Below are 334,829 nucleotides of genomic sequence, written 5' to 3' on the forward strand. Positions count from 1 at the left end.
TTCCTGTGTTTACAGCACTTACTACTAAACCTGGCTCCGATACTGACTGTTGGATACTGATTGTTGAGGGATTCAAACCATGCTCTGACATTTCCAGCAGTACCTGATCTGTGCTTGGACCGAAACGGTTCTTTACCAATTTTAAAAGCCGCTTATTACCCGTACGCTCTCCTTCAAGATATAAAACTACATCTACCATATGTTCAATCGTTCGTGGGCCAGCAATTATACCCTCTTTTGTGACATGGGCCACAATTATCACGCAGCAGTTAACTTCTTTAGAGAACCTAACAAGTTTTGATGCTACATCTTTTACCGTAACAGGCGAACCAGGTGCACCATCACTTCCATAGGTTATGGTCTGAAGGCTATCAACACAAATAATATCGTAACCACCTAAGTCAACATCATTTAGGTCTCCTGCTGAAACGATGTTTGGCAAATGAATCCCAAGCCTCTCAGCTCGTTTTGTGACTTGGTTTTCAGTTTCTTCGGAAGTAACATAAAGAACTTTACCATCAACAGACCCCAGCAATTGTAATGCCAATGTGGATTTTCCTATACCAGGTTCCCCGCCAAGGAGCATGACTGAACCGCTTTGAAATCCCCCACCTAAAACTGCATTCAACTCATCTAAGAAAGTTGGAATAACACGAACAGGCATAGGTTGATAAACATTCCTTGAGGTTTCAATTTCCGAGGTTTTACGCTCAATAAAAGTACCAAAGTGACCGCACTGCGGGCACTTCCCCAATTTTACAGAGGAAACATACCCGCAGTCGGTGCATTCATATTGTACCTTGTTGCTCAAACTCTGCTTACTTCTCCGTTGGGTACAGGATTGATTATCGTTGAGCCATCTTCATAGTCCATCATAAGTGTTCCTGTTACATTTTCCCGCTGAAGCATGTATTCAGCCAATGGGTCTTTAACTAACCGTTGAATGGCCCGTCTTAAAGGCCGTGCTCCAAAGCGAGGCTCATAACCTTCTTTTATAATCTGCTCCAGCAATCTATCAGAAATTTTTACGGCGATATTCTGCGAACGAATTTGTTTGTTGAGTTCGTCGACCATGATACCCACAATCTGGCGGAGATCATCATTGGTGAGATGATGGAACACTACAACCTCGTCTATTCTATTTAAAAACTCTGGCTTGAAAAACTTCTTAACTGCGTCCATTACTAAGTTTTCCATATTTTCAAACTTTTCTTCGTTCTTCAAAAATCCGATAGTTGCCCCAGCACTTATATCTCTACTACCAAGGTTCGATGTCATTATTATGATAGTGTTCCTGAAATCAACAACTCGTCCCTGCCCATCTGTAAGGCGTCCGTCCTCGAATATCTGAAGCAAAATGTCAAAAACATCAGGATGAGCTTTTTCTATTTCATCAAGTAACACAATGCTATGTGGTTTCCTACGCACAGCTTCAGTAAGCTGTCCGCCCTCTTCGTAACCAACGTATCCTGGAGGAGCACCCACTAATCGGCTAACATTGAATTTTTCCATATACTCCGACATATCAATGCGAACCAAAGCTTCTTCTTCACCGAACATGAATTCTGCTAACGCACGAGCGAGCTCTGTTTTGCCTACACCTGTAGGGCCAAGAAACAAAAACACTCCTATGGGGCGACGATCATCTTGCAAACCAGTACGACTTCTGCGTATGGCCTTCGCAACAGCAGATACGGCCTCATTTTGCCCCACAATGCGCTTATGTAGATAATCTTCAATCTCAAGAAGTTTCTTCTTGTCATCTAAACGCAGTTTTGCCACAGGTATGCCTGTCCACGATGAGATCGTGTAAGCCACATCGTCAAAGGAAACAGTGGGTTGATTCTCATCCATGCTACGTTCATACAACCAGATCTCTTCCATTCTTGAATATTCTTCCTTAAGCGATTTCTCTTTATCACGTAAAGAAGCTGCTTCTTCAAACTGCTGAGAATCTATTGCCAGTTGTTTCTGCAAACGAACTTTTTCAATCTCATCTAAGAGAGCTCGAAGGTTGCTAGGCAATACTTCATTAGCTAGACGAACCTTAGCAGCGGTTTCATCAAGAGCATCAATAGCCTTATCAGGCAAGAAACGCTCCTTTACATACTTTTTTGTTAGCACAACGGCAGCATCAATAGCATCATCAGCTATTTTTACATTATGGAATTTCTCATAAATTGGTCTTAACCCTTCGAGAATCTTATGAGTTTCTTCCTCGTTGGTTTCTTCCACTTGTACTGGCTGGAATCTGCGCTCAAAAGCAGGATCGCGTTCTATGTACTTTCTATAGTCATCATAAGTTGTAGCACCGATTACTTTGATTTCGCCACGAGCCAATGATGGTTTTAATATTGAAGCCGCATCTATCGCTCCTTCAGCAGCACCAGCACCAATAACGGTGTGAATTTCATCAATGAACAGAATTACCTGCCCATTAGTTCTTTTTACCTCATCCAGGATCTTTTTCATCCGTTCTTCAAATTCTCCTCTATACTTTGTGCCAGCAACAATAGAGGAAATATCCAGTTGAACCACACGTTTCTTTTTAAGCGAATAAGGAACTTTACCTGAAGCTATTCGCTCTGCCAAACCTTCAACTATTGCCGTTTTACCTACTCCAGGCTCTCCGAGTAAAATTGGGTTGTTCTTGATTCTTCGGCTGAGTATTTCAATAACTCTGTTTAGTTCATTTTCTCTACCAATGACAGGATCAAGTTTACCTTTCTCCGCCAAAGATACCAAGTCCTTTGAAAACTTATCCAGAACTGGTGTCTTTGTTTTTCCTTTTTCTTCGGGTTCCTGTTCTCCCATTTCCATTACTTTTCTGCGAACGTCGTCATAAAAAACGCCATTTTCATTCAGAATTGAGCTGACCCTTGACGGTTCTTTAAGAATAGCCATGAGCAAGTGCTCTGTTCCTACATACGAATGGGCAAGTTTCCTTGCTTCCTCGCTGGCAGTGTCAAGTAATCTTCTTGCCTCGCTGGAAAGTTCTGGATACTGCAAACTAGATGCCATGGGCATAGGAATATCTTCTATGGCACTTCTTATAGCGTCGGGATCCGCGCCTATCGAATCGATAATAGAATAAGCACGGGTATCCTCATTTAGTAAAGCAAGTACTATATGTTCACGCCCTACGAAGCTACTGTTTAAACGCCTTGCTTCTTCTTGAGCATCTTTTAACGCTTTTCTTGCTTCTTCAGAAAATCTAATAAACAACCTTTACCCTCCTTTTATGTACCTAACTCATTTATGTATTCGAAGACGCTTTGTGCAGCAATTGCTCCATCTGCTGCTGCTGTCACTATTTGTCCTAATGCACCATGTCTTATATCACCTGCTGCAAATAATCCTTTTTTAGACGTCTTCATTTCTTCGTCAGTTTTTATATACCCATTTTCGTCCAAATCTACCAAATCCTTAACCATTTGAGTATTAGGTACATGTCCTACTTGCACAAAAACACCATCAACTGGCAATGTTGTTTCCTTTCCTGATTCTAAGTTTTTAAGCACTATGCCTTCTACTTTTTTTTCACCCAGCACTTCAGAGACAACACTATTCAGTATGAGCTGGATTTTGCCGTTTTGAGAAACCCTATCAACAAGAACTTTTTCCGCTCTAAAAGCATTTCTTCTATGGATTAGGTAAACTTTGCTCGCTATATTGGCTAAGTATTCAGCACTAGAGAAAGCAGAACTTCCGCCTCCAATAACAGCAACCGTTCTATTTCTAAAAAAGGCACCATCACACGTCGCACAATATGAAACGCCTCTGCCTATCAATTGCGATTCTCCAGGTACATTTAAATGCTTATAGTTTACTCCCATGGACAAAATGATTGCCTTTGCGTAGAGCATGTCAAGTCCGTGAAGGGTAAACATACCATTCCTACCGTTTTCTTCAATGCTCTCGACTCGCTCATTGATAAGAACAGCGCCGACGTTCTCAACATGGCGTCTCAAACGTTCTCCCAATTCAAGACCTTCAACCCCATCTGGGAAACCTGGATAATTCTCAATTAATGAGGCAGAACTCACTATACCTCCGAACACACCATCATAAACGACTCCTACTCTTAACCCATTGCGAGCCGCATATATAGATGCCGTTGCGCCAGCAGGTCCTCCCCCTATTATAAGCACATCAAATTCATTTGTCGTTGTCATACGCCACCTCGCATACTATACTTTCGCAGTATGTATTTCCAATTACGTTAATTATGTATTGCCCGGAACTGCCTTTATGAGAAACAAGATACCATGCCATGAGTGCATGTAGGCATTTAAAGGTCATCGGTTTCTTACTCCCTCCAATAAAAACTTGCTCAGAGAAACCTTTAGCTTGTAAGTAGGTGGAAAAGGCAAGTTCACTATTCAGTTCTTCTTTTCTTGCATGCTCATCAACATTGATACCATTAATGATAATATGTTTGATACTTCCGCTCTCTATTTTGGATACTTGCTCTCGCAAAAAAGGACAGGTGAGCCAAAAAACGGTGGGAAATGGTGTCCCATCTTCAAAAAACGGTTCCGTTTCTAAAACCATCGGATAACCGTAAGGGCAAAACACCCTGGGAAACCATGTCCCACGTGGTTTACGGCCCAATTGGCATCTAATGACCGAATCTAATGACCGTGGCACCGTCAACATCGGTTTTTAAAACATCAACCTGTATTTTTTCATTGTAATATTCACTATTTACGAATAGCATCTCACTCTGCAATGTCTTTTTTTGGCTCTGTAAGCTTTGTAGTGAACTATTCAGGTCACGTACTTGGCTTTGTACAGACAAGCATGCAAAAGACAACAGAACCAACATTATTCCCAAAGTAATGGCGGTTGTCATAAGAACTTTCACACTGTGCCTTATTTTTAATTCTGCATCACTGTACGTAGTGCCCATTGTATATCTTCCCAGTCTCCAGGTCGATCGTTATAACCGCTCCATCTTCAGGCTCTTGAATCCACACAACGTTTCTAAGGAGACTGTTTTCATCAGCCTGTTTACCAAGTAGTAATGTTTTTTCTTGTCCGCCATCATAGTTGGCAACGGCATTTAGACGTTTCACATAATGACCGACCAAATATGATTTTCGTGGATTTCTTACTTCTACATTTCCTATCACCATAGGTATGCGATAAATCTTAACTGAGTTCGTACTGCCTGCAACACCCGTTAAGTCTCCGAAGATATACAGAAGTAAATCTCCCCTACTTGCTACATTATGTTCCAAAGACCAGTTCACGCTAAGCCTAAGAACTTCTTCTGCTGATGCAGAAGCTTCTATCCTTACCGGCACTACGGCCCGACTAAGGCATAGTTGTCGCTGCAATCGATCTGTGTGCGTAACAGCAAGAATCGGAACCACAGAACGAAAAGCGGAGGTTATCCTAGCGGAAGAACCTGTCTCTGTCGCAACCACAAGAAGCTCTGCTCCACTTTTCTCGGCTATTCGCACTGCACTTTCTACAAGGGCCTCTCGAACTGATTTCGGCGTCAATGAGGTGGGCGACCTGAATGGATACGTTTCGGCTGCTTCAATAATACGTTTCATTGTCTGAATAGAAAGAATGGGGTACTTACCAAAAGCTGTTTCCCCTGACAGCATAACAGCATCTGCCCCATCTATTACAGCGTTTGCCACATCTGTGATTTCAGCTCTACCGGGAAACGGACGATCCATCATTGTGTCAAGCATCTGCGTCGCTACAATAACGGGCTTACATTGTTCAATACTTATACGGATTATCTCTTTTTGTACCAATGCAAGATCTTCAAGAGGAATGTCAAGAGCAAGATCGCCTCTGGCTACCATTATCCCATCTGCTGCGTCCACAATAGAACTTAGATTCTCCAGCGCCTCATGACGTTCAATTTTCGCTACAATACCTAGATCTTTTCTGCCGTTCTTATCCAATCTTTTTCTCAAATCAATAATGTCTTCTGGGTCTCTGACAAAACTCAGCCCCACAAAATCGATATCCTGTTTTACAAGAAAGTCAATGTCTTTTAGATCTTTTTCTGTCAAAGCTGGAAGTCGCAGTTTTGCACCAGCAAAACTTATGCCTTTCCTTGAAGTTACTACACCACCTGCTACTACAACAGCGGATAAACTATCTTCGTTTTTATCAACTACACGAAGCTGTATTTTTCCATCGTCCAAATATACAAGAGAATTGACAGATACATCCTCCACAAGATATGGATAATCTACAAAAAACACATCATCTGTGCAGGGTTCGGAGCCGAAGCGAATTGTTATCGTATTCCCTTCTGTGAGTACAACACCATTTTTATTCAATGTATTTGTTATGCGTATTTTTGGCCCTTGCAAGTCGGCGAGAATAGCCAAGGGACGTCCTAACTCTTTTTCCACTGCTCTTATGTTTTGAATTCTATTAGTATGTTCTTCGTAAGTGCCATGTGATAAGTTGAGTCTGAAAACATCGGCGCCATTTTTTGCTGCTTCCCTAACTTTATCTAAGTCTTCGAGAGAAGGTCCAGTGGTAACAACGATTTTTACTAGCTTCACTTTTATCACCTCTGAGTTATTATAAATCAGTATTTATATTTTAATCGCAAAATGTGTCAAAGACAGGTTAAAATAAGTTCATGGCTGGAAACAAAACAAAAACCACTGCAAAAAAGGCAGTGTCTAAAGCAAACAACAATATCCAACATAAAACGACAAAGACAAGAAGTAAGAAAAAACGAAAGAATAATAGACGTCTTTTCTTAGTGTTGATTGTAATACCTGCTATTTTTGCCTTTTTGAGTGCAGTGTTTTACTTCGTAGGCAAAATACTGCTTCAATCTGTTACCGTTTGGCAACAGCTTTTTACAATATTAGGCCTACCATCTTGGCTGCTCAGCCTGTTTTTGGCGGCTGCCGTGCTACTCATAGTCGCAGGAGTTGTATCAGTTAAGCGTATACCAAAACCGAGCATTCAGCAAATGCCTACGATAAGCGATTCCTCATTTGATATTGTGGAACCTGTTTCAACTCCGGTAGTTATTGACATGAAAAAGGAACGTTCTACTTCAAAAAAGAAACGCGGTCAAGTTACTGAGGAGCAAACCGTTGAAGCAAAAGCAGCCCCATTGAACAATACAGAGGTTCATCAACCAGCAAATGAAGTGAGGCGAAAGCTAAGAACCAGCTCGTTACTTCCACCTATTAGTTTATTAGAACCACCCACGAAACTTTCTTTCGGCGTCACAGCAGAAACGCAGTCATTAGCTCAAAAAGTACAGGCTGTTCTTGATACATTCAATATTGGTGGGAAAGTCGTTAACTTTATTACTGGGCCTCATGTTGTACGTTTGGAGATAGAACTGTTGGCAGGAACACGTGTTTCGGCTGTCACGTCCAGAAGTCAAGATTTTGCGGTACGATTAGGCATTCCAGAACTGCGTATTGATGCACCCGTAGCCGGAAAACCTAATACTGTTGCTATAGAGGTTCCAAATCCTAAAAGGCAAATGGTAAGGTTATCAAATTTACTTAACGCTACAAGTGACAAATATGCAAGCATTCCGCTACCTATTGGATTAACAGTGGATGGGAAGCCTATTATTGAGGATCTAACAAAAATGCCACACCTCTTAGTCGCAGGTGCTACAGGAGCGGGTAAGAGTGTAGCGTTGCAAAGTTTCTTGGTGTCTTTTCTAATGAATTTTAGCCCTGACGACGTTAGATTAGTGCTTGCAGATCCAAAACACGTTGAGTTTGCTTTTTACGAAGGGCTTCCACATCTCTTGTATCCAGTTATCAACAATCCTCAACAAGTGCTCATCGTTTTAAAAGAGCTGGCTGGTGAAATGGAAGAACGATACAAAATCTTGGCACAATCAAAGTCAAGGAGCATCGTCGACTACAACAAAACACATCCTGAAGAAAAAATACCAATAATTATCGTTGTTGTTGATGAGCTTGCGGATATAATGCTTACTGCTCCTTCTGAAATGGAACAGGTTGTCGCCATTCTGGCTTCAAAAGCCAGAGCAGCAGGTATTCATTTAATAATGGCCACGCAAAGACCCTCAGTAGATGTAATAACTGGGCTCATAAAAGCGAATATTCCGCATCGTATAGCCTTTGCGGTGAGCAGTCAAGTTGATTCAAGAGTAATTCTCGATGTAACCGGAGCCGAGCGCCTTATAGGTGCTGGGGATTTTCTATATTCAAACCCTGCTGTAATGAAACCTATAAGAGGACAATCACCCTTTATCTCTGAGGCTGAAATAATGCGTGTGGTGGAACATTGGAAATCCCAACCCTTAGACACGCAATTGAGAGACATACCCACCATAGAATCATCTGCTTCTGGTTTTGACAGTTCCGACCCAATTGCTCAAGAAGTAATAGAAATGATCAAAACCATGGATAGAGTTTCTACCTCACTCATACAGCGACGTTATAAAATAGGTTATAACAGAGCCGCCCGCATATTAGACATGTTGGAAGAACAAGGTTATGTAGGTCCTCTGGAAGGCGCACGCGGCAGAAAAGTACTCAAACATTAAATCACATTTAGATTGCCTATTCACTGCTTTCGTTTATGAACTCTTCTGCTCGCTCGTATATCAGGTCTATCTTACTATGTAAGTCTGAAAGATCGGTTATGGACGTCAATTCATGACCATCAAATAATCCTGAGTTTTCCAATATAGTAATAAAATCCTGTGTTCCATTGTCCCATACCTGTCTTGAGAGTTCCTGTACCTTCTTGTAAGCTTCTTCTCTACCCATCTTTTCTTGCAGTACGGCAAGAGCTCGCGAAGAAAACAATAGGTTTTTTGATTCAGCCATGTTTTGCTGCATTCGGTGGGCATCAAAGGTGCTGTTGGACAGCAATGACTTTACTTCACGCAGCATGAATGACAATAAATCAAAGGACAAGGGATAAACGATACGTTCTGTACTGGAGTGCGATATATCCCGTTCAAACCACAGTGGTACGTTTTCTAAACCAACTATGACTTGTGAACGAAGCACACGACTAAGCCCTGAGACTCTCTCCCACCGAACAGGGTTGCGTTTGTGAGGCATTGCGGAAGAACCAGCCTGACCCTTAGCAAATTCTTCTTGTGCCTCGCTAATCTCTGTCATTTGGAGTATTCTCATATCTTCTGCAAGTTTGTCAAGAATACTTCCTTCCAAACTGAGACTAAACAGTATGGGAGCATATGTATCGCGTGGAACAATTTGAGTAGTGACAGGTAATTGGTTGAGATCTAAGATAGATAAGAAACTGGTTTCCACCTTGGGATCTAAATTCGTATAAATACCCAGGGCACCAGACAATTTGCCAGGTATGTTGCGTCGTAAGGAAAGCAAGTCCATCTCAGAGCGCTTCAAAGCAACCGCATTTGTCAGAAACCGGAGGCCAAAAAAGTAAGGTTCGGCATGAACGCCATGCGTTCTTCCTGCACAACTGGAATACTTGAATTCATTGGCTCTTTTTACGAGTTCAGCAATAACGTTGGCCGTTAAATCTATCACATGAGCTAACGATTGTTTTAGCTGTAAAGAAAATACAGTGTCCATAATGTCTGATGATGTGAGACCTCTATGCAAGTATTCTGTAAATCGATCAAGCTTTCTGCTTATCACATTTATAAAAGCCACAACTTCATGACGTGTAATTCTTTCCTCAGCTTTTATTTCTTCAGCAGTAAACACGGGCTTGTTGTCCTTGAGATACTCGAATACTTCTGAAGGAATCATTTCCAAATCAGCTTCGGCTTTGAGATATGCCAACTCGACATCATAGAACAATTGATATCTGTTTTCTTCACTCCATATTTCTTCTATGCGCTCATCATTGTATCTGCTCAAAATATCCATCCACTTCGCCTCCCAAAAAGACATAGAACGGAAATTCCTTAACATTTATGAGGAAAAAAGCTTCGGGCCCTAATTCCTCGTATTTTCTCTTTAAAACACGTTCTATTCTCACACCATAAAATGCACCCGCTCCTCCAGGTGCTATTCCATAAGCAAGATTTGTTTCTTGTAGTACATTAAGGACGTCTTTGCTCATGCCTTTAGACACGATGAGCCTCACTCCCAGGTCCTTGCAAGACGGTAAAAAAGGCAGCATGCGGCTTATGCTAGTGGGGCCACAAGAACCTAAAGGTGCCTTACTATTGCCTTTTAAGGTAGGACCTGCAAAAAAGAGAACACTTGGTAATACTTGATGTTCTTCTATGAGTTTTTGCAATCCTCGGTCGCGTGCGATGCCCATTTCGCCAGTGTACTTTACCCAGACGCCGCTACTAAGAAGCAATTTCCATCCACTCTGCTCGAAAGGGCCAACACATAAACGACATGCTAACTGGAACGGCAGAAATGTGTGTCGGCAAAACCCGAAGGAACACATTTCCTACCCAGTTGCCACGTTTTCCTAACGGGTCTACTTCAAGTCCTTTGATTGACGTTACTAACTCGTCGTATTCATCTTCAAAAGATTGAGGCATATTACTGCCAAAAAGGAATCCCATCTTAGACTGCTTACATGCCTCAGCGGCTGTTCCTCCCATAGCTATAGAGATATGAACTGGTGGGCACGCAAGTGCCCCCCTTTCTTTTACCCAAGTCAAGATATCTTTTTTTACTGTCGAAAAGTCTGACGTTCCTGGATACACTTTAAGAAATGAGTGCATTTCAGTTCCCGCACCTGAGATAATTGCTCCGATTCCTCTTACATCCCTTAACTCTTCCAAAAAACACATTTGCATATCCTCTAATGAATGCTGTTCAATAAAAGGCGAAGACAGCATGGATGGTCGTGCAAAAAGGTTGAATTGAGCTTGAAAACAGTTCTTTATTGTTTCAATTTGTCCTTTAGTTAGACAATCGTGCCCGACAAACAGCGTAACTACCCCAGTGTCTTGACACAAGGGAAGTTTTAATGAAGAGCTAACAACCATGTCATTATCTAGTATAGCTTTGAAGCACGCATCATGAACTACATTTAGTGAGTCCTGAGCACGGGTAGGTGTAAACAAAAGCAGTTTTACCAGATCATCGATTTTGTCAAGATATTCTTGCATAATGCTCGTTTTCCCCTTAATCAAAGAGAGGGGCTAAGCCCCTCTCTTTATTTTTTTCTTTTCTTTTTTGTCTTTGGCGTATAAATCTCGTGTTTCCTAAAATCCTCCAGTATCTTATCCTTTTCTACTTCTTTACGAAATCGTCGCAGCATGTCATCCAAAGACTCATTTTCTCGTTTTTTTACTTCAGCCATTGCACTCCCCTCCTTTCAATATTTGCTTTATCCTGGAGGCCAACTTAGGGGCCTTCCACCCAAAAGATGAGCGTGAACATGGCAAACGGTCTGTCCAGCATCAAAACCATTATTGAGAACAATTCGATAACCGCTTGTCAAACCGAACTTGGCTGCCATTTGCTTAGCAGTATCCATCATTTTCATTAAAACACTGGGCTCAGTTTTATCCATATTCGGAAAATGCTCCTTGGGGATGATAAGTAAATGAATGGGTGCTTGAGGGTGTGCGTCACGAATAACTATAATGTCGTCGTCCTCCCACTCCACAGCAGCAGGACTTTTCTTGTTAATGATGTCACAAAAAACACAATCCATCTAACCTCTCGGCACCGCCTTTTCTGGTAAACATTTTACCATACTTTATGGTTCCTATATAATGAAAATGTGAGGCGAGAAAGTATTCTATTTTTTATTCTACTGTTGCTATACATTGTAGTGTTTTTCATCTCCATTTTTTGGGGGCAAACTTCCATACATATGTGGAACATGACTCCAGATCAAATCATGGTCGTACATTACCGTATTGAGCGATTCTTAGTTTCGTCAGCTGTAGGGATTGTGTTATCCTGTACGGCTTTAACGTTGCAAACGATAACAAGAAACTACTTAGTAGATAGCAGTTTGCTTGGCGTGAATTCAGGAGCTGTACTGGGCAGGATATTCTCAATGTTTCTGCACGTTGGGCCGAGCCAATTGTTCTCATTGATGGGAAGCCTATTGGGATTGGGAGCCACTTTTGCACTTGGTAGCATAGGTGGATCCGACATATTACGCCTCGTTGTAGCAGGTGTTGTTGTAAACTCTGTACTATCCAGTGGAATCTCTCTAATTTCTCTATACCTTTATACATCAGCTTCCAGCGTACTATCTTGGACGCTAGGTCATATAAGAATAGTTACATCGGAAGAATGGGTAGCTATTCTGGTTGCATTAATCCTTTGCCTATTGCTCGTAAGTAGAAGCAAAAAACTTGATCTTCTAACACTATCGAGAGAAGAAGCTATGACACTAGGCATAAACTACAGGCAAGAACTAACCTTGCTATTGACTACATCAGCTTTAGCAGGTAGTTTAGTTTCCTCTATTTTTGGTGTTTTTAGTTTTATAGGAGTAGCGGCGCCGAATATGGCACGCCAATTTGTCTCAGGTGGGCATCTTAAAATGTTCTTTTATTCATCACTTATAGGGGCAGAACTCATGGCTTTTTCTGATGTATTTGCTCGTTCAATAATTCCAGGGTTAGAAGTACCAACAGGGCTCATCGTTAGCTTTGTTGGTGCTGTTTTTTACCTTTACTTTTTCTGGAGAACACCTCATGATCATCTTGCCTGAAATAAACTTCTCATATGGTTCTGAGTTTTCCTTAAACTTGCCTCACACTGTTATAGACAAGTTCCCCACTTTTTTGGTGGGCCCTAACGGTTCAGGTAAGACTACACTCCTCAAAATCATTGGCGGCTTCATAAAAACTGCTCGGTCTCCAAAAGTCATGTGGAAAGATCACTTATTGGACACAAAACCAACGTTTTTCGCTTATTTACCGGCTCGACCCATTTTTGACGTTAATTTCACCGTACGTGATTACCTACTTCTCGCTGGAGATGCAGACCATTTACAAAAAGCCGTAGAAGAACTCAATTTAGAGAATTGGCTAAACAAAAAAATGGGCAGTCTTTCTTCTGGCTGGTTACAGCGTGTGTTTATAGCAAGAATACTCATGCAGGATACCCCTTATATTCTGATGGACGAACCGACAAGTTTTCTTGATCCTGAAGCAAGAAAAGAACTCATCGATATACTTTCCAAGTTTCCCGAAAAACGCATGATTGTTTCCTCCCACGATTTGTCATTCTTGTCAAGCTTGGGAAAGTTTGTAATGGGGCTTCGTGATGGACAGTTGGTTTATACTGGGGAACCTAAAGAGTTTTTCAATAGTGGTATAGAAGATGTTTTTGTGAAAGGCTATATTATATAGCTCTCGGGAACAATTTTTACAGGTTTTATACCGTTAAATGGCTGTGAAGGTACGTAGATGAAATTATCCGTCAGAGCCACGCGGTCGTCTTGCAGAAAAACAGCATCTCTAAACGTGTTCTCTTGCCTGGAAACGAAGCGTTCCTTCAACCTCACATTTTCACGGGAAAGTACTTCCATTCTGCGGCTGATAATATCACCATTTAGTGGTTTTAATTCATTTGCTTTAGTCCCAGACCTGGGGGAGAACGGAAATAAGTGAAGCTTCGAAAAACCAAACAATTCTGTAAATACCATGGTTTTAACAAAATCCTGTTCTGTCTCTGTGGGATAACCTACGATTACATCTGCTGTAAATGCAAAGTTCTCATCTAAACGAAGTAGTCCCTCAAGCATTTGGGGCAAATTCTGCAACGGCGCACGATTCATGTGTCGTAAAACGCTGTCAGAGCCACTTTGCAAAGATATATGTAAGTGTCTTGCAAAAGGATATCTCTTAAAGAGATTGATGAACCTATCGGTTACCATCTGTGGGTATACAGATGATATCCTTACTCGGATACTCTTGTGGTATGCGAGATCGCCAACCTTTTCAAAAAGGTCGAAAATGTTTAGTTCGTTCTGGTGCCATAGCAAAAGATTAGTACCAGTTAGTACAATTTCCTTTACGCCCTTTTGGACCATCAAGTTTATTTCTTGAAGCACATCGTCCAATGGTCTACTTACAGTACTACCTCTTTCTATGGAACTAAGACAGTATGAACATCGCCAGCTACAACCATCTTGTACCTTCACAAATGCCCTGCTGTGATTAGGGATATATGGAACTATGTTGGGTGCTCGCACATTCCAGTGCTTTTCCATATAAGTGTTCATATCTTCAATAGGTACTAACGTAACATTGGGAGAAACTATATCGGTCAGTGTTTGCCTTGTGCCGCACCCCGTTATAATGACCTTCTTGCCCTGTTTGAGCCATTTGTTCAGAGTACGTCTAACTTCAGCTTCTGCTTTATGCGTAACGACACAGCTAAAGATAATGACTACTTGTGCATCATCCACGGATTCTGCCAAATGTTCTTTCAAACCTAATTGCCATCGCGCTGATTCATACTGATTAACTTTGCATCCGAAAACCTCTACAGCAAATTTCATCCAACTATTCCTTTGATGTAGTTTATACAGGTTATTCCTATTGCCCCAACCCAACGGCTCCGATATATAACAGGTCCTAAACTTACCGTTTTACAGATGCTACTCAGTTTTGTTGCTTCCTGCTCATCGAATCCTCCTTCTGGACCGATGACAAGGCATATTCTTTCCGATGTTCTTATTTCCGTATCATAGTCTGACAGCCTTTTATCTTCCGCGTTTTCGTACAAGAACAAAGATAGGTCAAAAGTAGGAATCTTATTGTACGCATTGTCTATTGTCATCGCAGGATCTATATTCGTCGTATTGCAATAACCTCCAACCTTACAAGATTCCATTGCAATTCTTCTCCATCGGTTGAGCTTGGCATCGCTAACCTGTTTAACTGTGGTGCGGCTTGTTATTACTGGAACTATTTCATCAACACCGAGTTGGCTGCACAAAGCCGTAACATCGTCCATGTAATTACCCTTAGGAATTGCTTGAAAAAGCGTTAATGAAAAGCCCTTGTTGACGCAATTGGCTATGATATCCCTTATACGCAGAACCTTCTTAGGCATGTCGTATGTAACAATGTACTCTTTTCCAGAGCCATCGAACGCGATTAATTGACAATCATCGCCACCTCTTAGCACATTTTCGACATATCTAAAAAGGGTATTATCGGGAACAATTATGCCTTTATCGAGATCAACAAGTTTATTCTCCACAAAGAAACGATACTTACGCATTGTCTAATTTATATAGGAAAGATACCCATTCTTCACCAATAACTGCTAAATATGGTACTCCGTAGCTGTTTTCGATCTTGTAAAAATCTTCTATGGGTATGCCAGAAAGCACCAAAAATGACTTAGTTACATTTAGGAGAGTGTCTTTAATATTCAATAGCAAATCTGTAACCAAGTTCGCACAAGTTATATCGTACTTTCCAGTTAAATTGTAGGCATCCCCTATGCTGAAATCTACATCTACATTGTTAAGCTTGGCATTCTCTTCAGCATTTTCAATCGAAATGGCGTCGATATCTATTCCTACAACATTACTGCATCCTTTCTTCTTCGCATATATTGCCAAAATACCGCTGCCAGTGCCTACATCCAAGAAACTTTTCCCACTCATTGGCAAAAGCGCCAACAAATATAGAGCCAGTTGAGTGCTTGCATGTTCTCCAGTTCCAAAAGCCATACCGGGATATATTAATAAGTCTTCTTCGCTATGTTCCTGCCAAGGAGGCAGTATACGAATGTCTGCCACGGATACCCCCTTGAATTTGCCTCGCAGATCGTTTAACCATTCTGCGTCATCATATCCAACCTGTTCAATTTTCCACATAGATGCAAGATCTTGTGGCAAATGATCTTCTTCAGGTAAATAGAATTCAACTTTAGTCGAACCATTTACGTTGTTCAAAATGTATCCCACACCAGGAAGTTCCTCATATAATGAGCCTATGAGATTTTCAAGTTCATCGTCTCTTACTTCAATCGCAAATCTTTTGAATCTCTTTTCGGGCAATTTCTTTCACACCTTTCAAGGTATCCATAATCCTATACAAATCGTTGTCTCTTCTAAAAAAGGTACCCATAAAACCTAACACTTTTTGGGTGCTTATATCTGCAAACATGCCAATACTCTGATTTACAAGCATGTCATCGAACAAAACTCCCATATCAATACGCCACAAAATACGGTGGTAAACATAGCTTAAGTTTTTCTGAGCAGTGTTTAGAAACGTGTTTAATTCTCTGATTGTCTCTGGATGAGGGTTATCACCCAGAATGTAAACTACTTTCGGAATGCCTGATATATTTTGTAACACTTTGCAAAGTACGTCCTTTATAGGAACAAACGGTCTATCGAAAAATGATGATTGCGAAATGAGTTCTAAAGCCTCAGATGTCTTCTTTCCTTTTATCGTTTGTTCAATTAAACCACTTAGCAGATCGAGTTGCGTTTCGCTGACTACAATGTCTACATTCGCCACACCTGATTCCACTGCACCGTCGTCTGTTATAACCATAACGGCAACTTTCTTGCTACTAAGCCTAACAAATTTTACAGAAGATACAAAAGGTCTTACCAGAGCTAATCCAACCGAAGGTGAACCTGTATACTCGCTTACAATCTGTATGTTATTTCTAAGTATCTCATCTAAAGATATAGCTTCAACACTCTTACTTTGAATATCAACAGAGGAATTTGTAGCCTTACCATGGACCAGCGATTCCATAATCCTCAAACCGAAATAAAGGGCTAAACCATCTTCCGTTGGTTCATTAGCAGAAACCTTTGTTCCTTTTGTTATGTAACCTAACCTTCTTAGTTCAACCAGCTCATTCCTTATGGTTGCACTGCTCCATTTGTTGTCAAGTGCTTCGGATATATACGCGGACGATGGAGCTTTCCCAGTTTTCAAATAGGAATCAATTAAACAAATTAATATTTCTCTCTGACGCTGTGTCATAGCTTTGTCTTATTATTATATCAATAGTACAGAAAGAGGTGATAAACTTGGAAATCCTGGTTGTACCTGTGAAAAAAAGCGACGAACAAAACGTCATACTGGGTCAAGCGCATTTTATTAAGACTGTAGAAGACATACATGAAGCCATCGTAAACACAAACCCAAATATTCAATTTGGTTTAGCTTTTAACGAAGCTTCTGGACCTCGCTTAATCAGGCTTGACGGAAACGACGAAAGACTTATAGAACTCGCAAAGGAAAACGCACATAACATAGGAGCAGGACACTTTTTCTTTTTAGTTCTTGAGAACGGTTATCCCATAAACATTTTAAATGCGATTAAGTCTGTTCCAGAAGTAGTAAACATTTATGCCGCAGGGGCAAATGAGATGCAGGTAGTGGTGGCTAAAACAGAATTGGGCAATGCTATTCTGGGCGTTGTAGACGGTGGCTCGCCTTTAGGAGTTGAAAACAGCGACGATCAGAAAGAAAGAAAAGAACTTTTAAGAAAAATCGGTTACAAATTCTAACGGTAAGGAAAAGAGAAAGAGAAAGAGAAAATTTGGAGGCGCCTGGCGGAGTCGAACCGCCCTTCAGGGATTTGCAGTCCCGTGCCTTACCGCTCGGCCAAAGCGCCCCTTATTGGAGCGGGCAACGGGACTCGAACCCGCGACCCTCAGCTTGGGAAGCTGATGCTCTACCAACTGAGCTATGCCCGCACCTCGTACATTATACCAAATGAGACGTAAACAACTATTACATCCGATGGATGTGAAATCAACAAACATCATTATCGGTTAATGAAATAAAAATGGTGCCGAGGGACGGAATCGAACCGCCGACACGGGGATTTTCAGTCCCCTGCTCTACCGACTGAGCTACCTCGGCACCGAGTGGCGGGCTCGAGGGGATTCGGACCCCCGATCTCCGGCTTGACAGGCCGGCGTGCTTGGCCGCTACACCACGAGCCCGCAGTGGTGGGCGGTAGAGGTTTCGAACCTCTGGCCTCTTGCTTGTAAGGCAAGCGCTCTACCACTGAGCTAACCGCCCACCATGGTGCAGAGGGCGGGACTTGAACCCGCACGGTCTCAATGACCACAGGACCCTCAATCCTGCGCGTCTGCCTATTCCGCCACCCCTGCTAAGGTGTCTTTTTCATTATATCTTATGGCCGATAACGATGTCAAGTCAGTAGAAGGTGTATAGGACGGTTTCCATTGGAAAAACAAATGGCAATAGGTTAAAATAAAGAAAGTGGGGATGTAGCTCAGTGGGAGAGCGCTTGGTTCGCAACCAAGAGGCCGCCGGTTCAAGTCCGGTCATCTCCACCAATTAGATTAACTTTTAGGCCGCGTTTCTCATTCTTGAAACGATACCTATGCTTATTAGGTAAAATACACCAGTTGTAAGTAGTATTACAGCAACGTGCATCCATGGTGCGAGCAAATGTCCTCCTAAAGACAGATTAACACCCATGATAGCCTTGAATTTGTCGGTAGCCGATTGCGGGAATGACGCAAACCCATATCTCATAGGAGAATCCATCATCAATTGTCTCAATAGAGCTGCGGCGTGGGAAAGTGGAAAGACTTTTATAAGCCACTGCATAGAAGCATTTAACTGACCTATGGGCACATATATACCTGTCAAGAATCCAATGAGAGTCCCTACAATGGTACTTATTAAGGAAAAAGTCGATTGGGTCTTAACAAATGAAACAACAACAAACAAAATACTACTATTCATGAGAATGGTCATAAGTATTGTAGCTAAGACCTTAAGTAACGTCGTCAGGCTTATCAATTCACCGCCCTCTAAAACGATAAACACTTCTCCTACTGCCAAGGTGACTAATGTAACAACAAATGATGTCAACAAATTAGAAAGAAAATACCCTCCTACAATACGTTCTTTACTTATGGGACTTGAAAAAAAATCTTTTCTGATTCCTTTAGTGCTATCGTCAACCATGACCGCGTACGCTCCTAAGGAAGATGTAAAAGAAATAACAGCAACCAATCCTGAGATAAGCCAACTATTTATGATTTCCCTAGCGTTTGTTATATCAGACAAAGATGAAGCCCAAACATCCCCTAGAAACAAAGCATATAGACCTATTATGATCAAACCAGAAAGAAGAGAAAAGAATACGGCTGCTCGGTCTCGAAAAAATACCTTTATGTTGCGCCTACATAGACCAATCATTCTCTGATCTCCTTTCCAGTTATATTTATGAAGGCTTCGTCCATGGTGCCTGACACAACTTCGAACGAAGAAATAAAGTTTTTACACATGTTCAACACGGGTATAGCATCTATTGTTCTCTCAAGAGAAACAATTACTTGCCCACCGCTAAGCGAGAATTCAACTCCCTCGTTTTCAAGTATCTTCAGCAATTCTCCAAGTTGCTCAGGCAACATAATAAGTTTATCGCTGGCATAATGCTCTCTAAGATATGCGGGCCTGCCTTGTGCAGAGATTATACCATTATCGATAATAACAACATAATCTGCTTTAGAGGCTTCTTCCATATAATGAGTCGTTAGAAAAACTGTGGTCTGCATTTCTTCTTTCATCCTCAGCACACTATCCCATATGTTCTTTCTTGTTTGTGGGTCAAGACCAGTTGTTGGCTCATCGAGGAAAAGAACTTTCGGGCTACTTAGGAGTGCACGTGCTATATCCACACGCCGACGTTGGCCCCCAGATAACTGACCGTAAAGCCTGCTTGCGATGTCTGATAAATCTGTTAGCTCTACCGCATTCGCGACTCTATCAAGGATCTCAAAACGATTTAATCCGTACAAAGATGCTCTACATTTTAGATTCTCGAGCACTGTTAATCTTTCATCTAGAACACTGTTTTGAAAAACAACGCCTATGGAGCGCCTGATAGCATCATTATCCGCACCAAGTTTGTATCCACTTATCATGACAGACCCCGCGTCCGCCTTAAGCACTGTACTCATTATGTCAATTGTGGTAGATTTCCCTGCACCATTAGGGCCAAGGAAAGCAAAAAGATCTCCCCTTTCAACGTAAAAAGAAATGTTTTTTACAGCTTGTATTTTTCCATAAGACTTACTGAGATCTCTTACGTCAATAATGGGTTCATTTCTACTCATTTATGGACGCACCTCTAAAAGCTCCCAAACAATAACATTTCTGCTTCGGGGAAACATATCTACAGTCTATCATAATCAGAAAAAGGCCCTGAGAATTTCCTCTCAGGCCCTTACACTAAGTAATCTAATCTATTTATTTCGTCAGATCATCGAGTACATTCATGGCTTCCACAGCATACATAACACCGGGACCACCACTCATCAAAACTGCGACACTTAATGCCTCCATTATCTCTTCTCTTGTCGCTCCTGCCTGAAGAGCTGCTCCCATATGCGCAACGATGCAATGAGAACATCTTACAGAAACTGCAATACCCAAGGCAATGAGTTCTTTTTCCTTTACACTGAGTGCTCCATCTTTGCTGGCTGCATGGTGAAGTTCACCAAAAGCTTTCATTACATCTGGCATTTCCGTACCGAGCTTTGCCATTCCTTCGTTAATTGCCTTTGCTTCTTCTTTTGCATTTGCCATGAATTACCCCTCCTTTTAAATCGCACCAAGTATGACCCATTCGCAATTGTAATGCATGGCACGATAATAACAATTATAAAACATTTTCAGAAACGGAGAACCACGTTTACTGGTCCATCATGCCTTACCATGATGTCCATGTACGATCCGAAAATGCTACATACCTTGTTTTTAATAGGAATACCACAGCAAAAAGCATCAAAGAGGTCACGAGCCTCGTCAAAAGCCATGGCATTATCAAAGGACATACGTTTTCCATCCAAGTTGCCGGCTAACGTAAAATTGCTAATAATCATGATGTCTCCGTCAACATCGTTTAGTGAACGAGACAACTTGCCCCTTTCATCTTCAAAAATTCTAATATTGGGGATTTTTGAAGATGCTCGTAAAGATGTCTCACGTGTATCGTTTTTTTCAATTCCCACAAAACAAGCGAGACCATTACCGATACGGCCAATAAAAACACCATCGCACAAAAGTGATGCTTCTCTCACACGCGATACGGCCAAAATCATTATTGTTTGCCTTTCGTTACTTCAATTATTTCTGGCATTTCTGATAGTTTGTTAAACAACATTTGAAAATCGTCAACATTCCGCATCTTAACTTGTACAATAATCTTTAACTGTTCAACTTTTTGCTTACGTTGAACAGTGACTTTTTCTATATTCAGGCCGGTAACTGCAAAAACGGAACCGATATCTGCTAACAACCCAAGCCGATCTTTGGCGGTTATCTTTATATCTACAGAATATCCGTCCTTATTCTTGCTTCCCTGCAGTTGATCCCAAGTAAGTGCAATGGTTTTACTTGCATTATTGACGTTCTTACATGTAGCAGCATGGACAACGATTCCATGCCCACTTTCTACAATACCTACAATTTCTTCTGGTGGCAGTGGGCTACAGCACTTAGCCAATCTATACGGAACACCGATTACACTATTAGGTGAGAGAGCAGGTTTAGTTGCTACCGCTGTATCAACTGTTTCTTCAACAGGTTCCGCCACAACTACGCCTAAGTTCTTCAACACCGAATCTAAAGAAGATTGGTTCTTTATGAGGTTTAGTATAGCGTTTTCTATGTTCACATTTTTAGCTTTCAACATGTCAATAAACTCTTGGTAAGTCAGTCCATATTTCTTTAAAGGATCCTCAAGCATTTTGCGAGAATCTTCTAATAACTCTTGTCTGTCACGTTTTCTAAACCAGTTATTAATTTTGTCTGCCGCGTGAGCGGTTTTAACAAAATCCAACCACTCTAAACTGGGGCCAGAACGATTCTTACTCGTTACCACTTCGACTCTGTCGCCCATTTCAAGCTCTTTATCCAAAGGAACCCATCCACCATTTACGCGTGCTCCAACCGTATGATGACCTATTTCAGTATGGATTCTGTAGGCGAAGTCCAATACAGTAGCCCCTTTTGGTAAAGAAATAACATCACCCTTAGGCGTGAAAACGAGAATTTCTTCTTTTAATGTATCCATGACCGCACGTGTTATTTCATCAGTACTTTTTACTTTTTCATCTTCAAACGCAAAAACCTGCTTTAACCAGTTTATGCGTTCCAAGTCAGACTTAGGAGAAACACCCTCTTTATAGGCCCAGTGAGCAGCCACACCATATTCAGCTACTTCATGCATCTGCCAAGTTCGTATTTGTACCTCCAAAGGAAGACCTCTCGGCCCAATAACTGTAGTGTGCAAACTTTGGTAGAAATTAGGTTTTGGAAGAGCTATATAGTCTTTCAATCTACCAGGAATGGGCGGCCATAGAGAATGTACAAGCCCCAATGCTACATAGCATTCTTCTTCTGTGTCCAGTATTAGTCTCAAACCTACCAAATCGAATATTTCGTCAATGGTCTTATTCTGGGTCAGCATTTTTGTGTAAACAGAATATAGGTGTTTTACCCGTCCTTCAACGGTACCTTTCATGCCACGCGCAGCCAATGTTTCCTCAATTTTAGCTTTTGCTTCCCTTATAACTTCCTTTTGACCTTTGAGCTTTTGATTGACCAACGCAGAAATGTACTCATATTGTTCAGGATAAAGCGTTTTGAAAGCCAAATCTTCAAGCTCCCAACGTATCCTGTAGACACCTAAGCGATGAGCCAGTGGCGCATATACGTCTAGCGTTTCTTTTGCTACCCTCTTTTGCTTATCCGGAGGCAAATACTGTATAGTACGCATGTTATGGAGTCTGTCCGCTAGTTTGACTATAATGACGCGTGGATCTTCAGCAGCACTCAGAAATAGTTTCCTTAAGTTCTCTTTCTGGGCGCCCTCCCATCCTGTTCCTTTGGGTAACTTTCTAAGCTTGGTAAGACCATCTACCAGTAATGCCACATCGCTACCAAAGTTATCCTCGATATCTTTCAACGTAACTTCTGTATCCTCAACCACATCATGTAATAAACCAGCAATTATTGACTCTTCATCTGCATAAAGTTCAGCCAAAATAAGCGCAACCCGGAGAGGATGAACCATGTATTCCTCTCCGGAGCGCCTTTTCTGCCCATAATGAGCGTGTTCTGCAAAAGAAATAGCCTTCTTTATATGATCTGTATTATTGATATATGATGAAGTGTTTTTTAGGAGCTGTCGCTCCAGCTCTTCTACACTGTCAATAGATAAGTCACCTTCTTACCTTGTTTTGCCAAACGTTCATAACCTCCCATGTTACCCAACCTAAGTAAGAAACAAAAACCTGCTACTTCTGCCTTTAAACTGTTAATCAAGTCAGCAGCAGCCTCAGCAGTACCACCTGTGGCCAACACATCATCTACAATCAAAACCGAATCTCCTGGTCCAACAGCGTCTTTATGTATTTGTAAAACATCCATGCCATATTCCAACTGAAACTCCTTCTCGACCACTTCATAAGGCAGTTTACCTGGTTTTCTAATAGGTACAAAACCCACACCCAAGCGGTATGCCAACGTTCCTCCCCAAATGAAACCTCTTGCTTCCACTGCAGCAACTGTTGTTATATGCAAACTTTTAACTTCTTCAGCCATTAGATCCACAGTTTTAGCAAATGCTTCATGGCTTTTCAAAAGAGGTGTTATATCACGAAATATGACCCCTTTACTAGGAAAATCAGGTATATCCCTTATGTATTGTCTCAGTTCTTCTGTTGACATGTCATTCACCCCAGTCTACCAACAATGATGCGGCTATGAATATACTTGAATAGGTACCAGTTATTAACCCCACTGTTAATCCCATAGTAAAATCTGGCAAAAACCTGTAGGCAAAAATCATCAGGCAAATAGCTGCAATTAAAGTCGTGATAGAGGTGTTCAAAGATCTCCTGAACACTGAGTGTATGGCAGTTTCAACGACATCGGCAGTGGAGGCCTTATTATTTAGTTTTCTATTCTCCCTAACCCTGTCCAGGACAACGATACTATCCTGTAAAGAATAACCAACTAATATCAAAAGCACAGCCACAAATGGGCTGTTTATAGGTATATAGAATATTGCAAATATACTAATGGTCACTAATACGTCATGTACCAACGCAAGTATGGCAGCAAGCCCGTATTTGAACTTAAATCGAATAGATATATAGACGAGCAGCGCTAACAAAGCAACCGAGATGCTAAGAATGGCATTCTTTATAAGTGATCCCGCTACTGAAGCGCCTACATAGTTTTCGTCTGTTATGCTGGCCGTTTTTTGCAGAGATTCACGAACAGTAGGCAGCTCCGATTCGCTTATTTTTGCACGTATCTCATATTGATCTGTCCCAACTTTTCTTATCACCGGATCTTTTATACCAGAATTACTAGCTATTCTTTGTAGGTCAGATATGGAATCGTTCTGAGGAGCATTCACAGTGAATACCACGCCTCCACTAAAGTCAACACCCATATTAACTACTGAACCATAGCGCGCATAATTGACACCCATAAATATGAGACCGATCACAATTATTGTTATAGAAAGTGTATAGAATTTCTTCCTGTTTTTTACTACATTCATTCTTAGTTCAGAAAACCAAGGAAAACCAAACCACACGTTTTTCATGCTTGCACCTCCGTCCGTTTAGCCCTTGATGCGACAAAAGAACTAATGATTGGCTCTGCAACCAACCAAAGCAATAGTATGTTTAGAACACCACCTAAGCCAAGCGTAATGGCAAAACCACGTAGTGTAGGAGCACCCAAGTAGAAAAGTATAAGTGAAACGACGATAACTGAAACGTTGGAATCGATGATCGTATTAAACGTATGCATAAACGCGTCCTGAACAGACCGGAGAGGCGTCTTCCCTTTCTTAAGTTCTTCCATAAAACGCTCATAAAAAATAATATTGCTATCGATAGCCATACCCAATGTGAGTATGAACCCACCTATACCAGACATAGAAAGTACGGCCTTAAACAAACCAATGTATATGGCAGCATCCAATATGATAAATGCTATCAAACTCACAGTAGATAAAGCGCCAAGGACACCGTAGTTAAAAATCATATAAAAAACAATCAATATGGCAGCCACTACGCCTGCATATTCCATAGCTTGAAGAGCCTGGCTCCCTACTGAAGGTCCCACATTTCTTAAGGCACTCACTTTCACCTGTGTTGGCAGTGCACCACCTTGTAACAAAGCTGCAAGCTGTTTTGCTTCTGAAGAAGTAAAATTACCTGTTATTGAAGCTTTCCCGCCGGAAATCGCTTCCTGCACGGTAGGATCAGATATAACTTCTCCATCGAGCTTAATTGTTATTGCTTGGCCAACCCACTTTGACGTGGCATCATAGAATTTTTCTGATCCTGCTGATGTGAACTCCAAACCAACAGCGGGCAATCCACTCTGGTCTGTTGTTACGTAGGCACTCTTTAAATCCGCACCTGTGAGAACAACGGTACCATCAGGAGCCACAAATTCTAATTTTGCCGGTTTTCCAAGAAAGTCTACCACTCCTTGTGCATCCAAGCCTTTTTCACTTAGGACATCAGCAGGAACTTCTACTACGACCCGTTTCCAATCACCCGGATCATCGTATAGTTTTATTTCACCCAGCCCTAAAGTGTTAATACGATTCTCTAACACTGTTTTCAATTGGTTTACATCATCTTGAGTCAATGTTTGATTCTCGTAAGGTACGGCTTCCAAAGTAATTTGAACCCCACCTTTGATATCAAGACCAAAGCGGAATTTTATTCCCCACTGGTCTCTGACCACCTTTTGCATGTCGTAGCCGATGCCCGGCAGATTCACGGGAAGCGCCAATACCAAGAATAATAGGCTCACCAGAACAAGAGCCACAGCAATACCAATTTTCCATTCCTTGCTCATCCTATTTTGCCCTCCTTCACAACAATGCCTTTTACCTTACTCACTTATTATACGTTTTCGCCATTGTAAGCGAATCTCTTCTTTGAGGCTATCTACAGTGTCTGATGCAATGGCGTTCCTTAGTTTACCTACTAAGTCTGCCATATAAGAAAGATTTTCAACAGTTGCTATCAACATACCCATTGGCTCACCTGCTTTAAACAGGTGGTGCAAATAGCTATATGTATACTGTGGTTGATATTGTAATGGTCTGTGGTCAAACTTATGTTTTCCTCTAACGATGATTTGAGGGCCATCATCCCAAGAGTATACCCATCCATGCCTTGCATGCCTTGTAGGCTGCACACAATCGAACATATCAATGCCCATAGAGGACAACACTACTATTTGAAAGGGGTCACCTACTCCCATCATATACTTAGGAGCACCCTTAGGAAGATTGCTAAGCACTTCTGCTGTTAAGTCGAACATCATTTCTTCTGGCTCACCTACGGATAATCCACCTATAGCAAAACCGTCAAACGGCTGCATAGCAGTTAAGCGAGCACTTTCTTTACGAAGTTGTGTGTTAAATCCTCCTTGCACAATGCCAAAACGTTTCTGTCCCTCTATTCTGTCTGCTTTTAAGAAACGTTCACCCCAACGCAATGTTATATCCATAGCTTTCTTGGCTTCTTCTGTAGATGCGGGGTAACCTAAACATATATCCAATTGCATCGCTATATCACTGCCAATAACGTTTTGCGCGTGAGCGACAAATTCTGGAGTAAAGAAATACGTAGAACCGTCAATGGGTGACTTAAACTCTATTCCATCATGCCTAATCTTGCGCGATTTCTTCAAAGAGAATATCTGAAACCCTCCACTATCGGTAAGCACATTGTGATTCCAGGCCATAAAACGATGCGTCCCGCCCAGTTGTTCTAAGACATCGAGTCCGGGTCTCAAAACCAAATGATAGGTATTATTAAGTATTAGGTTGAAACCAATCTGATTTACCTGCTCCAAAGGAGCAACCCTTATGGCACCTCTTGTTGCAACTGGCATGTAAACTGGAGTCTTGACTTGTCCGTGACCTAAGTCAAGGGCACCTAAACGACCTTGCTCATGTTCCTCAATAACACGAAACATATTCAGTACACCTCAAAGGATCAGCATTGCGTCGCCGAGGCTGTAAAAACGGTACCTCTCATCTATTGCATGCTTATACGCCTTCAGAATGAGCTCAGGCGTAGCAAATGATGATACCAAAAGGAGCAAACTTGTCTGGGGAAGATGAAAGTTCGTAATCAGCTTATCTACAACCTTCCAAGTATAACCAGGCTTTATAAAGAGCGAAGTATCCCCAAATGTAGACTTAACAACGCCATCGCTACCTGCTGCCGATTCTAAACTACGTACGGTCGTTGTACCAACAGCGAATATTCGTTTCCCGTCTCGTTTTGCGTCATTAACGATCCTGATCGTGTCTTCTGAAACAAAGAATGTTTCTTGGTGCAGAGCATCTCTTTCTTGCCAATTGTCAGCAAGCTTTTCAAAAGTACCCAGTGCTACATGCAGTGTAACGTAAGTGACTTTTATGCCCGATTCTTCTAACTGTTTAAGAAGCTCATTCGTAAAGTGCAAACCAGCAGTTGGAGCCGCTACAGCTCCTGGCTTTTCTGCATATACCGTTTGATATTCTTCAAAACTAACTTTTCTTTTTATGTAAGGTGGTGTAGGAACTTCACCCCATTGATTCAAGTACTGATCTAATTCTTGGGGAGACATATAGAACTGCACTATTGCGGTATGATCCATCCGTTGGACAAAAGTTATTTCTGCCCCGCCGTTTAGAATGATTTTCTCATCTGCTTTTATTCGCCGCAACGGTTTAATCAAACATTCCCACTGGTTTTCAGGCAGCGGCCTGACTAAGAGTATTTCTACTGCTCCTCCCGTTTGTCTAATACCTCTTACCCGAGCTTTCAAAACCTTAGTATTATTCAAAACAAGGACATCCCCTGGTTTGATATACTCCGCTATTTGATAGAAGAACTTATCCTCCAGAACTCCTGTATCGCGATGTAGCACTAGCATCCTACATCTGTCCCGTGGCTCGGTAAGCTCTTGAGCTATTAAGTCCTTGGGAAGATCATAATTTAATAATTCTTCTAAAGCAGTCATAGCTTTCACCTCCACAGTAACCCGTACTTATCGAATTCTCGTTCGCAAAGGGAGCCATAGCAACCACAGTAATTCTGCACGTAAATATTACGGTTCTTGAGCTCTCTGACCTTGCTTTCATATTCATTTTTAGACACTTCAAAATAATACACCTCTATGGATAATTCAGATTCAAGGTGCTTCAATGTTCGTCTTAGCAAACCTTGATTTTGTGTAGGAGAACTCAACAATGTAGTGGTAAAAACATTAAACCCTCTACTTTTTGCACTTTCCATAGAACGCTGAAGACGAAGATTATAACAAAAGGAACATCTGTTCTCCAACAACGCTTCATGCTCGTCATTATTAGATAGCTCCGGTACAACTTCTGCTGTTACATTAAGTAGACGGCAGATATCAAAGAATGCGCTTGATCTTAGAAGCCACTCTTCTCCTGGCTCGATATTAGGGTTAAAAAACGATGCCAATAGCCGAGCATCACCTGCTGATGCAGAAATAGCATCATAGGACGCATATAAACAGGGCCCACAACAACTATGGATGAATAACTTCTTCATACACAGACAATCCCTTTTCAGTAAGCTTACGCCCTCGACTTGTAACAACGACGATACCCAACATCATCAAGTAGGGCTCCACAACTCCCTCTATGGTTTCTACGTCCAACCCCAGTGCAGAACTTAGTACTCTTATTCCCGCAGGTCCTCCTTGGAATCCTTCTGCTAATATCCTTATGTAATCCTTATCTAACGACGAAAGCCCGAAAGAATCTATTCCCAACACATTAAATAACGCTTTTATGTCATTTATGTCTACTTCTCTGCGATCGTTTAGAGCAGAATATTCAACAATGCGTTTGCATATTTGCAAAGCTTCTCGGGGAGTACCACGGCTTCTCTTAGCAATTTCTTCTAACCCATCGGCGCTAACAACTATCTCATGCGTTTCCAATTCTTGAGCTATGATTTGTTGCAGCTCTGCTTCTCCGTAATAATTGAATGGAACTTTTATGGAAAACCTGCTCAGAAATGGCTTACTTAAAAAGGAGACTTTCGTTGTGGCTCCTATTAGGGTAAATGGTTGTATGTTGAACTTGACAATTCTTGCAGTTTTGTTCTTTCCTATCATAACGCGCAACAAACCTTCATCCATAGGTGCATACAATAGTTCTTCCACAGATTTTGGTATTCTATGAATTTCGTCTATAAAAAGTACTGTGGGTCTCGGAAACGACAACAGTAAATTCAGAACATCCTTTATATTTACTAAGCTGTTCCCGGTACTCTCAACAAAGCCTGCATTTATTTCGCTGGCTACTAGGCGTGCCATAGTTGTTTTTCCCAAACCAGGTGGCCCAAAAAAGAGCATGTGATCTGGCATTCTATTCAATCTTTTCGCTGCATCTACGCTAAAAGATATGGCTGATACAACATTCGTCTGGCCAATAAAACCATGCAATTCCATAACTAATCTTCTTTATTAAGCTTGTCTATGGACCACCGAAGTGCTTCCTCAAAAGACATGGTTCTCCAAGATGGATCTTCTTTAAGCAAAGCCTGAACATTACGAGCATCATAACCAAGTTCCGCGCAGGCTTCCAATAGTTCTTTCATAAAACTGTCTTCACCATCAGAAAGCGTGTCCAAACTACACCCAAGTTCCACCATAATCCTCTTTGCAGTACGCTGTCCTATGCCTGGAAGAGATGCAAATGCAGTAGCATCTCCGTTTTTCACCATCGTTTTGAGCTCTCCACTACTAAAAAGAGAAAGAATTCTGGACGCTTTTGTATTGCCCACGCCCTTGATGTTTCTTAATGTTTGAAACCAAGTAAATTCTTCCTCGTCAGAAAAAATAAAACTGTTTATATCATTATCAAAATTAACATAAACGATATAATTACCCTTACCCGACTTAGGCGTGCACTTTACTACTTGCAGAGCCACATGTTTATTTACGGAGAGCCATGTGTGTCTTCCGTCTTCTTGTAAATCGCCACTAATTCTGAGCAACATTTTTTGCCCTCAAAAGAGAATGTACCCACGCAGCAGCCATTGCGTCTGACGCGTCATCATAAAGTGGTTCGAATAGAAACCCCGTCTCGGCTTGCAAAATCTCCATCAAGCCGCTCTTTGTCTCTCTGCCATAGCCTGACGTAAGTGACTTTATTTCTGTGGGAAAATACTCATAAACAGATGCCTCATTAGCGTAAGATAACAGTTTTATAATGCCCCTGCATTCGCTTATCTGGAGCAAATTGTTCTTATTTCTGCCCCAGATAAGCTTTTCTACAGCAACTTCCTGCGGCTTAAATGCTGCAAATATTTGCTGCATATAATGAGCAAGAATTTGAAAACGTTTATTCTCCTGTATAGTTGTTAATTCCAAACACTGAACATGCAGCCACTTTTTTTCTTCATCATCAAGCACTGCCAAACCGACACGTGTGCTTCCAGGATCAACACCAAAAATAACCACTATTCTTCCGATTCCAAGACCTCTGGTAAATCCGCATTGGTATATACTTCTTGAACATCATCATTGTCATCTAATTCCTCAAGCATGCTCAGTATCTTTCGTCCGTCGTCTTCAGAAACAGATATATAGTTTTTAGCAATGAACGAGAGTTCTGCACTGGAAGGCTCAATACCTGCTTGTCCGAGGTAATCCACAACCTTGTACAACGCATCAGGCTGAGTATAGATTGTCACTTGATCATCTTCTTCCACAACATCATCTACGCCAAAGTCAATGAGTTCCAGCGTTAGTTCATCTACTGATTGGACTTGGCTTTTTTGAAGTTCAATAACACCTTTGCGTTCAAATTGCCAACTCACCGCTCCACTTTCCGCCAAAGTTCCGCCATGTCTGCTAAAAATTCTTCTTATGTCTGCGGCAGTCCTGTTCTTATTATCCGTAGTTACCTCTACTAAAACAGCAACGCCACCTGGTCCATAACCTTCATAAAGGGCCTCTACAAACTCCTGCCCTTCCAAGTTTCCCGCACCTTTAGCAATGGCTTTGTCAATGTTATCTCTGGGCATATTGGCAGCACGCGCTTTGTCCATCGCCACACGTAATCGTAGATTTGTTTCAGGGTTGGCACCGCCTTCTCGAGCGGCTATAACCAACTCTCTTGTAAGTTTTGTAAATATCTTTCCTCTTTGGGCATCAACTTTGCTTTTTCTCGCTTTTATGTTATGCCACTTTGAATGTCCTGACATATTTAAATACCTCCTTGCAGCATTCTTAATTATAACTCAGAAAGACACGACTTAGTTAAGAACTTTACTAAATCAGTTGGGCAAAACGTTCTATAACATCAGAAAAAGAACGTTCACCTCCTAAATCGCAGTCTAAGAAAGCACTCAACGCAGACCCTACCGCCAACGATGGCTTAATGCTCCCTAACTTCACAGCACGCCCAGTAGTAAGTACAGTCGCGGCAAGCAAATACCGATATAGTTCTAATTGTCGTTGTAACAACCTATTTGAAGCCGGGGCAAAGGAAACAATATCTTCTTGTCCTGTGGACATTGTTTGGTTAACCATACTAACAGGTGATGACAGCAAAGATATTTCCGCAGATAAATCTGCCGAAAGATATTGGACGATCATTAATCCGGAGTCTAAACCAGGTGATTCTGCTAAGAAAGGAGGAAGTCCTCTATTGAATTCTGGATTTAAGAGTTTTTCCTGTAGCTGATAAAGCACATTTGCCATAAGAGGCAAGAGTGCTCGTACCTGATTCGCCATCATGGCGATACTCTCAGCGTGGAAATTACCTTGAAAAATAGGTTCGTCATCTTTAAAAAGCGGATTATCACTAACGGTATTCATTTCAACGTCAAGCCATACATCTATGTTACCTATAGTTCTGAGAACAGAAGCGTAGATTTGTGGAAAACAGCGAATTACATACGGTTCTTGTACTTCTTCGCCAGTACGTCTGACATTTCGTGAATCGCTAAGAACACTTCTCAGCCATTTGTTTATCTCGCCAACAAACGGATCAGGCTTTGCTGTGTCGAGCAATGGGTCCAAAAATGACACAATAGCCTTTCTGCTTTCCAAATGAAGAGCATAAACCCATCGTGTCATTTCTTCCAGATGCTTTAACTCGTAAAACAAGTGCAAAAAGTGCGATAAAGAGAAATGAGTTCCATTTATGACAGCAAGGCCCTCTTTTTCGGTGAGAGAAAATGTTTCGAGAGTAATTCTTTTCCCTTCGCCGTCAAATAATGGTCGCTCGCCCATAACCGCAAGCATCATTGATGCTAAAAAGGATAGATCGCCACTTGCTCCTACAGAGCCATAATAACCTACTTCAGGAACATAGTCATTGTTGATTATGTAAACTAAACGTTCTAATAGTTCCAAACTAACGCCTGATAATCCCTGCCCCAAGCTATGTGCAAGCAATACCATAGCGCCTTTGACAACATTTCTATTTACTGTAGGCCCCACTGACTCAGCATGGCTTCTTATGAGATTCGTTTGGAACTGTTTCAGAATATCACGTTCCAAAGGTACATCTTTCAGTGAACCAACACCCGTGTTAACGCCATAGATAACTCTGCCTTCACCGACTAAATCTAATAGCCGCTGCCTCTTATTGTTTATATTATCTCGTGTCGTTGAACTAATCTCCAATGTTTCTTTACCAGATATGATGTCGAAGAACATGCTTGCGGTCAAATGTTCAGCTATATCCACACATTATCCCCCCAATAGAGCCAAGAAAATGCCTGCAGCTACAGCAGTACCAACTACTCCAGCCACATTCGGACCCATAGCATGCATCAAAACAAAGTTGTTTGGATCGTAAGATTGAGCTACAGTTTGCGAGACTCTTGCTGACATTGGAACTGCTGACACACCAGCAGAACCTATTAGAGGGTTCACTTTCCCTCCAGTTATGTAGTACATGATTTTTCCTAATAATAGTCCACCAAACGTTGCAAACGCAAAAGCTAATACGCCTAACAAGACAATTTCTATCGTCTGCAGTGTGATGAACGTCTCTGCCTTCATAGATGCGCCTACAGCCAAAGCCTGAAAGATTGTTACAATGTTTATTAACTCGTTCCCTGCTGTTTCAGCTAACCTACGTGTCTCTCCGCCCTCTCTGAGCAAATTACCAAACATTATGGCACCTATTAGAGGTGTAGAAGCCGGTACAAAAATTGAAGTAATTAGTGTTACTACGATAGGAAAGAGAATACGCTCTGTTTTGCTGACGCTTCTGAGCTCTTTCATTTTCGTCGTTGCTTCTTTCTTCGTAACCATCAAGCGCATTATTGGCGGCTGAATTATAGGAACCAATGACATGTAAGTATAGGCTGCAACCGCTATTGGACCAAGCAGGTGTGGGGCGAGCTTAACAGTTAAATATATAGCAGTAGGACCATCTGCCCCACCTATAATTCCGATTGCTGCAGCTTCTTTTAAGCTGAACCCAAGTAATACTGATATTATCATGGCTGCATAAACACCGAACTGAGCTGCGGCTCCAAGCAAAAAAGAAGACGGCTGCGCTATCAATGGACCGAAGTCTGTCATTGCACCTATGCCGATAAAAATAAGTATTGGATAAATCTCGTTTTTGACACCAAAATAAAGAATATCGCCCAATAAAGGCATTTTTGGACTAACAATTTGGTTAAGCTGTCCTACCTGTTTAACATAGTCCACAGATAAGAAATAAGATCCCGCCACTGGAAGATTCGAAAGCAGTGCACCAAAACCTATTGGAACAAGCAAAAGCGGCTCAATTTTCTTAAAAATACCTAAATAAAGGAGAACCAAAGATACAGCAACCATAATCCAATCTTTCCATTGGCCTGCTCCCGCAGCGGCAATACTGGTTGTGTGCCACAATGTCTGAAATAGGTTTGAAAACGTAATTTCCATATGGATAGCCCCTATTTCAACAGAACCAATGCATCATGCGTATTTACTGTCTGGTTAGGTGTCACAAGAATGCTGTCAACTACACCATCTGATGGTGCTAATATTTCATTTTCCATTTTCATGGCTTCCAGAACCAGCAATAACTCTCCACGCTTTACTTGCTGACCTACGGAAACATTGATACGAAGTATTTTCCCGGGTAGTGGAGCCTCTACGATATTTCCGCCAGAAGGAGCTTCTGATTTCTTTTCTGAAGGTCTGCTGATGGTCTGTGAATTTGTGGGAGAAGACGTTGCAGGCACCGGTTCACTCTGTGGTGCAGGTGCAGGTTGACTGTGCACACGAGACACATTACGGACCATAATCTCATCGTTTTCTGATTCTATATCCACGTTATATTCTTTACCATTTACCTTCACGACATAATGAAACACATTCTTGTCCATCATAATCCCCTCCTAACATCTGTTCGGCGTATTACGCCGTAACCAGTTTTCTGCATTCGCATTATGTGATAATGCAATGCTGCAGTTATTGCTGCTACAATTTCAGGTTCAATTGCGTCCGTAGAGTTCACCTCCACTGCTGGTGTTTCTTCAAGTTCCCTACTGTTTATATTTGCATTTTTTTCTACAACATCTTTTTTCTCTTCGCTACTATTGCTACGCCTTCCCCTTAGCAAATATGTAACCAATGCATCGATGCTAAGCACGAGAAAGACAACACATAAACCTACAACGGTCAAAACTAAAGTATCCAATAATTTACCACTCATGTTTTTTCGCCTCTAAAGAGGTATATTGCCATGCTTAACGCCCACGGAGTTCTTTTTCGTCAATGTCAGTTCTAAGGCGTTAAAAAGCGCAATACGGACAAATTGCGGCTCGACAATATCATCTACATACAACCTGGAAGCTGCAACATATGGATTCATGAATTCTTTGTTATATTCACTTATTTTTGAAGCCCTAACTTCTTCTGGATTTGGAGAAGACTCTATTTCCTTCTTGAAAACAATATTGGCAGCTCCTGCTGCCTCCATGACAGCAACCTGAGCACTGGGCAATGCAAACACTAAGTCAGCACCCAAATGCTTTGATCCCATAGCGATATATGCCCCTCCAAAAGCTTTTCGCACAATAAGTGTAATCTTGGGGACCTCTGCTTCGGAATATGCATAGAGCAGTTTCGCTCCATGTCTGATGATTCCCCCGTATTCTTGCCCAGTACCTGGCATATAACCAGGTGTGTCAACAAAAGTGAGTATGGGGATATTAAATGCATTACAAGTTCGCACAAAACGGGCTGCCTTATCAGAAGAATCGATGTCCAGAACTCCAGCCATGAATGAAGATTGATTTGCAACGATGCCCACCACGTGTCCGCCTAACCGACCGAACCCTGTAACCACACTCTTTGCAAAGTCAGACTGAACTTCCATAAAGCGGCCATCATCCATTACGGCGTTGATCACTTTTCTTATGTCAAATGCTTTATTCGGTTCAGCAGGAATGATATCCTCCAGTTCAGGAACTAATCTTGTAGGTTCATCATTTGGGTCCATGTACAAGGGTTTTTCAAAAGCGCTATTTGGTAAATAGCTCAATAGCTCTCTAACCAAGTCTAGTGCTTCTTCGTCGCTATCTGCGACAAAATGTATGTTACCTGCTTTCTCAGCATGCACTAAAGGGCCACCAAGCTGCTCATTCGTTACTTTTTCTCCCGTTACGGTCTCCACTACTTTAGGTCCAGTTATAAACATGTAGGCATTCTTCGTCATGAAAACAAAATCCATAAGTGCAGGAGAATAAACGGCTCCTCCGGCACAAGGACCAAAAACTACTGAGATCTGAGGGACAACACCTGATGATTTTACATTTCTATAAAATATATCCCCATAACCTTTTAGCGAATCTACACCTTCTTGTATGCGAGCGCCGCCAGAATCGTTCATGATTATAACTGGAGCTTTGTATTGAAGAGCCATATCCTGTATTCTTGCAATCTTTGCAGCGTGCATCTCTCCCACTGATCCGCCAAGAACTGAAAAATCCTGGGATGCCACAAAAACGAGACGCCCACCCACTGTACCAAAACCTGTAACTACACCATCTGACGGGGCTTTGGTCTTTTCCATACCAAGCGCCGTTGCTCTGTGCTCAACAAATGCCCCAATTTCTACAAAGCTGTTTTCATCAAGGAAATAGTTTATACGTTCACGAGCAGTAAGCTTTCCACTATCCTTGATTTTTTGCAGCTTTTCTTTTCCACCACCCAACAAAATTGTCTCTTTTCTTTTTCTATACTCTTCGAGAATGTCTTCCCATGCCATTGAAAGTTACGCCCCTTCCACAAATTCAACTAAGACTTTCCCAGTGCTTTTAGGGTGAGCAAAGGCAATTTTTGTGTTTTCAACGCCTTCTCGGGGTAATTCATCAATCATCCTTATGCCCCTTCCCTTTAAATCTTCTATGGTGCGAGGTAGGTCGTCTACTGCTAATGCAATATGATGAAGACCTTGCCCTCTGTCCATTAGAAATTTCGTTATGGAACTGTCATCAGATGTGGGTACTAAAAACTCAATCTTTGTTTCACCCACTTTGTAGATATACGTTTTTACCCTCTGAGATTCCACAACCTCCACTTTGTCCGGATCCCTTTGAAAAAGCAAATGCCCTAATTGCAAAGCTTCTTCCTCAGTAGGCATAGCTATACCAATGTGTTCTATTCTACTAACGGTCATCGATACACCTCCTCATTCTGTCGGCTATGGATTTTGCAGCTACATAAGGTATTTCTTCGCTTGTATAACGTTGATCGACTATGGGTCTCAACATCTGCATCACCCATGCCTGATAAAGAGCATTACTCCGCTCCATACGTAGCTTCTCAACATAACCCGTAGACCGTTTATTCTCATAAACCTCGTCAATGGTCTTTAAAAGCAAATCAATGTTCTGCCTCGCTATGACAGAAACGGGAACAACAGTTGGAGGTTGGTCAAGAAGGCGCGAATAAGCTTCCAATGCGGCCAAGCTTATGTTTGCATTAGGCATATCCATCTTATTCATAACCAGCACATCAGCTATCTCCATTATTCCGCCCTTTAGAAACTGGATTTCATCACCAAGACCGGGTGACATCACCAATACGACTACGTCAGCGAAATGTGTGATATCCACTTCACTTTGCCCAATTCCAACGGTTTCTAAAAAGATGTAATTGAATCCCGCAACCTCCAAAACTTTCACAGATTCCATAAGAATGGGCGAAAGGCCGCCCAAGGCTCCCTTATTGGCGAAACTCCTAAAGAACAGCTTATTGTTTGGGAAAAGATATTGCAGACGTATACGGTCACCCAACAAAGAACCACCAGATTTTGGAGATGTAGGGTCAACAGCCATTATGCCAACCTTTTTATCTTGCTTTAAGAGAACTTCTGCTAACGCTCCTACCAAACTGCTCTTCCCTGCACCTCCGAAACCTGTTAGACCAATGAGTGGTGTGTTACAGGATTCTTCGCTGTAAAGAGCTTTTATCAGTTCTAACCTATCGTCGTCGTTTTTCTCAATAATAGATATGGATTGGGCAATGGCAGCTTGTGAACCCTTTTTTACACCATTTATTAGTGCGTTGTATTTTCCCATTCTTTAATTGCTTCCACAATTTTCTGGGGAGGCGTACCCGGTCCAAACACAACATCCAAACCATTATTGAGTAATTGCTCTTGATCTTCCGCAGGGATTACACCCGTACCTATCATAAGTGGCGAGATACCCAGTTCTTTGATTTTTCTTACTGTTTCTGGAAACAATTCAAGGTGTGCCCCACTAAGATTGTTAAGGACCACCACATCAGCAGATTCTTGCAGCACTGTTTGCGCAATCTGACTTGGTGTCTGTCGTATTCCTGTGTAAACGACATCATATCCATTGTCTTTTAGCACCCTGGCGATAACTTTGGCTTGTCTATCATGGCCATCTAGACCAGGCTTCGCAACGATCACTTTTTTTCCCATATTCCTGCACCCCCTTAAAACACTACAGGCGGCCTATATTCTCCGAATACATCTCGCAATGTATCCATGATCTCGCCAAGTGTGCATCTGTTTTTAACTGCATCAATAATAAGAGGCATAAGGTTTTCATTCTCATCTTTAGCAGCTTTATTGAGTAAATCTAACGATTTTTCAGCTTTGTCATTATTTCTTTTGGCTTTCACATTTTTGATTGCCTGAATCTGTTCTTCCCTAATCTTTGGATCGACCCTCAAAACTCTAAAAGACTGGTCTTCTTGAGGTTCCTGAAATTTATTGACGCCTACTATAACCTTTTCACCGTCAGCTACGCCTTTGTAATACTTGTAGGCACTTTCAGCTATGCGCTTTTGCATATAACCAGACTCAATAGCCGCTACAGCTCCACCCATTTTATTGATGGCATCCAGTTCTTTCTCTATTTCTTTCTCTAAATCGTCAGTCAAATGCTCAATGACATAACTTCCGCCTAAGGGATCCACAGTGTCTGCGACTCCTGATTCATAAGCTATGATCTGTTGCGTTCTAAGGGCTACTTTTACCGCTTCTTCCGTGGGAAGAGATAATGCTTCATCATAAGAATTTGTATGAAGTGATTGTGTTCCGCCAAGGACAGCAGACAAAGCTTGAATTGTAACTCTGATAATGTTATTCAACGGCTGTTGAGCGGTAAGTGTCGAACCTGCCGTTTGTGTATGGAAACGTAACATCATCGCTTTATCGCTCTGAGCTCCATATTCATTTTTCATTATCTTTGCCCATAACCGGCGGGCGGCTCTGAATTTTGCTACTTCTTCAAGTAGATTGTTTTGTGAAGCAAAGAAAAATGAAAGTTGCCCAGCGAAATCGTCTACAGAAATACTACGTTTCAAAACTTCATCTACGTAAGCTTTTGCATTAGCGAAGGTAAACGCAATTTCTTCGATGGCATTTGCTCCAGCTTCACGTATATGGTATCCACTTATGGATATAGGATTCCACTTCGGCATCTCTTTAGCGCAAAACTCAATTGTGTCAGCGATTAGCCTGAGCGATGGTTTGGGCGGGAAAATGTAAGTACCACGAGCTACATATTCTTTTAGAATGTCATTCTGTATTGTTCCAGACAATACTTTTCTGTCCAAGCCAGTCTCCTCACCGACTACTATGTACATAGCAAGGAGAACAGCCCCCGGTGCATTTATGGTCATGCTCGTAGATACCTTCGAAAGATCAATACCATCGAAAAGTGCGTGCATGTCTTCTACTGTGTCTATGGCAACACCCACTTTACCAACTTCTCCCAGAGACAATTCATGGTCAGAGTCATAACCTATCTGTGTTGGCAAGTCGAACGCCACAGAAAGTCCTGTCTGGCCTTGCTCCAGCAAATACTTAAAGCGCTCATTTGTTTCCTTAGCTGTACCAAAGCCCGCATATTGGCGCATAGTCCAAAAGCGGCCCCTGTACATGTTAGGTTGAACACCACGTGTGAATGGGTACATTCCTGGCCAACTCAAGTCAGATTCATAATCTGTTTTAGTGTTGGTAGGATCATAAACAGGGTCAAGCACAAGCCCGCTGTCCAACGCAAAGACTTTCTGTCTTTCAGCGTGCTTTTGAATGTGCTTTGTGTAAAGCTCGGACCACTTACCTTTACCTTCCTCAATTCCCATATCTTCACCCCTCAGATATTAAACTCAAGAACTCATCGGAAGACATTGTTTCCACTTCCATGAGTCTTTGCGCCAATGTATGTATTCTCTCCATCCGTTCTGATAATGTTTCTTTTGCCATTTCATAGGCCTCTTCTAAAATATCTTTTGTCTTCTGATCAATGAGTTGTGCAGTGGCCTCACTGTAGTTTTTGCTCTTGGTTATTTCTCTTCCGAGAAACACCATATCTTGACGCTCTTCAAGTGTTACAGGACCCAAATCGGTCATACCCCACTCAACAACCATGCGTCTCGCAATGTCAGTGGCACGCTGGATATCGTTTTCGGCACCTGTAGTCTGCGTATGTAGAAAAACTTCTTCCGATGCTCTTCCGCCAAGCAATACTGCAATTTTCTTAATAAGTTCATCACGAGTATACATAACTTTTTCTTCTCCACTACCACCGAAAACGTAACCAACAGCCATGCCCCTTGGCACAATGGAGATTTTATGTATTTCCTTCGGGTTATCTAATATGGCTGTGCAAACAGCATGACCTATTTCGTGGTAAGCAGTGATTTTTTTCTCTTCCGCACTGAGCACACGCCCACGCTGAGGACCAAGCATAACCTTTTCCACAGCTTCTTCGAACTCATCCATGGTTATGATGTTCTTGTTTTTTCGAGCCGCCAAGAGCGCAGCTTCATTAACCAGATTAGCCAGATCTGCGCCGCTAAAACCAGGAGTAAGTTGCGCCAAACGTTCCGCATCTACTTCTGGTGCTATAGGCTTTCCTCTCATATGGATGAGCAATATCTGCTTTCTACCATTTACATCAGGCATATCCAAAATAACTTTTCGGTCAAAACGACCAGGTCTGAGCAATGCAGGATCTAATATATCAGGCCTATTCGTCGCAGCCAGTACGATAATGCCTGCATATGGATCGAAGCCATCCATCTCAACGAGCAGCTGGTTCAACGTTTGTTCTCGTTCGTCATGCCCTCCACCGATACCAGCGCCTCTTTCACGACCCACTGCATCTATTTCGTCGATGAAAACTATACACGGAGCATATTTTCGTGCCTGTTCAAAGAGATCACGAACACGTGCCGCACCAACACCTACAAACATCTCTACAAATTCCGATCCACTTACAGAGAAAAATGGGACACCAGCTTCTCCCGCAACAGCTTTAGCCATCAAGGTTTTTCCTACACCAGGAGGGCCAACTAACAAAACTCCTTTAGGTATCTTGGCTCCAATAACCTGATATTTTTTAGGATTCTTAAGAAAATCAACAATTTCCAGCAAATCTTTCTTCGCTTCTTCAGCACCAGCAACATCCTTAAAAGTTATTGTAGGTTTATCTTCCACATAAAGCCGCGCTTTGGAGCGGGTAAACGAGAAAACTTGGTTACTCCCGGCAGAACTCTGTCTAAACAAGAAAACCAAAAGAAAGATACTGAACAGTAGTGGAATCCAATTTCCCAGTATGGTTATCCATATGCTCGTCTTCTCTTGTTGAACACTGTAAGCGACATTAGTGGGACTATCTTTTGCTGCATCTAATAGCATTTGCTCAGATATAATGTCCAAGTCAGCCGTATATACTTTTCCATCCGTCCCTGTTGCTTTCACACTGGTGTTAGAAACAACTACCATAGACTTTATTTCGCCATTTTTCACCATTTGCACGATCTCGCTGGTACTAACAGCAACAGGAGTGTTTGAAGAGGTCAATGTTCCACCCAGGAAAAATGGACTTATCAATGCAAGGACCAGGAAAACCAAAATTATGAACATGAGGAACCCTAAGTCAGGTCTTCTGTTATTCTTCATTCTCGACAATTCAACTCCTTTAACCCAATTTTATCATTCAACAACCTAACGAATATACCCATTTAACGAGTTTCATAAACGCTTGGACGCAATACACCTATGAAAGGAAGATTCCGATAATACTCGGCATAATCCAACCCGTACCCAACAACAAAGGCATTGGGGATCTCGAATCCCACGTAATCGAGATCAACGTCAACTTCTCTACGTTCCTTTTTATCCAAGAGCGTACAAACAGATAAACTGGCTGGCTTCCGAGCGGAGAGTAATTCAAGGAGGTGCTTCATCGTAATACCTGTATCAACGATGTCTTCCACAATAATGACGTTCCTTCCCTCTACAGAAATATCGAGATCCTTTAATATTTTCACTATGCCAGAAGAGTCAGTACCTCCGCCATAACTTGAGACTTGCATGAAATCAAGATGGCACGGTATGCTTATATTTCTTATAAGGTCAGAAAGAAAAATGAATGCACCTTTGAGAATGCCAACAAAAAGTGGTGTTTTTCCTGCATAATCGTAGGATATTTCCTGACCAAGCTCTCTAATTCTTCTCTGCAAATCATCTTGACTAATAAGAACTTTCTCGACCGATTCTGAGATTCCTAACTCCTCCATAATTCAGCGCACCTCCAAAGTAAAGAAATCATCGTTTACGCCCAAGTGAAAACTTCCAAAATCTCTATTTACTTTTTTCTTTATGCAGTTAGCAGCATCTTGCAATTGTCCACGCCCTGTAATCTTACCGCCTAACGACTGAATGGCGAAGTGCAGTATTACAAGCTTTGAACTGCTCGATAAACGCAAGAAAGCTCTACGTCTCAATTTTAGCATTTTAGGCGCATGTTCTAACGCTAATTGACCAAGTATGACCAAGCATTGTTCTTCAACGAACTCCTCGTAAACTTCCATTGACGACAGACTGGAGTGAAGGGTTTTCCTAACATCGTGATTTACCAGTCCCGACCAGAAGGGGATTAGCCGTAAGCGGATTTTATTTCGTTCGTAGTCGTCTGAAAAGTTTGTGGAGTCATTTCTGTATGGTATGTGGTATTTTTCCCTGTAAGCAGCTATCTCTTCGCTGAAAGCATAGAGCAAAGGTCTGCCCCATGGTTCGTCCAGCAGTGACAACCCAACAACCCCCATGAGTCCGCTACCTCGTCCTAAGCGCTGAAGCATTGTTTCGATAGCATCATCAGCGTGATGAGCTGTCCATATGCGGTCAGCACCGACATCATCCATGGTTTTTAGGAGGAAGGCTTGCCTTTGCAGCCGTAAAGTGTTCTCATCGGAAAAATCTTTATGCTCCAAACAGCCCACTATAACTGGAAAACGCATTTGTTGGGCGTATTGAATTACAAGGCCCACATCTTCTACACTATCCTTCCTTATACCATGGTTTAAAGTAGCAACCGTAATGTTTTGGGGAAGGTGATGTCTGAATTTTCCTACGAGGTCAAGCAGCACCATGGAATCCTTCCCACCAGACACTGCCACTATCAGACCTTTGTTACCTGCAATGTGTGGATTCTTCCTAAGTGAGCTTATGAAAATACGTTCTAACATAACAAGGATTATTATAACGTGATTGGTGGCGGCGCAGGGAGTCGAACCCCGGACACGGCGGGTATGAGCCGCCTGCTCTGCCTCTGAGCTACGCCGCCATAAAAAAAAGTGGTTGCGGGGGCAGGATTTGGACCTGCGACCTCCGGGTTATGAGCCCGGCGAGCTACCTGGCTGCTCCACCCCGCGACCTCATAAAAAATTATATCAGTGCAGTACAACCATTGTCAAGCGTAAAAAGGTACGTAAAGCCATTTACGTCGAAAAAAGTACTCTATACCATTTTTCTCAACAACCACAAGGCATTTTCCACCATGCCTGAAGAAAGCATTTAGAACCTTAAATGAACAGCTTTGATGAAGGACCATAACGTCGAAATCTAGATTACTGGTTATAGAACCTTCCGGCAGTTCTTCTTTTTCATACCTAAACTTAATCTCGCGGCACGGCATGTTCTTCAATATATTTCTCTATGCCTGCTTCTATTTCTTCAGGCGTTTTCTCGCGTCTGCACTTGGGACAAACCGAAGCTCTAACCAACGTTTCTGGCGTGTATTTCTTGAATTGTCGAACAACCAAGGTTCGAGCCGGGCGAAGAATCTTACTACCGCATACGGGACACTCTACATAGGGAACACCATCATTAAGCTTCTCCTTAGTCCTATCTGTATCTACATATAATCCACTTTTATCATCACCACTTAATGCTGTCGTAGGGCAAGCATCTATACAGTACCAGCAATATATGCATACACCGTAATCGATTTCATAATGGAAAAAGTCGCCTTTCTTATCATCAATCGTTATAGCACTGGGCGGACAAACACGCTCACATTGGCGGCAACCGGTGCAATCTTCGGAATCATATTGAGGCTTGCCTCTCCACTTAGGTGGTACCTTAACAGGTTCTTTCGGAAAAGGCTTCACCACGGGCCCGCCGATCAACGTATCAACAAGTTTTCCAAAAATCTCACCGAACGGCATCTATATCGTCTCCCCATGTTCAGAAATTTTAACGACTTCCTTATGATAGTTACCTTTACGCTTGAGTTCCAGCACCTCAGCTGCCTTTAAAATACCAACCATTATCCCCTCCGGTTTAGGAGGACAACCGAAAACGTAGACGTCCACAGGGACTAATGTATCCAGTGGCCCTGCAACGCTGTAACCGCCTCTGAAAACCCCACCCGTTATGCCACAAACGCCTACAACGACAATTGCCTTTGGATCCGGAACTTGGTCGATAACACGGAGGACACTTTCCTTTGCAACGGCAGTTACGGGCCCTGTAGCTACGACTATATCAGCATGTCTTGGGCTACCAACCAACTTCACACCAAACCGCTCCGCGTCGTATTTCGGTGTTAACGCAGCCAGTATTTCTATGTCACATCCATTGCAACTTCCTGTGTTCAAATGATAAATCCAAAGCGATTTTTCAGGCTTTAATATGTCCATCTCTTTTCCCCTCCTAAATCAAAGATAGTAAGAGCAGAACGATAGAAGCCAAGCCTGGACCAAGCAAGTAGAATTTGGCACCTTGCTCCACTCGGAATCGTCCGCTGACAGCACGAGGAACAGTGTAAATCACCAGCACCATAAGTAAAGTTCCGAGAAGCGTCATAATAATATTCAGCCATATATTGCTTGTCACAGGGCTCAAGAAAATTGTCCAAAGAAAATATGCATATAGAAGCAATTTCATATGCTTTATCCCGAACAGCACTCCCAATCTCGGTCCATGCATTTCAGCACCATAACCATCCACTATTTCAGTCTCCGCCTCTGGTATATCGAAAGGAACCGCACCCACAATAGCTGGTCCAAGTATCAATAACACGAGGAAACTACCGAGAAAAATGGGGTCGAGTAGCAGCAAGGCCATCTTTTGTTTCAGCACTAAAAAACCTGCTATGGAAAAAATGGTGCTAACAGGCAAACCTGTTAAAAGGATGGCTCTATACCCCATAGCGACAATAACTAGAATGAAGGGAATTTCATAACTCAGAAGCATAGAAACCTCCCTTGAAGCACCAACCATGGTATAGGGCGATTTACCACCGAAACCTATAAGCACATAAACAATGGCAAGCAGGGCAAACACATAAGCCAATATAATCAGGTCGCCACTGGTAGATAACAACTGTGTATAGCCACCAACAGTAGGCATGGGCAGAATACTTAAGCCTACTACAACTGCTATGATGCCTACTATTAATGCAACATCTGATACTATGGAGCTGCTTCTTGTAGCTGTCTTCCCACGTTTTCTAAATAACTTCAAAAAATCTGTAATGTCCTGCCAAAAAGGTGGCCCGTATCGCCCCTGTAAATGGGCAACAATCTTTCTATCTATACCGCCTATAAGCAGCGACCAAATAAACAGAGCTATAAGCCAGAGTACCCATACACCTATAATCATTACATCCACCCCCTGCCAACAATGAACGCAACAATAAAGAATAGAACGATGTACGTAGCATAATCGTTTATAACTCCCGTATAGCTGGAGCGCACTACATCAGCAAAGAAATCAAAGAAGCCTGTGAGATATGAATACCCAATTTCTATAGCATGTACGGAAGCCTTAGATATCCAAAATCCATAAGGGTAGAACAGATCTTCGAAACCCATGGTCGCTTTTTCTGGTTTGAAAATGGCACTTCCCGTGTATACTTCTCCTTCACGACGAGATTTCCCAAACAAGGGAAGAAGGCATATAACTGATATGATGAGCGTCATAAAGACAATCCAGAAAAATGCGCCAGTCCATGACGTTCCAACTGGTATGAAACTTACTCCTATAACTGCAAGAGCGCCTATGAGAAGAGATGCATTCTCCGCACCATTTTTAGCGGTAGTAGTGGTTCCAAACCAAAGCATGAGCCAACGGGCACTATAAGCTATACTCAGTATCGTTCCAACCATGAGGACTGCCGTCAATAAAGGAGAAAACGCGTAAATGGAGCTCATATACACGCTCCATTTTGCTAAGAACCCTCCCGTCAACGGCATAGCAGCGGATGCCAACGAAGCAATGACTGTTGCAAATGTAAGTATGCGTCCTTTATTGCTTCGCTGATGCGCACTTGCTAAGAATAGAATCGCTTCAAAAAGCGCATAGGCAATTGCGAATAGAAATGGAGCATAAGTGACCAGCATGTTGCTTGTTCCACTTTGCAAACCTTTTGATGCGAGAAACATAGCAATGATAAGAAAACCCATATTGGACAAGGAAGAATAAGCGAGTACTTCTCGCAAATTCTCTTTGCCAAGAGCGATTAAACCTCCATACAAGATTTGAAACCCAGCTAAAACAAGCACAGGCATGAGCAATGAAGTTTCCACACCGAATTTATAAGAAACGATTATGGCTCCCAGTGACAAGATTCCACTAAAAACAGCACCTACTACGGGAGAGCCCTCAGAATAGACCTTAATCATCCATCCATGAAAGCCAAATAAACCGAGTTTTATGAGAACGCCAATCGTTAACGCAAGCAACCACCAATCTTGTCCCAAATACTGGCCAGCTACGGCAAACATGAAAGCTATACCAGAACACATAGCCCAACCATAATATGAAGAAGCAATGTCCTTTTTACCCTCACCTACAACCATCATTAGGCCGCTCCAACTCAGTATCTCCCAGGCGATCAGTGTATTGAGCAATGTTTGCGAGGCAACAAGCCAAAGCACACTTACAAAAGCCAAGGCTACAGCCTCCATTTGAAAAACTTTATTCCTGCCCCAAACATTATCAGAAAGACAAATCATGCAAAGAACAACAGCGCTCACAGCAATTAAACCAAGAAAAATCGTAGATGTTGTACTACCGTATGAAAGTCCGAGCATTGTAGCAACATTTCGAGGGAATACAGCCACACCGATGGCTACAAGAAGCCCGGCATAACCAAGCGCATGCACACTAATGTTGGATAGCAAGAACAAAGCGAGAATACAAAGCCACATCCACCCATTGTTAACTAACCATGCAGAGATGTTGAAACCGAAATATTGCAGATCTACGCCTTGATCTGCCGTGAATTTTACTAGACCTTGTACAAAATTTGAAATAAAAGGTGTGGCAAAAGACACCGTAATCAAGCCCACACCAAGCAATAGGTAACCGACCATTCTCCAGCTTAATTGTTCCCACCGTGGAGCATGCCCACTTGTTGTTGCCAAATAAGAACCATAATAACAAGCTTCAATAATACTTCCTATAGCTAGGACGGCAGCGGCCCAATAAGAGTTTGCTTCGATTAAGCCAATAAGGATGAAAAGCTTTGAAAAGAATGTTATGAATGGAGGCATACTGGACAGGCCAAGGATAGAACCCAAATTAGCGTAGCTGGTGACAAAGCCGCTAAGCGTTCCACCTGCCTTATCTAAGTCTCTGTCAGGAACTTGCTGGGAAATATCGCCGCTTAACAGGAATGCCAGAGCCTTACTGATGCCATGCCCGAAAAGGTGCAATATGCCACCCACGAACCCAACGATATTGCCGGAAAATATGCCTAAAACCATGTAGCCCACTTGAGCAGTAGAAGAAAAGGCGAGCATACGCTTTGCATCTTTTTGCCTATAAGCAGATATTTCTCCTACGAGCACGGTTAGAGCTGCAATTACTAACATAAACGAAATAAAACTCGGAATTTGTACCAAAAAGGAGTGAAAAACAATAAATGTGAAACGGACCATAGCAAGAACGCCTATTTTAATGACTGCACCTGACAATAAAGCAGAAATAGAAGCCGGTGCCGCTGGGTGGGCATCAGGAAGCCAGGCGTTAAGCGGCCAAATTGCTCCTTCCACGCCAAATCCAACAAACAAAGAAGCGATCGATAAAAGAAGAGTACCTGTAGGCATGGTTCCGATTTTCTGAGAAATGTCCCACATGTTGAGCGATCGTGTACCCTGATAGAGCAATATCAACGCGAACAAAACAAATGATGTTGCTAACGATCCTAGAATGAGATATTTTATGCTTGCTTCGGAAGTTTCTGGCGTTCGATACGCATTAACAAGTGCATATGCGCTGATACTTGCTATTTCTAAAAACACATACATGTTGAACAAATCGTTCGTCAGTGAAACGCCAGTAGCACCTGTAGCCATAAGTATTGTGAGAACTACAAAACGCAGCTCGTCATGGACGTGGAGATATGAAAAGTTATATATTAAACTCGCCAAAGTTATGAACCACAACAGAAGAGTAAGACCTATACCAAAGTTGTCTATCCAAAGAGCAATACCAAGCGGTGGTTTGAAACCAGACATAAATACGAATATGGGCTTTTGCATTGCTTTCGGCATTACAACAAAGAAACCAAAACCAAGTTCAAACAAGGAAAGAAGGATGGCTGTTATGGAAGGTACCCACTTCTTTTGTTTGAACAAAATGTTTATAAACGGCATGAGAAATGCCGTGAGCAAAGGTATACCTATCAAGAGCGCTGCAGGTTGATAAGCTTGCCAAGTCATCCCTTAAGCCTCCTTATTTTATTCATGTCAAAGGTCCCATAATACTTGTGGATCCACAGAGCGATACTCAGTGCCATAGCAGTAACTGCCACGTCAATAACGATAGAAGTGAGTGTAAGCGCTTGTGGTACTGGATCAGCTACTGCCAGCGTCGGTTTTATGTCAAGAAAGATAGGTGCTGTAGCATCGATGCCCCAGTAAGCTAAAGATACAATCATAAGATTAAGCCCAGAAGTCGCTACAGAAAGACTAATAATGATTTTTATGAGATTTTTCTTAGCTAAGACGCCGTAAAGGCCTGCTAAGAATACCCCAGCCATGAGTAGAAAAGCGATCATCAAAAATCACCCTCTTTTGTTTCAGCCATCGAAGTGATTACTTCCACTATGCCGCCAAAAACTTTCACGCCTACAAAGAAATTCATTACAGCCACAACACCCGCACTTAAGATTTTTCCAGTGGTACCAACACCAAGGAAATCGCCCATAAAGAAACCTGTTTTCCAAAGACCTAAAACAGCTAAACCAGCAAAGCCTATTCCACCCAAAGCTTCTATAAGTGTGTATTGTTCAACGTTGAAGCGTTTTATAGTAGCATCAGCTCCGAAAACCAAGAAAAATAACGCTGCTATGCTCGCGACGATAACCCCACCTTGGAAACCTCCTCCCGGACTGAGGTGCCCATGCAAAACAACATAAGCACCAAATGTCATAGCAATGGGAGAAATAAAACGAACGATGGTCTTAGGCACCATAGTCATTTCTGGTCACCTTCTTTTAGAGACTTTATCATGTAAACAAGCCCGCTAATTGCAACAAAAAGAATAGTTGCTTCTCCTAACGTATCATAGCCCCTGTAACCAAACACTATGGAAGTTACTACGTTAGCAGCGTTTACACCGCACTCTCCTCCCGCGAAGTTGCAAGACGGTTTTTGGCCAGTTTGCTGCAAGATTTCAGATTCCGTTATGCTCTTGCCGATATTTCCCATAGACAAAAGTGGATCTTTTGTTTTATTAGGAGATGTTTCCTTATAATCCGCCAAGGGCGTCGTGAACAGTTCATCGTGGCCCTTCACCGCTGAAAATATACCAAAAAACAAAAAACCGACGATAACCAGTGAAAGAAACTGCCGAAAGCTCATTCTTTCACCTCCTTTGTCCGCTGTAAGATGACAAAGAATATTATGGGCACTACAACCACACCCACCGCAGCTTCCGCAATTGCTACGTCAGGCGCATTTAACAAGAGAAATTCCAGTGCAACGAACGAACCCATCACAGCTTGCCCGATAACAGCCCTTACGAGGTCTTTTTCCAAAACAGTATACCAAGCCGTTATCAGCGCACCTATCAAGTTAATTACATGAAGCCACAATATGCTACCGCTCATCAGAACCGGCCTCCTTTTTCCCTTTTAAGTGATCAGTAACAGATTTACTCCACATAGGCACACCGGCATAATAGCAAGCTTGAGCGAGTACATGCGAAGCAGTGGGGTTCGTAATAAGCATAAAGAGCGCTAACAATAGAGGTTTTACTCCAAAAGATGCAATCAAACCCAGGTTTATCTCTCTTATAAACAAACCACACATTATACTTATACAGCCTAATGTAACATTTTTTGTCGATGTCTGCAATTTACAGTAAGGATCCGGCATTCTAAAGATTCCTACAACGCCTGCAAAATTAAAGAAAATACCTATCCCGTATAAAACATAAGCAACATAATCCATCAGAGCTCACCTCTAATATAACGAGAATAGGCAACAACCATAATAAAGTCTAATAATGCTATGACAAGAGCAATATCCAGGTAAATACCTCGATGCATTTCTAATCCCCAGAGTGCTAATATGATGGCCGTTATGGGGGATATGGTGGATATGGCAACTATGCGATCCATATCTTCGGGCCCCACGATAACCCGATACAACAACGCCACTGCGAAACATAGGAGAATAAACATAACAATAATCTCAGGGCTCATGAGAACAACCTCCTCGCAAAAGGTTCAGCGAAGCCATAAATTGCCTCCGCTCCCTCTTTTGGATCTTCCGTTTCCACATGTATCCAGTGAATGTACATTTTCTTGTTCTTTTCGTCTATTTCCATAGTAATAGTGCCCGGCGTTAACGTTATTGAATTGGCAATTAAGGTATAGGCCTCATCGGAAGGAAAATCCGCATCGATCTCTACAATTCCTGGATAAATAGGAAGCTTAGGATTAAGGGTCCTTAAAGCAAGGTCTACGTTCGCTTTTACAATTTCGCGTAATAGTACCAAAAAGTAAACAAATAGTGTAGGCCAGTTCAAGGGATTCAAAACATTTAATAGTTTAGTATCTAACCAGAGGTCATAGGTAAAAAGTGTAACTACAAAGGTCAAAATGATCCCAAAGATAATTTCTTGGATGTCCACAGACCATGTGAACAACATCCAGAAAATCATACTCAGGATCCATACACCAAAAAACGTCTCAGTTTTTTTCATAACCTATCACCACCCATATCTATCGATCCATACAGCTCATACACGGATCTATGTGCCCAACGATGATAGGAGCATCCGCTAAATTCGCTCCTCTTAGCATATGTTCTGAAGCTGGCAGATTGATCAAAGTAGGCGTGCGAATTTTCAAGCGAGCAGGTCTGTCTGTACCGTCGGTTATTAGATGATACATGAGTTCCCCTCTTGGCGCTTCTACTCTACCAATGGTGTCATTGGGCTGAATTTTCAACACGGTTTTTGGATTTTTGATAGGCCCTTGAGGTATTTTATCCAGTACTTGTCTAATGATCTTTATGGATTCAAGTGCTTCCAATACCCTAACAAATGTCCGAGACCAGACATCCCCATCGTCCAGAACTATTAACTCAAAGTTCAAAGATGAATAAACCGAGTAAGTAGCTGTTTTACGCAAGTCTTCTCTTATGCCACAACCCCTTGCTGTAGGCCCTACAACACCAAGTAGGTGTGCTTCCTTCTGGGTGACAACACCAACATTCTTTGTTCTAGCCAATGTGCTTGCGTCTTTTGTCCATGTATCTTTAAGTTTCAAAGTCAGATCTTCCAACGTATTCATGGCAGCCCGTATTTGATCAGCAATGTTTTCATCGATATCCCGCCTGACTCCGCCTATAGTGTTCATGGCGTAGTTAACACGGTTACCTGATAGCAGCTCAAGCATGTCCATGACCGCTTCCCTGCCAGACCATGTAAACATGAATAATGTATCAAACCCCATTTTGTGAGCCATTGCTCCTAAGTACATTAAGTGGCTGTGTATACGCTCCAACTCAGCCGTAAGAACCCTGATATATTCAGCACGTTCGGGAATTTCCAGCCCCGCTGCTTTCTCCACAGCTAAGCAGTATGCCCAACTATGGTGGAAGGAACAAATACCGCAGGTTCTTTCGACTAATCCCAGATCTTTTATGAAGGTCCTTTTCGTAGCGCTTTTCTCAACAGCCCTGTGGATGAAACCTATTTTTATTTCAGCGTCAGCAACCATTTCGCCTTCGAGCTCAAGTTCTATGTATTCGCCTTCTTCAAAAGCAGGATGGTATGGTCCCAAAGGAAATTTATATCCCATTACGATAGCCTCCTATGTCTCCAAATAAATGCCGCGTTTAGCATCATCAGGAATGATTAAACGTTTAGGTCTTGGATGATTGGAAAATGTGATATCGAAAAGGTCCATAATTTCACGTTCTGCCCAATCAGCAGCCGGCAACAACGGAGTTATAGATGGAACAGTTTTGTCTTCAGGAACTTTCAATCTCAATGAAACAACCCAATCTCCTAAGGTGAAGTGGTACTGCATATAGAGATTCTCGTCTTGCGGATATGCAGTAATTGTAATAAAGCGCATATCATCTCTAAAATCTAAAACGAACTGCATAAGAGATGGTATATCTATGTCTACTATTTCTCTTTCTCCTTCACCTTTTATGCCATAATGTTCAAGTTTTGTCTGACTAATTCCCGGCAACAAAATATCGCCCCCTTTTACCGCATATAGTTATTGTGTAGTTGATAAAATAACCTTAACTATTTTAGCACGTTATTAAATTTTAAACAGCAAAAGCAACAACATCATCATCACTATTTTAACCTGCTATAATTGAATCCGAATGAGAAAACGCTACAAAATTAATGGCATTGTACAAGGTGTTGGTTTTAGGCCATTTGTTGCAAGACTCGCCCAGAATTTGAATTTGACAGGATTCGTTCTCAACACTGGACAAGGGGTAACTATCGAAGTTCAAGGTCCAGAACAGTGCATAAATTCATTCGAGGAAAAATTGAATGATGAAAAACCGCACGGATCATTTTATATTGAATTTGACGTTTCTGATATAAACGAAATCGATGGAGAAAACAAGTTCGTAATACTAAAATCGCAAAACACAGAAGACTTATTTACATTCATTCCCCCTGATCTAGCAACTTGCAGTGATTGTGTAAATGATATTTTTGACAATACCAATAGACGATATCTCTATCCGTTAACAAACTGCACTAATTGTGGCCCTCGCTATACAGTGATAGAAAAACTTCCTTATGATAGACCAAACACGTCTATGAAGGCGTTCCCCATGTGTCATGAATGCGAGACCGAATATACTGACCCCAAGGACAGAAGGTTCCATGCGCAGCCCGTTGCTTGTCCCAAGTGCGGTCCTAAAACATATTTAGTGTCTAAAGATGGGAACATTATCGATGACGAGCAGCTAATGAAAACAGCTGATCTTCTTTTGAATGGTCACATTGTTTCCATAAAAGGATTAGGTGGCTTTTTATTGGCGTGTGATGCTACTAATAAGAGCTCTGTGGAGAAATTGCGCCAATTAAAGGGACGTCCGAAAGAACCTTTCGCGCTTATGGCTGCATTAGATACCATAAAAGTGCATTGTTTCGTAAATGATGAACAAGAAACGTTATTGCGTTCAAGTGCAGCCCCCATTGTTCTACTAAAGAAAAAAGCCGAAAGCACATTGCCTGATAATGTCGCGCCTTTACAAAACTACTTAGGCTTCATGCTTCCTTATACGCCTATACACCACATGCTTCTACACTTGCTTCCACCATCTTTTATCTTGGTAATGACTTCCGCTAATGTGCACGGCGAAGTTATTTATTATGAGAATTCCGATATAGAAAAGTTGCTGCAAATGTCAGAATATGTGCTGACGCATGATCGGGCCATCGTGACACACGTAGACGACTCCGTAGTTCAAACACTCACTGACGGCCCGCACATAATAAGAAGAAGCAGAGGTTATGTACCATTACCTGTTAAGTTAAGCAGTAATGTTGGTCCTAACATACTTGCAACGGGTGGCGATCAAAAAGCTACGCCTGCGTTAGCCAAAAACGGTTATGCTGTACTTGGACAATATGTTGGAGACCTTGATAACCCGCGGACAATGAATGTCTACGAAAACATAATAGAACACTTAAAAAACCTCTTTCAAATCAAACCTCAGGTCGTAGCAACGGACAAGCATCCCACCTATTATTCGCACAAATATGCTTATGATACCGGACTCCCTGTGATAGAAGTGCAACACCATGTTGCCCATGCCCTATCCGCAATGGAGGAGAATCGTCTTTCTTCAGCGGTAGCAGTTGTCTATGATGGTACCGGCTACGGAGATGATGGTAAACTATGGGGGTCTGAAATCTTATTTATAGACGTTGCAAATTATGAACGTCTTTATCATTTTGACTATATGCCTTTGGTCGGTGGAGAAAAAGCCATAAAAGAACCTTGGCGCTTGGCAGCAGCTTTTCTAACGCCTTTGGAAGCCGAAAAGCGTTTCGGAAATAATGGAAAGCGTGTAAATGAGCTGGCACGCACATGGCGTGCTCCATTAGCCTGCGGTATGGGACGCATTTTTGACACTGTTTCAGCCTTGTTGAATATATGCACATATGCCACATATGAAGGGCAGCCTGCACAGGAGCTTCAAATGATTGCTGAGTTGAGTGATGAGACAGGTGATTTTTCTGACAATGTCAGCATACAAAACAACGTGATTAACACAAAAGACTTAGTAGACAATGTCATATCGCTTATTCATTCTGGCTATGATAAATCGGACATAGCAAAGATATTTCATAATACAGTAGTGAGTTTGACAGTTAATATATTGGAAAGAATAGGCAGAGAAAACATCGTTCTTACTGGAGGTTCATTCCAAAATGCTCTGCTTTATGGGAATATATACTTTAAACTAAAAGAAAAAGGATTCCATGTTTTTCGGAACAGAAATGTACCTATGAACGATAACGGTATCGCCTTAGGGCAAATAGCATACGTTTTAAGGAGGTTTGATAATAATGTGTCTTGGAATACCTATGCAGATAAAAGAAATTAATGGTAACAAGGCTCTTGCCACGTTTATGAATGTGGAAAGAGAAATCAGGATTGACGTGGTGCCAGGGGTAAAAGTTGGCGACTACGTCATGATTCATGCTGGTATGGCCATAGAAATAATGGAAGAGGAAGAAGCTAAAGAAACACTCGAAGTTTGGAAAGAGTTAAATGACGAACAGGAAATTTTCCTCAGATAACCCCGCGGTACTGATGGAAGTATGTGGAACGCATACCCATGAGTTGTTCAGAACTGGCATACGTTTCTCACTTCCCGATTGGGTGAGATTAATTAGCGGTCCCGGATGTCCCGTTTGTGTTACCGACGACAGAGATTTAGCCAAAATTATAACTATGGCAAGAACATACAGTGTAACAGTATTGACCTTTGGGGATATGCTTAGAGTACCTACTCCATACGGTTCTTTGGCTACGCTTAGAAGCGAAGGAAAGAACGTACAAATCGTTTATTCACCCGTCGATGCACTATCTTATGCACGTGAGCATCAGGAAGAACAATGTGTCTTTTTTGCCGTCGGTTTTGAAACCACCATGCCTGCAGTGGCAGTTGCTATCCAAGACACCGTAAATAGTCGAGATGTGCAGAACCTGTACTTTCTTATAAACCATAAAAAAGTAATTCCAGCGTTAGATATCCTTTTGAGCTCTAAGCGTGTGAATGTCGATGGTCTAATTCTACCTGGGCATGTATCTGCAATTATCGGGAAGGATGTCTACGAACCATTACTATATAAACATCATATTCCTGGTGTAGTTACTGGCTTTTCGAAAGATCAGTTAGCTTTTGGACTGAACCTTCTCATGCACCTCGTTCTGCATGGTCAGGTCAGTGTGTTGAACGCGTATCCAGAAGTAGTAAGAGATGGTGGGAACAAAGAGGCACAAAACCTGATTGATATGTATTTTGAACCGACAGATGCATATTGGAGAGGTTTAGGTTTTATTCCACAGAGCGCAATGAAGCTTAAAGAAAAGTTTTCGTCTGTGGACGCTGAAAAAGCTTTTCCTGTGGACGACGTTGAGAGCCAACCAATACCCGGATGTAAGTGTGCTGATGTTGTTATTGGTGCAACAGAACCGATAAACTGTCCTTTGTTCGGAAAGGTCTGTACACCACGTAATCCTATAGGGCCTTGTATGGTTTCCTCAGAAGGCACGTGTTCAGCATGGTTCAGATATGGAGGCGAAGCAGTTCATGGATAACATGGATAAGATTCCTCTAAGTGTAGGCAGCGGTGGTGAAGAAATGGCCGAGTTTTTAAAGACCGTAGTTTTCCCAAATTTAAAAGAGAAAATCGATGGGGACGCCGCTGTTATTGATGGTATAGCATTCACCATTGATAGTTTTGTTGCAGACCCTCCTTTTTTCCCGGGTGGATCTATTGGATCTTTGGCGGTTAGTGGGTCTATAAACGACTTGGTCGCTGTTGGAGCAGAACCCATGGCTCTTGCTTTAAGCTTTATAATAGAAGAAGGATTAGACACAGATGTAATAAGAAGAATCACTAGGGACATTCACCATCTATCCGAAATGAGTGGAGTACATGTGGTTACAGGCGACACAAAGGTTGTTCAGAAAGGTGCTGCTGATAAAGTCTTTATTACTAGTGCAGGTATAGGTAGAAAATGTATGGATTTTGGAGAACCCGTTGTGGGTGATAAAGTCATTGTTACAGGTGACATAGCACGTCATGGTGTAGCCATGCTTTTAGCTTCAAATCAGTATCAATTAACAGCGGATATAGAAAGCGATTGTGAACCACTATATTGGTTGCCGCCTGCAATCAGTTCCTTTGGTTCCCATGTAAAATGGATGAGAGATCCAACCCGAGGCGGTGTAGGGACTATTCTTCATGAGTTTTCTAACGCTTTTTCATTGGGAGTTAGATTATTTGACCAAGATATTCCTATAAAGCCAGAAGTTAGGGGCGTTTGCGAACTGTTAGGTTTAGAACCACTCCATTTGGCATCCGAAGGGCGTATGGTTATCATAGTGGACAATTCCAATGCGGATGCATTGATAAATGAACTCTTAAGTCATGCCCCTGGCAGTAGAATCATAGGTGAAGTAACTTCTGACCATAAAAGCGTGACTCGCGTCGTAGACAATTACGAAACATTCGTTCCACCTTTAACAGGGGAAATACTCCCCAGGATATGCTGATAGGGTTATGCATGAGTATTCTGTAGCAAAGTACGCTGTTGAAGAAATCTTGGAACTGTTGGGTAATAAAAGCCCGGAATTGGTTACCGCAGTAGGGCTGAAAATTGGCAAGATGTCAGGAATCGTACCCGACTCGCTCCTATATTACCTTGGCATACTTGCACCAGAGTCAGGGTTAAAAAACGTTACTTTCCATACTTCGCTTCAGCCTGTACTTTTCAAATGCAATAACTGTGAAACGCTATTTGAACCATCAAGGGAACTGTTTTGGTGCCCCCGTTGTGGGAGCAGTGACGTAACATTTGTCAGTGGAAATGAACTTGAAATTGATTATATAGAAATGGAAAAGGAGGTCAAAAAACATGAGGTTTAGGCAGCGACTTTTTGAACACTTGGAAGGGCATGGTGCGCCTCAAGATACTGTGCGCTTAGATGTAGGTAAAGATATTCTTGATGCAAATAATAGAGTTGCTCACGATGTCCATCATCTGTTTACTGACAGAGGTATTCTTCTCGTCAATGTTATGGGTTCGCCAGGCAGTGGAAAAACAACCTTAATCAAGACGCTATGTACTTCTTTGAAAACAGCTGTGTTGGAGGGCGACATCGCCTCCTCTGTAGATTCAGTGGAGTTTGCCAAAATGGGTGTACCTGTGGTACAAATAAATACCGATGTCTATGGGTCTGCATGCCACTTGGAGGCTCCATGGATTGCTGATAAACTGCAAATACTTGCCGAATACAAACCCGAGTATGTTTTTATAGAGAATGTAGGTAATTTGGTCTGCCCTTCGGATTTTGATTTGGGTGAGCATGAGCGCTTGGTCGTTTATTCTATTCCCGAAGGGCCTGACAAACCTATAAAGTATCCTCCTATGTTTATGAAAGCTTCTGCCATTGTACTCACAAAAACCGATCTATCAGATGCAATGCAGCTCGACCCACAAGATTTTCAGCTAAGTGTTCAGAAAATTAACCCTCATGTCCCGATGTTTCTTTTTAGTTCAAGGCAAAAAGAGAGCATAAATGCACTATTAGACTACTTAAAGGACAAAAGACAATCACTTTTGAATACTTTATAGAGCTGATTGATTTTCTCCATTATTAATGGAGAATCTTTCGCCAATTCTTGCTCATCAGCGTGTATCTGCTCTACCAAAGCTTGTGGAGTATCAAATCTTGCTTCTTCTCTTATAAAATGGTGAAAGCCATAAAGGACTTGCTGTCCTTCTCCCACGACAATATGTTCATCTGGAACATATATTTCCAGTAATACATCTTTCCTGTCAAATGTGGGCGCCTTTCCAAACGATGCTAAAGCAGGACCATGCCAATTTTCCGTTATTAGTAACCCGTCATAAACTCCATAAGGAGGCCGAGTTTTATGTTGATTCCAATGCAAGTTTATTGTGGGAATTCCTAATTTGTGGCCAATTTTGTTTCCTCCCACTCTCTGCCCTTTCAAAAAATAAGGATACCCAAGCAGCTCCATTGCTTTTTCGACGTTTCCTTGATGAATGTATGACTTTATTAATTTTGTAGATATTGTCTCACCATTCAGCGTAGACAGCGGTTCCACGATCAATCCTTTGCCATTTGCTACACACCACTCGTGCAAAAGAGCAATATCCCCTTTTGCATCTTTGCCAAAGTGGAAATTTTCCCCTACAACGATTGTACCGACTGACGATAGATAGTTGTCCAAAAAGATAAACGGCTCTAAATCTTTTATTTTGTCAAAAGGTATTTTGGCTATCATCTGAATTCCCATGGAAGATATAGCGCAGATACGTTCGTCCTCAAGCAAAATACGGCTCGACGTATAGCCTAACGCCTCTTTGGGAAGTGGATCAAAGGTGACCACTGCACTCTTATCAAATTCACTTAAGTGATTAAGGAGCTTTCTATGACCGACATGCAATGACTCAAAACCTCCAATAGCAACAGCGTCTACTCCGTCTATTTCCTTGTCAACAGTCATTACCACCATGTTTGCATCGCCATCTTTCCCTTTTCAATGTTCGCTACACCTAAAAAGCGTTCTTCCAAGAATACTTTCGTAAGTCCCGCATTTGCATCGTTAGAATATGGTATTTCACCCACGTTTTTCAATCTTTGCTCCTGCAATCCATCTATCTGTGTGGCAGGCATAAAATAAAGAGCGTCAGCTATCGCAACGACATCATTGGGTGTAATTTGTTCTAAAGAGACAGCATTTGCCAACCCAACACAACCTACATTGGTTCTAACCAGCTCAGAAACAATACACGGCACATTCAAGCAGTCGCCAATCTTCTTTGCCAAACCCCTGATGTATGTACCTTTGCTAACTTCAAAGAATACTAATGCTTTTTCTAATCCCTGTGAAGATTCTTCCACCCCAAAGACAATAGTCCTGCTAACTTCCGCTTCACCTGTTAAATCTAGAACGGGTTTGCCATCATAGAACAAATCATATAAACGATGTCCGTTTACTTTCTTTGATGAAAGCGGTGGTACAGGATATTCTATGGTACCTTTGAGATTTCCCAAACAGGAGAAAAAATCATCAGCAGAAGACCTTTCGTCCGTAGAGAACTGGACTTTGCCAGTTCTGTCCCAAGAATCAGTCTGAACACCAAAAGAAAGTAAAGCCAAATAAGACTTTGTAAGCGAATGGAAATAATCTGCAAACTTGCATGCCTTCCCAAGGCATAGTGGCATTACTCCACAAGCATAAGGATCCAAAGCACCAACATAACCAACTTTTTTAGCACCCAAATAGGTTTTAGCTTTCTCCACATATGCCATGGGTTTCAAACCCCGCGGTTTGATACCCCAAATAATACCGTCTAAACTAAACACGTTTTGTCTACCTGCCGAGCGAAAATGCGCTCCAAAAAACTGCTGTAGTCCGATAAATCGTCACTTTTCAAGACCCATTGGGCTAAAGAATGGATTGCATTTAAGTCTATTTTTTGCCGAACTATTTTAGCAGCTTCTTCTGCGCGTGCGCCCTTTTCCAATAAACTCCGTATCGTTTTCAAACCGTTGATATCAATGCCATTGCTGAGTAGATCAGTACGCCTGTACATTTCAGCTAATTCCATATCAATATCTCTGACTTTTTCGTCAGCTATATAATTCGTTGTTGCTGCATCTTGATCTATCAAAGATTCCACCCGTGGCAGGCATCCCACCAAAGGTTCACTTATCTTAGCAGCAGCAGCCATTCTATGTCCCCCTCCACCGAAAGCCAAAGCGTATTTTATTGCCTCAAAAGGCTCTCTGGAACGAAAAGAGAGGTTAACAAACTTGCCATCTTCGGCCTCACGCATTGTTGCAAACAGAAAACCTTTTCCTATCCATTGCATTATGGATAGAGCTATGCTGAAATCGGAATCTGTGTACCCATTTTCTATGCGGTCCTCTCTGTTTATCGTCAGTATGAAAATACCTGGTTTATACTCTATTACTTTAGACAAAAGCATGGCAACGCGTTTAGCCTGAACGATACCGCAAATCTTTGTTGCTTCCTTATATGCTTCGTCCCATTGTGCGCCCGTATCTACCAAGGTTATTACGTCATCCAAGCAACGAACATCAACATTACTATAAGCAAGCACTCCTGTATCAGCTAACGTTCCAGCCAAAAAACAAGTAGCAGATCTCTTATCCAGCTGGTCTGTAAACAGCTCAGTAAGTAAGGACGCAGTAGCACAACTTGCTGGGTCGATGATGGCATTTCCGTTGAAATTCTTACTTGGCGAATGATGGTCAACTATTATAGTTGGCAACACATCATTAAAGCCAAAAGTTCTTTCTGGTTCATGAACATCAACAACCACTTGTAAATCCACCGAGTCTGCATTGTTATAAGGACGCAGTTTTCGAGAGAAAGAAACCCATGATTCTACAGTTATATTAGTAGGGAGTCCCATTTGATGAAATACCCATCCTAATCCAGAGCATGACCCCAAAGCATCTACGTCTGGCCGTTCATGGGTAACGATACTTATTCCCTGCCTACTATTTTTTATCCTCTCCATCAGATTGGTTACTGTCAACGTCTTTTTTACCCTCCAGATCTTCTAGAAGTCTCACCATGCGAACGCCTCTTTCGATCGAATCATCGACTTCGAATTTAATCTCAGGAGCAAACCGCATTCTTAATGTCCTCGATATTTCACCACTTATATAACCTTTTGCCTTTTCTAGTGAAGAGAGGATCTGTTCTGCATCTTGACCAGGCATTGTAGAGAAAAATACTTTTAAGTATTTTTGATCCTGTGAGATTTCAACGTCGGTAATCGTAATAAGACGCAGACGTTCATCGTTCATGTCCTCAAGGAGTTTTTTTGAAAGTTCTTCCTTAATGGCTTCTTGAAGACGCTCTTTGCGTAGGGGTTTCATTTATATCACTCCTCACTGCAAATCAGTAAATGTTTATATCTTTATCAATGATTTCTAATTCGTAATTGTTCTCAACAAAGTCAATTACCCATTCAATAGATTCGCGCACTTTTTGCATTTGGTTACCCACGGTGGCAAAACCAAGTTCTGCCACCGATGTATTATCTAAACTACCTATTTCCGCAGTTGACATGTTTCGACGTGCCTTAACAGTATCCAAGATCGACCTCACAACTTGGCGTTTATCTTTCAATGTTCGCGAACCTGCTATTAAAAGCGTTAGCTTTAGTGTTCCCACGAACATAGTTAGGCCGTTTCCTCCTGAATAGTGTAAACTTCGAAGATATCGCCTTCCTTGATGTCATGAAAATTGTCCAACCCGATTCCACACTCAAATCCTTGAGCTACTTCCCTCACATCATCTTTGAAACGCTTCAAGCTGGCTATGCCACTTTCAGCTACGATGATACCATTTCTAAGAACACGTACCTTTCCGTTTCTTGTTATCTTTCCATCAGTAACGTAACAACCAGCCACTGTTCCTACTCGTGGAACTCGGAATGTTCGTCGAACTTCAGCGTGTCCAAGAATGACCTCGACTTCCTTCGGCTTTATAAGACCTTTAAGCATGTTTGATACATCATCGACAAGATCATATATGATACGATAGGTCAATACTTGAATACCCTTTTCATCAATGAGCTTGTTTGTCTTACCTACGGGCCTCACATTGAAACCGACGATTATTGCCTTGGACGCTTCAGCAAGTATTACATCACCTTCAGATATAGCTCCCACACCAGCGTGTATGATGTTTAAGTCCACTTCACCTTTTTCTAATCTTAGCAAAGCGTTCTGAACGGCCTCCAAAGAACCTGCTGTATCCGCTTTCAATATTATGTTTAAAACAGGCCGTGCCTCTTCAGATCTACTTAGTATTTCTTCCAATGAGAACTGCTTCCGGCTCTTTTGTTGTTTATCACGCTCTTCGTCAGCATTGCCATGTGAAAGTTTCTCGGCTTCTTCTTGTGTATTTACCTGTATGACCGGTGTACCCGCTTCTGGCACATCTTCAAGTCCCATAATCTCAGCTGGCATAGAAGGACCAACTGATGAAATACTCTTCCCTTTATCATCGAACATAGCTCTGATTTTCCCATGTGTGGTTCCCACAACTACAAAATCACCAACGTGGAGCGTTCCTTCCCTAACAACCACAGTAGCCAGAGGCCCTCTTCCTTTATCTAAGCGAGACTCTATAACATATGCCTTCAATGGAGCTTTGGGATCTCCTCTTAAATCCAGTAAGTCTGCTATGAGCAGTATTGCCTCTAGTAAATCTTCAATGCCCTCTCCTTTGATCGCAGAAACGGGGACATATATGGTATCTCCGCCCCAACTTTCTGGAATAAGACCCATAGATGCTAATTGATTCATAACCCTGTCTGGGTTAGCACCAGGTCTATCCATTTTGTTCAAAGCAACAATGATCGAGACCCCGGCCGCTTTAGCATGGTTCAATGCTTCAACTGTTTGCGGCATTACGCCTTCATCAGCAGCAACGACCAGTACGACAATGTCTGTTACCATGGCACCTCTGGCCCTCATCTCTGTGAAGGCTTCGTGCCCAGGCGTATCTATGAAAACGATCTTTTGCCCTTTGTATTCCGCGACTGAAGCACCAATGGACTGAGTTATGCCGCCTACTTCCTTTTCAGCAACATGCGTACGTCGGATAGCATCGAGTAAAGTCGTTTTTCCATGGTCAACATGACCCATCACGGTTACTATTGGCGGTCTTTTTGGTGCTAGTTTTTTAGGCTTTTCTTCTGTTTTACTTACTCCACTACTCACATTTTCTTTTTTGCTCTCACTTTCACCTGTAGAAGAACTCATTTGCTCGCTTTTAGGTTCATTTTTTAAAAGTTCCCTAAGTAAATCGGCTGTTTCTTCATCTACGGTAGATTGATAAGATACTATATCTATACCGAGCTTCTTTAGCTCTTCTACCAGTTGCTTGGAGGGAACTCCAATTTCTTTCGCCAGTTGATAAACCCTAATTTTCATCAGCATCACCTTCCCTCACGTCAATTGTCCATCCCGTTAATTGCTCAGCCAGCTCGACGTTTTCTCCATCTTCGCCGACCACTACCTTTATGTTATCGGAGGAAGTATGCACAAGCGCTATTTTGCTCTTGGGATCAGTGATCTCTACCTTATCTACCTTGCCAGGCGAAAGAACGTTTTCTATGAGCTTCACAGGATCTGTATCCCATCTTACTACGTCAATTTTCTCATTAGCAAGACTTTTGGAAATAGCTTGTATGCGTTGCCCTTTGTAACCTATACAAGCTCCTTGAGGATCCAAACGCGGATCTATACTCATCACTGCTACTTTTGAGCGTCTACCGGGTTTCCTAGCCACGCCCATAATTCGTACAACTCCATCGGCAACTTCAGGAACTTCTAATGTAAAAAGCGCCCTTAGTAGTTCTGGTGAAGAGCGGGACAAGGATACTCCTTGGCCATACTGGGGTATGTTTTTTGCGCCCAGAACCAGACATCTTATCGTTTCTCCAGGAATGTACCTGTCTGTTGGCAACTGGTCAGCCGGCTCCAGCACGCATTCGACACCATCTACGTCCAATAACACTAATCGCGTTTTCGGGTCCTTTCTTATAACTTTTGCTGTTACTACTTCTCCTGCAAATTGAGCAATCCTCTTTATAGCTTTTTCTTTGCTTTTTTCGTTCATTCTATTCTTTAATGTATTCTCAGCAGTTTGCACAGAGACTCTGCTTAAACTACTGAGGGGGAATTCTACCCAATCCTCTAATGCTTCATCCTCACATATACCGTTGTCGCAGTATTGCCTCATAACAAGAACTTTTAAGTTCGAACCATTTCCTTCTATTCTTATTGCATTTGAAGCCTCTTCTTTAGGTATATCAAGTTCTTTCCTTACAGCAGATAAAAGTGCATCTTTAAGCGCATCTAACACTTCCTCGGCAGACAAATCCAAATCATTGGATAGCTGCCTAACATATTCACTAAGCGCTTTTTCTATGGCTTCGTTTTTGTTTTTTTCCATGCTTTTCCCCTCCTTCTTCGAAGACCAATTTTGCTTTACGGATACGGTTGAAGGGAATACGGTAATAAGTTCCATCTACGTCTACAATGACATCCTCATTATCTTTCCCAACCAAGGTTGCTCTTAACGTCTGTACATTTTCGTCCCTGGTAAAAGTTATATCAACTTTTCGACCTTTAAATATTTCATATTCCTCTTCCCGTTTTAATACTCTATCTAAGCCAGGGCTCGTAACCTCTAACTGGTCATTATCTCCAAACCAAGGCTTACTCTCCAGTAGCGGTAAAAGAGCTTTTGTAATGTTCTCACAATCGCCTATGGTCACCGAAGGTTCCTTATGTATGACTACTGATAATATGTGCGATCCCTTTTCAGTACGCTCTTCGAAGTCGACAAAATAAAAACCTCTGGCAGTAATTATCTTGGACATTTCTTGCATTAAATCTGTTTTTTCCTTTGGTGGCAACATATTCACTCACTCCTCAAGTAACTTATAAAGAAGAAGTGGGACGCTCGGCCCCACTTCTTCTTTCTACATTATATACTGTTAACAAACGCTTTGCAAAGAAATTACTTAAGTTCTATTACTGCTCCTACCTCTTCAAGTTTCTTCTTCAAATCCTCTGCTTCTTCTTTTGTCGCTCCTTCTTTAATTGGCTTCGGAGCGCTCTCGACTAGATCTTTTGCTTCTTTAAGACCAAGGCCAGTAATTTCGCGAACAACCTTAATGACCTCTAACTTCTTCGCGCCAGCTTCTTTAAGCACTACATCAAAAGAAGTCTTCTCTTCTTCTGCAGGAGCGGCTGCTGCAGCCGCTGCAGGGGCAGCTACCGCCATAGGCATAGCCGCTGAAACACCAAATTTGTCCTCAAGAGCCTTTACCAGCTCTGCCAACTGAGAAACGGGCATTTTTTCAATTTCACTAACGATTTCTTCTACAGTCATGTTTTAATTACCTCCTTTATTATGCAGCTTGTTCCTTTTTTTCTTTTACTGCTTGCAATGCATAAACTAAGTTCCTGTAAGGGCCTGAAAGGACTGTAACAAGACCCCTGATCGGGGAAGCAACTGCCCCGACAACCTGAGCATAAAGCTCTTGCCTACCGGGAAGAGCAGCAACAGCATCAATTTCTGAAGCTGGAACCCAACGGCCTTCTAGAATTCCACCCTTTGGTTTTAAAGCCTCATGTTTTTTCGCTTGATCCGCGAACGCCTTAAATGCCGCCAATTCATCCGTGTTTGATAACAAAATCGCTGTTGTTCCTTTAAATAAAGAGCCATCTACAGTAAGACCACGGTCTTTTAAGGCAAGCTCCAACAAACTGTTCTTGATAACCTTTACCAGCAGGTTATCCTTTTTTAGGTCAGCTCTCATAGCTTGCATATCTTTGCTTGTGAGGCCTTCAAATGAAAAGAACACAACACTTTGACTGGCTTCCAACCAGTCCTTTAGTTGAGAAACCAATTCTTCTTTCTCTGGCCGTATCCTGGTTACATATGTCAACGTATCACCTCCTTATCAAAAAGGCCACCGACGGTATGCCGGTGGCCTTTCATTTTTCCACTCAACAACCTCCGCCGGTAGCCCTTACGGGCATTTAAAACCGACTTCTTCGGCTTTTTTTGCACTAATATTTTAACATACTAAGCTTGTTTCTTTAATGACTCCTCAACAGTCTGTCTCGGATCCATCTTTACAGATGGTCCCATGGTACTGCACATTGACACAGCCTTAACGTAAGTACCCTTGGACGTAGCAGGTTTTGCATGAACAATAGCAGCAGTCACTGCATAAAAGTTATCCAAAAGCATCTGAGCGTCAAAGCTTGCCTTTCCAATGGGAACATGGACATTACCGGTTTTATCATTTCTAACTTCAACTTTACCAGCTTTGAATTCTTTAACTGTCCTTTCAATATCCATCGTTACTGTGCCTGTTTTTGGGTTAGGCATTAAGCCACGAGGTCCAAGAATTTTTCCCAAACGTCCTACAGTACCCATCATATCGGGCGTGGCAATAACGACATCAAAGTCCAACCAGCCGTCTTGAATCCTTTGAACCATGTCATCCGCGCCAACGTAATCAGCACCAGCATTTGTAGCTTCGGTTACCTTTTCGCCTTTTGCGAGGACAAGTACCCTTACAGTTTTTCCTGTACCATGCGGAAGAATGACAGTAAAACGCACATTTTGCTCTGGATACTTTGGGTTTATTCCAAGCTTGTAATGAGCTTCTACTGTTTCATCAAACTTCGCAGTAGCCAGTTTCTTGACAAGTTCCACAGCCTCTGATGGGCTATAAACTTTGCTCAAGTCATATTGTTCCAATAATTGCGTCAATCTCTTAGCCATATTTCTATTCACCTCCTGTGGTTTACCGAGCACTGTGTGCTCTCCCACGAATTACCTTCACGAACCGTGCTTATTCAATAACCTCTATGCCCATGCTTCGCGCTGTACCTTCAACAATACGCACAGCAGCTTCAATGTCATCAGTATTCAAATCTCTCATCTTTTGCTTAGCAATATCTTCAACCTGCGCCCTTGTGACCTTACCAACATGGACTTTATTAGGCTCGCCAGAACCCTTTTCCACCTTCGCGGCCTTTTTAAGTAGAACAGACGCCGGTGGAGTCCTTACTTCAAAAGTAAAGCTCTTGTCAGCATATACCGTTACGTCTACTGGTACCAACACATCACCGATATTCGCCGTTGCCGCATTGAAACGCTTGATAAACTCCATTATGTTCACGCCACGTTGTCCTAATGCAGGACCAACTGGCGGAGCTGGAGTGGCTTTACCGGCAGGTAGCAACAGCCTAAACTGAGCAGTTATTTTCTTAGCCAATGCCAATCACCTCTTAATTTCTCGGTTAACTTTTCTTTCTTACTTGCACAGCGTCAAGGTCTGAGACAACTTCCCTACCAAACATACTTATCTTAACAAAGACTTTCTGTTTTTCGTGATCAACATCCACAACTACACCAGAGAGACCTTTCAGAGCACCGTCACGCACTTCAACTTCATCGCCTGTTTGTAAGTCAACTTTAACAGCTTCTTGTTCTCTACTCTTCTGCAAGACTTTTTCCATTTCGTTATCTTGTACGGGTATCGGTGTATGATCTGGAGTTGATATAAAACCTCTAACTCCTGGAGTATAGCGTATGAGTGACCATGTTTCCGGATCAATGACACCCTTTTCAGGATCTACTTCGACTTCTACAAAAACATAACCAGGATATATAACCCTCTGTACCCTCTCTGGTTTAGGTTTTTTGCCGCGATACTCAAGTCTCCACTCTTTAGGCACTAATACATCCGTTATTGACGTATTACCAGCATTTTCCGCTCTAAGCTTAATAGCCTCTGCAACTGGAGATTCTTTGCCGTGGACAGTTGTTACGATATACCATTTTTTCATATCAGCATTTGTCCTTTTATCATTTCATCAACAGAGGCAATAGTCTGGCAAACCCCATATCCAATACAGTAACCAGTGCAGCCCAAATACCAGAAAATACGATGATAGCCAACACAGCATTGATCGTCTGTTGTCTAGAGGGCCAACTAACCCTTCCGAGCTCAACCCTGGCACTATGGAAAAAGTTCCTTATAGATGTGCCCCACGTCCGTTTTTCAGTCACTCGTTTTTCAGCCATTTAGCATCACCATTCATTAGAATATTGGCAGGGGCGGAGGGAGTTGAACCCCCAGCCTGCGAATTTGGAGTCCGCTGCTCTGCCAATTGAGCTACGCCCCTTCAACCCTATCTTGTTTCCTTGTGCAACGTGTGTTTCTTGCAATTAGGGCAGTATTTCTTAAACTGCAATCTATCATTATTTTTTGTTTTATCTTTCTCCGTGTGGTAATTTCTGTGCCCACACTCTGTACATTCTAATGTTACCAGCACTCTCATATATAATCACCTATTCCAAGAGCTTGGTGATAACACCGGCTCCTACGGTTCTTCCACCTTCACGTATTGCAAACCGTAGTCCTTCTTCCAATGCTACCGGGTATATTAGTTCTACTTCAAACTCTGCATTGTCTCCCGGCATTACCATCTCTACTCCTTCGTCTAGTTTTATGGACCCTGTTACGTCTGTTGTCCTTATGTAAAACTGTGGCCTGTATCCGTTGAAGAATGGTGTATGCCTTCCACCTTCCTCTTTCTTCAACACGTATACCTGCGCCCTAAACTTCGTGTATGGCTTCACTGACCCTGGCTTCGCTATTACTTCTCCTCTTTCTACTTCCTCTTTCCCTATGCCTCTTAACAATAACCCTACATTGTCTCCTGCCATAGCTTCATCCAGCGTCTTCCTGAACATCTCTATCCCTGTTACTACCGTCTTCCGTTCTCCGCCCCTTAATCCTACTATCTCTACTTCTTCTCCTGCTTTCAGTTTCCCTCGCTCTACTCTTCCTGTTACTACGGTCCCTCTTCCTGTTATGCTAAATACGTCTTCTATTGGCATCAGGAACGGTTTGTCTATCTCCCTTACAGGATCTGGTATGTAACTGTCCATCGCATCGATTAGTTCCCATATGCTGTCTACCCATGCATCTTCCCCACGCTTCGTCTGGGGATTCTTGTTCAGTACTTCTAATGCCTTTAATGCTGATCCCTTTATTACTGGTACCTCATCACCTGGAAATCCGTACTTGTTCAATAAATCCCGTACTTCCATCTCTACTAACTCTACCAGCTCAGGATCATCTACCATATCTGTCTTGTTTATGAACACTACCATCGCTGGCACGTTTACCTGCCTCGCCAACAACACGTGCTCCCTCGTCTGAGGCATAACTCCATCTGTAGCCGCTACTACCAATATCGCTCCGTCCATCTGCGCAGCACCTGTGATCATGTTCTTTATGTAGTCTGCGTGCCCTGGACAATCTATGTGTGCATAGTGCCTCTTGTCTGTCTCATATTCTACGTGCGTTATGTTTATTGTGATTCCACGCGCTTTCTCTTCTGGCGCCTTATCTATGTCGTAATATCCCATCGGCTTCGCATATCCTACTGCTGCCAATGTCTGCGTCATAGCCGCCGTCAGCGTCGTCTTCCCATGGTCTATGTGACCTATCGTCCCTACATTTACGTGCGGTTTCGTCCTCTCGAATTTCTCTTTCGCCATTACTCTTCACTCCTCCTCGACACTTGTTAGAACCAATACTGGAGCCCAGGACCGGACTTGAACCGGTGGCCTTTTCCTTACCAAGGAAACGCTCTGCCGACTGAGCTACCTGGGCTCACGTGGAGCGGGAGACGGGACTCGGACCCGCGACCCTCAGCTTGGAAGGCTGATGCTCTACCAACTGAGCTACTCCCGCTCTTTTGGTGGGGAGGGGTGGATTCGAACCACCGAAGGCTTCCGCCGAGGGATTTACAGTCCCTTGCCTTTGGCCGCTCGGCAACCTCCCCGAACTTGGCACAGACCATATTATAACATATGGTCGTCACATGCTTTCTGCCATGCTGAACAAACAAGCATGGAACATCACTGTTAATAATATATCATCAGTGATTCCTCAATTCAAGTACCAAAATGAACGATACCGGCTCTTACGCTATTTAGAACTCCGATGGATTCTTCTGTTCGCCCAAGCATGAACGGTTGAGCGAGCAATTGTACATTAAACAAAGGAAGCGATGAGGAGAAACAATGGAGCCGGCGTTGGGACTTGAACCCAAAACCTGCTGATTACAAATCAGCCGCTCTGCCGATTGAGCTACGCCGGCACTGTTTTTTATTATAAAGCATGAGAAGCAGGTTTTCAACTTTACATGCTTTGTATAGCCAGACTAATTTATGCGAAAGCTGATAAATACTCTGCTAATATATAAAACGAACTCAATGTACGCAAACATTTTTCGTGATTTGGGAGAAGTGATACTGATGAAAACAAAGTATATGACCCTTGCAAGGATTTATAGCATATGAAAATTGATACCTATTTTTTGACATATTTGGCGAGAGATTTAGATCGGTATTTTCATGATGCCAAAGTTACTGCTGTCTTTGAGGATAATCATTTTTTCAATATCGACACTTCAATGGGAGGTATATTGATATCTCTTTACCAACCTTTTCCTATAATAGGTCGAGGTATTCTACCGACAGATCACAAAAATAAGAAGCTAACAGATATGATTGCAAATCTGCACATAAGCACGGTCGATTGCACCGGTAATGATCGAATCATCAGAATACAAATGCAAGATAGGCTCGGCATAATGAGTCGGATGATAGTAGTAGAGCTCATTCCTAACTATGCCGCACTATTGGTCTTGGAGAACGGAAGAATCATATACGCTTCGAGGGAAAATGGAGCAGGAAAACGTACTTTCATTGAAGGGCAAGTTTATCATGCTCCAGAGCAGACAGGAAATAAGTTCTTCCACCCACAAAGGGAATACTTTTTACAAAATCTACCTGAAAGTGCGAGAAACATCCTATTCAATCACTTAAAGAGGACAGATCTAAAATCAATCGTAGTTGGAAGGGATTTAGCTTGGCCATCACCGGCGGAAGGTGAAACAGCCTTAGATATAGCCACCATTGAGATAAGCAAACAGATAGAATCCTATCTTAATAGTTTAAAAACAAAGAGTGAAAAAAAGGAAAAAGAAGGAACTGTTCAGAGAGAAGAGATCTCAGAACAAGAGGAGGCAGAGAAGATTGCCCGCTTAAAGCGCTTAGGGCAAGCTCTTTTATCTGTCCCTGTGCAAAGCGGAGGCATAATCCATATTACGGATTGGACAACTGGGGAAACAATGGACGTTGATATAACCGGATATGCTGATACAGTAGATGCAGCAACATCTTTTTTTGAAAAAGCCAGACGTTTAGAAAAGAAAGCCATAGCACGCAAAAAGCACAACGTGTCCACGTTACAGCCTCATAAAGAACCTTATAAGAAACCTTTTAAACGCATAATTGTAAATGATATGCCGATATACATCGGACTTTCCGCAGCAGGAAACGACTTTATAACCTTTTCTTCTTCACCCAAGCACTGGTGGTTTCATGTTAAAGATGGAACAGGCGCTCATGTAGTTGTAAGAGCAGAGCACATTACAGAAGAGTTGTTATATACTGCAGCACAAATAGCAGCCTTTCATAGTTCGAAAAAAGACGAACCTAAAGTAGAAGTAGTATACACACAAATAAAAAATGTTTCACGACACCATAAGAACAAGAAAGGACTGGTTAATTATAAGGACTACACAACGATTCTGGTTGAACCTATGTCAGAAGATTCGTTGAAAACTTCTACTTAAGCACTTTTAATGTTTCCTGAAGTAGTTTCGCGTCGTTGGTGGCAGTTACATTGACGTCCGGCGTTAGACCTACCTTATTTATGGTCGTCTTGTTTGGAGTAAGGTACTCAGCTATAGTAACCTTCAACGCACCCTCGCTAAGAGGCTCAAAACTCTGTATCTCACCTTTTCCGTAAGTCTTTTCACCTATAAGCTTTGCCCCGATGAGATCTCTGAGAGCACCCGAAACAATTTCAGATGCTGAAGCAGAACCTCCATTAACCCATATGGCCACAGAACCTGTGAACAGTTTAGAGCCACCAGGAGCTTTAAGAGGCTTAATATCTTGCTTGTCTTTTTCATATACAACCACTTGGGCAGGAGCAAAATAGCCAACAATTTTCCGCGCTTCTTCAACCATGCCTCCGGGGTTATCTCTCAGATCAATGATAAGTGAAGATGCCCCGTCTGCTTTTAGCTGAAGTAATGCCGACTTAAATTCTGAAGAAGCACGATTATCATAAAACTGCCTTAGAGAGATATAACCAACCGTTGGAGTAACCATTTTTGAATCTGTGACCGCAGGTATTGATACTTCCTCACGTTTCAGTTGAACCGGAAATGTCTTGCCATCTCTGAGAATGTCCAGAGTCACCGTAGTACCAGCTTTTCCCATTACCATAGAAGAAACTACATCCACAGATACTTGACCAACAGATTTACCATCAACAGAAACTATTACATCGCCACTTTTCAAACCAGCACGGGAGGCAGGAGTATTTGGGAAAACAGCTTGTATAACAATCTGATCGCTCACTTTACCAATTGCAACTCCTATACCGGTGTAAGTTCCTTCAAGATCTCCCTGAAGTTGGGTCAACTCATCGGGAGTAAGATACTCAGTCCAGGGGTCCCCTAACGCCGCCGTGAGCCCTTTGGCCGCACCATAAATAAGTTCTTGATCAGATGGAATAGTCGTGTAATAACGTTGTTGTAAAACAGCTTTTACCTCATCCAAAAGTTTGTAATCTCCAGCTTGAAGTACTATAGGCCCACCTGTGGTAAGAACACCAAGTACATAACCTGCTGTAATACCAACAATTAGAATAAGGACTAAGACGCCTGAACTGAACGATTTACGATTCATACGTCACCATTGCTTTAGAATTGCACAAACTTAGCTGGGTTTGTCGGTTCGCCCTGAATACGAATCTCGAAATGTAAATGAGGGCCCGTTGCCCAGCCTGTAGATCCCTCATATCCAACTACACTTCCGGCGGATATTGTTTGTCCAGACTTCACGGCGATTCTGGACATATGGGCGTAAACCGTTCCATAACCATCTTGGTGATCGATGATAACACACAACCCATATCCCGTTTTCCATCCTGCCCAAATCACTTTACCTGTTCTACTCGCTTTTATGGGTGTTCCATACTGATTAGCAACGTCTATACCGGTGTGAAAATCCTTTCCAGACCCCGTAAGAGGATTTATACGCCACCCAAATGGGCTTGTAATAACGCCAGACATTGGTTTAAGAAAGCCTGTTGATTTAGACGTTGAAGTAACCTTTGTACTTGCGAGCATTCTTTCTATTTCTGCACTTACTTCCGCTTGTTGCTGTGTAATCATGGCTAACTGCGAAGAATACTTCGATTGTTCCTTCTTAAGTTCTGCGTAGAGTGACTCTCGTTCGTCATATTTGCTTTGAAGACTAGCAAGCTGCGTGTTCAAAGAAGCGATAGTCTGAGCAACTTCGTCTTTTGCATTAGCCAATTCTTCCCGTTTAGCTTGTAATTGTTTCACATTATCTTCATATGATTCCAATTTGTCGTTTTGACCTGAAAGAACTTTCTGCAGAGCGTATGTAGCTAATTCGGGGTTAACGGATGAGGTGACTACAAGGACAAGAGCAGAAGGTGCTACTTTCTCCCATTTATACATGGTGACTAAGGTGCTCTCCATGTTGGATCGTTCCTCTGTTATTGTCTGTTCCAATGTCTTAATCTGGTTATCAAGCGATGCTATTTGGTCTTCCAAAAGGTCTCTGCGTTCAACCAACGATGACGATTGCTCTTCGATCTTTTCTATTTGATTCTGCAAGTCTACAAGCGTTTGAAATACATCCTGACTCTGGCTTTTCACTTGGCTTAGTTGTTGTTGCGCTTGCTCTTTTTGCTGTTTAAGCTGTTGGCTCTTCTTTTGAAGGTCACTGTAGGTGGTCGCATCACTCCGCAGAGGAATAAAACATATAGCGCTAACACTGAGCGCTAAACACAAACAGATTACTTTACGTACCCACTTAGAGTTCCAACTCACTACTCGTCACCTCCCTGATACTTCGGTGCATTGCAAGATAAGCACCGCCTATAACAAATATCAAAGCCACTACTGCACTAAGGATTACGTAAGGTTCCCAATTTGAAAGTGGAACAGTCATACCAAACAATAACCCGTTAATGACATTAACTAATTTTACAACCAATGGAGCAGCATATAGCCCAAATATTACAGCTGCTATAACACCAACAATGGAAAAAGACAAAATATATATCAAAAAAGGCATAAGTAAAAACCGTGAACTGGCGCCGAGCAATGAATACAAGGCCAGTGATTCTCTCTGCTTTAGAACCTCTGACTCAACTAAGAGCATGGCCAGAATAGCTATTACTGCAACCATCACGATAAGTATGGCGAATATTGCCTTGTACAAGCCAGAAATAAAAGATGCCACACTTTCCGCCTGCTCATAAGGAGACAGCAAATCCGTAACATAAGTAGCGGTTCTCATATCATCTATGAACGTTTTCATACTATCAAGATTTGTGAAATGTATTTCAAATGAGGGCGGTATTGGGTTCTCTGATATGTTATCGAAGAGCCAGCTGTACTGGGATAAGGAGGCTTTAAGTTCCGTTAAAGCCTGATCAGAGCTTACAAAAGTGACCTCTGAAACACCCGGACGTTCAGCAAAAGACATTCTAATAGACTGTATACGTTCCTGAGGTAATGACTTATCGATAAAAACAATCGTTTGGAGCTGGCTCAAGGCGCTACTTTGTATTTTTTGGAACCACGTAGACGTACTAAAAGCAAATCCTCCAACCAACGTTGCGATAATTATGAGGCATGCAAGCACGACACCTTGACCGATATTAGCTCTAACGAGCCTCCATGCCCATACGACTTCTCTAAGTATTCGGTTAAGCAAAAGATTTGACTTTTCTGGCATCGAAAACAATTCTTCCCTTCTCTAGTCTTATCACTCTGTTTCCCATTTCCGCAACGAGTTCCACGTTGTGGGTCGCAAGTAGTACGGTAGTATTCATATTCTTGGCTAAAGATTGAATGGTGTTTATAAGTTCTCTCGCTGTGTTCAGGTCGAGATTTGCCGTTGGTTCATCGGCTATGATAAGCTCGGGTTCATGCAAAATAGCCCTGGCGAAAGCAACTAATTGTTTCTGGCCACCCGATAGTTCTTCAGGCATAAAATTCTTCTTATCCAAAAGTCCAAGTTTATACAACATCGCTTCAGCCCTACGCTTTACTTCCGGCACAGGATAATCTCTTACTTCTAAGCTCATAATCACGTTTTCGTAGACAGTTTTGTCATTCAAGAGGTAAGACCCCTGAAAAATGACACCTGTCCTTAAACGCAAATTACGTATATCTTTAGAGCCGCCACTGGCATCGAGATGGTGACCCAATATGTCTACATAACCTGAAGTAGGTTTTCTGAGCCCCAGAAGAATATGAAGCAATGTTGTTTTGCCCGCTCCTGTAGGACCTATTAGGTAAACGAATTCCCCGCGATGAAGTTCAAAACTTACCCTACTAAGTGCTGGCTCATAGCCTTTACCGTATATCTTGGTAACTTCTTTTACACTAACAATAGGATCCATTTCAGTCTGACTAATCATCTAATGTCTCCATTTTTACGCCTTGTAAGTACTTTACCATAAAATCCAATATGTCTCCATCCATAACATTCTCCACATCCCCACGAGAATAACCTGTTCGGTGGTCCTTTACTAAATTGTAAGGGTGAAAAATGTACGATCTGATCTGATTACCCCAAGATGCTGACTTTACGTCTCCTCTTATTTCTTCAAGTGACTTCTTGCGTTCTTCTTCATAATATTGGTGCACACGAGCTTTCAGTATGCGCATTGCACGTTCTCTATTTTGTAGTTGCGATCGTTCTTCCGTAACAGTAACAGAAATACCTGTGGGTTTGTGCGTAAAACGCACACCTGACTCAGTCTTATTCTGATGCTGTCCGCCTGCACCACCACTACGGAACGTCTCAACTTCTATATCATCAGGGTCTATTTCCACCTCTGCATCTGCCACATCAGGCACGACATCCACGAGAGAAAAAGACGTATGACGTCTGTGATCAGCATCAAATGGGGATAACCTGACTAAACGGTGTACACCCTTTTCGGCTCTCAAATAGCCGTAAGCGTATGGCCCTCTAACAAAGATGGTACTTGACTTAACTCCTGCTTCTTCTCCACGTGAGACATCTACTACTTCTGTAGAGAACCCCATCCGTTCAGCCCATCTTAGGTACATCCGCATAAGCATTTGCGTCCAATCCATGGCATCTACACCGCCAGCACCAGCATGCAACATTAATATGGCATCGTTCTGATCATAAGGTTCCTTGAAAAGGGTAACTAGGCGGAAAGTTTGAATACGTTCATTTAATTCTCTTACAAGCTCCCACGCGTGCTGTTCTAGCTCGTCATCATGTGTTTCCTGAAGGAGTTCTATAGCCGCATCTAAATCCCTTAGCAAACGCTCAATTTGTTCTACTCTGTCGAGTTCTTCTTCTAATTGCTGTACCTTTCTCCCCAAGGACACAGCTTTATCAGGATCAGACCAAATATCCGGCTTTTCGTAATCTTTCTTTACATCTCTTAAAGCGGCTTTCTTACTCTCGATATCGATGTTTGATAGTACTTCTTCAAACTCCGATCGAGCAACATCGCGAGATTGAATGATTTCTTCCAAAGTCAACGACTGCGTCCCTTCCTTTTTGCATCTTTTTGTTCTCGTGACGTTCGTTCTTGCTGAACAATCCTTAAATTAAGAAAATATGTGAAGAAATCTTTGCGAACATTGCTAAGCATTTCTTCAAACATGGTGGCTGCTTGATATTGATACTCCACCAGCGGGTCTTTCTGACCCAAAGCTTGCCACCCAATTCCCTGTTGAAGGTATTCCATATTCTGAAGATGGTTTATAAAATTCCAGTCCATCACTCTTAACATAACTTTTTTATCTACATCGGGATCAACAGCATTCAATTCGTTTTTCTTCTCGTGGTATGCGTTTATCACAGCTTTACTTATTGCGTCTTTTACTTCTGTATCACTCATGCCCTCTAAGTTTTCAACATGTATACCGAGAGCAAGCAATTGTTTTTCCGCTTCATCTGCATCCTTACCAATATCTTCTGCAAAATGTTCTGCTAATCGAGTAACCATAGCTTCAATGCTGTCTAATTCAAGTATCTGCCGTCGTTCTTTATAAATATATTCTCTTTGTTGCCCCAGAACATTATCATAATCAAGTAAATGCTTTCTTATTTCATAGTTATAGCTTTCTACGCGGTGTTGAGCAGTTTCTATGGCTCTCGTGAGTAATGGATGTTCTATTCTATCATCCTCTTCAACGTGCAGCTTATCAAAGATGTTCTTTAGCGTGTCTCCACCATATAGTTTAAGAAGTTCATCTTCTAACGATAAATAGAATTGAGAGCTTCCTGGATCTCCTTGTCTGCCACTTCTACCTCTAAGCTGATCATCTATTCTGCGAGCCTCGTGTCTTTCGCTTCCAATAACATGCAAACCACCAAGATCAGCAACTCCTTCACCAAGCACAATATCCACACCACGACCAGCCATATTGGTAGCGACAGTTACAGCATTTTTTTGTCCTGCTTTTGCTATGATTTCTGCTTCCTTTTCGTGATATTTCGCATTCAATACCTCATGAACGATGCCCTCTTTCTTAAGCATCTTGGACAATTTTTCAGATTTTTCTACAGACCGTGTTCCTACAAGGACAGGTTGTCCCTTCATGTGACGGTTTTTTATGTCTTCAACAATAGCTTTGAATTTACCATCTTCAGTACTATAAATAACATCAGGCAAATCTTCTCTTATCATAGGTTTATTTGTAGGGACAACTACAACGTCCATGTTATAAATACCGCTAAACTCATTTGCGGCGGTGGCAGCAGTACCTGTCATACCAGCAATTCTCTTATAAAGCTTAAAAAAGTTCTGGTAAGAAATCAGTGCCAGTACCTGAGATTCTCCTTTAACCTGAACGTTCTCTTTTGCTTCAATAGCTTGGTGTAGACCATCACTGTAACGCCGGCCGTACATCAATCTACCCGTGAATTCATCGATAATGATAACTTCTCCATCTTTAACGATGTAGTCCACTTCCGCTTTATATAGATATTCAGCACGTAACGCCTGAAGCACTTTTCTTAGAAGATCAGCATTCTCAGGTGAATACAAGTTGTCAAGTTTCAAATACCGTTCTACCTTATGAGCACCTGGCTCCGTTAGTATAACGTTTCGTTCCTTTTCTTCCAACTCGAAATCGTTTCCCGGGACCATCCGTCTTGCCAACTTAGCCAATTCATAGTATATACGTGTATCTTCTTGCCCAGGTCCACTAATAATTAGTGGAGTACGTGCCTCGTCTATAAGTACAGAATCAGCCTCATCGATGATAGCGTAATCGAGCCCCTGCTGGACAATATCACCTAAACTTAAGGCCATGTTATCTCGTAGATAATCGAATCCAAACTCGTAGTTCGTGCCATAAACTACATCGGCAGCATACGCTTCTCTTTTTTCCTCAGAGCTTTGGTTGGTATATATGTAAGAAGCCCTCAAACCCAAACCCTCGTATATAGGCCTCATCCAATTAGAATCGCGCTTCGCTAAGTATTCATTTACTGTGACTACATGCACTTTGTGGCCAGAAACAGCCATAGCATATACAGGCAATGTAGCGACAAGTGTCTTTCCTTCGCCTGTTTTCATCTCTGCTACTTTGCCCTCGAATAGGACTTTGCCACCAATAAGCTGAACATCAAAATGCCTCATGTTTAGCCTGCGCTTTGCTACCTCACGAACTACAGCAAACATTTCTGGCAACAGATCATCTAACGGGCGTCCTTTTGCAAGCATATCTTGGAAATAGAATTTGCGTTGCTCTAATTCTTCATCGCTCAAACGCGATGTTTCTTCTTCAAAAGCATTTACTGCATCGACAAAAGAATAATACTTCTTTAACTTTCTATCCTTGGAAAATGATTGAAACCAGTTAAGCATTATTCTGTAAGAACCTCTATAACACCATATCCTTGTTTACGGCGTTTGTAAACAATTTTTGGATTCCCGCTATCAGGGTCCATAAAGACAAAGAACGTGTGTCCCAATGATTCCATCTGAAGTACAGCTTCTTCTTCTGTCATAGGTTTCACTGCAAAACGTTTTCTTCTTTCTATGGACGGTTGGCTAAAGTCTTCAACTTCGTTCTCATATGTTTCTTGGATTACCTTATCCTGTCTCCCCGCTTGACGTGAACCAAACAGTTTCTCTTTAAACCTCTTTATATTTGATTCAAGTTTATCGGAAACTTTATCGATTGCCGCGTATAAATCCGGATCTTCCATTTCAGCTCTAATTAACTTACCATTCGCATCTAAGGTCACTTCGACATCAAAAACAGGTTCACGAGATTGCCTTTCTTTTTCAATGACCACCTTTACTTTCAGAATACGATCAAAATATCTATAAACACGCCCTATTTTTTCCTCAACATACTGTTTAATAGCAGGTGTAAGCTCAATGTTCTTACCTACCATTTCGATGTTGACGTTTTCTTCCTTCATCTTTATCCCCTCCTTATAGTTTTTATACCCATGTTGGCGATCTAAAACCTTCACCCACTACGCGGACGCCTTCAACCACAATATAAAAGCTATCAGCATCAACCGTTCTTATTATCTTTTCCATTTCATCTGTTTCTGACTGCGACACGCACACAACAAGGCCTTTTCTTTCCTTCTTTTGATAACCACCCCAGGTCTGTACGAGAGTAGCACCTCTTCCTAAGTTCTTATCCACTTCCGACAATATATCTTCATGCTTGTCACTAATTATAAAGAACACACGGTCTCTTATGAAACCTTTTTGGACCATATCCACCGTAGCACTTCCTACAATAATGCTGAGAATAGCGAGCAAAGCGACATCTGTACTCCTAAAAACGAGAGCCATTATGGTGACTACGGTTCCGTCAGCCATAAAGATGGACTGCCCGATAGAAATACCCGTAAATTTATTGATAATGAATCCCACAATATCGGTCCCACCAGTTGTAGCTCTTCCCTTAAAAACCAATCCAAGCCCTATGCCAGTTAATGCACCCCCATATAGGACGCTTAAAAGCAAATCATTGGTAATGGGATTTACATAATACTTGCCAATAATATTTACAAAAAAACTTAGCAAGAAGGTCCCTATAAGCGTTCCCGTGCCTATGTGAGAACCAAGTATCATAAAAGCCAAAGCAAAAAGGAATAGGTTCATAATCAACATCCATGTGCCGATACTTAAAAACGGGAAGAAGTGATTAACAATAAGTGCCAAACCACCCACTCCTCCTGGAGCAAGGTTGTGTGGGAAAAGAAATGCCACCATACCAAAGGCAGTTATCGCGCATCCTAAGACAATGAGTATTAGTTCTGAAAAACGAGGTACAGATCTTCTAAACGAGTCTATCATATGCTTCTGTTCCTTATTCTGCGTCTACTCTTAATAGGCGGTATTGTTCTTTAAGACGAATATAATCTAAAGCGTTATCTTTTATACCTGCAATCTCTTCTTCGGACAGGGTCCTTACAATCTTAAAAGGGTTACCTACCACTAAGGAACCGGATGGAATTCTCTTCTTTGGTGGAATTAGTGAGCCTGCTGCAACTAAAACATTATCTTCAATTACCGCTCCATCCAAGACGATTGCGCCCATACCTATGAGTACATTATTGCCAATACTGCAGCCATGCAAAACGGCTCCGTGGCCCACAGTAACGTAATCACCAATTTTTACGGGTAGTTCATCCGTGACATGAATAATGGCGTTATCTTGGACATTTGTACCCTCTCCGATATAGACAGCGTTGATGTCTCCTCGGATAGAAACAAACGGTAAAATAAAAGCGTCCTTGCCGATATAAACTTCCCCTGAAACAAATGCCATACTATGCACAAAAGCTGTCTCATCTACAACAGGGATTTTTTCTCCGTATTTGGATAGCATACATATCCCTCCTAACTAAATGGTGGAGACGACGGGACTCGAACCCGTGACCTCTGCCATGCCAAGGCAGCGCGCTCCCACTGCGCCACGTCCCCACGTGTAATTTATCTTAACATAAGCCTATCTTACCTGTCAAGCAAAGCGCTTATTAAAACAATACGTTAATATCAACCACGCTTAGATTATCAGTAGCTCCATCAAGATAGTATTTATCCAGAAGTGTCCTCCAAACACGCGGCGGTTCCATGCGGAAACATTCTTCCAGTTCATCGTCCGAAAACACATCATAAAGACCGTCGCTAAAAATCATAAAACGCTGCCCCAAAAGTGGTCTTATCACTTTTACAACGAGTTGTAAATCTTCTTTGTCAGGTACCCCACCAATACATTGGGTAAGAATGTTTCTTAAAGGATGTTTTCGCGCTTGTTCCTTTGTTAGTACACCCTTTTCAACCAAATCAGCAACTACAGACTGATCCTTGCTCAACTGTAAGAAGCTATTATCGCCTAACGCATAAACGCGGCTATCACCAACATTAAAAACAGCGGACGTCTGTTCGGCAAACCAAACGCCCGCCAACGTTGTTCCCATGCCTTTAACATCAGGGTGCGATGAACTGTATTGCATTAGCGAAGAATGGGCAGCTTTTACGCACTTTTCTAAATCCAGAATCGTTTTCCATTCTCTCCAATGGGTAGCCAAAAATTCTAATACCATGCGGCTTGCGATTTCTCCACCACCAACACCGCCCATGCCGTCGGCAACAGCAAAAATTGCATTTCCTGCGATATAGCTGAATTGAATAGGTTCATTCATATCTTCGTTGCTTATAACATCGTCATTGATAAGAATAGCGTCTTCATTGTTTTCACGAACCAAACCCTTTGCTGTTAAATACCACCCCGTCAAGGAAAAACTTGTATTCTCGCCATTCTCTCCCATAGTAACACTATTTTAAATCCTACAATGTAAAAACTGTATTCTACATGTTATAATGGTTACACCTTCTTATCAAGAGCGGTGGAGGGAATGGCCCGAAGAAGCCCGGCAACCAGCGAGGGAGAAAACCAAGCATGGTGCCAACTCCTTCTGCATCTTGATGGTGCAGAAAGATAAGAAGGTGAAGCGAATCCCTCCATTAAGTAAGAGGGATTTTTTTTGTCAAAAATTTGCCGATTTGGAGGTGCAAAATTGATGAAAACGAGGAACCACAGATTCACTTCTGAATCTGTCACTGAAGGACATCCAGACAAGGTTGCAGACCAGATATCAGATGCTATATTAGATGCTCATCTGAAAGGTGATCCACAAGCACGAGTCGCTGTTGAAACAACAGTAAAGACAAACCTCGTAGTACTCGTTGGAGAAGTTACATCAAAAAACTATGTGGATTATGTTGGGGTAACAAGGCATGTGCTTGAGCATATAGGTTATACTGATCCAAGTTTAGGATTTAGCGTTCAAGAAAACATGTATGTCGTAAACATTCAGCACCAGTCAGAGGATATCGCTTTAGGTGTGGACAGGTCATTAGAAAGTAAAAGTGGCGAATTGGAAGATGAGCTTGGTGCAGGCGATCAAGGCATGATGTTTGGTTACGCTGTTGACGAAACAGAAAACTACATGCCGCTAACCATAGAACTCTCACATGCATTGACAAAACGCTTGTCGGAAGTCAGGAAACAAAAGTTGGTTGATTTCCTTCGCCCTGATGGAAAAGCTCAGGTTACTGTTGTTTATGACGGCCTGACACCTATAGAAGTGGAACACGTTGTTGTATCTGCACAGCATAGTCCAGATGTTCACGAGAACACACTAAGAGAGTTTATCGTTGAAGAAGTTATTAAGAAAGTCATTCCTTCGGAACTGCTTACAGACAGAACACATTTTCATATAAATCCTACTGGGCGTTTTGTAACAGGAGGGCCCAATGGCGATTCCGGTCTTACAGGTAGAAAAATCATTGTGGACACCTATGGATCTCGTGCTCCTCATGGCGGCGGTTCCTTTAGTGGGAAAGACCCAACAAAGGTCGATCGTTCTGCTACATACGCAGCTCGCTATTTAGCAAAGAATATTGTTGCTGCTGGATTGGCACGCGAGGCGCTTATCCAACTGGCTTATGTAATCGGTGAAGCAAAACCTGTTTCCATATATGTGGATACCTTCGGCACCGGCAACGTAGACGAAGGCGAGCTTGAACGTTACTTAATGGAACAGGATTACATCGAACTTACACCGAAAGGCATTATAGATAAATTTGGACTTCAACATCCAGAAGGATGGAATTATCTTGATACTGCTGCCTATGGTCATTTTGGTAAACCACACTTCCCATGGGAACAACTCGACATGGTCCCCATACTTCAGGAGTACTTTTCCGTTAATGCATGCACAAACTGTTAGTTGCTCTTAATAATAGACTTTTTGGAGATGCTAGCCTTGCTTACGCAGAAGGCGATGCATCTCCTGGAGATTTAGTTAGTGTTGATTTTTACAACAGAAAACTTAAAGGCATAGTGCTAAAAGAGACACCGGCGCCAAGAACTGTACCCTGTAAAATCCTTCAAGAAGACTTTGCCCCGGACTGGCTAATAAACAGAATCTTGGAGGTACTTGAAGAGTACCCTGTTAATGCCTATGAATTGCTTGAACTTGCACATAATTGGAAAGAAGAACCTCGTACTATCTTACATATAAAAGCCTACAATTACGTTCCACGAGGACAAAAGGAAAAAGAACTTCTTAAGCTTCTAAGGAACAATTCTGTGGAACTGACTCATTCTTTATCGAAAAAATATGGAAAGCAGATAGAAGAACTTGCTAAGCTTGGGGTTCTTGAAAGAACCACTATAAAACCTGATAGCTATGCTATGGTCTACGCACGATTAGTCGCTCCTTCTCTATTAGTTTCTAATGCCATATATGAACACTTCGGTAATAAGCCTTTACCCCTCTTGTTTTGGAAAAAACTTCTTAATCCATGGACAGTGGAAAAGCTAAGAGAAGAAGGTTCATTGATAGAAGAAACACATGTTATTAAGCGCTTTAGCGTACCGGTAAGCAATGAATTACCGCGTTTAGAAAACATGCCGGACAAACTTGAGGATCTTCACATGTATTTGCGATTTCTTCTTGAGCATGGGCAAACCACTCTAGTCGTTTTCCCTTCTCTGCAAATGGCACGATCATATGCCAGACTACTCATACAGGAACGAATACCAGTTGTACTCGATTCTGGTGGGTACACGAAATTCTTGCAAGACGCATTTTGCAAAACAGGTGGAATTGTAATAGGAACTCCTCGTACCGTATTAAGGCCATGGAAAGACCTTAGACATGTAATAACGGTTTTTCAATCGATAGATAGCTTAGCGATTAGAACAGCAAGTCAACGCATTGTCTTGACAAACTTTGTACCGGCACAAATCATTGAAGAAATCAAACAAAATGAGGAACGTACTTGCATTGTGGAAAATGTAAAAGGCACAAAAGATGTAGATATTCTCGCGTACCTGAAAGATTTGCAATCAGCGTCAAAAAAACAGCTCTATTTGGTAAACCGTTTGGGATTCTCTACATCCATTCAATGTGACCATTGCGGCTACATCATTCCATGTCCAAACTGCGGAGTCCCCATGCGTTATCATAGACGTAACAAACAATTAGTTTGCCATCGATGCGGTATGAAAAGTAGTGTACCCGATAAGTGCCCGAGATGTGGAAGTGTAGCGTTAGAACCAAACGGTATTGGGATAGAAAGATTGGAACTGCAGCTTGAAGAAAAAGCTTTTGCACAAGAACGCGATCTATCCAAGAACACTATTATTACTACATCAAAAATATTCCGTTATTTGCCCAAACAATTGTTTGATGATGCTTTCTACGTATCTGCAGATAGTGACTTAGCGACCCCTGTACCGATACCTGAAAAAGTATTCTTAAAGAACTTATCATCCATCAAGATGTGGTTAAAACCTGATGGCGTTTTGCACATAATAACCAGAGATCAAGAACGTATAAACAATATTTTAGAAAACGGCGAAACAATCGTTGCGGAGAGTGCACAATCATTAGGATTGCCACCACTGGGTCACTATATTGAATTGGAACTAAACAGTGATGATTTTGCGTTGGACGGCGCTGTGGTATGGGGACCTGTTCCCATAAGGAAGTCTAAAACGTTTAAGTATTTCATAATCACGGATAAAAGCCCCAAGGAAGTACTTTCTCGCGCTCTTACCAAAGCACAGTTTATCAGTTTTGATGTGTAGCAAACGGGTCTGGGTTAAGCCAAACACGTATTAGACTAAGTCCCTGGGCAGGTACACAGTACTTAGCATATTCTTTTCCAGAGAGAATAGCATCTATCGATTTTACTTCACGTTTGCCCCAGCCTATTTCAAGAAAAGTCCCCACCATAAGTCTTACCATGGCATAAAGGAAACCGTCCCCCACGAAGGAAAAGTACATTCTTTCTGGTGTGCACATCATGTTTATATCGTAAATGGTGCGCACTGTTGTTTTCACGTCAGAACCTTTCTTTGAAAAACACACAAAATCATGTGTTCCTACGACTTTTCTTATGGCGTCGCAAACAAGAGTGCATCTTTCAGGTGGTATTGCTTTCATGTATGCAAAGTACTCGGAAAAAATAGGTGACAATTTTTCTGTAGTAATGGCATAAACATATTGCTTCGCCACTGCATTCTTTTGTGGATGAAAATCATTGTCCACTCTTGCTAAAGATAGTATTCTGATGTCCATGGGTAGATTTCTATTGAGGATGTACATAAGCCTTTCGGGAGTAACGTCATCACGACCCCAAAAAGCAATAGGCATCCCCCAGGCGTGAACTCCAGCGTCTGTTCTGCCTGAAGATAATACGACTGTACGGAACGTATTTACTCTGGAAATGACTTCTTCCAGAACATTTTGAACAGCTAAGCCGTTCTTTTGTTTCTGAAAACCTGAATAATGTGTTCCTTTAAACTGTATAAGAGCAGCGTATTTTACCACGTGACAAGCCAATATCCTCTTAGGTAAATGCATGCGCATAGGATAATTGCGGATGCTGCCAATATGCCTAAATCCGTTGCGGCAAACTTTGCTACTTTGTATTTTGTTCGTTTAACTCCAGGTAGGTAACCTCTTACCTCCATTGCAACAGCTAAATCTTCGGCTTTCATAAATGCGCTTACAAACAATGGAATAATAATAGGAACCAGCTTCTGAACTTTTTCAAACAGATTCCCTGTTAAATTGAGACCTCTTGCTTTTTGCGCTTTTAGTATTCTGTCGGCTTCGTCTGCCAAAACAGGAATGAAACGCAACGCTATGGTCATAATAAGAGAAAATTCCTCCACGGGTACTTTTATTGCTTCCAGCGGTTTAAGAAGTGTGTTGAGCCCGTCAGCTAAATCTACAGGTGAAGTAGTAGCGGTCAAAACAGTGGATACAAAGATGAGAAAGAACAATCTCAAACCAAAAAAAACACCTGTTATCGTTCCCTCAGTTTTAAATGCGATAGGGCCTATTCTAAATAAAACATTCTGACCAGTAAGCAATGCATTAAAGACAAAAGTAAATAAAACCAAGATGAGAACCGCCCGTGCACTTCTGCTATAAAATCGAAGCGGAACACGTGAAACAACCATCAAAAACGCTAATACGGTAAATAAAACGGCCATCACAGCAAATGACTGGGATAGAAAAGCAGCTATAATCAAGATTAATGTCATGATTATCTTGGACTCTGCTCTGGCTTTGTGCAGAATACTTCCACTGGGTATATACTGGCCAACAACGACTACATCTTTGAAAGCCATTACCTACCACCATCTAAAGCACTCAATAATTCTTGAATAGTAAGTGTTACTGGAAATTGCATTGTTTTTCTAAGTTCGCACGATATATCAGCTGCCACAGGTGGCTCCAAGCCTATCCTCCGGAGTGTATTAACGTGTGAAAACACTTCTCTTGGCGTGTCTGCAAACACCACGTCACCGCTGGATAGGGCCAGTACCCTATCAGCTAGCACAGCTTCTTCCAAAGAATGCGTTATAAAAATGACTGTGCGATTCCCGTTGCTATATTGTCTCAACCACTCCCAAAACATCTTTCTCGATGAACCATCTAAACCTGCCGAAGGCTCATCTAATATGATTACTTCGGGGTCGGAAACCAGAACGGAAGCCAAGGCAACTTTTCTTTTTTCTCCTCCTGATAATGTAAATGGTGACCTATCTTTAAACGCTTCATAAGAAAGGCCTGAAACCTCCAGTGCATGCACAACACGCTGTTCTATATTGTCCAACCCAAAGTTTTTGGCAGCATAAGACACTTCTTCAAACACAGTTTCCGCAAAAAATTGATATTCGGGGAATTGAAACACGAATCCTATGCGGCGCCTAATGTTTAAGGGAATGTCTTTCGGATAGTTCCATGGATTTCCGAAATGTTTCACTATTCCTGTTGTAGGAGAAGTTAATGCAGCCGTTACTTGAGCCAGTGAAGTTTTTCCAGAACCTGTATGACCCACTATGGCAACCCATTCCCCCGCCCTGATCCGCAAGGTCAATGGTTTTACCGCATCGACTTGCCAAGGAGTACCATAATCGTAGCTTAATGAGACATTTTCGAGCTCAATAACATAGTCGCTTTCAGCAGGCTTTCTTTGGTAATCGGCCAATCTACTCGTACTCCTCTCTGCATTAATTCCTGTGCTAAAGTAATTTCGTCGGGAATGACTACATTGGCTTTTTCCATGATGTCGCCTCGTGACAAAAACTCAGGCACTGAGCCGGAAAAAATCATTTCGCCTTCACGTAAAGCGTATATTGAATCTGCCATCAGTGCTTCTCTAAGATCGTGTGTAATCCAAAGCACTCCAACAGATTTTGATAGCTCCAATGCAGTGTTTAAGACCTCATGCTTTCCCACCGGATCCAAGAGCGCCGTAGCTTCATCAAAGATGATGTATGATGGTCTCAAAGCAAGTATACCGGCTATCGCCAAACGCTGCTTTTGGCCACCACTTAGCGCTTGTACAGAACGATGCCTAAGGTCCCACAGGCCAACCGTTTTCAAACTGCTTTCCACGCGAGCAGCTATTTCAGGTGAACTCAAACTCAAGTTCTCTGGCCCGAAAGCTACATCCTCCTCTACAATGGAGGAAACAATTTGGTTTTCAGGGTTTTGAAAGACGATGCCAACTTTTGTTTGGTATTCTCGCTCTATGGAGGAAATATCACGTCCATCCAGAACAACACTTCCCGAAGAAGGAACAATTAATCCCTTCGTTATTTTTGCAAGTGTGGTTTTACCTGCACCATTTCCACCCATGAGGGCAATGAATTTTCCAGAGGGGATTGATAAAGAAACGGACCGGAGAATTTGCCTATCCTCCAGCCCGTAGCTGATTTGTTTCAGTTCAATCATTTGCTCCAGCGCACTATGGCTGTAGGAGCTCCATCACCTTTTCTGAACCCTGTCTTCAAAAGAGATGTATAACCGCCATTTACTTCTGAAAACCTTGGAGCTATTTCTTCAGTGAGCTTATGAACTAATTCCCTATCAGCCAACTGCCTCTCTATAAGTCTTATGTGCTGTAAATCCTTAGCCTTTGCGTCTGTTACAAGCTTGTCTGCAAATCTTTTTAATTCTTTTGCTTTAGGCAGCGTGGTCTCTACCTGCCCATAAAGCACAAGTTGTTTTGACAACGTCCGCAGAAGAGCCATTCTGGCTTCAGTTTTACGTCCAAGTTTACGGCCATCAACTTTATGCCTCATCTTCTGTATTACCTCCTTCTAAATATGCTGATAACTTATCTTTAATCTCTTCCACTCTCACTGCTCCAATACCAGGAATGGCTTCATTCCTATCTAAAACGGCAACTAAATCCCTAATAGTTGATATGCCTGCTTTTTCTAAATGTGTCAACACTGCTCGTGACAGATTAAGAACATCGATGCTCGTATCCAGTTTTTCATCTGAAGCTTCAGGCTCAACCGCCACTTCTTCTACATCTGTAGATTGTTTTGCCTGTGCGATACTACCAAATTCCTTACTAAGAAACTCTGCAGCCTGGCGTATAACTTCAGCAGGATCGGCAGCAAGTGTCGTGTAAACACGAAGTTCCAAACTTTCAAAGGTACCTGGTTCTTCCACAATGGCTGGAGTAACATGAAACTCTGCTCTTCTTACAGGCGAGAACGATGTATCTAAGTAAATTGTTCTGAATGGGAACTGGTAGAGTTTTTTATTGTCGTCAACAGTCTTGTAACCCACCCCGTTACTAACGTAGATTTCCATATAAAGTTCCTGGTCATTGGAAATAGTTAATATTGGTTGATCAGGGTTGAGTATTTCTATGTCAGCATCAGGGACAATGTCCTTAGCTGTGATTTCGGCAGGTCCCTTCGCTTTTATGTACAGAACCTTAACGCCATCGCCATGGTAATTCAGCAACACCTTCTTGAGATTAAGCCCGATAGTCAAACCATCTTCTACAATACCGTCAAGAACCATAAATTCGTGTTCCAGGCCTTCCAAGCGAAAACCGAGAACGCCTGTTCCACCTATTTGACCGAGCAGTACACGTCGAAGAGCGTTACCGATGGTAATACCCTCTCCCTCGGGTAAATTAGTTGCCTCTAACTTAGCAAATCTTTGAACTTCTCCCGTTTCACGGTCAGTAGTTCTCCCGAGGTCCATTATTGAAAATAACTTGTCCATTATCTATTCACCACGCCTTATCTTGAGTAGTACTCAACTATGAGCTGCTCCGTAACGGCGACTGGAATTTCTTCACGGCTTGGTACCCTCAGAAATGTACCTTCAAGATTTTCGGCGTCCACACTCAGCCATTCCATGTTAGGACGGCTTTCATTGTTTGCTAAACTCTTTTCTACATCAGGATTGTTCTTCAAATCAGCATCCAAGGCAATCCTGTCTCCTGGTTTTACCAAGTATGATGGTATGTCAACCTTTTTACCGTTGACAATAACATGCCCTTGGCGCACCCAGTTACGAGCCATTTTTATACTGCTTGCAAAACCCATGCGTTGCACAACTGCGTCCAAACGACGTTCCAAAAGTTGTAAAAGTGCAGTACCAGTGGCAACACCCTTTTGTGAAATAGCGTAAGAAAAATAACGCCTTAACTGCGTCTCCGTAATCATATATGTATGTCTTAGTTTCTGTTTTTCTTTTAACCTAATACCGTATTCTGTATCCCTTCTGCCCCGTCTGGTCGGCCCATGCTGTCCAGGTGGAAATGCTCTCCTTTCCATAGGGCATTTGGGGCTAAGGCATTTTTCTCCTTTGAGAAAAAGTTTTACGCCGGATCTACGGCATATACGACAAGCTGGTCCAGTGTATTTCATGTCTGATTTCTACCTCCTTATGCCTTACACTCTGCGAGCCTTTGGCGGTCTGCATCCATTATGAGGAATAGGCGTAACATCTTTTATAGACTTAACATCCAGACCGACTGCTTGCAAAGCTCTAATAGCTGTTTCACGTCCAGGCCCGGGCCCTTTCACGAATACATCTATTTCTTTCATACCGTAGGTTTGCTGTACTTTTTTGGCAACACTTTCAGAAGCTAATTGCGCAGCGTAAGGGGTTCCTTTTCTTGTGCCTTTAAAGAAGAAACCGCCTGATGACCAAGCCAAAACAGCTCCATTGGGGTCAGTTATTGTGATAATCGTATTATTGAACGTTGAATGGATATGAGCTACACCGTAAGGTACATATCTGCGTTCTTTTCTCTTTTTCTGAGCCACTTTTAAAACACCTCCACCTTAAACTTAACTATTTCCTTCCTTTTTTCGCACCCACGGTCTTACGTGGTCCTTTTCTAGTTCTTGCGTTATGTCTGGTTCTTTGGCCTCGCACTGGAAGTCCTCTTTGATGTCTTATACCTCTGTAGCACTTAATATCCATGAGCCTTTTTATGTTCATGGCGACTTCACGGCGCAAATCACCTTCCACTTTGTAGTGCTCGGTGATGTAATCCTGAAGCGTATTCAGCTGATCCGAAGACAACTCTCCAAGTTTTTGCATAGGATCTATACCCAAAGCATCACAAATCTGCTCAGCAGTGGTTCTTCCTATACCATAAATACGAGGTAGTGCGAACAAAATCCTCTTGTTATCTGGCAACTCTACTCCAACAATACGTGCCACCTAACTGCACCTCCTAACCTTGTCTTTGCTTGTGCTTTGGGTTTTCGCAAATTACGTAAACGCGACCCTTTCTGCGCACAATTTGGCATTTGTCACAAATCTTTTTCACCGACGGACGTACCTTCATCTCAGAATCACTCCTTCTACACTTTTAAAGTCTATAAACTATTCTTCCTCGATCAGGATCGTAAGTCGAAATTTCAACCTTTACTTTATCTCCAGGCAATATCCTGATAAAATTCATGCGCATTTTACCAGAGGTATATGCCGTTATGACCTTACCTCCCGGAAGTTCTACCCTAAATGTTGCATTGGGCAACTTCTCTACGACGATCCCTTCAACTTCAATGACATCTTTTTTTTCAGACGACATTAATCGTTCCCTCCGCGTGACAGTTCACGCAAAAAAAACTGTATTCGCTCATCGGACAAAGTTTCCACTCTCACTCCCATAGATTTTATGTGTTTCTTGTTCTTCTTTTTTGGCCTACTTACTGGCCAACGTTTACCATCACTCAAAAAAGCAAAACGCTCATTGTCAGCAACCACCACAAATAGATGGTCCTTAGTGCGTCCGCTGACAGATTTTACCACATCACCAACAGAAATGTTACAACTAACCATATCATTGCACATGCGGTGTTAGAACCTCCACACCGTCTTCTGTAACAGCTAACGTAAATTCAAAATGAGCAGCGTTTGTGTGGTCGCATGTTCTTACCGTCCACCCATCGTCTTCTATAACAACACAGCCGCTTCCTTCAGTAAGCATTGGTTCTATGGCTATGAACATATATGGTTTGAGCACCGGTCCTGTATTAGGTCTGCCATAATTCGGGATGGGAGGATCCTCGTGCATGTCGCGACCGATACCATGCCCAGTAAAATCCCGTACAATGCCAAGGCCAGCATCATCTGCTACCTTCTGAATAGCTGATGAAACAGTTCCAAGTCTTACTCCAGGTCTTACAGCTTGTACACCATGCTTCAACGCTTCCAATGTTACATCTGATAATCTCTTTTTGTTCTCCTCAATGGGAGGAATAATGACAGTAAAAGCTGCGTCGCTATTCCAACCATCATAAATCAACCCCAAGTCGATGCTAACTAATTGCCCTGGTAAAAGTGGCCGTTTAGAAGGTATACCGTGTATGACGACGTCATCCACAGATATGCACACTGAAGCAGGATAGCCTTCATATCCGAGAAAAGAAGGTACAGAATCTAAAGCCCTTATTTTTTTCTCAGCCAAGGCATCAAGCTCCAGCCCCGTTACGCCAGGAACTACTGCCTCGCGAAGCTCAAAAATAACTTTTGTCAGCCGCTTTCCAGCTTCTCTCATGTGCTTCAAAACTGTTTTATCGTAAACCATTTTTCAACATTATCCTTTCCAAAAAAGCACTTATTTCTTCTGGCTCTTTGCCTGCATCTACAGCCACATAGATTCCTTTGTTTCTATAATACGCTCGCAGTTCTGCTCCATATGAATCATAGTCCCTAACACGTTTTTGTATAACCTCGACGTTATCATCGATCCTTTTCACCAATGGAGTCCCATCATTTACGCAAAAACCGGGCTTATTTGAAACATAACCGCAAACCGGACAATAATAGCGGTTTAGCAACCTTTCCATGGCTGATTCATCGCTCAAACAAAACTCGATGGCTCCTAAACACTTGCTACCCGTTTTCTTAGACCACGAATCGAGTAATTCTGCTTGACGCTTACTTCGTGGATAACCATCGAAAACTATGTTTGCATTTTGGTCCACGCTCTTTAGAAAATCCTCCACCAAAGCGAAAGTAAGTTCGTCAGGCACAAGATTCCCATTTTCCACGAACTCTTGAACCTGTTTGCCTAATGGTGTCTTCTCTGCTAAATGCCTCCGGAAAAGATCACCAGTAGACAGATGAATCCATCCATGTTTGGAAAAGTACTGGGCCTGTGTTCCCTTTCCAGACCCAGGCTTTCCCATGAATATGACAAACTGGATCATAACTCAAGAAATCCTTTATAGTGCCGAAGCTGTACATAAGCTTCGAGTTGCCGGAAAATTTCCAGAGCCACACCGATGACAATAAGCAACGACGTACCACCAAATAGGAACAGCCTTCCAAGACCAAACAAAGACATAAACAGGTCAGGTAGCACAGCAACCAATCCAAGAAAAATAGAGGCAGGTAAAGTAAGTTTATTTATGACACCAGCAATGTAATCGGCGGTTGGTTTACCTGGACGAATACCGGGAATGAAACCACCTTGTTTCTGTATGTTTTTCGCGATTTCGTCTGGGTCATAGGCAATAGTGTTGTAGAAATAAGCAAAGAATATTACCAACACGAAATAGATCAAGTTATACCAAATCGTCATATGGTTGAAGTAAACATTCCACCACCGGGTGAACGATGATTGTGGAAACCAACCAGAAATGACCGTAGGAGCATTAATAAACGCCGATGCAAAAATGATAGGCATTACACCTGCTTGCAGTAAGCGTATGGGTATACTGCTGGATTGTCCGCCATAAACTTTTGTCCCTCTAATACGGCTAGCATACTGTACAGGTATTTTGCGTTCTGCCAGGTATGCCGCGGTAGTTATAAATACGAGAACCAATCCGAATATTAGAGCGATAATAACGGACAAAACAGCATTGCTTACATTTGTAGTCGTTTGGAAAAACTGTACTAATGATGGAACAACACGCGCTAAGATACCAGAGAAGATTATTAGCGATACACCATTTCCCAGACCTTTCATGGTGAAAACTTCACCAAGCCAAACTAAGAACATAGATCCAGAAGCAAGTATTAAAGTTGTCAATATCGCTGACTCAAAACTTGGAGTAATAAGTGGTGTGCCCCCGACAGCAAGACCATATGAGAAATAAAGATATGCCGCATAGGACATAACAACTGCCAGGCCTGCACCCAACCACCTTATGTACATCTGAAGTTTCTTTCTTCCTTCTTCCCCTTCTTTTCGCATGTTCTCTAAAGCTGGGAAAATGACACCCATCAACTGCATGATGATGGATGCATTGATATAAGGCAATACACCGAGCGTAAAGACAGACACGGTGTAATATGTCGAACCACCCGTAAAGAAGTTCAATATGCCAAGGAATCCAGCCTGTTCTTGCAATACTTGAAAGGCATTCGGATTAACTCCTGGGATGGGGAGAAACGTACCCGCTCTGAACAAAACTAAAAATAGTAAGGTGTACAGAATGCGGCTTCTTGTTTCTTTAAACTCCCACGACGCCTTGAGTACTTGCCACATTCAGTCCACCACCTCAACGGAACCGCCAGCGGCTTCAATTTTTTCCTTTGCCGTTGAACTTACTGCTTGAACTTTCACATGTAACGCTTTCTTTATGTCGCCCTGGCCAAGAATTTTGACCAAGGATGTCTCAGAGCTAACCATTCTATTAGCGGCCAGCGTGGGAACATCCACTGTAGAACCTTCATCAAATCGATTTAATTGCTCTACGTTTACAACTTCATAATCAACTTTGAATGGATAGTTCTTGAACCTCATTATTTTCGGTAACTTTTTATAAAATGGCGTCTGACCGCCTTCGAACCCACGTTTTCCAACACGTCCGGAGCGAGCTTTTTGTCCTTTATGACCAAAACCCGATGTCTTACCATGCCCTGATGACGTACCCCTGCCGATAATCTTCTTGGTTCTTTTAGCACCTGGGGCAGGTTGAAGTGTTTGTAATTTCATCACTGACCACCTCGTTATCTCTTTAGTATTTGCTCTATAGGAACGCCCCTAAGTTCGGCTACTTCTCTCGGCCTTTTAAGGGACTTTAAGGCACCTATTGTTGCGTATGCCAAGTTGACCGGATTTGTGGAACCCATAGATTTCGTAACCACATCTTTTATGCCAGCCATTTCGAGAATAGCCCTAACTGTTTGGCCGGCCAAGACACCGGTTCCTCGTACAGCAGGTTTAATCAGAACCTTAGCTGTCTCTTTTTTTGCCACCACGGTATGAGGAACGGTCGTTCCTGCCATGGGAACCTCAATAAGATTTTTCCTTGCTCTGGCAACCGCTTTTGCCACTGCGTCAGGTACTTCTCCTGCTTTGCCCAATCCGACTCCTACATGGCCTTCTCCATCACCTACTACAACCAGAGCCCTAAAGCGAAGTCTCTTTCCGCCCTTCACGACACGGGCAACTCTACGAATCTCAATGACTCTTTCCTGCAAATTAGTCATGTCCATTACGGCATACCTCCTTAGAACTCCAGCCCGGCTTCGCGAGAGGCTTCGGCCAATGCTTTAACTCTTCCATGATACTTATAACCACCGCGATCAAATACCACTTTAACGATACCTTTTTCGGCCGCCCTATTTGCCAGCAATTTTCCAACCTCTGCAGCTTGCTCAGTTTTCTTCATATCTCCGAGTTTTCCACGCAATTCTTTGTCAAGAGTGGAAGCTGAAACCAAAGTATGTCCAGCCACATCATCGATAATCTGCGCATAAATGTGTCTGGAAGACCTGAACACACACAAGCGAGGACGTTCAGCCGTGCCCTCTATGTGTTTTCTTATCCTTAAATGTCTTACTCTTCTTAACTCAGCACGCGATTGTGCAAAAATCAAACTCATACACCTCCTACGAACTATTTACCCTTTCCTACTGCTTTACCGGGTTTGAGCGTCCTCTGCTCGCCCTCGTACCAAATGCCTTTTCCTTTATAAGGATCAGGTATTCTGTAGGCTCTTATGTTAGCAGCTACCTGAGTGACAAGATGCTTATCAGTGCCGGTTATGACTACTGTGTCAGGAGATGGCACTTGATATGCTATGCCGTCCAAGCTCTGGAACAGAACTGGATGTGAAAAACCCAAAGAGAGTTGAAGGTCTTTTCCCTTAAGCTCTGCTCTGTAACCGACGCCTTTAATTTTTAGAGTCACGGCGAATCCGTTACTCACACCGGTAACCATGTTTTGAATCAGTGCTCGTGTGGTACCGTGAAGCGACTTTACATCCTTTTCCTCCGATGTTCGCTCTACTATGATTTGGCCATCAGATAGAGAAATCTTCAAGCGAGGATCGAAGGTTTGCGCCAACGTTCCCTTTGGACCTTGAACCGTTACAGTATTATCTTCGATGGTTACGTTGACTCCCTGAGGGACAACGATCGGTTTCCTACCTATTCTAGACACTTGTGACCACCTCACCAAACATAGCAGAGTATTTGCCCGCCCACACCTTTCTGGCGAGCCTCAGCGTCTGAAAGTACTCCTACTGAAGTAGTTAATATGGCAATACCAAGGCCGTTCATAACCTTCGGTATTTCTCCCTTGCGAGCATATATCCTTCTTGATGGCACACTAATGAGCCTTACCTCATTAATAACAGGTTGCTTTCCAGGACCAAATTTCATTTGTATGCTAAAGTACTTTCTATTTTCTTTTTCAACCACTTCATATCCCTTTATGTATCCCTCGCGGACAAGAACTTTAAGGATTTCTTCTTGATACTTTCCGTAAGGAACACCTTCAACACTATCCAAACGGGCGTGGCTGGCGTTCTTTATTCTCACTAATAAATCCGATATCGTATCCTGAACCATATGCACGTCACCTCACCAAGAGGCTTTCTTCAAGCCTGGTATTTCGCCCTTATGAGCCATTTCTCTAAGACACATGCGGCATATTCCAAAATCGCTATAAACAGCTCGTGATCTGCCACATATTTTGCATCTTGTATATTTTCTTGTCGAAAACTTAGGCTCTTTTGCTGCTTTTATTTTTAATGCCTTCCTTGCCATAGAAACCTCCTTTTTCCTATCTTTCCATGAATGGGAAGCCCAAAGCCTTCAAGAGCTCAAATGCTTCCTCATCTGTTCTTGCGGTAGTTGTTATGCTAATGCCTAAACCTCTCGTTTTATCTATCATATCGTAAGATATTTCCGGGAAGACCAGATCTTCCAACAATCCGAAGTTGTAGTTACCCCTACCGTCAAAAGAACGTGGGTTTAATCCTCTGAAGTCACGTACCCTTGGGAGTACTTCACTTATGAGATGTTCCATAAAGTTCCACATCTTCTCTTTCCGAAGTGTTACGCTGACTCCTATGGGAACACCTTTTCTCAGCTTAAACGCGGCAACATTTTTCTTCGCTTTCCTAACCAATGGCTTCTGACCAGTTATCGTTTCAAACTCCTTTACGGTAACTTCCACAGCTCTTGGATTTTGAAGTGCTTCACCGAGACCACGGTTAAGCGTTATCTTTACCACGGCAGGCACTTGCATGGCATTATGATAACCAAACTTCTTAATCATGTAAGGCCTGACCTCGTTATCGTATTTTTCCTTCAAACTCATGCTCAACCCTCCCAAAGCCTAATCAAGAACTTCGCCGCAACGAGCACAAACACGCACTTTTGTGCCATCATCGAGCACTTTGTGACCAATTCTTGTGGGCTTATCACATTTGGGGCATACAACCATCACCTTATTAGCTAATATGGGTGCCTCATACTTTTTTAGCCCACCCTGGGTGTCCTTCTGAGTAGGCCTGGTAGCACGAGTAATGATGTTGACGCCTTGTACCAATACTCTGTTCTCTTTGGGAAATGCCCTGGTCACTTTGCCTCTTTTACCCTTTTCTTTCCCGCTTATGACTTCGACCAGATCACCCGATTTTATATTCAACTTCATATTGCTCAACCTCCAACTACAGCACTTCGGGAGCCAAGGAGATGATCTTAAGATATCCCTTTTCCCTGAGTTCACGAGCAACTGGTCCGAAAACACGGGTTCCACTCGGTTCTCCCAGTTGGTCAATGATGACAGCCGCGTTATCGTCGAATCTAACACACGTACCGTCGGCTCTCTTTATCTCCTTAGCCAAACGAACGACCACAGCCTTCACAACATCGCCCTTCTTGAATTGGCTACTGGGTAATACCTCTCTAACATTGGCAACGATGACATCTCCAATTGTCCCGTATGCAATCCTAGGCCCTCTTAGAACACGTATAACCTGAATTGTCTTGACACCAGTGTTATCTGCAACGTTAAGCTTCGTGTAAGGCCTGATCATCTTCTTCAACCTCCTCGAACTGCTTCCTTCTTAGCACTTTGACTAAGTTGAACCGTTTAAGGTGAGACATTGGCCTGAATTCCTCTATAAGAACAGTGTCTCCCTCTTTCGATTCATTTTTCTCATCGTGTACATAGAATTTCGTTTTTCTCCGCAATTCCTTCTTATATAAAGGATGACGTTCCATCCTTTCTGTTACAACAACGCGGGTTTTATCCATTTTGTCTGATACAACTACGCCAACAAAACGACGTCTCATAACTTTATACCCCTTTCTCTCAAAACCGTTAGCACCCGTGCTATATCTCTCTTTGTTTTAGTAATAGCGGTATGATCTGTCAGCTTGCCAACGGATAGCTGAAATTTGAGGTTGACCAACTTTGCCCTTAGTTCCTTGAGCAAAGCTTCCAACTCGTCCGTCGTCTTCTCTCTTAATTCTGTCCCTTGCATGAGCTGCACCTTCCCTTACACACGACTAATTAACCTGACCTCAAAAGGCAGGCGAAATCCTATTAGTCTAGCAATGTGCTTAGCAGTATCTTCATCAATTCCGGTCAGTTCAAACATGATACGTCCTGGCCTTACCGGAAAGATCCACTTCTCTGGGTCACCTTTTCCTCCACCCATCCTGACTTCCAAGGGTTTCTTCGTCCAGGATATGTCGGGGAAAATCCTAATCCAGTACTTTCCTGTTTTTCCAATGTTCTTGGCAATGACGACACGACATGACTCAATCATTCTGGAATCCACATAACCACGACCCACGGCTTGAATTCCATAATCGCCAAATGCCAACTTCAAACCTCTTGTTTCTTTTCCCTTTATATGAGGTAAATGGTTTTTTCTGTATTTAACACGTTTAGGCATTAGCATGTCTTTCTGGCCTCCTCTCTGCCTTTTCTAGGCCTCTCGGAGGTAGAAGTTCTTGCAGATCCTCTACATCTCCTTTATAGATCCAGCACTTCACGCCGATGGTTCCGTATTTCGTAACAGCTATGCTGTAACCATAGTCCACATCAGACTTTAGAGTAGATAACGGAAGTTTACCTTGCACAAACCATTCACGTCGGGCAATTTCCGCACCGCCTAAACGCCCAGAGACAGCAATCTTTATTCCCTGCGCGCCAGATCTCATAGCCCTACTGATCGCCTGCTTCATTGCGCGCTTATAACTTACCCTGCGCTCTATCTGTCGCGCGATGCTGTCAGATACGATTTGCGCATCAATCTCAGGATTTTTTACCTCGTAAATGGCAATCCTAACTTCGTAATCGCTCTTTAATAGTCTGACAATTTCTTCTCTAAGATGCTCTATTTCTGAACCCTGCTTTCCTATGATCATTCCGGGTCTGGCAGTCCAGATTATTACGCGCATCTTATTCCCTAAACGCTCTATTTCTACTGATGAAATACCAGCATGGCCATAATGCTTATTTACCAATTTTCTTATTTGCTCGTCTTGAACGATATATTCTGGGTACTTCTCAAAAGGAGCAACCCAACGGCTACGCCAGTTTTTCGTCACACCTAATCTAAATCCATAAGGATGTGTTTTTTGGCCCACTTTTGTATTCCCCCTATCTCTCTTTTACTATAACGGTAATGTGGCTTAAACGCCTTTTGATGATATCCGCTCTTCCAAAAGCGCGCGGATTATATCTTTTTAACCTCGGCCCTTCATCGACGAAAGCGCGATACACATACAGGCGTTCCTCGTCAGACCCATTATTATTTACCGCGTTAGCCACAGCAGAGTCTAAAACCTTTAATGCAAATCTGGCTGCCTTATTGGGAGAATACTTAAGAATGGCTCTCGCTTCGACTACTGGCTTGTTCCTGATCTCGTTAATAACAAGTCTTGCCTTTCTCGGCGACACTCTTAAGTACTTAGCGGTTGCTTTTGCGACTACTTCTTCCATCATCTACACCTCACTTCAACGCACTGGAGCGCTCAACAGGCTCGCCATGACCACGGAAGTTTCTGGTTATAGCGAATTCACCCAACTTATGCCCAATCATCTGCTGTGTTATATAAACGGGAACATGAATCTTCCCATTGTACACAGCTATGGTTAGGCCGACCATTTCTGGTGTGATAGTGCTTCTCCTGCTCCATGTTTTTATGATACGTTTATCTCCCGTACTCTGCATTTTTTGGACCTTTTTCAACAACTTGGGGTCCGTGTATTTTCCTCTTGGATAAGGCTTATCCCATGCCATATAAACTCTTCACCTCACTTATTTGCGACGCTTTATGATGAACTTATCAGAAGGCTTTTTACCACGACGAGTTTTCCAGCCAAGAGTCTTCCATCCCCACGGAGAAAGTGGTGACGGATGGCCAATAGGTGATTTACCTTCTCCGCCTCCATGTGGGTGATCTACTGGGTTCATTACTGTTCCTCTAACGTGCGGCCTTCTACCTACCCATCTTGTTCGTCCCGCTTTGCCTGAAGAAGTATTCTCGTGATCAAGATTACTCACACGTCCAATGGTCGCTCTGCACTTTATGTTGATCAGTCTAACCTCACCGCTTGGAAGACGTACATGGGCATAGTCGCCTTCTTTTGCCATGAGTTGTGCCCATGAACCAGCCGAACGAACTAATTGCGCACCTCGTCCGGGATAAAGTTCGATATTATGAATGGTAGTACCTGTTGGAATCTTTGATAAAGGCAGCGTATTACCTATTCTGATCGGTGCTGACTCACCTGAAACAATGGTGTCTCCTACTTCTAACTCGTCTGGCGCTACAATGTAGCGCTTTTCACCATCAGCGTATTTTATCAGTGCAATAAATGCTGTTCTGTTAGGGTCATACTCTATTGACATAACTTTGCCCGGAACACCGTCTTTGTCACGCTTAAAATCGATAATTCTATATCTTCTTTTGTTGCCGCCACCTCTGAATCTTACAGAGATACGGCCCATGTTATTTCTTCCTCCACTCTTTCTTAAGGGCGCAAGGAGTGACTTTTCCGGCTCCGTCTTTGTAATGACGCTTTTGTAATCGATGATTATTCTATTCCTTGTGCTAGACGTAACTGGCTTGTATCTTCTTACGGGCATCTAAAATCACACTCCCTCAATAAGTTCAATATGCTGTCCTGGAACAAGTTGTACAACGGCTTTTTTCCTGTCGCTAGTTCTATATTCGGTATAACCTCTTCTTTTCTGTTTTCCACGTACATATAAAGTGTATACCTTTGAGACCTTGACATTGAAAACTTGTTCCACAGCCTTTTTTATGTCGACCTTATTTGCATCTTTTCGCACATAAAAGGTGTACTTACCTTCTCTATGTAGTGTAAGTGCTTTTTCAGTCAAAACAGGACCAATAAGCACATCAGAAGCAGCTTTAGCCATTTGCCCACACCTCCTGCGCTTTCTTCCATGCCGCCTGAGTCATGATTACCGTATCACCCTTGAGCAAATCATAAACATTGACCTTTTCAACGGGAACACAATAGACATTCTTCATATTCTGGCATGCTCTACGGAAAGAAACCTCATTTGCTAAGGAAACAACAGTAACAGACTTATTCTCCAACTGTTTGTTATTCAAAAACGTCCTGAACTCACGAGTTTTTCCGTTAAAGCCATTAGCATCTACCAGTACTAACTCTCCATTTCTTAACCTGTAGCCGAAAGCAGATGCCATGCCAAGCTTTATCTGTTTCTTGTTTATATCCATGGACCAGTCACGAGGGCGAGGACCGAAGGCTACTGCTCCCTTTCTCCATATGGGAGAACGCATGTAACCATGTCTGGCTCTTCCTGTATGTTTCTGAGGCCATGGTTTCTTTGTAGTTCCTGCCACTTCTCCTTGCTTTTTTGTCGATGCCGTCCCGTGCCTTTTACCAGCAAGAACACGCACGACATTGAGATGCAGCAATCTACCTCGCACAGGCGTAGCTACAAAGTTTTCGTTAACGCTTTCGTAAGCAACCTCTGCACCGTTCACATCAAAAACTGGAAGTTGCATCTCTATTCACTCCTTCCTTGAGGCCCCAGACCGTAAGCTTTTCTCACAAGGACGAAACCATTCTTTGAACCTGGGACCGAACCTTTTACAGCAATGATATTCTGCTCCGGTATAATTTTAACAATTTTCAGGTTGCGGACAGTTACTTGTTCATTGCCATATTGTCCGGGCATCTTCTTACCAGGTTTTACTTCACCTGGATATGTTCTATTACCGATAGAGCCTATCCTTCTGTGCCATCCTCGACTACCGTGGGTCTTTGGCCCTCCTGCAAAGCCCCAACGCCGTACACCGCCAGCAAATCCTCTACCTCTGCTGACACCTATGACATCAACAAGCTCTCCATCTTGGAAAACATCTGTGACGTTGACCTCTTGACCAACTTGAAATTGTTCGCTAATGCCAGGATAGCGAAATTCTTTCACAAACCGAACGGGAGGTACACCAGCCTTTTTAAGTGCACCTAATTTCGGTTTATTCAGTGCTTTCTCTTTTACCACTTCAAAGCCCATAGCGACGGACTCCAAACCATTGTCTTCTTTTCGTACATTGACAACATAATTGGGGCCCGCTTTTATGAGAGTCACAGGGGTAAATATACCCTTATCGTCTATGAAGCGGCTCATTCCGATTTTTCTACCAAGCAATCCTATACCTTTCACTTCTTTTCACCATCCCTAAAGCTTCAGATGTATGTCGACACCAGCGGGAAGTTCCAAACTCATCAGATTCGCAATGGTTTCCTGAGTCGGATCGATTATGTCGATAAGACGTTTGTGCATCTTAATTTCAAAGTGTTCCCTGGAATCTTTGTCGATATGCGGAGACCGGGTAACACAATAAACTCTTCTGTCAGTTGGTAATGGAATAGGACCGGCAACTCGTGCGCCTGTTCTCTTAGCAACCTCGACAATCCGCTTCGCCGATTGATCCAAAAGTCTATGATCATATGAGCGCAGTTTAATTCTTATACGCTGTGCTGACATTACCTATCACTCCTCTGTATTATTCCAAGAGCTTGGTGATAACACCGGCTCCTACGGTTCTTCCACCTTCACGTATTGCAAACCGTAGTCCTTCTTCCAATGCTACCGGGTATATTAGTTCTACTTCAAACTCTGCATTGTCTCCCGGCATTACCATCTCTACTCCTTCGTCTAGTTTTATGGACCCTGTTACGTCTGTTGTCCTTATGTAAAACTGTGGCCTGTATCCGTTGAAGAATGGTGTATGCCTTCCACCTTCCTCTTTCTTCAACACGTATACCTGCGCCCTAAACTTCGTGTATGGCTTCACTGACCCTGGCTTCGCTATTACTTCTCCTCTTTCTACTTCCTCTTTCCCTATGCCTCTTAACAATAACCCTACATTGTCTCCTGCCATAGCTTCATCCAGCGTCTTCCTGAACATCTCTATCCCTGTTACTACCGTCTTCCGTTCTCCGCCCCTTAATCCTACTATCTCTACTTCTTCTCCTGCTTTCAGTTTCCCTCGCTCTACTCTTCCTGTTACTACGGTCCCTCTTCCTGTTATGCTAAATACGTCTTCTATTGGCATCAGGAACGGTTTGTCTATCTCCCTTACAGGATCTGGTATGTAACTGTCCATCGCATCGATTAGTTCCCATATGCTGTCTACCCATGCATCTTCCCCACGCTTCGTCTGGGGATTCTTGTTCAGTACTTCTAATGCCTTTAATGCTGATCCCTTTATTACTGGTACCTCATCACCTGGAAATCCGTACTTGTTCAATAAATCCCGTACTTCCATCTCTACTAACTCTACCAGCTCAGGATCATCTACCATATCTGTCTTGTTTATGAACACTACCATCGCTGGCACGTTTACCTGCCTCGCCAACAACACGTGCTCCCTCGTCTGAGGCATAACTCCATCTGTAGCCGCTACTACCAATATCGCTCCGTCCATCTGCGCAGCACCTGTGATCATGTTCTTTATGTAGTCTGCGTGCCCTGGACAATCTATGTGTGCATAGTGCCTCTTGTCTGTCTCATATTCTACGTGCGTTATGTTTATCGTGATTCCACGCGCTTTCTCTTCTGGCGCCTTATCTATGTCGTAATATCCCATCGGCTTCGCATATCCTACTGCTGCCAATGTCTGCGTCATAGCCGCCGTCAGCGTCGTCTTCCCATGGTCTATGTGACCTATCGTCCCTACATTTACGTGCGGTTTCGTCCTCTCGAATTTCTCTTTCGCCATTACTCTTCACTCCTCCTCAGTTTACCTCTGGACTCAATTATGTTTTCTGCAATCTTCGCTGGAACTTCTTCATAATGGGAGAACTCCATAACAAAGCTTCCACGCCCTTGAGTCAAAGAACGCAAAATAGTCGCATAACCGAACATCTCAGCCAAAGGTACCTCTGCCCTAATTTCTTGCAAATGCCCCTGCGCTTCTATGCCCATTATCCTTCCGCGCCTGGAACTTAAATCACCCATAACGTCTCCCATATAGTCCTCAGGGACAACAACTTCTACTTTCATTATAGGTTCGAGGATTACGGGATCTGCCTGCGGTATACCCAGTCTTACTGCACGAGCTGCGGCTAAATGGAAAGCTATTTCGGATGAGTCTACCTCATGGTAAGAACCATCGACCAACGTTGCTTTTACGTCCACTATAGGATAACCTGCAATAACACCATTTTCAAAAGCCTCTCTTGTGCCTTTTTCAACTGCGGGAATATACTCTTTTGGAATGACACCACCAACAATTTTGTTTTCAAAAACAATACCAGTTCCACGAGGCAACGGCTCGAACTCCATGACGACATGTCCATACTGACCACGTCCGCCGCTCTGCCGTATGTACTTTCCTTCGACTTCAACATGCTTCTTAATTGTTTCTCTGTAAGAAACTTGTGGCTTGCCTATATTTGCATCAACTTTGAATTCTCTTCTGAGCCTATCAACAATTATTTCAAGATGCAATTCACCCATGCCAGAGATAATCGTCTCTCCTGTTTCTTGATCGACTTTTACTCTAAAAGTAGGATCTTCTTCTGAAAGTCTCTGTAAACCGGCTGCTAATTTATCTTGATCTTGTTGAGTCTTAGGTTCAATAGAAAGCGAAATAACAGGTTCAGGAATGAAGAGCGATTCAAGGACTATGGGGTTATTTTCATCAGCCAGTGTGTCACCCGTAGTCGCATTACGCATACCAACGATAGCGCCTAAGTCTCCAGCACCGATGGCATTTACGTCTTCTCTGTGGCTAGCGTGCATTCTTAATAAACGAGAAACACGTTCCTTGGAATCCTTAGTAACGTTATATACATAAGACCCTGCATTTAAGACGCCTGAATAGACTCTTACCCAAGCGAGCTTGCCGACATAAGGGTCTGTTTGTATTTTAAATATGAACGCTGACAGTGGCTCATCGTCCAGTGGCCGGCGCTCTACTTCTTCATTTGTTCTTGGATCTATACCCTTTACGGGCGGTAAATCTAACGGACTCGGTAAGTAATACACAACACCATCAAGCAAAGGCTGAATGCCCTTATTCTTATACGCAGACCCACCGAATACAGGAACAATTTTCCTTTGTATGGTTCCTTTTCTAAGACACTGGCGAATTTCTTCATTAGTGATATCTTCACCATCTAAGTACTTGGTCATTACTGCGTCGTCCATTTCCACGGCTGCTTCTATCAACTTCTCACGATATTCTTCTACCAAATCCAACATGTCATTGGGGATGGGTCTCTCTTCAAATGCTGTTCCTAAAACATCCGTCCAGTAATAAGCCTTTCTCTCTATGAGATCTATCACGCCTTGGTAATTGTCTTCGCTACCAATCATCAATTGCACTGGAACAGCGTTTGCACCAAGACGCTCACGTATAGTATTGACTGCCCGGAGGAAATTGGCTCCGTTTCTATCCATCTTATTAACAAAAACAATACGAGGCACATCGTACCTATCAGCTTGGCGCCACACCGTTTCTGTTTGAGGCTGAACACCCGCCACGGCATCTATAACTACAACAGCGCCATCAAGTACACGAAGTGACCTTTCTACCTCAATTGTAAAGTCCACATGTCCGGGCGTATCAATTATGTTGATACGATAATCCTTCCAAAAGCATGTCGTTGCGGCGGACATAATGGTAATGCCGCGCTCTTTCTCCTGCTCCATGAAATCCATGGTAGCAGTTCCATCATGGACCTCACCCAGCTTATGCGTTTTTCCTGTGAAAAAGAGTATACGCTCCGTTGTTGTGGTCTTACCTGCATCAATATGCGCGGCTATACCAATATTCCTGGTTCGTTCTAAAGTGAATTCTCTGTGATCCGCCATCAATTATCACCATCTCAAATGAGCAAACGCCTTGTTAGCCTCAGCCATTCTATGGATTTCTTCACGCCTCTTGGCGGCATAACCCTGACCTTTATAAGCATCTACTAACTCAGCTGCTAATTTATTTTCCATTTCTCCAGCGCCTCTATCTCTGGCACCGTTCACAATCCACCTAAGAGCGAGTGCCAAAGCACGTCTTTCCGGCACTTCAACTGGTATTTGATACACGGCTCCGCCTATTCGGCGCGACCGCGTCTCAACCAAAGGTTTTGTGTTTTCAATTGCCTTGGTAAGAATATCGATGGGGTTTTCTCCGAGCTGCTCTGAAGCAATCTGGAGTGCTCCATATACGATTTTCTCGGCTTTCGACTTCTTACCACCAATCATCAACTTATTTATGAGTTTCGCTACCAGAGGGCTCCCGTAAATGGGATCCGGCGGTATGGTTCGCGGTGTTGGACTTCCTCCACGTGGCATATGTTAACTTCCTCCTTTTGGTCTCTTGGCACCGTATTTGGAACGGCCCTGTTTTCTATTTTCAACACCGGCCGCGTCATAAACGCCCCGGATTATGTGATAACGCACACCCGGTAAGTCTTTTACACGACCACCTCTCACAAGAACTACAGAGTGTTCCTGAAGATTGTGGCCTATACCGGGGATATAAGCCAAAACTTCATAACCATTCGACAAGCGCACCCTTGCTATTTTCCTTAGGGCCGAATTAGGTTTCTTTGGCGTCATAGTACGCACTACTAAACAAACTCCTCGCTTCTGAGGATTACCCTCGAGCGCCTGCGACTTCGATTTAGATTTTACTTTTTCGCGGCCATATTTGACCAACTGATTAAACGTCGGCAATACAAACACCTCCTGCTTCTAATCATTCTATGATAAAGTCTTCTTCCTTGTAGATACCGGTTCCTGCGGGTATCCTCCGAGCTATTATAACATTTTCTTTCAAACCTTTTAGCTTATCAACTTTCCCAGCTATGGCTGCGTCAACGAGAACCTGAGGAGTTTCCTGGAACGAGGCGGCTGCGAGCCAACTCTTAGAAGATTTGGATACTTTTGTCACGCCCATGCATACCCTGCGTCCCTTTGGCGCCTTCTTACCTTGCATAGTCCAGTACCTAACTTCTTGCTCATAATCAAACCAGTCAACAACATCACCTGGAAGCATTTCCACAGAATCACCTGATTCGTCAACAACAACCTTGGAGAACATTTGCTTTAAGACCACTTCGAAATGCTTGTCATTGATTTCAACCTTTTGAGAAGCATAAACACTCTTGATCTCACCTATGAGATAATCGCAAGCAGCGTCGTGTCCAAAAGCTCTAAGCAATAATGAAGCATCAATACTGTCGAAAATCAGCCTATAACCAGGGAATATGTATTTTGATTCCTTGTCATCATTGCGAATTCTTAACTTCCTAGATTCAGCGTTCGTTACAAATGCGCCATAACCATTGTCCTGTTTTACAACGATTATGGTAAAGAGTTCTTGCCCGTGATCGACTACGGTGAAGATGTCGTGAACAACACCACCCATCGGTGCCATAGCCAACAACTTGCTTTTCTTTGTGGGACGTTTTGCGTCTATGTCGAATGCAAAATCCACATCACCAGTACGCATTAAATCTACATAGCCTGCATAGAAATTCTTTAGATCTGCTTCATCGGCTCCTTTAATTCCTGTTGCTAAACCTACGTACCATGGAACTATGGAAAGCTCCGAACGTAAGGTCGTAAGAACGTTATTGAGTTTCTCGTGGAAATGTCCACTTAAAGATCCAATATGTTCTTCTAAGCTTGCTTTCCTTAAAGCGTCAAGGAATAAGCGTTCGAATTCACTGGCTTTTTGATCTAACAAATCATAAAGCTGTTCAACCTTTTCATTGGATCTTCTCAATGCGCTCAATTCAAGACCATTCCAGTCATAACTTTGAAGTAGCTCGTGCCTAATTTCACTAAGTTTTTGGCTAAGCAGCGCTCCAAGATCGTTGAACCAGGTCCTAACAACTTTCTTCAGATCTTTGGCTGCCATAGGATCGTTCACATCATTTAAGTGAGCTTTCAAAACGTTATCCAACTCACCAACAAAAGACTCCATGGCATTAGATACATAACGTTCTATCTTTTCGTCAGCGCCATCAAATACTGTAAAGAAATCCTGCAATGGGAGAACTATATCAGTCAGTGCATTTTTCTTCCTTGCCTCAAATAATTCTTCTACACGTGGTAAACCTCCAGTAATATCTTCGCCAGCGACACCTCCAGTGTGGAATGTTCTTAGAGTAAGCTGGGTACCTGGTTCGCCAATAGACTGTGCAGCTACTACACCAACACTTTCTCCTTTTTCTACGAGTCTTCTTCTGGATAAATCTCTACCATAGCACGTAACACAAATACCATCATCACTTAAGCATGTTATAGGACTATGTATACGAACAGCTTTCACACCAGCTTTGTCTATGCGTTGTGCATCCTGTGCCATGATCTCTTGCCCTGCTTTTACCAGAATTTCTCCAGTGGCAGGATCTTTTATATCTTCAGCAGCAAAACGACCCCAGATACGCCCTCCGAGCTCAGAAATTATGCTACCGTCTGTAGCTTCAAGGTCTCGTACAAGCAAGCCCTCTTCTCTTTTTACAATGAGCTCCTCAACGCCCAATTCCTTGAGCCTGTAAGCTAAAGAGGGTGCGACATTTGTCCCTTTGTCGATGACTTCGTTGCCAATACGCAACTCACCAGGCAATACAAATCGGGCATGGTTCAAACCGTAGACAAAGTTATCCGGATCAAGCAAATCTTCGATCCTTACGAGTTCCATGTCTCTTCTTATAAGAACTTCGATACCAGCTTCTGCAATGAGTTGTGCCTCTTCTAAACCAATAACCTGCCCTTTACGTACCACTGGGTCATCCATGCCTGGCAACCTGATATCTTCCTCTGCAAAACGACCTACCAAAGCTGTGGCAACGTTGTCATAGGTATTTGGACCAACGCTGACCACAGAGTGGTCATCCTCAGTGATCGTAACCGACTGCACAACATCCACCAAACGTCGTGTGAGGTAACCAGCATCAGCAGTTTTCAGCGCTGTATCAGCCTGTCCTTTACGAGCACCGTGTGTACTTACAAAATACTCTTGTATTGTTAGACCTTCCAGCAATGAGTCGATAATAGGATACTCAATGATTTTACCTGTCGGGTCAGCCATAAGGCCTCTTAAACCTACCAATTGTCTTACCTGGTCTTTGTTTCCTCTGGCGCCAGATGTGAACATCATATAGAGATGGTCAGACTCACTAAAATAATCGTTGAGACTATCAGTGACCTTATCCACTACATCGCGCCAAATGTTAACTATTTTTTCATAACGTTCTTCCACAGTGAGTCTACCGAAGTTGTACTCTTCTTCTATTTTCTCGATTTTCTCCCGAGCTTCATCTACTAAGCCTTGTTTAGAAGGTACAACACTCAGGTCAAGTGCACTTATGGTCAAACCGGACAATGTTGCATACTTAAAGCCCAGCTCTTTTATTGCATCCAGTACATATATGGAGTCACTCAAACCCAACCGATCGATAGCATCATTGATGTAGTTATAAAGCGTTTTCTTTGTTAGTGTTTCATTTACGAAGGGCAATGTTTGAATGCCGTTTTCTGTTAACCGTTCGTTTATAAAGTGATTAAAAATCACACGTCCTACTGTTGTATTGCCATTCTTATCCGCATTGGTAATATCTTGACCGATGTCGCCATTGGTCTCAGCTAATGGGCCGTACCAAATGTGAGCATGCAAGTCTATCTTGCCCATATTCCAAGCTTTCTCTACATCCGCAGCGTCATAGAATACAGTGCCATCACCTATAAATGGTCCCTGTAGATCCACTGTTAGGAAATAAGGTCCAATGACTAAATCTTGTGTTGGAGCTGCCAACGGCTCGCCATGAGCAGGTGACAGTATGTTCAAATGCGAAGACATCAGCAATTTTGCCTCAGCCAAAGCCTGATTAGAAAGTGGCACATGTACTGCCATTTGGTCACCATCGAAGTCTGCGTTGAAAGGCGGACAAATCATAGGTGGTACCGATATGGCTTTTGAATCAACTAACACAGGCTCAAATGCTTCTATTGATGGCCTGTGCAGCGTAGGCGCACGGTTCAACAGAACATAATAACCTTTTACAATATCTGCCAAGACTGGCCAGATACGAGAATCGTAACTCTCAATCATCTTCTTAGCCTGTTTAGCTGTACTCGCAATTTCACGGCGTTGCAGTTCGCCTATGAGCATAGGCTTAAATAATTCTGCTGCCATTATTCGTGGTATTCCTGTTTGGTTCAGCTTTAGATCCGGCCCGATCACGATGACAGAACGCCCACTGTAATCAACTCTTTTACCGAGCAAATTCTGTCTGAATCGACCTTGTTTCCCGCTAAGTTTGTCAGTAAGTGACTTTAACTGCCTTCCTCTTGAGTCCTTCACAGGTTTGTCTTTTCTACTGTTGTCTATAAGTGCTTCAACAGCCTCCTGTAAAAGCCTCATTTCGTTTCGGATAATAAGATCCGGAGCTTTTTGTTCTCTAAGCCTTTTCAGTCTCAGATTTCTATTGATGATTCTTCTGTAAAGTTCATTCAAATCTGAAGATTTTGCTCTCTCATTTTTGTCGAAAATGAGTGGCCTTAAGTCTGGGGGCAAAACAGGTAAAACTTCCAAAACCATCCATGAAGGATTCGTTTTACTTCTCAAGAAACCGTTAATAACTTGTAAACGCTTCGTTATCTTTTGTTTCCGTTGTCCCGTTGCTTCGTCAAGCTGTTCCACTAAATAGCTGACCCAATCTTGTAACTTATCTGGACTGTAGTTTTCTTCCAGTAGTTCCTTTATGGCAGCTCCACCGGTTAACGTTTCCAACAGCGGCTGCTCATTTCTAAGTATTTCTACATCCATGAGCAAACGATACGCTTCTGCCTCTTCATCACTGAGTAAATCTAAAGCATTCACGCGTGGTGCTACAAAAGATGTAGAAACCACAAGTTCTTGACTTATCGTTTTAAGTAGTTCTTCGCCATCATCAATCTCAAGTTTATTGAATACTTCCATGGCAAAAGTGTTATCGCGTATAAAGGCTTCACTCAGAAGAAGCGTAATAATCTGCCAAACTTGTTCTTGAGAGATGGGTCTCAAACTGCGTACTAATCTCAAATCATAGCCTGTAACAACTAAATCAGAGTTTTCCTCTAAGTCAGCTCCAAAAACGTGTTTTATTATTTGAAGCGCTCTATCTTTATCATCATTGATGAGAATCTCATAATCTTGCACTCGGTCAAGTAAACGGGTCACATCCTTAAGAACCATGGAACAAGCATTGCGAAGTACGTCTTCCATGCTTTGGCCTTCTCTGGGCATAACACTGAAATAACCAAAGTTATTGATAACTTCATACCCACCGCCGAGCACTTTATCTATATCTATGTCTTCGAGGCTAAGAGATTTCAAGATAAAGCGAACATCATCTTCAATAAGGGGACGTTGTTCATCCCATGAAAGGTTACGCTGGTCCAGTACTTCACGAATTTTCTGAACTTCTACAACAAGGTTCTCTAAAGCTAAACCCAAACCTCTTGACATTACTTTGTACTTGTTTACTTCGCCCTCTTTGGTTACCGCTTCTGCTCTGTAATAAGGAACCACAGCATAGGCGCCAGAAATGATCTTAGAAAGTACGTTTTCAAAATCTCCTGTACCCAGAGCAACGCTAATCATCTTACCGAGAAGATATTGCTTATCTGCATTATCAGCAGCAGCCGCAGCTTTACTTAATAAATCACTACGTTTTAGATTGAATGCTTCAAAGATTTCCGATGCCCAATGGGACATAAAGTTTGAACCGGAAAAATTCTCACCCTTACTATAAAGCTCAAGTGTTTCTTCAAACGAGAGCCATTTTCCCTTAAAAAACACCGGCTCCTTCAAGCACTGCATAAATTCATCTTTTGTTAAATGCCTTCCAGTAACCACAGGGTTACCGGCTATGCGCCTAATATCAGTTGGGAATTTTTCAAGCTGTTCGCCAACGAAGTCCAAGAGAGACTGTTCATGAGCTACCAACGTTGTTATACCTTTTACGCCACTAAGCACATGTTCTTGTTCATTGGGCAAGAGCATCAAATACTGCTCAGGCGTAACGAGCTCAAAGCCCTCTTCACCAAACAAGACATAAGCACTGTTTTTCCAAATATCCCTTACAACATCAATAGGTACATCGTACGATTGAGATATTAACTCGTTAAGACGTCTTATAACGTAACTCGCAGTTTTATAGGTAGAAAGCTGAGTATAAGTTCTTATGTTTTCGGAAAGTAGACCGTAAATATCTCCCAGTACAGCCTCAAGCAAAAGAAGACCAGAGCTAAAATCTGGAGAACCAGCCAATTCTAACCTATCTGTGGGAATCCCTTGAACATCTGCCACAGATTGGAATATCAGTTTCTGACCAAGGAACCAGAAAGAAAAATCAAGTGCACGTTCACTGGTCATCACGGTAAGTCTCGGTAAGACGTCTGGACCCGTATCTGTAGCCAAGTTAGAAGTGTAATAGATAACCCTTTCTAGATCTTTCTGCTTCATATCGACCATGAAACCTAACCTTGACTGTGCGTTTCTAAAGAACCAGGGGTGCACTATGGGTGTACCAAGCTCAATATGACCCATCCGTTCTCTACGTACAGAACTGCGGGTAACTTCTACACCACAACGTTCACAAACTTGTCCCTCGTACTTTCGTCCTTTGTATTTCCCACAAGCGCATTCGTAATCACGTGTGGGCCCGAATATTTTTTCACAAAACAGACCATCCGGTTCAGGTCTGTTCGTTCTATAGTTAACTGTTTCGCTCTTTTTAACTTCTCCATGGGACATTGCCCTTATTTCATCAGGAGACGCCAATCTCACTCTTAGGGCATCAAAATCCATACCTTGCCTCACTCCTCTTCAGTGGTGAACTTCGGTAGAGACACACCAGGTATCTCCAAAGCCTTTTCTTTTTTCTCCGTTTCCACTTTCTCGACCATGAATCCCAAGGATTTCAGTTCAAGTTCAAGTACCTTAAACGATTCAGGCAGTTGAGGTGGTTCCAATGGTTGATTGCGCGTTAAAGAAATATAAGCTTTCTTTCTCCCTTCAACATCATCGGATTTGACTGTGAGCATTTCCTGAAGAACATAGCTGGCACCATAGGCTTCTAATGCCCAAACTTCCATTTCTCCAAGCCTCTGGCCACCAAAATGCGCTCTTCCTCCAAGCGGCTGCTGTGTAACCAGTGCATAGTCGCCAGTAGAACGCGCATGCCATTTGTCTTCAACCATGTGAATTAACTTCATCATGTACATATAACCAACAGTTATTTCAGAAAGGAATTCTTCTCCTGTTCTGCCATCGCGGAGAACTACCTTCCCGTCTTCTGGAAGTCCTGCCTCTTTTAATAAATCATGAACACCATCCACGCCAAGCTTGCTAAAGATAGGAACTTCCACTTTAAACCCAAGCACCTTTGCAGCTAATCCCAGATGAAGTTCTAAAAGCTGTCCAATATTCATCCTTGAAGGAACACCCAGCGGGTTCAAAACAATATCTACAGGTCTACCATCAGGAAGGAAAGGCATATCCTCTTCCGGTAAAACACGGGACACAACACCTTTGTTTCCGTGCCTTCCTGACATCTTGTCACCTGCTTGAACCTTCCTCTTTTGAGCAACGAAAACCTTAACAGCTTTTATTTTGCCTGTTTCACTACTACGAAGAACTTGAGTATCAACAACAATTCCACCTTCCGCCGGTGGCACTCTTAAGGATGTATCTTTTACTTTATCTAACTTCTCACCAAAAATTGCACTTAATAGCTTTGTTTCAATAGACTTATCTTCTTCCTCTTTTGGTGTGACTTTTCCCACAAGAATATCTCCAGGCTTAACCTCCGTACCCACCATCACAATACCCGTATCAGGATCAAGATACTTCTTTTCTTGTTCCGATACGGAATCTGGTAAGTCGTAGGTTATTTCCTCTGATCTACCTCTACTTAATTCGGCCACTTCCACCATATACTCGCGAATATGTACAGATGTGAATACATCATCTTTAACTAAACGTTTACTTATCAGTATGGCATCCTCGTAGTTATACCCTTCCCAAGGCATAAATGCAACCAAGATATTGCGTCCTAATGCCAACTCTCCACCATCAGAAGTTATTGATTCTGCAAGTACGTCACCTTGCTTAATAGTCTGGCCTTGCTTTACTTTAGGTCTGAAATGTATAACTGTATCCTGATTTGTCCTATCAAAAACGCGTAATTTGTAAACTTTTTCGTAGCCATCTTTTGTAGCCAAACGAACTTCCTTGCCATCTACGTAGGAAATCGTACCATCTTGCTCCGCCCGTATAACATAACCTAAAGACTGAACAACTTCTTTTTCCATGCCTGTGGCCACAATAGGTGACTCCGCATTAATAAGCGGCACTGCTTGCCTTTGCATGTTAGATCCCATTAGTGCTCTTATGGCGTCATCGGATTCAAGAAATGGCACTAAAGAAGCCGATATGGAGAAGGGTTGCGTCACATTTACATCCATAAAAGTTATATCTTCTTTGTCGACCTCAACCCATTGCCCTTTATGACGAGCCAATATGCGATCAGGAGCGATGTTTCTTCCCTCCATGGGAGTGTCAGCTGGAATAATATATTCTTTTTCTTCTTCCAAAGCATCCATCCATATAACGTCATCTGTGACTTGTCCCTTAACCACACGTCGATATGGCGTTATCAAGAAACCATACTCATTCAAGCGAGAATAGGTTGCCAATGAAAGGATTAATCCTATGTTCTGACCTTCTGGCGTCTCTATAGGGCACAAACGTCCGTAGTGCGTATGGTGGACATCTCTTACTTCAATACTTGCATGCTCTCTGCTAAGTCCACCTCTGCCCATAGCTGTTACGCGTCGCTTGTGGGTAATTTCAGTCAACGGGTTAGTATATTCCAGTAATTGATGTACCTCAGATGGGTTTACAAAGCGCCAAACAAACTGTGTCAATATGTTTTGCGCAAGCACTCTGTGAAGCTTTAACTCTGGTTCTTTCTGTTCGTTAATCATTTCATCACGAGCCGTTTTTACGAGCCTTTCAAAAGCACTTGCAAAAATTTCATAATAAAGCTCACCTATGGCGCGAACACGCCTATTGCTCAAGTGGTCTATGTCATCCGGCATTGCCGCTCCAATAGAATAAGCCAGCAATATGCCACCAAGTTCGGCGAGCATTTCATCGGTGAGAGATTCCTCCACCTTTATGCCGTACCTGTGTTCTATGTGGTATGCACCCACACGACCTATTTGATTACGTTTAGGATCAAATAGAAGTTGTCTAAAGCGCCTTTCAGCTTCCCTATCGGAGAGTGTTTCTGCTGTTCTTCTCTTTTCTAATTCAACAAAAGCACTTCCTTGAAAATACTTCTTCACAGGTACTTGAAGAGTTATAAAGTCAGAATTCTTCCTTATGTTCTTAACGATTTCAGGATCCAGTGCTTCACCTTTCAGGCTTTGCCCGTCGACTTCAATATCTTCATCAATAATCCATCCCTCATATGTCTTCATCTGACCCCTAACGGGAACTTTTACACGTAAATCGTACTTTCCAGACTTAACCATGGGAATGACGTATGATTTAAATAAAGTCTCGACATCCCTTGTGCTGAGAGGTGTATTAGCTCGCACAACCACGGTTCCATCTTTGTCTAATACGTCTTCGATTAATTCTGTTTCGCGTAATGTAGAGACAATTTGATCCCACACAGTGGAAACCGTATATATGTTTACGGAAGTATCACCGTCTATAGTCTTGTCTATCAAAATTTTTAAATTTTCTTCAACAATACTCTTGAATATGTCCAGTATTTCAAGCCCCTCATATTGAGAAGCGTAAGATTCCGCTATTTCGTCTAAAACACTTTCTACGTTGTATTCTTCAAGCCTTTCCAATAACTGCTCATCAACGCCGAGATTCTCCAGAGTGTTCTTGAATTCACTTACAGTTTGAGCAGTAGTAGGCAGATAACCACGCAAATAATTGAAATAAGAAAGAAGGTTTTGAGTAACAAAGTTCTTCTTGTTATCGAATGAAGCATCCGTTAAGAAAAACTCTGTCCACTTCAACGCACTTTCATTAAAACGCGCCCTTATCTCGTCATCAGACATGTATCCGAGAGCTCTCAGATATGTTGCCATATTGAGCTTTTTAGAACGCCTATCAAGAATCATATTAAGTGGGTTTTTGCCATCATATTCAATATCTATCCACGTTCCGCGCTGTGGAATAAGAGATATCCGCTTAAGTCCTCCGTCAGCTTCAAGATATATGCCTGGAGATCTAACTAATTGATTCAATGTCACTCTTCTTGAGCCATTTACAATGAAGTCGCCTGAATCAGTCATCCATGGTATTCTCTTCCCCAAGACGTGTTCTTTTTCCACGATTTCCCCTGTTTCGCTATTGTAGATACGAACCTTTACTACAAGCCTTTTTGCAAATGTGGCATGCTCTCTAATAGCGTCTTCAGGAGTTTCTATGGGGTTACCCGTTTCATCAGCTACATCATTCTCAAAATAGAAATCCAATATGTCAATGCGCCAACGTCCCTTACTATCTTCGATAGGAAAATATGTCTGAAACAGCTCCCGCAAACCTTCGTTGATGAACCAGTTCCAGGAATTCTTTTTTGCTTCTAAAAAATCTGGGTAAGGAACTTCGCTTAGCGTTGGCTTACTTACTTTGCTGCTGACTTCCCATATTTTTTTTCTGGCAGTCAAATCGCATCACCCTCCATAGAAGTGCCAATTTAAGATTATATCACGCAGTAGTCCCCCAGTAAATAGCTTCTTAAAACAAATGTTAAAAAAAATGGTGGCCCCAGGGGGATTCGAACCCCCGCCTCCACCTTGAAAGGGTGATGTCCTAGGCCTCTAGACGATAGGGCCACTACTGGTGGGGCCGCCAGGAATCGAACCTGGAACCTTCCGGTTATGAGCCGGTGGCTCTGCCAATTGAGCTACGGCCCCACTGGTAGCCTCGGCGGGAATCGGACCCGCACCACCGGGTTGAGAGCCCGGTATACTAACCACTATACGACGAGGCCACCTACTGGCTGGGGGAGGTGGATTTGAACCACCATTGCAGGATCCAGAGTCCCGTGTCCTGCCCGTTAGACGATCCCCCAACGAGCATAGTTATTATAGCATAGTGAAAGGACTGGTGTAAAGAACATTAGAGAAAGAAACTCATACATCAGCTTCATCCTTTATACATGACTTTGCAGGAGGCCAAGAACCATCTTAATCTTTCAGCCTCCTGCAAAGTTCTTACCCGTGTTTCCTAACCAATGCACCCCATGCTTCAACCACTAACCAAATCGCTAGTATGATGAGTACGATTCCAACTATGGCCAAAGGCAACGTAGAAATTTTCGAAATGTTCGCACTAACAAGGAGGAATAATGCCGCCATCGTAGTAACAATCATAAACACCATAGGAATGGTGGTAAACCATGCAGATTTGTGCAGACCTTTTATTATCCATGCAGTTACAGCCAACAGTGCGAGCCCAGCAAGAAGCTGATTAGCCGAACCAAAAACTGGCCAAATTACAGACCATACAGGCTGATCACCAACATGCATGAATACCAGCGCAAGCACAGCCAACAACGTTATGAAAGTGGCCGCATAGCGATTTAATCTGTTTCCAGTCAATTCCTGCAATTGGAAACGCCCGAGTCTCGTAGCTGTGTCTAAAGTAGTGAGTATGAATGTGTTTATGGTAAACATGCCGAAAGAGATACCAACCTTTTCAGGCAAACCGAATAATGACCAAAACTTGGAAAACCCTACTCCAAAAGTATACTGAGGATTTGCTGCGGCGCCTTCCGGCCCGATGATTTTACCCGCCATCATCACAGTTATCAATGCGATGACAGCAACCACGCCCTCGAGAAGCATACCGCCGTAACCGATAAGTTTTGCATCTTTCTCAGCCCGCAATTGCTTTGCAGTAGTGCCACTTCCTACAAGCGAGTGAAAGCCACTTATCGCACCGCAGGCAATTGTGATAAAAAGCATGGGCCATAGGTAATTGTTGCCACCAGCATACCAACCTTTATAAGCGCTCAAATTCACCGTAAGCATTTTCCCGCCGAATAAAACACCTACAGATGCGATTATCACTGCAAAATACAGAAACCAAGAGGAGAGATAATCTCGCGGCTGTAAAAGGATCCAAACAGGAAGAACTGAAGCAAGGAAGATGTACACGATGAGAATGATGCGCCAGTTGGTAGCGCTTAGAGAAAACACCGACTGGACCCAGGGTGAACTATTTCCAAAGAAAACAGCACCGATCACAAATGGCAGGCATATAATAGTTGACCAAAGAATAGATAAGTGCAAACGATATACCAAGAGCCCAAATATAATTGCCAGAACAATGTAAAAAAAACCGCTGAATGCTACTGCAGGATCTCCAGCGAAAGAAATAGCGCACAGTTCAAGAAAATCTGCCACCACAAGTACAAGCGTGAGCCACGCAAATAAGTTAAAAAGCACCTTCGCCCTAGGCCCAACATATTCATTTACCAATTCGCCAATACTGAGCCCTTTGTGTCTGATAGAGCCTACAATAGAGCCAAAGTCGTGAACAGCCCCAAAGAAAATAGAACCCACCACTATCCATAGATAGGCAGGTAACCAGCCAAAAAGACTGGCAGCAGTTATAGGACCAACGATAGGCCCTGCTCCTGCGATACTTGAAAAGTGATGGCCGAGAAGAATCATAGGGTGAGTAGGAACATAATCAATACCGTCATAAAGTTCCACTGATGGCGTTTTTCTGCTGTTATCCAGCTGGTACACCCGCTCTTGATAGCCACCGTAAAAGATGTATGCAAGTACAAAAGAGACGATGGCTACCAGAAATAATGTCAATGCCATTTAAAACTCACCTCCCCTTTATAAAGAAAGTAATCTATTTGCCAAGACCTTCGCCGGAAGGTCTTATAGCCTCTCTTAGTTCTCTTCTCATATCTTCGAATATCTTTTCTTCACCAAGAAGAAATCCCACGTATGCCCAACCTTTCAAACCAAACGCAAATGATTTTCTTAACATACTGCCTTTACCAAAAAGCAAAAAGCGCTGTGTCATCACATCGGGTACGGGTTTGACAAATGGCATAAGTGTTTCCATAGTAAGATCAGGTACGATAAAATCCAACAATTTATAATCAGCTATGTTGCCCAAAATGCCTGATTTTTGCATGATTAAAACGCGCCGATATATACAGTGCGTTCCTAAATTGTAACGTTCGTAATAGAATTTTCTGAGAACATCCTCATCTATTACAGGAACCTGTAAATCCCACGGGTTTTCCCCCTTACCAGTCACTTTTATTCCCCTCTTAACCGCATTATACACCAACAAAGATAATAAACTAATATATATTTAGCTGATGTATGGGCATGGGTTTTTCGTGGTAGTTATTGTACTGAGCATGAGGCATGTAAACACGCAGAAAGTGGTAATTCATACAGGAGGTGATCTATTGTGAACATAATGTATTTAGGACATTCCTGTTTCCAAATCGATTGGAACGGTCTAAAAATTGTAACAGACCCCTATAACAAAGATTCTTTCGGACCTAATGGTTATGGCCCACAAAACGTTGAAGCGCATATTGTCACCATGAGTCATCACCATGATGATCACAACTACACAGGTGATTTGAGAGGTAACTTCACAGTAATCGATAAGCCGGGACATTACACTGAAAACAAGATAACCATTGATGGCTTGATGAGCGTCCACGATAATCAAGGTGGCTCTCAAAGAGGCCAGAACATCATATTCAAGATGACTGATGGAACGATCACATTGGCTCATTTAGGCGATTTGGGCCGACCTCTTTCTGAAGAAGAAAAAGAATTTCTCGCTGGAACTAACATACTTCTTGTACCTGTAGGAGGGTTCTTTACCATAGATGCCAAGGAAGCATTCGACGTAGCACAAACACTGAAACCAAACGTCGTTATACCGATGCATTACAAGGTTAGACAGACACAAACATGGCCGATTACGGGGGTAGAAGAATTCACAAACTTATGGCCATCAGCCAATGTGAAAACACAAGGCAGCGAAATTGTCGTCTCTGAACTGCCCCGTGATACGGAGGTATGGGTGCTAAGACCTTGCAGATAGACTTAAAAGAGATTGCTTATTTTCACCGTGTTAGCGACATCTCCATAGATTTTCTAAAGGAAGAAGGTATAGATGGATTAGTCGTAGATGTGGACAACACAATTATGCCTTACGATGTAGATGCGGTCCCTGATGATATAGCTTCGTGGCTCAACACAGCCAAGTGCATACTGCCCATCGTTATTATAAGCAATACCAAACCATATCGAGCAAAAATAATTAGAGAGAGCTTAGGCATACCCGCTTATGGAATGTGCTTAAAACCAGTCCCCTTCTCGCTCTATGTACTGCGAAATCACTTAAAAAATGCTAAGAATGTTGCAATGGTGGGTGACCAGCTTTTTACAGATGGGCTTTACGCAAAATGGAATCACTTGAAATTCATACGTGTGGAGCCACTTTCTCCCAAAGATGCTCCCCATACGAAGTTCACCAGGTGGTTAGAAAAAATTATTTTCTCAGGAGCAGAGCCGCTTGACAAGTGAAAAGTTTGCCTTTGCAACGCGTTTAAGTTCTGAGCATCCTGCCTGAAGTGCTATTTGTTCTGCTTTCTCCTGCGTTTCTTTGCTGCTACCTGCAGGCAAGCCGTTCTGTTCCAGCCAATCAAGAAAGATAGCCCGAGACACTATGGAAGCTGCGGCAACTGCTGGTAGTACTTCCCCTCTATAAAGGGGAATTGCTCCATGTTTTAGGAGTTCTGACCGTGCCCCAAAATCGTCGACATAAAATGGTTTTATAGGCATCAACATGTCGTAAACCTGCGTATGAAGTCCTAACAGTATCTTGTTCATATTCCCTACAAGCGCTTTCGGCTCAACCTGCGACGTTTTGACCAGCGCATGCGTTAGAAAATACTCGCCAAGCTTCTTCACTGCTTTATTTGATAGTTCTTTCCCATCTATGGCAAGTCTCATATGCAGCTGGTCTTCCAGCACCACACCGGCGACTACTAAGGGTCCAAAAATATCACCTTTCCCAGCCTCGTCAGATCCACCATGCTTTTTTATGGGTACCAAGTATTTGATGATATGGCGAGCAAGATACTCATCTTCCCTATTTATGACCAACTTCTTCTGGTAAAGGCTAATAGTAACGTCATTCAAAAGAAGATTGGAGCCCTTTGTTAATGCTCCTTCTGTCTTAAGTGCTCTTTCCAAGCGCTCCCGTTCTCCGGGATATAACCTAAGAGTCATCATTCCCATATACGTTAAAATTATCCCATGTGGGTGGAAGCTTTTGTATTGTTTTTGTTTGGTTCTGTAATAGGGTCATTCTTGAATGTGGTAATTTACCGTCTACCACGTGAAGAAAGCATAGCTTATCCACCGAGCCATTGTCCTAACTGCGGTCACAGACTCGGTCCTTTAGATTTGGTGCCTATTTTTTCGTTCCTATTCCTAAGAGGAAAATGCCGCTACTGCGGAAAGCCCATATCATGGCAGTATCCTTTTGTGGAAGCACTTACGGCTTCATTATTTGCATTAGGCACGCTCTTACCACCCAGCCAGTTAATCTTTTATCTCGTTTTTATATGTTTCTCCGTTCCCATTAGTGTCATAGATTGGAAAACGATGCTCATACCTGAACAATTGCTGATTCCATTAATTATGCTCCTGGCAATAGGGCATATCTTTACAAAAGAATGGTTCATTCTCGCCGGCGGTTTGATACTCTTCACCATTCATGCCATTATTCATTTGATTGTGCCTGAAGCATTTGGATTGGGAGATGTTCTTTTCGCTGCAGCCGTAGGCCTTATGTTCCATCCTCTTCTCATTGGTATTTGGTTCATACTCACCTATGGTTTAGGAACAGTTGTCGGCCTCATACTGATTGCAATAAAAAAGACGGGGCGAAAAACACCCATTCCTTTCGCCCCTATCATGTTTGCCGGTACACTCATGATCATTTTCTTTGGATCAACAATCTTCAATTGGTACCAAAGTCTATTCTTCTAAAGCAACTCTGGAAAACCAATTGACAAAACATCTAAGCCGCGTTTCTTTAGCTCCCTTAAAAAGATTAGCGCACCCACGTAATCACCAGGCATATGGCCAGTCAGAATAAGTACATTGTCTGGGAACTCACGTCTTAGTTTTTCAAAATCAGGCGCATTTATGTGCATGTAGACAACACCTGGAAAACCTTGTTGATACCATGTCTTTGCAACCATGTATCCCCCATTAGTGTAAGCACCGATAAGTACAGGCAGTTTGTCTACAACCTTGTGAGGGTTGCCCATGACTTGTTCTACTTTTACGTGACTATGTGGAAATGGTTCAATGTTGTTCATAGCGTTCACAATTTCATCAACGTCAGCAGGCAACACACTATCTATGGTTTTTTGAAAAACGTTTCTGGTGATTTCGTCAATAGGAGCATGTATATTCATGAAAGGCATATTTAAAAGTTTTGCCATACCTATAACACGTGTAAAGTTTTCTGTCTTGGATTGTATGTGAATGTCGAGCAGTTTATCAGCTATGGCATCATGAGCTACTTGAGCTGGTATGCCAGCTTTCATCATAAATGTGGCGTGCCTCTTGTAAGTGTCTTCGTACCTCAAAGCAGCGCTCGGAGGATGATGAGCGATGACCAGGTCAAATCCTTGCTGTTTTGCCCACAAGAGCTCCTCAGGTCCTATGTCGATTCCGAACAGCACCCTTTTGATATCATTACCCTCTACGTAAATCGAGCTATCTGAAGGTGACACGTCCAGCTCTGACATCTGCATTGCCAGTTCCATGATTTCTTCTGTATTCATCGTTGCATTCCTCCTAAACTACCTGCCAAAGCTTTACCCAAGAGTGGTCCCAATACTGCGCCCACAACACCTTGTACAACGTTTCCCGGAATTTCAGCCAAAGCAGCAGCATTCCCGTACATAAAAATCTCAACGACATAGTAACCAACGACCATGAGTGCAGGAGCAGCAACCCAACGCCAATCAAATTTAGCCTTCACATTACTTGTAGACGCCACATAGGCCTCTACACCCTTGATTAAGAACGTCCACGGACTCCAGTGCACATAGCCCCCCAATAGGTCTGCCAAAGCGCTCCCCAATCCCCCTGCAATCCAACCCATCTTTGTACCAAGCACCATTGCCACAGCAATGACCGCAGCATCTCCTATGTTTACATAGCCGCGGGTGAGTGGTTGAGGAATACGTATGATCATAGTAGCAACCGTAACGAAAGCAGCAGAAAGCGCTGTTAATGTAATATCGCGTGTTCTGTTCAACGTTAAATCACCTCCTTGGTGCTATTATAATCTGAAGTAAAATGAAATTGAATATGCAAATTGCATTTGCACCACCAGAAGAAACATATCTCAGACTTAGAAGGAAATATCCGTTCACTCCTTACGGAAAAGGAAACCCATCGCGGGTTCTGTTAAGTTGCATATTGTCCGCCAGGACCAAAGATGAGCTCACATACCCTACAGCTGATGAACTTTTTAAGAAATACCCCACACCAAAGGAATTGTGCAGTGCACCACCGCAAGATGTAGAAACACTTCTTAAACCCTTGGGGTTTTTTAGACAGAAAGCAAAACACATAAGGGAAGCTGCATGTTTTATAAGTGAAAAAGACGTTCCCAAAACCACCGAAGAATTGCTACTTGTTCCAGGAATAGGTCCCAAATGTGCAGCAATAGTGAGAGCTTTTGGTTGGGGGATACCTGACATAGCCGTAGATACCCATGTGTTTAGGATTTCAAAAAGACTGGGATGGACTACATCAGCAGATACGCTTGATCAAACTCAAAAGAAGTTGAAGTTACTGTTTCCGATAAATCAATGGGTGTTCATAAACCATTTGGTGGTCTCTTTGGGACGGGATGTATGCCGTCCCCAGAGACCACTTTGTAATTTATGTGTTCTTAGCGATATATGCCCTTATCCGAGTAATCCTTGAATGTCTCCATTTTCATCTACATAAACGTGTTCCGCCTGTGGAACCTTGGGCAGGCCAGGCATAGTCATGATATTTCCAGCCAATGGTACGATAAATCCTGCACCGGAAGAAATTTTAATGTCCTTTATAGACAAAATAAAGTTCCTTGGACGTGCTAGAAGATTCGCATTATCGCTTAGGGAATACTGTGTCTTGGCTATGCAGATAGGCAATCTATTAAGTCCAAATTTCTCAACTAACTTTAATTTTTTCTTCGCTTCAGCTGAGAATTCCACCTCACTTGCTCCATATACGCGCTTAGCAACTTTTTCAACTTTTTCTTCTACAGTGTCGTTGTTATCGTAGGCATAAATGGGTTTTACATCTTTTGCTTGACTTACAACCATGTCGGCTAATTCTAACCCACCTGCTCCGCCTTCCATAGCAACTCTGCTTTCAGCAAAGTTCGCATGAGCATGTGAAAGTAGCTCTTTTAGGTAATCTATTTCTTCCTGTTTGTCATCGGCAAACACATTGATCGCTACTACTGGTTCATAACCAAAATTTCTGATGTTATCTATGTGTGCCATTACATTTTCAAAACCGCGATCTATGGCGGCCATATCATCGCCTTGTCCGTGATGCTTTATAGCCCTCAATGAAACAACAAGCACCACTGTTGCAGGTATGAGGTTGAACTGAGGAGCAACAATATCCATGAATTTCTCAAAACCCAAGTCTGAACCAAATCCTGTCTCAGTAACGACGTAATCCGCATATGTTAAAGCCATCTTTGTAGCCAGTACGCTATTTGTACCGTGAGCGATATTAGCGAATGGACCTGCATGTACAAAAGCGGGTGTACCCGCTGCAGTCATGACTAGGTTTGGCTTTAAGGCGTCAACCATGAGCGCCGTTACTGCACCCTGAGCATTTAAATCGGCTACCGTAAAGGCATTGCCATCCATGGTTTGGGCCAAGACAATCTTGCTGACCTTTTCTTCAAAATCTTTAATGCTCTCACTTAAGGCTAAAATAGCCATGATTTCTGACGCAGCGGTTATCTCAAATCCATCTTCTCTTGGCACACCATTTCCTTGAAGCCCCACGACAATGTTCCTTAGGTCGCGTTCGTTCATATCCAAGGCTCGCTTCCACCATATCTTCGTGCTGTCAAGCAGAGGTTGTTTCTTATAATAAAGATGGTTACCAAGCATCGCTGAAATCAAATTATGTGCTGTTGTCACAGCATGCATGTCGCCAGTAAAATGAAGGTTTATTTTGTCCGAAGGTACAACATGTACCTTACCACCGCCGGTCGCTCCGCCTTTAACGCCAAATACAGGGCCTAAAGAAGGTTCTCTTAAAGTAACGACAGCCTTTCTCCCACTGATCGCCAACGCGTCAGCTAATCCAATAGCAGTAGTTGTCTTTCCCTCACCCGCTGGAGTTGGGTTTATGGATGTCACAAGTATGAGTTTTCCTCTCGCTGATCCAAGAGCACCAAAATCCACTTTATACGCGTAGTTACCATAAGGCAACAAATACTTGTCATCGATACCAAGTTTTTTTACCGATTCAGCTAAGTTCATTCAACATTCCTCCTGTCAATCACATTATTCCCATTTACAAACACCATTTCTACAGGGTTTATCCCGTGAAGATACCCCAGCCAGCTAAGAGATGGGATACCCAGTACAATAATATCCGCTCTACTCCTGGGCGTTATGGTTCCAATGTCTGTCCTGTTCAGTGCGCGAGCCGCGTAGACAGTGGCAGCAAGAAACAATTCATGCACAGGCAACCCGTAAGCAATGTGGCCTACCGTAATTGCCTGCCACGTAGACGGTGCAAAGCTTGTCCCAGGATTGAAATCTGTGGATATGGCATAGTATCCATCCACCTGTTTTATCAGGTTATATGTGTCTCGTATGTTGTAACCTAAATGCCATGCAGTCAGAGGAAGAAGGACAGGTACAGTGTTTTTACTAATCGCCATTTGAATATCTTCCTCCTGGGCAAACTCTAAATGGTCAATGCATGCAAATGGATATTTCTCCAAAAGCACGCGGCTATCATCATGCTCCATTTCCCACAGGTGTGCTTTGAGCTGGAATCCAAGTTCGAAAGCCTTTCCGAATATGGCATCTGCTTCCGGTACGGTATATCCCACGGATGAAATAAACACATCGACGAAAGATGCCAAATTGTTTTCTTTAATAGCTGGCATCGTTTCTGTAATCATTTCCTCAATGTAATCCTCGCGGCGAACACCTCTTGGAATTGCATGTGCACCTAAATAAGTTGCCACTGCATCGTATTTTTGTTTTGCCCTATGGATCACTCTGAGTAAACGCATTTCTTGCTCATGACAGAGTCCGTAGCCGCTTTTCACCTCTATGGATGTTGTGCCCTGGCACAGAAACACGTTTAACCAATACTGAAGATGCATTGATAACTCATCATCTGAAGCGGCCCTTGTAGCTTCTACAGTAGCATTTATGCCACCCTTTTTTTGTTGGTCTGCATATGCTTCACCTTGTATACGCGAGTGGAATTCCATAGAGCGGTCTCCGGCAAACACACTATGGGTATGAGGTTCGACAAAACCAGGAGCCACAATGGAATGCCTTACGTCATAAACGTTCCACTCATTGCCCACAGGGGCTTCACTGCTGGGCACAACAGCTTGCACCTGCCCATCTTCAATGATTATTGCTTGGTCAGGCAAGTCAAGAAGTGGCATATCACTTATAGGTAGTAGATCTGTCGTAGCAGGAGTTACAACATGCGCATGCACTATTACAGTCTTACTGCTCAGATTCATTCTCTGCCAACCTCGAAAGAACAGCCACGTCCAAGATTTGCTCAGCAGTAAGTTTAGGAATTTGCAGGTAATAGCTTAAGCTATTCAATGTAGCTCCCAAGGGCATAAGCCCTATGAGTTCTCCTTCCACTACTTTTACGCCGTATTTTTCAGCTTCCATCTTAACCATTTCCGTTACCCGATAAAGCGGCGTCTTAGAAAAGTCAAGTATGTTCATTGATACTTGAGCTAAGCCCTTCTGTTCAATAAACATGCCTTTAGCCTGAACGTTCGTCAAACCGCCACTGGACTCTCGGACAGCTTTTGCAATCCTATCTGCTATGGATTTGTCCTGAGTATTAAGGTACAAATTAAAAGCAATCAAAAAGTTTCGCGCTCCTACCGCCGTAGCTCCAGCAGTTGGATGAATAACAGGTTCCCCTATATCCGGGCACCTATCGGGATCCCCAATGCATACTCTTAAACCTTCGAATTCGCCTTTTCTAATATTGGGTAAACGCTTGCGCTCAGGAATTCTGGCAGTCTCAGCATACAGATATACAGGCACATGAAGTTCTTCCCACATCCATTTGCCAAACTCCATAGCCAAATTGCTACATTGTTCCATGGTTGCATTAAAAAGAGGGACAAACGGAACCACGTCCACTGCCCCTATACGTGGGTGCTCACCATGGTGCTGGTTCAAATCAATTAACTCTACTGCTTTTTTTGCCCCCGCTTTCATGGCTGAGAGCACCTCATGTGGTTCTCCTACCATGGTTACGACCATGCGGTTGTGAGACTGGTCAGCTTCCACATCCAGCACAATAACGTTGCCGCCTGCTTTTATGCCATCAACAATTGCATCCATGACATCTTGACGACGTCCCTCAGAGAAATTCGGAACACATTCAATCAAGGTCACTTCTGATCACGTTCTTCCATGGGCATACGGATGCGTTTTTCCTTTGCGACATCTTTTGCTATGTCGTAACCTGCATCTGCATGTCTTACGACGCCTATGCCGGGGTCGTTCGTTAGTACACGCCTTATTTTCTTCTCTGCCAAGTCGCTGCCGTCAGCAACAGTAACTTGCCCCGCATGTATAGAGTAACCAATACCCACGCCGCCACCATGATGCACGGAAACCCATGTAGCGCCTGAAGCCGTATTCAGAAGAGCGTTAAGTATGGGCCAATCAGCTATGGCATCAGAGCCGTCAAGCATACCTTCAGTCTCTCTATAAGGGCTTGCCACGGACCCAGTATCCAAGTGATCTCTACCCATAACAATGGGTGCCTTAACTTTTCCTGTTTTTACCAGATAATTAAACATGACACCGGCTTTATCGCGTTCGCCATAACCAAGCCAGCATATCCTTGCAGGTAAACCTTGCCATTTCACACGCTTCTGAGCCATTTCAATCCACGTTCTAAGGTGCTGGTCTTCAGGGAATAAATCCAATATCAGTTTATCTGTTTCGTAAATATCTTGTGGGTCACCTGAAAGCGCTACCCATCTGAAAGGTCCTTTTCCTTCACAAAACAAGGGTCGTACTAATAAAGGAACATAGCCTGGAATTTCGAATGCGTCTTTGTAGCCACTGAGTTCAGCCAGTTTTCTGATGTTATTACCATACTCGAAAGCTACGGAGCCCTGCCTCTTCATTTCAACCATAGCTTCCACATGACGAACCACCGATTCGCCTACTCTCTTCATGTAATCGTCGGGATTTGACTTCCTCAATTCGGCCGCTTCTTCCACAGTATAACCAGAAGGAATATAACCATTCAATGGATCATGAGCTGACGTTTGATCCGTTACTATGTCTGGTATGATGCCACGTTTAACCATTTCTGGAAAAACGTCAGCAGCATTCCCAAGTAAACCAATAGAAACTGCTTCACCTTTCGCTTTTGCCTCATCAATCATTGCCAATGCTTCGTCCAATGAATTGGCCTTTTTATCAAGATAACCAAACTGCAACCGTCTATCTATAGCCCATGGGTTGACTTCTACGGCAAGCATGATGCCATCATTCATTGTTGCGGCCAGTGGTTGTGCACCACCCATTTCTCCTAAACCAGCGGTAAGAACGAGTTTGCCTTTCAGGCTTCCGCCGAAGTAATGCTGCGCAGCCGAATAAAATGTCTCATATGTTCCTTGCAAAATGCCCTGCGTACCTATGTAAATCCAAGAACCAGCAGTCATCTGCCCATACATGATTAACCCGCGTTCTTCAAGTTCTCTGAAGTAATCCCAATCAGCCCATTTGGGCACCAACAACGAGTTCGCAATGAGAACACGAGGAGCCCACTCGTTGGTTTTGAAAACAGCTACAGGTTTGCCACTCTGAACAAGTAGCGTTTCATCTTCATCTAACGTTTTTAGTGTCTCGACAATCTTATAGTACGATTCCCAATTACGCGCGGCCCTCCCCGTACCCCCATAAACAATGAGATTCGCTGGATCTTTAGCTACCTCCGGATCAAGATTGTTCATGAGCATACGCATAGGCGCCTCAGTCTGCCAACTCTTGCAGGTTAGTTTATTTCCTCTGGGCGCTCTAATCGTTTCCATTATGATGATCCCCTCCTTTTAACATCATTTTAAAACAAAAATCGATGACGGTTGCGCTCTCTTTAGAAAAAGAGCGTATTTGCAGTATTAATAGTCTATGCCCTGGCGTGCTTTTATACCCTTTTGGAACGGATGTTTTTTCTCTTCAAAGAAAGTAACGTAGTCAGCGAGCTCTTGTACACTCTCGGTTGCGTAACGCCCAGTTATAACTAATTCCACTTTTTCAGGCTTTTCCCTTATGACATTTAAGACAGCCTCTTCAGACAAAAGGCCAAAATTAACAGCCACGTTCAGTTCATCGGCAATAACAACATCATAAAATGTGGAGTTCATCTGAAAACGCAGGAAATCCAATGCCGTTCTTGCCGCTTCAATGTCTTCTCCTTTAAGGTTTTCCGGGTCAACAAAATGATCTGTGCCAAAACGTACTTGAGTCACATTCGGCAGACTAGCCAGCACGTGGTCTTCACCGTAGTCAAAGGAGGGTCCCTTCATAAAGTGAACTATCAGAACTTTCAGCCCGCTGCCAGCGGCACGAAGGGCGAGGCCTAACGCCGCACTTGTCTTCCCTTTTCCATTGCCCGTATAAACATGGACCAGTCCATTACTAAGACCCATTACTCTTCCTCCTCACCTTTAAATAAAAACTGCCTTTCTTTTCAACGATGAAATCTTCTGTAAGATGAATACCTTCGCCAAACCCGGGCGCAAGCTGTTTTTGAATGAGTCCGGCTCTCTCTTGTAACTTCCAGAGTTCATGTAAAGCATCATTTGTTTCAACGTTTTTCAGCGTACGGTTGCACCATCTGCCGTACGGACAAAACGCGCAATGGTCAGAGATATGAGGTTTTGCATTACCCAGCGCATACTGTGAAAGAAATTGTCCAACAAACGTTTCTACTACCTCTGCTTCGCTCTCCTGAAAATTGAAAATCACTGGTTCTGCATCGCCACCTTTTCCAGCATTTCCCAGGTATACTACCCCCAATGTAGCAGGCAATGAAAGAAGGCCAAGTCGCCATAACATGGTCGCATATATTTTCACCTGTTGGCGATGCGACTCAGCTTGGTAAGAACCAGTTTTCCAGTCGAGCACAAGATTCTCAGAAAGTGCATCGGCAATACCCACAACGACAGTATCCTCAGAACCAAAACTATAATCAAACTTTACTTCGAACTCTTCTGGTTTGTAAACATCAGCAACTCTTTGAGCTGCCTTTGCCATGTTTAGAATTTCATTTACTACCTCCACGGTAAGAGGCGACTCCACAGAACCTGGAAACGCCTCAAGCAAGACAGACCAAGCAAGATCTTCCTCAGTGTCAAAAAGACCTTTATGATCTCCTGAGAGCATTCGGTAGATAAGTTCATGCACAGCTGACCCAAATTGGTCAGCTGTACCAGTGGTTTGAATAGGCATTTGAACACTATAATCTAAATAAAGGGGACACCAATAAAGGAGAGAAGTAACACTTATTCTTCTCATAACTGCAACAACGCTCCTCCTTTTTCACGTGGGAACAAAACAGAAATCAATTCTTCTGTGGCTGTACTCTCATCAATTTGCCCCAATTTCATTTTTAAATCCAAGCTAAAGAATGTACTGATGATAGTACGCAACTCCTGCAAGCTGAAATTTCTACCAATTTGCGCACAGCGCATAACAAAATAAGGGCTACGGCCCCCTTCTTGAGCTAACGCAGACGCACTCATATTGAGCTCTTTGCTTTTCCATGCCAAGCTGAATATACGGTAAAGGAAAACAAATATTTGTTGAAATGCTTCGCCTTGCTGCAAAAGATTATTCAGTTCCACTTCTACTCTCTTACGATCTGGCTTCTCCAAAGCTTCCATCAGAGTAAAATAATTGCCCGTAAGTAAACTGCCTACCACATAGGACTCCAAATCTGCTGGAGTAACTACGTCCGTTATCAAACTAAGTTTTTCGATTTCCGTGTAAGCAGCCCATAAATCGTTGTCACAGGAATCCAGTAATTGTGAAGCCATGGAAGCATCGCATTTTACACCATTAACTTTGAATTCGGCAATAATCCATCCTACCGCTTCCTTCTTAGGTAGCGGTTTACACTCAACTGATTGAGCTTGAGGTAACTCCACATCTCCTATGACTACCACAATGCCATTGAGAAAACCCATTTTAATTTCCTTCAACATGCGATCTCTTAAGGCCTTCTTACTAGGTAATTCCACAACAATGATACGCCTCGGAGAAAAAAGCGAATAGCTACTTAAGGAATGCAATAAATCAGCATTTTCACCATCAATACGAACGATTTCTGCTCCTGTTTGGAGCCTGAGCCAAAAAATGATACGTTCTTTTAGAAAGTCGTTTTCTCCAGAAAGAACATAAAGCTCTTTTATATTTCCGTTTCTTATCTCGTTTATAGTTTTAAGAGCATCCACTTGCTTTGTCACTCCAAATGTTCAGCACTTCTTCTACATTTGACTCATTCCCCGCCAAGATTGTTTTGGAATGAAATAAATCGAATGGCTGTCCAGAGAAGTCCTTAACGACGCCACCGGCTTCTTGTACCATGAGAACACCGGCAGCCACATCCCAAGGATTAATACCGTACTCAAAATACAAACCATACATGGATGAAGCAGTATAGGTAAGATCGAGTGCAGCAGATCCCATACGTCTTATGTCCATAACCTGTGCATACACAAGACTAAACAAGTTTGAAAACCATTCTAATTTGTCTCGCTCCTTAAAGGGAAAAGCAGTTGCAACTAGCGTATTCTTAAGTGGTTTATCATTTATGTGAATTTGTCGTTCATTTAAAAATGCTCCATTTCCTTTTTGAGAAAAAAACAATTCCTCCATTACAGGGTTATATACCACACCTGCTTGAAGCGAACCATTCTCTATCACACCTATACTTACGCAGAACTGGGGAATACCAGAAGCGAAGTTGTTTGTCCCATCTAACGGATCCACCACAAACAATGGATCGCCTTCTGTTACTAAATCTTCTTCAGCGAAAAAGCCACATCCACGGTAATCTTTTGAGAGCTGTTCTACGATATATGACTGAGCACGCAAGTCATATGTTGTAACGAGGTCATTCACACCTTTTTTTTGTATATCAAAGTTGGTTCTGAAACCTTCCTTCAATATCTCGCCTGTTTTTAAAGCCACTCTAATAGCGGCATCCCATTTGCTCATAATAACTTTATGATACTACGTTGAACGTCACACTTTTTTGATGCTGTTGTTATTCAGAGAAGCCAATACTTCCCATCCAAGCATTATCACATAAGCAAGGATGTAATACCAGAAAAGTACCACAGGAATGGAGGAAGCGATTTTGAATACAATGCTTGTACTAACTTGCTTTATGTAATAGGTAACAATAACTGACGCTATCTGCCATATGGCTGCCTGCACGACACCAACCACAATAGCGTCACGCCATTTAAAGTGCCCATCTAAGAAAAAATTGAATCCTACAAAAAATACAGAATAGAACAAAAAATTGTAGAACCAAGAAGGAATAATGGCAAAAAACCCGCTGAAAATGGTATATCCCCAAACAGCAAAAGCAAGCAGTAGAACCAGGGCAAAAGAAAGTAGCCTTATTACAACAGTGGAACGCCGACGCCTACCAGCGATAATGGATGCCGCATGTTCCAAAGAAGCAAATATGTTGGTGCTGCCCCAAGCAAGCGGAATAAGTAAAATCCAAGACCATTTAGAACTTATTGATAAGGACGTGATGATGGGCTTAAGCAATGCCTCATAATCTGGGGAAAGATAGTTTACTATGGAAAAACTCACTGATTCACCGAAAAGAAGAAATATGAAAAGTGCCAAAGCAGCTGTAGAAAAAAACATGAAATAGGAAAAAGCTCCAGCAAAAAATGCTATGTCATCGCGAGCGATTTTGGAAACTAAATCCCTAAACCAGCGCATCTCTCAATAATACAGCAAGCGTTGCAGAAAACGCCGCCAAGGGAATTTGAATGCATCCGAGAACTGTTATTACAATGTAAAACCAACTACCAGGCTCCGCCACTTGGCCCATGAGCAATGCCAGCGCATAACGTGACCATAATGCCCCATTCAACACATGTATAATATAGCATAAAAACATGAGTGGCAGCGCAGAACGACTTCTGTTGCGTAAAGCCATGATTCCCACAATGGTTGGGATGAAGAACAGTATAGGAACAACTACGTTGTTGATCATCAATGGCCATGTTATAAAAAAGATTACCGAAGAAGCTATAAAAGATATGTGCAGGAATCTCAACGATTTGCTTTTGCCTGTAAAGTCTTGAACACTGGCTCTTAGATAGCGATCCAGCGTCTTTATGCTCTTGATAAACGCCCTTTGAGATGATGGCGTTTCTAATCCTTCGGAAGCTTTTTTTTCCACCTTTGTCAAATAATCCAAGAGGCTTTTCTTCTGTTCCTCAAACGGCTTTCCAATCTTTAAATCTGCGTAGATGTGTGACATTTCTCTTAAATCCTTCAACAGAGCATCCTTTGTTCTCCCATCATTTATGGGAGCTTTTTCCAATTCCGCTAATACTTTGTCTATAGCATCCTTGACATCACGTGCCACTTTTTTACCTCCACAGTTCGAAAAAGAATGAACACAAAGATAGGGGGAGCATTAAGCTCCCCCTACAATACTATAGCTTATTGCCGTGTTTCAACAATCTTGGCATGGACCAAGATACTATTCCAATGATGACACCCCAACCGATAACAAGAAAAATCAAACTGCTCGCTGACATGTGTCCGTCACCTCTCTCATCGTTTATTTTTCTACAAGTACTCGGTTTTGTTTTATCTCTTCAGCATATTTTGTGCGAACAGCATAATAAGCCTCTATAAAGCCCAGAATAAACACAATTATTAATGCTATTCTTGCCATATTGACCCATGGCACAAGCTGAGGTTTATCCGCTACAAAAGAAGGAACGATTCTTATATAACCCTGCTTGAAATAGCTCACAGTCGTTCCTACAAGCAAAATGATAATGTATGTAGGTGTTACAAACCGCATAATTACTGTAAACCACCACTGTGGCAGAGTCGGCCAGAAAGAACCACGCATCATTTCTTTCCATGTAGCAGGCTTCTTTGTCTTTCTATCTACGAACAGCCAAGCACCCACAATAACTTCTACCAATCCAAGAACAACCAAGAAATAGGACCCAATCCAGTTGTCCATTTCAGTCAAATAAGCCAAATCGGATGTTTTCGTCAGTATGGGTTCCAAGGCAACAGGCAGCCCAGCCAATATGTAAACAACAAATATGGCAATAGAAGCCCAAACACGTTTTATCTTGAGATCTTCTTCGAGCAGTGCAACTAAGTAGTTGTACATGGCAACAGCGGAGGTCCATCCTGCAAAAAATAGCAGCAAGAACCAAAGAGCACCGAAAAACTGACCTCCCGACATATCTCTAAATATATTCGGCAGTGATATAAAAGAAAGCCCTACACCAGAGCCCATACCCTCGGGGCCAAGATAAGCAAATGCCACAGGAAGAGCAATAGTACCACCCAGAATGACCTCAGCAAATTCGTTGAGCCCAACAGTGGCAAACCCTGATAACACCACGTCATCATCGGGCTTTAGGTAACTTGCATAGTTGTTGATAATCCCCATACCTAAAGATAACGTAAAGAATATTTGGCCGGCCGCAGCCAAAGCCGATTGAAATGAAATTTTGCTCCAATCGGGGTGCCAAATATAATCCAGCCCTTTTATGGCGCTCCATTCAGGCTTAACAGGAGCTCCCAAAGTAAGCACGCGCACAATGAGTATTAGGCCAATCACATAAAGCGTAGGCATCATAAAGGAGGCCCATTTCTCAATACCTCCACTAACACCACGCCCAACAGCATATCCTAAGCTCAAGAGCGCGATGATCCAGAACGTTAACATTAAGCCCGGATTCTGCAAATAATTGGCAAAATATTGAGCCGTGCTAATGTTGCTTTTCATGTAATCGCCTGTCGCAGAAAGGTAAGCGTAACCTAATGTCCATCCCACAATGTGTAAATAATAAGAGTTAAGCAAAATAGTGACTCCTAAAGCCAACATACCGCCAATACCTGCCCAAACAGCCGCTGAACGAGGGCTAACTTTTGTCCTTGCCATGAGATAAAGCATAGGACCCTCCGTACCATGACCGTACATGCCACCATGCCGACCCATAGTCCATTCCAGCCACATAAGAGGTATTCCAAGAAGGAATAAAGCAGCAAAATACGGTACGAGGAATGCTCCTCCACCCCATTTACCGAGCTGGTAAGGAAAACGCCAGAAATTGCCGAGACCGACAGCGTTTCCAGCCATAGCTAAGATCATACCTAAACGTGTCCCCCATGATTGTCTTGACTCTGCCTCCGCCATGCACTCCGCCTCCTCAGAAAAAAGATATGTGTAATTATAGAATGTGTTTTACTTAAAAGTCAATAAAAGAAGGCTTAACATGTGTGGTACTAATAAAGTCAAAACCGCGCCAAATAAAACGTAAAAGGGGCAAATAGAATGCCCCTTTCTCATGGAATACTATATTACATTATGCACATGTTCATTCAAAGAAGAACTTTCTGCGGAACGCCAAACAATGCTAACAAATCCGGCCCTAAGTGAGTGCCTATAACAGGACCAAGCCGAAGTACATCCTGTTTATGCATATTATGCTCTAACATGAAGCTTTCTAAAATACTGACCTCGTTATAATTGTCAGCCCATACAATATCTAAGAAAAGCTGTTCATCTCCAAAATTCTTCACCATGAACTCTGGCATTTCCCTAATGGCAGCTTTTCTGCCTCTGACTACTTTATAAGAGTTCACTTCTCCGTCATCCACAAAGAGGAGAGGTTGGAAATGCAAAAGATTACCTGCCAAAGCCTGAGCTTTTCCAATTCGTCCCCCTCTTGCGAGATGCTGTATTGACGCCAAGAAAATGGTTTTATAGCTGTCTCTAACCGTCGTAAGATGGTTCATAACATCGTCAAACGACCACCCCAGGTCTATGGCTTTAAGCGTTTCCTGGACCATACGGTACGGAGCCGCTGCCACAGACTTTGTATCGAAGCTTACATACCTACCACCGAACTCCTTTTCCAGCATTTGAGCTTCTTCAAAAGTAACAGAGAAGAACTTAGATAACCAAATACCTATTACGTAGTCATTATCCTGCAATAAGTCACTTATAGCATCTCGAACCTCTTCCACAGGAGCCGCAGAAGTTGTGGGTAGGTCACCACCCTGTCTCAGCTCTTTATAAAATTGATCCCAATTGACTTCGGAAAGTTCTTTGTAACTTTGATTGGCCTTATTAACACGAAGTTCTATAACCCTCGTGCCATCTAAAGGGCCAGGTGCATAGGCGGAGCTGTCAAAGACAACTCCTATTCTACTCTTGCTCATCTTTTTCCCGCTCGCTTTCCCCAGCGTTTTCAGATGTCTTTAAGAAAATCTGTACCCTGCGATTAGGGTCAAACCCCGTGCTTTTACTTTCGAAGGCAGGATATTTCTCTCCTACAATTCTATGCACTTCCCTGCGTTCCCACCTCAACATGGGAGGAAGTGTTAGCGGTTTCTTTATTCTTTTTGCTCTCTGCACACTGTCTTGAACCATTTCTTCGAGCTGTCTTATACGTTTTTGTTTATAGCTCATAACATCCACATCAACGTGAGAAATCTCTGGGAAACGCGCTCTTATTAAATAGCGAACAAAACTCTCCAGCGTATCCAGAAAAGAGCCATGCTTGCCTATGAGGATTCCCAAGTCATCGCCATCTACGCTAATATGAAGCTCATCTTCTACTTGTTCGGCATGGACGCTACCTGTTTTCCCCAAAGCGCGCAAGATAGACTCCATTATTTGTACACCGACCGACTCGGGAGAAACAACCCATGCTTTCACTATGACTTCATTGCGCAGAAGGCCTCGTTTTTCCGACACTACCTCATATTCTAAATTATCAGTATTGTAATACTGTCTGGCTTTTTCTAAAGCCTGCTCCACGCTTTCCCCTATAAACTCCATCTTATGTTTGCACCTCCCCAAAAACGTTCAGAGAAGACGCTCTACTTCTGAGCGGCAGCTTTCTTATTCTCAAGCTCATTTTGCACCATGCGGCGTATTATTACAGACTCAGCGATACTTATAAGTGAATAGACAAGCCAGTAAATTGCCACGCCAAACGGGAAGCTACGGGCAATAAAACCTATCATAATCACGAAAACCCACATCATCATGTTTTGTTGTCTTTGCATATTGGGGTCTCCCGTGGGCTGGCTTGTGAACTTGAATTGGAAGTATGTAACCAGCACCATAACAATTACCGTAATCCATGTCGGATCAGGCTTGCTTATGTCAGTAACCCAAAGGAATGGGAGTCCCTTGAAGTTAGGGTTAGAAACCAAAGACCCGTAAAGTCCAAAAAATATTGGTATTTGCAAAAGTGGCAACAAACAGCCAATAAGAGGGTTTACACCATGTTCTTTATAAACCCGCGACTGTGCCTGAGCCGCCTGCTGAGGATCATTCTTATATTTCTTTGCAATATCCTGGAGCTCACCCTGTATGCTACTTATTACAAAACTGGTACGTAATTGATGGTACGTCAACGGCTCCAAAATCAGTTTGAGCAGTACAGTCATAACTACGATATCCAGAGGGTAATTAGGCACTAAACTGTAAAGCAACTGAAGAACCCACGAAAAAAAGTTACTTATACTCGCAACCATAGAATTTTTACTTCTCCTTTCTTAGGTACTGGATCGTATCCTCCTGGGAATAGTGGATTGCATGTTAGCACACGTTTAAAAGTGAGCACAGAGCCCCAGAAAAAACCGTGCTCCTCTACAGCTTGTTCCCAATACGCCGAACATGTCGGCGTATGACGACAAACGGGACCAGGTAGCACCAGTTGTCTGAAAAACCTATAGAACTGCAGCAGTATGCGAACTGTTTTCACCGCTACGCCATTCACTGAAAAACTCCTTCGCCTGCTGCCGCCACGTTTTTTCAGGCATATTCAAAATGGCAGACCTTGGCAGAATAATGTAGTAACCATCGGGCAGCGTCGCGCGATTTTGTGACCATGCCTCTAAAAGCAGTCTTCTAATACGGTTACGTTTCACAGCGTTTCCAAAACGCTTACTCACCACAACCGCAACTCTTTTCTGCGTCATACGTAAGTAGTAAACCACAACCACGTCAGAGCGCAGTACACTGCCCTCACCATAAACCTTAGAGAAATTACTTTTGCCTTTTAACCGCAGGTCTCGCTTTACTGCCATTAACGAGGAACCAATTGGTGACGTCCTTTTTGGCGTCTGCGCTTTATCACATTTCTTCCGCCAGGTGTGGACATCCTTGCAAAAAAGCCGTGCGTTTTCCTGCGATACCTCTTGCTTGGTTGATACGTTGCCTTCACTGCGACCTACTCCTTTCATAAAAAAGCATTTTTGTCCTTTTTGCTGTACTGTTCTCCTTTTGTATTATTCCAAGGAGATTTTTATTAGACCGTTTGGCAAGAACACAAAGTTAAAAGTCAGCATATAAATTATATACTACAGACGGAGGTGATCATCAGTGTTTTTCCAGTCAGACTTAAACCACATCATTTTGTTTGGAGAAGGTTCGTTAGATAAACTTAGAGATTATGTAGCTCCCATGGGTCATGGTGTTTTCTTGGTTACAGGGAAAAGTGCTAAAGAACGCGGGCTCTTGGATAAGCTAAATGCACTCCTTAACGGCTTGGATGTCATCCATTTTGATAATGTGTCGCCGAACCCGAAAGCAGAAGAAGTAGACGAAGCGCTGTCACTGATCAAAACCATGGGAAAACCGGTTGACGTAGTAGTCGCTGTAGGTGGTGGCAGCGTGCTCGATTTTGCCAAAGCTGTTGCAGCTGCTTATTCCTCGCACAAGCCACTAACAGACCTGTTTGGCATAAACATGGTACCTTCAGCACTGCCTATCGTGGCTGCCCCCACAACGCATGGGACAGGCTCTGAAGTCACAAAGTACTCCGTTATAACACATGAGCACCAGAAGAAAACCATAAGTGACGAAAAGATTGTCCCCAAAGTTGCCATAGTGGACCCTGAACTTACCTACTCTATGCCGGCCAACGTCGCCATAGATACAACCTTGGATGCACTTTCCCATCTTACAGAAGCATACTTCTCAGCGCTGAGCAACCCGATCACAGATGCCTTTGTTGAAAAAGGCATGCAGTTTATCGCTCCGCACCTGAACAATTTAGATAATATGAACAAACAAGCACATGAAGATCTGTCGTTAGCATCACTACTCGGTGGGCTTGCCATAAACGTATCTGGCTCCGGCATTGCCCATGCCATGGGATATCCGCTTACCACAGAGTTTGACATTCCACATGGCCGAGCAAACGCCATTCTCATGCCCGTCGTGTTTAAATTCAATGCTGAGGTTAGACCTCAACATTATGAGAGGTTGGCAAAAATGCTCAATGCAGATGATTTAAGCACATTCCTCAGCGACTTGAGAACAAAGTATGGTATATCAGACCAAATCAAAAATATAACATGGAGCCCATCCCTGCTGAACAAGTGGGCAGATCAAGTTGTAAACAACAAACGGCTTATGAATTCTGCTTGCAGGAAACCAAATGCAGATGAAGTAATTCAACTTTACAAGGAAGCTTTTGGTATTTAATGCGTTTATAGTGCGTTTTTACAGTGTTCTCTTCAAAATATGGGCTTAAGTGTTATCATTACTTTAACGCAAATTATGGAAACAGTAAGGAGTGGATGATCTTGGGATGGAGGACAGGTTTGTACGCGGTGGTAGGCCTATTGGACGCCATTGCGGTATTGACTAACCCGTTTATCGCCAACCCTAAAGGTTGGTTGGTTTTCTTTGTAGTTCTCGGTGGTGTTTGCCTGCTTACAGAGATTATTGCTTTGGTTACAAAGAAGCATGCAAGTTGGGATTTTATTATTGCTACTGCCGTTATGGTCGTAGTAGGCATATTGGCCTACACAAGCAAGGTCAATGCAGACCCTTACATGCCACTGGAAGGTAGCATGTATCCAACTTACGCTTTCCCGGCGTTTATCGCAAGTTTGTACCTTTTTATCGTATCTATTACAAAATCGTTTTTTGCAGGTATTTAGAGATGTAAAAATCTTGTTTCCGGAAGCGTGCATGTGCTTCCGGAAACAATGTTAAAAGGGGGCATTTGTGGAAGAAAGTGTGAAACAGTTAGCCGATCAGAGTTTTGCTTTAGGTGCTAAGCTTGAAGAATTATCGGATGATTTGTCTGCGCTGAGCAACGACTTTAGACAAGCAAAACTTCAAATTGAAGACCTTTTCTCTAAAAACCCCAATAGAGAAGAATCACAGTCCGCTGAAAAGCTTTCCAAAAAAGACCTTCTTTCACTTTTAGACACGATAAGTGAACGCTGGGAAACACTCAACCACTCCCTCATAACACTTCAGGAACGTGTTGCAAATCAGCATGACATTGTAGAACATGAAATAGATAATCAACAAGAGGACACTGAGGAATATGCGCTCTTGGAAGATACACTGGATGATCTATCATTGGTATATGCAGAGCTCACTGAAGTCCTCGATGACATGGACACACTCTTGACTGCCATCACCGAGCTCCGCCGCGCATTAGATGAACTGAAACCTTAGCCTTAAACCGACTACCACATTGTTTTTTTAGAAAGCCACCGTATCGCTATCTTGCTATCTGTTTTATTGCGTTCCCATCAGAGCGGGAATCATGTCAAACATGGGCAGATAAAGAGATATAACAATGAACCCAACTAAACAGCCAACGAATATTAACGCGAAGGGCTCTACTGCCGCGGTAAGCGTGTCAAGGAACCTACTAAATTCTTCCTGTGTTATATCGATGTAGCGAGCTAAACTGTTGTCCAAACTGCCCGCTTCTGTACCAATGGCGATAGTGCGCCAAAGCAATGGATCCGTATCTGCTTGCTTGAACGCTTCGTGCAAAGGCATACCAGAAATAACAAGCTCTTTCACTTTTGCTATTTTGTCTTTGAAAATCTGGTTTTCCATGACGCCCTGAGTTAGGTTGAGTATTTCTACAACAGGTAAACCATTAACGTATCCACTCCTCATCGTTTTTGCGAGGCGTAGGTATTCAGGTGTAACGGACAGCCTGCCAATAACAGGAAATGCCAGCTTAATCCGCTCGTAAAAGCGCTTAACGCTCATCACGTTAGTGACCAACTCACGAGCCGCCAAATAACCAAGAACAATGACAGCCACAAGCCAATACCAGCTCGTTTGGAAAAAATGAGCCAAGTTAATGACAAACATTGTTATGCCAGGTAATTGAGCGCCAAAAGACGTAAACATTTGTGTCATCGTGGGAAGGACGAACACCATGTAAGCCACCACAGCTAAAACAGCAACAACGGAAATAACTGCAGGATACATAGTGGCACTGCTTATTTTGCCTTTTAATGTACGCATGGTTCTGTAAAAATCAGCTAAATCAGTAAATGCTGCGTCCAATGAGCCGCTACGTTCACCACTTCTTACCAGATTAACGAACAGAGCCGGGAAAGAGCCCGTGAGCTCCAGTGCATTGGATACAGAAGCACCACGGCTTACATAGAATATGAGATGATTTGCTACGTTACTGACCTTTCTATTACCACCGCGGTCTTTTAATACTTCCAGAGCTTCTAATATGTTAAATCCACCTTGGACAAAGCTGGATAAGTTTGATGCAAAAAAGTACAAATCGTTCTCATTCAATTTGGGCGATTTCCCAGGAGGCGCTTCAGTCACTTCCATGAGGAGCCCAATTTTCGACGCTTTTGTTTTTGCCTCCTCAACATCCTGAGCCTGGATTGTTCCCACAGCTGTTTTGTTCCCGTTGCTTTTTATCACAACATAACGGTAATAGTTTTTCTTATTGGGAGTAGCCAAATACCCTCACCACCTCTTCCTCCGTAGTCAGCCCCTGGTCAACCAAGAAACGTGCTATCTCTTCCATGGATATGAAACCTTTTGCTTTCGCGGTCTGAAAAAGCTGTACCACATCAGTTTTCTGTGAAATCTTGCTCCTAATCTCATCGTCCACAGGCAAAATCTCGTACACGCCTGTTCTTCCCTTGTAGCTATTTGTGCTGTTGTCCCACAGACGCACAAGCCTTTGAGCCATGACACAGTGTAAAGCAGAAGCAACCAAGAGTGGATCCGCACCCATGCTCATAAAACGTGCCACAGCGGCCACAGCATTATTGGCATGAAGTGTAGAAAGCACCAAGTGTCCAGACAACGCTGCGTCCAGAGCCGCATGGAGTGTTTCCTCATCCCTTATTTCACCAAGCAGAATGATGTCAGGATCTTGCCTCAAAGCCGCCCTAAGCGTAGAAGAAAACGTTATATCCGCTTTAGGGTTCATCTGTACCTGGGTTATGCCTTCAAAATCATACTCCACCGGATCCTCAATGGTAATAATGTTTTTGTCTCTTGCTTCGTAAATCTCCTTCAACAGTGCATAAAGTGTGGTTGTTTTTCCACTTCCCGTAGGACCTGTGGTTACGATAATCCCGTAAGGTTTTTTTATCATGTCCCTGATAAGGCTTATCTGTTCGGGAAGCATGCCCAGATTATCCAGACCCGTCCTGAGGCTGCGGCGGTAAAGCAACCTCATAAACATATTTTCTCCATAAATACTGCCCACTGTTGCCACACGTATGCTATAAGGCTGGCTTTCTATCATTACATCAAACTGGCCATCCTGAGGACGGCGCTTTTCTGCAATGTCCATGTCAGCCAGCACCTTCACCCTGGTAACGATCTCTTCCGCCAATGCCCTGGGCAAGGTAACTATTTGCTGGACAATGCCATCCAGGCGATATTTAACCACGTACTGTGACTGCGTGGCAACAAAGTGCACATCGGTGGCATTACGATGTGCCGCATCATAAATTATGGCATTGATAGCATTTTCCGCTGAAGCTTCGGTAGAAAGCAGGTCCAGAGAAGATACTTTTATTTCTCTTAACTGGCTCCGCGTTTCGTTGCTTTTGGTGAAGAAATTAAGAGAAAAGAATCTATCCATGACTACCTCGGAAAAATCCTGTTCTGTGGTAACCAGATAGTCAAGGTCAACACCAAAGAAACTTTTCAATTGATTGGAAACATTCGCCTCCAGTGGAGGCACTACAGCAATGAGCAGCTTGTTTTGCTCTTTCTGGAGTGGAATAAGCCTGTATGTACGCATAAGCCCCGTAAGTTGTTCCTCAGGTTTGGAAAGGTAAGCAGATAAACTCTGCATACTCTTCAAGCTGTTTAGATCCAGTAGCCTTATAATGGCTTCTGAATCAATGTAAGATTTTCCGTATTGCTCAGCCAGTACCTGTCCAAGTTCATTTTTCTTGATAATGCCCTCTGCAACAAGGTACTGGCCGAGCCTAAGGCCCTGCCGTTTGGCTTCACCTACGACCTCGTCGATACGTTCAAACCGTAGATAACCCTTTTCAGCGAGTAGTTGTGCCAAAGGCTCAGCCATAATTAAGTGCTAAAAACTCTCCATCATTTAATGTTAGAACAATCTGGGCTAGCCGTAATTGTATAGGCGCTTCCATCTGTCGAAGTATACGTAAAATAACCGGCAGCCGTACTATTCGTTATGGTGCCCCCATTGTATTGGAATGCTGAGCTTGTATATGGGTTTACAGGAGCGCTTTCAAAATAGTTAGGATCATTTAAAAAAACTCCCAGAGAAGCAGTAACAGGATATGCCCCAGTACTCATCTTGTAAAGTTCCAATTGCGATTTAATCGTTCTCACGTTAGAGCAGAACGTTGTTTGCTTTGTTTTTGTTGCACTTGTGGTAAAACGTGGTACCGCCAACGTAACCAACACACCCAAAATGACTAAGACAACGACCAATTCTACCAATGTAAAGCCCCTCAACTGTCTTTTCTTTTCATTTCTCTTCAATGCATCCACCTTCCTTCCATTCCTTTGTGTGAATTTTAATCAGACAAAGTTGTAAAAATTATAGCATTAAGATGCGGCTTTATATTCCAAATGGAACAGATATAAGGATATTGCCTTTATTACATAAATGCTGCTATAATTGTTATGTAAAAGCTGTGCCGAGGTGGCGGAATAGGCAGACGCAGTGGACTCAAAATCCACCGGGCTTCACCACCCATGCGGGTTCGACTCCCGCCCTCGGCACCAAGCCATTTTTAACTCTTCAAAGGGATATGGATAGCCTATTAAAGTTTTTCAATGAATATCAAGGTTTAATTAGTGCCATTGTTGGTGCTATTGGGGTTATTGTGAGCCCCTTAGTAGCATTCAAAGTTACGCGCAGGACACCAATATAACAAACACAAAATCGGATTTCCGCATTACCTTTCTTTGTCTTAAGTAAGAGTGATATTAAGCCCTACGTAGATAATCACGGGCTCCTTGTGTTTCATATAACACTAACAAACAAGGGAAATGGAACTGCTATCCACTTGACGGCTGATATAAATCAGGACAGCAGCAATCCGAGTACTCTGAGAATGATAATGTATGAATCCTCGGCTTTTTCAGTACGCGGCACTGTTGTTCAGCCAGAAGAAGCTTCTTCATTCGTTTGCAGTTTTGTTTACCGATATGTATTTTAATAAATGCAGGCAAGAGTTTACGTTCCTATTCCAAAGAAAGAAATCTGGAAATACTACTGTAGAAATAATGGATAATTATAGCAGCGGTGACCCCATCTTAGTTCCAGATGCCGACAAGCCCAACATCGATACTCGTCCATGAAATAATGTTTCTTACCATCTGACCTCATACTTTTCGCCCCGCAATAGCTCGAGCCAATCACACTTCAAAAAGGAACGCCAATTCGGTAAATGTAATGGAATGAAATGAGTGTAAGTTCTATCCTTTTTAGTATATAATTATGCATTATTATGGGAGGTGTGGGTATGTCGGTGAACAGGAAACAAGAATTAACCATGGAACAGCTTGCTGTATTAGAAAGTGAGATGCAAAAGCGAAGAAAAAGCGTGGGATTAGCCTATGTCCTTTGTATCTTCCTGGGAGGTCTGGGTATACATAAATTCTACCTGCAAGAAACCACTCAAGGCATATTATATCTGCTACTGGGCGTATTTGGCTTCATATCCATGATCGCTGGCGAGTTCTCATCGCTTGTCTCCTTCGGTGCTACTGGCAATGGACTTTTTGAAGCGGGACTCTTCTGCTCAATAGCACTGGGCTTGCTTATCCTAATAGACCTGTTTACTCTTCCCGGTCAAGTAAGAAAGGCGACAGAATCCATAGAAAACAAAACCATAGATGAGATATTACATACGGCAAACAACCCATCTACACAATAAAAAAAAGGGGGACTTAGCACCAACCTACTCTCCCGGCAGCTCCCGCACACCAGTACCATCGGCTTCCCTGAGCTTAGCTTCCGGGTTCGGAATGGGTCCGGGCGTTTCCTCAGGGCATGGGCACTAAGTCCCTTTTTACACACTAAACAACTTTAGGAGAAGGTAGTTACACACAGAAGCTTCAGCTAAGTTAAGATAATCCCTACCATAACTTTAGAAGTGCTTCTTTTAGCGAAGCAAGACCTCGGGCTATTAGTACTGGTCAGCTACACCCATTGCTGGGCTTCCACTTCCAGCCTATCTACCGGGTTGTCTTCCCGGGCCCTTACCAGATTAACTCTGTGGGAGTTCTTATCTCGGGATGGACTTCGCGCTTAGATGCTTTCAGCGCTTATTCCTCCCAGGGTGGCTACCCAGCTCTGCACCTGGCGGTACAACTGGTACACCAGTGCCTGGTCCCTTCCGGTCCTCTCGTACTAGGAAGAGCTCCCCTCAGAACTCCTACGCCCGCGGCGGATAAGGACCGAGCTGTCTCACGACGCTCTGAACCCAACTCGCGTGCCTCTTTGATGGGCGAACAGCCCAACCCTTGGGACCTGCTTCAGCCCCAGGATGAGACGGGTCGACATCGAGGTGCCAAACGGATCCGTCGATATGGACTCTCGGGACCCATTAGCCTGTTATCCCCAGGGTAACTTTTATCCGTTGATCGGTGGCCTTTCCACTCAGCACCACCGGGTCACTAAGTCCGTGTTTCCACTCTGCTCGAGATGTCTCTCTCGCAGTCAAGCACCCTTATGCCTTTGCACTCTTCAGCGGGTTTCCATTCCGCCTGAGGGTACCTTTGAACGCCTCCGTTACTCTTTAGGAGGTGACCGCCCCAGTCAAACTGCCCACCTGACACTGTCCATGTGCCGGTTTCACGGCTCCACGTTAGAGTTCCGACATCTGCAGGGTGGTATCTCACCGTCGGCTCCTGTACCCCCGAAAGGGTACATTCTTAGCCTCCCACCTATCCTGCGCAGCAAATGCCAAAACCCAATATCAGGCTACAGTAAAGCTCCATGGGGTCTTTCCGTCCTGCCGCGGGTAGAGGGCATCTTCACCCCCATTGTAATTTCACCGAGTCCCTCGCTGAGACAGCGTCCCAGTCGTCACACCTTTCATGCGGGTCGGAACTTGCCCGACAAGGAATTTCGCTACCTTAGGACCGTTATAGTTACGGCCGGCGTTTACTGGGGCTTCGGCTCAGAGCTTCGCCTATTTCTAAGCTAACCCTTCACCTTAACCTTCCAGCACTGGCCAGGCCTCAGCCCCTATACTTCGGCTTTCGCCTTCGCAGAGACCTGTGTTTTTGGTAAACAGTCGCCAGGACCTATCCTCTGCGGCCTGCTTCAGCTTCCCCTCTACAGTTCCACCTACCACAGGCACCCCTTCTCCCTAAGTTACGGGGTCAGTTTGCCGAGTTCCTTAGCGAGGGTTCTCTCGCGCGCCTTAGTAGTTTATCTACTAGTCCACCTGTGTCGGTTTAGGGTACGGACACTTACCTATTCTCCCTAACGAGGTTTTTCTCGGCAGTGTGGGATCACTCCCTTCACATCCTCTCGGACATTCCTCCTATAGGTTAACCTTTGTCGAGTGCGGATTTCCCTACACTCAGGCCTCACCCATAAGAACGTGCTCTTCCACTCGCACGCGCAGCTACCTTCCTGCGTCTCCCCTTTAGGTCAAACGAATAGGTTTGTGGCACGGACTATTAACCTGTTTATCCATCGGTTACGCCTTTCGGCCTCACCTTAGGCTCCGGCTTACCCTGGGCGGACGATCCTTCCCCAGGAACCCTTGGACTTCCGGCGGACAGGATTCTCACCTGTCTTATCGTTACTCATGCCAGGATTCTCACTTCTGTACAGTCCAGCTAACCTCACGATTAACCTTCTCCCCGTACAGAACGCTCTCCTACCACTTATCAAGCCCTTGGACTCGATAAGTCTATGGCTTCGGTGCTACGCTTAGCCCCGTTATATCTTCGGCGCACATCCGCTCGACCAGCGAGCTGTTACGCACTCCTTAGATGATGGCTGCTTCTGAGCCAACATCCTGGCTGTCTTTGCAGACGTACTTCCTTTAGGTTGGAACACTTAGCGTAGCTTCGGGACCTTAGCCGATAGTCTGGGATGTTCCCCTTTCGCCTACGAAGCTTTTCCCCCGCAGACTCACTCCTTGGGCTAGCTACCACAGCATTCGCAGTTTGACAGGGTTCAGTAGGCCTCACGACCCCCTAGCCCTACCAGTGCTCTACCTCCATGGTCTACTACCCAAAGGCTGCACCTCAATGCATTTCGGAGAGTACCAGCTATCCCCGGGTTCGATTGGAATTTCTCCCCTACCCACACCTCATCCCACAGGTTTTTACCCCTGACGGGTTCGGGCCTCCAGACAGTCTTACCTGCCCTTCACCCTGGACATGGGTAGATCACCCGGCTTCGTGTCTCACCGCAGCAGCTCTTCGCCCTTTTAAGACTCGGTTTCCCTTCGGCTCCAGTGCCTCAGCACCTTAACCTCGCTACTGCAATGAACTCCCTGGCTCATTCTTCAATAGGCACACGGTCAGCAACCTTCTAGTCGCCTCCCGTTCCTTGTAGGCACACGGTTTCAGGTTCTATTTCACTCCCCTCACCGGGGTTCTTTTCACCTTTCCCTCACGGTACTTTCCTCTATCGGTTAGTGAAGGTGTTTAGCCTTGGAGGGTGGTCCCCCCTGATTCCACCAGGATTCCTCGTGTCCCGGTGTACTTGGGTTCATATACCAGTTAGTGTCGTACATTTCGCCTACAGGACTCTCACCTTCTTCGGTCTGCCTTCCCATGCAGTTCGACTATGTACAACTTTTGTAACTAACTGAGCCTGTTGTCAGCCGGCTCCGTATATGCCCCGCTACCCCTAAATTGCAACGCCTGACCGCTATCACACAACTTAGGTTTGGGCTCTGCCCCTTTCGCTCGCCGCTACTTAGGGTATCTCTTTCGATTTCTTTTCCTGAGGTTACTGAGATGTTTCACTTCACCTCGTGCCCTTCGCATAACTACTAATTTCATTATGCGATGCATGGATTTCCATCCATGCGGGTTTCCCCATTCGGACATCCCGGGTTTAACGGTTGTTAGGCACCTACCCCGGGCTTTTCGCAGCCTGCCACGTCCTTCTTCGGCCTTCACTACCTATAGGCATCCTCCGTGCGCCCTTTGTATCTTGCTTCTACTAATTCTCGCGCTTCCTCTTTTACAATGGGCTTATCTTTCTTTGCCTATTTCTATGCCTTCTACCTTCTCCCTAGTTGTTTAGCGTGCATGGTGGAGATGAGCGGGTTCGAACCGCTGGCCCCCTGCTTGCAAAGCAGGTGCTCTCCCACTGAGCTACATCCCCACAAACGTGCTTCTAAAGAAAATACTTTACAAGCATGCACGTTGGCTTGCTTGCCTACTTGGTGGGCCCTCGAGGATTCGAACCTCGGGCCTTGCCCTTATCAGGGGCACGCTCTAGCCTACTGAGCTAAGGGCCCTTTTTACCTGGGGCAGGAAAGGAAGAAAAAAGGAGTTTCTAAAAGATTCTCCTTAGAAAGGAGGTGATCCAGCCGCACCTTCCGGTACAGCTACCTTGTTACGACTTAGCCCTCCTTACCAGGCACACCGTCGTCCGGCCCTTTCGGTTACCGGCCTTCTGGTGAACCCGACTCGGGTGGCTTGACGGGCGGTGTGTGCAAGGCCCGAGAACGTATTCACCGCGGCTTTGCTGATCCACGGTTACTAGCGACTCCGACTTCACGCACGCGAATTGCAGCGTACGATCCGAACTGAGCAGGGCTTTTCGGGATTTGCTCCACCTCGCGGCTTCGCTTCCCATTGTACCCTGCATTGTAGCATGTGTGTAGCCCAGGGCATAAAGGCCATGCTGACTTGACGTCATCCTCCCCTTCCTCTGGCTCTTCGCCAGCGGTCTCCCTATTGTGCTCTCACTCTTCGTAAGTAGCAATTAGGGATGAGGGTTGCGCTCGTTACGGCACTTAAGCCGACACCTCACGGCACGAGCTGACGACAGCCATGCAACACCTGCAATGGCTCCTTCCCTTACGGTCAGGTCGTTCCCCTTTCAGGTTACTACTACCATCATGTCAAACCCTGGTAAGGTTCTTCGGGCAGCATCGAATTAAACCACATGCTCCGCCGCTTGTGCGGACCCCCGCCAATTCCTTTGAGTTTCAACCTTGCGGCCGTACTCCCCAGGTGGGATGCTTATCGCGTTCGCTCCGGCACTGAAGGGTCTTTACCCCCCAACACCTAGCACCCATCGTTTACGGCTAGGACTACCCGGGTATCTAATCCGGTTCGCTCCCCTAGCTTTCGCGCCTCAGCGTCAGGATCGGCCCAGAGAGCCGCCTTCGCCACCGGTGTTCTTCCCGATATCTACGCATTTTACCGCTACACCGGGAATTCCACTCCCCTCTACCGTCCTCTTAGCTGCTTAGTTTCCCACGCAATCTCAGAGTTGAGCCCTGAGTTTTCACATGAGACACAAACAACCGCCTACGCGCCCTTTACACCCAGTGAATCCGAACAACGCTCGGGACCTACGTTTTACCGCGGCTGCTGGCACGTAGTTAGCCGTCCCTTTCTACTGGAGTACCGTCCTCTCTCGTCCCCCAGTCCAGGAGTTTACATCCCGAAGGATTTCTTCCTCCACGCGGCGTCGCTGGGTCAGGCTTTCGCCCATTGCCCAAAATTCCCTGCTGCTGCCTCCCGTAGGAGTCTGGGCCGTGTCTCAGTCCCAGTGTGACCGTACATCCTCTCAGACCGGTTACCCGTCTTCGGCTTGGTGAGCCTTTACCTCGCCAACTACCTGATGGGCCGCAGGCTCATCCTTCAGCGATTACTTCTCAGTAACCTTTTCTTCATCAGCATCCCTGCCAACGAACTCATGTGGGATTAGCCTCGGTTTCCCAAGGTTGTCCCCCTCTGAAGGGTAGATCACCTACGTGTTACTCACCCGTTCGCCGCTGAGTTATTACCCGAAAGCAATAACTCGCTCGACTTGCATGCATTAGGCACGCCGCCAGCGTTCGTCCTGAGCCGGGATCAAACCCTCCGTGATATATTCTCTATATTCACTTCCGTTTAATCCCTACTCGATTTTGATTCACTGTATCTATCTTGTAGATACTTTTTTAGTCTTTCCGACCGCTTTCTTCTCTTCCTGTCCCCGGTTTTTCACCTTTCGGCGTTCTTTATCTTCGAGCTCATCGCTCTCCGCTTTGAGCTCTCACCGTGCTCATCTCTAAGCAGGCGTTATTAAGTATAGGACACCAAATAAATTTTGTCAAGCCTTTTAAGTCACATTATGAAAAAATAAGGTCCAAAACTCTTTTCTGCCATAGAAAAAACCAGCTTTATTTACACCAAGGTGTAAAATTCAAACATGATATACATCAGTGAAAGAAAACCAAATGCTACGCTAACGAGATTTCTTAATAACCTCTCTGAAAACCAGCCATTGACGTGGGTTACTGATGTAAAGCAAGCGTTAGACATGGTTTCACGGAGGATGGATTTGTCAGTAACGTTGGATTTATCTACTATAAAAATAGACGTGGGCACTGTTAATACACTCATGAACACTTGCCAGAATTTAGTTTTGAGTTACATGAGGAATTACAAAAGAAAGAAAAGAGTTGGTATCTTTAGTAGAGGACGTGCTAACGTAGGCCTTTTTGAATTGGTGGGAAAAGCCCTTCAAACATCAGGCATGATGGAACATGCGAGGTTAATAAACCTGTATAAACCACAGATTACAGAAATCACCCAAGATGACGTTTCTTTCGACAGAGGCTTTAAGCAAGATGAACTGCAGGAAGTTAACTTCATTCCATTAGGGAATTCTGATGCGACAGCAGCCATCATGGAACAACTTCCCATGTTTGACCTTGCCGTGCTTGGCCTTCCAAATCCCATTAGCGAAGAACATTTTTTGTGGAACCTGGTCAAGAAAATTCAGGATGGCAATGGCGTCACAAGTTTTATATTGGTTTATCAACAGCGTCAAAGAACAAAAGATATGAAGGAAGCTAATAGGCAGCAGCTTACACATAGCGACCCCACGACTCTTTTCTTGCGCAACACATTTCCGAAAGATTCCTTTAAAAAGGAATGGATAAAGCAGAAAAAGTTTGAGAGGAAACAAAAAATAGGTTTAGTAATTCCAGCTTTTAATGAGGAAGAAACCGTAGCAAATGTCATCGCATGTTATATGCCACTCAAAAAAGAAGGAATTTTAGACAGAATTGTGGTAATGGATAATGATTCTACAGACGGCACATCACGAGTAGCCAAGGAAGCTGGAGCAGAAGTTTATCGAAGTGGAGATGTTTTCCCAGAATTTGGTGCCTATAGGGGAAAAGGTGAAGCCCTTTGGAAATCGCTTTTTGTTGTGAACAACATGGACATCGTAGCCTTTTTAGATGCAGATATAAAAAACCCTACGGAAGAAATGGTTCTCAATATTGTGGGACCGTTGGTTTTGAGAAAAGATTTGCAATTGGTAAAAGGTTATTTTAATAGAGGTGGAGCTGAAGACAAAACTCTGAAAAGTGGCGGCGGCCGCGTTACAGAAATATTGGTAAGACCACTTTTGAGCATGGAGATGCCCGAGCTATTGTTTTTATTCCAACCACTGTCAGGATTTACGGCGGCGCGTATGGAACTGCTAAAATCGCTGCCATTTTACACGGGATATGGGATAGAAATAGGTTTTTTGCTACACACAGCAAAGGTATTCGGTGTAAGTGCCATCGCTCAAAGCGATGTGGGATGGATAATACACCGTAACCAAGGCATAGAGGCTTTGACCAGAATGGGAACGGAAGTCCTTCAGGCATTCAAGGATGCGTCGGATACAGAAGATAGCGAAACGAAAGAGATAAAGACCTCTTTAATTTATGCCCTTCTTTCCACAGACAAGTACTCTCTGTTAAGAAGAAACGTTTCGCAATTAAAGAGGCCCCCACTTCAGAACGTTCTGAAGAATCTTCCTATGCAGAATGATTCATATAATAACAAGTAAACAAATTCTTGAATAGGCAAGCAGTGGTTACAGAGCCTACTCCACCTGGCACAGGAGTTATGGCGCTTACTAAAGGCATGACACTGTCGAAATCGACGTCGCCTACAACTTTGCCATCGTCAGTCATGTTTGTTCCCACATCGATGACCACTGCGCCATTTTTTACGAATGTTTCATTTACAAAATGAGCCTTCCCTATGGCTACAACCAATATGTCTGCCTTAACCGATAAAGAAGGAATATCTTTTGTTCTGCTGTGAGCAATGGTTACGGTACCATTCCTGTGAAGCAACATAAGTGCAGCGGGAAGCCCCACTGCTTCACTTCTACCAATTACTAGTATATTCTTCCCCTCAATGGGAATATTGTAGAAATCTAATATCTGTATGATGCTCTGCGGTGTGGCAGGCATGAGCAGAGCAAGGTTCTGAGCAAGCAAACCGAGATTAACTGGGTGCAAAGCATCCACATCTTTACTAGGCGGTAAGAGCTTCACTGCTTCTCTAAAATTCCAATCCTTGGGGAACGGCTTAAGAAGCAAAACACCGCTTACGCAATCATTTGCTCCCATTTCCTGCACAGTCTTCAACAATTCGTCATAATGTTCCACTTCGGTCACTTGAAGACGTGCATTTACCCTATTCGCACTTTTTGTGAGGCCTTTGAGATAGCCACCTGCATCAGTACCTTTGTACTTTATGATACTAAGAAGTGGATTCGCACCATTCATTTTGGAAAGTTCCTCATAAATGGCATCAGCAACTGGCGCACCTTTAAGTATGTTTACCATATAACCATTTCACCTCATTTATGGGAGAGCATTATAAAAGCAAAAAGGCGGCAGCGCAGAAAGCGCTACCACCTAACTTTCAATTCTTTAGATGCTTTTACTTCGTCTAAGCGTCTTACAGGCGTGTAATGCGGCGCTTCTTCAACTGTCTTAGGGTCTTCTTTGCACTCATCAACAATATCCCTAATAGCATCGATAAACGCGTCGAGCGTATCCTTTGTTTCCGTTTCTGTAGGCTCAATCATTAGTGCTTCTTTTACGATGAGAGGGAAATACATGGTAGGCGCATGGAAACCTTTGTCCAGAAGTGCTTTTGCAATATCCTGAGCCTTCACTCCATAATTCTTTTTTATATCTTCTGCGGTAGCTACGAATTCATGCTTGCACATACCCGGATAAGCCGTGGGAAGTACATCTTCCATGCTGACACGCATATAGTTAGCGTTTAAGACAGCCATCGTACCTGCTTCGCGTAGCCCAGCTCCACCTAAAGATTTTATATAAGCGAGCGCTCTAAGGGCAACCAAAATATTACCGAAATTAGAACGCATTTTACCGATACTTTTTAGCCTATCAAGGTCCCATCTAAAGCCTACGCCGTCTCTAACAAGTACAGGCTTGGGTAAATATGGTTCAATATGCTTCTTAACTGCAACAGGTCCAGAACCGGGTCCACCACCGCCATGTGGGGTACTAAATGTTTTGTGCAAATTGAGATGTGCAAAATCAAACCCCATATCTCCGGGACGCGCCCAACCGAGGATACCGTTTAAATTTGCCCCATCGCAGTACATGAGGCCGCCCACATTGTGGATGAGCTGAGAAATCTGAAGGATATTTTTCTCAAATTTCCCAAGTGTGTTCGGATTAGTAAGCATTAACACTGCCGTATGTTCGTTGACCATGGAGCTTAGAGCATCCATGTCAACCAAACCTTCTTCATCAGATTTCACTGTAAAAACGTGGAATCCTGCCATAGTAGCGGATGCAGGATTGGTACCATGAGCAGAGTCAGGAATAATTACGGTATCTTTGTGGGTCAAACCATTATCCTTAAAGTAAGCTTTAGCCATAAGCAAAGACGTAAGCTCTCCATGGGCACCAGCAGCAGGTTGAAGTGTGATAGCATCCATACCCGTTATTTCTAAAAGGTCTTGCTGAAGTTCATAAAGTAAACCAAGCAATGGCTGAACATAGACATCAGGCAACGCAGGGTGAATATCCTGAAAAAGCGCAGCTACTTCATCGTTTATTTTCGGATTGTACTTCATAGTACAAGAACCCAACGGGTAAAACCCATTATCAACACCATAGTTTAAGTTAGACAAGTTGACAAAATGCCTTACTGTATCTACTTCCGATATGTGAGGTAGAGAAGGCTCACCATCACGCAAGAATTCTGCTGGTAAAAGTTCTGATGCAGGACGATTCTCCAAACCACCTTCAGGAATCATCATGCCTTTTCTTCCATTTTTGTGGAGATCTCTTAAAAGTCGCACCGACTGGTTAGCCCGCCTGCTCATTGCAATTCCTCCATAAGTTTAACCAATGTATCCATCTGTTCTTTGCTACGTTTTTCCGTTACCGCAACCAAAAGGGTATGTTCATCGATAACAGGACCCACAAAGTAATTAGCAGCAGCAAGCTCTCTTTGCACATGTTCAGCATCTTTCACTTTTATGGGAAATTCCTTAAAGAAATACTGCCTCTGTGCCACAGGATAGCCAATCATCGTCAATTGCTCTGAAAGATAAGTGCTACGTGTAAGTATGGCTTCGCCTAAGTCTTTTAAAGAACCACCCAACAATGATAGATAAACTGCAGAACCCAAGGCCATGAGCCAGTCGTTACTTGTTATGTTTGACGTTGCTTTTTCTCTTCTAATGTGTTGTTCGCGGGTCTGTAGTGTTAAAACATAACCGATATTGCCATCAGCATCGACAGTTTCACCAGCTATGCGTCCCGGAATACTTCTGATAAAATCTCTCTTCGTTGCTAAAAAGCCGAAGTGAGGACCACCATAGTTCATGTGGTTACCCAAACTTTGACCTTCACCCACTACAATATCAGCACCGTAGTCTTTAGGTGATTTTAGAATACCCAAAGAAATAGGATCGACTACTGAGATGAACAAAGCACCTTGTTTATGAGCCACTTCTGACGCACCAGCCATATTTTCAAGAAATCCGAAGTAATTCGGACTCTGAATGACCACGCACGATAAATCAGGCGTATCCTCAAGCTGTGAAAAATCCGTAACGCCTTCCTTTTCAGGCAACATGATAATGTCAAATTCTTGACCTATCTGGTATGTTTTCAACACCTCAAGAATATCTGGGTTTACGCAGGACGAAATAGCAATGCGGTGCTTTCCATTTATACGCATAGCCATTAGGGCAGCCTCTGCAGCGGCACTAGCACCGTCATACATACTCCCATTGGTAACGTCCATGCCCGTGAGATCACATATGAGTGATTGGTATTCATACATGGCTTGCAGTGTGCCTTGGCTGACTTCGGCTTGATATGGAGTATAAGCGGTTTCAAACTCAGGCAATGAAATGATTCTATCTACCACAGAAGGAACATAGTGGTCATAAACTCCACCACCCAAGAAATAAACAGCACGTGACGCATCTGGAAGCTGGATGGCGGCTTGTCTAAAGTAAGATCTCAAATGCTCCTCATCCCAGCCACCCTGTATGTTAAGATGCCTCTTTAACAGTGCTTCGCTGGGGATATCGGCAAAGAGCTCATCTACATTATGAAGGCCAATAGCATTAAGCATGTCTTTGATTTCTTCCTTTGTATGCGGAACATACTGCATACGCTATTTCGCCTCCCGTTTGTAGAAGAACTTTGATACCACGCGAGCTGGTAATAATTTACCTCGTACGTTCACAGTTACCTCAGTGCCAATCTTGGATTTATCTGAACGAAGGAATGCCATAGCAATACTTTTTTTAAGGAACGGTGCCATAGTACCTGAGGTGACAACGCCGATTTCACTGTCATCAGCAAGCACTTTATTACCTTCACGTGCTATACCACCTGAAATCTCCAGACCCATTAACTTCTTTTGCACGCCTTGCTGCTTTTGTGAAACAAGAACGTCTTTTCCCAAAAACGATCCTTTATCCCAATCTATAACGAATCCATAGTTAGACTCCAACGGTGTCGTTTCATCATTAAGCTCATGGCCGTATAAAGGCAAGCCTGCTTCTATACGCAGTGTGTCCCGGGCACCTAATCCAGCTGGTTTTAAGCCAAATCCCTTTCCTGCCTCCATGAAGCGGTTCCACCACAACGGCGCATCTTCCATAGGACCATAAATCTCAAAACCATCTTCACCAGTGTACCCGGTTCTGCTAACAATGAGGTCACCGAAGGTAGCAAACTCAAAAGGTACTAAAGCAGCAACATGAAAGAACTGTTCTACCATAACAGCACTCTTTGGCCCTTGCACAGCGATGTCAAAGTACTTATCAGATACATTTTCAAAAACCTCTGCCGAGTTCAGGTTTGTGCGTATAAACGTTTCATCTTTAGAAGTATTGGCTGCATTTACCACCAATAAAAGCTCGTTCGCTGATAATTTGTATAGAATAAGGTCGTCCACCACACCAGCATTCTCGTTAAGAAGCATGGTGTATATGGCCTTCCCAGGCAACAGCTTTTTGACGTCTGCTGTAACTAACATATCTATGGACCCTATATCGCCTTTGAAATACAGCTCTCCCATGTGAGAAACATCAAACATGCCCACAGCAGTCCTAACTGCCATATGCTCGTCGATAATGCCTGAATACTGCAAAGGCATTTCAAAACCAGCAAAAGCTGTCATCTTTGCACCTAACGCTCTATGAACCTCATATAAAGAGGTTCTTTTAAGTTCCAACACTTATCGCCTCCGAGATAAAAGAACTGGAAGCTAATTCAGCGCGGCTTTTATGGCATCGTCCAAAATCTCTATGGCAACATCTACATGCTGCTCTGTAAGCGTCAGAGGCGGAGCAAATCTTATAGCACTTTGTCCTGCACCCAGACATACCAAACCACGCTTGAAAGCTTCTTCTATGACTTTATTTCTTAACTCATAATTATAATCCCTCTTAACAGGATCTTTTACAAAATCGATTGCAAGCATTAAACCAATACCTCTGACATCGCCTATCTGTTCATAACGCTTCTGGAGTTCGCGCAGTTGTGCCATAAAGTAAGTGCCCACTTTGGCAGCATTTTCCACGAGTCCGGCTCGCAGTAGTTTAATGGTCTCTATAGCGGCCACAGCTGCCACAGGGTTTCCACCGTAGGTATTGGAATGAGCAGACTCTTCCCAATCCATAACGCTCTCACGGGCTAAAGAAGCACCCATGGGCATGCCTGATGCTATGCCTTTAGCAATAGCTACAATGTCCGGTTCCACACCAAAATTTTGAATGGCGAACATTTTTCCTGTTCTTCCCATGCCACTCTGCACTTCATCGACAATAAGGTAGATACCGTACTTATCTAACTCTTCTTTCAAACGAGGGAAAAAATCACTCGGAGGAACAATGTATCCGCCTTCGCCTTGGATAGGTTCCACCAAAACAGCAGCCACATCTTCAGGTGGCGCAATGGTTTCGAACACACGATTCAAGTACCAGATGACATAATCCGTGACTTTTTCTGGTGCAACTCCCTCGGGAGGTCTGTAGCTGTCCGGGAATGGGATATGAACTACTCCAGGCATCATAGGAGAAAAGTAGCGACGTTGAACAGCTTTTGAAGAGGTAAAGGCTAATGACCCCATACTTCTTCCATGAAAAGCACCTAAGAAACCTATATAAAGTGGTCGTTTGCTTTTATAACGAGCCAGCTTTATGGACGCTTCCACTGACTCCGTTCCACTATTAGTGAAAAACACTCGCCCAGGTTCTTGAAAAGGCCTTATCTCGTTGAGCATTTCACCCAATGTAACTTGCGATTCATAATAAAAATCCGTACCTGCGAAATGCAGGAATTTTTCTGCTTGCTCCTTGATAGCTTGCACCACAAGTGGGTTCGTGTGCCCCACGTTCGTTACACCTACTCCACTTGTCATATCCAAGAATTGATTTCCATCCACATCAAAAATCCAAACATCTTTTGTACGTTCTACAACCAAAGGGACTTCACGGCTTAGTGAAGTTGACATAACTTTCGCATCACGCTCTATAATTGCCTTTCCCTTAGGTCCTGGTAATTCTGTTTTGATCTGAGGTCTATTTGCATCCATATGCTGCGTACCACCTTGTTCCATCACGTCTCCAGCGATAGGCTCGGATACGTTGAATTCTTGTTCGGGACTGTTCATAGGAACACCTCCTCTGTTAAAATTATTTTAACACTTTTCCCGTTTTTGTTCTATAATGTATAGCCGTGACTAAATGAGGTGAATGAAAATGGAAGAAGCTATCAAGTCGAGACGTCTTATTGTAAGAAGCTTTGCTTTAGTAATTATTGTGGGTGCTGTATTACTAACATTACCCATCGCGTCAAGAAGTCACAGCTTTACCGATTTTGTGGACGCGTTGTTTACCAGCACATCTGCAGTGTGTGTGACAGGACTTGTAGTTAAAGACACGTGGGACTACTTTAACTTTTTTGGACAGTTCATCATTATGTTACTTATTCAGTTTGGTGGCTTAAGCTATCTCACTATCACGACGTTCACATTATTATTGTTAACTGGAGCCCGCATAGGTCTTCGCACAAGACTTACATTGGCATCTCAATTCAATGTAAGTAGCATGCAAGGTATTGTAAAACTATTGGGATTCACTGTCAGGTTTTCTTTTGCTCTTGAGGCATTAGGTGCGCTCTTATTGTCTTTCAAATTTGTTCCTTATTACCTTACTCAACGCGGCTTAGCAGGAGGTATATGGGCATCTATTTTCGATTCCGTCAGTGCTTTCAACAATGCAGGTTTCGATGTTCATGGAGGGTTCCGTTCTTTATCGCAATTCGTACAGAGTCCCATTGTAAATTTAACTATAATGGGCCTCATAATCGCTGGTGGGTTAGGATTCGTGGTTTGGTCTGAAATATTCCAGCGAATCAGAGAAAGAAAGTTTGTATTTTCACTTCATACCCGAATCGTACTGACAGTAACTGCCGTTCTTATCATCTCTGGAGCTGCTTTGATAGCTATCTTTGAATGGAATAATCCGAAGACTCTCGGTGCATTACCACTCTCTGGCAAGATCTGGGCGGCCCTTTTTCAAAGCGTCACCCCAAGGACAGCCGGCTTCGCTACCATTAATCACGGATATGCCACGATGCCAACGTTATTGGTAACCATGCTACTTATGTTCATTGGTGGGTCACCTGGAGGTACTGCAGGTGGCATAAAAACCACAACATTCTTTAGTGTTTTTCAATACATAAAAGCTGTACTAACGGGCTCTAATCGTGTTCATGTTGCACATAGAACCATAAAATGGTCCATATTGGACACTGCTAATGCCATATTAATCCTGAACATTACTATAGCTGTTATCAGCATATTTTTGATGAGTATTTTTGAACCCCAGTTGCCGCTTCAAAGGATAGCTTTTGAAGTGTTTTCAGCACTGGGCACAGTGGGTCTCACAACAGGTATTACACCTACCTTGACTGTAGGCTCAAAGATTGTACTGATATTAACGATGTTTATAGGTAGAGTTGGCGTGTTCACCATATTGACAGGTTACATATTTAAGCCTGAGTTACCGAGCTACACATATCCTGAAGAAGATATAATTGTAGGGTAACAAACGAGGAGGGAACATTGTGGCAAAAAAGAGTATCGCCGTTTTTGGCCTTGGAAGGTTTGGCAGTGCTTTTGCTAAGACAGCTGCCGAACTAGGACACGAGGTAATCGGCATTGATAAAGACGAAACTGCTATAAAGGAACTTTCTCCTTACTTAGTAGTCGCTGCGCAAGCGGATCTTTACAAGATGACAAAGAATGATATCTTATCACTTGGTGTTAGGAATGTTGATTTTGCCGTCGTAGCTATTTCTGAACTTGATTTGTCGGCACTGCTATCTCTGGAGCTACTTGAAGAAGGTATACGCGTTGTAGCGCGTGCCAATTCTGAACTGCAAGCAAGGTTACTAAGAAAGCTGGGTGTGGAGAAAGTAATCATGCCGGCGGCAGAAAGTGGTGTTAGAGCTGCTTATCAGCTCCTTGAAGGTCATATTTACGATGTAATGGGCATATACACAGACTTAGTCATGTCAGAACTTAAACCACCGAACAGTTGGGTTGGCAAAAAGCTCAGCGAATTAAAGACTCCCACTAAATACGGTATTCTCATTATTGGAGTCAAGAACAAGGAAGATTTCATCTTAGGAAATAGCGACTATGTCGTTAGAGATTCTGATATCCTGCTCATTGCAGGAAAAACGCAGGATGTTTATAGCTTCTTGCGCCAACAGCGCCAGGCCTTTAAGGCCTAGCGCTGTATTTAACAGGCCATTTTTCAGGAGAAACTATTTTCTTTATTCCGCTTGGTAAATCCTTAAGCTGATTCAGAACGTAATTGCGAATCTCTTGAGGACTTTTCTTTTCGCCTACAGGTATTCCCTGGTCTATCACAGTCTGAAGCATTTTCTGCCCACTAAGCTCACAGTCGTAAAGTGAAACTACGTCGCCATCATTGGAACGCCATACGTTTTTATGACCAGGAGTGTTGGAAAACTTGGCTTTAGGCTCTCCGTCAACCTCTACTATTTTAAGAGCGAAGTCAAACACAGGCGCATTTGCCAGTTTTGTTCCAACGCCAAACCCTGCAACCATGGGCTCATAAATGGGTATTTCGTATTCATCAATGCCACCGCTTATCCAGAAATCCACATTTCTTAACCCCATACGATCCAGTTCCCAACGGATACTCGAAAGCGTATAAGCCAAGTCCTTCGTATCCAGCCTGATACCTTCAAGTCTCGTACCAAGCCTTTTTGCCGCTTCCATAGTTTCATTAAAAGGAGCCCCGGTGGTATCCACCAGCATAATCCGAGGTACGGATGGGTCTAAATACTTATCGTAGTATTCGAAGGCAGTACCCGGATCGCCGCCTAAGGCTAACACAAGGGCATGAGGCATAGTACCAGCAGCCGGTATGCCAATCCTTCGAGCTCCCTCGACGTTACTAACCCCATCCATACCGCCTATGTATGCACTGTATTCTATGGCAGGGGCAACAGCGGGATGCATACGCCTGGTGCCAAAACTCAACATCTTTTTATCCCACGCCGCAACTCTACAACGCGCAGCTTTGGTAGCAATACCTGTCATAAAAGCCACAAAGCCAATAATAGCTGTTTCTAATTTCCCAAAACTGAGGTAAGGACCCTTGATGTTCAACACAGGTTCACCAGGGAACATAATGGTGCCTTCTTCCATTGCCTCAACGGTGACTGGTAAACCTTCCAGCAATTTGAGAGCCTCATTAATCCCAGCTAATACCCCAAAACCGTAGTCTCTTGAAGGGAATTGTTTTACGTGCAATTCCATGACAACTTCGGGATTCTTACCAGCTTTTGATAGTATTTCTTCTGTGCGTTCGAAATATGCATCCGTAACGTTGCCGCTAAGTATGTCACTGGCAGATGCCACAAGGAATTCTTTCATTCAGATCACTCTCACTCGTATTATCGTTTTACCGCTCTCCACCATGGGAAAATACTGCCAAAGTACACAGCACCGTTTCCAAGATACTCTTCAATACGAAGCAGTTCATTGTATTTTGCCACACGTTCGGAACGAGCGGGTGCACCGGTCTTTATGAAACCAGCATTACTTGCTACTGCCAAGTGCGCGATAGTGGTATCTTCTGTCTCACCGGAACGATGAGAAACAATGGAACGATAACCTACCAGATGAGCAGTACGAATTACATCGAGTGTTTCAGTCACTGAACCGATCTGGTTAAGTTTTATCAATATCGCATTGGCAATCTTATCCTCTACGCCTTTTGCAAATATTTTTGGGTTTGTAACAAACACATCGTCGCCAACGAGCATTACTTTATTGCCCAAACTTTCTGTAATAAGCTTCCATCCTTCTTTATCCTGCTCTCCCATGCCATCTTCAATAGAAATGATAGGATAACCTTCCACCATTTCTTCGTAGACAGAAAGCATCTCTTTAGGTGAAAGCTCTTTACCTTCATATCTGTATTTGCCACCATCGAAAAATTCTGATGCGGCGGCATCCAACGCAAGATAAACTTGTTTCCCTGGTTCATAACCAGCATCTTTTATAGCCTGCACAAGTACTTCCAAAGCTGCTTTGTGGTTGGGTAAACTGGGTGCAAAACCGCCTTCATCTCCTACTGCAATGCGATACCCTTGCTTTTTGAGTAGCGTTTTCAGGCTCGCATATACTTCTGCACCTGCTCTTAAAGCTTCGCTGAAAGTTGAGAAACCGGCAGGTACGATCATGAATTCTTGGAAGTCCAAACCACTGTCAGCGTGGACTCCACCATTGATTACATTCATCATAGGTATGGGCAAAGTTCTCCCCTGCACACCGCCAAGATAGGCAAACAGCGGAATTCCAAGCGACTTTGCAGAAGCTTGAGCCACAGCCAGAGAAACCGCAAGAATGGCATTGGCGCCTAATTTTGATTTATTTTCTGTCCCATCAGCTTCAATCATGGCCATATCAATACCAGTCTGGTCGTAGGCATCCATTCCGATGACTACTTCTGCTAAAACTTCATTGACATTGGCTACAGCTTTGCTGACACCTTTACCACCAAATTCTTTACCGCCGTCGCGCAATTCCAGTGCCTCTCGGCTTCCCGTTGACGCACCCGATGGCACAGCTGCTGTGCCCATGGTACCATCCTCAAGTAGTACTGTAGCTTCTACCGTGGGATTTCCTCTTGAATCGAGGACCATTCTGCCTTTTACATCAATTACTACAGGGCTTTCCACATATTCCATTAACAATCGCCTCCTAAAAACATTAATTAAAATTCACTTGCTTCCAGCCCAATTTTAACGGCAGCCATGTTTAACTTGAATAAGTCACCTTTAAATCTTTCTTTTAATGCCTGTTCTACTTCATCAATACTTACATCACCCAATGTCTTTAGAACACGGCCAAGAGCAACCATGTTCATAACACGTGAACTGTGCAACTCTTCTTTTGCCCATCGTTCAAATGGAACAAACAAGAGTTTCGTTCCGTATTGCTCTAAGTTCTTATCCTTCAAGCTCTCATCAGCTAAAATTACGGTATGCTCATCCATTTTAGGCCTTGCTCCCGGCAACGCATCTGCAGCAAATGCAACTATGACATCTGCTTTTCGCACTTTCGGATAATATATTTCACTATCACTCATAACTACCTCAGCACGCGCTAAGCCACCCCTCTGAGCGGCATCATATACAACTGTTTGAACTACATTCCAATTCTTTAACGCATATGCCTCAGCCAAAAGCGCTCCCATCAAAACGACACCTTGACCACCTGAACCAACGATATAAACTTCACGTCTCATAGCCATTCCTACGCCTCCCAAAGATTTCTATAACTCTTACTTAGCTCAGGCGTCGTCTTATCATCTTTGAAGACACCTATGGGAATTTTCCCTTCTTTTTCATCTTCGGGACTTTTTGCCATAAACGTGTTCTCTTTGAACCACTGGAGCATTTGCACAGGATCAGGCATGCCATTAAAACGCCCAAAGTAGGTTGGGCACTGGGAAAGCACCTCGACCACGGCAAAACCATCATGTTGAAGTGCTCTGCCGATTATCTGGCCGACATAAACCGGGTTTGCCGTATGTACACGAGCAACAAAAGTTGCACCAGCACCCAGAGCAAGTTTACAAACGTCCATAGAAGGCTCAACGTTTCCGTAAGGCGTTGTAGTAGATTTTGAGCCTTGAGGTGTGGTTGGAGATACTTGCCCCCCTGTCATACCGTAGATTCGGTTGTTGACTACGATAGCTGTAACACCGATATTTCTCTTTGCCGCATGTATAAAATGATTCCCGCCAATACCAACACCGTCACCATCACCGAGCATGGCAACGACATGCATATCTGGGCGAGCCATTTTTATCCCTGTAGCTGTTGGCAAGGCCCTTCCATGTATGGTGTGAAGTGTTTGAGCATTGACATAACCTGAAGCTCTACCTGTGCAGCCGATACCCGTTACAAAAACAACATCGTCATTCTTCCATCCAAGTTTTGTAAACTGCTCAATGACCTGACGCAATATGGTTCCTATCCCACAACCAGGGCACCATATATGAGGAAGATGCTCTTTTCTTAACCATTTATCTGGTGCTGAAGACATGGGAACAAAGCTTGCTTCAGCATCATTTTCATTAACCATGAAGGATCGCCTCCTCAATCATTTCAGGCGGAATAAGATCACCATTGACCAGATTTACGCCAATCACTGGAATATCAAAGCCTTTTAACGCCCATTCTACAAGTAGTCTGAGCTGACCATAGTTAATCTCAGGCACAACGATTTTTTTAGGGTGAACATTGCTAACAATATTTGAAAGTTCATCTTTGAAAAATGGCCACATGGTAAAAGGTCTTATTAGTCCGACCTTGTAGCCTTGCTCTCTTAGTTCGCTTACAACACCTTTAGATACCCTACCCATGGAAGCAAAGCTGATTACAAGCGTTTCTGCGTCTTCAAGCATGAAGGTCTCGTATTCGATAAGTTCATTACGATGGCGTTGGACTTTCGTGTTCAGTCTGTCCAACAACTCTTTTACTTTATCAGGTCGGATCGTTGGGAATCCGTTTTCCGTATGTGCGGATCCGGTAACGTGCCATGTGTAGCCTTTCCCCAATGGGGGCAAGGGCATGACATCGCCGTTCTCTGTGGCGTAAGGCAAGTACTTTTCTGGAGGAACGTTAGGCAATGTTCTTTCTGGTATGACAATAGGCTCTGGAAAGTCCACGTTTTGCCTCATATGGCCTACAACTTCGTCTGCTAGTACAATGGTAGGCATCCGTAGTTTTTCCGCCCAATATAACGCTTTTTGTGTATATATATAAAACTCTCTAACGTTTCCCGGAGAAAACACTGCAACGGGATGATCCCCATGAGTGCCCCATATAGCCTGCATGAGATCTCCTTCACCGATTTGCGTTGCTAGCCCTGTAGAAGGTCCAGCCCTCATGACGTTAACGATAGTTATAGGAATCTCGGCCATGGCAGCGTAACCAATTGCCTCCTGCATCAGAGAAAAACCTGGACCACTGGTAGCTGTCATAGCTGGGAATCCAGCATAGGAAGCACCTATAACAGCCATGATGCTTCCTATTTCATCTTCCATCTGCAGATAGATACCTTGATGTTTGGGTAGCATTTCTGAAAGTGTTTCGGCAATTTCAGAAGAAGGAGTTATTGGATAACCGGCATAAAAACGTAGTCCAGCATCTATGGCGCCCATGGCACATGCCACGTCACCCATGACAATTCTGTTCAAGCCAATGCACCCTCTTTCTTGTACACCGTTATGGCAAAGTCTGGACAAATCTGATAGCATTGAGTACAACCAATGCAAGCCAATGCATTCACAGGAACACTTTTGCCATCTTCGTCCCTAAGTTCGAAGACCTTCTTGGGACACACTAAAACGCATAAACCGCAAGCTTTGCAAAGCCTGGTATCAACAGAAACATCGAACTTATTCAAACGTTTCACCTCCTCATTCGCCACTCTCTGCGTGACGAATGCATTGTAATGGTTCTATTGTTAACACTCTCACATTTAATATAACATTAACACTGCCTTTACTGAACATTATGTTTAAGGAAAGGCAGCGTTGTAGGGAATACAGAAGTAAAGTTCTCCAGTACTTGAGTACTCAGGTACTCCATGTCAATGCCACGGAGTTCGCAAGTTTTCTTATACACTTCCACGACGAAAGTCGGGTCATTTCGTTTTCCCCTAATGATTTGAGGAGGTAAATAAGGGCTATCCGTTTCCAATAATAAATGGTCCAAAGGTACCACAGACAGAGCAGCACGTATGTCATCAGACTTTGGATAGGTAATGTTCGCTGTAAATGAAATAAAGAAATCCTTTTTAAGTACTTGCAAAACTTCTTTGCTTCCGTGGGAGAAACAATGGAAAATAACGGGAACATTTATTCTGTAAGTGTTAAAAACGTCCATTACAGCGTCAAATGCTTCTCTTTCGTGAATAATGACAGGCTTATTATAATAAAGCGCTATCTCAAGCTGCCTCTTAAACCATAGAAGCTGATCATCTGGCTTAGTTTGTGACCTTACTGTATCTAAACCTATTTCCCCAACAGCATCAGCCTGCTGGTAAAGATATTCCCATTTTTTCAGTTCATCCACTGAGCCAGTAGCGTCATGGGGATGAACCCCAACCGCCACCGGCTCGCTCTCATTTCTCAGTTCTAAAGCCTTTTTTGATGACTCAATATCGTATCCGACCCAAAGAAACGAAACAAGGCTGGACCTCACCTTTTTTAATACTTCATCGCGATCATCGTCAAACGCATCATCTTGCAAGTGCGTATGGCTATCGATATATGAAGGTGTCATTTTATCCTTGTTCCAGGTTCTGGATTTCCATCACAGGAGAGCAAGTTTGGTAAGCCATCTTCTCCTGTAGCTGCAAGAAGCATGCCTTCAGAAAGAACACCCATGAGCTTTCTTGGTTGCAAATTAGCAACGACAATTATTCTTCTTCCCACCAATTCCTCAGGCTGATACTTCAAACCGATGCCAGCAACAACGGTACGTTTGCCGAGAGGTCCAAGATCAACAGATAACTTTATAAGTTTATCGCTCTTGGGCACGCGTTCAGCAGCTTCTATAAGTGCTACACGCAAATCAACTTGAGAGAACAGATCATATTCAATGAGAGGTTTTTGTTCATCTTTAGCCGGTTCGTCCTTTTTTGTTACTGTTTCGCTAACGTTAGGTTCTGTGTCCGAAGAGACTTTTTCTTCTTTATATCGTGGGAATAAAGGTGGTTCATTTAAATCCGGTGAAAATGCAGCTGTTTCTCCAAAGAGCAAGGATATGTCACATCTTAACGTTTCACCTATCTGTTTAGAAACTGAGGGCATAGCTGGGCTAAGCATGGCTGTTACAACTTTAAATGCTTCCAACTCGGCATATAGCATTTCATTCAAGTCATCGCCGCTCAACGACCACGGTTTTTCTTTATCTTGGTAATCATTCAGGAACTTCACTATACTCATGGCTGCAATTAAAGCACCTTGAGGATCTTCATTTTCAAAGGCAGAACGGTATTTAATTAAGGCGTCCGCGACAACCTCTGATATCCTTGAAAACCGTCCCCCAGTGGTTTTATGAACACTTTCTATGTTCTTCTTCTTCATAAAACCGATAACACGATGCAGCAGATTTCCAAAATCATTAGCCAAGTCGGCATTATAAACATTCCAAAGCGCTTCCAGTGAAAGGTCCGCGTCGTCTTTTTGAGGACCTGCAACAAGCATAAAATACCTCAATGCGTCCACAGCCGTATCTTCATTAACATTAACCGTATCTTTGATGTGATTAGCTAAGTCATAAGGGCTAAAAATGTTTCCTATGCTCTTAGACATTTTTTGTCCAGAAACCAGCCACCATCCGTGAGCAACAACTTTCTTGGGCACAGGTAAACCTAAGCTCATAAGCATAGCAGGCCACATAGCAGCATGATGTCTAAGAATGTCCTTACCGATTAAATGCACACCTGGCCAGAACTTCATTTCGTTATTTTCTTCGCCATATCCTAAAGCCGAAATGTAGTTTAGCAGTGCATCAAACCACACATAGACCGTATGATGCGAATTAAATGGAACTGTTATACCCCAGGGCACACTTGTACGCGTTACTGATATATCTTTCAAACCTCGCTCTATGAAGGAGCGTATTTCGTTTAACCTCGTATTAGGTACAACAAACTCTGGATTAGATTTATATAAGTCGAGCAATGGCTCTTGATATTTACTCCATTTAAAGAAATAAGATTCCTCAGAAACAAATTCTACTGGGGTATGATGTATGGGGCAGTTACCATCCACAAGTTCATTTTCCCCATAAAACGTTTCACATTTTGAACAGTACCAGCCGTTATAGGTCCCCAAATAAATATCACCATTTTTGTACATGACGTCCATGGCATGCTGAACAACTCTTTCGTGCCGTGGTTGGGTTGTCCTTATAAAATCATCGTTAGAAATGCGTAAAAACGTCCAAGCCTGTTTGAACTTATCTGACATTTCATCTACAAACGCCTGAGGGTTTATGCCCCGCTCTGAAGCTACTTTCATAATATTTTGACCATGCTCGTCTGTTCCTGTTAGAAAAAATGTTTCATCACCTACGAGTCTATGATATCGTGCCAGTGCATCTGCAAATATGGTAGTATAGGCGCTTCCCGCATGTGGCTCGGCATTCACATAATAAATAGGTGTGGTGACATAATATCGTCCCATAACATTTTCGCCTCCAAACAAATATGATTAACTTCTGATTGAATTTCTTACTCCACGGTTACCGACTTTGCCAAATTTCGCGGCTTATCAACATCTGTACCACGAAGTACCGCGTTGTAGTATGCAAAAAGTTGTAACACAGGTATGCCCACCAACGGTCCAAGGAGCGGCAGTGTATCAGGAACGAAAAATGCCCATCTGCCAATATCGTGAAGTGCTTTCTTGTTGCGTTCAAAAGCGAGCACGAACACATCTCCTTGACGAGCTTTAACCTCTGATACGTTGCTTATGGTTTTCTCCATGATATCTTCTTGCATCAGGATAGCAATGGTAGGTGTATCGCTTGTTACCAAAGCTAAAGGACCATGTTTGAGTTCTCCTGCGGGGAATGCCTCACTATGGATATAGGATATCTCTTTGAGTTTTAGTGATCCCTCCAGAGCTAACATATAGTCCAATTGCCTTCCGATGAAAAAGATGTCATTTGTCTTGTAGGTATCTTGAGCAATTTCTCTTATGGTATGAGCTTGATTCAGCACTACTCTTACTTTTTCTGGTACATTCCAAAGCTCCTGCAATATGTGCTTTTCTGCCTCGTTGTCTAAGAGGCCCTTCAGCCGAGCCATGTAAATAGCAAAAAGGTAAAGTACAGCGAGTTGTGTACTGTAAGCCTTGGTAGAAGCAACAGCGATTTCAGGGCCTGCTTGCGTAAGGAGTGACGCATCAGCCTCCCTATAGACAGAACTACCCAACACGTTAACTACTGAAATCACAGGAATGCCATCAGCCTGCATAAGTCTGAGCGCTTGCAGTGTGTCCGCTGTCTCACCAGATTGACTTATAACAAGCCCTATGGAATTATCATGCCAATGATGTTTTGCATAACGAAATTCACTGGCAACCTCTATTTCCACATCCAAGCCAGCCATGTGTCTTAAAAGATACGCTCCCACCATACCGGCATGGTAAGCCGTGCCGCAGGCTGTTATGTAAATACGCTCAGTTTTTTGCAGTTTTTCCTGCAATGGAGTTAACTCCTCAAGAATAACGTGATTATCAATCACACGTCCCAAAAGAGTGTTCTTTATAGCCTGATCTTGCTCCATGATTTCTTTAATCATGAAATGATCGTAACCACCTTTTTCTGCTTGAGCTTCGTCCCAATCTACATGCGTTATTTTCAACGGTATGTCGTCACCATCAAAATCGTACATATCCACATGGTCTGCTCTAATGTCGGCAACTTGGCCATTTTCCATTATGACAAATTCCTTTGTGTGTGATAAGAGAGCAGGTATGTCAGATGCCAAAAAGTTCTCGCCGCTGCCAAGCCCAATAACCAATGGAGAATCCTGCCTCACTGCTAATATACGTTCCTCTTTTAAACTGATTATGCCTAATGCAAACGCCCCTTTTAATAAGGGAAGAATCTTGAACAAGGCAGAAAGGATATCTCCTTGGTAATATTCCTCCAAAAGATGAGCTACGACCTCTGTATCCGTCTCTGATGTAAACTTGTGTCCTTTTTGTGCCAACGATGCCTTTAGCTCACGATAATTCTCTATAATTCCGTTATGGACTACTGCAATAGTACCTGTACAATCTGTGTGTGGATGAGCATTTTCATCCTTCGGTGCACCATGCGTAGCCCATCGTGTATGTGCAATTCCCAAATGAGAAGTGGGAACATCCATAATGTCACTTTCGAGCTCAGAAATACGCCCTTTCTTTTTAGCTATAAATATGCCATCATTTGTTTTTAGTGCTACGCCGCTACTATCGTAACCTCTATATTCAAGTTTTTTTAATGATTCGATGAGAATATCGTAAGCGTCTTTAGGTCCTACATACCCCACAATACCGCACATCGCTAAGTCACTCCTTAAAAAGGCGCTCGGCAATAGGCACAATGGTGTCCAGCGCTTTCGCCACTTGCTTCTCATTTCCTTCAATGGTTATGCGAAGTAACGGCTCTGTACCAGATGGTCTTAGAACAATCCTCATTCCGTCGCGGCAAAAGTCGTTTACAATTTTGTCCAATTCAGGATACGCAGATAAATCAAAGTCTGACGTTATGCGCTTACCCAACGATACATTCACTGTCCGTTGCATTTTCTTTTTCACATCAACGAGCAAGTCTTCAGGTTCAGCATCAAGCTCTGAAAGAATGCTTAGAATGGATGCCATAATACCAATGCCATCGCCAGTAATATTCATCGGCGTATAGATAATGTGACCAGACGGTTCCCCTCCAACCATGGCTCCTGTTTCACGCATGGTATCGGAGACATACTTGTCTCCGACATTGGTCCTTAAGAGTTCCCCTCCCATCTTTTGTAAAAACTCTTCAAGACCACTATTTGTCATAACAGTTCCCACCACTATCTTAGGATCCCAAAGCTGTTTTTTTGCCAAGTATTCGACAAGTATTGCCATCAAGTCATCACCATCTAAAACACGACCACTTTTCGTAACTGCCATGACGCGATCTCCATCACCATCAAAAGCAAAACCGATTGGCACATCCAATGCTTTTACGACACTTATCAGCGGATCAAGGTGCGTAGAACCGCATTCGTGATTTATCCAGTAACCATCTGGAGTCGCAAACAAAACGTGAACGCGAGCGCCAGCTTTCTTTAAAACGTAGGGAGCCGCCGCATAAGTAGCGCCATGAGCGACATCAACAACAACCGGAATTTGATTAAGATTAATTTTGGATTTCTCTAAGATTTTGTCACCGTAAAGTTCATTACTGTTCGGTACATTATAAAGTTGCCCAATTTCCGGCCACGAAACAGCTTTATTACCTTGAACCATGAGTTCTTCTAATATTTCTTCTTCTGCTTCTTGAAGCTTCAATCCCATGCTACTGAGCACTTTTAGGCCATTGTCCTCCATTGGATTGTGCGACGCAGAAACCATAACTGCAGCGTCCGCTTCGAATTGTCTTGTGAGCATGGACAAACCAGGTGTCGGTAGAACACCAAAATACAGTACATCTGCACCATAAGACATGAGCCCTGAACTAAGTGCAGTAAACAGCATATTGCTTGATGTTCTGGTGTCTTGCGCTACACCTACCAATGGTCTATTCCTTTTTAAGTGTGATTGTCTTAACATGATAGCTATGGCTTTCCCTAAGTTAAAAGCCAACTCAGGGGTCATTTCTTTGTTAGATCGTCCACGTATTCCGTCTGTTCCAAACATTTTAGGCATTAGAAATTGCCTCCTTTTCCTAAAAATACGCAACTTGTAGGATAGTCTGTGAGTTCGCCACTGGGCGTCACTACGATATCTGAAGCTGTTATTTGAAGTGACGAAGGGCACAAAAAGCTATAAAGATGCCCATCTACAAGCAATTCTGTGGCAGTCATCGTCTCAGCAGAATATGAAACCTTTACCCAACCAGAGGAAGGCTCAAGCACTTTTATACCGGTTGGCAAGACTAAAGCTACGTTCACAGAACTACTGCCCGAAGCAACACTAATTTTTGCAGTGTTAATAAACGAGATAGCGTCTACTACACTGCTTGTTCCCTGAATTGTCACAACACGCGGTGTAATCGTATAACCCTTTAAAAAAACATTATTGGGCACATCAAATTGAGGAAGTACTGGAACTTGCATTGTCACTGTATCTTTAGCCTGTTCGATTGTTACAGTGATTAAATCAGGGCTAATCTTTACGTTATCTACTTCTTTTCCGTTCTTATCCACGGCTATCGGTTTAAGTTGCATGGATTCTGCACCTGTTAGCGGACTTTGCACCTTTATATCGGTCACCTGAGCAACAGCCGTTTCAGGCCCGGTAACGATAACTTGCCCAGGTTCAACTTTCATATTGACAACATTGACTTGCATTAGCTTACTAACAATGGGTTCTACATGCACTTTTACTTTCTCAGGATTCAGAGAAATAACTTCACCAGAGGTAGGAGCAAATGTTTGCAACGGGAGTTCTTGATCTCCCCACTTTGCTTGATCTAATCGTACAAACACAACTGGAGGTTCCTTTTCGCCGATTAAAGGCACATCATAGCTTACGTCAACAGTAGACGGCGTTACTTCATAATACCAATTAGCTTGGCCATTAACTTGTAATATCTCAACCTTCTGAGTCAATCTAACTGGCAGACTGCCTGCCGCTACAGAAGACCACAAACCAAGCGCAATGATGAAAGAAAGAAGTAGCAATTTTGTTTTATCAGAAAATTTAAATGGTTTTCTGTTTTTGTTTTCACGCTTCATGATTCCCACCAGATATAAATGATTCTAATATGAATGGCAAATCTTTTAGCTCTACATACCGTGTTAAATGACCTTTGTAAGCAAAACTTATGACACCCGTTTCCTCTGAAACCACTAATGCTACAGCATCCGTTTCTTCTGTGATGCCAATGGCAGCTCGATGGCGTGTACCGATATGGTCACCACGTCTATCCGCTAATGGCAAAATCACACGAGCGGCAACAATGCGGTCTTTTCTAATGACCACAGCCCCATCATGAAGTGGACTGCGCGTGTTAAAAATGGAAAGGAGTAAGTCAGCAGAGACTTCCGCATTTAACATAGTTCCCGACTGCGCAATGATATCCTTTAATCCAACATTACCTTCGAACACAATCAGAGCCCCAGTCCTATTTGCAGAAAGAAGTTCTGCTGCTCTGACTACTTCACTGATAACTTGTTCCATATCATATTCCTTAACGGGACGGAACAAATTCCTGAATGGATCAAGGCTAAATTCTTCCAAAGCCCGTCTTAATTCGGGCTGAAAAATAACGGGTATGGCAAAGATCATCATAGTGGCCACATTGTTAAACACCCACCGTGTCAGTTGTAAAGAAGAAAACAGCCTTCCTAACCAACTTAAAACAGCCAAACCGGCAAGTATGATTAAGAGACCACGAGCCAAATGGTACCCTCTGGTCCCATATATGCTAGATAAAAGCCAATACAATAACGCCGTCACCAAGGCAATGTCGATGACGGCTCCCAGAATTGTTCCAAAACTTGGCAACAATGCGTTGATCATCGATAAATTATTGTACCAGCAACTCCCCTTACAACAGCTTCCGCTTCATCTAAAGAGCCGATGGCAACTTGTCCATCTACTCGCTCCAAATACTTTATAGCAGCCAGAATTTTAGGCCCCATAGAACCTGCGGGGAAATGACCTTCATCATAAAGTTCTTTTAAATAATCCAGATTGGCACGTTCAATGGACTGCTGCCTATCTGTCTTAAAGTTTATGTAAACTTTATCAACCTGTGTCAATATAACAAATTGCTCAGCCTTTAACTCTACTGCCAGCAGAGAAGAAGCAAGGTCTTTGTCGATAACGGCTTCAACACCTTTAAGAATGCCATTTTCTTCGATAACCGGTATTCCTCCACCACCAACAGTAATAGGCACGATATTAACATCCATGAGCGCCCTTATTGCATCCAACTCAACAATTCTGCGTGGCATAGGGGAAGGGACAACACGTCTGTATCCACGCCCCTTGTCTTCCTTAAAGACCCACCCCTTCTCTTTTTCGAGGTTCTTAGCTGTTTCATAATCGTATACAGGGCCCACGAACTTGCTCGGATTCTGAAAAGCCGAATCTTCTTTGTCAACCACGACTTGTGTGACCAAAGAAACAAAGCTCCTCACATCCGCAGATAAGGAAAGAGCGTTTTGAAAAGCATTTTGAAGTACGTAACCAATATAACCCTCGGTTGTAGCGTCCAACACATCAAGAGGGAAAGGTGTAGCAACATCTTTAGCCTTATCATGACGTAAAAGCTCTGTACCAACCTGAGGGCCGTTACCGTGCGTTACAGCCAAGCTGATACTCTTATCCGCTGCCAGCTTAAACAGTTGGGCAGCAGTACGCCCAGCGGCGTACTGCTGCCCTTCTATACCATCTGGCCCATCAGATAGTTGCAGTGCATTTCCACCTAAAGCAAGGACCAATTTCGTCATGTTTTTTAATCTCCCAAAAGCATAGCCAGAATGGCTTTATGAGCATGAAGCCGATTCTCTGCTTCATCAAAAATCGCTGATTGAGAACTGTCAGCTACTTCATCTACTACTTCTTCTCCACGATGAGCCGGCAAGCAGTGCATAAACACTGCATCTGCTTTAGCATGCTCCATGAGCTTCGGGTTTACTTGATATGGAATAAACAATTTCACTCTTTCTTCGTGTTCCGATTCTTGACCCATGGAAGCCCAAACATCCGTGTAAACTACATCCGCATCCTTTACCGCCTGGAGAGGGTCTCTAAGTACTTCTACAGAACTACCATGTTTCGATGCAAGCGTTTTCGCTTTTTCGACGTAATAAGATTTTGGTTCATAACCTTCCGGCGTAGCAACAGCAATGTTCATTCCAACTAAACCAGCAGCAAGCATAAGAGAATGGGCAACGTTATTGCCATCTCCTACGTAAGTAAGCTTCAAGCCCTTAAGCGTACCGAACTTCTCCCATATCGTCAAGAAATCTGCAAGAACTTGGCTGGGATGCTCTTCATCTGACAGGCCATTGATTACAGGTACATTTGAGTACTTCGCGAGGTCGACAACATCCTGATGATCAAACACACGAGCCATGATACCGTCGACAAAACGACTCAATACGCGCGCTGTATCAGCTATGGTTTCTCCACGCCTCAATTGCATGTCGTTTGAAGAAAGATAAAGTGGATAACCACCTAATTGGTACATGCCAACCTCAAATGCCACACGCGTTCTGGTAGATGGCTTTTGGAAGATCATGGCCAATGTCTTGCCCTTCAAGTACTCGTGCCTCTTACCTGCAAGTGTTTCCAGCTTAAGGAGTTTTGCAAACTCCAGTAGCTCCCAAAACTCTTCTTCGGTAAGATCAGCAATAGAGAGCAAATCTCTACCTTTTAGCTTAACTGACACGTCTTACCACCCCATCTTCTCGTGGATTATATCTTGGAGTGTTGGTTTGCCAATTTCTTCCAGCTCATATCCTACGCGCACGATGGGCTTATTCAGTTTCACCAATCTGCTTATGTCGATAGGAGTGCCAGACACAACCACGTCAGCAGGAACGTTATTCAAAGTAACTTCCAAATCCTTTATTTGCTGATCGCTATAACCCATAGCTGGCAATACATCTTCCACTTGGCCATATTTGGCGTATGTGGAAGCAATAGTGCCCACAGCATAAGGTTTTGGAGAAACAATTTCACTTGCACCATACTTTATTGCGGCAATGTACCCAGCACCATAAGACATACCACCATGGGTAAGTGTAGGTCCATCTTCTACTACAACAACCTTTTTGTTAGCAATCTTGCTTATATCTTCTACGAACAACGGTGAAGCCGCATCTATTATAACTGCATTGGGATTAACGTTACGGACATTTTCTCTGACCATTTCAATATCTTCGAAATCTGCCGTATCTTCCTTATTGATAACGATAACATCTGCCATACGTACGTTTATTTCACCCGGATGATAAGTGACTTCGTGCCCCGGTCTGTGTGGATCAACAACAGTGATCATAAGGTCAGGCTGATAGAATGGAAAATCGTTATTGCCGCCGTCCCATAGCACTACATCAGCTTCCTGTTCGGCCTGGCGCAGAATAGCTTCATAATCTACACCTGCATAAACAATAGCTCCGCGATCTATGTGTGGTTCATATTCTTCACGCTCTTCTATGGTGCATTTCTGTATATCTAAATCTTCATACGTGGCGAAACGTTGTACTTTCTGTTCAGCCAAATCTCCATAGGGCATGGGGTGCCTAACGACGACGACTTTCTTTCCCATGTCTCTGAGAATCTCTACAACACGACGTGTAGTTTGGCTCTTTCCTGAACCGGTTCTGCCAGCGCATATGGCTATAACAGGTTTTGTAGATTTCACCATTGTTTGCTTTGGTCCAAGAAGCATAAAAGAGGCTCCTGCTACCATCGCCTGAGAAGCCTTATGCATAACGTACTCATGCGGAACATCAGAGTAACTGAACACAACTAAATCGACATTGAACTTCTTTATCAAGTTATCAAGTTCAGATTCAGGATAGATATCAATTCCGTTGGGATAGAGTGAGCCTGCCAAAACAGCTGGATATTTTCTTCCTTCAATGTTTGGAATCTGGGTAGCAGTAAAAGCAACAACCTCATACTCATCGTTGTCTCTGAAAAACACATTGAAATTGTGAAAATCTCGCCCCGCAGCTCCCATGATGATTACTCGTTTCTTCATTTGGACACCTCCTCAAATTTGGTGGTCAAGTTTATTCCGATGTTAAAATTATAGCCAATGGAGAGCTATTTTTTTTGTGGCATACGCGTTGATAAGGTCGACTTTGCAGAAATATACAACAGTATACAAGCCGATGCTTCGTTATACGCAACTAAACAAGTAATCACACTAAACCCTGAAATGGCTTATGAATCCAGGACGAATTCTGCGTTAAAACAAGCGATTCATGATGCAACGTTTGTCATACCTGACGGAATAGGAATTGTGGCTGCAGCTAAGCGCAAAGGATATACTCTGGAACGTCAACCTGGTATTGAATTGGCTGAATATATACTTTCAAAAGGGGAAAAATTATCTTTCTTCTTCTATGGGGCTACGCCTGGCGTGGCTGAGCGAGCGATTAAAAACTTAAAAAAGCGATACACTTTTAATGTGGTAGGAATAGAAAACGGCTATGCGAAAGAAGAAGAAACCTTGGAGAAGATAAGCAAAAGTGGAGCGGATGTTTTATTGGTAGCAACAGGGTCACCCAAACAAGACTTATTCATTTACAGAAATAAACCAGAACTGGGTGTTAAGTTGGCATTAGGTATTGGTGGCAGTTTTGATGTTTGGGCCGGCGTAAAGAAAAGGGCACCGAAATTAATGCGTGATTTACACCTGGAGTGGCTTTGGAGGGCAGGCCTCGACCCAAAGCGCTGGCGTAGACTGATGAAAGCGTTTCAGTTTAATGTGACATGCAGATAGCATTCGTTTGTACAACGCCGTTCCATTATTACCTGTTTGAGCCTGTAAAAAAGCACATCAAGAATAGTTCATACGTTTTGGTAGAATCTAACCCAAAACAATACAGATCAGCACGCGTTTTTTTTGAAGGAAAAGCACTGGATGCGGTTGCCAACAGCACGGTTTTGGAAGATTTCGACGTGTTTGTATGCCCTTTCCTTACTCCTCTTGTTTACCAAGAACACAGTGATAAGACATTTGTACGAATGGTCTATGGACTTAGTAAGGCTACGTGGAATTATGGCTGGTGGAATATGTTTTTTGATGAATTCTTGGTGTATGGTGACTACGACAGCGAAATGCTATCCTTTTATGGACATACAACAAAGGTAGGCAATCCCAAGTTTGATAGTTGGTTTAAAGGCGAAGTGCAGCCCTATGAAGTAGATAGAGCGAAAAAGACTATATTGTACTTGCCTACCTATGATGATCTGTCAACATTGCATTGGGTAATTCCTGTGCTGAGCAAAATGTCCAATGAATATAATGTTTTGGTAAAAACACACCATGGAACAGATGCCAAAGAGTTAAATAAAGTTTTTTCCAAAGTAAAGATTCTTGGTGGAGATGTGGATATACTTCCTTTATTGTCATCGGCAGATGTGGTAGTTTCTGATTACTCAGGTGCTATATTTGATGCGGTGTTAGCCCAAAAAGCGCTGGTATTGGCAGATATCCCGGGAGCCGAAGATTTTCCAAACACAACACCGAATAGTTTGGAGCATGTGGTACGAAAATTTGCACTGCATACAAGCGATGAGTCAAAACTCGAAGAGTATATAGTAAAGGCATTAACTGGAGATCCCTACTTGCAACAACGAAAAACGGCTTGTCAAACATGGTTTGCAGTGCGTGATGGCACCAGCGGAGAAAAAGCAGCTGAGGCGATTATGCATGCGAAAAAAGATATAAGAGACCAAAAGCAATTTGTGCAGAACTCTTTACTTCATTCTTCTGACTTTAAAAAAGACCTATATAAGAAAAAAGCTGAACGATTTTTAGGTAAAAACTTCTCATGGCTGTAATGTTAAAATATTTATTGAACAAAAGGAGGTTTTGACAAACATGGTAAAAATCATTATAAAAAATGAAATAACAAAGAATGATGATTTTAAAGGTGCGTGCCAGACAGCGTGCAAAACGTCTGCCACAGTAAGTAACGTAACTTTTGAGCCAGAAAATTAACAGTGTCTCTTTATCCTTTTAATTTAATGGACCGTTTCTTCATCGTCCATGAAGAAACGGGTTCCTGTTTTGAAGTAGACAAGGACACCTTTGAAGCTGTTCAGTGTGGAGTGACTCCTGAAGATGTAGAAGCTGTTTTACCAGAAGTTCCATCAACGGATTGGCTTAAAAACCGTTTAGAAAATGAGCCACGTCATTTTAGTGCATTATGCCTAAATGTGACCCACATGTGTAATATGGCTTGTACTTATTGTTTCGCTCAACAAGGTGATTACGGTGGCTCAAAAGGTATAATGTCTGAAGATGTGGCAAAAGCTGCAGTTGACAGATTAATGAAATCGCCTTCCTCATGGGTTGACATAGATTTTTTTGGAGGAGAACCACTTTTGGCATGGGAAACGGTATCGCACACGCTAATATATGCAAGAGAACAAGCAGAGAAAAATGCCAAACGCATCCGTTTCTCCCTTACAACCAATGGTTTGCTTCTGAATGAAGAAAAACTTGATTTTCTGGATGAATATGGTGTCAATTTAACATTATCGATAGATGGACCAAAGGAAATACATGATACATTCAGGGTTGATAAGGCAGGCAATGGAACTTTTGAAAGATCCATTGCAGCCTTTAAGGAAGTAGAACGGCGCAGAAAAGGCAGTAATTACTTTGTTAGAGGCACCTTTACTCACCAAACTTTAGATTTTTCTGATTATGTGAAATTCCTTGTCAATGAAGGGTTTAAAACCATATCCATGGAACCGGTAACAGGTCAGGGAATGCCTTGGAGCATAACGACAGAAGACCTGCCCAAAATTAGAAGTGAGTACGAAAAGTTGGCTTCTTTTTATATTGAAAAAGCACTTTCCGGAGAACGTTTCTACTACTATCATTTTGAACTGAACCCCATAAACCCTCCTTCAGTGGTGAGACGATTTACAGGGTGCGGTGCAGGTGTTGAATATGTGGTTGTAAATCCGCAAGGTTACATTTATCCGTGCCACCAATTCGACAATGTAGCTACGTTTTCCATGGGAAATGTTCTAATGCAGGATGTAAAAGCACACCCAGATTTCTTGAAAGCGCATGCCCTTAATAAGGCCCATTGCAAAGATTGCTGGGCAAGAGCATTGTGTGGAGGCGGATGCCACGCAGAAAATTACTTCTCCACAGGAAGTATCTATGGACAAACTCCTATAACCTGTGAAATCGTTAAAATGCGCCTTCAATACGCATTAGCGGCTAATGCTATACTCCAAAAGTAAAACTGTATTCCTATTGAGTGACCTCAGAAGAACTGCTTTTCAGCATACGAACAATCATGTTTTTCAATGTGTCTAAATTCGTACCATCCAAAGCAGATATGGAGATTCCATCTTTTAGCAACGGTCCATCATAAGCATCAAGTTTGTTATAGACTTTTATGATAGGTTCATCTCCTGCTCCGAGCTCGTTAATGATTCGAAGAACAGTACTTTCTTGTTCATCCATTATGGGACTGGTCAGATCCAAAACATGCAGTATAAGGTCACTGTCTTGTATAACTTCTAACGTAGATTTAAATGCATCCAAGACTTTTTCGGGCATGAAATTAACAAATCCTACAGTATCTACCAAAACTACAGGCTTTTTATCCAGTACAGCAAAGCGTCTATAACGTGTATCCAGAGTAGCAAAAACATTAGCATCAGCATAAGTAGGTTTCGTTGTTTTTGATAGTGCATTTAACAAAGTAGATTTGCCAGCATTGGTGTAACCCACTATGGAAACTTGGTAAGTACCTTTTTGCCTTTTTATACCAGTGACAATCCTTCTACGTTTATTTTCGCTTAGCTGTTCTTCTAACCTGTTTATGCGCCTCCTAATAACGCGCTTCAACACTTCAAGCTTTGTTTCCCCTGGTCCTCTGGTACCTATACCACCACCGAGGCGTGACATTACACCGCCTAAGCCGTAAAGCCTTGGGTAAAGGTAATTGAGTCGGGCAAGTTCCACTTGTAACTTACTTTCTTTTGTCACCGCTCGCCTCTTGAATATTTCCAATATTACTTGCGTGCGATCCCAAACCTGAGCAGGTTCAAGAATCGGTTCTAAAGCTCGAACCTGACGAGGAGACAGCTCCTCGTTAAAGATAACTGCATCTGCTCTTTTCTCTTGTACTAATACAGACAGCTCGCGTACTTTTCCTTCACCCATAAAGTACTTCACATCCGGTTGCCTCTTTTGAACAACTACAGTATCTACGTCGAAACCTATGACATGCGCTAATTCTTTGATTTCTTGTATGTCATATTCCATAAAAGCGGGATCTATCCGATCATGCACAAGGTAACCGACAATGGCTCTCATCTATTGAACAATCTCCTAATGAGCTGTTCATCTAACGATACGATTGCTGGCCTGCCGTGGGGATCATAATTGATATCCAGCACTTTCAAGCCTTCTGAGATCAACGCTTCCATTTCCATAACAGTTAGTTTTTGTCCGGCCTTTACTGATGATCTACAAGCCAAGTCGGCACGCACTTTTTCAATGTTACCTTTCACAGACTGTACATCCGATATGATGGTGTCCAAAGATCTGCTTAGAAGTAGTAGTGTCGGCACCGCTTTTATTAAGTAACCACCTCTAACCTCCTGCAAATCGAATCCCATCTGCTCAAGAGCGACAGCTGTTTCCCCATCGACATTAGAAAAAAGTGGTTCCAATAAATACTGCACACCATAAAGAGAAGAGAGTCTCCAGTAGTTTATTTTTTCGTTTACTGCATGCTGATCCCAAAGTTCATATGTCCCATTGCGTTTAACGAGGATAAATGTATCATACAAATAATCCTTGATCTCAAAAGTTTTCCCGGCTGAGGTTGAAATTCCATTAAAGTCCATAGAAAACAGCAGATTATAATCTGCATGTGCATCATTAACAGGCACGGTTCTTGAATCAATGAGATCAAGAGATTGGTTTTCAAACGAAACGGCTCCATTATCTATAGTTTTGTCTGATGAGAAAAGACTCTTTATAAGTTCATCAACCACCTGATTAAGCCAACCGTAAGAGCGAAAGCGAATATCCATTTTTTGAGGATGCACATTGGCATCTATATCCGACGGATCAACCAGGAGTGATAGCACAATCACCGGCAGACTTGCCCCATTCCACAATTGTCTAATAATTCTCAGCACCTGATAATATGCAGAACCCTTGATTAATCGTCCATTAACAGCAAGGATAAGTTCTCCAGCCACACTGGGATTCACATAAGCGCTTAACGTGCCATGGTCTGTACTTACAGAACGCATCGTTGCTTTTTGTCCAAATAGGCTGTAGAAACGCTCCTCATCTGCCATGTCAGGTGTCACATGCCAAACCATACCCTTTTCATTAGTGAACGTCCAGCTTATCTGAGGGTAAAGTAGTACGAATGACTGGAGCATTTTTTGTATTTGTGAAAACTCTGTGGAACTACTTCTAAGAAATTTTCTTCTTGCAGGCAAATTAAAAAACAAATCGCGTACTACAACGCGAGTACCTTTAGGTGAAGCTGTCTGCTTGTGAAAAAGTATGTTGCCCCCTCTTACTTGAATTTCTCCAGAAGAATTCCCATCAGAACTAAAAATGGTCAGATCTGCAACATCACCAATGCTTGCTAAAGCTTCACCGCGGAAGCCAAGAGTAAGAATATTATCGAGATCTTCCTCTGAAGTAATTTTGCTCGTGGCAAAACGTTTCACCGCCATGGGAAGTTCGTCAAATGCTATCCCTGAACCGTTGTCAATTACTATGATTTCATCTAAACCACCATTAATAACTGAAACTCTTATATCATTAGCATGAGCATCGATAGCGTTCTCCACGAGTTCCTTCACTACTGAAACCGGTCGCTCAATAACTTCACCTGCAGCTATCTTAGAACGTAAATTTTCAGACAGTTCTCTTATCATTAAAACAGCCTCATTTGTTTTGCTTCAGGTTTCTCAAAAAGTTCTTGGTTACTCAGTTTTTGGAATACCTTATCCGCCTCTTTAAGTACATGCTGAGGAATGCCAGCTAATGCTGCTACCTGAAGACCGTATGCCTTATCAGACACACCTTCTTCAATTCTATAGAGAAACGTCAAGCCCTCCTCTGTCTCAGCCACTTGAGCCGCTAAGAAACGCACAGGTAAATCGGCTGAAAGCTCGGCAATTTCTGGATAATGCGTGGATATAAGAGCAAAAGGCTTTTTCTTCCTCAGTGAAAGTTCTTTTACGATGGCCCACGCAATGGCTAGACCATCTGCTACAGCAGTGCCTCTGCCCACTTCATCGATGACCACAAGTGAATAATCATCACTCTCTCTTAAAATACGTGCTATTTGTGTCATTTCCACCATGAATGTACTACGACCATAGATGATTTCATCCGCAGCACCCATACGTGCAAAGATTTTTCTTGTCAGAGGTAAGACTGCCTCCTCTGCGGGTACAAAACTACCCATATGTGCTAGTAAAACGATAATGGCCGTTTGCCTCAAAAAAGTAGACTTCCCAGCCATATTTGGCCCGGTGACCAAAGCGGTAACAATATCGCCGCCTAAATCTACGCTGTTTGGCACAAAAGGCACATCGCTGTACCATTCCACTACCGGATGCTTGCCGTTCTTGATTCTAAGCACCCTTTCCGAAACAATTTTGGGACGCGTCCAGCCAAGTTTTCTTGCAGTTAAACTCAAAGACGCAGCGACATCTAAATAGGCAAGCCACTCAGCAACTTTTGTTAAATCTTCGGAGTGCTCAGCGACTTTTTTTACCAAAACTTTGAATAAATCAGTCTCTCGTTCTTCTATGCGTGCAAAGGCATCTTGTACCTTGGACTCAAACTCTAACAACTCTTTTGTTACGAAACGTTCGCCGTTAACTAATGTCTGACGCTTCATGTAGTAATCGGGAACATCATTGGATCGCGATTTGGGGACTTCGATGTAATAGCCAAATGTATCATTGTAGCCTACTTTAAGATTCTTAATGCCCGTTTTTTCTTTTTCTGACGTTTCAAATGAGGCAAGCCATTTTTGGCTCTCTCGTTCAAAAATCAAAAGTTGTTTCAGCTCTTCATCCCACTCTGGGTTTATAATGTCGCCAGATCCCACATCGCCGTCATTTCCCGTTAAACTTTTTTCCAGCAAGTCTACAACATCGCTCACATTTGGAGCAGGTTTTTTTACCAAATCATTTATTTCTGTGTGCGTGATAGATTGAAACTTAATTAAGGCCTCTTTTGTATCAAGAAGTTGCTTTACTTTTACATTAGTGCCTTCTTGCAATATGTTTAATATCCTTTCCACATCAGCTGTTCCTCTAAGTTTTTCCCGAACATCTTCCAGGACTGAAGGGTGCAGAACCATGTATTCCACTAAATCTAAATGCTGATTTATTGATTCAACGTTTGCCCATGGAGATATTATTCGCTTATACAACTCCCGATGCCCCATAGGGGTCAACGTCGAGTCAAGCAGTTCTAATAGGGAGCCTTTTTTTGAGTTAGTCACAGGATTATAAATAAGTTCTAATGCTCGCACGGCTTCTGGTGGAATTTCCATGTGCTCTTCGTCTTCTTTTCGCAAACTAATTTGTGCATTTGCCTTAAGCGAAGCAAGATATTTCTTACCTATATCTTCCAAATTGTGCGCGTCTTCTACTACTGTCACGGGCAATGTATACAACTTGCCCAACAGTTTTTTCACCAATGGATGATCCGCCGATTCAACGGGAATCAGTAGTTCTCGTGGCATAAATGTGTAAAAATAATCCTCAATAGTATTTAAGCCTTCTGTAACGGGTACTTTTTCAAGCATGAAATCTCCTGTAGTTACGTCTAAGAAGAGCAACTCTACCAACTGGTGCTTTATACGTAAAATAGCAAGCCATACATGGTCTTGGGTTCCTTCCACGAACGTACCAGGAGTATAAATACGAATAATATCTCTTTTCACCAATCCTTTAGCCTTTTTTGGATCTTCCATTTGTTCGCAAACAGCGACTTTGAATCCTTCTCCCACCAAACGAGCAACATAGGATTCAAAAGCGTGATGAGGCACCCCGCACATGGGAACACGATTACCTTTCCCAAATTCTCTGGATGTGAGCACAATTTGCAGAACTTCTGATGCTTTAACAGCATCATCGTAGAAGAATTCATAAAAATCGCCCAGTCGGAAGGCGAGCAGAACGTCATCACCCACGTCCTGTTTAAGCTCCCAATACTGGGCAGCCATAGGCGTCAGTTCATTATCTTTCATAATGATATTCTAATCGTTTTTACGAAAAACCGCAGGTCTGAACAATGTCAGGATAGCAGTTTAAGGCCCTAAAATCAAATCCAGCTACGGTTACCCTAATAAGCGATTTCCAATATTTTAGCCACGTCCTCAGTACTCAATTTCTTTACCGTTCCCGGCTTTCCCACTTCTGTGGCTTTTGCAGCAATCGACGGTATGGCATCTTTGGATATGCTCAACGCCTTTAAGGACACAGGAAGATCCCATCGTGTAAATGTGGTTTTCATGCGTTCCACAGCAACCAATACATCATCTGTGTCCCACACATTCTTCGCCCAACGCCTAAAGGTTGGTTCATTTTCTTTCCAAACAAACGTTATCCACGCAGGAAAAACAACTGCTAACCCAGCGCCATGAGCCACATCTGGGTATAAAGCACTTATGGCATGTTCAATATCATGACTAGCCCAATCTCCTTTTAGCTGCGAAGCGCTAACGCCATTCAATGCTAATGTTGCAGCCCATGCCAAATTTGAACGTGCTTCAATATCTTTTTGGTTAATCAGTAACTTATCCGTTGCGTCAATTATGGCTTTCATTAGAGCTTCATCCACGAACAGCGTAGTTTCATTTCCTACACCCGTAAAATAGCTTTCCATGATATGAGCTAAAGCATCGCATGCCCCATTAGCCGTTTGATTCCACGGCAACGTCTGCTGTGCTGAAGGATCCACGATGCTCACTTTAGGATAAACTAACGGGCTATAATTCCCAAGCTTTTGTTTTGTTTCCTCATTGGTTATGACAAAGTTTCCGTTAGATTCAGAACCCGTAGCAGAGATTGTTAACACAACAAACAACGGAAGTGCTTTTTCTATTTTTTCCTTTCCGAGAAACGATGCCCATACATCGTCTAAGTAAATGCCACTCGCCACAGCTTTAGCTGTATCAATAGTGCTGCCACCTCCTACGGCTAAGACGCCATCAATATCATTGTCCTTAGCCATGCGTATACCTTCCATAACTTTACTCAAAACCGGGTTCGGAACTACTCCCCAAAGTTCTATCCACTGGATGCCATTTTCTCTTAAAGACGTAGCTACTGTGTCGTATACACCATTTTTCTTTATAGATCCGCCACCAGCTACCAGAAGAATTTTTTTGCAACCTTCCTTCTTTATTTCTTTACCTATTTCCTGTATTCTGCCCACCCCAAACAATAAGCGTGTAGGATTGCTAAAAGTAAAATTAGTCATGTCCATACTCACCTCCATGAATCGTTTTACCCTCAGAATGTTTAAGATATTCAATGTTTATAGTCACAAAGCGTGTTAGACTTTTTCTATGAAGCTAAAACTTATATCTGTGATTGCGGTTCTGGTTCTTCTGGTCACCGGGTGTGCACAGACTACAGCAGTTACCCCTGCGCAAAGTACGGCTCAAAAAACGTCTTACATTACCCCAAAACAATCAGTGGAGCAGTATATAAAGCAGACATACGAAAAAAACTATGCGCCTTTCTATAACATAAAGAGCCTTTCTCTCACAACCATATCAGAATCCACTAAAGGAACATACACGGCAACTACTTTGTTAAAAGCCACAAAAACGCTCAAATATAGCACGGTTGACAGTTTGCCATATATAAAAGGTGCCCTTTCAATACTCAACTTGCAAAATTACCCCTTCAACCAAGCGCAATCCCAGAAAGTCAATATACTTAAACAGAAGAACCCTCAGCTTACATCAAACCAAATACAGAGAGTTATTACGTTCCTGGATAAAACCTATCAAGAGTTGACAAAATATATAGGAAGTAGCTACGATTCTTATTTGTTTTTATATGTCTCGGTTCCGCTGACCGCATCGAAGACAATTAATACAAGCTCGTTGAAAGTCATGGTAGAACAACCGCATTATGAACGCGTGAATTTGTCCTCATTCAAGCCACTGAGCACTGAAGACATGACTAATGAAGGCAAAAAAGATATGCAACAAGTTATCAGTGGAAAGATCATGCCGCTTTCTAAAACATTTTATGATCCTTGGAAAGTTGCAGAATATGCGGATAAATACACAAGTAATTCTGTAAAATACTGTCCAGGAACATCTGTCGCCAGCGATCCTAGCAAATGGAACAATACAAAGTGGCCTTATAGCAGTTCCCTATGCGACTCTGACTGTGCTGATTTTGCATCTCAAGCACTAAACTACGCTGGTTTAAGCATATCAGCAGGTAGATGGGAACGTCTAAAAGACAGTTCCAATGGATGGCCATGGACGAGTTCTTCTGGATTACGTAATTACCTGCTTAACCAGAGAAAAGTTGTGCGTTTAGTGGAACCATGGCAAATCAGAGTAGGAGGAATAATTACAACAAATAAGGGCCATACTATGATTGTGGTACGCAATGACACCATAGAAACTCTTACTGATGCCCATACCAATGACCGATTTCACGAACCAGTCTTACCGCATTCCAGCTGGTATTATCTTAATAGTTGGTAAGTCCATTTATATATACAACCACTGTTTCTACGTATTCCTAAAAACTCCGTAAATTACGATTAGAGGCGATTTACGTAAGTAAACTCGCGCCTCATTGATTTTCTTTGTTGGTACCTCAAAAGTTTGCGTTCTAAACGCTCTAAGGACAATTGGTTACGTATTTAGCATTAGAGAATCCACTAACCTGCAACTGTTATACCAAGCAGACGAGCCAATTCGCCGATACCGAAAGAAACTAAAGAAACTCCCCATACAACTAATAACATTTGCAGAAATGTTCCTCCAAACGGTTTTTCATTTATGAGAGAAGCTAGCGACGCATAGTAAACAATGACAAGCAAACCAACCGTTATAGTCACAAAGAATGCAGTTAAAGCACTGCTGAAAAGAAAGTAAGGTAGCACGAGCAATATTACCACTATTAAATAGGCCATAAACGTATAAGTGGTAGCCTTCATGGGATTCGCTTTCTTATCTGCAACCTGCGACATGTATTCAGAAGCAGCCATGGACAGAGCAGCGGCCACTCCCGTAATCAAACCAGAAACCCCCACAGTCTTCGCTATACCCAAAGCAAATGTCAGTCCGGCTAACGTTCCAGTAATTTCAACTAAGGCATCATTTAAACCAAGAACTATAGAACCGAGATAAGACAGTTTTTCTTCTTGCACCAGTTTATATAGTTCTTCCTCATGTCTTTCTTCGTCAATATAAATAGAGCGTGCTTGCTCATATTGTTCAGATAAGCGCTGATAAGATTCACCAGCTTTGCTTTCCCCAGTTTCCATCAATTTGATGGTATAAGTCACACCAAAAACCAGAGCCAGAAAAGAATATAGAAACACTTTCCATATGTTTGGCCCTACGTCTCTGCCACTTAATTCTTTCCACATTTGATAATGCCTTAATTCATCCTTCATGATGCGGCTTAAAATATCCTTGTTTTCGCCTTTTGCGAGCCTTGCCAAAAAACCATAAACTCTTGCTTCTGTGATCTCATTCCTTTGAAGAATTAGAACAACATTGTCTTCACCATTCATAGAGCTGAACATCTCCTCTCTCTTTTTTATTGTCTCATATGTGGTATTGAATAAACATACACCCATTTGGGTATGGCTTACTTAGAGGTGATAAAAAGATGCTAACAGTTGGAAGTAATGCACCAGATTTTGAACTTGTAGACCACAATATGAAGAAGGTTAAACTTTCTTCACTCACAGGCAAAGTGGTGTTGGCATTCTATCCAGGGGCTTTTACAAGTGTGTGCACTAAAGAAATGTGCACTTTTAGAGACATGATGGCCAGGTTTAATGATTTGAAAACTACCGTGTTTGGCATTAGCGTAGATACTCCATTCTCTAACAAAGCATTTGCTGATCAAAATGGTATAGAATTTCCTCTTCTCTCAGACTTTGGTGGAGAAGTAGCTAAGCAGTATGGTGGTGTTCATAACAACTTCGCAGATGTCCCAAATTATACAGTGGCAAAAAGGGCCGTCTACGTAATAGACAATGGCAAAGTGGTTTACGCATGGGTCAGCGAAGATCCGGGTAAGGAACCACCTTATGATGATATTGTTAAAGCAGCAGAAGGTTAGGAGGTAACCGATAATGATTAATGAGAGTGTGCAGAAAGCATTAAATGAACAATTAAACAAGGAATTATCTTCAGCTTATTTGTATTTAGCGATGTCTGCTGACTTCGAGCAGAAGAATTTATTTGGATTCGCTAAATGGATGAAAGTACAGTCAGGTGAAGAACTAAAACATGCAGACAAGATTTATGGGTTTATCTTGGAGCGTGGCGGCAAAGTCGATCTCATGACCATAGAAAAACCTCAACAATCGTGGGAATCTGCTATGAAAGCGTTTCAAGATGCTTACGAACATGAGAAGTTTATAACAAATTCTATATACAGTGTTTTGGAGCTGAGTCAGTCTCAGAAGGATTATGCTACAGTAGAGTTCTTACAGTGGTACGTAAAGGAACAAGTTGAGGAAGAAGCACAAACAGAACAGATCGTTAAGAAACTTGAAATGATCGGCGACACGCCAGCAGGTTTATTCATGCTGGATCAAGAACTTGGCCATAGAGAATAAATAGAATTCTTATATATATGCTGCTGTTCCGAAGGCCTTCGCATAGAAGGCCTTCTCTTTATTAATGCAAAAAACACGACATGGTCGTAGCCATGTATGGTGAAGTTAATAGCTTGAGTTTAATTGAGATAATCAGTTGAAGTTCCTAACACGATTGTTATATACCATCCCCATGCTCAGGCATTTGGAACGTGACGTCAATTGCCAAATAGCAATGGCAAAAGCAGATACATGGGAGTTCAAGCAAAACCCGTAATCGACTAATAAGCATTTGAAATGCACAACATAAATATGGGTAACAAAACAAATCGGGAGATCTTTTAGGAAATAAAAATGGCTCCGGAGGCAGGACTTGAACCTGCAACAAACGGATTAACAGTCCGCTGCTCTGCCGATTGAGCTACTCCGGAACCTCTGCTTATTATTATATCATTAGCTATGGCCTTGTCAAGATATTCCTTGGCACCCTATGACAAAATAAGCATAGCCATAGATGAAAAGATGCGCACAACCCAGTTAAAATAACCATTAAAGAAATTCATTGCCAGTAATATGAATACTAAGAAGAACCCGTACTGATCAAAAGACATGACTCTTGCTCTTGTCTCAAAGGAAAAAAAGCTTAAAAGGATTTTGCTTCCATCAAGCGGTGGCACCGGTATAAGGTTAAAGGCCATCAACCAGAAATTAACCAGCGATAATTGAAGCAATAAACTCCATGGGATGAAACGGTATAATACAAGAAACATCAAACTAAGTAAGAAATTGGTCAGGACACCCGCTATACTCACAAAGAAAAGCCCTTTAGAATCAAGCTTGTACATGTTGATGGGCACCGGCTTAGCCCATCCAAAGATAGCTGGAGAACCAAGAAGACCGAGTACTACCGGAAGAACGATAGTACCTATCAAATCAATATGAGCAATTGGATTGAGTGTTAGACGACCACTTACATATGCTGTATCATCACCTGAAAGTTTTGCTGCATAACCATGTGCTATTTCGTGCAGAATCACACAATACATGAAGATAACAAAATAAAGGATAGTATTTATAATAGTCACTCTATCACTCCCGCCGTACCAGCCATAAGCTGGGTTGTATAAAGCTCATAGTAAAAGCCCTTCTTCGCCATGAGCTCTTGATGCGTTCCAGACTCCACAATTCTACCGTGATTAACAACAATTATTTTATCAGCTTCTTGAATAGTACTCAAACGGTGAGCTATAACCACCGTCGTACGCCCTTTCATCAGGCGCGGTAGTGCATTCTGAATAAGCCTTTCCGTATCTGTGTCGATATTAGCCGTAGCCTCGTCAAGAAGCAGCAATTTTGGTCGGTGGTACAAAGCTCTGGCAAACGCAATAAGTTGCCTTTGGCCCTGGGAAAGGTTTGCTCCCTCTGGGGCAAGCATGTAGTCCAAACCGTTAGGAAGATCTAAAACAAACTGTGCATTAACAGTTCGAAGGATGGTAACCAGCTCTTCATCGCTGGCTTCATCCCACAAGGTTATATTGTTCCTTATGGTATCATGGAATAACTGAACTTCTTGCAAGACCAAAGCAAGGTTGTGTCGATACTGTTCGATGTTCCAATCTTTTAGTTCTACATCGTCAACCAGAACTTTGCCGTCATAGTTATCATAGAATCCAATAAGCAAATTCAGCATGGTTGACTTCCCAGCTCCTGTGGGACCGACAATAGCTAATGTTTGTCCAGGCTTCAAATCAAAGGAGACATCCTTAAGCACAGGCTCCTCATTATAAGCAAAATTAACCTTATCAAAGGTTATTGAACCCCTTACCGGTTCGGCATAATCCTTCCCTTTGTATTCGACTTCTTTTACTTCCATAACATCCATTATCTTTTCTAAGGAAGCAAAAGCTGTTTGAAATAGTGTGTACTTATCGGAAAAATCTGCGATAGGGTCAAACATCATAGGTAAAAGCTGGAAGAATGATACAATGGTCCCCACCGATATTAACCCTTTGGATATGAGGTATCCGCCATAAAGTAACACTAACGCTCTGGCAAGCTCACGAAGAAAATTCACTGAAGGATAAAACATTACACGAACCTGCGCAGCTTTAAGTTGATTTTTATAATGTTCCTTGTTTATGGCATCATATTCCTGCTCACACAGTTCTTCTCGCGTAAATGCCTTAACTACCGTAAAGCCGGAAAGCACTTCCTGAGCATAAACGTTCATACGTGAAACGATGCGCCTTATTACACGCCAAATCCGTCGCAGCGTGAATCCAAGCACTTGGAGCATTATGGCAACTGGCACAACAGCGGCGAGTACAACGAGTGTTAAACGCCAATCCATAAAGAGCATCATTCCAACAATACTCACTAACAAAAAGAAATCCGAAAGTAAGGAAACAAAGCCTGCACTGATCATTTCGTTAAGGTTTGCAACGTCGTTGGTGACACGTGTCACCAATTTACCTACTGGATTCTTGCCAAAGAAATCAACTTTGAGCGACATAAGGTAACGCATCAGGTCAACACGCAACTGCCACGTAATTTTTTGGCCGAAAACATTGCTAAGATACATCTGGAACCAACTAAACGCAAAGTAAGCACCCAGGAGAAGAAAATAATACAATAGAAGTGCATTTAGGCCACTGAAATTCATTACCTTTATGTGGCTGTCGATAATAACTTTAAACAAGTAAGGTTGCAGAACAGAGGTTACCGCGGCACCCAGAGCGCACAACAGTGTGATTGTAATAACACCAATATTTGGTTTTATGTAAGGCCACAGAAATGACAGAAGTTCTCTATCTGTATGGTGACGGGTCTGCTCTTCTTGATCTAACGAATCATCCATTATTAGCCAGTCCCTCCAATACTTGCATTCTATATAGGTGAGCAAGATAGCCATCTGCTTTTATTAACTCTGATGGCGGTCCATATTCTTTTGTGGCACCATCGATGAGCACGTAAACTCTATCGGTCGGTAAAAGAGCACTTATACGATGACTTACAAGAATAACACTCTTATTGTTTAATCGCGCATAGTCAGTAAGATTCTTTACCAGTTGTTCTTCAGTTACCGTGTCTAATGCCGAAAACGCATCATCAAGCATGAGAAGTGGCCTATCAGCAAGCAGTGCCCGAGCAATAGCCATACGTTGTTTTTGACCACCTGATAACGTTACACCACGTTCACCTACCAACGTATCTAACCCCTCTGGAAGAGTCTTTATGTCGTCAGCCAGGCATGCTACTTCCAACGCTTCCCAAATTTCACTGTCGCTGGCGGTTGGATTGCCAAATCTCAGGTTTTCACGCACAGTCATAGAGAAGAGATAAATACTTTGCGGAACGTAAGTAACTAATGAACGTAGCTCCTTTATAGGAACATGCTTCACATCGATACCGTTGACGAATATGGTATTTTCTGGCGGTTCCAGAATTCTAATAAGGAGTTTTGTAAGCGTAGACTTACCACAGCCTATGGGCCCTGCCACACCAACCAATTCACCGGCATTTACTTCTAAGTGCACATTAGTAAGTACTTGCCTATCACCATAGGCAAAATGCAAGTTTTTCACTTCCATTTTTTCAAAATCGTTTACATGTTGGCACGGTGGAAAGCATGGTATTTCTTTAGGCGCCAGTAGAATATCATCTAATCGTCGCATAGATGCATTTGCCCGCTGCAAATTCGATAAGCCGAAACCGATTGCCATCATTGGCCAAAGAAGTAAACCAATGTAATTAACATAAGACACAAGTGTCCCGAGCTCTAATTTGCCCTGTTGCAGTTCAGCCACACCTGCCCAAATCACCAAAAGAGTGGCGATACCTGCAAACAAACCTGTAAGTGGGCCAAAAAGAGCATCAAGCCTTACTTCCTGTAAATAGTACTTATAAAAATCTGCATTTACAGATTCAAATATGCCTATGGCCTTATAGCCCTTTCCAAAAGCTCTAAGTACCCGAATGTTTGTAAGGAATTCCTGAACTCTTTCCGTTAGTAAACCAAAGGTATCTTGGATTCTCTTAAAAAGCACGAATATGTATCGAGAAAAGAATATAGTAAAAATCGTAACCCCCACGAGAGGAAGAACCGCATACCAAAACAAGCGCTTGTCCAGTATGAACATCATTATTATGGTGCTTACACCCAAAACCAGTACGTCGATCAAGCTTATAAAACCCATTTGCATAAACTGCCTGATAGCTTGCAAATCGTTTGTCAATCTACTCATCAGGTCGCCAATATCATAGTCATATAAGAACTCTGAAGGCACCTTTAGTAACTCATTGAAAGCCTTCTTACGTAAGTCATAATCAAAAACTAAAGCCATGCGTTGTAAGGAATATCTATACGCATAACGCATCAATGTCATGATTACAACCAAGATCAAGTAAAGATAAGCATAACGGGATATATTCGGCTGAAGCGCAACCACGGCGTTGACAAAATTGCCAAGAATATAAGGTAAATAGACTTGTATTATGTCAACGCCTACGAGCGCAAGCAATGCCAAAGCGTATATTAACCAATGCTCTTTTATGAACCTAAGGATTCGCACCATAATGTTATATTACATTAAATGCGAATCAATTGCACGTATGAAATACAGATGTTTTTTTGAAGTTACTCTGAGCAGATGCCTTCTTTGCCAACAATTACCAAGGCTGGCCTGAGCAACGTATCTCCGATACGGTACCCTTTACGGACAACCTTAACAACAACATTCTCTTGCCCATCTGCATAGCCAAGAAATTCATGCCAATTTGGATCGAAAGCATCCCCTTCTTTTCCCACTTCCGTAACGCCATACTTCTCCAGTACGGAAATCAGTTGTGCCCGTATCATACGTAAACCACTATTGTCCTCATGTTCCAATGCGTGGTCCAACGTGTCTATAACGGGGAATAGATCCCTGGCAATGGACTCAGCAAGAAGTTTTTCTTTCTTTTCCTGGTCGCGTTTAAGTGCTTCACGAGCAAGAGCGAACTCTTGTTTCATCTTTATCAAGAACTCTTCAAGTTCTCTATGTTCAGCTTCTAATGTGTTGATTTTTTCTTGAAGTGCGAGACGCTCTGCCTCTAATTGTTCGAGCTTTTTCGAAAGTTCATTGTTTCCGTTATTCACTTCCTCATTGTTATCTGCTAAATGCTCCGACAGAATAGAATCTATAGTCTCTTTGACTGCGTCTTCTGACGCTATCTTTTCCTCTTCTTGCTGTGTATCGTTTTTATCTTCCAAACTACTTCACCTCCATAAACGGTGCACGAAGTACACCTTGTTCTGTGATATAGCCAGTAATGAGTGATGCTGGCGTAACATCAAAAGCGTAGTTCAATGCTTGACTTTCAGAAGGAGCAATGCGCTGTCCCCTGAATTCCAAAACTTCGATAGGACTCCTCTGCTCAATTTGAATGTCAGAACCACTCGGGCAATTCAAGTCAAAACTACTGGTTGGAGCAGCCACGTAAAACTCAATACCATAATGCTGGGCTGCTACCGCCAGCATTAACGTACCAACTTTGTTGGCCGTATCACCGTTTAACGCTACCCTGTCTGCTCCCACAATAACGGCATCAACCTTTCCCAAAGACATAAGATAAGTGGCCGTGTTATCCGTTATTATCATGTGAGGAACATGTTCTTTTACCAATTCCCACGCAGAGAGTCGTGAACCTTGAAAAAGTGGCCGTGTTTCGCAAAGATAAGCCATATTCAGATCTTTACGGCCATTCTTCACTTTAATCACACCTAAAGCAGTGCCAATACCACCTGTCGCTAATGTGCCTGTGTTGCAAATAGTCAATATGTTCTTTTTCCCTGTAAGCAAATCAGCGCCATTGATGGAGAGCGATAAATCATCCTGTTTTAAGCGATTCTCTATCTGTACAATCTTTTCATAAACCATGACACCTATTTCGTAAGGTTCAGCAGTGACGGGCAAATCAACCATTATACTGTCTACTTCTTTTTTTAGATTCACCGCTGTCGGACGCGCATTAACCAAATAGTCAACCTTTACTTTTAAATCGCCCCAAAAGTCTGAAGATTTCTCGCTTTCCAGAACAGCAAAATACAGACCATAGGCACCAGCAAGACCTAAGAGAGGTGCACCACGAACTCTAAGTAGTTTTATCGCTTCTACCAACTGATCTAATGACGTTATAGCAACGTATGTTTCTTCGTTAGGCAACAACGTTTGGTCTAACAAGTAAAGCGTTCCTGTTTCTCTTTCAAAGCGTAAAGGTTCAATCACTTCAAAACCCTCCCTTTTATGGTCCTAAATAGAGGTATACCCAAAATTGCCGTAACGCTAAACTCTCCAACAAAAATGCTTCCAGCATAAGACAAATAAACCGTCCAAAACGCTGAACCCAATTGCGATAAAGCGTGCATCCCGCTGGCACCGAATATGAGCACAAACGGTACAATTAATGCATTAGTTATAGATACTGCAATGGCTGCCAACCAATCGCTAAAACCATGGCTACCAAGCCAGTGAACAATAGTCACTGCAATAAAAGTGGAAAGCGTGCCAAAAATCCAATCAAAGACACCATAAGGGCTGGCAAGGTTGCTCAGCAACGTGCCAATAGTCACACCCATCACGGCTTCACTCCAAATGAGAGGCAATAACGTCAAACATTCAGATAACCGAAACTGAAAAGGCCCATATGCTAAATTGAGAAGGCTCGATGAATACGTTATCACCACATACAGTGATGCAATAAGGCCCGTTCTTGCAATTCTAATCAGCCAGCTTTCTGGGCGACCCTGCCGCTCGTGTAACTCGCTCGTTGTAGGCAATGCCAATCCCCTCCTGATCCATCAGTTGCACATAGGTGATTTGTCCAAAGTCCTCGGCCCTTCTGAGCGCCATATAGATACGAGCAGCAGCGCTCTGTTTATCAGGTCCTAAGCCAATAAACGTTACGTAGGTTTTATCAAAAACTTCTTGTAGGCTATCCAATGCAATCACTGTTATTCTTACGTCTTTTGGAACTTCACTTTCTTCTCTAAACAACATCACAGGTACATTAGGTGCATAATGCCTATATTTCATGCCTGGAGAAGGAGCCGGCTGTGACGGGTTCTCAAGTTTGTTAGCATAAACCACACGTACCTTTCCATAGTCTTCAAGCATTTCTTTAGTAACAGCCCCCGGCCTGTATATTTTCCACGGATCTTCTCGAACATCCACAACCGTAGACTCAAGTCCCACTAACGTAGGTCCTCCGTCTAAAATGAGCACGTCTTCACCAAAATCCTGGAAGACATGTAAGGCTGTTGTAGGTGAAGGTCTTCCGCTTTTATTTGCACTGGGAGCAGCAATAGGACCAGAACCTTTAATTAGAGCCAAAGCCACTGGGTGAGCAGGCATTCTAATTGCTACACTCTCCAAACCACCTCTGGTTGCAAGCGGAATACTTTCTCTTGCATTCATGATGATACTCAATGGTCCAGGCCATAGAACATTCATGACATTAAGAGCAGAAACGGGAACGTCAGTCACAAGATAATTCAATTGGTTTATATCACATATGTGAACAATTAACGGGTTATCTCCAGGTCTTCCCTTGAGAAAAAAAATCTTTTTGACGGCATCTTCATTAGTTGCAATGGCCCCCAAACCATACACCGTCTCAGTGGGAAAAGCAACTAACGAACCATTTAGAAGAATCTCACAAGCCCTGTTTATCGCTTCAGGTTCAGGTTTTAATGGGTCAACTTTTACGATCATATTAAAGACTCATCGCGCTCCATTCCCAAAATGGCGCGCCCGAGAGGACTTGAACCTCCAGCCTTCGGCTCCGGAGGCCGACGCTCTATCCAGTTGAGCTACGGGCGCATCACTTTTTAGTATACTGCAATATCGTTTGTTGCTCAAAGCACACGGTTAAAGAGGAAACAACATTAATTGAGAACAAATCATAGAAGAGAGATGAGATGATTCCTAAAAGTAACTGTTTAGAGACTACACTTTTCTTCGCCTGGCAGCTTGTGCTTTCTTAATGTTCTCTTCTCTTGCTTTCTTTTGAGCGTCAGTTGGTTTATTCTTCTCGGGAACATTCTTTCTATCTTTTGCTTTGAACACATCACCTTCCACATGTTCAGGCTTTGATCCCAGGGAGTCAAGAAGTTCTTGAACGTCTTTTGTATCGGGAATTAGTTCGTCCTTTTCCACGTGTGCATCATTTTTACTGATGAGCCATGCTTGTGTTGCCCAGGAACCGCTTGACCTTTTTCCAGCCAATCGGATGATATGTCCTTTTTCTCCCACATCATGATATCTAAAAGTGGTAAATGCCTCTTTGGGACGTACCACAATTCTGTAGTATTCTCCTTCGCCGCCTTCCCCTACTTCGGTGCGTTCTTTACCCTGAGGTTGAGCAGCAGCTCTCTGCCTGTGAGACATTTCCTTCCAAGCTTTCTGGGCTTTCTTAATATTTTCCTTAGCGGCTTCGATTTGTTTTTTCGTCGCCATAAGTGACACCCCCTTATATCTATGGCTATCTACAAGAGGTAATACCAGATTATCTTCATATTAATACACATAAATGTTAAATATGCACTACCCTTATACAAGAAAAGGCAGCCATGGGGCCGCCTCTTCTTGTCATTTTCCATGCGAAACATGTTTTAATTAGTACTTTCGATAGTTTCAGTAGCCTCTTCTACCTTAGGTCGCAGCGTAGGGAACAAAATCACATCTTTTATGTTCTCGGATTCTGTCAGAAGCATGATCAAACGATCTATGCCGATACCCAAACCACCCGTAGGTGGAAGACCATATTCCAACGCCGTGACAAAATCTTCATCCATAAGAATGACTTCTTCTTCACCAGATTCCTTAAGTTTCATCTGTTCTTCAAATCGGCTTTTTTGATCAAAGGGATCTTGCAACTCGGAAAACGCATTTCCCATCTCCATGCCAGCAACGAAAAGTTCAAAACGATAAACGAAATCAGGCTCATCGGTTTTTCTCTTGGCTAACGGACTTATAGCAACCGGATAATCTATGACAAAAGTTGGGTTTATGAGATTAGGTTGCACCAATTCGTCAAATAACTTTTGAATGGCATTGGCCCAAGTAGAAGTCTTTGTCATTTCTAAACCCTTGTCTTTTATGATAGCTGTCGTCTTCTCAAGTGTATTTATATCATCCCATTCAAGATTGGCATACTTTCGGAATGCATCTTTAAAAGTAATACGTTCAAATGGGCGTTCAAAGTGAACATCCATGCCCTTAAAGTTTATAGACCCGTTATTATCGCAAACACTAGCTGCAGCCATAATAATATCTTCTGCAACTTGCATCATATCCTCATAATCACCGGGAGTTTGATAAAGCTCAAGCATGGTGAATTCTGGATTATGGTTTTGGTCTATACCCTCGTTTCTGAAGTTTTTACCCAATTCGAAAACCCTGTGGATGCCACCTACTACCAACCTCTTTAAGTAAAGTTCTGGAGCTATACGCAAGTAAAGATCAATATCCAGTGCATTATGGTGAGTAACAAACGGACGTGCACTGGCTCCGCTTGGAATCGGTTGTAGTATGGGTGTTTCCACTTCTACAAAACCTTTGTCCCAAAGAAGCTCCCTGATGGCTTTGATCATTGCTGAGCGTTTACGAAACCGCTCTTTCGAATCGTCATCGATTATCAAATCAAGATACCTTTGTCTGTAACGGACCTCGGGGTCTCTCACTCCATGCCATTTTTCCGGCAGCGGTCTGAGGCACTTACTTTGAAGAACAAAGTCCATAACATCTAAAGTGAGTTCACCGCGTCCCGTATGATACATACTTCCTGTTACGTATATAACATCTCCCACATCGATAAACTTCTTTAAGAAATCATATTTATCACCCAATGCATCTTTGCGGAAGCTGAGCTGCAATTTTCCTGTAAAGTCTTTCAAATCAGCAAAAGTGAGTTTCCCGTGTTGCCTTATGTTTGTAACCCGTGCCATAGTACTGCATGTGTCGCCATCAGCGGCTTGCCTTATTTTTGCAATAGGTTCGATATTTCTGAGCACTTTCCCATACGGGTCGATGCCCATCGCTTTTAGCTGTTCCAGTTTTCCTATACGAACTTCTCGCTCTTCCATGTTTAAGGCACCACAATATCTAAAATTTCATATACTGCTTTATTACCATTACGAAGCTTTATTTCTACGTGGTCTCCTCTTTTTCTCCCAAGAAGACGACTACCCAGTGGAGACTTTGAAGAAATTTTGCCTGAGAAAGGATCAACTTCTTCAGAGTTTCCTACAATAATGAATGCTTCTTCTCGACCAGTAGTTTCATCCAGAACCAGCACCTTTGTTCCAACAGATACCTGGTCTAATGCCAGATCTGAAGTTTTTACAACCTTAGCATTGTAAATGAGCGATTCCAACTGTGCAATACGTTCTTCTAATAAAGCTTGCTCTTCCTTTGCAGCTTCAAATTCTGAATTCTCCGATAGGTCACCCAATGCACGTGCTTCTTGTATTTTGTCAGCTACTTCTTTTCTCTTAACTTCTTTTAGGTACTTGAGCTCCTCTGAAACCTTCTTGTAACCTTCCTCTGTGAGGATAGATTCTTCTTCAACTCTTCTCATGCTACGAAACCCTCCTAATAGCTTTTATTTTATCCAATTGTTCTTTCGTAACGGGGCGGTCAAACGAACGCATCCAAATAACTTCAAAACCATGCTTTTTCGCCCATTGCCCCGTAAGTAGAACTTGCTCTTCTTTCAAATCTCTACCCAGACTAAAATCCGTAGTCCAGTCTTCAAGGGCAAGCATCATCGTTTCGCTCATGCAAGCATAAGCTGTCTTGGGTTCAAAACCAAAATTAAAATTAAATTCTACATCTCCGGGAACCTTCACGATGCCACCATCAAGTACGAGTACATCCGTTCTCTTGGAAGCAACTTCTTCAGCCACGTTGCGCGGCCTGGATACATCAACAATGATAGTTCCGGGCTGAAGGTCGTCGGCATCAATTATGGCTTCTGGAGATGATGAAACCGTTATCAGCAAATCAGCCTGTTTGACAGCATCACTGATACTATTTGTATAATCCACATTATAGGCTTTTAGTGTATCGGCTAAAGACGACAATCTATCAACATTCCGAGCGACAAGAAGCATTTTCCCTACTTGCGGCGCAAGGATTTTAGAAAGAACACTACCGATAGAACCTGTGGCGCCCACTACCGTCAATGTGGAGTTCTTTGGGTCAACACCGATTTCTTTTGCAGCCAATAATAACGCTTCACCAGCCGTATAGGCAGTATAGCTATTGCCAGTGGTAACACCGATATCTAATGCTTTTGCGATAGTTATGCCTGCATCCCCTACTACCGAAGTATAGGCTCCCAAGCCCATTATCTGGGCACCTTCTTTTTCAAGCAGTTTGCCTGCTTTAATAATTTGCTTTACCGCATAATCTTGGTTTTGCATCATCATACGAGGTGTCATTGGTATGACTGCAAACCAACCTTCAATTTCTTTGCCTGTTAGTGAACGCACACCTGTAACATGCGCCCCTATGTAAGGGCTGGAATACTTACCACCCCACTCAACTAACCTATCTGGAAGATGTTTAGCAAAACTTATATGACTTTTTATATCTTCAACAGATAAAGGATGTAATACAAAACCGAACTTTGCCATGTAACGTTTACACCTCCGGCGCAATAGCCAATAGAACGTCCTTTCTTACATGAAAGAACCGTTATTTTTCTACCATTTTCTTTTACCACAATAGGCGTATTTTAATACTTTAATCTTCGTTAAGAACTCTGATAGTGGGGCCCAGTTTTAACTCGTCGATAATATTCTGGTACTCAGGATAGTCAGGAGGCGTTCCGGGCTTGCCTAATAGTGCTGTAAAAACGCCTTCCAATACGTTGGTGCCAAAGCTACGCCCGTTAAGAACAGGTGTAGTAGTCACCAGTAAAGAGACACCTCGTTTCTTGAGCTCCTCCACATTCTCTGCTGTGGTTGTGTTTGTCAGGATAATTTTTCCCTCCAAATTGTCAGGCATATACTTGTCTATGTAAAGATAGTCGCCTGCTACCACATCAGCTTGTTTAAAATACTGCTCAAATTTTGGAGTATGCTCCAGCTGTTTTGACCCCGTCGGATAAAGCATGGTAAAAGGTAAATTAGCAGCTATGGGTAAAACCAGTGATCCAAGGTTTTTTAGTGAACTAATAGAATGAAGTGGCATGGGAATATTCAAGGCAAACATCAGGTCGCCTATAATGAGTTTGCCACCACCTTGGCTTATGGCTTCTACCATACCCCACCTATCCACTCCACTGGTTACAAAAAAAGTCATTCCCGGCTTGAATATGCCTTTATCAAACAACTCACGTACAACACGACGTTCAAGTGTGTGCTTGAGGCCGGAGCCATCTACAACAGGCGTTATTTTTGCAGCTTGCTTAAGCTTTTTTGCATCTCTGATGACGTAGCGACTCTTTCCAAGCCACAAATAAAGGTCTATCCCTCCCAAACCTATAGCATCAACCTTGCCGTCCAGCTGCGAAATTTTATCAACAGCCTTGTCCATATCACCATCAGTTCCAATTCTTTCTAAAAGAAATTCCTCTCCGAGGAACGTAGCCTGCGCGCTGCTGTCTCTTTTCGAGGATCCCAAACTTACTGAAACCACGTGCTTCACAGCAGTAGCCTCCTTCTTCGCCAATAAAAAAGTATTCGGTTAACCTATTATAAACCCAATAAAAACTGCTACAATAGTTTTCATGGAAAACAATAAATTTGCAGATGTGCACTTACACGCTTGGACTTACAGTGTTCTGAGCCTTTTCCCCAACTTGTCCAACTGTAAGAGTTTTGATGACATTTATGAAACGTTAAGAGCCCATCCATTTAACGGTTGGTATGTGGGCGTTCGGTTCAATCAAGAATATTTAAAGGAGAAAGAAATTCCAAGTCGACAGCTCCTTGATAAATGGTTTCCCGACAAACCCGTGGTGTTAGTACGTACATGCTTACACTTAGCCGTACTAAACACAAAAGCTATGGAATTACTCGGTGTTTATGAAGACACTGGGACTTTCGTCGAGTCAGCTGTATTCGATATTCAGGAAATGGTTATAGACAGAGCTAATGTAGGAAAGGCTGATGTGCTTAGAAACGGCATTAATTCATTGCATGCTTTAGGCATCACCAAATTCATCGATATGAACGTAACAAAAGCAAGCATACAAGTGATGCACGACATACCTTTCTACACATCTGACGAGGATTTGCTCGATGAGGCTATTGGTTTGAAGATATTCCTGGATGGGTCGTTGGGCGCACGAACGGCTGCATTAACTGAAGAGTACAGTGATGATCCAGGTAACTATGGCGTTTTAAATCACAGTGATGATGAACTCTTTCATTTAGTCCAAGTGGCCCACAAAAAAGGAAAGCCTGTTTCCATGCATGCCATAGGCGACCGCGCCATTGATCAAGCTATTTCAGTCTTGAAAAATGATATGCACCCTAAAGACAGAATAGAACATTTACAAATAACACGTTTGGATCAAATTGAGAGCATTGCAAAGCTTGGCGTTGCAGCTTGCATACAACCGATTTTTTCAAAAGAATTGCCTTGGGCAGCAAACCGTGTGGGGAAAAGAATTGAGACAAGCTATGCTTGGGGTCTTATGAAACAGTACGGTGTGAAACTATTGGTCGGCAGTGATGCTCCAGTGGATGATGCAGATCCTTTAGAAGCAGCGGACGTCGTTGATCAATTGACAGGAAACCAGCATTTGGACAAGGATTACGTGTTAAAGCTCTATTCATCGGATAATTTTGAATTCTATGGCTGGCCAAAGCCGAATTGATTCTCTGACGTGGTCTGTGATTTTTCTTATAAAAGCTATTACACTCATGGTTTGGTTTGGTGCAGTAGTGAGCTTCTTACTGGCAAAACCTGGCATTCAAAACAGAGCCATATTCAATTACTTAGTGTTTGGAAAACAACCTCTTACACTTTCTACATTAGAAATGGAACACATGGTGGATGTTAGGCAATGGTTCTTCATCTTGCAAGTTTTTACTCTCTCCTGGGTTGTACCGCAAAAAAAGTATCCAAATGCTGCTTTTACGACTGTGGTACTCATTCTTTCAACAGTTGTGTGCCTATTTGCGTTTTTCAATTTCGACGCCGCCTGGACACTTTTTCATCATGTACTTTTCAATAACCAACTCTGGCTTTTGCCTTCCGATTCTTATTTGATAGAACACTTTTACGATACATTCTTTCCTGCCGTTGTCAGTGCTCTGGGTATTTGGATTCTTTTGTGGATAAATGCGCTGATCTTTTATAAAAAAGAAACAATAAGTGGTAACCCGATCAAGAATCTTCGGCAAATATGAAAAATAGATAACAATAATGAGTAGAAAGGGTGGAGTGCTGAATTGAAAAAAGTTAACAAAAACGTTATTAAAGTTCTTCTTATCACAGCGCTCTTACTTCTTGTCTTACCTCAACCGATGTACGCACTCACTGTTGGTATCCCTACGGAAGCTCTAAGCGGGTTACCATCTCCAGAATTAACAGCGCTTGGGCATACTCTACTCATCCTTTACGGAGGCTACAGTAACGTGCAACCATCCATTGTTGAAGGAACGCTGTCTGAGCTCTGGGAAAAGTTGAATAGTGGCTCCATCGACGCTATCTTACCTGCTCCGAATTTCTCCAGCACATCATCTTACAATTTCGGGACAATAATAGGAAACGCAAAGGCAGAAGTTGCAAAAGAAGGTCATTTCATTTGCATATCTGACACAGATGAGAATAAAAAGTTTTTTGGTCAGTATGGTTTCTTGGTATCAAACACTTCAAAATGCAAAGAAAGTACTACTATCAACATCCCACTATCGGCAGTATACGGGAACTCAGCAGAAGGGTTGCTCTTTTCAAAACATTTCGAGCAGTTTATAAAAAATGATTATTCTGCTATATCGTTAGCCGTAAAAGCAGAAGGTTTTGATGCCACAAAAGCCACTTTATGGCAGACAGTTTCCGAAAACAAGGAGAGCTTTATCTTCATCGCTACGCTTGCTTTCCTCCTACTGATTCTTCTTTACGTTTACGTTTCCGAGCGCAAGAAATCAAGAACAAATAAGAACCGGAGTACCGATGTTGAAAGAGAATTGAATAAACGCGTGGAGGAATTGACGCGTGTATCACATCAACTAGACATGGCAAACGATGAAAACAAGAACCTCAGACAGCAAAGGGAACGTTTAGAGCTCGCAAAAACAACACTGGAACGTCACATGCAAATGCTCATAAAATTGTTTGAATTCATGGAAATGCAACGTACTATAGAGAATACCGATTTTAGTGATTTTTTGAATTCTCTATGCGCCAATCTCAAAGACCTGTTCCAAGCCGAAGAAGTGGGTGTGTATGTACTTAAATCTAGATCTCACACGTATAATCTTGCTGCTGGATCTGTGACAACTTTGCCTGAGCAACTTGATGCTTCCGATGCACTTCTTTACGAAGTCTTGCATAAGTCTCCCGTAGATGAAAAAATTATAGAGAATAAGCGTACCCTTTTCGGTGCACTGGATCCGCTTGAAAATGTAAGAGGTTTATTAGTTGTAGTAAATCCAAATGCTCCCAATATTTCACGCATTGTTTCTGCCGTTTCCGGCATGTTGCACCTGCTAATGTCGTACGGAAGGAATAGGATGGAGTTGGAGAATATCTATAAGTACATTGATTTGTTGGAAACAATCTCACATGGAAAATCATTCGAGGAAATGGTAACAATACTATCTTCTTACGGTTTCAACATAATGGAACAAAGTAGTAATGTTCGTGATTATAAAGGACACATGATAATGCTATCGGGCAGTAAGAACATCATCATCGCTCCTGAAGATTGGCCCACTTCGTTAGACACGCTTCTCATACGATTTGTAGAAAACGTAAGCTACTAAAACGTAAATTTCTTTTTTTTGCATGCCCATGAGGATGCACGGTTATAATAGGGCATAAAAGTTATAGGGAAAAATATGTGTAGAAACGACGCTAAAAATAACAGAAACAAAAAATGTGCGGAGCAAATTCGTGCTCCGAGAATTGTTAGGGTGATGAAATGGCAATCTTGATTGTTACAGAAAAACCTTCGGTAGCCAGGCAAATCGCATCGGCTCTCGGAAAACCAAAAAAAGAAGGTAATCACTTAATTGTAGGTGATTACGTCATAGCCCATGCTCTAGGGCATTTACTTCAGTTCGCCTATCCTGAACAATACGGAGAACGCTATAAAAAATGGCGTTTAGAGGACCTTCCCATTATTCCCAAAGAAAATGAATGGCAATTAGTCCCCATAAGTAAGACAGCAATAAAACAATTGGAAGAAATAAAATCTCTTTGGGAAACGGCAGACATGGTTATAAGTGCAACTGATGCTGGTCGTGAAGGAGAACTTATTTTCCGTCTGATTCAGCAGTATGTAGGCATAGATAAACCTGTTAAACGTCTGTGGTTACAGTCTCTAACCCGAGAAACGATAAGAGAACAGATTAAAAAACTCCTTGACCTATCGGAATTGGATAATCTCTATGCTTCAGCATTGGCACGTTCAAAAGCTGATTGGCTCGTTGGCATCAACGCATCAAGGGCATTCACCGTTGTATCAAAAAAAGAGGTTTTTTCCGTTGGCAGGGTTCAGACACCGACATTAGCGATATTGGTGGACAGAGAGAAAGAAATTCAGAACTTCGTCCCACGTATCTTCTACAAAGTCAAAGTCCGTTTTGAAGTTGATGGAACAACATTCTGGGCAGAAAGCGTAAAAGAATATGAAGAAGAGGAAGCCAAAAAGCTTGCCGAAGAACTCGTTGGGAAAACATTATTGGTCACAGAGCAATCAGAAGAAGAGAAAAAATTCTTTCCCCCTCTCCTGCCTGACTTAGGCGATTTGCAAAAGTTTACATCCAGATCTTTCCGATGGTCAGCTCAAAAAACATTAAAAATTCTCCAACGACTTTATGAAAACGCATTAGTAACTTACCCAAGAACAGACTCGCGATACCTACCCACGGACATGAAAAAACAGGTCGTGGGAACGGCGGAGAAACTCGAACCACTTCTCGAGGGAAACTGGGATTATGTAAAAAAGTTGAATAACAAAGGCCGTGTGTTCAACAATGCTCGCATAACGGATCATTTTGCCATTATTCCTACGGGCAAAACAAAAGAGCTTAAAGGTGATGACGAACAGTTATTCGTTTATGTGATGAAACGGTTCTTGGCGGCATTTTACCCTCCTGCGTTAGAAACACATCAAAAAACGGTGCTTAGCTACGGAGACCATCTTTTCGAATACAATGCAGTGCGAGTAGATGATCCTGCATGGTATGAAGTACTTGGTGGAAAAGAGAGTCAGCCACTTTTACCTGATATCAAAGAAGTAAATGTTTTGGAAACAAGCGCAGATAAAAGACAAACAAAACCGCCAGCACGTTTTACCGATGGAATGCTTATTGCAGCTATGGAAACAGCAGGTAAGCTGGTAGATTCTGAAGAACTATCCGAAGTACTCAAAGAAAAAGGTATCGGCACTCCCGCTACGCGAGCGGAAATAATTGAACGCCTTATTGAAATGGGTTACGTTCAAAGGAATGGCCCGCAGCTTATTCCTACGTCAAAAGGAATAATGCTTATTGACTCACTTAGAGAAGTGCAACTTCAAAGCCTCACCGAACCGGAGCTTACGGGAGAATGGGAACGTAGGCTTGGGCTCATTGAAAAGGGCAAAGAAACACCAGAAAGTTTCATGTGGTCCATTGAGGAGTATGTACAAGACATAGTTAAAACATTGTCAAAAGACGAAAGTTCTACGACCTTAAAGAGCAAGCAGAATATGCCAATTGCGAAATGTCCTTTCTGCGACGGCTATATATTAGAAGCACAAAAATCATACTACTGCAGCAACTGGAAAGAAGGTTGCAAATTCCGCGTTTGGAAGAACATGAATGGCGGTATCATCACAGCGGACGATGTCAGGAGATTGGTAGCCGAAGGGCGCACACGTTTAAAAAGATTCCGTTCCAAAGCCGGAAAATCTTATCGCGCTTTCGTAGTTCTAAAAGACGGTGAAGTAAAAATAGAGTTTCCCTCCAGGAAAAAGAGCGAGGACGCATGATAAAAATCATGTTTTTTGGCAAATATTCCGATGTTTACGGTTCTGAAAAACACGTAAGCATAGAAGGTGTCACGGTGGGGCAGCTCTTAGAACAACTACACATCTACGACGCATATATGGTAGCAATAAATGGAAATGTAGTTCCCCTCAATGCTAAACTTAATGACGGAGATGAGGTTGCAGTAATGCCAACGGTGAGTGGCGGATAAAGATGGGAGCAGCATTTTTAACTCATGAGGAAATTCACTATGTATGGACGGAAGATCCATCAATGGGGTCGTTTATATCTTTCGAAGGGAAAGTTCGCAATCATTCATCCAACGGAAATGTTGTTGCGATAGAATACACGGCTTACGAGGATTTAGCATTATCCAACCTCAAGAACATTATTCAGGATACAGAAGCAATGTACCAGGTTCGAGTGGACGTGGTGCATAGACTTGGTGTGGTACCTGTTGGACAGACAGCGCTACTTGTTGCAGTTATTTCGCCTCATAGAAAAGAGGGATTCTTGGCTGTCCAGAAAGTTGTAGACCGTATAAAAGAAGAGGTACCTATTTGGAAAAAAGAGATATTGGAAGATGGAAGAGGTGTTTGGATTTGATTACGCGGGAGGAAGCATTAGAAGAAGTAAGAAAAAACATTAAGAGTGAAAACATGATCAGACACATGCTTTCAACTGAAGCGGCCATGAGGAAGTTAGCTGAGCACTTTGGTCAGGATCCTGACCTTTGGGGTATCACTGGTTTGCTACATGACATCGACACCGAAATAACAAATGAAGATCCTATGCAGCACAGCAAAGTTGGTTACGACATGGTAAAAGCCTTGGGTTTACCAGAAGAAGCAGCTAAAGCTATTCTCACCCACAATGAAGCGCATGGCATTGAACCGGATAGCCTCATGGGACAAGTCCTCAGAGCCGTTGACCCACTTACAGGCCTCATTACGGCAGTTGCATTGGTTATGCCAGACAAAAAGCTCGCCAACGTCACACCTGAGCGTGTCCTGAAACGGTTTAAGGAGAAACGTTTTGCAGCTGGGGCAGATAGAAATAGAATAGCTGAATGTTCACAATTTGGGTTGAGCTTAGAAGAATTTGTTACACTAACCCTTGAAGGCATGCAACAAATCTCAGATGAGTTAGGTTTGTAGAGGGAGGATAAAAAATGAAAGGTAAGAGAACAACTGTTATTGCTGTGATTCTGCTTGTGGTTCTGGCGTTAGGCGTTACTATCGGAGTCATACTGCATCAAAGCAAGAAAGTAACCACAGCACAGGATCAAGAACAAATCTTGAAAACGGTAGCCGGCAAATTGACGGCGACCATTCCCGTTAGTACAGTAACCGACCCAGATAAGTCTGTAGTTTTGCAGGTAAGAGATGTATTATCAGAAGGTAGTTCCACGTCTTCTTTAGAAGAACTGACAAGCAGTTTAACCGTAGATGACATACTCAACGGGCATATATATTTCTACAGTGCCATGACTACGCCATCTGCTGACAAAACTTCGCTTCAGAAGCAACTCAGCTCTATGACACTAAAGACATTAAAAGAACCTACTTCGGCTGATAAAAACACACTTATGGCCTACTTGGTAGCACAAGAGCGACTCAGCAATTTGTATTACAACATGCAGGTTCCCTACCCTGCAGATGTTCTTCAGTTCTTGAGCACAGCTACAGCGTCTTCTGATGTTCAAACAGCTGCGAGTGCCGTGGCTGTTATCAACGCTTATAACCAAGTAGTAGATATCTACGAGAAAGTATTATCGGGAATGGCAAAACCAGGTGATGCATTGTCAAAGGTTGCTCAGACAGCAAGTTCTACCATAGCAAACTTGACAGATACGTACCCACCTTCTGCTAATACAACGGAACTGCAAACAGCATTGCAGAAAGAAATCGTTTCTGATCCTTCTAAATCCATTAACGTTCCATGGTTATTCAAAGCAGAACGCCAGTACGTATCAACAAGCCTTAGCACAAATAGTTCTGTGTCGGACTTGCAGAAAATCATTGTAGCTGCCAAGTTTAATGCCGATGCAGATTTATCAAAAGAACTATCTAACACGAACGTGTTTACCGATTTAAACTACACTGATTCCAGTTCTTCTACGGTAAATGTAGCACTTAATCAATCAGATATTGTGTCATTTGCTGAAAAAGTCAAAACGGATGTTCAGTCGTTTTCCGATGCATCCAAAAACACACCGCTTTCTTCCATAGCCCACGACCTGTCGCTTAACTACATGAATGATGTGCAAACGCTCACGTCCAGTAGCGGTTACGCAAATGCAATGAATGACCTCATGGTCACATTGGAAAATGCTCGTAAATGGAAAACAATTGTAGGTTGGCTAAATAGCCTTTAATAAAACCATACGAACAAAAGAGGGGCCAGCCTAAGTCAAGCTGGCCCCTTCTTTATTAGGCAGTTTCGTCTACTAAAGCGCCTTGGAATTGGCTCATGTACAGGTTGTAATAAAACCCTTTCTTTTCCATGAGCTGTTTGTGGTTACCTTGTTCTACAATGCGCCCATGATCCATAACGATAATAGTATTGGCGTCTCTTATGGTGGACAAACGGTGCGCTATTACAAAGCTGGTACGTCCTTTCATCAAATTCTCCATAGCTTTCTGAATGAGCATTTCTGTTCTTGTATCTACAGAGCTTGTTGCTTCATCCAGTATGAGAATCTTGGGGTCAGCCAAAAACGCACGGGCGATAGTTATGAGCTGCCTTTGTCCCTGAGAAATATTAGTAGCATCGCCTGTGAGCATTGTGTTATACCCTTCAGGCAGCGTCCTGACAAAGTGGTCGACATAAGCCGCTTTAGCAGCATTGATGATTTCTTCGTCCGTTGCATCCTCACGGCCATATGCAATGTTTTCTCTGATAGTACCGTTGAAAAGCCATGTATCCTGTAGCACCATGCCGAAAATTCTTCTTAAGTCTTCTCTTCTCATATCGCGTGTATCAACGCCGTCTATAGTGATACGGCCAGAATTCACGTCGTAAAACCTCATTAGCAAGTTTACCAACGTTGTTTTACCGGCGCCTGTTGGGCCCACTATTGCAATAGTGCTACCAGCCGGAACATCCAAGTTTAGATCCTCAATAAGTGGAACATCTGGATTGTAACTAAAATAGACATGCTCAAACCGAACGTGCCCTTTTACCTCAGGAAGTTCCGCCGGGTTATCCTTATCTGGTTCTTCCTCTGGCTCATCAAGTAATTCAAAAACACGCTCGGCTGATGCCACGGTAGATTGAAGAACGTTCATGATACTGGCAACTTGAACAATGGGTTGTGTAAACTGCCTGGAATACTGTATAAAAGCCTGTACGTCACCTAACGATATAACACCATTGGCAACGCGTATACCACCAAGGACAGCTATAGCGACGTAGTTCAAGTTATTGACGAAATTGATAACCGGGTGAATCAAACCGGAAATAAATTGCGCCTTGAAACTCGCCTGAAATAGTTTTTCGTTTTCTTCGTGAAAGCGATCTATTGCCACATCTTCACGATTGAAAGCCTTTACTAAGGTATGACCTGTGAACATTTCCTCGACATGTGAGTTAACCGTTCCAGTGCTGTTCCACTGTTCAACGAACTGCTTCTGCGACTGTCGAGCTATGATCATGGTAATTACCAGCGACACAGGTATAACGGCCAGTGAAATCCAAGAAAGCAGGGAACTTATTCTAAACATCATAATAAGTACACCCACAACGGTTGCGATAGATGTGAGCAGTTGTGTTATGGTTTGCTGAAGTGTATGGGCGATATTATCTACATCGTTGGTAACTCTACTCAAAACGTCTCCATGTGGATGGTTATCGTAGTACTTTAGCGGCAGTCTTCTCAACTTCTGATCAATATCCCTACGGAGGCGATAAACAGTCCGTTGAGAAACACCTGCCATTACATACTGCTGTATCCACTGGAATAGAGCAGCAAGCAGATACACACCAGCTAAAGTAAGTAATATTCTACCTATAGCTGAAAAATCTACCCCTGCTCCGGGCACAATATTCATATTCGAAATCATTTCAGCTATTTGGTCCTGCCCGCGAGCCTTTAGCATTGCGATGACTTGAGCCTTTGTTGTCCCACTAGGCAATTGCTTACTTATGATGCCTTGAAACAGTTGATTTGTTGCATTACCAAGTATTTTTGGCGCCGAAACAGTAAAGTAAACACTGGCAATGGTGACAGCGACAACAAGGAGGAATCCTATTAATTCCGGTTTGAAGTAAGAGAGTAGTCTCCGCAGGGTTCCCATAAAATCTTTTGGCTTATCACCTGGCATTACACCTCTTCTACCCCCGGGACCTCCCCTCATCATGCCGGCTGGTCTGTTTTGTCTTGGAGTTGGTTGCTTTTCTTCGCTCATGCTATTTCCTCCTTCGAAAGCTGAGAGTAAACAATTTCTTGGTAAACCTCGCAAGTTTTCATCAGTTCCTCATGTGTGCCTACTCCAGCAATAGTCCCATCATCGTTAAGTACGACGATCCTATCAGCATCTAATACGCTGCTTACTCTCTGTGCAACGATTAACACAGTCGCATCTTTTAACTCTTCTCTAAGGGCAGCTCTTACCAAAGACTCCGTCTTGTAGTCCAATGCTGAAAAGCAATCATCAAATACATACACTTCAGCTTTTTTTACCAAGGCACGTGCTATAGAGAGTCTTTGACGCTGGCCACCGGACACGTTGGTTCCACCTTGATCTATGAACGCTTGAAGTTTTCCTGGCATTTCACTAACAAAGCCCTTCGCCTGTGCGATTTCCAGAGCGTGCCAAAGTTCTTCTTCAGTGGCATCTTCATTTCCCCACTTTAAGTTCTCTTCCACTGTTCCGCGGAAAAGGAATGCTTTTTGAGGAACCAGAGAAATCTTATTACGAAGCTCTTCAATGGGCATCTCTCGTATGTCTGTACCATCTAAGAGTATTTGGCCACCTGTTACATCAAAAAACCGAGGAATTAGATTAACTAAGGTACTTTTACCCGAACCCGTACTGCCTACAATAGCGGTGAATTCTCCGGGAGCAGTGGCGAAAGAAATATCCTTGAGGACCGGACTTTCCGCCCCAGGATAACTAAACTCCACATTTCTGAATTCCAGTTCGCCTTTCAAATTGTTTCCGTTTTGAGCAATGAACTTTGTTTTTGCCGTATCTTCAATGGAAGGTTCTGTATCTAATACAGCACTAATTCTTTCTGCCGATGCCTCTGCACGAGGGACCATTATAAACATGCCCATAGCAACCATGACAGAGATCATTATTTGCATTACATAGGTAAGAAAAGCTGTCAAATTACCAATCGGCATGGCACCACTATCAATACGAATACTACCAAACCAAACAATGGCAACCATGGCTAAGTTCATAATAGCCATTAAAGAAGGTATTCCGAAGGCCATTATTCTATTGACTCTCAGTGTTGTCTGCATCAAATCCTTATTAGCCTTATCAAAACGCTCTGCTTCGTAATCGTCTCTTACGAAAGCGCGTATGACGCGAACGCCCATAAGTTTTTCACGAAGCACTTGGTTGACGCGGTCAATCTTTTTCTGGACGGAGCGGAAAAGCGGTGTAGCAAGCCGCAGCATCAGCCATACCACCACACCCATTAGCGGCACGATGATAAGTATGGAGTACGAAAGCACCACATCCTGTCTGATAGCCATGATTATTCCACCTATTGATGTGATAGGTGCTATAACCATCATGGTTAATCCAATTTGTACGAGCATCTGCATCTGCTGCACGTCGTTCGTGTTTCGCGTTATCAAAGAAGGAATACCAAATTTGTCTACCTCAGCTTGAGAAAAGCTCATAACTTTTTCGAATAACGCGCTTCTCAGGTCACGTCCGAAACTCATAGCCGTACGGGAAGCAAAATATGCTGTGACTATAGATGCCAGCACAACGAGTAATGTTACGCCCAGCATTAGTCCACCGGTATGCCAAATATAGTTAATGTCTCCCTTTACAACACCATTGTTTATGATATCTGCGTTCAAGTTCGGCAAATAAAGGTTACAGATTGATTGCACAGTAACCAATACGATTACCAAAACAATCTGTTTCCAGTAGGGTTTTAAGTATTTAGTGAATAGTTCTATCATCGACCGTTGTACCTCCTAAACTTTTCATTCGTTGACACATATTACTTGTCACCATGTTAAGCAATTCAACCAGTTCATTTTTCTGCTGTTCATTCAAACCATCCAAACTTACCTTGACAATGTCCTTAAAAATGTTTGTTACAGTTTTTACAGCTTCAACACCATCTTGGGTAAGTTGGATATGAACAGAACGCTGATCTTTCATATTGACAGTTTTGCTAATAAAACCTGATTTTTCCAGCTTTTTAAGGATATGCGCCGCAGTTGGGGGAGCAACATGCATAACCTCTGCAAGCTCATGCTGGCTTATACCAGGTGTTCGGTTAATCATGAGCAAGGCCACTGCTTGCCCGGGATAAAAGCCCTGCTCAGATGTCATCTTGAAAAGAAGCTGGCCATGAGATCTTATGAGCCGGAAAAGCGAGCGAAAGACCTCCAAAGACAAGTTCTTTTCATCTTCTTCATTAAGACACATGCCTAATGTATCTTCATCAGCCACTAAAATACCTCCTTTGCTATTAAGTGGTTTTTGCATCGTAACCATTTAATTAGTTAGGTATTAATTCTTTGGGCATCTTTGATATCATTCATATTGGCATGAATAAATCTTTCTCAAGATCAAGAAGTAGTGCCCTCTTTGCTGGTTTAGCTGCTTATTTCTTTGTTTTTTTTGTAAGAACGTCCCTTACTGTGGTACAGCCCGATCTCCAAGCGACATTTTCTCTAAGTGCATCTCAGTTCTCGTTACTCACATCTGTCTATTTCTATACCTACGCGCTCATGCAAATACCGGCTGGAGTACTCATAGATTATTGGGGCCCTCGTAAGTCCATTGCACTCGCCATGATTATAGCCTCGGTAGGCTCATGGATTTTTGCTTCCGCTCCGAATTATTCTACGCTCTTACTGGGAAGGTTTATTTCAGCGTTAGGCGTATCACCGGTTTACATAGCAGTGCTCAAATTGAATAGTTCATGGTTCTTACCTGTGGAATTCGTTGCCTTAACCGGCATCACAACGTTTATCGGGAATTTAGGAGCGCTTGTTTCATCGGCTCCATTAGCCCTTTTGGTGGCAAAAATAGGCTGGAAAGCATCGTTCTATTCTATCGGTATTATTACGTTAATCGTGAGCATAATAGCATTAGCTTTCATAAAAGACCGACCATCTACTGTAGGTTTTGAAGATTTGAATGAGCAGAACTCTTTAACGTGGAAGGAAACCATGGCAGGATTGAAGAACATAATTAATAAGAGAGAAATATGGTTTCCCACATTAGTGTATTTCTTTTCGCTGGCACCAGTTATGACACTGCAAGCGGCCTGGGGAGTTCCACTATTACATAACCTGGCACATGTCAGTACAATAACAGCCAGTTATATTGTCATGCTCATTGCCGTAGGTTTTATGACAGCAGCTTTGGCTTCTGGTATGCTCACAGCACGTTTAGGAGAACTACGTTTTTCGAAGCTTTTTCTATTATTTAGTGCCATCCTGTGGATTCTTTTGTTGACCGCCTCTTACTGGCCTATTTATGTTTTTGCTTTATGGTTTTTCCTCATAGGATTTACTTCTGCAGGATACATGCCCGTTTGGCAATGGGGTAAAGAAATAGCCGGAACAACATTTTCAGGCATAGGCATGGCCATAGTCAATGCAGGTGGTTTCTTGGGAGCTGCATTTGGACAATTGTTCTACGGCGTAGTACTTGATCTTTTCCATTGGAAAAGCTACACAACCATTGCATTTAGTATGAGCAACTTGATGTTGACAATGTCGTCAGTGTTGGCATTTGTAACGCTTTTACTGTATGAAAGCGCAAAACGTTCACGAAGGAGGCGCTAAAATAAGACTATGCCATATCCAAATCATATAGGATTCATCGTAGACGGCAACAGACGTTGGGCGAAAGAACAAGGTTTGCCTACGTTTGAAGGTCACAGAGCTGGTTTTGATAAGGTTTTTTTCGTTACAGATTGCATATTAGAAACGCCTGTAAAGGAAATCACATTTTACCTGTTCAGCACGGAAAACTGGAAACGATCTCAAGATGAAGTCGGCTACTTAATGGACCTTGGCGCAGAAATGGCTTACAAATTATTAGAACCATGGGCAAAGAAAAACGTGAGAACGTTCCATATAGGAGATAAAGCTGGTTTGCCAGAAAAAGTGGCAAAAGCATTATCCGACTTAGAAGAAGGCACAAAAGATAATACTGGTTTGATAGTAAACTTAGCCCTGAATTACGGCGGAAAATTAGAAATTGTTCATGCTGTTAATAGTGCATTGCGAGAGTCAGACAAAAAAGAAATAACCGAGGATGATATTAGCAAACACTTATACAATCCTCTATCAAACCCTGTAGATCTCATCGTGAGAACGAGCGGAGAACAACGCATTTCCAATTTCCTTATCTGGCAAGCCGCTTACGCTGAACTTATATTCTTGCCAAAATATTGGCCAGCCATAGACCAAGAAGACGTAGACTATATACTAAACGAATTCATTAGAAGGCAAAGAAGGTTCGGCGTATGATCATATCTGTAGCTAACCAAAAGGGAGGCGTAGGTAAAACTACTACTGCCCTGACATTGTCATCGTTATATGCTCAAAATAGAAAAGTGTTGCTTGTAGACATGGACGCTCAGGGGAATGCCACTACAGGTTTTGGTGTTAGCAAGAATGATCTTAAGAAAACTACATACAACGTACTTATTGAGGACATACCAGCATCTGAAGCGTTTATAAAGGTCAGAGACAACCTTTACATAGTTCCATCTAACTTGGATTTAGCAGGAGCCGAAGTAGAATTAGTGAACGTGATGAGCAGAGAAAGCCGCCTAAAATACGCATTAGAACCGTTAAAAGATCAGTTCGACGTTATAATCATCGACACACCGCCTTCGTTAGGGCTGTTGACCATAAACGCTCTTGTAGCTTCAGATTGGGTTTTAGTTCCCATACAATGTGAGTTCTTTGCTTTGGAAGGCGTTGGTCAGTTGTTAAAAACAGTAAACCTTGTAAGGCGTTACTTGAATACAGAGCTTGATGTACTCGGTTATTTGTTGACCATGTACGACCGTCGTACCAGGCTTAGTCAAGAAGTAGAAAGTGAACTCAGAGCATATTTCAAAGAAAAAGTTTTTGATACAGTAATTCCCAGAAGCACAAGAGTAGCGGAGGCACCAAGCTATGGGCAGAGTATACAGGAATATGATAGTCATTCCCCCGCTGCCAGAGCATATAATCGGCTTATTAAGGAGATCGATGAACGTGTCCAAGAACAAGCTCGGTAAGGGACTTAACGCACTCCTTGGAGACAATTTAATTGGGGAAGAAATACTCCAGTTAGATCCAGGCTTGATTACCACTTCACCTTTTCAACCGCGAACAGTTTTAGAAGACGATGACATTGATGAATTGGCAGAATCGCTGAAGAAGACGGGTGTACTTCAACCAATCTTGGTTAGAGGCTCAGGAGATAAATATGAACTCATAGCCGGAGAAAGACGTTGGAGAGCAGCCATGAAAGCAGGTTTAGAAAAGGTGCCCGTTATTGTTAAGAATGTAAGCGACGAACAGGCAATGGTCATGGCTTTGGTTGAAAACTTGCAAAGGAAAGATTTGAACCCCATAGAAACGGCTAAGGCATGCAAACAAATCATGGAATCTACTGGCATGACACAGGAAGAACTAAGCGAGGTATTGGGCATGAGCCGGCCCAATTTTTCTAACTTAATTCGTCTTCTTGATCTCCCTGAAGAATTACAAGTTCTCTTACAAAAGGGTGACTTATCTGTGGGGCATGCAAAAGTCCTTTTAAGCTTGAAAGATAATGAACAAATGATAAAGTTAGGCAAAATTGTCGCAGCAAAAAAACTCTCAGTAAGGGACTTGGAGCGCTTGTGCAAAATGACTCAAGGACAAAAAACATCGCAGTCAAAAGACACGAATGTGTATAAGTTGAAAAAGGCGTTCTCGGATGTGAAGTCCATACCTGTACGTGTAACAAAGAATAAAAGTGGGTATGCCGTCACCATTAGTTTTTCTGACCCTGATAAGGCGATAAAACTTGCGGAGTATCTAAAAACGTGGCAACCGTAGTCCTTTTAGATATAGGTAACACGAAAACAAAACTTGCTATTAGTGATGGTAGAAATATACTTCAAACAAAAGAGTTTTTCAGTCACGAACCTGATTTCTCGGAACTTCCCGAGCAGTTTGATCACTGGGTTTTGAGTTCTGTGGTTCCAGAATTAGGATCAGACTGGATAGCTAAACTTTCGAAGGTTGCAAAAGGTATTCAACTTAAAAAAGCAGAGAAATTTGATTTTATATTCGATGTGAGTAAAAAAGCAGAAGTTGGCGATGACCGGTTGGCAGATATTGAGGGTGCGTATTTTTTAGGGTTTAATGCCCCATTCATTACAATAGACTTCGGTACAGCCAGTGTGATTAATTTAGTCACACCGAAAAATGAGTTTGTAGGTGGAGCTATAGGGCCCGGCGTTATGTCCTCTTTCGACTGTCTCATATCGAAGGCCGCTCTTCTTAAGTCTGTGGAACTTGAAATTCCTACAGAGGTAATTGGTCATGATACAAAAACAAATCTGGACGCTGGGTTCATCTTCGGATTCAGCTTCTGGGCTGAAGGATTCTATCATGAAATAAAGAAATTTTATCCAGAATTGAAAGCTCTTATGACAGGTGGAGCAGCCAGTTTGATAAGTAAAGTTGCTACTTTTCCATGTAGATATGTGCCTAATCTAAGCTTGTTGGGCCTTCTTCGTATTCTTGAACTTAACCAACACTTGTTATAGAATACTTTTATGGAAGCCTTTGGCTTTATTTTTGCTCATGATTGGGTTCATTCTTTAGATCCTCTTACACTGGTAAGGCCAGCTTCTTCATTACCTGTCTTGGGAAAATACAGAGCTATAGATTTTTCCTTGTCAAGCATGGTAAGAGCGGGAATAGTCCGCATTGGTATTAGTTTGGATACAGAGGCGGTATCTCTTTTAGACCATCTTCGCATTGCTTCACAGTGGGATCTGGATAAAAAGGAAGGTGGCCTATTCATCCTTCCAGGTAAGTATTTGGGAACAATGGATGCTTTTTTTAGAAACACCACATTTTTGAGACGTGCCGAAGAAGAACTCATCGTTGTCGCATGGGGCGATTCCGTCTATAACATCGATTTTAACGACGTTCTGAAATATCATGTAGACAAGGCAGCAGATATCACATACTTAGGTGATTCTGAAGATCCTTTTGTTTTTGTGATAAACAAATATTTATTGATGGAAATCCTTTTTGCATATAAAGATCTGCGCGATTTTTGGCGTGATGCCGTATCCAGTATAAGAAGTGATCTCCACATTGAGCAATTCCCTTCCAATTTTCCCGTTTACAGGCTTTCAGACGGTCTAAACACGTTCTATCGGCTGCACATGGATGCTCTTGACTTAGATGTTTATAGAGGACTTACACAAAACATGGTGATGACTAAACTGCGTGACTTCCCGCCGGCAAAGTTCTCTACAACATGTAGGATAACTGACAGCATTATCTCCGATGGTTGCATTATCGGTGGGCATGTTATCCACAGTGTCGTAGGTAGAAACTCTGTTATTCGTGCTGGAGCTTACGTAGAAAACTCGATCCTTATGCAAGATGTGGTCGTAGAAGAGGGAGCTCGATTAGTCAATGTTATTGCTGATCGCTATACAGTGTTTAGAGCAAACAGAGAAGTTGTAAGCAACGAATTAACCGTGATACCAAGGGAGAATGTAATATGAATGTGCTAGCCATCATCTTAGCTGGAGGTACAGGAACACGTTTAGGTGTCCTTACAGAAACGTTAGCAAAACCCTCAGTGTACTTTGGCGGAAAGTACAGGATAATTGATTTTGCCCTTTCCAACTGTGCTCACTCCCAACTTGAGGGCATCGCTATTCTTCCTCAGTACAGGCCAGTAGAACTGATAAGCCACGTTGCGATGGGAAGACCCTGGGATTTTGTGAAAAGGACATCATATTTCGCTGTGTTACCCCCTCACAAAGAATGGTACCATGGCACCGCAGATGCCGTGTATCAAAATATAGAGTACATCGATTATCTTAATCCTGATGTCGTAATAATTTTATCCGCTGATCATGTGTATCTTATGGACTACCGTCCTTTGCTAAAATACATGAGTTTGAAAAATGCACGTGCTGTATTGGCATCCACCACCGTACCATGGGAAGAAGCAAATCGTTATGGTATCGTGGTGACAGACGAACATGAACGTATTCTGGAATTTCAGGAAAAGCCCACCGCGCCCAAGTCGAATCTAGCAAATATGGGCATCTATGCGTTTGATTGGCATTATTTACGTGATTTGCTTTCGGAAGATGGTACCCGCGAAGACTCGAGCCACGATTTTGGTTCTGATCTGTGGCCCCGAGTGGTAGCATCAGGTGAACCTGCATATGCTTATAAATTTGATGGCTATTGGCTGGATGTAGGAACAATCAAGTCTTTTTGGGAAGGCCATATGGATTTGGTCGCTCCTTTTCCTCGACTTAATCTATATGATCCGCGCTGGAAAATCTATACAAGTCCTGCCGATCTCCCCTCTCCCATTTTTCTCGGTTCTGGAAGCGCAAGAAGCACTTTGGTTAGTGAAGGTAGCGTCGTAAAAGGGAATTTACTGCGGTCAGTGGTGGGACTTCAAAGTTTTATTGATGACGACGCCGAAGTTGTTGAAAGCATCATTGGACCACGCTCTTATATTGGCAAAGGTTCAAAACTATATCGTGTGATCACAGGCGAAAGCGTCCATATAGGTAATGGGGTAATAATCGGTGAAGGCGATCCAGTTCCTAATGAAGTTGCGCCACACATTTACACGGACGAAATAAGCGTATTGGGAAGGAATGTAATCGTGCAGGATGGGAGCCGCCTTGGTAAGCAATGTGCTGTCCAAGAAAGCGCAACCGTAAACGGTATTTATGGCAGCGGATCGTTCATTTATAGATAATAAACAGCCCTTAGTTAGATTCTCTTCTGATAATAGGTGGTTCATAGATGGGGACATCTTTTTTGCTTTTACGGGAAGTCATTTCGACGCAAGAACCCTTATCCCATCACTTCAAGACAGAGCAACACTTGTTATTACAGAGAAAGAGGCAAAAGGCAAGAACGTAATCTTTAGACCTGATGCCAAGATGTTGTACAAGGAGTTCATAAAAGCAGGATCAAAGGTTTATCCATTACATGTCTTAGGTGTAACAGGTACCAAAGGGAAAAGCACCATCGCATGGTGGCTTTCTTCCCTGCTTTCCACAGGTTATATGGGAACACTGGGCATTAAAGCAAAAGACGAGTTTTTTGTATTGCCGACTACGACTACTGGCGCCGATGCGTTGTTCAATACTTATAGGAAAACAGGAGAAGATAATTGGGTAGTGGAGTTGTCGTCCATAGGACTTGTGGAAGAGAGGCTTCCTTTACCCTTGGAAGGTTTGATATGGACTACCTTAGAACCTGAACACATGGACTATCATAAAACACTTTATGCTTATTATTTGGCGAAGAAAAAAGCATTCCAATATGTAAAGAAAGGTGCTTTCACACTTATGGGACAGAACGTGCCCAGTCCAATTCTTTCGTCAAATAATATTTTGAGATACGGACGCTATGGAGATTTCTACATAACCTATCGCACCGAGAGTGAATGGGAACAAGACGTTTATATTTACACTCCACAGGGAGAAACGCATGTACATTTGCCAATGCCCGGAGAAGTGTTTGCACAAGATGCTGTAGCAGTGGTAGCTGCAGCCATGTTATGGAAAGGAATTAAAATAGAGGGGCTTTTCCCTCAGATACCTGTGCGGATGAACCACATAGTGATAAATGGTATAGAAATGGTCATCGACTTTGCTCATACGCCTGAGAGCATCGATGCCTGTCTTAGTACGGTCGTGCAGCGCTGGGGAAAAGATTTTGTTGTCATACATGGAGCCACAGGATATGAACCGGAACAGAAAAGTTATGAAATAATAGAGATCATAAAAAAGTATGGCGCTGTTGGTGCAGCTTCGCTAATAAAGTCTTTAGACGAAGACCAATCAAACAAAACAATGCAACGCTATAAAGATGCCGGTTTTATCACAGGACCGAGCACACAAGTGTTTAAGGAATGCAGCGATCGTTTTCACAGATGGGTAATAGTAGGCATGAGAGATGCCTATGACAGATTAAAGGAGGCTGGATTGTATGGATCTGGAGAAAGCAATTAGTGCTCTACAGTATGCATTAGAGATGGAAAAGGAAGGTGTTCGTTTTTATCAGGAGAAAGCCGAAGAGTCAAAAAGTCCCTCGGTTAAGGATTTATTCACGGGCCTGGTAAAAATGGAAGAAAGTCACGTTGATTACATCTCAAGGATTCTTGGGTTTTTAAAAGAGGAAAGCGCTTTTAAGGACGAAATGCCACCAGAAGAAACACCTTTTAAAACGGTTAGTAGCGAAGAGGAGTCAGAGTTTAATTTTAGTGAAATTGCCGCTCTGCGCATGGCATTACTTTTGGAACATGATTTTGCTGAGTTCTACAAGAAGGCAGCAGACAACACCGATGATCCCATAGGAAAACAAATCTACTTAAAACTGGCTGCATGGGAACAAGGACACGAGTCTGCCATTCGCAACGAATTAGATAACCTTATGAAAGAACATTGGTATGATATGGGATTCTCTCCCCTACTTTGAAGAATTAAGAAATTTTCTTAAAAGTCGGTAAGAGAATGCATCTACAAGGGCAATAATAAGTGCTGCTATGGTAAACCATACTTTATGAGAAGTTGAGATTATTAAAGTAAGGTAGAAAAGAACTTCTAAAAAACATGAAACGGTTAGATGGGCAGCGACAAAGTAAGGCTTGTTGGCATCGGCTAAAGCGGCTAAGAAAAGAAAGATAAAAACACATTGAACGGCAAAATCGACCCAAGAGCCGCTGAGTTGAAAAAACGAGTAAACGCTTACTACTAAGCAAACAATAAGGAAGACAGCCAGAACGCGCCAATGCTTACTAAGTAGGCTATCGTGAGCTGAACTACGAGCTGAATCGCTGTCCATTTTTGTCCAATCTCCTTTCTAAGTGCAGCTATGGTTGCAATGCATGGAACATAGAGTACAAAAAATACGATAAACGCAATACCCGATGGCATGTAAATAGCGTTATGTAGAACACTAGCTAAAGCAGAACCAGAAGCATGATATAACTGTCCAAGCGATGAAAGTACAGCTTCTTTAGCAGCTAGACCTGTGAGCAAAGCAGAAGACATCTCCCAATTAAACGCCATTGGTTTGAAAACCGTTCCGCTTAAAAACATTCCAATTCTCGCCATAAAACTCTGTGAAATATCAGCGCCTAACGGAAATGTTAGAAGTATCCAGAATATTGTCGTCGTGATTAACACCACGCTGAACGCCTTATGTAAAAAGTCTTTCGTACGAAACCATGCCAGACGAGCAGTCAATTTCATTGAAGGCATTCTGTAAGGTGGCATCTCCAAAGCAAAAAAGCTGGGCATTTTCTTAAAAGCCACATTCCTAAAAGCAAAAGCCAATATCAAACTAAACAACGTTGAGAGTGCATAACAAAACAAAACCACCACTAAGGCGTTACGACCAAACAATGCCGCCCCGAGAATCGTAAGAACAGGCAAACGTGCATTACACGGAATAAGTGGTATCACCATAGATGTTATGCGACGCTCCACTGGATCATCTATGGCCCTTGTTGACAAAATAGCTGGAACGTTGCAGCCAAAACCCAAAATAAGAGAAATAAAAGATTTACCACTAAGTCCAAAACGCGATAGCGGTCTATCCATAATCAACGATGCTCTGGCCATGTATCCGGAGTTTTCCAAAATGCCTACAGCAAAGAACATGACGAAGACCAAGGGTACAAAGGAAATAACATTCCCAACCCCGCCAAACAATGCATTTTGGATGAAATTCCTGATTAAACCAGAGGGCAACTCGTGCGTTATTACCGTAGATAGCCAAGAGATAGCGTCCGCTAATAAATCAGTAAGTGGCTGCCCTACAGTAAATATGATTTTGAACAAAAGGTAAAGCACTACTCCGAAAGTTGGAATTCCTACCAAAGGGTGAAGAAGTACATGATCGAGCATGTCGGAAAAACGCCATTTTTCAGGAAGTTTCTTCATAACTTCAGTAGCAATCTGATGAGCCTTTTTATATCTTTCCATGACAATATGTTCCTGAGGATGTATGCCATCTAAACTGCGAAGTGTTTCATCCAGTTGTGTTTGCTCCGAAGCAATTCTGTTCAACGCATCAAAACGTGAGAGGCTGTTGTCCTCTGATACCGTTGCTATGAGATTTTCCAAAGAACGATTGAAAGGCAGGATTTTCGGCGGTTTTGCTTGTTCTAACGCATTGCGCAAAGCATCCATATTCATTCCTTTCAGAGCTGATATAAAAACTACAGGAATACCAATTATTTGAGAGAGCAATTCTGCATCTATGGACGCTCCTGACTTTTCGAGTTCGTCCATGAAGTTCAACGCCACCACGGTCGGTTTTTGCAAATCTAAAAGTTCCAATGTCAGCATCAAAGAACGTTCCAAAGAAGTAGCATCGATAACATTTAAGATTACGTCATAATCCTGACTCGTAAGAAATTCGCTGGTGACTTTTTCATCAGCGTTAGTACCCATCAGAGAATAACTTCCTGGAAGGTCAACGACCTTAAATGTTCTATCATTGTCCTTCCAAATACCCGTCTTCACATCTACAGTAACACCAGGCCAATTTCCTACACTGGCGTCGCCGCCTGTCATATAATTAAACAACGTGGATTTTCCACAATTGGGATTTCCTACCAAAACAATCGTTTTCTCAATATCTGCCGCCATGCTACCCTTTGCTCCTTAGATTCATTGAGGCTCAGTACCCAAAACATCAACATGTATCCAATTGGCTTCTTTATAAGAAAGAGCCAATCTTTGGGTAAGGAATTCGATGACTATAGGACCACCAAATGGTGTTCTTTTAACTAACGTAACTGTGACTCCAGGCAAAAGTCCAAGTTCGTACATACGCTCCTTGAACCACTGCGGTCCAGCAACACTCCTTATTTTTGCACGTGTGCCTTCTTGAAGGACACCTAAATGCCCACTAAATGTTTGCACAATAAAACTATATCATAAAACCCATTATACTGTCAACGATGATGTAGAATGATGTTTATGAAGACTATACGGAGGCACGAGCATATGACAAATATTGCTTTTCTACCATTTGAACAAAAAACAAGGTTTATCCGCATATGAAAAAGCTGCTATCACTTCTAATAATTCTTTGCCTTATGTCAGTTGTTCCTGCAACCGCTCAAACGTGGCAAACAACTACTGCAGTGCTTCCACTAAACGGAAACCAAGTTTATATACAGACCAGTGGGCCTGCTTCTTTCATCAATAGCGGCAATAAGGTAACGTTTACCAGTAAATGGGACGGTTCTTTGGATGCTGGTATTTTACACATAGAAGGTAGCCCATGGCTCACCTTTACTGCACCAGCAAACATTCAAGTAAAGCAACTTTCAACTAAAGAGTTCTTGATAAGTGTTATTCAAACTCAAAATAAAGAACCTTCTAAAATAGACGTAGATGTACAAGATACTTCTACACCAACGACACCGACTACACCGACGACACCAACGACACCAACGACAGTAATCACGCCCACAGAAGTGATAACGCCTACTGAAATCGCCACTCCAAGTGTTATTCCAGGAACGGGCCTTTACGACCCACAAACGCTCATACTGGCAATTCAGTTTCGTTTAAGTAAAATAAACAGACAAGTGCCTGCGGCTACTCAAGTACAGATAGCTACAGCAGTAAGCAGATGGGCTAACTACTTTAACTTAGATCCGTTTTTGGTGCTCGGACTCATAGAAATGGAAAGTGGGTTCAATCCTCAAGCAGTAAGCACTGCATCAGCCATGGGGCTTATGCAGGTGCTGGAATCGAGTTTCTACAGTTATGCCAATACCTTAGGTGTCAAGAGTGACCCATTAGATATCGATAGCAATGTCGCCGTTGGTTGCAAAATGCTCTCCAACAACATGATTGTATGGCAAAGACCATTTATGGCTTTGCGTGCATACCTTTTAGGTTCTACGGGTCTTATGAACAATGTGCTCTCTGGTACAGACGGCTCAGATAGCATAGGGACACAATCCATCAAGTACGCCAACGTTGTTCTCTCCGCAAGGGACCAGATTTACCAGTACTTTAAACTTACTCCACCGAAAGAACAATATGTAGTGGTAATCGATCCGGGACATGGAGGATTCAACCCCAGCGGAATGTACAATATGGGAGCCATCGGAATAAACAACATATATGAAAGCGAGGTTGTCCTCGATATTTCACTAAAAGTTGGCGATATTCTAAAAAGCTATGGCTTGAACATTCAATACACTAGGACAAAAGAAAAGGATAAATCTAACCCTTACGACTTGGAAGATCGTTTCCAACTGGCAGAACGTTTCAACCCGAACTTACTTCTAAGCATACATGCAAATTCCTTTACTGCTTCGACTGCCAACGGTGTCGAAACATATTGGCGGTCATGGCAATCAAAGTGGTTTGCTACTATCGTTCATAACGAGTATCTAAAGCAGATACAACTTAAGGATCGTAACGTAAAGCAAGATACAACACTCTACATGCTAAAAGGCACTACCTACCCTTCCGCCATGGTAGAAGTCGGATTTATAACAAGTCCTATAGATTATGCAGTGCTGTCAACACCGGAAGGTCGCACTAAAGCTGCACAAGGAATAGCACAAGGTGTGTTGAAGTTCTTTGGTATAGATGTTAAAGCGTTAGCTCAGTGAATGGATTCCAATAATCTTTTATAACAAGGAAGAACTCTGCACTGGCATGGATTTCCTGGCTTTTTTCAGAAACAATGTTGGATATTGGTGGTGTCTTGTCGCGCTGCCATACAACTCCATCAAGATCCCATTTGAATCCTTTCTCATGTAAGATAACTTGGCTGGTGGGTAATACAGAAACAGTCGTACCTATAGGCAAATGGAGTACAAAATCTTTGCCAAAGACAACCGTTTCACGCATACCATAAGCAACTGCTGGCTTCCCGTTAGCGTACGCCATCTTCAAGAGGGAAAGGTTTCCAACTAAATGATCTATTTCATCACCCACCATGCCCACAAGCACGATAGGTACGTGTTGACTTAATTGAACTGCACGTTCACCATCTGTGAAATCTTTGTCCCAATAACTTATTAACATGGGAATTTTGAGCGAAAAAACATCCAAAAGAGTGTTCCCCTTTATAGAATCCAAGTCACCAAGAATCTTACTTGGTTTTACACCAGCCTTGATGAGGTGCTGGGTGCCACCATCGACACCCAGTACCTCATCAAATCGAAATTGCTTTGCAAGGAAAGAAAAAACAGACTCTTCCACGTAACCATTCAAACTAATTAACGTTGGCATGTGAAGCTTTCTCCAAAGATGGCCAAATCATTAGTATGACAGCTAAAGATAATAGAGTGGAAGGCGCTACCACAAGAAAGTTATACACCATCGAATAAACCCATGGATTCATGCCTTGCGGTACATATTGTCCAAAAAAGATATAACCACTAAGTAAGTGCGATACAAAACGACCCAAGCCACCTATGAGGACGGCAAATTCTACTGGTGTACTGTATGTCCGTTTCCATGTTCCGTACAGTATGGCAACAAAAGCTAAAAGAGAGGAAATGAGCACAACATAGCCACCTACAGCAAAAAGTCGCGATTTAGCGTTCAAATCTGCAATTTGACTTTTCATTTCTTGGATTTGGCCAGCAGTAGCTGTGCCACTTGCCATTCCTTCTTGCAGTACGGCAGTCTGTTTGTTTATTTCTTGTACATTAGAAACTGTATAACGCTGCAACGCTATGCCACCGAACAAAACAATGATTGCAAGCAGGACACTAACCGTTTTTGTAATCTTTAAATTCCTTACTAAACCAGACAGCCCAATCAAACCGAAAGCGATGGGGTAATCCAAAAGGTACTGTAGCGGATGCACTACAAACATGTCCTGCATACTGTGAAGCAGACCATAGGCAACGCCTACCACAATGCCCGGACCAGCACCCCACCGTAAAGAAAAAACAAACAGTGGAAGCATCTGCAAAGAAATGGAACCGCCTTGAGGTAATTGACCCAAATTCAAATACCATAACGCCAAAGACAAACCAACCATGATGCCGGCTTCCGCCAGCATGCGCGTGCTCTTAAACATGCAAACAAACCTCCCTCCGCCGGTATTACCCGGATCAGGTTCCTAGGGTCGGCAGCCAAACGCTACCCTCTCAGCCCTCTTGTAGCAAATCGGGCTCCCCTGGTCCTGTGTTGCCGTTATTGTACTACATTTTTCTGCTAAAAGAAGTACATGAAGAGCAAAATCGCGCCCAAGACAATTCTGTAAATGACAAAAGGTTTATAGCTGTGGTTGCGAACGTAAGCCAAGAAAGGTCTTACTACAACATAAGCGCTGATAAATGCACAAAAGGTCCCTACCGCAAGTATTGCCCACTGTTCTCCAGAAAACGATAAACCAGACTTCAAGATCTCGTAACCGCCAGCGGCCAGTAATGTTGGTGCGCCCAACAAAAACGAGAACTCCGCCGCCGTTTCTCTACTCAGACCTAATAGCATGCCCCCACCAATGGTCGAAGCCGATCTACTAAAACCCGGTAAATAAGAAAGCAATTGGTAGCAACCAATCTTCAAAGCGGTTAAAGGCTTTATTCCCGTAACGGCGTGAACGTTGGCGTTTGTGTGCTCTTCTGCATACCATAGAAAAAGGGCACCTACAATCAGTGTTATGGAAACCGTCAGCACCGAAAACAAATACGTTTGAATCATGTTACCCACCAACGCTCCCACAACAATGGCAGGAATGATAGCAATAATAATGTTCTTGTAGTTAACCAAAACATGTTTTCGGGTACGAACCGAGAAAATATTGTATTCATTCCAAAACAATAAAACAATGGCTAAAATTGCCCCCATCTGGATTATTACATCAAAGGAATCATTAAAGGGTTTTGGAAAGTTTATCCATTGATTAACGATGATTAAGTGCCCCGTAGAAGAAATAGGTAAAAACTCTGTTAAGCCTTCTACAACTCCCAATATCGCAGCTTTGAGTAACGAAGATAACATAGATGCACCTCCTAAGAAATTTATAAAGGTTTTCGCTCAGGCGTTCCGGCCTTGCGTGGAAACACACGAGGCGTAAACTGTGTTTTTTTGAAAACCAACAATACACGCGATCGATCCACAATGGAATAATTGTAACGCCTTTCAAAACGCATGTGGAGCTGATTTAATGCATGTTCTGCCTTACTTAATTCCTCGTCACAAGAAGGGCCCTTCCAAAAAATGGCTGTTCCGTTTACCTTTAGTGGAGCCGCAGCATACTCAATAAGCACGCGAAGTTCAGCAACAGCCCTACTTATGACATAATCGAACTCCTCCCTGTGCGTTCGCCCAAAATCCTCAATACGAGCATGAACAACTTCAATGTTATTCAGATACAATATGGATGCCATATCCAACAGAAACTTACAGGATTTTTCAGAACTATCTACCAACGTGAAGTTAACATTGGGTAGTTGAATTGCCAGTGCCAAGCCTGGAAGTCCACCACCTGGACCTATATCCAATACATTGCCTTCAAGATCAATAAACTTAAGGACAGATAAACTGTCTTCTATACCTAAAGACCAAAGCTGATCAAAGTTTTGGTAACCATGCAAATAATCGGTTCGCCATAATGCATCTGCAAAATGGCGTAACTTTTCATCTGTCATGAACCAAAACCCCTAAAACCGACATTCATGGGACTAAACAATTTGAACAGCGCATCTTGAAGCTGACTACTGAAAGAAACCCAATACTCATTAGGTAACAAAACTCTGTACATGGAACCATCTACATGAACGGTAAATTCTATAGGTGTAGCACCTTTGTGCTCTCGAAGTAAAGCTTTGAGTTTTTTCAATTTTTCAGCCGATACTTGATCTGCGCGCAATACAATGCGAAGAATACCTTTACCGTCAAGATCTTTCATACGTTCATCCAATTCCCTTAAGGGAGAAAAAGAAATGAGCGAATCAGCAATAAGCTTGCTTTTCTCGCTTTCTGACTCTACACGAGCATTAATCGTTGCTATCCCAGGTTCCTGCAACAGAGGTTTAAAACCATCAAAACGCTGTGGCAAAACCGTTACTTCAACCTGGTTACTTAAATCTTCAAGGGTAAAAACCATGTACTGGTTGTTATTTTTGCTCTTTTTCACCTTTGTACTGGATACGAACCCCCCAACTTGAACAAGACCGTCCATGTCACCGAGCTCATCTAAAGGCGTGATGTTTTGATTACTCAGAAGAGCCATGTATTTCTCTAAAGGATGAGAAGTTATGTATAAACCAAGGTATTCACGCTCGTCTTCCATGGGATTAATGACAATGTCATCCAACCCGCTATCATCTATTTGGAAAAGCGTTTGCGTCGTAATGCCAGAGGATAACTGTCTGATTAATGTTTTTCTTTCACCCAAACTATCAAATGCTCCCGCACGAATGAGACTTTCTGTGACTTTTTTATTCACTACACGTTCATTTACACGGGATAAGAATTCTTGGAATGAAGAAAATGAACCGCCCACTTCTCTGGTATGTAGAATCTCTTCCACAGCGGCAAGCCCAACATTTTTGATGCCCAGCAGACCAAAACGTATTTCCTTCTCCCCTTCCGGAAGAAAATAGTGGTCTGATTTATTGACATCGGGAGGTAGTATTTTTATTCCCAACCGACGTGCTTCAGCTATGTAAACTTTTAGCTTTTCCGTATTGTCTACAAAACTAGCCAGTAATGCAGCAAAATACTCTGTAGGATAGTACACCTTTAACCACGCAGTGTAGTACGTTACATGGGCATAGGCCGCAGAGTGAGACTTATTGAAACCATACTCCGCAAAATGAACGATAGTTTCATAAATGCGCTCCACTGTATCTTTGGGGTACCCTCTTTGTACTCCTCGAGTCACGAAGTCCTCACGAAGTTTGAGAATTTCTTCTTCTTTTTTCTTACTTATGGCCCTGCGTAGTACGTCAGCTTCTCCCAGTGAATAGCCAGCTATGACTGACGCTATCTGCATTATCTGCTCTTGATAAACGATTATTCCGTATGTTTCTTCCAGAATTGGTTTTAAATCATCATGGAAGTAGTCCACAGGCTCCCTACCATGCTTTCTATCAACGTAGGACTTCACTCCGCCGCTTCCTAAAGTGCCCGGCCTATAAAGAGCTTCTGCCGCTATAATCTCTTCAAATTTATCAGGTTTCAAGTCTTTCAAGAAAGAACGGAACCCCGTACTTTCCAGTTGGAATACACCTACCGTTTCCCCGCTGGCCAACATTTCGTAAACTTTAGGATCATCCTTGGGTAGTTCCGTTAATTTGACATCCACACCGTGACGCTCCTTAATCCATTTGAGTGCATCACTGATGACTGTCATGTTACGCAAACCAAGGAAATCCATTTTTAGAAGCCCCAGTTTTTCTACATCATCTTTGGCAAGCTGCGTGGTAACATTGATGCCCGCATCTTCAGAGGATGCCTGCAACGCAACATACTCATAGAGAGGTTTATCAGAGATAACGACGCCAGCAGCATGTGTAGAAGCATGCCTTGGTAAGCCTTCTACCTGCTTAGCTATTTCCAAAAGTCTACCGAGTTCTGGATATTGGTTTACTAATGTCTTTACTTCATCGAGATTCTCTGCATCTGCAAGTTCCATGTTTTGAGGTATACTCTTGGACAATCTATCCACAAGGCTAAGCGGAATCCCCAGAACACGTCCTACATCTCTCACTGCAGCACGGCTCGCCAAGGTACCAAATGTGGCTATCTGAGCCACGTTATTCTCCCCATACTTATCTCGCACATATCGAAGTACTTCATCACGACGACGAGCGCAAAAATCAACATCTATATCAGGCATGGTTATGCGTTCAGGGTTTAGAAAACGTTCAAAAAGCAATCCATATTTTAGCGGATCTATGTCAGTGATACCGATGAGATACGCAACCAATGAGCCAGCAGCACTCCCTCGACCTGGACCCACAGAAATGCCTTGCGACTTTGCCCAGTTTATATAATCCTGAACGATGAGAAAATAACCAGCAAACCCCATTTTCTCAATTACAGATAGCTCATAATCCATTCGATCTATGACATCTTTAGAAGGATTATCTCCATAACGCTCTCTCAAACCTTCTTGTGTTAGTTTTCTCAAAAAACTATTTTCGGTAAAGCCATCAGGCACAGCAAATTTTGGTAAGTGCTGTTCGCCCAATGGAAGTTTAAAGTCCACCATATTTGCTACCGTTATCGTATTTTCTAATGCTTCCGGAACTTCTTGGAATTTTTCCCACATCTCCGCTGGAGACTTTAAATACATTTGATCAGTATTGTACTTGAACCTGTTGGGATCATTGAGGGTAGTTCCTGTGGCTATGGCCATAAGCACATCTTGTATAGAATATTCCTCCGGTCGCCCATAATGAACGTCGTTGGTTGCAATTATCGGTATACCAGTACGCTTCGATAGTTCTACAACACCTCTATTGACCTTCTTTTGGTCAGCCAAGTCATGGTCCATCATTTCGAGATAAAAATTCCCACGACCAAAAATCTCATCATAACGACCTGCTATTTCCAAAGCTTTCTTCTCATCATCTTGAACTAAAGCCCGTGCCACAGCTCCAGCCAGACAAGCAGAAGAAGCGATAAGACCTTCATGATATTCCTGTAGAAGTTCCCAATCAAAACGTGGCTTATAATAAAATCCTTCCAAATAGGCTTTTGTCAGCAAAACGTTAAGGTTTCTAAAACCTGTTGCATTCTTTACCAGAAGCACCAAATGGAAAGGCTCTTTGTCTTTGTTCCCTTCTCGTTTTGTTCTTTCTCGCTGAGATTGGTATCCTTCCACTCCGACTATGGGCTTAATCCCTAATTTCGTCGCTTCATTGACAAACTCGACAAGCCCATACGTAACACCGTGATCCGTTATAGCAATAGCTGGCATATCAAGTTCTTTTGCCCGCTGAACAAGTTTTTTTGGTTGTGTCACACCGTCAAGCAGTGAAAAGGCACTGTGAACATGTAAATGAACGAATTCTTTTTGTGTCATACCATTGTTTATTATAATAGAGTTGTGAGTGGTGGGTCAAAGATTATTCTTGTAGAAGACGACTCTGACTTTGCTCTACTTTTGAGCAAACGCTTAAACGATTTCGGTTTCACAACCGAAATCTATGAAGACGGGGCATCCTTTTTAGATCTCAAAGCATCTGGAGACATCATACTGTTAGATCTCATGTTACCAAATCTGGACGGATTTCGTGTACTTGAAGTGCTCAAGCATCGTCACAGCGATACACCGGTTATAGTGGTTTCAGCCAGGAGTGCTGAGGAAGATGTGGTTAAAGCACTGGATTTAGGAGCTTTAGACTATGTTTTTAAACCAGTGAGAATGAAAGAGCTAGTGGCCAGGATTAATCGTCTCCTCGACGTTAAATTAAACGATAAGAATTCACAACCCATATTAAAGATAGAGAATAGACGCCTCCTGACACCAGATGGAAACATTGACCTCACATTCACTGAAGAACAATTGCTCAAAGCGTTGCTCAACAACCAAGGCAAGATACTCTCCAGAGAAGAGCTAATGGATGTGATCGGTGAAAAAGCCGAGACATCTAAGGTTATTGACGTTCATATTCATAACCTCAAGAAAAAAGCCCCTATACTAAATGAGAAAATTAGGGCAATAAGGTCAGTGGGTTATGTTTACGAACCGTGAAATAAACATCTTGGAATCCCTTAACATACCTGCTTTTGTGGTAGAAAATGGCACAGTGCCACTGGCAACAGGTCAGATTTCGGAATTACCTTTTTTCACTTTTGTTCCCCATGGGCCATTATCTGTGAATGTAAGGCGTAGCGATATTAGAAACGCCATAATGACAAAAGATTCCTTTGCAATAGAAACACCCACAACGCTTAGAACATTCAAGCTGTATCGATTTGTTGAAAGCAATATGCTCATTGTCGTTGAAGAAACAACGCACAGTAATAAGGAACGAGATCAAATAGAAATTCTGATCTATCACGTGGTTCATGAAATCAGAAACGCACTTAATAGTGTGGCGCTTTCTTTGGATTATTTAGAGGAACCTTTTGCATCCAGTGTGGAGAAAAGTATAAATCGTTTAGATAGACTCTCCCAACAGCTCACTGACTTTGTTAGTATGAAAAAGTTCGAGCCGGAAGATGTTTATATGCCAGAGATGGCTGAATATATTAAGAGTCAATATAAAGTAGAAGTAAAAGAAAGCGCACAGGTTACGTGGCATGTCAGCAGACAGCTTCTCCTTCTATCCCTAAGAAACATTATTGAAAATGCTTTAGAATACGCAGGCAGTGTCTCTTTAATATTCAACGTCAACTCTATAGATATAGTAGACACTGGCCCCGGTATACCTCCTGAAGTTTTAGAAAAAATGTTCTCGCCTTTTAACACGACTAAGAGTGTTGGTTTAGGGTTGTTTATTGCCAAAAAAGCCTGTGATGCCAATGGTTTGCGCTTAGACTATCGCCCTAACATACCTAAAGGGAGTATCTTTACCATTTCTTTACCAAGCATACATAGAATTTAATCAGATTTGAAGGAGGCGAGAACGAAACATGAGAATGAAAAAAAGTTATTTGAGTGTGTTGGGATTAATATTGGTTGGAGTTCTTGTGCTCACAGGATGCAGTTCCACACCTAATAACAACGCAAATACAGGAACTGCGACAAATACCTCACCGACGCAAACTGGAGGCAGTATCGTTATCAAGGGTTCTGATACAGAAGTGAATACTGTTCAGGCGCTGGCAGAAGCATTTCACAATGCACATCCAGAAATCAACATTTCTGTTTCTGGCGGTGGCAGTGGATCAGGAATAGCCGCCATTATCAATGGAGAAATTGATATTGCAGACGCATCAAGAGAAATTACCCAAGATGAACTTAACCAAGCAAAAGCTAACGGTGTCAATATTGGAACATTTATTCTGGGAAGAGACGGCATTACAGTTGTAGTAAACCCAAGTAACCCTGTAACTAAACTTACCTTGGATCAAATTGGTAAAATATACCGTGGAGAAATAACAAATTGGAAAGATGTTGGCGGACCTAATATGGCTATAACACTTTATGGGAGGCAGAACAACAGCGGTACTTATACCCTATTCAGAGAACTGGCTCTTAAAGGTGATTACTCACCTAACATGAGATCGATGAACGGCAATAGTGATATTGCTAATGCCGTGGCGCAAGACAAATCTGGCATAGGATATATCGGAGTAGGTTATTTCAAAGAAGCGCAGGGGAAAGTGAACGAAGTGCTAATTAGTACAGACGGTAAGACATACTACAGCTCCACAGATATGAATGCCATAGATAGCAAGCTTTACCCACTGGAAAGGCCGTTATACCAGTATGTAAAGCTTCCCATGACCCAGGCTATGAAGGATTTCTTAGCTTTCGAACTTAGCGACCAGGGCCAGAAAATTGTTCAAGATAATGGCTTCTATGCTGTAGGGCCAAATGAGAGGGCAACAAGTGAAACGCTCCTCAATCAACAATAACAGCGAGAAGGTATTCAGGCTTGCCAGCACCGTAGCCGCGGTGCTGGCGGCTTTAATGGTAGTTCTTATTATAATTTTCATGCTCTTGCCTTCTCTAAAAGCACTGGTAAAGATACCTTTGAGAGAGCTATTTACTACGCGCTGGAATCCAGAAGGCTATTCAAAAAGTAGTTGGGGAATACTCCCCTTCTTAGCAGGTTCTCTGTGGACAACGATTATTGCACTCGCAATCTCCATACCCATATCGTTTTTAGCTGCTATCTTCTCTACACAATTCCTGCCAGCTACGTTTAGACCAATCACAGATTTATTCTTCAGCATTCTGGCAGGCATCCCCTCTGTAATTATGGGGTTCTTAGCTTTGACGGCCATAGCACCCTTGTTGGCAAAAACATTTAATCTGCCCAGTGGCTTAACTATGCTAAACGGCGGGATAACTTTAGCAATAATGGTTTTGCCAACGATGGTTAGCGTTCTTACCGACTCATTTCAAAAAATACCGCAAATATACAAAGAAGGCGCTTTGGCTTTGGGCGCTTCTAAGTGGCAAGCTGCAATAGGCGTGTTGTTTCAGTTTGTAAAGCCTGCTTTTATATCTAGCATTTTACTTAGTTTTGGGCGAGCAATAGGTGAAACCATGGCAGTCATTATGGCAGTAGGCAACGTTGCAATGATACCTACAAGTCCGCTACAGCCAGGTGAAACCATGACAGGTGCCTTAGCCATAGAAATGCCTGAAGCGGTAGCTAATTCATTACATTACAATGCACTGTTTCTTATTGGTTTCATATTACTTATAATAGCTTTACTGGTTAACTACCTATCTGGGTTAATAACATCGAAAGTCAGGGTTGAGATACAATGAAAAAGCGAAGTGATTCTTTTTGGGTTTTACTTTCGGCTATATGTTATTTTTCTGCTGTAGTATTTGTCATTTTTGTTGCTGTTCACCTGCTTAGATTGTCTGATGGAAAGCTTTCTTTATCTTTCTTATTCACTAATCCAGACGATGGAATGACTAAAGGAGGCGTATTTTCCCCACTTTTTGGGTCTATATACCTCACTTTGTGGGTATTGGTGCTTTCAGCACCTGTGGGCGTATTAGCTGGTGTTTACTTTGCAGAATTCGCACCAGATAACCCCATAACAAGAATTTTGCGTAATGCGATAAGGACTTTAAGTGGTGTACCAGCCATAGTGTTTGGTTTATTCGGTCTTGCTTTTTTTGTGCGCATGATGAACTTGGGTTTATCACTTTTGGCATCGGCTCTAACCTTATCTATTATGAATCTACCCGTCATAATAACAACGACAGAAGAAGCGCTCAGATTAGTTCCTAACTCGCAAAAAGAAGCAGCCATAGCTTTGGGAGCAAATTCTTGGGAGGTTTGGCGGGATGTTTCTGTAAAGTATGCTTCTAGCGGTATACTCTCTGGAATCTTCTTAGCTTTAAGCAGAGCGCTTGGTGAAACTGCACCGATTTTGCTTACTGGCGTTGTGTTTTATCAGCCCACAGTGACACTCAATCCAATGCACACATTCATGGCCATGCCTTATCATATTTTTATACTGGCTACCCAGCATAGTAAACCTACAGAAGCTTTACCCATTGCAGCTGCTGCCGGTTTTGTTCTTCTTATACTGGTATTGCTTGCACGTATATTTGCATTCTTGTACAATAGGAGGGTACAGCGGTGGCTCTAAAAATCGAAGCTCGAGATGTCAGTGTCTTCTTTGGAAATAACCAAATCTTGCATAATATCAATTTAGGGATAGAAGAAAGAGCGGTTACAGCAATTATAGGACCATCAGGCTGTGGCAAGACGACATTTTTGAGAACACTAAATCGTTTGAACGATCTTTCATCAGATTTTAGGTTGCAAGGAGACATCCTTTTAAGTAACGAAAACATTTATGGAATAGACCCTATACTTTTGCGCAGGCGAGTAGGCATGGTTTTCCAAAAGCCGAATCCCTTCCCTATGAGCATTTTTGATAACGTAGCATATGGTTTGCGATTGCAAGGGATAAAAGACAAAGAAACGATACAGGACAAAGTAAAAACGGCTCTTACAGCAGCAGGGTTGTGGCAAGAGGTTTCTAATAGACTAAATAGCAATGCCTTTGACCTATCAGGAGGTCAGCAGCAACGTCTATGCATAGCACGGGCTATAGCAGTAGATCCCGAGGTTTTACTCATGGATGAACCTACGAGTGCGTTAGACCCCGCAGCCACATCAAAGGTTGAGGAACTTATACTGGCGCTAAAAAAGAATTACACCATTGTTCTCGTCACGCATAATATGTATCAAGCGGCACGTGTCTCAGATTTCACAGCGTTTTTCCTAAACGGTTACCTGGTAGAATTTGATACCACAGACACCATTTTCACAAACCCCAAGGACGAAAGAACACAGCGTTATGTTACAGGCAAATTTGGATAAAGGGGGCAGAGTATTATGCTAAATGAGAAGATTTCAGAAATAAGCAGTTTGTTGTCAGAAATGGGCGGCTTAGTTGAAGATGACATCGTGAGATGCGTCAGAACGTTAGTTGAAAAAGATCCTTCCGAGGCTGATTCTGTTATTAATGAACTAGAACCACGTATAAACGCTCTGGAAAAACAGATAGACGAGGAATGCCTTATCACCTTGGCTCGGTATCAACCAGTAGCACACGATTTGAGACGCATAGTAGCAGTTTTGAAAATTGACAAAGACCTTGAACGCATGGGTGACCACTGCGAAAATATCGCTAGGCGTGCAAAAGAAATAATAAAAGAACCCCTTTTAAAACCACTCATAGATATCCCCCGCATGGCAGAAACAGCGCAAGAAATAACACGCCAAGCCTTAGATAGTTTTTTTAAGGAAGATACCCAGTTAGCTCGCGAATGCATCGATAAGGACATTTTAGTCGACGAATTACAAGAACAAATAATAAGAGAACTTATATCCTACGTCCTCGCAGATCCCAGCACTATGAATAAGGCATTGGACTTGATTTTCACAAGTAAAGATCTGGAGCGTATATCAGATTTAGCAACTAATATAGGAGAAGAAACCTTTTTCTTAGTCGAAGGTAGCGACATAAGGCATTTAGGACCTAAGGACCAAAAAGAATAAACACGGTTCACTATAAGATTACAATTTCTGGTTCTAAATGGATGCCAAATCGTTTTAACACGCGCGCTTGGGCAAGCTCAATAAGAGACAAAACATCGGTGCGCGTGGCATTGCCTAAGTTTATGATAAAATTCGCGTGCTTTGTCGAAAACATAGCATCTCCTATACGGTAACCCGATAACCCGACTTCAGTTAGAAGTTGCCACGATCTTTGGCCATCTGGATTTTTAAATGTGCTACCTAAACTTGGATATTCCACAGGATGACGTTTTTTACGATATTCGATTTTTCTAATAACTTCATTTTTTATATCATCTTTGTCTTCATGCTCATAGTAAAAATAAACATCCACAACAAATTTCACACCTATTTGATTTAGGTGACTATTTCTGTATTCCGCCTTCACATCTTTTGGTTCTAACCATAAAACACGCCCATCGCTCGAAATCACTCTGGCCTTTTCAACTTGAGTCCAAACATGTTTTCCAAAAGAACCCCCATTCATCCAAATGAGACCGCCTACAGTTCCAGGAATACCAGTCATAAAATCGAATCCACCCAATTCGTTATCGATACAATAATGCACTAAGTCTTTCAGACGCACTCCACTAGACACGTGAAGTATGCCTTCGCTATTTTCAATAACAGGCTCTTCATCAATGTTTAGAAAAGCGTTTTCCAGTTCCTCTGGAAGTAACAGTTTAGAACAGTTACCAAGAATTGTCTTGTCTATGATGAAACCCGGATTTTCAAGTAGTTCTATAGCGTTGGATGCAACCCACACATTGGAAGGAGGCCCTATTTTTATATGAGAAAAATCCTTTAAGTTAATTTCTTTCCTGTTCAACATTATGGAAATATTCTATATGATTTTAAACTGACATAATGTTAGAATTTTGTTATGAAGCAATTATTGAAGTGCACATGTTTCGTTATTATTTCCTTGGCTGTTTTGTTTGTATCTATTTCTCCTATACCAGTGAATGCTCATCCATTGGTGCCTATCATCTTTACACAACCACCCATAGAAGAAGGTTCAACAACTACCGTTTCAATGAAGATCATTTTTGATGATATAACCGAACCCTTCATTATAACGGTCGACGACGGATATTCACGCCCCGCTCTCAAGGAGCTTATAGCTATTAAACAACAGTATGGAGAGTCCTTTAAATGCCTTCTTTTCCCATATGGTTTAGCACTCAAAGACAATGAAGACCTGTTTCAACAACTCATAAAAGAAGGATGCGAACTCCACAATCATACGTACACACACATGTACTTTCGCCATAAAACAGCTCAGCAGCAAGAACAGGAAATAATGCTTGATGATGCTGAAATAGAAAAAGTATATAAAATGGCTGGTCAACAGAGGCCTTATACAAAGTTCTTCAGACCTCCTGGTGGCATTTATGATCAGACCACACTGCAATTATGTATAAAACATGGCTACAAGATAATGCTTTGGAATGTAATAACAGAACCGAATGGAAAAAACCTTTCTGTAGGAAGTAGAGCAGATCTTATAAGACGTGCTCCCAAAGGGAGTATTATTCTCCTTCATAGCAAAGTCTCAGACATGGATGCATTGAAAATTGTCCTTCCAGGTCTAATAAAAAGATATGGCACCCAGTGGCACTAAGGTAGTCATAATCGGTGCTGGATTCAGTGGCTTAACAGTTGCATATTTTCTTCGTGATAAAGCGAGAGTATACCTTGTTGATAGAAAAACACATTTGTGGAATGCATCCACAGGATTGATAACACCACCGACATTAGAACTTATGAAGCGTGTGTTTTCGTTTGATCCTCCTGTAGAAAAGGCATTCGATTCTATGAATGTGATGTTCAAAGACATTGGCAATGTTTACTTACATGACGACAAACCATTTCTTTATTTACTTGATAAGACAGCGTTTTTCCAGCAACTTCAAGACAAATTGGGAGACAACGTGGAGCAAATACTCGGATACTCTTTCAAAGATGTTGAATCACAAAATGTGATTTTGGAAAGAAAAACAGACCAAAAGCGTATACCTTACGATTTCCTTATAGGAGCAGATGGATGTTTTTCTAAAGTGGCCAGAGCCACAGGGCTATCTTTAGTAAAAAGTTGGCTTTACGGGTATGAGTGGGGTACAGAACCTACTCAAGGTAATAACACGATATCATTCGTGATAGACCCGAACATAGCCAGAGCTTATGGGGTTTGGGCCTTTACTAGCAGCAATGAAACACGTATAGGCTTGGCTTCCGATAGACCCTTAAGGAAATCTGACGCCGAACAGATTGGTCGAACATACTTCTCTACGCAATCACAACCCTCAGACTTTAAAGGCGGAGTGATTCCTACCTCAGGTCCGATAAGAAGGTTATTTATAGACAATGTTTTTCTCGTTGGCGATGCGGCAGGTTTATGTGGCCCCTTCCTTGGCGATGGGATACAAACTGCGATAAAGTCTGGAATGGCGGCTGCGCAAGCAATAGATCAGCGTAATGCTGGAGATGCCTATGTTCAATTTCTGAAGGATTCTGGCGTTATCAAGTACTTAAAACAGCAGGCCATATTAAGAAGCATTTGGGATAGGTTCGTATCCCATACCACTTTGAAACGCTTATATAGATTTACATTACGCAACCAAGGTCATCTCTTGGACGATTTGACCATGATAAAGGAAGACCCATCCAAATTTCCGTTGCTGGTAAGAAAATTTTTCTCTTAGGTTTTTATTCCTATCGTTAGACAACTCTGACAAATACAGCATGACTGTGCAAGGGTGGCTTAATAAATGCAGAAATTGTTTACTCTGCTTTGTTACCATTGGTTAATTTGTTAGAATAAAAACAATTATGGAGAACATGATTCTGTTTTTTCTTTGTTTTTTGTGTGGTGCAATACCTTTTTCTTACCTTATAGGATTGTTGTTCGGCAAAGACATAAGACATTTTGGAGAAGATCACAACCCGGGGCCAACCAACAGCTTCAAAGCTGGAGGCCCGGTATTAGGGATTCCCTCTTTGGCATTAGACTTCTTGAAGGGAGCAATTCCAGTATTCGTGTTGACCACTACATATGATATTGCGCCTGTCGCATTTGTTCTTGTTTGCATTGCGCCTGTGCTTGGGCACATGTTTACTCCGGTGCTTAGGTTCAAGGGTGGAAAGGGCATAACCACTACTTTTGGAATTTGGTCTGGCTTAATGTTGTGGGAAGTGCCTGTTTTCTTGGGTTCTATCTTTACCTTATCAGTAGTCTTAAAACATTTTCTAACAAAGCGCGTCAGCGATAAAGCCACAGTAATAACTGCCTCCTCACTACTGCCCGCTTTCACATTCTTTCGATTTCATGACTTACGGCTTTTTGCACTAGCTGTTTTAAACTCTACGTTACTTATTGTGGCACAGTTCAGAGAGGAATTAAGAATATGATGAAGGGAATCTTTCTATTCGTGTTATACCAATTGTTGAATTCCCTAATAAACTTTTTCTTGATTAGAAAGCCGAGACAATGCGGAGATTTAAATGATCCACCAAGAGTATCGATCCTGGTACCAGCAAGGAATGAAGAAGAGAACATTGCTAAGTGCGTGCAATCTCTCTTGTTGCAAGATTACACTAACTACGAAGTTCTTGTATTGAACGACGGATCAGAAGATGGAACGGGAAAAGTACTAAGCATGATGGCGAACACTGACGAAAGGCTTCAAGTCATAGAATCAGCTGACCCTTTGCCTGAAGGTTGGACAGGTAAAAATTGGGCCTGTCATAGGCTCTTTCTGCAGTCTACCGGTGACATTCTTATTTTCACCGACGCGGATACTTTTCATTCACCGAAGACAATCACAACAATGGTACAGGAAATGCAGCGGCAAGATCTGTCTTTTATTTCAGGAATCCCCAGAGAAGTTGTAGTCTCATTTGGAGAGAAAATAACTGTTCCATTCATAAGCTACAGCATAGTCTCCATTTTTCCGCTCTTCCTTAGCTATTTTTCGCCCATATTTAGCTCTCTTAGTGTGGCCAACGGTCAATTCATGATGTTCAACAGGCATTCCTATGAGAGAATCGGTGGACATGCCGCTGTAAAAGGAGAAATCGTAGAAGATATTGAGTTAGCAAAACTGGTCCGAAGTCACGGGCTAAGAATGTACACATCATACAACCTGTCAGGCTTGGTATCCTGTCGCATGTACGGTGGCTTCAAAGAAGCCTTCAATGGACTTTCAAAGAGCTACTTTGCCCTTTTTTCGTTACGGATAATCCCCTCGATTTTTGTATGGACATGGATGTTCTTGGTTGCAGTCTACCCCTTTATTGCCTTAATAAGGCCCCCAGACACTTTATTGGCCATCTGCACCATAATCATGACCACCTTGATCTGGCTTGGAACGTCAATCGATTACAAGCTGCCAAGATATGTTGTTCTTTTTCACCCATTAATAACTGTAGTAAACTCTGTCATTGGCTTTCATTCCATCGCACAAGGCTGCACTGGGAACACTTCTTGGAAAGGCAGAACCATCAATGTGAAAAAGCCAAGTTGGTTCTAACAGAACTGACAAGGCGGTTTCCTCATGGTAATGTCAATAGGTTTTACAAGTACGTAGAAAATAAAAAAAGCCTCGCACGTCTGCCTATGCAAAAGTGCGAGGTCTCTCGAGCGGTAGTTTAGATTATACTGATGTCTACTTTTTGACTACTTTTGCCGCCTGCGGGCCCTTAGGGCCATTAACAATCTCGAACTCTACTTTGTCTCCCTGATCTAACGTCTTAAAACCATTGCCTTCAATCGCTGAAAAGTGAACAAATACGTCGCCTTCGCCATCATCCCGGGTAATGAACCCGTAACCTTTCTTCGCATCAAACCATTTAACCGTTCCTGTGTACATTTTTGTACCTCCTGTAACATTTGCCCCTTTGTGGGGCTGAGCATATTATATAACATTAATTTATAAAAAAACAAGGGCGGACTAATCCGCCCTTGTTAAGCTTCTATCGTTGCAATTGTTACTTTTTTACAACGTGAGCTGCCTGAGGACCTTTGGCTCCTCTTGATACTTCAAATTCGACCTTTTCGCCTTCGTTTAGCGTCTTGAAACCGTCGCCTTCGATTGCGGAGAAATGTACAAAGACATCTCCTTCACCATCGTCACGGGTAATAAATCCGTAACCCTTCTGAGCATCAAACCACTTAACTGTTCCTGCGTACATTTTCGTACCTCTTCTTTCTTCCCCTTTTCAAGGGGCAGTTTTATTATACACCATAGAAAAGAGAAAAACCACTATTGTTTTGGTAAAATGTATTTAATATGACGAGCAAAACAATTCCCACGCACAGAGAAGAAGATGTTATAGAAGCTATCTACAGAAGCCCCCATAGGGATCAGGGTGTAAGTGTATCAGAATTGTGCAAAGCTTTAGGTCTAGCCAAACCCACAGTCAGCATAATGGTGAAGAAACTCCAAGAAAAGAATTTGGTACAACGTGAGCCTTATAAACGAGTTTTCTTAACCAAAGATGGTGCAGAAAAAGCAAAGGCCATCCTTGATCGTCACGAAACGATTAAGAGTGTGTTGATGAGAAGCGGCACACCTGAAGATATAGCTGAGGCAGATGCATGCCAGATGGAACACTTTTTGCATCCTGAAACCCTGCAGGCTCTTATTGACTCTGTTTTCTGTCCCACGGAGAGAGAAACACATAATAGAAAATAGCAGAAATGAGATACAAAACCATAGCAGCATAGAATGAATATGAATAACCTCTGAATTGAATAAGATAGCCTGCTATGAGAGAGCCCAGTGCTCTGGACAAGTTATCTCCCATACTCATAAGACCGTTGGTTATGGTTCTAAAATGCGCAGGTGTGATTTCCATATTGAATTGCTGTGAAACTGGCGTGGACATGTTCATAAGTGCCTGCCTTGCCAAAAATGAAGGCACAGCATATATAAGCCCTCCAGCTCTGGCAAGTATAAACATAAATGGCAATGAAAGTATTTCTGTTATAACTACTGTTTTGACCTTCCCTATTCGTGTAACCAGTAACGGCGCAAGGAGCATCCCTGCTGCTGTCGCTAATTGACCAAACGTATAAATAAGACCTATTTGTGGACCAGGCAAATGGAACGTATCTTTAAAGTACAAATTCATAAATGGAATAATGAGACTAGCACCTAACCCCACAAGTGTTCTCGGAACAATTAGTACGAGCAAGAGTGGAACAAAACCGTGCAAATTACTTAGATGTTCTTTTGTAAACGGATTACTTAATGATGTATGAGCTTGTGTTTGGACTCTGAAGAAAACAACCAATAGCCCTGAAATCGCACAAAGCACACCTGTCCACATTACATCTCTGTAAAGGGTTACAGGGTTGCTGATTCCCAAGAAACCAGACACAAATGTAAGGAAAGCACCTCCAGCTGCGGCAAAGGTTTGAAGTGCATTATTCACTGAAAATATCTCGTTCCTATATTGTTCCTTGGTATGGTCCATAATAAAAGGAGCAATACCAATCATAAACAAAGCATCACCGCATCCAAGTAAACCACTCAGAAGAATAAGAAGTGGCACAGATTTGGTAAGAAGAATTATAGTTTGGACACTAACAGCCAACCCCATAGCCAGTAGAAAATTATTCTTGTAACCCACTTTATTAACGATGAGCGCTGCGGGTATGACCATTAAGACAGAACCAAAAGACCTAGCGCTAAGGACGGTTCCTATGACAGATTGTGTGAAGCCTATTTGTGAAAGATAAAGGTTGAAGACTGTAAAGTAGAAAGAAAAACCTGTGTAATAGAGAAAAGTGGCTACGGAAAACCAAAGTAATGCCGATGGGTTTTCTAAAAACGCCGTCTGATATCTTTTTAGTGCGCGAATTATTTGCATTAAAGATATTATACATTTCATAAATTCCGTTTAGTGGTGTAGAATCTTATAGTAAATGTATAAATATGCTTATTAGGAGGTACACCATGGAACGAAGTAAAAGGTCAACATCAGAGCGTCTTAGAACACTTCGAGAAATTATTAAAAATGAACCAACATCCACACAGCAACAACTAGTGGACAAGCTTAAACAGGCTGGTTTTAAAGTCACGCAAAGCACCATATCCAGGGACCTAAAAAAAATTGGTGCAATGAAGGTGTTCTTACCAGATGGTACTTATGAGTACACTCTTCCGGAAGCAACGACCATGACTATAGATGACCGCATTGTCACTATAGTCAAGAAAAGTATCTTAGACATCCAATATCGTTCACCTTTACTGGTGATAAAAACTGTGCCTGGTACAGCCAGAAGCGTAGCGCGTGCCATAGATTCCCTGCAGTTGAAAAAAGCTATAGGAAGTATAGCTGGAGACGACACTGTTTTTGTATTAGCACAGGATGATGTGGGAGCATTCGAGATAAAAGAAAAACTGCATGATATAATGGAGAAGTAAAGCGTGTTAACGAAGCCTTAAAAATGGAGGTCTTCCGGTATGGGGTTATCTGAAAAGACAATTTCTGTGGCCGTTGTGGGGTCAGTGAAAAGCGGCAAAACAACGTTGGTAGAAAATTTGCTTGCGAAGGCCGGAGCAATTGACAAGCCTGGCAAAGTAGAAGCAAAAAACACAGTCAGTGATTTTGATCCTTTTGAACAGGAGAAACAAATCTCTATCAACATGACAGTAGAACCCTTGATGTGGAAAAACGTAAAAATTAACCTTTTGGATACACCAGGGTTCTTGGATTTCAAAGCAGATTCCATGGCTGCGATAAAATTTGCAGATGCCGTTCTTTTTGTTGTAGATGGTGCTTCGGACATAGGTGTGACAACGGAAATGCTTTGGGATTACTATGTGAATTTGCAGGATCATAAGCCTGCAATATTCTTCATAAACAAAATGGATAAACCAGAAGCTGATGAAAACAGAATAGTCGAGCAAATAAGATCCGTTTTATCTAACAGGGCCGCACCATTATTTGTCAATGCTGGTAAGGAAGTTGTTTATATATTCGGCGACACATCATCACTAAGCCCTGACCTTCAGAACATTGAAGCCAACTACAGAGACATGGTCTTAGATGCCGTTGCAGAAGCAGATGATACAGTATTGGAAAAGTACCTTTCCGGAGAAGAAATCTCTCAGGAGGAACTCAGTAAGTGTTACAAGGCTGCTATGAAAGAGAGAAACTTCTTCCCTATCCTCATGGGGTCTTCCATTAGTGAAGTAGGCTTGGAAGATTTGCTCGATTTCATCGCCGAGAATGTTTTTTCGTTGCCAACTGTTGATTATCCTGCCGATACTGTGGGGATAGTACTAAAAACATACATAGACCCGTATGTAGGTCGTATAAGCGTTATAAAAATGCTAAAAGGTCAATTAAATAGTGGTATGCAACTTTGGAATCCAGAGACAGAACAAGCAGTAACGATTCCTAAGGTTTCCTTTGTAAGCGGCAAGAAAATTGTGGATGCCAATGCCATTGAATCACCAGATATTGGTGCTGTTACCAAAGTAGAAGAACTGTCAACAAACAGCATTATTTGCACATCGGGCATAAAAGTGGAAGCACCTCATTTAGATATACCCCAGCCTCTTCTACCAAAAGCCATCGAACCGAAGACTAAATCGGACCAAGAGAAACTTCTTAGTAGCTTGCATAAGATACAAACAGAGGATCCATCTTTCATTGTGTTCTATGACCGGGAAATGAAACAGACAATCATAGAAGTGCAAGGGGAAGTACAACTGCATGCTATACAGGCAAAACTACATGAACGTTATCATGTAGAGGTAACATTGGCACCCCGAGAAGTTCCTTATCGCGAGACGATAAAAGGCAGGGCCCAAGCCCAAGGACGTTACGTCAAGCAGACAGGTGGGCATGGTCAATACGGGGTTGTATTCATTGAGGTATGGCCCACACAACGGTCAGCAGGTTATGAATTCGAAGATGCCATATTTGGAGGAGCCATACCCAATAACTACATTCCATCCGTAGATAAAGGTATTAGGGAACGGATGAGCCGAGGTGTAATAGCTGGTTATCCTGTCGTAGACGTACATGTAAAACTTTTTGATGGAAAATATCACCCCGTTGATTCCTCTGATATGGCTTTCCAAATAGCGGGTTCTCTTGCTTTCCAAGAAGCATTCGTAAACGCAAAACCCATCCTTCTGGAGCCCATCTACAAGATGACTATAAGGGTGCCAGAAGACTTAGTTGGTGACATTATGGGTGACATAAATGCAAGAAGAGGCCGTGTTTTAGGTATTACTGCAGAAGGCAAATGGCAGGTAATTACCGCAGAGGTTCCCTACGCAGAAATTATCGAATATGCTAAGGATTTTATGTCCATCACAGGAGGACGCGGAACATACAATACGGAGTTCATTAGGTATGAAGAAGTCCCACCAAACATTGCAGAGCAAATAATTGCAAACCGTAAAGCTGTACTGGAGAGAGAAAGAGAAAAAGAAGAATAAAGACAAGGTTTTTCTTTGTCGGGGTAAAGAAATTATACCCGCATACCCTATAGGGTATGCGGGTATAATAATTTATGGAGCTTTAAGAAAATTAGGAGGTGCCTTAAATGGCTATATTGAAAGATTCGGATAAAAAAGAAGTAGAGAAACGTCTGTCTGTGATGAATAAACCGGTGAAAATTATTTTGTTTAAGCCGGAAAGCGATATTGTGGTGCCCGGACGAAGGGAATGCATGTACTGCAAAGAAGTTACTGAACTCATGCAAGATTTAGTGGATACATCTGATAAGCTCTCATTAGAGATCGTAGACCCAGAGAAGGATACGGCAAAGGCTGAGAAGTATGGGTTGAAGAAAGACTTGATGGGATATATGTACCCTGCAATAACGTTCACTGTAGCAGACAACAACGAAGAGAAGCATTACAACATATGGTTTTATGGATTGCCAGCCGGATATGAATTTGCAACGATGCTGGATGATATCATAATGCTCTCTACTGGGGAACTGAAATTAAGTGAAGCATTAGTACCACAAGTGTCCAATATAGATAAGAAGGTAGTTATGGATGTATTTGTGACACCTACATGCCCATACTGCCCCAAAGCTGTCTTAGCTGCTCATCAATTTGCTTACGTTAATCCTAATTTCGTCAGCAGCATGATTGAAGCAAGCGAATTTGAAGACCTTACAAACAGATGGAACGTTTACGGGGTACCGAAAACAGTTATCAACGAAAAAGTTGAGGTGGAAGGTGCCGTACCGGAAAACATGTTCCTGGATTATGTGAGGAACGCCTTAGCTTAACAGCCACTTTACCAAAGAAGAGGGGCCCTTTTTCAGGGCCCCTCTTCTTTAACATTGTCTTGCTATCTCTTTTATCCTATTGGATAAAGTCCACACTTTTTCTGTGTCTACGTTATCTATATCGCCTGGTTCCTTCCCCAGAACATCAAAAACTTTTTTTACCTGTTCTTTTTCATCACTGGTAAGTTGATCCATATATACGGCACCAGGGAAATTTCCTAAAGCCAATGGGGGCCTATCAAACAAACTGAGGTATTGTCTTACATAAATTGGTCCTCCGATTTTTTCATTACCCATTACCCTTTCATCATCGATAAGGCTTACCGCAACACCTGCCCACATACGTCCATACAGATCACCTTTGTGGGCATCAATAAAACTCATCAGGTCTGGGTTCAGTTTGTGCTCATATACACCGCAAACGAAAACAACAGCGTCGCCCCAAAAGGAGCTCGTATTCGCCATATCCATGGCCTCACCATCAAGTACTTCCGCTATGGCTTCTGCATACTTCTTTGAGGCACCATGGCGACTCGCATAGATAACTTGAACCTGCATTCTACTCTTCACCTCTTCCCTCGTTTACCACTTCAACTGATTTTACTCCAGGAAGATCGGATACCTTCTCCTTGATTTCATCTACAATTTCTTGCAGATAAGGATCATCATGAGCAAATGAGATTTCGATCCGCACATTTCCATCATCTACGCCTATGTATTTCACACGCTTCAGTGCCACAATGTCAATTCCTTGGGGGGGATAGATAACATGATAAAGCTCACCTCTTACCAAATCGGAGCTTAGTTCTTCCTCAGGTAGACGCCCGTTTTTTCTCAGATAATCTTTTACCGCCGCGCGCAATCCATCCACAGCAAGCACTGAACAATGATATTTTACAGGTGGTAATCCACCCAGTTCTTGAACAGCTTCAGTCCATTTTATGGATAGTGCTTCCTCCAATGTCTTGCCTTTAGCCAAATCTGTCACAATTGATGCCGTCGCAATGTTACTCGCGCATCCATAAGATTCAAACTTTATGTCTTCTATGACATCATTGTTTATCTTAAGATAAATAGCTATTTGATCACCACACGCCGGGCTACCCACCAATGCCTCTGCATCAGGATTTTCTATTACTCCTTGGTTATGAGGGTTCTTAAAATGTTCTATTACTTTCGGATTGTACTTTATTGACATCTACTCATCACTCCTTATAAACTTTAGGCGCCAACGGACTTATCTTCCTTAGTTTGCTCACAATACCAGGAATGACATCTAAAAACTTGTCTACTTCTTCGTCGGTAGTTGTCCATGTCAGCGTCATACGAATAGCGCCGTGTGCTCTCTCATAATCTCCGTACATGGCTAAAATGACATGATTTGCCTCCAAGAAAGGATTAGCACAGGCAGAGCCTGTGTCCACAGTGATGTCTTCCATATCTAAGTACATCTCTACCGATTCGCCTTCCACATACTTAAAGGTTAAACATACATTGCTTGGAGAACGCAGATCACCCTCTGGCCCATTGAGAAGTGTCTCTGGCACAAGATTCATCGTTTCGTTTATAAGTCTGTCCCGAAGACGCCTCATATTTTCTATCTTTGAAGGAAGGTTATCCTGCATAAGCTCTAAGGCTTTCGCAGCTCCTACAATAGAAGGAACATCCGGAGTTCCAGGGACAATCCTCGAGTAGGCTTGGCTACCGTAAATCGGTCCTTTTATAGGAACACCCTTCTTCACCCACAATGCTGTTATGCCCTTGGGACCGTGTATCCTTTCAATGCTGGCTGTTAGTAAATCAGCCAATGGTGCAAAAGACAAGTTTGGCAAACGGCCCAAACCCCACGTTACATCGTAATGTATTAGTGTATCTGGATTAGCCTCTTTAATAATTTTCGATATCTGTTCTACTGGCTGGATTGTTCCCACCATGTAGTTAACGGCACCCATGGTGACTAAAACCGTATCGTTAGTCACACTCTTTCTGAGCACATCTAAGTCTACAAACCCATTCTTATCTACTGGAATATAAGTAACCTTTACCTTACCACTTTTCTCCAACTGCTTTACCATGTCCATAGTACTACCATGCTCGATTGCGCTTGTAATTATGTGAGGTGTTTCCAAACTTTTACCGTTTATTGCACCCTGAACGGCTATGTTATTCGCCAAACTATGGCTTTGAGCAAAATGTACTTCGTCAGGTTTCCCTCCAAACAATTTTGCATAAGCCATTTGGCTCTTCTCTATGGCTTCCGCAGCCGTGGTACCTGTGTAGGTAAACGAAGCAGGTGCCCAGTATTTTTCCGTCCACCAAGGAGTCATGGCATCTAAAACATCTTTGTCTACATAAGTTGATCTGCAATGGTCAAAATATGCTCTCACTCATCAACACTCCTTTCACTTATTGGTTTTTTCTATCAAAACTTGCAATGCTTGGCTCAGTTCTTCTTCACCCTTAGAAGGAAGGCACTTATCCATGCGGTCTTTTGCGATTAACGATACAGCTTTTTTCATCAACCCCTGAGCAGCAGCAATTTGCGTTGCTACCTGAGTACAACAAACGCCTTCATTTAACATGCGCTCCACGGCGTTAAGCTGTCCAATGGCCGTTTTCACCATCTGTAAGACATCTTGACTGTATGGAGGATTCATATTATCCATATTCACATCACCAAGAATATTATACCCCCCTATGAGGGGGGTATAAACATTAGAAGTTCTTTGTTCCGAGGATGATTAAGCGTTGAAACCTATTTCAAATGCCTTTATATTTCTTTCTTTATCTCTTGGAAGACTCTGTAACAAGGCATCCTTTATGCAATCTACAGGAAGTATCGATTTAAGTACGCTGGCTGACTTACCTAACATAACACTATTAACAAAAATAGTGCTTCCAAGTTCCTTTGAAATGCTCGTAGCGTCAAACATGTAGCACGGACCAAAAGATGACAGTGTTTTATGGATGTCCTCAATGGGTGGGTAAGTGGTTGAGCCCAAATTTGCCGACACAGGTACAATCTTGCCCTCATTTACTACAAAAGTGGTACCTTTTCTTGCGTAGTTTATATACCTCAAAGACTCCAATGGTTCAAAAGCGATCAACAGATCAGCAGTTCCTTCAGGTACCGTAGACGCTATCCGGTTTTCAGATATTCTGACAAAACCTATAACAGATCCACCACGCTGCGCTAAGCCATGGATTTCTCCTACTGCTCCATAAAGTCCGTTAAGCATGGCAGCTTTACCAAGCACTTTTGCTGCTGTGAGTATGCCTTGGCCCCCTACTCCGCTTAAAACAATGTTGTATACCATCGCTGCCACCTCTCTTTCACATCATCTCTCATCACATTGAAATTCTTTGAGCCTTTTTCATCCATTTCGTAAATGGCGTTGTATGGACAAACTTGGGCACATGCACTACAACCAGCGCAAAGGTCTTCATCTATGTGTACTTTTTTCATTTCCCTATCGAAGACCAATGCTGGACAACCCAACATGTTGACGCAAATACGGCAACCAGTGCATCGTTCTTCATCCACGGCATAAAGAGGAGCATGTTCTCCCCTTCTTGACAATTCTCTTTGTCTGATGAGTGCGCAAGGCTGTTTGGCAACGATAACTGCTACCGTTGCTTGATTTGCCTCTTTTATAGCTTCCTCTAAGGCACTTAAGTCATAAGGGTCTACTGACTTTACATAGTCTGCACCTAAACCTCTTGCAACGGTTTCGATATCCAGATGCGTTCCTTTATCACCATCCGCAACAATGCCCGTGGATGGATTTGGTTGATGACCTGTCATAGCAGTTATCCGATTATCCAAGACAATTAAGGTCATTTTACTTTTGTTGTAAACAGCATTGACTAATGCAGGAAGCCCCGTATGGAAAAATGTGCTGTCACCTATGGTTGAAATGACACGCTGGTCTTGAGCTTTTGCCATACCACTCCCTAATCCAACGGAAGCACCCATGGCTATGCATGTATCTATTGCCTTAAGCGGATCCATAGCCCCCAATGTGTAGCAACCGATATCTGATGGTTTCACCGCTTTTCGCTCCAATTTTTTTATTGCATAGAAAACATTTCTATGAGAACAGCCTGGGCACAATACCGGCGGTCTCGGTGGCAGCTGAGGAACTTGACTTATGTCAGCATAAGTAATCTGCATCCCAGCCACACGTTCTAAGGCATTCCTCACTTTCCAATAACCAAGCTCATCTACACGAGGCAGAACATCCTTACCATGAACAGGTATAGAAACACTTGCGTCAAAGAGTATAGCCTTAATCATTTCTTCAAGGAAAGGTTCCAACTCTTCCACGACCAAAATAACATCCACCGTTTTGGCAAACGCCAAAATCACCTCTTTATCCAAGGGGTAAACCATGTCTAATTTGAGTATGCTCAAGTCTAACCCAAGATCTTTTTGCGCTTCTTTTACGTACAAATACTCCACGCCTTGGGTAATTACACCAACTTTGCCAAAACCTTCGCGCTTGTTCAATTCATGAACACGGGCGAACTCCAGTGCTTTTTCTAATCGTTGTAATACAAGTGGGTGGTTCTTCTTCGCATTGGCAGGCAAACTAACAAACTTCGGTATGTCAGGCTTAAAAACTCCCTTCCGCACGTTTGGTAGTTTTACGTCATCACCAAGCGGACCAAGTGTAACAGGAGCACGTGTGTGGCTCACTCTCGTCGTCGTCCGCATTAAAACGGGAGTTCCAACGAATTCACTTAGTTCGAATGAGATCCTTGTTAAATCTTTTGCTTCCTGAGGATCAGAAGGGACAATGACGGGAACTCCAGCAAATTTACCGTATATGCGGTTATCCTGTTCATTCTGAGAACTCCACATTCCTGGATCATCAGCTGTTAATATTACTAAACCACCCAATACACCTTGGTATGCTATGGACATAAATGTATCCGATGCAACATTTAAACCCACATGCTTCATGGTAGCCATGGCACGCAGATTGGACCATGAAAACGCAGTGGCCACTTCCAACGCAACTTTTTCATTAGTAGAATATTCCACATAAACGCCCAGTTTCTTGGCGTATTTGCTCAGCGTTTCTGGAACTTCTGTGGAAGGTGTACCTGGATATGCACTAACGCAAGCAACGTTAGACTCTAAAGCCCCCCGAGCAATAGCTTCATTGCCCAGGAGTAGTTCCGAGCCTGTTTCATCCAAAAATGGCATTAATTTCACCTCCGCTTAACATTGTACTACTTTTTGTCATGCATGTTAGAATTTATGATGGTTTAGATAATCCTAACTCACGAGGAGGTACCCGATGGAGCCTTTGCAATCGGTCGGTTTTACCATAGGGGGCTTAGGTATTTTCCTATATGGTCTACTCATTTTTAGTGATTACCTCAAAGAACTTGCTGGTGTAAGATTACGTACGATCATCACACGTATTGGAAGTAACGTATGGAGTGCCTTGTTCACAGGCCTGGTTATTACCGCAATATGGCAGGCATCGTCTATAACTACTGTTGTTGCTGTTGCTCTTGTAAACGCAGGAATGCTTTCCTTCGAGGGGGCATTGGGTTTGATCTTCGGAGCGAACATAGGCACAACAGTAACTGCTCAAATTGTCGCATTTAATATCACGCAGTGGGGTCTTTTCATTATTCCTGTAGGCTTGCTCATATACATCGCTGGCCGTAAAAAAAGAATCAAGAGCATGGGAATGGCCATTTTTTCATTCGGTCTTATTTTAGGAGGTTTGTGGCTCATACAAATAGGCTTGGAACCGTTGAAAGATTCGGTATATTTACAAAACCTATTGGTTACATTTAGTGACAAACCGTGGCTGGGTATAATTGCAGGAACCATTTTTACAGCTCTTGTGCAATCTTCTTCAGCCACAACGTCTATAGTTGTAGCCCTGGGTAGCCAAGGTCTCATGACGTTTTCAGCGGCAATTCCCCTTGTTTTAGGAGCTAACATCGGAACGACAATAACGACTCTTATCGCATCCGTTGGAACAAGGTTAAGCGCGCGCAGAACAGCCATGGCACACTTGTTGTTCAACATCATTGGCGTGTTACTCATTTATCCGTTTGTAGTATCAGGCTGGTTCCAGTCTTTAGTCGTCTATGTTTCACGGTTATTAGGTGATGCATCCTTGCCCAGACTAATTGCTAACTCACACACTATTTTCAATATTATTTGGTCTGTCTTCTGGGCTTTTCAAGTAAACAATTTCGCAGCTATCGTAAAATGGCTCGTGCGAGGAGAAGAAAAAGTTTATTCTAAACCAAATTATCTTAGTGAAAAACTACTCTCTGCTCCCTCGCTAGCTTTGGATGCATTGAGAAGCACACTAAAATACATGGCAGAAGTTAGCTCAAGCATGCTTACTTCTGTGTTTGAAATGATCATGGGTGAAGAGAAATACAACAGCGAAGACATTTGGAATATGGAGAATCTGGTGGACGACATGCAGCGAGAATGTCTTGAATATTCTAACAAGCTTTCTCAAAGCCCCTTATCAGAAGATGACGTAGCATATCTTTCAGCAATAGTACATAGCGTGGATGATGTGGAACGCTGGGGTGACCATGCTACGAACTTGCTGGAGTTTGCTGAGTTTGTACATGAGAACAATGTCAAGTTCAGCCCCAAAGGGCAGGAGTCATTGAAAGAGCTTTTTGGCTTGGTAAAGGCAAACTTAGATAGAGCTTTACAAGTTATCGATGATGGCTTCTCAGAGAACCTATTAGAGATGACTACACTCACCGAAGAACAAATTGATCAGTTGGTAAAAGAGCTAAGAAATGAGAGGACAGAACGGCTCATACAGGGAGAACTTTCTGTACAGGCAGCCATCATCTATGTGGATATCCTCACTAACTTGGAACGTGTGGCTGACCACACCCTTAATGTGGTGCAGAATTTTTCACGGACAGAAGGTGAAACAATAGCACATGAATGATGAGGAAAACAAAGAAATACGCAAACAGGCTGCACTGCTATTAAAAATCATTGGCGTGATGCTCGTGCTACCAGCTTTCTTGCTCACAGCGGCATTGGCAATATTTGTTCCAGCGCCCAACGATGGCAAATATGCCAATGCCTTTGTAAGTTTGATAATGCTGGTTATTTTAGTAGCATTCTTTCAACAAGACATCGTTTCTTTCATAATTAACCTATTTAGAAAGCAACGATAAAAAAGCCGGTACATTGTAAGGTAGATCATCAGGGATTCTGCTACTAACAATGTTCTTATCAACAACTACTGGTTTATCTACCCACTTAGCCCCTGCATTTTCCAAGTCATCTTTTATGGCTGACACCGATGTAATTAGCAACCCGTTGACTACTTTTGCTGAAATAAGAACTTGCGGACCATGGCATATAGTCCCAATGGGCTTGTTTTGTTTGAAAAATGCTGCTACAAATTCTTTCACCACATCATACCTGCGCAGTTTATCAGGTGCATGACCACCCGGAATGTAAAGACCAGCGAATTCATCAGATACGTGATTTTTTAATGACTCCTCAATCTGAAAAGAGAGTCCATTCTTCCCTTTTACCAAGGCAGGTTCAATTCCTAAAACCACAGGCTGAAAGTTTTCCTCTTGCATCCTCAAATAGGGATAAAAGAACTCCAAATCTTCAAAACCTTCATCAAGTAATATAGCTACTTTTCCCGCCATTTTCGGACCTCCTCAAAAAAAGAACAGCTCACACTATTCTCTTACGGCTACAAACTCCATCTCAAAAAAAGCATTCATCGGAAGCGCAACTACCTGTACCATACTACGAGCTGGACGCTCTTCTCCGAAAAATGCCGCGTATACTTCGTTGAATTTTGCTGAGTAGGCCATGTCTTTCAAAAACACAGTGGCTTTCATTACAGCACTTTTTTGCAAACCAAGCTCATCAAGTATGGCAGAGATATTATTAAAAAGTTGTTCCAGTTGAACATCTACGTCATCAGGCAATGTTTCATCTTGTTTGGCACCTAATATACCACTTACAAATATGAGATCATGGCTTTCCGTAGCGTGAACATAAGGACCTGTGGGTTTGAATATTCTCTCTACAATGTATCTTTTCATAAATGTTCACCTCCATGTAACAATATAAACCAAAAACCATTTCAATTGCTTCGCGTTAGTTTGTTATAAAACTGTAAGCCCAACCATATCATCATTGCTGACAATACAAAGAGTACAATCTTATTGCTGCTGTAAATGTAACCACCAACAGCGGAAGCCAAGCTGTTAAAGGCAGCTATCACTGCCGTTAACAGTGCAAAACTTATATACGAATAATCTGGTGGAATGTTATGGGAAACGCCACTGGTTATGAGTGAATATGCATTCATGAAAGCGCCCCTAAAAAAGAAAGCCAACCAAAGAAACCATTCATTACCTAAAAGGAGCGCTGTGCCGAGAATTGCACACCAAACTGAAATGGTGATGACTCGCCTGCGATTAGAAACACTTATTCCCAGATATGTAAGCAAAACAGCTCCTATGGCAGACACACTACCAAGAACACCGAGTAATGTTCCAGAAAGGTTGTATGTCTCCTTGGCGTACAGAGGAGCATAGGGAACTGTTATCATTAGAGCAAAGCTCATAAAAGCAGCCCACATGAGGCTTCTATAATACTTTGGTGTGCCCCTGGGCAGGGCAAGACTTTTCTTAGTAGGCTTGTCTTTTTTAAGAAAGAGCAGAGGTATGGCAGAAAATGCGAAACAAATGGCTGTAGCATGCATAAGGAGCGTATAACCTCCCACATCCTTTAGAACACCACCGATAAACGGACCAACCATCATACCAACACTGTATGTACTTGCTGTATACATACTACCTTTCATAAACTCATCTCCTAATTCTTCAAGAAAGTATGAGTTTATAAGAGGGCTGGCGAAGCTGCTGATAAAACCAAACAATATGCATCCTACGTAGACGGTCAAATTACTGCGCCCTAAGACCCACAATATAGGAGCTATGGCACTTCCACCCCAGCTAATGATAAAAAGTGGCTTCTTGGAAAAATGGTTACCAAGCCAAGCGCCGACAAAGTAACTTATCACTGCAGCCGCATTTATAAGTGCATTAGCTAATCCAACTTTATCGGGACCACCCAAACGGTATTGTAGAAATATCGGCCATTGGGTCGTGTAAAGACCGATAGAGAAACCCCACATAAGATAGCCTATGCCAAGCGCTTTTAACTCTTTACTCATGCTCCAAAACAACCACGCTTCCAGGCATAAGACGACCAGAAACGTTTACGCCTGCCGACAAAAGTACTTTTTCGTCATACCTGACAACATTCGAAGTATTATTCCATACCATCATGGCACCATTGTGCTTGACCATCAATGGCTCTGTGTTACAGATTCTGGCATTCTTATCATAGTGTTTAATTCTTAACCTATTTAGCTGCGTAATAAAACTTGTAATATCAACACCGTTGTCCCAATGCAACGCATAGTGATCAAAAAATGCTAACTTGCCGTAAAACTCATCGTCCTTAGGGAGCACCCATCTGTCCTCTAATGTGGCGTCCAATCCTAAATTCATGGGTTGCTTTTCCATAAGTTCCAAACCAGCATTTACCACAAAGTAGCTGTTAGGTAAAAACGCTGAAAGGATTAAACGCTGAAGCGCCTTTTCTATGGGCAGTCGGCCAAAGATTCTCGGCGTATCGGGAGTCTCTACTGCTCCCCATACGGGTAAGCTGCGCTTGGCTGTATCAGTAAAGGCTTCCGCAATTTTCTCTTCTCGTGGCAACATCCACCAGATATTCCCTATTATGGCATCATAATTAGATTCCTTTGCTCGCACGTCACCTTCTGGGTTCAGTTCTTCAGCAATAAAAAGAAAGCTTGGCTTTTTATCCAGTGCATTAGAAATCATCTTCTGTTCAAGCTCGCTCGGAAGCGCATGCCCCATATCTATGCGAGCGCCGTCAATGTCGAAACGTTCTATATAACTCACGATGATATTAGATATGTAGTCCCAAAGCTCGACATTCGGTTTAGAGCCCGGAAACCGGCTTGACTTTATAACGTCGAACAGTATGTAAGGGGGATAATCTTCGCCCACGAATGTCTTTGCAACATCTGGATGGTCAAGAAACAAACGGTAAAATGTAACATCGTCCCATGTAGGCTGAGGATCATTTAGCCAATCGCTGAACCCGGGGGGCGTTATGACATCAAATGTGCGAATAAGTTCGGGTAGGAAGTCTTTACCTCTATTCTGGCGGACGAAATTCTCCCATTTTTCTGGGCTTGTTATGGATGGAGAGAGGCGAAATGATGTAAGGAATGCACGAACATCTTCTTTTTGATACAAATAAGCCATATCTTCATTTGAGAGCTGACGGAAGCCCATCTCAGGTGCCTTTGGAGGTCCATACGTGCTCAAAGACGACACATTGATCCAATAGAACCAATCTGGGTGCTCAAGAATGAGCGCACTATCTCTCGCTGCCGTTCTGGGAACAAAATCCACTACAACTTTCATACCAATTCTATGGCAGAACTCAACAAAAGCGCCAAATAGATCCTCCGCAGACATATCGACCAAGGGATCTGCCAAATCTTCTGAAATGCGTAGAGGATCGCTCACGGCATAAGGAGATCCAATAGAACCCTTCTTGAATCGGTTGCTGTATGTGCTCACAGGAAGGAGATACATGGTATCAAAATGCATAGATTTCGCATGGACAGCTACAGCGAGCATCTTTAAAAAGGTTCCCGATTCACGTAATCCCAGTACATCATCAGGCTCAAAAGAACCAAACCCTTTATGGTTATAAGCAGCATTGCTCCTGGGCAAAGAAACATAAAGGCTGTTAGAGCTCATGCTTGGTTTACCTTCTTCTTCCCCAGATTCCACTTCCAACAAACTGCTGAAAAATTCATACGGATTTACCTTAAAACGTACGCCATCAAATGACGCTCTTCCTTTGTAACCGCACGGCATCCACTGCCTGGGAACAAAATAATTTACTGGTGCATTGCCTTTCCCCTTTTCTAACTCTCTCCCCAATTGTTCTAAAAACATTGATTTACGCTCCTTTCCCCACAGGCCTGATATCGACAAAATTCCACATGAGCTGGGACCCCATATTTCCTTTCTGTAATGTGGAATCTATGAGGTCGTTCACATTTGGAGCATCTATGTCTGTCCAAAAACCATGCTCCAATCTAAGAACACCTCGTGGAACACGAGAAGTAACCTTACAAGCAATGTCAAGGCTGCCTCTTTCATTTTCTATTCTGGCAAGCTCACCATCACAAATTCTTAGCTGTGCGGCGTCATCTACGTTTATTTCCAATATGGGAACGGCATTAATCTCATTGTCATATTGACTATGCAACCTAAGTCTGGCAACAGGGGTCAAAAGAAGGAAACTTCCTTCTTTTTCTCTATTTAAGTTACTTAATACACGACTATCTGATGGCCAATTAGGATGTCCGACTTTTGGAGGTTCTGGAAGAGCGATACGCTTTTTCTCTTTCAAATAGTCATAACTAACATTCAAAGGTCTCAAAGCACCATCTATGAGTTGAATGTCATTCTCATAAAGCTCTTTATTCTTCAGCCCAAGTTTCTCAGAGAGAGCCCTACTAAGCTCCATATTGCTCATGCTGTTTTCCGGAGCACTAAAAGCTATTTCATTGAAACCCAAATATTTGTGCCCATAGGAAGGTATTACATCTTCAAATTCTAGATAGTGCTTGGCAGGAAAAACCAAATCAGCAGCTTGAGCTGTTTCTGTCATAAACAAATCGTGCACAATAACAAAGTTATCTTCGCTCTTAAACGCTTTAATCAAAGTCCTTCTATCTGGAATTGTGTTCAGCGGATTCGCATTTAAAACGAAAAACACTGCTCCATGTTCTCCACGCAGTTCTTCACTTAGTTTCGTCCAACTTATCGATCTATTATTTGGTTTTTGCGACCCTAATCGTACATAGTCCACATCGATACCGTAATATGGACGATCAAAATAGAAATGATCTCTTTTCCCTATGACATCTAACAAAGATACAATTAAACGTACACAAAGGCCACCATTCCACTGACGTTGAAAGCCATAACCTAAAAATACGAATGGATTAGCACTTTTCAGAAGTCCATCACATAACAAGTTGACGACTTCTTGACTAACACCTGATATGTCTTCCAAATTAGTGAATTTACTCATATCAAGAGGCACTTCATAACCACGTTTTTTCATTTCCATCAAAAGTTGTAATACAAGAGCAACATCACCGCCAGGTCTAACAGGTACGTGGTTGAACGCTGCCGCAGTATCAGTTTGCACGGGATCGATAACAAAAACGTTCTTTACCTGCCTTGCCCATGTAAATGCATGTATGGATGAGTAAGCTATATTTGCACCCCAGATTATTAAGAAGTCACTTTCCCTTATCTCGTCTATATCCGATCCATATATAGAACCAAAACCGTCGAGTAATTCGTTGTCTCCTGCTGTAGAGCATATGTCCCACGTTACTTCTGGCGCGCCTAACTGTCTAAATAATCGCTGATGGAAAAAACGCGATAAAATGCCCATGTGCCCTGAATAGTCAATTCTGTAAACCTTACCTTTTGAACGGTTCATCTGCTCAGCGGCTATGTTTAATGCAAGGTCTAAAGTGATTTTTTCAAAGCCGTGAGCAGTTCTTACCATGGGCTTTACCACACGATTTACATCGTTCACTTGCCTTAAGCTTAGTGACGCTTTGCCACAGACCAAACCGGACGTAAAAGGATGAGACTTATCACCCTTAAGTTTTCCGTTTTCATAAAGCATCCCACACGTATCGAAACAATCTCGAGGGCACACATGGTAGCTCATAGAACATATGATACCAAAGGCCTTAAAGAAAAGAGAGTGCATAGAGGTTAAATGTGTGCATAAAGAAGATTAGCTACTTGTTGTAACCTTTTTCATTGTCGTATTAAAATAGAACGAAATAGGAGGTGTCGGTGAAGTGTTTAGGGGCATAATCGTACCATTGGTGACATCCTTTTCAAATGACTTTTCCGTAGACTTTCAAAGTATGCGCACACATATTCAATACCTGCTTAGCCAAGGGGTAAACGGTATATTTGTCAATGCATCCACATCAGAATTCTTTTCCATGTCTGCAGATGAACAGATAAGTGTTATGAAATTGGCCACGGAAGAACTTTCCGATTCTGGTGCTGCTGTTTTAACAGGTGTAACAAGCAACAGCACATCTCATTCCGTAAAACTGGCGAAAATGGCGCGAGATCTGAACTTTGATGGTATTGTTGCAGCTCCTCCATATTACGGAACGTTTAGCGAAAAAGCGATGTTCCAGCACTTTAAATCTATCGCCCAAGCGTCTCAACTTCCACTCATTCTTTACGATATCCCTGGAGCAACCGGTAATCCTTTGCCACCTTCGCTCGTCGAAGAGCTGGTAAAAGAAGGCTTGGCAACGGGTATAAAGATTACTCGTGATAGCTTAACATATATTCAGCAAATATTAGCTATTAAGGAACGTTATCCTTCTTTCTCGGTCCTTGTTGGATTTGACCAATATCTGGCCACAAACCTATTACTTGGTGGAGATGGAGGAATAGTAGCCGGAGCCAACGTTATACCTTCTGTGTATCTGGCACTCATAAGGGCGTATGAGCAGAGCGATATGGAAGCATTTACCAACTTTGCTCGTCAAATAGGAGTTTTTAGCATGATTTATGACAAAACAAATTCTTTTGCAGGCGCCATTAAGGCCGCTGCCCAATGGTTCCAATTACCTATTTCACTAAAATGCCGTCCTCCTCTCATAGCAGATGCACCAGAACAGGTGGAAGAAGTGCTACTGAGGGCAGAACTTATCAAATAGGTCGATGACGTTCAAACAAATGACTCTGCTGCCCTGTTAAAGAACAGCCAGTTACTAACTTTTATGGAGCTATCGGACACAGAAAGAAACGTATTTCCATTTGCTTGTTTTACCAATGTATCCCATGCACTTGGACCGAATCGGTTTTCCACGTCTTGTCTGCGTATCCCTTCCTGTAATAGCCTCAAGTTCATAATAGCGTACTCAGACAATTGATCTACAAGCGACATTTCTTCGTATTCTTCATAAGGCGGTTCTTTGTTTTGTTCAATGCTCTCAATATAGTGTCTTATATTCGAAATCCACTTATAACGTACTCCACCAACATAACCAGCAGCAGATGGGCCCAGAGCGTAGTAGTCTTCATCATGCCAATAAATTTTGTTGTGTAAACACTGGTAGCCCGGTCTTGCATAGTTCGAGATTTCGTAATGTTCATACCCACGCTCAGTGAGGAATTGTTCTATCTCCAACATGAGGTCTGCATCATCCCAATCCCAATCCTTGTAAACACTCCAAAAAGGCGTACCTTCATGGATTTCCAGCGGGTAAACAGAAATATGCGGTATGCCTAAAGCAACCACAGATAAGATATCCCTTTTAACATCCTCACGCGTTTGGCGAGGAACACCTATCAAAAGATCAACGCTGATTTGCCATTGTGTCTTTAGATCCAGAAGTGTAGAAAAACCCACTTTACTCCGTTTTAGTACAGACAGAACATTGTCAGAAAAAGATTGCACCCCTATGGATAATCGAGTGAAATTCTCAAGAACAGGCATATTCTCGGGCTTTATATCTTCAGGATTAAGTTCTATAGTCCGCTCTCTAGCTTTAGGCAAGTAGCTGACCAGCCGTTTCCAATTGCTTACACCCAAGCAGAGCGGTGTTCCACCTCCGGCATAAAGTGTATCTACTTCTTTGGGTACGCCATCCAGTTGCTTTATGATGGCGTCAGTGTAACGGTCACTCCACTTAGGTGGCATGTGAGATACACTGTAATAATCGCAAAATGGGCATCGTTCGTGGCAAAAAGGAACATGCAAATAAAAACCTGTCATTTTATGAATCAGAATCTGCCTTCAAAACGGATAAGAACGCTTCTTGAGGTATATCGACTTGGTTGAATTGGCGCATTCGTTTTTTACCCGCTTTCTGTTTTTCCAAAAGCTTCTTTTTTCTGCTAACGTCGCCGCCATAGCACTTGGCTAAGACATCTTTTCTAAGTGGCTTTACCGTTTCGCGGGCAACTATCTTACCGCCAGCTTTTACCTGAATAACTACCTCGACCAGTTGTTTAGGTATGGTACGCTTAAGATTCAATGCAACGCTTCTTGCCGAACGCATAACCTCTTCTTTAGGAACCAGCAGTGTTATCGCATCGAGCTTTCTACCGTTTATAAAGACTTCTATTTTATCTACATCTGCTTCTCGAAAACCTATATGTTCATAATCAAAAGAAGCATAACCGCGCGTCATGCTCTTCAATTGATCGTAGAAGTCAGTAATAATCTCTGAAAAAGGTAAATCGTATTTCAAGAGGACCCTGTCCTGAGATATATAGTCCATCTGCACCATTTTTCCGCGCCTGTTCTCACAAAGTTGAATAACATTGCCTAAATAAGCAGAAGGTACCACTACAGTACCACGTATAAAAGGCTCTTCAACTAATTCCACTTCAGAAAAATCAGGAAAATCAGCTGGATTCCTTATTTCAAGGTAATCTCCAGCACGTGTGAGTACATGGTATTCCACATTGGGAGATGTCAGTATAAGATCCAAATCAAACTCCCGTTCAAGACGTTCTCTGACAATGTCCATATGCAAAAGACCCAAAAAGCCGCAACGAAACCCTGGGCCGAATGCTTGGCTGTTCTCTGGTTCAAAGGTTAGTGCTGCATCATTTAGTTGAAGCTTCTTCAAAGATTCTCTCAGACGCTCAAAGTCTTCATTCTCTGTAGGATACATGGATGCAAACACCATGGGTTTCATAGGCGAAAAACCGGGAATAGGATTATCAGAAGGTTGAGATGCCAAGGTCATCGTATCTCCCACCGGCACTTCTCTTATGTCTCTAATGTTGGCAGCCACGTAACCTACATCTCCGGCTGTGAGCTTCTCCACTGGAACCATTTTAAGTTCAAACACACCAACTTCGATAACTTCTGACACTGTTCCGCCAGACCAGAACTTTATGAGGTCCCCTGCTTTTATTTCTCCATTGAATATGCGTACCACAGAGACAACACCTTTGTAATTGTCATAAAAGGCATCAAAAACTAACGCTTGTAAAGGCCCATCTTCATTACCGCTTGGTGCGGGTATCTCATTAATCAAACGCTGGATTAATTCATCCACACCAGTACCGTCTTTTGCAGACACAAGTACGGGTTCTATGTCATCTTTCCCAAGAAGCTGAGCCATAGCACTTTTTGTGCTCTCTATATCAGCCGAAGGCAAATCTATCTTGTTTATCACCGGGACGATAGTCAAATTATGCTCCATAGCTTTGTAGGCATGAGCAACTGTCTGAGCTTCCACTCCTTGGGTTGCATCCACCAACAGCACTGCGCCCTCACATGCAGCCAAAGAACGGGACACCTCATATGAAAAATCTACATGGCCAGGCGTATCAATAAGGTTAAAAATGTAATCACCTATGGTAAGACGAACAGGGTGGCTCTTGATTGTTATACCTCTCTCGCGTTCCAAATCCATGCTGTCCAGCATTTGTTTTTGCAGCTTTTCACGCCTGACCAACCCAGAAAGCTCCAGGAACCTGTCGGCTAATGTAGATTTACCATGATCAATATGTGCTATGATTGAAAAGTTTCTGATTTTGCTCTTATCTGACATATAATCCTTTCACTTAGCCACCAGGATAGGTCTACCTTCGACTGCAAAGGCGCTTCCTCTGTGGTGTTCTTATTTATTAACCAACCGCTATTTGTATCAACACCGAATCCCGTATTTTCTTCATCAATTCTATTTGCGAAGATGGCATCCACTTGCTTTCTCGCTAATTTTTCACGCGCTTCTTCCACCACTCCATCGGTACCGGCAGCGAAAGCCAAATAAAAAACATTAGGGTACTTTTGAGTATATTTAGCTATTACATCAGGGGTAGCCTGTAATGTAAGTTCAAGATTACCTTGCCTCTTCATCTTACCAGCCACTTTCGATGTTGTAAAGTCACCCACCGCAGCAGCCATTAAGACAGCATGGCAAGAAGGCACTGTTTGATCCATTAATCTTTCCAAATCAGCTACGGACTCAAATGTTAGCAATTTTACACCGGGTGGAACATCCAAATTTACAGGACCACTAAGCAATGTAACTTCAGCACCTCGAAGTGCGCAAGCTTCAGCTAACGCATAGCCCATCTTTCCACTGGATGGGTTGGATATGAAGCGTACATCGTCTATGTATTCTCTCGTTGGGCCAGCAGTAACTAAAACTCGCATACCTGCCATGTCTTGTGGTACTAATGTCTTGGCTACGCTAAAGAGAATGGGCTCTACCTCTGGGAAACGTCCTTTGCCAACCTCTCCATCGGCCAAGTGCCCTATTTCTGGCTCCACAACGACAACTCCATGATCACGAAGTTTGCTCAAGTTCTCCTGCGTAGCTTTGTTCTCATACATCCTCACGTTCATGGCCGGCACTACAACCAGCGGTTTGTCAGAACCCAAAACTATGCTTGTAAGTAAGTTATCTGCTATGCCATTGGCTATTTTAGCTAACGTATTTGCCGTGGCGGGCGCCACGACAATAACATCGGACCATCTTCCCAGTTCTATGTGGAGGCTTCTTAATTTCATGTTCCATAAATCTTCATCCGTATAAGCTACATCATTGGTAAGGGATATAAAACTGACTGGGCCCACAAAACGCAAAGCAGATTGTGTTAGCACTGTCCTTACATGGGCATCGCATTTTGCTAATGATGATGCCACATTACATGCTTTAAACGCCGCTATAGAACCACTTACACCTAAAAGTATGTTCTTTCTACGGAAAACAGAAGATGGAATCCACATAAACCGCTAAATGCGTAAACTAACCGAAACTTTTCTTTCGGCAATATCTTCTACAGCCTTCTCAACTGGAACTTGATAAATGCCCGTTTGAGCCAATATTTCTTTTTGCATTTTTTTCGCTGTCAAACCCACCGCAACAACCACAGCATATCTAGGGAGTCCAGTAATTCTCTCCAGCTCTTCTAATGTCACCGGCTTCATCAAAAATCCCTCCTTTTCTTAAGGATTCCACCATGGAACGCGCTCTATCTTCGGTTACAACAAAATCTACTAAGGAAAGTATTTTTAAAATATTCTCTACAGCATGTTGTACTTCAACGTTAACCACAAAGAAATGATATTCTCTTAAATAATCCAGTTCCTGCAAACTTCTAAGTAGCCGCAATTCCTGCTCGTCCATTTCTTCCGTCCCACGCTTCACCAACCTGCGTTTCAACTCATCAAGGGACGGAGGCAGCAAAAATATCAATATCGCATCAGGAAACCTGCGTTTTACTTGCATAGCACCTTGCATATCAATCTCAAGGATGACCTTTTTACCTTCCTGTAAATGCTGCATTACAAAGTCCTTAGGCGTACCATAGTAAGAGCCATGTACGTAGGCCCATTCCAGAAGCCTGTCAGTAGCTACCATTTTCTTGAAGGTGGAATAATCTACAAAATAATAATCCTTACCGTTTACCTCGCCTGGCCTCGGCTTTCTGGTTGTTACAGAAACCGACAGCACAAGCTCTTGATCTTGCTTGAGGAGTTCGCTTACAACAGTGCCTTTACCTACACCTGATGGACCGCTTATAACAATGAGCCTACCGCCCACTTATGATTCCTCTCTCGCTGCAAAGTCGTCCTGTTCTTCATCACCTGAAGATGGTGCTTCCATTTCTTCTGTTTCTTCTACTTCTTCTTCAAGTCGGCTCACCAACGTGTCGGGTAGCACGGCAGATAAAACGATAAACCCGCCATCTGTCAAAATAGCGGCCCTCGTCCTACGACCAAATGTCGCGTCAACCAGACGTCCTTGCTCCTTAGCAAGCCGAATCATACGTCTTATCGGAGCAGAATCAGGCCCCACAATACCAATTATTTTCGAAACAGAGATATATGAACTAAAACCAATATTAAGGAAACCACTTTCCACACTTCTATTATATCATTCAAACACCGTCAAAAGCAGACTCCTCAAGACAGCTATTTGCACAACGTCTTACTTAATATTTAGCACCACCTTGCCGGAATTACCGGACATCATAGCATCGAATCCTTTTTGATAATCTTTGAAATCAAATTGATGAGTTATTACTTTGGTAAGATCAACTTTTCCGCTGCTGACTAAAGCTAACCCCAAGTCCCATGTTTCCCACAATCTTCTGCCTGTGATTCCATGTATGGTAATGCCTTTGGACACCACATTGTTGGCAATATCCAAAGATACGTTATTATCAGGAAGGCCAAGGATGCACATTTCCCCGCCAGGAACAATCATATCCAACCCCTGGTTTAGAGCACTCTGGCTGCCGCTCATTTCCAAAACAACATCGGCTCCGCCTAAATCATTTACCACTCTCACAGGGTCTTTTTCTTTTACGTTTATGGTTACATCTGCCCCCACGTTTGAAGCTAATTGAAGCCTGTAGGGAGACAAGTCAGTAGCAATGACCAAAGTGGCACCCAATGCCTTGGCAACAGGTATAGCCATAACACCTATGGGTCCAACACCGGTGACGACAACCTTTTTTCCTCTAACATCAGCTGACTGAACAGTGTGCACAGCGTTACCAAATGGTTCGAGTACAGAACCTGCCTCTAATGGAACACTGGGAGGTAATTTCACCAAGTTTTCCTCTGGAATGGCGATATATTCAGCAAAAGCACCATCCATGTGTACACCTATGATTTTTGTATTCTCACAGGCATGATACATATTCCTTCTGCATTCACGACACGTATGGCACACCACATGCGATTCGGCGGAAACGATGTCCCCCTCATGAACTTTGCCCAAGCCACCATTCACTTTTAGGACTTTACCAACAAATTCATGACCGATAGTAACAGGAGGATTCATACGCTTCTGGGCCCATTCGTTCCACTGGTATATATGAACGTCTGTGCCACATATGGATGCTTTCCAGACTTCTACCAGTGCCCATCCTTCCGGCAATTCCTTTGGTTCATCTATTTCGTACATCGCTACACCTTTTGTCGCGGAACCCTTTCTTATAGCTAACATATGCACACTCCCTTCATAACGTCTTAATTATAGCTTAAAACAAACATGCAATATCAAATTTGAAGAGAATGTGGAGTTTTATGTGATAAAATCAAGCATGTAATCGGTTTAAGGAGGTGTTTCCCCAGTGAAACTCGGTATAATTGGCGCAGGACCCGGTGGATATGAAGCAGCATTGTATGCAGCACAAAGAGGCGTAGAAGTAACACTGTTTGAGAAACAGTTCGTTGGAGGGACGTGTTTAAACTTAGGATGCATACCTACAAAGACCATTCTAGCCAGCGCTGAAGTTTTTTCACATATCAAGGCTGCCTCACAATTTGGAATCACAGTGGATAATGCACAGATGAGTTGGCCTCAGGTACAACAACGAATGATTAAAACAGTAGGTCAGTTAAGAAAAGGCGTGGAGTTTCTGCTAAAAAAACGAAATGTTCAGTTTGTGCATAGTGAGGCACATTATTTAGGCGATCACAAGATAGAAGCAGGTTCGCAAACATACGAATTCGATAAGGTCATTATCGCAACTGGATCCAGGCCAGCAGAACTTCCAGGGCTGAATACAGATAAGAAATGGATCATAAATAGCAATCACTTTTTTACGAGAAAAGAACTTCCCAAAAGAGCTTTAGTAGTAGGGACAGGAGCAATTGGCTTAGAACTCAGTGACATGCTTAGGGCATTTGGAACTGAGCTCACGGTGGTAGAACTCGTTCCCCAAGTGATGCCTTTAATAGATCAAGATGTTTCAGCCAGCTATTCGAAAATTTTGTCCAGAAAAGGGATAAACTTCGTCGTTGGCAATTCGGTAAAGAATATTGAATATTTTGATGATCATATGAAAGTGACCCTTACCAATGACCAACAGTTAGATGTGGACCAAATAATTGTGGGTGTTGGCAGAGCTTCTAATGTGGAAGTCATACATACTGATAAAGTTGTGTTAGAACGAGGAAAAATAAAGGTAGATAAAACTTTGCAAACATCAGAAGAAGGCACTTATGCAATAGGAGATGTGGCTTTTCCACCTGTACCAAGAGGTGCCTTAGCTCATGTAGCCTCTCATGAGGGTATATTTGCAGTGAAGCACATTTTAGGAGAAAGTAAGGAAATGGATTGGCATGCGGTGCCATGGGTAGTTTTCACAGATCCACCACTGGCCGCTGTAGGCATGATGGAAAAGGAAGCAAATCAGGCAAACATCGCTGTGAAAACATATAACCTTTCTTACAAGGCATTAGGTGCTGCTTTAGCAAAGAACAGAGCTGAAGGGTTTGCGAAGTTTATTGTTGATCCAGAGACGACAAGAGTTTTGGGAGCCGAAATAGTAGGCGTGGGGGCCGACCTCATTATCAATGAATTGGCTGTTATCGTCCAGCAAAACATGACAATGAAAGAAGTTTCGGAAGTTATACACGCACACCCCACACTTTCTGAAGTAGTCAAAGAATCAGCTTTCGGTATATTAGGTTATCCCATAAACACTCTATAGCGTTAGAAAGTTAAATAAGTTCAGGGGCAACCTGAAAATGTTGCCCCTTTCTTTTATATATACTCTTCTGCTTTCAATATGCCTCTTGGTTGTGCACCTTCCAAGAAAGCACGTATGTTTTCCGCAGCCATTTGTGTCGCTTTCAACAATTGCCCAGGCACTTGTCCAGAGTTATGGGGACTACCAATGACATTGGGCAGGTCCAAAAACGGATAGTGCATCTCAAATTTGCCATGACGGAACGGTTCCACCCACCATGCATCTATGCCGGCTTTGAACTCAGGGTTGTTTTTCAGATGTTCAAACAATGCTCTTTCATCGATGATTTCCCCTCGTGCCACGTTAACTAAGATGGCGTCAGGCTTCATCCAAGAAAGCTCCCTTTCACCTATAAGGCCTCGCGTCGAATTACTAAGCGGCAACGAGATAACCACAATATCGGCATTCCTTAATACATACTCCAAGTTGGACAAAGTGCCGATGAATGCCACATCTTCGTCAGTTTTACCGCTGGTATTAATAGCCCATATCTGGGCCCCAAATGCCTTCATCAAACGTGCCGTTGCCTTACCGATGCCACCGAAACCCAACACAGCACAAATGGAACCTTTTATGGATTTGTTGAGCCCCATTTGATCAAATATGCCTTGTCTTAGTTTCTCAGTGCCGCCTCTCAAATCCTTTGCCAAAGCAAGAACCATGGCCATAGCATGCTCTGCCATAGGTTCTGCGTAGGCACCTACATTACCAGCCACTATGAAAGATTGTTGAAAAGCTTGCTTGGGTAAGTGGTCAGCGCCGGCTGATAACAGTTGCATCAATTTTGCTTTCTTCAAAAGTGCGTATTCGTTTTCGCCCAATTCTCGGGCAGGGTTCCAGCTTAGCACAATATCAGCAGTGCTCAAAGCCTGTAACCGATCAGGCAAGTCTTCTACGTAAAGAACCTGGCATAAGCCATTTAGTGTCTTCTCGATGATTTGCCTCTGCTCCGAGCTCGCTTTAAATGTAACCAGAACAGTACAATTCTCCATACATATGCCTCCCACAAACATTGTTCTGAGAAAAGTATAATGCCATTATTACTTGTAAGGGTTAAAAACTACACGTTAATGTAAGAAAGGGCCCATCAATCGTGGGCCCTTTGCAAACTTTGGAAATGGTATTTACTTTACAAGTTGAGGCAGGTATTTTTCTAACTGGTCTAAACCGTATTTAATATCATCCATGGAGGCAGCATAAGACATACGTAGATAACCTTCACCAGAAGCACCGAAAGATGTTCCTGTAAGCAAAGCTACCCCAGCTTCATTTAGAAGTTTTTCCGCTACATCATCCGACGGTCTATGCAGTTTCTTAATGTTAATCCACGTATAGAAAGCACCTTGCGGTTCTACGCAGTGCACTAAATCCATAGAGTTTATTCTTGGAACAATATAATCTCGTCTTTTCTTAAACTCTGCAACCATGGCTTTGGGTGCATCTTGAGGACCCTTATAAGCTTCTATCCCAGCTTTCTGAACAAATGTGGGCGAATGGCTGTACACATTCGTTTGAAGCTTACTAAACCACGGAACCAATTCCGATGGTAAAACACCATATCCGAGACGCCATCCGGTCATAGCGTAGATCTTGGAGAAACCCTCCATGAGTATTACCTTATCCTTGGCTTCTGGGAATTCATACATGGATGGTGCCATCTCTCCATTGTAGTAAATACGCTGATAAAGCTCATCAGAAACAACAAACAACTTGTTGCCATCAGCCAAATCCAATATCGCCTTAAGTTCTTCCTTGGAAAGGACACTGCCAGTAGGATTGTGCGGACTATTGATGATGATAACCTTCGTTTTGGGCGTGACCATTCTCTTAAGCTCGTCCACATCCAGCCTAAAATTGTTCTCTTCCCTAAGAACGATAGGTTTCGGAACGCCACCTGCAAAACGCACAGCAGAAGAATAAATAGGATACCCTGGATCCGGATAAATCACTTCATCGCCAGGGTTCACCAGAGCCATCATAGTAAAGAAAATTAATGGTTTAGCTCCAGCTGTTACAATAATTTGTGATGGATCCACAGGCACATTTCTCGTCTTGGAAACATACTGTGCAAATGCCTCTCGAGCTTCCGGAAGTCCAAGAGAAGGAACATAATGCGTATATCCATCTTCTAATGCTTGGTATGCGGCTTTTTTTATGTTTTCTGGTGTGTCAAAATCGGGCTCTCCTATTTCGAAATGAGCTATTTTTTTGCCTTGAGCCTCAAGTACACGTGTTTTTGCCAGTACCTCGAATGCCCCCTCACTCCCCAAATTGCCTAATCGATCCGCTAACTGTGCCATGCACGTCTCCTCCTATTATGTTAACATTACGTTAAAGTTGATAATATTATTGTACACTATATGAACGAAAAATTGCATACACTCATTGAAAAGTTATTAGAATGGCAAACAGACCCTGACTGGTGGCCAGGTAGTAGTGTATTCGAAATTGCTTCGTCAGCTATTCTGACACAGAATACTAACTGGAACAACGTAGAAAAAGCGATGCATAACCTACTAGACAGTGGAATAGATTCCTGGGAAAAGCTGCTGTATGACGAGGATTTGGAAAAACATATCAGACCGGCAGGCTTTTACCAAAACAAGTCCAGGGCACTCAGAGCTTTAGCTGGCCTGTTTCTCAGTACACCAGAACCCACAAGAACTCAATTACTGAATCTAAGAGGCGTAGGACCAGAAACTGCTGATAGCATCTTGCTATATGCATTGAATAAGCCAGAGATGGTCATAGATGCCTATACCAGGCGCATATTAGAAAAGTGCAATATCATTACAAAAAAGTGCTCATATGATGAATTAAAAACTATGATACTTGGTGAACTTCCAGCCCATTATGACGTAAATACGCTAAAGAGACTTCATGCCGCCTTCGTAGAAATCGGGAAACGTTATTGCAAGAAAACTACTAAATGTAATTGCTGCCCTCTGGAGGCTATAAAAGAGAGGGGAACCTCCTAAGGGCTCCCCTCTCTTTTATAAGATTTTGATTATGATTACAATGAGTTGCTAAACTCTTCTTTCTTTTGCAAAAGTTCCCACTTACTGTTAACCCACTGCTGAAGCTCAGCAACCTTATCTTCATTACCGCTTTTCATTAGGTGAGCAAAACGCCCTTGAAGTTTTAACCAATCTTCTATAGGTTTCGGATTGCGCGGCTTGAACGTTATATGATACTTACCATTTTCTATTTCGTAAAGTGGCCAATAGTTCGTTTCCACAGCCATACGAGAAACCTTTATAGAATCACCCGTATCATTTCTGTGGCCACGATTGCAGTTTGAGTAAACAGCTAAGAATGTTGGGCCCTCATAACTCAGAGCTTTTTGCACTTTCGTCATTAAGTCAACATAATGGCTCGGTGAAGCAGTAGCTACGTAAGGAATGCCATGAGCAGCAACAATCTCTACTATGTTCTTTTTAGGTTGTGCCTTACCCACTTTGGCTGCACCGACTGGAGAAGTCGTAGTCCATGCGAACTCTGGTGTCGATGAAGACCTCTGTATACCTGTGTTCATGTAAGCTTCATTGTCCAACATCACATAGAGGAAACTGTGGCCCCTTTCCATAGCACCAGAAAGTGCCTGTAAACCTATATCATATGTTCCTCCATCACCGGCAAAAGCAATGAATTTTATCTTCTTGTCTTCCGGAATATCACCAAAGCGCTTTAATGCTTTATATGCCGCTTCAGCTCCACTGGCTGCGGCAGCAGTATTCTCAAATGCTTCGTGTAGCCAAGGAACGCCCCATGAACTGTAAGGATACACAGATGTAGTAACCTCTAAGCATCCGGTAGCATTGAATGCAACTACGTCATACTCGTGAGCAGCCAGCAGTACTTGGCGCACAATAGTACCTTCGTTGCAACCAGCGCAGAGTCGGTGTCCACCAACGAACCTCGGTTTTTCATCAGTAAGGCTCTTTATATTTATCACTGCCATTTTTTTATCACTCCCTTACTCCAACCCAATTAACCAAAGGCTCAAAAGCGCCTTTTTCCAGGGCTTTATAACCTGTATCGAATATTTGCTTTATTTCATCCGTAGTTATGTCACGTCCACCAAGCCCGGTAACAAAATCGCCCAGAAGTGGCTTCTGATTCTGGTTGACCATAGCGGTTGCCACTTCCTCAAAAAGCGGACCTGCAGGGCCACCAAATGTATAAGCTCTATCCATAACAGCAACAGCTTTTGCGTTTTTCAGCGCTTCCCTGATTTCTTCAACAGGGAATGGCCTGAATAATCTTATTTTTAAGACGCCGACTTTCTTACCTTCTTTACGCAAAGCATCAACGGTATCTTTTGCTGTACCAGCGGCGCTGTTCATGGCAACTAAAACCACATCTGCATCGTCTAACTTATAGTCTTCCAAAATGCCATACTTTCTACCTGTCAACTTCGCATAAGCGTCCGCTACTTCAAGGACAACATCCTTTACATTTTTATAAGCTTCTGCCTGCGCTTTTCTAAATTCCATGTAGTAATCCTGGAGCGCTAAAACACCGAAACTCGTAGGATGTTCTGTATCAAGTAAGCTGTACTGGGGTTTTGGTATAGAACCTATGAAATTCCTTACTTGATCATCTTCCAAAATCTCCACTGTTTCCACAGCATGCGATGTGGTAAAACCATCGTAGTTAACCAGCATGGGGAAACGTACCCTCGGGTCTTCTGCAATCTTTATCGCCTGAATGGTATTGTCGTATGCCTCTTGCGCCGTCTCAGCCCAAAGCTGAAGCCAGCCGGTATCTCTCGCGCCCATAGAATCAGCATGATCTCCATGAATGTTAATAGGAGCACTCAACGCACGGTTAGCGACAATAGTAACAATGGGAGCGCGAGAAGCAGCTGCTATGTGAAGCATTTCCCACATAAATGCTAAACCCTGAGATGCCGTAGCAGTCATAACACGTGCTCCTGAAAGAGAAGCAGCCAAACAAGCAGACATTGCCGAATGCTCACTTTCCACAGGAACAAATTCTGTCCGCACATCGCCATTAGCGACATATTGAGAAAACTCCTGTACTACCTCTGTAGAAGGTGTAATAGGATAGGCAGCAACCACATGCGGTTCAATCTGCTTCATGGCTAAAGCGATAAGTTGGTTAGTTTCCAAAGCAACTTTCATGTCTATCGCTCCTCCTTCACCATATCGATGACCTTAACAGGGCATACTTCAGCACAAACGCCACACCCTTTGCATGCCTCATAGTCAAATCCGATCATTTTGCCACCTTTTGCTTCAATAGCATTATCTGGGCACATGATCCAACAAGTCATACAGTGAATGCATTTGTCCAGGTTAACTACAGGTTTAAAGGTTCTCCACCCTGCAACTATATAAGAACCCTGTGAATTGCCGCCTTCAGGTATAATTACACCTTCTGGCAGTTCGTTCCATTTTTGCTCTTTCACAGTACCTTCACCTCCTCATATCCGCGCTTTAGCGCTTTAACGTTACCTTCGACAATCTGCTCATTAAACTTGGCACTGAATTTATGACGTAAACGAGGCTCAAGGTCTTCCAAGGAAACAATTTCAGAGACCTTTATAAGGGCACCCATTATAGGAATGTTAGGTATAGGTCTGCCGATACAATCCAACGCTATTTGCGTAGCATCTACCGTAGCAACCTTTCCTTTAAACGTGGGAACTTTTGCTCTATAAACCTCTGGACCTTCGCTGCTGTTCACGAGTAAGATGCCGCTATCTTTAAGGCCGGCAGTAACATCCATTGCACCGATCAACGATTCATCCACCACTACAACCACATCTGGAGTCAAAATACCATAGTGAATTCTGATAGGCTCATCACCAATTCTGGTAAAAGCTGCTATAGGGGCTCCAGAGCGTTCCGCACCATATTCTGGGAAAGCCTGAATATATTTTCCCGTGTCCATAGCTGCTTCAGCCAATAAATAAGCAGCAGTTTTTACGCCTTGGCCTGCACGTCCATGCCATCTGATTTCTAACAAGGAAATCACCTCCTAAATGAACTTGAAGAACTTACGCTTGCCCACTCGAAGCACACTACCTGGCGTAAGATCCAAGGTAGCCATGGGATCTTCTATTCTCACATCATTTAGCTGAACCCCACCGCCGTTGACTAAACGTTTTGCTTCGCTCCTACTGGACGCTGCGCCTATGTACACTAAAAGATCTGTTACTGTTTTCACCCCTTCATTATATAACGTTTCTATTTCATATGCATCCATGTATTCAGGAAGCTCACGACGCGAGAAAATTCTTAAGAATTCTTCCTGTTGTACTGTTGCCTCATCGTCGCCATAAAAGAATGACGTTATGAGCCAGGCGAGTTTCAACTTTGCATCCTTGGGATGTCCAGATAATATCTTTTCTATTTCTTTGTCTGTTAAATCTGTTAATAATTTGTAATAACTTGGCATTAAATTATCTGGGATGCTCATCAATTTACCGAACATTTCTTTGGGTGGGTCATTAAAGGCAACATAATTGCCCAAAGACTTGGACATCTTTTTTTCCCCATCCAGTCCAACCAGTAAGGGCATTGTCATAACAACTTGCGGTTCTTGACCATGACTTTCTTGTAAATCACGTCCCACAAGCAAATTAAAAACTTGATCGGTTCCTCCAAGCTCTACATCAGCATGGATTGCCACTGAATCATAACCTTGAAAAAGTGGATAAAGTAGCTCATGAACATATATGGGAACACCACCTTTATAGCGCATGTTAAAATCGTCTCTTTCCAAAAGTTGTGCAACTGTATAACGTGAAGCTAATTGCAATATGACATCACGCGCGGATAATTTGGCGTTCCATTCACTGTTAAATCTTATTTCCACTAAGGAAGGATCAAGTACTTTGAATACTTGCTCTTGGTATGTCTTTGCATTCTTCATGACTTCTTCTTGAGTAAGAGCAGGTCTCGTTTTGTTTCTGCCAGTGGGGTCGCCTATGCAACCAGTAAAATCACCGATTATGAAGATTATCTTGTGTCCCAGCTCTTGAAACTGCCGCAGTTTCCTCAACACGACAAGATGTCCCAAATGCAGATCTGGAGCAGAAGGGTCGGCTCCGAGTTTCACTCGCAGTGGCCTTTTGTCTACAATTGCCTTTTCTATCTTCTTTTGTAAGTCTTCTTCACTTATAAAATCCACAACGTTTCTTTTTAAGTACTCTATTTGTTTTGATATGTCCAAGTCTTATAAAACCTCCTGTTTTGGTGAATGCGTTATAATGTAATTCTACTATGGCCAAAGCTAAGAAAAAGCGCCGCATTAGGTGGCTAAGAGTTTTTGGAGCAATTCTGGCGGTTTTGGCGATTATCGCTTCTATCGTCGCTGTATATGCAGTAAATGTTATAAAAACACTTGCTGCTGATCTGCCGCAACCAGACCAAGTAAAGATTGATATACAAGAACCAAGTGTTGTATATGATCGTAATGGTGTTTTACTCGGCTATTTGGGCAGTAACAGTCCTTATAAATATATTTCTTTAGATGAAATGGGTCCCATAGTGCCCAAAGTATTCGTTGGGTCAGAAGATCACCGTTTTTACCAACATGGTCCTGTCGATTGGGTTGGCATAACCAGAGCTGCTATAACAAATGTACTTCATGGCTCAGTGGAACAAGGCGGAAGCAGCATTACGCAGCAACTTGCCCGAGTGATGTTTAATTTAGGTATGGAAACATCCATGGACAGGAAGCTTAAGGAGTTTGTTTTAGCTTACAGACTTGAACAGCGTTATACAAAAAACCAGGTGTTAGAGCTTTACCTAAACATGGTTTACTTTGGTGATGGATGCAATGGTATAGAAACTGCTGCTGAGCATTATTTTGGGAAAACAGCAAAAGACCTTACCCTATCTGAAGCTGCATTGTTGGCAGGCGTGCTTCCTGCCCCCTCTGTTCGTGCACCCAACAGTAATCTGGATGCAGCTTTGAAAGCTCGTGATGTGGTCTTAAATAAACTGCTATCTATTGGCTATATAACACAGGAGCAATACGAGCAAGCAAAGTCAGAAAAAATTACACTTTCCAAAGAAACATTGGCTGAGCAAGATGCGAAAGGTTATGCATTAGATTATATAAGAAGTTTTATGGTGAGTAACTTCGGTTCTGACCTAACTTATAAAGGTGGGCTTTCCGTTTACACGACTTTTGATAGCAAGCTTATAGATGGTTTGCAAAAATCATTAGAAGACTATCTCGACTACAGAGACAAAACGATTTCTGGAACTGTAGTCCTTGATGATAAAGGCGTCAGGCAGCCTCAGCCCGGTGCAGTAATTGTCGACCCAAGAAACGGAGAAGTGTTAGCCATGGTAGGAGGGCGGAAGTATTCTGAAACCCAATATAACAGGGCAGTAGCGCCACGCGCAACAGGATCGTCTTTTAAGCCTATCGATTATGCAGCAGCTATACAAATGAACTTGTTAACACCATTTGACACATGGGTTTCTGAACCCATAAAAGTACCTATCCCCGGGGATACGTGGAGCCCTCACGAGTTCAATATGACATGGTGGGGACAGCTCACTGTAAGGGACGCCATTGTGCGTTCCTCTAATATAGCAGCAGTGAAGACTGCTCTTCTCGTGGGTATAGACGGTGTACAGTACTACGCCAAAAAGTTTGGTATAACAGAGGAAGTAAGACTTGTGCCAAGCACTGCTATCGGCGTAAATGAGATTAGCCCGCTTAATCTGGCGCTTTCTTATGCACCATTTGCTAACGGTGGATATGCTGTGGAACCTGTAGTCATAAGAGAAATAAAAAATAGCGGTGGTGTAACAATTTACCAGGAGTCTCCTTGGAAATACAGGGTTCTTGATGAATCCAGCGCTTACGTTATGAGCGACATGCTTCACAGCATGTTTATGGGTAATGCCTATACGCCAAAAGCAGCTATAGATGGTAGATTCTTGGCTGGTAAAAGTGGGACCACCAGTTCTTGGAAGGATTCATGGTATGTAGGGTACTCGACCAATTTTGTTTATGCTCTAACTGTTGGCATCGATGCTGACACACCTGAAGTGCAAGGGGCTTATAAGAACATGACCACGAAACACCCTGGCATGTGGGTTTGGGGCTATACGGCACGCGACTTATTTAAAGAGAATCTAATACCAGCTGGGCCAAAGCTTCAAAAACCGTCTAACTTAGTAAGCGTGACAGTGAATTTTAAGGACTCAGAACTTTTGGGTGGCTCTGGCCAAAAAGCCGTTACCAGCATAACCAAACCGGACGCAGTGCCTTTGCAAGCTTCACCTGTGAATTGGCAAGCAGTAGAGTTGAATAACGACCTCACTGTTACTTATAATGGTGCTTGCTCCACTTTCCAACCAGTAACAGTTCTTTGGCCAATACCGACAAGACAGCAACCGCCTTTAGACAACTGCGGGTCAGTAGAAACACCTACAGAAACAGAGACGCCAACAACTGCGACAGAGCCCATAATTACACCAACTACGAGCACAACACCAGAACCCAATATACCCCATTTATAAGAATTTTCGCAGGCATCACAAAAAAAGGTCCGACACCATGGTGTCGGACCTTTTTTGTAGGAAACAGATCTTAACTGTTTATTTTATGTTGTAAACATCTTCCAGTTTTGTCGTCAGGTAATCTACAAAATACTGCGGATTGAGAGGTTCACCTGTAACCATTTGCACTAATTCTGAAGGGGTATACACAGAACCATGCTTGTGTACCTTTTCTTTTAACCACTCATGAATGGGATTCAAGTCGCCTTTCTTCAAAAGTTCATCCACATCAATATCTTTCTTCATAGCTTTGAGGAACTGAGCTGCATACAAATTACCCAATGCATACGATGGGAAGTAACCAATCATACCACCAGCCCAGTGTGTATCTTGCAAAATGCCATCTTTGTTATCCGATGGTCTTATACCGAGATACTTCTCATACTTGTCATTCCAAACTTCTGGAGCTTCATCCACAGTAATTTCATCGTTGATAAATGCTTTTTCCATCTCATAACGGATTATGATATGCATTGCGTAAGTAAGTTCATCCGCTTCGGTACGGATAAGTGATGGTTCTACCGTGTTAACTGCTTTGTAAATGTCTTCAGCGGTAGCATTTTTTAGATTTGGGAAAACATCTATCACAGTATCATAGAAAAACTGCCAGAAGCCTTTGCTCCTACCTATCATGTTTTCATAGAATCTGCTTTGAGATTCATGTATACCCATGGAAACGCCAGTTGCTAAACCTGTCCCATAAAGTGAATCCGAGATATCTTGTTCGTAAAGACCATGGCCACCTTCATGCATAGCACTGAAGAGAGATGAGAGAAAATAACTTTCATCGTAACGGTTTGTAATACGCACATCGCCATTGAAAAACGAGGTGGTGAAAGGATGCGCACTTATATCAACTCTACCTCTTTGAAAATCGAAGCCCATCAGTTGTAGTGCTTTATGGTTCAGTTCTTTCTGCTTCTCCGTAGGATAATTACCGGCTAAGAAACGCCTATCTGGTTCTTTTCCCTGCTCTTGGAGGCGACGGAGCAATGCCACCAGTTTATCTCGTAACTCAGAAAACACCTTGTCTAGAACAGCAGTAGTCATGCCAGGTTCATACTCATCCAACAGTGTATCGTATTTGTTCTCTTTGTAGCCCAGATAGCCTACAAACTCTTTCTCAAAATCAATTATCTGTTTCAGATAAGGCTTAAACGCTTCATAATCATTGCGCTGACGAGCATCCGCCCATACCGCTTGAGCCTCAGAAGTCAAACTGGAAAACGCAACATATCGATCAATAGGAATTTTAACCAAACGCTCATAGGACTTTTTCATCTCACGTAGCATTGCCTTTTCCACAGGATCATCTAAGTTCTCTTGCTCCATCCAGGAAATGTAATCTCCCACTACATGGTCTGTCATGAGTTTGTACATCTCGCCAGATAAATAACCTAATACTTCAGACCTGCCTTTAACTCCTCCTGGGGGAACATTAACTTCTAAATCCCAGCTTAGAACGCCCAATGCATGGCCAAATAGCTCAATTTTTCGCATGTAACTTTTGATCTCAGAGATCTTTTCTTCGTGATTCACCTTCATCCCTCCCGTGTTTATAGTTATTTAACACCAATGAACGGACTTGGGTCCACTGGTTTGCCACCGAACCGCACTTCAAAATGGAGATGAGGACCCGTTACGAAACCTGAAGCACCTGTGTAAACAAACGTCTGTCCTTGCACATAATCTTTATCTTGAGGCAGGCGAAGCAAATGTGCATATACAGTGACACATCCGCTTGTGTTAAAGACGGCAAAATAACCCCATTGAGGACGGTAACCCGTGTATATGACCTCGCCATCAGCGGCTGCACGTGCTGGGTATCCTGCCATGGCAAGAATATCGATTCCGCTATGAAGGACATTAACTTTGAGCAATGGGTGCATACGATTTCCAAAACCAGAGGTTACTATGGGATTAGGTATCGGAGAGATAAGCGAGCACTTCGAAGTCGTTGTATTCTTGTTTGCAGAAGCCGCAACTTGGCTCAGTAGGTTCTCTGTGTCTTTACGGTCAGCAACCCATTGTCCACTAAAATCTTTACTGTATTCTTCTATTTGGAGTTTCATATTATCCACATGTTCGTAAAGGGCACTAGCCCTGTTGTCTTTGTCAAATGTTGACCTGTCAAGCAATGATGTTGCAAATTGGTCAATGTAGGTGAAGAGTTCTATTGGTGTATCCTGAACGGTGAAATAGCCACCATGTAGCACCAAACTTACCTGAGGAAATGTCTTTGCTCCGAGTTGGGCAGCAACCTTTTGAGGCATGGGAAGTATCACATTGTTACCTTTTATATTGCCACTTTCGTCCATGACTAGAGACCCGGAAAGCTGGAAACTACGGGACAGGTCAGCATATTTTATGGATGAGAAGGTAAGCGTTTTAGCATCTAAATCCACAGTAATTCTTATTTGGTCATCGAAGTTCCAAGATAAGGTGTGACCCGTTTTTTGCACTTGAAAACCATATTGTTTCAATAAACTTAGTGGGATAAAACCGTCTTTTGATGTAGCGGTACCTACAACTTTAAACGTTGGATACCCTTGGGGCTTTTCATACAAACTCACTTTACCTTGATAATACGAGCCCATAACATACACATCAGCTAAAGAAACACCCATACCCACGTCTGCTGTTGTACTTGTTTTGAAAAAAGATATGTCAGCTGATATTTTTGATGCTTTATCTATGGTAAAAGGCAGGTTTATTGTCTTACTATTCCAAACAAAAACCACACCATGGCTAATTACGGTAGCGCTTTCTGCATCTTCTTTTAGCGTAATGCTCACCAGTCCAGGTTTGTTTACCTTCACATTTAAAGAAGCTTCATAGTTTTTCTGGACGCCTTGTACCACAGGAACCGCTACCAAATCACTGCTGACTTTTACATTCCAAGGTGTGAAGAAATAAAGAAGCACAAACACAACGAGCAATAGCCAAAGAACTCTCCAAGGGAACCTTGCCTTTCTTTTTCTGCGTGGAAGATAATTATAGTTGTTCATACATGTATTATTGTAGTATGGAAAGGCACATACAGAACCTTATAGATCGTGATATTCTCTTGGAGAACGTAGCTATCTTTTGTTTAGACCATTCGTTACCGTTGGAAAATTTAGGAGAAGGAATTTTCTTCACGTACGAGAACGCCTATTACATCGTTTCGGAAAAACAACGCCAAAGGGAAATAGCCAAATCTATAATGTCTACGGCAAACGAAAAAGACTTGCAACTGTACGTCAAAGACCTTACATTCAGCCACATATGCATAGTGGCACTACATCAAGAGAAAGAGTCCATAGTGCCAAATTACCGCATACTACCAGCTGCAGAAAGCACCACTTTTACGCAACGCTTAGACATCAAAATTTTTCTCGAAATTCTCTCACAGATATAACGTAATCACTTGCTTTGGTTGCTATCCAAAATTGTTTGCACCAACTGAGCAGACTCCGGCTTGAGAGAGACGAATCCTTCAGTACCAGATGGCCAATAAAGTGGCTTTTGGGTAGTAGCGTTATCCATTATCTTTTGTAGTTCTTCCTTTTCCACGAAGCCATCCCATACAGCAAGCAACTTGCCGTTTCCATTCGCTAAAACGACAATTGGTGTTCCTATGTTCGTATCGTTACATCCTTGTGAACTTAAAACAGAAGCAAGTGAACAAAACTCATTCAACGTTGTTTGCGTCCCTGTAATGGCCGGATTGATTTCTATGAATATAGTGTTGGTCGCACCAAACATTTCTGTAGACAAAGCCTTCATCTTCTGACAATAAGGACACGATTGAGTACCATAAATGTACATTTTATATGAAACACTGTCCGTATCTGCCGTCTTGCTTGAAGTAGAGCAACCTGCAAGCATTATTAACATCATCGCAATAACAGCTACTAAAGAAGCTGCCTTTTTCATCTATGTGCACCTCCACGTATAATTAACTTGTTTAGTAACGTTCATTATAATATGATGCAAAAGATACAACGACCTATATATGTTTAAGTATGTGACAAATGCTTACTACCCGACTACGGCTGGCTCTATTACCAGGGCTCCTTTTTTAAACCGGTCAGGAGATAATGGCCGTAAATCTATATCCATCGGCTCCCCCATCATCCACTTGCTTAATTGTTCGGCCATCACTGGGCCAAACATGAAACCATGTCCGGAACCTCCAGCAGCTACCCATAGACCGCTTATGTCTTCCAGAGGACCAATGGCATGATGGTGGTCTGGTGTCATCTCATAAAGCCCAGCCCATTGCCTAACAACGTTTACACCTTTAAGAAATGGAAGAACATTGGTAGCTTCAGAACTCATTCTTAAGAGAAAATCTATGCTGCTTGAAAAATCAAATTCATCAGGCCTGTACCAGTGTCTTGGATCCTCAGGAGGAATACCCATAATGAACGACCCATGGGGCCTTTGCTGGATGTAATATCCACGTGAGAATGAAATAACCATGGGGCCAAGAAGCCGTTCCCACGGTTCTGTTATAAGAATCTCGTGCTTTTCACCCCACAATGGTAAATCAATACCTACTGTTTTCAAAAGCGATGTGGTCCAAGCACCTGCGCATACAAGCACACGCTCTGCATAAACAGAACTGCCATCTTGGAGTCTTACACCAGTAATCTTTCCATTTTCTGTTAAAAGTGTGTCTACAGGTGTCCATTCCCTAATTTCTACACCTAACCGTTTTCCAGCCTCAGCATAGGCAAAGGTGACATGGAATGGATCAGCATGACCATCACGATCATGATATGTGGCACCGTACACGCCTTCCACATTTACGCGAGGGAAAGCCTTCTTTACTTCTTCTACACTCAGCACATTTGTTTTAAGACCATAGGTGTGCTGAACTTCAACATTTCGCTTAAGGCCCTCAAATTCAGCCTCCGAATAGGCTAGGACCAAATAGCCACCTTGCCACAACTCGAGGTAGTCATTATCACATTCCAACTCTTTTGCCATGTTTTCAAAAATCTCCAAACTTCTAGCCATGAGTTTTACGTTGAATGGTGATCCAAATTGCGCCCTTATACCGGCAGCGCAGGAACCGGTAGATCCCCCTGTAAGAAACGTTTTCTCCAAAAGAAGTATTTTGCCGGCTCCTCTTTTAGCAAGTTCATAAGCTGTAGCTACACCTTGAATACCTCCGCCAACAATGATTATGTCGTAAGTCATAAATGAGCCTCCTTCTCCAGCGCTTTGAATGGTATGCTCCTAAGTGGAGGTCTGATAACGTTTTCTCGCAGATACAATGCTGATAATGGCTTCCCTTTTATAGCAGAAAGTTCTCTTAATACAAGAAGGCGGCATGTCTTTCCACCGCAAGGTCCCATTCCTATTCTTAGGTAACGTTTCAATTTATCCCAAGAGTCATAACCATCTTCGATGGCTCCTCTGACATCATGCAATGTAATGTCTTCGCACCTGCAAATAATCACTTTATTGTCATCCATCCCATTCACCTCCTCCTGAAAGACCGTACAGTCATTAGCTCCGACGCAGGTATTTCAAGTGTAATAAGTGTCGTCTTACTGCTTTTATCCAATGAAGGAAGTCTTACTACTCTTATTACATCCGCGTCGCATACGAATTGACCATAACGGTCCAGCCCTTGCACCTTATCGCCCTTTTGTGGTACATCAGGCATTTCATAAGGTATGGTTATTTGGGCATGGTTGGCTTTTAACGATAATAAAAATATCGCCAAACCAGGACAAGACGCCACACAGTTGCCGCAGCCAGTGCATTTATCAAAATCGATAACGGGTGTGCTGGTCAGTGTTTTCATGCTAACAGCGCCTACGGGGCAAGCTTCTACACATGGATTGCAAGGAATATCTTGGAAACACTCGTGAACTGCCACAAATCCTTGTTCTAAACGTTCTCTACGTGGCATGTTCTTGCCAATGTCTTCCAACGTTGGGACACCATCTACGTCAAGCATTCAACTCACCCCGCATGCGTTCAATACCCTCCAAAACTTTCTTGCTCAAGGAACTTGTCCTGAAAATTGACAAAGCTTCCAGGTTATCCTTAACAGCCTGCATATTATCCTGATATCCCAAGTCGTTAGCTGCTGCAAGTCCTGCTATGGTACCTCCAATACTCGCTGTGGTGGCTTCCTCTATGCCACCCGCATCACCAGCAACAAAGATATCCTTGTTTGTCGTACGCCCACATTCATCGTGCCATGGAACAAATCCACCTAATTCCGGTACATAAACAGTTTTCACACCCATCATCTGGAAAATATCAGTAAGCGGCATCAACCCAACAGCTAAAGCAACAGCATCTACATCGTGGCGTTTCTCAGTGCCTGGAATGGGCTGCATCTTTTCATCAACTTTTGCAGTGATTGCACTTTCTACTCTGCTGTTCCCGTACACACCCAAGACCGTTCGACCCAAAAGGAGGGGAACGCCGAGCCTTTGCACTTTCGCGGCATGTACCCAGTACGCTCCACCAAGCTTAGGCAAAACATCTACAATAGCATCAACGGTAGCACCTGCCTGCAAGAGTTGATAAGCCAATATGACACCGACATTTCCACTCCCCACTATGAGGAAGCGCTCTGCTGGCAAAACACCGTATTCATTCATTAATGTCTGCACAGCGCCTGCTCCCATTACGCCGGGCATGTCGTTATTTTCAAAAAGTATCATACGTTCTGCTGCCCCGGTACATACGATAAGTTTTTTCGCCTTTATGGTAATATGGTCACTCCATGAAGCAGCCAAATATGTTCCATCACGGTAAGCTCCTACAACCTCGTAACCCAAAAGAATTTGAACGTTATCGTTATTCATAACATCTTCTGATAAACGCTTCGCAAGGTTGAAACCCCTTGTTCCGGCGCCTTTTTCAGCCCACCCAAAAAATTTATGCGTTTGTTTCACTAATTGACCACCTAAATGTTGGAATTTATCTACCAGCAATACATGAGCGCCACTTTGGGCAGATGCCAGAGCAGCGTTCATACCAGCCGGTCCACCACCTATAACTAAAACGTCCGTTTCTATCATGGCATCATCCCCTTGTTAAGCTGCTGCTCTACGGTCATTCCTTCATGAACGGAAGTAATACAAGCACGTGTATTGGGAACACCATCGATAATCATTAGACAACTGCTGCAGTTACCTATAGCGCAAAACAGTCCTCTGGGCCGGTGTAAATTCACACTCTGCCTAAACACATCAATCCCATTAGCAATCAAGGCAGAAGCCACAGTATCACCATCATAGGCTGGCAATGGTTTACCCTCATAAAAGATGGTTACCTGCGCGCCTTTCTGAAATTCGATCACAGGATGCACTGTAATACGACGCCCCACTTCACTACGCCTCCCCATTACTTAATATTACTATCTTAATAATTTAACACAAATTAACAAAAATGAGATAAATAAAAAAGAGGTAAAACCTTTCATGGTTTTACCTCAAACGGTGCATTGCTACTCGTACCTTAGCGCTTCGACAGGATTGAGTAAGCCTGCCCGATAGGCAGGATAAATGCCAAAGAAAACACCAATTAGCAGAGCGAAAGAAACTGACAGAAGCAAGTTCTGCCATGTTATGAGCATGGGAATAGCAATAACTGAGCTTGCAGCAGAACTTAAACCCCAACCTATCAATATCCCAATGACACCGCCACCCAGCGTAAGTATGAGTGCTTCTATGAGAAATTGGAACAATATGTCCTTTCTGCGGGCTCCCAAAGCCTTCCTAATGCCAATTTCTCTGGTTCTTTCAGTTACAGAAACTAACATAATGTTCATCACGCCTATTCCGCCCACCACCAGAGATATACCAGCGATAACAGCTAACACCAAACTTATTACATTCAAAATATTATTCACGGCGTCTAAAGCGGAAACCAATGAACTTGCCTGGAACCCGTCCTTAACGTGATGCATGTTATTAAGAATATTCACCGCCAGACGACCGTATGTCTCCACTTGGTCTTGAGCGCTAAGAACCACTGCCAAGCTCGTTATGTTAGAAACCATACCTGAGCTCTTCAGTGTAGTATAAGGAACGTAAACAGTTATGGGTATGTTGTTCTTCGCAGATTCAGGAATGGCGGACATACCACCATTTCCACCCACACTAAAGCCACTCTTGATTGTACCGATTATTTTCACGGACAAGATATTCCCATTAACGTTTACTTGAATACGTTTTCCTAAAATATTAGGTGGCAAAAGCCCTTGCTCTATGGAATTGGCATCCACAAGCCCAACAGGGTCACCGTTCCTAACGTTGGCATCTGAGAAAAACTGCCCCGCGCTCAAAGACATACCGAAAGATTGAAAATACTGCTCGTTCGTGCCAAAGACCATTGCCATACCTGTACGGCCACTTACGCTGTAAAATCCTGTGGAATTCTGTATGGGAACTACCGACTTCACGTAAGTGGAAGCATTTTTTAGGGCCAACATATCCAGTTCATTAAAAGAAATATTGCCTGCCGAAGGACTTATAGATATTTGTAGAACACCGCTTCCCAAACGTCCAAGTTCTTGGTTTACAGTACTGGTAACTCCAGAACTCAAAGTCAGAATTGTAAAAACTGACGCAATACCAATTACCACACCCAGCACAGTTAAAAAAGAGCGAAGTCGCCCGCGGAGTATGTTCAGCCAAGCCTCTTTTATTTGTAGAAACAACAGATTCATGCGTGCGTTTCCTCTCTTTCCACCAAACCATCCTTTATATAAACGATACGCTGAGCACGTGCGGCTACGTCCATTTCGTGAGTGACCATTACAATGGTGCTGCCAGATCTATGCAAATCATCGAAAATGTCAAGTATTTGGTAAGATGTAGCCGTATCCAAGTTTCCTGTGGGCTCATCTGCTAATAGCAAACTAGGCTCCATAACGATAGCTCGTGCAATAGCCACACGCTGCATTTCACCACCAGATATTTGGGTCATTAACCGGTGCCATTTCGCAGACAAGCCAACTTTATCTAAAGCATCCATAGCACGCTTTCGCGCCGTAGCTCCTGTTATACCAGCATAATACATGGGAACCATGACTTGCTCCATGAGATTTAAATGGGGAAGTAAGTTGAACGCTTGGAAAACGAATCCTATCTTCTTATTCCGTATCTTTGCCAATGCGTTGTCAGACATTTGCGAAACATCCTCACCATCTAAATAATAAGAACCAGAAGTGGGTGTATCGAGGCAGCCCATAATGTGCATGAGTGTTGACTTTCCGGAACCTGATCTACCTGTGATAGCAATATATTCATTTTTTTCCACAGCCAAATTGATACCTTTTAGCGCTTCAAAAGCTGCGTCTCCCTTACCATAAACTTTTCTTATATCTTTTAACTGAAGTTGTGCTTGTGTCACAATTCACTCCACAATAACTTTCTGGCCAACAGGAGTATCTAACTGATCTATTATTACATGTTCTCCAGATTCCAAACCCGAAGTAATTAAAGCAGTCCCAGAAGATTGGCTACCTACTTCAACTGTCTTTTCTTGAACCACATTATTCTGAACAACTTTTACCGAGTAAGAACCGTCTTCCCCGTAAATGAGAGCGGAAGATGGTATAACCAAACCAATCTTTTTATCCTTGAGTATTTCCACATCTACAGATGACCCAATAGGAATATTGGTACCATCATCGATGGTCACCTTGACACTAACGGTATTGTTTAAACTTACGGGACTAACGAAGGACACGCTTCCACTGAACGTTTGATCACCAAAGAAAATTGTTGCATTATAACCAACTTTGACAGAAATTGCATCTACAGGATTTAATGACAGAGAAACATTCCTCTTAGAAACGTCATATACGACAACAGCAGGCTGCCCCATAGGTGACGGAGCGCCTTCAGTCACACCAACCGATGCTACAATGCCATTAGCAGGTGACTTTATCGTATAATCCTTTAGTTTATTCTCTAAAGAAGTAATGTTCAACTTCTGGTTATCGATCTGTATCTCTTGCATCTTAATTTGATCATCTAAAGATACGCCCCCACTTTGCTGGAGTGCAGCTCCTCCGGAGTTTTTTAGATTCTTATAACTTTGCAGTTGAATTTGTAACACCTGAAGTTGATTCTTCGCAGCACTCAGCTGTGTCTGAAGATCACTGTCATCAAAACTAACCAACGTCTCTCCTTTTGTAACATTATCGCCTACATCCACCATAACCTTTTCGGCATTCATGCCCGTAGGGCCATAGAGCATAAACTGCTCATTCGGCTCTACGTATCCGCTGGCATACACTGTCTCCTCAACGGTTCCAGTTTGGACGGTAGCTGTTTTAACTTTTGCTTGATTGGAACTGCATCCACTCAGCAGTAATGCTCCAACGACGACAGCTAACGGCAACATAACTACCCTACGCTTGGAATGTATACTCACTATGGTTCCTCCTACTCTCAAAATACTCAAATTATACTAAAACTTATAGAGATTCATCTTCACCAAGTTTTACGTTTCCGAACAGATAAAACCACAACAAACTAAGAATCAGCTCCACCATCCAAAGAGTCCAAGCCATACTCATTACACACCACCTCCAATTTCTGTTTTTACTCTTCATTAGCTATATACCCTAAAAAGTACATTTAAGTTGCAAAGAATAGAAATATGGATGAAGTGGTAATATTGTATTTAGATTCACTTAAAAGGAGGGGTAAGAAATGAAGACAAATCAAGTACAAAATGACACAAGTAAAACCGAAAAACACACTCCCTACATTGATGTTCCTTCAGAAGTAAAAGTAAATGAACCGTTTCAAGTAACAGTGCAGGTAGGCAAGGACATTCCTCATCCAAATCTCGTAGAACATCACATTAAGTGGATTCAAGTTTTCTTTGAAGAGGAAGGCAGAGCATTTAACCCCATACATGTCGCAACTTTTGATATGGGGCCAACTTATGCTGAACCAAAGGTTTCTTTTACAATGAAAGTTCAAAAACCTGGTAAGCTTATTGCTCTTGCATACTGCAATGTACATGGTTTATGGGAGAATGCAGTAGAAATTAAAGCAATTTAAAACAGAAGGAGTGGTAAGAATGGGAGAATTCGCTCGAAAATACAGTATCGGCAATACAGATGAGTTGTTAAAACTGCTAAACAAAGCCTATGCTGACGAGTGGATTGCCTATTTCTATTACCAGACAGGTGCTGCATTACTCAAGAGTTTGAACGGAAAGATAACTGCCGACCAGCTCACGGAAATGGCTGAAGATGAAGAAGAACATAGAAAACAATTATGCGAGAGAATTGTAGAGCTGGGAGGAAAACCCGTATCAGAATGGGATGAAATTTCAAAGCAGGCAAATTACCCAAAGATCACCTATCCTATCAGTGAAACCGATTGGCAAGGTTTTTTAAGGGCTGTACTGGATGCGGAGCGTGGTGCCATAGAAGTGTACGAAAAACTTGTGGAGTTCCTTCGTCAAGGCAACGGCGACCCCGTAACTTTCCACGTGATAAGGCATATCTTGCAAGAAGAAATGGGACACGAAGAAGAAATCGAAACACTGTTAGGCATATAAAACAAATACACACCAAAGGAAAAGAGGGAACAAAAGTGTTCCCTCTTTTCCTTTTATATGGTTATTCTTTTAATCTTCGTCGCTAAACCACGTCGGGTCGAACCATTCAACTTCTCTTGGACCGCCTGATTTCATCCTATTTAATATTAGTCTGGCCACTGGCGTATCAAGGTTTTGCAAACGTACTTCAGTGTCAGCCGAACTTTGTATAACTTTCAGTGCATCACTCATAAGATTTTCAAAATCGCCTAACCATGGAGCATCTTCTGGGACAGAAAGAATGAGTTCGTCCCATATGTCCAACTTAAGGCTCACTGCTACTAATTGCTTTAGCAATGCCATCGTGTCACCAGTATATGTCTCTAAGCGTTTCAAAATCTCTTCCATAGCAGCTATGGCAACGTCTAAGTTCTTTGTTCCAGATAAAATACCAAGCAAGCCATACAGACCATTTTCGCCCGGTAATTCCCTAAGAATTTCCAGAGACTTCTTTGGAAATTTAGCGCCAAGCTCTCTTCCTAAAGCCTGAGCCTGCTTCACAGTAAGCACATTCCCTTCCTTGTCAAGCAAAATACGGCGTGCTAGTGCTGTGTCTTCTCTTTTTAACACCTCTGCCAAAAGTTTTAAGAGAAGCTTGAAGCGTATAGGTGTTTTCATTTTTGCAATGATTTCGTCATATAGGGAACCGAGGTTTTCTGATTTCACTAATAGTTCGTCGAAAGATTGAAGCGCCTTTTCCTCATCTACGTCCATGGATGCTTTGAAAGCCGATTTTAGATACTTGATGTCTTGTGTTCTTCTGTAAATTGTCAGATAAACATCAGCTAAATCTTTATCTGATACGAGATTATTCGTAATAGCATATTGGAGCAGTTCTTCTAACCTATTGGGAGGCAGGTGCTGTGCTAATGCAATTACCAATGGTCCTATCTTTATTTTCCAATCGTACTTCTGTATAGCTGAAAATATCTTTCCTGACTCAAATCGTTTTTTACTGAGGATATCTAAGAGACAATAAATCAAAACGCCGTCCGCACTATCACCAAAAAGTAAATCAGCATCGTTCCTTGCTCGAATGAGCCTTAAATCATCTACAAGTGAGTATATGTAAGCAATACCAGCACTCATGCCTAACATGGGTTGCCTTTTCCAAATCTGTTTAATAAGTTCCACAATTCTATTGAGCGTCGCATCGGGAATATCAACTAAACCATAATTCGCTAGAAGAGATAAAAGCGTCTCATAGCGCTGCTCGAGATCTCTCTCACCCACCGCATCGCCCAAACGCAGCAAATTAATATACTCTTCTTTGGGCCTCACCAAAGATTGCTTAAACTCATCTTTACGATTTTTCCAATTATTCAATAGGGATAGTATCGAAAGTTCCATATAATAAGTCTATCATAAAAAAGTCACTATAAATTAATAAATCAGCAATGTTTAAAGGGTCACTGGGGGGTAAAAGGTAACAACATCACCGTCCTTAAATGTGGTAGTTGGATCAGAGATAACCTTTCCATGACAGAACGCTAAATAATCTGTTTTTAACTCTGTTCCATCGAGTAAGAATTTCCGCAGATCGGGACATGCTTCTGCAACTTTGATGACCAAATCATAAAAATCTTTTGCATCCAACTCCATGTTAGGACAACCTATATCCGCGAAATCGCCCATAAAACTAATCTTCACCTTGGCCATTAAAGTCAACCTCCTTCAAACGAACCGATTTGCGTAAATAGTCAAAAACAAGCTGGTCAACTTCTCCAATGGGCTCAGTGGTAACACTGCTACTCGCAGCAGCAGACGCCCACTTCAGTGCCTCATCCCAGCTTTGCCATCTCCAATAACCATCCAGTAAATAAGAAAGAAAAACATCACCAGCTCCCACAGAATTCCTTTTTTTGACCTCTGGTACGTCCACCTTTAACCAGCAACCACCATATGGCTTGAAATAAGCACCTCGTTGCTGGCATGTTATTCCGGCATTCAAGGAAAGTGCGTTTAGATCTAGTCCTTTCGCTTCAAATTGATTAATCTTTACGAGCCAGGCACTGGGCAATGCCGCACGCAAAAATTGCGGTTTCGCGTCCAAAACGACTCTTGCGTTAGCTTCGTTGGCAATATGTGCTAAGGCGGAATAATGTTCAGCATCTACGCCACTGGGAACTGAACCAGCGAACACGATATATGGAAACGATGAAGATAACAAGCGGAAAGTATTAAAAAGTTCAGAAACTTCAAGCTCATTAATTTGTTGATGCCTATCTGAAATTACATATTCCTCTGATCCCGACAATAATGTAAGGTTAATTCGGTTATCGTCACTGCATTCAATTGGGTGAACGGTAACGCTTTCTTTTCTGCATTCATCGACGAGCCAATTTCCAATGCGAGACCCGAAAAAACCTACAACATGGACTTCATGCCCCAAACGTGACAAGAATCGAGCTACATTTAGCGATTTGCTACCAGCCGTCCGATAACGTCTTGCACTCTTATATATCTTTCCTTCTTCGACCTGGTCATCTAATACATTCACCTGGTCCAGAGCAGGGCTAAGTGCGACAACCAATACTTTCATGGAAGGGTGATTTCCACCTTTCTCGTAGAATCAGACCAAGCAACAGACAACCCCATAGATTCTACGATGAATCTAACAGGCACTACCATCACACCATCGATTATCTGTGGAGAAGCGTCCACTTTAAGTGGACCACCATCAACCATAGCTGTGGTGCTATCACTCCATAACTCTACGATATGCCCCATACCGCTAATGGTAACCATTTTCTGACTCTCGTCCCATCCCACGCTGTAACCAAACGCTTCTGAAACAACCCTAATAGGCACCATAGTTCTGCCATTAATTATAGTGGCTGTTACATCCATGTTTTTTGTGACGTCATTAATAGAATAGCTTTTATTACCAACTTGGAATACAACATGCACTTGAGGCATTAAACCGTAAACACCATCTTGCGCGAGCAGGAAAATATTGCCATTATCTGATACCATACTTTCTACGTTTTTAGGATAATTTCCGTAAACAATTCCAACATCTTTTATATCACCCGAAGAAACAAGGTAGATAGAAGACGCCGTACGCACTAAAACGCCTTTATCTGAAGGAAGTACTTGTTGTATAGGGCTCTGAAATTTATAAGTCTTTGGGCCAACGAGATAATTTCCACTACTGTAATACGTAACGCCGTTAATTATAGCTACATGCTCCGCAGAAAGTTCTGTAGAAATATTAGAAATAGTACCTAAAGACAGTAATTTTATACTGTCTGCCGTGGAAATAAAATACCCTTCACCTGTGTAACCATAAGACATTATCGCCGTCGTTTGAAACCCATAAAGAGGCTTTCCAGAAGAAGCATCTACCACTAAGACACGTGGTCGATTCAAATTGTCTTTCACGCGCACAAGCAAATAACCTTCCTGCATATCGCCAAAACCATCGAAAATGGTGCCCTTAACCGTCCGAACAGTTCCGTTCCACTCATAACTACTACCACCAGATTCCCAAGACAGCATGCCATTACTACGCAAAAACGTTGTTTGTTCATATTGATCAGTCCAGCTGCTTGCAGAATATGTCATTCTGTAACTATCCCAAGCTAAGGCAGGGCCAGGCAATAATTTACCGTTAAATGGAGCACGAATCTGGCTTGAGTATTTTGTCAGTGTAGTTCCCTTAAGTTCAAATGTTCCAGAAGGTTGCACCAGAAACCCGCCTTCAAGAAGGGTATTAGGAGGAACTGTTGCGATATTTACATGCCTTTCTCCGTCAAACGATTGCAAATGGTTCGCAGAAATAAAATAAAGCACGTTTTGATAAAAAGAAACACTGGTTACATCATTATAAAATTCACCATTACCAACGGAAAGGACATCCGACCTGAGGCAAGCAATTTCATTATTAGAAAGTACCCAAGCCATGTCACAAACACGCTCATCCACAAGTTGGCACGATGAACCGGTACATTTATTCACCCCTTCAGCAGTAGAAACAATGGCACGTCCAGATGTACCTGTTACGGATATTACTCTTGCAGGCACGGAAGAGACCTCACTCAAAACCGCACTTTTCTGCGCCGAATAAATGTGGTTACCCTTCCAAACCCAAACGACACCATGATCAAAGGAAATGCCATCATAAGCTCCTAATGTTTTCCATTGTCCATTTTCCATTACCTTTACGTTGCCTGAATAGTCCTGAAGGAATAGTGTAGAACCCGTCATAGCAACATATGAAAAATCATTTCCTTTTAAGGATAGAGTAGCTCCACCAGGAAAGAACACAGTCATGGAAGAATCTAAATAACCTAACTGCCCATTATCGTCGAAAACGGAGACAACAAAATGATATGGCGTATAGTTGAACCAACGTTGCTCGCCTGACGTTTGCGCAAAGATGGGTTGAGTGCATAACAGTATTAATACAAGGCTCAAGGATAGAAATTTCTTCATAATTTCATTTTACCCCAATTCGTCGGGATGAAGCGCTCTGTACAGGTTCTCTGCTACTTTGGCTGGTAAGCCACCTTTCTGAATGAGCTCATCTTTGCTTGCACTTTGCAAGCCTACCATGCCTCCAAAAGTATCTATAAGGTTACGCCGTCTAACTTTGCCGATGCCTGGTACATTCAACAATATATCGCCAAAGTCCTCTCTAAGCTTACGATGATATGAATTAACCCATCGATGTGCTTCATTCCTAATGGTCTGAAGAATTTGTTTTCCCACATCTTCAGGAGGCAATATAATGGGGTCATCTTTCCACGTCACAAAAAATCTATCGTCAGGCTTGGCTATTGCTACAGCAGGAACATGTATTCCAACTTCGTCCATGGCTCTTTCTACCACATTAAGATGTTGTTTCCCACCATCTATGAGCATTAGATCAGGTAGCCCTGTATCTTGCTCCTGTAATCGACGTAGAACAACTTCATACATAAAAGAGAAATCGTCTTTATAAGAACCTCTTATCCTATAGTGCCTATACCAAGGCGTATAAAACTGCCCATTTATATAAGCTACTTTCCCACCTACCCGCTCACTTCCGAAAAGTTGTGCCATGTCGAATCCTTCTATACGTGTAGGCATATGTTCCAGATGAAGTTCCTCTTCAATACGGAGCAAGCCCCGTTTTATACGTTCGTTACCTTCGTCACGCTCGAGCAAACTCTCAGCATTTTCCTGCGCAACCTTCAACAAAGCATCCCATTCTGGAGGCACCATTTCCACAACAACTCCATGTAATAGTGCAACCTCCTTAAGTTTTGATGCTACATCTGATGGCGTGTACACTACTATGTTCTCCTCATGATATACACGCACATAATCTCTAAAGAAACTATCGATAATTTCATCGAGTGTAACTACAGAACCTGAAGAATACTTTAATCCGAAAACGTTCGTAATCATGCCATCCCTAACAGAAACCACAAAACCTGCCCCTATATCATCTTTAAGAGAAAATGCCATGACATCAGCACTCCCTCTTACATTTGCTTCTCTCTGCATGCCGATACGTCTGACAGTGTACAGTAAATCCCGGAGGTCTATTGCTCTTTCAAAATTAAGGTTTTTAACTGCTTCATCCATCATTTGCCTAACTTTTGACTCAACTTGAGCGGTATCGCCATTCAAAAACCTTACAAACATTTCCACACGCTGCCGGTACTCCTCTGGACTTATAGCACCCACGCAAGGTGCTGAACAACGCCCTATTTCGTAATACACACAAGGGCGTGTGCGATTCTTTAGAGTCCCTCTGCATGACCTTATTCCAAAAACTTCTTCTGCAATCTGCATAAGATTCTTCAGATCACCACGGATTTTCCCGGGAAGATCAGGTACCCTTAAAGGTACAAAGGGACCAAACAATAACTGCCCAGGTTTAGATTTCCTCTGCCTAATGCGTACAATTTCAACGCTGGGATATGTTTGATTCAAGTCAATCCGTAAGTAACTGTATCCTTTTCCATCTTTGAGAAGGACATTGTAAGGAGGGGCATATTTCTTTATCAGGGTTTCTTCCAGTTCTAAGGATTGGCGTTCGTTTGCTACAATTATCCATTCCACCGTTTCCGCATTGCTAACGATGAGGTATTCTTTTTGACCTGGCTGACTACGAGCGTAGTCAGCCAGTCGGTTGTGAAGATCTGCTGCCTTGCCAACATAAATTACCTGCCCGGCTTTACCATGAAAAATGTACACGCCAGGATTATGTGGAGCAGCCTCATGAAAGTCCTGTTCGATCATCTTGTCACAGCTTGTGTAACGTCCCGAGCATAAAGTTTTACCCGTGACACATACTCGCTAACAAAGTTGTTACCGTCATAAATTCTACTGCTATAACCCGAACTCTTGAGTTGTGTGACACCTGTGAGGTAAGAAGCTACTGCGAGATCCAATGCCTCAGATGAACTATCAACGTGCCCGAGCCAAGCCTCGTAGTTGTCGTTCAAATAGAGTAAGCCAGCGCAAGCATTCTCATAAGGATCAAAAATATCATCCTTTGAAAATAACTTGGGAAATGCTTTTACATAAGTCCTAAAGGTGCTTGACAGCAACTGCATAACGCCCTTAGCTCCAGCGCTGGAAACATCTTTCGGATTAAAATTGCTCTCTGCCTTTATCACACCGATAAACACTGCAGCAGACAAATGATTTGGATTACAACTTCTATATGCCTTACCTAAAGCCAATGCAACATTTGCACTGGCCCCTGCTTGCATTGCCATCTTTTCTACCAAGAACGGCTCATTCCTATTTACTTTACCGCTCGTGGAACTTGCGCTTACGCTTATTTGACAAGAATTTCCTGGCTTACTCATGAGTAGTGCTTCTTCTCCTACAGGCTTAGCTTCTATCACAGGTGGCAACACAACTAACAGGATAACCATGACGAGTAGTAATAGCACCAGTAGGGACCACATTTGCAACGGCATAATGCTAACACCTCCTTAAAAACTTAAGCTAAGGTCCTTGGATTATACCATATGGGAGTATGCCGTATAGTTAAGGGACATAGAAGATTGGATTATACACTAAAGACTCGGAGTTATCGTACCTTGGTCACAGATGAGTATGTTGTAATCTCTTCCTAAATTTACTTGATCCCAGCTTTTTGTCGTTGCCGCTATAATCTGACGCTCTGGAAGTAGTTTGAGCATGCGCTTCCACCTTATATCGTCCACATTAGCATTAAAGTCATCCAAAAGCAGCAAAACGTAACCATTCTGTTCATGTACCAACTCTGCTGTTCTTACGAAAATGAACGTAAGCAACGTTTTTAGAAAGCCTCTTGAACCGAACGTATTTACGCTTTTCCCATTTACCAATAAGGAGATCTTGTCACGGTGATAACCAAACATGGTAAATTTCTTTTGCATTTCCAACTGTAGATTACGAATGTCACTGCGCTCTGTGGAGAAAGAAAACCTGTAATCCCCTTGAAAAACATAAGCGAACCTAAGGTTTAAGGACGCTTCTACAAGTTGGAGGAACTTTACTCTCTTGTCACGCCACTCTTCTGAAATAGCATCAATACGTTCCGTTAGAACATCGTTCAGCGGTTCGTTAAGGAACCCTGAAGACAGCATAGCATTGCGTTCAGCCAGCAATTTCCTATATTCATTTGAAAGCTTCAAATTCTTTATATCACTAAGCTCCATCAACCGATCAAAGAGCCTGCGTAATCCAGCGGCCGTTTCAACCAAGTTTAAATACTCATCACTATAATAGAGCACTTGTCCAGCGAGAGGTGTTTCGGCACTGCTAATACGTTCCCCATTTAAGGTAAAACTTCTGGATTTTGGCTCCACAGATGCTCCAAAAAGCAAGGTAGAGCCGTCAAATTCCAAACCTACCTGAGTTTGATTTTCTCCCCACTTTATAAGATCTGCAACGCTGCGAGTTCTGAATGAACGACCAGTGGAAGCAAGAAAAACAGCTTCCAAGAAAGACGTCTTGCCCTGCATATTCTCGCCTACGAGAACAGTCAGACCATCAGGAATTTCTACCTGCTGATTTTGCAGGTTTCTGAAGTTATAAACTCTGAGAGAACGAATTCTCTCCACGTACCACAAGGGATAAATCCTCTCCCAATAAACTACTTACTTCGTCATACAGTTTAAAAAAACGCTCTGACAACGGAGTCGTATCAAATTTTCGCTTAATATCATCAATAAACTCACTTTTGGACGCCATTCTATCACCAAATGCTAAATTGTCAACAGCAGCGAGAATCTTTTCTTCCAAAGAAACAGGCACATAAGATCTTACCGGCAAGCCAAAACCTTTCGCTTCTTCCTCTGTCAGACCTGCTCCGATATGGCGTTCTACAAGATTAGCCACTTCTTGAGAAAATCCTTCTCTCAAAACAATTTCTGATCCTATGACCCCATGGGAAATATCGTGTGTAACGCTCCGACCTATGTCATGCAGAAGTGTACCAGTAATTAGCAAATCAACGTCAATATCTACACCCTTTTTTTGAAGAACCGCGATAACGCGAGCCACACCTAAAGCAACCGCCTCGATATGGCGCCTTACGTTATCAGGCAAGTTGTATTTGTCATACACAGCATAGATTCGCTCTAAGTCTACGTTCGAATCTATGCTGTGCAAAAGCTCTTCTAACAGCTCGCTCAGAGAGAAACCTCCCTACCGAGCAAATTGCCTAAAATATCCGACAGTGTGAATTTATCGTCACCTTGTTCTGAGAGAAACTCTTGCAGTTCTTCGCGTTCCTTATCTACATGAATAGCCTTAACGGATAGAGATATGCGTCTTCTCTCTTCATCGATACCTATGACCTTGGCTACGATTTCGTCGCCCTCATTAACAGCGTCTTTAGGATCGTCGATCCTTCTAGTAGAAAGCTGTGACACATGAATAAAACCTTCTACACCTTCAGCAATTTCTACAAAAACACCCTGAGGTATAACGGTTACGACTTTTCCTCTAACCAGTTGTCCGGGCTGTATGTTTTGGGCTACTTCTTCCCATGGATCAGGTTTTGTATCTCGCATGGATAATGTTATCTTCCTGTCTGTAGTGTTTATGCCCAATACGATTACTTCGACTTGGTCACCAACTTTGACAATTTCACTAATGTCTTTGAACCGCTTCCAGCTGACATAACGGCGCGGAACCAAACCTTCTACACCTGGAGCGAGCTCTACAAACACACCAAAATCTGTTATGTTCACTACGGTTCCCTGGGCATGCGATCCTACTGGGAAATCCTTTTCCACGTTTTCCCACGGGTCTCCCTGGGCTTCTTTGATGCTCAAAATCAAATCCTGCGTTTCCTCATTAAAGCTGACAATTTTGGCTTTTACGTGATCGCCTATTTTGAATAAGTCCTCTGCCTTTGCACCACGTTTCCATGACACTTCTTGAGCGGGAACTAAACCGGTAACCCTATCCACAAGAAGCAAAAGACCACCACGAAGATATCTAAGCACACGTCCGCTAACAATATCGCCCACAGCATGCTTTTCAGCAAAAAGCTGCCATGGATTCGGTGTGGCTAATCTAATACTGAGCGTCATTTCTTTCTTCTCATCATCGACGGAAAGAACTTTCGCTCTGACAACATCACCGCGACGAAATACACGAGCGATATTCTTTATAGGTCTCCAATCAAGTTCATCTTTCGGGACAAAACCTTCTATATGATCACCTAAATCAACGAAAATACCTTCATCCGTTATTCTGCTTACGTGCCCACGGACAATGTCACTGTCTTTAAGATGGTCCCAAGATTTCTCAGCTCGTTCCTTCTGCTCTTTTTCCAGTACTTCCCTTTGTGTGAGAATAACTTGGTTTTTCCTACGGTTAACTCTTAATACCTTCACACGTAATGTATGACCAATATATTTTTTTGTATCACGAACAAATCTAATATCTAACTGAGAAGCAGGTACATATCCAAGAATGCCCGAACCAAGATCCACAAAAACACCTTTATCGTCAGCACTCACAGCCTTGAGTTTTCTTACTTCTCCGCTCTTTTCCCATTCCTCAACATCTTTCCAAAGTTTCCTGTATGCTGCTCTCTTCTGAGAAACAGATATGTACCCTTTATCATCGTTTGTCTTTGTAACGATAACATCTATGCTTGTGGGTACATTTCCCTCCTGTACTTGATGGATCAATTCACTGGTGCATTCTTCCAAAGGAAGAAAAGCATCATATTTACTCGCAATATCTAACCACAGCCCATCCACATCAGCGCGTAATACCGTACCTTCTACAAGATCGCCTCTTTCAGCCATTTCTACATCGAATTCTTCGTTGAAATTGTCTTCACGGGGTTCCACCTTTCATTACCTCCTCAAACTTTTCTTAGAATTTTCACCCTACTATACGAAATGAAATTCTTCACAAATATATACAACAATACATTTTAACACCTAAATAAGTTAGCCACTCACCTCTTGAAAGCTCACATCTTTCACAACATAGTGACCATTTTCTAAAGAACAGGTAAATGTACCATTAACAAGCACGACGTCACTCGTTAAAGATGAACTACCGGAGGAGCTACTGCTAACTCCAACACGCGTATAACTAACGTGAACTTTGTTTTCGTTGGAAACATCGTTTTTATCCAAAACAGGGACAAAGAATAGTCCTTTCGTTGCAAAGCCCTGGGTAAATTCCAAATCCATGCTGGCAAGAAAATTAGCAAGACCATCATCAGGATTAGATGAAATAACTTTCTTCACATAGAACATGTTTCTCGACATTAGCGCGTCTAAGAATGAAAGGACAGCATCTTGAGGGGTGTCAGCAACTACCTTAACGCCACTTACAAAATAATCGTTACCATTTTTTTCGGTGCTGATGATCCAGTGTATATTTCTACTGACTTCATTTTTGTCATCATAGGCAGAGTACAACGTCACCACACTGCCAGTAACTTCAACCTGATTATCTCCAATCGTTTTATAATGAAGTTTCCAGTTAGTCCACTTTAGTGGATCCTCCACAGACGCCACAGGTATGCCCTCGCTATCTGCTGTAACCTGCCGCATGCTTTCAATAGAACTCAATATAGATTGAAAATAAGCAGTATCCATACCATCTGACATTTCTTCAGTACTAACTTCTTTCATGGCAGCGATATCATAGTTTGCCCATGCTTCAACGAATTTTTTGGCGGCTTTGGCAGGAGATTTTTGACCAGATAAAAACCATATACCACCGACGATTACCACAACTAAGACAACGCCTATGACAATGTAAAAAAGTGTGTTCTTTGCTTTACTGTTCCTCTTTTTCAAAATCTGCACCTCCAACATTCACATGCCACCAATGTAATTCATTCCCTAACCTGATAAGTGCATCCCAATAATCTTTCCCGCCTCTTATCCCTTGCTTATCCAAGTTTCTTAGTTCTTCCACCAGGCTACTAACGTTATTCATATTGGAGACCAATTCTTTCACCCTATTCACATCCATCTGAGGCACCACGTAATCGTACTTATCAATATTCTCTGTGGGAACCATTTTCATTTTATTTGAATCAACAATCTCCACCAATCCACGTTTTTCTAAGTCTTTAACCAACGCTTTGAAGTTTGGATATCCCCAGTCATGTTCTGTAAAGTCAGGCATAACCATGGTGAGCATCTCCTTTAGTATTGAAGGGGATAGCTCATAATTCATAAACTTAATAAAACGTATGATTCCACCTATAGTATTAAAAAAGCCATCAAAATCTTTTCCAGCTCTGTTTTTAGACAAGTTCTTCAAACCACCCGCAAGTTCACTCAGTGATACAAAAACATCTGCCGAATTTTTCAGCGCTTCAGATGTTATTTGGTCATCTCCCACAGCTATGACTTCTTTACCTAAAGCCTGAAGTGCCTTTATAGCTGGAATGAAATCTCTGTCAGCAGATACAAAGACAAAACTGCTTATATTGTCTCTTTCGTAGCCGTACTTCAAAGCATCCACTGTTATCTGCATGTCAGCCATGTTTTTTACAATGTTGCCACTTCTATGCGCATATACAAAAACGACATCATAACCCATATCTACAGCAAAAGGAATAAGTGAAGCAAATACGCCCCATCCTGTATAGACTTTCGCTACGTCTATTTTGCCCATAGAATAAAAAACATCCATAATCTTCTGCATAAGTTCCTGGGGTGTTTTATCGTATTTTTCGAGACTCTTAGCCAAATTTTCCAGATCGAGGAAAATACCAAAATGTTTGTTGTCAGATTGCACCGTTAACCTCCTAAGATATACAAACAACTCTTCACGTTAAATCGCTTCTATAAATGATAACATCTGCGAATAATAAACTGGGTTATAATACCGCTCATATGACTAAGTTCGTTCCTTGGATAAAACGCGTTATTGCAGTGTTACTTCTTGTTATTTTGTGGAGGGTTTCACCTTGGGTAGTACCTACGAACGGCGCACAGGAGGAAGGTTACTATAGAGGCATCGTTCAATCCGTTGTCCAAGAGCAACCTCAACAAACGACAACAGTACAGCTTGTTTCTGTAAAGTTAATCGAAGGACCATTGAAGAATCAAGAAATCTATGCCCAGAATATATACGATCCATCGATGTATGGTTCATTTATGGTCAAGCCTGGAACAAAAGTATTCATTTATGCCATCATGGACAACGGCAAAGTTTCGGATGCGTACGTACAGGATTTAGATAGGCTTTCAGGAATGATAACAGTGATTGTCGCATTTGCAGTGATTGTACTATTGGTAGCTTACGGCAAAGGTTTAGACGCACTTCTGGGGCTGCTGATTACTGGTTTGTTTATTTGGAAGATCGCTATACCCATGATAGCGAATGGTTATAACCCCATTTGGACATGCTTGCTTACGGTCTTAGTAGGTACCTTAGGAACTATCACGTTGGTAATGGATACGTTTGATAAAATCATCCTTTCTACAGCAGGAACTTTACTCGGTATAGGAAGTGCTTATATTTTCGGCATATGGGCGTCTCATGTTACCTCCGTCCACGGGGTAACATCTGAGATTTTTTCTTTCTTCCAATTTTCTACAACGTTGAAAAACCTTAACCCTCTTTCCCTGTTTTTTGGAGCCATAATGATAGCAGCCTTAGGAGCAACCATGGATGTTGCCGTTTCTTTGGTATCCTCAGCGCGGGAAATAAGACTCCAGCAACCTGACATAGGTTTCTTTCAACTGTTTTCAAGCTTAACAAGAATTGGCAGAGACATGATAGGGACCATGGTTAACACGCTTATATTTGCTTATGCAGGTTCTGAATTAGGCTTATTGGTTTATCTTTATAGTTCCGGAGAAAGTGTGGCCATCAAGTACATCACTGGTGAGTTTTTTGTGGGTGATGCCATAAGGGCAGTTGCAGCATCCGCAGGATTAATCTTGGCAATTCCGCTTACAGCCTTAATGGCCAGTGCGTTTTACTCAGGAAAGAATAAACGGACATTGGAAAAGAATAGCCGTAATCAAGCAGATTAGTTTACTTCTCCAACACACATATTAACGGTGCATGGTCAGAGGGGGTAGGTTTGCGCCGTTTTCTCAAACTTGTCATTACATAGATATCTTTTAGCCTATTAACAAGCTGCTCGCTAACCAAAGCATAATCGATCCTCATGCCTTGGTCTTTCCAAACTCTTCCTTCTTTATAGTCCCACCATGTAAATTGTGTTTTATCAGGATATAACGACCTAAACGCATCAGTAAACCCTAAGTCCAGTATGTTCTTGAAAGCTTTTCGCTCTTCGTCATATGTTCCTATGGTGTCCTTAAGCAAGACTTCATCCCATACATCTCTATCTTCCACAGCAACATTAAAATCTCCCATGAGAAGTATATTGGGATAACGTTTCAGCAGGTCGTCGATACGATGAGCAAACTCCTCATACCACTGTAACTTTTGAAAAAAGCGAGCTGCTCCACGTACATCTCCATGAGGAGCATAAACACTAACTATCAGCAAGTCATCCAGAAGAACACCCAGAGTCCGGCTTTCTACTTCATCTAATATTTCAACAATATGGCATTCGTTTCTTGAACAAATGGCAACACCGTTATACCCTTTTTGGCCGTTAACATAGCAGTGAAACCCGTCAAAAACAGTATATGGAAACAAATCGTTTTCACATTTTATTTCTTGCAAGCAGACCACATCAGGTTGCTCTTCTTCCAGCAGATCCTTTACGGGCTGAACACGAGCCCGAATACCGTTTACATTGAACGACGCGACCTTCATACAAGAACCCGTGGTATCTTATGAGAAATGCCTGTTAATACCTCATAAGGTATTGTGTCTAATAGATTTGCCATGTCATCTGCCCAAAAATGATCACTTCCCCACGCCCCCAGTAGAGTAACTTCATCACCTACTGCAACGTCTCCAGGTGCTTCGAACATGGTAAAATCCATGGTCACCGCACCAACCTGGGGTAAAGTGTAATTCTTAACGCCAGCTTTTGCTTTATTGCTAAGCCTTCTACTGTAACCGTCACCGTAACCCACAGGAACTGTCACAATATGCGATAAACCCTGAGATTTCCATAACCAGTCATATGAGACGCCTTCATTGTCGATAAGTGTGTGCTCATGTACTATGCGAGCTTTTAAAGAAAGGACAGGCTTAACGCCATTGTAGCCATAACCGTATAATGCAATTCCAGGTCGGTAGTGTGTAGCATAAGGCATAGAACCGCTTATGAGAGAACCTGAATTAGACAAATGTACCATTATCCCGTCTGGAACCAGAGAAAGCACATTCCTAAAACGTTCTTCTTGAACTTTAAACAGATTAGACGTAGGAAGTTGAGAAGACATATGCGAACAGACGCCTTCTAACTTATCACCCACAACATGACATATTTCCTTTATGGTTGATCCATCATCCCAAGGAATACCTTCTCTATGCATGCCAATGTCCACAAACAAATGCAGCTTTAGTGGTAAATCTAACAGGCCTTTCTCCATCCACCTCTTGTCTGTGATGCAGAATCTTATACCCCTGCGTGCGAACTCAGAAGCCATATCTGGCATGGGCAAATCATCCAATACTAAAATCCATTCTGCCCCAAGTTCGGAGAGCATGAGGGCGTCATCTGCGCACACAACGGCAAACTTCTTTACACCCAGCTTTAGCAATTCTGGTACTACTATCCCCATATCGTGCCCATAAGCATCGTCTTTAACAACCGCTATAGGTTCTAATGAAGGAAGTGAATCAGTTAGCAAAGAGACATTATGCTTTAAGTTTTGTTTAGAAATTTCGACCCATTTGTTCCACATTGTTTATCCTCCTAAATAAAAGAACTTAACATTTTCACAGGTAGTTGCGTTTTAAAAAGTGAACAAACTGTGCCGCTAAATACGGATCAAATTGTGTACCACCACACTTTGCTATTTCATCGATAGCTTCATTTAAGCTCTTGCCTTTTCTATAAGGTCTATCAGTACTCATAGCATCAAAAGCGTCGGCTAAAGCTAAAATCCTTCCTTCTATGGGAATTTCTTCGCCAGAAAGACCCCTGGGGTAACCATTACCGTCCCAACGCTCATGATGAGCACCTACCCATTTAGCGTATTTCTTCAGAGTATCGCTTTGAGACAAGATTTCTTCAGAAAATACTGGATGCTTCTTCATTTCGATGTACTCTTCTGGTGTCAAAGAACCTGGCTTTTTCAACACATAATCTGCAACCCCAACTTTTCCGATATCGTGAAGTATGCCAGCCCAGTAAATATCTTCAACATTACTGCCAGTGTATCCAATGAAACTTGCAAAGTCTGAAGCAATTTTTGCTACCCTTTCCGAATGCCCAGCTGTGGATGGATCTCTGAATTCCAGCGCTTTAACTAAAATCAAAATGATTTCTTTTAAAAATTTACTTGCAGTCCGCTCATGTACTTTCAATGCAGTAAATGCACTAGCTAAGCTACTTAGAGAATCAAACAACTCAAGGGACTGTTGGCTGAACTCTACTTCTTCAAAACTGTCAACAAATATAGAACCATACCACTGCTTGTTAACGAGCAAAGGGGCAGCCAATGAAACAGCAATAGGTTCTGGTCTAGCGCTGTTAAACACTGCTGCCACGTCGGGAGGCATATTACTGTCGTTTAGGGCTTGTACAACTTCTACCTCCGTAGGGTGGTAAATCCATTCCGGTTGCATGTCTAATGTTTCTAAGAGATTACTATATCCGACCAATGCCTTAAAACGTACCAATCCATCATCGTCCATGATAAGAATGGAGCCTGCTTGAGCCTCTGGAACCAGATTCAGTGCCAAATTCAAGAGGTATGTGTAAAATGTTTCGTCTTCCACATCTGGGCGTAACTGTCCCATCAAACTTAAAAGATTCTTTTCTTTCCCGCGCAAATCCTCTAATTCTTTGTTTACATTAAGTATTTCTTCATAAGAAGCTGTAAGTTGCTGATTTTCTGCAGCCAATTGTTCATAAGCTGCCCCTAATTCTCTTTTACTTAAACGCAGCATACGTAAAATCCAATAAAAGACCAAAGCCGCAGCCACAACCCCAAAGAAAACACCGATGGCGACATTTCTTACCAACGAACTTACAAACTCTGAACTCAGATCCGCAGTCGCAAACCAGCGTTTGATCAATTCATCATACTTGCCAGAGCTTTTAAGTTGAAGTAGTGCTTGATTTATCTGGCTCTGCAAAACAACATTCTTAGGGTTTACTCCGATAACATATTGAGCCAATTGGACTTTTTCGGGAAGTGTCTTTGTATCTTTTATGTTTGAATTCTGTACAAAATACTTATAACTCTCTTCGCTCATGAAGGCCGCGTTTACACGATTTGATTCCAATGCATCGATAACTTCCTGCTGATTACCAAAGGAAATAATGTTTTTAAAATTGTGCATGGCAAGATATGTCTCCATGGTAGTTCCATCCACAACCGCAATCGTTTTCTGTTTGAGATCATCTACGGAATATGAACTGTCTTTTTTCACCACAATCACGTAATAAGGATAAAAGTAAGGGTCAGTGGGAAGTAACGTTGTACTCGCGTTTTCGTAAAATCCCATCAACAATACGGCATCAGCTTTTCCCTGTTTTACTGCGTCAACGGCATCTGACTGATATGCCGTAGGCAGAAAATCAACTTTTTGTTTAAGAACCTTACCAATTTCTTTGGCCAAGTCTACAGAAAAACCTTGAAGTTTGCCCGACTGCATATAGGCAAAAGGTGGATTATAAGCATGAACCGAAAAAACAATATCGGCTTTTGCTCCCACCGGTATCAGGAACAACAGCAATGTTATAGACAGGCATACCTTCGCTTTTCGTGTCACCTTTACATTTTACAGCCATTGTAAGAAAATAAAAACGTGAGGAATACGAATGATATGTTTTTTCTTGGCACTTTCTTGGGAAAGGCTACACCATTAAGCGCGGGCTATGATTTAGCCATATGTGAGGATGTAGATATACCATCTCATGATATTGTTCTGGCACGCACAGGTTTGAGAATCGCTTTGCCACGTGACAGTGTAGGGCTGATTGTACCCAGATCCAGTTCACCCTTAAAATGGGGTGTGACATTAGCCAATTCACCAGGCATATTGGATGCCGACTATCGCGGTGAAATCAAACTTATATTGCTTAATATAACAAACCATCATACGCACATACCATCAGGTACAAGGCTGGCACAGCTTGTTGTAGTGCCAGTTCTTAAAACAGAGCCCTTGCCTTTCGACGGATCCATAGAGCAGTTCGAGCAGTCAAGCGATAGAGGATCAAATGGGTTCGGAAGTTCAGGAAGTTAGACTTTTGGACAGGCGTTTAAATGCCTAAGTACAGGTCCAGCTAAGTAGAAAGAGCCCGCTACCAATGTGGGGACTGGTTCTCTCAGAGCATCGAATAAGTCTTCTACAAGAGGCAGTCCTTCTATGGATGCCAATGCTCTTTGAGAAAATGGAGGATAGTAAGCGATATCGCTACTTATACGCGATAAATATTTTATTGCGCTTTTTACATCTTTTCCCTGGACCAAACCGAGAATAACACGGATATTGTAAATATTAAGTGATTCCATGTTTTCTACAAGCGAACGAAAAGCTGGCTCATTGTGACCGCCATCGACAATAAGAAGCGGGTCCTTTCTCGCCACCTGAAAGCGAGCCGGTAAAAAGACATCTTTTACTTTAGAAAAATCTGGTTTTTCATGCGTGGCGTGCTCATACGCTTCACCGGCCAGCAGAATATTCCAAATCTGTTGAAGGCCAACCATTTTTGTATGTATTTCACCCACATCTTTTACGAAAGCGCTTGTCCCATCAAGTGTGGTATCAAATTTTCTTACTATGTACTTATCTTTTACAGGTTCGCAAATCAAACCAGGTACTGGTTCCATACATACAACATCACCACTTACACTCTGTCGGATTTGTTCTAAATATGAATCGAAATCTTCAAACACATCGCTATGGTCTAAACCTAAGCTACATATAACAGTTAGGTCATGTTCCTTCACATTCGTAGCGTCACCCTTGGATTCCAACCCTGTCTCCACGATAGCCCAAGGAACCTTTTCCTCCGAGAAAGACAAGTACGCTGCACCAGTTATCACTTCAAAGGGAGTTAACTCCAAAGAAAGGTCATGGCTTACTGATATTATTTTCTGTTTGTAGGTAGAGAGGTTAACAGCGTTCCCTTTTATGGAAACCATCTCTGCAGGATCGCACACATAAGGCGAAAGGAACAACCCAACCTTCTCATTGAATAATGAGGCTAAGAAGGAAGCTACAGAACCTTTTCCAGAAGATCCTGTTACATATATGGTTTTCATATTGTCTTGCGGATTCCCAAGTGCAGATAAGACCATTCTTAGATTATTATTCTCTAATACAGTTGGCATGCGTGTAGTAAGATCATCCAAAAGTGAGCAAGCATCTTTGGCTAAAACGGGATGACGCCATTCTGGAAAATACTCGCAAAGCAACGTTAACAGAAAATCTCTATTATGCAAATCAGGATGAGGCAGTGTTAACGTACTACTTTTTTGAACCACATCGTCATAAGTAAGGATGTCCAAATCGATAGTCCTGGGCCCCCACCTTACATCTCGCAGCCTTCCCAAAGATCGTTCGACTTCTTGCAAATTCTTGAGAAGCTCTTCTGGCATTACGGACGTTTTTCCTTTTCCAATAGCGTTCAAGAAAGGTGGTTGGTCCGTTTTACCATATGGAGATGTTTCCACGATAGGTGTTATCTTTTCCCACTGTATAAACGTACCGCACATGCTAATAGCACGGTGTATGAAATTGGTACGATCTCCTATATTGGAACCAAAGGATATATAAACTGTTGCCATATCAGTATGTGCCGTGTTTTATTGCATTTATGGCTTTAACAGCATCTACGTTTTCTTTTGTATCATGAACACGAACAATGTTGATACCCTTCCATGCAAGGTATGACGTCCAGGCTACAGTACCGAACAGCCTTCCTTCAGGTGGTGCTCCATCTAATATCTTTCCCAGCGTACTTTTCCTACTATGTCCAACAAGTACTGGAAACCCCAAAGAAAAAAGTTCTTCTATACGTTTCATAATCTCTAGATTGTGTTCTGGTGTTTTTGCGAACCCGATACCCGGATCGAGAATGATCTGATCTTCTTTAATACCATTTCCCAAGGCAAAATCGATAAGTCTTTTTAGATGATCTAATAGTTCTTTCATTATGTCATCGTAGTTAGCAAAATCGCCCATCGTTGAAGGTGTTCCTCTCATATGCATAAGCACCACTGGGACCCCAGTTTCAGCAATCACTTTAGCCATATCTTTATCTTGTTGGAGCCCATAGATATCGTTTATCAAATCTGCGCCGTTGTCTAAAGCTTGTCTTGCCACACTCGCCCTATATGTATCAACAGAAATGAACAAATTGGTAGCTTTACGAATTTGTCGCAACAATGGGATAACCCTACTTATTTCTTCATCTTCTGTAATAGCAGAGGCACCTGGCCTAGTGCTTTCACCACCAATATCCAAAAATGTGGCTCCATTCATTTCAGCATCTACGGCTCTATCCACACCTGACTGTAGGTCCACTCGCGATGCAGCAAAGAAAGAATCAGGAGTTACGTTCAGTATGGCCATTATTTTGGTATCACTTATATTTACATCGCCATGTGGCATATGCAATACAAAGTTCTTTTGCGGACTGAATATGGGAAGAGAAAGAATACCCTCCGCTATATGCGGAAGACCCCAATATGGCATACGTTTGACCTTTTCGGCTATACAGCGTAATTGATTTACATTTGCCATGATCAACACGGAAGAAGTGTCCACTTTTCCAGTAATTACATGCTTATGAACAGCAGCGTCTGCTCCACAAGAAAGGCACTCCTGTTTAATAACCGATGCTGCAGCGAAGTGGACGTTGTCAATCCAAACGCGTACATGTTCGTCTTTGCCAAAAAAGATAGGATAACTCGCTAAATCGCAGCCTATATTACGAAGTAAAGTTTTTAATTCTACATCAGAGGAAATCAGCCTAACCATTCTTCTATTATATAGGCAGTGCACTGTTAAAATATGAACATATGGTTATAAATTTTCTCGGAAAGGTCATGGACTTTTTGGGTTTTAAGCGAAGGGCTATGGAGATGTTTGCCTTTGATCCCGGTAATGACTACACATCTTTTTGGGGAACATTGCACTTAATATTATCAGGACGTGAGGATTTAGCTAAGGAGATATTAGAGCAAAAAGTCCAAAAGGGAAAATACCCCCGATGCAAACGTTTATTAGCAACGTTGTATTTACGCACAGACCCGCAAAAAGCTGAACAGTTGTACCTACCACCAAAAGGCATATGGGAAGAGATCTACCTTGGTGATATAAGATATTACTTTTTGAATGATGTGGGCGGTGCTTTAGAGTGTTGGCAGAATGCTTTTGAAAATGTTGATTGGTCTAAAGCACGGGAATGGGATAACCCCGGGCGACACCTTTTGAAGCGGCTTTATAGTGTCACAAAAGATCCTGAACTTCTGGAAAAATGGGCAAAAATAGACGTAGACAATTTCAAACAGGCTGAAATGGATGCTTATATCAGATTTCTGTACGGAAACGGCCAAAAAGAAGAAGCTCAGCAGATGTTGGATTGGTCTTTTTATCTATATAGAGAAGATCCTATACTGTTGCGCACGGCTGAAGAGTTAGGCCTTAACATTCCTCAGTATAAGAAAAAAGAACCAAATATTAGTAATTTTAGGAGAAAAGCCGTAAACACCGGACTACTCAAAGAAGATACCGATCCTTTTACTCTCATAAAAGCGGTGCATGAATTACATCCCGATGGGATTATAACGTTGGCTTCGTCTGTCCTCTCCATAATGGAAGGAACGCTGCTATGGGCGGGCACCTTTAAGCCATGCTGGCTTGCCAGAACCTTAGGGCCCTTTACAGAACATGCGAAAGGTCCAGTAATACACTTTTATACATACCCTATAGTTGCTGATTGGAAAGTACAAGCTTATTTAGAACTCAGTGGCACATTGCCTGTGCTTGTAGGTGCAATGGCCTCGGCCTTAGGAAAAGTGTTAAAACGATCTGGGTGGTTTTATAGTGTTATAGGAAGTGTGGCCAAAGCAGTAGATAGCGATAAAATTGCCCCATACGATGCATGCCTGGTTCCAGGTCCTTTAAATGCTCCTCTTTTCACAAAAAAGCTCTGTAACGATGGAGTGCCATTCGCCATTGTAGATGTTAATTCCCTATATGGAGCTGAGGTTGTAAACCATTGCAGAAACCTTGATGCCGTTTGGATCGCTGAAGCATTGTCAGATAATCCAGCTGGAAACGATGAATCAATGACTCCGATAGTAATTTTGTGGAACACAGAAAAAAGGTAAGACCATATGAAGAGCTTTCGGGCCATATTAAAAGGATATGTTCAAGGCGTTGGTTTTAGGTATTACGCAATGCGCATGGCACAGCGCTTCGGAAACATAAAAGGTTTTATAAGGAACTTGCCAGACGGAAGCGTAGAAGTAGTAGCAGAAGGTCCAGATGAGGCATTGGAATCTTTCTTAGATTCCATAAAACAAGGACCCAGCGCAGCTATCATTGAACGGGTAGAGGTAGAGTGGTTACCTTACACAGGTCAGTACCGAGATTTTACAGTAAAATACTGATTAATTAGGAGGGGATGTGCATGTACGGGATTGTAACGGTTGCTTTACTAATGTTATTGGGGTTAGTTGTTGGTTTACTTTTAGGATTCTTGATTTGGAGGCCTAAAGCACCAAAGGACATCTTACTTTACTTTGAGAATCTGGATAAATTGGATTTGACTTTAAAAACACCATCGCGCAATAGCGGTATGTGGTCAAGAATCCTACGCCCCTTGGAGAAGTTTGCACAAACAATTAGGATTTATGTAAGGGATACGTTCTTCTCCTTTAGAGACGGCGCGTCTAACGTCCACCGAGCGCAGTTTTTACTCCAAGATTCCATGCGTGTAGCTTTTGACAACATGGAGATAGCAGAACAGATAGCTGACCGTGTACAGAACTTAGCAGCAGGTGGAGAAGAAATAAGTGCTTCAACACAAGAATTGGCAGCTTCGAGTAGCACTGTTTATGACAGCGCTGTACAATTAGATGATTTAACCAGAGCAATAAAAGAAAATGTCGAGAAACAGATAAGTAATATTTCTAATGCCGTAGACAGTTTTGACCAAATTTTTTCTAAAGTCACCACCGTCCAGGAAGTCATGGATAAACTGGAGGATCTATCAAAGCACATTTCAGGTATCGTTGAAACCATATCCAGCATATCCGAACAAACAAACTTATTAGCATTAAATGCTGCGATTGAAGCAGCACGAGCAGGCGACGCGGGAAAAGGTTTTGCTGTCGTTGCCGATGAAGTGCGCAAATTAGCTGAAAAAAGTAAAAACGCCGCTGACGAGATTTCCAGCCAGCTTAAAAACTTTTCCGGTACCGTGGGAACCGCTGTTGAATCAGTGCAAACTGTTCTTGAACTCATTTCAAGTATGGGAGACTCCACACGCATTCTCTCGGAGAGTTTGGACACTATCCTTTCCAATGTTCATAGAATTTCAGATTTTGTCGGTAATGTGAGCACCAATGTAAAAGAACAAGATAAAGCAACATCTCAAGCAGCCGTTGCCGTCCAGTCTTTGGCTCAAGAGGCAACACGTCTGGCTGAGCTAACAGAAACACTCAGGAACTCTATGGCAAAATTGCAAAAGCACTTACAGGCCGTATTCAAACAAAATGCTACCGCTGCACAGCAACTGAAAGATGGTATGAATAGTGCTCTTCAGTTCAGAGTGTTGAACGATGAAGAAACCAAAAACATGTTTGCAGAAGCCATAGAAGCACATAAAGAATGGTTAAGACAAATAAACGATACAATAACCTCTGGAGCTGTATGGACATCTATTTTGGACCCGCATTTCTGCAAGTTTGGTTTGTTCTACGATGTTGCTTCACCCCGTGAACAATATAAGGATCTGTGGCCGCAACTAGGTGCGCTACACGAAAACGTTCACAAATTAGCTTCAGACTTGAAAAATGCATACGAACAAGGGAATAAAGATTTAGTAAAATCGCTCCAAAGAGAACTGGAAAACAAATCGAAGCAATTAATGGATTTAATGGCTGAAATAATGAAAAGGTTTTAGTAAGCGACCAAAGAGGCTTCATGTCTGATGTAGACTGGAATATGCTGTTTTCAGACGCTGAGTTGCACAAGCGTCTGAAATATTATTTATTAAGTTCTGTCAAGAATGGCGATACAGCTGAAGAGCTATGTCAAGAAGTGCTTGCTAAAGGTTGGGAAAAACGTAATTCACTTAAGGATGTAAGCAAACTTGATGCATGGCTCTTCAGCATTGCAAGAAATGTACTCATGGATTATTACAGGCATGTTGGCATTATTGTCGATGACGAAACCGAGGAATTGCTCCATGTGAGCCATAGCGAAGATATGGCTCAAAGAGCTGACTTGGAAGATGCTTTAGAAAAACTGCCCGAAATTCAAAAACAAGTAATCGTCATGCGTTTCTATAACAACTGCAGTATCCAAGAAGTTGCCGATGCCTTGGGGAAAACGCCACAGTCTATAAAGATGATTCAGTACCGCGCAATAAAGAGTATGAGAGAATTTATGAAACCTTTTGACAATACGGAGCGTCTTAATAATGATGGAGAATATTAAATCATTTTTGTTTGAAAACTTGTTAGAGTACATTCAAAAAAAAGGTAAGGTTGTACTCCCTTGGTGGTGGAACTTACTGCCATTATCTTGGCGAAAAGAGTTTAGTGAGCTATTGCTTGTTGCTATCCCCTTACTCCCGAAGACATTGCCAACTGTACCTTCGGTAAACAGAGAAGTCGTTTTGGGAAAAACGATGCTGGCAGTTTTTACCACCATAGCACTGGTTTTATTCACTTTTACCGCACAAAACGTAACACCTAAAAGGGAGACAATGACAATGCTTAGCAAAAACGATCACGTAGAATCCTTGGTACCCCACACCATGATGAATGATGAAGACAGCAATCTTTTAAAAGGTGGTTTCGCGTTGGGTGAACCCATGGAAAAAGAAGTGAAAACCGTAACAGTTCCAGTAATTTCCATTACTGCTAGTGCAGATGACTTAGAAAACTTCTTAAGCCAAACTCATGCCATACCCTGCGCCATTGATCACAGCAGTGCATGGGTTTGTGATAGCAGGCACGTACTGACGGCGATGCAAAATAAATACCTTGATCCATCTTGGGAAATTTCCATCACGTCCACGGAAATAGACATTAGCGCGTCAAACATATGTGGAATTTATTCGTCTTTACATAATCCCGTGCTCATTGTACAGGTAAACAAATAACAGTAAAACCGATTCTGTATTTAACCGTTTAAAATAGCATTCTGCGAATACTTGGCTGCACCTAAGGAATAATAAATACCACCGTGGGTGTATAATAACCAAGAGAGGTGGTGAAAATTATGTCTCTGAAAACATCCGCCATGGGTACTGCTCTAAAATATACATTGAGGTACGTAAAGCAGAACCCTGACGAAAATCTTATTAAGGTTCTTGACTTAGCGGAAACGGTATTCCCTGAAAGGTATAAAGAAACAGTCAAGGTAGCCAGGCGTTATTTGGAACCAGGTGGAGTTTATTATCCACTTATTATGAGGATTATCAAAGAATCGGATCCCGTATTCTTGGAACGTCTTGCCTACAATTTCTTTATTAACCAGCTGGCTATCGGTGTGCAGAAGCAAATGGAAACCGAAAAGAAATATGGTTTCCCTGGTCCTTTTACCATTCTTGTCAGTCCGTCAATGCGGTGTAATCTTTCTTGTGTAGGTTGCTATGCAGGTCTCTACACACGTGAAGATGATATGCCGCCTGAACTTTTTGACAGGATTATTCGCGAAGGAGAAGAGCTTGGCACATACCTTTATACCATTCTTGGTGGAGAACCATTTGTTTACCCGCATTTATTCGAAGTAGCGAAGAATCATCCGGATGTGGTATTCCACACCTTCACCAATGGCACACTGCTGACCAGTCCAAAGATGATCGAACAGCTCAAAGAAGTAGGCAATATTGTGCCGGTTATTTCTATTGAAGGATGGCAAAAAGAAACAGATCAGCGTCGCGGCGCAGGTATGTTTGACAACATTGTAAAGGTCATGGACACATTAAAAGCCAATGGTATTCCTTTCGGTGTATCGATAACATATACAAAACTGAATGCTGATTCGGTTACGTCAGATGAATTTTATGATTTTCTTATCGAGAAAGGTGCTCTGTTTGGATGGTATTTTCTGTTTATGCCAGTAGGTAAAGACCCCGATACCAGTTTAATGCCCACTCCAGAGCAAAGGAAAAAACTTTATGAGACAGTGCAGCGTGTAAGGTTAGAAAAGCCATTGTTTATGATGGATTTCTGGGGAGATGCCCCTTATGTTGGCGGCTGCATCGCAGGAGGCAGAAGATACATCCACATCAACTCCAAAGGCGACGTGGAACCTTGTATTTTCGTCCATTTCTCCGCGGATAATATAAAGGATAAATCCCTCAAAGACGCGCTTAACAGCGATTTTCTTAAAGCCATAAGGGCACATCAACCATTTGATGACAATCTGCTTTTACCTTGTCAAATCATAGATAACCCTGAACGGCTGAGAGAAATTGTAGAAACTACGCATCCAAAACCAACACACGAGGGAGCCGAGGTTATCGTTGAGAATGAGAAAATAAAATCCTTCTTAGATGACTACAGCAAACAAGTGCATGAAGTTTTCGACGGAATTTGGAAAGAACGCTACGAGAGCAATGAAGGCATGAAGAAATATGCCGATCAGCTTTATCAAGAACGCGAAGAAAAATTAAAAGAGTTGGACCAAGAGCAAAAGAAAAACAACTAAGGTTATCTAAGTGATACCTCAAGGCAGGACAAACAATGTTTGTCCTGCCTTTTTTTATTCAACGCCTCATCGTGGAAACCTTCTCAAGGCTCGAGTTTTTGAGCAAAACGTGGTCCTTGAGGTGTTACCTTCAGAATATAAGCTGGGAGTGTGGCTGCACCATCATCTCCCATGTTCAATTTGCCTTCTACCACAGGTAAATCTCTGGTTTTTTGTATGTAGTTCATCAGCGTTGAAGCATCAGTGGATTTACTCTCTTTAATAGCATTAAGCACCACGAGAGCAGCATCATAGGCACCAATGCCAACTCCAGGCGGTTCCGTTTTATATGCACTCCTCCACTTCTGAACAAACGTCGCTAAAGCTGGGTCATCTGAGGCATTATGCCCTACATAATAACTCCCGCTGAGCAGTTCTCTATTCAAGCCGTCGCTGTCCCATGCATCTCCGCCTAAAAATAAGCCATCGAATCCCAACATCTTTGCTTGATTGACAATGAGGTTTACCCTGTTGTAAAGATCTGGAAGAAACAAAGCTTCTACATTTTGCTGAAAGACCTTTGTCAGATATGCTGAAAAATCATTATCATAGCCCGTATAAGTCACTACGTACGTTTGGCCACCTAAGCTATTAAATTGCTTGACGAAGTTTTCTGCGAGCCCTGTAGAATAATCACTCCCTTGATCATACATCACACCAACTCTTTTAAGCTTCAGATTTCGATAAGCAAAGACCGCCGCCACGCGTCCTTGAAAATCATCTGTAAATGTTGCCAAAAAACTGCAGGGCAAGTGTTTTCCCTTGTCTTTGGTAACATTAGGGTTCGTTGATGTGGGGCTAATAATAGGAACACCGTACTCACAAGCTGTTCTGTGGGCAGGAATAGAAACATCGGAGGTAAGAGAACCGATAATTGCGGATACCCCATTCTGATTAATGAGTTTCTGCACTGCCGTCACGGACTGAAGCGGATCATTCTGATCATCTTCTTCAGTGAGTTGAACAAAGAAGGGAAATGTTGTGTCATCATTTGCCTCTCTTACCGCCAGTTTAACACCATTTTCGAAATCCCTACCAGCGGCACTAACAGGACCGGTTAGAGGCGCGACCATACCAATCTTAACCACAGGCTTCTCGCTACTTTCTGCGCGCGGCGTGGAACAGCCACTAAGCACTAACAAACAAAGTAGCAATAGACTGAACCCTACTCTTAAACGATTGACCACCATCCCACGGAAAATCACCTCCAAAATATTGTTCTTTCAATAGTAACAGCTGTATATCACTCATCGTTTATGAAGATGTTAAGCACATATCCAATATAAAGAAAATGCAAGCCTATATATCCAAGGGTTGTAAAATCTGAATGCGCCTATGCTCAAGAAACAACCAGATGATACAATAAGCACAAGTACGAAAATGGAATATGGAGGCTCAAAACATGTTTGAAATACGTGAAAAAATACTTTTGGCTCCTCAAATATGGAAAATCAATGTTTACGCTCCACATATAGGAAGTGCCTATAAGCCCGGTAATTTTGTTATTGTTCTTCCCCATGAGCAAGGAGAACGCATACCGCTAACGGTTTTTGAAGCAGATAAGGAAAGCATAACCATTGTTTTCCAAGAAATCGGAAAAAGCACAAAATACCTTGGGAAACTTAACGTGGGAGATCGCATTCCTGATATTATGGGGCCTACAGGCCATCCTTTCCCCAACGAAAACTTTGGGCATGTGGTTCTCGTAGGTGGAGGAGTGGGTGCTGCCACGGCAGTGCCTTTGGCAAAACATTTGCATTCAAACGGTAACCACGTAACAGCCATTCTTGGAGCACGTAACAAAGAACTGGTCTTATTTGAAAAAGAACTTGGCGATTTTTGCAATGAAGTTATTGTTACCACCGATGATGGATCTTACGGCAGAAAAGGAGTGGTCACCGTTCCGCTACATGAATTGCTTGAACGCAATCGCATCGACATGGTCCTGGCAATAGGGCCAGCGGTGATGATGAAAGCGGTAGCTGAAACAACAAAACCATTCAATGTTAAAACCATGGTGTCTCTAAATAGCATAATGGTTTGTGGCACCGGCATGTGTGGCGCTTGTCGGGTAGGATATGGTGATAAAACAGTATTGACTTGCATAGAGGGACCAGAACTAGATGGGCATAAAGTCGATTGGGATACCCTGCTGGCGCGCCTCAAAATGTATAAAGATGAAGAAGCAATGAGTCTTTCGCTGTTTGAGAAGGAGGATTAAGTCATGGCTTTGAAGGATAGAGTCCCCATGCAAGAGCAAAACCCCGAAATCAGAATAACAAACTTTGATGAAGTTGCCCTGGGCTACACTGAAGAAGAAGCTCTAATTGAAGCGTCCCGCTGCTTGCAGTGTCCTAATCCGACATGCATCAATGGATGTCCTGTAAACATTGACATAAAGACATTTATTGGGTTGTTGCAAAAAGAAAAATTTACAGAAGGCTACTACAAGATAAAAGAGAAAAACAATTTTCCTGCCATGACAGGACGCGTGTGCCCACAAGAAAGTCAGTGCGAAGCATCATGCGTCTTGGCTAAAACGGGAAAGCCCATAGCCATAGGTAGGCTAGAACGTTTCTTAGCTGACAGAGAGATGTACAAGCCCCAGAGCCAAGCAGTAGCTAAAGCTAATCACATACCAATTGCTTGCGTAGGAACAGGGCCATCAAGTTTAGCTGCTGCAGCTGATATGGCGAAAAAAGGCTATGAAGTGCATTTATTTGAAGCTTTGCACTTGCCGGGTGGTGTATTAAGTTACGGCATTCCCGAGTTTAGACTACCCAAGAAGATCGTTAACCATGAGATTATGCTGTTAACCGATCTTGGTGTTTTCTTGCACACTGATGTCATTGTGGGTAAAACATATACGTTAGATCAGTTACTACATGAATTTAGAAGCGTTTTCCTCGGAACGGGTGCTGGTGCTCCCGTGCTCTTGAACATCCCTGGCGAAAACCTCAATGGTATCTACACAGCCAATGAGTTTCTTATAAGAGTAAATTTGATGCGAGCCTACCGTTTTCCAGAATTTGATACACCCATAAAAAAAGGAAAGAACGTAGTGGTCGTAGGCGCCGGAAACGTTGCAATGGACTCAGCAAGAACAGCAAGGCGCTTGGGAGCAAACGTTACCATTGTCTATAGAAGGAGTCGAACAGAAATGCCTGCCAGAGCAGAAGAGATACACCATGCTGAAGAAGAAGGCATTGAGATGAAATTGCTTACAAACCCCTTAGCCTTCAATGGCAAAAATGGATGGGTAGAAAGTGTTGAAGTTATTTCTATGGAACTTGGAGCCCCTGATGAAAGAGGAAGAAGAAGACCAGTGCCCATAAAAGGAAGCAATTATATCATTCCCTGTGACGAGGTCATCACAGCCATAGGAACCACACCAAACCCCATACTAAAATACAGCGTTCCTAACCTTGAGGTAACAGAGCATGGCAATATCGTTGTTGATGATCATTGTCAAACGAACATACCGAATGTATTCGCCGGCGGGGATATCGTCACAGGAGCAGCAACAGTCATAGAAGCGTTAGGAGCAGGAAAAAAAGCATCTCTATTCATGGACAAAGCAATAAATGGAGAAATCATTTCGTAATGATATTACCATGTGCAAGTGGAACTACATCATAAAGGTCTAACTGCGAGCAGAATACTATATCTTTCTCTTTTCCGTATCGTAGTATGTTTTGGCCACTTTCCGATTTTTTGAGAACAGTTAACACCTCTCCATAGCTTTCTGCCCATGCCAAAGCGGTATTTGCAACATCATCCAGTGACACTTCGGCATTTATGCACGAGCGTAGTTTTTGCACCATCATGCCAGCACAGTAGAAATCGTCTCCCACCAAACGACCTTCTTTACCAGCACAAGCGATCCCTATACCATCATATTTCTCTGCATCTACCATCTGCAAAGCTTTCTTTAGAACGCTGGAGATGTTTAAGAAAGAACCTATAAGAACAGTCTGAGTAATCGCTTGTAGTTTAGCCAACAGTTTCGTACCATTCGTCGTCGTTAAGATGGCATCCCGGCCATTAATGTGTCCCAAATTCGCTATGATTTCGGTAGGAGAGTTGTCAAAATCAAATCCTTCGATTTTTAGACCACCACGTTCCCCTATCAAAACAGAACTTGGGCTGCTTTTCTTTTGTTCCAGCGCATATGATATGGAATCTGTCACAAAAACGTGGCCCCCGCTCTCTGCCACATACGTAACAATGGTACTCGTAGCACGTATTACATCTAATGCAATCCATACCAAACGTTTACCGGGCAATGCTTCACTAACAGAAGATAGTACGCTTATCTGCATAATTCCATTGTAGCAAATGGACCTCGTAAGAACATCTTTCTAATAATATGCAAAAATAGAAACCAAATGTTACAATATTTTTATAGTTATATCAATAAATTGAAACATGGGAGGTAACATAATGAAAAGGCCATCTGGTTTCAAGGGGTTTACAGCAATTACTGTGGGTCAATTTGCGTCCATAACAGGAAGCGCCATGACACAGTTCGGCCTTTCCTATTGGGTTTGGCAGACCTTCGGCAAAGCAACGCCTTTTAGTATCATGAGCATTCTCTTTTTTGGTGCTCAAGTCATCTTTGGGTTGGCAGCTGGAAGTTTTGTAGACCGATGGCCCAGAAAACCTGCTCTTATTTTGCCCGACGTTGCCTCAGGTGTGCTTACACTTATGGCCCTGTTTTTTTACGCACATGGAGGTCTTACGCTTACGTTTCTTTACATTATGTCCTTTGTCAATGGTATATTTGGTGCCTTACAGTTCCCCGCTTATTCTGTAACATTGGCAACCATGTTGAAACCTGAACAATATACAAAAGCAAACGCACTTTTCAGCGTTACAGATTATGGTCCTGCACTTATCGCTCCCATTTTAGCAGGAGGCCTTTTGAATATTATTGGACTGCCAGGAATAATGACTATCGATCTTGTTACGCTTGCATTTGCTGTGTGCATTAACTTGTGGGTTATCATACCAGAAACCAGAATCCCGCTTGTAAGAAATGACAACGATAATGAAGAAACCAAGACAAAATCCAGTTTTTGGGAGGACGTTCAGTTTGGATTTAAGTTTATATCCCAGAGGAAACCACTATTAATGTTACTTATGGTTTTTTTAGGCACGAATTTTTTTAGTGGATTTGGCAACAGCCTCTTCTCACCATATGTTCTTGCCAGAACAAACAACAACGCATTAGCTATGGGCACAGTGGAAACATTTTTCGGCATCGGTGGTTTAATTGGAAGTCTACTTCTTTCTTTATACGCAATCCCAGGGTTAAAAGTACGCGCGCTTCTTGTGGGGATGATAGCAAGTGACTTCGGGTTGGTACTACTCGGCGTTTCACGGATTGTTCCTGCAATGTGTGTAGCGGCCATCATTACTTCTTTCGGTGGAGTTATGGCAAACACGCACAGTCAAGCCATATGGCAAAGTATCGTTCCGGTGGATATGCAAGGTCGAGTATTCTCAGCTCGCAGATTTATCGCCCAAGCCTTGAGTGGTATCCCCATGTTCTTAAGTGGACCCATTGTTGATGATTTATTAGTTCCTTTGTTTAAGCAAGATAATATGCTTTCTCACCTACTCGGTTACGGCCCTGCAGGTGCTATAAGTTTTCTAATGGTCGTGGGTGCTGTACTTTCTATTGCTGTCTCCTTGTGGGGTTTCACCAATTCGCATGTCATGCATGTAGAAGACTTGGCGCAAACAACCGATGAGTAGCCTCGCTTGCCAGCCACATAAAGAAAAGATTACATCGATATCATTAAAGGAGGTGTTAGCAATGATTACAATCTGCCCCAATTGCGGTGCAGAATTGCATGTAACAGCTATGAAATGCCCCGAATGTGGAACAGGAATAACAGGAGATTTTCCTCTTGACGAGTTGTTTAGGCTTACACCTGAACAATTGAATTTTGTGAAGCTGTTTTTGAAGAAACGCGGAAACCTTTCCGAGGTGCAGAAGGAACTTGGCCTTTCCTACCCTACGGTCCGTAACCGCTTAGAGAACATATTGCAAACATTAGGATATGACGTGCAAGAAGAAATCTCTCAGTGGGATGTTTTGCAGCAGGTAAAAGAAGGCTCCTTGGATGCAGAAACAGCCTTAAGAATCCTTAAGGAGATGAAACAAAATGAACACGACTAAACTGTTTAGCCTACCGTTTTCCGAAACGGAGCTGAAAATTAATTGTGTTTCTGCTGATTTAGAAATCAGAGGTAGTGAAGAATCCAAGGTAATCATAGAAATCACTTTAGATGGCCAAGCCGATAAAGTGGAACACTATGAGCCGCGTATAAAACGCACAACTAACAGTTTAGAAGTGGATTTAGAATATGAGGGAACGAAGGTATCATTTATGTCCATAGGTAGGCACAAAGATATCCAAGTAAGAAAAGCTGTTATAACAATTCCACCCACAGTAGACCTCTACGTATCTAATATTGCTGGCGATGTAAGAATGGTAGAACCTAATTGTAAAGAGAGACTTACTTTATCCGCTGTTAGTGGAGATATATATATTTCAGATGTATCGTGCTCAGAATTGAGTGTTAAAAGTACGTCAGGGGATATAAGACTTACATCTTTAAAAAGGATAAATCAACTAAAGATTTCCTCTGTGAGCGGCGATACATTCGCGCAAAACATTGTAGCCAAGGAGCTATCTGCAGAAACAGTTTCTGGCGATATCGTAATGAAGAATGTTGGGTCCGAATTCAGACAAATGGTACTAAAAACAATTTCTGGTGACATGAAAATTGAAGTACCCATACTCCCTCCCAGCAAAATTGAATTTAGCACCCTTTCTGGCTCTGTAAAAGTTGGACAACGTTTCCTTAGCGGGGTTAAAGGATCCTTGGAAACAGCTCCGTCCCCCATCGCTACCATAAAAGTCAATACGCTAAGCGGAGATGTCTCTATAGATGCTTTTAAAGAGGAACAAAGTTACGGTAGCAATGTGCAAGTGTTTATGGATCTCATAAGAGAAAATAAGGCCACACCAGAGCAAGTCCGGGAAATGATGGCGCTAATGAACTTCAGCGAAGATGAAATTAATAAAGTATTAGGTAATTGATAGAATTGAAATAGCTGAAAGCCAAAAAGGAGCTGACAAAAGTATGCGTGACAAAATGGTAGAGCGTTTTCTGAAGTACGTATCTTTTGACACCCAATCTGATGAAGAGAGCACCAGTTATCCCAGTACAGAGAAGCAATTTAATCTCGCTAAGTACTTGGTCGAAGAATTGAAATCCATGGGGCTTGAAGATGCCAGCGTTGATGAATACTGTTATGTTACTGCTACACTTCCTGGTAACGTAGAAGGAAAGAACGTTCCTACAATAGGTTTCTTAGCTCACATGGATACCAGTCCGGAGTTCCCAGGTGCCAACGTTAAACCACAGATTGTGGAAAACTACGATGGCTCTGATATCCCCCTTGGGTCAGATCGTGTACTTTCTCCTCAAGATTTTCCTGATCTAAAGAATTACAAGGGGAAAACCATAATTACGGCAAGTGGAGACACATTGCTTGGCGCTGACGATAAAGCAGGCATTGCCATAATCATGACCGCACTGGAATATCTACTATCCCATCCTGAGATAAAACATGGAGCTATAAAAGTGGGATTCACACCAGATGAAGAAGTAGGTAGAGGCGTTGATTACTTTAACGTAAAAAAGTTTGGAGCAGACTTTGCGTTCACATTAGATGGAGGTCCCATAGGCGAATTGAACTACGAAACATTCAATGCGGCTCAAGCAAAAGTCACAGTTCATGGCAAAAGCATCCATCCCGGAGATTCGAAAAATAAGATGAAAAATGCTATTTTGATGGCTTTGGACTATGTAAGTCAGTTCCCGCCAGCAGAAGCTCCTGCACACACAGAAGGATATGAAGGTTTTTATCATGTGTACCATATAGAAGGTGGAGTAGATACCGCTCAGCTCACATGGATTATACGTGATCATAACAGAGAACGTTTTGAACAACGTAAAACGTACATGCAAGACGTGGCTAATTGGATGAACCACAAATACGGAGAAGGCACCTTTGATATTGAAATAAAGGACCAGTACTATAACCTTTATGAAATATTGAAGGACAAGCCAGAAATTATAGATTTAGCAAAGCGCGCTATGAAAGAAGCTGGCATAGAGCCCATGATTACACCTGTTAGAGGCGGCACCGATGGTTCACGGCTAACATTCATGGGTTTACCAACACCGAATCTATTTACCGGAGGCCACAACTACCATGGACCATTTGAATACATAGTTGTAGAATCCATGGAAAAGGCTGTAGAAGTTGTGGTCAATATAGCTCATTTAGCCGCTGAATAATAAGTAATAGAAACTAAGGAGAAAGGACAAGCCCCTTTTTGTCCTTTCTCCCTATTGATTATCGCTTTCCCTTTGCTGTCTAAGTTTTCTTTTGAAATCTAAAATGGCATCTAATCGCTCTTTATACTTCTTTTCCAATCCTTGTTCTGATGGAATGTAATAGTGCTTCCCTGACAAATTATCAGGTAAACATTCCATATCGGCGATATGTTCTGTAAAGTTGTGGCTGTATTTGTAGCCTTCTCCATAACCCACCTCTTTCATAAGGTTGGTGGGTGCGTTCCGTAAATGCAATGGCACTGGCTCTGCAATCGTTTGATTAGCATCGTCTCGTGCTTTTTCATATCCTACGTACAAGCTATTGGATTTTGGAGCAAGAGATAGATAGATTACGGCTTGAGCGAGGTTGGCCGTACATTCAGGCATACCAATATAGTTGGCTGCATTGAATGCTGCCACCGCCTGGAGCAGTGCCTGCGGATCGGCCATACCTACATCTTCAGAAGCAAAACGTATTATACGTCTGGCTACGTAAAGGGGATCTTCACCTGCTTCCAGCATCCGAGCAAGCCAATAAAGAGCTGCATCTGGGTCACTGTTCCTCATCGATTTATGAAGTGCTGAAATGAGGTTATAATGCTCTTCCCCTTTTTTATCATAGAGAAGCGTTTTCTTTTGCAAAGCTTCGTTTATCACTTCATCACTTATAACCCTAACTCCACGGCTGTCCACGTCCGTGCCGAAAACCGCGATTTCCAGTGTATTCAAAGCCATACGTGCATCGCCGTCAGAATATGCAGCAATTCTATTGAGTTGATCGTCGCTAATGATAATTCTCTCTTTACCTAAACCGCGTTCTTCATCACTGAGCGCATTCATTAGTATCCTTAAAATGTCTTCGGTCTTTAATGGTTCCAACACAACCACCTTAGAACGAGACAAGAGTGGGCCGATTATTTCAAAAGAAGGATTCTCTGTTGTTGCACATATTAGAACCACTGCCCCTTTTTCAACGTATGGTAAGAATGCATCCTGCTGGGTTTTGTTGAAATGATGTATTTCATCAACAAATATCACGGTTCTACGTCCCATATTAAACTGCTCGTCAGCCTCTTCTAAAACGTCTTTTATTTCTTTAATCCCAGAGGTAACAGCACTAAAGCGCAAAAAGCGTGCCTTTGTCGTATTTGCAATCACCATAGCGATGGATGTCTTTCCCACACCAGGTGGTCCCCACAGAACCAGCGATGTTAGTTTGTCTTCCTCGATGAGTTTTCTAAGCAATGTACCTTTACCAAAGACCTTTTCTTGCCCAACGATTTCATCAAGAACACGTGGGCGCATGCGTTCAGCCAAAGGGACCCACTTTGAATTTGGCTTAAAAAGAGAATCTTGGTGCTTATTCCTGTCTGGCATTATCTCTCATTTCCAGTTTTGCAACAGAATTTACCAACCTGCCAATACCTTCTATTTCCACAGCTACCTCATCGCCATCGGCGATAGGCCCAACGCCTGCAGGTGTACCTGTTAAGATGACATCTCCCTCATCCAATGTCATTATCTGGGAGATAAAACTGACTAAGTAAAATACATCAAAAATTAAATCTCTTGTATTTCCTTCCTGTTTCAGTTGCCCATTGACAAATGTTCTTATATTAAGATTTGATGGATCAATATCTGTTTCAATCCACGGGCCCAAAGGCAAAAAGGTGTTAAATGATTTCGCTCTTGTCCATTGACCGTCTTTGCTTTGCAAATCCCGAGCTGTTACATCGTTTGCGATGGTATAACCCATGATGTGATTGGCTGCTTCCTTTTGAGTGACATTATATGTACGGTCCTTAATAACAACGGCCAGCTCTCCCTCATAATCTACATGGCTTGACTGTGGAGGTAAAAGTATGGTTTCACTCGGGCCAATGACAGCGCTCCGAGGCTTCATAAAAAGTGTGGGTTCCTCAGGCAGTTTGTCTCCCATCTCTTCTATATGGCTTCTATAGTTCAAACCAACGCATACAGCTTTGCCTACACAGACAGGAGCGTCTAAATCTTCGTAACGATATCTTTTCCACTGGACCATGTCTATTCCAGAAATCACTGCTTCTCCGTCTTTCCAAGAAAAGCAAGTGCCTTTTGTATTTTTAAGCCTAAGTATCCGCATATACATTCTTCACTTCCTTTTCATAATATTGTACTTCTCATGGTAAGAATTATCACGCTTTTATGTTCTTCTAGTGAAGAATTAATACGATTTATTCCAATTAGTTATGGTTATATATATCATAGGAGGTATTAGGATGGTGAACATAATTGGCTAAGAAAGCTGTCGTAGATGTAAGAGGTATGTCTTGTGCGTCATGTGTTAATACTGTAAGAACGGCTATCGCTAAAACGCCGGGTGTTATAAATGTTGAGGTAAATTTGGCTACTGATCAGGCGTTTATTGAATACGAAGAAGATAAAGTTGATTTAGTGCAGATAGCAAAGAATGTGTCGAAGGTTGGTTATGCACTGGATGTAGATCAAGCGAAAGCAAATGAAGAGTTAGAGCGCATAAAAGAACAGTTTATTGCCGCTACCTTATTTATGGTTCCTGTAACGGTTCTCATGATTTTACACATGTCAGGGCTTTTGATGTTTCCACATATGGATTTGCTTGAACTTATGATCTCTGGTTTAGCCGTGGCTACGGCAGGCCAAGAAACCGTAGCCAGAGCATTCAAAGCCCTTTTGCATGGCCAGTGGACCATGGATGTACTGATCGCTTTTGGCGTTATCATGTCGGTTCTTTCTGGCGCCATTAGTCTGGTTTACCCCACAGTTTACAGTTTCGCCTCAGTGGGCGCCATGATTCTTTTCTTCAACCTATTAGGCAAGTATTTAGAAACTTCTGCAAAGAAAAGGGCAGCAAAATCCATAAGGGCCTTATTGGATATAAGGCCGCAGACGGCCCGTATTATCGTGGATGGTGTAGAAGTGGAAGTGCCTATTCAGCAGTTAGACCCAGGAGATATTATGGTCGTCAGACCTGGAGAACGTATTCCTACTGATGGCGTTCTCACCGAAGGTGAATCATATGTTGATGAATCCATGATCACTGGAGAATCAATGCCTGTTCAAAAGGAAATTGGACAAAACGTGATCGGTGGAAGCGTCAATTTAGGGAGCCCCATAAAGGTGAAAGCCACAAAAGTCGGAGAGGACACATTCCTTAGCCAGCTCATTGATTTAGTGCAACAGGCTCAAGCAGCAAGGATGCCCATACAAGATGCTTTAGATAAAGTGATTGCCATATTCGTACCAACGGTAATTTCTTTAGCCGCTTTTACTTTTGTATTCTGGCTCGTGTTTCCACAGTACGCTATTAGCGTAAACAACTATCTATCTTCTCTGCTTCCCTGGGTACCTAATGGACTTTCAGGCTTTTCATTGGCTGCGTTTACAGCCATAGCCACATTGGTGATAGCATGCCCTTGTGCCTTGGGTTTAGCGACCCCAACAGCGGTTATTGTTGCTTCCGGGCTCGCTGCAAGAAACGGCGCTTATTTTAAAGATGGATCAGCTTTTCAGCGTTTAGCATCAGTTAACACAGTTGTTTTTGATAAAACAGGCACATTAACAAAAGGGAAACCCACTGTAAGGAAAGTAACATTACTAGCTGATAATGCCAAAAACATCATGTACAGTATGGCAAAGCAGTCACATCACCCATTATCTAAATCCATTACTGAGTATTTTGAAGAACAGGAAGGATTAAGAGATATTCTACCTATGGAACATATTAAAGAAACGCCAGGGCTTGGCGTTATTGCAACGTTAAATGGAAAAACCTATGCTCTGGGTAAAGCAAAAACATATGATGATATTGAACCTTATGTTTTACCCACAGATAGCACTGTAGCTCTGTATGATGAAACCGACCAGATTTTGCTTGGTGTGGCATCGCTTACTGATCCACTCAGAGAAGACGCAATCAAAGCTGTAGAACAGCTAAAGAAAATGGGCATTAAGCCTGTTCTTTTAAGCGGAGACAGAGAAGAAGTAGTAGCAGAAATCGCATCGACTGTGGGCATAGATACTTACAAAGGTGGAACACTACCCCAAGACAAAATGGATTTTATTAAAGAACTAAAAGAACAGAATCCTGACGCACTGGTTGCAATGGTCGGAGATGGCATAAATGATGCACCAGCATTAAGGCTTGCAGACATTGGCATAGCCATGGGAAGTGGAACAGATGTGGCCATAGAATCAGGAGACATCGTTCTTTATAAATCGGACATAGACGCTGTAGTAAAAACAATAAAAATAGCTCAGGCGACAAAAGGGAAAATAACTCAAAACCTTTTCTGGGCGTTTTTCTACAACGTTTTAGCACTTCCTTTGGCAATGGTAGGTGCCATACATCCGGTCATAGCCGAAATTGCTATGGCTTTTAGCTCTGTTACCGTGGTAACAAATTCTCTGCGGTTAAACCGTATTAAACTGTAAGGAAGGAGGTGTTCATAGTGAAACACATTGATCCTGTTTGTGGCATGGTGGTTAAGGAAGAATCAGCTAAAGGCACATTTGAGTATGACGGAAAAACTTATTATTTTTGCTCAGAACAGTGCATGAATGAATTCAAATCAGATCCGGAAAAATACTTAAAGAATGGCCCCATGGGGCACATGCCTCATAAAGACGAATAATCAAAAGAAACATGGATAAAAAGATTGTAGGCGTAATAGGAGGTATGGGGCCAGAAGCTACAATCGATTTATTGAGAAAAATAATACGCTGTAGCAATGCACGGAGTGACCAAGAGCATGTGCATTTGATTATTGACGATAATACAGATATTCCTGACAGAACAGCGTTCCTTATGGGCAAGGGAGAAAATCCCTTGCCTTTTATTTTGCGATCTGCTATGTTACTACAAAATGCTGGCGTAGACGCAATTTGTATGGCTTGTAACACAGCGCACTATTTTGAAAAAGAAATAAAAACGTTTATACAGGTACCATTTATAAGCATAGTGAACAGTACCATTACTTCTCTCCAAGAACATTTTCCGCCGCCTCAGCGTATCGGCATAGCAGGAACTAAAGGTGTTTTCCTTGCTAACCTATATGGAAACCTGTTAATGCAATCAGGATATATGGTAGTATGTCCACCTGAGCAAGTACAAAACATGCTCATGGATGTTATCTATGGCATTAAAGGCGGAAACGTACGAGGCGTAATTAATGAAGCTGAAACCTTATTTGAGTGGTATAAGCGACGCTCTGACGTGGTGCTTTTGGCCTGCACGGAATTACCTATCTTACTGGATTATTTGACAATAGATGTGCCCATAATAGACACTACATTATCACTGGCACAGGCAATCGTTTCTTTTTGCGAGGCAACATAACGTCTCTCATTAATTGCAGCCTTCACACAATAAGTAAGGGGAAAAGGAAGTCTTGGGGGAAAATAAAAAAGGGGGACTTAGCACCAACCTACTCTCCCGGCAGCTCCCGCACACCAGTACCATCGGCTTCCCTGAGCTTAGCTTCCGGGTTCGGAATGGGTCCGGGCGTTTCCTCAGGGCATGGGCACTAAGTCCCTTTTTACACACTAAACAACTTTAGGAGAAGGTAGTTACGCACAGAAGCTTCAGCTAAGTTAAGATAATCCCTACCGTAACTTTAGAAGTGCTTCTTTTAGCGAAGCAAGACCTCGGGCTATTAGTACTGGTCAGCTACACCCATTGCTGGGCTTCCACTTCCAGCCTATCTACCGGGTTGTCTTCCCGGGCCCTTACCAGATTAACTCTGTGGGAGTTCTTATCTCGGGATGGACTTCGCGCTTAGATGCTTTCAGCGCTTATTCCTCCCAGGGTGGCTACCCAGCTCTGCACCTGGCGGTACAACTGGTACACCAGTGCCTGGTCCCTTCCGGTCCTCTCGTACTAGGAAGAGCTCCCCTCAGAACTCCTACGCCCGCGGCGGATAAGGACCGAGCTGTCTCACGACGCTCTGAACCCAACTCGCGTGCCTCTTTGATGGGCGAACAGCCCAACCCTTGGGACCTGCTTCAGCCCCAGGATGAGACGGGTCGACATCGAGGTGCCAAACGGATCCGTCGATATGGACTCTCGGGACCCATTAGCCTGTTATCCCCAGGGTAACTTTTATCCGTTGATCGGTGGCCTTTCCACTCAGCACCACCGGGTCACTAAGTCCGTGTTTCCACTCTGCTCGAGATGTCTCTCTCGCAGTCAAGCACCCTTATGCCTTTGCACTCTTCAGCGGGTTTCCATTCCGCCTGAGGGTACCTTTGAACGCCTCCGTTACTCTTTAGGAGGTGACCGCCCCAGTCAAACTGCCCACCTGACACTGTCCATGTGCCGGTTTCACGGCTCCACGTTAGAGTTCCGACATCTGCAGGGTGGTATCTCACCGTCGGCTCCTGTACCCCCGAAAGGGTACATT

344 protein-coding genes, 24 tRNA genes, 5 rRNA genes and 2 riboswitches (2 of these 375 running past the window's edge) are annotated in these 334,829 nt (G+C 42.5%); of the genes, 92 read left to right on the plus strand and 281 right to left on the minus strand.

Features of this window, described 5'->3' with window-relative positions; genetic code table 11:
• The 6 genes in view from D890_RS0103635 to pyk are tightly spaced (at most 14 nt apart) and all read right to left on the minus strand, a layout consistent with a single transcriptional unit that may run on beyond the window.
• A protein-coding gene (locus D890_RS0103635) for an ATPase domain-containing protein (protein ID WP_018963170.1) crosses the window boundary here: on the minus strand, positions 1 to 811 show its 5' portion. Its footprint begins 395 nt before the window's first position; only the first 811 of its 1,206 coding nucleotides appear in the window; its start codon is at positions 809 to 811; the stop codon falls past the left edge of the window.
• Positions 808 to 3,225 carry an ATP-dependent Clp protease ATP-binding subunit gene (locus D890_RS0103640; RefSeq protein WP_018963171.1) on the minus strand — a complete coding sequence of 806 codons (2,418 nt, stop codon included), beginning with the start codon at positions 3,223 to 3,225 and terminating at the stop codon, positions 808 to 810. The genes D890_RS0103635 and D890_RS0103640 overlap by 4 nt, the downstream gene beginning before the upstream one ends.
• A gap of 14 nt (positions 3,226 to 3,239) precedes the next feature.
• On the minus strand, positions 3,240 to 4,175 hold the full coding sequence (gene trxB, locus D890_RS0103645; protein ID WP_018963172.1) for a thioredoxin-disulfide reductase: 936 nt from the start codon (positions 4,173 to 4,175) through the stop codon (positions 3,240 to 3,242).
• On the minus strand, positions 4,159 to 4,659 hold the full coding sequence (locus D890_RS07580) for a DUF501 domain-containing protein (RefSeq protein WP_083916930.1): 501 nt from the start codon (positions 4,657 to 4,659) through the stop codon (positions 4,159 to 4,161). The genes trxB and D890_RS07580 overlap by 17 nt, the downstream gene beginning before the upstream one ends.
• On the minus strand, positions 4,622 to 4,912 hold the full coding sequence (locus D890_RS0103655) for a hypothetical protein (protein ID WP_018963174.1): 291 nt from the start codon (positions 4,910 to 4,912) through the stop codon (positions 4,622 to 4,624). The genes D890_RS07580 and D890_RS0103655 overlap by 38 nt, the downstream gene beginning before the upstream one ends.
• Positions 4,893 to 6,551 carry a pyruvate kinase gene (pyk, locus tag D890_RS0103660; RefSeq protein WP_245533134.1) on the minus strand — a complete coding sequence of 553 codons (1,659 nt, stop codon included), beginning with the start codon at positions 6,549 to 6,551 and terminating at the stop codon, positions 4,893 to 4,895. The genes D890_RS0103655 and pyk overlap by 20 nt, the downstream gene beginning before the upstream one ends.
• A 71-nt stretch (positions 6,552 to 6,622) precedes the next feature.
• Here pyk and D890_RS0103665 point away from each other — a divergent pair, with 71 nt between their 5' ends.
• On the plus strand, positions 6,623 to 8,536 hold the full coding sequence (locus tag D890_RS0103665; RefSeq protein WP_018963176.1) for a DNA translocase FtsK: 1,914 nt from the start codon (positions 6,623 to 6,625) through the stop codon (positions 8,534 to 8,536).
• Positions 8,537 to 8,552: 16 nt separating this feature from the next.
• Here D890_RS0103665 and purB read toward each other — a convergent pair whose 3' ends face one another.
• The 5 genes from purB to D890_RS0103690 are packed head-to-tail and all read right to left on the minus strand — an operon-like array spanning position 8,553 to position 11,619.
• A complete protein-coding gene (gene purB / locus D890_RS0103670; protein WP_018963177.1) occupies positions 8,553 to 9,860 on the minus strand; it encodes an adenylosuccinate lyase in 1,308 nt (435 codons plus the stop codon).
• Positions 9,835 to 10,302: a fumarate hydratase C-terminal domain-containing protein gene (locus D890_RS0103675; protein WP_018963178.1), complete on the minus strand. Its 468-nt coding sequence runs from the start codon at positions 10,300 to 10,302 to the stop codon at positions 9,835 to 9,837. Before D890_RS0103675 ends, purB begins: the two co-directional genes overlap by 26 nt.
• On the minus strand, positions 10,292 to 11,068 hold the full coding sequence (locus D890_RS0103680; RefSeq protein ID WP_051073675.1) for a fumarate hydratase: 777 nt from the start codon (positions 11,066 to 11,068) through the stop codon (positions 10,292 to 10,294). Before D890_RS0103680 ends, D890_RS0103675 begins: the two co-directional genes overlap by 11 nt.
• 47 nt (positions 11,069 to 11,115) lie before the next feature.
• Positions 11,116 to 11,262: a 30S ribosomal protein S21 gene (rpsU, locus tag D890_RS0103685; RefSeq protein ID WP_018963180.1), complete on the minus strand. Its 147-nt coding sequence runs from the start codon at positions 11,260 to 11,262 to the stop codon at positions 11,116 to 11,118.
• A gap of 27 nt (positions 11,263 to 11,289) precedes the next feature.
• The gene (locus D890_RS0103690; RefSeq protein WP_018963181.1) at positions 11,290 to 11,619 is read right to left on the minus strand and encodes an HIT domain-containing protein; all 330 of its coding nucleotides are present in this window, start codon (positions 11,617 to 11,619) and stop codon (positions 11,290 to 11,292) included.
• A gap of 69 nt (positions 11,620 to 11,688) precedes the next feature.
• Between D890_RS0103690 and D890_RS0103695 the strand changes: the two genes are divergently transcribed.
• A complete protein-coding gene (locus D890_RS0103695; protein WP_040363482.1) occupies positions 11,689 to 12,636 on the plus strand; it encodes an iron ABC transporter permease in 948 nt (315 codons plus the stop codon).
• Complete coding sequence (locus tag D890_RS0103700; RefSeq protein ID WP_018963183.1) at positions 12,620 to 13,279, plus strand: ATP-binding cassette domain-containing protein; 660 nt, start codon at positions 12,620 to 12,622, stop codon at positions 13,277 to 13,279. Before D890_RS0103695 ends, D890_RS0103700 begins: the two co-directional genes overlap by 17 nt.
• Here D890_RS0103700 and D890_RS0103705 read toward each other — a convergent pair.
• From D890_RS0103705 to D890_RS0103720, 4 genes are read right to left on the minus strand one after another with little or no spacing between them, the layout of a single operon-like run.
• Positions 13,267 to 14,433 carry a MiaB/RimO family radical SAM methylthiotransferase gene (locus D890_RS0103705; RefSeq protein WP_018963184.1) on the minus strand — a complete coding sequence of 389 codons (1,167 nt, stop codon included), beginning with the start codon at positions 14,431 to 14,433 and terminating at the stop codon, positions 13,267 to 13,269. The genes D890_RS0103700 and D890_RS0103705 overlap by 13 nt on opposite strands.
• Entirely contained in the window at positions 14,430 to 15,161 is a 732-nt protein-coding gene (locus tag D890_RS0103710) for an RsmE family RNA methyltransferase (protein WP_018963185.1), read from the minus strand. Before D890_RS0103710 ends, D890_RS0103705 begins: the two co-directional genes overlap by 4 nt.
• Positions 15,154 to 15,948, minus strand: coding sequence for a 50S ribosomal protein L11 methyltransferase (locus D890_RS0103715; RefSeq protein WP_018963186.1), 795 nt, complete (start codon positions 15,946 to 15,948; stop codon positions 15,154 to 15,156). Before D890_RS0103715 ends, D890_RS0103710 begins: the two co-directional genes overlap by 8 nt.
• Positions 15,914 to 16,897: a LexA family protein gene (locus D890_RS0103720; protein WP_018963187.1), complete on the minus strand. Its 984-nt coding sequence runs from the start codon at positions 16,895 to 16,897 to the stop codon at positions 15,914 to 15,916. Before D890_RS0103720 ends, D890_RS0103715 begins: the two co-directional genes overlap by 35 nt.
• A gap of 47 nt (positions 16,898 to 16,944) precedes the next feature.
• Here D890_RS0103720 and D890_RS0103725 point away from each other — a divergent pair, with 47 nt between their 5' ends.
• Positions 16,945 to 17,427 carry an adenosine-specific kinase gene (locus tag D890_RS0103725; RefSeq protein ID WP_018963188.1) on the plus strand — a complete coding sequence of 161 codons (483 nt, stop codon included), beginning with the start codon at positions 16,945 to 16,947 and terminating at the stop codon, positions 17,425 to 17,427.
• Between the two features lie 33 nt (positions 17,428 to 17,460).
• On the opposite strand, the gene D890_RS0103730 is transcribed toward D890_RS0103725, so the two are convergent.
• From D890_RS0103730 to D890_RS0103755, 6 genes are all read right to left on the minus strand, one after another.
• Positions 17,461 to 17,534 (minus strand) — tRNA-Cys (locus tag D890_RS0103730).
• A 6-nt stretch (positions 17,535 to 17,540) separates the two neighbouring features.
• A tRNA-Gly gene (locus tag D890_RS0103735) sits at positions 17,541 to 17,616 on the minus strand.
• 93 nt (positions 17,617 to 17,709) lie between these two features.
• A tRNA-Phe gene (locus tag D890_RS0103740) sits at positions 17,710 to 17,785 on the minus strand.
• 6 nt (positions 17,786 to 17,791) lie between these two features.
• Positions 17,792 to 17,868 (minus strand) — tRNA-Asp (locus D890_RS0103745).
• A 4-nt stretch (positions 17,869 to 17,872) separates the two neighbouring features.
• Positions 17,873 to 17,947 (minus strand) — tRNA-Val (locus tag D890_RS0103750).
• Between the two features lie 4 nt (positions 17,948 to 17,951).
• Positions 17,952 to 18,039 (minus strand) — tRNA-Leu (locus D890_RS0103755).
• Between the two features lie 114 nt (positions 18,040 to 18,153).
• On the opposite strand from D890_RS0103755, the gene D890_RS0103760 reads away from it, so the two are divergent.
• Positions 18,154 to 18,228 (plus strand) — tRNA-Ala (locus D890_RS0103760).
• 13 nt (positions 18,229 to 18,241) lie between these two features.
• Here the strand turns inward: D890_RS0103760 and D890_RS0103765 are convergent.
• The 42 genes from D890_RS0103765 to D890_RS0103975 all read right to left on the minus strand — a co-directional run bounded on the left by D890_RS0103765 (position 18,242) and on the right by D890_RS0103975 (position 52,443).
• The gene (locus D890_RS0103765; protein ID WP_018963189.1) at positions 18,242 to 19,102 is read right to left on the minus strand and encodes an ABC transporter permease; all 861 of its coding nucleotides are present in this window, start codon (positions 19,100 to 19,102) and stop codon (positions 18,242 to 18,244) included.
• Positions 19,099 to 20,022, minus strand: coding sequence for an ABC transporter ATP-binding protein (locus tag D890_RS0103770; RefSeq protein WP_018963190.1), 924 nt, complete (start codon positions 20,020 to 20,022; stop codon positions 19,099 to 19,101). The genes D890_RS0103765 and D890_RS0103770 overlap by 4 nt, the downstream gene beginning before the upstream one ends.
• A gap of 133 nt (positions 20,023 to 20,155) precedes the next feature.
• On the minus strand, positions 20,156 to 20,494 hold the full coding sequence (locus tag D890_RS0103775) for a carboxymuconolactone decarboxylase family protein (protein WP_018963191.1): 339 nt from the start codon (positions 20,492 to 20,494) through the stop codon (positions 20,156 to 20,158).
• An 86-nt stretch (positions 20,495 to 20,580) separates the two neighbouring features.
• Complete coding sequence (locus D890_RS0103780) at positions 20,581 to 21,009, minus strand: D-aminoacyl-tRNA deacylase (protein ID WP_018963192.1); 429 nt, start codon at positions 21,007 to 21,009, stop codon at positions 20,581 to 20,583.
• Positions 21,009 to 23,126 (minus strand): RelA/SpoT family protein, encoded by a 2,118-nt coding sequence (locus tag D890_RS0103785; protein ID WP_040363483.1) that lies wholly within the window; start codon positions 23,124 to 23,126, stop codon positions 21,009 to 21,011. Before D890_RS0103785 ends, D890_RS0103780 begins: the two co-directional genes overlap by 1 nt.
• Complete coding sequence (locus tag D890_RS0103790) at positions 23,114 to 23,641, minus strand: adenine phosphoribosyltransferase (protein ID WP_018963194.1); 528 nt, start codon at positions 23,639 to 23,641, stop codon at positions 23,114 to 23,116. Before D890_RS0103790 ends, D890_RS0103785 begins: the two co-directional genes overlap by 13 nt.
• A gap of 1 nt (position 23,642) precedes the next feature.
• A complete protein-coding gene (gene secF / locus D890_RS0103795; RefSeq protein WP_018963195.1) occupies positions 23,643 to 24,530 on the minus strand; it encodes a protein translocase subunit SecF in 888 nt (295 codons plus the stop codon).
• Complete coding sequence (gene secD / locus D890_RS0103800; protein WP_018963196.1) at positions 24,527 to 25,804, minus strand: protein translocase subunit SecD; 1,278 nt, start codon at positions 25,802 to 25,804, stop codon at positions 24,527 to 24,529. Before secD ends, secF begins: the two co-directional genes overlap by 4 nt.
• Before the next feature lie 36 nt (positions 25,805 to 25,840).
• Positions 25,841 to 26,935, minus strand: coding sequence for a tRNA guanosine(34) transglycosylase Tgt (gene tgt, locus D890_RS0103805; protein WP_018963197.1), 1,095 nt, complete (start codon positions 26,933 to 26,935; stop codon positions 25,841 to 25,843).
• A gap of 12 nt (positions 26,936 to 26,947) precedes the next feature.
• Positions 26,948 to 27,970 carry a tRNA preQ1(34) S-adenosylmethionine ribosyltransferase-isomerase QueA gene (gene queA, locus D890_RS0103810; protein WP_018963198.1) on the minus strand — a complete coding sequence of 341 codons (1,023 nt, stop codon included), beginning with the start codon at positions 27,968 to 27,970 and terminating at the stop codon, positions 26,948 to 26,950.
• Positions 27,971 to 27,975: 5 nt separating this feature from the next.
• Positions 27,976 to 28,527 (minus strand): epoxyqueuosine reductase QueH, encoded by a 552-nt coding sequence (locus D890_RS0103815; protein ID WP_018963199.1) that lies wholly within the window; start codon positions 28,525 to 28,527, stop codon positions 27,976 to 27,978.
• Positions 28,505 to 29,434: a Holliday junction branch migration DNA helicase RuvB gene (ruvB, locus tag D890_RS0103820; RefSeq protein WP_018963200.1), complete on the minus strand. Its 930-nt coding sequence runs from the start codon at positions 29,432 to 29,434 to the stop codon at positions 28,505 to 28,507. The genes D890_RS0103815 and ruvB overlap by 23 nt, the downstream gene beginning before the upstream one ends.
• Before the next feature lie 2 nt (positions 29,435 to 29,436).
• A complete protein-coding gene (locus D890_RS07770) occupies positions 29,437 to 29,985 on the minus strand; it encodes a helix-hairpin-helix domain-containing protein (protein WP_018963201.1) in 549 nt (182 codons plus the stop codon).
• A complete protein-coding gene (locus tag D890_RS0103830; protein ID WP_018963202.1) occupies positions 29,969 to 30,448 on the minus strand; it encodes a crossover junction endodeoxyribonuclease RuvC in 480 nt (159 codons plus the stop codon). Before D890_RS0103830 ends, D890_RS07770 begins: the two co-directional genes overlap by 17 nt.
• Positions 30,448 to 31,194, minus strand: coding sequence for a YebC/PmpR family DNA-binding transcriptional regulator (locus D890_RS0103835; RefSeq protein WP_018963203.1), 747 nt, complete (start codon positions 31,192 to 31,194; stop codon positions 30,448 to 30,450). The genes D890_RS0103830 and D890_RS0103835 overlap by 1 nt, the downstream gene beginning before the upstream one ends.
• A gap of 67 nt (positions 31,195 to 31,261) precedes the next feature.
• Positions 31,262 to 32,686: an aromatic amino acid ammonia-lyase gene (locus tag D890_RS0103840; RefSeq protein WP_018963204.1), complete on the minus strand. Its 1,425-nt coding sequence runs from the start codon at positions 32,684 to 32,686 to the stop codon at positions 31,262 to 31,264.
• A gap of 3 nt (positions 32,687 to 32,689) precedes the next feature.
• Positions 32,690 to 33,883, minus strand: a complete 1,194-nt coding sequence (locus D890_RS0103845; RefSeq protein WP_018963205.1) for a sodium ion-translocating decarboxylase subunit beta — start codon at positions 33,881 to 33,883, stop codon at positions 32,690 to 32,692.
• Between the two features lie 11 nt (positions 33,884 to 33,894).
• Positions 33,895 to 34,332, minus strand: a complete 438-nt coding sequence (locus tag D890_RS0103850) for a biotin/lipoyl-containing protein (protein WP_245533137.1) — start codon at positions 34,330 to 34,332, stop codon at positions 33,895 to 33,897.
• Positions 34,329 to 34,658 (minus strand): OadG family protein, encoded by a 330-nt coding sequence (locus D890_RS0103855; protein ID WP_018963207.1) that lies wholly within the window; start codon positions 34,656 to 34,658, stop codon positions 34,329 to 34,331. The genes D890_RS0103850 and D890_RS0103855 overlap by 4 nt, the downstream gene beginning before the upstream one ends.
• A 12-nt stretch (positions 34,659 to 34,670) precedes the next feature.
• Positions 34,671 to 36,215: an acyl-CoA carboxylase subunit beta gene (locus D890_RS0103860; RefSeq protein WP_018963208.1), complete on the minus strand. Its 1,545-nt coding sequence runs from the start codon at positions 36,213 to 36,215 to the stop codon at positions 34,671 to 34,673.
• Between the two features lie 6 nt (positions 36,216 to 36,221).
• Positions 36,222 to 36,626, minus strand: a complete 405-nt coding sequence (locus D890_RS0103865) for a VOC family protein (RefSeq protein WP_018963209.1) — start codon at positions 36,624 to 36,626, stop codon at positions 36,222 to 36,224.
• On the minus strand, positions 36,616 to 37,530 hold the full coding sequence (locus D890_RS0103870) for an ArgK/MeaB family GTPase (protein ID WP_018963210.1): 915 nt from the start codon (positions 37,528 to 37,530) through the stop codon (positions 36,616 to 36,618). Before D890_RS0103870 ends, D890_RS0103865 begins: the two co-directional genes overlap by 11 nt.
• Entirely contained in the window at positions 37,509 to 37,901 is a 393-nt protein-coding gene (locus D890_RS0103875; RefSeq protein ID WP_018963211.1) for a cobalamin B12-binding domain-containing protein, read from the minus strand. Before D890_RS0103875 ends, D890_RS0103870 begins: the two co-directional genes overlap by 22 nt.
• A gap of 14 nt (positions 37,902 to 37,915) precedes the next feature.
• Positions 37,916 to 39,574: an acyl-CoA mutase large subunit family protein gene (locus D890_RS0103880; RefSeq protein WP_018963212.1), complete on the minus strand. Its 1,659-nt coding sequence runs from the start codon at positions 39,572 to 39,574 to the stop codon at positions 37,916 to 37,918.
• 4 nt (positions 39,575 to 39,578) lie between these two features.
• Positions 39,579 to 41,396, minus strand: a complete 1,818-nt coding sequence (gene ftsH / locus D890_RS0103885; protein WP_018963213.1) for an ATP-dependent zinc metalloprotease FtsH — start codon at positions 41,394 to 41,396, stop codon at positions 39,579 to 39,581.
• A gap of 62 nt (positions 41,397 to 41,458) precedes the next feature.
• Positions 41,459 to 42,016 (minus strand): hypoxanthine phosphoribosyltransferase, encoded by a 558-nt coding sequence (gene hpt / locus D890_RS0103890; RefSeq protein WP_018963214.1) that lies wholly within the window; start codon positions 42,014 to 42,016, stop codon positions 41,459 to 41,461.
• Positions 42,017 to 42,019: 3 nt separating this feature from the next.
• Entirely contained in the window at positions 42,020 to 42,964 is a 945-nt protein-coding gene (gene tilS / locus D890_RS07850; protein ID WP_083916932.1) for a tRNA lysidine(34) synthetase TilS, read from the minus strand.
• 23 nt (positions 42,965 to 42,987) lie between these two features.
• Positions 42,988 to 43,062 (minus strand) — tRNA-Met (locus D890_RS0103900).
• 11 nt (positions 43,063 to 43,073) lie between these two features.
• Positions 43,074 to 43,150, minus strand: a tRNA-Met gene (locus tag D890_RS0103905).
• Between the two features lie 243 nt (positions 43,151 to 43,393).
• Positions 43,394 to 43,945, minus strand: a complete 552-nt coding sequence (locus D890_RS0103915; RefSeq protein WP_018963216.1) for a 4Fe-4S binding protein — start codon at positions 43,943 to 43,945, stop codon at positions 43,394 to 43,396.
• Complete coding sequence (locus D890_RS0103920; RefSeq protein WP_018963217.1) at positions 43,946 to 44,419, minus strand: NADH-quinone oxidoreductase subunit B family protein; 474 nt, start codon at positions 44,417 to 44,419, stop codon at positions 43,946 to 43,948.
• 13 nt (positions 44,420 to 44,432) lie between these two features.
• Positions 44,433 to 45,383 (minus strand): respiratory chain complex I subunit 1 family protein, encoded by a 951-nt coding sequence (locus tag D890_RS0103925; RefSeq protein WP_018963218.1) that lies wholly within the window; start codon positions 45,381 to 45,383, stop codon positions 44,433 to 44,435.
• The gene (locus tag D890_RS0103930) at positions 45,383 to 48,448 is read right to left on the minus strand and encodes a proton-conducting transporter transmembrane domain-containing protein (RefSeq protein ID WP_018963219.1); all 3,066 of its coding nucleotides are present in this window, start codon (positions 48,446 to 48,448) and stop codon (positions 45,383 to 45,385) included. The genes D890_RS0103925 and D890_RS0103930 overlap by 1 nt, the downstream gene beginning before the upstream one ends.
• Positions 48,445 to 48,786 (minus strand): sodium:proton antiporter, encoded by a 342-nt coding sequence (locus D890_RS0103935; RefSeq protein ID WP_018963220.1) that lies wholly within the window; start codon positions 48,784 to 48,786, stop codon positions 48,445 to 48,447. Before D890_RS0103935 ends, D890_RS0103930 begins: the two co-directional genes overlap by 4 nt.
• The gene (locus D890_RS0103940) at positions 48,786 to 49,208 is read right to left on the minus strand and encodes an MnhB domain-containing protein (RefSeq protein WP_018963221.1); all 423 of its coding nucleotides are present in this window, start codon (positions 49,206 to 49,208) and stop codon (positions 48,786 to 48,788) included. The genes D890_RS0103935 and D890_RS0103940 overlap by 1 nt, the downstream gene beginning before the upstream one ends.
• Positions 49,205 to 49,591, minus strand: coding sequence for a hypothetical protein (locus D890_RS0103945; protein WP_018963222.1), 387 nt, complete (start codon positions 49,589 to 49,591; stop codon positions 49,205 to 49,207). Before D890_RS0103945 ends, D890_RS0103940 begins: the two co-directional genes overlap by 4 nt.
• On the minus strand, positions 49,588 to 49,839 hold the full coding sequence (locus D890_RS0103950) for a Na(+)/H(+) antiporter subunit B (protein WP_018963223.1): 252 nt from the start codon (positions 49,837 to 49,839) through the stop codon (positions 49,588 to 49,590). The genes D890_RS0103945 and D890_RS0103950 overlap by 4 nt, the downstream gene beginning before the upstream one ends.
• The gene (gene mnhG / locus D890_RS0103955; RefSeq protein WP_018963224.1) at positions 49,829 to 50,182 is read right to left on the minus strand and encodes a monovalent cation/H(+) antiporter subunit G; all 354 of its coding nucleotides are present in this window, start codon (positions 50,180 to 50,182) and stop codon (positions 49,829 to 49,831) included. The genes D890_RS0103950 and mnhG overlap by 11 nt, the downstream gene beginning before the upstream one ends.
• A complete protein-coding gene (locus D890_RS0103960; RefSeq protein WP_018963225.1) occupies positions 50,182 to 50,436 on the minus strand; it encodes an MrpF/PhaF family protein in 255 nt (84 codons plus the stop codon). The genes mnhG and D890_RS0103960 overlap by 1 nt, the downstream gene beginning before the upstream one ends.
• The gene (locus D890_RS0103965; protein WP_018963226.1) at positions 50,433 to 50,939 is read right to left on the minus strand and encodes a Na+/H+ antiporter subunit E; all 507 of its coding nucleotides are present in this window, start codon (positions 50,937 to 50,939) and stop codon (positions 50,433 to 50,435) included. Before D890_RS0103965 ends, D890_RS0103960 begins: the two co-directional genes overlap by 4 nt.
• Before the next feature lie 19 nt (positions 50,940 to 50,958).
• The gene (locus D890_RS0103970) at positions 50,959 to 52,041 is read right to left on the minus strand and encodes a hydrogenase large subunit (RefSeq protein WP_018963227.1); all 1,083 of its coding nucleotides are present in this window, start codon (positions 52,039 to 52,041) and stop codon (positions 50,959 to 50,961) included.
• 12 nt (positions 52,042 to 52,053) lie between these two features.
• The gene (locus tag D890_RS0103975) at positions 52,054 to 52,443 is read right to left on the minus strand and encodes an NADH-quinone oxidoreductase subunit C (protein WP_018963228.1); all 390 of its coding nucleotides are present in this window, start codon (positions 52,441 to 52,443) and stop codon (positions 52,054 to 52,056) included.
• A 139-nt stretch (positions 52,444 to 52,582) separates the two neighbouring features.
• Here D890_RS0103975 and hypF point away from each other — a divergent pair, with 139 nt between their 5' ends.
• Genes hypF through hypB form a run of 6 tightly spaced genes read left to right on the plus strand, consistent with a single transcriptional unit; the run spans position 52,583 to position 58,095 of the window.
• Positions 52,583 to 54,832 carry a carbamoyltransferase HypF gene (gene hypF, locus D890_RS0103980; protein WP_018963229.1) on the plus strand — a complete coding sequence of 750 codons (2,250 nt, stop codon included), beginning with the start codon at positions 52,583 to 52,585 and terminating at the stop codon, positions 54,830 to 54,832.
• A complete protein-coding gene (locus D890_RS0103985; protein ID WP_026291309.1) occupies positions 54,795 to 55,028 on the plus strand; it encodes a HypC/HybG/HupF family hydrogenase formation chaperone in 234 nt (77 codons plus the stop codon). Before hypF ends, D890_RS0103985 begins: the two co-directional genes overlap by 38 nt.
• A complete protein-coding gene (gene hypD / locus D890_RS0103990) occupies positions 55,000 to 56,052 on the plus strand; it encodes a hydrogenase formation protein HypD (RefSeq protein ID WP_026291310.1) in 1,053 nt (350 codons plus the stop codon). The genes D890_RS0103985 and hypD overlap by 29 nt, the downstream gene beginning before the upstream one ends.
• The gene (hypE, locus tag D890_RS0103995) at positions 56,045 to 57,013 is read left to right on the plus strand and encodes a hydrogenase expression/formation protein HypE (protein ID WP_018963232.1); all 969 of its coding nucleotides are present in this window, start codon (positions 56,045 to 56,047) and stop codon (positions 57,011 to 57,013) included. The genes hypD and hypE overlap by 8 nt, the downstream gene beginning before the upstream one ends.
• A 7-nt stretch (positions 57,014 to 57,020) precedes the next feature.
• Positions 57,021 to 57,386 (plus strand): hydrogenase maturation nickel metallochaperone HypA/HybF, encoded by a 366-nt coding sequence (locus D890_RS0104000; protein ID WP_018963233.1) that lies wholly within the window; start codon positions 57,021 to 57,023, stop codon positions 57,384 to 57,386.
• Positions 57,376 to 58,095 (plus strand): hydrogenase nickel incorporation protein HypB, encoded by a 720-nt coding sequence (gene hypB / locus D890_RS0104005; RefSeq protein ID WP_018963234.1) that lies wholly within the window; start codon positions 57,376 to 57,378, stop codon positions 58,093 to 58,095. Before D890_RS0104000 ends, hypB begins: the two co-directional genes overlap by 11 nt.
• Here the strand turns inward: hypB and D890_RS0104010 are convergent.
• From D890_RS0104010 to D890_RS0104105, 21 genes are all read right to left on the minus strand, one after another.
• Positions 58,053 to 59,003, minus strand: a complete 951-nt coding sequence (locus D890_RS0104010; RefSeq protein WP_018963235.1) for a riboflavin kinase — start codon at positions 59,001 to 59,003, stop codon at positions 58,053 to 58,055. The two genes, hypB and D890_RS0104010, sit on opposite strands and share 43 nt — an antisense overlap.
• Positions 58,994 to 59,857 carry a pseudouridine synthase family protein gene (locus D890_RS0104015; RefSeq protein ID WP_018963236.1) on the minus strand — a complete coding sequence of 288 codons (864 nt, stop codon included), beginning with the start codon at positions 59,855 to 59,857 and terminating at the stop codon, positions 58,994 to 58,996. Before D890_RS0104015 ends, D890_RS0104010 begins: the two co-directional genes overlap by 10 nt.
• On the minus strand, positions 59,845 to 61,059 hold the full coding sequence (locus tag D890_RS0104020; RefSeq protein WP_245533138.1) for a DHH family phosphoesterase: 1,215 nt from the start codon (positions 61,057 to 61,059) through the stop codon (positions 59,845 to 59,847). The genes D890_RS0104015 and D890_RS0104020 overlap by 13 nt, the downstream gene beginning before the upstream one ends.
• The gene (gene rbfA / locus D890_RS0104025; protein WP_018963238.1) at positions 61,022 to 61,405 is read right to left on the minus strand and encodes a 30S ribosome-binding factor RbfA; all 384 of its coding nucleotides are present in this window, start codon (positions 61,403 to 61,405) and stop codon (positions 61,022 to 61,024) included. Before rbfA ends, D890_RS0104020 begins: the two co-directional genes overlap by 38 nt.
• A gap of 22 nt (positions 61,406 to 61,427) precedes the next feature.
• Positions 61,428 to 61,709 carry a DUF503 domain-containing protein gene (locus tag D890_RS0104030; protein ID WP_018963239.1) on the minus strand — a complete coding sequence of 94 codons (282 nt, stop codon included), beginning with the start codon at positions 61,707 to 61,709 and terminating at the stop codon, positions 61,428 to 61,430.
• A 2-nt stretch (positions 61,710 to 61,711) separates the two neighbouring features.
• On the minus strand, positions 61,712 to 63,472 hold the full coding sequence (infB, locus tag D890_RS0104035) for a translation initiation factor IF-2 (protein ID WP_018963240.1): 1,761 nt from the start codon (positions 63,470 to 63,472) through the stop codon (positions 61,712 to 61,714).
• Positions 63,462 to 64,496 carry a NusA N-terminal domain-containing protein gene (locus tag D890_RS0104040; protein ID WP_018963241.1) on the minus strand — a complete coding sequence of 345 codons (1,035 nt, stop codon included), beginning with the start codon at positions 64,494 to 64,496 and terminating at the stop codon, positions 63,462 to 63,464. The genes infB and D890_RS0104040 overlap by 11 nt, the downstream gene beginning before the upstream one ends.
• Positions 64,456 to 64,965 carry a ribosome maturation factor RimP gene (locus D890_RS0104045; protein WP_018963242.1) on the minus strand — a complete coding sequence of 170 codons (510 nt, stop codon included), beginning with the start codon at positions 64,963 to 64,965 and terminating at the stop codon, positions 64,456 to 64,458. The genes D890_RS0104040 and D890_RS0104045 overlap by 41 nt, the downstream gene beginning before the upstream one ends.
• Before the next feature lie 101 nt (positions 64,966 to 65,066).
• Positions 65,067 to 65,441 carry a 50S ribosomal protein L7/L12 gene (gene rplL / locus D890_RS0104050; protein ID WP_018963243.1) on the minus strand — a complete coding sequence of 125 codons (375 nt, stop codon included), beginning with the start codon at positions 65,439 to 65,441 and terminating at the stop codon, positions 65,067 to 65,069.
• Positions 65,442 to 65,460: 19 nt separating this feature from the next.
• The gene (gene rplJ / locus D890_RS0104055) at positions 65,461 to 66,000 is read right to left on the minus strand and encodes a 50S ribosomal protein L10 (protein WP_018963244.1); all 540 of its coding nucleotides are present in this window, start codon (positions 65,998 to 66,000) and stop codon (positions 65,461 to 65,463) included.
• Between the two features lie 140 nt (positions 66,001 to 66,140).
• Entirely contained in the window at positions 66,141 to 66,848 is a 708-nt protein-coding gene (gene rplA / locus D890_RS0104060; RefSeq protein ID WP_018963245.1) for a 50S ribosomal protein L1, read from the minus strand.
• A 70-nt stretch (positions 66,849 to 66,918) separates the two neighbouring features.
• Positions 66,919 to 67,344 carry a 50S ribosomal protein L11 gene (rplK, locus tag D890_RS0104065; RefSeq protein WP_018963246.1) on the minus strand — a complete coding sequence of 142 codons (426 nt, stop codon included), beginning with the start codon at positions 67,342 to 67,344 and terminating at the stop codon, positions 66,919 to 66,921.
• 25 nt (positions 67,345 to 67,369) lie between these two features.
• A complete protein-coding gene (gene nusG / locus D890_RS0104070) occupies positions 67,370 to 67,918 on the minus strand; it encodes a transcription termination/antitermination protein NusG (RefSeq protein WP_018963247.1) in 549 nt (182 codons plus the stop codon).
• Between the two features lie 19 nt (positions 67,919 to 67,937).
• Positions 67,938 to 68,156 carry a preprotein translocase subunit SecE gene (gene secE / locus D890_RS0104075; protein WP_018963248.1) on the minus strand — a complete coding sequence of 73 codons (219 nt, stop codon included), beginning with the start codon at positions 68,154 to 68,156 and terminating at the stop codon, positions 67,938 to 67,940.
• 25 nt (positions 68,157 to 68,181) lie between these two features.
• A tRNA-Trp gene (locus D890_RS0104080) sits at positions 68,182 to 68,257 on the minus strand.
• Positions 68,258 to 68,263: 6 nt separating this feature from the next.
• Complete coding sequence (gene rpmG / locus D890_RS07855; RefSeq protein ID WP_040363485.1) at positions 68,264 to 68,413, minus strand: 50S ribosomal protein L33; 150 nt, start codon at positions 68,411 to 68,413, stop codon at positions 68,264 to 68,266.
• Between the two features lie 10 nt (positions 68,414 to 68,423).
• The gene (tuf, locus tag D890_RS0104085; protein WP_018963249.1) at positions 68,424 to 69,641 is read right to left on the minus strand and encodes an elongation factor Tu; all 1,218 of its coding nucleotides are present in this window, start codon (positions 69,639 to 69,641) and stop codon (positions 68,424 to 68,426) included.
• A gap of 39 nt (positions 69,642 to 69,680) precedes the next feature.
• Positions 69,681 to 69,756 (minus strand) — tRNA-Thr (locus tag D890_RS0104090).
• Between the two features lie 5 nt (positions 69,757 to 69,761).
• Positions 69,762 to 69,837, minus strand: a tRNA-Gly gene (locus D890_RS0104095).
• 5 nt (positions 69,838 to 69,842) lie between these two features.
• Positions 69,843 to 69,928, minus strand: a tRNA-Tyr gene (locus D890_RS0104100).
• 242 nt (positions 69,929 to 70,170) lie between these two features.
• Positions 70,171 to 70,246 (minus strand) — tRNA-Thr (locus D890_RS0104105).
• Positions 70,247 to 70,444: 198 nt separating this feature from the next.
• Here D890_RS0104105 and D890_RS0104110 point away from each other — a divergent pair.
• On the plus strand, positions 70,445 to 71,788 hold the full coding sequence (locus D890_RS0104110; RefSeq protein WP_018963250.1) for an NFACT RNA binding domain-containing protein: 1,344 nt from the start codon (positions 70,445 to 70,447) through the stop codon (positions 71,786 to 71,788).
• Here the strand turns inward: D890_RS0104110 and D890_RS0104115 are convergent.
• From D890_RS0104115 to D890_RS0104165, 11 genes are all read right to left on the minus strand, one after another.
• Positions 71,781 to 72,914, minus strand: coding sequence for a S41 family peptidase (locus D890_RS0104115; protein WP_018963251.1), 1,134 nt, complete (start codon positions 72,912 to 72,914; stop codon positions 71,781 to 71,783). The genes D890_RS0104110 and D890_RS0104115 overlap by 8 nt on opposite strands.
• A gap of 14 nt (positions 72,915 to 72,928) precedes the next feature.
• The gene (locus tag D890_RS0104120) at positions 72,929 to 74,089 is read right to left on the minus strand and encodes a murein hydrolase activator EnvC family protein (RefSeq protein ID WP_018963252.1); all 1,161 of its coding nucleotides are present in this window, start codon (positions 74,087 to 74,089) and stop codon (positions 72,929 to 72,931) included.
• The gene (locus D890_RS0104125; RefSeq protein ID WP_018963253.1) at positions 74,073 to 75,002 is read right to left on the minus strand and encodes a cell division protein FtsX; all 930 of its coding nucleotides are present in this window, start codon (positions 75,000 to 75,002) and stop codon (positions 74,073 to 74,075) included. Before D890_RS0104125 ends, D890_RS0104120 begins: the two co-directional genes overlap by 17 nt.
• Complete coding sequence (locus D890_RS0104130; protein WP_018963254.1) at positions 74,974 to 75,690, minus strand: cell division ATP-binding protein FtsE; 717 nt, start codon at positions 75,688 to 75,690, stop codon at positions 74,974 to 74,976. The genes D890_RS0104125 and D890_RS0104130 overlap by 29 nt, the downstream gene beginning before the upstream one ends.
• On the minus strand, positions 75,683 to 76,795 hold the full coding sequence (gene prfB / locus D890_RS0104135; RefSeq protein ID WP_018963255.1) for a peptide chain release factor 2: 1,113 nt from the start codon (positions 76,793 to 76,795) through the stop codon (positions 75,683 to 75,685). The genes D890_RS0104130 and prfB overlap by 8 nt, the downstream gene beginning before the upstream one ends.
• On the minus strand, positions 76,792 to 79,134 hold the full coding sequence (secA, locus tag D890_RS0104140; RefSeq protein ID WP_018963256.1) for a preprotein translocase subunit SecA: 2,343 nt from the start codon (positions 79,132 to 79,134) through the stop codon (positions 76,792 to 76,794). The genes prfB and secA overlap by 4 nt, the downstream gene beginning before the upstream one ends.
• Positions 79,134 to 79,697: a ribosome hibernation-promoting factor, HPF/YfiA family gene (hpf, locus tag D890_RS0104145; RefSeq protein WP_018963257.1), complete on the minus strand. Its 564-nt coding sequence runs from the start codon at positions 79,695 to 79,697 to the stop codon at positions 79,134 to 79,136. The genes secA and hpf overlap by 1 nt, the downstream gene beginning before the upstream one ends.
• A 22-nt stretch (positions 79,698 to 79,719) precedes the next feature.
• Entirely contained in the window at positions 79,720 to 80,592 is an 873-nt protein-coding gene (locus tag D890_RS0104150; RefSeq protein ID WP_018963258.1) for a YitT family protein, read from the minus strand.
• 13 nt (positions 80,593 to 80,605) lie between these two features.
• Complete coding sequence (locus D890_RS0104155) at positions 80,606 to 81,127, minus strand: gamma carbonic anhydrase family protein (protein WP_018963259.1); 522 nt, start codon at positions 81,125 to 81,127, stop codon at positions 80,606 to 80,608.
• A gap of 20 nt (positions 81,128 to 81,147) precedes the next feature.
• Positions 81,148 to 81,222: transfer RNA gene (locus tag D890_RS0104160), tRNA-Ala, on the minus strand.
• A gap of 53 nt (positions 81,223 to 81,275) precedes the next feature.
• Complete coding sequence (locus tag D890_RS0104165; RefSeq protein ID WP_018963260.1) at positions 81,276 to 82,070, minus strand: PP2C family protein-serine/threonine phosphatase; 795 nt, start codon at positions 82,068 to 82,070, stop codon at positions 81,276 to 81,278.
• A 63-nt stretch (positions 82,071 to 82,133) separates the two neighbouring features.
• A riboswitch (SAM riboswitch) is annotated at positions 82,134 to 82,247 on the plus strand.
• Between the two features lie 75 nt (positions 82,248 to 82,322).
• Here D890_RS0104165 and metK point away from each other — a divergent pair.
• Entirely contained in the window at positions 82,323 to 83,534 is a 1,212-nt protein-coding gene (gene metK, locus D890_RS0104170; protein WP_018963261.1) for a methionine adenosyltransferase, read from the plus strand.
• Positions 83,519 to 85,402, plus strand: coding sequence for a primosomal protein N' (locus D890_RS0104175; RefSeq protein ID WP_018963262.1), 1,884 nt, complete (start codon positions 83,519 to 83,521; stop codon positions 85,400 to 85,402). Before metK ends, D890_RS0104175 begins: the two co-directional genes overlap by 16 nt.
• Here D890_RS0104175 and truA read toward each other — a convergent pair.
• The 47 genes from truA to D890_RS0104405 all read right to left on the minus strand — a co-directional run bounded on the left by truA (position 85,386) and on the right by D890_RS0104405 (position 120,194).
• Positions 85,386 to 86,180 carry a tRNA pseudouridine(38-40) synthase TruA gene (truA, locus tag D890_RS0104180; protein WP_245533139.1) on the minus strand — a complete coding sequence of 265 codons (795 nt, stop codon included), beginning with the start codon at positions 86,178 to 86,180 and terminating at the stop codon, positions 85,386 to 85,388. The genes D890_RS0104175 and truA overlap by 17 nt on opposite strands.
• On the minus strand, positions 86,141 to 86,956 hold the full coding sequence (locus D890_RS0104185) for an energy-coupling factor transporter transmembrane component T family protein (RefSeq protein ID WP_018963264.1): 816 nt from the start codon (positions 86,954 to 86,956) through the stop codon (positions 86,141 to 86,143). Before D890_RS0104185 ends, truA begins: the two co-directional genes overlap by 40 nt.
• Positions 86,956 to 87,819 carry an ATP-binding cassette domain-containing protein gene (locus D890_RS0104190; RefSeq protein ID WP_018963265.1) on the minus strand — a complete coding sequence of 288 codons (864 nt, stop codon included), beginning with the start codon at positions 87,817 to 87,819 and terminating at the stop codon, positions 86,956 to 86,958. Before D890_RS0104190 ends, D890_RS0104185 begins: the two co-directional genes overlap by 1 nt.
• Complete coding sequence (locus tag D890_RS0104195) at positions 87,753 to 88,568, minus strand: ATP-binding cassette domain-containing protein (protein ID WP_018963266.1); 816 nt, start codon at positions 88,566 to 88,568, stop codon at positions 87,753 to 87,755. The genes D890_RS0104190 and D890_RS0104195 overlap by 67 nt, the downstream gene beginning before the upstream one ends.
• A complete protein-coding gene (gene rplQ / locus D890_RS0104200; RefSeq protein WP_018963267.1) occupies positions 88,565 to 88,918 on the minus strand; it encodes a 50S ribosomal protein L17 in 354 nt (117 codons plus the stop codon). Before rplQ ends, D890_RS0104195 begins: the two co-directional genes overlap by 4 nt.
• Positions 88,908 to 89,864 carry a DNA-directed RNA polymerase subunit alpha gene (locus tag D890_RS0104205; RefSeq protein WP_018963268.1) on the minus strand — a complete coding sequence of 319 codons (957 nt, stop codon included), beginning with the start codon at positions 89,862 to 89,864 and terminating at the stop codon, positions 88,908 to 88,910. Before D890_RS0104205 ends, rplQ begins: the two co-directional genes overlap by 11 nt.
• A 17-nt stretch (positions 89,865 to 89,881) precedes the next feature.
• The gene (rpsD, locus tag D890_RS0104210; RefSeq protein ID WP_018963269.1) at positions 89,882 to 90,514 is read right to left on the minus strand and encodes a 30S ribosomal protein S4; all 633 of its coding nucleotides are present in this window, start codon (positions 90,512 to 90,514) and stop codon (positions 89,882 to 89,884) included.
• A 24-nt stretch (positions 90,515 to 90,538) separates the two neighbouring features.
• Positions 90,539 to 90,916, minus strand: a complete 378-nt coding sequence (gene rpsK / locus D890_RS0104215) for a 30S ribosomal protein S11 (protein ID WP_018963270.1) — start codon at positions 90,914 to 90,916, stop codon at positions 90,539 to 90,541.
• A 28-nt stretch (positions 90,917 to 90,944) separates the two neighbouring features.
• The gene (rpsM, locus tag D890_RS0104220; RefSeq protein WP_018963271.1) at positions 90,945 to 91,319 is read right to left on the minus strand and encodes a 30S ribosomal protein S13; all 375 of its coding nucleotides are present in this window, start codon (positions 91,317 to 91,319) and stop codon (positions 90,945 to 90,947) included.
• Positions 91,320 to 91,332: 13 nt separating this feature from the next.
• On the minus strand, positions 91,333 to 91,446 hold the full coding sequence (gene rpmJ / locus D890_RS07860; protein ID WP_083760226.1) for a 50S ribosomal protein L36: 114 nt from the start codon (positions 91,444 to 91,446) through the stop codon (positions 91,333 to 91,335).
• 24 nt (positions 91,447 to 91,470) lie between these two features.
• Positions 91,471 to 91,692, minus strand: coding sequence for a translation initiation factor IF-1 (gene infA / locus D890_RS0104225; RefSeq protein WP_018963272.1), 222 nt, complete (start codon positions 91,690 to 91,692; stop codon positions 91,471 to 91,473).
• Positions 91,692 to 91,955, minus strand: coding sequence for a KOW domain-containing RNA-binding protein (locus D890_RS0104230; RefSeq protein ID WP_018963273.1), 264 nt, complete (start codon positions 91,953 to 91,955; stop codon positions 91,692 to 91,694). Before D890_RS0104230 ends, infA begins: the two co-directional genes overlap by 1 nt.
• Positions 91,945 to 92,691, minus strand: coding sequence for a type I methionyl aminopeptidase (map, locus tag D890_RS0104235; protein WP_018963274.1), 747 nt, complete (start codon positions 92,689 to 92,691; stop codon positions 91,945 to 91,947). The genes D890_RS0104230 and map overlap by 11 nt, the downstream gene beginning before the upstream one ends.
• Complete coding sequence (locus tag D890_RS0104240) at positions 92,678 to 93,316, minus strand: adenylate kinase family protein (RefSeq protein WP_018963275.1); 639 nt, start codon at positions 93,314 to 93,316, stop codon at positions 92,678 to 92,680. The genes map and D890_RS0104240 overlap by 14 nt, the downstream gene beginning before the upstream one ends.
• A complete protein-coding gene (secY, locus tag D890_RS0104245; RefSeq protein ID WP_018963276.1) occupies positions 93,313 to 94,602 on the minus strand; it encodes a preprotein translocase subunit SecY in 1,290 nt (429 codons plus the stop codon). The genes D890_RS0104240 and secY overlap by 4 nt, the downstream gene beginning before the upstream one ends.
• Positions 94,603 to 95,052 carry a 50S ribosomal protein L15 gene (gene rplO, locus D890_RS0104250; RefSeq protein ID WP_018963277.1) on the minus strand — a complete coding sequence of 150 codons (450 nt, stop codon included), beginning with the start codon at positions 95,050 to 95,052 and terminating at the stop codon, positions 94,603 to 94,605. It lies immediately after the preceding gene.
• A 14-nt stretch (positions 95,053 to 95,066) separates the two neighbouring features.
• Positions 95,067 to 95,555 (minus strand): 30S ribosomal protein S5, encoded by a 489-nt coding sequence (gene rpsE, locus D890_RS0104255; RefSeq protein ID WP_018963278.1) that lies wholly within the window; start codon positions 95,553 to 95,555, stop codon positions 95,067 to 95,069.
• Between the two features lie 14 nt (positions 95,556 to 95,569).
• Complete coding sequence (gene rplR / locus D890_RS0104260) at positions 95,570 to 95,938, minus strand: 50S ribosomal protein L18 (RefSeq protein WP_018963279.1); 369 nt, start codon at positions 95,936 to 95,938, stop codon at positions 95,570 to 95,572.
• Between the two features lie 20 nt (positions 95,939 to 95,958).
• Complete coding sequence (rplF, locus tag D890_RS0104265) at positions 95,959 to 96,504, minus strand: 50S ribosomal protein L6 (protein WP_018963280.1); 546 nt, start codon at positions 96,502 to 96,504, stop codon at positions 95,959 to 95,961.
• Positions 96,505 to 96,515: 11 nt separating this feature from the next.
• Positions 96,516 to 96,914, minus strand: coding sequence for a 30S ribosomal protein S8 (gene rpsH, locus D890_RS0104270; protein WP_018963281.1), 399 nt, complete (start codon positions 96,912 to 96,914; stop codon positions 96,516 to 96,518).
• Positions 96,915 to 96,926: 12 nt separating this feature from the next.
• Positions 96,927 to 97,112 (minus strand): type Z 30S ribosomal protein S14, encoded by a 186-nt coding sequence (locus D890_RS0104275; RefSeq protein ID WP_018963282.1) that lies wholly within the window; start codon positions 97,110 to 97,112, stop codon positions 96,927 to 96,929.
• 16 nt (positions 97,113 to 97,128) lie between these two features.
• Positions 97,129 to 97,668 carry a 50S ribosomal protein L5 gene (gene rplE / locus D890_RS0104280; protein ID WP_018963283.1) on the minus strand — a complete coding sequence of 180 codons (540 nt, stop codon included), beginning with the start codon at positions 97,666 to 97,668 and terminating at the stop codon, positions 97,129 to 97,131.
• An 18-nt stretch (positions 97,669 to 97,686) separates the two neighbouring features.
• Positions 97,687 to 98,004: a 50S ribosomal protein L24 gene (rplX, locus tag D890_RS0104285; protein WP_018963284.1), complete on the minus strand. Its 318-nt coding sequence runs from the start codon at positions 98,002 to 98,004 to the stop codon at positions 97,687 to 97,689.
• A 16-nt stretch (positions 98,005 to 98,020) separates the two neighbouring features.
• A complete protein-coding gene (gene rplN / locus D890_RS0104290; protein ID WP_018963285.1) occupies positions 98,021 to 98,389 on the minus strand; it encodes a 50S ribosomal protein L14 in 369 nt (122 codons plus the stop codon).
• Positions 98,364 to 98,648 carry a 30S ribosomal protein S17 gene (gene rpsQ, locus D890_RS0104295; protein WP_018963286.1) on the minus strand — a complete coding sequence of 95 codons (285 nt, stop codon included), beginning with the start codon at positions 98,646 to 98,648 and terminating at the stop codon, positions 98,364 to 98,366. Before rpsQ ends, rplN begins: the two co-directional genes overlap by 26 nt.
• Positions 98,645 to 98,839 (minus strand): 50S ribosomal protein L29, encoded by a 195-nt coding sequence (rpmC, locus tag D890_RS0104300; RefSeq protein WP_018963287.1) that lies wholly within the window; start codon positions 98,837 to 98,839, stop codon positions 98,645 to 98,647. The genes rpsQ and rpmC overlap by 4 nt, the downstream gene beginning before the upstream one ends.
• A gap of 15 nt (positions 98,840 to 98,854) precedes the next feature.
• Positions 98,855 to 99,262, minus strand: coding sequence for a 50S ribosomal protein L16 (gene rplP, locus D890_RS0104305; RefSeq protein ID WP_018963288.1), 408 nt, complete (start codon positions 99,260 to 99,262; stop codon positions 98,855 to 98,857).
• On the minus strand, positions 99,249 to 99,953 hold the full coding sequence (gene rpsC, locus D890_RS0104310) for a 30S ribosomal protein S3 (RefSeq protein WP_018963289.1): 705 nt from the start codon (positions 99,951 to 99,953) through the stop codon (positions 99,249 to 99,251). Before rpsC ends, rplP begins: the two co-directional genes overlap by 14 nt.
• 13 nt (positions 99,954 to 99,966) lie before the next feature.
• A complete protein-coding gene (gene rplV / locus D890_RS0104315) occupies positions 99,967 to 100,311 on the minus strand; it encodes a 50S ribosomal protein L22 (RefSeq protein WP_156802667.1) in 345 nt (114 codons plus the stop codon).
• A gap of 7 nt (positions 100,312 to 100,318) precedes the next feature.
• A complete protein-coding gene (rpsS, locus tag D890_RS0104320) occupies positions 100,319 to 100,609 on the minus strand; it encodes a 30S ribosomal protein S19 (RefSeq protein ID WP_018963291.1) in 291 nt (96 codons plus the stop codon).
• Positions 100,610 to 100,627: 18 nt separating this feature from the next.
• On the minus strand, positions 100,628 to 101,458 hold the full coding sequence (gene rplB, locus D890_RS0104325) for a 50S ribosomal protein L2 (protein ID WP_018963292.1): 831 nt from the start codon (positions 101,456 to 101,458) through the stop codon (positions 100,628 to 100,630).
• Between the two features lie 6 nt (positions 101,459 to 101,464).
• Positions 101,465 to 101,755 (minus strand): 50S ribosomal protein L23, encoded by a 291-nt coding sequence (gene rplW / locus D890_RS0104330; RefSeq protein WP_018963293.1) that lies wholly within the window; start codon positions 101,753 to 101,755, stop codon positions 101,465 to 101,467.
• Complete coding sequence (gene rplD, locus D890_RS0104335) at positions 101,748 to 102,374, minus strand: 50S ribosomal protein L4 (protein WP_018963294.1); 627 nt, start codon at positions 102,372 to 102,374, stop codon at positions 101,748 to 101,750. Before rplD ends, rplW begins: the two co-directional genes overlap by 8 nt.
• A 2-nt stretch (positions 102,375 to 102,376) precedes the next feature.
• Positions 102,377 to 103,036, minus strand: coding sequence for a 50S ribosomal protein L3 (gene rplC, locus D890_RS0104340; protein WP_018963295.1), 660 nt, complete (start codon positions 103,034 to 103,036; stop codon positions 102,377 to 102,379).
• 15 nt (positions 103,037 to 103,051) lie between these two features.
• Entirely contained in the window at positions 103,052 to 103,360 is a 309-nt protein-coding gene (gene rpsJ / locus D890_RS0104345) for a 30S ribosomal protein S10 (protein WP_018963296.1), read from the minus strand.
• Between the two features lie 19 nt (positions 103,361 to 103,379).
• Positions 103,380 to 104,597 (minus strand): elongation factor Tu, encoded by a 1,218-nt coding sequence (gene tuf, locus D890_RS0104350; protein ID WP_018963249.1) that lies wholly within the window; start codon positions 104,595 to 104,597, stop codon positions 103,380 to 103,382.
• Positions 104,597 to 106,696, minus strand: coding sequence for an elongation factor G (gene fusA, locus D890_RS0104355; protein ID WP_018963297.1), 2,100 nt, complete (start codon positions 106,694 to 106,696; stop codon positions 104,597 to 104,599). Before fusA ends, tuf (D890_RS0104350) begins: the two co-directional genes overlap by 1 nt.
• A 6-nt stretch (positions 106,697 to 106,702) precedes the next feature.
• Complete coding sequence (gene rpsG, locus D890_RS0104360) at positions 106,703 to 107,173, minus strand: 30S ribosomal protein S7 (protein ID WP_018963298.1); 471 nt, start codon at positions 107,171 to 107,173, stop codon at positions 106,703 to 106,705.
• Positions 107,174 to 107,176: 3 nt separating this feature from the next.
• Complete coding sequence (gene rpsL, locus D890_RS0104365) at positions 107,177 to 107,557, minus strand: 30S ribosomal protein S12 (RefSeq protein WP_026291314.1); 381 nt, start codon at positions 107,555 to 107,557, stop codon at positions 107,177 to 107,179.
• A 22-nt stretch (positions 107,558 to 107,579) separates the two neighbouring features.
• Positions 107,580 to 113,684, minus strand: a complete 6,105-nt coding sequence (locus D890_RS0104370) for a DNA-directed RNA polymerase subunit beta' (RefSeq protein ID WP_018963300.1) — start codon at positions 113,682 to 113,684, stop codon at positions 107,580 to 107,582.
• Positions 113,685 to 113,692: 8 nt separating this feature from the next.
• Positions 113,693 to 117,574 (minus strand): DNA-directed RNA polymerase subunit beta, encoded by a 3,882-nt coding sequence (rpoB, locus tag D890_RS0104375; protein ID WP_018963301.1) that lies wholly within the window; start codon positions 117,572 to 117,574, stop codon positions 113,693 to 113,695.
• A gap of 92 nt (positions 117,575 to 117,666) precedes the next feature.
• Positions 117,667 to 117,742 (minus strand) — tRNA-Glu (locus D890_RS0104380).
• A gap of 5 nt (positions 117,743 to 117,747) precedes the next feature.
• A tRNA-Ile gene (locus tag D890_RS0104385) sits at positions 117,748 to 117,823 on the minus strand.
• A gap of 2 nt (positions 117,824 to 117,825) precedes the next feature.
• Positions 117,826 to 117,900 (minus strand) — tRNA-Glu (locus tag D890_RS0104390).
• A gap of 6 nt (positions 117,901 to 117,906) precedes the next feature.
• Positions 117,907 to 117,981: transfer RNA gene (locus D890_RS0104395), tRNA-Gln, on the minus strand.
• A 142-nt stretch (positions 117,982 to 118,123) separates the two neighbouring features.
• Positions 118,124 to 119,743, minus strand: a complete 1,620-nt coding sequence (locus D890_RS0104400) for a carbon starvation CstA family protein (protein WP_018963302.1) — start codon at positions 119,741 to 119,743, stop codon at positions 118,124 to 118,126.
• Between the two features lie 34 nt (positions 119,744 to 119,777).
• Positions 119,778 to 120,194, minus strand: coding sequence for a hypothetical protein (locus D890_RS0104405; RefSeq protein WP_018963303.1), 417 nt, complete (start codon positions 120,192 to 120,194; stop codon positions 119,778 to 119,780).
• A 168-nt stretch (positions 120,195 to 120,362) separates the two neighbouring features.
• Between D890_RS0104405 and D890_RS0104410 the strand changes: the two genes are divergently transcribed.
• Entirely contained in the window at positions 120,363 to 121,004 is a 642-nt protein-coding gene (locus D890_RS0104410; RefSeq protein ID WP_245533170.1) for an MBL fold metallo-hydrolase, read from the plus strand.
• Positions 120,980 to 121,489 (plus strand): YqeG family HAD IIIA-type phosphatase, encoded by a 510-nt coding sequence (locus D890_RS0104415; protein WP_018963305.1) that lies wholly within the window; start codon positions 120,980 to 120,982, stop codon positions 121,487 to 121,489. The genes D890_RS0104410 and D890_RS0104415 overlap by 25 nt, the downstream gene beginning before the upstream one ends.
• Here the strand turns inward: D890_RS0104415 and D890_RS0104420 are convergent.
• On the minus strand, positions 121,463 to 122,206 hold the full coding sequence (locus D890_RS0104420; RefSeq protein ID WP_245533140.1) for a ribonuclease H family protein: 744 nt from the start codon (positions 122,204 to 122,206) through the stop codon (positions 121,463 to 121,465). The genes D890_RS0104415 and D890_RS0104420 overlap by 27 nt on opposite strands.
• Positions 122,207 to 122,224: 18 nt before the next feature.
• Between D890_RS0104420 and D890_RS0104425 the strand changes: the two genes are divergently transcribed.
• Positions 122,225 to 122,962 (plus strand): prepilin peptidase, encoded by a 738-nt coding sequence (locus D890_RS0104425; RefSeq protein WP_018963307.1) that lies wholly within the window; start codon positions 122,225 to 122,227, stop codon positions 122,960 to 122,962.
• Here D890_RS0104425 and D890_RS0104430 read toward each other — a convergent pair.
• Positions 122,959 to 123,768: a Nif3-like dinuclear metal center hexameric protein gene (locus D890_RS0104430; RefSeq protein ID WP_018963308.1), complete on the minus strand. Its 810-nt coding sequence runs from the start codon at positions 123,766 to 123,768 to the stop codon at positions 122,959 to 122,961. The genes D890_RS0104425 and D890_RS0104430 overlap by 4 nt on opposite strands.
• Positions 123,765 to 124,247: an ECF transporter S component gene (locus tag D890_RS0104435; protein ID WP_018963309.1), complete on the minus strand. Its 483-nt coding sequence runs from the start codon at positions 124,245 to 124,247 to the stop codon at positions 123,765 to 123,767. Before D890_RS0104435 ends, D890_RS0104430 begins: the two co-directional genes overlap by 4 nt.
• A gap of 41 nt (positions 124,248 to 124,288) precedes the next feature.
• Between D890_RS0104435 and D890_RS0104440 the strand changes: the two genes are divergently transcribed.
• Entirely contained in the window at positions 124,289 to 124,924 is a 636-nt protein-coding gene (locus D890_RS0104440; protein WP_018963310.1) for an endonuclease III domain-containing protein, read from the plus strand.
• On the opposite strand, the gene D890_RS0104445 is transcribed toward D890_RS0104440, so the two are convergent.
• The 17 genes from D890_RS0104445 to rpmH all read right to left on the minus strand — a co-directional run bounded on the left by D890_RS0104445 (position 124,906) and on the right by rpmH (position 139,733).
• Positions 124,906 to 126,495, minus strand: coding sequence for a formate--tetrahydrofolate ligase (locus tag D890_RS0104445; protein WP_018963311.1), 1,590 nt, complete (start codon positions 126,493 to 126,495; stop codon positions 124,906 to 124,908). The two genes, D890_RS0104440 and D890_RS0104445, sit on opposite strands and share 19 nt — an antisense overlap.
• Entirely contained in the window at positions 126,492 to 127,730 is a 1,239-nt protein-coding gene (gene hutI, locus D890_RS0104450) for an imidazolonepropionase (protein ID WP_018963312.1), read from the minus strand. Before hutI ends, D890_RS0104445 begins: the two co-directional genes overlap by 4 nt.
• On the minus strand, positions 127,714 to 128,634 hold the full coding sequence (gene ftcD, locus D890_RS0104455; protein WP_026291316.1) for a glutamate formimidoyltransferase: 921 nt from the start codon (positions 128,632 to 128,634) through the stop codon (positions 127,714 to 127,716). The genes hutI and ftcD overlap by 17 nt, the downstream gene beginning before the upstream one ends.
• Positions 128,631 to 130,292, minus strand: coding sequence for a urocanate hydratase (gene hutU, locus D890_RS0104460; protein WP_156802668.1), 1,662 nt, complete (start codon positions 130,290 to 130,292; stop codon positions 128,631 to 128,633). Before hutU ends, ftcD begins: the two co-directional genes overlap by 4 nt.
• 84 nt (positions 130,293 to 130,376) lie before the next feature.
• On the minus strand, positions 130,377 to 130,907 hold the full coding sequence (locus D890_RS0104465) for a cob(I)yrinic acid a,c-diamide adenosyltransferase (protein ID WP_018963315.1): 531 nt from the start codon (positions 130,905 to 130,907) through the stop codon (positions 130,377 to 130,379).
• Positions 130,897 to 131,775 (minus strand): PD-(D/E)XK nuclease family protein, encoded by an 879-nt coding sequence (locus tag D890_RS0104470; RefSeq protein WP_018963316.1) that lies wholly within the window; start codon positions 131,773 to 131,775, stop codon positions 130,897 to 130,899. Before D890_RS0104470 ends, D890_RS0104465 begins: the two co-directional genes overlap by 11 nt.
• A complete protein-coding gene (gene holA / locus D890_RS0104475) occupies positions 131,772 to 132,713 on the minus strand; it encodes a DNA polymerase III subunit delta (RefSeq protein WP_018963317.1) in 942 nt (313 codons plus the stop codon). Before holA ends, D890_RS0104470 begins: the two co-directional genes overlap by 4 nt.
• Positions 132,700 to 133,479, minus strand: a complete 780-nt coding sequence (locus D890_RS0104480) for an inositol monophosphatase family protein (protein WP_040363486.1) — start codon at positions 133,477 to 133,479, stop codon at positions 132,700 to 132,702. Before D890_RS0104480 ends, holA begins: the two co-directional genes overlap by 14 nt.
• A 27-nt stretch (positions 133,480 to 133,506) precedes the next feature.
• Entirely contained in the window at positions 133,507 to 134,226 is a 720-nt protein-coding gene (locus D890_RS0104485; RefSeq protein ID WP_018963319.1) for a YhjD/YihY/BrkB family envelope integrity protein, read from the minus strand.
• Complete coding sequence (locus D890_RS0104490; RefSeq protein WP_018963320.1) at positions 134,213 to 134,881, minus strand: hypothetical protein; 669 nt, start codon at positions 134,879 to 134,881, stop codon at positions 134,213 to 134,215. Before D890_RS0104490 ends, D890_RS0104485 begins: the two co-directional genes overlap by 14 nt.
• A gap of 198 nt (positions 134,882 to 135,079) precedes the next feature.
• Positions 135,080 to 136,687, minus strand: a complete 1,608-nt coding sequence (locus tag D890_RS0104495) for a sodium:neurotransmitter symporter family protein (RefSeq protein ID WP_018963321.1) — start codon at positions 136,685 to 136,687, stop codon at positions 135,080 to 135,082.
• Between the two features lie 185 nt (positions 136,688 to 136,872).
• Positions 136,873 to 137,715 carry a DegV family protein gene (locus D890_RS0104500; protein ID WP_018963322.1) on the minus strand — a complete coding sequence of 281 codons (843 nt, stop codon included), beginning with the start codon at positions 137,713 to 137,715 and terminating at the stop codon, positions 136,873 to 136,875.
• Positions 137,702 to 138,337, minus strand: coding sequence for a R3H domain-containing nucleic acid-binding protein (locus D890_RS0104505; protein ID WP_018963323.1), 636 nt, complete (start codon positions 138,335 to 138,337; stop codon positions 137,702 to 137,704). The genes D890_RS0104500 and D890_RS0104505 overlap by 14 nt, the downstream gene beginning before the upstream one ends.
• A 41-nt stretch (positions 138,338 to 138,378) precedes the next feature.
• Entirely contained in the window at positions 138,379 to 139,041 is a 663-nt protein-coding gene (locus tag D890_RS0104510) for a YidC/Oxa1 family membrane protein insertase (protein WP_018963324.1), read from the minus strand.
• Positions 139,026 to 139,286 carry a membrane protein insertion efficiency factor YidD gene (yidD, locus tag D890_RS08110; protein ID WP_211209993.1) on the minus strand — a complete coding sequence of 87 codons (261 nt, stop codon included), beginning with the start codon at positions 139,284 to 139,286 and terminating at the stop codon, positions 139,026 to 139,028. Before yidD ends, D890_RS0104510 begins: the two co-directional genes overlap by 16 nt.
• A complete protein-coding gene (rnpA, locus tag D890_RS07775) occupies positions 139,237 to 139,596 on the minus strand; it encodes a ribonuclease P protein component (protein WP_083916934.1) in 360 nt (119 codons plus the stop codon). Before rnpA ends, yidD begins: the two co-directional genes overlap by 50 nt.
• A complete protein-coding gene (gene rpmH / locus D890_RS08140) occupies positions 139,596 to 139,733 on the minus strand; it encodes a 50S ribosomal protein L34 (protein ID WP_083916935.1) in 138 nt (45 codons plus the stop codon). Before rpmH ends, rnpA begins: the two co-directional genes overlap by 1 nt.
• Before the next feature lie 158 nt (positions 139,734 to 139,891).
• Between rpmH and D890_RS0104520 the strand changes: the two genes are divergently transcribed.
• The 3 genes from D890_RS0104520 to D890_RS0104530 all read left to right on the plus strand — a co-directional run bounded on the left by D890_RS0104520 (position 139,892) and on the right by D890_RS0104530 (position 141,988).
• Positions 139,892 to 140,998 carry an iron-containing alcohol dehydrogenase family protein gene (locus D890_RS0104520; RefSeq protein ID WP_018963326.1) on the plus strand — a complete coding sequence of 369 codons (1,107 nt, stop codon included), beginning with the start codon at positions 139,892 to 139,894 and terminating at the stop codon, positions 140,996 to 140,998.
• A 95-nt stretch (positions 140,999 to 141,093) separates the two neighbouring features.
• A complete protein-coding gene (locus D890_RS0104525) occupies positions 141,094 to 141,459 on the plus strand; it encodes a hypothetical protein (RefSeq protein ID WP_040363487.1) in 366 nt (121 codons plus the stop codon).
• 67 nt (positions 141,460 to 141,526) lie between these two features.
• Positions 141,527 to 141,988 carry a hypothetical protein gene (locus D890_RS0104530; RefSeq protein ID WP_018963328.1) on the plus strand — a complete coding sequence of 154 codons (462 nt, stop codon included), beginning with the start codon at positions 141,527 to 141,529 and terminating at the stop codon, positions 141,986 to 141,988.
• Positions 141,989 to 142,051: 63 nt separating this feature from the next.
• On the opposite strand, the gene D890_RS0104535 is transcribed toward D890_RS0104530, so the two are convergent.
• From D890_RS0104535 to D890_RS07780, 3 genes are read right to left on the minus strand one after another with little or no spacing between them, the layout of a single operon-like run.
• A complete protein-coding gene (locus tag D890_RS0104535; RefSeq protein ID WP_018963329.1) occupies positions 142,052 to 143,263 on the minus strand; it encodes a type II secretion system F family protein in 1,212 nt (403 codons plus the stop codon).
• Positions 143,247 to 144,854, minus strand: a complete 1,608-nt coding sequence (locus tag D890_RS0104540; protein WP_018963330.1) for a GspE/PulE family protein — start codon at positions 144,852 to 144,854, stop codon at positions 143,247 to 143,249. Before D890_RS0104540 ends, D890_RS0104535 begins: the two co-directional genes overlap by 17 nt.
• Positions 144,855 to 144,877: 23 nt before the next feature.
• Positions 144,878 to 145,288 carry a prepilin-type N-terminal cleavage/methylation domain-containing protein gene (locus tag D890_RS07780; protein ID WP_051073664.1) on the minus strand — a complete coding sequence of 137 codons (411 nt, stop codon included), beginning with the start codon at positions 145,286 to 145,288 and terminating at the stop codon, positions 144,878 to 144,880.
• A gap of 157 nt (positions 145,289 to 145,445) precedes the next feature.
• Between D890_RS07780 and D890_RS0104550 the strand changes: the two genes are divergently transcribed.
• The 3 genes from D890_RS0104550 to D890_RS0104560 all read left to right on the plus strand — a co-directional run bounded on the left by D890_RS0104550 (position 145,446) and on the right by D890_RS0104560 (position 146,691).
• Positions 145,446 to 145,534, plus strand: a tRNA-Leu gene (locus D890_RS0104550).
• Positions 145,535 to 145,876: 342 nt separating this feature from the next.
• Positions 145,877 to 146,113, plus strand: a complete 237-nt coding sequence (locus tag D890_RS0104555; RefSeq protein WP_018963332.1) for a hypothetical protein — start codon at positions 145,877 to 145,879, stop codon at positions 146,111 to 146,113.
• A gap of 164 nt (positions 146,114 to 146,277) precedes the next feature.
• Positions 146,278 to 146,691 carry a TM2 domain-containing protein gene (locus D890_RS0104560; protein ID WP_018963333.1) on the plus strand — a complete coding sequence of 138 codons (414 nt, stop codon included), beginning with the start codon at positions 146,278 to 146,280 and terminating at the stop codon, positions 146,689 to 146,691.
• 11 nt (positions 146,692 to 146,702) lie between these two features.
• Here D890_RS0104560 and rrf (D890_RS0104565) read toward each other — a convergent pair.
• The 5 genes from rrf (D890_RS0104565) to D890_RS0104585 all read right to left on the minus strand — a co-directional run bounded on the left by rrf (D890_RS0104565) (position 146,703) and on the right by D890_RS0104585 (position 151,838).
• Positions 146,703 to 146,819: ribosomal RNA gene (gene rrf, locus D890_RS0104565) — 5S ribosomal RNA — on the minus strand.
• 104 nt (positions 146,820 to 146,923) lie between these two features.
• Positions 146,924 to 149,948, minus strand: a 23S ribosomal RNA gene (locus D890_RS0104570).
• Between the two features lie 93 nt (positions 149,949 to 150,041).
• Positions 150,042 to 150,116 (minus strand) — tRNA-Ala (locus tag D890_RS0104575).
• A gap of 59 nt (positions 150,117 to 150,175) precedes the next feature.
• Positions 150,176 to 150,252: transfer RNA gene (locus D890_RS0104580), tRNA-Ile, on the minus strand.
• Between the two features lie 56 nt (positions 150,253 to 150,308).
• Positions 150,309 to 151,838: ribosomal RNA gene (locus D890_RS0104585) — 16S ribosomal RNA — on the minus strand.
• The 16S, 23S and 5S rRNA genes sit together here with 2 tRNA genes alongside, the layout of an rRNA operon.
• 324 nt (positions 151,839 to 152,162) lie before the next feature.
• Here D890_RS0104585 and D890_RS0104590 point away from each other — a divergent pair.
• Entirely contained in the window at positions 152,163 to 153,803 is a 1,641-nt protein-coding gene (locus D890_RS0104590; RefSeq protein WP_018963334.1) for a glucosyl-3-phosphoglycerate synthase, read from the plus strand.
• On the opposite strand, the gene D890_RS0104595 is transcribed toward D890_RS0104590, so the two are convergent.
• The 5 genes from D890_RS0104595 to D890_RS0104615 all read right to left on the minus strand — a co-directional run bounded on the left by D890_RS0104595 (position 153,772) and on the right by D890_RS0104615 (position 159,931).
• Complete coding sequence (locus D890_RS0104595; RefSeq protein ID WP_018963335.1) at positions 153,772 to 154,593, minus strand: bifunctional 5,10-methylenetetrahydrofolate dehydrogenase/5,10-methenyltetrahydrofolate cyclohydrolase; 822 nt, start codon at positions 154,591 to 154,593, stop codon at positions 153,772 to 153,774. The two genes, D890_RS0104590 and D890_RS0104595, sit on opposite strands and share 32 nt — an antisense overlap.
• Positions 154,594 to 154,658: 65 nt before the next feature.
• Complete coding sequence (gcvPB, locus tag D890_RS0104600; RefSeq protein ID WP_018963336.1) at positions 154,659 to 156,116, minus strand: aminomethyl-transferring glycine dehydrogenase subunit GcvPB; 1,458 nt, start codon at positions 156,114 to 156,116, stop codon at positions 154,659 to 154,661.
• Complete coding sequence (gcvPA, locus tag D890_RS0104605) at positions 156,113 to 157,420, minus strand: aminomethyl-transferring glycine dehydrogenase subunit GcvPA (protein WP_018963337.1); 1,308 nt, start codon at positions 157,418 to 157,420, stop codon at positions 156,113 to 156,115. Before gcvPA ends, gcvPB begins: the two co-directional genes overlap by 4 nt.
• Positions 157,421 to 157,423: 3 nt before the next feature.
• A complete protein-coding gene (gene gcvT, locus D890_RS0104610; protein ID WP_018963338.1) occupies positions 157,424 to 158,494 on the minus strand; it encodes a glycine cleavage system aminomethyltransferase GcvT in 1,071 nt (356 codons plus the stop codon).
• Between the two features lie 30 nt (positions 158,495 to 158,524).
• Positions 158,525 to 159,931: an acetyl ornithine aminotransferase family protein gene (locus D890_RS0104615; RefSeq protein ID WP_018963339.1), complete on the minus strand. Its 1,407-nt coding sequence runs from the start codon at positions 159,929 to 159,931 to the stop codon at positions 158,525 to 158,527.
• 88 nt (positions 159,932 to 160,019) lie between these two features.
• On the opposite strand from D890_RS0104615, the gene D890_RS0104620 reads away from it, so the two are divergent.
• A complete protein-coding gene (locus D890_RS0104620; RefSeq protein WP_018963340.1) occupies positions 160,020 to 161,369 on the plus strand; it encodes a TrkH family potassium uptake protein in 1,350 nt (449 codons plus the stop codon).
• Positions 161,370 to 161,388: 19 nt separating this feature from the next.
• Positions 161,389 to 162,060 (plus strand): potassium channel family protein, encoded by a 672-nt coding sequence (locus tag D890_RS0104625; RefSeq protein ID WP_018963341.1) that lies wholly within the window; start codon positions 161,389 to 161,391, stop codon positions 162,058 to 162,060.
• Here the strand turns inward: D890_RS0104625 and D890_RS0104630 are convergent.
• The 15 genes from D890_RS0104630 to D890_RS0104700 all read right to left on the minus strand — a co-directional run bounded on the left by D890_RS0104630 (position 162,050) and on the right by D890_RS0104700 (position 178,308).
• Positions 162,050 to 163,234 (minus strand): nicotinate phosphoribosyltransferase, encoded by a 1,185-nt coding sequence (locus tag D890_RS0104630; protein ID WP_018963342.1) that lies wholly within the window; start codon positions 163,232 to 163,234, stop codon positions 162,050 to 162,052. The two genes, D890_RS0104625 and D890_RS0104630, sit on opposite strands and share 11 nt — an antisense overlap.
• A gap of 20 nt (positions 163,235 to 163,254) precedes the next feature.
• Positions 163,255 to 164,553: a phosphopyruvate hydratase gene (gene eno, locus D890_RS0104635; RefSeq protein WP_018963343.1), complete on the minus strand. Its 1,299-nt coding sequence runs from the start codon at positions 164,551 to 164,553 to the stop codon at positions 163,255 to 163,257.
• A gap of 26 nt (positions 164,554 to 164,579) precedes the next feature.
• Entirely contained in the window at positions 164,580 to 165,119 is a 540-nt protein-coding gene (locus tag D890_RS0104640; RefSeq protein ID WP_018963344.1) for a 2-oxoacid:ferredoxin oxidoreductase subunit gamma family protein, read from the minus strand.
• Between the two features lie 2 nt (positions 165,120 to 165,121).
• Positions 165,122 to 165,955 carry a thiamine pyrophosphate-dependent enzyme gene (locus D890_RS0104645; RefSeq protein WP_018963345.1) on the minus strand — a complete coding sequence of 278 codons (834 nt, stop codon included), beginning with the start codon at positions 165,953 to 165,955 and terminating at the stop codon, positions 165,122 to 165,124.
• Complete coding sequence (locus D890_RS0104650) at positions 165,948 to 167,072, minus strand: 2-oxoacid:acceptor oxidoreductase subunit alpha (protein ID WP_018963346.1); 1,125 nt, start codon at positions 167,070 to 167,072, stop codon at positions 165,948 to 165,950. Before D890_RS0104650 ends, D890_RS0104645 begins: the two co-directional genes overlap by 8 nt.
• Positions 167,069 to 167,290 (minus strand): 4Fe-4S dicluster domain-containing protein, encoded by a 222-nt coding sequence (locus D890_RS0104655; RefSeq protein WP_156802671.1) that lies wholly within the window; start codon positions 167,288 to 167,290, stop codon positions 167,069 to 167,071. The genes D890_RS0104650 and D890_RS0104655 overlap by 4 nt, the downstream gene beginning before the upstream one ends.
• Positions 167,291 to 167,379: 89 nt before the next feature.
• Positions 167,380 to 168,162, minus strand: coding sequence for a TatD family hydrolase (locus tag D890_RS0104660; RefSeq protein WP_018963348.1), 783 nt, complete (start codon positions 168,160 to 168,162; stop codon positions 167,380 to 167,382).
• Positions 168,159 to 170,072, minus strand: a complete 1,914-nt coding sequence (gene metG, locus D890_RS0104665) for a methionine--tRNA ligase (protein WP_018963349.1) — start codon at positions 170,070 to 170,072, stop codon at positions 168,159 to 168,161. Before metG ends, D890_RS0104660 begins: the two co-directional genes overlap by 4 nt.
• A 47-nt stretch (positions 170,073 to 170,119) precedes the next feature.
• Positions 170,120 to 171,940 carry a glutamine--fructose-6-phosphate transaminase (isomerizing) gene (glmS, locus tag D890_RS0104670; RefSeq protein ID WP_018963350.1) on the minus strand — a complete coding sequence of 607 codons (1,821 nt, stop codon included), beginning with the start codon at positions 171,938 to 171,940 and terminating at the stop codon, positions 170,120 to 170,122.
• A gap of 7 nt (positions 171,941 to 171,947) precedes the next feature.
• On the minus strand, positions 171,948 to 173,291 hold the full coding sequence (locus tag D890_RS0104675) for a phosphohexomutase domain-containing protein (protein WP_018963351.1): 1,344 nt from the start codon (positions 173,289 to 173,291) through the stop codon (positions 171,948 to 171,950).
• Positions 173,291 to 174,322 (minus strand): CdaR family protein, encoded by a 1,032-nt coding sequence (locus D890_RS0104680; protein WP_018963352.1) that lies wholly within the window; start codon positions 174,320 to 174,322, stop codon positions 173,291 to 173,293. The genes D890_RS0104675 and D890_RS0104680 overlap by 1 nt, the downstream gene beginning before the upstream one ends.
• Positions 174,312 to 175,109: a diadenylate cyclase CdaA gene (cdaA, locus tag D890_RS0104685; RefSeq protein ID WP_018963353.1), complete on the minus strand. Its 798-nt coding sequence runs from the start codon at positions 175,107 to 175,109 to the stop codon at positions 174,312 to 174,314. The genes D890_RS0104680 and cdaA overlap by 11 nt, the downstream gene beginning before the upstream one ends.
• Positions 175,106 to 176,044, minus strand: coding sequence for a carbamate kinase (locus D890_RS0104690; protein ID WP_018963354.1), 939 nt, complete (start codon positions 176,042 to 176,044; stop codon positions 175,106 to 175,108). The genes cdaA and D890_RS0104690 overlap by 4 nt, the downstream gene beginning before the upstream one ends.
• A gap of 5 nt (positions 176,045 to 176,049) precedes the next feature.
• The gene (gene argF / locus D890_RS0104695) at positions 176,050 to 176,988 is read right to left on the minus strand and encodes an ornithine carbamoyltransferase (RefSeq protein WP_018963355.1); all 939 of its coding nucleotides are present in this window, start codon (positions 176,986 to 176,988) and stop codon (positions 176,050 to 176,052) included.
• A 3-nt stretch (positions 176,989 to 176,991) separates the two neighbouring features.
• A complete protein-coding gene (locus D890_RS0104700) occupies positions 176,992 to 178,308 on the minus strand; it encodes a cyclic 2,3-diphosphoglycerate synthase (RefSeq protein WP_018963356.1) in 1,317 nt (438 codons plus the stop codon).
• A gap of 57 nt (positions 178,309 to 178,365) precedes the next feature.
• Here D890_RS0104700 and D890_RS0104705 point away from each other — a divergent pair, with 57 nt between their 5' ends.
• The 3 genes from D890_RS0104705 to D890_RS0104720 all read left to right on the plus strand — a co-directional run bounded on the left by D890_RS0104705 (position 178,366) and on the right by D890_RS0104720 (position 181,541).
• Positions 178,366 to 179,055 (plus strand): WecB/TagA/CpsF family glycosyltransferase, encoded by a 690-nt coding sequence (locus tag D890_RS0104705; protein WP_018963357.1) that lies wholly within the window; start codon positions 178,366 to 178,368, stop codon positions 179,053 to 179,055.
• Complete coding sequence (locus tag D890_RS0104710; protein ID WP_018963358.1) at positions 179,046 to 180,119, plus strand: CDP-glycerol glycerophosphotransferase family protein; 1,074 nt, start codon at positions 179,046 to 179,048, stop codon at positions 180,117 to 180,119. Before D890_RS0104705 ends, D890_RS0104710 begins: the two co-directional genes overlap by 10 nt.
• Before the next feature lie 186 nt (positions 180,120 to 180,305).
• Positions 180,306 to 181,541, plus strand: a complete 1,236-nt coding sequence (locus tag D890_RS0104720) for a radical SAM/SPASM domain-containing protein (protein ID WP_245533141.1) — start codon at positions 180,306 to 180,308, stop codon at positions 181,539 to 181,541.
• A gap of 10 nt (positions 181,542 to 181,551) precedes the next feature.
• On the opposite strand, the gene hflX is transcribed toward D890_RS0104720, so the two are convergent.
• From hflX to D890_RS0104740, 4 genes are all read right to left on the minus strand, one after another.
• Positions 181,552 to 182,625, minus strand: a complete 1,074-nt coding sequence (gene hflX / locus D890_RS0104725; protein WP_018963361.1) for a GTPase HflX — start codon at positions 182,623 to 182,625, stop codon at positions 181,552 to 181,554.
• Positions 182,622 to 184,217 carry a DNA mismatch repair endonuclease MutL gene (gene mutL, locus D890_RS0104730; RefSeq protein ID WP_018963362.1) on the minus strand — a complete coding sequence of 532 codons (1,596 nt, stop codon included), beginning with the start codon at positions 184,215 to 184,217 and terminating at the stop codon, positions 182,622 to 182,624. The genes hflX and mutL overlap by 4 nt, the downstream gene beginning before the upstream one ends.
• Positions 184,217 to 186,553: a DNA mismatch repair protein MutS gene (gene mutS / locus D890_RS0104735; RefSeq protein ID WP_018963363.1), complete on the minus strand. Its 2,337-nt coding sequence runs from the start codon at positions 186,551 to 186,553 to the stop codon at positions 184,217 to 184,219. The genes mutL and mutS overlap by 1 nt, the downstream gene beginning before the upstream one ends.
• A gap of 95 nt (positions 186,554 to 186,648) precedes the next feature.
• A complete protein-coding gene (locus D890_RS0104740) occupies positions 186,649 to 187,788 on the minus strand; it encodes an iron-containing alcohol dehydrogenase (RefSeq protein ID WP_026291321.1) in 1,140 nt (379 codons plus the stop codon).
• An 88-nt stretch (positions 187,789 to 187,876) separates the two neighbouring features.
• Here D890_RS0104740 and D890_RS0104745 point away from each other — a divergent pair, with 88 nt between their 5' ends.
• A complete protein-coding gene (locus D890_RS0104745) occupies positions 187,877 to 189,040 on the plus strand; it encodes an amidase domain-containing protein (protein ID WP_018963365.1) in 1,164 nt (387 codons plus the stop codon).
• Between the two features lie 179 nt (positions 189,041 to 189,219).
• On the opposite strand, the gene D890_RS0104750 is transcribed toward D890_RS0104745, so the two are convergent.
• A complete protein-coding gene (locus tag D890_RS0104750; protein WP_018963366.1) occupies positions 189,220 to 190,080 on the minus strand; it encodes a VIT1/CCC1 transporter family protein in 861 nt (286 codons plus the stop codon).
• Between the two features lie 98 nt (positions 190,081 to 190,178).
• Between D890_RS0104750 and D890_RS0104755 the strand changes: the two genes are divergently transcribed.
• The gene (locus D890_RS0104755; protein ID WP_018963367.1) at positions 190,179 to 190,637 is read left to right on the plus strand and encodes a peroxiredoxin; all 459 of its coding nucleotides are present in this window, start codon (positions 190,179 to 190,181) and stop codon (positions 190,635 to 190,637) included.
• Positions 190,638 to 190,650: 13 nt separating this feature from the next.
• Positions 190,651 to 191,139, plus strand: coding sequence for a ferritin (locus D890_RS0104760; RefSeq protein WP_018963368.1), 489 nt, complete (start codon positions 190,651 to 190,653; stop codon positions 191,137 to 191,139).
• Positions 191,140 to 191,473: 334 nt separating this feature from the next.
• Here the strand turns inward: D890_RS0104760 and D890_RS0104765 are convergent.
• From D890_RS0104765 to D890_RS0104830, 14 genes are all read right to left on the minus strand, one after another.
• Positions 191,474 to 191,549, minus strand: a tRNA-Asn gene (locus D890_RS0104765).
• Positions 191,550 to 191,606: 57 nt separating this feature from the next.
• On the minus strand, positions 191,607 to 192,203 hold the full coding sequence (locus D890_RS0104770) for a site-2 protease family protein (protein ID WP_018963369.1): 597 nt from the start codon (positions 192,201 to 192,203) through the stop codon (positions 191,607 to 191,609).
• Positions 192,200 to 193,975: an ABC transporter ATP-binding protein gene (locus D890_RS0104775; RefSeq protein ID WP_018963370.1), complete on the minus strand. Its 1,776-nt coding sequence runs from the start codon at positions 193,973 to 193,975 to the stop codon at positions 192,200 to 192,202. The genes D890_RS0104770 and D890_RS0104775 overlap by 4 nt, the downstream gene beginning before the upstream one ends.
• The gene (locus D890_RS0104780) at positions 193,968 to 195,692 is read right to left on the minus strand and encodes an ABC transporter ATP-binding protein (RefSeq protein ID WP_083916936.1); all 1,725 of its coding nucleotides are present in this window, start codon (positions 195,690 to 195,692) and stop codon (positions 193,968 to 193,970) included. The genes D890_RS0104775 and D890_RS0104780 overlap by 8 nt, the downstream gene beginning before the upstream one ends.
• 62 nt (positions 195,693 to 195,754) lie before the next feature.
• Complete coding sequence (locus D890_RS0104785) at positions 195,755 to 196,369, minus strand: nucleotide exchange factor GrpE (RefSeq protein WP_018963372.1); 615 nt, start codon at positions 196,367 to 196,369, stop codon at positions 195,755 to 195,757.
• Between the two features lies 1 nt (position 196,370).
• On the minus strand, positions 196,371 to 197,384 hold the full coding sequence (mtnA, locus tag D890_RS0104790) for an S-methyl-5-thioribose-1-phosphate isomerase (RefSeq protein WP_018963373.1): 1,014 nt from the start codon (positions 197,382 to 197,384) through the stop codon (positions 196,371 to 196,373).
• Positions 197,381 to 197,941, minus strand: a complete 561-nt coding sequence (locus D890_RS07875; RefSeq protein ID WP_342663124.1) for a QueT transporter family protein — start codon at positions 197,939 to 197,941, stop codon at positions 197,381 to 197,383. Before D890_RS07875 ends, mtnA begins: the two co-directional genes overlap by 4 nt.
• Positions 197,877 to 198,869 (minus strand): L-threonylcarbamoyladenylate synthase, encoded by a 993-nt coding sequence (locus D890_RS0104800; RefSeq protein ID WP_018963375.1) that lies wholly within the window; start codon positions 198,867 to 198,869, stop codon positions 197,877 to 197,879. Before D890_RS0104800 ends, D890_RS07875 begins: the two co-directional genes overlap by 65 nt.
• A gap of 31 nt (positions 198,870 to 198,900) precedes the next feature.
• A tRNA-Arg gene (locus D890_RS0104805) sits at positions 198,901 to 198,977 on the minus strand.
• 126 nt (positions 198,978 to 199,103) lie between these two features.
• Positions 199,104 to 199,613 carry a hypothetical protein gene (locus D890_RS0104810; protein ID WP_018963376.1) on the minus strand — a complete coding sequence of 170 codons (510 nt, stop codon included), beginning with the start codon at positions 199,611 to 199,613 and terminating at the stop codon, positions 199,104 to 199,106.
• 155 nt (positions 199,614 to 199,768) lie between these two features.
• Complete coding sequence (gene lysS, locus D890_RS0104815; protein WP_018963377.1) at positions 199,769 to 201,241, minus strand: lysine--tRNA ligase; 1,473 nt, start codon at positions 201,239 to 201,241, stop codon at positions 199,769 to 199,771.
• A 2-nt stretch (positions 201,242 to 201,243) separates the two neighbouring features.
• Positions 201,244 to 201,735, minus strand: coding sequence for a transcription elongation factor GreA (gene greA, locus D890_RS0104820; protein ID WP_018963378.1), 492 nt, complete (start codon positions 201,733 to 201,735; stop codon positions 201,244 to 201,246).
• A 1-nt stretch (position 201,736) separates the two neighbouring features.
• Complete coding sequence (locus D890_RS0104825; RefSeq protein WP_018963379.1) at positions 201,737 to 202,795, minus strand: shikimate 5-dehydrogenase; 1,059 nt, start codon at positions 202,793 to 202,795, stop codon at positions 201,737 to 201,739.
• 109 nt (positions 202,796 to 202,904) lie between these two features.
• Positions 202,905 to 203,810 (minus strand): hypothetical protein, encoded by a 906-nt coding sequence (locus tag D890_RS0104830; RefSeq protein WP_018963380.1) that lies wholly within the window; start codon positions 203,808 to 203,810, stop codon positions 202,905 to 202,907.
• 82 nt (positions 203,811 to 203,892) lie between these two features.
• Between D890_RS0104830 and D890_RS0104835 the strand changes: the two genes are divergently transcribed.
• The 8 genes from D890_RS0104835 (at position 203,893) to D890_RS0104870 (ending at position 211,688) form a co-directional block, all read left to right on the plus strand.
• Positions 203,893 to 204,987 carry an amidohydrolase gene (locus D890_RS0104835; RefSeq protein ID WP_018963381.1) on the plus strand — a complete coding sequence of 365 codons (1,095 nt, stop codon included), beginning with the start codon at positions 203,893 to 203,895 and terminating at the stop codon, positions 204,985 to 204,987.
• Positions 204,965 to 205,522: a lipoprotein intramolecular transacylase Lit gene (locus D890_RS0104840; protein WP_245533142.1), complete on the plus strand. Its 558-nt coding sequence runs from the start codon at positions 204,965 to 204,967 to the stop codon at positions 205,520 to 205,522. The genes D890_RS0104835 and D890_RS0104840 overlap by 23 nt, the downstream gene beginning before the upstream one ends.
• A gap of 42 nt (positions 205,523 to 205,564) precedes the next feature.
• Positions 205,565 to 207,100, plus strand: a complete 1,536-nt coding sequence (locus D890_RS0104845; protein WP_018963383.1) for a hypothetical protein — start codon at positions 205,565 to 205,567, stop codon at positions 207,098 to 207,100.
• 158 nt (positions 207,101 to 207,258) lie between these two features.
• Complete coding sequence (locus D890_RS0104850) at positions 207,259 to 209,313, plus strand: type IA DNA topoisomerase (protein WP_018963384.1); 2,055 nt, start codon at positions 207,259 to 207,261, stop codon at positions 209,311 to 209,313.
• Complete coding sequence (locus tag D890_RS0104855) at positions 209,310 to 209,522, plus strand: MoaD/ThiS family protein (RefSeq protein WP_018963385.1); 213 nt, start codon at positions 209,310 to 209,312, stop codon at positions 209,520 to 209,522. The genes D890_RS0104850 and D890_RS0104855 overlap by 4 nt, the downstream gene beginning before the upstream one ends.
• Before the next feature lie 2 nt (positions 209,523 to 209,524).
• Entirely contained in the window at positions 209,525 to 209,917 is a 393-nt protein-coding gene (locus D890_RS0104860) for a molybdenum cofactor biosynthesis protein MoaE (protein ID WP_018963386.1), read from the plus strand.
• Complete coding sequence (locus D890_RS0104865; protein ID WP_018963387.1) at positions 209,914 to 210,468, plus strand: HD domain-containing protein; 555 nt, start codon at positions 209,914 to 209,916, stop codon at positions 210,466 to 210,468. The genes D890_RS0104860 and D890_RS0104865 overlap by 4 nt, the downstream gene beginning before the upstream one ends.
• A gap of 14 nt (positions 210,469 to 210,482) precedes the next feature.
• Complete coding sequence (locus tag D890_RS0104870) at positions 210,483 to 211,688, plus strand: hypothetical protein (protein WP_018963388.1); 1,206 nt, start codon at positions 210,483 to 210,485, stop codon at positions 211,686 to 211,688.
• A gap of 55 nt (positions 211,689 to 211,743) precedes the next feature.
• Here the strand turns inward: D890_RS0104870 and D890_RS0104875 are convergent, their stop codons facing one another.
• The 3 genes from D890_RS0104875 to D890_RS0104885 are packed head-to-tail and all read right to left on the minus strand — an operon-like array spanning position 211,744 to position 215,961.
• The gene (locus tag D890_RS0104875) at positions 211,744 to 213,720 is read right to left on the minus strand and encodes an ABC transporter ATP-binding protein (RefSeq protein WP_018963389.1); all 1,977 of its coding nucleotides are present in this window, start codon (positions 213,718 to 213,720) and stop codon (positions 211,744 to 211,746) included.
• Entirely contained in the window at positions 213,717 to 215,462 is a 1,746-nt protein-coding gene (locus tag D890_RS0104880; RefSeq protein ID WP_018963390.1) for an ABC transporter ATP-binding protein, read from the minus strand. The genes D890_RS0104875 and D890_RS0104880 overlap by 4 nt, the downstream gene beginning before the upstream one ends.
• On the minus strand, positions 215,443 to 215,961 hold the full coding sequence (locus D890_RS0104885; protein ID WP_018963391.1) for a MarR family winged helix-turn-helix transcriptional regulator: 519 nt from the start codon (positions 215,959 to 215,961) through the stop codon (positions 215,443 to 215,445). The genes D890_RS0104880 and D890_RS0104885 overlap by 20 nt, the downstream gene beginning before the upstream one ends.
• Positions 215,962 to 216,059: 98 nt before the next feature.
• On the opposite strand from D890_RS0104885, the gene D890_RS0104890 reads away from it, so the two are divergent.
• The 9 genes from D890_RS0104890 to D890_RS0104930 are packed head-to-tail and all read left to right on the plus strand — an operon-like array spanning position 216,060 to position 224,216.
• Entirely contained in the window at positions 216,060 to 217,307 is a 1,248-nt protein-coding gene (locus tag D890_RS0104890) for an MFS transporter (protein ID WP_040363563.1), read from the plus strand.
• Between the two features lie 9 nt (positions 217,308 to 217,316).
• On the plus strand, positions 217,317 to 217,997 hold the full coding sequence (uppS, locus tag D890_RS0104895; RefSeq protein ID WP_018963393.1) for a polyprenyl diphosphate synthase: 681 nt from the start codon (positions 217,317 to 217,319) through the stop codon (positions 217,995 to 217,997).
• Positions 217,994 to 218,758 carry a ParA family protein gene (locus D890_RS0104900; RefSeq protein ID WP_018963394.1) on the plus strand — a complete coding sequence of 255 codons (765 nt, stop codon included), beginning with the start codon at positions 217,994 to 217,996 and terminating at the stop codon, positions 218,756 to 218,758. The genes uppS and D890_RS0104900 overlap by 4 nt, the downstream gene beginning before the upstream one ends.
• Positions 218,730 to 219,566, plus strand: coding sequence for a ParB/RepB/Spo0J family partition protein (locus D890_RS0104905; protein WP_425393493.1), 837 nt, complete (start codon positions 218,730 to 218,732; stop codon positions 219,564 to 219,566). Before D890_RS0104900 ends, D890_RS0104905 begins: the two co-directional genes overlap by 29 nt.
• Positions 219,554 to 220,282, plus strand: coding sequence for a type III pantothenate kinase (locus tag D890_RS0104910; RefSeq protein ID WP_018963396.1), 729 nt, complete (start codon positions 219,554 to 219,556; stop codon positions 220,280 to 220,282). The genes D890_RS0104905 and D890_RS0104910 overlap by 13 nt, the downstream gene beginning before the upstream one ends.
• A 9-nt stretch (positions 220,283 to 220,291) precedes the next feature.
• Positions 220,292 to 221,260: a GlgC family sugar phosphate nucleotidyltransferase gene (locus D890_RS0104915; protein ID WP_018963397.1), complete on the plus strand. Its 969-nt coding sequence runs from the start codon at positions 220,292 to 220,294 to the stop codon at positions 221,258 to 221,260.
• Entirely contained in the window at positions 221,257 to 222,486 is a 1,230-nt protein-coding gene (locus D890_RS0104920) for a glucose-1-phosphate adenylyltransferase family protein (protein WP_018963398.1), read from the plus strand. The genes D890_RS0104915 and D890_RS0104920 overlap by 4 nt, the downstream gene beginning before the upstream one ends.
• Positions 222,458 to 223,750 (plus strand): Mur ligase family protein, encoded by a 1,293-nt coding sequence (locus tag D890_RS0104925; protein ID WP_018963399.1) that lies wholly within the window; start codon positions 222,458 to 222,460, stop codon positions 223,748 to 223,750. The genes D890_RS0104920 and D890_RS0104925 overlap by 29 nt, the downstream gene beginning before the upstream one ends.
• Positions 223,728 to 224,216: a ferritin family protein gene (locus D890_RS0104930; RefSeq protein WP_018963400.1), complete on the plus strand. Its 489-nt coding sequence runs from the start codon at positions 223,728 to 223,730 to the stop codon at positions 224,214 to 224,216. The genes D890_RS0104925 and D890_RS0104930 overlap by 23 nt, the downstream gene beginning before the upstream one ends.
• Positions 224,217 to 224,491: 275 nt before the next feature.
• On the opposite strand, the gene feoB is transcribed toward D890_RS0104930, so the two are convergent.
• Together feoB and D890_RS0104940 are read right to left on the minus strand one after the other, a co-directional pair.
• Positions 224,492 to 226,396: a ferrous iron transport protein B gene (gene feoB / locus D890_RS0104935; RefSeq protein ID WP_018963401.1), complete on the minus strand. Its 1,905-nt coding sequence runs from the start codon at positions 226,394 to 226,396 to the stop codon at positions 224,492 to 224,494.
• 21 nt (positions 226,397 to 226,417) lie between these two features.
• On the minus strand, positions 226,418 to 226,672 hold the full coding sequence (locus tag D890_RS0104940; protein ID WP_018963402.1) for a FeoA family protein: 255 nt from the start codon (positions 226,670 to 226,672) through the stop codon (positions 226,418 to 226,420).
• Between the two features lie 176 nt (positions 226,673 to 226,848).
• On the opposite strand from D890_RS0104940, the gene D890_RS0104945 reads away from it, so the two are divergent.
• Positions 226,849 to 228,387, plus strand: coding sequence for an N-acetylmuramoyl-L-alanine amidase (locus D890_RS0104945; RefSeq protein WP_245533143.1), 1,539 nt, complete (start codon positions 226,849 to 226,851; stop codon positions 228,385 to 228,387).
• On the opposite strand, the gene D890_RS0104950 is transcribed toward D890_RS0104945, so the two are convergent.
• From D890_RS0104950 to D890_RS0104970, 5 genes are all read right to left on the minus strand, one after another.
• Positions 228,368 to 229,012 carry a thiamine diphosphokinase gene (locus D890_RS0104950; RefSeq protein ID WP_018963404.1) on the minus strand — a complete coding sequence of 215 codons (645 nt, stop codon included), beginning with the start codon at positions 229,010 to 229,012 and terminating at the stop codon, positions 228,368 to 228,370. The two genes, D890_RS0104945 and D890_RS0104950, sit on opposite strands and share 20 nt — an antisense overlap.
• Positions 228,996 to 229,811, minus strand: a complete 816-nt coding sequence (locus D890_RS0104955; RefSeq protein WP_018963405.1) for an energy-coupled thiamine transporter ThiT — start codon at positions 229,809 to 229,811, stop codon at positions 228,996 to 228,998. The genes D890_RS0104950 and D890_RS0104955 overlap by 17 nt, the downstream gene beginning before the upstream one ends.
• A riboswitch (TPP riboswitch) is annotated at positions 229,806 to 229,922 on the minus strand. (Overlaps the previous gene by 6 nt.)
• A 26-nt stretch (positions 229,923 to 229,948) precedes the next feature.
• The gene (locus D890_RS0104960) at positions 229,949 to 230,737 is read right to left on the minus strand and encodes an undecaprenyl-diphosphate phosphatase (RefSeq protein ID WP_018963406.1); all 789 of its coding nucleotides are present in this window, start codon (positions 230,735 to 230,737) and stop codon (positions 229,949 to 229,951) included.
• Positions 230,738 to 230,757: 20 nt separating this feature from the next.
• Positions 230,758 to 231,387, minus strand: coding sequence for a 16S rRNA (guanine(527)-N(7))-methyltransferase RsmG (rsmG, locus tag D890_RS0104965; RefSeq protein WP_018963407.1), 630 nt, complete (start codon positions 231,385 to 231,387; stop codon positions 230,758 to 230,760).
• Positions 231,384 to 234,773: a DNA polymerase III subunit alpha gene (locus D890_RS0104970; protein WP_040363488.1), complete on the minus strand. Its 3,390-nt coding sequence runs from the start codon at positions 234,771 to 234,773 to the stop codon at positions 231,384 to 231,386. The genes rsmG and D890_RS0104970 overlap by 4 nt, the downstream gene beginning before the upstream one ends.
• 24 nt (positions 234,774 to 234,797) lie before the next feature.
• Here D890_RS0104970 and D890_RS0104975 point away from each other — a divergent pair, with 24 nt between their 5' ends.
• From D890_RS0104975 to phoU, 7 genes are read left to right on the plus strand one after another with little or no spacing between them, the layout of a single operon-like run.
• The gene (locus D890_RS0104975; protein ID WP_245533144.1) at positions 234,798 to 235,445 is read left to right on the plus strand and encodes a response regulator transcription factor; all 648 of its coding nucleotides are present in this window, start codon (positions 234,798 to 234,800) and stop codon (positions 235,443 to 235,445) included.
• On the plus strand, positions 235,429 to 236,301 hold the full coding sequence (locus D890_RS0104980) for a sensor histidine kinase (RefSeq protein WP_018963410.1): 873 nt from the start codon (positions 235,429 to 235,431) through the stop codon (positions 236,299 to 236,301). Before D890_RS0104975 ends, D890_RS0104980 begins: the two co-directional genes overlap by 17 nt.
• Positions 236,302 to 236,329: 28 nt before the next feature.
• A complete protein-coding gene (locus tag D890_RS0104985) occupies positions 236,330 to 237,277 on the plus strand; it encodes a PstS family phosphate ABC transporter substrate-binding protein (RefSeq protein ID WP_018963411.1) in 948 nt (315 codons plus the stop codon).
• The gene (gene pstC / locus D890_RS0104990) at positions 237,252 to 238,142 is read left to right on the plus strand and encodes a phosphate ABC transporter permease subunit PstC (RefSeq protein ID WP_018963412.1); all 891 of its coding nucleotides are present in this window, start codon (positions 237,252 to 237,254) and stop codon (positions 238,140 to 238,142) included. Before D890_RS0104985 ends, pstC begins: the two co-directional genes overlap by 26 nt.
• Entirely contained in the window at positions 238,139 to 238,981 is an 843-nt protein-coding gene (pstA, locus tag D890_RS0104995; protein WP_018963413.1) for a phosphate ABC transporter permease PstA, read from the plus strand. Before pstC ends, pstA begins: the two co-directional genes overlap by 4 nt.
• Positions 238,972 to 239,721 (plus strand): phosphate ABC transporter ATP-binding protein PstB, encoded by a 750-nt coding sequence (gene pstB / locus D890_RS0105000; RefSeq protein WP_018963414.1) that lies wholly within the window; start codon positions 238,972 to 238,974, stop codon positions 239,719 to 239,721. The genes pstA and pstB overlap by 10 nt, the downstream gene beginning before the upstream one ends.
• A gap of 15 nt (positions 239,722 to 239,736) precedes the next feature.
• Positions 239,737 to 240,402, plus strand: coding sequence for a phosphate signaling complex protein PhoU (phoU, locus tag D890_RS0105005; protein ID WP_018963415.1), 666 nt, complete (start codon positions 239,737 to 239,739; stop codon positions 240,400 to 240,402).
• Positions 240,403 to 240,412: 10 nt separating this feature from the next.
• Here phoU and murB read toward each other — a convergent pair whose 3' ends face one another.
• Entirely contained in the window at positions 240,413 to 241,252 is an 840-nt protein-coding gene (murB, locus tag D890_RS0105010; RefSeq protein WP_018963416.1) for a UDP-N-acetylmuramate dehydrogenase, read from the minus strand.
• 51 nt (positions 241,253 to 241,303) lie between these two features.
• On the opposite strand from murB, the gene D890_RS0105015 reads away from it, so the two are divergent.
• The 4 genes from D890_RS0105015 to D890_RS0105030 all read left to right on the plus strand — a co-directional run bounded on the left by D890_RS0105015 (position 241,304) and on the right by D890_RS0105030 (position 244,952).
• Positions 241,304 to 242,044, plus strand: a complete 741-nt coding sequence (locus D890_RS0105015) for a polysaccharide deacetylase family protein (RefSeq protein ID WP_026291326.1) — start codon at positions 241,304 to 241,306, stop codon at positions 242,042 to 242,044.
• Complete coding sequence (locus D890_RS0105020; protein WP_018963418.1) at positions 242,025 to 243,125, plus strand: NAD(P)/FAD-dependent oxidoreductase; 1,101 nt, start codon at positions 242,025 to 242,027, stop codon at positions 243,123 to 243,125. Before D890_RS0105015 ends, D890_RS0105020 begins: the two co-directional genes overlap by 20 nt.
• 127 nt (positions 243,126 to 243,252) lie before the next feature.
• Positions 243,253 to 243,831, plus strand: a complete 579-nt coding sequence (locus D890_RS07605) for a glycerol-3-phosphate acyltransferase (protein WP_156802677.1) — start codon at positions 243,253 to 243,255, stop codon at positions 243,829 to 243,831.
• Positions 243,828 to 244,952, plus strand: coding sequence for a glycosyltransferase (locus D890_RS0105030; RefSeq protein ID WP_018963420.1), 1,125 nt, complete (start codon positions 243,828 to 243,830; stop codon positions 244,950 to 244,952). Before D890_RS07605 ends, D890_RS0105030 begins: the two co-directional genes overlap by 4 nt.
• Positions 244,953 to 245,087: 135 nt before the next feature.
• Here D890_RS0105030 and D890_RS0105035 read toward each other — a convergent pair whose 3' ends face one another.
• Together D890_RS0105035 and D890_RS0105040 are read right to left on the minus strand one after the other, a co-directional pair.
• Positions 245,088 to 245,291 carry a cold shock domain-containing protein gene (locus tag D890_RS0105035; protein ID WP_018963421.1) on the minus strand — a complete coding sequence of 68 codons (204 nt, stop codon included), beginning with the start codon at positions 245,289 to 245,291 and terminating at the stop codon, positions 245,088 to 245,090.
• 118 nt (positions 245,292 to 245,409) lie between these two features.
• Entirely contained in the window at positions 245,410 to 245,613 is a 204-nt protein-coding gene (locus D890_RS0105040) for a cold-shock protein (protein ID WP_018963422.1), read from the minus strand.
• Between the two features lie 98 nt (positions 245,614 to 245,711).
• On the opposite strand from D890_RS0105040, the gene D890_RS0105045 reads away from it, so the two are divergent.
• On the plus strand, positions 245,712 to 246,116 hold the full coding sequence (locus tag D890_RS0105045; RefSeq protein ID WP_018963423.1) for a metal-dependent transcriptional regulator: 405 nt from the start codon (positions 245,712 to 245,714) through the stop codon (positions 246,114 to 246,116).
• Here D890_RS0105045 and D890_RS0105050 read toward each other — a convergent pair.
• Positions 246,064 to 247,296 carry an MFS transporter gene (locus tag D890_RS0105050; protein WP_245533145.1) on the minus strand — a complete coding sequence of 411 codons (1,233 nt, stop codon included), beginning with the start codon at positions 247,294 to 247,296 and terminating at the stop codon, positions 246,064 to 246,066. The two genes, D890_RS0105045 and D890_RS0105050, sit on opposite strands and share 53 nt — an antisense overlap.
• Positions 247,297 to 247,382: 86 nt before the next feature.
• On the opposite strand from D890_RS0105050, the gene argR reads away from it, so the two are divergent.
• The 3 genes from argR (at position 247,383) to pdo (ending at position 250,690) form a co-directional block, all read left to right on the plus strand.
• A complete protein-coding gene (gene argR / locus D890_RS0105055; protein WP_018963425.1) occupies positions 247,383 to 247,853 on the plus strand; it encodes an arginine repressor in 471 nt (156 codons plus the stop codon).
• A 39-nt stretch (positions 247,854 to 247,892) separates the two neighbouring features.
• Entirely contained in the window at positions 247,893 to 249,884 is a 1,992-nt protein-coding gene (locus D890_RS0105060; RefSeq protein WP_018963426.1) for an elongation factor G, read from the plus strand.
• 107 nt (positions 249,885 to 249,991) lie between these two features.
• Entirely contained in the window at positions 249,992 to 250,690 is a 699-nt protein-coding gene (gene pdo, locus D890_RS0105065) for a protein disulfide oxidoreductase (RefSeq protein ID WP_018963427.1), read from the plus strand.
• Between the two features lie 48 nt (positions 250,691 to 250,738).
• Here the strand turns inward: pdo and D890_RS0105070 are convergent, their stop codons facing one another.
• From D890_RS0105070 to iorA, 6 genes are all read right to left on the minus strand, one after another.
• Positions 250,739 to 251,248, minus strand: a complete 510-nt coding sequence (locus tag D890_RS0105070) for a flavodoxin domain-containing protein (protein WP_018963428.1) — start codon at positions 251,246 to 251,248, stop codon at positions 250,739 to 250,741.
• Position 251,249: 1 nt separating this feature from the next.
• The gene (locus D890_RS08120; protein ID WP_018963429.1) at positions 251,250 to 251,888 is read right to left on the minus strand and encodes an iron-sulfur cluster assembly scaffold protein; all 639 of its coding nucleotides are present in this window, start codon (positions 251,886 to 251,888) and stop codon (positions 251,250 to 251,252) included.
• Between the two features lie 7 nt (positions 251,889 to 251,895).
• Positions 251,896 to 253,077 carry a cysteine desulfurase family protein gene (locus D890_RS0105080; protein WP_018963430.1) on the minus strand — a complete coding sequence of 394 codons (1,182 nt, stop codon included), beginning with the start codon at positions 253,075 to 253,077 and terminating at the stop codon, positions 251,896 to 251,898.
• Between the two features lie 15 nt (positions 253,078 to 253,092).
• Positions 253,093 to 253,356 (minus strand): metal-sensitive transcriptional regulator, encoded by a 264-nt coding sequence (locus D890_RS0105085; protein ID WP_018963431.1) that lies wholly within the window; start codon positions 253,354 to 253,356, stop codon positions 253,093 to 253,095.
• A 75-nt stretch (positions 253,357 to 253,431) separates the two neighbouring features.
• Positions 253,432 to 254,007: an indolepyruvate oxidoreductase subunit beta gene (locus tag D890_RS0105090; protein ID WP_018963432.1), complete on the minus strand. Its 576-nt coding sequence runs from the start codon at positions 254,005 to 254,007 to the stop codon at positions 253,432 to 253,434.
• A complete protein-coding gene (gene iorA / locus D890_RS0105095) occupies positions 253,986 to 255,902 on the minus strand; it encodes an indolepyruvate ferredoxin oxidoreductase subunit alpha (protein ID WP_018963433.1) in 1,917 nt (638 codons plus the stop codon). The genes D890_RS0105090 and iorA overlap by 22 nt, the downstream gene beginning before the upstream one ends.
• A gap of 94 nt (positions 255,903 to 255,996) precedes the next feature.
• On the opposite strand from iorA, the gene D890_RS0105100 reads away from it, so the two are divergent.
• Both D890_RS0105100 and D890_RS0105105 read left to right on the plus strand, forming a co-directional pair.
• Positions 255,997 to 257,646 (plus strand): Na/Pi cotransporter family protein, encoded by a 1,650-nt coding sequence (locus D890_RS0105100; RefSeq protein ID WP_018963434.1) that lies wholly within the window; start codon positions 255,997 to 255,999, stop codon positions 257,644 to 257,646.
• Positions 257,639 to 257,881, plus strand: coding sequence for a hypothetical protein (locus D890_RS0105105; protein ID WP_018963435.1), 243 nt, complete (start codon positions 257,639 to 257,641; stop codon positions 257,879 to 257,881). Before D890_RS0105100 ends, D890_RS0105105 begins: the two co-directional genes overlap by 8 nt.
• Here D890_RS0105105 and D890_RS0105110 read toward each other — a convergent pair.
• Genes D890_RS0105110 through D890_RS0105130 form a run of 5 tightly spaced genes read right to left on the minus strand, consistent with a single transcriptional unit; the run spans position 257,861 to position 263,549 of the window.
• A complete protein-coding gene (locus D890_RS0105110) occupies positions 257,861 to 258,370 on the minus strand; it encodes a type 1 glutamine amidotransferase domain-containing protein (RefSeq protein WP_018963436.1) in 510 nt (169 codons plus the stop codon). The genes D890_RS0105105 and D890_RS0105110 overlap by 21 nt on opposite strands.
• 33 nt (positions 258,371 to 258,403) lie before the next feature.
• Entirely contained in the window at positions 258,404 to 258,775 is a 372-nt protein-coding gene (locus D890_RS0105115) for a RidA family protein (protein ID WP_018963437.1), read from the minus strand.
• A gap of 41 nt (positions 258,776 to 258,816) precedes the next feature.
• The gene (locus D890_RS0105120) at positions 258,817 to 259,914 is read right to left on the minus strand and encodes an MFS transporter (protein WP_018963438.1); all 1,098 of its coding nucleotides are present in this window, start codon (positions 259,912 to 259,914) and stop codon (positions 258,817 to 258,819) included.
• Positions 259,907 to 261,745, minus strand: coding sequence for an alpha-amylase family protein (locus D890_RS0105125; RefSeq protein ID WP_018963439.1), 1,839 nt, complete (start codon positions 261,743 to 261,745; stop codon positions 259,907 to 259,909). The genes D890_RS0105120 and D890_RS0105125 overlap by 8 nt, the downstream gene beginning before the upstream one ends.
• 4 nt (positions 261,746 to 261,749) lie before the next feature.
• Positions 261,750 to 263,549 (minus strand): molybdopterin-containing oxidoreductase family protein, encoded by a 1,800-nt coding sequence (locus tag D890_RS0105130; protein ID WP_040363489.1) that lies wholly within the window; start codon positions 263,547 to 263,549, stop codon positions 261,750 to 261,752.
• 136 nt (positions 263,550 to 263,685) lie between these two features.
• Between D890_RS0105130 and D890_RS0105135 the strand changes: the two genes are divergently transcribed.
• Positions 263,686 to 264,570, plus strand: a complete 885-nt coding sequence (locus tag D890_RS0105135; protein ID WP_018963441.1) for a dihydrodipicolinate synthase family protein — start codon at positions 263,686 to 263,688, stop codon at positions 264,568 to 264,570.
• An 11-nt stretch (positions 264,571 to 264,581) separates the two neighbouring features.
• On the opposite strand, the gene D890_RS0105140 is transcribed toward D890_RS0105135, so the two are convergent.
• From D890_RS0105140 to tdh, 7 genes are all read right to left on the minus strand, one after another.
• On the minus strand, positions 264,582 to 265,631 hold the full coding sequence (locus D890_RS0105140; protein WP_018963442.1) for a coproporphyrinogen-III oxidase family protein: 1,050 nt from the start codon (positions 265,629 to 265,631) through the stop codon (positions 264,582 to 264,584).
• A gap of 1 nt (position 265,632) precedes the next feature.
• A complete protein-coding gene (lepA, locus tag D890_RS0105145; protein WP_018963443.1) occupies positions 265,633 to 267,426 on the minus strand; it encodes a translation elongation factor 4 in 1,794 nt (597 codons plus the stop codon).
• Positions 267,387 to 268,610, minus strand: coding sequence for a bifunctional phosphopantothenoylcysteine decarboxylase/phosphopantothenate--cysteine ligase CoaBC (gene coaBC, locus D890_RS0105150; protein ID WP_018963444.1), 1,224 nt, complete (start codon positions 268,608 to 268,610; stop codon positions 267,387 to 267,389). Before coaBC ends, lepA begins: the two co-directional genes overlap by 40 nt.
• Positions 268,611 to 268,616: 6 nt before the next feature.
• Positions 268,617 to 268,811: a hypothetical protein gene (locus D890_RS0105155; RefSeq protein ID WP_018963445.1), complete on the minus strand. Its 195-nt coding sequence runs from the start codon at positions 268,809 to 268,811 to the stop codon at positions 268,617 to 268,619.
• Positions 268,762 to 269,427, minus strand: a complete 666-nt coding sequence (gmk, locus tag D890_RS0105160; RefSeq protein WP_018963446.1) for a guanylate kinase — start codon at positions 269,425 to 269,427, stop codon at positions 268,762 to 268,764. Before gmk ends, D890_RS0105155 begins: the two co-directional genes overlap by 50 nt.
• Complete coding sequence (locus D890_RS0105165; RefSeq protein ID WP_018963447.1) at positions 269,428 to 269,748, minus strand: DUF370 domain-containing protein; 321 nt, start codon at positions 269,746 to 269,748, stop codon at positions 269,428 to 269,430. It lies immediately after the preceding gene.
• A gap of 66 nt (positions 269,749 to 269,814) precedes the next feature.
• Positions 269,815 to 270,840: an L-threonine 3-dehydrogenase gene (gene tdh / locus D890_RS0105170; protein WP_018963448.1), complete on the minus strand. Its 1,026-nt coding sequence runs from the start codon at positions 270,838 to 270,840 to the stop codon at positions 269,815 to 269,817.
• 127 nt (positions 270,841 to 270,967) lie between these two features.
• On the opposite strand from tdh, the gene lpdA reads away from it, so the two are divergent.
• The gene (lpdA, locus tag D890_RS0105175) at positions 270,968 to 272,332 is read left to right on the plus strand and encodes a dihydrolipoyl dehydrogenase (protein ID WP_018963449.1); all 1,365 of its coding nucleotides are present in this window, start codon (positions 270,968 to 270,970) and stop codon (positions 272,330 to 272,332) included.
• Between the two features lie 53 nt (positions 272,333 to 272,385).
• On the opposite strand, the gene D890_RS0105180 is transcribed toward lpdA, so the two are convergent.
• Both D890_RS0105180 and D890_RS0105185 read right to left on the minus strand, forming a co-directional pair.
• Positions 272,386 to 273,363 carry a 2-hydroxyacid dehydrogenase gene (locus tag D890_RS0105180; RefSeq protein ID WP_018963450.1) on the minus strand — a complete coding sequence of 326 codons (978 nt, stop codon included), beginning with the start codon at positions 273,361 to 273,363 and terminating at the stop codon, positions 272,386 to 272,388.
• A 132-nt stretch (positions 273,364 to 273,495) separates the two neighbouring features.
• The gene (locus tag D890_RS0105185) at positions 273,496 to 274,671 is read right to left on the minus strand and encodes a pyridoxal phosphate-dependent aminotransferase (protein ID WP_018963451.1); all 1,176 of its coding nucleotides are present in this window, start codon (positions 274,669 to 274,671) and stop codon (positions 273,496 to 273,498) included.
• A gap of 60 nt (positions 274,672 to 274,731) precedes the next feature.
• Here D890_RS0105185 and D890_RS0105190 point away from each other — a divergent pair, with 60 nt between their 5' ends.
• Entirely contained in the window at positions 274,732 to 275,349 is a 618-nt protein-coding gene (locus tag D890_RS0105190) for an endonuclease III domain-containing protein (protein ID WP_018963452.1), read from the plus strand.
• A gap of 35 nt (positions 275,350 to 275,384) precedes the next feature.
• Here D890_RS0105190 and D890_RS0105195 read toward each other — a convergent pair whose 3' ends face one another.
• From D890_RS0105195 to tyrS, 5 genes are read right to left on the minus strand one after another with little or no spacing between them, the layout of a single operon-like run.
• Complete coding sequence (locus D890_RS0105195; protein ID WP_018963453.1) at positions 275,385 to 276,332, minus strand: thiamine pyrophosphate-dependent enzyme; 948 nt, start codon at positions 276,330 to 276,332, stop codon at positions 275,385 to 275,387.
• 7 nt (positions 276,333 to 276,339) lie between these two features.
• Positions 276,340 to 277,518: a transketolase C-terminal domain-containing protein gene (locus D890_RS0105200; protein ID WP_018963454.1), complete on the minus strand. Its 1,179-nt coding sequence runs from the start codon at positions 277,516 to 277,518 to the stop codon at positions 276,340 to 276,342.
• Positions 277,519 to 277,520: 2 nt separating this feature from the next.
• Positions 277,521 to 277,805, minus strand: a complete 285-nt coding sequence (locus D890_RS0105205; RefSeq protein WP_018963455.1) for a 4Fe-4S binding protein — start codon at positions 277,803 to 277,805, stop codon at positions 277,521 to 277,523.
• Positions 277,802 to 278,374: a 2-oxoacid:acceptor oxidoreductase subunit gamma family protein gene (locus D890_RS0105210; protein WP_040363490.1), complete on the minus strand. Its 573-nt coding sequence runs from the start codon at positions 278,372 to 278,374 to the stop codon at positions 277,802 to 277,804. Before D890_RS0105210 ends, D890_RS0105205 begins: the two co-directional genes overlap by 4 nt.
• A gap of 3 nt (positions 278,375 to 278,377) precedes the next feature.
• Positions 278,378 to 279,574, minus strand: a complete 1,197-nt coding sequence (gene tyrS, locus D890_RS0105215; protein ID WP_018963457.1) for a tyrosine--tRNA ligase — start codon at positions 279,572 to 279,574, stop codon at positions 278,378 to 278,380.
• 50 nt (positions 279,575 to 279,624) lie between these two features.
• Between tyrS and D890_RS0105220 the strand changes: the two genes are divergently transcribed.
• Positions 279,625 to 281,886 (plus strand): transglycosylase domain-containing protein, encoded by a 2,262-nt coding sequence (locus D890_RS0105220; RefSeq protein ID WP_018963458.1) that lies wholly within the window; start codon positions 279,625 to 279,627, stop codon positions 281,884 to 281,886.
• Between the two features lie 78 nt (positions 281,887 to 281,964).
• Here the strand turns inward: D890_RS0105220 and D890_RS0105225 are convergent, their stop codons facing one another.
• Together D890_RS0105225 and D890_RS0105230 are read right to left on the minus strand one after the other, a co-directional pair.
• Positions 281,965 to 283,470, minus strand: a complete 1,506-nt coding sequence (locus D890_RS0105225; protein ID WP_026291329.1) for a carboxypeptidase M32 — start codon at positions 283,468 to 283,470, stop codon at positions 281,965 to 281,967.
• Between the two features lie 17 nt (positions 283,471 to 283,487).
• Positions 283,488 to 284,933 (minus strand): M23 family metallopeptidase, encoded by a 1,446-nt coding sequence (locus D890_RS0105230; RefSeq protein ID WP_083916938.1) that lies wholly within the window; start codon positions 284,931 to 284,933, stop codon positions 283,488 to 283,490.
• A gap of 17 nt (positions 284,934 to 284,950) precedes the next feature.
• Here D890_RS0105230 and D890_RS0105235 point away from each other — a divergent pair, with 17 nt between their 5' ends.
• Entirely contained in the window at positions 284,951 to 285,325 is a 375-nt protein-coding gene (locus tag D890_RS0105235) for a hypothetical protein (protein ID WP_018963461.1), read from the plus strand.
• Between the two features lie 5 nt (positions 285,326 to 285,330).
• Here D890_RS0105235 and D890_RS0105240 read toward each other — a convergent pair whose 3' ends face one another.
• The 9 genes from D890_RS0105240 to D890_RS0105280 form a co-directional block, all read right to left on the minus strand.
• Entirely contained in the window at positions 285,331 to 285,843 is a 513-nt protein-coding gene (locus D890_RS0105240; RefSeq protein ID WP_018963462.1) for a thioredoxin domain-containing protein, read from the minus strand.
• A 105-nt stretch (positions 285,844 to 285,948) separates the two neighbouring features.
• Positions 285,949 to 287,115, minus strand: coding sequence for an NAD(P)/FAD-dependent oxidoreductase (locus D890_RS0105245; protein ID WP_018963463.1), 1,167 nt, complete (start codon positions 287,113 to 287,115; stop codon positions 285,949 to 285,951).
• Positions 287,112 to 287,393 (minus strand): (2Fe-2S)-binding protein, encoded by a 282-nt coding sequence (locus D890_RS0105250; protein ID WP_018963464.1) that lies wholly within the window; start codon positions 287,391 to 287,393, stop codon positions 287,112 to 287,114. Before D890_RS0105250 ends, D890_RS0105245 begins: the two co-directional genes overlap by 4 nt.
• A 5-nt stretch (positions 287,394 to 287,398) precedes the next feature.
• Positions 287,399 to 287,884: a 4Fe-4S dicluster domain-containing protein gene (locus D890_RS0105255; RefSeq protein ID WP_018963465.1), complete on the minus strand. Its 486-nt coding sequence runs from the start codon at positions 287,882 to 287,884 to the stop codon at positions 287,399 to 287,401.
• On the minus strand, positions 287,877 to 288,962 hold the full coding sequence (locus D890_RS0105260) for an NAD(P)/FAD-dependent oxidoreductase (protein WP_018963466.1): 1,086 nt from the start codon (positions 288,960 to 288,962) through the stop codon (positions 287,877 to 287,879). The genes D890_RS0105255 and D890_RS0105260 overlap by 8 nt, the downstream gene beginning before the upstream one ends.
• A complete protein-coding gene (locus tag D890_RS0105265) occupies positions 288,959 to 289,270 on the minus strand; it encodes a (2Fe-2S)-binding protein (RefSeq protein WP_018963467.1) in 312 nt (103 codons plus the stop codon). The genes D890_RS0105260 and D890_RS0105265 overlap by 4 nt, the downstream gene beginning before the upstream one ends.
• Positions 289,271 to 289,390: 120 nt before the next feature.
• Positions 289,391 to 290,614, minus strand: a complete 1,224-nt coding sequence (locus D890_RS0105270) for an ABC transporter permease (RefSeq protein WP_018963468.1) — start codon at positions 290,612 to 290,614, stop codon at positions 289,391 to 289,393.
• On the minus strand, positions 290,611 to 291,300 hold the full coding sequence (locus tag D890_RS0105275; protein ID WP_018963469.1) for an ABC transporter ATP-binding protein: 690 nt from the start codon (positions 291,298 to 291,300) through the stop codon (positions 290,611 to 290,613). Before D890_RS0105275 ends, D890_RS0105270 begins: the two co-directional genes overlap by 4 nt.
• A 3-nt stretch (positions 291,301 to 291,303) precedes the next feature.
• A complete protein-coding gene (locus tag D890_RS0105280) occupies positions 291,304 to 292,329 on the minus strand; it encodes an efflux RND transporter periplasmic adaptor subunit (RefSeq protein WP_018963470.1) in 1,026 nt (341 codons plus the stop codon).
• A gap of 281 nt (positions 292,330 to 292,610) precedes the next feature.
• Between D890_RS0105280 and D890_RS0105290 the strand changes: the two genes are divergently transcribed.
• Together D890_RS0105290 and D890_RS0105295 are read left to right on the plus strand one after the other, a co-directional pair.
• Positions 292,611 to 292,967 carry a class II SORL domain-containing protein gene (locus D890_RS0105290; protein WP_018963472.1) on the plus strand — a complete coding sequence of 119 codons (357 nt, stop codon included), beginning with the start codon at positions 292,611 to 292,613 and terminating at the stop codon, positions 292,965 to 292,967.
• A gap of 19 nt (positions 292,968 to 292,986) precedes the next feature.
• Positions 292,987 to 293,472: a ferritin-like domain-containing protein gene (locus D890_RS0105295; RefSeq protein WP_018963473.1), complete on the plus strand. Its 486-nt coding sequence runs from the start codon at positions 292,987 to 292,989 to the stop codon at positions 293,470 to 293,472.
• Positions 293,473 to 293,541: 69 nt separating this feature from the next.
• Here D890_RS0105295 and D890_RS0105300 read toward each other — a convergent pair whose 3' ends face one another.
• The 11 genes from D890_RS0105300 to D890_RS0105350 form a co-directional block, all read right to left on the minus strand.
• Positions 293,542 to 294,861 carry a hypothetical protein gene (locus D890_RS0105300; protein WP_083916939.1) on the minus strand — a complete coding sequence of 440 codons (1,320 nt, stop codon included), beginning with the start codon at positions 294,859 to 294,861 and terminating at the stop codon, positions 293,542 to 293,544.
• 51 nt (positions 294,862 to 294,912) lie between these two features.
• Positions 294,913 to 295,170, minus strand: a complete 258-nt coding sequence (locus D890_RS0105305) for a MoaD/ThiS family protein (RefSeq protein WP_018963475.1) — start codon at positions 295,168 to 295,170, stop codon at positions 294,913 to 294,915.
• On the minus strand, positions 295,151 to 296,053 hold the full coding sequence (locus D890_RS0105310; protein ID WP_018963476.1) for a 1-phosphofructokinase family hexose kinase: 903 nt from the start codon (positions 296,051 to 296,053) through the stop codon (positions 295,151 to 295,153). Before D890_RS0105310 ends, D890_RS0105305 begins: the two co-directional genes overlap by 20 nt.
• Complete coding sequence (locus tag D890_RS0105315) at positions 296,050 to 297,948, minus strand: copper amine oxidase N-terminal domain-containing protein (protein WP_018963477.1); 1,899 nt, start codon at positions 297,946 to 297,948, stop codon at positions 296,050 to 296,052. Before D890_RS0105315 ends, D890_RS0105310 begins: the two co-directional genes overlap by 4 nt.
• A 9-nt stretch (positions 297,949 to 297,957) precedes the next feature.
• Entirely contained in the window at positions 297,958 to 299,745 is a 1,788-nt protein-coding gene (gene uvrC / locus D890_RS0105320) for an excinuclease ABC subunit UvrC (RefSeq protein WP_018963478.1), read from the minus strand.
• A complete protein-coding gene (locus tag D890_RS0105325) occupies positions 299,742 to 300,434 on the minus strand; it encodes a transglycosylase SLT domain-containing protein (protein ID WP_018963479.1) in 693 nt (230 codons plus the stop codon). The genes uvrC and D890_RS0105325 overlap by 4 nt, the downstream gene beginning before the upstream one ends.
• A 99-nt stretch (positions 300,435 to 300,533) precedes the next feature.
• Positions 300,534 to 301,565, minus strand: a complete 1,032-nt coding sequence (gene recF, locus D890_RS0105330) for a DNA replication/repair protein RecF (protein ID WP_156802757.1) — start codon at positions 301,563 to 301,565, stop codon at positions 300,534 to 300,536.
• Positions 301,534 to 302,115 (minus strand): HDIG domain-containing metalloprotein, encoded by a 582-nt coding sequence (locus tag D890_RS0105335; RefSeq protein ID WP_018963481.1) that lies wholly within the window; start codon positions 302,113 to 302,115, stop codon positions 301,534 to 301,536. Before D890_RS0105335 ends, recF begins: the two co-directional genes overlap by 32 nt.
• Before the next feature lie 20 nt (positions 302,116 to 302,135).
• Entirely contained in the window at positions 302,136 to 303,815 is a 1,680-nt protein-coding gene (locus D890_RS0105340; RefSeq protein WP_018963482.1) for a 30S ribosomal protein S1, read from the minus strand.
• A gap of 102 nt (positions 303,816 to 303,917) precedes the next feature.
• Positions 303,918 to 304,790, minus strand: a complete 873-nt coding sequence (locus D890_RS0105345; protein ID WP_156802758.1) for a hypothetical protein — start codon at positions 304,788 to 304,790, stop codon at positions 303,918 to 303,920.
• Entirely contained in the window at positions 304,762 to 305,733 is a 972-nt protein-coding gene (locus tag D890_RS0105350) for an NYN domain-containing protein (RefSeq protein WP_018963484.1), read from the minus strand. Before D890_RS0105350 ends, D890_RS0105345 begins: the two co-directional genes overlap by 29 nt.
• 98 nt (positions 305,734 to 305,831) lie before the next feature.
• On the opposite strand from D890_RS0105350, the gene D890_RS0105355 reads away from it, so the two are divergent.
• Positions 305,832 to 306,980: a YibE/F family protein gene (locus D890_RS0105355; RefSeq protein WP_018963485.1), complete on the plus strand. Its 1,149-nt coding sequence runs from the start codon at positions 305,832 to 305,834 to the stop codon at positions 306,978 to 306,980.
• A 1-nt stretch (position 306,981) separates the two neighbouring features.
• Here the strand turns inward: D890_RS0105355 and xth are convergent, their stop codons facing one another.
• From xth to D890_RS0105370, 3 genes are read right to left on the minus strand one after another with little or no spacing between them, the layout of a single operon-like run.
• Positions 306,982 to 307,737, minus strand: coding sequence for an exodeoxyribonuclease III (gene xth, locus D890_RS0105360; protein ID WP_018963486.1), 756 nt, complete (start codon positions 307,735 to 307,737; stop codon positions 306,982 to 306,984).
• Positions 307,734 to 308,780, minus strand: a complete 1,047-nt coding sequence (gene alr / locus D890_RS0105365; protein WP_018963487.1) for an alanine racemase — start codon at positions 308,778 to 308,780, stop codon at positions 307,734 to 307,736. Before alr ends, xth begins: the two co-directional genes overlap by 4 nt.
• Before the next feature lie 34 nt (positions 308,781 to 308,814).
• Positions 308,815 to 310,818, minus strand: a complete 2,004-nt coding sequence (locus D890_RS0105370; protein ID WP_156802681.1) for an HD domain-containing phosphohydrolase — start codon at positions 310,816 to 310,818, stop codon at positions 308,815 to 308,817.
• A gap of 36 nt (positions 310,819 to 310,854) precedes the next feature.
• Here D890_RS0105370 and dut point away from each other — a divergent pair, with 36 nt between their 5' ends.
• Positions 310,855 to 311,295 carry a dUTP diphosphatase gene (gene dut / locus D890_RS0105375; RefSeq protein ID WP_245533148.1) on the plus strand — a complete coding sequence of 147 codons (441 nt, stop codon included), beginning with the start codon at positions 310,855 to 310,857 and terminating at the stop codon, positions 311,293 to 311,295.
• Here dut and folK read toward each other — a convergent pair.
• Together folK and folP are read right to left on the minus strand one after the other, a co-directional pair.
• Entirely contained in the window at positions 311,292 to 312,842 is a 1,551-nt protein-coding gene (folK, locus tag D890_RS0105380) for a 2-amino-4-hydroxy-6-hydroxymethyldihydropteridine diphosphokinase (protein ID WP_051073665.1), read from the minus strand. The genes dut and folK overlap by 4 nt on opposite strands.
• Position 312,843: 1 nt before the next feature.
• Positions 312,844 to 314,037 carry a dihydropteroate synthase gene (folP, locus tag D890_RS0105385; protein ID WP_018963491.1) on the minus strand — a complete coding sequence of 398 codons (1,194 nt, stop codon included), beginning with the start codon at positions 314,035 to 314,037 and terminating at the stop codon, positions 312,844 to 312,846.
• Between the two features lie 41 nt (positions 314,038 to 314,078).
• Between folP and D890_RS0105390 the strand changes: the two genes are divergently transcribed.
• The 6 genes from D890_RS0105390 (at position 314,079) to D890_RS0105415 (ending at position 319,950) form a co-directional block, all read left to right on the plus strand.
• Positions 314,079 to 315,392, plus strand: a complete 1,314-nt coding sequence (locus D890_RS0105390) for a hypothetical protein (protein ID WP_245533149.1) — start codon at positions 314,079 to 314,081, stop codon at positions 315,390 to 315,392.
• 6 nt (positions 315,393 to 315,398) lie between these two features.
• A complete protein-coding gene (locus D890_RS0105395) occupies positions 315,399 to 315,674 on the plus strand; it encodes an acylphosphatase (protein ID WP_018963493.1) in 276 nt (91 codons plus the stop codon).
• Positions 315,675 to 315,694: 20 nt separating this feature from the next.
• Positions 315,695 to 317,191 carry a methyl-accepting chemotaxis protein gene (locus tag D890_RS0105400; RefSeq protein ID WP_018963494.1) on the plus strand — a complete coding sequence of 499 codons (1,497 nt, stop codon included), beginning with the start codon at positions 315,695 to 315,697 and terminating at the stop codon, positions 317,189 to 317,191.
• Between the two features lie 20 nt (positions 317,192 to 317,211).
• A complete protein-coding gene (locus D890_RS0105405; RefSeq protein ID WP_018963495.1) occupies positions 317,212 to 317,727 on the plus strand; it encodes an RNA polymerase sigma factor in 516 nt (171 codons plus the stop codon).
• Positions 317,711 to 318,397: a hypothetical protein gene (locus D890_RS0105410; protein WP_018963496.1), complete on the plus strand. Its 687-nt coding sequence runs from the start codon at positions 317,711 to 317,713 to the stop codon at positions 318,395 to 318,397. The genes D890_RS0105405 and D890_RS0105410 overlap by 17 nt, the downstream gene beginning before the upstream one ends.
• A 119-nt stretch (positions 318,398 to 318,516) precedes the next feature.
• The gene (locus tag D890_RS0105415) at positions 318,517 to 319,950 is read left to right on the plus strand and encodes a radical SAM/SPASM domain-containing protein (protein WP_018963497.1); all 1,434 of its coding nucleotides are present in this window, start codon (positions 318,517 to 318,519) and stop codon (positions 319,948 to 319,950) included.
• 83 nt (positions 319,951 to 320,033) lie between these two features.
• Here the strand turns inward: D890_RS0105415 and D890_RS07610 are convergent, their stop codons facing one another.
• Positions 320,034 to 321,179 carry an ABC transporter substrate-binding protein gene (locus D890_RS07610; RefSeq protein ID WP_018963498.1) on the minus strand — a complete coding sequence of 382 codons (1,146 nt, stop codon included), beginning with the start codon at positions 321,177 to 321,179 and terminating at the stop codon, positions 320,034 to 320,036.
• Between the two features lie 212 nt (positions 321,180 to 321,391).
• Here D890_RS07610 and D890_RS0105425 point away from each other — a divergent pair, with 212 nt between their 5' ends.
• Together D890_RS0105425 and gltA are read left to right on the plus strand one after the other, a co-directional pair.
• Positions 321,392 to 322,210 carry a sulfide/dihydroorotate dehydrogenase-like FAD/NAD-binding protein gene (locus D890_RS0105425; RefSeq protein WP_018963499.1) on the plus strand — a complete coding sequence of 273 codons (819 nt, stop codon included), beginning with the start codon at positions 321,392 to 321,394 and terminating at the stop codon, positions 322,208 to 322,210.
• 3 nt (positions 322,211 to 322,213) lie between these two features.
• Positions 322,214 to 323,593, plus strand: a complete 1,380-nt coding sequence (gene gltA, locus D890_RS0105430) for an NADPH-dependent glutamate synthase (protein ID WP_018963500.1) — start codon at positions 322,214 to 322,216, stop codon at positions 323,591 to 323,593.
• Here gltA and D890_RS0105435 read toward each other — a convergent pair.
• Complete coding sequence (locus D890_RS0105435) at positions 323,583 to 324,311, minus strand: 2-phosphosulfolactate phosphatase (RefSeq protein ID WP_018963501.1); 729 nt, start codon at positions 324,309 to 324,311, stop codon at positions 323,583 to 323,585. The two genes, gltA and D890_RS0105435, sit on opposite strands and share 11 nt — an antisense overlap.
• 121 nt (positions 324,312 to 324,432) lie before the next feature.
• Between D890_RS0105435 and D890_RS0105440 the strand changes: the two genes are divergently transcribed.
• The 4 genes from D890_RS0105440 (at position 324,433) to pepT (ending at position 328,371) form a co-directional block, all read left to right on the plus strand.
• Positions 324,433 to 325,749: an MFS transporter gene (locus D890_RS0105440; protein ID WP_018963502.1), complete on the plus strand. Its 1,317-nt coding sequence runs from the start codon at positions 324,433 to 324,435 to the stop codon at positions 325,747 to 325,749.
• Positions 325,750 to 325,810: 61 nt separating this feature from the next.
• Positions 325,811 to 326,176, plus strand: coding sequence for a DUF2089 domain-containing protein (locus tag D890_RS0105445; protein WP_018963503.1), 366 nt, complete (start codon positions 325,811 to 325,813; stop codon positions 326,174 to 326,176).
• Positions 326,163 to 327,104: a DUF4097 family beta strand repeat-containing protein gene (locus D890_RS0105450; RefSeq protein WP_018963504.1), complete on the plus strand. Its 942-nt coding sequence runs from the start codon at positions 326,163 to 326,165 to the stop codon at positions 327,102 to 327,104. The genes D890_RS0105445 and D890_RS0105450 overlap by 14 nt, the downstream gene beginning before the upstream one ends.
• 43 nt (positions 327,105 to 327,147) lie before the next feature.
• The gene (gene pepT / locus D890_RS0105455) at positions 327,148 to 328,371 is read left to right on the plus strand and encodes a peptidase T (RefSeq protein WP_018963505.1); all 1,224 of its coding nucleotides are present in this window, start codon (positions 327,148 to 327,150) and stop codon (positions 328,369 to 328,371) included.
• A 51-nt stretch (positions 328,372 to 328,422) separates the two neighbouring features.
• On the opposite strand, the gene D890_RS0105460 is transcribed toward pepT, so the two are convergent.
• Both D890_RS0105460 and D890_RS07615 read right to left on the minus strand, forming a co-directional pair.
• Complete coding sequence (locus D890_RS0105460) at positions 328,423 to 329,787, minus strand: AAA family ATPase (RefSeq protein ID WP_018963506.1); 1,365 nt, start codon at positions 329,785 to 329,787, stop codon at positions 328,423 to 328,425.
• Positions 329,771 to 330,532: a fumarylacetoacetate hydrolase family protein gene (locus tag D890_RS07615; RefSeq protein WP_040363569.1), complete on the minus strand. Its 762-nt coding sequence runs from the start codon at positions 330,530 to 330,532 to the stop codon at positions 329,771 to 329,773. Before D890_RS07615 ends, D890_RS0105460 begins: the two co-directional genes overlap by 17 nt.
• A 149-nt stretch (positions 330,533 to 330,681) precedes the next feature.
• On the opposite strand from D890_RS07615, the gene D890_RS0105470 reads away from it, so the two are divergent.
• The 3 genes from D890_RS0105470 to cuyB are packed head-to-tail and all read left to right on the plus strand — an operon-like array spanning position 330,682 to position 333,766.
• Positions 330,682 to 332,862: a heavy metal translocating P-type ATPase gene (locus D890_RS0105470; RefSeq protein WP_018963508.1), complete on the plus strand. Its 2,181-nt coding sequence runs from the start codon at positions 330,682 to 330,684 to the stop codon at positions 332,860 to 332,862.
• 17 nt (positions 332,863 to 332,879) lie between these two features.
• The gene (locus tag D890_RS0105475; protein WP_018963509.1) at positions 332,880 to 333,062 is read left to right on the plus strand and encodes a YHS domain-containing protein; all 183 of its coding nucleotides are present in this window, start codon (positions 332,880 to 332,882) and stop codon (positions 333,060 to 333,062) included.
• An 11-nt stretch (positions 333,063 to 333,073) separates the two neighbouring features.
• Complete coding sequence (gene cuyB / locus D890_RS0105480; protein WP_040363492.1) at positions 333,074 to 333,766, plus strand: cysteate racemase; 693 nt, start codon at positions 333,074 to 333,076, stop codon at positions 333,764 to 333,766.
• 75 nt (positions 333,767 to 333,841) lie between these two features.
• Here the strand turns inward: cuyB and rrf (D890_RS0105485) are convergent.
• Both rrf (D890_RS0105485) and D890_RS0105490 read right to left on the minus strand, forming a co-directional pair.
• A 5S ribosomal RNA gene (gene rrf / locus D890_RS0105485) occupies positions 333,842 to 333,958 on the minus strand.
• A 104-nt stretch (positions 333,959 to 334,062) separates the two neighbouring features.
• Positions 334,063 to 334,829: ribosomal RNA gene (locus D890_RS0105490) — 23S ribosomal RNA — on the minus strand; it runs 2,258 nt beyond the window's last position.

This window comes from Coprothermobacter platensis DSM 11748, assembly GCF_000378005.1.
GTDB classification, from domain to species: domain Bacteria; phylum Coprothermobacterota; class Coprothermobacteria; order Coprothermobacterales; family Coprothermobacteraceae; genus Coprothermobacter; species Coprothermobacter platensis.

Bases quoted from the DNA above. Each gene is read 5' to 3' on its own strand.
- D890_RS0104465 (WP_018963315.1), bottom strand. From the start codon at position 130,907: ATGGGTCTTAGTAATGGACTGGTCCATGTTTATACGGGCAATGGAAAA.
- D890_RS0104110 (WP_018963250.1), top strand. From the start codon at position 70,445: ATGAAAATTGATACCTATTTTTTGACATATTTGGCGAGAGATTTAGAT.
- D890_RS0104750 (WP_018963366.1), bottom strand. From the start codon at position 190,080: ATGAATGGTGAAGACAATGTTGTTCTAATTCTTCAAAGGAATGAGATC.
- rsmG (WP_018963407.1), bottom strand. From the start codon at position 231,387: ATGACAGATGAAAAGTTACGCCATTTTGCAGATGCATTATGGCGAACC.
- rplV (WP_156802667.1), bottom strand. From the start codon at position 100,311: ATGATGGAAGAAGTAGTCGCAAAAGCAACCGCTAAGTACTTAAGAGTG.
- rpsE (WP_018963278.1), bottom strand. From the start codon at position 95,555: ATGGACATGACTAATTTGCAGGAAAGAGTCATTGAGATTCGTAGAGTT.
- tuf (WP_018963249.1), bottom strand. From the start codon at position 104,597: ATGGCGAAAGAGAAATTCGAGAGGACGAAACCGCACGTAAATGTAGGG.
- D890_RS0105245 (WP_018963463.1), bottom strand. From the start codon at position 287,115: ATGACTTACGACATAATCATTGTTGGCGGAGGTATTCAAGGTGTAGCT.
- D890_RS0105035 (WP_018963421.1), bottom strand. From the start codon at position 245,291: ATGTACACAGGAACGGTTAAATGGTTTGATGCGAAGAAAGGTTACGGG.
- pepT (WP_018963505.1), top strand. From the start codon at position 327,148: ATGCGTGACAAAATGGTAGAGCGTTTTCTGAAGTACGTATCTTTTGAC.
- rbfA (WP_018963238.1), bottom strand. From the start codon at position 61,405: ATGAAACCCCTACGCAAAGAGCGTCTTCAAGAAGCCATTAAGGAAGAA.
- rpsD (WP_018963269.1), bottom strand. From the start codon at position 90,514: ATGAAATACACTGGACCAGCTTGTCGTATATGCCGTAGATCCGGCGTA.
- tuf (WP_018963249.1), bottom strand. From the start codon at position 69,641: ATGGCGAAAGAGAAATTCGAGAGGACGAAACCGCACGTAAATGTAGGG.
- D890_RS0103690 (WP_018963181.1), bottom strand. From the start codon at position 11,619: ATGGATTGTGTTTTTTGTGACATCATTAACAAGAAAAGTCCTGCTGCT.
- D890_RS0105440 (WP_018963502.1), top strand. From the start codon at position 324,433: ATGAAAAGGCCATCTGGTTTCAAGGGGTTTACAGCAATTACTGTGGGT.
- D890_RS0103710 (WP_018963185.1), bottom strand. From the start codon at position 15,161: ATGCGTAAGTATCGTTTCTTTGTGGAGAATAAACTTGTTGATCTCGAT.
- D890_RS0105315 (WP_018963477.1), bottom strand. From the start codon at position 297,948: ATGAAGAAATTTCTATCCTTGAGCCTTGTATTAATACTGTTATGCACT.
- D890_RS0104660 (WP_018963348.1), bottom strand. From the start codon at position 168,162: ATGACACCTTCATATATCGATAGCCATACGCACTTGCAAGATGATGCG.
- D890_RS0105155 (WP_018963445.1), bottom strand. From the start codon at position 268,811: ATGAAGCCGGTGACATTAGAAGAGCTGGAGAGAATTACTGGACTCCCT.
- D890_RS0104980 (WP_018963410.1), top strand. From the start codon at position 235,429: ATGTTTACGAACCGTGAAATAAACATCTTGGAATCCCTTAACATACCT.
- D890_RS0105255 (WP_018963465.1), bottom strand. From the start codon at position 287,884: ATGCTTGACGTAGATGGTGTCCCAACGTTGGAAGACATTGGCAAGAAC.
- secE (WP_018963248.1), bottom strand. From the start codon at position 68,156: ATGGCTGAAAAACGAGTGACTGAAAAACGGACGTGGGGCACATCTATA.
- D890_RS0105190 (WP_018963452.1), top strand. From the start codon at position 274,732: ATGAACGAAAAATTGCATACACTCATTGAAAAGTTATTAGAATGGCAA.
- D890_RS0103930 (WP_018963219.1), bottom strand. From the start codon at position 48,448: ATGACTTGGCAAGCTTATCAACCTGCAGCGCTCTTGATAGGTATACCT.
- uppS (WP_018963393.1), top strand. From the start codon at position 217,317: ATGCCATATCCAAATCATATAGGATTCATCGTAGACGGCAACAGACGT.
- D890_RS0103925 (WP_018963218.1), bottom strand. From the start codon at position 45,383: ATGATTATAGGTGTATGGGTACTCTGGCTTATAGCTCTGTTTATTTGG.
- D890_RS0103700 (WP_018963183.1), top strand. From the start codon at position 12,620: ATGATCATCTTGCCTGAAATAAACTTCTCATATGGTTCTGAGTTTTCC.
- D890_RS0103935 (WP_018963220.1), bottom strand. From the start codon at position 48,786: ATGATCGCTTTTCTACTCATGGCTGGGGTATTCTTAGCAGGCCTTTAC.
- D890_RS0104860 (WP_018963386.1), top strand. From the start codon at position 209,525: ATGGGAGCAGCATTTTTAACTCATGAGGAAATTCACTATGTATGGACG.
- cdaA (WP_018963353.1), bottom strand. From the start codon at position 175,109: ATGATCAACGCATTGTTGCCAAGTTTTGGAACAATTCTGGGAGCCGTC.
- D890_RS0103940 (WP_018963221.1), bottom strand. From the start codon at position 49,208: ATGACTATGGTGCCTAAGACCATCGTTCGTTTTATTTCTCCCATTGCT.
- D890_RS0105085 (WP_018963431.1), bottom strand. From the start codon at position 253,356: ATGGATAATATGAATCCTCCATACAGTCAAGATGTCTTACAGATGGTG.
- D890_RS0104720 (WP_245533141.1), top strand. From the start codon at position 180,306: ATGGACCGTTTCTTCATCGTCCATGAAGAAACGGGTTCCTGTTTTGAA.
- hpf (WP_018963257.1), bottom strand. From the start codon at position 79,697: ATGAAGGAAGAAAACGTCAACATCGAAATGGTAGGTAAGAACATTGAG.
- rpsH (WP_018963281.1), bottom strand. From the start codon at position 96,914: ATGGTTCAGGATACGATATCGGATTTATTAGTGAGAATAAAGAACGCC.
- D890_RS0105250 (WP_018963464.1), bottom strand. From the start codon at position 287,393: ATGGATGACAATAAAGTGATTATTTGCAGGTGCGAAGACATTACATTG.
- D890_RS0103945 (WP_018963222.1), bottom strand. From the start codon at position 49,591: ATGAGCTTTCGGCAGTTTCTTTCACTGGTTATCGTCGGTTTTTTGTTT.
- D890_RS0104420 (WP_245533140.1), bottom strand. From the start codon at position 122,206: ATGGGAATGATGACTCTTAGGTTATATCCCGGAGAACGGGAGCGCTTG.
- argR (WP_018963425.1), top strand. From the start codon at position 247,383: ATGGAACGAAGTAAAAGGTCAACATCAGAGCGTCTTAGAACACTTCGA.
- D890_RS0103790 (WP_018963194.1), bottom strand. From the start codon at position 23,641: ATGTCAACAGAAGAACTGAGACAATACATAAGGGATATACCTGATTTT.
- rpsG (WP_018963298.1), bottom strand. From the start codon at position 107,173: ATGCCACGTGGAGGAAGTCCAACACCGCGAACCATACCGCCGGATCCC.
- D890_RS0104205 (WP_018963268.1), bottom strand. From the start codon at position 89,864: ATGGACAAGTTATTTTCAATAATGGACCTCGGGAGAACTACTGACCGT.
- D890_RS0104590 (WP_018963334.1), top strand. From the start codon at position 152,163: ATGATATACATCAGTGAAAGAAAACCAAATGCTACGCTAACGAGATTT.
- D890_RS0105300 (WP_083916939.1), bottom strand. From the start codon at position 294,861: ATGGAACTTTCGATACTATCCCTATTGAATAATTGGAAAAATCGTAAA.
- D890_RS0105240 (WP_018963462.1), bottom strand. From the start codon at position 285,843: ATGAAAAAGGCAGCTTCTTTAGTAGCTGTTATTGCGATGATGTTAATA.
- D890_RS0104640 (WP_018963344.1), bottom strand. From the start codon at position 165,119: ATGGCTATGAGACGTGAAGTTTATATCGTTGGTTCAGGTGGTCAAGGT.
- D890_RS0103655 (WP_018963174.1), bottom strand. From the start codon at position 4,912: ATGGGCACTACGTACAGTGATGCAGAATTAAAAATAAGGCACAGTGTG.
- D890_RS0103970 (WP_018963227.1), bottom strand. From the start codon at position 52,041: ATGGGATATAAATTTCCTTTGGGACCATACCATCCTGCTTTTGAAGAA.
- ftsH (WP_018963213.1), bottom strand. From the start codon at position 41,396: ATGAAGAATAACAGAAGACCTGACTTAGGGTTCCTCATGTTCATAATT.
- D890_RS0104890 (WP_040363563.1), top strand. From the start codon at position 216,060: ATGAATAAATCTTTCTCAAGATCAAGAAGTAGTGCCCTCTTTGCTGGT.
- feoB (WP_018963401.1), bottom strand. From the start codon at position 226,396: ATGGCGGCAGATATTGAGAAAACGATTGTTTTGGTAGGAAATCCCAAT.
- queA (WP_018963198.1), bottom strand. From the start codon at position 27,970: ATGACTGCTTTAGAAGAATTATTAAATTATGATCTTCCCAAGGACTTA.
- metG (WP_018963349.1), bottom strand. From the start codon at position 170,072: ATGGGACGATATTATGTCACCACACCTATTTATTATGTGAATGCCGAG.
- D890_RS0104040 (WP_018963241.1), bottom strand. From the start codon at position 64,496: ATGGAAAAAAACAAAAACGAAGCCATAGAAAAAGCGCTTAGTGAATAT.
- rplL (WP_018963243.1), bottom strand. From the start codon at position 65,441: ATGACTGTAGAAGAAATCGTTAGTGAAATTGAAAAAATGCCCGTTTCT.
- D890_RS0104440 (WP_018963310.1), top strand. From the start codon at position 124,289: ATGAAATTGAATATGCAAATTGCATTTGCACCACCAGAAGAAACATAT.
- pstA (WP_018963413.1), top strand. From the start codon at position 238,139: ATGAAAAAGCGAAGTGATTCTTTTTGGGTTTTACTTTCGGCTATATGT.
- D890_RS0104230 (WP_018963273.1), bottom strand. From the start codon at position 91,955: ATGTGCAATGATATGGTTAGTTGTAACATTTCTGTTGGTGATGTGGTA.
- gcvPB (WP_018963336.1), bottom strand. From the start codon at position 156,116: ATGAGCAGGCGGGCTAACCAGTCGGTGCGACTTTTAAGAGATCTCCAC.
- mutS (WP_018963363.1), bottom strand. From the start codon at position 186,553: ATGAAAGATAATGAACTGACGCCTATGGCTGCCCAGTATTGGGAGCTT.
- D890_RS07580 (WP_083916930.1), bottom strand. From the start codon at position 4,659: ATGTTGACGGTGCCACGGTCATTAGATTCGGTCATTAGATGCCAATTG.
- fusA (WP_018963297.1), bottom strand. From the start codon at position 106,696: ATGGCGGATCACAGAGAATTCACTTTAGAACGAACCAGGAATATTGGT.
- D890_RS0103875 (WP_018963211.1), bottom strand. From the start codon at position 37,901: ATGGGAAAAAAAGTGATCGTTGCGAAGCCTGGTCTAGATGGCCATGAT.
- D890_RS0104155 (WP_018963259.1), bottom strand. From the start codon at position 81,127: ATGCTATCCAAATACGGAGAAAAAATCCCTGTTGTAGATGAGACAGCT.
- lysS (WP_018963377.1), bottom strand. From the start codon at position 201,241: ATGGAAGAGCGAGAAGTTCGTATAGGAAAACTGGAACAGCTAAAAGCG.
- D890_RS0105030 (WP_018963420.1), top strand. From the start codon at position 243,828: ATGATGAAGGGAATCTTTCTATTCGTGTTATACCAATTGTTGAATTCC.
- D890_RS0103775 (WP_018963191.1), bottom strand. From the start codon at position 20,494: ATGGCAAATGCAAAAGAAGAAGCAAAGGCAATTAACGAAGGAATGGCA.
- D890_RS0104680 (WP_018963352.1), bottom strand. From the start codon at position 174,322: ATGAAGCGTGAAAACAAAAACAGAAAACCATTTAAATTTTCTGATAAA.
- D890_RS0104835 (WP_018963381.1), top strand. From the start codon at position 203,893: ATGGAAAACAATAAATTTGCAGATGTGCACTTACACGCTTGGACTTAC.
- tgt (WP_018963197.1), bottom strand. From the start codon at position 26,935: ATGTTTCGTGTTATTGAGGAACATGAGCAAGGTCGTTTAGGTGCCCTT.
- D890_RS0105325 (WP_018963479.1), bottom strand. From the start codon at position 300,434: ATGCCGTTGCAAATGTGGTCCCTACTGGTGCTATTACTACTCGTCATG.
- D890_RS0105180 (WP_018963450.1), bottom strand. From the start codon at position 273,363: ATGGAGAATTGTACTGTTCTGGTTACATTTAAAGCGAGCTCGGAGCAG.
- D890_RS0103870 (WP_018963210.1), bottom strand. From the start codon at position 37,530: ATGGGAAAATACAACGCACTAATAAATGGTGTAAAAAAGGGTTCACAA.
- D890_RS0104510 (WP_018963324.1), bottom strand. From the start codon at position 139,041: ATGGTTGCGAGTATAAGTAACTTTTTTTCGTGGGTTCTTCAGTTGCTT.
- D890_RS0103860 (WP_018963208.1), bottom strand. From the start codon at position 36,215: ATGGCATGGGAAGACATTCTCGAAGAGTATAGAAAAAGAAAAGAGACA.
- folP (WP_018963491.1), bottom strand. From the start codon at position 314,037: ATGGTTAGGCTGATTTCCTCTGATGTAGAATTAAAAACTTTACTTCGT.
- D890_RS0104705 (WP_018963357.1), top strand. From the start codon at position 178,366: ATGGAGAGCTATTTTTTTTGTGGCATACGCGTTGATAAGGTCGACTTT.
- D890_RS0104925 (WP_018963399.1), top strand. From the start codon at position 222,458: ATGGCAGCGGATCGTTCATTTATAGATAATAAACAGCCCTTAGTTAGA.
- coaBC (WP_018963444.1), bottom strand. From the start codon at position 268,610: ATGTGGATTCCATCTTCTGTTTTCCGTAGAAAGAACATACTTTTAGGT.
- D890_RS0104125 (WP_018963253.1), bottom strand. From the start codon at position 75,002: ATGCCAGAAAAGTCAAATCTTTTGCTTAACCGAATACTTAGAGAAGTC.
- D890_RS0105305 (WP_018963475.1), bottom strand. From the start codon at position 295,170: ATGGCCAAGGTGAAGATTAGTTTTATGGGCGATTTCGCGGATATAGGT.
- D890_RS0105130 (WP_040363489.1), bottom strand. From the start codon at position 263,549: ATGAGCTACCATGTGTGCCCTCGAGATTGTTTCGATACGTGTGGGATG.
- hypF (WP_018963229.1), top strand. From the start codon at position 52,583: ATGAGAAAACGCTACAAAATTAATGGCATTGTACAAGGTGTTGGTTTT.
- D890_RS0103720 (WP_018963187.1), bottom strand. From the start codon at position 16,897: ATGACACAGCGTCAGAGAGAAATATTAATTTGTTTAATTGATTCCTAT.
- D890_RS0104560 (WP_018963333.1), top strand. From the start codon at position 146,278: ATGTCGGTGAACAGGAAACAAGAATTAACCATGGAACAGCTTGCTGTA.
- D890_RS0104525 (WP_040363487.1), top strand. From the start codon at position 141,094: ATGATCTTGGGATGGAGGACAGGTTTGTACGCGGTGGTAGGCCTATTG.
- D890_RS0104185 (WP_018963264.1), bottom strand. From the start codon at position 86,956: ATGGCTTTCAAAGATGTAGTCGTTGTTGGCCAGTATATACCCAGTGGA.
- D890_RS0105230 (WP_083916938.1), bottom strand. From the start codon at position 284,933: ATGAACAACTATAATTATCTTCCACGCAGAAAAAGAAAGGCAAGGTTC.
- D890_RS0104275 (WP_018963282.1), bottom strand. From the start codon at position 97,112: ATGGCAAGGAAGGCATTAAAAATAAAAGCAGCAAAAGAGCCTAAGTTT.
- D890_RS0103680 (WP_051073675.1), bottom strand. From the start codon at position 11,068: ATGCAAGAATATCTTGACAAAATCGATGATCTGGTAAAACTGCTTTTG.
- D890_RS0103855 (WP_018963207.1), bottom strand. From the start codon at position 34,658: ATGAGTGGTAAATTATTGGATACTTTAGTTTTGACCGTTGTAGGTTTA.
- rplE (WP_018963283.1), bottom strand. From the start codon at position 97,668: ATGAGTTTGAAGGAAAAATACGATAACGAGGTCAGGCCTTACATGATT.
- D890_RS0104495 (WP_018963321.1), bottom strand. From the start codon at position 136,687: ATGGCGGAGGCAGAGTCAAGACAATCATGGGGGACACGTTTAGGTATG.
- D890_RS0104555 (WP_018963332.1), top strand. From the start codon at position 145,877: ATGAATCCTCGGCTTTTTCAGTACGCGGCACTGTTGTTCAGCCAGAAG.
- rplQ (WP_018963267.1), bottom strand. From the start codon at position 88,918: ATGAGGCATAAAGTTGATGGCCGTAAACTTGGACGTAAAACTGAAGCC.
- D890_RS0104010 (WP_018963235.1), bottom strand. From the start codon at position 59,003: ATGGTGGTAATGACTGTTGACAAGGAAATAGACGGAGTAGACGCTGTT.
- D890_RS0104970 (WP_040363488.1), bottom strand. From the start codon at position 234,773: ATGACACAAAAAGAATTCGTTCATTTACATGTTCACAGTGCCTTTTCA.
- secF (WP_018963195.1), bottom strand. From the start codon at position 24,530: ATGAAAAACGTGTGGTTTGGTTTTCCTTGGTTTTCTGAACTAAGAATG.
- D890_RS0105235 (WP_018963461.1), top strand. From the start codon at position 284,951: ATGGAAAGGCACATACAGAACCTTATAGATCGTGATATTCTCTTGGAG.
- D890_RS0103950 (WP_018963223.1), bottom strand. From the start codon at position 49,839: ATGAGCGGTAGCATATTGTGGCTTCATGTAATTAACTTGATAGGTGCG.
- hypE (WP_018963232.1), top strand. From the start codon at position 56,045: ATGGATAACATGGATAAGATTCCTCTAAGTGTAGGCAGCGGTGGTGAA.
- D890_RS0103665 (WP_018963176.1), top strand. From the start codon at position 6,623: ATGGCTGGAAACAAAACAAAAACCACTGCAAAAAAGGCAGTGTCTAAA.
- D890_RS08120 (WP_018963429.1), bottom strand. From the start codon at position 251,888: ATGTCAATAAAGTACAATCCGAAAGTAATAGAACATTTTAAGAACCCT.
- metK (WP_018963261.1), top strand. From the start codon at position 82,323: ATGAAAACGAGGAACCACAGATTCACTTCTGAATCTGTCACTGAAGGA.
- D890_RS0105425 (WP_018963499.1), top strand. From the start codon at position 321,392: ATGTTTGAAATACGTGAAAAAATACTTTTGGCTCCTCAAATATGGAAA.
- map (WP_018963274.1), bottom strand. From the start codon at position 92,691: ATGGTTTACGATAAAACAGTTTTGAAGCACATGAGAGAAGCTGGAAAG.
- D890_RS0104870 (WP_018963388.1), top strand. From the start codon at position 210,483: ATGAAAGGTAAGAGAACAACTGTTATTGCTGTGATTCTGCTTGTGGTT.
- D890_RS0104000 (WP_018963233.1), top strand. From the start codon at position 57,021: ATGCATGAGTATTCTGTAGCAAAGTACGCTGTTGAAGAAATCTTGGAA.
- D890_RS0103835 (WP_018963203.1), bottom strand. From the start codon at position 31,194: ATGTCAGGACATTCAAAGTGGCATAACATAAAAGCGAGAAAAAGCAAA.
- D890_RS0105060 (WP_018963426.1), top strand. From the start codon at position 247,893: ATGGGGTTATCTGAAAAGACAATTTCTGTGGCCGTTGTGGGGTCAGTG.
- cuyB (WP_040363492.1), top strand. From the start codon at position 333,074: ATGGATAAAAAGATTGTAGGCGTAATAGGAGGTATGGGGCCAGAAGCT.
- D890_RS0104955 (WP_018963405.1), bottom strand. From the start codon at position 229,811: ATGTTTAAGAGCACGCGCATGCTGGCGGAAGCCGGCATCATGGTTGGT.
- D890_RS0105395 (WP_018963493.1), top strand. From the start codon at position 315,399: ATGAAGAGCTTTCGGGCCATATTAAAAGGATATGTTCAAGGCGTTGGT.
- D890_RS0104430 (WP_018963308.1), bottom strand. From the start codon at position 123,768: ATGAATACAGAAGAAATCATGGAACTGGCAATGCAGATGTCAGAGCTG.
- murB (WP_018963416.1), bottom strand. From the start codon at position 241,252: ATGTTGAACAGGAAAGAAATTAACTTAAAGGATTTTTCTCATATAAAA.
- hflX (WP_018963361.1), bottom strand. From the start codon at position 182,625: ATGAGAGCCATTGTCGGTTACCTTGTGCATGATCGGATAGATCCCGCT.
- D890_RS0104850 (WP_018963384.1), top strand. From the start codon at position 207,259: ATGGCAATCTTGATTGTTACAGAAAAACCTTCGGTAGCCAGGCAAATC.
- D890_RS0104115 (WP_018963251.1), bottom strand. From the start codon at position 72,914: ATGAATCGTAAATCGTTCAGTTCAGGCGTCTTAGTCCTTATTCTAATT.
- rpsQ (WP_018963286.1), bottom strand. From the start codon at position 98,648: ATGAGACGTCGTTTTGTTGGCGTAGTTGTATCAGACAAAATGGATAAA.
- D890_RS0105405 (WP_018963495.1), top strand. From the start codon at position 317,212: ATGTCTGATGTAGACTGGAATATGCTGTTTTCAGACGCTGAGTTGCAC.
- D890_RS07615 (WP_040363569.1), bottom strand. From the start codon at position 330,532: ATGCGGATACTTAGGCTTAAAAATACAAAAGGCACTTGCTTTTCTTGG.
- D890_RS0103880 (WP_018963212.1), bottom strand. From the start codon at position 39,574: ATGGGAATTGAGGAAGGTAAAGGTAAGTGGTCCGAGCTTTACACAAAG.
- D890_RS0105140 (WP_018963442.1), bottom strand. From the start codon at position 265,631: ATGACAGGTTTTTATTTGCATGTTCCTTTTTGCCACGAACGATGCCCA.
- D890_RS0105450 (WP_018963504.1), top strand. From the start codon at position 326,163: ATGAACACGACTAAACTGTTTAGCCTACCGTTTTCCGAAACGGAGCTG.
- xth (WP_018963486.1), bottom strand. From the start codon at position 307,737: ATGAAGGTCGCGTCGTTCAATGTAAACGGTATTCGGGCTCGTGTTCAG.
- glmS (WP_018963350.1), bottom strand. From the start codon at position 171,940: ATGTGCGGTATTGTGGGGTATGTAGGACCTAAAGACGCTTACGATATT.
- gcvPA (WP_018963337.1), bottom strand. From the start codon at position 157,420: ATGCAGTATGTTCCGCATACAAAGGAAGAAATCAAAGACATGCTTAAT.
- D890_RS0104930 (WP_018963400.1), top strand. From the start codon at position 223,728: ATGGATCTGGAGAAAGCAATTAGTGCTCTACAGTATGCATTAGAGATG.
- D890_RS0104950 (WP_018963404.1), bottom strand. From the start codon at position 229,012: ATGCCAACGTTAATTAGTTTGAATGGTTACGTGGAAGAGTCTGTTTTT.
- secA (WP_018963256.1), bottom strand. From the start codon at position 79,134: ATGCTTAACTGGTTTCAATCATTTTCCAAGGATAGAAAGTTAAAGAAG.
- D890_RS0104595 (WP_018963335.1), bottom strand. From the start codon at position 154,593: ATGGTAAACATACTTAAAGGTGCGCCAGTTGCTGATGCCATTTATGAG.
- D890_RS0104740 (WP_026291321.1), bottom strand. From the start codon at position 187,788: ATGACTAATTTTACTTTTAGCAATCCTACACGCTTATTGTTTGGGGTG.
- D890_RS0105390 (WP_245533149.1), top strand. From the start codon at position 314,079: ATGGTTATAAATTTTCTCGGAAAGGTCATGGACTTTTTGGGTTTTAAG.
- D890_RS0105460 (WP_018963506.1), bottom strand. From the start codon at position 329,787: ATGCCAGACAGGAATAAGCACCAAGATTCTCTTTTTAAGCCAAATTCA.
- D890_RS0104760 (WP_018963368.1), top strand. From the start codon at position 190,651: ATGATTAATGAGAGTGTGCAGAAAGCATTAAATGAACAATTAAACAAG.
- D890_RS0104775 (WP_018963370.1), bottom strand. From the start codon at position 193,975: ATGGATGATTCGTTAGATCAAGAAGAGCAGACCCGTCACCATACAGAT.
- D890_RS07770 (WP_018963201.1), bottom strand. From the start codon at position 29,985: ATGTTGCTCAGAATTAGTGGCGATTTACAAGAAGACGGAAGACACACA.
- greA (WP_018963378.1), bottom strand. From the start codon at position 201,735: ATGAGAAGAGTTGAAGAAGAATCTATCCTCACAGAGGAAGGTTACAAG.
- D890_RS0103965 (WP_018963226.1), bottom strand. From the start codon at position 50,939: ATGAAAAAAACTGAGACGTTTTTTGGTGTATGGATCCTGAGTATGATT.
- rpmC (WP_018963287.1), bottom strand. From the start codon at position 98,839: ATGCAAGGGACAGAATTAAGAGAGAAGACGACGGACGAGTTGGAAGCT.
- D890_RS0105435 (WP_018963501.1), bottom strand. From the start codon at position 324,311: ATGCAGATAAGCGTACTATCTTCTGTTAGTGAAGCATTGCCCGGTAAA.
- tilS (WP_083916932.1), bottom strand. From the start codon at position 42,964: ATGTTAGAACGTATTTTCATAAGCTCACTTAGGAAGAATCCACACATT.
- rnpA (WP_083916934.1), bottom strand. From the start codon at position 139,596: ATGGCAGTAAAGCGAGACCTGCGGTTAAAAGGCAAAAGTAATTTCTCT.
- purB (WP_018963177.1), bottom strand. From the start codon at position 9,860: ATGGATATTTTGAGCAGATACAATGATGAGCGCATAGAAGAAATATGG.
- D890_RS0105310 (WP_018963476.1), bottom strand. From the start codon at position 296,053: ATGAAAGTATTGGTTGTCGCACTTAGCCCTGCTCTGGACCAGGTGAAT.
- D890_RS0105355 (WP_018963485.1), top strand. From the start codon at position 305,832: ATGACTAAGTTCGTTCCTTGGATAAAACGCGTTATTGCAGTGTTACTT.
- D890_RS0104810 (WP_018963376.1), bottom strand. From the start codon at position 199,613: ATGGCGACGAAAAAACAAATCGAAGCCGCTAAGGAAAATATTAAGAAA.
- secD (WP_018963196.1), bottom strand. From the start codon at position 25,804: ATGAGCAAGGAATGGAAAATTGGTATTGCTGTGGCTCTTGTTCTGGTG.
- D890_RS0104195 (WP_018963266.1), bottom strand. From the start codon at position 88,568: ATGATTGAACTGAAACAAATCAGCTACGGGCTGGAGGATAGGCAAATT.
- D890_RS0104855 (WP_018963385.1), top strand. From the start codon at position 209,310: ATGATAAAAATCATGTTTTTTGGCAAATATTCCGATGTTTACGGTTCT.
- rpmG (WP_040363485.1), bottom strand. From the start codon at position 68,413: ATGAGAGTGCTGGTAACATTAGAATGTACAGAGTGTGGGCACAGAAAT.
- rpsS (WP_018963291.1), bottom strand. From the start codon at position 100,609: ATGGCATGGGATAAGCCTTATCCAAGAGGAAAATACACGGACCCCAAG.
- rplW (WP_018963293.1), bottom strand. From the start codon at position 101,755: ATGGCTAAAGCTGCTTCTGATGTGCTTATTGGTCCTGTTTTGACTGAA.
- D890_RS0105110 (WP_018963436.1), bottom strand. From the start codon at position 258,370: ATGGCGGGAAAAGTAGCTATATTACTTGATGAAGGTTTTGAAGATTTG.
- uvrC (WP_018963478.1), bottom strand. From the start codon at position 299,745: ATGATCGAACAGGACTTTCATGAGGCTGCTCCACATAATCCTGGCGTG.
- D890_RS0105415 (WP_018963497.1), top strand. From the start codon at position 318,517: ATGTCTCTGAAAACATCCGCCATGGGTACTGCTCTAAAATATACATTG.
- D890_RS0104615 (WP_018963339.1), bottom strand. From the start codon at position 159,931: ATGAACAGTCCCGAACAAGAATTCAACGTATCCGAGCCTATCGCTGGA.
- tdh (WP_018963448.1), bottom strand. From the start codon at position 270,840: ATGTTAGCTATAAGAAAGGGTTCCGCGACAAAAGGTGTAGCGATGTAC.
- D890_RS0105100 (WP_018963434.1), top strand. From the start codon at position 255,997: ATGGAGCCTTTGCAATCGGTCGGTTTTACCATAGGGGGCTTAGGTATT.
- mutL (WP_018963362.1), bottom strand. From the start codon at position 184,217: ATGATAAGAGAACTGTCTGAAAATTTACGTTCTAAGATAGCTGCAGGT.
- D890_RS07605 (WP_156802677.1), top strand. From the start codon at position 243,253: ATGGAGAACATGATTCTGTTTTTTCTTTGTTTTTTGTGTGGTGCAATA.
- D890_RS0104445 (WP_018963311.1), bottom strand. From the start codon at position 126,495: ATGAACTTAGCTGAATCGGTAAAAAAACTTGGTATCGATGACAAGTAT.
- D890_RS0105120 (WP_018963438.1), bottom strand. From the start codon at position 259,914: ATGAGTAAAGAGTTAAAAGCGCTTGGCATAGGCTATCTTATGTGGGGT.
- D890_RS0104485 (WP_018963319.1), bottom strand. From the start codon at position 134,226: ATGCGCTGGTTTAGGGATTTAGTTTCCAAAATCGCTCGCGATGACATA.
- D890_RS0105260 (WP_018963466.1), bottom strand. From the start codon at position 288,962: ATGATAGAAACGGACGTTTTAGTTATAGGTGGTGGACCGGCTGGTATG.
- D890_RS0104710 (WP_018963358.1), top strand. From the start codon at position 179,046: ATGCAGATAGCATTCGTTTGTACAACGCCGTTCCATTATTACCTGTTT.
- alr (WP_018963487.1), bottom strand. From the start codon at position 308,780: ATGTGGAACAAATGGGTCGAAATTTCTAAACAAAACTTAAAGCATAAT.
- D890_RS0105115 (WP_018963437.1), bottom strand. From the start codon at position 258,775: ATGAAAAGATACATTGTAGAGAGAATATTCAAACCCACAGGTCCTTAT.
- D890_RS0105090 (WP_018963432.1), bottom strand. From the start codon at position 254,007: ATGGTATACAACATTGTTTTAAGCGGAGTAGGGGGCCAAGGCATACTC.
- D890_RS0103765 (WP_018963189.1), bottom strand. From the start codon at position 19,102: ATGATTGGTCTATGTAGGCGCAACATAAAGGTATTTTTTCGAGACCGA.
- D890_RS0104780 (WP_083916936.1), bottom strand. From the start codon at position 195,692: ATGGTGCGAATCCTTAGGTTCATAAAAGAGCATTGGTTAATATACGCT.
- rplP (WP_018963288.1), bottom strand. From the start codon at position 99,262: ATGCTAATGCCTAAACGTGTTAAATACAGAAAAAACCATTTACCTCAT.
- rpmJ (WP_083760226.1), bottom strand. From the start codon at position 91,446: ATGAAGGTACGTCCGTCGGTGAAAAAGATTTGTGACAAATGCCAAATT.
- D890_RS0104470 (WP_018963316.1), bottom strand. From the start codon at position 131,775: ATGAGAAGAATAAGTGTTACTTCTCTCCTTTATTGGTGTCCCCTTTAT.
- iorA (WP_018963433.1), bottom strand. From the start codon at position 255,902: ATGCCATTTTTGGATGAAACAGGCTCGGAACTACTCCTGGGCAATGAA.
- D890_RS0104425 (WP_018963307.1), top strand. From the start codon at position 122,225: ATGTGGGTGGAAGCTTTTGTATTGTTTTTGTTTGGTTCTGTAATAGGG.
- infA (WP_018963272.1), bottom strand. From the start codon at position 91,692: ATGTCGTCTGAAAAAAAAGATGTCATTGAAGTTGAAGGGATCGTCGTA.
- D890_RS0105410 (WP_018963496.1), top strand. From the start codon at position 317,711: ATGATGGAGAATATTAAATCATTTTTGTTTGAAAACTTGTTAGAGTAC.
- secY (WP_018963276.1), bottom strand. From the start codon at position 94,602: ATGTGGCAAGTACTCAAGGCGTCGTGGGAGTTTAAAGAAACAAGAAGC.
- rplA (WP_018963245.1), bottom strand. From the start codon at position 66,848: ATGGCTAAGAGATTGACGCAATTATTGGAACAATATGACTTGAGCAAA.
- D890_RS0105295 (WP_018963473.1), top strand. From the start codon at position 292,987: ATGGGAGAATTCGCTCGAAAATACAGTATCGGCAATACAGATGAGTTG.
- ruvB (WP_018963200.1), bottom strand. From the start codon at position 29,434: ATGGAATTGCATGGTTTTATTGGCCAGACGAATGTTGTATCAGCCATA.
- D890_RS0105270 (WP_018963468.1), bottom strand. From the start codon at position 290,614: ATGAATCTGTTGTTTCTACAAATAAAAGAGGCTTGGCTGAACATACTC.
- D890_RS0104165 (WP_018963260.1), bottom strand. From the start codon at position 82,070: ATGGGAGAGAATGGCGAGAATACAAGTTTTTCCTTGACGGGGTGGTAT.
- D890_RS0104840 (WP_245533142.1), top strand. From the start codon at position 204,965: ATGGCTGGCCAAAGCCGAATTGATTCTCTGACGTGGTCTGTGATTTTT.
- D890_RS0104620 (WP_018963340.1), top strand. From the start codon at position 160,020: ATGGAAGAAGCTATCAAGTCGAGACGTCTTATTGTAAGAAGCTTTGCT.
- D890_RS0104630 (WP_018963342.1), bottom strand. From the start codon at position 163,234: ATGAAAGAATTCCTTGTGGCATCTGCCAGTGACATACTTAGCGGCAAC.
- D890_RS0103850 (WP_245533137.1), bottom strand. From the start codon at position 34,332: ATGATGGACAAGAATGTGTTTCATTATGTCGTGAAGGTAAATGGTAAA.
- gltA (WP_018963500.1), top strand. From the start codon at position 322,214: ATGGCTTTGAAGGATAGAGTCCCCATGCAAGAGCAAAACCCCGAAATC.
- hutI (WP_018963312.1), bottom strand. From the start codon at position 127,730: ATGAATCTGAGCAGTAAGACTGTAATAGTGCATGCGCATGTTGTAACT.
- pdo (WP_018963427.1), top strand. From the start codon at position 249,992: ATGGCTATATTGAAAGATTCGGATAAAAAAGAAGTAGAGAAACGTCTG.
- D890_RS0103985 (WP_026291309.1), top strand. From the start codon at position 54,795: ATGTGTCTTGGAATACCTATGCAGATAAAAGAAATTAATGGTAACAAG.
- D890_RS0103865 (WP_018963209.1), bottom strand. From the start codon at position 36,626: ATGACCGTTAGTAGAATAGAACACATTGGTATAGCTATGCCTACTGAG.
- rplX (WP_018963284.1), bottom strand. From the start codon at position 98,004: ATGAAGTTGAATATAAAATCGGGTGATCTGGTCGAAGTCATAAGCGGG.
- nusG (WP_018963247.1), bottom strand. From the start codon at position 67,918: ATGAAAAAATGGTATATCGTAACAACTGTCCACGGCAAAGAATCTCCA.
- rplB (WP_018963292.1), bottom strand. From the start codon at position 101,458: ATGCCCGTAAGAAGATACAAGCCAGTTACGTCTAGCACAAGGAATAGA.
- infB (WP_018963240.1), bottom strand. From the start codon at position 63,472: ATGAAAATTAGGGTTTATCAACTGGCGAAAGAAATTGGAGTTCCCTCC.
- D890_RS0104400 (WP_018963302.1), bottom strand. From the start codon at position 119,743: ATGGCATTGACATTATTTCTGGTAGCCATCGTCTCTTTTGTACTTGCA.
- D890_RS0104130 (WP_018963254.1), bottom strand. From the start codon at position 75,690: ATGATTAGTCAGACTGAAATGGATCCTATTGTTAGTGTAAAAGAAGTT.
- lepA (WP_018963443.1), bottom strand. From the start codon at position 267,426: ATGTCAGATAAGAGCAAAATCAGAAACTTTTCAATCATAGCACATATT.
- D890_RS0105445 (WP_018963503.1), top strand. From the start codon at position 325,811: ATGATTACAATCTGCCCCAATTGCGGTGCAGAATTGCATGTAACAGCT.
- D890_RS0104480 (WP_040363486.1), bottom strand. From the start codon at position 133,479: ATGAGCAAATGGGATGCCGCTATTAGAGTGGCTTTAAAAACAGGCGAG.
- D890_RS0105040 (WP_018963422.1), bottom strand. From the start codon at position 245,613: ATGTACGCAGGAACAGTTAAGTGGTTTGATGCTCAGAAGGGTTACGGA.
- D890_RS0103780 (WP_018963192.1), bottom strand. From the start codon at position 21,009: ATGATTTTGGCCGTATCGCGTGTGAGAGAAGCATCACTTTTGTGCGAT.
- D890_RS0103705 (WP_018963184.1), bottom strand. From the start codon at position 14,433: ATGAAATTTGCTGTAGAGGTTTTCGGATGCAAAGTTAATCAGTATGAA.
- hypB (WP_018963234.1), top strand. From the start codon at position 57,376: ATGAGGTTTAGGCAGCGACTTTTTGAACACTTGGAAGGGCATGGTGCG.
- D890_RS0105015 (WP_026291326.1), top strand. From the start codon at position 241,304: ATGAAGCAATTATTGAAGTGCACATGTTTCGTTATTATTTCCTTGGCT.
- D890_RS0104240 (WP_018963275.1), bottom strand. From the start codon at position 93,316: ATGATCCAGTTTGTCATATTCATGGGAAAGCCTGGGTCTGGAAAGGGA.
- rpsU (WP_018963180.1), bottom strand. From the start codon at position 11,262: ATGGCTGAAGTAAAAAAACGAGAAAATGAGTCTTTGGATGACATGCTG.
- D890_RS0103845 (WP_018963205.1), bottom strand. From the start codon at position 33,883: ATGGAAATTACGTTTTCAAACCTATTTCAGACATTGTGGCACACAACC.
- D890_RS0103815 (WP_018963199.1), bottom strand. From the start codon at position 28,527: ATGAAGAAGTTATTCATCCATAGTTGTTGTGGGCCCTGTTTATATGCG.
- D890_RS0105185 (WP_018963451.1), bottom strand. From the start codon at position 274,671: ATGGCACAGTTAGCGGATCGATTAGGCAATTTGGGGAGTGAGGGGGCA.
- D890_RS0104645 (WP_018963345.1), bottom strand. From the start codon at position 165,955: ATGGTTAATGAAAATGATGCTGAAGCAAGCTTTGTTCCCATGTCTTCA.
- D890_RS0104905 (WP_425393493.1), top strand. From the start codon at position 218,730: ATGAACGTGTCCAAGAACAAGCTCGGTAAGGGACTTAACGCACTCCTT.
- D890_RS0104915 (WP_018963397.1), top strand. From the start codon at position 220,292: ATGGAAGCCTTTGGCTTTATTTTTGCTCATGATTGGGTTCATTCTTTA.
- D890_RS0105400 (WP_018963494.1), top strand. From the start codon at position 315,695: ATGTACGGGATTGTAACGGTTGCTTTACTAATGTTATTGGGGTTAGTT.
- D890_RS0104030 (WP_018963239.1), bottom strand. From the start codon at position 61,709: ATGTTCGTGGGAACACTAAAGCTAACGCTTTTAATAGCAGGTTCGCGA.
- D890_RS0104700 (WP_018963356.1), bottom strand. From the start codon at position 178,308: ATGAAGAAACGAGTAATCATCATGGGAGCTGCGGGGCGAGATTTTCAC.
- D890_RS0104825 (WP_018963379.1), bottom strand. From the start codon at position 202,795: ATGGCAAAGTTCGGTTTTGTATTACATCCTTTATCTGTTGAAGATATA.
- D890_RS0104540 (WP_018963330.1), bottom strand. From the start codon at position 144,854: ATGGCTGAGCCTTTGGCACAACTACTCGCTGAAAAGGGTTATCTACGG.
- D890_RS0104410 (WP_245533170.1), top strand. From the start codon at position 120,363: ATGTATTTAGGACATTCCTGTTTCCAAATCGATTGGAACGGTCTAAAA.
- D890_RS0104150 (WP_018963258.1), bottom strand. From the start codon at position 80,592: ATGATAGACTCGTTTAGAAGATCTGTACCTCGTTTTTCAGAACTAATA.
- D890_RS0105105 (WP_018963435.1), top strand. From the start codon at position 257,639: ATGAATGATGAGGAAAACAAAGAAATACGCAAACAGGCTGCACTGCTA.
- D890_RS0103915 (WP_018963216.1), bottom strand. From the start codon at position 43,945: ATGCCGTTCGGTGAGATTTTTGGAAAACTTGTTGATACGTTGATCGGC.
- D890_RS0104755 (WP_018963367.1), top strand. From the start codon at position 190,179: ATGCTAACAGTTGGAAGTAATGCACCAGATTTTGAACTTGTAGACCAC.
- D890_RS0104985 (WP_018963411.1), top strand. From the start codon at position 236,330: ATGAGAATGAAAAAAAGTTATTTGAGTGTGTTGGGATTAATATTGGTT.
- D890_RS0105195 (WP_018963453.1), bottom strand. From the start codon at position 276,332: ATGGCAGTGATAAATATAAAGAGCCTTACTGATGAAAAACCGAGGTTC.
- D890_RS0104175 (WP_018963262.1), top strand. From the start codon at position 83,519: ATGCACAAACTGTTAGTTGCTCTTAATAATAGACTTTTTGGAGATGCT.
- trxB (WP_018963172.1), bottom strand. From the start codon at position 4,175: ATGACAACGACAAATGAATTTGATGTGCTTATAATAGGGGGAGGACCT.
- D890_RS0105225 (WP_026291329.1), bottom strand. From the start codon at position 283,470: ATGAAGGTGAATCACGAAGAAAAGATCTCTGAGATCAAAAGTTACATG.
- D890_RS0104900 (WP_018963394.1), top strand. From the start codon at position 217,994: ATGATCATATCTGTAGCTAACCAAAAGGGAGGCGTAGGTAAAACTACT.
- D890_RS0104675 (WP_018963351.1), bottom strand. From the start codon at position 173,291: ATGCCTAAAATGTTTGGAACAGACGGAATACGTGGACGATCTAACAAA.
- D890_RS0103960 (WP_018963225.1), bottom strand. From the start codon at position 50,436: ATGAGCCCTGAGATTATTGTTATGTTTATTCTCCTATGTTTCGCAGTG.
- D890_RS0105050 (WP_245533145.1), bottom strand. From the start codon at position 247,296: ATGCAAATAATTCGCGCACTAAAAAGATATCAGACGGCGTTTTTAGAA.
- truA (WP_245533139.1), bottom strand. From the start codon at position 86,180: ATGCATTTACCTAAGAGGATATTGGCTTGTCACGTGGTAAAATACGCT.
- mnhG (WP_018963224.1), bottom strand. From the start codon at position 50,182: ATGGATTATGTTGCTTATGTTTTATACGGGATAGGTATTTTCTTTAAT.
- D890_RS0104960 (WP_018963406.1), bottom strand. From the start codon at position 230,737: ATGTTATCTTCGTTACTCAAAGCTGCGATATTGGGAGTTGTAGAAGGC.
- D890_RS07610 (WP_018963498.1), bottom strand. From the start codon at position 321,179: ATGGTGGTCAATCGTTTAAGAGTAGGGTTCAGTCTATTGCTACTTTGT.
- D890_RS0104500 (WP_018963322.1), bottom strand. From the start codon at position 137,715: ATGAGCAAGAGTAGAATAGGAGTTGTCTTTGACAGCTCCGCCTATGCA.
- D890_RS0104415 (WP_018963305.1), top strand. From the start codon at position 120,980: ATGGGTGCTAAGACCTTGCAGATAGACTTAAAAGAGATTGCTTATTTT.
- D890_RS0105220 (WP_018963458.1), top strand. From the start codon at position 279,625: ATGGCCAAAGCTAAGAAAAAGCGCCGCATTAGGTGGCTAAGAGTTTTT.
- rplD (WP_018963294.1), bottom strand. From the start codon at position 102,374: ATGCAACTTCCAGTTTTTGATGTGAACGGTGCAGAGGTTGCTTACGAA.
- folK (WP_051073665.1), bottom strand. From the start codon at position 312,842: ATGGCAACAGTTTATATATCCTTTGGTTCCAATATAGGAGATCGTACC.
- hypD (WP_026291310.1), top strand. From the start codon at position 55,000: ATGACGAACAGGAAATTTTCCTCAGATAACCCCGCGGTACTGATGGAA.
- rplN (WP_018963285.1), bottom strand. From the start codon at position 98,389: ATGATCAGGCCTTACACGAAGCTTAACGTTGCAGATAACACTGGTGTC.
- D890_RS0105290 (WP_018963472.1), top strand. From the start codon at position 292,611: ATGAAGACAAATCAAGTACAAAATGACACAAGTAAAACCGAAAAACAC.
- D890_RS0105200 (WP_018963454.1), bottom strand. From the start codon at position 277,518: ATGAAAGTTGCTTTGGAAACTAACCAACTTATCGCTTTAGCCATGAAG.
- D890_RS0103770 (WP_018963190.1), bottom strand. From the start codon at position 20,022: ATGAGTAGAAATGAACCCATTATTGACGTAAGAGATCTCAGTAAGTCT.
- D890_RS0104880 (WP_018963390.1), bottom strand. From the start codon at position 215,462: ATGATAGAACTATTCACTAAATACTTAAAACCCTACTGGAAACAGATT.
- D890_RS0104045 (WP_018963242.1), bottom strand. From the start codon at position 64,965: ATGTTGCCACCAAAGGAAAAAACAGATTTAATGCAAGAAATGTCCAAG.
- D890_RS0104800 (WP_018963375.1), bottom strand. From the start codon at position 198,869: ATGATCGTAAAAGTTGACCCATTAAAACCTGAACCTGAAGCGATAAAC.
- phoU (WP_018963415.1), top strand. From the start codon at position 239,737: ATGCTAAATGAGAAGATTTCAGAAATAAGCAGTTTGTTGTCAGAAATG.
- D890_RS0104745 (WP_018963365.1), top strand. From the start codon at position 187,877: ATGAAGCTAAAACTTATATCTGTGATTGCGGTTCTGGTTCTTCTGGTC.
- eno (WP_018963343.1), bottom strand. From the start codon at position 164,553: ATGGAATATGTGGAAAGCCCTGTAGTAATTGATGTAAAAGGCAGAATG.
- D890_RS0105070 (WP_018963428.1), bottom strand. From the start codon at position 251,248: ATGCAGGTTCAAGTTATCTATGCGAGTCGCCATGGTGCCTCAAAGAAG.
- D890_RS0105020 (WP_018963418.1), top strand. From the start codon at position 242,025: ATGGCACCCAGTGGCACTAAGGTAGTCATAATCGGTGCTGGATTCAGT.
- D890_RS0104370 (WP_018963300.1), bottom strand. From the start codon at position 113,684: ATGGATTTTGATGCCCTAAGAGTGAGATTGGCGTCTCCTGATGAAATA.
- D890_RS0104875 (WP_018963389.1), bottom strand. From the start codon at position 213,720: ATGAGCGAAGAAAAGCAACCAACTCCAAGACAAAACAGACCAGCCGGC.
- D890_RS0104945 (WP_245533143.1), top strand. From the start codon at position 226,849: ATGTCAGTTGTTCCTGCAACCGCTCAAACGTGGCAAACAACTACTGCA.
- hpt (WP_018963214.1), bottom strand. From the start codon at position 42,016: ATGGAGGAGTTAGGAATCTCAGAATCGGTCGAGAAAGTTCTTATTAGT.
- D890_RS0104690 (WP_018963354.1), bottom strand. From the start codon at position 176,044: ATGACGAAATTGGTCCTTGCTTTAGGTGGAAATGCACTGCAACTATCT.
- D890_RS0104920 (WP_018963398.1), top strand. From the start codon at position 221,257: ATGAATGTGCTAGCCATCATCTTAGCTGGAGGTACAGGAACACGTTTA.
- D890_RS0105125 (WP_018963439.1), bottom strand. From the start codon at position 261,745: ATGTTTTTAGAACAATTGGGGAGAGAGTTAGAAAAGGGGAAAGGCAAT.
- rplO (WP_018963277.1), bottom strand. From the start codon at position 95,052: ATGAAATTACAAACACTTCAACCTGCCCCAGGTGCTAAAAGAACCAAG.
- rpsJ (WP_018963296.1), bottom strand. From the start codon at position 103,360: ATGTCAGCACAGCGTATAAGAATTAAACTGCGCTCATATGATCATAGA.
- D890_RS0105045 (WP_018963423.1), top strand. From the start codon at position 245,712: ATGACGAGCAAAACAATTCCCACGCACAGAGAAGAAGATGTTATAGAA.
- D890_RS0104505 (WP_018963323.1), bottom strand. From the start codon at position 138,337: ATGGAGTTTATAGGGGAAAGCGTGGAGCAGGCTTTAGAAAAAGCCAGA.
- D890_RS0103920 (WP_018963217.1), bottom strand. From the start codon at position 44,419: ATGGACATATTAAAGCCTGAAAAATCGCTTTGGATTTATCATTTGAAC.